This window comes from Paraburkholderia edwinii (genome assembly GCF_019428685.1).
GTDB classification, from domain to species: Bacteria; Pseudomonadota; Gammaproteobacteria; order Burkholderiales; family Burkholderiaceae; genus Paraburkholderia; species Paraburkholderia edwinii.
Map to the genome: position 1 here is coordinate 1,838,041 of NZ_CP080095.1, position 461,373 is coordinate 2,299,413.

388 protein-coding genes, 8 tRNA genes, 3 rRNA genes, 1 other RNA gene, 9 pseudogenes and 1 riboswitch (1 of these 410 only partly in view) are annotated in these 461,373 nt (G+C 63.2%); of the genes and pseudogenes, 250 read left to right on the forward strand and 159 right to left on the reverse strand.

Annotation, left to right across the window (positions count from 1 at the left end; genetic code table 11):
- The 4 genes from KZJ38_RS08185 to KZJ38_RS08200 all read left to right on the forward strand — a co-directional run.
- Positions 1 to 2,354 carry the 3' portion of an ABC transporter permease gene (locus KZJ38_RS08185; protein ID WP_219800178.1) on the forward strand. It extends 136 nt beyond the left edge of the window, so 2,354 of the gene's 2,490 nt are visible here — the last part of the coding sequence; its start codon lies beyond the left edge, outside the window; its stop codon occupies positions 2,352 to 2,354.
- Between the two features lie 44 nt (positions 2,355 to 2,398).
- Positions 2,399 to 2,809, forward strand: a complete 411-nt coding sequence (locus tag KZJ38_RS08190; protein ID WP_219799583.1) for a group II truncated hemoglobin — start codon at positions 2,399 to 2,401, stop codon at positions 2,807 to 2,809.
- Between the two features lie 103 nt (positions 2,810 to 2,912).
- A complete protein-coding gene (locus KZJ38_RS08195; RefSeq protein WP_219799584.1) occupies positions 2,913 to 3,644 on the forward strand; it encodes an alanyl-tRNA editing protein in 732 nt (243 codons plus the stop codon).
- Entirely contained in the window at positions 3,641 to 4,279 is a 639-nt protein-coding gene (locus KZJ38_RS08200; protein ID WP_219799585.1) for a DUF924 family protein, read from the forward strand. The genes KZJ38_RS08195 and KZJ38_RS08200 overlap by 4 nt, the downstream gene beginning before the upstream one ends.
- Before the next feature lie 149 nt (positions 4,280 to 4,428).
- Here KZJ38_RS08200 and KZJ38_RS08205 read toward each other — a convergent pair whose 3' ends face one another.
- The 6 genes from KZJ38_RS08205 to KZJ38_RS08230 all read right to left on the reverse strand — a co-directional run bounded on the left by KZJ38_RS08205 (position 4,429) and on the right by KZJ38_RS08230 (position 9,909).
- Positions 4,429 to 5,175 carry an SDR family oxidoreductase gene (locus KZJ38_RS08205; RefSeq protein ID WP_219799586.1) on the reverse strand — a complete coding sequence of 249 codons (747 nt, stop codon included), beginning with the start codon at positions 5,173 to 5,175 and terminating at the stop codon, positions 4,429 to 4,431.
- Between the two features lie 88 nt (positions 5,176 to 5,263).
- Positions 5,264 to 5,848, reverse strand: a complete 585-nt coding sequence (locus tag KZJ38_RS08210) for an LOG family protein (protein WP_219799587.1) — start codon at positions 5,846 to 5,848, stop codon at positions 5,264 to 5,266.
- A 40-nt stretch (positions 5,849 to 5,888) separates the two neighbouring features.
- Positions 5,889 to 6,674, reverse strand: a complete 786-nt coding sequence (locus KZJ38_RS08215; protein ID WP_219799588.1) for a TetR/AcrR family transcriptional regulator — start codon at positions 6,672 to 6,674, stop codon at positions 5,889 to 5,891.
- Positions 6,675 to 6,943: 269 nt separating this feature from the next.
- Entirely contained in the window at positions 6,944 to 7,771 is an 828-nt protein-coding gene (locus KZJ38_RS36450; protein ID WP_246641687.1) for a diacylglycerol kinase, read from the reverse strand.
- 34 nt (positions 7,772 to 7,805) lie between these two features.
- The gene (locus KZJ38_RS08225) at positions 7,806 to 8,840 is read right to left on the reverse strand and encodes a glycosyltransferase family 4 protein (RefSeq protein WP_219799589.1); all 1,035 of its coding nucleotides are present in this window, start codon (positions 8,838 to 8,840) and stop codon (positions 7,806 to 7,808) included.
- A 127-nt stretch (positions 8,841 to 8,967) separates the two neighbouring features.
- Positions 8,968 to 9,909: a UDP-2,3-diacylglucosamine diphosphatase gene (locus KZJ38_RS08230; RefSeq protein ID WP_219799590.1), complete on the reverse strand. Its 942-nt coding sequence runs from the start codon at positions 9,907 to 9,909 to the stop codon at positions 8,968 to 8,970.
- 340 nt (positions 9,910 to 10,249) lie between these two features.
- On the opposite strand from KZJ38_RS08230, the gene KZJ38_RS08235 reads away from it, so the two are divergent.
- The 4 genes from KZJ38_RS08235 to KZJ38_RS36455 all read left to right on the forward strand — a co-directional run bounded on the left by KZJ38_RS08235 (position 10,250) and on the right by KZJ38_RS36455 (position 15,698).
- Positions 10,250 to 11,290: a LacI family DNA-binding transcriptional regulator gene (locus KZJ38_RS08235; protein ID WP_219799591.1), complete on the forward strand. Its 1,041-nt coding sequence runs from the start codon at positions 10,250 to 10,252 to the stop codon at positions 11,288 to 11,290.
- 151 nt (positions 11,291 to 11,441) lie between these two features.
- Positions 11,442 to 12,398 (forward strand): substrate-binding domain-containing protein, encoded by a 957-nt coding sequence (locus KZJ38_RS08240; RefSeq protein WP_219799592.1) that lies wholly within the window; start codon positions 11,442 to 11,444, stop codon positions 12,396 to 12,398.
- Between the two features lie 135 nt (positions 12,399 to 12,533).
- Positions 12,534 to 14,138, forward strand: a complete 1,605-nt coding sequence (locus KZJ38_RS08245) for a sugar ABC transporter ATP-binding protein (RefSeq protein WP_219799593.1) — start codon at positions 12,534 to 12,536, stop codon at positions 14,136 to 14,138.
- 15 nt (positions 14,139 to 14,153) lie between these two features.
- Positions 14,154 to 15,698, forward strand: coding sequence for an ABC transporter permease (locus KZJ38_RS36455; protein WP_246641688.1), 1,545 nt, complete (start codon positions 14,154 to 14,156; stop codon positions 15,696 to 15,698).
- Between the two features lie 81 nt (positions 15,699 to 15,779).
- On the opposite strand, the gene KZJ38_RS08255 is transcribed toward KZJ38_RS36455, so the two are convergent.
- The 4 genes from KZJ38_RS08255 to KZJ38_RS08270 form a co-directional block, all read right to left on the reverse strand.
- Entirely contained in the window at positions 15,780 to 16,397 is a 618-nt protein-coding gene (locus tag KZJ38_RS08255; RefSeq protein WP_219799594.1) for an RDD family protein, read from the reverse strand.
- A 299-nt stretch (positions 16,398 to 16,696) separates the two neighbouring features.
- Positions 16,697 to 17,518: a DUF3106 domain-containing protein gene (locus tag KZJ38_RS08260; protein WP_219799595.1), complete on the reverse strand. Its 822-nt coding sequence runs from the start codon at positions 17,516 to 17,518 to the stop codon at positions 16,697 to 16,699.
- Between the two features lie 18 nt (positions 17,519 to 17,536).
- Positions 17,537 to 17,962: a DUF3619 family protein gene (locus tag KZJ38_RS08265; RefSeq protein ID WP_219799596.1), complete on the reverse strand. Its 426-nt coding sequence runs from the start codon at positions 17,960 to 17,962 to the stop codon at positions 17,537 to 17,539.
- Positions 17,959 to 18,522, reverse strand: a complete 564-nt coding sequence (locus KZJ38_RS08270; protein WP_219799597.1) for an RNA polymerase sigma factor — start codon at positions 18,520 to 18,522, stop codon at positions 17,959 to 17,961. Before KZJ38_RS08270 ends, KZJ38_RS08265 begins: the two co-directional genes overlap by 4 nt.
- A 495-nt stretch (positions 18,523 to 19,017) precedes the next feature.
- Here KZJ38_RS08270 and KZJ38_RS08275 point away from each other — a divergent pair, with 495 nt between their 5' ends.
- From KZJ38_RS08275 to KZJ38_RS08300, 6 genes are all read left to right on the forward strand, one after another.
- On the forward strand, positions 19,018 to 20,781 hold the full coding sequence (locus KZJ38_RS08275) for an acetolactate synthase 3 catalytic subunit (RefSeq protein WP_219799598.1): 1,764 nt from the start codon (positions 19,018 to 19,020) through the stop codon (positions 20,779 to 20,781).
- Positions 20,782 to 20,905: 124 nt separating this feature from the next.
- Positions 20,906 to 21,397 carry an acetolactate synthase small subunit gene (gene ilvN, locus KZJ38_RS08280; protein ID WP_075157614.1) on the forward strand — a complete coding sequence of 164 codons (492 nt, stop codon included), beginning with the start codon at positions 20,906 to 20,908 and terminating at the stop codon, positions 21,395 to 21,397.
- A 96-nt stretch (positions 21,398 to 21,493) separates the two neighbouring features.
- Complete coding sequence (gene ilvC, locus KZJ38_RS08285; RefSeq protein ID WP_219799599.1) at positions 21,494 to 22,510, forward strand: ketol-acid reductoisomerase; 1,017 nt, start codon at positions 21,494 to 21,496, stop codon at positions 22,508 to 22,510.
- Positions 22,511 to 22,676: 166 nt separating this feature from the next.
- Entirely contained in the window at positions 22,677 to 23,315 is a 639-nt protein-coding gene (locus KZJ38_RS08290; RefSeq protein ID WP_219799600.1) for a phosphatidylserine decarboxylase, read from the forward strand.
- Between the two features lie 20 nt (positions 23,316 to 23,335).
- Entirely contained in the window at positions 23,336 to 24,217 is an 882-nt protein-coding gene (pssA, locus tag KZJ38_RS08295; RefSeq protein WP_219799601.1) for a CDP-diacylglycerol--serine O-phosphatidyltransferase, read from the forward strand.
- A gap of 524 nt (positions 24,218 to 24,741) precedes the next feature.
- On the forward strand, positions 24,742 to 26,286 hold the full coding sequence (locus tag KZJ38_RS08300) for a 2-isopropylmalate synthase (RefSeq protein WP_219799602.1): 1,545 nt from the start codon (positions 24,742 to 24,744) through the stop codon (positions 26,284 to 26,286).
- 117 nt (positions 26,287 to 26,403) lie between these two features.
- Here KZJ38_RS08300 and KZJ38_RS08305 read toward each other — a convergent pair whose 3' ends face one another.
- The gene (locus KZJ38_RS08305; RefSeq protein ID WP_219799603.1) at positions 26,404 to 26,949 is read right to left on the reverse strand and encodes a hypothetical protein; all 546 of its coding nucleotides are present in this window, start codon (positions 26,947 to 26,949) and stop codon (positions 26,404 to 26,406) included.
- Positions 26,950 to 27,297: 348 nt separating this feature from the next.
- Between KZJ38_RS08305 and rpsO the strand changes: the two genes are divergently transcribed.
- The 27 genes from rpsO to KZJ38_RS08440 all read left to right on the forward strand — a co-directional run bounded on the left by rpsO (position 27,298) and on the right by KZJ38_RS08440 (position 53,440).
- Complete coding sequence (gene rpsO / locus KZJ38_RS08310; protein ID WP_219799604.1) at positions 27,298 to 27,567, forward strand: 30S ribosomal protein S15; 270 nt, start codon at positions 27,298 to 27,300, stop codon at positions 27,565 to 27,567.
- A gap of 351 nt (positions 27,568 to 27,918) precedes the next feature.
- A complete protein-coding gene (pnp, locus tag KZJ38_RS08315) occupies positions 27,919 to 30,063 on the forward strand; it encodes a polyribonucleotide nucleotidyltransferase (RefSeq protein ID WP_219799605.1) in 2,145 nt (714 codons plus the stop codon).
- Between the two features lie 166 nt (positions 30,064 to 30,229).
- On the forward strand, positions 30,230 to 31,246 hold the full coding sequence (locus tag KZJ38_RS08320; RefSeq protein WP_219799606.1) for an NAD(P)H-quinone oxidoreductase: 1,017 nt from the start codon (positions 30,230 to 30,232) through the stop codon (positions 31,244 to 31,246).
- A gap of 289 nt (positions 31,247 to 31,535) precedes the next feature.
- Positions 31,536 to 32,318, forward strand: a complete 783-nt coding sequence (gene tpiA / locus KZJ38_RS08325; RefSeq protein ID WP_219799607.1) for a triose-phosphate isomerase — start codon at positions 31,536 to 31,538, stop codon at positions 32,316 to 32,318.
- A gap of 143 nt (positions 32,319 to 32,461) precedes the next feature.
- Complete coding sequence (gene secG, locus KZJ38_RS08330) at positions 32,462 to 32,887, forward strand: preprotein translocase subunit SecG (protein ID WP_219799608.1); 426 nt, start codon at positions 32,462 to 32,464, stop codon at positions 32,885 to 32,887.
- A gap of 112 nt (positions 32,888 to 32,999) precedes the next feature.
- Positions 33,000 to 33,084, forward strand: a tRNA-Leu gene (locus KZJ38_RS08335).
- 178 nt (positions 33,085 to 33,262) lie between these two features.
- A complete protein-coding gene (locus KZJ38_RS08340; RefSeq protein ID WP_075157603.1) occupies positions 33,263 to 33,622 on the forward strand; it encodes an NADH-quinone oxidoreductase subunit A in 360 nt (119 codons plus the stop codon).
- Between the two features lie 61 nt (positions 33,623 to 33,683).
- Positions 33,684 to 34,163: a NuoB/complex I 20 kDa subunit family protein gene (locus KZJ38_RS08345; RefSeq protein WP_006052903.1), complete on the forward strand. Its 480-nt coding sequence runs from the start codon at positions 33,684 to 33,686 to the stop codon at positions 34,161 to 34,163.
- Positions 34,164 to 34,184: 21 nt separating this feature from the next.
- Positions 34,185 to 34,787, forward strand: a complete 603-nt coding sequence (locus KZJ38_RS08350) for an NADH-quinone oxidoreductase subunit C (protein ID WP_219799609.1) — start codon at positions 34,185 to 34,187, stop codon at positions 34,785 to 34,787.
- Between the two features lie 9 nt (positions 34,788 to 34,796).
- Entirely contained in the window at positions 34,797 to 36,050 is a 1,254-nt protein-coding gene (locus KZJ38_RS08355) for an NADH-quinone oxidoreductase subunit D (protein WP_219799610.1), read from the forward strand.
- Positions 36,051 to 36,197: 147 nt separating this feature from the next.
- On the forward strand, positions 36,198 to 36,683 hold the full coding sequence (gene nuoE / locus KZJ38_RS08360; protein WP_219799611.1) for an NADH-quinone oxidoreductase subunit NuoE: 486 nt from the start codon (positions 36,198 to 36,200) through the stop codon (positions 36,681 to 36,683).
- Positions 36,680 to 38,008, forward strand: coding sequence for an NADH-quinone oxidoreductase subunit NuoF (gene nuoF, locus KZJ38_RS08365; RefSeq protein WP_219799612.1), 1,329 nt, complete (start codon positions 36,680 to 36,682; stop codon positions 38,006 to 38,008). Before nuoE ends, nuoF begins: the two co-directional genes overlap by 4 nt.
- A gap of 119 nt (positions 38,009 to 38,127) precedes the next feature.
- Positions 38,128 to 40,470 (forward strand): NADH-quinone oxidoreductase subunit NuoG, encoded by a 2,343-nt coding sequence (nuoG, locus tag KZJ38_RS08370; RefSeq protein WP_219799613.1) that lies wholly within the window; start codon positions 38,128 to 38,130, stop codon positions 40,468 to 40,470.
- A complete protein-coding gene (nuoH, locus tag KZJ38_RS08375; RefSeq protein WP_219799614.1) occupies positions 40,471 to 41,535 on the forward strand; it encodes an NADH-quinone oxidoreductase subunit NuoH in 1,065 nt (354 codons plus the stop codon).
- Between the two features lie 15 nt (positions 41,536 to 41,550).
- The gene (gene nuoI / locus KZJ38_RS08380) at positions 41,551 to 42,039 is read left to right on the forward strand and encodes an NADH-quinone oxidoreductase subunit NuoI (RefSeq protein ID WP_175231917.1); all 489 of its coding nucleotides are present in this window, start codon (positions 41,551 to 41,553) and stop codon (positions 42,037 to 42,039) included.
- Positions 42,040 to 42,236: 197 nt separating this feature from the next.
- The gene (locus KZJ38_RS08385; RefSeq protein WP_219799615.1) at positions 42,237 to 42,947 is read left to right on the forward strand and encodes an NADH-quinone oxidoreductase subunit J; all 711 of its coding nucleotides are present in this window, start codon (positions 42,237 to 42,239) and stop codon (positions 42,945 to 42,947) included.
- A gap of 20 nt (positions 42,948 to 42,967) precedes the next feature.
- Positions 42,968 to 43,273 (forward strand): NADH-quinone oxidoreductase subunit NuoK, encoded by a 306-nt coding sequence (gene nuoK, locus KZJ38_RS08390; RefSeq protein WP_013339863.1) that lies wholly within the window; start codon positions 42,968 to 42,970, stop codon positions 43,271 to 43,273.
- Positions 43,274 to 43,304: 31 nt separating this feature from the next.
- On the forward strand, positions 43,305 to 45,368 hold the full coding sequence (nuoL, locus tag KZJ38_RS08395; protein WP_219799616.1) for an NADH-quinone oxidoreductase subunit L: 2,064 nt from the start codon (positions 43,305 to 43,307) through the stop codon (positions 45,366 to 45,368).
- A gap of 18 nt (positions 45,369 to 45,386) precedes the next feature.
- Positions 45,387 to 46,877: an NADH-quinone oxidoreductase subunit M gene (locus KZJ38_RS08400; RefSeq protein WP_219799617.1), complete on the forward strand. Its 1,491-nt coding sequence runs from the start codon at positions 45,387 to 45,389 to the stop codon at positions 46,875 to 46,877.
- Positions 46,878 to 46,902: 25 nt separating this feature from the next.
- Positions 46,903 to 48,375: an NADH-quinone oxidoreductase subunit NuoN gene (gene nuoN / locus KZJ38_RS08405; protein ID WP_219799618.1), complete on the forward strand. Its 1,473-nt coding sequence runs from the start codon at positions 46,903 to 46,905 to the stop codon at positions 48,373 to 48,375.
- Between the two features lie 3 nt (positions 48,376 to 48,378).
- Positions 48,379 to 48,675, forward strand: coding sequence for a DUF2818 family protein (locus tag KZJ38_RS08410; protein ID WP_219799619.1), 297 nt, complete (start codon positions 48,379 to 48,381; stop codon positions 48,673 to 48,675).
- Positions 48,676 to 48,714: 39 nt separating this feature from the next.
- On the forward strand, positions 48,715 to 49,329 hold the full coding sequence (locus KZJ38_RS08415; RefSeq protein ID WP_219799620.1) for an NUDIX domain-containing protein: 615 nt from the start codon (positions 48,715 to 48,717) through the stop codon (positions 49,327 to 49,329).
- Between the two features lie 276 nt (positions 49,330 to 49,605).
- A complete protein-coding gene (locus tag KZJ38_RS08420; RefSeq protein ID WP_219799621.1) occupies positions 49,606 to 50,049 on the forward strand; it encodes a DUF1178 family protein in 444 nt (147 codons plus the stop codon).
- 84 nt (positions 50,050 to 50,133) lie between these two features.
- A complete protein-coding gene (locus KZJ38_RS08425) occupies positions 50,134 to 51,330 on the forward strand; it encodes an acyl-CoA dehydrogenase family protein (protein ID WP_219799622.1) in 1,197 nt (398 codons plus the stop codon).
- 10 nt (positions 51,331 to 51,340) lie between these two features.
- Positions 51,341 to 52,471, forward strand: a complete 1,131-nt coding sequence (locus KZJ38_RS08430; RefSeq protein WP_219799623.1) for an acyl-CoA dehydrogenase family protein — start codon at positions 51,341 to 51,343, stop codon at positions 52,469 to 52,471.
- 40 nt (positions 52,472 to 52,511) lie between these two features.
- Positions 52,512 to 52,970 (forward strand): MaoC family dehydratase, encoded by a 459-nt coding sequence (locus KZJ38_RS08435; RefSeq protein WP_219799624.1) that lies wholly within the window; start codon positions 52,512 to 52,514, stop codon positions 52,968 to 52,970.
- Positions 52,967 to 53,440 carry a MaoC family dehydratase gene (locus KZJ38_RS08440; RefSeq protein ID WP_219799625.1) on the forward strand — a complete coding sequence of 158 codons (474 nt, stop codon included), beginning with the start codon at positions 52,967 to 52,969 and terminating at the stop codon, positions 53,438 to 53,440. Before KZJ38_RS08435 ends, KZJ38_RS08440 begins: the two co-directional genes overlap by 4 nt.
- On the opposite strand, the gene KZJ38_RS08445 is transcribed toward KZJ38_RS08440, so the two are convergent.
- The 5 genes from KZJ38_RS08445 to KZJ38_RS08465 all read right to left on the reverse strand — a co-directional run bounded on the left by KZJ38_RS08445 (position 53,437) and on the right by KZJ38_RS08465 (position 58,984).
- Positions 53,437 to 54,684: an acyl-CoA dehydrogenase family protein gene (locus KZJ38_RS08445; protein ID WP_219799626.1), complete on the reverse strand. Its 1,248-nt coding sequence runs from the start codon at positions 54,682 to 54,684 to the stop codon at positions 53,437 to 53,439. The genes KZJ38_RS08440 and KZJ38_RS08445 overlap by 4 nt on opposite strands.
- Before the next feature lie 77 nt (positions 54,685 to 54,761).
- The gene (locus KZJ38_RS08450) at positions 54,762 to 55,868 is read right to left on the reverse strand and encodes a phosphotransferase (RefSeq protein WP_219799627.1); all 1,107 of its coding nucleotides are present in this window, start codon (positions 55,866 to 55,868) and stop codon (positions 54,762 to 54,764) included.
- A gap of 42 nt (positions 55,869 to 55,910) precedes the next feature.
- Positions 55,911 to 56,630 carry a histidine phosphatase family protein gene (locus tag KZJ38_RS08455; protein ID WP_219799628.1) on the reverse strand — a complete coding sequence of 240 codons (720 nt, stop codon included), beginning with the start codon at positions 56,628 to 56,630 and terminating at the stop codon, positions 55,911 to 55,913.
- 27 nt (positions 56,631 to 56,657) lie between these two features.
- Positions 56,658 to 57,446 (reverse strand): oxepin-CoA hydrolase, alternative type, encoded by a 789-nt coding sequence (locus KZJ38_RS08460; protein ID WP_219799629.1) that lies wholly within the window; start codon positions 57,444 to 57,446, stop codon positions 56,658 to 56,660.
- Positions 57,443 to 58,984 (reverse strand): 3-hydroxyacyl-CoA dehydrogenase, encoded by a 1,542-nt coding sequence (locus KZJ38_RS08465; protein ID WP_246641742.1) that lies wholly within the window; start codon positions 58,982 to 58,984, stop codon positions 57,443 to 57,445. The genes KZJ38_RS08460 and KZJ38_RS08465 overlap by 4 nt, the downstream gene beginning before the upstream one ends.
- 291 nt (positions 58,985 to 59,275) lie before the next feature.
- On the opposite strand from KZJ38_RS08465, the gene KZJ38_RS08470 reads away from it, so the two are divergent.
- Positions 59,276 to 59,923, forward strand: coding sequence for a glutathione S-transferase family protein (locus KZJ38_RS08470; protein WP_219799631.1), 648 nt, complete (start codon positions 59,276 to 59,278; stop codon positions 59,921 to 59,923).
- Between the two features lie 110 nt (positions 59,924 to 60,033).
- Here KZJ38_RS08470 and KZJ38_RS08475 read toward each other — a convergent pair whose 3' ends face one another.
- Together KZJ38_RS08475 and KZJ38_RS08480 are read right to left on the reverse strand one after the other, a co-directional pair.
- The gene (locus tag KZJ38_RS08475; protein WP_219799632.1) at positions 60,034 to 61,206 is read right to left on the reverse strand and encodes a pyridoxal phosphate-dependent aminotransferase; all 1,173 of its coding nucleotides are present in this window, start codon (positions 61,204 to 61,206) and stop codon (positions 60,034 to 60,036) included.
- 67 nt (positions 61,207 to 61,273) lie between these two features.
- A complete protein-coding gene (locus tag KZJ38_RS08480; protein WP_219799633.1) occupies positions 61,274 to 61,891 on the reverse strand; it encodes a putative toxin-antitoxin system toxin component, PIN family in 618 nt (205 codons plus the stop codon).
- 66 nt (positions 61,892 to 61,957) lie between these two features.
- On the opposite strand from KZJ38_RS08480, the gene yaaA reads away from it, so the two are divergent.
- Both yaaA and KZJ38_RS08490 read left to right on the forward strand, forming a co-directional pair.
- On the forward strand, positions 61,958 to 62,740 hold the full coding sequence (gene yaaA / locus KZJ38_RS08485) for a peroxide stress protein YaaA (protein WP_219799634.1): 783 nt from the start codon (positions 61,958 to 61,960) through the stop codon (positions 62,738 to 62,740).
- Positions 62,741 to 62,799: 59 nt separating this feature from the next.
- A pseudogene (locus KZJ38_RS08490) lies at positions 62,800 to 64,014 on the forward strand (M14 family metallopeptidase); the annotation flags it as partial.
- 60 nt (positions 64,015 to 64,074) lie between these two features.
- On the opposite strand, the gene KZJ38_RS08495 reads toward KZJ38_RS08490, so the two are convergent.
- The 4 genes and pseudogenes from KZJ38_RS08495 to KZJ38_RS08510 all read right to left on the reverse strand — a co-directional run bounded on the left by KZJ38_RS08495 (position 64,075) and on the right by KZJ38_RS08510 (position 68,296).
- Positions 64,075 to 64,842 carry a BspC domain-containing protein gene (locus KZJ38_RS08495; protein WP_219799636.1) on the reverse strand — a complete coding sequence of 256 codons (768 nt, stop codon included), beginning with the start codon at positions 64,840 to 64,842 and terminating at the stop codon, positions 64,075 to 64,077.
- A 212-nt stretch (positions 64,843 to 65,054) separates the two neighbouring features.
- A complete protein-coding gene (locus KZJ38_RS08500; protein ID WP_219800179.1) occupies positions 65,055 to 65,729 on the reverse strand; it encodes an energy-coupling factor ABC transporter permease in 675 nt (224 codons plus the stop codon).
- Positions 65,730 to 65,919: 190 nt separating this feature from the next.
- Positions 65,920 to 66,858: pseudogene (locus KZJ38_RS08505) on the reverse strand (LuxR C-terminal-related transcriptional regulator); the annotation flags it as partial.
- A 223-nt stretch (positions 66,859 to 67,081) separates the two neighbouring features.
- On the reverse strand, positions 67,082 to 68,296 hold the full coding sequence (locus KZJ38_RS08510) for a DUF2863 family protein (protein WP_219799638.1): 1,215 nt from the start codon (positions 68,294 to 68,296) through the stop codon (positions 67,082 to 67,084).
- A 237-nt stretch (positions 68,297 to 68,533) separates the two neighbouring features.
- Here KZJ38_RS08510 and KZJ38_RS08515 point away from each other — a divergent pair, with 237 nt between their 5' ends.
- The 9 genes from KZJ38_RS08515 to KZJ38_RS08555 all read left to right on the forward strand — a co-directional run bounded on the left by KZJ38_RS08515 (position 68,534) and on the right by KZJ38_RS08555 (position 81,220).
- Positions 68,534 to 69,673, forward strand: a complete 1,140-nt coding sequence (locus KZJ38_RS08515) for an AI-2E family transporter (RefSeq protein ID WP_219800180.1) — start codon at positions 68,534 to 68,536, stop codon at positions 69,671 to 69,673.
- Between the two features lie 498 nt (positions 69,674 to 70,171).
- Positions 70,172 to 71,702, forward strand: a 16S ribosomal RNA gene (locus KZJ38_RS08520).
- Positions 71,703 to 71,768: 66 nt separating this feature from the next.
- Positions 71,769 to 71,845 (forward strand) — tRNA-Ile (locus KZJ38_RS08525).
- 92 nt (positions 71,846 to 71,937) lie between these two features.
- Positions 71,938 to 72,013, forward strand: a tRNA-Ala gene (locus KZJ38_RS08530).
- Between the two features lie 342 nt (positions 72,014 to 72,355).
- Positions 72,356 to 75,239 (forward strand): 23S ribosomal RNA (locus KZJ38_RS08535).
- A 181-nt stretch (positions 75,240 to 75,420) separates the two neighbouring features.
- A 5S ribosomal RNA gene (gene rrf, locus KZJ38_RS08540) occupies positions 75,421 to 75,534 on the forward strand.
- Together the 16S, 23S and 5S rRNA genes with 2 tRNA genes alongside form the textbook arrangement of a ribosomal RNA operon.
- A 321-nt stretch (positions 75,535 to 75,855) precedes the next feature.
- Positions 75,856 to 76,563 (forward strand): translesion DNA synthesis-associated protein ImuA, encoded by a 708-nt coding sequence (imuA, locus tag KZJ38_RS08545; RefSeq protein WP_219799639.1) that lies wholly within the window; start codon positions 75,856 to 75,858, stop codon positions 76,561 to 76,563.
- Entirely contained in the window at positions 76,493 to 77,980 is a 1,488-nt protein-coding gene (locus tag KZJ38_RS08550) for a Y-family DNA polymerase (protein WP_219799640.1), read from the forward strand. The genes imuA and KZJ38_RS08550 overlap by 71 nt, the downstream gene beginning before the upstream one ends.
- Positions 77,981 to 78,010: 30 nt before the next feature.
- The gene (locus KZJ38_RS08555) at positions 78,011 to 81,220 is read left to right on the forward strand and encodes an error-prone DNA polymerase (protein WP_219799641.1); all 3,210 of its coding nucleotides are present in this window, start codon (positions 78,011 to 78,013) and stop codon (positions 81,218 to 81,220) included.
- Between the two features lie 169 nt (positions 81,221 to 81,389).
- On the opposite strand, the gene KZJ38_RS08560 is transcribed toward KZJ38_RS08555, so the two are convergent.
- Together KZJ38_RS08560 and KZJ38_RS08565 are read right to left on the reverse strand one after the other, a co-directional pair.
- Positions 81,390 to 82,319 carry a dTDP-4-dehydrorhamnose reductase family protein gene (locus tag KZJ38_RS08560; RefSeq protein ID WP_219799642.1) on the reverse strand — a complete coding sequence of 310 codons (930 nt, stop codon included), beginning with the start codon at positions 82,317 to 82,319 and terminating at the stop codon, positions 81,390 to 81,392.
- Positions 82,320 to 82,349: 30 nt separating this feature from the next.
- Entirely contained in the window at positions 82,350 to 82,559 is a 210-nt protein-coding gene (locus KZJ38_RS08565; RefSeq protein WP_219799643.1) for a cation transporter, read from the reverse strand.
- Positions 82,560 to 82,710: 151 nt separating this feature from the next.
- Here KZJ38_RS08565 and cueR point away from each other — a divergent pair, with 151 nt between their 5' ends.
- From cueR to KZJ38_RS08580, 3 genes are all read left to right on the forward strand, one after another.
- Positions 82,711 to 83,136 carry a Cu(I)-responsive transcriptional regulator gene (cueR, locus tag KZJ38_RS08570; RefSeq protein WP_219799644.1) on the forward strand — a complete coding sequence of 142 codons (426 nt, stop codon included), beginning with the start codon at positions 82,711 to 82,713 and terminating at the stop codon, positions 83,134 to 83,136.
- Positions 83,137 to 83,415: 279 nt separating this feature from the next.
- Positions 83,416 to 83,562, forward strand: coding sequence for a DUF3563 family protein (locus tag KZJ38_RS08575; RefSeq protein ID WP_075157570.1), 147 nt, complete (start codon positions 83,416 to 83,418; stop codon positions 83,560 to 83,562).
- Positions 83,563 to 83,749: 187 nt separating this feature from the next.
- Positions 83,750 to 84,124 carry a hypothetical protein gene (locus tag KZJ38_RS08580; protein ID WP_219799645.1) on the forward strand — a complete coding sequence of 125 codons (375 nt, stop codon included), beginning with the start codon at positions 83,750 to 83,752 and terminating at the stop codon, positions 84,122 to 84,124.
- A gap of 81 nt (positions 84,125 to 84,205) precedes the next feature.
- Here the strand turns inward: KZJ38_RS08580 and KZJ38_RS08585 are convergent, their stop codons facing one another.
- The gene (locus tag KZJ38_RS08585) at positions 84,206 to 85,051 is read right to left on the reverse strand and encodes a 23S rRNA (adenine(2030)-N(6))-methyltransferase RlmJ (RefSeq protein ID WP_219799646.1); all 846 of its coding nucleotides are present in this window, start codon (positions 85,049 to 85,051) and stop codon (positions 84,206 to 84,208) included.
- Between the two features lie 216 nt (positions 85,052 to 85,267).
- Complete coding sequence (locus tag KZJ38_RS08590) at positions 85,268 to 86,239, reverse strand: potassium channel beta subunit family protein (protein ID WP_219799647.1); 972 nt, start codon at positions 86,237 to 86,239, stop codon at positions 85,268 to 85,270.
- A 227-nt stretch (positions 86,240 to 86,466) separates the two neighbouring features.
- Here KZJ38_RS08590 and KZJ38_RS08595 point away from each other — a divergent pair, with 227 nt between their 5' ends.
- Together KZJ38_RS08595 and KZJ38_RS08600 are read left to right on the forward strand one after the other, a co-directional pair.
- A complete protein-coding gene (locus KZJ38_RS08595; RefSeq protein ID WP_219799648.1) occupies positions 86,467 to 87,264 on the forward strand; it encodes a 3-hydroxybutyrate dehydrogenase in 798 nt (265 codons plus the stop codon).
- 15 nt (positions 87,265 to 87,279) lie between these two features.
- On the forward strand, positions 87,280 to 88,659 hold the full coding sequence (locus KZJ38_RS08600) for a DUF3734 domain-containing protein (protein ID WP_246641689.1): 1,380 nt from the start codon (positions 87,280 to 87,282) through the stop codon (positions 88,657 to 88,659).
- Between the two features lie 132 nt (positions 88,660 to 88,791).
- Here KZJ38_RS08600 and KZJ38_RS08605 read toward each other — a convergent pair whose 3' ends face one another.
- On the reverse strand, positions 88,792 to 89,991 hold the full coding sequence (locus tag KZJ38_RS08605; RefSeq protein WP_219799649.1) for an amino acid aminotransferase: 1,200 nt from the start codon (positions 89,989 to 89,991) through the stop codon (positions 88,792 to 88,794).
- Positions 89,992 to 90,543: 552 nt separating this feature from the next.
- Between KZJ38_RS08605 and uvrB the strand changes: the two genes are divergently transcribed.
- From uvrB to KZJ38_RS08635, 6 genes are all read left to right on the forward strand, one after another.
- Positions 90,544 to 92,637, forward strand: coding sequence for an excinuclease ABC subunit UvrB (gene uvrB, locus KZJ38_RS08610; protein WP_219799650.1), 2,094 nt, complete (start codon positions 90,544 to 90,546; stop codon positions 92,635 to 92,637).
- 369 nt (positions 92,638 to 93,006) lie between these two features.
- On the forward strand, positions 93,007 to 93,555 hold the full coding sequence (locus tag KZJ38_RS08615) for an iron transporter (RefSeq protein WP_219799651.1): 549 nt from the start codon (positions 93,007 to 93,009) through the stop codon (positions 93,553 to 93,555).
- A 139-nt stretch (positions 93,556 to 93,694) separates the two neighbouring features.
- Positions 93,695 to 94,030 carry a cupredoxin domain-containing protein gene (locus tag KZJ38_RS08620; RefSeq protein ID WP_219800182.1) on the forward strand — a complete coding sequence of 112 codons (336 nt, stop codon included), beginning with the start codon at positions 93,695 to 93,697 and terminating at the stop codon, positions 94,028 to 94,030.
- A 163-nt stretch (positions 94,031 to 94,193) separates the two neighbouring features.
- On the forward strand, positions 94,194 to 95,039 hold the full coding sequence (locus KZJ38_RS08625; protein WP_219799652.1) for an FTR1 family iron permease: 846 nt from the start codon (positions 94,194 to 94,196) through the stop codon (positions 95,037 to 95,039).
- Entirely contained in the window at positions 95,036 to 96,442 is a 1,407-nt protein-coding gene (locus tag KZJ38_RS08630; RefSeq protein ID WP_219799653.1) for a 4Fe-4S binding protein, read from the forward strand. The genes KZJ38_RS08625 and KZJ38_RS08630 overlap by 4 nt, the downstream gene beginning before the upstream one ends.
- 58 nt (positions 96,443 to 96,500) lie before the next feature.
- Entirely contained in the window at positions 96,501 to 96,917 is a 417-nt protein-coding gene (locus KZJ38_RS08635) for a GlcG/HbpS family heme-binding protein (protein ID WP_219799654.1), read from the forward strand.
- 343 nt (positions 96,918 to 97,260) lie between these two features.
- Here KZJ38_RS08635 and hemP read toward each other — a convergent pair whose 3' ends face one another.
- The 4 genes from hemP to KZJ38_RS08655 all read right to left on the reverse strand — a co-directional run bounded on the left by hemP (position 97,261) and on the right by KZJ38_RS08655 (position 99,735).
- Positions 97,261 to 97,545 (reverse strand): hemin uptake protein HemP, encoded by a 285-nt coding sequence (gene hemP / locus KZJ38_RS08640; protein ID WP_219799655.1) that lies wholly within the window; start codon positions 97,543 to 97,545, stop codon positions 97,261 to 97,263.
- Between the two features lie 163 nt (positions 97,546 to 97,708).
- Positions 97,709 to 98,203 (reverse strand): SRPBCC family protein, encoded by a 495-nt coding sequence (locus KZJ38_RS08645; RefSeq protein ID WP_219799656.1) that lies wholly within the window; start codon positions 98,201 to 98,203, stop codon positions 97,709 to 97,711.
- 53 nt (positions 98,204 to 98,256) lie between these two features.
- Complete coding sequence (locus KZJ38_RS08650; RefSeq protein ID WP_219799657.1) at positions 98,257 to 98,655, reverse strand: OsmC family protein; 399 nt, start codon at positions 98,653 to 98,655, stop codon at positions 98,257 to 98,259.
- Positions 98,656 to 98,862: 207 nt separating this feature from the next.
- Positions 98,863 to 99,735, reverse strand: coding sequence for a pirin family protein (locus tag KZJ38_RS08655; protein WP_219799658.1), 873 nt, complete (start codon positions 99,733 to 99,735; stop codon positions 98,863 to 98,865).
- 122 nt (positions 99,736 to 99,857) lie between these two features.
- On the opposite strand from KZJ38_RS08655, the gene KZJ38_RS08660 reads away from it, so the two are divergent.
- Entirely contained in the window at positions 99,858 to 100,853 is a 996-nt protein-coding gene (locus KZJ38_RS08660; protein WP_219799659.1) for a LysR family transcriptional regulator, read from the forward strand.
- Positions 100,854 to 101,262: 409 nt separating this feature from the next.
- Here the strand turns inward: KZJ38_RS08660 and KZJ38_RS08665 are convergent, their stop codons facing one another.
- From KZJ38_RS08665 to KZJ38_RS08700, 8 genes are all read right to left on the reverse strand, one after another.
- Positions 101,263 to 101,685 carry an ExbD/TolR family protein gene (locus tag KZJ38_RS08665; RefSeq protein ID WP_219799660.1) on the reverse strand — a complete coding sequence of 141 codons (423 nt, stop codon included), beginning with the start codon at positions 101,683 to 101,685 and terminating at the stop codon, positions 101,263 to 101,265.
- Positions 101,686 to 101,701: 16 nt separating this feature from the next.
- Complete coding sequence (locus KZJ38_RS08670) at positions 101,702 to 102,460, reverse strand: MotA/TolQ/ExbB proton channel family protein (RefSeq protein WP_219799661.1); 759 nt, start codon at positions 102,458 to 102,460, stop codon at positions 101,702 to 101,704.
- Between the two features lie 121 nt (positions 102,461 to 102,581).
- Positions 102,582 to 103,328, reverse strand: a complete 747-nt coding sequence (locus KZJ38_RS08675) for an energy transducer TonB (RefSeq protein ID WP_219799662.1) — start codon at positions 103,326 to 103,328, stop codon at positions 102,582 to 102,584.
- Positions 103,329 to 103,541: 213 nt separating this feature from the next.
- Positions 103,542 to 103,778, reverse strand: a complete 237-nt coding sequence (locus KZJ38_RS08680; protein WP_219799663.1) for a (2Fe-2S)-binding protein — start codon at positions 103,776 to 103,778, stop codon at positions 103,542 to 103,544.
- Between the two features lie 290 nt (positions 103,779 to 104,068).
- Positions 104,069 to 105,061 (reverse strand): glutamate racemase, encoded by a 993-nt coding sequence (murI, locus tag KZJ38_RS08685; protein ID WP_219799664.1) that lies wholly within the window; start codon positions 105,059 to 105,061, stop codon positions 104,069 to 104,071.
- Between the two features lie 265 nt (positions 105,062 to 105,326).
- Positions 105,327 to 105,809 carry a bacterioferritin gene (gene bfr, locus KZJ38_RS08690; RefSeq protein ID WP_219799665.1) on the reverse strand — a complete coding sequence of 161 codons (483 nt, stop codon included), beginning with the start codon at positions 105,807 to 105,809 and terminating at the stop codon, positions 105,327 to 105,329.
- 229 nt (positions 105,810 to 106,038) lie between these two features.
- On the reverse strand, positions 106,039 to 107,562 hold the full coding sequence (locus KZJ38_RS08695) for a fumarate hydratase (protein ID WP_219799666.1): 1,524 nt from the start codon (positions 107,560 to 107,562) through the stop codon (positions 106,039 to 106,041).
- 55 nt (positions 107,563 to 107,617) lie between these two features.
- Complete coding sequence (locus KZJ38_RS08700) at positions 107,618 to 108,235, reverse strand: TIGR00645 family protein (RefSeq protein WP_219799667.1); 618 nt, start codon at positions 108,233 to 108,235, stop codon at positions 107,618 to 107,620.
- A 612-nt stretch (positions 108,236 to 108,847) separates the two neighbouring features.
- Between KZJ38_RS08700 and acs the strand changes: the two genes are divergently transcribed.
- The 6 genes from acs (at position 108,848) to KZJ38_RS08730 (ending at position 115,590) form a co-directional block, all read left to right on the forward strand.
- Positions 108,848 to 110,830: an acetate--CoA ligase gene (acs, locus tag KZJ38_RS08705; protein ID WP_219799668.1), complete on the forward strand. Its 1,983-nt coding sequence runs from the start codon at positions 108,848 to 108,850 to the stop codon at positions 110,828 to 110,830.
- 123 nt (positions 110,831 to 110,953) lie between these two features.
- The gene (locus tag KZJ38_RS08710) at positions 110,954 to 111,307 is read left to right on the forward strand and encodes a DUF4212 domain-containing protein (RefSeq protein WP_219799669.1); all 354 of its coding nucleotides are present in this window, start codon (positions 110,954 to 110,956) and stop codon (positions 111,305 to 111,307) included.
- Positions 111,304 to 113,322 (forward strand): sodium:solute symporter family protein, encoded by a 2,019-nt coding sequence (locus tag KZJ38_RS08715; RefSeq protein WP_219799670.1) that lies wholly within the window; start codon positions 111,304 to 111,306, stop codon positions 113,320 to 113,322. Before KZJ38_RS08710 ends, KZJ38_RS08715 begins: the two co-directional genes overlap by 4 nt.
- Positions 113,323 to 113,441: 119 nt before the next feature.
- A tRNA-Ser gene (locus KZJ38_RS08720) sits at positions 113,442 to 113,532 on the forward strand.
- 757 nt (positions 113,533 to 114,289) lie between these two features.
- Positions 114,290 to 114,823: a hypothetical protein gene (locus KZJ38_RS08725; protein ID WP_219799671.1), complete on the forward strand. Its 534-nt coding sequence runs from the start codon at positions 114,290 to 114,292 to the stop codon at positions 114,821 to 114,823.
- 170 nt (positions 114,824 to 114,993) lie between these two features.
- Complete coding sequence (locus KZJ38_RS08730; protein WP_343223848.1) at positions 114,994 to 115,590, forward strand: DUF1828 domain-containing protein; 597 nt, start codon at positions 114,994 to 114,996, stop codon at positions 115,588 to 115,590.
- Positions 115,591 to 115,633: 43 nt separating this feature from the next.
- Here the strand turns inward: KZJ38_RS08730 and KZJ38_RS08735 are convergent, their stop codons facing one another.
- Positions 115,634 to 116,371, reverse strand: a complete 738-nt coding sequence (locus KZJ38_RS08735; protein ID WP_219799673.1) for a Rossmann-like fold-containing protein — start codon at positions 116,369 to 116,371, stop codon at positions 115,634 to 115,636.
- 149 nt (positions 116,372 to 116,520) lie between these two features.
- A complete protein-coding gene (locus tag KZJ38_RS08740) occupies positions 116,521 to 117,147 on the reverse strand; it encodes a VC0807 family protein (RefSeq protein WP_246641690.1) in 627 nt (208 codons plus the stop codon).
- A gap of 208 nt (positions 117,148 to 117,355) precedes the next feature.
- Here KZJ38_RS08740 and KZJ38_RS08745 point away from each other — a divergent pair, with 208 nt between their 5' ends.
- Together KZJ38_RS08745 and KZJ38_RS08750 are read left to right on the forward strand one after the other, a co-directional pair.
- Complete coding sequence (locus tag KZJ38_RS08745) at positions 117,356 to 117,622, forward strand: hypothetical protein (protein ID WP_219799674.1); 267 nt, start codon at positions 117,356 to 117,358, stop codon at positions 117,620 to 117,622.
- A gap of 185 nt (positions 117,623 to 117,807) precedes the next feature.
- On the forward strand, positions 117,808 to 118,002 hold the full coding sequence (locus KZJ38_RS08750; RefSeq protein ID WP_219799675.1) for a hypothetical protein: 195 nt from the start codon (positions 117,808 to 117,810) through the stop codon (positions 118,000 to 118,002).
- 16 nt (positions 118,003 to 118,018) lie between these two features.
- On the opposite strand, the gene KZJ38_RS08755 is transcribed toward KZJ38_RS08750, so the two are convergent.
- Positions 118,019 to 118,438: a secondary thiamine-phosphate synthase enzyme YjbQ gene (locus tag KZJ38_RS08755; protein ID WP_219799676.1), complete on the reverse strand. Its 420-nt coding sequence runs from the start codon at positions 118,436 to 118,438 to the stop codon at positions 118,019 to 118,021.
- Between the two features lie 248 nt (positions 118,439 to 118,686).
- On the opposite strand from KZJ38_RS08755, the gene KZJ38_RS08760 reads away from it, so the two are divergent.
- From KZJ38_RS08760 to KZJ38_RS08815, 12 genes and pseudogenes are all read left to right on the forward strand, one after another.
- On the forward strand, positions 118,687 to 119,382 hold the full coding sequence (locus KZJ38_RS08760) for a GntR family transcriptional regulator (protein ID WP_246641691.1): 696 nt from the start codon (positions 118,687 to 118,689) through the stop codon (positions 119,380 to 119,382).
- Between the two features lie 121 nt (positions 119,383 to 119,503).
- A complete protein-coding gene (gene mtnK, locus KZJ38_RS08765; RefSeq protein ID WP_219799678.1) occupies positions 119,504 to 120,814 on the forward strand; it encodes an S-methyl-5-thioribose kinase in 1,311 nt (436 codons plus the stop codon).
- Between the two features lie 8 nt (positions 120,815 to 120,822).
- Positions 120,823 to 121,896 carry an S-methyl-5-thioribose-1-phosphate isomerase gene (gene mtnA / locus KZJ38_RS08770; RefSeq protein WP_219799679.1) on the forward strand — a complete coding sequence of 358 codons (1,074 nt, stop codon included), beginning with the start codon at positions 120,823 to 120,825 and terminating at the stop codon, positions 121,894 to 121,896.
- 134 nt (positions 121,897 to 122,030) lie between these two features.
- Positions 122,031 to 122,654: a class II aldolase/adducin family protein gene (locus tag KZJ38_RS08775; protein ID WP_246641744.1), complete on the forward strand. Its 624-nt coding sequence runs from the start codon at positions 122,031 to 122,033 to the stop codon at positions 122,652 to 122,654.
- A gap of 128 nt (positions 122,655 to 122,782) precedes the next feature.
- Complete coding sequence (locus KZJ38_RS08780; RefSeq protein ID WP_219799680.1) at positions 122,783 to 123,901, forward strand: sugar ABC transporter substrate-binding protein; 1,119 nt, start codon at positions 122,783 to 122,785, stop codon at positions 123,899 to 123,901.
- A gap of 125 nt (positions 123,902 to 124,026) precedes the next feature.
- Entirely contained in the window at positions 124,027 to 125,583 is a 1,557-nt protein-coding gene (locus tag KZJ38_RS08785; protein ID WP_219799681.1) for a sugar ABC transporter ATP-binding protein, read from the forward strand.
- The gene (locus tag KZJ38_RS08790) at positions 125,580 to 126,581 is read left to right on the forward strand and encodes an ABC transporter permease (RefSeq protein ID WP_219799682.1); all 1,002 of its coding nucleotides are present in this window, start codon (positions 125,580 to 125,582) and stop codon (positions 126,579 to 126,581) included. The genes KZJ38_RS08785 and KZJ38_RS08790 overlap by 4 nt, the downstream gene beginning before the upstream one ends.
- A 41-nt stretch (positions 126,582 to 126,622) precedes the next feature.
- A complete protein-coding gene (locus KZJ38_RS08795; protein ID WP_219799683.1) occupies positions 126,623 to 127,633 on the forward strand; it encodes a dihydroxyacetone kinase subunit DhaK in 1,011 nt (336 codons plus the stop codon).
- Positions 127,634 to 127,732: 99 nt separating this feature from the next.
- Positions 127,733 to 128,362, forward strand: a complete 630-nt coding sequence (locus KZJ38_RS08800) for a DAK2 domain-containing protein (protein WP_219799684.1) — start codon at positions 127,733 to 127,735, stop codon at positions 128,360 to 128,362.
- A gap of 355 nt (positions 128,363 to 128,717) precedes the next feature.
- Positions 128,718 to 130,043, forward strand: coding sequence for a chloride channel protein (locus KZJ38_RS08805; RefSeq protein WP_219799685.1), 1,326 nt, complete (start codon positions 128,718 to 128,720; stop codon positions 130,041 to 130,043).
- A gap of 71 nt (positions 130,044 to 130,114) precedes the next feature.
- Positions 130,115 to 130,435 carry a hypothetical protein gene (locus KZJ38_RS08810; protein ID WP_219799686.1) on the forward strand — a complete coding sequence of 107 codons (321 nt, stop codon included), beginning with the start codon at positions 130,115 to 130,117 and terminating at the stop codon, positions 130,433 to 130,435.
- A gap of 37 nt (positions 130,436 to 130,472) precedes the next feature.
- Positions 130,473 to 131,035: pseudogene (locus KZJ38_RS08815) on the forward strand (cupin domain-containing protein).
- Between the two features lie 30 nt (positions 131,036 to 131,065).
- Here KZJ38_RS08815 and KZJ38_RS08820 read toward each other — a convergent pair.
- Both KZJ38_RS08820 and KZJ38_RS08825 read right to left on the reverse strand, forming a co-directional pair.
- Positions 131,066 to 131,338: a hypothetical protein gene (locus tag KZJ38_RS08820; RefSeq protein WP_219799687.1), complete on the reverse strand. Its 273-nt coding sequence runs from the start codon at positions 131,336 to 131,338 to the stop codon at positions 131,066 to 131,068.
- A gap of 159 nt (positions 131,339 to 131,497) precedes the next feature.
- Positions 131,498 to 131,704 carry a hypothetical protein gene (locus KZJ38_RS08825; RefSeq protein ID WP_219799688.1) on the reverse strand — a complete coding sequence of 69 codons (207 nt, stop codon included), beginning with the start codon at positions 131,702 to 131,704 and terminating at the stop codon, positions 131,498 to 131,500.
- A gap of 37 nt (positions 131,705 to 131,741) precedes the next feature.
- On the opposite strand from KZJ38_RS08825, the gene KZJ38_RS08830 reads away from it, so the two are divergent.
- The 3 genes and pseudogenes from KZJ38_RS08830 to KZJ38_RS08840 all read left to right on the forward strand — a co-directional run bounded on the left by KZJ38_RS08830 (position 131,742) and on the right by KZJ38_RS08840 (position 134,366).
- A complete protein-coding gene (locus KZJ38_RS08830) occupies positions 131,742 to 132,233 on the forward strand; it encodes an MgtC/SapB family protein (protein ID WP_219799689.1) in 492 nt (163 codons plus the stop codon).
- A 134-nt stretch (positions 132,234 to 132,367) separates the two neighbouring features.
- Positions 132,368 to 133,677 (forward strand): annotated as a pseudogene (locus KZJ38_RS08835) (AMP-binding protein).
- Between the two features lie 194 nt (positions 133,678 to 133,871).
- Positions 133,872 to 134,366: an Lrp/AsnC family transcriptional regulator gene (locus tag KZJ38_RS08840; RefSeq protein WP_075157521.1), complete on the forward strand. Its 495-nt coding sequence runs from the start codon at positions 133,872 to 133,874 to the stop codon at positions 134,364 to 134,366.
- Positions 134,367 to 134,471: 105 nt separating this feature from the next.
- Here the strand turns inward: KZJ38_RS08840 and KZJ38_RS08845 are convergent, their stop codons facing one another.
- Both KZJ38_RS08845 and KZJ38_RS08850 read right to left on the reverse strand, forming a co-directional pair.
- A complete protein-coding gene (locus KZJ38_RS08845) occupies positions 134,472 to 135,179 on the reverse strand; it encodes a TetR/AcrR family transcriptional regulator (RefSeq protein WP_219799690.1) in 708 nt (235 codons plus the stop codon).
- Positions 135,180 to 135,349: 170 nt separating this feature from the next.
- Positions 135,350 to 135,736 (reverse strand): YybH family protein, encoded by a 387-nt coding sequence (locus tag KZJ38_RS08850; RefSeq protein WP_219799691.1) that lies wholly within the window; start codon positions 135,734 to 135,736, stop codon positions 135,350 to 135,352.
- Between the two features lie 233 nt (positions 135,737 to 135,969).
- Here KZJ38_RS08850 and KZJ38_RS08855 point away from each other — a divergent pair, with 233 nt between their 5' ends.
- Positions 135,970 to 136,650 (forward strand): TetR/AcrR family transcriptional regulator, encoded by a 681-nt coding sequence (locus KZJ38_RS08855; RefSeq protein ID WP_219799692.1) that lies wholly within the window; start codon positions 135,970 to 135,972, stop codon positions 136,648 to 136,650.
- Between the two features lie 209 nt (positions 136,651 to 136,859).
- Positions 136,860 to 137,063: a hypothetical protein gene (locus KZJ38_RS08860; protein WP_219799693.1), complete on the forward strand. Its 204-nt coding sequence runs from the start codon at positions 136,860 to 136,862 to the stop codon at positions 137,061 to 137,063.
- Between the two features lie 216 nt (positions 137,064 to 137,279).
- Here KZJ38_RS08860 and KZJ38_RS08865 read toward each other — a convergent pair whose 3' ends face one another.
- Positions 137,280 to 137,441 carry a DUF1328 family protein gene (locus KZJ38_RS08865; RefSeq protein WP_219799694.1) on the reverse strand — a complete coding sequence of 54 codons (162 nt, stop codon included), beginning with the start codon at positions 137,439 to 137,441 and terminating at the stop codon, positions 137,280 to 137,282.
- 36 nt (positions 137,442 to 137,477) lie between these two features.
- On the reverse strand, positions 137,478 to 137,642 hold the full coding sequence (locus KZJ38_RS08870; RefSeq protein WP_219799695.1) for a hypothetical protein: 165 nt from the start codon (positions 137,640 to 137,642) through the stop codon (positions 137,478 to 137,480).
- Between the two features lie 334 nt (positions 137,643 to 137,976).
- Between KZJ38_RS08870 and KZJ38_RS08875 the strand changes: the two genes are divergently transcribed.
- From KZJ38_RS08875 to KZJ38_RS08910, 8 genes are all read left to right on the forward strand, one after another.
- Positions 137,977 to 140,928 carry a polysaccharide deacetylase family protein gene (locus KZJ38_RS08875; RefSeq protein ID WP_246641692.1) on the forward strand — a complete coding sequence of 984 codons (2,952 nt, stop codon included), beginning with the start codon at positions 137,977 to 137,979 and terminating at the stop codon, positions 140,926 to 140,928.
- On the forward strand, positions 140,921 to 145,039 hold the full coding sequence (locus KZJ38_RS08880) for a tetratricopeptide repeat protein (protein ID WP_219799696.1): 4,119 nt from the start codon (positions 140,921 to 140,923) through the stop codon (positions 145,037 to 145,039). Before KZJ38_RS08875 ends, KZJ38_RS08880 begins: the two co-directional genes overlap by 8 nt.
- Positions 145,040 to 145,137: 98 nt before the next feature.
- Positions 145,138 to 145,686 carry a penicillin-binding protein activator LpoB gene (locus KZJ38_RS08885; RefSeq protein WP_219800186.1) on the forward strand — a complete coding sequence of 183 codons (549 nt, stop codon included), beginning with the start codon at positions 145,138 to 145,140 and terminating at the stop codon, positions 145,684 to 145,686.
- Between the two features lie 49 nt (positions 145,687 to 145,735).
- The gene (locus KZJ38_RS08890) at positions 145,736 to 147,154 is read left to right on the forward strand and encodes a PelD GGDEF domain-containing protein (RefSeq protein ID WP_219799697.1); all 1,419 of its coding nucleotides are present in this window, start codon (positions 145,736 to 145,738) and stop codon (positions 147,152 to 147,154) included.
- 43 nt (positions 147,155 to 147,197) lie between these two features.
- Complete coding sequence (locus KZJ38_RS08895; protein WP_425518348.1) at positions 147,198 to 148,196, forward strand: hypothetical protein; 999 nt, start codon at positions 147,198 to 147,200, stop codon at positions 148,194 to 148,196.
- Entirely contained in the window at positions 148,193 to 149,875 is a 1,683-nt protein-coding gene (pelF, locus tag KZJ38_RS08900; protein WP_219799699.1) for a GT4 family glycosyltransferase PelF, read from the forward strand. The genes KZJ38_RS08895 and pelF overlap by 4 nt, the downstream gene beginning before the upstream one ends.
- The gene (gene pelG, locus KZJ38_RS08905) at positions 149,875 to 151,248 is read left to right on the forward strand and encodes an exopolysaccharide Pel transporter PelG (protein WP_219799700.1); all 1,374 of its coding nucleotides are present in this window, start codon (positions 149,875 to 149,877) and stop codon (positions 151,246 to 151,248) included. Before pelF ends, pelG begins: the two co-directional genes overlap by 1 nt.
- A 2-nt stretch (positions 151,249 to 151,250) precedes the next feature.
- The gene (locus tag KZJ38_RS08910) at positions 151,251 to 152,222 is read left to right on the forward strand and encodes an endo alpha-1,4 polygalactosaminidase (protein WP_219799701.1); all 972 of its coding nucleotides are present in this window, start codon (positions 151,251 to 151,253) and stop codon (positions 152,220 to 152,222) included.
- A 57-nt stretch (positions 152,223 to 152,279) separates the two neighbouring features.
- On the opposite strand, the gene KZJ38_RS08915 is transcribed toward KZJ38_RS08910, so the two are convergent.
- On the reverse strand, positions 152,280 to 152,936 hold the full coding sequence (locus tag KZJ38_RS08915) for a LysE/ArgO family amino acid transporter (RefSeq protein ID WP_219799702.1): 657 nt from the start codon (positions 152,934 to 152,936) through the stop codon (positions 152,280 to 152,282).
- Positions 152,937 to 153,032: 96 nt separating this feature from the next.
- Here KZJ38_RS08915 and KZJ38_RS08920 point away from each other — a divergent pair, with 96 nt between their 5' ends.
- The 3 genes from KZJ38_RS08920 to KZJ38_RS08930 all read left to right on the forward strand — a co-directional run bounded on the left by KZJ38_RS08920 (position 153,033) and on the right by KZJ38_RS08930 (position 155,832).
- On the forward strand, positions 153,033 to 153,926 hold the full coding sequence (locus tag KZJ38_RS08920) for a LysR family transcriptional regulator ArgP (RefSeq protein WP_219799703.1): 894 nt from the start codon (positions 153,033 to 153,035) through the stop codon (positions 153,924 to 153,926).
- A 210-nt stretch (positions 153,927 to 154,136) separates the two neighbouring features.
- Positions 154,137 to 154,478 carry a helix-turn-helix domain-containing protein gene (locus tag KZJ38_RS08925; protein WP_219799704.1) on the forward strand — a complete coding sequence of 114 codons (342 nt, stop codon included), beginning with the start codon at positions 154,137 to 154,139 and terminating at the stop codon, positions 154,476 to 154,478.
- Positions 154,462 to 155,832, forward strand: coding sequence for a type II toxin-antitoxin system HipA family toxin (locus KZJ38_RS08930; RefSeq protein WP_219799705.1), 1,371 nt, complete (start codon positions 154,462 to 154,464; stop codon positions 155,830 to 155,832). The genes KZJ38_RS08925 and KZJ38_RS08930 overlap by 17 nt, the downstream gene beginning before the upstream one ends.
- 108 nt (positions 155,833 to 155,940) lie before the next feature.
- Here the strand turns inward: KZJ38_RS08930 and KZJ38_RS08935 are convergent, their stop codons facing one another.
- Positions 155,941 to 157,272 carry an MFS transporter gene (locus tag KZJ38_RS08935; RefSeq protein WP_219799706.1) on the reverse strand — a complete coding sequence of 444 codons (1,332 nt, stop codon included), beginning with the start codon at positions 157,270 to 157,272 and terminating at the stop codon, positions 155,941 to 155,943.
- Positions 157,269 to 158,354: a PRC-barrel domain containing protein gene (locus KZJ38_RS08940; RefSeq protein WP_219799707.1), complete on the reverse strand. Its 1,086-nt coding sequence runs from the start codon at positions 158,352 to 158,354 to the stop codon at positions 157,269 to 157,271. The genes KZJ38_RS08935 and KZJ38_RS08940 overlap by 4 nt, the downstream gene beginning before the upstream one ends.
- Positions 158,355 to 158,902: 548 nt before the next feature.
- On the opposite strand from KZJ38_RS08940, the gene KZJ38_RS08945 reads away from it, so the two are divergent.
- The gene (locus KZJ38_RS08945; protein WP_219799708.1) at positions 158,903 to 160,309 is read left to right on the forward strand and encodes an NCS2 family permease; all 1,407 of its coding nucleotides are present in this window, start codon (positions 158,903 to 158,905) and stop codon (positions 160,307 to 160,309) included.
- Positions 160,310 to 160,441: 132 nt separating this feature from the next.
- On the opposite strand, the gene KZJ38_RS08950 is transcribed toward KZJ38_RS08945, so the two are convergent.
- The gene (locus KZJ38_RS08950; protein ID WP_219799709.1) at positions 160,442 to 160,624 is read right to left on the reverse strand and encodes a hypothetical protein; all 183 of its coding nucleotides are present in this window, start codon (positions 160,622 to 160,624) and stop codon (positions 160,442 to 160,444) included.
- A gap of 105 nt (positions 160,625 to 160,729) precedes the next feature.
- Positions 160,730 to 161,641 carry an NAD-dependent epimerase/dehydratase family protein gene (locus KZJ38_RS08955; protein ID WP_219799710.1) on the reverse strand — a complete coding sequence of 304 codons (912 nt, stop codon included), beginning with the start codon at positions 161,639 to 161,641 and terminating at the stop codon, positions 160,730 to 160,732.
- A gap of 122 nt (positions 161,642 to 161,763) precedes the next feature.
- Here KZJ38_RS08955 and KZJ38_RS08960 point away from each other — a divergent pair, with 122 nt between their 5' ends.
- Complete coding sequence (locus KZJ38_RS08960; RefSeq protein ID WP_219799711.1) at positions 161,764 to 162,651, forward strand: LysR family transcriptional regulator; 888 nt, start codon at positions 161,764 to 161,766, stop codon at positions 162,649 to 162,651.
- A gap of 173 nt (positions 162,652 to 162,824) precedes the next feature.
- On the opposite strand, the gene KZJ38_RS08965 is transcribed toward KZJ38_RS08960, so the two are convergent.
- From KZJ38_RS08965 to KZJ38_RS08975, 3 genes are all read right to left on the reverse strand, one after another.
- The gene (locus KZJ38_RS08965; protein ID WP_219799712.1) at positions 162,825 to 163,226 is read right to left on the reverse strand and encodes a hypothetical protein; all 402 of its coding nucleotides are present in this window, start codon (positions 163,224 to 163,226) and stop codon (positions 162,825 to 162,827) included.
- 355 nt (positions 163,227 to 163,581) lie between these two features.
- A complete protein-coding gene (locus tag KZJ38_RS08970; RefSeq protein WP_219799713.1) occupies positions 163,582 to 163,818 on the reverse strand; it encodes a hypothetical protein in 237 nt (78 codons plus the stop codon).
- A 9-nt stretch (positions 163,819 to 163,827) separates the two neighbouring features.
- Positions 163,828 to 166,248, reverse strand: a complete 2,421-nt coding sequence (locus KZJ38_RS08975; protein ID WP_219799714.1) for a DUF6531 domain-containing protein — start codon at positions 166,246 to 166,248, stop codon at positions 163,828 to 163,830.
- A 268-nt stretch (positions 166,249 to 166,516) separates the two neighbouring features.
- On the opposite strand from KZJ38_RS08975, the gene hutH reads away from it, so the two are divergent.
- The 9 genes from hutH to KZJ38_RS09020 all read left to right on the forward strand — a co-directional run bounded on the left by hutH (position 166,517) and on the right by KZJ38_RS09020 (position 177,287).
- Positions 166,517 to 168,040 carry a histidine ammonia-lyase gene (hutH, locus tag KZJ38_RS08980; protein ID WP_219799715.1) on the forward strand — a complete coding sequence of 508 codons (1,524 nt, stop codon included), beginning with the start codon at positions 166,517 to 166,519 and terminating at the stop codon, positions 168,038 to 168,040.
- A 1-nt stretch (position 168,041) separates the two neighbouring features.
- The gene (gene hutC, locus KZJ38_RS08985; protein WP_219799716.1) at positions 168,042 to 168,737 is read left to right on the forward strand and encodes a histidine utilization transcriptional repressor HutC; all 696 of its coding nucleotides are present in this window, start codon (positions 168,042 to 168,044) and stop codon (positions 168,735 to 168,737) included.
- Between the two features lie 107 nt (positions 168,738 to 168,844).
- On the forward strand, positions 168,845 to 170,533 hold the full coding sequence (gene hutU / locus KZJ38_RS08990; protein ID WP_219799717.1) for a urocanate hydratase: 1,689 nt from the start codon (positions 168,845 to 168,847) through the stop codon (positions 170,531 to 170,533).
- A gap of 35 nt (positions 170,534 to 170,568) precedes the next feature.
- Entirely contained in the window at positions 170,569 to 171,171 is a 603-nt protein-coding gene (locus KZJ38_RS08995; protein ID WP_246641693.1) for a HutD/Ves family protein, read from the forward strand.
- Positions 171,172 to 171,212: 41 nt separating this feature from the next.
- Entirely contained in the window at positions 171,213 to 172,430 is a 1,218-nt protein-coding gene (gene hutI, locus KZJ38_RS09000) for an imidazolonepropionase (RefSeq protein ID WP_219799719.1), read from the forward strand.
- Positions 172,431 to 172,781: 351 nt separating this feature from the next.
- The gene (locus KZJ38_RS09005) at positions 172,782 to 173,450 is read left to right on the forward strand and encodes a hypothetical protein (RefSeq protein ID WP_219799720.1); all 669 of its coding nucleotides are present in this window, start codon (positions 172,782 to 172,784) and stop codon (positions 173,448 to 173,450) included.
- Between the two features lie 172 nt (positions 173,451 to 173,622).
- Positions 173,623 to 175,011, forward strand: a complete 1,389-nt coding sequence (locus KZJ38_RS09010) for a DHA2 family efflux MFS transporter permease subunit (protein ID WP_219799721.1) — start codon at positions 173,623 to 173,625, stop codon at positions 175,009 to 175,011.
- A 147-nt stretch (positions 175,012 to 175,158) separates the two neighbouring features.
- On the forward strand, positions 175,159 to 175,317 hold the full coding sequence (locus KZJ38_RS09015; protein ID WP_219799722.1) for a hypothetical protein: 159 nt from the start codon (positions 175,159 to 175,161) through the stop codon (positions 175,315 to 175,317).
- Complete coding sequence (locus tag KZJ38_RS09020; RefSeq protein WP_219799723.1) at positions 175,317 to 177,287, forward strand: DUF3857 domain-containing transglutaminase family protein; 1,971 nt, start codon at positions 175,317 to 175,319, stop codon at positions 177,285 to 177,287. The genes KZJ38_RS09015 and KZJ38_RS09020 overlap by 1 nt, the downstream gene beginning before the upstream one ends.
- A 26-nt stretch (positions 177,288 to 177,313) precedes the next feature.
- On the opposite strand, the gene KZJ38_RS09025 is transcribed toward KZJ38_RS09020, so the two are convergent.
- The 3 genes from KZJ38_RS09025 to KZJ38_RS09035 form a co-directional block, all read right to left on the reverse strand.
- Positions 177,314 to 178,465: a branched-chain amino acid ABC transporter substrate-binding protein gene (locus tag KZJ38_RS09025; protein WP_219799724.1), complete on the reverse strand. Its 1,152-nt coding sequence runs from the start codon at positions 178,463 to 178,465 to the stop codon at positions 177,314 to 177,316.
- A 478-nt stretch (positions 178,466 to 178,943) separates the two neighbouring features.
- Complete coding sequence (locus tag KZJ38_RS09030) at positions 178,944 to 179,903, reverse strand: phosphodiester glycosidase family protein (protein WP_219799725.1); 960 nt, start codon at positions 179,901 to 179,903, stop codon at positions 178,944 to 178,946.
- 254 nt (positions 179,904 to 180,157) lie between these two features.
- The gene (locus KZJ38_RS09035) at positions 180,158 to 180,631 is read right to left on the reverse strand and encodes a hypothetical protein (protein ID WP_219799726.1); all 474 of its coding nucleotides are present in this window, start codon (positions 180,629 to 180,631) and stop codon (positions 180,158 to 180,160) included.
- A 212-nt stretch (positions 180,632 to 180,843) separates the two neighbouring features.
- Between KZJ38_RS09035 and KZJ38_RS09040 the strand changes: the two genes are divergently transcribed.
- Positions 180,844 to 181,734, forward strand: a complete 891-nt coding sequence (locus tag KZJ38_RS09040; protein WP_219799727.1) for an alpha/beta fold hydrolase — start codon at positions 180,844 to 180,846, stop codon at positions 181,732 to 181,734.
- A gap of 57 nt (positions 181,735 to 181,791) precedes the next feature.
- Here the strand turns inward: KZJ38_RS09040 and pdxY are convergent, their stop codons facing one another.
- From pdxY to glgC, 3 genes are all read right to left on the reverse strand, one after another.
- Entirely contained in the window at positions 181,792 to 182,655 is an 864-nt protein-coding gene (pdxY, locus tag KZJ38_RS09045; protein ID WP_219799728.1) for a pyridoxal kinase PdxY, read from the reverse strand.
- A 248-nt stretch (positions 182,656 to 182,903) separates the two neighbouring features.
- On the reverse strand, positions 182,904 to 184,364 hold the full coding sequence (glgA, locus tag KZJ38_RS09050) for a glycogen synthase GlgA (RefSeq protein ID WP_219799729.1): 1,461 nt from the start codon (positions 184,362 to 184,364) through the stop codon (positions 182,904 to 182,906).
- A gap of 71 nt (positions 184,365 to 184,435) precedes the next feature.
- Positions 184,436 to 185,704, reverse strand: coding sequence for a glucose-1-phosphate adenylyltransferase (gene glgC, locus KZJ38_RS09055; protein ID WP_219799730.1), 1,269 nt, complete (start codon positions 185,702 to 185,704; stop codon positions 184,436 to 184,438).
- A gap of 561 nt (positions 185,705 to 186,265) precedes the next feature.
- Here glgC and KZJ38_RS09060 point away from each other — a divergent pair.
- The gene (locus tag KZJ38_RS09060) at positions 186,266 to 187,339 is read left to right on the forward strand and encodes an alpha/beta fold hydrolase (protein ID WP_219800187.1); all 1,074 of its coding nucleotides are present in this window, start codon (positions 186,266 to 186,268) and stop codon (positions 187,337 to 187,339) included.
- A 62-nt stretch (positions 187,340 to 187,401) separates the two neighbouring features.
- Here KZJ38_RS09060 and KZJ38_RS09065 read toward each other — a convergent pair whose 3' ends face one another.
- Positions 187,402 to 188,400 carry an LLM class flavin-dependent oxidoreductase gene (locus KZJ38_RS09065; protein ID WP_219799731.1) on the reverse strand — a complete coding sequence of 333 codons (999 nt, stop codon included), beginning with the start codon at positions 188,398 to 188,400 and terminating at the stop codon, positions 187,402 to 187,404.
- A 910-nt stretch (positions 188,401 to 189,310) separates the two neighbouring features.
- Between KZJ38_RS09065 and KZJ38_RS09070 the strand changes: the two genes are divergently transcribed.
- The 12 genes and pseudogenes from KZJ38_RS09070 to KZJ38_RS09125 all read left to right on the forward strand — a co-directional run bounded on the left by KZJ38_RS09070 (position 189,311) and on the right by KZJ38_RS09125 (position 202,830).
- Positions 189,311 to 189,868: a hypothetical protein gene (locus KZJ38_RS09070; protein WP_219799732.1), complete on the forward strand. Its 558-nt coding sequence runs from the start codon at positions 189,311 to 189,313 to the stop codon at positions 189,866 to 189,868.
- A 63-nt stretch (positions 189,869 to 189,931) separates the two neighbouring features.
- Positions 189,932 to 191,074, forward strand: a complete 1,143-nt coding sequence (locus tag KZJ38_RS09075) for a patatin-like phospholipase family protein (protein WP_219799733.1) — start codon at positions 189,932 to 189,934, stop codon at positions 191,072 to 191,074.
- Between the two features lie 363 nt (positions 191,075 to 191,437).
- On the forward strand, positions 191,438 to 192,238 hold the full coding sequence (locus tag KZJ38_RS09080; RefSeq protein WP_219799734.1) for an ABC transporter ATP-binding protein: 801 nt from the start codon (positions 191,438 to 191,440) through the stop codon (positions 192,236 to 192,238).
- 297 nt (positions 192,239 to 192,535) lie between these two features.
- Positions 192,536 to 193,549 carry a GlxA family transcriptional regulator gene (locus KZJ38_RS09085; RefSeq protein ID WP_219799735.1) on the forward strand — a complete coding sequence of 338 codons (1,014 nt, stop codon included), beginning with the start codon at positions 192,536 to 192,538 and terminating at the stop codon, positions 193,547 to 193,549.
- Positions 193,485 to 193,631, forward strand: a pseudogene (locus tag KZJ38_RS37095) (DUF3106 domain-containing protein); the annotation flags it as partial. The gene KZJ38_RS09085 and the pseudogene KZJ38_RS37095, both read left to right, overlap by 65 nt.
- A gap of 187 nt (positions 193,632 to 193,818) precedes the next feature.
- The gene (locus KZJ38_RS09095) at positions 193,819 to 195,054 is read left to right on the forward strand and encodes an aspartate aminotransferase family protein (RefSeq protein WP_219799736.1); all 1,236 of its coding nucleotides are present in this window, start codon (positions 193,819 to 193,821) and stop codon (positions 195,052 to 195,054) included.
- 18 nt (positions 195,055 to 195,072) lie between these two features.
- On the forward strand, positions 195,073 to 196,140 hold the full coding sequence (aruF, locus tag KZJ38_RS09100; RefSeq protein ID WP_219799737.1) for an arginine/ornithine succinyltransferase subunit alpha: 1,068 nt from the start codon (positions 195,073 to 195,075) through the stop codon (positions 196,138 to 196,140).
- The gene (gene astA / locus KZJ38_RS09105; protein WP_219799738.1) at positions 196,137 to 197,225 is read left to right on the forward strand and encodes an arginine N-succinyltransferase; all 1,089 of its coding nucleotides are present in this window, start codon (positions 196,137 to 196,139) and stop codon (positions 197,223 to 197,225) included. The genes aruF and astA overlap by 4 nt, the downstream gene beginning before the upstream one ends.
- Positions 197,222 to 198,685, forward strand: a complete 1,464-nt coding sequence (gene astD / locus KZJ38_RS09110; RefSeq protein WP_219799739.1) for a succinylglutamate-semialdehyde dehydrogenase — start codon at positions 197,222 to 197,224, stop codon at positions 198,683 to 198,685. The genes astA and astD overlap by 4 nt, the downstream gene beginning before the upstream one ends.
- A 10-nt stretch (positions 198,686 to 198,695) precedes the next feature.
- Positions 198,696 to 200,036 carry an N-succinylarginine dihydrolase gene (astB, locus tag KZJ38_RS09115; protein ID WP_219799740.1) on the forward strand — a complete coding sequence of 447 codons (1,341 nt, stop codon included), beginning with the start codon at positions 198,696 to 198,698 and terminating at the stop codon, positions 200,034 to 200,036.
- A gap of 72 nt (positions 200,037 to 200,108) precedes the next feature.
- Positions 200,109 to 201,206 carry a succinylglutamate desuccinylase gene (astE, locus tag KZJ38_RS09120; protein WP_219800188.1) on the forward strand — a complete coding sequence of 366 codons (1,098 nt, stop codon included), beginning with the start codon at positions 200,109 to 200,111 and terminating at the stop codon, positions 201,204 to 201,206.
- A gap of 151 nt (positions 201,207 to 201,357) precedes the next feature.
- A complete protein-coding gene (locus KZJ38_RS09125; protein WP_219799741.1) occupies positions 201,358 to 202,830 on the forward strand; it encodes an EAL and HDOD domain-containing protein in 1,473 nt (490 codons plus the stop codon).
- A gap of 139 nt (positions 202,831 to 202,969) precedes the next feature.
- On the opposite strand, the gene KZJ38_RS09130 is transcribed toward KZJ38_RS09125, so the two are convergent.
- Both KZJ38_RS09130 and KZJ38_RS09135 read right to left on the reverse strand, forming a co-directional pair.
- Entirely contained in the window at positions 202,970 to 204,427 is a 1,458-nt protein-coding gene (locus KZJ38_RS09130; RefSeq protein WP_219799742.1) for an HDOD domain-containing protein, read from the reverse strand.
- 88 nt (positions 204,428 to 204,515) lie between these two features.
- Positions 204,516 to 206,339, reverse strand: coding sequence for a putative bifunctional diguanylate cyclase/phosphodiesterase (locus KZJ38_RS09135; protein ID WP_219800189.1), 1,824 nt, complete (start codon positions 206,337 to 206,339; stop codon positions 204,516 to 204,518).
- A gap of 379 nt (positions 206,340 to 206,718) precedes the next feature.
- On the opposite strand from KZJ38_RS09135, the gene KZJ38_RS09140 reads away from it, so the two are divergent.
- The 3 genes from KZJ38_RS09140 (at position 206,719) to KZJ38_RS09150 (ending at position 209,485) form a co-directional block, all read left to right on the forward strand.
- Positions 206,719 to 208,065, forward strand: coding sequence for an EAL and HDOD domain-containing protein (locus tag KZJ38_RS09140; RefSeq protein ID WP_219799743.1), 1,347 nt, complete (start codon positions 206,719 to 206,721; stop codon positions 208,063 to 208,065).
- 250 nt (positions 208,066 to 208,315) lie between these two features.
- On the forward strand, positions 208,316 to 208,879 hold the full coding sequence (locus KZJ38_RS09145; protein ID WP_219799744.1) for a peroxiredoxin: 564 nt from the start codon (positions 208,316 to 208,318) through the stop codon (positions 208,877 to 208,879).
- 141 nt (positions 208,880 to 209,020) lie between these two features.
- Positions 209,021 to 209,485 carry a hypothetical protein gene (locus KZJ38_RS09150; protein WP_219799745.1) on the forward strand — a complete coding sequence of 155 codons (465 nt, stop codon included), beginning with the start codon at positions 209,021 to 209,023 and terminating at the stop codon, positions 209,483 to 209,485.
- 66 nt (positions 209,486 to 209,551) lie between these two features.
- On the opposite strand, the gene KZJ38_RS09155 is transcribed toward KZJ38_RS09150, so the two are convergent.
- From KZJ38_RS09155 to KZJ38_RS09195, 9 genes are all read right to left on the reverse strand, one after another.
- Positions 209,552 to 212,881, reverse strand: coding sequence for an efflux RND transporter permease subunit (locus tag KZJ38_RS09155; protein WP_219799746.1), 3,330 nt, complete (start codon positions 212,879 to 212,881; stop codon positions 209,552 to 209,554).
- 3 nt (positions 212,882 to 212,884) lie between these two features.
- Positions 212,885 to 216,016 carry an MdtB/MuxB family multidrug efflux RND transporter permease subunit gene (locus KZJ38_RS09160; protein WP_219799747.1) on the reverse strand — a complete coding sequence of 1,044 codons (3,132 nt, stop codon included), beginning with the start codon at positions 216,014 to 216,016 and terminating at the stop codon, positions 212,885 to 212,887.
- A gap of 42 nt (positions 216,017 to 216,058) precedes the next feature.
- Positions 216,059 to 217,480 (reverse strand): MdtA/MuxA family multidrug efflux RND transporter periplasmic adaptor subunit, encoded by a 1,422-nt coding sequence (locus tag KZJ38_RS09165; RefSeq protein ID WP_219800190.1) that lies wholly within the window; start codon positions 217,478 to 217,480, stop codon positions 216,059 to 216,061.
- Positions 217,481 to 218,008: 528 nt separating this feature from the next.
- Positions 218,009 to 218,182 (reverse strand): hypothetical protein, encoded by a 174-nt coding sequence (locus KZJ38_RS09170; protein WP_219799748.1) that lies wholly within the window; start codon positions 218,180 to 218,182, stop codon positions 218,009 to 218,011.
- 419 nt (positions 218,183 to 218,601) lie between these two features.
- On the reverse strand, positions 218,602 to 219,021 hold the full coding sequence (locus KZJ38_RS09175; protein ID WP_246641695.1) for a helix-turn-helix domain-containing protein: 420 nt from the start codon (positions 219,019 to 219,021) through the stop codon (positions 218,602 to 218,604).
- Between the two features lie 614 nt (positions 219,022 to 219,635).
- Positions 219,636 to 221,201, reverse strand: a complete 1,566-nt coding sequence (locus KZJ38_RS09180; RefSeq protein WP_219799749.1) for an efflux transporter outer membrane subunit — start codon at positions 221,199 to 221,201, stop codon at positions 219,636 to 219,638.
- Positions 221,202 to 221,214: 13 nt separating this feature from the next.
- Positions 221,215 to 224,400 carry an efflux RND transporter permease subunit gene (locus KZJ38_RS09185; RefSeq protein ID WP_219799750.1) on the reverse strand — a complete coding sequence of 1,062 codons (3,186 nt, stop codon included), beginning with the start codon at positions 224,398 to 224,400 and terminating at the stop codon, positions 221,215 to 221,217.
- Between the two features lie 66 nt (positions 224,401 to 224,466).
- On the reverse strand, positions 224,467 to 225,651 hold the full coding sequence (locus KZJ38_RS09190) for an efflux RND transporter periplasmic adaptor subunit (RefSeq protein WP_219799751.1): 1,185 nt from the start codon (positions 225,649 to 225,651) through the stop codon (positions 224,467 to 224,469).
- A gap of 465 nt (positions 225,652 to 226,116) precedes the next feature.
- A complete protein-coding gene (locus tag KZJ38_RS09195) occupies positions 226,117 to 226,671 on the reverse strand; it encodes an RNA polymerase sigma factor (RefSeq protein WP_219799752.1) in 555 nt (184 codons plus the stop codon).
- Between the two features lie 234 nt (positions 226,672 to 226,905).
- Here KZJ38_RS09195 and KZJ38_RS09200 point away from each other — a divergent pair, with 234 nt between their 5' ends.
- On the forward strand, positions 226,906 to 228,159 hold the full coding sequence (locus KZJ38_RS09200; RefSeq protein ID WP_246641696.1) for a diguanylate cyclase domain-containing protein: 1,254 nt from the start codon (positions 226,906 to 226,908) through the stop codon (positions 228,157 to 228,159).
- An 87-nt stretch (positions 228,160 to 228,246) separates the two neighbouring features.
- On the opposite strand, the gene crcB is transcribed toward KZJ38_RS09200, so the two are convergent.
- Both crcB and KZJ38_RS09210 read right to left on the reverse strand, forming a co-directional pair.
- Complete coding sequence (crcB, locus tag KZJ38_RS09205) at positions 228,247 to 228,627, reverse strand: fluoride efflux transporter CrcB (RefSeq protein WP_219799753.1); 381 nt, start codon at positions 228,625 to 228,627, stop codon at positions 228,247 to 228,249.
- A 144-nt stretch (positions 228,628 to 228,771) separates the two neighbouring features.
- A riboswitch (Fluoride riboswitch) is annotated at positions 228,772 to 228,833 on the reverse strand.
- A gap of 78 nt (positions 228,834 to 228,911) precedes the next feature.
- Positions 228,912 to 230,114, reverse strand: a complete 1,203-nt coding sequence (locus KZJ38_RS09210) for an ammonium transporter (RefSeq protein WP_219799754.1) — start codon at positions 230,112 to 230,114, stop codon at positions 228,912 to 228,914.
- Positions 230,115 to 230,485: 371 nt separating this feature from the next.
- On the opposite strand from KZJ38_RS09210, the gene KZJ38_RS09215 reads away from it, so the two are divergent.
- The gene (locus tag KZJ38_RS09215; RefSeq protein WP_219799755.1) at positions 230,486 to 232,156 is read left to right on the forward strand and encodes a sensor histidine kinase; all 1,671 of its coding nucleotides are present in this window, start codon (positions 230,486 to 230,488) and stop codon (positions 232,154 to 232,156) included.
- Here the strand turns inward: KZJ38_RS09215 and KZJ38_RS09220 are convergent.
- The gene (locus KZJ38_RS09220; protein ID WP_219800195.1) at positions 232,143 to 232,469 is read right to left on the reverse strand and encodes a hypothetical protein; all 327 of its coding nucleotides are present in this window, start codon (positions 232,467 to 232,469) and stop codon (positions 232,143 to 232,145) included. The genes KZJ38_RS09215 and KZJ38_RS09220 overlap by 14 nt on opposite strands.
- A gap of 185 nt (positions 232,470 to 232,654) precedes the next feature.
- Positions 232,655 to 233,236 carry a DJ-1/PfpI family protein gene (locus tag KZJ38_RS09225; protein ID WP_219799756.1) on the reverse strand — a complete coding sequence of 194 codons (582 nt, stop codon included), beginning with the start codon at positions 233,234 to 233,236 and terminating at the stop codon, positions 232,655 to 232,657.
- 95 nt (positions 233,237 to 233,331) lie between these two features.
- On the opposite strand from KZJ38_RS09225, the gene KZJ38_RS09230 reads away from it, so the two are divergent.
- The 3 genes from KZJ38_RS09230 to KZJ38_RS09240 all read left to right on the forward strand — a co-directional run bounded on the left by KZJ38_RS09230 (position 233,332) and on the right by KZJ38_RS09240 (position 237,288).
- Positions 233,332 to 233,829: a GNAT family N-acetyltransferase gene (locus KZJ38_RS09230; protein ID WP_219799757.1), complete on the forward strand. Its 498-nt coding sequence runs from the start codon at positions 233,332 to 233,334 to the stop codon at positions 233,827 to 233,829.
- A complete protein-coding gene (locus tag KZJ38_RS09235; protein ID WP_219799758.1) occupies positions 233,826 to 234,311 on the forward strand; it encodes a BCAL1086 family glycoprotein in 486 nt (161 codons plus the stop codon). Before KZJ38_RS09230 ends, KZJ38_RS09235 begins: the two co-directional genes overlap by 4 nt.
- Positions 234,312 to 234,633: 322 nt before the next feature.
- Positions 234,634 to 237,288: a mechanosensitive ion channel family protein gene (locus KZJ38_RS09240; protein WP_219799759.1), complete on the forward strand. Its 2,655-nt coding sequence runs from the start codon at positions 234,634 to 234,636 to the stop codon at positions 237,286 to 237,288.
- Between the two features lie 6 nt (positions 237,289 to 237,294).
- Here the strand turns inward: KZJ38_RS09240 and KZJ38_RS09245 are convergent, their stop codons facing one another.
- The gene (locus KZJ38_RS09245; protein ID WP_219799760.1) at positions 237,295 to 237,975 is read right to left on the reverse strand and encodes a cysteine dioxygenase family protein; all 681 of its coding nucleotides are present in this window, start codon (positions 237,973 to 237,975) and stop codon (positions 237,295 to 237,297) included.
- A 155-nt stretch (positions 237,976 to 238,130) separates the two neighbouring features.
- On the opposite strand from KZJ38_RS09245, the gene KZJ38_RS09250 reads away from it, so the two are divergent.
- From KZJ38_RS09250 to KZJ38_RS09265, 4 genes are all read left to right on the forward strand, one after another.
- On the forward strand, positions 238,131 to 238,607 hold the full coding sequence (locus KZJ38_RS09250; protein ID WP_219799761.1) for an Lrp/AsnC family transcriptional regulator: 477 nt from the start codon (positions 238,131 to 238,133) through the stop codon (positions 238,605 to 238,607).
- Between the two features lie 128 nt (positions 238,608 to 238,735).
- Positions 238,736 to 239,056, forward strand: coding sequence for a DUF4258 domain-containing protein (locus KZJ38_RS09255; protein WP_219799762.1), 321 nt, complete (start codon positions 238,736 to 238,738; stop codon positions 239,054 to 239,056).
- A gap of 9 nt (positions 239,057 to 239,065) precedes the next feature.
- Entirely contained in the window at positions 239,066 to 239,500 is a 435-nt protein-coding gene (locus KZJ38_RS09260) for a helix-turn-helix domain-containing protein (protein WP_219799763.1), read from the forward strand.
- A gap of 190 nt (positions 239,501 to 239,690) precedes the next feature.
- A complete protein-coding gene (locus KZJ38_RS09265; RefSeq protein ID WP_219799764.1) occupies positions 239,691 to 239,909 on the forward strand; it encodes a hypothetical protein in 219 nt (72 codons plus the stop codon).
- Positions 239,910 to 239,965: 56 nt separating this feature from the next.
- On the opposite strand, the gene KZJ38_RS09270 is transcribed toward KZJ38_RS09265, so the two are convergent.
- Positions 239,966 to 242,578 (reverse strand): FUSC family protein, encoded by a 2,613-nt coding sequence (locus KZJ38_RS09270; RefSeq protein WP_219799765.1) that lies wholly within the window; start codon positions 242,576 to 242,578, stop codon positions 239,966 to 239,968.
- 149 nt (positions 242,579 to 242,727) lie between these two features.
- Between KZJ38_RS09270 and arfB the strand changes: the two genes are divergently transcribed.
- Positions 242,728 to 243,135, forward strand: coding sequence for an alternative ribosome rescue aminoacyl-tRNA hydrolase ArfB (gene arfB / locus KZJ38_RS09275; RefSeq protein WP_219800197.1), 408 nt, complete (start codon positions 242,728 to 242,730; stop codon positions 243,133 to 243,135).
- 84 nt (positions 243,136 to 243,219) lie between these two features.
- Here the strand turns inward: arfB and KZJ38_RS09280 are convergent, their stop codons facing one another.
- On the reverse strand, positions 243,220 to 244,482 hold the full coding sequence (locus KZJ38_RS09280; protein WP_219799766.1) for an EAL domain-containing protein: 1,263 nt from the start codon (positions 244,480 to 244,482) through the stop codon (positions 243,220 to 243,222).
- Positions 244,483 to 244,841: 359 nt separating this feature from the next.
- Between KZJ38_RS09280 and KZJ38_RS09285 the strand changes: the two genes are divergently transcribed.
- On the forward strand, positions 244,842 to 245,132 hold the full coding sequence (locus KZJ38_RS09285) for a putative quinol monooxygenase (protein ID WP_219799767.1): 291 nt from the start codon (positions 244,842 to 244,844) through the stop codon (positions 245,130 to 245,132).
- 30 nt (positions 245,133 to 245,162) lie between these two features.
- Here KZJ38_RS09285 and KZJ38_RS09290 read toward each other — a convergent pair whose 3' ends face one another.
- The 3 genes from KZJ38_RS09290 to KZJ38_RS09300 all read right to left on the reverse strand — a co-directional run bounded on the left by KZJ38_RS09290 (position 245,163) and on the right by KZJ38_RS09300 (position 247,153).
- Positions 245,163 to 245,420, reverse strand: a complete 258-nt coding sequence (locus tag KZJ38_RS09290; protein ID WP_219799768.1) for a DNA-binding protein — start codon at positions 245,418 to 245,420, stop codon at positions 245,163 to 245,165.
- Between the two features lie 296 nt (positions 245,421 to 245,716).
- Positions 245,717 to 245,950, reverse strand: a complete 234-nt coding sequence (locus KZJ38_RS09295; protein ID WP_219799769.1) for a hypothetical protein — start codon at positions 245,948 to 245,950, stop codon at positions 245,717 to 245,719.
- A gap of 474 nt (positions 245,951 to 246,424) precedes the next feature.
- Positions 246,425 to 247,153: a YdcF family protein gene (locus tag KZJ38_RS09300; protein ID WP_246641746.1), complete on the reverse strand. Its 729-nt coding sequence runs from the start codon at positions 247,151 to 247,153 to the stop codon at positions 246,425 to 246,427.
- Positions 247,154 to 247,426: 273 nt separating this feature from the next.
- Between KZJ38_RS09300 and KZJ38_RS09305 the strand changes: the two genes are divergently transcribed.
- The gene (locus KZJ38_RS09305; RefSeq protein WP_219799770.1) at positions 247,427 to 247,729 is read left to right on the forward strand and encodes a hypothetical protein; all 303 of its coding nucleotides are present in this window, start codon (positions 247,427 to 247,429) and stop codon (positions 247,727 to 247,729) included.
- Between the two features lie 377 nt (positions 247,730 to 248,106).
- Here KZJ38_RS09305 and KZJ38_RS09310 read toward each other — a convergent pair whose 3' ends face one another.
- Both KZJ38_RS09310 and KZJ38_RS09315 read right to left on the reverse strand, forming a co-directional pair.
- Positions 248,107 to 248,391 (reverse strand): hypothetical protein, encoded by a 285-nt coding sequence (locus tag KZJ38_RS09310; protein ID WP_219799771.1) that lies wholly within the window; start codon positions 248,389 to 248,391, stop codon positions 248,107 to 248,109.
- A gap of 315 nt (positions 248,392 to 248,706) precedes the next feature.
- On the reverse strand, positions 248,707 to 249,108 hold the full coding sequence (locus KZJ38_RS09315) for an IS5/IS1182 family transposase (RefSeq protein ID WP_075157442.1): 402 nt from the start codon (positions 249,106 to 249,108) through the stop codon (positions 248,707 to 248,709).
- 463 nt (positions 249,109 to 249,571) lie between these two features.
- Between KZJ38_RS09315 and KZJ38_RS09320 the strand changes: the two genes are divergently transcribed.
- The 9 genes from KZJ38_RS09320 to truB all read left to right on the forward strand — a co-directional run bounded on the left by KZJ38_RS09320 (position 249,572) and on the right by truB (position 262,760).
- Positions 249,572 to 250,474: a LysR family transcriptional regulator gene (locus tag KZJ38_RS09320; RefSeq protein WP_219799772.1), complete on the forward strand. Its 903-nt coding sequence runs from the start codon at positions 249,572 to 249,574 to the stop codon at positions 250,472 to 250,474.
- A gap of 139 nt (positions 250,475 to 250,613) precedes the next feature.
- Entirely contained in the window at positions 250,614 to 251,903 is a 1,290-nt protein-coding gene (locus KZJ38_RS09325; protein WP_219799773.1) for a pyridoxal phosphate-dependent aminotransferase, read from the forward strand.
- A gap of 314 nt (positions 251,904 to 252,217) precedes the next feature.
- Complete coding sequence (gene scpB / locus KZJ38_RS09330; protein ID WP_219799774.1) at positions 252,218 to 253,597, forward strand: SMC-Scp complex subunit ScpB; 1,380 nt, start codon at positions 252,218 to 252,220, stop codon at positions 253,595 to 253,597.
- A gap of 58 nt (positions 253,598 to 253,655) precedes the next feature.
- Complete coding sequence (gene rluB, locus KZJ38_RS09335; protein ID WP_219799775.1) at positions 253,656 to 255,620, forward strand: 23S rRNA pseudouridine(2605) synthase RluB; 1,965 nt, start codon at positions 253,656 to 253,658, stop codon at positions 255,618 to 255,620.
- 647 nt (positions 255,621 to 256,267) lie between these two features.
- On the forward strand, positions 256,268 to 256,726 hold the full coding sequence (gene rimP / locus KZJ38_RS09340) for a ribosome maturation factor RimP (protein WP_219799776.1): 459 nt from the start codon (positions 256,268 to 256,270) through the stop codon (positions 256,724 to 256,726).
- Positions 256,723 to 258,198: a transcription termination factor NusA gene (gene nusA / locus KZJ38_RS09345; protein WP_219799777.1), complete on the forward strand. Its 1,476-nt coding sequence runs from the start codon at positions 256,723 to 256,725 to the stop codon at positions 258,196 to 258,198. Before rimP ends, nusA begins: the two co-directional genes overlap by 4 nt.
- Before the next feature lie 164 nt (positions 258,199 to 258,362).
- Positions 258,363 to 261,278: a translation initiation factor IF-2 gene (gene infB / locus KZJ38_RS09350; protein ID WP_219799778.1), complete on the forward strand. Its 2,916-nt coding sequence runs from the start codon at positions 258,363 to 258,365 to the stop codon at positions 261,276 to 261,278.
- A 72-nt stretch (positions 261,279 to 261,350) separates the two neighbouring features.
- The gene (gene rbfA / locus KZJ38_RS09355) at positions 261,351 to 261,725 is read left to right on the forward strand and encodes a 30S ribosome-binding factor RbfA (protein ID WP_219799779.1); all 375 of its coding nucleotides are present in this window, start codon (positions 261,351 to 261,353) and stop codon (positions 261,723 to 261,725) included.
- Between the two features lie 21 nt (positions 261,726 to 261,746).
- A complete protein-coding gene (gene truB / locus KZJ38_RS09360) occupies positions 261,747 to 262,760 on the forward strand; it encodes a tRNA pseudouridine(55) synthase TruB (protein WP_219799780.1) in 1,014 nt (337 codons plus the stop codon).
- On the opposite strand, the gene KZJ38_RS09365 is transcribed toward truB, so the two are convergent.
- From KZJ38_RS09365 to KZJ38_RS09385, 5 genes are all read right to left on the reverse strand, one after another.
- Positions 262,750 to 263,214, reverse strand: coding sequence for a cupin domain-containing protein (locus KZJ38_RS09365; RefSeq protein WP_219799781.1), 465 nt, complete (start codon positions 263,212 to 263,214; stop codon positions 262,750 to 262,752). The two genes, truB and KZJ38_RS09365, sit on opposite strands and share 11 nt — an antisense overlap.
- 180 nt (positions 263,215 to 263,394) lie before the next feature.
- Entirely contained in the window at positions 263,395 to 264,960 is a 1,566-nt protein-coding gene (locus KZJ38_RS09370) for a DHA2 family efflux MFS transporter permease subunit (RefSeq protein ID WP_219799782.1), read from the reverse strand.
- Positions 264,961 to 265,021: 61 nt separating this feature from the next.
- Positions 265,022 to 266,272, reverse strand: a complete 1,251-nt coding sequence (locus tag KZJ38_RS09375) for an EmrA/EmrK family multidrug efflux transporter periplasmic adaptor subunit (RefSeq protein WP_219799783.1) — start codon at positions 266,270 to 266,272, stop codon at positions 265,022 to 265,024.
- Positions 266,273 to 266,481: 209 nt separating this feature from the next.
- Positions 266,482 to 268,056, reverse strand: coding sequence for an efflux transporter outer membrane subunit (locus tag KZJ38_RS09380; protein ID WP_219799784.1), 1,575 nt, complete (start codon positions 268,054 to 268,056; stop codon positions 266,482 to 266,484).
- A 69-nt stretch (positions 268,057 to 268,125) separates the two neighbouring features.
- Positions 268,126 to 268,626 carry a MarR family winged helix-turn-helix transcriptional regulator gene (locus tag KZJ38_RS09385; RefSeq protein WP_219799785.1) on the reverse strand — a complete coding sequence of 167 codons (501 nt, stop codon included), beginning with the start codon at positions 268,624 to 268,626 and terminating at the stop codon, positions 268,126 to 268,128.
- A gap of 368 nt (positions 268,627 to 268,994) precedes the next feature.
- Here KZJ38_RS09385 and typA point away from each other — a divergent pair, with 368 nt between their 5' ends.
- Positions 268,995 to 270,821 (forward strand): translational GTPase TypA, encoded by a 1,827-nt coding sequence (typA, locus tag KZJ38_RS09390; RefSeq protein WP_219799786.1) that lies wholly within the window; start codon positions 268,995 to 268,997, stop codon positions 270,819 to 270,821.
- Positions 270,822 to 270,944: 123 nt separating this feature from the next.
- Here typA and KZJ38_RS09395 read toward each other — a convergent pair whose 3' ends face one another.
- Entirely contained in the window at positions 270,945 to 271,781 is an 837-nt protein-coding gene (locus tag KZJ38_RS09395; protein ID WP_219799787.1) for a hypothetical protein, read from the reverse strand.
- A 483-nt stretch (positions 271,782 to 272,264) separates the two neighbouring features.
- On the opposite strand from KZJ38_RS09395, the gene KZJ38_RS09400 reads away from it, so the two are divergent.
- The 5 genes from KZJ38_RS09400 (at position 272,265) to KZJ38_RS09420 (ending at position 280,013) form a co-directional block, all read left to right on the forward strand.
- Complete coding sequence (locus KZJ38_RS09400) at positions 272,265 to 275,123, forward strand: 2-oxoglutarate dehydrogenase E1 component (protein WP_219799788.1); 2,859 nt, start codon at positions 272,265 to 272,267, stop codon at positions 275,121 to 275,123.
- A gap of 197 nt (positions 275,124 to 275,320) precedes the next feature.
- The gene (gene odhB / locus KZJ38_RS09405) at positions 275,321 to 276,592 is read left to right on the forward strand and encodes a 2-oxoglutarate dehydrogenase complex dihydrolipoyllysine-residue succinyltransferase (protein ID WP_219799789.1); all 1,272 of its coding nucleotides are present in this window, start codon (positions 275,321 to 275,323) and stop codon (positions 276,590 to 276,592) included.
- Positions 276,593 to 276,730: 138 nt separating this feature from the next.
- Positions 276,731 to 278,161, forward strand: coding sequence for a dihydrolipoyl dehydrogenase (lpdA, locus tag KZJ38_RS09410; RefSeq protein ID WP_219799790.1), 1,431 nt, complete (start codon positions 276,731 to 276,733; stop codon positions 278,159 to 278,161).
- Positions 278,162 to 278,297: 136 nt separating this feature from the next.
- Entirely contained in the window at positions 278,298 to 279,395 is a 1,098-nt protein-coding gene (zapE, locus tag KZJ38_RS09415; protein WP_219799791.1) for a cell division protein ZapE, read from the forward strand.
- A 147-nt stretch (positions 279,396 to 279,542) separates the two neighbouring features.
- A complete protein-coding gene (locus KZJ38_RS09420; RefSeq protein ID WP_219799792.1) occupies positions 279,543 to 280,013 on the forward strand; it encodes a transposase in 471 nt (156 codons plus the stop codon).
- A 137-nt stretch (positions 280,014 to 280,150) separates the two neighbouring features.
- Here KZJ38_RS09420 and KZJ38_RS09425 read toward each other — a convergent pair whose 3' ends face one another.
- Positions 280,151 to 280,636: a DUF2147 domain-containing protein gene (locus tag KZJ38_RS09425; protein WP_219799793.1), complete on the reverse strand. Its 486-nt coding sequence runs from the start codon at positions 280,634 to 280,636 to the stop codon at positions 280,151 to 280,153.
- 721 nt (positions 280,637 to 281,357) lie between these two features.
- Here KZJ38_RS09425 and KZJ38_RS36460 point away from each other — a divergent pair.
- Together KZJ38_RS36460 and KZJ38_RS09435 are read left to right on the forward strand one after the other, a co-directional pair.
- Positions 281,358 to 281,793, forward strand: a pseudogene (locus KZJ38_RS36460) (sigma 54-interacting transcriptional regulator); the annotation flags it as partial.
- Between the two features lie 49 nt (positions 281,794 to 281,842).
- On the forward strand, positions 281,843 to 282,565 hold the full coding sequence (locus tag KZJ38_RS09435; protein WP_219799795.1) for a DUF2968 domain-containing protein: 723 nt from the start codon (positions 281,843 to 281,845) through the stop codon (positions 282,563 to 282,565).
- A 151-nt stretch (positions 282,566 to 282,716) separates the two neighbouring features.
- Here KZJ38_RS09435 and KZJ38_RS09440 read toward each other — a convergent pair whose 3' ends face one another.
- Complete coding sequence (locus tag KZJ38_RS09440) at positions 282,717 to 282,914, reverse strand: hypothetical protein (RefSeq protein ID WP_219799796.1); 198 nt, start codon at positions 282,912 to 282,914, stop codon at positions 282,717 to 282,719.
- Positions 282,915 to 283,300: 386 nt separating this feature from the next.
- On the opposite strand from KZJ38_RS09440, the gene KZJ38_RS09445 reads away from it, so the two are divergent.
- Positions 283,301 to 283,528, forward strand: a complete 228-nt coding sequence (locus KZJ38_RS09445; protein ID WP_219799797.1) for a hypothetical protein — start codon at positions 283,301 to 283,303, stop codon at positions 283,526 to 283,528.
- Positions 283,529 to 283,542: 14 nt separating this feature from the next.
- Here KZJ38_RS09445 and hfq read toward each other — a convergent pair whose 3' ends face one another.
- A complete protein-coding gene (hfq, locus tag KZJ38_RS09450; protein ID WP_219799798.1) occupies positions 283,543 to 284,055 on the reverse strand; it encodes an RNA chaperone Hfq in 513 nt (170 codons plus the stop codon).
- Between the two features lie 370 nt (positions 284,056 to 284,425).
- On the opposite strand from hfq, the gene KZJ38_RS09455 reads away from it, so the two are divergent.
- The 6 genes from KZJ38_RS09455 (at position 284,426) to KZJ38_RS09480 (ending at position 289,171) form a co-directional block, all read left to right on the forward strand.
- On the forward strand, positions 284,426 to 284,566 hold the full coding sequence (locus KZJ38_RS09455) for a hypothetical protein (RefSeq protein WP_219799799.1): 141 nt from the start codon (positions 284,426 to 284,428) through the stop codon (positions 284,564 to 284,566).
- Between the two features lie 30 nt (positions 284,567 to 284,596).
- Complete coding sequence (locus KZJ38_RS09460; protein WP_219799800.1) at positions 284,597 to 285,142, forward strand: RNA polymerase sigma factor; 546 nt, start codon at positions 284,597 to 284,599, stop codon at positions 285,140 to 285,142.
- Positions 285,139 to 285,918 carry an anti-sigma factor family protein gene (locus KZJ38_RS09465; protein ID WP_219799801.1) on the forward strand — a complete coding sequence of 260 codons (780 nt, stop codon included), beginning with the start codon at positions 285,139 to 285,141 and terminating at the stop codon, positions 285,916 to 285,918. Before KZJ38_RS09460 ends, KZJ38_RS09465 begins: the two co-directional genes overlap by 4 nt.
- Positions 285,919 to 286,331: 413 nt before the next feature.
- Positions 286,332 to 287,060, forward strand: coding sequence for a hypothetical protein (locus KZJ38_RS37000; RefSeq protein WP_219799802.1), 729 nt, complete (start codon positions 286,332 to 286,334; stop codon positions 287,058 to 287,060).
- 36 nt (positions 287,061 to 287,096) lie between these two features.
- A complete protein-coding gene (locus tag KZJ38_RS09475; protein WP_219799803.1) occupies positions 287,097 to 288,686 on the forward strand; it encodes an FAD-binding oxidoreductase in 1,590 nt (529 codons plus the stop codon).
- Positions 288,687 to 288,721: 35 nt separating this feature from the next.
- Positions 288,722 to 289,171, forward strand: a complete 450-nt coding sequence (locus tag KZJ38_RS09480) for a hypothetical protein (RefSeq protein ID WP_219799804.1) — start codon at positions 288,722 to 288,724, stop codon at positions 289,169 to 289,171.
- A gap of 21 nt (positions 289,172 to 289,192) precedes the next feature.
- On the opposite strand, the gene KZJ38_RS09485 is transcribed toward KZJ38_RS09480, so the two are convergent.
- On the reverse strand, positions 289,193 to 290,275 hold the full coding sequence (locus KZJ38_RS09485) for a DUF1571 domain-containing protein (protein WP_246641697.1): 1,083 nt from the start codon (positions 290,273 to 290,275) through the stop codon (positions 289,193 to 289,195).
- A 69-nt stretch (positions 290,276 to 290,344) separates the two neighbouring features.
- Positions 290,345 to 292,126 carry an AMP-binding protein gene (locus KZJ38_RS09490; RefSeq protein WP_219799805.1) on the reverse strand — a complete coding sequence of 594 codons (1,782 nt, stop codon included), beginning with the start codon at positions 292,124 to 292,126 and terminating at the stop codon, positions 290,345 to 290,347.
- Positions 292,127 to 292,205: 79 nt separating this feature from the next.
- On the opposite strand from KZJ38_RS09490, the gene KZJ38_RS09495 reads away from it, so the two are divergent.
- Positions 292,206 to 292,406 carry a hypothetical protein gene (locus tag KZJ38_RS09495; RefSeq protein WP_219799806.1) on the forward strand — a complete coding sequence of 67 codons (201 nt, stop codon included), beginning with the start codon at positions 292,206 to 292,208 and terminating at the stop codon, positions 292,404 to 292,406.
- Between the two features lie 22 nt (positions 292,407 to 292,428).
- Here KZJ38_RS09495 and KZJ38_RS09500 read toward each other — a convergent pair whose 3' ends face one another.
- The 3 genes from KZJ38_RS09500 to KZJ38_RS09510 all read right to left on the reverse strand — a co-directional run bounded on the left by KZJ38_RS09500 (position 292,429) and on the right by KZJ38_RS09510 (position 294,608).
- Positions 292,429 to 293,655, reverse strand: a complete 1,227-nt coding sequence (locus KZJ38_RS09500) for an MFS transporter (protein WP_219799807.1) — start codon at positions 293,653 to 293,655, stop codon at positions 292,429 to 292,431.
- Positions 293,656 to 294,297: 642 nt separating this feature from the next.
- Positions 294,298 to 294,384 (reverse strand) — tRNA-Leu (locus KZJ38_RS09505).
- A 137-nt stretch (positions 294,385 to 294,521) separates the two neighbouring features.
- Positions 294,522 to 294,608 (reverse strand) — tRNA-Leu (locus KZJ38_RS09510).
- Between the two features lie 321 nt (positions 294,609 to 294,929).
- On the opposite strand from KZJ38_RS09510, the gene rnr reads away from it, so the two are divergent.
- From rnr to KZJ38_RS09535, 5 genes are all read left to right on the forward strand, one after another.
- Positions 294,930 to 297,395 carry a ribonuclease R gene (rnr, locus tag KZJ38_RS09515; protein WP_219799808.1) on the forward strand — a complete coding sequence of 822 codons (2,466 nt, stop codon included), beginning with the start codon at positions 294,930 to 294,932 and terminating at the stop codon, positions 297,393 to 297,395.
- A 43-nt stretch (positions 297,396 to 297,438) separates the two neighbouring features.
- On the forward strand, positions 297,439 to 298,182 hold the full coding sequence (gene rlmB, locus KZJ38_RS09520; protein ID WP_219799809.1) for a 23S rRNA (guanosine(2251)-2'-O)-methyltransferase RlmB: 744 nt from the start codon (positions 297,439 to 297,441) through the stop codon (positions 298,180 to 298,182).
- Between the two features lie 116 nt (positions 298,183 to 298,298).
- Entirely contained in the window at positions 298,299 to 299,201 is a 903-nt protein-coding gene (locus KZJ38_RS09525; protein ID WP_219799810.1) for an N-acetylmuramoyl-L-alanine amidase, read from the forward strand.
- Between the two features lie 132 nt (positions 299,202 to 299,333).
- The gene (rpiA, locus tag KZJ38_RS09530) at positions 299,334 to 300,029 is read left to right on the forward strand and encodes a ribose-5-phosphate isomerase RpiA (RefSeq protein ID WP_219799811.1); all 696 of its coding nucleotides are present in this window, start codon (positions 299,334 to 299,336) and stop codon (positions 300,027 to 300,029) included.
- 412 nt (positions 300,030 to 300,441) lie between these two features.
- Entirely contained in the window at positions 300,442 to 301,974 is a 1,533-nt protein-coding gene (locus KZJ38_RS09535) for a mannose-1-phosphate guanylyltransferase/mannose-6-phosphate isomerase (RefSeq protein WP_219799812.1), read from the forward strand.
- A gap of 53 nt (positions 301,975 to 302,027) precedes the next feature.
- Here KZJ38_RS09535 and KZJ38_RS09540 read toward each other — a convergent pair whose 3' ends face one another.
- Positions 302,028 to 303,347: a glycoside hydrolase 5 family protein gene (locus KZJ38_RS09540; RefSeq protein WP_246641698.1), complete on the reverse strand. Its 1,320-nt coding sequence runs from the start codon at positions 303,345 to 303,347 to the stop codon at positions 302,028 to 302,030.
- A gap of 590 nt (positions 303,348 to 303,937) precedes the next feature.
- On the opposite strand from KZJ38_RS09540, the gene KZJ38_RS09545 reads away from it, so the two are divergent.
- The 7 genes from KZJ38_RS09545 (at position 303,938) to KZJ38_RS09575 (ending at position 313,725) form a co-directional block, all read left to right on the forward strand.
- On the forward strand, positions 303,938 to 305,008 hold the full coding sequence (locus KZJ38_RS09545; protein ID WP_219799813.1) for a sugar transferase: 1,071 nt from the start codon (positions 303,938 to 303,940) through the stop codon (positions 305,006 to 305,008).
- A gap of 124 nt (positions 305,009 to 305,132) precedes the next feature.
- Positions 305,133 to 306,407 (forward strand): polysaccharide biosynthesis/export family protein, encoded by a 1,275-nt coding sequence (locus KZJ38_RS09550; protein ID WP_246641699.1) that lies wholly within the window; start codon positions 305,133 to 305,135, stop codon positions 306,405 to 306,407.
- Positions 306,408 to 306,462: 55 nt separating this feature from the next.
- Positions 306,463 to 308,706, forward strand: coding sequence for a GNVR domain-containing protein (locus tag KZJ38_RS09555; RefSeq protein ID WP_219799815.1), 2,244 nt, complete (start codon positions 306,463 to 306,465; stop codon positions 308,704 to 308,706).
- Between the two features lie 94 nt (positions 308,707 to 308,800).
- A complete protein-coding gene (locus tag KZJ38_RS09560; protein WP_219799816.1) occupies positions 308,801 to 309,772 on the forward strand; it encodes a cupin-like domain-containing protein in 972 nt (323 codons plus the stop codon).
- 190 nt (positions 309,773 to 309,962) lie between these two features.
- Positions 309,963 to 311,060, forward strand: a complete 1,098-nt coding sequence (locus tag KZJ38_RS09565) for a glycosyltransferase family 4 protein (protein ID WP_219799817.1) — start codon at positions 309,963 to 309,965, stop codon at positions 311,058 to 311,060.
- On the forward strand, positions 311,048 to 312,265 hold the full coding sequence (locus KZJ38_RS09570; protein ID WP_219799818.1) for a glycosyltransferase family 4 protein: 1,218 nt from the start codon (positions 311,048 to 311,050) through the stop codon (positions 312,263 to 312,265). The genes KZJ38_RS09565 and KZJ38_RS09570 overlap by 13 nt, the downstream gene beginning before the upstream one ends.
- A gap of 41 nt (positions 312,266 to 312,306) precedes the next feature.
- Entirely contained in the window at positions 312,307 to 313,725 is a 1,419-nt protein-coding gene (locus KZJ38_RS09575; RefSeq protein ID WP_219799819.1) for a hypothetical protein, read from the forward strand.
- Between the two features lie 102 nt (positions 313,726 to 313,827).
- Here KZJ38_RS09575 and KZJ38_RS09580 read toward each other — a convergent pair whose 3' ends face one another.
- Complete coding sequence (locus KZJ38_RS09580) at positions 313,828 to 314,934, reverse strand: glycosyltransferase family 2 protein (RefSeq protein WP_246641700.1); 1,107 nt, start codon at positions 314,932 to 314,934, stop codon at positions 313,828 to 313,830.
- Between the two features lie 170 nt (positions 314,935 to 315,104).
- Here KZJ38_RS09580 and KZJ38_RS09585 point away from each other — a divergent pair, with 170 nt between their 5' ends.
- Positions 315,105 to 317,162 carry an acyltransferase family protein gene (locus tag KZJ38_RS09585; protein ID WP_219799820.1) on the forward strand — a complete coding sequence of 686 codons (2,058 nt, stop codon included), beginning with the start codon at positions 315,105 to 315,107 and terminating at the stop codon, positions 317,160 to 317,162.
- Between the two features lie 27 nt (positions 317,163 to 317,189).
- Here KZJ38_RS09585 and KZJ38_RS09590 read toward each other — a convergent pair whose 3' ends face one another.
- On the reverse strand, positions 317,190 to 318,668 hold the full coding sequence (locus KZJ38_RS09590; protein WP_219799821.1) for a flippase: 1,479 nt from the start codon (positions 318,666 to 318,668) through the stop codon (positions 317,190 to 317,192).
- A 394-nt stretch (positions 318,669 to 319,062) separates the two neighbouring features.
- Here KZJ38_RS09590 and KZJ38_RS09595 point away from each other — a divergent pair, with 394 nt between their 5' ends.
- Positions 319,063 to 320,172, forward strand: coding sequence for a glycosyltransferase family 4 protein (locus tag KZJ38_RS09595; RefSeq protein ID WP_246641701.1), 1,110 nt, complete (start codon positions 319,063 to 319,065; stop codon positions 320,170 to 320,172).
- A 31-nt stretch (positions 320,173 to 320,203) separates the two neighbouring features.
- Entirely contained in the window at positions 320,204 to 321,280 is a 1,077-nt protein-coding gene (locus tag KZJ38_RS09600) for a glycosyltransferase family 4 protein (RefSeq protein WP_219799822.1), read from the forward strand.
- A 93-nt stretch (positions 321,281 to 321,373) separates the two neighbouring features.
- Here the strand turns inward: KZJ38_RS09600 and KZJ38_RS09605 are convergent, their stop codons facing one another.
- The 5 genes from KZJ38_RS09605 to KZJ38_RS09625 form a co-directional block, all read right to left on the reverse strand.
- Positions 321,374 to 322,492, reverse strand: a complete 1,119-nt coding sequence (locus KZJ38_RS09605; RefSeq protein ID WP_219799823.1) for an SGNH/GDSL hydrolase family protein — start codon at positions 322,490 to 322,492, stop codon at positions 321,374 to 321,376.
- A gap of 32 nt (positions 322,493 to 322,524) precedes the next feature.
- Positions 322,525 to 324,879: a condensation domain-containing protein gene (locus KZJ38_RS09610; protein WP_219799824.1), complete on the reverse strand. Its 2,355-nt coding sequence runs from the start codon at positions 324,877 to 324,879 to the stop codon at positions 322,525 to 322,527.
- 3 nt (positions 324,880 to 324,882) lie between these two features.
- On the reverse strand, positions 324,883 to 334,929 hold the full coding sequence (locus tag KZJ38_RS09615; RefSeq protein ID WP_219799825.1) for a non-ribosomal peptide synthetase/type I polyketide synthase: 10,047 nt from the start codon (positions 334,927 to 334,929) through the stop codon (positions 324,883 to 324,885).
- A gap of 395 nt (positions 334,930 to 335,324) precedes the next feature.
- Entirely contained in the window at positions 335,325 to 336,032 is a 708-nt protein-coding gene (locus tag KZJ38_RS09620) for a 4'-phosphopantetheinyl transferase family protein (protein ID WP_219799826.1), read from the reverse strand.
- Between the two features lie 413 nt (positions 336,033 to 336,445).
- The gene (locus KZJ38_RS09625; protein WP_075157392.1) at positions 336,446 to 337,180 is read right to left on the reverse strand and encodes a Crp/Fnr family transcriptional regulator; all 735 of its coding nucleotides are present in this window, start codon (positions 337,178 to 337,180) and stop codon (positions 336,446 to 336,448) included.
- A gap of 1,271 nt (positions 337,181 to 338,451) precedes the next feature.
- Between KZJ38_RS09625 and KZJ38_RS09630 the strand changes: the two genes are divergently transcribed.
- Positions 338,452 to 339,168: a FadR/GntR family transcriptional regulator gene (locus KZJ38_RS09630; RefSeq protein ID WP_219799827.1), complete on the forward strand. Its 717-nt coding sequence runs from the start codon at positions 338,452 to 338,454 to the stop codon at positions 339,166 to 339,168.
- Positions 339,169 to 339,269: 101 nt separating this feature from the next.
- Positions 339,270 to 340,256, forward strand: a complete 987-nt coding sequence (locus KZJ38_RS09635; RefSeq protein WP_219799828.1) for a Gfo/Idh/MocA family protein — start codon at positions 339,270 to 339,272, stop codon at positions 340,254 to 340,256.
- Positions 340,257 to 340,329: 73 nt separating this feature from the next.
- Here KZJ38_RS09635 and KZJ38_RS09640 read toward each other — a convergent pair whose 3' ends face one another.
- The 4 genes from KZJ38_RS09640 to KZJ38_RS09655 all read right to left on the reverse strand — a co-directional run bounded on the left by KZJ38_RS09640 (position 340,330) and on the right by KZJ38_RS09655 (position 343,776).
- Positions 340,330 to 341,370, reverse strand: coding sequence for a quinone-dependent dihydroorotate dehydrogenase (locus tag KZJ38_RS09640; protein WP_219799829.1), 1,041 nt, complete (start codon positions 341,368 to 341,370; stop codon positions 340,330 to 340,332).
- A gap of 71 nt (positions 341,371 to 341,441) precedes the next feature.
- Positions 341,442 to 342,308 carry an arginyltransferase gene (locus tag KZJ38_RS09645; protein WP_219799830.1) on the reverse strand — a complete coding sequence of 289 codons (867 nt, stop codon included), beginning with the start codon at positions 342,306 to 342,308 and terminating at the stop codon, positions 341,442 to 341,444.
- Positions 342,309 to 342,477: 169 nt separating this feature from the next.
- The gene (gene aat / locus KZJ38_RS09650) at positions 342,478 to 343,221 is read right to left on the reverse strand and encodes a leucyl/phenylalanyl-tRNA--protein transferase (protein WP_219799831.1); all 744 of its coding nucleotides are present in this window, start codon (positions 343,219 to 343,221) and stop codon (positions 342,478 to 342,480) included.
- A gap of 9 nt (positions 343,222 to 343,230) precedes the next feature.
- Positions 343,231 to 343,776: an NUDIX hydrolase gene (locus KZJ38_RS09655; protein WP_219799832.1), complete on the reverse strand. Its 546-nt coding sequence runs from the start codon at positions 343,774 to 343,776 to the stop codon at positions 343,231 to 343,233.
- A 710-nt stretch (positions 343,777 to 344,486) separates the two neighbouring features.
- Between KZJ38_RS09655 and KZJ38_RS09660 the strand changes: the two genes are divergently transcribed.
- Positions 344,487 to 344,642 carry a hypothetical protein gene (locus KZJ38_RS09660; RefSeq protein WP_219799833.1) on the forward strand — a complete coding sequence of 52 codons (156 nt, stop codon included), beginning with the start codon at positions 344,487 to 344,489 and terminating at the stop codon, positions 344,640 to 344,642.
- A 181-nt stretch (positions 344,643 to 344,823) separates the two neighbouring features.
- On the opposite strand, the gene KZJ38_RS09665 is transcribed toward KZJ38_RS09660, so the two are convergent.
- Positions 344,824 to 344,900 (reverse strand) — tRNA-Met (locus KZJ38_RS09665).
- Between the two features lie 277 nt (positions 344,901 to 345,177).
- On the opposite strand from KZJ38_RS09665, the gene KZJ38_RS09670 reads away from it, so the two are divergent.
- Complete coding sequence (locus KZJ38_RS09670) at positions 345,178 to 345,675, forward strand: heme-degrading domain-containing protein (protein ID WP_219799834.1); 498 nt, start codon at positions 345,178 to 345,180, stop codon at positions 345,673 to 345,675.
- Positions 345,676 to 345,685: 10 nt separating this feature from the next.
- Positions 345,686 to 346,018, forward strand: coding sequence for a DMT family transporter (locus KZJ38_RS09675; protein ID WP_425518349.1), 333 nt, complete (start codon positions 345,686 to 345,688; stop codon positions 346,016 to 346,018).
- A 76-nt stretch (positions 346,019 to 346,094) separates the two neighbouring features.
- Here KZJ38_RS09675 and KZJ38_RS09680 read toward each other — a convergent pair whose 3' ends face one another.
- Entirely contained in the window at positions 346,095 to 346,508 is a 414-nt protein-coding gene (locus tag KZJ38_RS09680; RefSeq protein ID WP_246641702.1) for a hypothetical protein, read from the reverse strand.
- A 147-nt stretch (positions 346,509 to 346,655) separates the two neighbouring features.
- Positions 346,656 to 346,853, reverse strand: coding sequence for a hypothetical protein (locus KZJ38_RS09685; RefSeq protein WP_219799836.1), 198 nt, complete (start codon positions 346,851 to 346,853; stop codon positions 346,656 to 346,658).
- Between the two features lie 293 nt (positions 346,854 to 347,146).
- Between KZJ38_RS09685 and KZJ38_RS09690 the strand changes: the two genes are divergently transcribed.
- Positions 347,147 to 347,455 carry a hypothetical protein gene (locus KZJ38_RS09690; protein WP_219799837.1) on the forward strand — a complete coding sequence of 103 codons (309 nt, stop codon included), beginning with the start codon at positions 347,147 to 347,149 and terminating at the stop codon, positions 347,453 to 347,455.
- A 227-nt stretch (positions 347,456 to 347,682) separates the two neighbouring features.
- Positions 347,683 to 347,970, forward strand: coding sequence for a DUF1488 family protein (locus KZJ38_RS09695; RefSeq protein ID WP_219799838.1), 288 nt, complete (start codon positions 347,683 to 347,685; stop codon positions 347,968 to 347,970).
- Between the two features lie 4 nt (positions 347,971 to 347,974).
- Here the strand turns inward: KZJ38_RS09695 and KZJ38_RS09700 are convergent, their stop codons facing one another.
- Positions 347,975 to 349,000 carry an NAD-dependent epimerase/dehydratase family protein gene (locus KZJ38_RS09700; RefSeq protein WP_219799839.1) on the reverse strand — a complete coding sequence of 342 codons (1,026 nt, stop codon included), beginning with the start codon at positions 348,998 to 349,000 and terminating at the stop codon, positions 347,975 to 347,977.
- Between the two features lie 94 nt (positions 349,001 to 349,094).
- Between KZJ38_RS09700 and KZJ38_RS09705 the strand changes: the two genes are divergently transcribed.
- Positions 349,095 to 349,799, forward strand: coding sequence for a TetR/AcrR family transcriptional regulator (locus KZJ38_RS09705; RefSeq protein WP_219799840.1), 705 nt, complete (start codon positions 349,095 to 349,097; stop codon positions 349,797 to 349,799).
- Between the two features lie 196 nt (positions 349,800 to 349,995).
- Positions 349,996 to 351,126 carry an enoyl-CoA hydratase/isomerase family protein gene (locus KZJ38_RS09710; protein WP_219799841.1) on the forward strand — a complete coding sequence of 377 codons (1,131 nt, stop codon included), beginning with the start codon at positions 349,996 to 349,998 and terminating at the stop codon, positions 351,124 to 351,126.
- Between the two features lie 71 nt (positions 351,127 to 351,197).
- On the opposite strand, the gene KZJ38_RS09715 is transcribed toward KZJ38_RS09710, so the two are convergent.
- Positions 351,198 to 351,629 (reverse strand): hypothetical protein, encoded by a 432-nt coding sequence (locus tag KZJ38_RS09715; protein ID WP_219799842.1) that lies wholly within the window; start codon positions 351,627 to 351,629, stop codon positions 351,198 to 351,200.
- 528 nt (positions 351,630 to 352,157) lie between these two features.
- Here KZJ38_RS09715 and ssuD point away from each other — a divergent pair.
- From ssuD to KZJ38_RS09730, 3 genes are read left to right on the forward strand one after another with little or no spacing between them, the layout of a single operon-like run.
- Entirely contained in the window at positions 352,158 to 353,315 is a 1,158-nt protein-coding gene (gene ssuD / locus KZJ38_RS09720) for an FMNH2-dependent alkanesulfonate monooxygenase (protein ID WP_219799843.1), read from the forward strand.
- 18 nt (positions 353,316 to 353,333) lie between these two features.
- Positions 353,334 to 354,146, forward strand: a complete 813-nt coding sequence (ssuC, locus tag KZJ38_RS09725) for an aliphatic sulfonate ABC transporter permease SsuC (protein WP_246641703.1) — start codon at positions 353,334 to 353,336, stop codon at positions 354,144 to 354,146.
- Positions 354,143 to 355,156: an ATP-binding cassette domain-containing protein gene (locus tag KZJ38_RS09730; RefSeq protein ID WP_219799844.1), complete on the forward strand. Its 1,014-nt coding sequence runs from the start codon at positions 354,143 to 354,145 to the stop codon at positions 355,154 to 355,156. Before ssuC ends, KZJ38_RS09730 begins: the two co-directional genes overlap by 4 nt.
- Before the next feature lie 105 nt (positions 355,157 to 355,261).
- Here the strand turns inward: KZJ38_RS09730 and KZJ38_RS09735 are convergent, their stop codons facing one another.
- On the reverse strand, positions 355,262 to 355,558 hold the full coding sequence (locus KZJ38_RS09735) for a hypothetical protein (protein WP_219799845.1): 297 nt from the start codon (positions 355,556 to 355,558) through the stop codon (positions 355,262 to 355,264).
- 250 nt (positions 355,559 to 355,808) lie between these two features.
- Between KZJ38_RS09735 and KZJ38_RS09740 the strand changes: the two genes are divergently transcribed.
- Together KZJ38_RS09740 and KZJ38_RS09745 are read left to right on the forward strand one after the other, a co-directional pair.
- Complete coding sequence (locus KZJ38_RS09740) at positions 355,809 to 356,006, forward strand: hypothetical protein (RefSeq protein ID WP_219799846.1); 198 nt, start codon at positions 355,809 to 355,811, stop codon at positions 356,004 to 356,006.
- Between the two features lie 67 nt (positions 356,007 to 356,073).
- Positions 356,074 to 356,322, forward strand: a complete 249-nt coding sequence (locus KZJ38_RS09745) for a hypothetical protein (RefSeq protein WP_219799847.1) — start codon at positions 356,074 to 356,076, stop codon at positions 356,320 to 356,322.
- A gap of 105 nt (positions 356,323 to 356,427) precedes the next feature.
- On the opposite strand, the gene KZJ38_RS09750 is transcribed toward KZJ38_RS09745, so the two are convergent.
- Positions 356,428 to 356,718, reverse strand: a complete 291-nt coding sequence (locus KZJ38_RS09750) for a hypothetical protein (protein WP_219799848.1) — start codon at positions 356,716 to 356,718, stop codon at positions 356,428 to 356,430.
- A 353-nt stretch (positions 356,719 to 357,071) separates the two neighbouring features.
- Here KZJ38_RS09750 and dusA point away from each other — a divergent pair, with 353 nt between their 5' ends.
- From dusA to KZJ38_RS09770, 4 genes are all read left to right on the forward strand, one after another.
- Complete coding sequence (gene dusA / locus KZJ38_RS09755; protein ID WP_281425820.1) at positions 357,072 to 358,133, forward strand: tRNA dihydrouridine(20/20a) synthase DusA; 1,062 nt, start codon at positions 357,072 to 357,074, stop codon at positions 358,131 to 358,133.
- A gap of 86 nt (positions 358,134 to 358,219) precedes the next feature.
- Positions 358,220 to 358,295: transfer RNA gene (locus KZJ38_RS09760), tRNA-His, on the forward strand.
- 210 nt (positions 358,296 to 358,505) lie between these two features.
- Positions 358,506 to 358,883, forward strand: a complete 378-nt coding sequence (locus KZJ38_RS09765; RefSeq protein WP_219799849.1) for a phage protein NinX family protein — start codon at positions 358,506 to 358,508, stop codon at positions 358,881 to 358,883.
- A 107-nt stretch (positions 358,884 to 358,990) separates the two neighbouring features.
- On the forward strand, positions 358,991 to 359,260 hold the full coding sequence (locus KZJ38_RS09770) for a hypothetical protein (RefSeq protein WP_219799850.1): 270 nt from the start codon (positions 358,991 to 358,993) through the stop codon (positions 359,258 to 359,260).
- Positions 359,261 to 359,503: 243 nt separating this feature from the next.
- Here KZJ38_RS09770 and KZJ38_RS09775 read toward each other — a convergent pair whose 3' ends face one another.
- Positions 359,504 to 359,719 (reverse strand): DUF3820 family protein, encoded by a 216-nt coding sequence (locus KZJ38_RS09775; protein WP_075157372.1) that lies wholly within the window; start codon positions 359,717 to 359,719, stop codon positions 359,504 to 359,506.
- Complete coding sequence (locus tag KZJ38_RS09780) at positions 359,716 to 361,158, reverse strand: DHA2 family efflux MFS transporter permease subunit (protein WP_219799851.1); 1,443 nt, start codon at positions 361,156 to 361,158, stop codon at positions 359,716 to 359,718. Before KZJ38_RS09780 ends, KZJ38_RS09775 begins: the two co-directional genes overlap by 4 nt.
- A 292-nt stretch (positions 361,159 to 361,450) precedes the next feature.
- On the opposite strand from KZJ38_RS09780, the gene mnmH reads away from it, so the two are divergent.
- From mnmH to KZJ38_RS09795, 3 genes are all read left to right on the forward strand, one after another.
- On the forward strand, positions 361,451 to 362,542 hold the full coding sequence (gene mnmH / locus KZJ38_RS09785) for a tRNA 2-selenouridine(34) synthase MnmH (protein ID WP_246641750.1): 1,092 nt from the start codon (positions 361,451 to 361,453) through the stop codon (positions 362,540 to 362,542).
- Between the two features lie 111 nt (positions 362,543 to 362,653).
- On the forward strand, positions 362,654 to 363,706 hold the full coding sequence (locus tag KZJ38_RS09790) for a permease (RefSeq protein ID WP_219799853.1): 1,053 nt from the start codon (positions 362,654 to 362,656) through the stop codon (positions 363,704 to 363,706).
- Positions 363,707 to 363,926: 220 nt separating this feature from the next.
- The gene (locus tag KZJ38_RS09795) at positions 363,927 to 364,349 is read left to right on the forward strand and encodes a hypothetical protein (protein WP_219799854.1); all 423 of its coding nucleotides are present in this window, start codon (positions 363,927 to 363,929) and stop codon (positions 364,347 to 364,349) included.
- Positions 364,350 to 364,374: 25 nt separating this feature from the next.
- Here KZJ38_RS09795 and KZJ38_RS09800 read toward each other — a convergent pair whose 3' ends face one another.
- The gene (locus KZJ38_RS09800; protein ID WP_219799855.1) at positions 364,375 to 365,205 is read right to left on the reverse strand and encodes an ABC transporter permease; all 831 of its coding nucleotides are present in this window, start codon (positions 365,203 to 365,205) and stop codon (positions 364,375 to 364,377) included.
- Positions 365,206 to 365,262: 57 nt separating this feature from the next.
- A complete protein-coding gene (nodI, locus tag KZJ38_RS09805) occupies positions 365,263 to 366,177 on the reverse strand; it encodes a nodulation factor ABC transporter ATP-binding protein NodI (RefSeq protein ID WP_219799856.1) in 915 nt (304 codons plus the stop codon).
- A gap of 233 nt (positions 366,178 to 366,410) precedes the next feature.
- Here nodI and KZJ38_RS09810 point away from each other — a divergent pair, with 233 nt between their 5' ends.
- Positions 366,411 to 366,878 carry a universal stress protein gene (locus KZJ38_RS09810; protein ID WP_219799857.1) on the forward strand — a complete coding sequence of 156 codons (468 nt, stop codon included), beginning with the start codon at positions 366,411 to 366,413 and terminating at the stop codon, positions 366,876 to 366,878.
- A gap of 24 nt (positions 366,879 to 366,902) precedes the next feature.
- Here the strand turns inward: KZJ38_RS09810 and KZJ38_RS09815 are convergent, their stop codons facing one another.
- The 3 genes from KZJ38_RS09815 to lexA form a co-directional block, all read right to left on the reverse strand.
- The gene (locus KZJ38_RS09815) at positions 366,903 to 367,574 is read right to left on the reverse strand and encodes a DUF2939 domain-containing protein (protein ID WP_425518350.1); all 672 of its coding nucleotides are present in this window, start codon (positions 367,572 to 367,574) and stop codon (positions 366,903 to 366,905) included.
- A gap of 284 nt (positions 367,575 to 367,858) precedes the next feature.
- The gene (locus tag KZJ38_RS09820) at positions 367,859 to 368,230 is read right to left on the reverse strand and encodes a hypothetical protein (RefSeq protein WP_219799858.1); all 372 of its coding nucleotides are present in this window, start codon (positions 368,228 to 368,230) and stop codon (positions 367,859 to 367,861) included.
- 141 nt (positions 368,231 to 368,371) lie between these two features.
- On the reverse strand, positions 368,372 to 369,022 hold the full coding sequence (gene lexA, locus KZJ38_RS09825; protein ID WP_219799859.1) for a transcriptional repressor LexA: 651 nt from the start codon (positions 369,020 to 369,022) through the stop codon (positions 368,372 to 368,374).
- A gap of 320 nt (positions 369,023 to 369,342) precedes the next feature.
- Between lexA and KZJ38_RS09830 the strand changes: the two genes are divergently transcribed.
- The 6 genes from KZJ38_RS09830 (at position 369,343) to KZJ38_RS09855 (ending at position 375,966) form a co-directional block, all read left to right on the forward strand.
- The gene (locus KZJ38_RS09830; protein ID WP_219799860.1) at positions 369,343 to 370,392 is read left to right on the forward strand and encodes a sulfate ABC transporter substrate-binding protein; all 1,050 of its coding nucleotides are present in this window, start codon (positions 369,343 to 369,345) and stop codon (positions 370,390 to 370,392) included.
- Between the two features lie 122 nt (positions 370,393 to 370,514).
- A complete protein-coding gene (gene cysT, locus KZJ38_RS09835; RefSeq protein WP_219799861.1) occupies positions 370,515 to 371,426 on the forward strand; it encodes a sulfate ABC transporter permease subunit CysT in 912 nt (303 codons plus the stop codon).
- Positions 371,423 to 372,409 (forward strand): sulfate ABC transporter permease subunit CysW, encoded by a 987-nt coding sequence (cysW, locus tag KZJ38_RS09840; RefSeq protein WP_425518336.1) that lies wholly within the window; start codon positions 371,423 to 371,425, stop codon positions 372,407 to 372,409. Before cysT ends, cysW begins: the two co-directional genes overlap by 4 nt.
- A 12-nt stretch (positions 372,410 to 372,421) precedes the next feature.
- Positions 372,422 to 373,522 (forward strand): sulfate/molybdate ABC transporter ATP-binding protein, encoded by a 1,101-nt coding sequence (locus tag KZJ38_RS09845; RefSeq protein WP_219799862.1) that lies wholly within the window; start codon positions 372,422 to 372,424, stop codon positions 373,520 to 373,522.
- A 207-nt stretch (positions 373,523 to 373,729) separates the two neighbouring features.
- Positions 373,730 to 374,656: a CysB family HTH-type transcriptional regulator gene (locus tag KZJ38_RS09850; protein ID WP_219799863.1), complete on the forward strand. Its 927-nt coding sequence runs from the start codon at positions 373,730 to 373,732 to the stop codon at positions 374,654 to 374,656.
- A gap of 257 nt (positions 374,657 to 374,913) precedes the next feature.
- Complete coding sequence (locus KZJ38_RS09855; protein ID WP_219799864.1) at positions 374,914 to 375,966, forward strand: asparaginase; 1,053 nt, start codon at positions 374,914 to 374,916, stop codon at positions 375,964 to 375,966.
- Between the two features lie 339 nt (positions 375,967 to 376,305).
- Here the strand turns inward: KZJ38_RS09855 and KZJ38_RS09860 are convergent, their stop codons facing one another.
- From KZJ38_RS09860 to gcl, 3 genes are all read right to left on the reverse strand, one after another.
- The gene (locus KZJ38_RS09860; RefSeq protein WP_219799865.1) at positions 376,306 to 377,211 is read right to left on the reverse strand and encodes a 2-hydroxy-3-oxopropionate reductase; all 906 of its coding nucleotides are present in this window, start codon (positions 377,209 to 377,211) and stop codon (positions 376,306 to 376,308) included.
- An 84-nt stretch (positions 377,212 to 377,295) separates the two neighbouring features.
- Positions 377,296 to 378,081: a hydroxypyruvate isomerase gene (gene hyi, locus KZJ38_RS09865; RefSeq protein ID WP_219799866.1), complete on the reverse strand. Its 786-nt coding sequence runs from the start codon at positions 378,079 to 378,081 to the stop codon at positions 377,296 to 377,298.
- Between the two features lie 177 nt (positions 378,082 to 378,258).
- Positions 378,259 to 380,043: a glyoxylate carboligase gene (gene gcl / locus KZJ38_RS09870; protein ID WP_219799867.1), complete on the reverse strand. Its 1,785-nt coding sequence runs from the start codon at positions 380,041 to 380,043 to the stop codon at positions 378,259 to 378,261.
- 222 nt (positions 380,044 to 380,265) lie between these two features.
- Here gcl and KZJ38_RS09875 point away from each other — a divergent pair, with 222 nt between their 5' ends.
- The gene (locus KZJ38_RS09875; protein ID WP_219799868.1) at positions 380,266 to 381,177 is read left to right on the forward strand and encodes a LysR family transcriptional regulator; all 912 of its coding nucleotides are present in this window, start codon (positions 380,266 to 380,268) and stop codon (positions 381,175 to 381,177) included.
- Positions 381,178 to 381,180: 3 nt separating this feature from the next.
- Here KZJ38_RS09875 and KZJ38_RS09880 read toward each other — a convergent pair whose 3' ends face one another.
- Positions 381,181 to 381,516, reverse strand: coding sequence for a cupredoxin domain-containing protein (locus KZJ38_RS09880; protein WP_246641705.1), 336 nt, complete (start codon positions 381,514 to 381,516; stop codon positions 381,181 to 381,183).
- A 126-nt stretch (positions 381,517 to 381,642) separates the two neighbouring features.
- Entirely contained in the window at positions 381,643 to 382,539 is an 897-nt protein-coding gene (locus KZJ38_RS09885; protein WP_219799870.1) for a metallophosphoesterase family protein, read from the reverse strand.
- A gap of 314 nt (positions 382,540 to 382,853) precedes the next feature.
- Between KZJ38_RS09885 and KZJ38_RS09890 the strand changes: the two genes are divergently transcribed.
- The 9 genes from KZJ38_RS09890 (at position 382,854) to KZJ38_RS09930 (ending at position 389,936) form a co-directional block, all read left to right on the forward strand.
- Entirely contained in the window at positions 382,854 to 383,771 is a 918-nt protein-coding gene (locus KZJ38_RS09890; protein ID WP_219799871.1) for an RNA polymerase sigma factor, read from the forward strand.
- Entirely contained in the window at positions 383,761 to 384,771 is a 1,011-nt protein-coding gene (locus KZJ38_RS09895) for an anti-sigma factor family protein (protein WP_219799872.1), read from the forward strand. The genes KZJ38_RS09890 and KZJ38_RS09895 overlap by 11 nt, the downstream gene beginning before the upstream one ends.
- A gap of 312 nt (positions 384,772 to 385,083) precedes the next feature.
- Positions 385,084 to 385,458 (forward strand): 30S ribosomal protein S6, encoded by a 375-nt coding sequence (gene rpsF, locus KZJ38_RS09900; protein WP_219799873.1) that lies wholly within the window; start codon positions 385,084 to 385,086, stop codon positions 385,456 to 385,458.
- A gap of 51 nt (positions 385,459 to 385,509) precedes the next feature.
- Positions 385,510 to 385,809: a primosomal replication protein N gene (gene priB, locus KZJ38_RS09905; protein WP_219799874.1), complete on the forward strand. Its 300-nt coding sequence runs from the start codon at positions 385,510 to 385,512 to the stop codon at positions 385,807 to 385,809.
- A 2-nt stretch (positions 385,810 to 385,811) separates the two neighbouring features.
- A complete protein-coding gene (rpsR, locus tag KZJ38_RS09910; RefSeq protein WP_075157349.1) occupies positions 385,812 to 386,087 on the forward strand; it encodes a 30S ribosomal protein S18 in 276 nt (91 codons plus the stop codon).
- 28 nt (positions 386,088 to 386,115) lie between these two features.
- The gene (rplI, locus tag KZJ38_RS09915) at positions 386,116 to 386,568 is read left to right on the forward strand and encodes a 50S ribosomal protein L9 (protein ID WP_219799875.1); all 453 of its coding nucleotides are present in this window, start codon (positions 386,116 to 386,118) and stop codon (positions 386,566 to 386,568) included.
- Positions 386,569 to 386,724: 156 nt separating this feature from the next.
- Positions 386,725 to 388,113: a replicative DNA helicase gene (locus KZJ38_RS09920; RefSeq protein ID WP_219799876.1), complete on the forward strand. Its 1,389-nt coding sequence runs from the start codon at positions 386,725 to 386,727 to the stop codon at positions 388,111 to 388,113.
- Positions 388,114 to 388,299: 186 nt separating this feature from the next.
- A complete protein-coding gene (locus KZJ38_RS09925) occupies positions 388,300 to 388,926 on the forward strand; it encodes a DUF47 domain-containing protein (protein WP_219799877.1) in 627 nt (208 codons plus the stop codon).
- Positions 388,926 to 389,936, forward strand: a complete 1,011-nt coding sequence (locus KZJ38_RS09930) for an inorganic phosphate transporter (RefSeq protein WP_219799878.1) — start codon at positions 388,926 to 388,928, stop codon at positions 389,934 to 389,936. The genes KZJ38_RS09925 and KZJ38_RS09930 overlap by 1 nt, the downstream gene beginning before the upstream one ends.
- 36 nt (positions 389,937 to 389,972) lie before the next feature.
- Here the strand turns inward: KZJ38_RS09930 and KZJ38_RS09935 are convergent, their stop codons facing one another.
- The 12 genes from KZJ38_RS09935 to KZJ38_RS09990 form a co-directional block, all read right to left on the reverse strand.
- Positions 389,973 to 390,779 carry an SDR family NAD(P)-dependent oxidoreductase gene (locus tag KZJ38_RS09935; protein WP_219799879.1) on the reverse strand — a complete coding sequence of 269 codons (807 nt, stop codon included), beginning with the start codon at positions 390,777 to 390,779 and terminating at the stop codon, positions 389,973 to 389,975.
- 129 nt (positions 390,780 to 390,908) lie between these two features.
- The gene (locus tag KZJ38_RS09940) at positions 390,909 to 392,165 is read right to left on the reverse strand and encodes a C40 family peptidase (protein WP_246641706.1); all 1,257 of its coding nucleotides are present in this window, start codon (positions 392,163 to 392,165) and stop codon (positions 390,909 to 390,911) included.
- 410 nt (positions 392,166 to 392,575) lie between these two features.
- Positions 392,576 to 394,444 carry a PhoH family protein gene (locus tag KZJ38_RS09945; protein ID WP_219799881.1) on the reverse strand — a complete coding sequence of 623 codons (1,869 nt, stop codon included), beginning with the start codon at positions 394,442 to 394,444 and terminating at the stop codon, positions 392,576 to 392,578.
- A gap of 454 nt (positions 394,445 to 394,898) precedes the next feature.
- Positions 394,899 to 395,360: a peroxiredoxin gene (locus tag KZJ38_RS09950; RefSeq protein WP_219799882.1), complete on the reverse strand. Its 462-nt coding sequence runs from the start codon at positions 395,358 to 395,360 to the stop codon at positions 394,899 to 394,901.
- Between the two features lie 236 nt (positions 395,361 to 395,596).
- Positions 395,597 to 396,493, reverse strand: coding sequence for a polysaccharide deacetylase family protein (locus KZJ38_RS09955; RefSeq protein WP_219799883.1), 897 nt, complete (start codon positions 396,491 to 396,493; stop codon positions 395,597 to 395,599).
- 58 nt (positions 396,494 to 396,551) lie between these two features.
- Complete coding sequence (locus KZJ38_RS09960) at positions 396,552 to 397,595, reverse strand: bifunctional UDP-4-keto-pentose/UDP-xylose synthase (protein ID WP_219799884.1); 1,044 nt, start codon at positions 397,593 to 397,595, stop codon at positions 396,552 to 396,554.
- Positions 397,595 to 398,530, reverse strand: a complete 936-nt coding sequence (locus KZJ38_RS09965; RefSeq protein WP_219799885.1) for a formyltransferase — start codon at positions 398,528 to 398,530, stop codon at positions 397,595 to 397,597. The genes KZJ38_RS09960 and KZJ38_RS09965 overlap by 1 nt, the downstream gene beginning before the upstream one ends.
- Entirely contained in the window at positions 398,527 to 399,570 is a 1,044-nt protein-coding gene (locus KZJ38_RS09970) for a glycosyltransferase (RefSeq protein WP_219799886.1), read from the reverse strand. Before KZJ38_RS09970 ends, KZJ38_RS09965 begins: the two co-directional genes overlap by 4 nt.
- Before the next feature lie 48 nt (positions 399,571 to 399,618).
- Positions 399,619 to 400,770, reverse strand: coding sequence for a DegT/DnrJ/EryC1/StrS family aminotransferase (locus tag KZJ38_RS09975; protein ID WP_219799887.1), 1,152 nt, complete (start codon positions 400,768 to 400,770; stop codon positions 399,619 to 399,621).
- A 216-nt stretch (positions 400,771 to 400,986) separates the two neighbouring features.
- Positions 400,987 to 401,358, reverse strand: a complete 372-nt coding sequence (locus KZJ38_RS09980; protein ID WP_219799888.1) for a DMT family transporter — start codon at positions 401,356 to 401,358, stop codon at positions 400,987 to 400,989.
- A gap of 20 nt (positions 401,359 to 401,378) precedes the next feature.
- Positions 401,379 to 403,079, reverse strand: a complete 1,701-nt coding sequence (locus KZJ38_RS09985) for a glycosyltransferase family 39 protein (RefSeq protein WP_219799889.1) — start codon at positions 403,077 to 403,079, stop codon at positions 401,379 to 401,381.
- A gap of 362 nt (positions 403,080 to 403,441) precedes the next feature.
- Positions 403,442 to 403,816: an Mth938-like domain-containing protein gene (locus KZJ38_RS09990; RefSeq protein ID WP_219799890.1), complete on the reverse strand. Its 375-nt coding sequence runs from the start codon at positions 403,814 to 403,816 to the stop codon at positions 403,442 to 403,444.
- 445 nt (positions 403,817 to 404,261) lie between these two features.
- On the opposite strand from KZJ38_RS09990, the gene KZJ38_RS09995 reads away from it, so the two are divergent.
- The 6 genes from KZJ38_RS09995 to moaE are packed head-to-tail and all read left to right on the forward strand — an operon-like array spanning position 404,262 to position 410,561.
- Positions 404,262 to 405,500 carry a pyridoxal phosphate-dependent aminotransferase gene (locus KZJ38_RS09995; RefSeq protein WP_219799891.1) on the forward strand — a complete coding sequence of 413 codons (1,239 nt, stop codon included), beginning with the start codon at positions 404,262 to 404,264 and terminating at the stop codon, positions 405,498 to 405,500.
- A 58-nt stretch (positions 405,501 to 405,558) separates the two neighbouring features.
- Positions 405,559 to 406,911, forward strand: a complete 1,353-nt coding sequence (locus tag KZJ38_RS10000; RefSeq protein WP_219799892.1) for a homoserine dehydrogenase — start codon at positions 405,559 to 405,561, stop codon at positions 406,909 to 406,911.
- Between the two features lie 23 nt (positions 406,912 to 406,934).
- The gene (thrC, locus tag KZJ38_RS10005; protein ID WP_219799893.1) at positions 406,935 to 408,383 is read left to right on the forward strand and encodes a threonine synthase; all 1,449 of its coding nucleotides are present in this window, start codon (positions 406,935 to 406,937) and stop codon (positions 408,381 to 408,383) included.
- Positions 408,384 to 408,438: 55 nt separating this feature from the next.
- Positions 408,439 to 409,779 (forward strand): molybdopterin molybdotransferase MoeA, encoded by a 1,341-nt coding sequence (locus tag KZJ38_RS10010; RefSeq protein ID WP_246641707.1) that lies wholly within the window; start codon positions 408,439 to 408,441, stop codon positions 409,777 to 409,779.
- Positions 409,780 to 409,816: 37 nt separating this feature from the next.
- Positions 409,817 to 410,074 (forward strand): molybdopterin converting factor subunit 1, encoded by a 258-nt coding sequence (gene moaD / locus KZJ38_RS10015; protein ID WP_219799894.1) that lies wholly within the window; start codon positions 409,817 to 409,819, stop codon positions 410,072 to 410,074.
- Positions 410,075 to 410,084: 10 nt separating this feature from the next.
- Positions 410,085 to 410,561 carry a molybdopterin synthase catalytic subunit MoaE gene (gene moaE / locus KZJ38_RS10020; RefSeq protein WP_219799895.1) on the forward strand — a complete coding sequence of 159 codons (477 nt, stop codon included), beginning with the start codon at positions 410,085 to 410,087 and terminating at the stop codon, positions 410,559 to 410,561.
- A gap of 174 nt (positions 410,562 to 410,735) precedes the next feature.
- Here moaE and KZJ38_RS10025 read toward each other — a convergent pair whose 3' ends face one another.
- Positions 410,736 to 411,302 carry a group III truncated hemoglobin gene (locus KZJ38_RS10025; protein ID WP_219799896.1) on the reverse strand — a complete coding sequence of 189 codons (567 nt, stop codon included), beginning with the start codon at positions 411,300 to 411,302 and terminating at the stop codon, positions 410,736 to 410,738.
- A 276-nt stretch (positions 411,303 to 411,578) separates the two neighbouring features.
- Here KZJ38_RS10025 and KZJ38_RS10030 point away from each other — a divergent pair, with 276 nt between their 5' ends.
- The 3 genes from KZJ38_RS10030 (at position 411,579) to KZJ38_RS10040 (ending at position 416,192) form a co-directional block, all read left to right on the forward strand.
- On the forward strand, positions 411,579 to 412,070 hold the full coding sequence (locus KZJ38_RS10030; RefSeq protein WP_219799897.1) for an Rrf2 family transcriptional regulator: 492 nt from the start codon (positions 411,579 to 411,581) through the stop codon (positions 412,068 to 412,070).
- Positions 412,071 to 412,305: 235 nt separating this feature from the next.
- Complete coding sequence (clpB, locus tag KZJ38_RS10035) at positions 412,306 to 414,903, forward strand: ATP-dependent chaperone ClpB (RefSeq protein WP_219799898.1); 2,598 nt, start codon at positions 412,306 to 412,308, stop codon at positions 414,901 to 414,903.
- Positions 414,904 to 415,262: 359 nt separating this feature from the next.
- Positions 415,263 to 416,192 carry a hypothetical protein gene (locus KZJ38_RS10040; RefSeq protein ID WP_219799899.1) on the forward strand — a complete coding sequence of 310 codons (930 nt, stop codon included), beginning with the start codon at positions 415,263 to 415,265 and terminating at the stop codon, positions 416,190 to 416,192.
- A gap of 151 nt (positions 416,193 to 416,343) precedes the next feature.
- Here KZJ38_RS10040 and KZJ38_RS10045 read toward each other — a convergent pair whose 3' ends face one another.
- The 4 genes and pseudogenes from KZJ38_RS10045 to KZJ38_RS10060 form a co-directional block, all read right to left on the reverse strand.
- Entirely contained in the window at positions 416,344 to 416,775 is a 432-nt protein-coding gene (locus KZJ38_RS10045) for a YidB family protein (protein ID WP_219799900.1), read from the reverse strand.
- Positions 416,776 to 417,016: 241 nt separating this feature from the next.
- Positions 417,017 to 417,466, reverse strand: a pseudogene (locus tag KZJ38_RS10050) (ComEA family DNA-binding protein); the annotation flags it as partial.
- Positions 417,467 to 417,740: 274 nt separating this feature from the next.
- On the reverse strand, positions 417,741 to 420,368 hold the full coding sequence (locus KZJ38_RS10055) for a transglycosylase domain-containing protein (protein WP_246641752.1): 2,628 nt from the start codon (positions 420,366 to 420,368) through the stop codon (positions 417,741 to 417,743).
- A gap of 202 nt (positions 420,369 to 420,570) precedes the next feature.
- Positions 420,571 to 426,792: pseudogene (locus KZJ38_RS10060) on the reverse strand (alpha-2-macroglobulin family protein); the annotation flags it as partial.
- Positions 426,793 to 427,007: 215 nt separating this feature from the next.
- On the opposite strand from KZJ38_RS10060, the gene KZJ38_RS10065 reads away from it, so the two are divergent.
- On the forward strand, positions 427,008 to 427,397 hold the full coding sequence (locus KZJ38_RS10065; RefSeq protein ID WP_219799904.1) for a MerR family transcriptional regulator: 390 nt from the start codon (positions 427,008 to 427,010) through the stop codon (positions 427,395 to 427,397).
- Positions 427,398 to 427,439: 42 nt separating this feature from the next.
- Positions 427,440 to 427,853, forward strand: coding sequence for a carboxymuconolactone decarboxylase family protein (locus KZJ38_RS10070; protein ID WP_219799905.1), 414 nt, complete (start codon positions 427,440 to 427,442; stop codon positions 427,851 to 427,853).
- A gap of 51 nt (positions 427,854 to 427,904) precedes the next feature.
- Here the strand turns inward: KZJ38_RS10070 and KZJ38_RS10075 are convergent, their stop codons facing one another.
- From KZJ38_RS10075 to trxA, 7 genes are all read right to left on the reverse strand, one after another.
- Positions 427,905 to 429,308 (reverse strand): MATE family efflux transporter, encoded by a 1,404-nt coding sequence (locus KZJ38_RS10075; protein WP_246641708.1) that lies wholly within the window; start codon positions 429,306 to 429,308, stop codon positions 427,905 to 427,907.
- Positions 429,309 to 429,316: 8 nt separating this feature from the next.
- Entirely contained in the window at positions 429,317 to 431,077 is a 1,761-nt protein-coding gene (locus tag KZJ38_RS10080) for an ArnT family glycosyltransferase (protein WP_219799907.1), read from the reverse strand.
- 60 nt (positions 431,078 to 431,137) lie between these two features.
- On the reverse strand, positions 431,138 to 431,725 hold the full coding sequence (locus KZJ38_RS10085) for a hypothetical protein (RefSeq protein ID WP_219799908.1): 588 nt from the start codon (positions 431,723 to 431,725) through the stop codon (positions 431,138 to 431,140).
- Positions 431,726 to 431,764: 39 nt separating this feature from the next.
- Positions 431,765 to 432,028: a type B 50S ribosomal protein L31 gene (locus KZJ38_RS10090; RefSeq protein WP_075158829.1), complete on the reverse strand. Its 264-nt coding sequence runs from the start codon at positions 432,026 to 432,028 to the stop codon at positions 431,765 to 431,767.
- Between the two features lie 162 nt (positions 432,029 to 432,190).
- Positions 432,191 to 433,030, reverse strand: a complete 840-nt coding sequence (locus tag KZJ38_RS10095) for a M90 family metallopeptidase (RefSeq protein WP_219800212.1) — start codon at positions 433,028 to 433,030, stop codon at positions 432,191 to 432,193.
- A gap of 244 nt (positions 433,031 to 433,274) precedes the next feature.
- The gene (gene rho / locus KZJ38_RS10100) at positions 433,275 to 434,540 is read right to left on the reverse strand and encodes a transcription termination factor Rho (protein WP_219799909.1); all 1,266 of its coding nucleotides are present in this window, start codon (positions 434,538 to 434,540) and stop codon (positions 433,275 to 433,277) included.
- A gap of 392 nt (positions 434,541 to 434,932) precedes the next feature.
- Positions 434,933 to 435,259 (reverse strand): thioredoxin TrxA, encoded by a 327-nt coding sequence (trxA, locus tag KZJ38_RS10105; protein WP_006048864.1) that lies wholly within the window; start codon positions 435,257 to 435,259, stop codon positions 434,933 to 434,935.
- A 369-nt stretch (positions 435,260 to 435,628) separates the two neighbouring features.
- Here trxA and ffs point away from each other — a divergent pair.
- The 13 genes from ffs (at position 435,629) to KZJ38_RS10170 (ending at position 449,081) form a co-directional block, all read left to right on the forward strand.
- Positions 435,629 to 435,727: signal recognition particle sRNA small type (ffs, locus tag KZJ38_RS10110), an RNA gene on the forward strand.
- Positions 435,728 to 436,081: 354 nt separating this feature from the next.
- Complete coding sequence (gene dnaX, locus KZJ38_RS10115; protein ID WP_219799910.1) at positions 436,082 to 438,787, forward strand: DNA polymerase III subunit gamma/tau; 2,706 nt, start codon at positions 436,082 to 436,084, stop codon at positions 438,785 to 438,787.
- Between the two features lie 241 nt (positions 438,788 to 439,028).
- Complete coding sequence (locus KZJ38_RS10120) at positions 439,029 to 439,355, forward strand: YbaB/EbfC family nucleoid-associated protein (RefSeq protein WP_219799911.1); 327 nt, start codon at positions 439,029 to 439,031, stop codon at positions 439,353 to 439,355.
- A 45-nt stretch (positions 439,356 to 439,400) separates the two neighbouring features.
- Positions 439,401 to 439,997 carry a recombination mediator RecR gene (gene recR / locus KZJ38_RS10125; protein WP_219799912.1) on the forward strand — a complete coding sequence of 199 codons (597 nt, stop codon included), beginning with the start codon at positions 439,401 to 439,403 and terminating at the stop codon, positions 439,995 to 439,997.
- 57 nt (positions 439,998 to 440,054) lie between these two features.
- Entirely contained in the window at positions 440,055 to 441,305 is a 1,251-nt protein-coding gene (locus tag KZJ38_RS10130) for a CaiB/BaiF CoA transferase family protein (protein WP_219799913.1), read from the forward strand.
- A 52-nt stretch (positions 441,306 to 441,357) separates the two neighbouring features.
- Positions 441,358 to 442,398, forward strand: a complete 1,041-nt coding sequence (locus KZJ38_RS10135) for an ABC transporter substrate-binding protein (RefSeq protein WP_219799914.1) — start codon at positions 441,358 to 441,360, stop codon at positions 442,396 to 442,398.
- A gap of 10 nt (positions 442,399 to 442,408) precedes the next feature.
- Complete coding sequence (locus tag KZJ38_RS10140; protein ID WP_219799915.1) at positions 442,409 to 443,221, forward strand: ABC transporter ATP-binding protein; 813 nt, start codon at positions 442,409 to 442,411, stop codon at positions 443,219 to 443,221.
- Between the two features lie 38 nt (positions 443,222 to 443,259).
- Positions 443,260 to 444,084, forward strand: coding sequence for an ABC transporter permease (locus KZJ38_RS10145; RefSeq protein WP_219799916.1), 825 nt, complete (start codon positions 443,260 to 443,262; stop codon positions 444,082 to 444,084).
- A 285-nt stretch (positions 444,085 to 444,369) separates the two neighbouring features.
- Complete coding sequence (gene surE, locus KZJ38_RS10150) at positions 444,370 to 445,128, forward strand: 5'/3'-nucleotidase SurE (RefSeq protein WP_219799917.1); 759 nt, start codon at positions 444,370 to 444,372, stop codon at positions 445,126 to 445,128.
- The gene (locus tag KZJ38_RS10155) at positions 445,125 to 446,201 is read left to right on the forward strand and encodes a protein-L-isoaspartate(D-aspartate) O-methyltransferase (RefSeq protein ID WP_219799918.1); all 1,077 of its coding nucleotides are present in this window, start codon (positions 445,125 to 445,127) and stop codon (positions 446,199 to 446,201) included. The genes surE and KZJ38_RS10155 overlap by 4 nt, the downstream gene beginning before the upstream one ends.
- Before the next feature lie 5 nt (positions 446,202 to 446,206).
- Positions 446,207 to 447,178 carry a peptidoglycan DD-metalloendopeptidase family protein gene (locus KZJ38_RS10160; protein WP_425518337.1) on the forward strand — a complete coding sequence of 324 codons (972 nt, stop codon included), beginning with the start codon at positions 446,207 to 446,209 and terminating at the stop codon, positions 447,176 to 447,178.
- Positions 447,179 to 447,190: 12 nt separating this feature from the next.
- Entirely contained in the window at positions 447,191 to 448,300 is a 1,110-nt protein-coding gene (rpoS, locus tag KZJ38_RS10165) for an RNA polymerase sigma factor RpoS (RefSeq protein WP_219799919.1), read from the forward strand.
- A gap of 4 nt (positions 448,301 to 448,304) precedes the next feature.
- Positions 448,305 to 449,081: a 3'-5' exonuclease gene (locus tag KZJ38_RS10170; RefSeq protein WP_219799920.1), complete on the forward strand. Its 777-nt coding sequence runs from the start codon at positions 448,305 to 448,307 to the stop codon at positions 449,079 to 449,081.
- Between the two features lie 120 nt (positions 449,082 to 449,201).
- Here KZJ38_RS10170 and KZJ38_RS10175 read toward each other — a convergent pair whose 3' ends face one another.
- Positions 449,202 to 450,065, reverse strand: coding sequence for an endonuclease/exonuclease/phosphatase family protein (locus KZJ38_RS10175; protein WP_219799921.1), 864 nt, complete (start codon positions 450,063 to 450,065; stop codon positions 449,202 to 449,204).
- 146 nt (positions 450,066 to 450,211) lie between these two features.
- On the opposite strand from KZJ38_RS10175, the gene rlmD reads away from it, so the two are divergent.
- Positions 450,212 to 451,624, forward strand: a complete 1,413-nt coding sequence (gene rlmD, locus KZJ38_RS10180) for a 23S rRNA (uracil(1939)-C(5))-methyltransferase RlmD (RefSeq protein WP_219800215.1) — start codon at positions 450,212 to 450,214, stop codon at positions 451,622 to 451,624.
- Between the two features lie 146 nt (positions 451,625 to 451,770).
- Here rlmD and KZJ38_RS10185 read toward each other — a convergent pair whose 3' ends face one another.
- Positions 451,771 to 452,637, reverse strand: coding sequence for an outer membrane protein assembly factor BamD (locus KZJ38_RS10185; protein WP_425518338.1), 867 nt, complete (start codon positions 452,635 to 452,637; stop codon positions 451,771 to 451,773).
- Between the two features lie 64 nt (positions 452,638 to 452,701).
- On the opposite strand from KZJ38_RS10185, the gene KZJ38_RS10190 reads away from it, so the two are divergent.
- From KZJ38_RS10190 to phaR, 6 genes are all read left to right on the forward strand, one after another.
- Complete coding sequence (locus tag KZJ38_RS10190; protein WP_219799923.1) at positions 452,702 to 454,174, forward strand: RluA family pseudouridine synthase; 1,473 nt, start codon at positions 452,702 to 452,704, stop codon at positions 454,172 to 454,174.
- Positions 454,171 to 455,007, forward strand: a complete 837-nt coding sequence (gene pgeF, locus KZJ38_RS10195; RefSeq protein WP_219799924.1) for a peptidoglycan editing factor PgeF — start codon at positions 454,171 to 454,173, stop codon at positions 455,005 to 455,007. Before KZJ38_RS10190 ends, pgeF begins: the two co-directional genes overlap by 4 nt.
- Positions 455,008 to 455,766: 759 nt before the next feature.
- Positions 455,767 to 457,581, forward strand: a complete 1,815-nt coding sequence (gene phaC, locus KZJ38_RS10200; RefSeq protein WP_425518351.1) for a class I poly(R)-hydroxyalkanoic acid synthase — start codon at positions 455,767 to 455,769, stop codon at positions 457,579 to 457,581.
- A 178-nt stretch (positions 457,582 to 457,759) separates the two neighbouring features.
- The gene (locus tag KZJ38_RS10205; RefSeq protein ID WP_219799926.1) at positions 457,760 to 458,941 is read left to right on the forward strand and encodes an acetyl-CoA C-acetyltransferase; all 1,182 of its coding nucleotides are present in this window, start codon (positions 457,760 to 457,762) and stop codon (positions 458,939 to 458,941) included.
- 170 nt (positions 458,942 to 459,111) lie between these two features.
- Positions 459,112 to 459,852, forward strand: coding sequence for a 3-ketoacyl-ACP reductase (locus KZJ38_RS10210; RefSeq protein WP_219799927.1), 741 nt, complete (start codon positions 459,112 to 459,114; stop codon positions 459,850 to 459,852).
- Between the two features lie 145 nt (positions 459,853 to 459,997).
- Positions 459,998 to 460,570 (forward strand): polyhydroxyalkanoate synthesis repressor PhaR, encoded by a 573-nt coding sequence (gene phaR, locus KZJ38_RS10215; RefSeq protein WP_219799928.1) that lies wholly within the window; start codon positions 459,998 to 460,000, stop codon positions 460,568 to 460,570.
- Positions 460,571 to 460,686: 116 nt separating this feature from the next.
- Here phaR and KZJ38_RS10220 read toward each other — a convergent pair whose 3' ends face one another.
- Both KZJ38_RS10220 and KZJ38_RS37100 read right to left on the reverse strand, forming a co-directional pair.
- Entirely contained in the window at positions 460,687 to 461,022 is a 336-nt protein-coding gene (locus KZJ38_RS10220; RefSeq protein ID WP_219799929.1) for a helix-turn-helix domain-containing protein, read from the reverse strand.
- Positions 461,015 to 461,364, reverse strand: a pseudogene (locus KZJ38_RS37100) (type II toxin-antitoxin system RelE/ParE family toxin). The gene KZJ38_RS10220 and the pseudogene KZJ38_RS37100 overlap by 8 nt, the downstream one beginning before the upstream one ends.
- Between the last annotated feature and the right edge of the window lie 9 nt (positions 461,365 to 461,373).

Here is a 461,373-nt window from a genome sequence, read left to right on the forward strand (position 1 = left end):
TGATTGCCGCCGACTTTATCGTGCGCGCCGATCACCCGGTCAATCCGCAATTCGCGCAAGAGGCGAAGTCGCGCGGTCTCGAGACCGCGACCACGGCGATTTTTCCGAGCATGATCAACTCGACGGCCGCGAAGCCGCTGTCGCGCCTCGCCGCGATCAAGGCCGTGTCGCCCGGCTATCCGCTGCGCGGGGCGCTGCGGATCGCGCCACAGCCCGGCGCGCCCGATAGCGCGGCCCGCTCGATTCCGCCGCCCGGCACCGTCTGGGTCGACGAGCAACTGCTCGACGCGCTGAAAGTGCATGTTGGCGATACCGTGAAAGTCGGCGGGCGCGACTTCAAGATCGGCGCTGTGATCACGAAAGAGCTCGACCGCGGCTTCGCCTTCGTCAATTTCTCGCCGCGGCTCATGATGAACGACGCCGACGTGCCGTCGACGGGGCTCATCACCTACGGCAGCCGCGTCACGTACCGGCTGCTTGTCGCCGGCAGCGATCAGGCGGTCGAGACCTATGCGAAATGGGCTCACGAACAGGTCGACGGCGGCAAGATGCGCGGCGTCGCGCTCGAATCGCTGCAGGACGGTCAGCCGCAGGTGCGCCAGACGCTCGATCGCGCGCGCCACTTCCTCACGCTCGTCTCGCTTTTGACCGCGCTGCTCGCGGCGGTCGCGATCGCGATGGCCGCGCATCGCTATATGCGCCGGCATCTCGACAGCTGCGCGGCGATGCGCTGTCTCGGCGTCAGCCAGCGCACGCTGCGCGCGCTGTTTACGATCGAATTTGTCGGGCTCGGCGTGATCGGCGGTCTCGTTGGCGTCGTGCTCGGCTTCGTCGGGCACTTTGTGCTGCTGCGCTGGCTCGGCGGTCTGATCGGCGTCGTGCTGCCGTTTCCGAGCGCATGGCCGGCGCTCGAGGGCATCGCGGCGGGGCTCGTGCTGCTGCTCGGTTTCGCGTTGCCGCCGCTGTTGCCGCTGACGCGCGTGTCGCCGGTGCGCGTGCTGCGCCGCGAATGGGGCGAAGCGGGCCGCACCGCCTGGGCTGCGTATGCGCTCGGCGTCGTGCTGTTCGCGGGGCTGCTCGTGCTCGCGGCTGGCGAACTGAAGCTGGGCGGTATCGTCGCCGGAGGATTCGCGGGCGGGTTGCTTGTGTTTATTTGCGTTGCACGCGTGGCGCTGTGGGGCTCGGCGCGAATTGTGCGCAGCGAGCGCTTTGCCGTGGGCGTCGGCTGGCGTTATGCGCTCGCATCGCTCGAGCGGCGCGCGAACGCCAGCGCGCTGCAGATCACGGCGCTTGCGATCGGCCTGATGTGCCTGTTGCTGATCGCGATGACACGCGACGATCTCGTCGCGGGCTGGCGTAAATCGACGCCGCCCGACGCGCCGAACGAATTCATCATCGATATCCAGCCTGACCAGCGCGAGCCGGTCACGCAGTACCTCGCGAAGCACGGTTTCGCCCATGTCGACCTGTCGCCGATGGTGCGCGGCCGGCTCACCGCGATCAACGGCAAGCCCGTGAATCCCGATGCGTACAAGGGCGACGATGCGCGGCGTCTGGTGGACCGCGAGTTCAACCTGTCTTATACGACGCAACTGCCCGACGACAACCGCATCGAGACTGGCCAGTGGTACGGCAACACGGATAAGCCGCAGATTTCAATCGAGCAGGGCCTCGCGAAGCTGATCAACGTGAAGCCTGGCGATACGCTGCGTTTCGATGTGACGGGCCTGTCGATCGAGGCGCCGGTGACGAGCACCCGCAAGCTCGACTGGGGCTCGTTCAAGGTGAACTTCTTTGTGCTGATGCCGCCGGCCGCGCTGAAGGATTTCCCGGCGACCTTCATTACGAGCTTTCATGTTCCGCCTGAGCAGCGTTCGGCGATCGATGGGCTCATCGCCGCTTATCCGAACCTGACCGCGATCGACACCGGGCCGATTCTCGCGCAGGTGCAAGCCGTGATGGAGCAGGTCATCGACGCGGTGCAGTTCCTGTTTCTATTCACGCTTGTGGCGGGTGTGCTCGTGCTGTACGCGGCGCTGGCCGGCACGCGCGACGAGCGCATGCGAGAATCGGCGCTGCTGCGCGCGCTCGGTGCTTCGCACCGCCAGGTGCGCGCGGTGCAGATCGCTGAATTCATCGCGGTGGGCGCGTTGTCGGGTCTGATGGCCGCAGTCGGCGCGCAGGTGGTCGGCTCGGTGCTCGCCACGCGCGTATTCGAGTTTTATCTTGAGTTCGATCCGTGGCTGCTGCCGGCCGGTATTGCGGCTGGGATCGCGTGCGCGGGACTCGGCGGGTGGCTGAGCTTGCGGCATGTGCTGATGCGTCCGGCGCTTCAGTCGCTACGCGATGCGTGATGCGTCGCGCACTCTTTCGTTTCAATGAACTGGCTTTTCTTCGTATGACCGATACCAACGACACCACGCTCGCGCAACCGACCGCGTTCGAACTCGTAGGCGGCGAAGCGCGCGTGCGCGAACTCGTCGACCGCTTTTACGACCTGATGGACCTCGAGCCCGATTTCGCGGGCATCCGCGCGCTGCATCCGCCGACGCTCGAAGGCTCGCGCGACAAGTTTTTCTGGTTCCTGTGCGGCTGGCTCGGCGGCCCGAGCCACTACGAAGACCGCTTTGGCCATCCGCGGTTGCGCGCGCGGCATCTGCCGTTCGCGATCGCGTCGAGCGAGCGCGATCAGTGGCTGCGCTGCATGGCGTGGGCGATGCAGGACGTCGGCTTATCCGAAACGCTGCGCGAACGGCTGCTGCATTCGTTCTTCGATACGGCGGACTGGATGCGTAACCGGCCCGGTTGAGCGTGGTTGCGCCTTGGTTGAGCCCCGCGTTTTTCCGCAGGCGCATTGCTTTGGGCGCCGAACATCCCGCGCCAACTGAATAACGATATCAAGGAGATCCCCCATGACGACGCGCGCATTGTTTCGCGAAGACGCGTATCTGACCGGCTGCGACGCGACGATCACCGCCGTCGACGAGCTCGGCATTCATCTTGACCAGACCGTGTTCTATCCGCTGGGCGGCGGCCAGGCCGGCGACGCCGGCGCGCTCGTGCTCGCCGACGGCACGCGCATCGATATCGCCGATACACGCAAGGCGAAGTTCGAGGGCGCGACGCCCGACGATGCAGTGCACGTCCCGGCGCCGGGCCAGGAAGCGCTGCTTGCGCGCTTCGTCGCCGGCGAGCGCGTGCGTGCCGAAATCGACTGGGCGCGCCGCTACCGGCATATGCGGCTGCATACGGCGAGCCATCTGATGTGCGCGGTGCTGCCGTATGCGGTCGACGGCTGCAGCATCACGACCGACTACGCGCGCCTCGACTTCGCGACGGTCGATCCGATCGAGCGCGAGCAGGTTGAAGCGCGGCTCGCGGAACTCGTCGGCGGTGCGCATGGCGTCGCGACCGAATGGATCACCGACGACGAAATGGCCGCGCGGCCCGAACTGGTACGCACGATGAGCGTGAAGCCGCCGATGGGACTCGGCCGCGTGCGTCTGTTGCGCATCGAAGGCGTCGATCTGCAGCCGTGCGGCGGCACGCATGTGCGCAATACGCAGGAGATCGGCGCGCTGCGCGTCGCGAAACTCGAGAAGAAAAGCGCGCGCACGCGCCGGCTGGTGCTGGAACTCGTGTGAGCGAACGTTCGAACCGTGCGGAGGCGTATTCGCCCGAAGCCGACTACGCGACGCTCGATGCGCGCTCGCGCGACGTGCTCGACTGCTGGTTCGGCGTGCCCGGTTCAAACGAATATGGCACGGACCGCAAGTGCTGGTTCAAGCGCAACAAAGCGTTTGACACGATGCTGCGCGAACGCTTCGGCTTGCTGATCGAAGCGGCACTTGCACATGAACTCGATGCATGGCGTGCCACGCCGCTTGGATCGCTGGCGCTTGTGATCGTGCTCGATCAGTTCACGCGCAATTGCTATCGGGGTTCGGCGCGTATGTATGACGGCGATGCGCAGGCGGTGAGCATGGCGCGGCGGATGGTCGAAGAGGCTAGCGCCGTGTTGCTGCCGACGGTCTACCATCGTGTGTTCGCCTGTTTTCCGTTCGAGCACGACGAAACGATGGAAGGCCAGCGCGAATGCGCGCGGTTTTATGCAGAGCTTGAAGCGCACGGGCTCGATCCGTCCTACGCGCGCTCAGCCGAGCGGCACGCAAAGGTCATCGAGCGCTTCGGACGCTTTCCGCATCGCAATGCGCTGCTTGGCCGCCAGTCGACCGAAGCAGAGATCGCGTTTCTGCGCGAGCGGGGCTCGCGGTTCTAAACGGTTGGGCAGCGCGGCTTCCAGATGATCAGTCGGGCCGCTTATTTGGCCCGCTTGATTAGCCCGCCCAGTCGGTGCACCCGGCCGGTCGATCGGTCCGCTCAGTCGGCCGAACGCCTGAACAACGTCCCCCGCTCACCCCACGACAATCACCGCCCACCCGTCACATCGATCACCGCGCCCGTCACATACGACGACGCATCGCTCAACAGCCACACGATCGTTTCCGCCACTTCTTCCGCGCTGCCCGCACGACCGAGCGGCGTTTGCGCGCCGAGCACCGCAGCGCGATCGGGACGGCCGCCGCTTGCGTGAATCTCGGTGTCGATCAGGCCCGGGCGCACCGCGTTCACGCGCACGCCATGCGGGCCGACTTCCTTGGACAGGCCGATGGTCATCGTATCGATCGCGGCCTTCGAGCCCGCATAGTCGACATACTCGTTCGGCGCACCGAGCCGCGCCGCGGCGGACGACAGATTGACGATCGCGCCGCCCTGGCCGCCGCGATCCTTCGCCATGCGCCGTATCGCCTCGCGCGCGCACAGATACGCGCCGTAGACATTGGTGTCGAAGATGCGCTTCATGCGGGCGGCGTCCATATCGGCGAGCGGCATGCCGGGCGCGACGATGCCCGCGTTATTGACGAAGCCGTCGAGCCGCCCGAACACGCGCAGGCATTCGTCGAACATCGCGATCACGGCGGCTTCTTCGGCGACGTTGCCGGGCAGCAGATGCGCGCGTCCACCGGCGCTTTCGACGAGTGCCGCGGTTTCGCGCGCAGCCGCTTCGTTGTTCGAATAGTTGATGCCGACAGACCAGCCGAGCGCGGCGGCGAGCCGCGCGGTCGCGCGGCCGATGCCGCGGCTCGCGCCTGTGATCAGAACGACTTTCGTCATGATTGCCTCAATGGTTTAAAGCAGCGGTTCAAAGCAGCGGTTTAAAGAAGTAGGGCAACGCTCGCGGCGCATGCGCGCGACGCGGGCGTTAAACCTTGTCGCGGTGCTGCGACCACTTGTCCTGCACGAGCGGCCGGTAGCGCTGCAGCTTGCCGATCAACCCGGCCGGGTCGCTATCGATCTGCAGCGTCTCGAAGTAGGCCCGCTGCATGAAACCTTCACGCACCGTGTGTTCGAGCATCGCGATCAGCGGGTCGTAGAAGCGGGCGATATTGAACACGCCGACGGGCTTGCGGTGGTAACCGAGCTGCGCCCACGTATAGACCTCGAACAGTTCTTCGAGCGTGCCGGCGCCGCCCGGCAAGGCGACGAACGCATCGGACAGGTCCGCCATCATCTTCTTGCGCTCGTGCATATCGGACACGACATGCAGTTCAGTCAGGCCGTGGTGGCCGATTTCCTTGTCGACGAGCAGTTCCGGAATCACGCCGATCGCGCGGCCGCCAGCCGCCATGACCGAGTCGGCGATCATGCCCATCAGGCCGACCTTGCCGCCGCCATAGACGAGCGCGAGATTTGCATCGACGAGGGCGCGGCCGAACGCACGCGCCGCTTCTGCATAAACGGGGTTGGCTCCATTCGCGGAGCCGCAATAGACACAGACTGCTTTCATTGAGCTGGACTTCCTGCGTGGTGATGCGTGCGATGTGCACTTAAGGTTTGACGGTGCTGCGTTCCCGTGCGAGTTCTGTGCCCGACATGGCAGATGGGGCGGCGGATGCGGTGACGGGAGCGGCCGCCGGCGCCGCGTCGCGTGGCGGCAGATAGTCGTAGAACTCGCGCTTCGGCAGTTTGCCCGACACGAGATCGTCGAACAGCTGCCGCGAGCGGCCGCGCAGATACGGCGCCATCACCGACACGATCTGCACACTGACCTGATGCAGATCCGCGCGAATCGAGTCCGGGTCATTGTACTTGCGCGGGTTCATCACGAACTGATACGACAGCCAGTAGGTGCCGATCACGCCGATGTTCGTCGCGATCACGCGCAGTTCGTCGGGCGTTGCGACCATCTCGCCGTCCTCGACGAGCTGCTCGCAGAACTGGCTTGCAAAACGCACCTTGTGGCTGATGATCTGCTTGAAGTGCATCTCGAGCATGCGGTTGCGCGCGAGCAGGTCGTTGAGGTCGCGATAGAGAAAGCGGTAGCGCCAGGTAAATTCGACCATGTACTGCAGATACGACCACATCTCGTCGATCGTCACGCGATGGTCGTCGGGCAGACGCAAACGCTTTTCGATCTCCTGCTCGAACTGACCGAAGATGCTGTTGATGATGTCGTCTTTGTTGCGGAAGTGGTAGTACAGATTGCCGGGGCTGATTTCCATCTCTTCGGCGATCGTCGTGGTCGTGACGTTCGGCTCGCCGATCTCGTTGAAGAGCTTCAACGACAGTTCGAGGATCCGCTCGCGCGTGCGGCGGGGTGGTTTGGCGTCCATGTCGTCCTGCCCTCAGATAATGGCCGGGCCGACACGAAAAGCCGCATGCGACTGCGGCGCGTCCGCCCGGTGTAGGTGTAATCGTATTGATCAGCGTTTGCTGAGATTATTTGAGGATTATAAACCGACCGTTCGAATCCCCGACCGGGCGGTCAGGGTTTTACCCGAGACAAACGTGGTGGCGATGCGACGCGTTTCTGCATGGCGGCGCGCCTGACGTGAATGAAGGCCGGTAAGCGCGCGCGGGTTCCGGCGCGCGCTGACGGTTTTCAGTGAAACAGCATGCCGATCCAACGCACGACAAGCGGGCCGACGATCACCGCCCACGTCATCACGCACATGAAGAGCGCGACCATCACGGCCGCGCTGCCGAGATCCTTCGCACGCCGCGACAGCTCGTGACGCTCGAGCGAGATGCGATCGATCGCGGCCTCGACGCTCGAATTGAGCAATTCGACGATCAGCACGAGCAGCACCGAGCCGAGCAGCAGCACGCGCGACACCGGATCGACCGGCACGACGAGTCCGCACGGCACGAGAATCGCGGCAAGCGTCAATTCCTGACGGAACGCGCTTTCTTCCCGAATCGCGACACGAAAGCCGGCGAGCGAATTTTTCATCGCGTGCCATGCACGCGTCACGCCCCGATTGCCCTTATACGGATTGAAAGGCAAGGGCGCGAGCGGATCGTCCGGACCGAGCGGTTCGTGTGCATCGGCGGCATCGCGGCGCGTGGACGACTCGGAATGCATCGCAGGCCTCCTCGGCGTGGTCGGGTGCCCAGCATAGCGCATGCTCGCCGGGTCGGCCGCGGGGGCGGGCCCGAGGCTCGCGGTATCGTCGAAGGTGTGTGCGGCGGTTCCGTTCAGCGACGGTTCGCGCTGCGCGGCGCTGCCGTTGCCCATGTCGTCAACCTCGCGATGATCGTCGTCGTGATTGCCGGAATCGTCGCGCTGATTGCGCTTGCCGCGTTCATCGCGTTCATCGCGGCCGTGTTCATGGATGTCGGCGAACGGATCGTCGCCGGCGCTATGCGCTTCGTCATCGTGCTGCGCGCGTTGCGACGCGCGCAGCATCTCCGAGTGTCTGGCTCGCATGGAAGGTAACCCGTGGGCTCGCGTGAGCCACGCGTTACGCGGCGGCGCTTTCTTCGCGCGGATACGCGTTGCGCGGCAGCGGCTTCAGATGGGCCGCGAATTGCTCGGATGCCGCCGTCCACGAGAAACGCTCGGCCCATGCGCGCGCGTGGTTGCGGTCGATCTTCAGCGCATCGAGGCACGCTTCGCGCAGGTCTTCGTTCATCGCGCCCGCGCCGCCGTCGCCGAGCACGTCGATCGGGCCCGTCACGGGGTAAGCGGCGACCGGTGTGCCGCAGGCGAGCGCTTCGAGCAGCACGAGGCCGAACGTGTCGGTGCGGCTCGGGAACACGAATACGTCGGCGGCCGCGTAGACCTTCGCGAGTTCGGGCTGCGACAGCACGCCGAGATAATTCACTTCCGGATAGCGCGACTTCAGTTCGGCGAGCGCCGGGCCTTCACCGGCGACCCACTTCGAGCCCGGCAGATCGATCTTCAGAAAGGCCTCGACGTTCTTCTCGACGGCGACGCGCCCCACGTACAGAAAGATCGGCCGTGCGGTATTGAGCACCTTCGAGTCCATCTGATGGAAGATGTCGAGATCGACGCCGCGCGTCCACAGCACGACGTTCGTGAAGCCGAATTTCTCGAGGTCCGTCTTCACGACCGGCGTCGGCGCCATCACGGCGAGCGATGCCTTGTGGAACCAGTGCAGGAAGCGATACGTCCATGCGAGCGGAATGCCGAAGCGTGCCTGCACGTACTCGGGAAAGCGCGTGTGGTACGCGGTGGTAAACGGCAGCTTGTGCCTGATTGCATAGGCGCGCGCGGCGAGGCCGAGCGGGCCTTCGGTCGCGATATGCAACGCGTCGGGCGCGAATTCGTTGATGCGCCGGTGCAGATGGCGCTTCGGAAACAGCGACAGGCGAATCTCGGGGTACGTCGGGCACGGAATCGTCTTGAACTCGAGCGGCGTCAGCATTTCAATGCGATGGCCGAGTGCGGTCAGCTCGCGCGTCGTGTTCTTCAGCGTGCGGACGACGCCATTGACCTGCGGCTCCCATGCATCGGTGACGATCATGATCTTCATCGGTGTGGCCCTTGTCGAAAGAAGTGGGACAGACGGGTAAACGAGGGAGCATGGCTCTCGCGCTGTCTGCCCGTCATGCGGAGGGGCAAACTGCGGCCAAACGGCGCGAGAGCCGTGCTTCCGCGCACTACGCGGTCGCGCGGGCCTTCTGCGCGGTCACCGGCGGTGCGCGCATCACGGTCCAGTAGACCACCTTCAGTTCACCTTCATAGGTCTCGACGAGCGCGGAGAGACTCTCGACCCAGTCGCCGTCGTTGCAATACAGCACGCCGTCGATATCGCGAATCTCCGCCTTGTGAATATGGCCGCATACGACGCCGTCGCAGCCGCGGCGGCGCGCTTCGTCGGTCATCACGCGCTCGAACGACGAGATAAAGTTCACGGCGTTTTTCACCTGATGCTTCAGGTACTGCGACAGCGACCAGTACTGGAAGCCGAACCGGCTGCGGATCCGGTTGAACCAGCGGTTCAGCACGAGAATCAGCGTGTAGAGCGTGTCGCCGAGATAGGCGAGCCACTTCGCATGCTGGATCACGCCGTCGAACAGATCGCCGTGCACGATCCACAGCCGCTGGCCCGCAAGCGTCGTGTGGAACGCTTCGCCGCGCACATGGATGTCGCCGAACGCGAGATCGCAGAACTGGCGCGCCGCTTCGTCGTGATTGCCGGGCACATAGACAACCTGCGTGCCCTTACGCGCTTTGCGCAGGATTTTCTGCACGACGTCGTTGTGCGCCTGCGGCCAGTACCAGCCCTTTTTCAGCTGCCACCCGTCGATGATGTCGCCGACGAGGTACAGATACTCCGATTCGTTATGCCGGAGGAAATCGAGTAGGTAGGATGCCTGACAACCGTTCGATCCAAGGTGAATATCCGAGAGCCAGATCGTCCGGTAGCGATGCACTTCGTCGGGATTGTCGTCGTGCGGAGAATCGCTGCTGGAGGGTATGGCGGGGAGCGGAGACAGGGGAATCGAGGCGGCGGAGGGGGCGTTGGGCCCGAAGCCGACGGGGTCGACGCTCGGGCCAGTCTGGCGGAACAGGGAAGTCGCGGACGTTTTGGGGTCCATGGCTCGCGCGTCGAGTTGCAGTACCCGCATTGCACATTTACCGGATGACGGAGCCGTGACATTCACGGGAATTTCTTCTTGCGCAAGCGGGGTGTGGTGCGCGCGAGACAGGTGCGGTGCTCACCGTTTGCGGTCACACCCTTGCAATGTATCTGGCGTGGGGAAAGCCCCAGGTGAGTGCATCTTGCCGCGCTGTAATCGATTGCATATGCTCTGAAACGTTTCAAACGATACCGGTTGCATCGCTGTTTTTTGCGGTTTTTCGCTGTTCCGCTGTTTGAGTCCCGCTTTCATCATGCTCGCGCCCGCTTCGCGGGGCAGCCGACGATGGAGTGCACGAATGGCCCACACAGACAGGCTGTTACCGACGTTGCGCGACGTGGCGACGGCCGCGGGCGTGTCGGTCGGCACTGCATCGAAGGTGCTGTCGGGCGGCGGCGGCGTGAGCGCGTTGCGTGCGCAGCGCGTCTGGGACGCGGCGCGCCGGCTCGGTTACCGGCGCAACGGCATTGCCGCCGACTTGCGGCGCGGCAGGCCCAGTTCGATCGGCTTCGTGCTGCCCGATCTGACCAACCAGTTCTTCGTCGATATCGCGCGCGCGCTCGAAAACCACGCGCTCGAGCACGGCTACCAGCTCATCATGGCGCACGCCGACGAAGACCCGGCGCGCGAACTCGAGCGTATCCGCTTCGTCCTGTCGCGCCAGGTGGCGGGCATGATCATCATCCCGTGCCGCGGCTACGAGCATGCGATCGACGAGGTGCGCGAGTGCCATGTGCCGCTCGTGATGGCCGACCGCGTCGACGAAACCTTTCCCGCGCATACGGTCACGACCGACAGCCACGGCGCATCGTCGGACGGCACCGATCATCTGATCGCGCTCGGCCACGAGCGCATCGCCTTTCTCGTCAATACGCTCGATCTCGTCAATTCGCGCGAACGCGCCGATGGCTATATCGCCGCGATGCGCCGTGCGGGGCTCGATGCCTTCATTCAGGTAGTCGAATGCGGCATGACCGCGGCAGAAATTCACGCGTCGACACTCGATGTGCTGAAGAGCGGTGTGCGGCCGACCGCGCTCTTCGCGGGCGGCAACGTGACGACGCTCGGCGCGTTGCGCGCGATCCGCGATGCGAACCTGCATCTGCCCGACGATATTTCGCTGCTGTCGTTTGACGACGCGCCGTGGATGTCGGTGCTGCGTCCGTATCTGAGTTCGATCCGGCAGCCGGTCGAAACGATCGGGCATGCGATCTGGCAGTTGATGCTGAAGCTGTTGAACGGCGAGCGTGGCGAGCCCGTGCATCTGAGTTTCAAGGCGGAATTGCTGGTGCGCGAGAGTACGGCGCCGGTGCCGGTTGTGGCGCTGCAGCGTGCCTAGCCGTTGCAGGGCGCGGTTGAACTGGAACGTTTCATTGTGGGAGCAATGGGCGAGTTTCAGCAGATGCAGCAGTAGATGCAGCAGGAGGGAGCAGTAATACGCAGCAGTACAAAACGGCGCATCGAGAAATGCGCACAGACAGGAGACAAAGATGAACCGCAATCGCCGCTTGATTACCGGCGCACTGCTCACGGCGCCGTTCGCCGGGATGATGGTGAAGGCCGGTTACGTGCATGCGCAACAGGACAAGAAATACCGGTTCGGCTTTTCGCAGGTGACCACGGTCGAGCCGTGGCGCGTCCAGTTCAACAAGGACATGAAGGCCGAGGCCGCCAAGCATCCGAACATCGAGCTCGTGATTGCCGACGCGAACGACCGTACCGACAAGCAGAATGCCGATATGGAGAATTTCATCGCGCAGAAGATGGACGTGATCTTCATCTCGCCGAAGGAGTCGGCGGGGTTGACCGGCGTAGTCGAGAAAGCGTACAAGGCGGGCATTCCGGTGTTCGTGCTCGATCGCGAAGTGAATGGCGATGCGTACACGCAATTCGTCGGCGGCGACAACACGCTGATCGGCAAGGGCGCCGGCGAATTCATCGTGAAGACGCTGGGCGGCCCGGGCGCGGCGAAGGGCAATATCGTCGAAGTGTGGGGCGGCTTCGGCACGCAGGCGTCGCATGACCGGCATGACGGCATGATGCAATCGGTCGGCAAGCAACCGGGCCTGAAGATCGTCGGGCAGCGCGTCGATTGCGACTGGAAGCAGGACAAGGCGTACGACTACATGAAGACTGTGCTGCGCGTGAATCCGCAGGTCGATCTCGTGTTCGCGCACAACGACCCGATGGCGTACGGCGCCTATCTCGCCGCGAAAGACGCGGGCGTCGAAAAGAAAATCAAGTTTGTCGGCGCCGACGGACTGCCGAACGAAGGCGCGGTGTGGGTCGAGAAGGGCATCCTCACAGCAACCTTCGTGTATCCGACGCCGGGCGCCGAGGCGCTTCGTCAGTCGATGAAGCTGCTCGCCGGCGAGAAGATCCAGAAGAAGGTCATTCTGCCGACGCAAGGGATCTTCGCTGACAACGCGAAGCAGTTTGTCGGCTGATTTCAATTCGGTGGAAATGCGGCATGTGCGCTCGCGGCTGTGGTTGCTAGTTGAGTTGCGGGTTGTGATCGCTGTTGCGATTCATGAGTGATCAGATCACAACCGCGGGCGCGCTTCGGAATACGGAACCTGTTCATGACGCCATCCGCATCAACCGGCCCTGCGGCCGCGCCGCGTGACGGCGCGCCACAACCGGCGCAAGACATTGCACCACTGCGGCCGGGTTCGACGCCGCCGTTGCCGCTCGTGGCCGCTACGCGTATTTCGATTGCATTCAACGGCAGCCCGGCGCTATCCGATGTCGACTTCGATATTCTGCCCGGCGAAGTGCACGCGCTCGTCGGCGAAAACGGCGCGGGCAAGTCGAGTCTGATGAAGATTCTCGGCGGCATCTATCTGCCCGATGCGGGCGCGCTTAGCGTCGGCGGCGCGCCGGTCGCATTCAGAACGAGCGCCGATGCGATCGATGCGGGCATCGCGATCATTCACCAGGAGCTGAACCTCGTCGATAGTTTGCCGGTCGTCGATAACCTGTTTCTCGGCAAGGAAATCACGACGCGCTTCGGTTTTCCCGATCACACGGCGATGCGCGCGAAAGCACGCGCGGTGCTCGCGCAGCTCGGCTTCAAGCCGTCGCCCGATGCGCTGGTCGGCGCATTGCGGATCGGCGAGAAGCAGCTCATCGAAATCGCGAAGGCGCTGCTCGCCGACGCGCGCGTGCTGATCATGGACGAGCCGACATCGGCTCTTTCGGATGCCGAAACGCACGCGCTGGAAGCGCTGGTGCGCACGCTGCGCGAGCGCGGCATGGGCATCGTGCTGATCAGCCATCGGCTGCAGGAAGTATTCGATCTTGCCGATCGCGTCACCGTGCTGCGCGACGGCCGGCATATCGCCACGCTGCCGATCGGGCGCGTCGAGTCGGCCGAGCAGCTCGTCTCGATGATGATCGGCAAGCAGTTCGTCGCGCCGCGGCGCGATGCCGGCGCGGTGCGCGCGGCAAGCGACGCGATGATCGACGTGCGTGAGCTCACGTTGTCCGGCGAGCACCGGCCGGTTGTGGACCGCGTGTCGTTCGACGTGCGGCGCGGCGAGGTGTTCGGCCTCTCCGGGCTGCTCGGCGCGGGCAAGACCGAAATTCTCGAGACGCTGTTCGGCGTGTCGCCATACCGTGTGGCCGGGACGGTCGCGATCGGCGCCGCGCGGCGCGCGTTTCGCACGCCGGCCGAAGCGGTCGAGGCGGGCGTCGCGTTCGTCACCGAAGATCGCAAGAAAGACGGCCTGCTCGTCGATCAATCGGTCGAAGCGAATTTTCTGCTGCCAAGTCTTGCGCATATCGAAGGCTTTCCGTTTTACCGGCGCCGTGCCGCGGCGCGACGCGTCGCCGCGCAGACGAAGGCGTCGAACGTGAAGCACGGAGGGGCGAACGAGCTGGTTGCGACCTTGTCGGGCGGCAACCAGCAGAAGCTCATCATCGGCAAGTGGCTGATGACCGATCCTGTGCTGCTGCTGCTCGACGAACCGACGCGCGGCGTCGACGTCGCCGCGAAGTCCGAGATCTATCAGCAGATCCTGCAGGCGGCGCGCGCGGGATTGACTGTGGTGGTCGCGAGCTCGGAGATCGACGAACTGATGCTGATGTGCGACCGCATTCTCGTGTTGTGCGAAGGACGATCCCGCGGTGTGCTCGAGCGCGCCGCGTTTTCCGCCGATGAACTCGTGAAGCGCGCGTCGCCCTGATTGCGGAGAGAACGAATGTTGAAGACGAACGAGCACGCCAGTGAGCGGGCGGATGGGCATCCAAATGCGGGGCACGCAAACGCAGGGCAGGGCAATGCGGGACAAGCCAGCGCGCCGGTAGCCGATGCCGCGCTCGACAGGCGCCAGCAGCGCCTGCGCGCATGGCTCACGAATGCGAAGTACTACCTGGGGCTGATCGTGCTGCTCGCGATCGGCGCGCTGACCTCGCCGCACGCGTCCGATGGCAGCAATATCTTTTTGTCGGCGGCGAATTTCTCCGATGTGTTCCGGCAGGTGGCGAACGTCGGCGTGATGTCGGTGGGAATGACGCTCGTCATCATTACCGCGGGCATCGATCTGTCGGTCGGCTCGGTGATGGGCTTCGGCAGCGTGCTGACCGCGATTCTGCTGACGACGCCGGGCAGCAACGCGGCGTCGTGGACCGCGCTGGCACTCGATGCGGTCAGCATTTTCATGATCGTGTTCGCGGCGGGGGCGGTGGTGGCGCGGCGGATGGGGCATGGGGGTGGGCACACGGGCGGCCGCGCGGGTGGGCGGCGTGATGGCGCGGGCAACGCCAGTGACGGCACCGGCGGCATCGGTTCGGCCGCTGACGTCGGCGAAGCGTTGGGTAGCGGTAATGCACACGCTTCGGGCAATACGGCCGCCACGTACCGCACCGTTCGTGCGCGCGAGCCCGGCCGCGCCGGCGTGCGCGCGGCTGTTGCGCTTGTCTTTGCGTTGGCGCTGTGCGCATCGGCGTGGCATCAACTGCCGTCGAAAGTCTCGCTCCTGCATGTGCTGTGGATGGTGCCGCTCGCTGGCCTGACCATCGGTGCGCTGAACGGCTGGATCATCACGCGCGGCCGCATGCAGCCGTTTATCGTGACGCTCGCGGCGATGGTCGGCGTGATGGGCGTCGCGCGTCTCGTCGCGGGGCAGGACACGGCCGTCTATTCGATCTACAGCGGCAGCAATGCGACCACCGATATCGAATACCTGCGCGCGCTGCTGTTCGGCGTCGTGCCGGTGCCCGCGCTCTTTTTCATCGTGATCGCGGTGATCGCCGATTTCGTGTTGAACCGCACCGTGTTCGGCAAGTACCTGTACGCGATCGGCGGCAACGAGAAATGTGCGCGCATCTCGGGCCTGAAAGTGGATCGCCACAAGGTCGCCGCGTATGCGATTTCGGGGATGCTGGCGGCGCTGGTCGGCGTGCTTTACGCGGCGCAGTACCGGCAGGGCAAGGCCGATGCGGGCGTCGGCTGGGAGCTCGATGCGATCGCCGCGGTCGTGATCGGCGGCACGAGCCTGATGGGTGGCGTCGGGCGCATGGCGGGCACGGTCGCGGGCGTGCTGATCTTCGGCTTTCTCGGCAACATCCTGCTGCTCAACAATATCGACAGCAACACGCAGCTCGTGATGAAGGGGCTGATTATCGTGATCGCGGTGTTCTTGCAGCAGACGCGCATGAACCCGCAGACGATGCTGGCGCGCGTGCGTGGGCGTCGTGTGGTGCTCGATGTGCCGCGCACGCCGCCGCCGGGCGGAACGCAGTGAGCGTGAGGCGTCGTCGTCGGCTGCGACTCAGTGCGTGACCGAAACGGAACGCAGTGAGCGTGAGCCGCCGTCGTCAGCGACTCAGCGTGTGACCGAAACGATGCGCGTGCCCGCAAGCCGGTCGTGCAGGAACTGACGATCGGCAAGAAGACGCGCGAGCGCCGCCCACGCGATAAACCAGAGGCCCGCGACGGCAAGCGTCTGCGGCACCGTGAGCTTGAAGAGCGGATGCAGCGCGAGCGGCGGCAGGAACCAGAGCCACGCGAGCACATAGCGCGCAATCGCGCGCGGCCACGACAGCGGCGCGCCGTCTTGCGCGCGTACGACGCGCAGCCGCCACGTCTTCATCGGCAGCGTCTGCCCGCCGTGCGTCCAGCACCAGGCGAAATACACGCCGACCACGATACCGATCCACGCCGCCAGCCACTCGCGATGCACGAGCCCGTTGCGTTGCTGCGTCAGCGTGCTGAACAGGTAGCCGGCCATAAACACGATGCCGAACAGGATCACGCCCTCGTAGACGAGCGTCGCGAGGCGGCGGCGAATCGTGGGCGCCGGTGCGGCCGATGGCGGCGGCGCCTCACCGTCCGCTTTTCGTGGCGACGCCGCTTGCTTCGGCGTCTGCGCATTGACCGGCGGCCCCGGCGGCAAGTCGGCCGAGGCGAGAGCGGGGTTCGGAGCGGAAGCGGATTGTTTCATCGAATCGGGTCGAGTCGTCGCGCACCAAAGCAGGGATCGAAGCCGGCGGCCGAGGCCGCGTAAGCGGCCGGCATCGGCGGTTGAATGCGACGGTCAGGGCCGCCGGCCAGCACCAGCCGCGAGCATCACGGAAAAGCCCGGCAGCGTGAATCAGGGAAAAGACTCAGAGAACGACGATACCGGAACACGTTCGCACGCACCGGTGTGCGTACGGTCGGCTGCTCAGGATTCCGGCCGAAGATCCACGCTCGGGATCCAGGCTCGGGATCAAGCCCAGGATCCCGGCTCAAGGTCCGGGATTACGAGCCGTGGAACGCGGCCGGCGCATCGGCCGGCGAAACGGGCGTGGGCGTGGCCGGCACGAAGCTTGCGGCGGACGGAATGCCCGGCATGACCGGCTGCGACGCGGCGACGGCCGCCGATGCCAGCGCCGCCGGCGCGCCACCCGCACCTGTCCCGCCCGACACACCCGAAGCACCGGGCGCCGGCTTCCCGGCTGCGCCGCTTGCCGGACGTTCCTTGCCGTTGACGAGCCGGCCGATGTCCTTGAGTTCGCTCTTGCCCGAAGGCGGCGCGCTGACGACAGTCGGCCGCCGCTTGTGCTCGCTCGCCGCGAGCCGTTCCTTCTGCTCTTCCGGCAACAGCTGATACGCCTTCCACGCGTTCTGGCGCGTCTCGCGCGAGAGCCCCTTCGAGATCTGATAGTTTTCGCGCGCGATGCGGCGCTGCTCGGGCGTCATCCTGACCCATTCGGCCATCTGTTCGTGCAGGCGCTTTTGCGCCTCGGCCGACATCTTCGGATAGCGCGCGGCAATCTTCAGCCATTTGCGCTTGCGCTCGTCGCTAAACGAATCCCACTGCCCGGCGAAGGGCGCGAGCGCGACGTGCTCGGCGTTCGTCAGCCGCGCCCATGCAAGCGGACTGTTCTTCTGCAAGCCGGGAATCTCGACCGCAAGCGCCGGCGCGGCCGGCTTCGACGCGGCCGATGGCGCGCTGGCAGGCGTACTGGCCGCGGCGTGCGCGGGCGCCGGCGGATGAAAGCGCGGATAGGTGGCGGCGAACGCAACCACCGCGGCGATCACACATGCGGAGACAACGGCTAGGCCGCGCTTGTAATTCACCCGTCGACTCTCCCCGGCCTACCGCGCATGCGACAGATACGCGTTGAAACCGTGATCGAGGTAGGCGGAAAGCGGAAGGTCGTCGCTCAGCATCGCGGCGTCGATATCGGCGAGCTCCGCGGTGCGTTGCTGATCTTCCCAGTACGCGATCGCCACGAGGCTCACGACGAGCGCGGCGATCGGCCAGGCGAGCGCGAAGCGGCGCAATTTCGAGCCGCGACGCGGCGCCGGGCCGGTGGCGAGCGTCACGCCCGCCGGACCCGGCACGAGCACCGGCACGAACGCCGGCGCGCGCACGGCTTCCGGCTTCTTGCGGGCGAGCGCGGTGCGGCGCGCGGCGGCGAGCCGGTCTACCGTGGCGGGCGGGATGCGGGCGGCGCTTTCGTCGAGCGCGCGACGCACCTGCCACGCGAACTCGATTTCCTTATCGTGAGCGGGGCTCATAGCGTGATTCCTTTGGCCTTGAGCGCCTGGGCCAGCGTGTGGGTGGCTCGCGAACAGTGGGTCTTCACACTGCCTTCGGAGCAGCCCATCGCGGCGGCAGTCTCGGCGACATCCATATCTTCCCAGTAACGCATCAGAAACGCCTCCCGTTGACGTGCCGGTAACCGTTGGATTTCGTCGTCGATCAACTGCAGGATCTGCTCGCGCGCGAGGCGCTCTTCGCCGCTTTCCGCGCCGCCGACGCCTTCCTGCGCATCGATGGTTTCGAGCGGGTCGAATTCGTCGTCGTCGGAATTCGCGAGCGACGAGAACAGGCTGACCCACGTATTGCGCACCTTCTGGCGACGGAAGTAATCGTGCGTCGCATTCTGCAGAATACGCTGAAACAAAAGCGGAAGCTCAGCCGGGGGACGGTCGCCGTACTTTTCGGCGAGCTTGATCATGGCGTCCTGCACGATGTCGAGTGCAGCGTCGTCGTCCCGCACGGCGTAAACCGTCTGCTTGAACGCGCGCCTTTCGACGCCCGCCAGAAAATCGGCGAGTTCTTTGTCTGATGCCATCCGTGCTGAGTGGGCGTTGCGGGCGTGCGCTGGAAACGGTGAGAAAAACCGGCCGGAGGGCCCCGAAAATGCGATCGGGCGGCGGCCGAAAAATGTCGTAAAACTCGCGGATGCTAACAAAAATCGGCGGCGGCCGCGAGAATTCGGGCAAACCGGGTGAAAGCTTGTGGCAAACGTTTGGGAAAACGCGCGGAAGACGGTGGGTAAAAACAGTCGGTAAAACGCAAGCGAAACGCGGGTGAAGCGCAGGCAAACAAGGGATAAAAGTGCAGGCCTGCATGTAATGCCTGATGCATCCCTACTGCGGAAATATTTTCTTGACCGAAACGCCGCTTAACGATATTGTCGCTGGTTCGCAATATAAAGTGACTTAGTCTCATTTGAGGCAGGCCCAAGAAGTCTGCCGGTCAAACTGGACGCGCCGCTTGAACCCGAGCCACAAGCCCGGCAGAGAGCACCCGATCAATTTTTTGCCGAAAATTCGAAAGGTGAACGATGAATATGCCCAGCGCGGAATTCTCCACGTCGGATACGACTCCCCATCCCGAAGCTGACTCGATCGGCGCCACCGTGCTCATGCGCGCGCTGGCGGACGAAGACGTCGAGTTTGTCTGGGGCTATCCCGGCGGCTCGGTACTCTACATCTACGACGAGCTTTACAAGCAGGACAAATTTCAGCACGTGCTCGTGCGTCACGAGCAGGCCGCGGTCCACGCGGCCGACGCGTATTCCCGCTCCACGGGCAAAGTCGGCGTCTGCCTCGTCACGTCAGGCCCCGGCGTCACCAACGCGGTGACCGGCATCGCCACCGCGTACATGGATTCGATCCCGATGGTGATCATCACCGGCCAGGTGCCCACCGCGGCAATCGGCCAGGATGCGTTCCAGGAGTGCGATACGGTCGGCATCACGCGGCCTTGCGTGAAGCACAACTTCCTCGTGAAGGATGTGCGCGAACTGGCCGCCACCGTCAAGAAAGCGTTCTATATCGCGCGAACCGGCCGGCCCGGTCCGGTGCTGATCGACATTCCCAAAGACGTGTCGAAAGCGCCGTGCCATTACGAGCCGATCAAAACCGTCGCGTTGCGCTCGTATAACCCGGTCACGAAAGGCCACTCTGGCCAGATCCGCAAGGCAGTGTCGCTGCTGCTGACGGCGAAGCGCCCGTATATCTATACCGGCGGCGGCATTATCCTCGCCGACGCGGCGCGCGAGCTGAACCAGTTCGTCGATCTGCTCGGTTATCCGGTTACGAATACGCTGATGGGTCTCGGCGGCTACCGTGCGAGCGACAAGAAGTTCCTCGGCATGCTCGGCATGCACGGCACTTACGAAGCCAACATGGCGATGCAGCACTGCGACGTGCTGATCGCGATCGGCGCGCGCTTCGACGACCGCGTGATCGGCGATCCGGCGCATTTCGCGTCGCGGCCGCGCAAGATCATCCATATCGATATCGATCCGTCGTCCATCAGCAAGCGCGTGAAGGTCGACATCCCGATCGTCGGCGACGTGAAGGAAGTGCTGAAGGAACTGATCGAGCAGCTGCAGACGGCCGATCATGGTCCGGATACCGAAGCGCTTGCCGCGTGGTGGAAGGACATCGAAGGCTGGCGCTCGAAAGACTGCCTCAAGTACGACCGCAAGAGCGAAATCATCAAGCCGCAATACGTGGTCGAGAAGCTCTGGGAGCTGACCGACGGCAACGCGTTCGTCTGCTCGGACGTCGGCCAGCATCAGATGTGGGCCGCGCAGTTCTACCGCTTCAACAAGCCGCGCCGCTGGATCAACTCGGGCGGGCTCGGCACGATGGGCTTCGGCCTGCCGGCCGCGATGGGCGTGAAGATCGCGCATCCGGACGACGAGGTCGTCTGTATCACGGGCGAAGGCTCGATCCAGATGTGTATCCAGGAACTGTCGACGTGCAAGCAGTACGACACGCCGGTCAAGATCATTTCGCTCAATAACCGCTATCTGGGCATGGTGCGCCAGTGGCAGCAGATCGAATACAGCAAGCGCTATTCGCATTCGTACATGGATGCGCTGCCCGATTTCGTGAAGCTTGCCGAAGCGTATGGCCATGTCGGCATGCGCATCGAGAAAACCTCGGACGTGGAAGGCGCGTTGAAGGAAGCGCTGCGTCTGAAGGATCGCACGGTATTTCTCGACTTCCAGACCGATCCGACCGAGAACGTCTGGCCGATGGTACAGGCCGGCAAGGGCATCACCGAGATGCTGCTTGGTGCGGAAGATCTATAACGGCGCCGGCTTGTGTCACTGTGCGTTGGCTTCGCCATGCACGCCTTCACGAAGGGCGTAACGCAGGCGAAGCGGCGCGGCCGGTGCGGATAAATCGATATTTGGATATCTGGAAGAAGCGATCATGAGACACATCATTTCCGTGCTGCTCGAAAACGAACCGGGCGCGTTATCGCGCGTCGTCGGGCTCTTTTCGGCACGCGGCTACAACATCGAAACCTTGACGGTGGCGCCGACCGAAGACCGTTCGCTGTCGCGCATGACCATCGTTTCCATTGGCTCGGACGACGTGATCGAGCAGATCACGAAGCATCTGAACCGCCTGATCGAGGTGGTGAAAGTGGTCGACCTGACCGAGGGCGCCCACATCGAGCGCGAGCTGATGCTGATCAAGGTACGCGCGGTCGGCAAGGAGCGTGAAGAGATGAAGCGGATGTCGGACATTTTCCGCGGCCGCATTATCGACGTCACCGAAAAGACTTACACGATCGAACTGACGGGCGCGAGCGACAAGCTCGACGCGTTTATCGAAGGAATCGATGCAACGGCGATTCTCGAAACGGTCCGCACGGGCGGTTCGGGCATCGGGCGCGGCGAGCGTATCCTGAAGGTTTGACGACGCCATCGATCAGGGCCGGGCGCGCTACCCGCGAGTCCGGCCAGGCAGCAAAACGCATTATTTGAATTCACCGTTTATCGCCAAGGAACAGACATGAAAGTTTTCTACGACAAGGACGCCGACCTCTCCCTCATCAAAGGCAAGCAGGTCACGATCATCGGTTACGGCTCGCAAGGCCATGCGCACGCACTGAACCTGAAGGACAGCGGCGTGAAGGTGACGGTCGGTCTTCGCAAGGGCGGCGCTTCGTGGAGCAAGGCTGAGAACGCGGGCCTGACCGTGAAGGAAGTGGCCGAGGCGGTGAAGGGTGCCGACGTCGTCATGATGCTGCTGCCGGACGAGCAGATCGCCGAGGTGTACAAGAACGAAGTGCACGCCAATGCGAAGCAGGGCGCGGCGCTCGCGTTCGCGCACGGCTTTAACGTGCACTACGGTCAGGTGATTCCGCGTGCGGACCTCGACGTGATCATGATCGCGCCGAAGGCGCCGGGTCACACGGTGCGCAGCACGTACTCGCAAGGCGGCGGCGTGCCGATGCTGGTCGCGATTGCGCAGGACAAGTCAGGCGCGGCGCGCGAAGTCGCGCTGTCCTACGCGGCGGCCATCGGCGGTGGCCGTGCCGGCATCATCGAAACGAACTTCCGTGAAGAAACCGAAACCGATCTGTTCGGCGAACAGGCCGTGCTGTGCGGCGGTACCGTCGATCTGATCAAGGCCGGTTTCGAGACGCTGGTCGAAGCGGGCTACGCGCCGGAAATGGCCTATTTCGAGTGCCTGCATGAAATGAAGCTGATCGTCGACCTGATCTACGAAGGCGGCATCGCGAACATGAACTACTCGATCTCGAACAACGCCGAGTACGGCGAGTACGTGACGGGCCCGCGCATCATCACCGACCAAACGAAGAAGGTGATGAAGGATGTGCTGAAGGACATCCAGACGGGCGAGTACGCGAAGAGCTTCATCATCGAAAACCGCGCCGGTGCGCCGACGCTGCAATCGCGTCGCCGTCTGACCGCAGAGCACCCGATCGAGCAGGTCGGTGCCAAGCTGCGCGCCATGATGCCGTGGATCGCGAAGAACAAGCTCGTCGACCAGTCGAAGAACTAAAGCGGGCAGCGGGGTTTTCCTTCCCGTGGGTTTCCCCCCCGGGTTTCACCCGCCAGCCAGATCCGGTGCAGTTACCGTGCTGCGCCGTCCCACAAAGCCGTCCAGCGTGCTGAACCCTGGGCGGCTTTTGCTATCCTACGGTTTTACAAAAACACTGAAGCCATCCATGAATTACCCTCACCCGATCATCGCACGCGAAGGCTGGCCGTTTATTGGAATCGCCGTCGTCGTCGCGCTGTTGGTCCATGCCTTCCTCGGGTTCGGCATTGCGTGGCTGTTCTGGCTGCTCGTCATCTTCATCGTTCAATTCTTCCGCGATCCGGCAAGACCCATTCCGGCACAGCCCAACGCGGTGCTGTGTCCCGCCGACGGGCGCATCGTCGCTGTCGAGACCGCCCATGACCCGTATGCGCAGCGCGAGGCGCTGAAGATCAGCGTGTTCATGAATGTGTTCAATGTGCACTCGCAGCGCTCGCCGGTCGACGGCGCGATTTCGAAGGTCGAATACTTCCCGGGCTCGTATCTGAATGCGGCCGTCGATAAAGCGTCGCTCGAAAACGAGCGCAATGCGATCGTCATCGAGACGGCGAGCGGGGCGACGGTGACCTCGGTGCAGATCGCCGGGCTCATCGCGCGGCGCATTCTTTGCTACGTCCGTGCGGGAGAGCCGCTGACGCGAGGCCAGCGCTACGGCTTTATCCGCTTCGGATCGCGCGTCGACGTCTACCTGCCGATGGGCAGCCGTCCGCGTGTCACGATCGGCGAGAAGGTGTCGGCCTCGTCGACCATTCTGGCTGAACTATAAAGCGGCGCACGGAGACTCCGATGGCCCTGAAACCGCGTCGTACACGCAGTAGCGCCGCGCCGCAACCGCGGCCGATCAGACCGTTTCGCCGCAACAAGCCGGCGGGCGAACCTGTGCCGGTCGTAATCGACAGCCGGCGCGCCGCGCGTCAGCAGTTCCTGCGCAAGCGCGGCATTTACCTTCTGCCGAACGCATTTACCACCGCGGCGCTGTTCTGCGGCTTCTTCGCGGTTGTGCAGGCCATGAACGTGCGCTTCGAAGTTGCGGCGATCGCGATCTTCGTCGCGATGGTGCTCGACGGCATGGACGGGCGCGTCGCGCGTATCACGCATACGCAAAGCGCGTTCGGCGAGCAGTTCGACAGCCTGTCCGATATGGTGTCGTTCGGCGTCGCGCCAGCACTGGTGATGTACGAATGGGTGCTGAAGGACCTCGGCCGCTGGGGCTGGCTCGCGGCGTTTATCTACTGCTCGGGCGCGGCGCTGCGGCTCGCGCGCTTCAACACGAATATCGGCGTGGTCGACAAGCGCTTCTTCCAGGGCATGCCGAGCCCGGCCGCCGCGGCGCTGATCGCCGGCTTCGTATGGCTCGCGACCGACAACCGCGTGCCGCTCAAGCTCGGCTGGTTGCCGTGGGTCGCGTTCGCGCTGACGGTCTACGCAGGCGTGACCATGGTATCGAACGCGCCGTTCTACAGCGGCAAGGCGCTCGATATCCGGCATCGCGTGCCGTTCGCGGCCACGCTTCTGGTCGTGGTGCTGTTCGTGGTCGTGTCGTCCGATCCGCCGCTGATGCTATTCGGCCTGTTTGTGCTGTATGGCCTCTCGGGCTATGTGTTCTGGGGGTATCAGGCGCTGCGCGGCCGCGCTAATCCGGCGCGTTCTTCGCAGCGGCAGCCGTAGCGGCCGGCACCGCCGGCCACTACCGCCGCGACGGTATTGATGGCGCGCCGCTTCACATACGGCTTCATGTGCCGCTTCACGCGCCGGTCATATTCGACGGCTGCTTTTTGAGCGCAACGCGGGTGCAACGCGACCGCGACTCAAAAGCAGCCGTTTCTGCTTTTCAATCGCCGCATTTGCCTGCGCCTATGGCAGCCTGCTGCGTTTCGCCGACAGGCCGTTGCGCCATATGGCGCGCGCCGTATCGACGCCGCTCGGCCGATGGTTGAGCGACCACGCCGACGGTTTTCGTGAATTGCGCGAATCGATGAATCTCGCTATAGTCGCTGGCATGGCACTTTCCAAGTTCCCCTTCCTGACTCTTCAAGCTGGCGCGCTACTACGCTCGCTAGCTTCGGCGCGCCTGTCGCGCTGACCGTTTTCGCCTCCCGTCCGCCTCGTCTCTTGTTAGCGTCGCCGCCGGTGGCGCAAACACCCGTATTCCTTTTTCGATTTGAATTGACCGAATCCCCAGGAGACCTGAGATGGCAGACAAGCTGATCATTTTCGACACGACGTTGCGTGACGGCGAGCAGTCGCCCGGCGCGTCGATGACGAAGGAAGAGAAAATCCGTATCGCGAAGCAACTCGAGCGGATGAAGGTGGACGTGATCGAAGCGGGCTTTGCGGCAAGCTCGAACGGCGACTTCGAGGCGATCCATACGATCGCGTCGACGATCAAGGACAGCACGGTCTGCTCGCTGGCCCGCGCGAACGACAAAGATATTCAACGCGCCGCCGATGCGCTGAAGCCCGCCGATCATTTCCGCATCCACACGTTTATCGCAACGTCGCCGCTGCATATGGAAAAGAAGCTGCGGATGACGCCGGATCAGGTGTTCGAGCAGGCGAAGCTCGCGGTGCGCTTTGCGCGCAAATTCACGAACGACGTCGAGTTTTCGCCCGAAGACGGCAGCCGCTCGGATATGGATTTCCTGTGCCGCGTGCTCGAAGCGGTGATTGCCGAAGGCGCGACGACCATCAATATCGCCGACACGGTCGGCTACGGCGTGCCGGAGCTCTACGGCAATCTCGTGAAGACGCTGCGCGAGCGGATTCCGAACTCGGATAAGGCCGTCTTCTCGGTGCACTGTCATAACGACCTCGGCATGGCGGTCGCGAATTCGCTGGCCGGCGTGCAGATCGGCGGCGCGCGTCAGGTCGAATGCACGATCAACGGTCTCGGCGAGCGCGCGGGCAATACGTCGCTCGAAGAAATCGTGATGGCGGTGAAGACGCGCAAGGACTATTTCAGCCTCGACGTCGGTCTCGATACGACGCAGATCGTGCCAACCTCGAAGCTTGTATCGCAAATCACCGGTTTTGTCGTGCAGCCGAACAAGGCGGTGGTCGGCGCGAACGCGTTCGCGCATGCATCGGGCATTCACCAGGACGGCGTGCTGAAGGCGCGCGATACCTACGAAATCATGCGCGCGGAAGACGTGGGCTGGACCGCGAACAAGATCGTGCTCGGCAAGTTGTCGGGCCGCAACGCGTTCAAGCAGCGTCTGCAGGAGTTGGGCATCGCGCTCGACAGCGAAGCAGAACTCAACACCGCGTTCTCGCGCTTCAAGGAACTCGCCGACCGCAAGGCTGAGATTTTCGACGAGGACATCATCGCGATCGTCACCGAGGAGTCGGCCGAAGCGCAGGAGAAGGAGCACTACAAGTTCGTGTCGCTCTCGCAGCGCTCGGAAACCGGTGAGCAGCCGCACGCGCGGATCGTGTTCTCAGTCGAAGGCAAGGAAGTGACCGCCGAAGCGCGCGGCAACGGTCCGGTCGACGCGACGATGAACGCGATCGAAAGCGAAGTCGGTAGCGGCGCGGAATTCCTGCTCTATTCGGTGAACGCAATCACCACCGGCACCCAGGCGCAGGGCGAAGTGACCGTGCGGCTGTCGAAGGCGGGGCGCGTGGTGAACGGCGTCGGTACCGATCCGGATATCGTCGCGGCGTCGGCGAAGGCGTATATCGCGGCGCTGAACCGGCTGTACACGGGTGTAGACAAGCTCAATCCGCAGCGGTCGTAAGCGCAAGCGCCGCGCGACGGCGCGCAAAAACAAAACCCCGTGTCGGCCCTGAAGCCCCACGGGGTTTTTTATGCTCAGCACCACAGCGCACGCGACGCGTGACAATGTGGCTCCGACTTAGAACGCACTCCGGCGATCCGGGTCGTGCAGCGGATCAGGCGTCTTCTGCGTGAGTCGCAGAATGCCCTGATCGTCGAAATAGAAGCTGTACAGCATGTACCAGACGTTGTCCTCGTAATACCGGTACGTCCACACCTCGCGCTTCATCAGCGGAAAATACGAGGTTTCCTCGGGGCGGCCGAAGTTGACGAGCACATCGGCGCGCGTCCATTTGCCGATTTCCGCACGATAAAATTCGCTCGGCTGCAGCACCTGACGCACGCTGACGATTTTGCCATTCGCATCGATGTCGGCGGCGGTCGTGTATTCGCCCATCGGCTGGGTCGGCCACATCAGCCGCTTGCCGCCGTTGGGCAGGTCGTAGACCTCGCGCGGCGGCCCGAGCCGCGAGAGCACCGTCGACTGGTCGGCGCCTGTCTGGTAGCCCTGCCACGGCTGCGCGCAGCCCGCCAGCGCAAGCGCACCGACGCAGGCAACCAGCGCGCGGCGCCTGCTTATGTGCCGCGCAATCGCTGCGTATGCTGTTGAAAGGCGATTGAACATGAATGTCTCCGGATGCGTTTTCACGATAATTTCTATCGCGGACAGGCATCATTTTGACATGTGATGCGGCGAAAGATTTTCAAACCGCATAGCAATTCAGCGACCCCAAAGCGCGCTCGCAGCGCGCTCCGTGTCCGAAAGACCGGGATTCTCCGGACATTCGGGCTGTGCTACAATACGCGCTTCGTTGTGAAACGTAGGTGCTTTGGGTTGTTATTGGGGGTTGGCGTCGTTCAACCCGGCTTATACAGCCTTAGCGCCTCGTCGTAGCGTAGAATTCAGCGGTTTCGCTGTAACCCACGGCACGGCCCTTCTTCCGTGACCGCCTGTTGAATCAAAGGAAATCAAATGACTGTTGCTGAAATCAAAAAGTCCGACGTCGTCGCGCAATTCGCTCGCGGCACTAACGATACCGGCTCCCCCGAAGTGCAGGTCGCACTGCTCACGTCGCGCATCAACGAGCTGACGGCTCACTTCAAAGCCCACACGAAAGACCATCACAGCCGCCGCGGTCTGCTGCGCATGGTGAGCCGCCGTCGCAAGCTGCTCGACTACCTGAAGGGCAAGGACGCCGATCGTTATCGTTCGCTGATCGAGAAGCTGGGTCTGCGTAAGTAAGCGGGTCGTTCTTTCAGCAAAGTGCCTGTGTCAGTTCCACTGATGCAGGCATTTTGTTTTTGAACGGTGCGCAAACGGGCTGCCGTATTCATCGAAAACCCGCGTGCAACGAGTGTCCGCAGCCAGATCCAATAGCAGGCAATAACAGGCAGCGGCGCAAGCAATAACAGGCAGCAACAATAGCAAGAGCAACCGGGCTTCAGGGAAGAGCGCTGTGTCATTCCAGCGGTTCGCGCATGCCGCGCGGCTCTCTGGAATGGCATAACACTCCTCTTCCCCTGTGGCGCCGGTTCAAGCGTGGCCGTCGCGCATTGGCGCGTGCGGCGTAACGAAAAGATCAATGGAGGACAAATGTCTATGTTTAACAAGATCGTCAAAGAATTTAAGTGGGGGCAGCACACGGTTCGCCTCGAGACGGGCGAAATCGCTCGCCAGGCAAGCGGTGCGGTGCTCGTTGACGTCGAAGATACGGTCGTGCTCGCCACCGTCGTCGGTGCGAAGACCGCCAAGCCGGGCCAGGATTTCTTTCCGCTGACGGTTGACTATATCGAGAAGACCTATTCGGCCGGCAAGATCCCGGGCGGTTTCTTCCGCCGCGAAGGCCGTCCGTCGGAAGGCGAAACGCTGATCTCGCGCCTGATCGACCGCCCGCTGCGTCCGCTTTTCCCGGAAGGCTTCTATAACGAAGTGCAGGTTGTCATCCACGTGATGTCGATCAACCCGGAAGTGCCGGCCGACATCCCCGCGCTGATCGGCGCATCGGCGGCGCTTGCCATCTCGGGCCTGCCGTTCAACGGCCCGGTCGGCGCGGCGCGCGTCGCGTACATCAACAACGAATACGTGCTGAACCCGACGCGCTCGCAAATCAAGGAATCGCGTCTGGACCTCGTCGTCGCTGGTACTGAGCGTGCGGTGCTGATGGTCGAATCGGAAGCCGACCAGCTGCCCGAAGACGTGATGCTCGGCGCGGTCGTGTTTGGCCATGAGCAGATGCAAACGGCCATCGACGCGATCCACGAACTCGTGCGCGACGGCGGCAAGGCCGAGTGGGACTGGCAGCCGGCGCCGAAGAACGAACCGCTGATCGCGCGCGTCAACGAAATCGCCTACAACTCGCTGCTTTCCGCCTATCAAACGCGTGACAAGCAGGCACGTTCGACGAAGCTGAAGGAAGTCTACGCAGCCACGTCGGCGAAGCTCGAAGAAGAAGCGGCCGCATCGGGCGGCGTCGCCGCGGACAAGGCGACGGTCGGCAACGTGCTGTTCGACATCGAAGCGAAGATCGTCCGTTCGCAGATCCTGAACGGCGAACCGCGTATCGACGGCCGCGACACGCGCACGGTGCGTCCGATCGAAATCCGCACGGGCGTCCTGCCGCGCACGCACGGCTCGGCGCTCTTCACGCGCGGCGAAACGCAGGCGCTCGTCGTCGCGACGCTCGGCACGAAGGGCGATGAGCAGATCATCGACGCGCTCGAAGGCGAGTACCGCGACCGCTTCATGCTCCACTACAACATGCCCCCGTTCGCCACCGGCGAAACCGGCCGCGTCGGTTCGCCGAAGCGCCGCGAAATCGGCCACGGGCGTCTGGCCAAGCGCGCGCTCGTCGCGTGCCTGCCGAGCGCCGACGAATTCGGCTATTCGATTCGCGTCGTGTCGGAAATCACCGAGTCGAACGGTTCGTCGTCGATGGCGTCGGTGTGCGGCGGCTGCCTCGCGCTGATGGACGCCGGCGTGCCGATGAAGGCGCACGTCGCCGGCATCGCGATGGGCCTGATCCTCGAAGGCAACAAGTTCGCGGTGTTGACCGACATCCTCGGCGACGAAGATCACCTCGGCGACATGGACTTCAAGGTGGCCGGTACCGCCGATGGCGTGACCGCGCTGCAGATGGACATCAAGATCCAGGGCATCACGAAGGAAATCATGCAGGTCGCGCTCGCGCAGGCGAAGGAAGGCCGCATGCATATCCTCGGCAAGATGACCTCGGCCGTGTCCGGCGCGAACACGCAGCTGTCGGAGTTCGCACCGCGCATGATCACGATCAAGATCAATCCGGAAAAGATCCGCGACGTGATCGGCAAGGGCGGCTCGGTGATCCGCGCGCTGACCGAAGAAACGGGCACGACGATCGACATCTCCGACGACGGCGTCGTGACGATCGCGAGCACGAGCGCGGAGGGCATGGCCGAAGCGAAGAAGCGCATCGAGAACATCACGATGGAAGTCGAAGTGGGCCAGATTTACGAGGGCACGGTGCTCAAGCTGCTCGACTTCGGCGCGATCGTGAATATCCTGCCGGGCAAGGACGGTCTGCTGCATATCTCCGAGATCGCGAACGAGCGCATCAAGGACATCAACGACTATCTGAAGGAAGGCCAGCAGGTGAAGGTCAAGGTCATCCAGACGGATGAGAAGGGCCGCGTGCGGCTGTCCGCGAAGGCGCTGTTGAACGACGGCTCCGCGACGCAACCCGAATCGACGCCGCAGCAGTAAGCACGGCTCGAACAAACGGCCGGCAGCGTGAATGCGCGCCGGCCGTTTTTCATGTAGGGTGGATTGCATTGCGAACCCGCGCGTGTTCCCGCGTTTGTTTCCGCGGTTATTCCCGCAACAGCTCCCGCAGTTTTCAGCGCAATCCCCACCTTTGGAGACGACAGCGATGAAAGCGATCGAAATTACCGAGTTCGGCGCACCGGAAGTGTTGAAGCTTGCCGAGCGTCCGATGCCGGAAGCGAAAGCGGGTGAAGTGCTGGTCAAGGTATCGGCGTCCGGCGTGAACCGGCCCGATGTGTTTCAGCGTAAGGGTTCGTACGCACCGCCTCCCGGCGCATCTGATCTGCCGGGGCTCGAGGTGGCGGGCGAAATCGTCGGTGGCACGATCGACGCCAGGCACAATCCGTTCGGCCTCAAGATGGGCGATCGCGTATGCGGGCTGCTCGCGGGCGGCGGCTATGCGGAGTTCGCGGCGGTGCCGCTCGCGCAGTGTCTACCGGTGCCGAAGGGATTGACCGATATCGAAGCGGCATCGCTGCCGGAAACCTTCTTCACGGTCTGGAGCAACGTGTTCGACCGTGCGCTGCTCGGCAAAGGCGAGGGCGGCGCGAACGAAACGTTCCTTGTGCAAGGCGGATCGAGCGGCATCGGCGTGACAGCGATTCAGATCGCGCATGCGCTCGGTTTTCGCGTATTCGCGACCGCGGGTTCCGACGACAAATGCCGCGCATGCGAAGCGCTCGGCGCCGAACGCGCGATCAACTACAAGACGGAAGACTTTGTCGAAGTCGTGAAGTCGCTGACGAACGATCGCGGCGTCGACGTGATTCTCGATATGGTCGCGGGCAGCTACATCGCGCGCGAACTCAAGGCGCTCGCCGATGGCGGCCGGGTCGCGATCATTGCGCTGCTGGGCGGCGCGAAGGCGGAAGTGAACCTGAGCGACGTGATGCGTCGCCGGCTCACCATCACGGGTTCGACGCTGCGTCCGCGGCCGGTCGAGTTCAAGGCGAAGATCGCCGCGCAGCTCAAGGAGCGCGTGTGGCCGCATCTCGAAGACGGGTCCATCAAACCGGTCGTGCATCGCGTGTTTCCGGCCGGCCAGGCCGCGCAAGCTCACGAACTGATGGAAAGCAGCACGCATGTCGGGAAGATCGTGCTGAATTGGGGCGCGGACGCCTGATCGACCGTCGAGGCACGGCGGGCGCGTGCGGTGGGCGGGTTTGGCGCGGGTTGGGCACTGTGCGCATCTTGCCGGTTACCGCAGGTTTTGCATGGTGGGTTGGCCCGTATCGCCCCACCGATTTTCTCCGTGTTTGACCCGTCCGCGCCGCGCAAAGTAAAATCGCGTGTTTTGCGCGTGCGGCGGCAGGTTGGTTGCAGTCATAGAGGCAGAGTGGTTCAAGGAACCGGGACGAACGACGAAGCGGAGTTCATCCACCATTGATGACATCAGGGCAACGGGCAAGGCGATGGCGAAACAACGAGCGAAGCTGGTAGTCGGCAACTGGAAGATGCATGGTCGTCTTGCCGACAACAAGGTGTTGTTGCAGGCGGTGTCGCAAGGCGCGGGCAGCTTGCCGGAAGCGGTGGGTGTCGGCGTTTGTGTGCCGTGTCCATACCTTGCGCAGGCGCAGGTGCTGCTCAACGGCAGCCGCGTCGCATGGGGCGTGCAGGACGTGTCCGCGCATGAGCAAGGCGCGTTCACTGGCGAAGTCGCGGCTGAAATGGCGGTAGAGTTCGGTGCGTCGTACGCGATTGTCGGTCACTCGGAGCGGCGCGCGTACCATCTCGAAAGCGCTGAGCTTGTCGCAACGAAAACGCTGCGTGCGCTCGAAGCGGGATTGACGCCGATTGTATGTGTCGGCGAAACGCTCGAGCAGCGCGAAGCCGGCGAAACCGAAAGCGTTATCGGCATGCAGATCGACGCGGTGCTCACGAAGCTGTCGCCCGACCAGGCGTTGCGCATCGTGATCGCTTACGAGCCGGTGTGGGCGATCGGAACCGGCAAGACTGCGACAGCCGAACAGGCGCAAGCGGTGCATGCTTTCCTGCGCGCGCGGCTTGCGGCAAAAAGCGAAGCGGCAGCGGCTGGCGTAGTGCTGTTGTATGGCGGTAGTGTGAAACCGGATAACGCGGAACAACTGTTTCGCCAGCAGGACATCGATGGCGGCCTGATCGGCGGCGCATCGCTGAAGCATATCGATTTCCTCGCGATCTGCCAGGCGGCGGTCGCGGCGAATGCGGTGCGGTAATTGGCTTGTTAGTTAGCGCGGCAGTTAGCGTGATCATTAGCCTGCTTGTTCGCACGGCAGTTCACGATAGTTTGCGGTAGTTCGATTGTTGCGCGCAGCGTGTTATTACGTTGCGCCTTTAAATAAAGACTCGGGTGAGTGTGATGCTGTATTTGAAAACATTGATCATCGTCGTGCAGCTGCTGTCGGCGCTTGGCATTATCGGCCTCGTGCTGTTGCAGCATGGCAAGGGCGCGGACATGGGCGCGGCGTTCGGCAGCGGCGCATCGGGCAGCCTGTTCGGTGCGACCGGTTCGGCCAACTTCCTGTCGCGCTCGACTGCGGTGCTCGCCGCGATCTTCTTCGTCACGACGCTTACGCTGACGTACCTCGGTGCGTATCACGCGAAGCCTTCGGCAGGTGTCCTTGGTACTGCGGCAACGACGAGCGCACCTGCTGAAACGCCGGCGTCAGGGCCTGCATCGGCTGCTGCTTCGGCATCGGTTTCTGCTGCAACGAATGCTGTTGCGTCGGGTGCTTCCGCTGCCGCGCCTGCATCGCCGGCGCCGGGCCAGGACGTGCCGAAATAAATTTTCGTTTAGCCTGCTTTTGTGCGTTGAACAAACTGTTTAAACCAGTTACAATTCAAGTCTTGAAGCGATTCGCGGCTTTTATAAGTTGATTTCCCGGATTGCAGACAGTGCCGACGTGGTGAAATTGGTAGACACGCTATCTTGAGGGGGTAGTGGCGAAAGCTGTGCGAGTTCGAGTCTCGCCGTCGGCACCAATGTTATCTAGACGTTATCCTAATGCCAGCCGCTTGCTTCGCTTCGGCTGGCATTTTCACTTCTAGTGAGCTGCTTGCCATACGCTTACAACAGCAAGCAGGCCGAAGTGATTCGCGTCGGGGGAGGGGTCTGCTCCCGGCATCTGGTGGCTTTAGAACCAACCGATTGAGGATAGTCTTGAACCTCGCAGCCTATTTCCCCGTATTGCTGTTTCTCCTCGTGGGTACCGGTTTAGGCGTAGCACTGGTCAGTATCGGCAAGATCCTCGGTCCCAGCCGGCCCGACAGCGAAAAGAACGCGCCGTACGAATGCGGCTTCGAAGCGTTCGAAGATGCGCGCATGAAGTTCGACGTGCGCTACTACCTTGTCGCCATCCTGTTCATCATTTTCGATCTTGAAACCGCGTTCCTGTTTCCGTGGGGCGTTGCGCTGCGCGATATCGGATGGCCGGGCTTTATTTCGATGATGATTTTTCTGCTCGAATTCCTGCTGGGCTTCGCCTATATCTGGAAGAAAGGCGGACTCGACTGGGAATGACGGGTCCAATCGCCGGTTTCAGGGCGGCCTACGCTAGCTGCCCGTCTGGAGTGGAACGCAAATGAGTATCGAAGGGGTCTTGAAGGAAGGGTTTGTCACCACGACGGCTGACAAACTGATCAACTGGACGCGCACCGGCTCGCTGTGGCCGATGACGTTCGGTCTTGCGTGTTGCGCGGTCGAGATGATGCATGCGGGTGCGGCCCGCTACGACCTCGACCGTTTCGGCGTCGTGTTTCGTCCGAGTCCGCGTCAGTCGGATGTGATGATTGTCGCCGGCACGCTGTGTAACAAGATGGCGCCCGCGCTGCGCAAGGTGTACGACCAGATGGCCGAACCGCGCTGGGTGATTTCGATGGGTTCGTGCGCGAACGGTGGCGGCTATTACCACTATTCGTACTCGGTCGTGCGCGGCTGCGATCGCATCGTCCCGGTCGACGTCTACGTGCCGGGCTGTCCGCCGACGGCCGAGGCGCTCGTCTACGGCGTGATCCAGCTGCAAGCGAAGATCCGGCGCACTAACACCATCGCCCGTCAATAAAGGCCTAAGCCTCCCCACAATATGGCAAGCAAACTCGAGACCCTCAAAGCGAATCTCGAGGCGGCCTTTGGCGGCCGCCTGTCGAGCATCACGGAATCAGTCGGTGAACTGACGATTGTCGTGAAGGCGAGCGAATACCTCGACGTGGCAAAGCAGCTGCGCGACGACGCATCGCTGAAGTTCGAGCAGCTGATCGATCTGTGCGGTGTCGACTATCAGACGTACGGCGACGGCGCTTACGAAGGCCCGCGTTTTGCCGCGGTGCTGCACCTGCTCTCCATTGCGAACAACTGGCGCGTGCGCTTGCGCGTGTTCGCGCCGGACGACGATCTGCCGATCGTCCCGTCAGTGGTCGACGTATGGAACTCGGCGAACTGGTACGAGCGCGAAGCGTTCGACCTGTACGGCATCGTCTTCGAAGGCCATCCGGACCTGCGCCGCATCCTGACCGACTATGGCTTTATCGGCCACCCGTTCCGCAAGGATTTCCCGATCTCCGGTTACGTCGAAATGCGTTACGACCCGGAAGAGAAGCGCGTCGTCTATCAGCCGGTGACGATCGAGCCGCGTGAAATCACGCCGCGCGTGATCCGCGAGGATCGCTATGGCGGTCTCAAACATTAAGGGAACGCCATGGCAGAGATCAAAAACTACACGCTCAACTTCGGCCCGCAGCACCCGGCAGCGCACGGCGTGCTGCGCCTCGTGCTCGAGCTCGACGGCGAAGTGATCCAGCGCGCCGATCCGCACATCGGCCTCCTGCACCGCGCGACCGAAAAGCTCGCTGAAAACAAGACGTTTATCCAGTCCGTGCCGTACATGGACCGTCTCGACTACGTGTCGATGATGGTGAACGAACACGGTTATGTGCTCGCGATCGAAAAGCTGCTCGGCATCGATGTGCCGATTCGCGCGAAGTACATTCGCGTGATGTTCGACGAAGTCACGCGCGTGCTGAACCACCTGATGTGGATTGGCGCGCACGCACTCGACGTCGGCGCGATGGCAGTGTTTCTGTATGCGTTCCGCGAGCGCGAAGATCTGATGGACGTGTACGAAGCGGTGTCAGGCGCGCGTATGCATGCTGCGTACTATCGTCCGGGCGGCGTCTATCGCGATCTGCCCGACGCAATGCCGCAATACAAGGCATCGAAAATCCGCAATGCGAAGGCGCTTTCGAAAATGAACGAAAGCCGCCAGGGTTCGCTGCTCGATTTCATCGAAGACTTTTTCAACCGGTTCCCGAAGTGTGTCGACGAGTATGAAACGCTACTCACCGACAACCGGATCTGGAAGCAGCGTCTGGTGGGTATCGGCGTCGTGAGCCCCGAGCGCGCGTTGCAAATGGGTCTGACGGGCGCGATGCTGCGCGGCTCGGGCATCGAGTGGGACTTGCGCAAGAAGCAGCCTTACGAGGTGTACGATCAACTGGATTTCGACATTCCGGTTGGCGTGAATGGCGACTGCTACGACCGCTACCTCGTGCGCGTCGAAGAAATGCGTCAATCAACGCGCATCGTCAAACAATGTATTGATTGGCTTCGCAAGAATTCCGGCCCGGTGATGATCGACAATCATAAGATTGCGCCGCCGTCGCGCGTCGGGATGAAGTCGAACATGGAAGAGCTGATCCACCACTTCAAGCTCTTTACCGAAGGCTTCCATGTGCCTGAAGGCGAGTCGTATGCGGCCGTCGAGCATCCGAAGGGCGAGTTCGGCATCTATCTGATTTCGGATGGCGCGAACAAGCCGTATCGCCTGAAGATTCGCGCGCCGGGCTACGCCCATCTGTCCGCGCTCGACGAAATGGCGCGCGGCCACATGATCGCCGATGCGGTCACGATCATCGGCACGCAGGACATCGTGTTCGGCGAAGTGGATCGCTAAAGCGTTTTCATCGAGCCCCGCCCGGAGTAGAAGGCTGTACCAGCGCGGCGCGAGGCAAGGGGCAAGCAAGGAACGCCGGGTCTGTCGCATCATGCAGTGAAGCGGCAGGTTTTCGTTCGGTAGGAATTGAAAGAGTCGTGTCTGAAAATGATCTCAGCTGAAGGCCTGAAAGAAATCGATCGTGCGCTCACGAAGTACCCCGCCGATCAGAAACAATCCGCCGTGATGGCGGCGCTGGCCGTTGCGCAAGAAGAACATGGCTGGCTGTCGCCCGATCTGATGCAGTACGTCGCCGACTATCTCAGCATGCCGGCCGTTGCCGTGCAGGAAGTCGCGACGTTCTACACGATGTTCGAAACGTCGCCGATCGGCAAGTACAAGGTCACGCTCTGCACGAACCTGCCGTGTCAGCTCGGCCCGGACGGCGGCTCGGAGAGCGCCGCTGAATATCTGAAGCAGAAGCTTGGAATCGATTTCGGCGAAACCACCGCGGACGGCAAGTTCACGCTCAAAGAGGGTGAGTGCATGGGCGCGTGCGGCGACGCACCGGTGATGCTCGTGAACAACCACCGTATGTGCAGCTTCATGAGCCGCGAGAAGATCGACCAGCTGCTCGAGGAACTTTCGAAATGACGTCTTTACACGATCGTCACATCAAGCCGCTGATTCTCGCCGGACTGAACGGTGAGAACTGGCATCTCGAAGATTACGTTGCGCGTGGCGGTTACAAACAGCTGCGCCGCATCCTGGAAGAAAAAATCCCGCCGGAGCAGGTGATTGCCGATGTGAAGGCATCGGGCCTGCGTGGCCGTGGCGGTGCGGGCTTCCCGACCGGCCTGAAGTGGAGCTTCATGCCGCGCCAGTTTCCGGGGCAGAAGTATCTCGTCTGCAACTCGGACGAAGGCGAACCGGGCACGTTCAAGGACCGCGACATCCTGCGCTGGAATCCGCATGCGTTGATTGAAGGCATGGCGATCGGCGCGTATGCGATGGGCATCACGGTCGGCTACAACTACATTCACGGCGAAATCTTCGCCGAGTACCGGCGCTTCGAAGAGGCGCTCGAAGAAGCACGCCGCGCGGGCTTCCTCGGCGACAACATCATGGGCTTGGGCTTCTCGTTCCAGCTGCATGCGCACCACGGTTACGGCGCGTATATCTGCGGCGAAGAAACGGCGCTGCTCGAGTCGCTCGAAGGCAAGAAGGGTCAGCCGCGCTTCAAGCCGCCATTCCCGGCGAGCTTTGGCGTCTACGGCAAGCCGACCACGATCAACAACACCGAAACCTTCGCAGCGGTGCCGTTCCTGCTCGAAATCGGCCCGCAAGCGTATCTGGAGATCGGCAAGCCGAACAACGGCGGCACGAAGATCTTTTCGGTGGCGGGCGACGTCGAGCGTCCGGGCAACTATGAAGTGCCGCTCGGCACGCCGTTCGCGACGCTGATGGAGCTCGCCGGCGGCATGCGCGGCGGCAAGAAGATCAAGGCGGTCATCCCGGGCGGTTCGTCGGCGCCGGTTATTCCCGGCGACATCATGATGCAAACCGACATGGATTACGATTCGATCGCGAAAGCCGGATCGATGCTCGGTTCGGGCGCAGTGATCGTGATGGACGAGACGCGCTGCATGGTGCGCTCGCTGTTGCGCCTGTCGTACTTCTATTACGAAGAGTCGTGCGGCCAGTGCACGCCGTGCCGCGAAGGCACCGGCTGGCTCTACCGCGTCGTGCATCGTATCGAGCATGGTTTGGGCCGCAAGGAAGATCTGGATCTTCTGAACTCGGTGGCCGAAAACATCATGGGCCGCACGATCTGCGCGCTCGGCGATGCGGCGGCTATGCCGGTGCGCGGCATGCTGAAGCACTACTGGGACGAGTTCGAATATCACGTCGCCAACAAGCGCTGCCTCGTCGGCGGTCATGCCGGGGCGGCGGCGGTGTCGGAAACGGTCGCTGCATAAAAGAAGCAGAACGTCGAATGCAGATTCATCGCGAGAGCGCCCGTCATGTACCGGGTGCACATCGCGCGATGAACGGGGCGAACGATTGAGCGGTATCAGGTTAAGGAAGATTGACCATCATGGTTGAACTCGAAATAGACGGCAAAAAGGTCGAGGTACCTGAAGGCAGCATGGTGATCCAGGCTGCGCATAAGGTCGACACGTACGTGCCGCATTTCTGCTATCACAAGAAGCTGTCGATCGCGGCGAATTGCCGGATGTGCCTCGTCGACGTCGAGAAAATGCCGAAGGCGGTGCCCGCCTGCGCGACACCTGTGTCGCAAGGCATGGTCGTGCGGACCAAATCCGAGAAGGCCATCAAGGGCCAGCAATCGGTGATGGAATTCCTGCTGATCAACCATCCGCTCGATTGCCCGATCTGCGATCAGGGTGGCGAATGTCAGCTGCAGGATCTGGCGGTCGGCTACGGCAAGTCTTCGTCGCGCTATAGCGAAGAGAAGCGTGTCGTGTTCCACAAGAATGTGGGGCCGCTGATCTCGATGGAAGAGATGACGCGCTGCATCCACTGCACGCGCTGCGTCCGCTTCGGCCAGGAAGTGGCCGGCGTGATGGAGCTCGGCATGCTGAACCGCGGCGAGCACTCGGAAATCACGACCTTCGTCGGCAAGACCGTCGACTCCGAACTGTCGGGCAACATGATCGACCTGTGCCCGGTCGGCGCGCTCACGAGCAAGCCGTTCCGCTACAGTGCGCGGACGTGGGAACTGTCGCGCCGCAAGTCGGTGAGCCCGCACGATTCCGTCGGCGCGAACCTCGTTGTGCAGGTCAAGAACAACCGCGTGATGCGCGTGCTGCCGTTCGAGAACGAAGCGATCAACGAATGCTGGATCTCGGATAAAGACCGCTTCTCGTACGAAGCGCTCAATAGCGAAGAGCGCCTGACCACGCCGATGATCAAGCAAGGCGGTCAGTGGGTCGAGACCGACTGGCAGACGGCGCTCGAATATGTGGTTAAGGGCTTCAACGGCATCAAGGGCGATCACGGTGCGAATGCAATCGCCGCATTGGGCAGCGCGCACAGCACGGTCGAAGAACTGTTCCTGCTGAAGCAACTCGCGCAGGCAGTCGGCACGCCGAATATCGATTTCCGTCTGCGTCAGGCCGATTTCTCGGCGCCGGTGAACGGCACGCCGTGGCTCGGCGTGAAGATCGCGGACCTGTCGCTCGTCGATTCGGCATTTGTCGTCGGCACGTCGTCGCTGCGTCGCGATCATCCGCTCTTCGCCGCGCGTCTGCGCCAGGCATCGAAGGGTGGCGCCAAGCTCACGCTGCTGCAGGCATCGAGCGACAACTCGCTGATCCCGAAGGCGCAAGTGATCGCCGCGGCGCCGTCCGCATGGCTCGACGAACTGGCCGGTATCGCCGCCGCTGTGTCTGAAGCGCGCGGCGTCGCGTTGCCGGAAGCGTTCGCCGGCATTCAGGTATCGAATGCCGCAAAGCAGGTCGCGGCCTCGCTCGCAGCCGGCGAAAAGCGTGTCGTGCTGATCGGCAACGCTGCCGTCCAGCATCCCGACTTTGCACGCATCCACGCCGCAGCACAATGGATCGCAGACGCAACGGGCGCCACGCTCGGCTTCCTCACGGAAGCAGCGAACACGGTCGGCGCCCACCTTGTCGGCGCATTGCCGGGCAACGGTGGCCTCAACGCACGCGAAGCGTTCGAGCAGCCGCGCAAGGGCTACGTGCTGATGAACGTCGAGCCGGAATTCGACACCGCCAACCCGGCGCAGGCGCTGGCCGCGCTGAACCAGGCGGAAATGGTCGTCGTGATGTCGCCGTTCAAAACGGGCGCCGACTACGCCGACGTGCTGCTGCCGATCGCGCCGTTCACCGAAACGGCCGGTACCTTCATCAACGCGGAAGGCACGGTACAGAGCTTTAACGGCGTCGTGCGTCCGCTGGGTGATGCCCGTCCCGCATGGAAGGTGCTGCGCGTGCTCGGCAGCCTGCTCGGCGCAGCGGGCTTCGAATACGACACGGCTGAAGAAGTACGCGCCGCCGCGCTCGGCGATGCGGACTTCACGCCGCGTCTGTCGAACAAGACCGCATCGACGGTCGCACGCAGCAACGGCAACGCAGCGAAAGCCGCGAACGGTTCGTTCGAGCGCATCGCCGATGTGCCGATCTACCATGCTGATCCGCTCGTGCGCCGTGCCGGCTCGCTGCATCTGACGCAAGCCGCGCGTAACGCGAACACGATCGGCCTGCCGGCTGGGCTCTTCGACAAGCTGGGTCTGAAAGACGGCGACGCAGTGCGCGTGCGCCAGGGGGAGCGTTCGGTGCAGGTGCCGGCCGTGCGCGATGCGAATCTTGCGGAGACGGTGGTCCGCGTGTCGGCGGCCACGCCCGCCGGCGCGGCGCTAGGTAGCCTCTTCGGCGAACTGCTGGTGGAGAAGGCGTAAATGACCTTGTTCGATTCGATCAACGCGGGCGGCAGTGAGATTCTCGGTGTCGCGTGGCCGACGGTGTGGGCGCTGGTGCGCATCCTCGTCGTGGCTGTCGTGATTCTGCTGTGCGTCGCGTACCTGATCCTCTGGGAGCGCAAACTGATCGGCTGGATGCACGTGCGTCTCGGCCCGAACCGCGTCGGCCCCGGCGGCTCACTGCAGCCGATCGCCGACGTGCTCAAGCTGTTGCTGAAGGAAGTGATCCAGCCGACCCAGGCAAGCCGCTGGATCTACCTGATCGCGCCGGTCATGGTGGTGGTGCCGGCCTTCGCGATCTGGGCGGTGATTCCGTTCCAGGCGGGCGCGGTACTGGGTGACATCAACGCAGGCCTGCTGTACGCCATTGCGATTTCGTCGATCGGCGTCTACGGCGTGATTCTGGCCGGTTGGGCATCGAACTCGAAGTACGCGTTCCTTGGTGCGATGCGCGCCGCCGCGCAGATGGTGTCGTACGAAATCTCGATGGGTTTCGCACTCGTCGTCGTGCTCATGACAGCCGGTAGCCTGAACCTGTCGGACATCGTCAATTCGCAAACGCGCGGCATCTTCGCGAGCTTCGGCGTCAACTTCCTGTCGTGGAACTGGCTGCCGCTCCTGCCGATGTTCGTCGTCTACTTCGTGTCGGGCATTGCCGAAACGAACCGCCACCCGTTCGACGTGGTGGAAGGGGAGTCGGAAATCGTCGCGGGCCACATGATCGATTACTCGGGGATGGCGTTCGCGCTGTTCTTCCTCGGCGAGTACATCAACATGATCGTGATCTCGGCGCTTGCCTCGATCCTGTTCCTCGGCGGCTGGGACGCACCGTTCGGTTTTCTGTCGTTCATTCCGGGCATCTTCTGGCTCGTCCTCAAGGTGTTTTTCCTGTTGTCGGTATTCATCTGGGTGCGTGCGACGTTTCCGCGCTACCGCTACGACCAGATCATGCGTCTCGGCTGGAAGGTATTCATTCCGGTGACCGTGGTGTGGCTGATAGTGGTCGGATTCTGGATCATGTCGCCGTTGAATATCTGGAAATAAAGGGCGGATGTCCCCATGACCGCATTTCAAAATTTCTTCAAGACTTTCTTCCTGACCGAACTGCTTAAGGGTCTCGCGCTGACCGGACGCTATGCGTTCCAGCGCAAGATCACCGTGCAGTTCCCGGAAGAAAAAACGCCGATTTCGCCGCGCTTTCGCGGACTGCACGCGCTGCGCCGTTATGAAAACGGCGAAGAGCGCTGCATCGCCTGCAAGCTGTGCGAAGCGGTGTGTCCGGCGCTGGCCATCACGATCGAGTCGGAAACGCGCGCGGACAATACGCGCCGCACGACGCGCTACGACATCGACCTGACCAAATGCATCTTCTGCGGTTTCTGCGAAGAGAGCTGCCCCGTCGATTCGATCGTCGAAACGCATATTCTCGAATATCACGGCGAAAAGCGCGGCGACCTGTACTTCACGAAAGACATGCTGCTGGCCGTCGGCGACCGCTACGAAGCGGAAATCGCGGCGAACAAGGCAGCGGACGCACCGTATCGTTGATCCAGGAAGTTGCATTGCTGTAGTACGAAGTCGCGTCGGCCGCCCCGGTAATGGCGGCGCGGTGCGCAGCCCCTTGAGTGCCGTTAGCGTTGATCGCGCGCGTCTCGCGCAGGATGAACGTCGCGTAAAATGCGCGCGCGTGCTGCGGCAAGCCGAGGGATCCTGCCTGACGATGGCCTAACGAAGAACCGGTAATCATGGAATTCACGACCGTACTGTTCTACATCTTCGCGCTGCTCCTGACGGTGTCGGGGCTGAAGGTGATCACTTCGCGCAACCCGGTGGCGGCCGCGCTCTTCCTCGTGCTCGCGTTCTTCAACGCGGCCGCGATCTGGATCCTGCTGCAGGCCGAGTTCCTCGGCATTCTGCTGGTGCTCGTGTACGTCGGCGCGGTGATGGTGCTGTTCCTGTTCGTCGTGATGATGCTGGACATCAATCTCGACGTGCTGCGTAAAGACTTCAAACGCTTCGTGCCGATGGCGACCATCGTCGGCGCGATCATCGTGATCGAGACGGCGCTGATCCTGTGGCACGGCTACGGCGCGACGGTGCAGCCGGTGCGTGATACGACGGCGGCCATCGGCGGCACGGCAGGGTGGTCGAACACGCGCCTGATCGGCAAGGTCATCTACACCGATTACATCTTTGCGTTCGAAGTGGCGGGCCTCGTGTTGCTCGTCGCGATCATCGCAGCGGTCGCATTGACCACGCGTCACCAGAAAGACAGCAAGCGCCAGCGCATTTCGGACCAGGTCGCGGTGCGCAGCCAGGATCGCGTGCGCATCGTAAAGATGAAGCCGGAAGTCGCACCGGCACCGGTACCCACGGAGCCGGCAACGGCAGCGACGGCAGCCGCGACCGCGGCTGGTGCCGCAACCGGCGCCCCGGCGCCCGCAGGCAAAGCCTGAGCGCCCGAGAGGAGAAAAACATGTTGACCCTTGCTCATTACCTCGTGCTCGGCGCGATCCTGTTTGCGATCAGCGTCGTCGGCATTTTCCTGAACCGCCGCAACGTCATCATCATCCTGATGGCGATCGAACTGATGCTGCTGGCGGTGAACACCAATTTCGTCGCGTTCTCGCACTATCTCGGCGACGTGCACGGCCAGATCTTCGTGTTCTTCGTGCTGACGGTGGCCGCAGCCGAAGCAGCGATCGGCCTCGCGATTCTGGTGACCCTGTTCCGTAGCCTCGACACGATCAACGTCGAGGACCTCGATCAGCTCAAAGGTTAATTTCAGCGAAGTTCATTTCAGGTAAGCGGTTATGTCAACGACACTCAACGAAAACCTGCTGCTGGCCATCCCGCTCGCTCCACTAGCGGGTTCGCTGATCGCGGGCCTTCTCGGCAAGACGATCGGGCGCGCAGGCGCTCACTCGGTAACGATCCTCGGGGTGGCGATCTCGTTCGTCCTGTCGGTCATAACGTTTTTCGACGTGCTGAACGGCGCCAGCTTCAGCGCGACGATCTACGAATGGATGACGATCGGCAAGCTGAAGTTCGAGGTCGGCTTCCTCGTCGACTCGCTGACCGCGATGATGTTGCTCGTCGTGACCTTCGTCTCGCTGATGGTGCACATCTACACGATCGGCTATATGGCGGGGGAGGACGGCTACCAGCGCTTCTTCTCGTATATCTCGCTGTTCACGTTCTCGATGCTGATGCTCGTGATGAGCAACAACTTCCTGCAGCTGTTCTTCGGCTGGGAAGCGGTGGGTCTCGTGTCGTACCTGCTGATCGGCTTCTACTTCACGCGTCCGAGCGCGATCTACGCGAACCTGAAGGCGTTCATCGTGAACCGCGTTGGCGACTTCGGCTTCCTGCTCGGTATCGGCCTGCTGCTCGCCTACGCCGGTTCGTTGAACTACGCCGACGTGTTCGCGAAGAACCACGAACTCGCCGCCATGACGTTCCCGGGCACCGATTGGGGCCTGCTGACCACGGCCTGCATCTGCCTCTTCATCGGCGCGATGGGTAAGTCGGCGCAGTTCCCGCTGCACGTGTGGCTGCCCGATTCGATGGAAGGCCCGACGCCGATCTCCGCGCTGATTCACGCGGCGACGATGGTGACGGCCGGCATCTTCATGGTCGCGCGCATGTCGCCGCTGTTCGAACTGTCGGACACCGCGCTGTCGTTCATCATGGTGATCGGCGGAATTACCACGCTGTTCATGGGTTTCCTCGGCGTCGTGCAAAACGACATCAAGCGCGTGGTTGCGTATTCGACGCTCTCGCAGCTCGGTTACATGACCGTCGCGCTCGGCGCGTCGGCCTACCCGGTCGGCGTGTTCCACCTGATGACGCACGCGTGCTTCAAGGCGCTGCTGTTCCTCGGCGCCGGTTCGGTGATCATCGGCATGCACCACGATCAGGACATGCGCAACATGGGCGGCCTGTGGAAGTACATGCCGATCACGTGGATCACCACGCTGATCGGTTCGCTCGCGCTGATCGGCACGCCGTTCTTCTCCGGCTTCTACTCGAAAGATTCGATCATCGACGCGGTGCACCTGTCGCACCTGCCGGGTTCGGGTTTCGCGTCCTTCGCGGCGACGGCGAGCGTGTTCGTCACGGCGACGTACACGTTCCGCATGTACTTCATGGTGTTCCACGGCAAGGAGCGCTTCCGCGGTCCGAAGCATCCCGATTCGCCGATGGCGATCGAAGCCGCCGCGCATGCCCATGACGAGCATGGCCACGGTCACGACGATCACGGTCACGATCATGCGCACGTGCCGCACGAAACGCCGTGGGTGGTGTGGGTTCCGCTCGTGCTGCTTGCGATTCCGTCGGTGATCATCGGCGCGATCGGTATCGGCCCGATGCTGTACGGCGACTTCTTCTCGCACGGCGTCGCGTTCGACAAGGTGATTTACATCGCCGACAACCATCCGGCACTGCGTGAAATGGCCGAGGAATTCCACGGCTGGTTCGAGATGGGCATCCACTCGTTCTCCGGTCTGCCCGTGTGGCTGTCGATTGCGGGCGTGGTCGTGACGTGGTTCCTGTACATCAAGCGTCCTGACCTGCCGGCGAAGATCCGCCAGACGTTCTCGCCGATCTACACGCTGCTCGACAACAAGTACTACATGGACAAGATCAACGAAGTCGTCTTCGCGCGCGGCGCCGTGGCGATCGGCCGCGGCCTGTGGAAGGAAGGCGACGTCGTCGTGATCGACGGTATCGTCAACGGCAGCGCGCGCTTTGTCGGCTGGTTCGCGAGCGTGATCCGCTTCCTGCAGTCCGGTTATATCTATCACTACGCGTTTGCGATGATCATCGGCATGTTGGGCCTCCTGACGTTGTTCGTTACGCTCGGCGGCAAATAAACAACGCGAGGAGACACCATGTACAACTATCCGATTCTCTCCATCGCGATCTGGATGCCGATCGTGTTCGGCCTGATCGTGCTCGCGGTCGGCAACGATCGCAACCCGATGCCGGCGCGCTGGATCGCGCTGGTCGGCTCGGTCCTGAGCTTTATCGTCACGATTCCGCTGATGACGGATTTCGATCCCGACACGGCGAAGCTGCAGTTCGTCGAGCAGGCGAACTGGATCGAGCGTTTCAACATCACGTATCACCTTGGCGTGGACGGCATCTCGATGTGGTTCGTCGTGCTGACCGCGCTGATCACGGTGATCGTCGTGGTCGCCGCGTGGGAAGTGATCACGAAGAACGTCGGCCAGTATCTGGCGGCGTTCCTGATCCTGTCGGGCATCATGGTCGGCGTGTTCTCGTCTGCCGACGGCATGCTGTTCTACGTGTTCTTCGAAGCGACGCTGATTCCAATGTACATCATCATCGGTGTCTGGGGCGGCGCGAACCGCGTGTACGCGGCGTTCAAGTTCTTCCTGTACACGCTGATGGGTTCGCTGCTGATGCTGGTCGGCCTCATCTACCTGTACACGCAGACGGGCACGTTCGACCTCGCCGCATGGCATGCCGCGAAGATTCCGATGACGCCGCAGGTGCTGCTATTCATCGCGTTCTTCCTCGCGTTCGCGGTGAAGGTGCCGATGTGGCCCGTGCACACGTGGTTGCCTGACGCGCACGTCGAAGCGCCGACGGGCGGCTCGGTCGTGCTGGCGGCGATCATGCTGAAGCTCGGCGCGTACGGCTTCCTGCGCTTCTCGCTGCCGATCGCGCCGGACGCAAGTCACTTTCTCGCGCCGGTCGTGATCACGCTATCGCTGATCGCGGTGATCTACATCGGTCTCGTCGCGATGGTGCAGGCCGATATGAAGAAGCTCGTCGCGTATTCGTCGATCGCGCACATGGGCTTCGTCACGCTCGGCTTCTTTATCTTCAACCAGATGGGCGTCGAAGGCGCGATCGTGCAGATGATCTCGCACGGCTTCGTCTCGGGCGCGATGTTCCTTTGCATCGGCGTGCTGTACGACCGTATGCATACGCGCCAGATTGCCGATTACGGTGGCGTGGTCAACACGATGCCGAAGTTCGCGGCGTTCGTGATGCTGTTCGCGATGGCCAACTGCGGCCTGCCGGGCACGTCCGGTTTCGTCGGCGAGTTCATGGTGATCCTGGCCGCGGTCCAGTACAACTTCTGGATTGCGTTCGGCGCTGCCTTCACGCTGATTCTCGGCGCCGCGTACACGCTGTGGATGTACAAGCGTGTGTATTTCGGCGCGGTCGCCAACGACCACGTGAAGAAGCTGATCGACATCAACGGCCGCGAGCTCTTCATGCTGATCGTGCTCGCCGCGCTGACGCTGTTCATGGGCCTGTACCCGAAGCCTTTCTCTTCAGTGATGCATGCGTCCGTGGAGAATCTCCTTACCCACGTTTCGCAGTCGAAGCTGCCGCTGGCGCAGTAGTGCAGAGCGGAGGAACTAGAAAATCATGCAAAACGCCCCTTTGAGTGCTCTGCTACCCGACGCGCTGGTGATGGCCGCGGTTGTCGTCGCGTGGCTCAACGATACGTTCGTCGGCCCGGCCGGCCGGCGCACCACGTATCTGATCGCGCTATTCTCGACGCTTGTCGCCGGCATCTGGTTCGCGACGCTTGCACTCGACCCGGTTCAGCACTACTACTTCACGCGCATGTATATCGTCGACCCGTTCGCGAGCGTGATGAAGGCGGTGGTGACGCTCGGCTACACGGTCTCGATCATCTACTCGCGCAAGTATCTCGAAGACCGTAACCTGTTCCGCGGCGATTTCTACCTGCTCGGCATGTTCTCGCTGCTCGGACAGCTGATCATGATTTCGGGCAATAACTTCCTGACGCTGTATCTGGGCCTCGAACTGATGTCGCTGTCGCTGTATGCGGTGATCGCGCTGCGCCGCGACGCATCGCAGTCGAACGAAGCGGCGATGAAGTACTACGTGCTGGGCGCACTCGCATCGGGCTTCCTGCTGTACGGCATCTCGATGATCTACGGCGCGACTGGTTCGCTCGAGCTCAACGAAGTGCTGAAGGCAGTCGCATCGGGCCGCATCAACGACGTCGTGCTGCTGTTCGGCGTGATCTTTATCGTCGCGGGTATCGCCTTCAAGATGGGCGCGGTGCCGTTCCATATGTGGGTGCCTGACGTGTACCAGGGCGCGCCGACCGCGATGACGCTGATCGTCGGCGGCGGGCCGAAGGTGGCCGCGTTCGCGTGGGGCCTGCGCTTCCTCGTGATGGGCCTGCTGCCGCTCGCGGTGGACTGGCAGGAGATGCTCATCATCCTCGCGGCGCTGTCGCTGATCGTCGGCAATATCACCGGTATCGTGCAGCGCAATGTGAAGCGGATGCTCGCGTACTCGGCGATCTCGAACATGGGCTTCGTGCTGCTCGGTCTGCTCGCGGGCGTGGTCGACGGCAAGACGTCTGCCGCAGCAAGCGCATACGGTTCGGCCATGTTCTACAGCATCGTCTACCTCGTGACGACGCTCGGCTCGTTCGGTGTCGTGATGCTGCTCGGCCGCAAGGATTTCGAAGCCGACACGCTCGACGACTTCAAGGGCCTCAACCAGCGCAACCCGGTTTACGCGTTCGTGATGATGGTGATGATGTTCTCGCTCGCCGGCATCCCGCCGACGGTCGGCTTCTACTCGAAGCTGGCCGTGCTCGAGGCGACGATGAACGCCGGCCTCACGTGGCTCGCGGTGCTCGCGGTTATCACGTCGCTGTTCGGCGCGTTCTACTACCTGCGTATCGTCAAGCTGATGTATTTCGACGAGCCGCAGGACACGACGGTGATCGCCGCCGATTCGAGCAAGCGCCTGCTGCTTGCGCTGAACGGCGTTGCGGTGGTCGTACTCGGCATCGTGCCGGGCCCGCTGATGACGGTCTGCCTGCAGGCTATCTCGCACACGCTGCCGCTTTAAACGATGTCGGCAGCCGGGTGGTTTATCGTGCTGTTGGCGCTGGTCGGCGCCAACCTGCCGTTCGCTAACCAGCGTCTCTTTGCGGTCGTGCCGATGAAGGCCGCGAAGAAGAGCGCGTGGATCCGAATTGGTGAAATGATCGTGCTGTATTTTATTGTCGGCGCGTTCGGCTTCATGCTCGAAGCGCGTGCCGGCAACCGTTTCGAGCAGGGCTGGCAATTTTACGCAATTACTTTCAGCCTGTTCGTCGTATTCTCGTTTCCTGGTTTCGCGTTTCAATATCTCGTCAAACGGCGCTGACGGCTCCAGCCGCGGCGCCTGGTCTTCCAGAGGTCGCATATGGCTGAACGTACCGGACATCCGGAACAGCATCATTTGGAACATCACGCCGCCCTGAACGAAACGCGCGTGTCGAGCAAACAGGTGTACAAGGGGCCGTTCATGACGGTCAACCTTGACGTGGTGCGCCTGCCCGACGGCAAGGAAGCGACGCGCGAATACGTCGTGCATGCGGGCGCGGTGATGGTGATTCCCTTGCTCGACGACGGCCGTGTGCTGCTGGAGCGGCAGTATCGTTACGCGACCGGCAAGGTGATGATCGAATATCCGGCCGGCAAGCTCGATCCGAACGAGGACGAGCTCACCTGCGCGAAGCGCGAGCTCGAAGAGGAAACAGGCTATACGGCGCGCGAATATATTTACCTTACGCGCATCCATCCGATCATTTCCTACTCGACCGAGTTTATCGACATCTACCTCGCGCGCGGCCTGACGGCGGGCGAGCAGAAGCTCGACGAGGGCGAGTTCATCGAGACCTTTACCGCGACGGTGCCCGAGGTATCGGAGTGGATCCGCAGCGGCGAGCTCAGCGACGTGAAGACGATCATCGGCACGTTCTGGTTGGAGAAATTCCTGTCCGGCACGTGGGCCGTTCCGGCCCCCGTCGAAGGCTGAACGACGACGCGCGAAAGGCCGAAATCCGAAATAAAAGCGTAAGAGGCGCAGCGCCCGGCTGAACATCGCTGCGCTCGCGCCCGATCGCGACGTCGCACGAAAAGATGCGGTGAAGCGCGGCCCGCGTAGCTCACGCGGGAGTACCATTGTGCCTTCCGGGACGATCCCCACATAAGAATGCCGATACCGGCGAGCCGACACCGGCAACGCCGTTTTAGAACGATCGTTCATAAACCATTTTTTTGCGCTAAACTCGTACGCAAGCCCTGATTCCAGATGAAGGTCCTCGATTTACAGTGTCCGCACGGCCATCGGTTCGAAGGGTGGTTCGCTTCCGCTGAAGACTTCGAATCGCAGGCGGCCAAGCACCTTGTCGAATGCCCGATTTGCGGCGCCAAGGAAGTGAGCCGTTTGCCGTCCGCGCCGCGCCTCAATCTGTCGGGCGCAAGCGGCGCACAACCGGGCGCCGCAGCCAATGCATCACCCGCGCAGCAGGAGTGGCAGGCGCGGGCAATGCGGGCGCTGCGCGAAGTGCTGGAAAAGACTGAGAATGTGGGCGACCGCTTCGCCGAGGAAGCGCGGCGCATTCACTACAACGAAGCGCCCGCACGCAATATTCGCGGTGTGACGATACCCGAAGATGCGAAAGCCCTGGTCGAAGAAGGCATCGACGTGATGCCGCTGCCGCTTCCCGCCGCGCTGAAAGAGCCGCTGCAATAACGTGCACTAGCGTGCACGTAACGTGCGCGGTATCCGGCGGCCTGGCGTCAAACGCGAAACGGCCGCGGCAGGGAGCATCCGCGCATGGACCTGAACTACACGCCCGCCGATAACGCATTTCGCGCCGAGATTCGCGCGTGGCTCGAGGCGCATCTTCCGCATGCACTGTCCGACAAGGTCCTCCGGCACAAACGTCTGAATCGCGACGACTACGCGAGCTGGCACCGGATAGCCGGCGCGCGCGGCTGGTCCGCGCCGGCGTGGCCGGCCGAATTCGGCGGCCCCGGCTGGAACGCGACGCAGCGCCATATCTGGGACGAGGAATGCGCGCGCATCGGCGCGCCGATGGTGCTGCCGTTCGGTGTATCGATGGTCGCGCCGGTATTGATGAAATACGGCAGCGACGCGCAAAAGCAGCGCTATCTCCCACGCATTCTCGACGGCACCGACTGGTGGTGCCAGGGCTACTCGGAGCCGGGCGCCGGTTCGGACCTCGCATCGCTGCGCACGCGCGCCGAGCGCCGCGGCGACCACTACCTGGTGAACGGCCAGAAAACCTGGACCACGCTCGGCCAGCACGCGGACATGATGTTCTGTCTCGTGCGTACCGATGGCGATGCGAAAAAGCAGGAGGGCATCTCGTTCCTGCTGATCGACATGAAAAGCCCCGGCATCACGGTGCGGCCGATCATCACGCTCGACGAAGAACACGAAGTCAACGAAGTCTTTTTCGAAGACGTCGAAGTGCCGCTCGAGAATCTTGTCGGCGAGGAAAATCGCGGGTGGACTTACGCGAAGTATCTGCTGGGCCACGAGCGTACGGGCATCGCGCGCGTCGCGAATTCAAAGCGTGAGCTTGCATTCCTCAAGCGTCTTGCGCTCGCGCAGAAAAAGAACGGCAAGCCGCTGCTGCATGACCCCGTGTTCGCCGCAAAGGTCGCGAGCCTCGAGATCGATCTGATAGCGCTCGACGTCACGGTGCTGCGCGTCGTCGCGAACGAAACGCAGGGGCGCGGGCCGGGACCGGAAGCCTCGCTGCTGAAAGTCAAGGGCACGGAGATCCAGCAAGGCCTGACCGAACTGATGTTCGAAGCGATCGGTCCGCTCGCCGCGCCGTTCGACGTGCCGTTTCTCGAAGGCGAACGCGCACGCAGTGTGACCGGCGACGACGATGCCGCGCCGCTTGCCGCGTACTACTTCAACTATCGCAAGACGTCGATCTACGGCGGCTCGAACGAAATCCAGAAGAACATCATCGCGCAGATGATGCTCGGACTTTGAGGAGCGGCGCATGGACTTCACGTTCAACGACGAACAGCAGCAGCTCGCGAACGCGCTGCGCCGGTATCTGGACAAGGAGTACGGCTTCGATGCGCGCCGCGCGATCATTGAATCGGACGCGGGCGTGTCGAGCGCACATTGGGCCGGATTCGCCGAACTCGGATTGACCGCGTTGCCGGTGCCCGAAGCGCAAGGCGGATTTAGCGGCAATGCGATCGATATGCTGGTCGTCATGCAGGAGCTGGGCCGTGCGTTAGCGGTCGAGCCGTACTGGGCGACCGTGGTAGGTGTCGAGGCGCTGCGGCTTGCGGGCGGCGGCGGTGAAGACGACAACACGCTGCTCGAAAGCGTCGCACAAGGCGTACTCAAACTCGCCGTCGCGTTTCACGAGCCGGATGCGCGCTACGACCTGTTTGCCGTCAATACGAAGGTCACGCACCAAGGCGGCCAATACAAACTCGACGGCACGAAGTCGGTCGTGCAGCATGGCGCACAAGCCGATTACTGGATCGTCCCCGCTCTCGTGAATACCGGCGAAATCGCCTTGTTCATCGTTGCGCGCGACGCGGCCGGTGTCGACATCACGGACTATCGGACCATCGACGGCCAGCGTGCCGCAACGCTCAAATTCACGCAAACGCCCGCGCGCGCGTTGAAAGGTGTACACGCCGGCGCGGCGACGCTCGAGCGCATCGCGGACTACGCCACTGTCCTGCTATGCGCCGAAGCGCTCGGTGCGCTCGATGCGCTGAACGCGGCCACCGTCGAATACACGAAAACGCGCCAGCAGTTCGGCGTGCCGATCGCGCGCTTCCAGGCGCTGCAGCATCGGATGGTCGAGATGATGATGCACACCGAACAGGCGCGTTCGCTCACGTATCTGGCGGCGGTCCGCTATGCCGCGAACGCCGATGACGATGAACGGCGCCGTGCCGTGTCCGCCGCGAAGGCGCGTATCGGGCAGGCCGCGCGCTTCGTCGGCCAGCAGGCGATCCAGCTGCACGGCGGCATGGGCATGACGAACGAAGTGATGGCGGCGCATCTGTTCAAGCGCCTATCAATCATCGAAACGACGCTTGGCGATGTCGACCATCATCTCGCACGCTTTGCCGCGCTGCCCGGTTTTGCCGCCGTCGATTGATCGCTTCGGGCCAATTCAAATTCAAACAGATGGGGTAGACATGGGGATCAGCTACGAAGATTTCGAAGTGAACAAGGCATACGAAATCGGCGAGCACACTTTCACGCGCGACGAGATCGTCGCGTTCGCCAGGCAGTTCGATCCGCAGCCGTTTCATGTGGATGAAGAAGCGGCCGCCGCATCGGCGTTCGGCACATTGGTCGCAAGCGGCTGGCACACGTGCTCGGTGATGATGGGGCTGCTTGTGCGCAATGCGCTGGGCGGCTCGACGTCGATGGGCTCGCCCGGCATCGACGATATCCGCTGGCTCAAGCCCGTGCGTGTCGGCGACACGATACGCATGACGTCGACCGTGCTCGACAAGCGTGTGTCGGCGAGCAAGCCCGACCGCGGCATCGTGACGACGCAATGGACCGGCATGAACCAGCGCGGTGAGACCGTGATCACCGTGCGCGCCAAAGGCATCTACGGCTTGCACAATCCAGGAGCGGCCGCATGACGGCGAACGCGAATATCCTGCCTATCGACAGCGCCGACGGCGTGCGCGCGCTGATCGGCGCCGCGCCGCGCGTGAGCGCATGGGTCGAGATCGATCAGGCGAGCGTCGATCGGTTTGCGGAAGCGACCGGCGACCGTCAGTGGATTCATGTCGACCCGCAGCGTGCGCAACGCGAATCGCCGTTCGGCGGCCCGATCGCGCATGGATTTCTGACGCTGTCGCTGATACCCGTATTGCTCGAGCGCACGCTGCCGCTTAAACAGCGCTTCGGCGTGAATTACGGCTTGAATCGCGTGCGTTTTACGGCGCCGCTGCCGGTCGGCTCGCAGGTGCGCGCGAGCTTTGCCGTCGCGAGCGCGACCGACGCGGAGCAGGGCGGCCTGCAGGTCGTCTGGAATGTGACGCTCGAGCGGCAGGGCAGCGAACGGCCCGTGTGCGTCGCCGAATTCATTACGCGCCACTATTTCTAGCCCGGTGCGGGACTCGAACCCGCACCCTCCTGCGCATATTTCGCGAACTCGAGCTTGGCGATCGCATTGCGATGCACTTCGTCGGGACCATCGGCGAAGCGCAGCCAGCGTGCGGTTGTGTACGCATAAGCGAGCGGAAAATCGTCGCTCATGCCAGCTCCGCCGTGCGCCTGAATCGCCCAGTCGATCACCTGACACGCCATGTTCGGCGCGACGACCTTGATCATCGCGATCTCGCCGCGTGCGCCTTTGTTGCCGACCGTGTCCATCATGTACGCGGTTTTCAGCGTCAGCAGTCGCGCCTGCTCGATCATGCAGCGCGCTTCCGCGATACGCTCCTGGGTGACCGTTTGCGCGGCGATCGGCTTGCCGAATGCAACACGCTGCAGCACGCGTTTCGACATCAGTTCGAGTGCGCGTTCGGCGAGACCGATCAGCCGCATGCAGTGGTGAATGCGGCCCGGTCCAAGCCGGCCTTGCGCGATCTCGAAGCCACGTCCTTCGCCGAGCAAAAGATTCGACGCCGGCACACGCACGTGATCGAGCGTGATCTCCATGTGGCCGTGCGGCGCGTCGTCGTAGCCGAACACCGTCAACGGCCGATGCACGGTAATGCCGGTCGCGTCCGACGGCACGAGGATCATCGACTGCTGCTGATGGCGCGGCGCATCGGGGTCGGTCTTGCCCATCACGATAAAGAGCTTGCAGCGCGGGTCGCCTGCGCCCGAAGACCACCATTTGTGCCCATTGATCACATAGCTGTCGCCATCGCGCGTGATGCGCGTCTGGATGTTGGTTGCATCCGATGACGCAACTTCCGGCTCCGTCATCAGAAACGCGGAGCGGATCTGTCCTTGCAACAGCGGCTCGAGCCATTCGCGCTTGTTCTCTTCGCTGGCATAACGCTCGAGTGTTTCCATATTGCCCGTGTCGGGCGCATTGCAGTTGAACACTTCGGGCGCCCATGGCACGCGTCCCATAATCTCGCAAAGCGGCGCGTATTCGAGATTCGTCAGTCCGGCGCCGCGTTGCGAATCGGGCAGAAAGAGGTTCCATAGGCCCGCATCGCGCGCACGCTGCTTCAGTGTTTCGATCAGTTCGGTCGGCACCCACGCGTTGCCGTTCTGCCGGTTCAGCGCGATTTCGGCGGCGAACGCGCGCTCGTTCGGATAGATATGCTCGTCGAAAAAGGCGAGCAGTTTTTCGCACAGCGCCTGCACTTTCGGGGTGTAGTCGAAATTCATCGTTGCCTCTTTAATGGCCCACTCGGTGACTCACGCAGTTGCCTGCTCAGTTGTTCAGTTATCTGCTCATTGCCCAATCAGCGCACCTTCTGCGCGTAGCGCCAGGCGAGCTCGGCCATCGGCCGCGCGCGGCGGCCCGCATCGAGTGCCTGCGCGCTGGCCGCGGTGCCGTCGACGACGCGCTTCATGATCCCCTGCAGAATCGCCGCGATGCGGAACATGTTGTACGCGAGGTAAAAGTTCCAGTCGCCGCGAATCTCGAAGCCCGTGCGCGCGCAATAACGTTCCACATACGCGGCTTCGTCGGGAATGCCGAGCGCGCGCCAGTCCAGACCTGCGATGCCGCGAAACTGCGCGGGATCGACATGCCACGCCATGCAGTGATACGCGAAGTCGGCGAGCGGATCGCCGAGCGTCGACAGTTCCCAATCGAGTACCGCTAGCACGCGCGGTTCCCGTGCATCGAAGATCAGATTATCGAGCCGGTAATCGCCATGCACGATCGACACGTGCGACGCGCTTTCGTTCGGAATATGCTGTGGCAGCCAGTCGATCAGCCGTTGCATCGCATCGATCGGTTCGGTTTCGGACGCGAGATATTGCTTGCTCCAGCGGCCGATCTGCCGCGTGAAGTAGTTGCCCGGTTTGCCGTAGTCGGTCAGTCCGACGTTTGCCGGTTCGACGGCATGAAGCGCCGCGATCACGCGGTTCATCTCGTCGTAGATGGCGGCGCGTTGTTCGCCTGTCATGCCGGGCAGCGATGGATCCCACAGCACGCGGCCGTCGACAAACTCCATCAGATAGAACGCGCGGCCGATCACGCTTTCGTCTTCGCATAGCGCGAGCATCTGCGCGACCGGCACATCGGTGTCGCGCAATGCATGCATGACGCGGTATTCACGTTCGATTGCATGCGCCGATGGCAGCAGCTTTGCCGCCGGGCCCGGCTTCGTGCGCATCACGTAGGCGCGCGAAGGCGTGATCAGCTTGAACGTCGGGTTCGACTGGCCGCCCGCGAACTGCTCGATGGTGAGCGGCCCTTTAAAGCCGTCGACATGCGAGGCGAGCCATGCAGTCAGTGCGCCGGCGTCGACGCGCTGCTGGTCGTTCACCGGCCGTGTGCCGATAAATGCGGAATAGTCGGTGCTGCCAGGCGCCGCATTGGGCGTCGTTGTTTGCCGCATTGTCTCCTCCTAACGCTTGTTTGAGCGTCTCAGCCGGATGCGTTAACTCTGCTTCTTGTATTGACTGAACTGCGCGTACAGCATTTCCATTGTCGTATTGCGAATGTCCCGATGCAGCGGTGACGGCGGCGAGTGATTGATCAGACGCAGCACCCAGTCGCGCGGCGCGTCGCCGACGTCGAGCGCATTGATGCAGCCCGTCGCCTGCGAAAGATGTCCATAAAACGTGCGGCCGCCAGCGGAAAGCGCGTGCGACAGGATCGCGCGATTCACGCCGCCGTGCAGCACGAGCAGTACGCAATCCCAGGTTTTGTCATCGCGTAGCGCGCCAAGCGCGGGCAACACCCGATCGAACAGCGCGCCGATCGTTTCGCCGCCGAGAAACTGCGTGTTCTCAGGGACGATGCCGTCGAAGATGCCGAGAAACGCTGCTTCGATATCGGTGTCCGGAATGCCGCCGAGTTTACCGCCGCGGATTTCGAGCCACGCGGGCTCGAGCTCGATGTCGATCTGCTGGCGCGTCTCGTTGAGCACGCGCTGCGCCGTTTCGACGGTGCGCGGCAGGCCGCTGGCGATCACGCGGTCGAAGCGGATCTGCTGTTCGGCGAACGCACGGCCCGCCGCGCTCGCCTGTTCGCGGCCGTCCGCGTTAAGCGGCACCGTGTCCGGGTCGATCATGCGGCCCGAGCCGTCGAAGTAGGTGACGTCTCCATGCCGCATCAGATAAATCCGGCGGCGTTTCGGTAATTGGTATTGAGGCATGGTGTTGAGCGCTAAAGGCCGCCGCAATTACTTGTAAATGGGCGCGCGTTTTTCAAGGAACGCGCTGATGCCTTCGAGCGCATCGCGATGCTGGAGCGACGCAACGAAGCTGTCGCGTTCCGCAACGAGATGCGCGTCGAGCGGCTGTGTGCCGGCCGCGCCGATCAGCGCCTTGATGCGCGTGGTCGCATTCGGCGACAGCTTGCCGAGTTCGTCGGCCCATGCGAGCGCCGTGTCGCGCACCGCGCCCGGTTTCGCGAGCCGGTTCACCACGCCGAGTTCGTACAGACGCGCCGCGCCAATCGGCTTACCTTCGATCAGCACCTCGGTTGCGACCTGACGCGGCAAGGCGCGTGTGAGAAACCACGACGCGCCGCCGTCGGGCGTGAGGCCCACGCGCGCATACGACATCACGAATTTCGCATCGTCGGCGGCGACGATGAGGTCGCACGCAAGCGCGAGCGAAAAACCGGCGCCGGCTGCCGCGCCTTCGACCGCGGCAATCACCGGTTTCGTCGATGCCTGCAGGGTCGCGATCCATTCGCCGAGCAGGTCGATATTGCGCGCCTGCACGGACGGATCCTTCGCGCGGTTTTCAAGCAGCCGGTTCAGATTGCCGCCCGCGCAGAAGAACTGGTCGGCGCCGGTCAGCACGATCGCGCGTACCGATGCGTCGCGTTCGGCCGTTTCGATCGCTTCGATGCCGGCCGCGTACATGTCAGGATGCAACGCGTTGCGCGCGCCGGGGTTCGATAGCGTCAGCACGAGCGTCGATTCGCTTTCGGCGGGGCGCGCGGCGAGTAGTTCGGCGGTCATTGCGGTTGCTCCCTGGAGTTCGGTGTATCGGTCGTGTCGGTATCCGCGTCGGCGGCGTCGGGCTGCGTCAGCGACAGGCCGAGTTGCGCGCGCCGCGCGAGCCACGGCGAAGGGCGGTAGCGCGGGTCGCCGAGCACGCGATACATGTTGCGCAGAATCGTCAGGATGGTTGGCGCGCCGAGCGCATCGCCGAGTGCGAGCGGGCCGCGCGGATAGCCGAGGCCGAGCGTGACGGCGAGGTCGATGTCTTGCGGCGTCGCGATTTGCCGCTGGGCGATATCGCAGCCGATATTGACGATCGTCGCGACGACGCGTTGTGCGACGAAGCCCGCCGAATCGCGGATCACGGTGACGGGCACGCCATCGGCGGCGAACAGCGCATGCGCGCTGTCGCGTGCCGCGCGCGTGGTTGCGGGCGTGGTCATCAGCGTACGGCGCGGTGTGCCGACGGAAGGAAACAGCGGGAACAACGCATCGACGGCAACGACGCGTGTCGCATCGAGTTGTTCGTCGAGCGCGGCGGTCGTCGCATCGAGCCCGAACGGCGCGACGACGATCAGTGAGTCAGCGGCGGGCGTGGCGCCTGTGTCGAGCGCGACACCAGCCTGCTCGACGAGCGCCTGCACTGCATCGTGCGCCTGCATGTTCTGCTTGCTGATCCAGACACGCCGCGGCAATGCGACGGTCGGTGCGGGCGCGTCCTGCGGCGCCTGCTGCTTGCCGTCGACATAGCGATAAAATCCTTCGCCCGCCTTGCGGCCGATCAATCCGCCCGCCAGCCGCGTTGCCGTGATCGGCGACGGCGTAAAGCGCGGCTCTTCATAGAACTGGTGGTAGATCGACTCCATCACCGGATGCGACACGTCGAGCGCGGTCAGGTCGAGCAGCTCGAACGGGCCGAGCCGGAAACCGGCCTGCTCGCGCATGATGCGATCGACATCGACGAAGCTCGCGACGCCTTCGTCGGCAATGCGCAAGCCCTCGGTATTCATGCCGCGTCCCGCATGATTGACGATAAAGCCCGGCATATCCTTCGCGCGCACGGGTGTATGGCCCATGCGGCGCGCGAGATCCATTAACGCGTTGCCGGCGGCCGGATCGCTGCGCAGACCGTCGATCACTTCGACGACCTTCATCAGCGGCACCGGATTGAAGAAGTGATAGCCGGCCACGCGCGACGGCGTGCTGCAGCCGGCAGCGATGGCGGTAATCGATAGCGACGACGTATTCGATGCGAGCACGCAGCGGCCGCTCACAATCGACTCGAGTTCGCGAAACAGCGCGCGCTTCGCGTCGAGTTTTTCGACGATGGCCTCGATGACGAGATCGCAATCGGCGAATTCCGCGAGCGCCCGCGCGCCCGATATTTTGGCGAGCGCGGCGCGTGCAGCGATGTCGTCGAGCTTGCCTTTTGCGGTGAGTTTCGCGAATGTGTCGGCCAGGTAGTCGCGCGCGGCGGTCACCGCGGACGCGTTCGTATCGAACAGGCGCACCGTGAGCCCGGCGAGCGCTGCGATCTGCGCGATGCCGCGGCCCATTGCGCCGGTACCGACGATGCCGATGGTTTCGATGCCGGTCTGGCCCTGGCGGCCCGTGTGGCCGCCGCGATCGTCGCGACCGTCCTGACCGTTCTCGCGGGAGAGGGGAGTCATTGCGTCGTTTGTCTCCATGGTTACCTTAAAATATCACGGCCGAACCGGCTATGGCGGTTTCAGAGGCTGCAACGTCGCGTGGCGGCATGTCAGGCACTGGGCATGACGACGCTGTGGATAGGGCAATGCAGGCAGTTTTAATGCCTGACGATAAATGACCATACAGGGAGACATCGAATGATCAGGCTATGCGGCTTCTCGCTGTCCAACTATTACAACAAAGTCAAATTTGCGCTTCTCGAACACGAGATCCCTTTTATCGAAGAGACGGTGCTCGCGAGCCAGGACGATGCGATGCTCGCGCATTCGCCGCTCGGCAAGGTGCCATTCCTGATCACCGAGCACGGCAGCCTCTGCGAATCGCAGGCGATTATCGAGTACCTCGCCGCTTGCTATCCGGAGAAACAGATTTTCTCGCGTGACCCTTGGGAAGCGGCGAAAGAGCGCGAGATGATGCTGTTCGTCGATGTGCATCTTGAACTCACCGCGCGCAATCTGTACAAGCAGGCGTTTTTCGGCGGCACGGTGACCGATGCGACGAAAGGGCGTGTCGAAAAACTGCTGACGCGTTATATCGGCGGCTTCAGGCGATTGGCGCAGTTCGGGCCGTATCTGCGCGGCGATCGATTCAGCGTTGCCGATTTCAGCGGCTTCGTGCATTTGCCGCTCGTCGGTCTGGCGACGCAGCAGGTGTATGGGCGCGACTTTCTCGTCGAGGCGGGTATCGACTGGAAAAGCTACTGGAAAGCGATTAACGTGCGTCCGGCCGCAGAGCGCGTGACGGCCGATCGCAAGGCGTATATGGAAGCGACGCGCAAAGCGTAAAGCGTATGCGCGTCGCGTCACGTCACGTCACGTCACGTCACGTCACGTCACGTCACGTCGCAAGGTGGGGGGGGGCTGTGTGGTGCGGTTCGTCGCGTGTTGGCGCGCAATCAGAGACGCGCGAGACGTTCGAGTGCCGTGGCGAGCGTCTCTTCCTTCTTCGCGAAGCAGAAGCGCACGACGCCCGATTCATGCGGCTCGTGATAGAACGCCGATACCGGAATCGCTGCGACACCGATCTCGCGCGTGAGCCACATCGCGAACTCGGCCTCAGGCAGATCGCTGATCGCCGAATAATCGACGCACTGGAAATACGTGCCCGTGCTCGGCAGCAGACGGAAGCGCGAATTCGCGAGGCCCGCGCGGAAGAAGTCGCGCTTCTGCTGATAGAACGCGGGCAGATTCAGGTATGGCGCCGGGTCCTGCATATAGTGCGCGAGGCCCAGCTGCATCGGCGTATTCACGGTGAACACATTGAACTGGTGAACCTTGCGGAACTCAGCCGTCAGTGCCGCCGGCGCCGCGACATAGCCGACCTTCCAGCCCGTCACGTGATAGGTCTTGCCGAAGCTCGACACGACGAAGCTGCGCTGCGCGAGCTCCGGATAGCGCGCGACGCTTTCGTGCGGCGCGCCGTCGTACACCATGTGCTCATAGACTTCGTCCGAAAGAATCAACACGTTGGTGCCGCGCACGATCGCTTCGAGCTTGCGCATGTCGTCGGCGCGCCACACGGTGCCGGTCGGATTGTGCGGCGTGTTGATCAGAATGAGCCGCGTCTTCGGCGTGATCGCGGCGGCGAGCCTGTCGAACGGAATCGCATAGTCGGGCGCTTCGAGCGTGACGAACACGGGCTTGCCGCCTGCGAGTTCGATCGACGGCAGGTAGCTGTCGTAAGTCGGCTCGATCACGATCACTTCATCGCCGGGATGAACGGCGCAGAGAATCGCGGTAAGCAGCGCCTGCGTGGCGCCGGCCGTCACCGTAATCTCGCTTGCCGCATCGTAGCGGCGGCCATACAGGTTGGCGATTTTGTCCGCGATCGCTTCGCGCAGCGGCGCGATGCCGGCCATCGGCGGGTACTGGTTGTGGCCTGTGCGCATTGCGTCCGTCACCGCGTCGACAATGCGCGGATCGCATTCGAAGTCCGGAAAGCCCTGGCCCAGATTCACTGCGTTCTTCTCGACCGCGAGCGCGCTCATCACGGTGAAGATCGTGGTGCCGACATTCGGCAAGCGGGACGGAAACGAAGGCGTGACGGGCGTGTCGTTCGGTGCATTCATGGCGCGGTCCGAAAAGCGTGAGCAAAAGGGTTGAGAGGCGGGCGTCGGTGTGCGGCTAATTAGATCGTTATGCGGGAGCGGGTTCTTCGTCGTGTGCGTCGTGCGCGTCGTGCGATAAGCATGCCGCGACGAACTGCGCCGGCTGTCCAATCCTGAAACCAAAATCGCGTTCGACACGGCGTGCGAGCTTCAGCACCGCGCGGTCTTTCGATACGAGCCACTGCGCGCGGCTGCGGTGCGCGAGTTCGATGAACTTCTGGTCATCGCGGTCCTTGCATTGCGGCAGTGGCTTGGTTGCGAGCGCAGTGTCGTCGTTGCTGTCGTCCGGTGCGGGCGGTTCGATCAGATAGGTCAAACGGACCAGGGTGTCGAGCGCGGCCTGTTTATCGACGGCGCGTTTCGCAAACTGCGGGTAGTCGAGCACATAGGTCAGTTCGCCCTGGCAGCGCGCATCGATCAGCGCACACAGCGCGCCACGCTCGAGCGCGGCGCGGATCGGGCGCGTGTGCGGATCGTCGAACACGAGGATGTCGATCCACACGTTCGAATCGAGCACGATGCGGGGCGCTTTGTTGTGCACATCGTGCGGCGCGTGCTGTCGCTGCCGCGCGCCGTCAGATGCCGCGGCATCTGCTACGGACGACGGCGCATTGAGCACAGGGCGCGGGGCAAGGGAAACGGGCATGCGTTACATTCGCTACAATCGGGCTTTCGTCTTTGACCGACAGGCACGGCGTGCCTGAAAGCCTCTATGATAATCGTTCTGTCGCCGGCGAAATCGCTCGACTACGAAACCCCGCCGCACGTCAGCAAGCACACGATTCCCGATTTCGTCGACGATGCCGCCGAATTGATCGGCGGCTTGCGCGAGCTGTCGCCGCAGCAGATCGCGTCGCTGATGGATATTTCCGATCCGCTCGCGCAACTCAACTTCCAGCGTTACGCCGACTGGTCGCCGCGCTTTGGCCAGCACAACGCGAAGCAGGCCGTGCTTGCGTTCAATGGCGATGTCTACGAAGGGTTCGACGCGCGCACGCTGTCTGCCGCCGACCTCGACTATGCGCAGAATCACGTGCGCGTGCTGTCGGGCCTGTATGGGCTGCTGCGTCCGCTCGATCTGCTGCAACCGTACCGGCTCGAGATGGGCACGCAATTCGCAAACGCACGCGGGAAGGACCTGTATGCCTTCTGGGGCGAGCGCATCACGCAGGCGTTGAATGCACAGCTGAAGCGCAATAAGGGCGCCTCGCGCGTGCTGGTCAATTGCGCGTCGAACGAATACTTCAGGTCGGTCAAGCCGAAGCTGCTCGATGCACCGGTTTTAACGACGGTATTCGAAGACTGGAAGGGCGGCCAGTACAAGGTAATCAGCTTTCACGCGAAGCGCGCGCGCGGCTTGATGGCGCGCTTTGCCGTCGAACAGCGGATCGCCGAGCCCGAAGGGCTCAAAGGCTTCGATTCCGAGGGCTATGCGTTCGATGCCAAAGCATCGAACGATGCTACCTACGTTTTTCGCCGGCGCGTCGCAAGCTGACGGACGGCAATGGGCTGAACAGGTAAACAGCAGTAGCGCTAACAAGGCAGGAACATACGATGACGCTTTCGATCACGAGCAACTTCGACGCCGGCGCAATCGAGGTGCTGTCATGCGAGCACGCTGATGACATCCGTCTGCGCGTGCGGCGCGACAGCCATGCGGAATTCGCGCAATGGTTCTACTTCCGCCTGTCGGGCGCGCGCGGCGAGCGCTGCGTGATGAAGTTCGAGAACGCCGGCGAGTGCGCGTTCGCCGAAGGCTGGCGCAACTACCACGCGATGGCGAGCTACGATCGCGTGAACTGGTTTCGTGTGCCGACCACTTATGATGGCCGCGTGCTGACGATCGATCACACGCCCGAGTTCGACCGCATCTACTACGCGTATTTCGAGCCGTATAGCGAAGAGCGGCACGCGGAGTTTCTCGGCGCGGTCCAGCAGATGCCGCATGCGACGCTGACCGAGCTGGGCAAGAGCGTTGAAGGGCGGCCGGTTTCGATGCTGACGCTTGGGACGCCCGAAAGCGATGATGCCGCGGCGGTCTTTGCCGCTGCGAACGCGGGCGCGGGCGTCGGGTCTGGCGCCGGCGCCAGGGCGAAGAAGAAACGCATCTGGATCATTGCGCGCCAGCATCCGGGCGAAACGATGGCCGAATGGTTCGTCGAGGGGCTCGTCAAGCGGCTCGCGGGTTGGGGCGACTGGGCCGGCGACCCGGTCGCGCGCAAGCTCTACGATCATGCGGTGTTCCATATCGTGCCGAATATGAACCCCGATGGCAGCGTGCGCGGCAACCTGCGCACCAATGCGGTCGGCGCGAATCTGAACCGCGAGTGGATGGAACCCGATGCTGCGCGCAGCCCCGAAGTGCTCGTCGTGCGCGACGCGATTCGCGCGACCGGCTGCGATCTGTTCTTCGATATTCACGGCGACGAAGTGCTGCCGTATGTGTTCGTCGCGGGCTCGGAAATGCTGCCGGGCTTCACGGAGCGGCAGGCCCGCGAGCAGACGGCGTTTATCGAAGCGTTCAAGCAGGCGAGTCCCGACTTTCAGGATAAGTACGGCTACGAGTCGAGCAAGTATCGGCAGGATGCGCTGCGGCTCGCGTCGAAATTTATCGGCAACGAGTTTGGGTGTTTGTCACTGACGCTCGAGATGCCGTTCAAGGACAACGCGAATTTGCCCGACGAACGCGTCGGCTGGAACGGCGAGCGCAGCGCGGCGCTCGGCGCGGCAATGCTGCATGCGATCTTGCGGCATGTGGAGGCGTTCGCGTCGCAACGGATCAGCGCGGGCCGGCGACCACTCTTCACGCCGGCCCGGCCTCGCGAGTGATCAATGCTTCTTTTTGGTCGATGACGTCGACTTGTGCGTTGCCGACGATTTTGCCGCTGGCGCCTTGCTCGTTGTTTTCCCAGTGGACTTCGCGCTCGACTTCGTCGTACTGGACTTGGTTGTACTGGACTTCGTGGTGCTCGACTTTGCCGCGGATTTCCCGCCTTTTGTCGTCGAGCCTTTCTTCGACGCCTTGCCCGTCGCTTTTTTCGTCGAGGTTCCGTGGCCGCGCGCCACCTGTTTGCCATGCGCACCCACTGCGGCCGTGGGGGCCGGCGCTGCTTCGCTGCGCGCTGCCGGCCGTAATGGCGGCACCGGGTCGTTCCATGAGAACGCGAGCATCTGCGTGCCGACATAGCCGCAGCGGAAGTGCAACTCGTCCGGATCGCCGCCGTTCGTGCGAATACCGAGACCGTCGACGGTCACGATGCTGTCGACCTTCACGCGCTGCTTGCGCTCGTCGAACGAGTCGTTCCACGGCGTGACCGACGAATGCACGGTGTCGAACGCGGTGGGCGGGAATTCGACGCGATCGAATGCAGTCGACGTGCTCGCAACAAAGCTGCCGTGCGCGGCACAGTCCGCCACGAGCGGATCGGCATGCATGTCGTTGACGAACTGATTGACGAGCTGATTGTGCTGCTCGAGCTGATCGGCCAACGCCAGCGTGGGAGAGGCGAGCGCTACGCCCGCTACCCATACCGCGATCCGGCCGACCAACCGCAGCAAGTGGCGCGGCAAGCGGCGCGGTACGTTGGTGCGATCCATCTTGTAATGAATGACGCATCCGCTACGCGCACGGCGCGTAAGACGCGCAATCGGAACGCAACAGAAGCACGAAACTGGAGAACAAAAACAGCGGAATGATTCAGGACATCAGCCGAATAAGATGCGCTGATACCGAACTGAGTTCAATCGTGACACAAATATTTTAAATCGTCGTGACCTGGGCCGGGTCACGCCGCGGGCGAGCCGCGGGTTCAGGTGCGTGGGCCGCCGAGACGATAGCGGCGCACGTCGTAGGTCGTGACCCACGCGGGCCGATAGACGGCGATCAGCGCGGTGGCCATGCCGGTGAACCACGCTTCGCCTGACGCGAGCAAAAAAACGCTGAACGCATAGCCCGCCGGGATGACCTTCATCGAGCCGTCGGAAAGGCCGATATGCGCGGCCAACGCGGCAGCCGATGCGACCGTCACCGCGATGGCCGGCGACACGAAGCCCTGGCCGAAGATGAACATGAAGAGGTTGCGCGGCAGCCACGCCTTGGAGATGCGCTGCAACAGCGCGGACACGCCGACCGGCAACGCGCCGAAGATCAGAAACGTGAGCGCGATGCCTTGCCACGGCGCATCGAACACGAGCGCCGCGAGGCCGACAACGGCGGCCATGGCCAGCAGCGCGAGCGCCCAGTCGAACAGCGTGACGACGAGCGTGGCACCGAGCAGATGTAGCACGGTGCCATCTTCGAGCCATGCGTTGCTTGCCCACAGCACCGACACCGCGACGATGATCGCGAGCCACACGTGCTGGAGCACCGAGTCCTGAAGACGTTTGAAAGGGTTCTTCAACAACGCGAGCGCGAGCAGCGCCGCAGCGGCGATCCAGCCACCGACAGCGACCCATAGCGGAAGCGGAGTATAGAGGAAACCCATATGTCTCATATTACTCGTTGGGCGGCGAAACGTGTGAGCGGATTCCATGCCAGTCGTCGCGCGGGGCATCCGTCGCTTCGCTTTTCGGCGTGCGTTCGGGTTCGGAAAGGTCCGCTTCGTGGCGCGCTTCGCCAGCCGCTTCTGCACCCGTTTCCGGCGGCGCAGCCGGGCTTCCGGCGGCCTCCGGGGCGGGCGCGGCACTGTCGCGGGGCTTACCGATCGGATCGGCGAACGGCTCGGTTGCTTCGGCTGCCATCGGCAAGGGTGTCGCAGTGTCGTTCGCAGGCAACGGATATTTGAACTTGCGGCGCGCGCGGCGGCGCAGCGGAACGATGCCGGGTTGCCCGCGCACGGGGCGCTCCGCACTCTCCTCGCTGGTGCGCAGCACCTCGAGCTGCGCATTGAGCCATCCGTTGTAAATCGCAACCGCGGCCGCCCGATTCGGCGCGCCGAGCTGCTGGAAAATGCTGGCCAGATGTATTTTCACTGTCCCCTCGCTGATGCCTAGCGCACGGGCGATCATCTTGTTCGTGCTGCCCATGTGCACGCATCGCATGATCTGTTCCTGTCGAGGCGACAGACCCCCAGCGAAGCGCGTGCGCCGTGCCGGCGACGGAACGAGTTCGAGCCGGCGCGGCACGTCGTCGGAGAGCGGCGGCAGCATGGCCTCGGCGAGGGCGGCCGCGACTTCGTCGGACGGGTCGGGCGGCGGTGTTTGTACAGAGGGCAGCGCTGGCGACACGATGGCGAGTGCGCCGGGCGGGATGTAATACCCGCCCAGCAGCACGAGCTCGAGCGCCCGGACGATGAGGCGCGGATCGGTCGAGCGTGGAATCACGCCGAGCACGCCTGTCTCGACGAGATCGCGCACGCAATCCGGCGAGGTATCGTCGACGAGCACGGCGACCGGCACATGCGGATGGTCCGCAAAGAGCCCACGCGCATCCCGGATGGTCATCCAGTCCTGCCAGTCGATGACGAGCAGTTCCGGCGGATGCCGCCGCAGGACGCGGTCGGCCTGACGCCAGTCTTGAGCTTCGTTGAAACGGGCTTTCCGGTCGATCTGCCGCAGCAGTGCCTTGAGCCCTTCGCGCCGTTCGGCGTCTGAATTGAGAAGCGAAAAACGCATTGCCATGCCTCCTGATGTGTCGATCGAGGTGCCGCGATGCGCACGAAACGTTAGAGACTGTTGCGCGGCGATGCGTCACCCACCAATCCGATAATGACAAATTCCTTAACGGATGACCGCCTGTCCAATAGGCATAGGAACAACGCACAAAAATGAAAAAAGCCCCGCGCTGGGCGGGGCTTTTTCAGCACTGAGACGCTGTTCTTAAGAACAGTGTGATCAGTCAGTGGAAATGTGGCTGTGCAGGCTCTGCGTCTTCAGGCATTTCTGCATGAACGATCTCGCCGAGCGGATCGGCATAGAGCGGCACGCCGCAGTCGTCGCAGTACTCGGGTTCGAAGCGACCCGCGTGGCGGCGGATTTCGGTCACGCCGGTTTCCTTCAGCAGCGCGACGATTTCCTCGAGCGGGCCCTCTTCGGTGCCGGGCTCCTGCGGTTCTTCATCGATGCCCGGGTCGCCGTTCTCGCGGCCGTAGAGCGGCCATACGACGCCGTAGATCACGTCGTTGCTGCCGCGCCGCGTGAAGCCGATCCGGTATTCGTCAATGCGCCGCTCGCCGAAGCCGGCGACCACGGCGCGCAGTTCCTGCGGCGCCGTGCCGATCGTGTCGAAGAGATACCGCACCGCCGTGCGAACCGTGTGCGGGCGCACGCGTTCGTCGGCGTCGCGGCAGGCCGAGTAGTACGCGTCCGGCAGCAGGCATTCAAATTCGCAGCCCGGCAGCACGACCGACAGGTTCGCGCCGCCCTGTGCGGCCCATTGTTCGAGACACTGACCGCGCTCGATGCGCGTGCCGTGCTCCTCTTCCTGCCAGCGGAACACCGGCGCGCCGACGGGCGCGGCGACCACGGCGAGCAGAAAACGCGGGTCCGCGAGAATAGGCGAAGTTTCCGGCAGCTCGCCGAAGTTGATCTTCGCATTGCCGCCGCTCATGGCCGCTTGCGTGAGCTGCTGCGCGAGCCGCCACGTTTCGACATGATGGCGCGGCAACTGGTCGATGCTGTAGAGAAACGGCGCCATCGCGACGCGCGTACCGGCGGCCAGCACATGCGCCTGCAGGTGTGCGCGCAACGCGTCGGATGCTTCGCCCTTCAACGCGCCCGATGGAATCGCATAGCGGGTCCACGCGAGCACGGGCGCCGCGATCAGCAACGCTTCGTAGGTCGCCCCTTCGTGCTCGACCATGAGCGACTCGCTATGCGTCTCGGCCATATCGGCGAGCGCGCCGTATGCGTCCGGATGATTCTGCTGCAGATGGTCGAGGGCGGCGTCGAGCGTCGTCTGATTGCCGTTGCGAACGATCTTCGCAAGCATGGCGTCGAGTTTCGCTTCCCAGAAACGGTCTTCAGTGCGGCTGCCCGATGCGAATAGGGCAAGCGACAGACCGACCAGCTTGTCGGCATCGGGAGGGAGGCGTTTGGCTATTCGCGAGCGCATAAATCCGAAGGTTGTGTGCAGAGAACCATATATTCTAGTCCTTTATATCGCGCGATATGTTCAGGATGCACATGAGGCCGCTCGCGGTCTGCATTGCGAAGGACTGCATCCCAGCTAACGGCGGGGACCGAACGCCGCGCGAAAATTGCGTGCCGCAACGCTCTCCTATACTGACTGGGCGGGCTTTGTGTTGCATTGACGTCTGTCGCCGTGGTCTGGCATAGGGAGAGCCTCATGGTGAAATCGGACCAGCTTATTGAGCGACTCGCGGCCGTGTTCGCGCTGATCATCCTGGTCGGCGGATCGCTGCTCGTACTCGCGCCTTTCACAACCGCGCTGCTATGGGGTGCGATTCTGAGCTTCAGCTCCTGGGGGCTGTACTGCAAACTGACTGCCGCGCTCGGTGGGCGGCGCAAATGGGCCGCGACGCTGATGGTGCTGGTGATCCTGATCGTCGTGCTCGGGCCGTTCGTCTACGCGGGCTTCGCATTCGGTGCGCATGCCCGCGATATCACCGCGTTCGTGCAGCGTGCGTTCGATGGCGGTCTGCCCGATCTGCCGCCGTGGGTTGCGCATATTCCGCTCGTCGGCGGAAACATCGAAGCGTTCTGGGAGCGCGTGACGAGCAGCAGCTCCGAGATGGCCGCGCAACTGCGTACGCTGGCCGCGCCGGCCGGTAAATGGATTCTTGCGGCCGCGCTTGCCGTGACGCACGGTCTCGGACTGCTCGCGCTCAGCATCATTCTGGCGTTCTTTTTCTATACCGGCGGCGAAGGCGCGGCCGCGTGGCTGAACGCTGGCATGCGGCGCGTGGCCGGCGAGCGCGCCGACTATCTGCTCGCGCTCGCGGGCAGCACGGTGAAGGGCGTGGTCTACGGCATTCTCGGCACGGCGCTCGTGCAAGGCGTGCTCGCGGGCTTCGGCTGCTGGATCTCCGGCGTGCCGGCGCCGGCGCTGCTCGGGCTCGCGACGTTCTTTCTATCGGTGATACCGGGCGGACCGGTGGTCGTCTGGTTGCCTGCCGCAATCTGGCTTTATCACATGGGCGACACGGGTTGGGCGGTCTTCCTGATCATATGGGGCGTGGTGGTGGTCGGCATGTCCGATAACGTGGTCAAGCCGATCCTGATCGGCAAGAGCAGTGACATGCCGTTGATTCTCGTGATGCTCGGGATTCTCGGCGGTGCGTTTGCGTTTGGTTTCCTCGGCGTGTTTATCGGACCGACGTTGCTGGCGGTTGCCTATACGGTGCTGCACGACTGGACGGTGGGTTCGGCGGGAGGGCGGGGCGCTGCCGCGAGCGAGTCTGCTGTCGCTGGTGTTTCGGCGGATGCGCAGAGTGCTTCTCGCGAGATCGAAAAGGCGCCTGGAAAATAAAACGCGTTTTCACTTGCGCGTGTTGTGGCGAGTAGCTAGAATCGCCGTCTTTCGCGCTTCGAGCGGTCTCTTTGTGAGGCGCAGTTGAAGTAGGTGCGAAAAATTGAAGCAAGCGGGATCGCCAGTAATGGCGGGGCTTTCGCGGGGTGCAGCAGGTTGGAAGAAGTTAAAAACCTGTTGACGATGTGAGTGATAGCCTGCATAATCTCGCTTCTCTGCTGCAGCGAGCGGCAGACACGAAAGGGCGGTAGCGGCTGGGTGGTTTCAGCCGGGTTTTAAAGCCCTTTGCGTGATGCGATCTTTAACAATTCACAGCCGATAAGTGTGGGTGCTTGATGGCGACGCACGATGACCTTTCGGGGTCATTGCATAGCGAAAGTATCAAGTGTCTCACACAGTATTGAAGGATCTTTTTGGGGAGTTATCTCCGGGAGATCCAACTGTCAGTACGTTGAGTGAGCGACCGGTTCGAAAGAACCGAAAACAGTAACAGGCATTGAACTGAAGAGTTTGATCCTGGCTCAGATTGAACGCTGGCGGCATGCCTTACACATGCAAGTCGGACGGCAGCGCGGGGGCAACCCTGGCGGCGAGTGGCGAACGGGTGAGTAATACATCGGAACGTGTCCTGGAGTGGGGGATAGCCCGGCGAAAGCCGGATTAATACCGCATACGCTCTATGGAGGAAAGCGGGGGATCTTCGGACCTCGCGCTCAAGGAGCGGCCGATGGCGGATTAGCTAGTTGGTGGGGTAAAGGCCCACCAAGGCGACGATCCGTAGCTGGTCTGAGAGGACGACCAGCCACACTGGGACTGAGACACGGCCCAGACTCCTACGGGAGGCAGCAGTGGGGAATTTTGGACAATGGGGGCAACCCTGATCCAGCAATGCCGCGTGTGTGAAGAAGGCCTTCGGGTTGTAAAGCACTTTTGTCCGGAAAGAAAACTTCGTCCCTAATATGGATGGAGGATGACGGTACCGGAAGAATAAGCACCGGCTAACTACGTGCCAGCAGCCGCGGTAATACGTAGGGTGCGAGCGTTAATCGGAATTACTGGGCGTAAAGCGTGCGCAGGCGGTGATGTAAGACCGATGTGAAATCCCCGGGCTTAACCTGGGAACTGCATTGGTGACTGCATTGCTGGAGTATGGCAGAGGGGGGTGGAATTCCACGTGTAGCAGTGAAATGCGTAGAGATGTGGAGGAACACCGATGGCGAAGGCAGCCCCCTGGGCCAATACTGACGCTCATGCACGAAAGCGTGGGGAGCAAACAGGATTAGATACCCTGGTAGTCCACGCCCTAAACGATGTCAACTGGTTGTCGGGCCTTCATTGGCTTGGTAACGTAGCTAACGCGTGAAGTTGACCGCCTGGGGAGTACGGTCGCAAGATTAAAACTCAAAGGAATTGACGGGGACCCGCACAAGCGGTGGATGATGTGGATTAATTCGATGCAACGCGAAAAACCTTACCTACCCTTGACATGTACGGAACCCTGCTGAGAGGTGGGGGTGCCCGAAAGGGAGCCGTAACACAGGTGCTGCATGGCTGTCGTCAGCTCGTGTCGTGAGATGTTGGGTTAAGTCCCGCAACGAGCGCAACCCTTGTCCCTGGTTGCTACGCAAGAGCACTCCAGGGAGACTGCCGGTGACAAACCGGAGGAAGGTGGGGATGACGTCAAGTCCTCATGGCCCTTATGGGTAGGGCTTCACACGTCATACAATGGTCGGAACAGAGGGTTGCCAAGCCGCGAGGTGGAGCCAATCCCAGAAAACCGATCGTAGTCCGGATCGCAGTCTGCAACTCGACTGCGTGAAGCTGGAATCGCTAGTAATCGCGGATCAGCATGCCGCGGTGAATACGTTCCCGGGTCTTGTACACACCGCCCGTCACACCATGGGAGTGGGTTTTACCAGAAGTGGCTAGTCTAACCGCAAGGAGGACGGTCACCACGGTAGGATTCATGACTGGGGTGAAGTCGTAACAAGGTAGCCGTATCGGAAGGTGCGGCTGGATCACCTCCTTTCCAGAGCTTTGCGTCTTAAGTTGAGCACTCACACTTGTCGGCTGTGCATTGAAGGACAGGCTGAAGGGGTCTGTAGCTCAGTCGGTTAGAGCACCGTCTTGATAAGGCGGGGGTCGCTGGTTCGAATCCAGCCAGACCCACCATGTCGGCTGCCGTTAGCGCTTCAGCGCTTACGGAAGCCCCACCCCCGAAGGGGGCGGAAGGTGGAGAGCAGATCCCTTGAAAGTTGTCGTGCGGGGGATTAGCTCAGCTGGGAGAGCACCTGCTTTGCAAGCAGGGGGTCGTCGGTTCGATCCCGTCATCCTCCACCAATCCCCAATACAGAATCTGCTGGTCAGCTGACCGGAGATTGCGTATTGGCGATTGCGCCAGTCAGTATCGAGTGCGGTAGTAGCGCATATCGGCTGTCGTTCTTTAACAATCAGGAAGAAGCAGTAGTAAGAGATCAATGAAAGCGTCTCGAGATGGACGTGAGTAGATTGATCAGGGTTGTGATTGTATCGAAGTATTTTTTAGGGTCCTCGATAAGAGGGCGCTTGGAATACGGCACAACGCGAAAACTCAGCCTGTAGCGGAATGTGTACCCCCTTCGGGGGCGAGCCCAGTGTAAGCGCTAAAGCGCTAACGCTGGCCGCGAGACACACCCGTTATAGGGTCAAGCGAACAAGTGCATGTGGTGGATGCCTTGGCGATCACAGGCGATGAAGGACGCGGTAGCCTGCGAAAAGCGGTGGGGAGCTGGCAAACGAGCTTTGATCCACCGATATCCGAATGGGGAAACCCACTCCGAATGGAGTATCCGTAGCTGAATACATAGGCTATGTGAAGCGAACGCGGCGAACTGAAACATCTAAGTAGCCGCAGGAACAGAAATCAACCGAGATTCCCAAAGTAGTGGCGAGCGAAATGGGACCAGCCTGTACTCTTTATCTGCAGTGTTAGCCAAACGCTCTGGAAAGTGCGGCCATAGCGGGTGATAGCCCCGTAGGCGAAAACAGTGTGGAAGAACTAGGTGTACGACAAGTAGGGCGGGACACGTGAAATCCTGTCTGAAGATGGGGGGACCATCCTCCAAGGCTAAATACTCGTGATCGACCGATAGTGAACCAGTACCGTGAGGGAAAGGCGAAAAGAACCCCGGGAGGGGAGTGAAACAGATCCTGAAACCGCATGCATACAAACAGTCGGAGCCTCGCAAGGGGTGACGGCGTACCTTTTGTATAATGGGTCAGCGACTTACATTCAGTGGCGAGCTTAACCGATTAGGGCAGGCGTAGCGAAAGCGAGTCCGAACAGGGCGATTTTAGTCGCTGGGTGTAGACCCGAAACCAGATGATCTATCCATGGCCAGGATGAAGGCACGGTAACACGTGCTGGAGGTCCGAACCCACTAGTGTTGAAAAACTAGGGGATGAGCTGTGGATAGGGGTGAAAGGCTAAACAAATCTGGAAATAGCTGGTTCTCTCCGAAAACTATTTAGGTAGTGCCTCGTGTCTCACCTTCGGGGGTAGAGCACTGTCATGGTTGAAGGGTCCATTGCGGATTACTTCGCCATAGCAAACTCCGAATACCGAAGAGTGCAATCACGGGAGACAGACATCGGGTGCTAACGTCCGGTGTCAAGAGGGAAACAACCCAGACCGCCAGCTAAGGTCCCCAAATATGGCTAAGTGGGAAACGAAGTGGGAAGGCTAAAACAGTCAGGAGGTTGGCTTAGAAGCAGCCACCCTTTAAAGAAAGCGTAATAGCTCACTGATCGAGTCGTCCTGCGCGGAAGATGTAACGGGGCTAAGCCATATACCGAAGCTGCGGATGCGTGCTTTGCACGCATGGTAGGAGAGCGTTCCGTAAGCCTGCGAAGGTGCACTGGAAAGTGTGCTGGAGGTATCGGAAGTGCGAATGCTGACATGAGTAGCGATAAAGGGGGTGAAAGGCCCCCTCGCCGTAAGCCCAAGGTTTCCTACGCAACGTTCATCGGCGTAGGGTGAGTCGGCCCCTAAGGCGAGGCAGAAATGCGTAGCTGATGGGAAGCAGGTCAATATTCCTGCACCAGTGTGAAATGCGATGGGGGGACGGATCGCGGAAGGTTGTCCGGGTGTTGGAAGTCCCGGTCGCTGCGTTGGAGAAGGTGCTCTGGCAAATCCGGGCACAGGATTCAAGGGCGTGGCGCGAGCTCCTTAGGGAGCGAAGCAACTGGAAGGGGTTCCAGGAAAAGCCTCTAAGCTTCAGTTTCACATTGACCGTACCGCAAACCGACACAGGTGGGCGAGATGAGTATTCTAAGGCGCTTGAGAGAACTCGGGAGAAGGAACTCGGCAAATTGGTACCGTAACTTCGGGATAAGGTACGCCCTTGTAGCTTGACTGGCCTGCGCCAGGAGGGTGAAGGGGTTGCAATAAACTGGTGGCTGCGACTGTTTAATAAAAACACAGCACTCTGCAAACACGAAAGTGGACGTATAGGGTGTGACGCCTGCCCGGTGCCGGAAGATTAAATGATGGGGTGCAAGCTCTTGATTGAAGTCCCGGTAAACGGCGGCCGTAACTATAACGGTCCTAAGGTAGCGAAATTCCTTGTCGGGTAAGTTCCGACCTGCACGAATGGCGTAACGATGGCCACACTGTCTCCTCCCGAGACTCAGCGAAGTTGAAGTGTTTGTGATGATGCAATCTCCCCGCGGCTAGACGGAAAGACCCCATGAACCTTTACTGCAGCTTTGCATTGGACTTTGAACCGGTCTGTGTAGGATAGGTGGGAGGCTATGAAGCGTGAACGCCAGTTTGCGTGGAGCCGTCCTTGAAATACCACCCTGATCTGTTTGAGGTTCTAACCTTGGACCCTGAAGCGGGTTCGGGGACAGTGCATGGCAGGCAGTTTGACTGGGGCGGTCTCCTCCCAAAGTGTAACGGAGGAGTACGAAGGTACGCTAGGTACGGTCGGAAATCGTGCTGATAGTGCAATGGCATAAGCGTGCTTGACTGCGAGACTGACAAGTCGAGCAGGTGCGAAAGCAGGTCATAGTGATCCGGTGGTTCTGTATGGAAGGGCCATCGCTCAACGGATAAAAGGTACTCTGGGGATAACAGGCTGATACCGCCCAAGAGTTCATATCGACGGCGGTGTTTGGCACCTCGATGTCGGCTCATCTCATCCTGGGGCTGTAGCCGGTCCCAAGGGTATGGCTGTTCGCCATTTAAAGAGGTACGTGAGCTGGGTTTAAAACGTCGTGAGACAGTTTGGTCCCTATCTGCCGTGGGCGCTGGATATTTGAAGGGACCTGCTCCTAGTACGAGAGGACCGGAGTGGACGAACCTCTGGTGTACCGGTTGTCACGCCAGTGGCATCGCCGGGTAGCTATGTTCGGAAGAGATAACCGCTGAAAGCATCTAAGCGGGAAACTCGCCTTGAGATGAGATATCCCCGGGGCTTCGAGCCCCTTGAAGGGTCGTTCAAGACCAGGACGTTGATAGGTCAGGTGTGGAAGCGCAGTAATGCGTTAAGCTAACTGATACTAATTGCCCGTAAGGCTTGATCCTATAACCGGTGTGTTTTACGTGACGGCTTGGCGCTTTAGCGCCTGGCCCGGAACCACCCCCGCAAGGGGGTAGCACACAGGTTCAGAGATCGACGTTGTGCCTCAAACAACACAACCTCTTACCCCACGCTTCTTCCCGATTGGCTGCAGCGCTCACCATGGCGATGCAGCAACCCGTCATGCCTGATGACCATAGCGAGTCGGTCCCACCCCTTCCCATCCCGAACAGGACCGTGAAACGACTCCACGCCGATGATAGTGCGGATTGCCCGTGTGAAAGTAGGTAATCGTCAGGCTCCCTCGCAAGAAACACAAACCCCGCCCACAAAGGCGGGGTTTGTGCGTTTACGGCAATCAAAAACCGTTTAGCACTCCGTGGATGTCGAATTACCAGGCCTTTGTTTATTTTCCGATCGCCTAATCCACCCAATTAGATTCTTCTCAAACCCAATCCTTCAATTAATCACTTCCGGCTGATCCCCAACTCAGCTAGAACGCACCCAACATATCGTCTTACTTCAGCCGAATCCCCTTCCGAGCATCTCAAAAAGTACCCGTTCAGAGTTCTGAATTGAGTGTAGGATACTGTATGGATATACAGGTTTTTCCTACGATCGATGTCATCCGTCGCTATCCCTGCTGAAGAGATTCATCCGGCGCTCTGGCGAGCCTCGCAGCTTGCGCACGGGCGTGGGAAGACGGTCGACACAGGCTATCCGGTCCTGTCCGCGGAATTGCCTGGTGGCGGATGGCCGCTCGGTGAGCTCGTCGACTTGATGGTGGACCAGCCCGGTGTCGGCGAAATGCGGCTTCTACTGCCCGCACTCAGTCTGCTCAACGATCGACCCGTCGCGCTGATCAAACCGCCGCATATCCCGGACGGCCCGGGCCTGAACTACATCGGTCTGTCGCTCGATCGGCTGTTGCAGATCAAGGCGACGAAGATCACCGATGCATTATGGTCTGCCGAGCAGATTCTCCAGGCCGGCAGCTGCGGCGCGGTGCTGTTGTGGACGCAGCACGCGAAAGCATCGTCGTTGCGGCGTTTGCATCTGGCGGCTCAATCATCCGAGACGCTGTTCATCATGGTCCGGCCGCTTACGGCCGCACAAGACTCATCGCCTGCCTTATTGCGATTGGCGTTACGGCCAGCCGCGGAAGGCCTGATGGTCGACATTGTGAAACGACGAGGTCCTATGCGCGCGGAGCCTCTGTCGATTTCCCTGCAACCCACTCCTGTTCTGTATTCCCGTCATGCGCGTCTTTCTCGCCGTTCATTTGCCGAAGCTGCCCCTCGAAGTCTTCCAGCCGAAGTGGCTGCGTGAGGACACGGCAGCCGGGGCGGAGCACGGCTGCGCCGTACTCGAGAAGGGCTTGGTGACCATCGTCGATCGCGCGGCCCGGTCGGCCGGCGTGCGTCCCGGCATGAAGCGGGCAGGCGTGCACACCCTCGCGCCGCAGACGCGTCTATACGAGCGCGACATCGCGCGCGAAAACGCCGTGCAGCAGGAAGTCGGCACCGCGCTGATGAAATTCTCACCGGATGTCGCCTTGCTCGACGAGGCGACGGTCATCGTCGAAGTCGGCGCGAGCCTGAGGCTTTTCGGTGGCGTGCTGTCATTGTGCCGGCAGGCGAAGGCGCTGCTCGATACGTTCGGCCTGACCGCACGCATCAGCGCGTCGCCGACCGGCCAGGGCGCGTGGCTGCTCGCGAAGCACGGTAACCGCAGAGTGCTGCAAATCAGCTCGCTCGAGCGCGCGCTCGCGCCATTGCCGATGCATGCGGTGCCGGAGATCCGTCCGTTTGCCGACTGGTTCACGGGGCTCGGCTGCGAATCGATTGCCGATGTGCGTCGTCTGCCGCGCGCGGGTTTGCAGCGTCGTTGCGGCGAGCATCTGCTCGACTCGCTCGATCGCGCATTCGGCATGGCACCCGAACTGTTCGACTGGCTCGAGTTGCCGCCCACTTTTTCCGCGCGCATTGAATTGCCCGATCGGCTCGAGCATGCGGACGGTGCGGTATTTGCCGCGCATCGGTTGCTCGCACAACTATGTGGCTGGCTGTGCGCAAAGCAACTCGCGGCAGCCGCGGTGACGCTCACTTTCGAACACGAACGAGGCAGACAAGCCATTGAACCGACGCTGATCGAAATTGCGCTCGGCGAACCGGCATGGCGCGAAGATCATCTGTTGCGGCTCGTGAAGGAGCGTCTGCATCGCATGGAACTGGCGGCGCCGGCTATTGCGTTGCGGCTCGATGCGACGAAGATCGCATCGGCGAAGCCTGCCACCGACAACCTTTTCCCGGAGCCGGGCGGCACGCCTGAAGACCATGCGCGTCTGCTCGAATTGCTGATCGCGCGTCTGGGTGCGGAAAACGTGTTGCGTCCCGCGCCGACGGCCGATTACCGTCCGGAAATCGCGAATCGCTGGGTGCCAGTTGCCGATCAGGAAAAGAAAATCGCCTTGCCGCAGGGCTTGCCGCGCCCGACGTGGTTGCTGGAAACGCCGGTGCGTTTGTTGATGCGCGAGAACCGGCCGTTTTACGGTTCATCGTTACGCAAGGTGTCGCGGGCCGAACGCATCGAAGCCGGCTGGTTCGACAACGGATTCATTACGCGCGACTACTACGTCATGCAGGCGGAAGATCGCAGCTGTTACTGGGTCTACCTCGAGCGCGTCAGTAGCCGTGCGGCCGCAGATGAGGAGCAGCGCTGGTTTCTTCATGGTCTGTTCGGCTAACGGCGACAGAAAGCAGGACACGACAAGACCATGGATTCCTTTTCCTCCCAGCCCGTGCCACCGTCGACCGACACGTCATCGTTCGTCGAACCGTCCGCTGCGTCGTTCGCATTGCCGGTGTACGCCGAACTGTTCTGCTTTTCCAATTTCACGTTCCTGCACGGTGCATCGCATGCGGAGGAACTCGTGCAGCGCGCGCTGGAACTGGGTTACTCAGGGCTAGCCATTACCGACGAATGCTCGCTCGCAGGTGTCGTGCGCGCTTATGTTGCGGCGAAGGATGCAAATTTGCCGCTCGTCATCGGCTCGTATTTTCAGCTGCGCAATGCCGATGGTTCGCCGGCTTTCGGACTCGTCCTGCTTGCGCAAAACCGCGAGGGCTACGGCAATCTGTCGGAGTTGATCACGCTGGCTCGCAAGCGTGCGCCGAAAGGCGAATACCGTCTGACGCCGCACGACCTGTCGCGGCCCGATCGCGACAACGCGCATCTGCGCGGCATGCCTGACTGCCTTGCGATTCTGGTACCCGAATTTCCCGCGAAAGAGGAGGCGCTCGAGGCGCAGATCAAATGGCTCGACGAGACCTTTCCTGGGCGCGCGTGGGTTGGCCTCGTACTGCATCAGCGCGCGATGGACGATATTCATCGCGGCGCGGTTGAGCATGTCGCGGCCTATTTGCAGGTGCCAGTCGTCGCACTCGGTCATGTCGTGATGCACGTGCGCTCGCGCAAGCCGTTGCAGGACACGCTGACAGCGATTCGTGTCGGCAAGCCGGTATATGAATGCGGCTACGATCTCGCGCAGAATGCGGAGCAGCATCTGCGTGCGCGGGTGCGCCTCGCCAAGCTCTATCCCGAATACACATTGAGGGAGACGATCGGCGTGCTTGGGCGTTGCACGTTTGATCTTAAGGACGTCGCCTATGAATATCCCGACGAGATCATCCCCGAAGGTTTTACGCCGACCGCGTATTTAAGGCAGGAAACTTATAAAGGCGCACAGCGGCGCTTTCCATCAGGTCTTCCCTGCGAGATCCGGCAGCAAATCGAGCACGAACTGGCGCTGATCGAAGAGCTGAAATACGAGCCGTTTTTTCTAACGGTCTATGACATCGTCAGCTATGCGAAGAGTCAGCACATTCTATGTCAGGGGCGTGGTTCGGCAGCTAACTCGGCTGTCTGCTATTGCCTCGGCATTACCGAAGTGACTCCGTATCAGGGCCACATGCTGTTCGAGCGTTTCATTTCGAAAGAGCGTGGCGAACCACCGGATATCGACGTCGACTTCGAGCACCAGCGGCGCGAAGAAGTCATTCAGTATATCTACAACAAATATGGCCGCGACCGCGCAGCGATTGCAGCGGCAGTCTCCACGTACAGACCGCGCGGTGCGCTGCGCGAAACCGGCAAGGCACTCGGCATCGATCCGCAGATCGTCGACAAGGTGGCGAAGTCGCATCACTGGTTCGATTCAAGCAGTGATCTGCTGAAGCGTTTTGAAGAGGTCGGTCTCAATCCGGAGACGCCGTTGATCCAGATGTGGGCGAAGCTCGCGTCGCAACTGCTCAATTTTCCGCGGCATCTGTCGCAGCATTCGGGTGGCTTCGTGATCAGCCGCGGCAAGCTGACACGGCTCGTGCCGGTCGAGAACGCGGCCATGCCGGATCGCTCGGTCATTCAATGGGATAAGGACGATCTCGAATCACTGGGTTTGCTGAAGGTGGATGTGCTTGCGCTTGGCATGTTGTCGGTAATCCGGCGTGCGCTCGATTTCGTTGCGCAGCGACGCGGCGAGCCCTTTGAGATGCAGTCGATTGAGGACGATGACAAGGAAACCTACGAAATGATCTCGCGCGCCGATACGATCGGCGTGTTCCAGATCGAATCGCGCGCGCAGATGAGCATGCTGCCGCGACTGAAACCGAAGGAGTTCTACGACCTCGTCATTGAAGTCGCGATCGTGCGGCCCGGTCCGATTCAGGGCGGAGCGGTGCATCCGTATCTGCGTCGACGGCAGGGACTCGAGCCGGAGAGTTATCCCAGCGACAGGCTGAAGGGTGCGTTGGGCCGTACGCTCGGTGTGCCGATTTTTCAGGAGCAGGTGATGCAGGTCGCGATTACCGCGGCTGGCTTCACACCGGGCGAAGCTGATCAGTTGCGTCGTTCGATGGCGGCCTGGAAGCGTAAGGGCGGCTTGCAGAAATACTACGATCGGATCGTCAATGGCATGCTGGAACGTAACTACGACAGGAGTTTCGCCGACTCGATCTTCGAGCAGATCAAAGGCTTTGGCGAATACGGTTTTCCGGAGAGCCACGCCGCCAGTTTTGCGCTGCTTGTCTATAAAAGCAGCTGGCTCAAGTGTCACGAGCCCGAAGCCTTTCTCGCTGCGTTGCTCAACAGCCAGCCGATGGGCTTTTACTCGCCGTCGCAGCTTGTGCAGGATGCAAAGCGACATGGCGTCAAGGTGTTGCCGGTCGACGTCATGGTGAGCGGCTGGGATTCGTCACTCGAGGCACTTGCAGGCGAGGCACGTCCTGCTGTGCGTCTCGGGCTTTCACTGCTACGCGGGATGAAAGACGGCGCAGCGGAACGCATCGAGATTTCGCGCGCGGTGAGGCCGTTCGTCAGCGTGCAGGATCTCGCGCATCGCGCACAACTCAACCGCCACGATCTGCATGTGCTGGCCGATGCAAATGCGCTCGCAACGCTCGCCGGCAATCGACGCGAAGCGTTGTGGCAGTCGGTGGCCTCGGTGCCCGACAAGGACATGCTGGCCGGCACCGCAGTCACGGACGAAACGCCTGCGCTGGGCGCGCCGTCGGAGGCGCAGGACGTCGTCGCGGACTACCGGTCCGCGGGCCTCACGCTCGGGCGCCATCCGCTCGAGCTATTAAGAGCCCAGTTGTTCGAACAGCGGCTGATGCCGGCCGCGACGCTCAACACGTATCGCAACGGTCGGCTCGCGCGCGGCTGCGGCATCGTCACGGTGCGGCAGCAGCCGGGTACTGCGAAAGGCGTGATCTTCGTGACGATCGAGGACGAAACCGGCAACGTCAATGTGATCGTATGGCCGAAGCTCGTTCAAGCGCAGCGCAAGGAGTTGCTCGGCGCGTCGTTGCTGGCGGTGTACGGTGTCTGGCAATGTCAGGGGGAAGTGCGGCACCTCGTTGCGCATCGGCTCGTCGATATGTCGCATCTGCTCGGCGGATTGCAGTCGACGAGTCGGGATTTCTGTTGATGCGTTGAGTGCGTGCTGTATGCAAGGAAGCCGGGTGCAGGCGGGACGTGGCGACACTGATGATGACGCCGCGACACGTTTAGGCGGCCGGTTGACCGCGCGGGCATCTCGCGAATCACGGCGTTAGATGACGTGCGCCGCCCCACAGCAGCGCACGTCTTGTTTATGCCTACGGCGCTGTACGCGTAGCTTCGCCATGCCACGGAAACTCGGCCAGCACCTGCCGGATCGCGACATCGAAAGGCGTGCGGCGCCCGATGCCAAGCGCTTCGAGCACACTCGAATCGAGGTGGCAATCGCGCGGACGAGGCGTCGCATCGGCTGGCGTGTGCTGCGGTGTCAATTGCGCATCGACTCCGAGCGCCTTAGCGAGCCTCAGCGCGATGTCGTACTTCGTCATCGGTTCGTCGCCCGACCATTGCGTAATGCCGCACACCGGCTCGCCGCGCGCGTGCCGCTCGAGCATCTGCACGATCACGAATGCGACATCGGGCGTGAAGGTCGGATAGCGGGTCGCCCATGCGTCCATCACGGCCGGGTGCGCCGCAGCGCCGGTGGAAGCGGCGATCGCCGGCACGAGGCTCGTCACCGCCGACTCCTGCCAGCTGGCGATCGGCCCGTACAGCAACGGCAACCGGAGCACGCAGCCGTTACGGGTCGCGTCGAACAGGGCCTGTTCGCCTTCAAGCTTGCTGCGGCCATACGCGTTGATCGGCGCCGGCGAGGCATCGTGACGATAGGGCGGCCGCGTGCCGTCGAACACATAGTCGGTTGAGATCGACAGCACCCAAGCGCCGTGCCGTTGCGCCGCGCCTGCAATCGCACGCACTGCGTCGACGTTCAACGCACGCGCCAGTGCAGGATCGTTTTCGCAGACATCGGGACGCCGCTCAGCCGCCGCAATCACGATTGCGTCCGGCGCTTGCTCGTCGACGAATCGCGCGATCGCATCTTTATCGCGGATGTCGAGCATGATTTGCGGCGCCTGGGCATGCGCGAACGCTGTTTGCACAACCTGCCACTTTGTTTGCTGCGACAGGCCTTGCGCGATCGCGCGGCCCAGCAGGCCCGATGCGCCGATTAAAACGACCTTGTACATGTGATGGTCCCGGTCACGTTTTTCTTTGCGTCATTGATTGGCGACGGCGACGACCGTGTAGCCCGCGTCGTCGATCGCATCTTTCAAAGTCTCGACTGACGCAGACGATTCGACGGCAACCTTGCCTGCCGCCAGATCAACCCGGACATTCGCCGCCGCGTCGCGCTCGCGAATCGCGTTGGTGACGGCCGACACGCAATGCTGGCAGCTCATGCCTTCTACGTTGAATTCGATGGTCATTCGAGACTCCTTATGCAAACAGGTAGGACGACAGTTGGATTATGCCGGGCGGATCGCACCTGAGTACCGCCGGGTCCAACGGGAGATTGAGCTTCCCATCATGGGAAGGTGTACGATCGGGTGGCACGGCTACAAAACAGGAACCGGTGACATGAATATTGGCGAAGCCGCTCGCGCGTCGGGCGTCACGGCGAAAATGATCCGCTACTACGAGAGCGTGGGCTTGCTTGCGGCGAGGGAACGCACCCCTGCCGGCTATCGCGTGTACGGGACGCAGGAGGTGCATTCGTTGCGCTTTATCCGCCAGGCGCGGCGCCTCGGCTTTCTCGTCGATGACATTCGCCGCCTGCTTGCGCTGTGGCACGATCGCTCGCGCGCGAGCGCCGAGGTCAAGGCGATCGCACTCGAACACGTCGCGGAGCTCGACCGGCGGATCGCCGAACTGACGGAGATGCGCGACACGCTTTCCCATCTCGCGGACCATTGCCATGGCGACGACCGGCCCGACTGCCCGATCATCGAGCGGCTCGCCGCCAGCGACGCCACCTTGGCCAGCGGTGGGTGCTGCAGCAAATGAGTGATTAATGGGGGTGGACCGCAGGGTGTCGTGTTCCCGGGAAATGCCCGTCAATGGTGCATTTTTCGGGCGATGCCTCACCGTTTGACGCGAAATCTTCGGGAACTGTAGACGAATCAGTCGCTTGGGTACGTGCACCATTCCAGATCGGAATACACACAATTCAGGCATTTCACTGGCGCGCGAGCCGCGGACAGCTATAATGCGGGTTAACCCTTTTACGGGAAATCCCTGATGTCCAATCCACCGGGGATTCATACTGGTCCTTGGAGAAACATCATGATCGCGTACATCGTCGAAAAACTGAGCAACTGGTTCGAAACCGCTGAGCAAAGCCGTCGCGAAACGTATCTGGCCGAATCGGCCGATATCGTTCAACTCGAACAGCGGATCCGCGAACTCGAAAAAGGCGGCTACTCGTTGTAAGCCACCCAGCGCGGCGCGATACCGCAGCTGATCAAGCCCCGCTTTTGCGGGGCTTTGTCGTTTCTGGCACCCGTACACTTAATATTCACTAGTCTGAACGTTGCCACTGCGGTAAGGTAAAGCGGTTTTTGGTATAGGCGCTTGTGTTGGCCTTCACCGTTGCCCCGTAACCGGATCCGCTCATTCCATGCGCAACGCCCGTTCAACCCGCTTCGCGACCCCCGCCACGGCTTCGATGCTGATGGCGACCGCGCTCATCGCTTCGACCGCATTCGCGGCGGGCGGCGGACAGCCGCTGATCCTCGATACGCAACACGGCATCAGCGACGGCCAGAGCGGCATCGTGCTGCAAAACGCGCCGCTCTCGCAGGAACCGATTGTGCAGGCGGCGCCCGCGGCCCAACCGGAGCAGCTTGCGCCGTACAACCAGTCGACGCCGATCTATGTGGCGCCGTATATCAATCTGCCGACCAACGCGTCGAACGGCGGCAGACCGCCGCACTCGGGCGGCCCGCAACCTCAACCGTCGCGTCCGACGCCGCAGCCGCGGATGCCTCAGTAACACGCGCGCACGCGCAACAACGGAAAAGGCCTTCGCCGGATGGACGGGCGGCCGGTGACTTCGCCAATGTCCGACAGCCGTTTAGTCCAGCCTAAACTCGACCTTGAATTGTGCCGCCTTGTCTTGCCCTAATGCTTCGACAAGCCACGGCATCGTTTCCTTCATGGCATTCGGCAGCGTGTACGGCGGGTTCACGATGAACATGCCGCTGCCGAACAGGCCGAAACCATCGGCCGGCGGGCTGGAAACCGTCAGCGACACATGCAGCCAGTTCTTTTCCTGCAGGCGCTTGAGCTGATCCGCGAACCGCTGCGATTCGGGACGCGTCACCTGCGGATACCAGACTGCGAACGTGCCCGTCGCAAAGCGCTTCAGACCGTCTTCGACGCAATTGAGCGTGCGCGAGTAATCGCGTTTGTCCTCGTACGACGGGTCGATCAGCACGAGCCCGCGCCGTGGCGCCGGCGGCAGCAGCGGCTTGATGCCTTCGATTCCGTCGCCCGCGAACAGCATTGCCCGCTTGCCGGCATCGCGGAAGTTGTGCCGGAGCACGTCGATTTCGGTGCTATGCAGTTCGAAAAGACGCATCCGGTCCTGAGCGCGCATCAGGCGCCACGCGAGATAGGGCGAGCCGGGGTAGTAACGAAGCTCGCCGTCCGGATTGAGTGCCGACACTTCCTCGACATAGTCAGCGAGCACCGGCGGCAGGTCGGTGCGTTTCCACAACTTCTCAATGCCGCTTGCGGACTCGGCCGACTTGGCCGCGTAGCCTTCTTTCAGCGCATATACGCCGGCGCCGGCATGCGTGTCGATGTACCAGTACGCCTTGTCTTTCTGGCCGAGATACTGGAGCAACTGCACGAGTACGGCGTGCTTCAGAACGTCGGCATGATTGCCGGCGTGGAAGGCGTGTCGATAGCTGAGCATGGTGGGATCGATCCGGGGCGGGTGTCCAAAACAGATAGGCACGTGCCGGCCGTTCCGACCGGTGACGCATGATTTACACGTTGACGGTTCGTGCAACGCGGGCGCGTATTGTAGTACGCGACACCGGTAGTACGCGACGCTGGGCGGTGGTCCCCTCTATTCAGCTTCCACCGGCGGCGCGCAAGCGTTGCAGCGCGACGCCGCGTGTCGTTACGCTTACTGGTGCGCGTCGCCGACAATCGCCTCAATGCGCTCCATGATTTCCGGCGTCAACTTCGCGGCGACGTCCTGTGCCTTCATGTTTTCGCCGATCTGTTCGACGCGCGACGCGCCGGTAATCACGGTGCTTACGTTCGGGTTCTTCAGGATCCATGCGAGCGCCAGTTGCGCGAGCGAGCAGCCAAGTTCGTCCGCAACGTCGCCGAGCTTGCTGACGATATTGTTCTTGTTCGTGTCGGTCAACGCATTGCGCAGCCAGTCGAATCCCTGCAGTTCCGCGCGGCTGCCGGCCGGCACGCCGTTGCGATACTTGCCGGTCAGGAGGCCCGATGCAAGCGGACTCCATGTGGTCAAGCCAAGGCCGATGTCCTCGTAAAGCCGCTTGTACTCTTCCTCGACACGTTTGCGGCAAAACAGGTTGTATTGCGGCTGTTCCATGACCGGCTTGTGCAGATGGTGCCGCTCGGCAATTTCGTAGGCCGCGCGGATCTCATCGGCGCTCCATTCGGACGTGCCCCAGTACTGCGCCTTGCCGCGTGTGATGATGTCGCTCATCGCCCAGACCGTTTCCTCGATCGGCGTGTGCGGATCGGGACGATGGCAGAACACGAGATCGACATAGTCGAGCTGCAGACGCGCAAGCGAGCCGTCGATCGCGTTCATCAGGTACTTCCGGTTCAACGTGTGATACTGATTCGGCGCTTCATTGAGGCCCCAGAAGAACTTCGTGGAGACGACGTAGCTAACGCGCGGCCACGCGAGCTCCTTGAGTGCATGACCCATGATTTCTTCGGACTTGCCGCCTGCGTAGACTTCGGCGTTATCGAAGAAATTGATGCCGGCGTCGCGCGCCGCAGCGAGCGATTCGCGCGCGACGCGACGGTCCACCTGATTGCCGTACGTGACCCACGAGCCGATCGACAATTCGCTGACCTGCAGGCCCGAGCGGCCCAGACGACGATAGTTCATGCCTTTCCCCTTGTTTATCCGACTGTTGTTCAAGCACTGCTTGAAAGCCGCCTAGCTTAATCCGATTCTGCGCAGCACGTGACGCGTGCTTTGCGCGTTCAGCTTCATGCACAATAGCAGCGCTGGCTGCAGTGCACCATTCAGCCGAAAGGCATATGCCGTTCGGCTAGGTTCACGGCGCGCGCGCGTCATGGTTTCATTGTTCACCTACTGCATGGAGGTTCTGGATGTCGTCACTGAATACGAGTCTCACGGGCAAGGTCGCGGTCGTCACGGGCGCGGCGAGCGGCATCGGCAAACAGATCGCGTTGACGCTGTCGCAAGCGGGCGCGGCCGTCGCCATCGCCGACCTGAACCAGGACGGCGCGAATGCGGTTGCCGATGAAATCCGGAAGGCGGGCGGCAAGGCAATCGGCGTTGCGATGGACGTGACAAGCGAAGACGCCGTCAATCAGGGCATCGACAAGGTCGCCGCCGAACTGGGCTCGGTCGATATCCTTGTTTCAAATGCCGGCATCCAGATCGTTAACCCGATCGAGAACTACGCGTTTTCCGACTGGAAGAAGATGCAGGCGATTCACGTCGATGGTGCGTTCCTCACCACGAAGGCAGCGCTCAAGCATATGTACAAGGACGATCGCGGCGGCGTCGTGATCTACATGGGCTCGGTGCATTCGCATGAGGCGTCGCCGCTCAAGTCCGCGTATGTGGCCGCCAAGCATGCGCTGCTCGGTCTCTCGCGCGTGCTTGCCAAGGAAGGCGCAAAGCATAACGTGCGTTCGCACGTCGTCTGTCCGGGCTTCGTGCGCACGCCGCTCGTCGACAAGCAGATTCCCGAGCAGGCGAAGGAACTCGGCATCAGCGAGGAAGAAGTCGTCAAGCGCGTGATGCTGGGCGGCACGGTGGATGGCGTGTTTACCACCGTCGAAGATGTCGCGCAGACCGTGCTGTTCCTGTCGGCGTTCCCGACCGCGGCATTGACCGGTCAGTCGTTTATCGTGAGCCACGGCTGGTACATGCAATAACCATGGAGAGCGCGAATGGCACAACGCAACGTCAAAGAGGCCCGCGCGCACGCGGCCGGCGAGGGTAGCGGCGAGCGGGTTGGTGCGAACGTTGGTGCTGCGGTCAGCGCCGCTGCCGCGGATACTGCTGGCAGCGCGACTGCCAGCGCGACTGCCAGCGCGACTGCCAGCGCGGCTGACAACGCAGCTGCCAGCGCCTCTGCACGCGCGGCAGCCAGCGCAGTGGCCAGTGCACGCGCGAGCGGCCGCATCGAATTGCCGCAGTACGAGACGATCGCGCTGATGCTGCAAGGCGGCGGCGCGCTCGGCGCGTATCAGGCCGGTGTGTACCAGGGGCTCCACGAAGCGGGCATTGTGCCGAACTGGCTTGCCGGCATTTCGATCGGCGCATTGAATACGGCGATCATCGCCGGCAATGCGCCCGAGCATCGCGTCGAGCGGCTGCTCGAATTCTGGGAAACGATCTGCCAGCCAGCGTTCGGGCCGCCGTTGCCGCCATTCGTCGAACATGCTTTCTTCAACTCCACCGAGGCCGTTCGCAAGGCGTTCACCGCGATGCAGGCCGTCGGTGCGATTGTCGACGGGCAGAAGGGCTTTTTCGTGCCGCGCTTTCCGCCGCCGCTGCCGACCGTATCCGGCCCGCCGCAAGTCGCGAGCTTCTATGACACCACGCCGTTGAAGGCGACGCTCGAACGGCTCTGCGATTTCGATCGCATCAATTCCGGCGAAATGCGCGTATCGGTCGGGGCCGTCAACGTCGCCACCGGCAACTTCGCTTACTTCGACAACACGCACCCGAACACCGTGCTGAAGCCGGAGCACTTCATGGCGTCGGGCGCGTTGCCGCCGGGCTTCGGCGCAGTCGAAATCGACGGCCAGTACTACTGGGATGGCGGACTGATGTCGAACACGCCGCTCTATCAGGTCGCGCAAACGACGCCGCGCCGCGATACGCTCGCCTTCCAGGTCGATTTATGGAGTGCGGTCGGTCCGGTGCCGGACAACATCACCGACGTGCAGGGGCGGGTGAAGGACATCCAGTATTCGAGCCGCACGCGTTACGTCACAGACACGATGCAGCGGACGCAGCGCTTCAGGCACGTGTTGCGCGAATTGCTCGAGCGCGTCGCGCCCGAGCATCGCGACGACCCGTGGTGCAAGCTCGCCGACGAGCTATCGTGCTCGAAGCGCTACAACGTGATCCATCTGATCTACCGGAACAAGGAGTACGAAGGGCACTACAAGGACTATCAGTTCGGCTTGTCGACGATGCGCGAACATTGGCAAAGCGGTCTCGAAGATATTCAGGCGTCGCTTGCGCAGCCGGGTTGGCTCGATATGCCGGACAACGACTCTGGCTTTGTCACGCACGATATTCATCGCGACGCGCGCTGATACCGGCTGGGCGCGCGCGCAGAGCAAAGAAAAAGCGGCACTGCTTCCGCAGTGCCGCTTTCGCTCTTACACCCTGTATCGACCGACCGGAGCGGCATCGCTCATCACGCCCAGCCGGCAAACCTCGCCGCGTTACTTCAACACTTGCACGATCGCATTTGCGACCACATCGAGGTTGCGCGTGTTGAGCGCCGCGACGCAAATACGTCCGGTGCTGACCGCGTAGATGCCGAACTCTTCGCGCAGACGATCGACCTGTGCCGCCGTCAGCCCCGAGTACGAGAACATGCCGCGTTGCACGTTCACGAAGCTGAAATCGCGATTGACGCCGGCGGCCTGCAGACGCTCGACAAGGCCATTACGCATCGCGCGGATTCGATCGCGCATTTCGCCGAGTTCCGCTTCCCACGTCGCACGCAGTTCCGGCGAACTGAGCACGGCCGCGACGACCGAGCCGCCATGCGTCGGCGGGTTCGAATAGTTCGTGCGGATCACGCGCTTCAGCTGCGACAGCACGCGCGAGCCTTCTTCCTTGCTGTTCGTGATGATCGACAGTGCACCGACGCGCTCGCCGTACAGCGAGAACGACTTCGAGAACGACGACGACACGAACACGTTCAGTTCCGACTGCGCGAAGAGGCGCACGGCGGCCGCGTCCGACTCGATGCTGTCGCCGAAGCCCTGATACGCGATATCGAGGAACGGCACGAGCTGGCGTGCCTTCACGACTTCGACGATCTGGCGCCACTGGTCGGCCGTCAGATCAACGCCGGTCGGGTTGTGGCAGCACGCATGCAACACGACGACCGTGCCTGCCGCGTAACCGTTCAGCGCCGCCAGCATGCCTTCGAAATTGACGCCGTTCGTCTTCGCGTCGTAGTACGGGTACGAGATCACCTCGAAGCCCGCGTTCTCGAACAGCGCGCGGTGGTTTTCCCAGCTCGGGTCGCTGATCGCCACCTTGGACGACGGGTTCAGACGCTTGAGGAAGTCCGCGCCGATTTTCAGCGCGCCCGTGCCGCCGAGCGCTTGCGCGGTAATGACGCGGCCGGCCGCGACGAGCGGCGAATCCTTGCCGAGCAGCAGTTGCTGGACCGCTGCGTCATAAGCGGCGATGCCTTCGATCGGCAGGTAGCCGCGCGGCAGTGCCGCCTCGATGCGTGCCTTTTCCGCGTCGCGCACTGCACGCAGCAGCGGAATCTTGCCTTCCTCATTCGTGTACACGCCCACGCCGAGATTGACCTTGGTCGGACGCGGGTCGGCGTTGAAGGCTTCGTTCAGGCCCAGGATCGGGTCGCGGGGGGCAAGTTCGACAGCGGAAAAGAGAGACATGATGGTTCGGCAGTAGTGAAAAGGAAGACGGCGACGGGACAGCTTCTTGATCGGCTTAAGCGCGGCTTGCAGGCGCCCGGCTAGCCGCCACGAAAGCATCACCGGGCGGCTCGCAGCGACGCGCAACGTGCCATTGTAGCGAATCCTCGGGCGATTTTCGGCGCGAATCTGTTGGAATGCGGCACGTTGACCACATATGCAAGCTGGCGCGGGTTGCCGCAGCGTGGACCGCAATCAGCCGCGCGGCGGTCGTAATCGCCGCGGCGCAGAAGGCGTTTGAGCGGTTGTTTCAAGCGGTTTTGGGTGCCGGATCGCTGCCCGGCGGTGCGCCCCGACGTCAAGCCCGCAAACAGGCCAGCATCAATCCCGCAAACGCCGCGCCAACGCCCTCACGCGCCGAAAGTCCCGCGCCTGAACGTTCGCACCTCGAAAACGAACCGCCCGGCCCGACAGCCGTATCGAGGTCCGCGCTCAAACCGCGTTCCAACTCACAGCCCGCCGCTTCGCAAATCGCTAGAATAGTCGTTTGCTTTCGGCCCAGGATGCCGCCTCATGTCCGAACATCACCTGAGTGAAGTCAACGACACGCTTGACGAATCCAAATTCGTCTCGTTCGAAGACTCGCCGTTTAAGCTCTATCAGCCGTATCCGCCGGCCGGCGACCAGCCGACGGCGATCCAGACGCTCGTCGAAGGCGTCGAGGACGGGTTGTCGTTCCAGACGCTGCTCGGCGTGACCGGCTCCGGCAAGACCTACACGATGGCGAACACCATCGCGCGCCTGGGCCGCCCGGCCATCGTGTTCGCGCCGAACAAGACGCTTGCCGCGCAGCTGTACGCCGAGTTTCGCGAGTTCTTTCCGCGCAATGCAGTCGAGTACTTCGTGTCGTACTACGACTACTACCAGCCGGAAGCGTATGTGCCGCAGCGCGACCTGTTTATCGAGAAAGACTCGTCGATCAACGAGCACATCGAACAGATGCGTCTGTCCGCAACGAAGAGCCTGATGGAGCGGCGCGATGTGGTGATCGTCGCGACCGTATCGGCGATCTACGGTATCGGTAATCCGTCCGAATACCACCAGATGATTCTTACGCTGAGAACCGGCGATCGGCTGGGGCAGCGCGAGGTGATCGCGCGGCTGATCGCCATGCAGTACACGCGCAACGAGGCCGATTTCCAGCGCGGCACATTCCGCGTGCGTGGCGACACGATTGACGTGTTTCCGGCCGAGCACGCCGAAATGGCCGTGCGCATCGAACTGTTCGACGACGAAATCGACACGCTGCAACTGTTCGATCCGCTGACGGGCCGCGTGCGCCAGAAGATTCCGCGCTTCACCGTTTACCCGTCTTCGCACTATGTGACGCCGCGCGAAACCGTGATGCGCGCCGTCGAAACGATCAAGTCCGAACTGCGCGAGCGGCTCGAGTTCTTCCATTCGCAAGGCAAGCACGTCGAAGCGCAGCGTCTCGAGCAGCGCACGCGCTTCGACCTCGAGATGCTGCAGGAACTCGGCTTCTGCAAAGGCATCGAGAACTACTCGCGGCATTTCTCCGGCGCGTTGCCGGGCGAGCCTCCGCCGACGCTGGTCGACTATCTGCCGCCTGATGCGCTGATGCTGCTCGACGAATCGCACGTCCTGATCGGTCAGTTGAACGGCATGTACAACGGCGACCGCGCGCGCAAGGAAAACCTCGTCGACTACGGTTTTCGCCTGCCTTCCGCGCTCGATAACCGGCCGCTCAAGTTCAACGAATTCGAGCACAAGATGCGCCAGGTCGTGTTCGTTTCCGCGACGCCCGCCGACTACGAGAAGAAGACCGCCGGCCAGGTGGCGGAGCAGGTCGTGCGACCGACGGGCCTCGTCGATCCCGAGATCGAAGTGCGTCCGGCGCGCAGCCAGGTCGACGATGTGCTCGGCGAAATCAACGAGCGTGTGAAAGCCGGCGAACGTGTGCTTGTCACGGTGCTGACGAAGCGTATGGCTGAGCAGCTGACCGAGTTTCTCGCGGACCACGGCGTGAAGGTGCGCTATCTGCACAGCGACATCGACACGGTCGAGCGCGTCGAAATCATCCGCGACCTGCGGCTTGGCACGTTCGATGTGCTGGTCGGCATCAACCTGCTGCGCGAGGGACTCGATATTCCCGAAGTGTCGCTCGTCGCCATTCTCGACGCGGACAAGGAAGGCTTCCTGCGCGCCGAGCGCTCGCTGATCCAGACGATCGGCCGCGCGGCGCGTAACGTGAACGGCAAGGCGATTCTGTACGCGGACAACGTCACGGACTCGATGCGCCGCGCGATCGACGAAACCGAGCGGCGTCGCGCCAAGCAGATCGCGTACAACGCGGAGAGGGGCATCGTGCCGCGCGGCGTCGTCAAGCGGATCAAGGACATTATCGATGGCGTCTACAACGCGGACGAAGCGCGCACCGAACTGCGCGAGCAGCAACAGCGCGCGAAGTTCGAGGACATGTCCGAAAAGCAGCTCGCCAAGGAAATCAAACGCCTCGAAAAGCAGATGATGGATTACGCCAAAAATCTCGAATTCGAAAAGGCCGCGCAGGCGCGCGATCAACTCGCGCTATTGCGCCAGCGCGTGTTCGGCGCGAACGTCGGCGACCATCTGACGGGCACCGATTGACGAAATGAAATGTTGAATGGTTACGCTGCGTGCGGCATCGCGCCGCATGTGGTGCGACCCCCTTGGCTTCACGCGTTATTTCACTGCGGCAAGACGACTACAAGCTCCCCGTAAACCCCTGTCGCAACTAGGTTTCCAGCGCATTTGCATTTGTCCCGGAAACAGAACAGTGATAAACTCGCGGCAAGTATTGAGAATGGTTCGCATTACCGTTATTTACTGGTTTCGCAATCGCAGAAATCCCCGGTGAGCATGTCGCGGTTAGCACGTAGTCGGCAGTCGCAGTCAGCAGGAACAGGAAGCCTCGGAGTGAGTCGTCGCAGCGGGTCGTGACGGTCCGCTTCGATTTACAAAAACAAAGGAGTTTCAATGCGCGTTTCGTCAATTTTGTGCGGCGGTATGTTCGCCGTCGCCGCGGCTGTCGCTTTGCCGGCTGCGGCTGCCGAGTACCCGATCGGCAAACAGCAGATCCAGGGCGGCATGGAGATCGGCGCCGTCTATCTGCAGCCGATCACGATGGATCCTGAAGGGATGATGCGCAAGGCGTCGGATTCGGACGTTCACCTCGAAGCCGACATCCATGCGGTCAAGAACAATCCGACCGGTTTTGCGGAAGGCGACTGGATGCCGTACCTGCAGGTGCATTACGAACTGACGAAGAACGGTTCGAGCTGGTCGCAGAAGGGCGATCTGATGGCTATGGTCGCGAACGACGGCCCGCACTACGGCGACAACGTGAAACTGTCGGGGCCCGGCAAGTATCACCTGAAGCTGATCGTCGAGCCGCCGATGCAGATGGGCCATATGGCGTTCGGCCGTCACGTCGACAAGGAAACCGGCGTGGGCCCGTGGTTCAAGCCGTTCACGCTCGACTACGACTTCACGTTCGCCGGCATCGGCAAGAAGGGCGGGTATTGAGCGCAGCGGGTCGCGTGATCGGACTGCAACGCGCGGACTGCAACGCGCGGACTGCATGCGCGGACAGCAACGCGTGGCGCGCGGCGCCGCGCGTTCTTAAGCAAAGCTTCAGGGATGGTGCATGAGACTTAACAACAGGATGGTGCGTGCGGTAATCGCGGCGGTGTCGCTGGTGGGTTCGGCCGCGGTCGTCGATGTTGCGCATGCAGCCGATCTGCCGACGTTCCAGCTCGAAATGAACGACGGCAAGCTGAACCCGGCGCGCATCGAAGTGCCGTCCGGTCAGCGCATCAAGATCGAGGTGCATAACGTCGGCAAGGGCGCGGCCGAGTTCGAGAGTGTCGAACTGCGCAAGGAAAAAGTGCTGGCGCCTGGGGCGTCGTCGTTCGTCGTGATCGCGCCGCTGTCGCCGGGCGAGTACAAGTTCTTCGACGATTTCCATCAGCAGGCGCAAGGCGTGATCGTCGCGAAGTGACGCAAACAGCACAGCAGCATAGGCGGCATAAGCAGCAGTCCACGTAGCGTAAGTAGCAGCAGACATTGCGGGACCGGGTTCACGGCAGTCGTTGATGTTCACGGTCGCACAGGCAAGGATCGGGAGCGCGCGGGCGCTCCTTGCAATGCGGTTGGAGGGTTTGATGGGTCAGGTGATGTTCGTGGTGTGGCGTGAGAGTGTCGAGGCGCTGCTGGTCGTCGGCATCCTGTACGCGTGGCTGAAGAACGGCGACGAGAATGCGCGGCGCGGCTTGCCCTTTTTGTGGGCGGGCGTGGGTCTCGGCGTGCTCGCGGCGATCGCGCTGGGCGCCGCACTGGTCGGCTTCACCGAAGTCCTTTCGGGCGACGCGCAGGACTATTTCCAGACCGCGATCGTGCTGATCGCCTGTGTGCTGATCGTGCAGATGGTGCTATGGATGAAGAAGCACGGCCGCACGCTCAAACGCGACATGGAACAGTCGCTGCAGAAGAGCACGCAGGACGCGAACTGGTGGGGCATCACGCTGCTCGTTACGCTCGCGATCGCACGCGAGGGCAGCGAAACGGTGATCTTCCTCTACGGCGTCGGCTTCGGCCAGTCCGGGCATGTGCCGGTGGGCCAGGTGCTGGCCGCGGTGATCGGCCTCGCGCTCGCCTTCGTCACGTTCTATGTGCTGCAACTGGGCGGCAAGGTGTTTTCGTGGCGCCTGTTCTTCCGCGTGACCGAGATCATGCTGCTGTTCCTCGGTGCGGGCCTCTTCGAAACCGGCGTCGACAAACTGATCGACAAGGAATTCCTGCCGACTATCGTCGACCAGGTGTGGAACTCGTCGTGGCTGCTCGATGATTCGAGTACCGTCGGCTCGCTCGTCGCGACGCTGACCGGCTATCGCGCGCATCCGGCGCTGATGAACCTGATTGCGTATGCGGCCTACTGGGCGGTCGTCTATCTGCTGATGCGCCGTGCGCAGCGTCCGCTGCCGCAGCGTCAGGCGGGGCGCGCCGCATGAACAGCGTGGTGAGCCGACCGGGCCGGCTTGCCGAAGTCGGGCAATGGATGCAGCGTCACGGCGCTGCGATCCGCGGCATCCAGTGGGTGGTTGTCGCGGTTTATGCGTTTCTGATTCTGGTGCCGGCCTTCACGCCGCTGCCCGACGACACCGCGCATCTGTGGAACAACCTCACGCTGGCCGCGCAATTCGTGTTCTGGGGCATCTGGTGGCCGTTCGTGCTGTTGTCGATGGTGATGCTCGGACGTGTCTGGTGCGGCGTGCTGTGTCCTGAAGGCGCGCTCGCCGAGTTTGCGAGCAAATTCGGCCGCGGCCGCGCGATTCCGCGCTGGATGCGCTGGGGCGGCTGGCCCTTCGTCGCGTTCGGCATTACGACCATCTATGGCCAGATGGTAAGCGTCTATCAGTATCCGAAAGCCGTACTGCTCGTGCTCGGCGGGTCGACGTTCGCGGCGATGATCATCGGCTTGCTGTACGGACGCGAGAAGCGCATCTGGTGCAAGTATCTGTGCCCCGTCAACGGGGTGTTCGCGCTGCTGGCGCGGCTTGCGCCGTTTCACTACAAGGTCGACGAAGACGCGTGGCGCCGTTCGTACAAACAGGGCGAGCACGGCCATCGCGTGATTCCGATCAACTGCGCGCCGCTGGTGCCGCTGCGCAACATGAAGGGCGCTTCGTCGTGCCATATGTGCGGCCGCTGCGCCGGCCATCGCGATGCGATCGCGCTCACGTGGCGCAAGCCGTCGACCGAAGTCGTCGACCTCGGCGACAAACAGGCGAACGCGTGGGACACCGCGCTGATCCTCTACGGCCTGCTCGGTATCGCGATCGGCGCATTCCACTGGACCGTGTCGCCGTGGTTTATCGGCGTCAAGCAGTTCCTCGCGACGTGGCTGATCGATCGCGATATCACCTGGCCGCTCGACACCGATCACGTGCCGTGGTTCCTGTTCACGCATTATCCGGAGCAGAACGACGTTTTCTCGTGGCTCGACGGCACGATGGTGATCGGCTATATCCTCGTGACGGGGCTGGTGTACGGCACGGTGCTGCTTGCGCTGATGGCGGGTGCGTCGCGTGCGCTCGGCCGCTTCGACCGCACGCGGCTCCATCATCTCGCGCAGGCGCTGATTCCGATTGCGGGCACCGGCGTATTCCTCGGACTGTCGGCCACGACGTTGTCGCTGCTGCGCGCCGAGCATGTGCCGCTCTTCTGGGCGTCGGACGTGCGGCTCACCATTCTGGCCATTGCGAACCTGTGGAGCGCCTGGCTCGCGTGGCTCGTCACGCGCCGTTATAGCGCGCGGCTTTTCCAGCGCGGGTTCGCCATGCTATGGTTCATCGCTGCATTGGCGGTCGTCGATAGCGCGTGGTGGCTGATGTTCTGGGGCTGGGCGCGCTGACGGCGTGTCGAGTAGAAGTGCCCAGCAGGCCTTATCGAGGCCGGTACGGAGGCTGCCCGTGAGAAGCAAACTTGTTCTGACCGACGACGACGTCAGGAAAATGGCCGCCGCTGCCGAAGCGCACGCGGCCTCGAACCAGTGGCACGTGACCATCGCGATCTTCGACGAAGGCGGTCATCTGCTCTATCTGCATCGCGGCGACGGCGTCGCGGCCAGCACCGTCGAAATGGCGATCGGCAAGGGCCGCACCGCGTTGCTCGGACGGCGCGAAACCAAAGTCTACGAAGACATCATCAAGCAGGGGCGTACCGCCTTCCTGAGCGCGCCGCTTGTCGCGATGGTAGAGGGCGGGGTACCGATCATCGCGAATGGCGAGGTGGTCGGCTCGATCGGCGTATCGGGCGTGAAGTCCGAGCAGGACGCATCGATTGCGCGGGCGGGCATCGCAGCGCTCGATGAAACGCAGAAGCCGTGACGCGTGACGGCTGAAAGTGCGAAAGCCGCGCGATGGCGTGAACCATCCGCGCGGCTTTCGTCGTATCGATTGATCGCAGCGCGATGCATCGGCCCGTTGGCCGTATGACACGTTGCCATGCGTGAGAACCAAAAAAGCGGCCTGGCTGGCTTCGACGGCTGGCTTGGTGTCTGCACGAAGGGGTCTAGATCTCGCGTGCAAGCCGTCGTGGCTGGCTAAAGCCCAACACCTCTCGCAGAGGTGGTCCCCACAATACCCTGTAGTTACTGCAATTCATTACTGCAATTCATTACTGCACTTCGCTGCTGTACTTCACGACTGCAACTGCTCTTGCGCGCTGCCTTTACTTAGTCAGAATCAGTTTGCCCAGACGCGTCGAGCGCAACTGGTACGTTTCGCCGTTGTGCGTGATGCTGATGTGGCTGCGTCCCTGCAACAGCGTCTCGCTGCGCACCACCCGCTCGTTGCCGTTGCCGGACGATTCCGACGACGAAGGCGCGGCGTTACCCGTGCGTTCCGCGGTTGGCGTTGCCGCCGGTGCGCTGGTCTTGCTTGCACGGCTGGTCGTCAGCGCTTGCGCGGCCGGATGGCGCAGGCTCAAGGTGGAAGGGCGCGTCATGTTCGTCATTCGGTGCCATCGGTTTGTCGATTCGATGGAATGGATTCTAAATGATAACCATTCCTATTTACAAGGAATCGAAATTCATCGAAGTGCCGAACCGATAGGCAGACTCAAAAATGATCGAAGCAGGCGAGTCCGCGCAACGCTTTGCGTCAGCGCGGTACGGAAGTCAGTGCAGTTGATCGGGCGCGTTGAGCCCCAGCACGTACTCGCGAATCAGGCGCACCGTATCGATGTCGGACTCGCGATACGCGGATTTGACGATTTCCTGCGTCTGACGCACGTCGTTGTCGGCCGGTTTCTCATCGGTGGTCGGCAAGGTGGTCTGGTACTGGAAGCGCAAGAAAAGCTGCACCGGGTCGGGCTGCTCGATCGTCATCGTGAGCGAGCCGCCGACGTGCGCCGACGTCGCCATGATGTCGTAGCGCACGCTTTCCTTCGGTTGCAGTGTGACGTGATCGCGCACGGTGGCATGGCCGTAGTGCAATTCGCGCTCGAGCGTGCTTTCGGTGCGCGACAGTATCGTGCAGCTGTCGAGGCCCAGCACGAAGAGTTGCGGCTGTTCAGCGCGCAGCACGAGGCCTTCCCAAAGCTGATCGCGCGTCATGTCTTGCATGAGCGGGTTCAGCGGGTCGTTGATCTGGATCAGATGTTCGAAATTCAAAACGGCGGCTTCCTCGTTGTCGCACACGGCGCGTAGCGCGCATCAAACGACCATCAAACGACCGTCAAACCCGTGCGGATCGCAATCGGCCGCGTCAGGATCTTGTGCACCGGGCATGCATTGGCAATTTGCAGTAACCGTTCCCGCTGCTCATCGGACAAATTGCCTTCAAGCGAAATCTGGCGGTCGATTGTCGATCCTTCGTCGCCGGTTTCAATCGACAGCGTGACGTGTACATCGTCGAGCGGCCAGCCTTTACGTTGCGCATACATCTTCAGCGTGATCGACGTGCATGCGCCGAGGCTCGACAGCAGCAGGCTGACCGGCGTCGGTCCGCGGTCGCCGCCGCCTAGCGATTCCGGTTCGTCGGCGAGCCACGTATGGGCGCCGTCGTCGAAAAGAACCTTGAAGTTCGTCGAGCCGATATGCGCGCTGACCTTGGGCTCTGCCATGTACGCTCCTTTAACGATAGATTGCGCGCGCGGTGTGAGGCCGCAAGGCCTTCCATGTGGCCATGTGACGCCGCGCGCAAGGCGAACCGCTATTGTGAACGAAATCACAAAAAAGATCGTGTCGCCATGAGCCACGCAAGCGTGCTCGCCGATGCGCGCGGCAAGGCATCATGCGTCGATACGTCGACGCGTCAATACGTCAACGCATCAATGCGCGATGCGTCCCATGCGTCCCGCCTGATAGTCGATCACGGCCTGGCGGATTTCGTCCTCGGTGTTCATCACGAACGGACCGTAGCGCACGACCGGCTCGTTGAGCGGCACACCGCCGAAGAGCAGTACATCGAGCGGCTCATCGCCGGCCGCCAGCGTGATGCTGTCGCCATCGCTATTGAACACGACCATTTTCCGCGCCTCGATTGACTGCCGGCCTTCACCATACAGGCCCGTACCCGACAGCCCATAAGCGAACACGCGATACTCGCGCGGCACCGGATGCACGAGCTGCGCGCCCGGCTGCAGCGTGAAATGCTGGTACAGAATCGGCGTACGCGTTTCGATCACTGCCTTTGCGCCGAGCGCTTCGCCTGCAATGACCTTTACGCGAACCTTGCCGTCCGCTGACGTCGCAACGGGAATCCGCGTCGACGGTATCTCCTGATAGTGCGGCGCGATCATCTTGTCGGGGCGCGGCAGGTTCACCCAGAGCTGCAACCCGTGCACGCGGCCGCCCGTTTCAACGAACGAAGGATCGGGCATCTCGCTGTGCACGACGCCGGCGCCGGCCGTCATCCATTGCACGTCGCCCGCATGCAGCGTGCCGGAATGTCCTGCCGAATCCTTGTGTCCGAATTGACCTTCGAGCACATACGTGACGGTTTCGAAACCGCGATGCGGATGATCGGGCGCGCCTTTCGCTTCGCCCGGCGCGTAGTCGATGGGTCCCATTTCGTCGAGCAGCAGAAACGGGTCGAAGTCCATCAGCATCCGGGTAGGGAACGGGCGGTGGACGATAAAACCGCCGCCTTCCGTCGTGCGAACGGCGGGATACGTGCGTTCGATCGTGCGGGTCGAGCTCATCAAGTCACCTCAGAAAAATGGGGAATAGCGTCATTTTTGAAACGTAGGGATATTATATGGACCGCTTTTGGCGCTTACAGTGGGCGCACCGCAATGGATTGTTCTACTAGTGGAACGATGAGATGAAGATCGATTCGCATAACCTGAATGACCTGATGTATTTTTCGCAGGTCGTCGAGCACGGCGGATTTTCCGCTGCCGAGCGCGTGCTCGGCATCTCGAAGTCGCGGCTGTCGCGCCGCCTGACCGAACTCGAAGGCTCGCTCGGCGTGCGCCTCTTACAGCGCTCGACGCGCAAGCTTGCGCTGACCGAAGCGGGCCATCTGTTCTATCAGCACTGTCAGGCGATGCTCTCGGAGGCGCAGGCGGCCGTCAATGTCGTGCAGCAGCTGCGTTCGTCGCCGCGCGGCACGGTTCGCGTAAGCGTGCCCGTCACCGTGTCGCAGACCATCATGTCGCAGATTCTGCCCGAGTTCATGCATCGCTACCCGGAAGTGCACATCGTGATGCGTGTGACGAACCGCGTCGTCGATCTTTTCGAAGATTCGATCGACGTCGCGCTGCGTGTGCGCTCGGATCCGCCCGACAACGCGAACATCATCGTGCGGCCGCTGTGGCGCACGCAGCAGATGCTGGTCGGCGCGCCGAGCCTGTTGGACCAGAATGCGCCGCCGCTGCAGCCAGCGGATCTGAGCCGGTTCGAGACGCTCGATACGCCGACCAACGATGGCCGTTACGTATTCAATCTGATTTCACCCGACGGCTCGCGGCATTTGCACGAGCACCAACCGCGCCTCGTCACCGCAGACCTCGCGACGATACGTGAAGCGGCAATGGCCGGCGTCGGCATCGCGGCCTTGCCGGAAATGTTGTATGGCGCCGCGTTGCGCTCGGGCCAGTTGTCGCCGGTCATGCCGGGCTGGACGCTGCCGTCGCCGCAGCTTTATGCGGTGTTTCTGTCGCGGCAGGGGATGGTGCCCGCGGTGCGAACCTTCGTCGATTATCTCGTCGAAATGCTCGATCCCGATTCAGGCAAATACATCACAGGCGAATGCCCGACCCGCCTTTCCGCGGAGCGCGAGCAAGCCGAAGCGAATGCCCACGCGGAATCGCTATAGGTAGTCCCAGGTATCGGAAGTGCGGCGTGCGGTTGCCAGCGGTCGCGACAGTTGCACTCGGTTGCTATATCGCACGCGCTTTGATTTAGGCATTCGAGTGCGCGCATCGATGAGTACTTTCAATGGCTGTTTGCTTGAATGCGTGGGCCGCCGGGCCTATATTTGAATCCCGTTCGCAAGGGAGCTTCCTATGCGAAAACTCATGGCCGCTATCATAGCGAGCCTGATAGGGCTGACCGCGCTGTCCGTGTCGACCACGGCTGTCGCATGCGGTGATGCTGGCTACTCTTCCGATGGCAAGTAATCCCGCCGCCCGAAGGCGCCGAGTGCGCAAGGAAAAAAGGCCTTCATCCGACGATGAAGGCCTTTTACTTTGTCTGCTCGGTGCAGTGCTTGCAATGCCTGATGCTCAGGGTTTCCCGGCCGGTTGCGTCACGAAGCCGATTTTCGTCAGACCGCCTGCCTGCGCGGCGGACATCACATCGGCCACCTTCTCGTAGGCAACCTTACGATCCGCATTCAGATGCAGTTCCGGCTGCGGCGTCTGCTGGGCCGCGGCGGCAATCTTCGCGCGCAGATCTTCATCGGAAATCTTCTTCTCGTCCCACATCACGTTGCCGTCCGCGTCGATCGACACGGTGACCTGCGCCGGCTTCGTGTCTTCCTTCTGACTGCTCGCGTGCGGCAGATCGATCTTCACTGCATGGCGGATCACCGGAATCGTCACCATGAAGACGATCAGGAGAACCAACATGACGTCGACGAGCGGCGTCATGTTGATTTCGTTCATCAGGCCGTCGTCGTCATCGCCGGCGAAAGGGCTCATTGCCATCGAAGTGCCTCGTCAATCAGTTCGCATTGGCGGCGTGGGCCGGACGGCGCTGCGTCGCGAGCCGCAGACCATCTGCGCTACGCTTGGACGACGACAGACGGGCGCCGGTCACGAAGAACGCATGCAGGCCGTGCGCGAAGCGATTGAGCTTCGTGACGATGCCCTTGTTTGCACGCGTCAGCGCGTTGTAGGCGAGCACGGCCGGAATCGCGACGAACAGACCCGCCGCGGTCATGATCAGCGCCTCGCCGACCGGGCCCGCCACCTGGTCGATCGACGACTGGCCGGTCGCGCCGATCGTCAGCAGCGCGTGATAAATGCCCCACACGGTACCGAACAGGCCGACGAACGGCGCGGTGCTGCCGATTGAAGCGAGAATCGCGAGACCGCTTTGCATGCGCGCGACGCAATCGTCCATCGTGTCTTTCAGGCAGCGCGTGATCCAGTCGGACACATCCATGCGGTCATGCAGATGCGGTTGCGTCTGGTGGTGATGGTCGGCGGCTTCCTGACCCGACAGCGCGAGCGCGAGGAACGGATTGTCTTGCGGCGTCGACTTGCCGCTGCCGAGCTTCTTGATGCCCTCGGCGAGATCGTCCGAATGCCAGAATGAGCGCTCGGCGTTTTTCGTGAGCCGGCTCAGGCGCATCACGCCGAGACTCTTGACGACGATCACGGTCCACGACAGCACCGACATGATGAGGAGCGCGAGCGCGATGCCGCGCGTCACGAAATCCCCTTGTGCCCACACGTGGGCCATACCGTAGTTTTGCATTGCCATTCCTTCTTTTTGAAAACTGCGTCAGCGGTTCGACGGTCCAGGCGGATCGAGTCCTGCGCCTAGTGCTCTGGAGTGCCTTGGAGTGCGCTGGAATGTCCCGGCTCAATCCGTGAGGTTAATCCTTGAGGCCGAACTCGAACGGTTGCGTGTACGTTGCGCGGATCGCCTGGCCGTTTTCCAGATACGGCTTGCACGAGCTCGAGCGCATCGCCGACATCGCTGCATCGTCGAGCCGGTCGAAACCACTGCTCTTTTTCAGCTCGATGTTTTCGATCTTGCCCGTCAGGCCGACGACGAAGCGCACGTATGCGGTGCCGCTTTCGCCACGGCGGCGCGACAACGCCGGATAGTCGGGTTCCGAGATGCTGCAATCGAGATGCGACACGCTTTTCGGTGCGGACAACGCAAGCGTCGGCTTCGCGGCCGCGGGCGGCGCTGCTGCTTCAGGCGGCGCAGCGGGGGCAGGCGGCGCGGGCGGCGCCGGCTCGGGCGAGGCGATCTCGTGCTGTGACGGCGCGGCCGCTTCGGGCAGCGTCGGCGTCGGCTTTTGCACCGGCGTCGGACGCGGCTGTACCTTCGGCTTTTCGCGATGCACGGGCGGCGTGGGTTTCGGCGGCGGCGTCGGCGTCGACTGGATCGCCGCGGGGGCGGCTACCGGCGGGGCCGGTGGGCTCAGCAATTCGGCGGTGATCGAGCGCAACTCGACCGGTTTCGGCAGCGGCTTTTCGCGCATCGTCAACGCAATGACGATGAGGACGCAATGCGCGGCCAGAACGGCGACGATCGCCGCGACGAGACGCGGATTGAACCGGGCTGAACCGGCGGGCGGGAAGCCTGCTGTGATTGGGGAAGAAGCCTGCATGTTTAGCGTAGCGGCGCGCCGGCGATGCAGCACGTCAGGCAAAGCGACGTCATTTGCGGAATATAAGCAGCGAAATGAACAGCGTTGTGACAAAACCAATCAGCAATTCCATCTCGGGTTCCTCGAGGAATCGTTTCGCTGGCTGAGTCCAATGACTGGATACGGTGGCTTGCTGACGGCGGTTGAGCGCGGAGACTGCCGCGCCGGCAGATCTTACGCGGCCCGGCGTTCGTAGAAAGTCAGCGGGACGGCCTCGACAGCCGGCTCGATACCGCAACGGCTCGCGCAGACGCCGCTTTGCGCCATCACCTCGCGTACGGACTCCTCGCACTTGCCGCAGCAAATGGCGACGCCGAGTTCGAACTGCAGCTCGTCGAAGGTATCGATGCCTTCGGCGATCGATGCCCGGATTTTCCGGTCGGAGACGGATTTGCACACGCAGACAATCATGGTGGATCGCGATAGGCAACGTTAATGCGAATTATTATCATTTTGTAGGCGCCGTTTGGCAAGCGCTACGTGCGGAATTTTGTAACATAACCAGCCTCCTGGCAGGGTTTTCGCCGGCTGGGCGTGGTGTGCCGCACGCTGGGTGCGGGAAGCCTGGGAAGGCTGGGAAGGCTGGGAAGGCTGGGAAGGGCGGGAAGGGCGGGAAGGGCGGGAAGGGCGGGAAGGGCGGGAAGGGCGGACGGCGGGAATGCTCAGGGAAGCCGCGGGAAAGACGCTGGGAAGGCGGAAGCTCAGGCCGCTTCGGGTTCAGGGCGCGAGGTAGGCGCCAGCGCCGCGAGTATCCCGCCGCCTTGCGTAGCCGTCTTTGCCTCGACCTCGGCCGCTTCGAGCTCAATCGTCCGACTAGACGGAATCGCAACGCGCTCCACGGGAGCTTCAATATTGAGCAGAGTGCGCGATAGCTGCTGCAGATGCGCCCCGTCGCTCGTCGAGCAAAAGCGCGGCGTACCTGCCGGCGCGCCGGAAACCGCGCGCAAACCATGCTGTTCGAGTACGCGCTCGAGCTGACGCGCGATCGCAACACTCGTGTCGATCAGCGCGAGCCGGTCGCCGACGAGTTCGCGAATCGTCGCATCGAGAAACGGATAATGCGTGCAGCCGAGCACCAGCGTGTCCGCGCCGGCATCGAGCATCGGCTGCAGGTAGCCGTCGAGCAGCGCGCGCAGTGCGGGCGAATCGAGATCGCACCGCTCGATCGCTTCGACGAGACCGTGGCCCGGCTGGCAGAGGAACGTGCAATCGGCCGCGTAGCGCTCGTGCAGCGCGAGAAAGCGCGCGCTGCGCAGCGTGACTTGCGTCGCCAGCACGCCGGCGACATGCGTCTTCGACTGCAGCGCGGCGGGCTTGATGCCCGGCTCGACGCCGATCACTGGAATCGGCAAGCGCTCGCGCGCGAGCGCGATCGATTGCGCGGTAGCCGTATTGCAGGCCACGACGAGCGCCTTCGCACCCTGTGCGATCAGCCATTCGCCGATTGCCAGCGTGCGCTCGGCGATGAAATCGTCGTCGCGCTCCCCGTACGGCGCGTAACGCGAATCCGCGACGTAGATCAATGCTTCGTCGGGCAGTTGCGCGCGTACCGCACGCAGTACCGACAGGCCGCCCAGCCCTGAATCGAAGATGCCGACCGGCGCATGCGAACCGGCCACCGCGACACCGTCCGCCGCCGGTGCGCCGGACGGCGAGGCGGTGACGACGATCGAAGCGGATGGCGAAGCGGTCATGGAAAGGAGAAAGGGCTCGCTACGAAAATCGCGCGGCGTATGGCTAGCGCGATGCAAGTGGCCGGCAGTTTAACAGGTTGGAAGCAGGACAAAAGCAGGTCAAAAGCAGAACAAAGCAGCCACAGCAGCACAGCAGCACATCAGGACATCAGGACATCAGCAGCAGCACAACGGGAGCAAGCCAGCATGCAGCAACATCGCATACGCGCGACGCGGCCAGACAAAACCATCGACCGCGTCCCGCGCATTGATTACCGCATCGTGCTTACGACTCCACCGAGTCACCCATGCCCGATTGCTGATAGTTCTGAATGCCGACCTTGTCGATCAGGTCGAGCTGCGTTTCGAGCCAGTCGATATGCTCTTCGGTGTCTTCGAGGATCGATACGAAAATTTCACGCGACACGAAATCGCGCACCGACTCGCAATGGGCGATTGCTTCCTTGCACGTCGCCTGGGAGCCTTGCTCGAGTTTCAGATCGCACTCGAGAATCTCTTTGGTTTCTTCGCCGACGAGCAGCTTGTGCAAGTCTTGCAGATTGGGCAGCGCATCGAGCATGAAAATACGTTCGATCAGTTTGTCGGCGTGTTTCATCTCGCCGATCGACTCGTCGTATTCGTGTTTGCCGAGCTTCTCGAGGCCCCAGTGGTTGTACATCCGCGCGTGCAGAAAATACTGGTTGATCGCGGTCAGTTCGTTCTTCAACTGGGCGTTCAGATATTCAATGACCTTCTTGTCGCCTTGCATGATGGTATTTCCTCTTGGAGACCGGGTAGATTTGATTTTCCACAACAATAAACGTCCGGTTCGAAAATGCCAAGGACAGATGTTGCTGATGAGAATCGTTCGCGTAAATCAATGTCACAGCGTTGATTTACGAGATCGCACTGAGCGAAAAAAAGCCGGGACTTCAAGCCCCGGCTTTGCTTCTTTAAAGCGGATAACTGCTTAAGCCGCTTAAGGCGAATATGAAATTTCAGGCCGTTGCGACCGGAATCTTGCCGATCTTCGCTTGCCATTCCTTCGGCCCGGTCTGATGTACCGAGGTGCCGTTCGAGTCGACTGCAACGGTCACCGGCATATCCATCACATCGAACTCGTAGATCGCTTCCATACCGAGGTCTTCGAAGGCGAGCACCTTCGCGCTGCGGATCGCCTTCGATACGAGATACGCGGCGCCGCCCACGGCCATCAGATACGCGGCCTTGTGCTTCTTGATCGATTCGATCGCAACAGGGCCACGCTCGGCCTTACCGATCATCGAGATCAAACCGGTCTGCGCAAGCATCGTCTCGGTGAATTTGTCCATGCGCGTCGACGTGGTCGGGCCCGCGGGTCCGACCGCTTCATCGCGAACCGGATCGACCGGGCCAACGTAATAAATCACGCGATTCGTGAAATCGACGGGCAGCTTCTCGCCCTTCGCGAGCATGTCGGCGATGCGCTTGTGCGCGGCATCGCGGCCCGTCAGCATCTTGCCGCTCAACAGCAGCGTCTGGCCCGGCTTCCAGCTCGCGACTTCTGCGGGCGTGAGCGTATTCAGATCGACGCGCTTGCTCGTTTCGGTGTTCGCGGTCCATTGCACCTTCGGCCAGGCATCGAGCGACGGCGCTTCGAGCTTCGCGACGCCCGACCCGTCGAGCGTGAAATGCGCGTGACGCGTGGCCGCGCAGTTCGGGATGATCGCGATCGGCTTCGACGCCGCATGCGTCGGCGCGGCCATGATCTTCACATCGAGCACCGTGGCCAGACCACCGAGACCTTGCGCGCCGATGCCGAGCGCATTGACCTTCTCATGCAGCTCGACACGCAGTTCCTCGATCCAGTCCTTCGGGCCGCGCGCGATGACGTCCTGGATGTCGATCGAATCCATCAGCGATTCCTTCGCCATCAGCATCGCTTTCTCGGCGGTGCCGCCGATACCGATGCCGAGCATCCCCGGCGGGCACCAGCCCGCGCCCATCGTCGGCACGGTCTTGAGCACCCAGTCGACGATCGAGTCCGACGGGTTCAGCATCGCGAACTTCGACTTGTTTTCCGAGCCGCCGCCTTTCGCCGCGACCTGCACATCGATCTTGTCGCCGGGCACGATCTCGTAGTGAATGACCGCGGGCGTGTTGTCCTTCGTGTTCTTGCGCGCACCCTCGGGTGGGCTCACGATCGACGCGCGCAGCACGTTGTCCGGATGCATATAGCCGCGGCGCACGCCTTCGTTGATCATATCGGTGACGCCCATCGTCGCACCGTCCCAGCGCACATCCATGCCGACCTTCACGAATACCGTGACGATGCCCGTGTCCTGGCAGATCGGCCGGTGGCCTTCGGCGCACATGCGGCTGTTGGTCAGGATCTGCGCGATCGCGTCCTTCGCAGCGGGGCTTTCTTCGAGCTCATAAGCGCGGCCGAGCGCCTGAATATAGTCCTGCGGGTGGTAGTAGCTGATGTATTGCAACGAATCGGCAATGCTCTGAATCAGGTCTTCCTGTTTGATAACGGTCATAGCTAGCTCAGTGGGGCTTTGGCGTTTTTTGTCGTGATCGCGAATGCGCCATCACTTATGCGCCTTCTGGGGAGGAGAAATCGGTTGCCTCGGAGGGCTTCGGTGCGTGCGGCGCCGGCTCGTGAAAGTGCTCGGGATGCGTACGCGTCGTCAGCCGGTCGACCCATGCCATCACCGCGGCCGACACGAGGAACGACAGATGAATGATCACCTGCCATAGGATCGCGTGCTCGCTGCGCTGGTCGGGATCGATAAAGGTCTTTAACAGATGAATCGACGAGATGCTGATCAGCGCCATCGAAAGCTTGACCTTCAGCACGCCTGCATTGACATGGTCGAGCCATTCGGGCTCGTCGGGATGGCCTTCGACGCCAAGCCGCTGCACAAACGTTTCGTAGCCGCCGACGATCACCATGATCAGCAGATTCGAGATCATGACCACATCGATCAGGCTCAGCACGACCAGCATCGTGCTCGTTTCGTCGAGCTTCATCGCCGACGTGACGAGATGCCAGACCTCCTTGAGGAAAAGCACCACATACACCGCTTGCGCGACGATGAGGCCCAGATACAGCGGCACCTGCAGCCAGCGGCTCATGAAGATGACGGCGGGCAGAGGGCGCATGCGACGGCGGGGAGAGCGGCTGCCGGGATCGAATTTCGAGGCGGACATAGGCGGTCAGGATCGCGGAAGAAGGCGCCGGCGGTGCCGGCTGGGGCTACGTCGGGCGGGTTTCGGTTTCATCCCCGCGTGCGGCGCGACATTGTACCGCGACACCCGCCAGCGCCGCGTCGGTCTGGATAGTGACGCCGATTGGTCGTGATGGGCATGCAGGTTGCGGCGTTGCTGGAAGGGAAATGGCCAGTTCAGTTAGCATGGCGGGAGCGGGTTTCACCATGCAACGCCGCGCCTAGGGGATGACCCGAATGCGCGAAGCCGCGTAAGTGCACGGTAAGTTGCAGCGCTTAATTTGGCACGGGAACGGGTCAATAAAGTGTTATATGACTTGTACACGAAGCGCGCTAATCTGGGCTCGGGCTCATACGTGCGGTACGCGCGGGCAGACAAAGGCGCCATGTTGCGCCGCCGCACGCGCGTTCGCATTGCGCCCGTTTCGGCACCGCGCCGGATCGCGCCGATCATCAAGCGGCTTCGTTGTGCACGAGGGTAAGGAGACAGGCGCCGCGCGGCGTTCGCAAGAGCCACGCGCAAGCTCGCGCCATACGGCGTGCCCACATCACGCCGGCACAGGTTTTACGTTTCATCTTCACCAAGGGGTAGTCGATGTCAGCGATTGAATCCGTTCTTCAGGAACGCCGCGTATTCCCGCCATCCGCCGAAACGATGAAAGCGGCCACGATATCCGGCATGGACGCTTACAAGGCGCTTGTCGCCGAAGCGGAACGTGATTACGAAGGTTTCTGGGCGCGCCTCGCGCGCGAGACGCTCAGTTGGCACAAGCCGTTCACGAAGGTGCTCGATGAATCGAACGCACCGTTCTACAAGTGGTACGACGACGGCGAACTCAATGCGTCCTACAACAGCCTCGATCGCCACGTGCAAGCGGGCAACGGCGACCGCGTCGCCGTGATCTTCGAAGCGGACGACGGCACCGTCACGCGCGTCACTTACAAGGACATGCTGCAGCGTGTATCGCGCTTCGCCAATGCGCTGAAAAAGCGCGGCATCAGGAAGGGCGATCGCGTCGTTATCTATATGCCGATGTCGATCGAAGGCATTGTCGCGATGCAGGCGTGTGCGCGTATCGGCGCGACGCACTCGGTCGTGTTCGGCGGCTTCTCGTCGAAATCGCTGAACGAGCGGCTCGTCGACGTCGGCGCGATCGCGCTGATCACCGCCGACGAACAGATGCGGGGCGGCAAGGCGCTGCCGCTCAAGAACATTGCCGACGAAGCGCTCGCGATGGGCGGCTGCGAGGCGGTGAAGAGCGTGATCGTCTATCGCCGCACGGGCGGCAAGGTAGCGTGGAACGAAGGCCGCGACCTGTGGATGCATGAAGTCGCGCAGAGCGAAAGCGACCAGTGCGCACCGGAATGGGTCGGCGCCGAACACCCGCTTTTCATTCTTTATACGTCGGGTTCGACGGGCAAGCCGAAGGGCGTGCAGCACAGCACCGGCGGCTATTTGCTATGGGCCGCGCAGACCATTAAATGGGCGTTCGACTGGAAGCCGACCGACGTGTTCTGGTGTACGGCGGATATCGGCTGGGTCACGGGCCACAGCTATATCGCGTACGGACCGCTTACGCTCGGTGCGACGCAAGTCGTGTTCGAAGGCGTGCCGACGTATCCGAATGCGGGCCGCTTCTGGGAGATGATCCAGAAGCACAAGGTCACGCTGTTCTACACGGCGCCGACGGCAATCCGTTCGCTGATCAAGCTGGCCGACGCGGACCCGAAGGTGCATCCGAAGAGCTACGACCTGTCTTCGCTGCGCGTGCTCGGCACGGTCGGCGAACCGATCAATCCCGAAGCATGGATGTGGTACTACGAGCAGGTCGGCGGTTCGCGCTGCCCGATCGCCGATACATGGTGGCAGACGGAAACCGGCGGCCATATGATCACGCCGGTGCCGGGCGCGACGCCGCTTGTGCCGGGCTCGTGCACGCTGCCGCTGCCGGGCATCATGGCGGCTGTCGTCGATGAAACGGGGCAGGACGTGCCGAACGGGCAGGGTGGCATTCTGGTCGTGAAGCGCCCGTGGCCATCGATGATCCGCACGATCTGGGGCGACCCGGAGCGCTTCAAGAAGAGCTACTTCCCCGAAGAACTGGGCGGCAAGCTGTATCTGGCAGGCGACGGCAGTATTCGCGACAAGGAAACCGGCTACTTCACGATCATGGGCCGTATCGACGATGTGCTGAACGTGTCGGGTCACCGGCTCGGCACGATGGAGATCGAATCGGCGCTGGTCGCGAATCCGCTCGTGGCCGAAGCGGCGGTGGTCGGGCGCCCGGACGATACGACCGGCGAAGCGGTGTGCGCGTTTGTCGTGCTGAAGCGTTCGCGTCCGGAAGGCGACGAAGCGAAGCAGATCGCCAACGACCTGCGCAACTGGGTCGGCAAGGAGATCGGGCCGATCGCGAAGCCGAAGGACATCCGCTTCGGCGACAACCTGCCGAAGACGCGTTCGGGCAAGATCATGCGGCGTCTGTTGCGCTCGCTGGCAAAGGGCGAGGAGATTACGCAGGACGTCTCGACGCTCGAGAATCCGGCGATTCTCGATCAGCTGGGCGAATCGCGCTGAGTTAAACGAGGCGCTCTGGAAGGCAGTACAGCAATACCACGACGGTAGTATTGCAGGGGTACAAAAGGCCGTTGCGCGGACAATCCTGATTGCGTGCGCAACGGCTTTTTGTTAAATAGGCGCATGGCCGCGCCACACGCTTCTAACCGACAAACAATTAATCCACCGCCTGAACCGCCGCCGGTTTCAGAGGCGATGGCGCTCGCGCATCGGCGTTACTGGCGCTTCAATCTGCTATTGATCGCGACGCTGATGGTGATCGGCTTCGTTGTATCGTTTATCGTGCCGGCCGCCTCGCGCGGGCTGGCGGGCGTGCGGCTTTTCGGCTTCAGCTTGCCGTTCTACGTCGGCGCGCAAGGCGCGATTCTCGTCTACCTGGCGCTGATCGTCGTCTATATCGTATCGATGCAATTCGCCGACCGCGCATTGCAGCGCGCATTCGAAGCGGATGCCGCCGCGCGGCAAACGAACCGATGAAGCTCGCGCATCGGCTGATCCGTTCGTATTCGATCTATACGCTCGGCTTCCTGCTTTTTATTTATATTGCGTGGCGCATTGAAGCGGCGAATGGGCCCGGCATGTGGGTCGGTTACGTGTTTCTGTTCGTACCGATCGCGGTATATGCCGTGATCGGCTTGCTGTCGCGCACGTCGGATCTCGTCGAATACTACGTGGCGGGGCGGCGCGTGCCGTCGGCGTTCAATGGCATGGCGACCGCGGCCGACTGGCTTTCCGCGGCATCGTTTATCGGTCTGGCGGGCTCGCTCTACGCGACTGGATACGATGGCCTCGCTTACATGATGGGCTGGACGGGCGGCTACTGCCTCGTCGCATTTCTGCTCGCGCCGTACGTGCGCAAACTCGCGCGCTATACGATTCCCGACTTCCTCGGCACGCGGTTTTCGAGCAACGCGGTGCGCGGCCTCGCGGCACTCTCGGCGATTCTCTGTTCGTTCGTGTATCTGGTTGCGCAGATTCAGGGCGTCGGGCTGATTGCGACGCGCTTTATCGGCGTCGATTTCGCGATCGGGATTTTCTGCGGACTGGCGGGCATTCTCGTGTGCTCGTTTTTGGGCGGCATGCGCGCGGTGACGTGGACGCAGGTCGCGCAGTACATCATTCTGATTGCCGCGATCCTGATTCCGGTCTCGATGATTGCGCACAAGGACGGGCTCGGCTGGGTGCCGCAGTTCAACTACGGGCGCGTGATGGAGCGTGTCGAAGCGCTCGAGCGCGATGTGCGCAATGCGCCGCAGGAGCAGGCGGTGCGCGATGTGTATCGGCAGCGCGCGGCGCAGATGCAGACGGAGATCGACGCGTTGCCGCAGTCGTTCGTCGATGAGAAGAACGCGTTGACGCAGCGGCTCGATGAACTGCGCCGGCGTAACGGGCCGCTGCGCGAGATCGCGGAACTCGAACGCACGCTTGCGCGGTTTCCACGCGACGCGGCCGCGGCGCGCATCGTATGGACGCAGCAACGCGACGAACTGCTTGCGCTGGCTGCGCCGCCCGTGCCGATGCACGAGCCGTTTCCCGATGAAGGCGAAGAGGAACGACGCGTGCACAAACGCAATTTTCTTTCGCTGCTGCTGTGCCTTTCGTTGGGGACCGCGAGCCTGCCGCATATTTTGACGCGCTATAACACGACGACGTCGGTCGCGTCCGCGCGGCGCTCGGTGGGGTGGACGCTGTTTTTTGTCGCGCTGTTCTATCTGACCGTGCCGGTGCTTGCGGTGCTGATCAAGTACGACATCCTGACGAATCTTGTCGGCGATCGCTTTTCGGATTTGCCGCAGTGGGTGATGCAGTGGCGCAAGGTCGAGCCTTATCTGATCAGTATCGCGGACCTGAACGGCGACGGCATCGTGCGCTGGAGCGAGATCCAGATGCAGCCCGATATGGTTGTGCTGGCGGCGCCGGAAATCGCAGGGCTGCCGTATGTGATGTCGGGATTGATCGCCGCGGGCGCGCTGGCTGCGGCGCTTTCGACCGCGGATGGTCTGTTGCTGACGATCGCGAATGCGCTGTCGCACGACGTCTACTACCACATGGTTGATCCGGAGGCATCGAGTCAGCGGCGCGTGACGATCTCGAAGATTCTGCTGCTGGGTGTGGCGTTGTTTGCGTCGTATGTCGCGTCGTTGAATACGGGGAACATTCTGTTTCTGGTGGGCGCGGCGTTTTCGCTGGCGGCGTCGAGTCTGTTTCCGGTGCTCGTGCTGGGCGTGTTCTGGAAGCGGACGACGCGTCTGGGCGCGGTGGCCGGGATGGTGGCGGGGCTTGCGGTGTGCGTGTATTACATCGTGTCGACGTATCCGTACTTCACGCAGATGACGGGGTTTGCGGGACCGAGATGGTTTGGGATCGAGCCGATCAGTTCCGGCGTGTTTGGTGTGCCGGCGGGGTTTGTGGTGGCGATTGTGGTGAGTCTGGTGGACCGGAAGCCGGATGCTTATACGCGGGCGTTGGTGGACTATATCCGGCACCCTTGAGCGGGTGCTGGGTGGGCAGTTGCGTTGCCGTTCCGCGGAGGTTCATAGGCCCGTCCGGCCGTCGGCTGTTCGGGATATGGGCGCGCGCCCAGGAGTTTGCTATAATGCGCGTCCCCGCCGGAGAGATGGATGAGCGGTTTAAGTCGCACGCCTGGAAAGCGTGTATAGGTTAATAGCCTATCCGGGGTTCGAATCCCCGTCTCTCCGCCAGGAATATATGGAAGGCTCCGCATCTGCGGAGCCTTTTTCTTTTGGGGTGGTCGATTGACTACCTCGAAGTCACCGGTTGTCAGGTCTCTGCCTCGAAAGATGTTTCGCCCATAGCTCCGGAAAAACTATCGATATCGATCGCGTCTTATATGGATAGGTTGGAGTCTTTGCATGACTTGAAGCGTAGTGTCATTTCACAAAATTTTCGTTGTGTGTGCAACAAGTCGATCTGTTTGCTTGCTCTGAAAACCAAACTCGTAATCCTCTCCGCGACTTGACCACCACCAACTACAAAGAACGTCCATTTTCCGTTCTCCATCCCTGCAATTGCGTCACGCTCCGTGATTTTCCGGCGGGCACCATCTGCATTGATCCCGCCGATAAAAGGTAATTTTCAAGAAGGGAGCGGGACCATGGACTATCAAACATTGCAACCATACACGTAGTTGCTTGAATATAAGAATGATCCAAGGTAGTGGATAAGCTATTGAGAATCATTGGGTATATCAAAACTGCAAATAAGAGAGCTTTGGGAAACTGGTATCCACAGCCCGTATGATCGGCACGCCAGAAAGACAATCCGTCTCAGAAGCCTTCTGCGGAATCACTCTAAAGATAAAGAGTTGATCTGTGCGAGCTAAAAGACTGATACCATCTCTGGCTCCCGGCGCGTATGATCTTATGCGGTTGAAGCCCTTGCGCTCTGGGCATTAAACGGTGGAATACGATTTAATCAAAACGAGTGGTCGGATAACCAATGATGAAGCCTTCTCCGATTTTGAGCGCGGAAGAAGCCGAGGCTTTAATCCACGCGCATAAATTAACGATACGTCCGATGGAATGGGTGCGGAAGAAAAGCGCATCGAATCCCCAGTGGCTTGAGTTCGTTTCCGTTTGCAGGATCCAAAGCGAAATTCGCGAAGATCTCTTCTTTCGCTCTCAGTTTCGCGCGGCGAAGACGGAGGCCATTGGGACAGCATCCATAGAGTTTGCGCCCATATATAACGCCGCCATACTGGCGGGAGGCGAACGAATATTCGCACTCGATGCTGACAACACACCTCATTCGAACAGAGTAGGGCGGGGCATGGCGTGGTACAGGAAGACCCTTCGCGGACGATTTCATCTTCACCGTTGGTGCGATGAGGGATATGGATACGCTGAGCCGGTCGATGAAGACCTCAATGACATAGAATTGCTCGTAAACCGCTTCCTCGGCTTGGCCAATTTATCCCTCATTGATGGATTCAGGCATTCACTCAACGGCATGCAACTGAGCTTGAACATATGAACTGCGACCGACTTCGTGCAATTACAGGGTGGCACTGCATCCCAGCAGGAACAGGTGCAGTGAGAGCGGTTGCGCCTTTCACGTTGGGCCGTGACGGCCGTCATGCAACGTTCTATCTTGCTCAACCGTCTGAAGGCACCTTCTACCTTACGGACGGAGGTGAGAGCGCCATGCACGCAGCACAATCCGGGGTCGACATCACCAAGTCACGGCTCGATGTCCTCAACAAAACCGCCGGCGTGCATTTCGCGCATTTCGGCCCGGATTTGGCGATTACGGCGTCTGGACCAATCGACGAGGCCGAAGTCGCGCTATGGGACGCTGTGAAATTAGCGATGTCCCTTTCGTTCTCAAGCGAAAAATGGATGCCAAAGCTCGATCACATCAGGTTCCGTTCGCTTGTGGAGAAGACGTTGGCAGGTAGCGTCGGCCAAGGCCGTATCAAGACCGGTTATCGTGTGATTGGCATCAGCGGGCATGCCGTCGAGTTTCCACTGGCATTACGGTCAGCAAATGATTCCATATTCCTGATCGAGCCAATCGCCCTACTTAGCGGTGAAAAAATTGACTGGGGCCGCGTTCATCAGGTCTACGGCAAACTGGCCGACGTGAAGCAGGCAGACTCGGTTACCAATCGGGTCGTGGTATTCGAGGACGGAGCCGGCGCGGCGGAGTTCGGACGCGCTGCGACGTTGCTCGCGCAGAATGCCGAGATTACTACGCTTGGCGGCTTGCCCGATTGGTCGCAGCGGGTTTTGGCCGCATAGACAAGCGTTGATCGGCGGAACGAATAGATCGACGACGCCGTCATCATCCCGCTTTCGGCCGCCCCACCACCAACACCCTCCAATACTGCCCCAGCGCATCGTAATCACACGCAATAAGCTCCATCGTCCAATCCGGTCGATCGAGCAGCTGGTCATCTGAGCAGTTCGAGTAAGAGAAAACAAGCTTCCCGCCCGGCCGTAGATAACCCGCAGCCTCATCAAAAAACCGCCTCGTCAACTCCCCATTCGCACTCGCCAGCGTCCGTTCCTCAACACTCACCATCGGCTTGTGCACGAACGGCTGATTGAAAATAACCGCATCGAAGCGTTGTCCTTTGAACGCCTCAAACAGATCCGAGCAGACAAATTCAGCCTCGAGCCCATTGCGTTGCGCGTTGTGCCGCGCCGCGACTACCGCAAGCTCATCGATATCCGATCCCGTCGCTTGCCAACCGAGCCGTGCGGCATGAAGCGTTAACGCGCCAGAACCACAGCCGAGTTCAAGCAGGGAGCCCGTCGGTTCACTGAGTCCCGCAGCCGACCAGTTCTTGCAAAAGAACTCCGTCGCGCTGCCAGGCCGCGGCGGATACACGCCGCCAGGCACCATCAACTCGAGCCCTGCAAAATTGAAGTGTCCGCCGCGATTGATGGCTTCGAGCGTGTCCTGATAACCGGCGTAAAACGCCAGCGCAGGTTTCTTCGCAATAGCCGTTTCGAGCAATGTCGTCAGTGGTGAACGATCAAGCATGATGTCGCTCCACAGATAGAATTGTTTGGACATGCAGGCCCGTCACGCGCAGCGGCAAACGCCTGGCATTCAAATTCAAGCGAACGCACAGCGATCGAGCAAGCCTGCATGACCAAGACTAAAGCGAGCGAATTAGCTGGAAGTTAGACGAAGACAAGACCGGAGAACGCAGCAGCAAGGCCTCACTGCCTCTTGATAACCATATGCCGATAAACAATCGTCCACACCGTCAACGCGACATACACCGCATATCCAACGTAGGTCGAGACACGATGCGCGTCATCACTGTCAAACGACAAAACCACCGCTAGCCGCGCGACGTTTTCACAAACGAGGCCGATACCCCAAACCGCCGTCATCACTCGAATGGATCTCGCGAGCGCTGGCCGACTCAGCCACATCACATCGAATTCGGCCTCGCGTCCTTGCCGCTCACGCGACAGCGTCGAGCGCGCGAGATAAAAAACAAGCGGCCGATTGAGCGGAAGCGACAGCAAAAAAGACAAACCAACAATGCCGCTCACCAAAGGCTCCCGCGCCGCGCGCAATGCATCGGCAGCCCCAGACGCAAAGACCAGCAACGACATCGCGATACTCGCCAGCACGAGCGCACTCAACGCATCGAAGTGTCGATAACGCAAAAGATCGATACCGATCCACGCGAGCAGCGGAACGGAAGAGGCGAGCAATGCACCAAGCAGTCCGACATGCGGCAAAGCAATGCGATACGCCGCCGTCGGCAATACAACATTGATGAAAAACGCCAACGTATAACGAACGGAGGGGATCATCGTGACTTCCTGCTTCAAGTGGGTCAGGTGTCGCGAGCGAGATGCAAGAAAGCATCCGGAGTATATCTGTTCAACTTGCCGTCAAATCCTTGTAAGAAGCGGGCGCACGCACGGCCCCATACAAGCGCCCGCGTCGCTGAACAACTTCTCCACCAGAGGTATAGTCGCGGCCTCTCCGCATCTCGCGGTGAGCGCTCTTGCGATTTGTTAGGAATCTGGAGGATTTATGGCTTTCAATCACCGTGGCTTTCGGGTCACTGTCGATATGGCGCCCGATGCAACCGGCACTCAATGGCATTGCGAGGCCACGATCGAGGGCATTGAAGAGCGCACAAGGCAGGCTCATATCCCGGGCGTCGACGTGACAATCCCGAAGCTGAAAATGGATGTGCTGATGGCGATGAGCATCGTCGAGCGCAATGCCGTGACGTCGATTGACGATTGGTATTCAGCACAGCCCTCAGCGGATCGACCGCCGCGCGAGCTTCACTGACCGGCGCTAGCTGTCAGTACCGTAAGAGAGGCGGCAACCCTGTCGCGATGACGCAAAATCACGACATCGCAGGAGGAGACAAATTGACGCACCGCCGCAGCCAGCAAGACCTAAGCAAGCTTACGGGTTTCGTCATACTCAAGCTTCGGGTAAGCTAAAAGAAGATCAAAACCGGGGAGCAGTGAATGACGCTCAGAATTACAACTGTCACAATCAATCGCGACGTCCATCCAAATACCGTCTTCGTGGTTCTGCAAAATCCGGCGGGCGAGTCCGCGAAGGTGCAGATTCACTTTCAATCGAGCATGAACGTCAACGACTTCACGCTAAAAGAGCTCGAGCGCATGGCGCATGAAGAGCTCAAGCGTCTGGAAGACTGACAGACCGTCAACCCGGTCAGGTTCCAAGCAGATGCAGCACGATATCGCGCGTCGACGGGTCGCGCCGATGCTCGAACAGGTAAATGCCTTGCCACGTACCGAGCACCAGGCGTCCTTCCTCGACGGGCACGGATAACTGCACCTGCGTCAATGCCGTGCGCAAATGCGCGGGCATATCGTCGAGTCCTTCCGTATCGTGCTCGTAGCGGCGCGCGTCTTCGGGCGCGATCGTCGCGAAGTATCGCTCGATGTCCCTTTGCACCGATGGGTCCGCGTTCTCCTGAATCAGCAGCGAAGCCGACGTATGCCGGCAAAAAATCGTCAGCAAGCCGACCTCGATCGCCTGTTCCGCAACAAACTGCCTGATCTGCTTCGTGATATCGACGAGCCCGCGCGTGCGCGCCCGCACGTGCAGATGATGAAGCGCTTGTAGCATCTAAAACTCCCTAAAGCAGCCGCAACAGTTGAGGCGGCCATGCAAAGCAATCAAAGCAAAAAGAATCCTTAAAGCTCAAGCATAGGCGGCGCTGTGCATTCGCAGCAATCGCAAAGCGCCTAACGCTTGCGCTCGATCATCGTTGTACAACCACGGGTAAACACCCACAGAAACATCAGACATCTGATGTATATTCGGTCCGTTAGCGTACCCATTAGACATCTATGCGCCTGTCCGTCGAACACTCGATGAGCGAGAAGATCCAGGAATCGCTGATGTCGATGATTCGCGAACGCTCGCTTAAGCCGGGCGACCAGATCCCTACTGAAATGGAGCTTTGCGAGCTGTTAGGGGTCGGGCGGTCGAGCCTTCGCGAAGCGGTCGCGCAGATGATTTCGCATGGTCTGCTGTCGCGGGTTCAGGGTCGCGGCACCTTCATCAGACAAATTTCACTTAGATTGCAGGGCGGTCTTGATGATCTGATGTCTGTGACCGATATGATTCGCAGCGTCGGCGCGGTGCCGTCCACGTGCCGCATTCAGATCGAGCAGATCAAGGCGTCGGAGAGCCTCGCGGGCAAACTGCAAATCAACGTCGGCGATGATTGCGTGCGCATCGAACGTGTCCGCTGCGCCGACGACGCGATTGCCGCGTATTGCATCGATACCGTGCCGAAGGCTGTTTTCGATGCGGCCGGCGGCGATCTCGGCGAGTCGCTGTTTGCGATGTTCGCGCGCACGGGCCGCCGCCTGTCGCATACGCATACGTCGATCCAGCCGACCATCCTGACGCCGCGCGATCTGCCCGAACTCGGCGACGGCTTCGGTCTGTTTCTCCTGCTGGACGAAGTGGATTTCGATCAAAGCGGCGAGCCGCTTTGCTATAGCAACGACTACTACAACACGAGCATCTTCAAGTTCGACCTGGTTCGCAAGAAGCGATAACACGCCGGCGCGTAGTGCCTGGTGTAAGCGGCCTGGCGTAAGCGCTTAGCGCTAAAAGCCTGGCGTAAAAGCGCCAGTGAACGAACCGGGCATTGCGGTTCAACCGTGGAGGAGACAGTCCATGGAATTTGAGGCAATGAGTTGTGACGAGCTATCGGCTTATCTGTGCAGCGTGCCGTCGGTCTATGCGCTGCTCAATGAGCCCGGCGAACTCGACATTGCCGAGGTCGGCGACGGCAACCTGAACTACGTCTACTTCGCGAGCAATACGAAGACGCCCGAGAAGAGTGTTGTCGTCAAGCAGGCGCCGCCGTTTCTGCGCCTGGTCGGTAAGACGTGGCCGCTGACGCGGCATCGGATGGAGCGCGAGGTGGCCGCACTACGGCGCTTCGGCGCGCTGTGTCCGCAGCATGTGCCGCGCGTCTATCACGCCGACAACGAGCGCTTCCTGATGGTGATGCAACGGCTGTCGTCGCATCGGATCCTGCGGCAAGGGTTGATGGACGGCATCGTCTATCCGAAGCTTGCCGGTCATCTGTCCACCTATCTCGCGCATACGCTGTTTTTCGGCTCCGATCTCTATCTCGCGCCGGACGTGAAGAAGCAGGCGGTCAGCGCCGCGATCAACAGCGAGCTGTGCAAGATCACCGAAGACCTCGTTTTCACCTATCCGTTCGAGGACCACGCATCGAACGTCTATAGCGCCGCGTTTCCGCGCGCGGAAATCGAGCGGCTATGGAAGTCGCCCGCGTTACGCGTCGCCGTCGGCGAGATGAAGTGGTCGTTCATGAACGACGCGGAGACGCTGCTGCACGGCGACCTGCATACCGGTTCGATCATGGTCAATCAGGACGAGACTTACGTGATCGATCCCGAGTTCGCGTTTTACGGGCCAATGGGTTTCGATGTCGGCGCGGTGCTGGCGAATTTGCTGCTCGCCTATTTCTCGCGCGACTGGCACGACGACGGCGCGCGCACAAAAACGAACGCGAAATCGAACGCGCAAACGAATGCGAAAGCGAACGCTGAAGAACTGGCGTATCGCGACTGGCTGCTCGAACAGGCCACGCAAATCTGGAACGGCTTTGCCAACCAGTTCGCCGCGCTATGGCGCGAGCATGAAAGCCGCCGCAAAAGCCATTTCATCGGCGACGACCGCGGCGGCGCCTGCGCCGAAGCCTTTCGCGCGCGCTTTATGCAGCGGCTTTTCGCGGCCTCGCTCGGCTTTGCGGGCTGCAAGATGATCCGGCGCATCGTCGGCATGGCGAAGGTCGCGGATGTGACAAGTATTGCCGATGAAGCATTGCGCGCGACGGTCGAAGTGCGCGCATTGCGATGCGCGGAGCGACTGCTCGTCGAGCGGCATTCGATTGCATCGATCGACGACGTCATCACGCTAGCGCGCGACATTCAGGCGACGCACTACAAATAGGAGCATGCATGGTTTCGCCGTCGCTTTTTCCGAATCTGCCGGCCACGCTCGCGTGGGAACGCGACAGCCTGCGGATTCTCGATCAAACCCGCTTGCCGAATGAGACGGTAATCGAAACGCTAGGCACCGCGCAGGACGTCTGGCGTGCGATTCACGAATTGCGTGTGCGCGGCGCGCCCGCCATCGGTGTGGCCGCGGCATACGGCTTGTGCGTCGCGGTGCAGCGTGCACGGCATCTGCCGCTCGATGCCTTTCGCGCCGCCTTGAAAGAGCAGGCCGTCTATCTCGACAGCGCGCGTCCGACCGCGGTCAATCTCAGCTGGAGCCTGAAACGCATGCTGCGCGCAGCGGACCGCGCGACCGCCATGGACACGCCGTCGCTCTATCGCGCGTTAGTCGAAGAGGCAACGCGCATCCATCGTGAAGACGAAGCGCTATGCGAAGGCATCGGTCAGCACGGCGCGCCGTTGATCACCCCTGGCTGCGGCGTGCTGACGCATTGCAACGCCGGCGCGCTCGCAACGACAGGTCTTGGCACCGCAACTGCACCGATCTATACCGCGCAGCGCGCAGGCGTCGCGTTCCGCGTCTACGCTGACGAAACGCGACCCTTACTTCAAGGCGCGCGCTTAACCGCCTACGAGCTGCAGCAGGCCGGCGTTGACGTCACATTGATCACCGACAGCATGGCCGCATCGTTGATGGCGCAACGACTGATCGATGTCGTGATCGTCGGTGCGGATCGTGTGGCCGCGAACGGCGACTTTGCGAACAAGATCGGCACGCTAAGCGTCGCGATTACGGCGCGCTATTTCAACGTGCCGTTCTATGTCGCGTGCCCATCGTCGACGCTCGATTTCCAGACGCCGACCGGTCGCGGCATCGTTATCGAAGAGCGCCGCGACAGCGAGGTCACGCATCTGGTCGGCAAGCCAATTGCGCCCGCGGGAATCAAGGTCCGTAACCCTGCGTTCGATGTGACGCCGCACGATCTCGTGACGGGTTACATCACCGAACGCGGCATCGTCCGCACGCCGTTCGACGCGAATCTTGCGGCGCTGTTCGGCGGAGCCGCGGCATGAGCGGCACACGCGGCGCACGCGGCATGAGCGGCGCGAGCGGCGCGAGCGCGCGGAACAACCCTGCCTCCACGCGGAATGCGCCGACCTCGCAGGAAGCCGCATTGCGTGCCGAAATCGTGCACACCGCGCATGAAATGGAACGCCTCGGTATCAATCAGGGCACGTCCGGCAACGTCAGCGCGCGTTTCAACGAAGGCTTGCTGATCACGCCAAGCGGCGTGCCCGCCAGCGCGCTGACCGCCGGTGAAATCGTATGGCTGCCCTTCGACGTCGAAGCCGACGCGCCGGTCTTCGCGCAAAACCGCCCGTCAACCGAATGGCGTTTCCACCGCGACATCCTGCGCGCACGCGCTGAAATCGGCGCCGTCGTGCACACGCATTCGAGCGCGGCGACCGCGATTGCGATACATGGCAGGGACATTCCCGCGCATCACTACATGGTGGCGGCCGCGGGCGGCAATTCGATCCGCTGCGCGCCGTATGCAACCTTCGGCAGCCAGGCGCTGTCCGACTACGCGCTCGAAGCGCTGAAAGACCGCACCGCATGTCTGCTCGCGCATCACGGCGTGATCGCACTCGGCCGCGATCTCGCGAAGGCGTTGTGGCTGGCGAATGAAGTGGAAGTGCTCGCGAAGCAGTATCTGCTCGCGAGTCAGCTAGGCACGCCGCCGGTGTTGTCCGACGACGAAATCGCCGAGGTGGTGAAGAAGTTCAGCAACTATGGTTTGCGCCGCGCAAGCGGCAGCGACGGTTCCTGACGCGTAACGCACGGCGCGCGTCAGGAACCGGGTTTTGCAACGCAGTTTCGTTTGCCGCAGTTTCGTTGCACGAACGCCAGACCGGCCTTGCCGACACGGCGCACACAACTTGAACAATGGAGACATTCATGGCCTGGAACGCAGGAAGATTCGATCGCTGGACCTCATTCGGCCCGTCGGCCGCCGCCGTGCTGCTGTGCACCGCCGCCGTGCTGAGCGGCTGTTCGAAGAACGAATCGTCGTCGGGCAGTAATGCGGCGAGCGACACGAGCGCGCCCGCCGCGGCAAGTGCGGCGCCGGCCACGACCGCGTCGGGCGGTGGCGAGAACGGCGGCAAAGCGAAGATCGGCTTCTCCGTCTCGACGCTGAACAATGCGTTCTTCGTGGGCCTGAAGCTTGGCGTCGAGAAGGGCGCGAAAGCCGAAGGCTTCGAACTCGTGCAAACGAATGCGAACGGCGACGCGCAGCAGCAGGTCAACGATGCGATCAATCTGCTGAGCCAGGGCGTCACCGCGCTCGTGCTGAATCCGATCGATTCGAAGGCGATCATTCCGGCGGTGCAGAAGGCGAACCAGATGGGCGTGCCGGTCTTTACGCTCGATCGCGGTTCCGACGGCGGCAAGGTCACGTCGTTCGTCGCATCGGATAACGTCGCGCTCGGCCAGACGGGGGCCAAGTGGATCGCCGATCAGCTGAAGGCACGCTATGGCTCGCCGAAGGGCAATGTGGTCGACCTGATCGGCCTCGTCGGCACGACGGCCGCGACGGACCGCGAAAAGGGCTTTAGCGAAGAGATCGCGAAGTATCCGGACATCAAGGTTGTCGCGCGTCAGGAGGGTGGCTTCGATCAGGAAAAATCGCTGAACGCGATGACCAACATCCTGCAGAAATTCCCGCAAATCGATGCAGTGTTCGGCGCCAATGACGACAACACCGTCGGCGCGGAAAAGGCGATCGACAACGCGGGCCGCTATAAGCCGCTCGGCGATAAGGAACACATCATGGTGATCGGCGCGGACGGCACGGCCCAGGCGCTTTCCGCGATTCGCGCGGGCAAGCAGGACGCGACGATCTCGCAGAACCCGATCCAGATGGCCGCGAAATCACTGAGCTTCATTTCGGATTACATGGCGAAGAAGGAGGTGCCGGCGAACTACGCGTGGCCGACGCTTCTGATCGACAAGGCGAACATCGATTCGGACGAAGTGAAGAAATACGGGTTGTGGTCGCTCGAAGTCAGCCAGTAAGCGGCGGCATCGGCATGGCGCGTGCGTCGCGTCGAAGTCCCTCGTGGCTCGATGTCGACGTGACGTACGCACTTCATTGCATTGCCGCGCTTTCACGCACGCGTTAAAGCAGGACGAAATCACTCATGAATGCCGAAACGGGTTCGCAGCAGCACGAAGCCGTCGCCCGCGCCGAAGGGCGCGCGGGCGGCGCGCCGCCGTTGTTGCATATGGAAGGCATCGTCAAGAGCTTTCCCGGTGTCAAGGCGCTGCGCGGCGTGAGCCTCACGCTGCATGCAGGGCATGTGATGGCGATTGTCGGCGAGAACGGCGCGGGCAAATCGTCGCTGATCAAGACCCTGTCCGGCGCCTACGAGCCGGACGAAGGCACGATCGACATCAATGGCGTGCCGCTTGCGCGCGGCACGCATGCGGCCATCGACGCCGGCGTCGCGGTGATCTATCAGGAACTGTCGCTCGTCAACGATATGACAGTGGCCGAAAATTTGTTCCTCGGCCGCATGCCGGCAAGCGGCGGTTTCGTAAATCGCCGTGCCGCGGATCGCCGCGCGCGAGAAGCGCTCGTTCAGGTCGGGCTCGATAACGTATCGCCCTCGATGCGGCTCGGCGATCTGCCACTCAACAAGCGGCAACTCGTCGAAGTCGCGAAGGCGCTCGCACGCGACGCACGCATTCTCGTGATGGACGAACCGACCGCGGCGCTGCAACACGACGACATCGCGAACCTGTATCGCGTCGTGCGTCGTCTGCGCGAAGCGGGCATGGGCATCATCTTTATTTCGCATCATCTGGAAGAGGTATTCGAGCTCGCGGACTCGGCGGTCGTGATGCGCGACGGCGCCACCGTCGACGCACGGCCGATGTCGCAATGGACCGAGCAGGACCTCGTGCAGGCGATGGTCGCGCGCAACCTCGATTCGTTCTATCCGTGGGAGCCGCGCGAATACGGGCCGGTGGTGCTCGACGTGCGCGATGTCGCGAGCCCGCCGGTCGTACGGCATGCGAGCTTCAATGTGCGCGCTGGGGAAATCGTCGGCATTGCGGGCATTGCCGGCGCCGGCCGCACCGAATTGCTCAAGGCGATTTTCGGCGCGCAGAAGGTGACGGAAGGCGAAATCCACGTGCGCGGCCGCAAGGTCGATATTCATTCGCCTACGGCCGGCGTAAGCGCGGGCCTCGTCTATACCGCCGAAGACCGCAAGCTCGAAGGACTCGTGCTCGATGCGAGCATCGAAGAAAACGTCGCGTTGTCGAGCCTTAAAGCGCTCGCCACAGGCGGTTTCGTCAGCAGCGCAAAAAAACGCAAGCTCGCGCAGGAGGCCAGCGCACGCTTCGCCGTGCGCGCGCCGTCGGTGATGGCGATCACCGGCAATCTGTCGGGCGGTAACCAGCAAAAAGTGATTCTCGGCCGTGCCACCGCAACCGGCCCCGCAGTCATCATGCTCGACGAACCGACGCGCGGCATCGACGTCGGCGCAAAGACCGAGATCTACGCGCACATGATCGCGATGGCGCGAGCGGGCGCCGCGGTCGTGATGGTCAGCTCCGAGTTGCCGGAGCTGCTTGGCATGTCCGACCGCGTGCTTGTGATGTATCGCGGCCGTATCGTCACCGAATTGCCGCGCGACAAGGCCGATTCGGAGACGGTGATCCAATGGGCGACGACAGGAGTAGGCGCATGAATTCGACGGCAGCAAAAGAAGCCGATTCGCAGGCGTGGTCGACACGCGTGATCCGGCAATTACGCAGCGGCATCGGGCCGTTGTTCGCGGCACTGGTGATTATCTGCATCGTGTTGTCGTTCGCGTCGCCGGAGTTTCTGACGACGAGCACGCTGACCAACATCATGGTGCAGGTGTCGGTGGTCGGTATCGCGGCGGTCGGCGGCACCTTCGTGATTATCACGTCGGGCATCGATCTGTCGGTCGGCTCGCTGGTCGCGTTGACCGGCATGGTGGCCGCGACCTTTATGGCCGGTTCGCCGCCGGACGCACTGGGCCTCGGTCTGGTGGGGCTTGTCATCGCGCTTGCGGTGGGCGCGGGCGTCGGCGCACTGAACGGCTTTGCCGTCGCATGGCTGCGTCTCGTGCCGTTCATCGTCACGCTTGCGATGATGGCCATGGCACGCGGCCTCACGCTCGCGATTTCCGACGGCCGCACGAAGTTCGATTTCCCGAATGCGTTCACCGTATTCGGCGCGAAATCGATTGCCGGCTTACCGATGCCGATGCTCGTGATGCTCGTCGTGTTCGTGATCGGCCATGTGCTGTTGCGCAAGACGACGTTCGGCCATCAGGTGTTCGCGGTCGGCGGCAATCGTGAAGCGGCACGTCTCGCCGGTATTCCGGTGCAGCGCGTGATGTTCCTGACATACACGCTTGCCGGCTTGACCGCGGCGATTGCGGGCATCGTGCTCGCCGGGCGATTGAACTCGGCGCTGCCTTCCGCCGCGAACGGGCTCGAGCTGCAGGTGATCGCCGGCATCGTGATCGGCGGCACCTCGCTCGCAGGTGGGCGTGGCTCGATTGTCGGCACCTTTATCGGCGTCGTGCTGATCGGCGTGATCAACGTCGGCCTCTCGCTGCTTGGCGTGAACCCGTTCTGGACGCAATTCATTCAAGGCGGCGTGATTTTCGCCGCGGTGATGCTCGATGCGCTGAGCCAGCGCCGCAAGAACTGAATCCCTTTTCTTTTCAGGCAGACCAAACTCTGGAGAAACGCGTGAAAAAGATCATCAACCAGCCGGACCAATTCGTCGACGAAATCATCGAATCGCTGTTTGTCGCTCATCCTGGCTGGATCAAGCCCGCCACCGCAGACCACCGCGCGCTCGTGCGCGCCGATGCGCCGAAAGCAGGGCATGTCGGCATCGTGACGGGCGGCGGCTCCGGCCATATGCCGGGATTTCTCGGCTACGTGGGGCAGGGACTGTGCAGCGGCGTTGCGGTCGGCAATGTGTTTTCGTCGCCGTCGTCAGAGCAGATTTTCGAAGCGACGAAAGCCGTGAACGGCGGCGCGGGCGTGCTCTACGTGTACGGCAATTACGGCGGCGACGTGCTCAACTTCGATCTCGCGGCGGATCTTGCCGAGGCGGAAGGTATCGATGTGAAGACCGTGGTGCTGACCGACGATGTCGCATCGGCGCCGTCCGCGCGTGCGAGCGACCGGCGCGGTGTCGCGGGCATGGTGTTCGCGTTCAAATGCGGCGGTGCGGCGGCCGAACGCGGCGATTCGCTCGAAGACGTCGCGCGCATCACGGCCAAGGCGAACGACGCATGCCGGACGATGGGCGTCGGCTTGTCGCCGACCATTCTGCCCGCCGCGGGCAAGCCGACCTTTACGCTGCCTGAAGGTCAAATGGAAATCGGCATCGGCATTCATGGCGAGCCGGGCACGCATCGCGGCGCGCTGGAAACGGCCGATGCGATTGCGGACCGGCTCTCCAGCGAGATCCTGCGCGATCTCGCGGCACCGAAGGGTACGCGCGTTGCGGTGCTGGTCAATGGGCTTGGCGCCACGCCGCTCGAAGAACTGTATCTGCTGTATCGGCGCACCGCGAAGAACATCGCGGACCAGGGGCTCACGATCGCGCGCTCGTATGTCGGCGAATACGTAACGAGCCTCGAGATGGCGGGCGCATCGATCACCGTGATGAAGCTCGACGACGAACTCGAGGCGCTGCTCGCGGCGCCCGCGCGTTCACCGTTCTTTCGCGACTGGCTGCTGCCCTGAGGGCGTGTGATGGCCCGCGGTGGCCGGCGATGGCTGGCTTCCGTGGCTATCACACAAGCTCGGCGTCGCCTCGATGAACCGAAGTGAGGAGAGATTCGCATGGCCGTTTCCAGCAATGAAATGCGCGAGCGCGTGAGCCGCGCGCTCGATGCGCTGCCTGAGCATACCGACGAGCTACGCGATCTCGACGCGGCGCTCGGCGACGGCGACCTCGGCATCACCGTGCGGTCGGGTTCGAAGGCGGTGGTCGCGGCGTGGGCCGCGCTGCCCGCGGACGCATCGGCGTCGGACCTGCTGCTCGCCGCGGGCAAGGCGTTTTCGACCGCGAATCCGTCGACGTTTGCCGCGCTGGTCGGCGGCGGGTTGCTGGCCGCCGCAAAGACCGTAACCGGCAAACAGGCGCTTGAAAAAGCCGATGCGCTCGCAATCGGCCGCGCGATTGCGGCGCGCATCACCGAACGCGGCAAGAGCAAAGTCGGCGACAAGACGGTGCTCGATGCGCTCGTGCCGAGCCTCGATGTGCTCGAAGCATCGCAGGGCGATGCGACTGCATTGCTCGACTCGATGATCAGCATCGCGAAGGAACAGGTCGAATCGACGGCCGCGTTGCAATCGCAGAAGGGCCGCGCAGCATGGGTGCAGGAGCGCAGCATCGGGCATCCCGATCCGGGTGCGACTGCTTATCTGCGGTTTCTCGAGAAGCTGCGTAATGCGTTTGGAGCTGGGTGATCAAGTCGGCGCTTTACATCAATGCATTGAAGTGTTGAAGCGTCGATGCATCGATGCATCGATGCATCGATGTAGCGTGCTTTAGTAGCTAGTGAAAGGCTGCGTGCGCGATGCATTTCTGCAGTGCGGTTGTGAAATGGCGAAGCGCTCGCTTCGCGTAGCTTTGCAAGGCTTATAGCAAGGCTCGTAGCAGCGACTGACGGCAGAGGCTGACGGCGACGACCGGGCGTGCGCGGCATACCGGTTCGTGCGTCGATGCCGCGGCCGCGTCAGTGGCTCAGGCAGAGTCATTTGATTCATCAGGATGTAAATCCTATAGTGCTCGGGTCGCCAAAGCCTTACAGGGACCTCCTTCATGCCTTCCGAAACCGCTCGCGAGCCCGCGCAGACGCCGCGTCCCGGCCGCACCGTGGTGCGCCTCGTGGTGGCGACGGTTGCGACCGGCGTCGGCGCGGGGATTGGCGGCGCGCTGCTCGCGCTGCTGCTGCACGGCATTCAGCATGTCGCATACGGCTATAGCCTCGACAAGCTCGTCGATACGCTTACTTTTCTGCAAGGCGTGACCGATGCGTCGCCGCTACGCCGCGTGATCGTGATGTTCGTTTGCGGCGTGATCGCGGGGTTCGGATGGTGGGCGCTCCATCGTTTCGGCCGGCCGCTCGTCAGCATCTCGAAGACGCTCGCTTCGCCCGATGCGCCGATGCCGCCGCGCACGACGCTCGTGCATGTGCTGCTGCAAATCGTCACCGTCGCGCTCGGTTCGCCGCTCGGCCGCGAGACCGCACCGCGCGAACTCGGCGCCGTTATCTCCGGCTGGCTCGGGAAGGTGGCGCGGCTCACGCCCGCGGAGGTTCGTCTGCTGATCGCGTGCGGTGCGGGAGCGGGGCTCGCGGCTGTCTATAACGTGCCGCTCGGCGGTGCGGTGTTCGTGCTCGAAGTGCTGCTCGTCACGTTGAATGCGACCGCGGTGGCAATGGCGCTGGCCACTTCGGTGATCGCCGCGTTAATCGCGCGGCTCGGTCTCGGCGACTTGCCGATGTACGTCGTGCCCGTGCTCACAGACAGCACGAGTCTGATTATCTGGGCGGTTATCGTGGGGCCGATTCTCGGTGTCGCTGCCTATGGCTTCAGTTGGGTCGCGAAGAAGGCGGGTGCGGCGGCGCCACGCGGCGGCTGGCGCTTGCCCGTGTTCTGCATGCTGAACTTCACCGCGGTCGGCGCGCTCTCTATCTACTTTCCGCAATTGCTCGGCAATGGCAAAAGCGCCGCGCAACTGGGCTTCGACACCCATCTGACGGTGAGTCTCGCCGCCACGCTGCTCGCGCTCAGAGTGGTGGTGACGATCAGCAGCCTGCGCGTGGGCGCGTATGGCGGCGTACTGACGCCGAGCCTTGCGATCGGTTCGCTCGCCGGCATCGTGCTGGGCAGCGTATGCGGGCTTTTCGGCATCGGTTTGCCCACCGGCGCGTTTGCGCTGATTGGCGCGTCCGCGTTTCTCGCATCGTCGATGAATATGCCGATCACCGCGGTCGTGCTGATCGCGGAGTTCACCCATATGCGCGATGCGATGCTCGTGCCGATCGTTCTCGCTGTGGTGGGGTCGATCGCCGCCAACCGGCTGTGCAAAATGCTGGCGCGCAAGCCGCGGCGCGGCGCGCCTACGCAAGGCGCCTCGGTATAAGGCGCGTCGCTGTTTGCGCCAGGTACGCCCGTTGCTGCGCCGTATGCTCAGTAGTGTTCATGGAGCGCACGATGGCCACGACCAAACCCGGTACCGGCAAAGACAACCCCGAACCGCTCGATCCTTCTGAAGAGTCGCCGACTGAAACATCGAAGCCAATTGGCGACGCCATACCGACGCCGGTCGAGCCCGGCGTCAATCAGCCGCTGCCCGAGAAGAACGAGCAGCCCGAGAAAGACAATCAGGCAAATTCTGCCGACTCCGCAGACCCAGCCGACGCCACCGATCCATTAGGCGACCCGGACCCGCCGAAAGGCGTACCGGCGCCTGGTCCATCGGACTTTGCGCTGCGCGAATTCATCGGGAACCGGTCGCATGCCGGTGCTGCCTGACCTGAACACTCGCTGTAACGATCGCTGGAGGCAACACATGCATGCGGACCCCGCCATCCGACCCGATGCAACGAAACTCGATATCGAAGTATTCAAGCTGGCGCCCCACGACTGGGTGCCAAACAATCGCAAGCTGCCGGTCATCGTGTACCGGAACGCGCTGCAAACCGACCCGGATATCGACGCCGACGAGCGCGCCGTTGCAATCGAAGCGCTGTTCGAGGAACACCAGTGGCCGCCGCGCTGGCGCGACAGTATCTTCGACTATCACCATTTCCACTCGACCGCGCACGAAGTGCTCGCGATCGTGTCCGGCGAAGCCGATGTGATTGTCGGCGGCCCGCGCGGCCGTGTCATGCACGTGCGCGCCGGCGATGTGATGTTGCTGCCCGCGGGCACCGGCCACTGTCTGCAATCCGCAAGCGGGCGGGTCAACGTGGTCGGCGCGTATCCGGCGGGCAGCAGTGGGATATCCGCCGCGAGGCGCTGACACCCGAAGAATGCGCGGTAATGGAGGCGTTGCCGTTCCCGCCGTCCGATCCGGTGTCGGGTCGAAGCGGACCGTTGATCGATCACTGGTTGCGCGCCGGCGGAAGATAGAAGCAACCGCGGTGGCGCCGCGGCGCGCGATCAGAAGCATTCGAACGTAATTTCGATCGACTCGTTGTCGACGCCGCGCACGCCGATCGTATGCACCGAGATGGCGTGCATACGCTTGTTCTGCTCGCGGCAATACGCATTCGCGTGTTTCATTCCCGCATTGCGGATGCTGTTCCATGACGCAAAGCTGTTGCGCGCACGGCTCGTGATGATCATCGAGCCGTTCGGCCGTACTTCCACGTTCGATACCGCCGTGCAGGCAGTCAGCACGCTCACCCCAGCGAGCAGCAGACGTCTCTTCATGTTCCTCCCGAAGTGCGCGCATTGTGAGGGCGCGGCGGCCCCGACGGCAATAGGTACAAAGACCCGGTTCTCCCTCCGTCGACAATGTTTGACAACGGCGCGGCCGTTTTGCATATGGCATCGTGCGGCAGACAGTTGCGCGTTCGCTCGCAGCCGTCATCATACTGGCATCGGATCGCGCCCCCGTTCAGGCGAGGCACGACCCGTGTCGCGCGGCCGTGCCGTCGGTCGGCTGAACGACGCGATCAGATCGGTCGATGCGACCAGAGCGGTCAACGCGGCCAGAGCGAACAACGCGGCCAGAGCGAACAACGCGGCCAGAGCGAACAACGCGGCCAGAGCGAACAACGCGGCCAGAGCGAACAACGCGGCCCGCTTTCTGCCGACCGTAAGGAGAACCAAAATGAACGGCTGGATGCATGAGGTCTGGGTGGTCGCTCAGCGCGAGTTTTCCGACCTCAACGATGTGGCGAGCATCACGCAGCTCGTGATACGCCTGTGCGTGGCGCTCGTGCTCGGCAGCGTGCTCGGTTTCGAGCGCGAACTGGCCGGACGGGACGCGGGCTTGCGCACTCATATGCTTGTCTCGACCGGCTCCGCGCTGTTCGTGCTCGTGCCGTTGCAGGCGGGCTTCGCGCAGGACGACATGAGCCGCGTACTGCAAGGGCTCGTGTCCGGCATCGGTTTTCTCGGCGCCGGCGCGATCATCAAACTGAGCGCCGAACGTGAAGTGCGCGGACTCACGACGGCGGCGAGCCTGTGGTTCGCGGCCGGTGTTGGCGTCGCGGCAGGGCTTGGACGCGAGGCGACGGCAATTCTCAGCACCGCTATCGCGCTGCTGATTCTCGGGGGCTTGCGCGCGTTAAAGCGGTCGGTAGGGCCGCACGACACGTGAGCGTATCGTAAGGTTCGACCGCGCGAGATCTCCGGAACACGCTCCGATCAAACTTCAGGCGAACAATATTCGGGCGCTTCACGCTGAATCGTTTCGACAGCGACGAGGAGACATCGGCCCGTTTCGAATGACGCATTCCCGCGCGATACAACATCGGCATCGACGCGTGCGACAGGTGGGCCGATGGCAGCGGGCGTCTTGCAATCGTTCAGGAGTCGCGGAACGGCCGCATCGAACGTTATACGTTCGATGTACTGAAGCGCTGCTCTGACGGCATTGCGCATGCGCTCCGGCGCGACGGCGTGCGAAAGGGAGATCATGTCGGCATTTTTCTGTGCCAATCGGTCGAAACGGCAATTGCGCATGTGGCCGTCTACAAATGCGGTGCGATTGCCGTGCCATTGTTTGCGCTCTTTGGGCCCGACGCGCTGCAGTATCGCCTTGCCGACAGCGGCGTGCGCGCGTTCTGGCCTGCGCTGAATTCGACTTCCGAAGCGTTCGACGCGCCACCCACCTCAGCCGACGATCCGGCCGTGATCATCTACACGCCGGGAACGGTCGGCAAGCCGAAGGGCGCGCTGCACGCGCACCGGGTGCCGCCCGGACATTTGCCTGGCGTAGAGATGTGGCAAGGGTTCTTTCCGGACGGCGCGACGGCGATGTGGACGCCCGCTGACTGGGCCTGGATCGGCGGGCTCTACGACGTGCTGCTGCCGTCGTTGCATCACGGGTGTCGCCGTGCTCGCGCGACGCTTGGAAAAATTCGATGCGCCGGTGGCATTCGACTTCATGCAGTGGCACGCATGTCACGTATGCGTTCGTGCCGCCGACCGCGCTGAAAATGATGCGCACCATTGAGCAACCGGAGCGTTGGCGTTTCGCGTTGCGCGCGGTCGCACGCGGCGGCGAGTCGCTCGGCGCCGGGTTGACACGCAAGGCGATATCGCGGTGCGCGTGCCCGACCCTGTGATGTTTATCGGCTATTGGCGCAACGATGCGGCGACGCGTGACAAATTTCGTGGCGAATAGCTTGTGACCGGCGATACCGGCGTTGCGGACGACGAAGGGTTCATTCGCCTCGTCGGCTGCGACGATGACGTTATTACCAACGAGTCATACCGCATCCCGGGGCCGATCGAAGACGGCCTGTTGCGGCATCCGGTGGTGCGCATGGCTGCCGTGGTCGGCACGCCCGACCGGCAACGCACCGGGACGGTCACCGCGTTTGTCATGCTCAACGGCAGCTATGCTGCCTGACGATGCATTGCGCGCCGAGTTGCAGCAGCATGTAAAGACAAGGCTCGCCGCGCACGAATATCCGCGCGTCATTCATTTTGTGGGTGATCTGCCGTTAACGGCGACAGGCAAAGTGATCCGACGCGAACTGCGCGAATACGCGGCACGCGCGGCATTAGCAACTTTGCGGGACAACAATGTTCTGTAAAGCGCGGATATTTGATTGAAGCCATACAAAGTGTCGACATATTGTGGGCATCATTTTTTCACTTGAGCTATACTCAACCCCGCGCAGCTGGTAAATTCGGCTCGTTGGGCGGAGTTCATTAAAAAGATGTAGATGTTTGCATTTTTAACTTGACTAAAGCTCAACCAGCCTCTGATTTGTTCAGGTGAGGCTAGATGACTTCAGGGACCGATAAGGATCGCAAAAAATCGTGTGCGGGAACGACACTGGACGCTACTGACCGCAAACTATTGGCGTTGTTATCGGAAGACGCACGCCTCACGTACGCCGAACTCGGCAAACGCCTTCACCTTTCCGCGCCCGCGGTACATGAACGCGCGAAGCGCTTGCGTCAGGACGGCGTCGTCAAGGCAACCGTCGTCACGATGGACGCCGCAAAACTTGGCCGGCCTCTGCTTGCATTCGTGCATGTCGATACGACAAGCTGGATGGTCACGCGCCAGCTGCTGCAGCTCGAAGAGTTGCCCGATATCGAAGAGATTCATACCGTCACCGGCGAAAGCGCGATGCTTCTGAAGGTTCGCACGCGCGACACGCAAAGTCTTGAACGTTTGCTCGAGCGCATTCATTCAATCGAAGGCTTTGCCGGAACACGCAGCTATATTGCGTTGACCACCTATCTCGAACGCGGCCCGAGCCCGTGCGTGTAAGCATGCCCTGGTGCGTGCCTGGTGCGCTATTCGCATAACAGCGATTTCATCTCTATTTGCCTGCGCGGCGACAATCATTCGCCGCGCAGTGCCTTTTGCGCCGCGTTATCGATCGATACGTTTGAGCGACGCGGCGACGTCCTCGCGGAACTGACGCAGGCGGCGTAATTCGTCGCCATTCGGCGCGATTGCCTTCATGATGAGCCGGGTGACTTCCGACGCGGTAGCGGCGATGTCCGGTGTGCGATTGGCTTCGATATTGCGCCACAGGATGTGTTCCATCATGCCGAACAGCATGTCGCGCACGATCGACAGGCGGATCTCCGGGTCGATCTCGCCGGCCGCTTGCGCTTCCCGCAACGCGACCATGAAGCTCGCCAGATAGCGGCGTTTGAGATCGGCCAGATCTTCGGCGAACTCGCCATGCACCGTGCGCCCTTCGCTAAGGATGAGCGCGCAAAAACCTTTCGTATCTTGCATCAGGTAATTGAGGTGCCGCGTCACGACGTAGTCGATCTTGTTGCGCAAGCCTTCCGTGCGAGGAAAGTCCTCTTCCATTTGCGCGGTGATCATCGTGTACCAGGTGTAGAGCAATTCCTGGCAAAGCTCACGCTTGCTGCCGAAATACGTGAAGATCGTCGCCTCGGAAATGTTGAGCCGGCGCGCGATTTCCGCGGTCGTGCCGCGGTCGAAGCCCTGTTCCCCGAATACAACTTGAGCCGTATTCAGAATATCGATTACGCGTTGTTCCGAACGTGCGCCAAGAATCTTCGCAGCCAGTTTTGGGCTGGTGAATTTAGGCGATAGAACCACGAAACCCCCTGAGGATCGAGATTTGATTATTACTCAGGTTCGCGGAATGCTGCAAGTCCAAAACAAAACGTTATAAGGCATTCGGCATACGGTGCCACACGAAGTTAGACGATTGTGACTTTCTTCGCATTTCCGGGCTCTCGCGACCCGCTCACGCGCCGCGCTTTTTCTTACGATTTCATGACCATGAGATTCGCGTCTCTTGCGAGTACCCATTTGCCGTTGGGTTCCTTGCGTAAAACGGTCAAGGTATAGCCTGTGCGACGCACGGATTGCGCATTGGCAGCTGGTGTCATCGTCACGTCAAGGTAATTGCGTATGAAGGCCCAGTCACCAGATATCTGTAATTCCTCGATATCGCTCTTCGCTTCGAAATGCGCCGGCTTGAAACTTTCGGAGCCGGCCATAAAAGCCGTTTTGCCGAATGGCTTTTCGCCCGGCACCATAAAAACGGCGTCTTCGGCGATCAGGCTCGACACCGTGGCGAAATCGCCCGCCCGCGTCGCGGCAAGCCACGTATCCACGAGATCGCGAATCGCGCGTTCATCTTCGGTCATTTGTCTTTCCTCCATTCGTTTTGCATGGCGCTTTCGATTGTGCGCCACATGGTCCTGTCAGAGTTGAACCCGGGTTCAGGTCATTTTCGTAACGGCGCCAACGAGAGCCGAATGACGGAACAAATGGCCTTTAACTTGTGCCATTCGCGCAAGCGTTGCGGATATTACACAATGCTTGCTGAAAGCCGTTGCCAACTCAACTAAGATAGCCGTGTCCCGTCATAGGAGTCCCTTTGTCCAACTCGTCTTCGGAACGACGTCGGCCGAAGCAGGCCCGCGCGTCATTCGCACTCGACAGCATTCTCGAAGCCGCCGCGCGCACTCTCGAAGTACATGGCAAATCAGGACTGACCACTCAGCGCGTAGCCGACGCCGCGGGCTTCAGCATCGGCGCGCTCTACCAGTATTTCCCGAACAAGGAAGGCCTCGTCGAGGCTCTCGCGCGGCGCGAACTGGACCGTCTCACCGAACTGATGAGCAACGCGCTTGCCGATGCGGCGCCGTCCGGCACCGGCATCAATGCGCGCCGCATGATACGCGCCATGGCCGCGTTCATCGGCGACAGGCCGCGTCTCTACGGTATCCTGCGCGCCGAGTGGAGCGGGGCGGCACCCAACTCGCCGATCGGCGAGGGCCTGCAGCGCTACTTCCGGCTCATCTCGGATGCCTTGCATAACGAGAATCCCGACCTCGGCAAGCGCATTGCCGCCGACGAAGCGCGCTTCGTGCTGTTCCGTGCGATCTCGGGCGTGTTGCTCGCAACGGCGCTCGAGCGGCCCGGCTACCTTGGTACTCGCAGGTTCGAGGACGAAATGGTGCGCCTCATTCTCGGTTTCATCAGCCATGATCTGCCACTAGCCGTGGCAACGACAGATAGCGGATCGTCCGATAACGCCGATGCGCAGGGCGCATAAGCCGGTTACATTTGCGTGGAAGGCTAAAGTTATGAGGAATCCTCGCATACGGTGCGAGCCTCTTGCTTGACCTTTTGTGACGATGTCATATTGTCGGTCCGCGGACGGGCCAATCGTCTGTCTATTCTTTCCACTCGAACAAGAAAGCTTGTTGGGCGCCTGGCGATCGAATAGTTGTTATAAAACGCCTGGCCGTCACGGGGAAGGCTATGAATCATTACCAGCTGGAAACGGACATCCAGCACCTCGAGCAGGTGCTTACCCATATCTCGGCGAATGATCGGATTCCGCTTTCATACTGGCGCAAGCGCGTGGAGAGCGTTACCTCCGCCGCATCTGTGCCGTCACAACGCAGTCGCGTAAAGAAGCTTAACGAAGCTTTGCTTGCACTCGAAGCACGGGCCCAGTCGTAAAGTCTCCGGCCGCAAAGCGAAATGCCGCGAGAATGCGGCGAAGTGCGTGCGCCTGCATGCGCGCGCCTGCATCGGCGCGGCCCGTCTGCTGTCCGAACTGATGAAGTCCGGATTGAAATGGCATCCGGCGCAAGTGGCAACTTTTTCAATCGCATTCGCAGGGCTTGCAATTTTTGCGGCCACAAGCGCCGGTTCGCGCATTTCACGCCGTGCATGTCACCGTCGGACGACGCCCATCAGCAGCGTGATGAGGAAGATCACGATAAAGATAAAGAACAGCACCTTCGCGATCTCGGCGGCGCCGGCCGCTATGCCGCCAAAGACGAACACGGCCGCAATAATGGCGATCACGAAGAAGATGGCAGCGTATCGAAGCATGAGTTTCCTCCATCGTTGAGTAGCTGAATGGTCTGATCAATTCGCGTTTCGGCGGCCGTCGCGCGGATGCACCCGACTCGCCGACGCATCCACCAGAGCAACACCTGTGCCCACCTGTAACCATTGCGCGCCGATTTTTCCGGAAAATTTGCGGATATTTCCTTCGAATTTGCGGGCGGTAAAAAAGGCGAGTCGTTGCAAATACGCTTTTTATGCAAAATTCGGTTTAACGTTTGCGCGGCTTTATTGATAAGGGCTATTGAGCAATCGCATGTTTCATTCGGTAGTTTTTGCGCAGTCTATTTCGACAAAAGGCCTTTTCTTTGTGCGGCAGCGCACGTTAAAATGCGCGCCGATTCAGGGAATAGCGCTTCGTGAAGTCCGTTCGTTGCTGGTCTGCGATTTGAAGCGGAAATAGCCGCGTCGCAGAGAAAAAACCGGTGCGTGGGAATCCGATTCAGGAAGTCGCATAAGCCGTCGATAAGCAGGTAATTCGATGGTCCGGTTAAAAGCAATAAGCGAACGGACAGCCATCATGTCAACGGAGTTGAGGACGAGGGCGGCGAAGCCGCAATCGGCAGGCTTGCGCCGGTTTTTTTCGGCGTTTCAGGTGCGGCATACCGCGTGTGTATGGTCAACGCTCGCGGTCGTCATGCTCGGCGTGGGTGCCGTATCCGGACGCGGCGCGCAGGCACAGACGCAGACTCCCAACATTCAGGATGCCGTTGCGCCCGGCCAGGCATCGTCAGGCAACCGTGCCGCAAACAGCGCTGCGCCCAACGTCGCGTTCTTCGACGGCGCGCAACCGCCCATCAATCTGCTGCAGGCCTTCGACGCCGTGGTGATCGACCCGGCTAGCGGCTTCGACCCCGCCGGCTATCCGCTCGCACACACGGTATGGATCGCGCGTACGCATGCGGCGAGCGGCGACCCGTCTTCCTTCATCTCGCAACAGATCGAGCCGCTGTGGCAGCGCGGCTATCGTGGCTTCCTGCTCGACACGCCGACGGCGATTGCCGCGATCGACGCGATTCGCGCGGCGCATGCCGACGCGCGTCTGATCGTCGGCGGCGATGATGCGCTGGCGGCCGCGCTGCCGCATGCCGCCGCGCTCTATGCTGTGGTCGGTCCATCGCTCGTGCGCGGTGCCGCGCCGGGCGCCGGCATGCGCACGCTCGACGTGCCGGCCGACGAGCGTGCCGCGCGCAGCGCAGCCGCGCTTTCGTTCACGCAGCGCACCGGCGTGCCGGTCATCTCCGTCGAACTCTGCCCAGGCGACGATCGCGCCTGCGCGCGCGCGACCGCCGCACAGGTCGTGGCGAGCGGCGTCACGCCGTATGTGACGAACGTGTCGCGCAATGTGGTCGGTATCGGCGCGATCGAGGTGCTGCCGCGGCGTGTCCTCGTCGTGCAGGATCGCCCCGACGATCTGCCGCTCGACGAAACGCCCGGTGTGCGTGATGTCGCGACACCGCTTAACTACCTCGGCTATGACGTCGAATACGCGAACGTCAACGATGGCTTGCCCGACGATGTGACGCCGGATCGCTATGCGGGCGTCGTCGTCTGGCTCGAAGGCGATGAAGCGCGCGACGCCGCCGCGTGGCGCAGATGGGTCGACGCGCGCATCGCTTCGCACGTGCCGGTTGCGTTTATCGGCCAGTTTGGTTTCGACGCGGCCGAAGACGAAGGTCCGGCGCTCGATTTGCAGCCGGTCGCGGGGCCGTTTACGGAACCGGTTAGTGTCGTGTCGCGCGACCCGATCATCGGCTTTGAGACGGACCCCAAGGTTGGTCCGCGCGATCTGACGGGCGTGCGTGTCGGCGCGGCGAGCCATTCGCTGTTGCGCGTGAAGTCCGGCGAAGCGACGCTCGACCCGGTCGCCATCACGCCGTGGGGCGGTTACGCGCTGAGCCCGTACACCGTCGTTTCGCTGAACGGCATCGGCCAGGAGCGTTGGGCAATCCAGCCGATCAGATTTTTCTCCGACGCGCTCCGCTTGACGCCGATGCCGGCGCCGAGCGTGACCACCGAAAACGGCCGGCGTCTTTTCATGACGCACGTCGATGGCGACGGCTTCGCGTCGCGCGCGGAATTTCCGGGCGCCGACTACTCGGGCGAAGCGCTCTATGAACAGATATTCACGCGCTACAAGGTGCCGATGACGCTGTCGGTGATCGAAGGCGAGGTCGGGCCGAAAGGCCTGTATCCGCAGATCTCGCCGCGCCTCGAAGAGATCGCGCGCAAGATGTTCGCGCTGCCTTACGTCGAGATCGGCACGCATACGTATTCGCATCCGTTCGAATGGGAGAACGTCGACGCGAAGACCGGCGAACGGATCGATCGCGGCGGCGGCGACACCGCGTTCTCGCTCAACATTCCGAACTACAAATTCAACATTGATCGCGAGATCACGGGCTCGATCGACTACATCAATTCGCGCCTCGCGCCGCCGGGCAAGAAGACAGTCGTGCTGCAATGGCCAGGCAACTGCGAGCCGCCGGCGATCGTTGTGCGCAAGGTGTACGCAGCGGGCGTCGACAACGTCAACGGCGGCGACACGGTCATTACGAAGAGCGCGAACAGCTGGACGAATATCGCGCCGATCGGCGTGGCGAAAGGGCCGGGCGCTTACCAGGTGTACGCACCGAACCAGGACGAGAACGTTTATACGAACGACTGGCTCGGACCGTTCTACGGCTTCACGCGCGTACTCGAAACCTTCGATATGACCGACCGGCCGCTGCGCTTCAAGCCAATCGACATTTACTACCACATGTACAGCGGCACGAAGATCGCATCGCTGCGCGCGCTCGACCAGATCTTTGCCGCGGTGCTGAAGCAGCCGGTGCTGCCGGTGAAGATCACCGACTACACGCATAAGGTGCTCGATTGGCGGACCTTCGCGGTGGCGCGTGAAGTGCGCGCGGCGAATCAGGAAAATGCGGCGGACAATACCGCGGCCCTGGCGGGGAGCACGTGGATCGTGCGCGGCAACGGGGAGGTGCGCGAGCTGCACTGGCCGGGCGCCAATGCGCCGGACCTGCGCGCATCGCGCGGCGTAACCGGTTACGCCGCGGGCCCGGACGGCACGTACATTCATATCGCCGACGGCGCCGCACGCGTCGCATTCGATACGCCGTTGCGCGATGCAATCGCAGCGCAACCCACGGCAGCATCGGCCACAGCAACGGTGGCGGCAACCCGCTCGCCAACCCAGGCCGCCTCGTCGAACACCATGCCCTATATCTCGCAAGCGAACGGCTTCGTGCGCGACTTCAAACGCGACGGACGCGGCATGACCTTCGCATTCGGCGGTTATTACCAGCCCTTCGTCGAGCTCGCGAATGCGCAGCGCTGCAGCGTAAGCGTGGCAGGCCGCCCGGTCGCCGCGAAGCGTGACGGCACGAAGCTGCGTTTCGATACGGCGCCCGCCGCCGGTCTGAACGTCGACTATCAGCCCGTCGAGGTTTCGTGCAATGGCTAATCCGGCGGCGAATGTGGAAACCCAAACGGCCAGTTCCGCGGCGCAGAAGCGCCCGCGCATCGTTTCGACATGGCTCGTGCTGACGCTGGCCGCCGTGGTGCTCGCGACGATGTACGCGGTGGCGCCGCGCGGCGGCATGCGTCAGCGTATTGCATCGGTCGGCGCGCCGAGCGATCTGTCGGTCGCTTATCTCGAAGCGTGGTCGCGCGTGCAGCCGGACAATGAAGAATTTCTGTCGCTGCTCGGCGCGCAGTATCTGTATCTGGGCCGCGCCGACGACGCAGAGCGCGTCGCCGCACGCATGGATGCGCTGCATACCAACGACATGCGCCGCGCCGCAACGATGCTGCGTCTCGGCGTCGCAGAGCAGCGCACCTTCGCGCTCGTCGAAACCGATCCGCGCCGGGCGGCCTCGCTCGACGACCTGCGCGCAAAGTTGTCAGCGGCGGCAAACGAGCAATGGGCGCCGCGCGATCTCGAATGGCTCGCGCAGCGCGCGGCGGCGGCCGGGTTGCCGCGCATCGCGCTGGAGCTCTATGCGCAGTTGTCGGCGCACGATCCGAAAGGGCGCAACGAGTGGGACACGCAGATCACGCGTTACGCGCTGCAGGTTGGCGACTATCACGCGGCTGCCGATGCGTGGTTCCGCAAGCAGACCACCGCGCAGACGCGCGATGAAGCGCGCCGTTGCTTTATTGCGGGCATCCGCACGCTGCAGTCGGGCAATCTGCTCGACGACGCGCTCGCCGCGGCCGACGCGCATCTCGGCACGCTCTCGAACGACCCGGCGACGCTGATCGTACTGTTGAATCTCGCACGCGCGGCGAATCGGCCCGAGGCAATCGATCACTATGCGCGGATGCTGGCGCAGTATGCGCAGGCGCAGCCCGATGAACCGCACGCGCCGGGTTCACCGCACGCGCCGCGCGCGCTCGCATTGGCCGAAGCGCATGGCGATCTGGCCGCGGCGTTTGCGATGGCTGTGAAGGCGCAGGCTCGTGCACACACGCATTCGCGTTCCGCGTCGTATGCGTATATGGATGGACCGGTCGTGCGTCGCGCGGCGAGTGGGCCGTTCGCCGGCCGCAACGGCGTGCGTTTGATCCGCGTCGCGGCATCGACGCAGCCCGCTGCGGCGGCGCCCGCGCAACCGGCTGCGCCGGCCGCCGCGTCGACGGCCGCCGCGTCACTCGCTGCAGCCTCATCAAGCGCGGCATCACCGGCCGCGGCATCATTAGCCGGCGCGAACGGAAACGTAGCCGACGTCGTCTACAACGCATTCGTCGAATCGGGCGACCTCGCGAGCGCCGAGAAAATCGCCGCACAGCAGGTGCAGCGCGACCCGCGCTCCGTGCTATGGGTCAAACGTCTTGCGCAAACGGCCGAATGGAACCGCGACGCGCCGCGTGCGCTGAAGTCGTGGCTCGACTACGCGCAGCTGTCGGACGATCCGGTCGGCTGGCAAAACGTGCTGCGCCTCGCGCCGATGCTCGACGACGACGAAGCGTATCTGACCGCGCTCGTCCATCAGGCGCGCCAGACGCCGAACGACCTCAAGCTGATCGACAACGTCACCGCAACCTACGAGCGCCTCGGCCGCCCCGACGACGGTCTTGCGTTCCTGCGTTCGTTGCCGCGCGGCACGAATGCCGACGCGCTCGATCAGCGCATCGGCGGCCTCGCGGAACGCGCGGGTCACGACGACCAGGCGCTCGCCGCCTATCGCGCGGTGCAGGCGCGCCATCCGAACGACGCGAACGCGGCGCTGCGCACTGCGAGCGTGCTGTATCGCGCGGGCGACTATCGCGCGTCGTTTGCGGCCTTGAAGCGCGCGCGTGCGGGCGCTAGCGACAAGGACGAGGATTTCTGGCGCGACTACGCGGAACTTGCGCGCCTGCTGCAGCTCGACAACGAAGCGAACGACGCGTACCAGCATCTGCTCGCAAGCGGTGCCGCAACGCCCGAAGAGCTCGGCGAAATGACGTACTTCTACGACCCGTATCCGATCGACGCAGGGCGCGTGGCCGAGCTGCGCTATCGGCGCGATCACACGCCGCGCGCGCTGCAGGATGCGATCTTCTACTACACCGACGCGCAGGCCTACGACCGGATCGCGACGCTGCTCGCGAGCCTCACGCCCGAAGAGTTGCGTGCGGCGGAAGCGTCGCCGGGCGTGCTCGCGATGCGCGCCGAATACGCGCGTCTGACCGACCGGCCGCTCGATGCGCTTGCGGATCTCAAGCGTGCGGTCGAGCTGCCCGATGCGACGTCGGACATGCGCGCCGCGTATCTGTGGACGCTCGTCGACTACGGCAGCGACGCGGAGCTGAAGCTCGCGCTCAATCGCTGGCGCGGCAATATCGATCGCAGCGCCGCGCTGTGGGAACCGTATGCAGCCGCCGAGATGCGTCTGAACCGGCCGGTTGCCGCGCTCGAGTATCTGCGCCGCCAGGCCGGCTCACTGTCGCGCGATCCGCTGTGGCTGCTCACCTATGCCGATGCGCAGGAAATGGCGGGCCACGAGGAACTCGCCTGGTCGATTCGCCACAAGGTCTGGCTGCAGCTGCAACAGGACTCGGCCGCGCTCGCGAAGCTTCATGGCGCCCAGCGCGGCGCGCTGCGCGGCCGTACCGCGCAGGATGCCGAAACACTGGCCGATGTACGCGGCCGACGCGTTGCGCTATCGACCGACTACACGACCGCCGACGCATCGGCCGCGCTGCTCAACGATCTGCTGTCGACGCAAGCCGCGCCGCCCGATATTTCCTATGTTCGCCGCACGCTGCTCGGCAGTGGCAATGGGTTGCCCGGCGGCGCGCCCGACGCCGGCGCGAAACTGCCGCAAAACAGCCGTCTGCGCGATGCGGTTGCAAAAGAAGTGGCGATCGCATGGGCGCTGTCGCACGAAAGCAACCCGCTCGCGAAGCGTTGGCTTGCGCAGCAATATGCGGCGCGGCTCGCGCGCCCCGCGGATGCGCAATTGACCATCGCACTGGCGAACAACGACGTGCCCGAGATGGAGCGCCTGCTTTCGCAGGAACGTTCGCGGCTGCCGATCGCGGACCGCATCGACGCGACGATTGCGGTGGATCAGCCCGATCGCGCTCAACAGATTGCGTTCGAAGGCTTTGAAGGCGCACCGGAAGATACGGCCTTGCATACGCGCGTCACCGAAACGACGCTCGACTGGCCGCAATCGATCGACGCGACGGTCACGAGTCACGTCGAGCATCCGCTCGACTACATCGAGCAAACGCTCGCGGCGAGCCGCAAGATCGCCGAACGCTATATGGTCGGCGTGCTCGGCGTGCAGAACTTCCAGCACTCGACCGATATCACGCAGCTCGTCAATGTGCCGTCGGTGGACCGGTCGCTGAGCATCTATGGCGAACGCCAGACGCGCGATACCTCGTTCAGGATCACGGGCGGCCGGCGCGACGCGCTCGCGAGCTTCTATACGTTCTCGGTCGCCGCCGAAACGGGCCGCAATTCGCCGCTCACGCTCGGCGTGCACGCGGGCCGCAATCAGGTCGCCGACGAAACGCAAACGCTGCAGGTCGGCGGCATGAAGGACAACCTCGTCGGCGATTTCACCTATCGCGTGACCGAGCGCATCACGATTACCGGCAGTATCGAAGCGGATCGTTTCTACAGCCAGGCGCGCAGCTATCTCGGCAGCGGCGTGCTGTCGAACGGCGAAATCAGCTATCGCTTTCACACCGAATATCCGGACTACACGGTGCGCGTGGTCGGCACGCATGGCGGATACGGCGCAAGCGGCAGCGCGGATCCGCTGATCTCGCGGCTGATTCCCGCAGCGGATCAGCCCGCGGTCGCAGGCGACTTCATACCGGACACGTACACGCAATACGGCCTGTACTTCGGCTTCGGCAACGACCTGCTCGAACAGTACACGCATCGCTGGCGACCGTTCCTCGACGTCGGCATCCTGCACGATTCGAATCAGGGCTGGGGGCCGGACCTGAGCATCGGCGTGGCGGGCACCGTCTTCGGCGGCGACCATGCGGCGCTCTTTATCCAGCATCAACGTGTATCTAGACTCGGTACGCCGGTCACGCTGATGGGCGCGAGATACAACTGGTACTACTGATGGGCAGGGCAGGGGCGAATCGACAAGAACGCGGCAACGCAAAACGTAATGAACAGGAAAGGAGTGGTTCGATGAACACGAGAGACAAACTTACGCAGATGGCACAAGGACGTATCCGTCCGCTTCGCTGGCTTGCGGCCGCCGCGACCACCGTGCTGCTGCTGTCCGCATGCGGCTCGATCAGCCAGACCGCGGCGACGCCGTCGCTAGCCGCCGGCGATTCGGTGGCCGTCGTCGGCCTCGCGAATTTCACCGAGACGCCGGCTGCCGGCAGCAGCGCCACCGCGATCGCCGCGAACGTGCTGCGTCAGAACGGCCTGACCGACGTGCGTGTCGCACCGGCCGACGCGTCGTCGAACGCGATGTTCGATACCGCGCAGCGCGAAATCGGCGAGAAGAAGCTCGCCTGGGCGCGTGAACAGCACGTCAAATACGTGCTGACCGGCGCCGTCGAAGAATGGCGTTACAAGGCCGGCGTCGACGGCGAGCCGGTTGCGGGCGTCACGTTCGAACTCGTCGATGTCGCGTCGGGCCAGATCGTGTGGAGCGCGACGGGCTCGCGCAGCGGCTGGAGCCGTTCGAGCCTCGCGAACGTCGCGACGTCGCTGATCGGCAAGCTGCTCGCGCCGCTCTACGCACGCGCATGAAGCGGCGCATGCCGTCATCGGGTTTTAGACAAGCCATCAGGAGTCGGCCGTGAATACCGCCACTTCCCGACCGGATAGCAGCGCGAACGCGGCAGCGGTCAAGCCGCGCAACGCGCATCCGTTCGGTCATCTGAATGCCGTGCGGCGCTTCGTGGCGCCCGCGGTCACGCGGCCTTTCGCGATCGTCGAAACGATCGGCTTCATGCTGATCGTCTGCCTGCTGTGCTGGCATTTCGATCCGTCCGATCCGCTGCTGCTCAACACGGGCTTCCCGTGGCTGTGGTTTGCGACGCTCGTCGTCGCGCTGCGCTACGGCACGCTGCTCGGTCTTCTGGCGAGTGCGGTGCTGGTCGGTGCGTGGCTGCTGCACACGCACGGCGTCGACACTGCATGGCCGACGACGTTCTTTATCGGCGGCCTGCTCCAGACGATTCTAGTCGGTCATTTCGGCGATATCTGGGGCGCCCGCGCGCAACGCGCCAATGCGCTCAACGGCTATCTGAACGACCGGCTCGTCGCGATCACGAACAGCCACTATCTGATGCGTCTGTCGCACGAGCGGCTCGAAAAAGACCTGTTGTCGAAGCCGACCACGCTGCGCGACTCGATTACCGAATTGCGCCGGCTGTCGGTCGCGCACGGTCTCGAGGAGCCGCGCACGCGTGCCGCGGGCGATATGCCGGGCACGCACGAACTGCTCGAATTCGTCGCGCAGGCGTGCCAGATCGAAGTGGCCGCGCTGTTTCCGGTGCAGGGCGGCAAGGCCGGCGCAACGGCGCTCGCACGCGTGGGCGATGCGTTCGAACTCGATGCGCACGACGATCTCGTGGCGCGCGCGCTCGAAACAAAGAGCGTCGCGCATCTGCGTAGCGACGAGCGGCCGGTCGTGCATACGTCGCTGCTCGTCTGCGCGCCGGTGGTCGCCGCGGACGGCGACGTGCTCGCGCTGCTCGCGATCCGCCGCATGCCGTTCCTGTCGCTGAACTTCGACAATCTGCAATTGCTGCTCGTGCTGCTCGGCTACTACGCGGACGGCGTCGAGCATTCGCGGCAGGTGCGCGAGATTCTCGACGTCGTGCCGGCGTGCCCGTACGAATTCGCGCTCGATATGAGCCGGCTGTCGCGGCTCGCGCGCACGGCGGGCATTGCTTCCTCGCTCGTCGCACTCGTATTCCCGCACGACGATGCCGGCGACTCGTTCTTCGAGCATGTGATGCGCCGGCGCCGTTCGCTCGATTTGCTGTGGCCGATCAGGACCGAGGGCAAGTCGGTGCTCGTCAACCTGATGCCCGCAACCGACGAAACCGGCGTCGACGGTTACCTGGCGCGCATCGAAGCGAGCCTGCGCGTGCAGTTCGACCTCGATCTCGAAGGCGCACGCATCGGCGTGCATACGCTGCATCTGGGCAGCGGCGCGCCTGGCTCGGCGTTGCGAGGGCTGCTGACACGCAGCGGCATCGATGGCTAAGCCCGAGCGCTCTGCCAATGCCTCGAACGTGGGGCGTGTGGCCATGTCCGTCGTCGCGGTGCTCGCGATTGCCGTGCTTGCGCTCGTGCAAGGCAACGCGCTCTGGCAACTCGCGCCCGGCGCAACCGTCGAAGGGCCGATCCTGCCCGCGATGCTGCTCGATGCCGTCTGCGGCGCACTGCAGGCCGTGCTGTTCCGGCTGCTGCTGCCGCAGCGTTACCGCGCGCCGCGCGCCTTCACGCTGCTGTTCCTGTGGCTTTTCTGCACGTTCGTGCCGGTCGCGGCCGGTCTCGTGCTGCTCGCGAGCTGCATCTGGGCGGCCTGGTTTCCGGGCAAGCGCAGCGACGACGAGCTTGAAGAAGTCCCCGCGCCCGAATTCGTCACGTATCTGATGTCGCGCGTCTCGCATGGCGGCGGCGCGCGCCTGCAGGCGCGGCTCGTCAATACGCAGGTCAATGCGTCGGACCGGCTGTCGGCGCTCGTCGCGATCCAGAGCATGCCGACGCGCACCACGGGCACCTTGCTGCGCGATCTGCTCGCCGATCCGATCGAAGACGTGCGGCTGATTGCCTACGGCACGCTCGATCAGGCCGAAAACGACGTGATGCAGAAGATTTTCCAGACCGCGCAAACGCTCGAACTCGCGCAAACCGACAGTGAGCGTCACGCGATCAACCGGCAGCTCGCCGAGCTGTATTTCGAGCTCGTTTATCAGAACCTCGTGCAGGGCGCGGTCTATACGCATACGCTCGAGCAGGCCGATCGCTACGCGAGCGCCGCGCTCGAGATCAACGACGGCGATGCCGCGCTGTGGCTGATCCGCGGACGTCTCGCGCTCGCGCAAGGCGCAGCTGAAGATGCCGCGCGCTATCTGGCGCGCGCCCAGGCGCTCGGCTTTCCGCGCGAACGCCTCGTGCCGTGGCTGGCCGAAGCCGCGTTCCTGCAACGCGATTACGCGCGCGTGTCCGAATTGCTCGCGTCGCTCGGCCATGCGTCGGCCTTGCCGCTGCTCAAACCTGTCGTTCAATACTGGTCGCCATGAATTCGTCACTTTTTCGTCGCGCCGCCGATGCCGATGTGTGCCTGCTGCTCGAAGGCACGTTCCCGTACGTGCGTGGCGGCGTGTCGAGCTGGGTCAATCAGATGATCCGGTCGTATCCCGGGATTCGCTTTGCGATCGCGTTCGTCGGCAGCCGCGAAGAGGACTATCACGGCGCCGCCTATGAGCTGCCCGACAACGTCGTGCACTTCGAAGCGCACTACCTGTATGAAGCGGCGCCCGCCGACAAGCAGATGGCGCGCGAAATCCCGGGCGATGCGGCGGCATTTGCGAAGTCGGCCGAACTGCACGAAGCGTGGCGTAGCCGGCAGGGCGCCAATCCGGCCGCGCTGATGGCCGACCTCGTGCATCTGATCGGCGACGACGGTCCGCTCAACGAGCAGCAATTCGTATCGAGCCGCGCGGCATGGGACTTTATCGTCGACCAGTACCACCGGCATTGCACGGACCCGTCGTTTACCGACTACTTCTGGACCGTGCGCATCATGCACAAGCCGCTGTGGCAGCTTGCGCGTATCGCCGCGCAATTGCCGCCGGCGCGTGTGTATCACACGGTGTCGACCGGTTATGCGGGCTTTCTCGGCGCACTGCTGCACTACCGGACGGGCCGGCCGCTGCTCGTTTCGGAGCACGGTATCTATACGAAGGAACGCAAGATCGACCTGCTGCAAAGCCAGTGGATTCGCGATAACCGCGGCGCCTTCGAGCGCGATATTTCGAAGATCAGCTATTTCCGCGAACTGTGGGTGCGCTTTTTCGAAGCGCTCGGCAAGCTTGCGTATGACGCGGCCGACGATATCGTCGCGCTCTACGAAACGAACCGGCAGCGGCAGATTGCCGACGGCGCCGACGCGGCGCGTACGCGCAATATTCCGAATGGCGTGGATGTCGATGGGCTGGCGCCGCTCGTCGCAAAGCGCGCTCCGCATGAACCGGGTCAGGCGCGCGCCGGCAACGTGGTCGCGCTGATCGGCCGCGTCGTGCCGATCAAGGACATCAAGACGTTTATTCGCGCGATCTTTATCGCCTCGCGCACGATGCCCGATATCGAAGGCTGGATTGTCGGCCCGGAAGAGGAAGATCCGGCCTATGCGCAGGAATGTCATGCGCTTGCGCAAAGTCTTGGCCTCGCGCAGCACGTGAAGTTTCTCGGCTTTCAGCGCATCGACGATATTTTGCCGAAGGTCGACGCGCTCGCATTGACGTCGATCAGTGAGGCGCTGCCGCTTGTCGTACTCGAAGGATTTGCCGCCGGCGTGCCGTCGATTACCACGGACGTCGGGTCGTGCCGGCAACTGATCGAAGGCTATGGCGACGAAGACCGCGCGCTCGGCGCCGCGGGCCTCGTTGTGCCGATCGCGAACCCGGCCGCATTCGCGCAGGCGGTGCTCGAACTGCTCGGCGACTTGCCGCGCTGGCGCGCTGCGCAGACAGCCGGACTTGAACGCGTGCGCCGCTTCTATACGAAGGCGCAGATGATTGATCAATATCGCGAGCTGTACGACCGGCTCGCTGCCGCGCCGACGCGAACCGCGAGTGGCGGCGGCGCGAACGGTGCAGCGGGCGCCATGGGCTGCCCGGTGCACGCGGGTGCGCGAGGAGCCGCGGCCGCCGCTAGCGCATCGGGTGCACAGCCTTCGCAAGCGCAGGAGAATCGTTAATGGCAGGCATTGGTTTCGAACTCCGCAAGATCCTGCGGCGCGACACGCTGACCGGCACGATGCGCGCCTACGCTTACGCGGGGATGATCAGTTCCGGGCCGTTGATCATGTCGATCGTCGGCATTCTCGTGATCGGCCTGATGAGCCTCGCGTTCACGATCCCGAAGTACGCGATCGTGCAGTTTCAGGTGTCGGTTACGTACCTGATTGCGGGCAGTCTGATTCTGACGGGGCCGCTGCAACTGTCGTTTACACGCTTCATTTCCGACCGCCTCTTCGAAAAGCGCGACGACCTCGTGCTGTCGAACTATAACGGCGTCGTGCTGGTTTCGACGGCCGCGTCAGGCATCCTCGGCTATGTGGCCGTGTGGTTCGGGTTCAACGGCGAGCCGCTGCTGTACCGGCTGCTGATGGTCGCGGGCTTTGTCGTGATCAGCAATATCTGGATCGCGGTGATCTTTCTGTCGAGCGTCAAGCAGTACCGGCAGATTCTGGTCGTGTTCTTTATCGGTTACGGCTGCACGGTCGCATTTGCGCTGATGCTGAACCGGCACGGCATCGCGGGATTGCTGGGGGGCTTCGTCGCCGGGCATATCGTGTTGCTTGCGGGCCTTTCCGGCCTGATTTACCGCAACTACCTCAGCGAGCGTTTTATTTCGTTCGAAGCGTTCGAAAGACGATTCGCGTATCCGAGCCTCGCGCTGACCGGTCTGCTGTTCAATCTCGGCGTGTGGCTCGACAAGTTCATGTTCTGGTATGCGCCGGCCACGGGGTCGACGGTCATCGGGCCGCTGCATGCGTCGGTGATTTACGACATTCCGGTGTTTATCGCGTACGTATGCGTGATGCCCGGCATGGCGACGTTCCTCGTGCGTATCGAAGCGGACTTCGTCGAGTATTACGACGCGTTCTACGACGCCGTACGCAGCGGTGCGACGCTGCGCCATATCAACGAGATGCGCGACATGATGGTGTCGAGCATCCGCGCCGGCCTCTACGAGATCGTCAAGATCCAGGCGGTGGTGCTGCTGCTTATACTCGCGTTCGGCAGGTTCGTGCTCGATGCGCTGCATATCTCGTCGCTGTATATGCCGCTGCTGATCGTCGACGTGATTGCGGCGAGCTTGCAGGTGCTGCTGCTCGGTCTGCTGAACGTGTTCTTCTATCTCGATGCGCGGCGCTCGGTATTGAAGCTCTGCTTCGCGTTCGTCGCGCTGAACGGCTTGCTCACCGGCATTACGCTACGGCTTTCGCCCGATACGTACGGTTATGGCTTTGCGCTGACGCTGCTGATTCTCGTCGTCGCCGCCGTGCAGATGCTCGATCGCAAGTTCGCGAGGCTCGAGTACGAAACCTACATGCTGCGTAACTGATCATGACGGCGCTTGCCAATCTGTTCGCGCGGCTAGGGCCGCCCTGGGTGCAGATAGCGTGCGTCGCGGCGGTAGTTTTGCTGCTGTCGGCGGTGTGCGCGCGGCCCGTGTTCGCTGCCGCTTGCGCGCGTGGGGCACAAAGCGGCGTCGGTACGGTGGCCCTGTTCTATGGCGAACAGGTTCCGGTCGATCAACTGTCGCAGTTCGATACCGTGGTGGTTGAAGCGGACAGCGGCTTCGATCCGCGCGCAGTGTCGGCCATGGCGGTCGCACAGGGCGGGGAGAAGCCGCGCTGCACGAACTGGTATGCGTATGTGAGCGTCGGCGAAGTCACGAAAGACCGCGACTATATGGCGTCGATGCCTAAAAAGTGGCTGATCGGGCGCAATTCGGAGTGGGCCTCGGCGGTGATCGATCAGGGCGCGCCCGGCTGGCCGCAGTTCTTTGTCGAGCACATCATCGCGCCGCTGTGGGCGCGCGGCTACCGCGGTTTTTTCCTCGACACGCTCGATTCGTGGCAGCTGATCGCGAAGACGGACGCCGCGCGTGCGCGGCAGCAGGCAGGTCTCGTCAAGACGATTCGCGCGCTGAAGGCACGCTATCCGGATGCGCAACTTATTTTGAACCGCGGTTTCGAGGTGCTGCCGGAGATCCACGGCGACGTCGCGGCGGTTGCGTTCGAATCGCTCTACGGTAACTGGGACCAGGGCAACCAGCGCTACGGAGCTGTGCCCGCGGACGACCGCGAATGGCTGCTCGGCCAGGCGCGGACGATTCGCGACCGTTACCGGCTACCGGTTATTTCGATCGACTATTGCGCTCCGGACGATGATGCGTGCCGACGCGAGATCGCCGCAAAAATCTGCGCGGCAGGCATCGAGCCGTATGTGACCGATGGGGCGTTGCGCACCGTTGGGGTCGGTGCGGATGCTGCGTGCCGCGCGCGGCTCGACGCTGCCGGACAACGTAACTGAGCGCAACTGAGCGCAACTGAATACGCGAACGAGCGTAACTGAATCAGCCGCCTTGAATCAGCGGAACTGCGCGACCGCCAGCAACAACACCATTCCCCCGATTGCCCCATCCAGAATGCGCCACGCACCGGCGCGACGAAACAGCGGCGCGAGTACGCGCGCGCCATAGCCAATCGCCACGAACCATGCAGCGCTGACCGCCATTGCGCCGAGCGCGAACGCGATACGCGCGCCTTCCGGCTCGCGTGCGCCGGCGGTGCCGATCAGCAGGAACGTATCGAGGTACACGTGCGGATTGAGCCACGTGAACGCGAGCGTCATCAGAACGATCGGAATGGTGCGCTGCACGTCGCCGGCGGACGTGCCTGAGGACTCGCCTGATGACGTACCTGAGGCTTCTGAAACGCCCGCATCGAGCACCGCACCGCCGGGCCGCAGCGCGCGGCGCAACGCGCTGATGCCGAACCACGCAAGATAGGCGAGGCCGACGTACAGCAGGGTGTGAACAAACACCGGATAACGGCTGACGAGCACCGAGGCGCCGCCGACACCCGCACCGATCAGGATAAAGTCGGACAGTGTGCACAGCAGCACGATCTTGCCGACATGCGCGCGCATGATGCCTTGCCGCAGGACAAATGCGTTTTGCGCGCCGATCGTCACGATCAGCGATGCGCACAGCGCCGCGCCATGAGAAAAAGATATCCAGTTCATCGTTATCAAAACAATATAAAAAGCAGATCGCCGCAGTCTGAAGTAATCTGCTGCCTAAGAAAACCTAATTTTGTTAATACCGATTAAGGAACGCTAATGCTGGACTACGCGTTATTGGATGCGCTTGCGGCCGTCGTCCGGCACGGTTCGTTCGAGCGGGCGGCGCGCGAGCTCAACGTCACGCCGTCGGCGGTATCGCAGCGCGTGAAGCTGCTCGAGGAACGCGTGGGCAGCGTGCTCGTCAAGCGCGGCTCGCCGTGTGTCGCCACCACTTCCGGTGCGCTGCTATGCCGGCACACCGAGCGCGTGCAACTGCTCGAGGCCGAACTCTCAGGGCCGTTGCCGGCGCTGCCGGGCGCACAGTTGCAAGCGTGGCCCACACTGCGCGTCGCGGTGAACGACGACAGCGTAGGAACATGGTTTATCGACGCGATTGCCGGCTTCTGCACCGAGCGCGAAATGCTGCTCGATCTCGTCATCGACGACCAGGACCACACGGCGCAGTTGATCCGCGACGGCAGCGTGCAGGGCGCGGTCACCACTCAGGCCGAACCGGTGCAGGGTTGCCGCTCGACGCGCTTGGGCCGGATGCGTTACCTCGCGGTCTGCACGCCGGCGTTCCACGAGCGGCATTTCGTTGAAGGCGTGACGCGCGAAACATTGCGCCGCGCGCCGTGCGTCGACTTCAATCCGAAGGACGAACTGCAGAAGCGCTTCATGCGCAAGATCACGCGCGCGGACATCGATCCGCCCAAGCACTGGATTCCGCACGTCGCCGGTTTTGTGCGCGCATGCATGACAGGGCTGGGTTGGGGCATGTGCCCGGAGCGGGTGGTGGCGCCGTCGCTCGCTCGCGGGGAATTGATCGATATGTTGCCGGGCAAGCATCTCGACGTGGATCTGTACTGGCAAAGCTGGCGGCTGTCGATTGGCTGGCTCGACGAGTTCGGCCTGGCGTTGCGCAAGCAGGCGGCGCAACTGCTCGACTAAATACGCGATTGAGAATGCCCGACTGGACGCCGGCGACGCTGCAGGCACGCCTGTGCAGACAACAGACGGGCAAAAATTTGCCATATCTGAATTATTATCCGGTTTAATTGGTCAGTTATGACTAAAAGCACTGCACCACCACTTTGACATCGCAGATTTTTTGTCTATACTGACCACTTATCTGTCATTACGTGTCAGATACGACAAAAAATGAAGCGTAACAACAAGGATTTTGCGTCCGCGGATCTCAAGCGTCGCTCGGCCGCGCTCGGGCGCGCGGTGTCCGCCGCCCGCATCGCGCGCAACATGTCGCGGCAAGACTTTTCGGAGCGCGCCAATATCAGCCCGAGCACGCTCGTGCGGATCGAAAAAGGCGATGTGTCGGTGAGTTTCGCGTCGTGGCTGCATGCGTTCGAACGCGCGGGCCTGCTGGGCTTGCTCGATCCGCTCGCGATCCGGCAAAACGACGTGATCGGCGAGGCGCAGCGAGAAGCGAAATCTCGCAAGCGCGCACGCAAACCCGTTTCGAAAACAGGTGAGTACGATTTCTAGCTCGACAAAGGTGCCGGCAACCGCACCGGCAAAAGTGCCGGGGCCGTCGCTCGCGACATGGCCGACCGAATGGCGCAAGTACGTCTTCATCGTGCTCGAGGGCACGGCTGAGGCGGTGCCAGCGGGGCGGCTCGTCCTTTTCGAGGAGGGCATCAAGCCGGTCGGCGCGACTTTCGTGTACGGCAACAAGTACCTGCAGCGCGCGCACGCGCTCGCGGTGGATCCGGTCAGCATGCCGCTCGAAGAAGCGAGGGCGCATAAGGAAACCGTGTTCCAGCCGCCCGCGGGGCTCGCGCTATTCGGCGCGATCCGCGATGCGGCGCCGGACTCGTGGGGCCGGCGCGTGATCGAAAACATGCTGAAGGTCGCGCCGGACAGCTTGCCGGAAACCGAATATCTCGCGCACGCAGGGCCTCATCGCACCGGCGCGCTCGACTTCCGCGATTCACCGACGGCGCCGGCCGAGCGCGGCAAACTGCCGGACATCAAGGAACTGTCGTACCTGCTCGACGCTGCCGCGCTAATCCAGCAGGGCCGACGCGTGCCGCGCAACCTGCAGTCGCTCTTCAGCGTAGGGGCCACGCTCGGTGGCGCGCGGCCCAAAGCGGTGCTGCTCGAGGGCGGGCGGCAATGGGTCGCGAAGTTTCCCGCGTTTCGCGACAGCTTCAATGTGCCCGTTATCGAGCGCGCGACGCTCGAGCTCGCGCGTCTGTGCGGGCTGCGTGTGCCCGAGACGCGACTCGTGCACATGCCCGATGGGCGCGACGTGATGCTAATCGAGCGCTTCGATCGCGTGCCGTTGCAACGGGGCGAATTCGGCAAGCGGCACGTCGTGAGCGCGCTCACGATGCTCAAAATGCACGAGTTCGACACGGGCTCGGCCGAATACGCGAACCTGGCCGACACGATCGCCGAACTGGGTGCAAGCGGTTTTGTCGGCGCGGACAAGACGGAGCTCTTCAAGCGCATGGTGTTCAACATCCTCGTCACGAATGACGACGATCATCTGCGCAATCACGCGTTCGTCTGGGACGGAGTCAATCGCGGCTGGCGGCTAAGCGACCTGTATGACGTCGTGCCCAAACCGCAATTGGGTTCGGAGCGTTTTCTCGTGCTGGGTGTCGGGCCCGCGGCCGGGCGGCTAGCCACGCTCGACAACGCGTTGTCGGCGGCGGGCCGGTTCGGTCTGCTCAAGCACGCGGCGGCGCAGATCATCAAGGACCTGTCGGCCGTCGTGCGCGAATGGCGCATGCACTTCGAAGCGCTCGGCGTGCCGGTCGCAGAATGCGACAAGGTCGCCTCGGCGTTTCGTAAGCCCAAGGACCTCGGCCTGCGCGCGGTCGAAAAGGCGTAGCGGCGGCGCGCCGACGCGGCGGTCCGCGCTAGTGTCCTGCGCTTGTCTTTCGTATTTCACGCACAAGCCGCCGCGCGCCTTACCCGTTCGTTACCGCAATTGCTACCGCTACCGCGCTTCCGGCAACGCATCGGTTTTCTGCTGCATACCCGCATTGCGCGTTTCCGGCATCGCAGCCCATACGAGCAGCACGGCAAGCGCGCCTGCGCCTGCCAGTCCGAAGAAGCTGACCGCATTGCCGAAGCGGTCTGCGACAAAGCCCGCCAGCGACGTGCTCAGCGTCGCGCCGATACCTGCCGCGAGCCCGAAGAGCCCGATACACAGGTTGTAACGGCCTTTGCCGCCCGCGACGTCGGCCGCGATCAGCGGCAGCATCACGCCGAACACCGCGGCGCTGATGCCGTCGAGCATCTGCACCGGCACGAGCAGGTACGGGCTGCTCACGCCCGCGAACAGCAGGGCGCGAATCGGCAACGCGGAAAAGCCGAGCAGCAGGATCGGACGCCGTCCCCAACTCTGCGCCGTCCGGCCGACCCACGGCGAGAGCAGCGCGACGATTGCCTGCGGCACGATGATGCACGCGGCGATCACGAGTTGAACGTTGTCGCCCATGCTCGCGGTCACTTCGCCCGCCGCGAGGTTCAGCATGGCCGCGTTCGACAGATGGAACAGCACGACGCACAGGGCGAACACGAGCAGCCGCTTGTCGCGCAGCAGATCGAAAATCGATTCGCGATGTTCCGGCTCGACGGGCGCGTCGTCCGGTGCCGGCTCCGCGAGTGGCGATGCCGCGGCGTCGTCAAACGACGGCTCATGTGACGGCTCATGCGACGGTTCACGTGCGCGCGGCGCGCCTGGCAAACGCGGCATCGCGTTTGGCAGATGAATCATCGTCAGCGCGAAGAGCGCGGGCACCGCGAGCGCCGCGGTTAGCCAGAACACTGCGCGTGCCGAGACATATTCGCCCGTCAGACCCATGAGGCCTGCTGCGACCGCGCTGCCGATCGACGCCCAGCGCGCGTTGCGGCCGAGCCGGTCGCCGAGATTCGCGCGCCCGACGAGCGCAAACGAGATCGCCGCCATCGCGGGCACCAGCATGCAGCTCGCGAAGCCGTGCAGCACCTCGGCGGCCATCACGGGCAGCACGGTCGGGCTGACGGCCAGCAGCAGCGCGCTCAATATGATCGCGATGGTCGCCCATGCGGCGGCCGCCTTCTTGTTGCGCAGCGCGTCGACGGCGGCGCCACCCGGCACCTGGCTCACCATTGCGCTGATCGTACCGACCGATAGAGCGAGGCCGATTTCGCCCTGGGTCCATTTGTGCGTCGCGAGGTACGACGCGATAAACGGCCCGAACCCCGTCTGCACGTTCGCGACGAAGAAGTTCAGCCAGTCGAGGGCGCGGACACTGCGTGCGTTGACCATGTGCCGGCCCGTCATCGGGAAGTTCGCGCGGACGAAGCCGTCGCGCCGGATGACGGAGGCGGCGCAGCGCTCGCTGCCGCGGGTGGCGCGGCGCCGCTCGCGGCCGGCGCCGATGTGCCCGCCGGGGTCGCCGCAGCCGATGCGGGAGCCTGCGGCGGCGCAGGCGACACCGCAACGATCGGCTTGCCGTTCTCATAAGAAGGCGACGCCTTGATCTGTGCCTCGTTCAGATCCATCAGCGCGCGCAGCGACTTGTCCTTCGGCGTGAAATGCAGCGCGGACCAGCTCGCCGCAATCGAGCGCCGGTCGAGATTGATGATGCCGCTCACGTCGATCACAACCGCTTGGGGCTGCGCATTGCCGTCGATCAGCACGTCGATCACGCGCCCGACCTGCGCGCCGTTCGGCCGTTCGACGGTCGCGTCGAGCAGCGGCAACTGGCCGTCCGGCACGGGCGGCGCGGGCGCCACGCCGGCCAGCGGGGTGGCGAGCGAGGTCGACGGCTTCGCGCGGCCGACCGAAGCCATCTGGTTCGGCGGCAAGGTGATGGTGATCGGCGCGGGCTTGGCGGTCGGATTGAAGCGGAATGCGTTCCACGGAAAGCTCGCCTTGCGGTCGCCGATGCCCATGAAGCCCTGCAGATTGACGACGAGCTCGCGCGGTGCGCCATGCGCATCGACGGTCAGATCGACCGCGCGGCCGATCACCTTGCCGTCGGGCCTCTGCACTTCGCTGTCGAGCAGGCCTCGCACCGAGCCGCGGTCGATCGCGTGCGTCACGATCAGCGGCGGCGGAGGAGGAGGCGGCGGCGGGGGCGGTGGGGGCGGCGGCGGAGGCGGCTCGACCTTGTGAGGCCGCGCGATCACCCGCTTGGGCTTTTTCGGCTGAGCGGGCTCGGCCGGTTCGGTTTCCTCGGGCTCGGTCTCGACGACCGGCGGCGCAGGCGGCTCGACGATGCTCGGCACGGCCTCGACAATCGGCGCGGGCTCCTGATGGGCAGGGCCGAACAGCGCGCAGCCCGACAGCACGAGGGCCGAGAGCGCCAGCACGGCGAGAAACAGTAGTCGGAAAGCCGGACGTAGGAAACCGCCGCTCATCTACAAGGACTCCATGGCATGAAGCGGGACGCCCGGGAGCATCGCCGCGATCGGTGCAGTGAAACGTGCTGTTAAACGGGCTGTGAAGCTGGCTGCGAAACTGGTTGTGAAACTGGTTGTGAAGCGGCTTGTGAAGCGTGCTGTAAAACGTGCCGCGCAGCGCGCGAGCGTCGCACTCATTGTGAGACTGAATGCGAGGTCGAAAGCGCGCCGCGGACAGAGTGTAACCTGCGGCGCCTGCGAAGCCGGGTTTGCCGCGCGTGGCGCACCGCGGCGCAACGCGCTTTTGCGCATTTTTCCCGCGTAGGTGTAAACACCCGGCGGGCCAGCCGCCGCTCCCGCGCGCTCGGCGATATAAGCGTCGCGACATGCCGGGCATGCCTTCGCCGCGATAGGAGACATATTTGTCTTCACCTAACCTTCGCAACTACAGAAAGGCGGCACCGCACGCACGCAATGCGCGCAAGCCGCACGACAACTCGACGAGACGAACCTGACGGCGGCTCCCACATGGCCGTTTCAGCTTGCTGATAAAGGAGGCACTCACCATGATGGAATCCCAGGCGCACGCGCAAGGCTTGCCGGCAACCGACCTCGACGGCGACGACGCCGCTTTCGAAGGGACATACGAGGGAGTAATCGACCGCTATTTCGAAGTGTCGGCACGCGGCAGCACGCAGCGCCGCGAAATCGTGGCGGGTATCACAACGTTTCTCGCGATGGTCTATTCAGTGTTCGTCGTCCCAGGCATGTTCGGCAAGGCTGGTTTCGACACGAGCGCGGTATTCGTCGCCGTCTGTCTGACGACTGCATTCGGCTCGCTGCTGATGGGCGTGTGGGCACGCTTGCCGATCGCCATCGGCTGCGCGATCTCGCTGACCGCGTTCACCGCATTCGGGCTCGTGCTCGGCAAGGGATTGCCTCCGACCGTCGCATTGGGCGCGGTGTTTCTGATGGGCCTCGTGTTTACCGCGATTTCAGTGACGGGCGTGCGCTCGTGGATTCTGCGCAATCTGCCGGCCGGCGTCGCGCACGGCACGGGCATCGGCATCGGACTTTTTCTGCTGCTGATCGCGGCCAACGACGTTGGGCTCGTGGTGAAGAACCCGGGGCCGGGCATGCCGGTGTCGCTCGGTCACATCACGTCGCTGCCGGCGCTGATGTCGGTGATCGGTCTCGCGGCGATCTTCGGACTCGTGCGACGCCGCGTGCCGGGAGCGATCCTCATTGTGATCGTCGCGATCTCGGCGCTGGCGCTGCTGCTCGATCCGGCTGTCGCGTTTCATGGCGTGTTCGCGCTGCCGTCGTTGAGCGCGCCGGGGCATACGTCGCTGATCGGCGCGATGGACCTGAAAGGCGCGTTGTCGCTCGCGGTGCTGCCGAGCGTGCTCGCACTCGTGATGACCGCGGTGTTCGATGCGACGGGTACGATCCGCGCGGTTGCGGGGCAGGCGGGCCAGCTCGATCAGAACGGCCGCATTATCAACGGCGGCCGCGCGTTGACGGCCGATTCCGTGAGTTCGATCTTTTCAGGCCTGATGGGCGGCGCACCGGCTGCTGCGTATATCGAGTCGACGGTCGGCGTCGCCGCCGGTGCGAAAACCGGTCTCGCGGCGGCAATCGTCGGGTTGCTGTTTCTCTGCGTGATGTTTTTTTCGCCGCTCGCCGCGCTTGTACCGTCGTATGCGACCGCGCCCGCGCTGATGTACGTCGGGCTGCTGATGCTGTCGAGCGTGAGCAAGCTGCATATGGACGATATGGTCGATGCGATGTCGGGACTCGTCTGCGCGGTGTTTATCGTGCTGACCGCGAATATCGTGACTGGCATCATGCTCGGCTTCTGCACGCTGGTGATCGGCCGGATCGTGAGCGGCGAATTTAGAAAGCTTAATGTCGGGACCGTTGCGATCGCAATCGTTCTTGCAGTGTTCTATCTGGGCGGTTGGGCGATCTGATTTTGCGAGTCTTTCCTGCCGGGAGGACGTAACGCCTGTTGCAGGCGAACAGCGGTTTCCGGCTAGCGGTTTCCTCCACGGGTGCGGCGCGGTCACTTTGCGCGGCACCCGTTGTTTTTTGCGTCTGCCGCGCTACAGCGACATTTCGAAAGCGGGCCTGAGGAACAGGTGAATTGCCATTACGACGAGCCCCATCGCGGCAGCCGCGAGCGTCAGCGTCCCGTACTCGTCGTATCGCATGTCGTACAGACAGGCGACAAGAAAGAGAATCGCAAGGAGATTGGTCAGCCAGTCGAAGTTGAGTGCGAGCAACATCGGCGAATCCGGGCTCGCCCGGCAGAATCGTCTATCAGATGAGGCGATTCTATCGAGTTGACCTTACGGATTAGCAACGAAGTCGCGCAAATGCGACGTAAGCTGTTATTCAGCCGATGCCGCGCGCATGTCCTGTTTGATCCAGTCGATTACCGAGCTGCGCTTCGGCGTCCAGCCGAGCAGTTCACGCGCGCGCGAGCCGCGCACGCGGCTGTTCGAGCCGAGGCCGTACGAGGCCATCTCGTAGCCCCATTCATTTTTCGCTTCTTCGAGCGGCCAGTCTTGCGGCGCGCCGAGACCGAGCGCGTCGGCAATCGCCGCGCTCATTTCGCGGAACGACGCTTCGCCGCTTTCAACGAAATAGAACGTGCCGGCAGGCGTTTTCTCGAGCGCGAGGCGATAGAGTTCGACGACGTCGTCGATATGGACGTTCGACCAGATGTTGCCGCCGCTGCCGACGTGCCGCACGATGCCGCTTTTTTGCGCCTGACGGATGAGGCGCGGCAACTGCACGCTTGCGCTGCCCTTGATTGCGCCGTGCCCATAGATCAGCGTATTGCAGAGCACGGCCGAGCGAACGCCGCGCTTTGCGGCGTCGAGCACGAGCCGATCGATTGCCACGCGTGCGGCCTTGTCGGCAGTTGGTTCGGGCAACGAATCTTCGTGATAGATCGCAGCCGCGCCGGCTTCCCCACCCGATGCATCGCCGACGATGCTTGAGCCGCTCGTATGCAGGAACGGCTTGTTCGAACCGGCGAGGCCTTCAATCAAGGCTTCGACCGCGCCGCGATGATCGCTGCTTGCTGCGTTGATAACGGCGTCGGCCGCTTGTGCCTGCGCGATCAGCAGCGCGCGGTCGTCGAGCGAACCGATGACGGGGGTTATGCCGAGGCGTTCGAGTTCGGCGGCCTGTTCGGGCTTGCGGATCAGACCGGTGACGTGATGCCCCGCGCGCACGAGGCCGGCGGCGATCGAACCGCCGATAAAACCATTCGCGCCTGTGATGAAGATGTTCAAGAGGTTCTCCCATGCCGCGTTTGGCGGCGTTGAATGGAAAGACGATATGAACGCAGTATGGGACGAAGCGATTCTCGCAAAAAGCGTGTTAGTCTCAAATCAAACTTGATTTGAAATCAACAATGAAAACTTCGACCGATGAACTGCTGGTGTTTGTGACGGTGATCGACAGCGGATCGATTACGGCGGCTGCGGAGAAGCTGCAGCAGACCGTATCGGGCGTCAGCCGCGCGCTGTCGCGGCTCGAGAAGAAACTCGACACCGCGCTCGTGCGGCGCACGACGCGGCGCTTGCAGCTGACCGAAGAGGGCGAGCTATACCTCGCCAAAGCGCGCGCGATACTCGCTGCGATGGAAGAAGCCGAGGAGTCGGTGGCGCGGCGGCGCAGACGTCCGTCGGGACCGTTGAGGGTGGATGCGGCGTCGCCGTTCATGCTGCATTGCATAGCACCGCATATGAAGGCGTTTTCGGCGATGTATCCGGAGATCCGGCTCGAGCTAACGAGCAATGAGCGGACCGTCGACCTGTTGAAGCAGCGGGTGGATATCGCGATTCGTATTGGCGAGTTGCAGGATTCGACGTTGCATGCGCGTGCGTTAGGCAGCAGCAAGTTGAGAATTGTGGCGAGTCCCGGTTACGTGGCGGAGCGCGGGGTGCCGCGGTCGGTGGATGCGCTGCATGAGCATCGGCTGATCGGGTTCACTGCGCCCGAGCATTTGAACCGGTGGCCGTTGCGGGATGGCGAGCGCGATTCGTTGAAGATCGAGCCGGGTATTGCGGCGTCGAGCGGGGAGACGTTGCGACGGCTCGCGATCGATGGGTGGGGGATCGCTTGCCTTGCGGATTTCATGATTGCCGGCGATTTGCGGGATGGGCGGCTTGTTACGGTGCTCGAGAACGTGCTGATCGATCGGCGGCAGCCGGTTCATGCGGTGTACTACCAGAGCGCTTCGCTTGCGGGGCGGGTGAAGTGCTTTCTGGATTTTATTCAGGGGAGGGTGAGGCTTTAGCCGGCGGCGGCCGTCACCGGGTTTCTGCATCGAGGCCGTCTACATTTCTACGAAGTCCGACTCGCGGAACGGTTTGGGCCACACGCCATCGAAAACGACACCTTCGAGTTCGAGTAACCCATCCGCCTCGCGCAATCCTTAGGAAATGCAGCATCTCGCTGAGACTCGAAGATTCAAAGGCTCGCGGGCGTTCGAACCGCGACGGGGCTACCCGATTCCTTGTAGACGTTTCGCCAGTCAGCACCGCCTATCCTCTTACCCGACTCCATAACCATCAACGAGCCACCGGGCGTCGGATAATGTTTGAGCGGTTTGCCGTCAAGACGATCGATGGAGAAGATATCGATCAGATCGTCGGTTGGGGTTTTCATGATCTGCACACACACAAGCACTGCGACGCCCTCATCGATGCCGATAAGTTCCCGTCGAAGCATGTAGGCATCGCAACCGCTTTTCTCTGTCGCTTCGTCGTGGCGGACAGCGAGAAAGAGCGGGGAGTCGATCTCGAACACTTTGCATGAGTCGATCTGTAATAGCCATCGATCAGCGAGATGGGGATAGAGAGGTGCGTTCATCCATAGCGCGAATCTGAGTAGAGCTTGCTCGTGTGTGGCCAGTGGTCTGTCGATGAGGTTGTGTGGTGTCAACGGTACACCTGTCTTTGGCTAGTCATCGTTTCTCCAATGTCGATAAGCCGATCTTCGAAGTAGAGTCGGCTCATATGACCGAACGCCTTTCGTACCTAGTCGAGCAGCCGGATCAGTCGTTGCGCTTCGTCGCCCGGGATATAGTCGAGAGTCCCTGCCTCGAAGCTGTTTGTGAAAAGTGTTCGTTTCTTGGTGAAAAGGCGCTCAGTGTGGTCAGCAGAGCACACGCCCTAAATCGATCAAACATCTCAATTCACTATATGGTGGCGCTCGAGCGAACCACCTACTTCCCGCTAGCCATCGTTTTGCGAATATCGATAAGCGCTTCGATGAGATCATCGAGCGGTATCTTGCGAGCCATTCTCCCGTCAGGCTCTGGGCCTCCAAGCTCTGCCTCCAGCTTGTCGGGACCACGCTCTCCATTCACGCGAACTACCGGATATCGATCAAGGAGGATTTCGAGAGTCAATTTTTCGTACTCATCCATCGCGGATGACCAGACGATTTCGAGTTTGCTCATGTCCACCTCTTATGGCTGACGCGGATTCAAAACTCCGCTGAAGCTTCCATCACGGTTATATCTAGCGCCGGTCCCGCTTGGTGTCCGGAAATCAACGCCTCCGCCTCCCAATTCTTCTCGAATAGTGGTGGGGTTCTCAAGAAGCTCACGAAGCCATGCCTCCGTCGTGGCATTCTTTTGTTCAGTGTTGCCTTTCAGTGGTGGATAGTACTCTGCCTCTCGTCCTGAATGCTTGTCCCATGCTCTTGACAATTTGGAGAGGCCGGTGCCGTTGTGTGGCTTTGTAGCCGAGGCGATCAACTCATCGACAGTTACCTGCGTTGGCTTGCATTGGCTCGCTATTTCTCCAATAACGACTATGCCCCATCGAATAATTGGCCCAAATAGCCCACATTCGAGGCATATCGGTTCCAGTCCAGGTTCTGTCGTAGCAAGCAGAGATTTGATCAACTGCTGCGAACTGACTGCCGGCCCCGCCGGCGTCACCCCAGACTCATAGTTATCCAGCCACTCATCAATCTCATCACGACCAATCGCAACGGCGCTGCCGCCTTCCCGCTTAACCGTCCCCGTGCGTGACATAACCCGTCCATCCGGCGAATAGGTGTAGTCAACCGTCAGCGTACGACTCACTTTTCCATTAGAAGGCGCCGCAGCTTCAACATAAGTGAACTGCGTAACACGGCCACGCACGTCATACGCGGCATACGCAAGCATGCCGTCGTCCATCAGTTCGATCGGTCGGTGCGCCATGTCGCGCATCACGATCCCGTAGTTGCGACCGCCCGTCAGAGACATCGCTATGCGCCGGTCGGCGCTACGGTCATAGGTCTGATGCAAATGTTCGACCGTCTGGCCGCCAACCATCGTCAACGTGTCTGTGAGCCTATTCCGGCTGTCGTACGCGAATCCATACGTGCGCTGCTCTCCGGTCGACTTCGCATCGAACCCACTCGCGCCAGTCACATCGTCCGTACTCAGTTCACTGAGTCCAACGAGGTTCCCCCGTTCGTCGTAAGCAAAGCCACGCATCATGCGCGGCATCGCGACCAGCGACGGATGCAAAGTCGTCGCGTCGGCATATCGAACGGACGTAACCGACAGACCCATCGACGTTCGCCGAGCCACGCGTGTAGGCCGGCCGATATCGTCATAGCTGTACTCGGTGCTGCTGCCATCCGCTGCGCTATCGGTCAGCAGACTGCCCATTGCATCCCACGTCGTAGCAGTATTGCCCAACGACGAACTGCTACCAGTCGGCCGTTGCACACCCGCTATCGAAGAGAAGTTCAGCGTGGTGGTGCGACGACTATCCGTCACCGTTGTGCTGTTACCGCCGTAGCCAAACTGAACGTTGCGCGTGGTATCGGGGTGACTGGCCGCAATGGCACGCCCCTTCGCGTCATACGTCCACGTCGCGACGCGCGATCCCGTTTCGTCGATCACACCGGTCATCGCGGACCAGAAGCGTGCGTCCTCATACAGATAGCGCCGTACATAGCCGTCGGGCCATGTCACCGAAACCAGATTGTTGTTCGCGTCGTAGCCATAGCGCGTGATAGCGCCGGTCGGATCTGTCATCTGCGTGATGCGGTACTTCGCGTCGTACGAGAGCCGGAGCACGAGATCGACATAGGTGCTGGTGTCGGCCGCATGTTCGGTGACCGTAATCAGCAGTCCGGCCGCGGGTGCCACGTTGGATGGCGTATTCGCGTCGCTGTACGTAAGTGTCGTAACGCGTCCGTCGTGCGTACTGACCGACAGCAGCACGCCTGCAGACGAATACGACTCGGCTGTATCGCTCGTCAGATCGGTCAGCGTCCAGCCGTTCGTGCTATCGCGCAGCGCGAGCGAGGCGGTGCCTTTCCCTCGCCACGAGCCGTTGGTCTTAACGAACGTGACAGGCTCGCCGTCCTCGCGATAGGCGATGACCTGAGGCGAGCTTGCACGCGCATTCGCCAGATCGAGCTGACGCTGCCAGTTGTGAAACCATCCCGAACCGACGCCGGCGTCCGGATGAAGATGCGGCACCGAGCGATACGTACGTCGAAATGTCACTGGCGTATCGCCGCCGCTGACGAAGTCCGCTTCGGCGAGCGTATTGACGCCGGTGCCCGGATAGACCGGATCGGCAACCGGACAACTTGCTTCAGGTGCGACCGGCTCCGGCGCATTGCAGTAGCGATCGATGCGTTCGAGGTTGGCCGTACAGAAGTACGACCCCATCCCGACCGGCGTTCCACCCGCAACAGAGATCGAGCAACCTTTGGTGCCCGGTATTCCGCGTGACTTGGGATAGAGCGAGTAGCAGATCGCGTCGCCGCTTTCGGCGCGCGCCATTGATGCAAAGAGAAGTACAGCGAAAAGCAGCAGCAGTGTGAGCGCGCATAGCGAGTGCTTGCGCGACGGAAGCAAAGAACAACGGCCCATTCGAATTTTTCTCTCGTTGTATATGTTTATTACCCGCGACAACGGCCATCACAATAAATCCATAGCCAACAAAAAAACCGTCGAAAAATCCGAATCTCGCCGCGTTATTTCTTCATTTAAAAGTCGCCCGGACGCCCGCTGCGGAAACGCTTCCGCACAACGGCCGCTAATGGAATTCCCTGGCCCATCCAGGATAAAAAACGACTTGTATATACAACTCGCTCCAGCTAGACTTCCGCCATAACTTGTCTATACAGGAACGCCTTCCATGATCCTCACGCCCGGCTGCCTGACCTTGCCGCAACTCCGTCAGATCGCACGCGAGCAGGTCACGCTCGAACTGGACCCCGCCAGCTTCGCCGCCATCGATGCATGCGCGAACGCGGTCCGCGACATCGCGGCGAAAGGCGAGCCTGCGTATGGCATCAATACCGGCTTCGGGCGTCTCGCGAGCACGCATATCCCGCACGATCAGCTCGAACTGCTGCAACGCAATCTCGTGCTATCGCACGCGGTCGGCGTCGGCGAACCGATGTCGCGTCCGGTCGTGCGCCTGCTTATGGCGTTGAAGCTCTCGAGTCTCGGTCGCGGCCACTCCGGCATCCGCCGCGAAGTGATCGACGCACTGATGTCACTCTTCAACGCGGACGTACTGCCCGTGATTCCGGTCAAGGGGTCGGTCGGCGCATCGGGCGACCTCGCGCCGCTCGCGCATATGTCCGCCGTGCTGCTCGGCGTCGGCGAAGTGTTCAGCAGGGGCGAGCGTATGTCGGCCGTCGACGGTCTGCGTCTCGTCGGCCTGAAGCCGCTCACGCTGCAAGCGAAAGAAGGCCTCGCGCTGCTGAACGGCACGCAGGCGTCCGCGGCACTTGCGCTCTACAACCTGTTCGCGATTGAAGACCTGTATCGCACCGGCCTCGTCGCCGGCGCGCTGTCGGTCGATGCGGCCGCGGGTTCAGTCAAGCCGTTCGACGCGCGCATTCACGAACTGCGCGGACATCAAGGCCAGATCGACGCGGCGTCTGCGTACCGGTCGCTGCTCGACGGATCGGCGATCAATCTGTCGCATCGCGATTGCGGCAAGGTGCAAGACCCGTACTCGCTGCGCTGCCAGCCGCAGGTGATGGGCGCATGCCTCGATCAGATGCGTCACGCCGCCGACGTTCTGCTGATCGAAGCCAATGCGGTTTCCGATAACCCGCTGATCTTCCCCGACACCGGCGAAGTGCTGTCCGGCGGCAACTTCCATGCGGAGCCGGTCGCGTTTGCCGCGGACAATCTCGCGCTCGCCGCAGCCGAAATCGGCGCGCTTGCCGAGCGCCGCATCGCGCTGCTGATCGATGCGACGCTGTCGGGCCTGCCGCCGTTTCTCGTCAAGGATGGCGGCGTCAATTCCGGTTTCATGATCGCGCACGTCACGGCCGCCGCGCTTGCTTCGGAAAACAAAACACTGGCGCATCCGGCATCGGTCGATTCGCTGCCGACTTCCGCAAACCAGGAAGACCACGTTTCGATGGCGACCTTCGCCGCGCGCAAGCTCGCCGATATCGCGGAAAACACCGCGAATATTCTGGCAATTGAACTGCTCGCCGCCGCGCAAGGCGTCGATCTGCGCGCGCCGCATCACACGAGCCCCGCGCTGCAGCGCGTCATGAGCGTGGTGCGCAACGAAGTGCCGCACTACGAACTCGACCGCTACTTCGCGCCCGACATCGCCGCGATCACGCGTCTCGTGCAGAACGGCACGATCGGAGCGCACAGCCCGTTCGAATTTGCTTCCGAGCGTCGCTGAGATGAACGCACCCGCTTATCAGGGCATCAAGGACTTCATCCTTGCCCGCATTCATGCGGGCGAATGGGCCGAAGGCGACCAGGTGCCGTCGGAAAACGAACTCGCACGCGACTTCAACGTCGCCCGCATGACCGTGAACCGCGCGCTGCGCGAACTGACCGCTGAGCAGGTGCTCACGCGCGTGCAGGGCTCTGGCACCTTCGTCGCGCGTCCGAAGTACGAGTCGACGCTCGTCGCGATACGCAGCATCTCCGATGAAATTGTCGCGCGCGGTCATCGTTATCACGCGAAGGTACTGCATATCGGCGGGGAAATCGCCGATGCCGCGCTCGCCGACGAGATGCAGCTGAAAGCAGGCAGCTCGCTCTTTCATTCGCGCGTGCTGCACTTCGAAAACGACGAACCGGTGCAACTCGAAGAACGCTGGGTCAATCCGGCCGTCGCGCCCGACTACGCACTGCAGGACTTTACGAACACGACGCCGAACCAGTACCTCGTGCGCGTCGCGCCGCTGCAGCGTGTCGAATACCGGATCGAAGCGCTCGCGGCCGATGAGGTGACACGCGACTGGCTGTCGATGGACGACGCGGAGCCGTGCCTCGTCCTGCATCGGCGCACGTGGTCGCAAGGTGTCGTCGCGTCGGTGGCCAACCTCTGGCATCCCGGCAGCCGCTACCGTTTCACCGGGCATTTCTGATCGCACGCAACGCCGCCGGTCGGTGCTGCCGCAGTTGCCTGTTTCTTTTCGTTGTCGTGGCCGCGGTTTTCAAGCCGCTTAAATCCGCACTTTCAAGGCTCATCACCATGAACAACCCGAAGCATATCGATCCGCGTCTCGACCCGTCGCGCACGATCCGCGCGCCGCGCGGCAGCGAGAAGACCTGCAAGACCTGGCTCACCGAAGCCGCGTACCGGATGATTCAGAACAACCTCGATGCGGAGGTTGCCGAGCACCCGCACGCGCTTGTCGTCTACGGCGGGATCGGGCGTGCGGCGCGCAACTGGGATTGCTTCGATCAGATTCTCGCGTCGCTGAAGGAACTCAACGACGACGAGACGCTGCTGATCCAATCGGGCAAGCCCGTCGGCGTATTCCGCACGCATCCCGATGCGCCGCGCGTGCTGCTCGCGAATTCGAACCTCGTGCCGCACTGGGCGACGTGGGACCATTTCCACGAACTCGATCGCAAGGGTCTCATGATGTACGGACAGATGACCGCGGGCAGCTGGATCTACATCGGCAGCCAGGGCATCGTGCAAGGGACGTACGAGACGTTCTTCTCGGTCGCGAACCAGCATTTCGGCGGCAAACCGCAGGGCCGATGGATTCTGACGGGCGGCCTCGGCGGCATGGGCGGCGCGCAGCCGCTCGCCGCGACGATGGCGGGCTTCTCGATGATCGCGGTCGAGTGCGACGAGACGCGCATCGACTTTCGTCTGAAAACGCGTTACGTCGATAAAAAGGCGAAGACGCTCGATGAAGCACTTGCCATGCTCGACGAAGCGAAAGCAAGCGGCAAGCCGGTTTCGATCGGCCTGCTCGGCAACGCGGCCGATGTCTTCGCCGAACTCGTGAAGCGCAATATCACGCCCGACTGCGTAACCGACCAGACCAGCGCGCACGATCCGATCAACGGTTACCTGCCGCAAGGCTGGAATGTCGCGGACTGGCGCGAGCGGCAAAAGACCGATCCGCAAAGCATCGTGACGCCGGCGAAGCAGTCGATGGCCAACCAGGTGCGCGCGATGCTTGCGCTTCAGCAGCGCGGCGCCGCGACGCTCGATTACGGCAACAATATCCGGCAGATGGCGCTCGACATGGGTGTCGAAAATGCATTCGATTTCCCCGGCTTCGTGCCCGCGTATGTTCGGCCTTTGTTCTGCGAAGGGAAGGGGCCATTCCGCTGGGTCGCGCTGTCGGGTGACCCTGAGGATATCTACAGGACCGATGCGAAAGTGAAGGAGCTGATTCCCGACGATGCGCATCTGCACAACTGGCTCGATATGGCGCGTGAACGGATTGAGTTCCAGGGGCTGCCCGCACGCATCTGCTGGGTCGGTGTGAACGACCGCTACCGGCTTGGCCAGGCATTCAACGAAATGGTCCGGAAGGGCGAGCTGAAGGCGCCGATCGTGATCGGCCGCGATCACCTCGACACCGGCTCGGTCGCGAGCCCGAACCGCGAAACCGAAGCGATGCTCGACGGCTCCGATGCTGTGAGCGACTGGCCGCTGCTCAACGCGATGCTGAACACGGCGGGCGGTGCGACGTGGGTGTCGCTGCATCACGGCGGCGGGGTCGGCATGGGCTATAGCCAGCATGCGGGCGTCGTGATCGTCGCGGATGGCACCGATGCCGCGCATGCGCGTCTTGGCCGCGTGCTGTTCAACGACCCGGCGAGCGGTGTGATGCGTCACGCCGATGCCGGCTACGACCTCGCGCGCAAGACCGCAGTCGAAGCCGGTCTCAAGCTGCCGATGCTGGGCCGGTGAGCGGGATGTCACGCAACCAGCGTACGATAACCGCGATGAAATTGGCCTTTATCCGCGGCGCCGATCTGATTGCCGCGCCGTGGAAAAACGGCGGCGGCGTGACGCGCGAGATCGCGGCGTATCCGCCTGGCGCGGGCTTCGATACGTTTATCTGGCGCGTGAGCCTCGCCGACGTCGCGCAACCGGGGCCGTTCTCGTCGTTCGCCGGCATCGACCGCACGCTCGTGCTGCTCTCCGGCGCGGGCATGCTGCTCGATGAAGCGCAAGGGCACACGCATGCCCTTGAGCAACCGTACGGCATCGCACGCTTTGCTGGCGAAGCAGCGATCGGTGCGCGGCTGATCGACGGCGCAACCCGCGACTTCAATCTGATGATCCGCCGCGGCGCGGCGACAGGCGACATCGACGTATGGCATAGCGGCGAGTCGCATGCTGTTTCGGCCGATACGCTGCTGCTTTTCTGCGCCGCCGGTTCTCTGAACGTGACGCTCGCCGGCGTCGACGAACCCGTTGCGCTCGCAACGAACGATACATTGCGGATCGACGACGTGCAGCATACGTTGGACTGCGCGCTAAGCGGTAACGGCACCGTGCTTGCCATATTGATCCATCATGCGGCGCGCGCGGCGCGAGCCTGAGCGATGCGCACTCCGGCTCACACCTATCGAGCGAGCTAACGATGAAGCAAACCGTCTGGCATCACCTGAAGCTTTGCGCACAGGGCGATCCGAACGACACGATTGCTGACGCCGCCATCGCGGTGCAGAACGGCCGCATCGAATGGCTCGGCGCCGCGCATGAACTGCCCGGCGCATACCGCTGCTGGCCGCGCGAAGATCTGGGCGGCGCGTGGGTTACGCCGGGGCTTGTCGAGTGCCATACGCATCTCGTCTACGGCGGACAGCGTGCCGACGAGTTCGCACAGCGCCTCGCGGGCGTCAGCTACGAAGAGATCGCGCGGCGCGGCGGCGGCATCGTGTCGACCGTGCGCGCGACCCGCGCCGCGGACGACAACGCCTTGCTGCGCGCCGCGGCCGCGCGGCTCGAACCGCTGATCGCCGAAGGCGTCACCGCGATCGAAATCAAATCCGGCTACGGCCTCGACCTCGAAAACGAGCGCAAGATGCTGCGCGTCGCGCGGCAGCTCGGCGAACGCTACCCGGTTTCGGTGTACACGACGTTTCTCGGCGCGCACGCGTTGCCGCCCGAATACACAGGCCGCGCGGACGAATACATCCGCGAGGTGTGCGAACGGATGCTGCCCGCGCTCGCCGACGAAGGGCTCGTCGATGCCGTCGACGTATTCTGCGAGCGCATCGGCTTTTCGTTGGCGCAGAGCGAGCGCGTGTTCGAAGCTGCGGCGCGCTACAACCTGCCGGTGAAGATGCATGCGGAGCAGCTATCGAATAGCGGTGGTGCGGCGCTCGCCGCGCGTTACCACGCTGTGTCCGCGGATCACCTCGAATATCTCGACGAAGCCGGCGTCGTCGCCATGAAAGAGGCGGGCACGGTCGCGGTGCTGTTGCCGGGCGCGTACTACTTTATCCGCGAGACGCAGCTGCCGCCGCTCGAACTGCTGCGCCGTCACGCGGTGCCGATCGCCATTTCGACCGACAGCAATCCGGGCACGTCGCCCGTCACCTCTTTGCTGCTGATGATGAACATGGCGGCCACGCTGTTCCGCATGACGGTGCCCGAGATACTGCAGGCCGTGACGCGTCATGCGGCACAGGCGCTCGGCAAGGCGGACGTGCACGGCGTGCTCGCGGCCGGCCGCCCGGCCGATTTCGCCGTATGGTCGGTCGAGTCGCTTGCGGAGCTGCCGTACTGGATCGGGCGGCCATTGTGCGCGCGCGTCGTGCGGGCCGGCGAGACCGTGCACGCGAGCCGCACCTGAGCGGGCGCACCTGAGCGGGCCGCGCATGCGGCCACCAAAACGCCCATCGAACTTCTCGCCACGCGAATCTGCTTCCCGTCGCGCGAAGCCTCCCCCCGCATATAAGCGCTGCAAACCGCGCAATTCACGTGCCAAGGAACAAGGCTCGTCTCGCGCAGTCAATTCTGTCATGAGATCGCGCGCAAGAAGGCGCGGCTGTTGCCGCTACGCGTCATCGGCGGCAGCCGCCCGGCTTGCGCGCCGCATCACCAAGCGACTAATCTTTGACGGGAATCGGCGAGCGCGGCAGCGCATCCTATGCGCGCCGCGCCGGGTTGCCTTCGGGAACGAAAAGCAAAGGAAGGCCCAGCGATGGAATATTCCGACGAAACCCTGCTATCGGTCTGGCGGGGGAATTTACTGCTGTTGACGCGCGAGGTTGGCGCGGCGACGCGTCTTGCGCGGATGATGACATTCTCCGCGTCGTATCTGAAGCTCATGCTGGCGGGCCAGCGCGATTTCAGCGAGGAGTTCGCGCGTGGCGTCGAGGCGGTGACGGGCCTGCCGGCCGGCTGGATGGACGCGCCGCATGAAGCACACGATGTACCTGAAGCGGCGCAGGCGGCAATCGACAACGAAGCGCCGCTCGCGCGCTTTCGCGGCACGGCGGCGCCGGTGCGCAAGAAGGCGGTGCTGCGGCCGCCCGAACCGATCTTCGGACAGACGCCTGCGAAGAAGCCCGAGGACGACGCGAAAGACGCTGAAGCGCATCGCAAGCAGGCGTATCTGCGCAAGGTGCGCGATCTCGCGATGCAGGAAGTGCGGCGCTTCGAGCGGCACCTCACGCATCCTCCGGTCGACATCGGCGCGCTGCGCACGAAAGTCGAAGACGTGATGGGCGCGGTCGATCTCGACGATCACGTGCATGCGGACCTCGCGGGCCGGCTCGAACAGATCGAAAAGCATCGGCATATGCTGATCCGGCATGTCGAGAAGCTGCATGAGCTACTCGCGGGGCTCGGGGAAAGCGATGGGTCTTGAAGACCCCGATCGCCCCGATCATCGCGATCACCTCGATGACCACCCGCCCTCCGGGCATTCGATGCGCATGCAACGAACGATGCGCGACAGGAAGACCGGCACGAAATGCCCTGTAACAGTGGGCACGATGCAATAGCTCGTCGTCCGACGTGTTTTGCGGTAAAAGAAACGCATGACCGACCGTGCCCGACTGATCCCCATCATCGTTGCCTGCCCCCTGTTGCTGCAAAACCTCGACACGTCGATCATGGCGACCGCGTTGCCATCGATCGCACACTCGCTTGCCGTCGAGCCGCTGCATCTGAATCTGGCGATTACCTCGTATCTGCTGAGCCTGGCCGTGTTTTTACCGGCGAGCGGCTGGCTTGCCGACCGCTTCGGCACGCGCCGCATTTTCTGCACGGCGATCGTGCTGTTCTCGGTCGGCTCGACGCTCTGCGGCCTCGCGACATCGCTGTCGCAACTCGTGCTGTTTCGCGTCATACAGGGAATGGGCGGGGCGATGATGGTGCCGGTCGGACGATTGATCCTGCTGCGCAGCGTGCCGCCCGCGCGCATGGTAGCGGCGATGGTCTGGTTCACGGTGCCGGGCGCGGTGGGGCGCCTCGCCGGGCCGCTGCTAGGCGGCCTGGTCGTGACCGTCGCATCGTGGCGCTGGATCTTTCTGCTCAATGTGCCGTTCGGTGTGATCGGCGTGATATGCGCGCTCGCGTTTATCGAAGATACGCAGGAGCCGCACGATGCGCGCTTCGATCTGCCAGGCTTTCTGCTGCTGTCCGTCGGTCTGGTCGGCATGGTCGGCGGCTTCGAGACGGCCGGGCGCGGACTCGTCGCGCAACCGGTGACGCTTGCGCTGATCGGCACCGGCGCGCTCGCGCTCGTCGCGTACTGGTTTTACACGCGGCGGCATCCGGAGCCGATCATCGATCCGGGCCTCCTGCGTTATCACGCGTATCGCACCGCAGTGGTCGGCGGCATGCCGTTGCGCATCGCGCTCGGCGCGTCGCCGTTTCTGCTGCCGCTGATGCTGCAACTGGGCTTCGGGCTCTCGCCGCTCGCGTCGGGCTCGATCAGCGTGGCGACAGCGGTTGGGTCGCTGTCGGTGCGTGCGTTGATGGGACCGGCGATTCGCGGCATCGGCTTTCGCCGGCTGCTGATCGGCGCGACGCTCGTCACGGGCTGCTTCTATGCGAGCTACGGTCTCTTCAGTCCGGCCACGCCGCACGCTCTGATTTTCGTCGTGCTGCTGTTTGGCGGCCTGTTCAATTCGCTTGCGATGGTGACGCTCAACACGCTCGGCTATTCGGACATGCCGAAGCCGCAAATGAGCCGGGCGACCGCGCTCGCGAGCATGGCGCAGCAGCTGTCGATCAGCGTCGGCGTGGCATTTGCCGCGTCGTTGCTCGCGTTGACGGCGTACCTGAACGGCGGCAGCGCCATGCAGCTGAGCGCACGCGATTTTTCACCGGCGTTTTTCGTGGTCGGCGCGCTGACGCTCTGTTCGCTGCTGTTCTTCGTCAAGCTCTCGCATGACGAGGGGAGCGAATTGCGGCAGCGTTGACATCGCTCGCACGGAGAGAAGGCTCCACGCGGTCACCGAGGCGCCATTCGCTTCGAACATTCGCCTCGAAAAAGGGCGGTACGCGCTCGTGACCGCGCGCCTCGTCGATGTGTTAAAACGGCGATACGGCGTTCGAGGGATGAGATCTTGGAAAAAACTGACGCGCAACTGAACGATGCGTTACGCGAACGCGACATGGGCAACTGGCGTGTGCCGCTTCATTGCCGGCGCGAATTTTTCGAACCGCTTGCGGCTGACGCAGGCGTTGCAGGCGGCATGATCGGCAGTACACGCTGCGTATGCTGATGGGCTGGCGCACGCAGGCGCTCCGCAAACTCACCCACGCGCCCTTGCGGCACGCGTGCCTGCTTTCGCTCGTCTTCACGGTGCTCTTCACATCACGCGCATGGGCCGACGACGCCTTGACGACCGTACCCGGCGACACCCCTCCTTCGACCATCGAGCGCGACGTCCATCTATTCATCGTGCAGAAGGACGGCTCCGTCGAGGAACACGACGACACGGTGTTGCGCGCGAACACGACAAGCGGTGTCGACGACATCGCGCAGCGCTATGTCTGGTTCAACAAGGACATCGAACAGGTGCAACTGCTTGCAGCGGAAACGATCGATCGGGACGGTACCACGCGTCCGGTCGGCCCCGACGGCATTCGCGACGTACAGGAGCCGCGCTCGGCCGGCGCGCCGACGTTCCAGAACGGCGTATTGCGGACGGTGATTTTTCCCGGCGTCGAACCGGGCTCGCGTGTGCATCTCGCGTTTCGCAAGACGCGTACCGTGCCGCTGCAGACCGGCACGTTCGCGTATTTCGTCGAACCGACGCGCGGCCCGATCGAGATGCAGAAGCTGATTTTCGACCTGCCCGCCGACGTGCCGCTTTATGCCGATGCGCGCGGCTATATCGCCGAGCCGCCCGTCACCGAAAACGGCCGCACGCGTTACACGTTCGATTACCGGCATGGCCCGTATGCGCCGATCGAATCCGGCGCGGTCGGCTACGCGACGTGGGGCGACCGTCTGATGGTGTCGACGACACCCGATTTCGCCGCATTCGCCGCACGTTATCGCAACGCGGCCGCCGACGCGTCGACGAACGACCCGACCATCGTACGGCTCGCGCAACAGCTGACCGCGCAGACCGACGACCCGCGCGAGAAAGCGCGGATTCTCTACGACTGGATGCGCTTCAATATCCGCTACGTCGCGCTCTTTCTCGGCGAAACCGCCGCGGTGCCGCATCGGGCCGTCGACGTGCTGCGCAATCGCTATGGCGATTGCAAGGACCATGTCGCGCTATTCGGCGCGCTGCTGGCCGCGGTCGGCATTCCAAGCCAGCCGGTGCTGCTGAACCTTGGGCCGGTCTATACGCTGCCCGATGTGCCCGGTTATGGCGCGAGCGCGATCAATCATGTGATCACCTGGATTCCGTCGCTCGCGGTGTTTGCCGATACGACCGCGGGCGGCACCGGCTTCGGCTATCTGCCGGCCAGCGTGATGGACCGTCCGGTACTGCTTGTCGACGACGGCATCCTCGTGCGCACGCCGGCCGTGCAACAGCGTGCGCGAGACGCGCGGGTGCAGATCGACGTCGATCGCAGCGGCGCAGGCCGTTTTAGCTATCGCGTCGAAGATGTCGGCGCGCCGGCCGAAACGGAACGCAATATGTTTCGCCGTTCGACGCGGCAGCGCTGGCAACAGATCGCCGCCGAACGGCTGCGGCAAACGGGCTTGACCGGCGTCGTGCGGATGCGGCCCGGCGAATTGAACGCGACCACCGGGCCGTTCGCTACGTCGATGCAAGGCACGCTCGAGCACGTGACGTGGCCCGACGGCACCACGGCGCTACCCGCGTTGACGAGCCTGTCGGGCGGCATCGCGACGCAGGTGCAGGCGTGGCTTGCCGAACCGCAGCGCACGCAACCGTGGGTCTGCATCGGTGGTGACTTCGACGAGACGTCGCAAATCACGCTGCCCGACACGGTACGCGTGACCGATTTACCGCAGGACGCGCAGGTACACGACCGCTTCTTCGATTTCACGTCGCACTACGTGTTCGATCCCGATACGCGAATCGTGCAGATTACGCGGCACTTAAGCGCGCGCTTCGGGCATCAGATGTGTAGCGCGGACGAGTTCGCCGCGGCGCGCGCATCGCTTGTCAGAATCGAACGCGATGCGCTTTCGCAGATCGTCGTGCGCGCCGGAAAAGAAGCGCAGCCGCTGGCTGCGCAACCTGCCCCAAAGGCAGCACCGTAATCGAAGGAACGGACTCTTATGTGCTATTACGTGCCGGTCTTCGTCACCACCGGCACCCACACGCCGTTCTTCACCTGATACAGCGTCGAAGCGGCATTCTTCAACGCGCCGGTGCTGTCGAACGCAATCGTGCCGGTCACGCCTTCGAAGCTGATGCTTTTGAGCTTCGGGCGGTACACCGATGGGCTCGCCGAGCCGGCCGCCTGCATCGCCTTGATCGCGGCCCACGTTCCGTCATAGCCGAACGGCGCATACGACAAAATGTCTTCGCCGAACTTCGCCTTGAACTTCTGCGAAAAGTCCTTGCCGCCCGGCAGCTGCGCGAGCGGCCGGCCGTATTCCCAGGCCATCGCGCCTTCGGCCGCGTCGCCGGCAAGCTTGATGAACTCGGGATCTTCCACGCCGCCGCCGCCGAGCAACTGCGCGTTCATGCCGAGCTGTTTCATCTTCTTCGCGATCGCGGCCGCCTGCGTATCGAGGCCGCCGAAGAAAATCAGATCGGCGTTGGTCGACTTGATCTTGGTGAGCTGCGTGCTGAAATCGACCGCGTGATTGTCCGTGTACTCGCGCGCGACGATATTGCCGCCGGCCGCTTTGACGGCCTTTTCGAATTCGTCGGCTTCGCCCTGGCCAAAGGCCGTGCGGTCGTCGATGATCGCGATGCGCTTCGCTTTGGTCGTCTTGACCGCGTACGTGCCCGCGTTGCCGGCGTTCTGCGCGTCGGTCGAGATCACCATAAACGTGTTTGCAAAGCCGCGGTTCGTGATCGTCGGATTCGTCGCGGCCGGGTCGATCATCGGGATACCCGCCGTTTCGTAGACCTGCGACGCCGGAATCGTCGTGCCCGAATTGAAGTGGCCAACCACCACGGCGACGTTCGCATCGACGAGCTTCTGCGCGGCTTGCACGCCGACGCGCGGGTCCGCCTGGTCGTCCTCGGAAACGAGCACGAAGGTCGCCACCTTGTCGCCGATCTTGATCTTCTGTGCGTTCGCTTCGTCGATCGCGAGGCGTATGCCGTTTTGCAGATCCTTGCCGTAACCGGCGTTCTGGCCGGTCAGCGGTGCGGCCGAACCGATCTTCACGGTCAGTTCGTCCGCAAACGCGGCGGACGTGGCGATGGCAAGCACGGCTCCCAGCAACAGCGCAAACGGCTTTAGTTTTTTGCACAAGCTCATGGGCTTCTCCTTACGTCGGCACAGAGGATGGACAGGAAGGCTCGCGTTTCGCGCTGCGCAGCACGGGCGCATGCTGTGGCGCGGCTTGCCGGATTGCTCGATGCGATGCTTGATCTGGCGGTGTGGCCTCCTCGCTCGATAGGAATGCACGAGATTACGGATGACGCAAAGCGGCGTGCAATGCAGGAAAACGCGAAGCGCGCCGTGCCGGCAATGCAAGCGGCGGTCAGGTCCGATTGGCGCGAATATAGAAAGCCAATTTATGCGCGTCTTGGCAGATCGCGGCATGCGCGATGCGGATTTCGGCATAGCCGCTGCGTTATGAAGCGGCTTGCGAGTAACGATGGGAATTTGCAGCAGTGCAGAGAAATCGCGGCGCGACGGGCGCCCGATAGGTGCGTATCGGGCGCCCGTGTACTTGAGAGCTATAAAAGAATCGAAGTGCTACTGAAGCTTTATCTGCAACGAGGCCGGCGGCTTAGAACGGCAGTTGCGGCAACGGCAGGGCGTGCACGCCGAAGCCGACCGCATCGAAGCGCTCGGCGCCGCCGCTCGGCGTATTCACGATAAACGGCTGTCCAAGCACGTCGGCGCGCACCATTTCGGTCGAGCCGCCGCCGTCGAGATTGATCGCGTCGGTGGCGCCGGCCGCGAGCATCAGCTGTGCCGATTGCTCGTTCGTCGTGCCGGTCGAGTAGCCGGGCAGGCGGCCGTCGATCACCGCGAAATACAGATATCGCCCGTTATGCGACAGGCCCACCAGCGTGCGCGGATTCGGATTCAACGGATCGCCTTCGTTCGGGCTTTGCGCGCTAACGTCCTGGCCGTTCTTCACGAGGATCGCCGAACCGGCCACCGCGTACTGGATCAGCTTCAGTTGGGCCGGCGAGATCTCCGGCGCTTCCGCGATATAGGCGCGATTCTGCCGCGTGACGGCGAGCACCGCTTCGCTTTGCGTCGGATCGGTCGTGAGCGGGCTCACCACATTGCCGTTCGAGACGAGCAGGCCGATCACGGTCTTCGGTTCCGGCGCCGCGTTGCAGCACGGCGCGAAGAAATTGCCGTTGATCGCGATGCGCGTGCGCGTCTGCGCGGCGAACTGCGAAATCGTTTCGGCCGTCGTATTGAGCGGGCCGCTGTGCGGCGACGTTTCGAGCGAGATGCCGGGCGCGAACAGGTCGATACGCGTGATATACGCGCGGCTGATAGTCGGCGCGCCGCCGGCCGTCGCGGGATTCGACGGCACGGTTGCTGTTTCCGCATCGACGCCAAGGTAGATCGGCGAGTAGCCGCTCTGCGTGATCTCGGTGCTCGGGTTGGGGATCTGGGAGGCGGTTGCCGCGGTCTGCGCTTGCGCGCCGAGCGAGGCGAGGCCGACGAGTGCTGCTGCAACAACGGCTTTCAGACGGAACGATGCGAGGGGGTAGGCACGTGCCATATCGTAGTCTCCCGGGACTAGCGTTAAAAAACGGTTTGCGATCAGCGCGGGAGATGACGATAGGTGTGAAGAGTGAACGTCGAGTGATATTTAGCTAACGTTTAAATTTCACTCATTTTGATGGCAATTGCCTTACAACAAGGCGTGGTCGTGCAACCACATCAATGGGGGCGGAAGTAAGTCAGAAAAAAGAAGGCAGGGCCCGCATGCGGGTGCGAGCGCAACCCGCGGGCATCCATCGCTGAATCAGTCGATCACTGCTCGCCTTGCATGCGCAGCAGTTCTTCGCGAAGTCCCAGCAGCGGCTCCTTGGTTTCGTCGTCGGCCCAGGTGTCGAGGTCGTCGAGCGCGTTCTGGCAACCGTCGAGCACGATGTCGAGATCGACCGGCACACCATTGGCCATCGCGAAGTGCAGCGTCTCGGCGAATTGGCGGCACTCTTCCTCGCCGTACGAGATGTCGAGACTGTCGGCGATCAGGAACGCGATATTGCTGCGCGCCTTGTCGTCGGGCGCGACCATGTCGATGATGCCGCGCGCGACCGCGGGCGAGTAGTAGAGCGCGATATCGAGCCATTGCGCGGCGTCGAAGCTGTCCTCGGCTTCCGCCCGGTCGAACTGCGATTCGAAAAACTCGATCGCTTCCTGCTCGTGTGCCTCATCTGCGTCGACGCTGACGCACAGCGCCTCGAATTGCTCTTCGCGTTCACTGCGGATATAACCGTCCATCGATACCTCTCTGCCTTAAGTGAAAAACTGCGCGCGTCCGTGGTGCATGGGCGCTGCGATCGCGCTGTGCTCATTGGCCGCGCGGCACGCATTATAGGATGCACCATAGTGGGTAAAGGTTTCTGCAAGGAATAAAGCATCGCAACCATTTGTTATGGGTACGCGTCACAGAACCCGAATTGAACCAACTTGTTTCCGAGGAGATAGCGTCCATGTCCGCAAAACCGCAATCGCGCGTGTTGCGCCTTTTTCTGTTCGCGTGCGCTGCGTTAGCGATGCAGCATGCGCAGGGCCAGGCCGCCCAACCGCAAGGCGAGCCGCAACCTCGCTGGCAGACCTTGCCGCCGACGCCGGCGCCCGTGGCGGGCGAGCAGACGGGCAGGGCGGAGATCAACGGCATCCGCCTTTACTACGCAACGATCGGCCGCGGTGCACCGGTCATTCTGCTGCACGGCGGCCTGTCGAATTCCGACTACCTCGGCAATCAGGTGCGGGCGTTGATGAAGCACCACAAGGTGGTGATCGTCGATAGCCGCGGCCATGGGCGCAGCTCGCGCGATACGCGTGCGTTCGGCTACGACCTGATGGCTGACGATGTGGTCGCGCTGATGGACAAGCTGCATCTGCAGAAGGCCGATGTGGTCGGCTGGAGCGACGGCGCGATCATCGGGCTCGATCTGGCGATTCGGCATCCTGACCGCGTCGGCAAGGTGGTCGCGTTCGCCGCGAATACGAAAACCGACGGTGTGATCGAAGGCGTAGAGAAGAACCCGACCTTCGCCGCCTTTATCAAGCGCGCCGGCGACGAATACCGGCGTCTATCGCCAACGCCGAACGAATATGACGCGTTCGTCGAGCAGATCAGCCATATGTGGGCGTCGCAGCCGAACTGGACCGACGCTCAGCTGAAGTCGATCCGATCGCCGGTGCTCGTGCTCGACGGCGACCACGACGAAGCGATCAAACGCGCACACACCGAATATATCGCCGCGACGATTCCGGGCGCAGGGTTAGAGATTTTGCCCAATACGAGCCACTTCGCGTTCCTGCAGGATCCGGCGGCGTTCAACTTCGCGGTCCTGCATTTCCTCGGCGACGAGTAGCCAGTCGTTACAGGCAGCGGCACTCGCGCGACCTCATGGGCAAGCTCATGGACAAAGTCACGTCGATTCGACGACCCATGCGTCGAACCACTCGCGCGGATGCGCGATATCGTTCTGCGCGGCGATGAGTTCGAGCTCGTAGCGGCCCGCGTCCCAGGTCGCGCGCATGACGCCGTTGACGGCCGCAAGCGTATGTTCGAACGCGACGCGCAGCGGGTCGCCCAGCAGCGTGCGCGCGACGAATACCGCGCTCGTCAGGTCGCCGACGCCGACCGGCTGGCGCGCAAACGGATAGAGCGGGCGCTGCCCGACCCAGCTCTCGCGCTCGGTCACGACGAGCATATTGAAGCGGTCCGCCGGGCTGTTGCGATCGAGCAGATGCTTGACGAGCACGAGCTTCGGCCCGCGCTGCATCAGTTCGCGGCATGCGGTCACGGCTTCCTCGGTGGTCTCGATCATGCGGCCGACGAGGCGCTGCAGCTCGCTGTGGTTCGGCATGATCGCGTCCGACACTTCCGGCATCGACTTGACGAGAAACTCCTGAATACCCGGTTCGACGCGGCAGCCGGTCGCCGTGCCCATCACCGGGTCGCAGAAGTAGCGCGCATGCGGGTTGACCGCCTTCACCGCGCGAACGATTTCGATTACCGCCTGCGCCTGCTCGGGCGTGCCGAGATAGCCGGACAGCACGGCGTCGCAGCGCGGCAGCATGCCGATCGCGCCGATCCCTTCCACGAGCTCCTGCATCTGCTTCGCGTCGATCGCGCTGCCGGCCCAGTGGCCGTACTGCGTGTGATTCGAGAACTGGACGGTATTGAGCGGCCACACGTTGACGCCCAGACGCCGCATCGGGAATTCCGCGGCGCTATTGCCCGCGTGCCCGAAGACGACGTGCGACTGGATGCTCAGAACGTTTCTCATGACTGGCGGCGCGGGGGGACGCGCGTATTTTTATAGCGAGTGGCTCGCCGGGTTGCCTCGATCGATCGGACTTGCGGCCCGACGCCTATGCGCATTGACTGTTGCGCGCGGATCCTTCGCGCGCAACCTGCGTCAATGAACAATACATGACTTTTTGTGCCATGCAACGATCCGGCGGCTCGCGATGTTGCGCCGAACCGTCAAGGCTTGCCTCTGGGCTTCGTCCGGGTTTGCGTCTGCCTCGGCATTCAGACCAGTTCGCGATACAGCGCGAGGTAGCGCTCGGCCGACGTGCTCCAGCCGAAATCCTCGCGCATCGCGCGCTGCTGGGTCGCCTTCCATTCGCTGCGCCGCGCGTACAGTGCAAAGGCACGGCGAATCGCGGCGGCGAGCGCCTCGGGCTCGAAGCGGTCGAAGACGAACCCCGTTGCGGCTTCGTCGGCGAGATTTTCGAGCGACGCGTCGATGACCGTATCGGCAAGGCCGCCGACCCGGTGTACGAGCGGCAGCGATCCGTAGGCGAGCGCGTAGAGCTGCGTAAGCCCGCACGGCTCGAAGCGCGACGGCACCGCGACCACGTCGCTGCCGGCGATGATCGCGTGCGCGAGGGCTTCGTCGAAGCCCAGTTCGACCGCGACCGACTCCGGATGCGTCTGCGCGACGCGTTGCAGGCCGGTTTCGAGCGCGGGGTCGCCGGTGCCGAACACGACGAGCTGTCCGCCGCGCCGGATGATCTCGGGCAGCGCGGCGAGCAGCAGGTCGAGGCCTTTCTGCTCGGTGAGCCGGCTCACCACGCCGAACAGCAGCACGTCGCTTTTCTGCGGCAGGCCGAAGCGCGCCTGCAGCGACGTCTTGCAGGCGCGTTTGCCGGAGAGGCGCGTATCGGTATAGCGCGCGGGCAGCAGCGCGTCGGTCGACGGCTTCCAGACCGTATAGTCGACGCCGTTGAGAATGCCCGACAGGTCGTGGGTGCGTTGGCGCAGCAGGCCGTCGAGACCGCCGCCTTGCGCGATGGTCTGGATTTCGCGCGCGTAGGTCGGGCTCACGGTAGTCAGGCGGTCCGAGAAATAAAGGCCCGCCTTCAGGAACGACATCTGGCCGTAGAACTCGATGCCGTTGATGCCGAAGAAGTCGGACGGCAGCCCGAGCATGCCGAACTGCTGCGCCGGGAAGACACCCTGATACGCGAGGTTGTGCACCGTGAACACGCTTTTCGCGAGCGGCCGGCTCCGCTCGCGTTCAGCGGCTTTCAGGTAGGCGGGCGCGAGGCCCGCATGCCAGTCGTGTGCGTGCACGATTTGCGGTGCCCACGCCGGATCGAGATGCTGCGCCAGCTGCGCGGCGCACCAGCTGAGCAGCGCGAAACGCTGCGCGTTGTCGCCGTACGGCACATGCTGCGCATCGAGATACGGGTTACCGGGCCGCTCGTAGAATGCGTCGGCGCGCACCACATAGACGATCACCCCGTTCGCCGCGAGCGTGCCCTGTTCGAGCGTCGCCTCGGGCGCGCCGAAGGTCCGCTCGAGACGCGCGACGGGCTTGAGGTCCGCGAGGCCTGCCAGCACGGACGGAAAGCCCGGCAGCAATACGCGCACGTCGGCCCCGAGCTCGATCAGCGCCGGCGGTAGCGCGCCGGTGACGTCGGCGAGGCCGCCTGTCTTCAGAAGAGGGTACAGCTCGCTAGCGACGTGCAGCGCGCGAATCGTCATAGGCGTCGTCCTCGCAGTCCGGATTCAATGGATGATTGATTGTGCCGCACTACCAGGTGCGCCGCAGCGAGCTAGCGTTGGGCGTCGCGTCTTAACGCCTCCGCCGTCACGAGCACGACGCCGCTCTCGGTGCGATAAAAGCGTTCGGCATCGCGCGCCGGGTCTTCGCCGATCACCGTGCCGTCCGGAATCTGGCAGCCGCGGTCGATGACGACCTTGCGCAGCCGGCAGCTCGCGCCGATCGTCACCTGCGGCAACAAGACTGCCTCATTGATGTTACAGAATGAGTTCACGACGACATTCGTCGACAGAACCGAGCGGGAAATCTGCGAGCCCGAGATCACACAGCCCGCGCAGACGATCAGATTGGTCGCCGAGCCTTGCAGCCCGTTCAGGTCGCGCACGAACTTGGCGGGCGGCAACTGCTCGAGATGCGTCCAGATCGGCCAGTTGCGGTCGTACAGGTCGAGCGTCGGGATGGTCGAGGCGAGGTCGAGGTTGGCGGCCCAGTATGCGTCGATCGTGCCGACGTCGCGCCAGTACGATTCGACGGTCGGGTCCGACGACACGCAGGACATGCTGAACGGATGCGCGATCGCCTTGCCCGACGTGACGACGCGCGGAATGATGTCCTTGCCGAAGTCGTGGTCGGTCGCCACGCTCGTGATGTTATCCTCGAGCTGGTCGTACAGGTACTGCGCGTTGAACACGTAGATGCCCATGCTCGCGAGCGCGATATCGGGGCGCCCCGGCATCGCAGGCGGATCGGCCGGCTTCTCGACGAAGCCCGTCACGCGGCGCTGTTCGTCGACAGCCATCACGCCGAACGCGACCGCCTCCATGCGCGGCACCTCGATGCAGCCGACCGTGCAGTCCGCGCCGCTTTCCACATGGTCCATCACCATGCGCGTGTAGTCCATCTTGTAGATATGGTCGCCGGCCAGCACGATGATGTACTTCGGTCCGATCGAACGGATGATGTCGAGGTTCTGGAATACCGCGTCGGCCGTGCCGCGATACCAGTGCGCGCCTTCGACGCGCTGCTGCGCGGGCCACAGGTCGATGAACTCGTTGAACTCGCCGCGCAGGAAACCCCAGCCGCGCTGCACGTGGCGCAGCAGCGAATGCGCCTTGTATTGCGTGACCACGGCGATGCGGCGGATGCCCGAATTGAGGCAGTTGGACAGCGCAAAATCGATGATGCGGTATTTGCCGCCGAAGTGGACGGCCGGCTTGACGCGCTTGTTGGTGAGCGGCCCGAGCCGGGTGCCGCGGCCGCCCGCGAGCACGATGGCGAGCGTAGTGTGTTGCAGATCGTTCAGGCTTGCCGGAGTATCCATCTGCGTCTCCCTCTTTGTCGACCCGCGTTGGCGCTTTAGCGCCTCCGCGGATTCTATGCAACGGCTGGTCGGAGTGGGCGCTCTAGCGCTTACTCCGATCCCAGTTGCGATAAGGTCAGCCCCCCGGATACACAAGCTGGCGTGCTGCGAACCGCGCATTGCGCGGCTATTGTTCTTATCTGTTGTTCTTGTGACCTTCCACAGCCTGGACCTGACGGACCCGGCGCGCAATGCGCAGGACGCCTTGCACATTGCAAGCCTCGTGCCTCCTCATGTGACCTGTCACGCGGGCTTGCCGGTTGTGCTTGCGCCAGCACGTTCCATCGACGCCAGGTAGAATCATCCGCTCCGATCCGCGTCCGTTCAAGTTCGGGTTATTGCTGCCATGCACCGCAATGAGCGGTGCTGTAAGCAGTACATAAGCCGCATAACCCGCGTCTCTCAATCAAGAACAAACCCATGAAATTGCGCCACACTCTCTCGCTCGCGTCGTTGTCTTCGCTTTTGCCCGCGGTTTCCACTTCGATTTCCCTTTCGGTTTCCCAAGTTTCGTCTGCCTTGATGGGCGGCGTCTGTGCGCTGGCGATCGCGTTTGCGCCAGCGACTTATGCGGCCGAGAGTGCGGGCACCGCGCCCCAGGCGGCATCCGCATCGGCTTCGGCGGCCGCCGACAACGCCGGACCCGCTTACGGTCCGGAACTCGAAGGCTTCGATTACCCGTTCCCGGTGCGACAGTTCAATTTCATGTCGCAAGGCGAATCCTTGCATATGGCCTATATGGACGTGCCCCCAGCCGACCCCGCGCATGCGAACGGCCGCACCGCGGTGCTGCTGCACGGCAAGAATTTTTGCGGCGCGACATGGGTCGAGACGATCCATCGGCTAAGCGACGCCGGCTATCGCGTGATCGCGCCGGACCAGATCGGCTTCTGTAAATCGAGCAAGCCCGAGCGTTACCAGTTCACCTTCCAGCAGCTCGCGCGCAACACACACGATCTGCTCGAATCGATCGGCGTCACGCGCGCGACGATGATCGGCCACTCGACCGGCGGCATGCTCGCGATCCGCTATGCGCTGATGTACCCGGACGCGACCCAGCAACTCGTGCTGGTCGACCCGATCGGCCTCGAGGACTGGAAGGCGAAGGGCGTGCCGTCGCTATCGGTGGACCAGTGGTATGCGCGTGAACTCAATACCACGGCAGACCGCATTCGCCGTTACGAGCAGGCCACGTATTACGCGGGCCAATGGCGCGATTCCTATGAGCCGTGGGTGCAGATGCTCGCGGGCATGTATCGCGGACCGGGCAAGCAACTCGTTGCATGGAATTCCGCGCTGCTCTACGACATGATTTACACGCAGCCGGTCTGCTATGAGTTCGGGCTGCTGAAAGTGCCGACGCTGCTGATGATCGGCGACAAGGACACCACCGCGATCGGCAAGGACGCCGCGCCGCCTGAGATGCGTGCAAAGCTCGGTCACTATCCGGAGCTCGGCAAGGCCGCGGCGCGCGCGATTCCGCATGCGACGCTCGTCGAATTTCCGACGCTCGGTCATACGCCGCAGTTGCAGGACCCGGCGGCGTTTCACAAGGCGCTGCTCGACGGCATGGCGGCGGTGCAGGGCGCGAAGTAACGCATCACCTGGTTTGTCCGTTCAACCATTCGCGGATGGTTGAACGGGCAACGAGCGGTTTTCTACTGAGCGGCCGCGCCGAGTTCGTCGCGAATCTGCGCGGCCATTTCGAACGAATGCAGCCGCGCCGCGTGATCGTAGATCTGCGCGGTTAGCATCAATTCGTCGGCGCCGGTCTGCTCGATGATCGACACGAGCTGCTCGCGCACCGTATCGCGATCGCCGATCGCCGAATACGCGAGCGAATGCGCAACGCTCGCCAGTTCGAACTCCGATGCTTCGATGCGATCGACGGGCGCCTGCAACTGCCCGGGCGTGCCGCGCCGCAAATTGACGAACTGTTGCTGCAGCGATGTGAAGAGCCGCCGCGCTTCGTCGTTCGTATCGGCTGCGAACAGATTGACACCGACCATCGCATACGGCCTCTCGAGCGCCGCCGACGGACGGAACTGCGCGCGATAGAGCTTCAGCGCCATCAGCATCTGGTCCGGCGCGAAGTGCGATGCGAACGCAAACGGCAAACCGAGCGCCGCAGCCAGTTGCGCGCTGAAGAGGCTCGAGCCGAGCAGCCACAGCGGCACGTTGAGGCCCGCGCCCGGCACCGCGCGCACGCGCTGGCCGGCGACCGGCTCGGCGAAATAGCGCTGCAGTTCGACGACGTCGTCGGGGAACGAATCGGCGCTGCCTTGCAGATCGCGGCGCAAGGCGCGCGCGGTGGTCTGATCGCTGCCCGGCGCGCGGCCCAGACCGAGATCGATGCGGCCCGGATACAGCGACGCGAGTGTGCCGAACTGTTCGGCGATCACGAGCGGCGCGTGATTGGGCAGCATCACGCCGCCCGAGCCGACGCGGATGGTTTGCGTGCCGCCAGCGACATGGCCAATCACGACCGATGTCGCCGCGCTCGCGATGCCGGTCATATTGTGATGCTCGGCCAGCCAGAAGCGCTTGTAGCCCCAGCGCTCGGCATGTTGTGCGAGATCGAGCGTGTTACGGAAGGCGTCGCTGGCGGTCGCGCCAACAGTGATCGGAGACAGATCGAGAACGGAAAAGGGAATCATGGCAATCCAGAGAGAGGCCGCGCGAGCGGCGCAGATCAGAGCGGATTGTGCCAAAGCACTTTCATTTCCGCTGAGGGCCGCTATAAGTCCACAATCGCCGCAGGGTTGGACCGATGCGGCGAGCGTGCCGACATCGCCGATGTCATTCATCTCGCCGATCTTGCCGATCTCGCGCCGCACGCAACCGCATTGCTCATGGAGCGGCCTTGCGCCGCGCGCCATAGCGTGTGAATTCGCACAGAAATTCGGGCATCCGCGCATTAGCCTGAAGCTGGCGCTGTCGACATGGCCGCAGCCTTCCTCGGACTTCGACGCCGGTCGCTTGAGCTCGTCACGCGTAGGTCGGCTACGCAGTGCACCCCCGGACGTAGCGGGCGACCGGCTCAGCCGGACGCTATTCCGCACGCATCAGCTGGACTGATAACCCGGACCTGTAACCTGGATTTGACCGATACGCTCCCCGCGTGATCGAAGTTTCGTCAGCCGATTCGGTGTAAACGCGCTCTCGCGTGTTCGTCGTTGCAACGCTAGATTGTGATCAATCGGCGCACAGTCGAGGGGCCAGACGGTCGCGCACGCGCGGCCGAGCAAAGCGATAGAGCCGCATGGACGCGGCCGGACAAAGCGGAGCATGCACGACGGCAGCGAGACGAAGCGTCCGTGGCCGTCGTGCTCCCGCGCTTACTTTCCTTCAGCTTTCCGCACATCAATCCGATCGGGCCGCGCCGCAGACGCGCGCCGCTCCGGCGCGTTCGTCTTGTGTTCGCTGCCTGCCGGTTTCGTCTCCGCTTCGTTCCTGCTTCGTCTCCGCTTCGTCCCCGCTTCGTGCCATTAAGCGCCGCTTCGCCTGTCTGCGGTATCCTGTCACGTCGTTGACTTCGTGACATACCGTCACTTTCCACGCTCTCAGATGGCCTTCCGCTATTCATCGCTGGTCGCGGCCACGCTCGGCGCATCGATTGCGCTTACCGGCTGCGACAATCAACAGACCGAGCACGCCGTGCAGAAGCTCAAGGATTTTTTCAACGCCATCAAGCCCGACGTGCTGCTGCTCAGAGGGCTCACGCCCGGCGTCACGACCGAAGCGCAGATTCGCGACCAGATGGGCAAGCCCGAAACCGAGCGCAATTTCACCGACGGTTCGAAGCGCCTCGAATATCCGCGCGGTCCGGAAGGCCTCAACACCTATATGGTCGACATCGGTCCCGACGGCCGGCTGCAGGCCGTCACGCAAGTGCTGACCGCGGCGAACTTCGCGAAAATCCGCATGGGCATGACCGAGGACGAAGTGCGGCGCCTGCTTGGCAAGCCCGGTCAGATCGCCGTTTATCCGCTCAAGCCCGAAACGGTGTGGAGCTGGAAGTGGCGTGAAGGCGGCGTCACCGAGGAAGCATTCTTCAACGTGCATTTCGATGCGAACCATGTCGTCTACACGACATCGCGCTCGGATGTGATGCGCGGTCATTGATCGGCTCATTGAGCAGCGAAAGGAACCACGGCAATCGCCGCAAAACGAGGAGGGCTCTGGCAGGTGGCGCATCGACGTCGTTACAAGAAGATCGGTCTCGTGCTCGGCGGTGGCGCCGCGCGCGGTTGGGCGCATATCGGCGCGATCCGCGCGCTGCACGATGCGGGCATCAAGCCTGACGTCGTCTGCGGTACCTCGATCGGCGCGCTGGTCGGCGCGGTCTATGCGCACGGCGACCTCGACTGGCTCGAGGACTGGGTGTCGCGGCTGACCTGGCAGTCGGTCGTGAGGCTGCTCGATCTACGCTTCTCGGGCGGGCTTTTCGGCGGCAAGAAGGTTATTCAGGTGTTTGCCGAGCGCTTCAACGGCTGCGAAATTCGCGACCTGAAAATGCCGTTCGCGGCGGTTGCGACCGAACTCGATACGGGACGCGAGACGTGTTTGCAGGAAGGCAGCGTCGTCGAGGCGGTGCGTGCGTCGATTGCGATTCCGGGCATTTTCACGCCGGTGTGGCATGAGGGCGTGTGGCTCGTCGATGGCGGGCTCGCGAATCCGGTGCCGGTGTCGGTCGCACGCGGCATGCGCGCGGACTGCGTGATCGCCGTCGATCTGAACAACGACATTCTCAATGGCCGCGATCTCGGCGGCTTGCTGCCGTTGCCGGCTACCGCGCGGCCCCGTACGAGAGCACGAAGACGGCCGGCGCCGCGGGCAGCCGCGCCGGTACCGGTCGACCCGCTGGAGAATCCGCTTCACCCGCAAGCCGATGTGCTGATCACCGGGCCGTCGCTCGCGGATCAGCTTGGGACCGCATCCGCCGCTGCCGCTGCCGCGTCGCCCGCGCTGCGTCGTAACGGCAAGCCGTGGCCGCGCTGGCTGCAGCCGGCGCCGGGGTTTGAAGGCGGCGGCGACATGCGGATCGGCGACGTCCACGCGGGGGATATGCGCGGAGCCGACGTTCGCGTGCCGCCCGCGCCGAGCGCGCGCATTCCGTCGATGCTGAGCTCGATCGCGCAAAGCATCGACATCATGCAGGTGCGTATTACGCGCAGCCGCCTTGCCGGCGAACCGGCTGACGTGCTGATCCAGCCGCGTCTCGGCGGCCTCGGTATCTTCGATTTTCACCGTGCGGAGCCAGCCATCGCTGAAGGACGGGCGGCCGTCGAAGCGATGCTTCCGGCCATCCGCGCGCTGCTCGGCGAGTGATGCGGGTTCGCGCCGCGCGGGTTTGCGTCGGCTCGCGTGGGTTCGCGCCACACCGGTTTGCGCGGGTTTGCGTGGGTTTGCGTCGTCCGGCGCTGTTCCGCGCGGTTTCATATGGCATGCTCAGCGTCACGCCGTGCTGCCCGGATATGCTATTTTCCGCGCTGCGCCGTACCTTGCCTTTGTGCGGCAATGCGGTGATGCTGATGCCGTCGCATGCGTTGCCGCTTTAACGTAGTCGCCTGCACGTTGTCGCCTGCAAGTTGCAGCTTCGAGGCTGCCGCTTTGAAGTTGCCGCTTCAAGGCGCGGCACCGTTCCGCGCACCTTGATGCGGCGTCATCGACTCCTCTGAACTGGAGACCATCTTGCCCAATAACACGCAAGCTCAAGCCGAAGAAGCCTGCAAGCTCGTCGTGCAGGACATCCATAAGCGCTATGGCGACAACGAAGTGCTGAAGGGCGTGTCGATGAACGCGCAGAAGGGCGATGTGATCAGCATCATCGGCGCGAGCGGCTCAGGCAAGAGCACGTTTCTGCGCTGCATCAACTTTCTCGAGCGGCCGAACGCGGGCAAGATCATCGTCGACGGCGAAACGGTGCGCACCAAGGCGGACCGCAACGGCAATTTCGAAGTGGCGGACCACAAGCAGTTGCAGCGCATCCGCACGAAGCTCGCGATGGTGTTCCAGCACTTCAACTTGTGGGCGCATATGACGGTGCTCGAGAATGTCGTCGAGGCGCCGATTCATGTGCTCGGCCTGTCGCGTCACGAAGCCGAAGAACGCGCGCGCACCTACCTCGAGAAGGTCGGACTCGCGCCGCGGCTCGAAAAGCAGTATCCGTCGCATCTGTCGGGCGGGCAGCAGCAGCGCGTCGCGATTGCGCGCGCGCTCGCGATGAACCCGGATGTGATGCTGTTCGACGAGCCGACCTCGGCGCTCGATCCCGAACTCGTCGGCGAGGTGCTGAAGGTCATGCAGGCGCTCGCCGACGAAGGCCGCACGATGATCGTCGTTACGCACGAGATGGGCTTCGCGCGCAACGTGTCGAATCACGTGATGTTCCTGCACCAGGGCCGTACCGAAGAGGAAGGGCCGCCCGCTGAAGTGCTCGGCACGCCGAAGAGCGAACGGCTCAAGCAGTTTCTGTCCGGCAGCCTCAAATAGCGGGCATGCATGACGCGATCGATCCGCGCCGATTCCGGCAGTAGTCTTGATAAAAGCGCTGGCACACACGCTGATAAAAGCGCTGGCAACAGCGTTGGCACATACGCTGATAAAGGCGCTGGCATTCGCGCTGGCAAAAGCACAGGCACACGCACAGATACACGCGCTGACATCAACGTAGAAGCCGGCGCTGACATCAAGGCAGGCACCAGCGCAGACACCGGTGCCGACAGCCGTCCCGGCACCCACGCGTCGCGCACCACGCGGGTCGCGATCGTCGCGTTGCCGCCGGTGTCGATGTCCGGTGTCGGGCCGATCGTTGATACATTGCATCTTGCCAATGAAATCGACGGCCGCGCGCTATATCGCTGGCAGGTCTGTTCGTGGGACGGCCGCGCCGTGCCGTTGGCAGGCGGCGCGCAATGGCCGGCCGACGCCGCATTCGGCGATGCGATTGCGTGCGACTGGCTGATCGTGATCAGCGAGCGCTTCCAGCCCTTCACCGACCACCGGCTGTTTCTCGCGAGTCTCGCGCGCGCCGCCGCGCGCACGCCGCTGGTGAGCGGCATTCATCACGGCGTCTGGTGGCTCGCGATGGCGGGCCAATTATCCGGCTATCGCGTGAGCGTCAACTGGGAGACGTACCAGCAATTCACCGAGCAGTTCGAGCACGCGATCGTCACGCAGCAGATCTTCGAGATCGATCGCGATCGCGCGACCTGCGCGGGCGGCCAGGCGAGCGTCGACTTCATGCTCGCGATGATCGCGCGCGACCATGGTCGCGCGCTTGCCGAACGGATCGCCGATGCGCTTGGCGTCGGCACGCTGCGTGCGGGTGCCGAGCGGCAGCGCATTCCATTCGTGACCGCGCCGGGCGAACGCCATCCGCGTCTCTACGACGCGCTGCTGCTGATGGAAGCGAACATCGAAGATCCGCTTACGACCGACGAGATCGCGGGCCTCGTCGGCGTATCGCGGCGTCAGCTCGAGCGGCTATTTCGCCAGTACCTCGGCGCGATGCCGTCGCGGTACTACCTGGGCCTGCGGCTCTCGAAGGCACGCACGCAGTTGCAGCGCACGAGCAAGTCCGTCGTGCAGATCAGCCTGGCGTGCGGATTTTCGTCGGCCGCGCATTTTTCGAATGCTTACCGCGAGCGGTTCAATGTGACGCCGCGAGAAGAGCGCCGCAACTGGCTCGAAAAACAGCAGTCGGCAGATGGGGCGGCAAGCGGGGCGCTGGCAGAGCCTGCCGCGCCGGCCGGGCCACGGCCGGCCGGACTGCGCGTGCCGCCCGAGCGCGACGAACCATAGCGCGGCGAACCTTGGCGCGGCTAATCCTGGCGCGGCTAATCCTGGCGCGGCGAACCCTGGCGCGGCGAACCCTGGCGCGGCGAACCCTGGCGCGGCGAACCCTGGCGCGGTGAACCCTGGCGCGGTGAACCCTGGCGCGGCCCACCCTGGCGCCAACCCTCGGCGCGGCGCACCCACCCCAGGATCTTCGATAGAACACGTCGCGTATGCGCAAGACGGCGCGCGCTTCGTTTTCTACACTATGGGTATTACCGCCACGAGGATCCGTCATGAACGACCAGAATGTGACACGCCAGACCTTCGACGAAGTGATGGTGCCGGTGTTTTCGCCCGCACCGTTCGTGCCGGATCGGGGCGAAGGCTCGCGCGTCTGGGACACGCAGGGCCGCGACTATATCGACTTCGCTGGCGGTATCGCCGTCACCGCGCTGGGCCATGCGCATCCGGAACTGCTGAAGGTGTTGCACGAGCAGGGCGCGAAGCTCTGGCATATCGGCAACGGCTATACGAACGAGCCGGTGCTGCGCCTCGCGAAGCGTCTCGAGGACCTGACGTTTGCCGACCGCGCATTCTTCGCGAACTCGGGCGCCGAAGCGAACGAAGCCGCATTCAAGCTGGCGCGGCGCGTGGCGTTCGAACGGCATGGCGCGGAAAAATACGAGATCGTTTCCTTCACGCAGTCGTTTCATGGCCGCACGTTCTTTACCGTCAGCGTCGGCGGGCAGCCGAAATACTCGGAAGGCTTCGGGCCCGTGCCGGCCGGCATCATCCATCTGCCGTACAACGATATCGACGCGGCGCGCAAGGCGATCGGCCCGCAAACCTGCGCGGTGGTGGTCGAACCGATTCAGGGCGAAGGCGGCGTGATTCCGGCCGATCCCGCGTTTCTGCGCGCGTTGCGTGAAGCATGCGACCAGCACGGCGCGCTGCTGATTTTCGACGAAGTGCAAACGGGCGTTGGCCGCACGGGGTTCTTCTACGCATATCAGGACACCGATGTGACGCCGGATATCCTGACCACCGCGAAGTCGCTCGGCAACGGCTTTCCGATCGGCGCGATGCTGACCACCAACGAACTGGCCGCGCACTTCAAGGTCGGCGTGCACGGCACCACCTATGGCGGCAATCCGCTCGCATCGGCCATCGCGCTCAAAGTGGTGGAACTGATCAGCGATCCGAAACTGCTCGATGGGGTCCGCTCGCGCAGCACGGCGCTGCAGGAAACGCTCGCAAAACTGAACGAGCGCTTCGGCATCTTTACGCAGGTGCGCGGCAAGGGGCTTCTGATCGGCGCTGAGCTTAACGAGGCATTCAAGGGACGCGCGAAAGACTTCGTCACGGCGGCGGGCAAGCATGGGCTCATCATGCTGATGGCGGGCCCGGACGTGCTGCGCTTCGCACCGTCGCTGATCATTCCGCTCGACGATCTGCACGAAGGGCTCGCAAGGCTCGCAAAGGCGATCGAAGAAGTGGTCGGCGCGACGGCCGCGTCGCACGCCAAATAGCCTGCACGGGGAACGACGATGCTCTTCGTACGCCCCGGTCGCCTCGCCGACCTCGACGCGCTCGAACAGATGGCGCGCGCCGCGCAGCCGGTGCTGCATTCGCTGCCGCACGACCGCCGCGCGCTCGAGGCGCGCGTCGCCTTATCGGAAGACTCGTTTCGCGCGGAAGCGGATTTCCCAGGTGAGGAGTTCTATCTCTTCGTGCTCGAAAATAGCGAAACAGGCAAGCTGCTCGGCACCGCGAGCATCGTCGCCGCGGCCGGTTATTCGGAGCCGTTCTACGCATTTCGCAACGATGCGCTAATTCATGCGTCGCGCGAGCTGCATGTGAACCGCAAGATCCACGCGCTGACGATGTCGCACGAACTGACCGGCAAAAGCCGTCTCGGCGGCTTCTATATCGAGCCCGAGCTGCGCGGCGCGGCGACGGCACACCTGCTGTCGCGCGCGCGGATGATGTATATCGCCGCGAACCGCAGGCGCTTCACGCCCGAGGTGTTTTCGCTGCTGCTCGGCGTGACCGACGACGCGGGCGTGTCGCCGTTCTGGGAAGCGGTGGGCCGCAAGTTCTTCGGGCGTAATTTCGCCGATATCGAAGTGCAGTCGGGCGGACGCAGCAGCACGTTTATCGCCGAGGTAATGCCAAGCTATCCGATCTATGTGCCGCTGTTGCCGGAAGCGGCGCAGCGCGTGCTCGGCGAGCCCGACGAAAAAGCGCTGCTCGCGTACGAGATTCATCTCGAAGAGGGCTTCGAGACCGATCGCTATGTCGATATCTTCGATGCGGGACCGGTGCTGACCGTGCAGGTCGATCGCAGCGCGTGCGCGAAGCGCAACGAGATGCGGGCTGTGCACGCGAGCAACGAAGCGCCGCCTGACCGCGCGCTCAGCGCCACCTATATGGTTGCAAGCAACCGCCCCGGCGAATTCCGCTGCGTGCTGGTCGATTTGCCGCGCGAGCATAGTGCCGGCGCGCCGCTGCCGGCCGCGGCCCGTGCCGCGCTCGGCGTGAACGACGGCGACACGGTGCGCTGCGTGATCCTGCATCAGGAAGAGAACAACGCATCTGCGGAGGACGCTCAATGATCGTCGTGCGTGTCGTACAGACGGGCGATCTGGACGCGCTCGTCGCCCTTGCAGGAGAAACCGGCCCCGGCCTCACCACGTTCAAGCCCGATCGCGCCGCGCTCGAGGCGCGTATCGCGCGCTCGCGCCGCACGCTCGACAATCACGCGGCGCCGCACGAGCAAGGCTACCTGTTCGTGATGGAAGACAGCGCGACGGGCGATATCGCGGGCGTATGCGGCATCGAAACGGCAGTCGGTCTCGATCAGCCGTTCTATAACTATCGCGTGAGCACGGTCGTGCATGCGAGCCAGGACCTCGGCATCTGGACGCTGATGCGCGCGCTCAATATCTCGCACGATCTGACCGGCTACGCCGAACTGTGCTCGCTGTTCCTGAGCCCGCGTTATCGCTCGAGCGGAGTCGGCGGCTTGCTGTCGCGTTCGCGCTTCATGTTTATCGCGCAGTTTCGCGAGCGTTTTCCGCAGCGCATCTGTGCGGAACTGCGCGGCCATTTCGATGCGGAAGGCACGTCGCCGTTCTGGCGCGCGGTCGGCTCGCACTTCTACCAGATCGATTTCAATGCGGCCGACTATCTGAGCTCGCATGGCCGCAAGTCGTTTCTCGCCGAGTTGATGCCGCGCTTTCCCGTGTATGTCGATTTGCTGCCCGAAGAAGCGCAGGAATGTGTCGGCCTCACGCATAGCGATACGCTGCCCGCGCGCAAGATGCTCGAAGCCGAAGGGCTGCGCTATGAAAACCACGTCGATATCTTCGATGCGGGCCCGGTGCTCGAATGCCATATCGCCGATTTGCGCACGATGCGCGAGAGCGTCGTCGTGCCGGTCGAGATCGTCGGCGCGGCGCATGCATCCGCTGACGGCCAGCGCGAACCCGCGCAGGGCAGCGACCGCGAAGCGCCGCGCTCGCTCGTCTCGAATACGTCGCTCGACGATTTTCGCGTCGGCATGGCGCCGGGCATCGTTGAAGCAGGCGTGTTCCGCCTGTCTGCTGACGCAGCCGCGGCGCTGCGCGTGAACGCCGGCGACCCCGTGCGCGTGCTGGCCACGACGCATGCACCTAAACAGAAACAGGGATCAGCATGACCGAACTATTGATCGACGGCAGCTGGACTGCAGGCAGCGGCGCGGCATTCGCGTCGCGCAATCCGGGCACGAACGACATCGTGTGGCAAGGCAGCAGCGCATCGGCCGACGATGTGGAGCGCGCAGTCATAAGCGCGCGCCGCGCGTTCCCTGATTGGTCCGCCACACCATTCGAAGCGCGCTGCGCCATCGCGCGCCGCTTCGCCGCGCTATTGAGCGAACGCAAGGAAGCGCTTGCCGCAGCGATCGGCCGCGAGACCGGCAAGCCGCTATGGGAAGCGCGCACCGAAGTTGCCGCGATGGCGGCGAAAGTCGATATCTCGATCCAGGCTTACCACGAGCGCACCGGCGAAAAGCGCGCACAGATCGCCGACGGCACCGCGGTGCTGCGGCATCGTCCGCATGGCGTGGTTGCCGTGTTCGGTCCATACAACTTTCCGGGGCACTTGCCGAACGGGCATATCGTGCCCGCGCTGATCGCGGGCAACACGGTGGTGTTCAAGCCGTCCGAACTCGCGCCGGCCGTTGCGCGCGCAACGGTCGAGGTGTGGCAGGAAGCGGGGCTGCCCGCGGGCGTGCTCAATCTCGTGCAGGGCGAGAAGGACACGGGTGTGGCGCTCGCGAATCACCGGCAGATCGATGGGCTTTTCTTTACCGGCAGTTCCGGTACGGGCACGTTCCTGCACAAGCAGTTCGGCGGGCGCCCCGAGATCGTGCTGGCACTCGAAATGGGCGGCAACAATCCGCTCGTCGTGGCCGAGGTGGCCGATCTCGATGCGGCCGTGCATCACACGATCCAGTCGGCGTTTTTGTCGGCGGGGCAGCGCTGCACCTGCGCGCGACGCATCCTCGTGCCTGACGATGCGTTCGGCGAGCGCTTTATCGAGCGTCTTGTCGACGTCACCTCGCGGATTCGTGTCGGCGCTTACGATGCAGACCCTCAGCCGTATATGGGCGCTGTTATCACCGCGCGTGCGGCTGCGCGGCTGGTCGATGCGCAGACGCGCCTCGTGGACGGCGGCGCACGCACCCTGCTCGCAATGCACCAGAGCGATCCCGCGCTCGGCTTCGTGAGTCCCGCGATTCTCGATGTGACCGACGTGGCGGATCTACCCGACGAAGAGCATTTCGGGCCGCTCGCGCAAATCATCCGCTACGACACCTTCGATGCCGCGATCGAACGCGCGAACGACACCGCGTACGGACTTTCCGCAGGCCTGCTCGCCGACGACGAAACGCAATGGACGCATTTTCAGCGTGCGATTCGCGCCGGTATCGTCAACTGGAACCGGCCGACCAATGGCGCGTCGTCGGCCGCGCCGTTCGGCGGCACCGGCCGGTCGGGCAACAACCGTCCCAGCGCGTACTATGCGGCCGACTATTGCTCGTACCCGATGGCGTCGGTCGAAAGCGCGCAACTGCAAATGCCCGCGAGCGTGTCGCCGGGCCTTCATTTCTAGGGATCGGACCATGCGAGCGATCGAAGCGAATTTCGACGGGCTGGTGGGCCCGACTCATAACTATGCGGGCCTGTCGTTCGGCAATGTCGCGTCGCTGTCGAACGACAAGTCGGTCGCGAATCCGAAGGCCGCCGCGAAGCAGGGGCTGCGCAAGATGAAGCAGCTGGCCGACCTCGGTTTCCGGCAGGGCGTGCTGCCGCCGCAGGAGCGGCCGTCGCTGCGCCTGTTGCGCGAACTCGGCTTTTCGGGCGCTGACGCGAACGTGATTGCGAAAGTCGCGAAGGAAGCGCCCGAACTGCTCGCCGCCGCCAGTTCCGCGTCCGCGATGTGGACCGCGAACGCGGCCACCGTCAGCCCCTCGGCCGACACCGCGGATGGCCGTGTGCATTTCACGCCGGCGAACCTGTGCAGCAAGCTGCATCGCGCGATCGAACACGAATCGACTCGCCGCACGTTGCGCGCGATTTTCGCGGACGAAAGCCGCTTTGCGGTGCACGAAGCGCTGCCGGGCACGCCGGCGCTCGGCGACGAAGGCGCGGCGAACCATACGCGCTTTTGCGCGGCGTACGGCGAGCGCGGCATCGAATTCTTCGTGTACGGCCGCAGCGAATACCGGCGCGGTCCCGAGCCGAAGCGCTACCCGGCGCGGCAGACTTTCGAGGCGAGCCGCGCGGTCGCGCAGCGGCATGGGCTCACTGAAGAAACTACCGTCTACGCGCAGCAGAATCCCGACGTGATCGACGCGGGCGTGTTTCATAACGACGTGATTGCGGTCGGCAACGGGCGCACACTTTTTTGCCATGAACTTGCGTTTGTCGACTCCAGCGCGGTGTACGACGAACTGCGCGCGAAGCTCGCCGCGCATCATGCGCCGCTCGATGTCATCGAAGTGCCGGATGCGCTCGTGAGCGTCAACGATGCGGTCACGTCGTATCTGTTCAACAGCCAGTTGCTGATGCGCGAGGACGGCAAGCAGATGCTCGTCGTGCCGCAGGAATGCCGCGAGAACGAGCGCGTCGCGCGTTATCTCGACACGCTCGTCGCGGGGTCCGGTCCGATTGATGAGGTCGAGGTTTTCGATCTGCGCGAAAGCATGAAGAACGGCGGCGGCCCGGCGTGTCTCCGGCTGCGCGTCGTGCTCACCGATACCGAGCGCGAAGCGGTGTTGCCCGGCGTATGGATCGATGATCGGCTATTCGGCTTGCTCGATGCGTGGATCGACCGGCACTATCGCGACCGGCTTGCGCCAGGCGATCTGGCGGACGCGCAATTGCTCGACGAATCGCGCACGGCACTCGATGAACTGACGCAAATTCTGCGTGTCGGATCGCTGTACGATTTTCAACGCTGAATTTCTGCACAATTTTCAACGCTGCATTTCAAGCGCTGGATTTTCCAGAATCACCACGCGGCAGAGGCCATGATGCTCGACGACTTTCTTGCCTACACGCTAGGCGGCCATGCACCCGATGCCACGCAACGCGAAGGCGTGTGCGCAAACGGCGTGCGCTGGAACTGGCTCGACGATGGCGTGCTGCAATTCGAGCCTGCAGCGGCCGGGCGCAATGCAGGTCACGATGCAGATCATGAAGCGGCAGTGCACAGCGTGCTCGCGTCGGCCGGCATTCATGGCGACGAAACCGCACCGATCGAATTGCTGTCGATGATCGTGCGCGATATCGCAAACGGCCGCGCGCGGCTCACGTGCCGGCTGCTCGTCGTGCTCGGCAATGTCGCGGCGATGCGCGCCGCGTGCCGCTATATCGACGACGATCTGAACCGCCTCTTCAGTGGCCGTCACACGCAGTTGCCGGCGAGCAGGGAAGCGCCGCGCGCTGCGGCGCTCGAACGCGCAGCCGCGCAATTTTTTGCGAACGCGCCGCAACGGCGCAGCGCGCGCTGGCATATCGATATGCACACGGCGATCCGTGCCTCGGTGTTCGAGCGTTTCGCGCTGCTGCCGCATACGGGCGAACCGATGTCGCGCGCGATGTTTGCATGGCTGCGCGATGCGAACATCGCAGCGGTGCTCGTGCATTCGGCGAAGAGCACGACGTATTCGCATTTCACATCCGAGGCGTGCGGCGCCGACGCATGCACGCTCGAACTGGGCAAGGTGCGTCCGTTCGGACAGAACGATCTTGCGCGTTTCGCAGGCGCCGATCGCGCGTTGCGTAACCTGATTTCGGGGCAGTGTGATGACCGCCGCGCTCACGCCCGTTCGATCGATGCGACGGCGAGCCGAGATGTGCAAAAAGCCATACCGCTGCCACGTGTCTTCACCGTGATCGATCAGATCACGAAACACAGCGACGCATTCGAACTGCTCGTCGAAGCCGACGTGCCAAATTTCACTGCGTATCCGCAACACACGCTGATCGCGCGCGACGGCGGCTATCGCTATACGGTGAGCCATCCCGAAGAGCGCATCGTGTTCCCGAATCCGTCGGTAAAACCTGGCCTGCGCGCGGGACTGATGGTCGTCGAAACGACAGAGCATGCGCTCGCGTCACTGCAATAAGCGAAGTTTCGTTGTGCGCACACGATTTCGCTGTCCGCGGCGTGCGGGCGTGCGCTAAAATCGCCGGGCATTTGAACCCGGTGTATTGAATCCGCCAGACATAACGAAGAGAGCGCAAAGCGCTACGCGCGCTTTGCCAGAGGGGAGCCGCATGACCACCACCGCAGTCCAGCAGGAAGGCCGGCCAGACGGCCTTTCGGGTTCCGCTGACGGCGACCGGCGCAGCGACGCCGGCAGTACCGCCGAAGGCGCGCCGCGCGACGTGTATTTCGCCCGCCAGCCGCTCTTGAACCGGGACGGCATGCTGTGCGGTTTCGAGCTGAAAATCCAGCAGCTTCAGTTGGCCAATGCGTTGGCCGACGCGTTGTCCGACGCGTCATCCGCAGAGCCCGACCATTCCGCCGATAGCCAACCGGCCACCGGCGCTGAAGAGGCTGACGGCGACGGCGAACTCTCCGCGAACAAAAACTCCGCGCAGGCGCGCGTCGGCGCGCTGATTCGCGCGCTGGTCCGGCCCGAAGTGCGGCTCGCGCTGACCGGCCATCCCGCTTATATCGACGCGACCCGTGATCTGCTGTTCGACGAGGCGGTCAAGGCACTGCCGCCCGAGCGCTTTATTTTCGAACTGCCGCCCGATATCCAGGTGGACGACGAACTGATTGCGCGCATCGTCACGCTGCACGGCCGGCGCTTTCGCTTCGTCATCGATCATGTGACGCAGGTCGACGACCGCTTCGCGCGCCTCTTGCCGTATGCGGAGACCGTGAAGATCGATCTGCAGCAGACGCCGGCCGCGCTGCTGCCGAAGCTCGCGAGCGTGCTGAAGTCGGCGGGCAAGATGCTGATCGCGCTCAACACCGACACGCACGACGATTTTCAGACCGCGTTCAATCTCGGTTTCGACCGCTTCCAGGGCTATTTCTTCGCGCGTGCGCAAAGCGTCTCGTCGACGCGCCGCGTCAGCGCGCCGCGCCATGCGCTGCTGAATCTGCTGCAGCTCCTGGCCGGCGAACCGACGGTGGCGCAGCTCGAAGCGGAACTGAAGCTGAACCCGGTGCTCGTTATGCATCTGATGCGCCTTGCGAACGCGAGCGGACTCGCGCTGGGCTTGCGCGTCACGACGCTGCGCGATGCGATCAACGCGACGGGCACCGACAAGATCGCGCGCTGGACGCAGCTGCTGCTGTACGCGGACGGCCGCAAGGTCGCGCTCGAAGACGATCCGCTGCTGCAGCTCGCCGCATCGCGCGCGCGTTTTATGGAGCTCGCGGTTGCACGGTTGCCTGAAGCAGGGCGCGACGAAACCGACGCGGCGTTCCTGACGGGCGTGTTCTCGTTCGTCGATGCGGTGTTCGGCGGTTCGCTCGAAACCACGCTCAATGTGCTGATGCTGTCGCGGCCGATTCGCGCGGCCATCGAACATCACGAAGGTTCGCTCGGCATGCTGCTGACGCTGACCGAAGCGATCGAGCGCGGTGCATGGGATGAAGTGGAGAAGGCCTGCCAGTCGCTCGCCCCGTTGACCGTGCCGGAAGCGGCCGAACTCGCGCTGACGGCGGCCGCGTGGGCCGGTATTGCCGATCGCAGTGCCGAAGCGGAAGGCCTCGAGCGGATCGAAGATTGAATCAGTACAAGTGAGCGGTGCAAGTGCGTCGGACCTGCACGCAAGTGCAGGGCGCACGCACTGAAGGGATTTGCCGCGCCGGCAGGTCTATCAGATCAGTGAGAAGCGACTTTCCTCAATCCCGTTGTGCGGGATCGAGTCACAGCGTCTCCAGCTCACCCACCGGCGCTTGGGCGAAAAAACGCCGCAATTCCCGCGATAACTCGTTCAACGCCGCCATTTCCTGCTGGCTGATACGGCGCGGTTCCGTGTTGTGCGTCCAGTCGCCGTACATTAGCGCGACCGTCGACTGATTTTCGAGCATAACCGGCAGCAGCACGAACGACTGCGCGTCGCTAAACGAGCGCTTGTACCAGTCCGGCAGCCGCGCGACCATCTTCGGATCACGCGCGTTCTCGATGAAGATCCCGACCGAGTTCGCGATGGCAAGGTGGAACACGTCTGGCTGAAAAGCGCTCGCGAACGAAAGCTGCGGCATCACCGCGTCGACCTTCGGCCCGAAGCCCATGCTCGCCTTGAACGTGCCGCCGCCCTGGCGCACGAACACGACTGTGCGGTCGAAGCCGAGGCCCGCCAGCACGGTTTCAGATGCGAGCGTCAGTGCCGGTGCAAGCGCGTTGTCCGCGGGCAGCGCGCGCAGGTCTTCGACGCCCGCGCGAATGCGGTCTTCGGGTTCGAGCGGCTCGCGCGCGATCGCATCGGCGCTCGCACGTAGTTCGTTGATTTCGCGCATCACGCCGTCGCCGGCTTCTTCGCGCGCGAGCGCAATGCTCATTTCGATCAGCACGTCCGCATCGGTATTGAGCGGCCGGCTGTAGCGCTGCGCGAGCTCGGCGATGCGCGCATCGCGCACAGCGACCGGCATGTCGGGCGCGGTCAGCAGGTTTGCGACTTCGGTCGAGAAGGTGGTGACGGCACGCATCCATTGCGTCTGGCGCGGCTCGTCGTCACGCGCGGGATCGAACGCGGTCATGCCGGTGCGGATGATTTCCGGCAGGCGCCAGCGCGCTGCGGCCTCGATGCCGATCTCCTCGTAGGACACGCCGAGCACGCTGGCGCACGCATCCTTTTCGGCGATGCCCGCATCGAGCTGGCGGCGGATCTGGTCCCATTCGGTGTCGAGATAGAACACGACGAGCAGCTTGCCGACCTGGCGCATCAGCGTGCACACCACCGCCTCTTCGCCGGCGCGCAGGTCGCCGCGTTCAGTCAGCTTGCGCGCGACGCAGCCCGACAGCATGGTGCGGTTCAGTTCGAGCTTCGCGTCGATGCGGCGCGGTACGCTGTGATGAAAGTGATCGACGATCTGCAGGCCGACCACGAGGTGGCCGACCGCATCCATGCCGAGCACCATCAGCGCGCGCGAGACCGTGGTGATATTGCCGCCGAACGCCATGTACATCGCCGAATTCGCAAGACGCAGCACCTTGTGCGTCAATGCGAAGTCGGAGAGCACAACCTGAACGAGCGACGTGAAGTCGAGCTCGTCGTTCTTGACGGCGGCCATCGTCGTGCGGAGCGACTGCGACAGCATCGGAAAATCGCCGCGTTCGCTCATCTTGCCCCAGAGCCTGTCGAGCAAGGCCGCCTTTAACATGTGAGTCCCGCAAAAGCCATACGTGTTCCAGTGAGTAGCCGGCCGCGCCTGTCGCGCGGGCCGCCGGTGCGTTTCTGTGCCGCGTGCGTCACGCTGCGTCGTGCAGGTAAAGCGCGCGCGATTCGAAGCGCTGCGCGAGTTCTTCGGACGGCAGCGCCTTGCACACGAGCCATCCCTGAATGTGATCGCATCCCATCTGGGTCAGCAACGCACGCTGCGCTTCCGTTTCGACGCCTTCGGCGACCAGTTCGAGATCGAGCGTCTGCGCAAGTCCGACCACTGCGCTGACAATTGCCTGATCATTGCGCGAGGTTAGCAGATTCTCGACAAAGCTCCGGTCGATTTTCAGCTTGGCAAGCGGGAAACGTTGCAGATACGCAAGACTCGAATAGCCCGTCCCGAAGTCGTCTACTGCAAAACGAATACCGATGGCAGTTAATTCCGCGAGCAGCGCGGTGGCATGCGCGGGATCGTGCATCAGCAGCGTCTCGGTGATTTCGAACACGAGCCGGCGCGGGTCGATGCCGGTCAGCGCGATCGCTTCGCGCACGTTGTCGGTAAAGCGCGGGTCGCGGAACTGCTGCGGCGACACGTTGACCGCCACGTACTGCAGCTTGATGCCTTTCGCGTCCCACTGGATCAGCTGCATGCACGCGGCTTTCAGCACCCAGTTGCCGAGGTAGTTGATGAGGCCGACCGACTCCGCGAGCGGAATGAACATCGACGGCGGCACGAGGCCGTGCAGCGGATGGTGCCAGCGGATCAGCGCCTCGACGCCGACCACGCCGCGCGAGTGGCTGCTCGTGATCGGCTGGAAGTGCAGCGAGAACTCGCCGTTGCGCACGCCGTCGTAAAGATCCGATTCGAGCTTGAGGCGCTCGGCGTCGGCGGGGCTGTCGTCGGGCACGTAGAACGCGAGCGTGTTGCCGCCCGCGGCCTTGGCACGCAGCAGCGCGTGGTCGGCCCAGCGCAGCAGCTGGCTGTCGCGCGAGGTCGAGTCGTTCGAGTGCTGCACGTCGGGATACAACGCGATGCCGATGCTGGCCGACAGATGCACGGGCTGCCGGTTGTACGAGTAGGGCTGCTGGATCGCAGTCAAGAGGCGCCGCGCGAGCGCTTCGGCGGCGATCGCGGCGTCGGTGCGCGTCGCGGCCGGCGGCAGCAGGATCGCGAATTCGTCGCTGGCGACGCGCGCAATGATTTCGCCTTGCGTCGTCATGTGCGTGAGGCGCTTCGCGGTATCGCGCAGCATTTCGTCGCCGGCGTCGTAGCCGAGCGCGCGGTTCACGCGCTGATAGTCGTCGAGGTCGAGCAGCAGCAGCGCGGCCGGCGTGCCGTTCGCGTCGGCCTGCTGCTGCGCGTCGCGCAATGCGTCGACGAGCGCCGGCACGTTGGCGATGCCGGTCAGATGGTCGGTGTGCAGCGCGCGTTTGAGGCTCGCTTCGTTGGCGCGCCACGCGGAGACGTCGAAGCCCGCGATCGCATAGCCCTCGATGCCGTCGTGGTTGTTGCGCACGACGCGCAGTTCGACGGCGATCGGGTAGGTCAGCGACTTGACGAGATCGAGCGAGACCTTTTCGACCGTGCCGCTGGCCTCGGCGCGCGTCAGCACGGCTTCGAGGCGCGCGCTGTCGGCGGGCGCGACGATGTCGTGCAGGCTGATGGTTTCCAGATACTCGCGGTGGTAACCGATAAAGCGCAGGCTCGCGTCGGTCACGTACAGGAAGCGCAGATCCCTGTCGACGTGGGCGAGGAAGTCGACGGCGCCGACGGTCTGCTCGAGACCGAGGGCGGCGGCGCCCGCTCCGGCTGCTTGCGCCTCGCCGCCGCGCGGGCCCAGTACCGTGCGCCAACGCTCGATCGCGTTGCGCAGCCAGCCCCGTCGAGGTGCGGTAATCCTGTTCGCTTCCATGTAAGTCGCTGACAATCCTGTTTCGTCGCAGACGGGCGAACTCGCCCGCCGGTTACCGCATCCAGCCGGAAGATGGGAAGACGTCCATCAGAGCAACATAACGGCTGGCGCCGCAAAATCTTTAGCCTGAGATCGAAAAAAAGCATCGCAAAGGCGCGTTTTCGCGCGACGGCAACCCTTTTTCGCAGGCGAAGACGCCACTTTGGGCCCGCTCGCTGCACTGCACCGAGGGTCGCGCTAAAGTACCGCCCCCCTTGTTCCGTTAATGCGATTGTTCGTGAGGCGGTTCGGTTTTGGTACGATGCGCGGCGGTCGTTGGGACCGTTTCCATCCCTGGCCTGCACGATTGCTGTTTTTTGAATTCATGCCGCCATCCATCATGTCAGAACTGTTCGACGATAGAGACGACCGCAGGACCGAGAAGGGAGCCGGCGGTACGCTCAGCGGCACAGCCGGTGTCTCGCTGGATGCCCCGCATTCCGCTTCGGAGTTTGTCTATCTGGGCCGCCAGCCGATCCTCGATCGCAGCGGCGCGCTCAATGCCTATGAGTTGCTGTTTCGCGACAGTGCGCACAACCACGCGCGCGTGTCCGACGACGCGCAGGCGACCGCCCAGGTGGTCGCCCGCACAATCGGCTCGATTGGCGTGCCGGCCGTGCTCGGCCAGCATCGCGGCTATATCAACATCGGCCGGCGCCTGCTGTTCGACGACATCGTGCATCTGATGTCGCCGCAGCGCTTCGTGCTCGAGATTCTCGAAACCGTGACCGTCGATGCGCGCCTGCTCGCGCGTCTGGCCGAATTGCGCCGCGCCGGCTTCCGGATCGCGCTCGACGACGTCTGGGAGCTGTCCGAAAGCCTTTACGCAATGCTGCCGTATGCGGATATCGTCAAGGTCGATTTCCTGCTGGCCGACCGCAGCTCGCTGAAGACGCTCGCGGCGACGCTGCGTGGCCACGGTAAAACGCTGATCGCCGAAAAGGTCGAGACGCGAGAGGATTTTCTGCAGGCGCGCGACCTTGGCTTCGATCTGTTCCAGGGCTACTTCTTTGCACGGCCTCAAGTGCTGGCTGCGCATAGAAGCCGTTCGTCGAGCGCGGCCCTGCTGCGCCTGCTCGCGCTGCTGTCGCGCGACGCGGGCCTCTTCGAGCTCGAAGCGGAGTTGAAGCGCCATCCGAACGTTGTCGTGCAACTGTTGCGCCTCGTCAACTCGAGCGCCTTTGGGCTCGGCCGTCATATCGCTTCGTTGCGCGAGGCGATTATCGCGACCGGCACGCGGCAGATCGCGCGCTGGGCGCAACTGCTGCTGTACGCGGGCGGCGGCGAACTGCCGTGGAGCTCCGATCCGCTCGTGCAACTGGCCGGCACGCGCTCGCGTTTTATGGAACTGGCCGCGCGTCTGCTGCGCCCCGGCGACGAGGATTTCGCCGACGCGGCGTTTATGACCGGCATCTTTTCGCTCGTGCACGTGGTCGTCGATTCGACGCCCGCGAAGGCGCTCGACAAGCTTGGGCTGTCGCCGCTGATCCGCAATGCAATTGTCGAACGCGACGGCGAGATGGGCGCGCTGCTGCGTGTCGCCGAAGCGGCCGGGCAGGGCGCCGAGACCGCGGCGATCGTGCAGGCGGAGACGCTCGAGCGCTTCTCGGTGTTCACACCAGGGGTGCTGGCGGAACTGAACCTGTCGGCGGCTGCGTGGTTCGGCGCGCATGCGGGTGGTAACTGAGGCGCTAACTGAGGGGGCCACTGAGGTGGCCACTGACGCAGCTTCTGCCGGGCCGGTTGAGGCAGAAACTGGGACGGTAGCGGCGACGGCAGCGGGGACGGCATAAGGCTAAGGCGGCAACGGAGGCTCGGGCTGACCGCAGCATGCACGGGCGCCGCACAAACTGTGATCCAATAGCGAATCGATGTGTGTGGCGGCGAAGGATGGCGTCGGGGCGGCGTCGCCCGCCGCACGAACCGGAGGAACACAGATGAAACGTACGCTGAAGCAAACCGTCGCGGCGGCCGGCCTTGCCGCCGCGCTGTCGTTTTATGCGCTCGCCGCGTCGGCAACCCTGAAGCCCGGCGATACCGCGCCCGACTTCACCGCGCAGGCGTCGCTCGGCGGCAAGACCTACACGTACTCGCTGGCCGATGCGCTGAAGAAGGGGCCGGTCGTGCTGTACTTCTATCCGGCCGCCTTCACGAAAGGCTGCACCATCGAGGCGCACGAGTTCGCCGACGCCGTCGACGAATACAAGAAATACGGCGCCACCGTGATCGGCGTGTCGCACGACAATATCGACACGCTGACGAAGTTCTCGGTCAGCGAATGCCGCAGCAAATTCCCCGTTGCGGCCGACGCCAACGCGAAAGTGATCGGCGCCTACGATGCGGGGCTGCCGATGCACGACTCGATGGCGAACCGCGTGTCGTATGTGATCGCGCCGGACGGCAAGATCATCTACGAATACACGAGCATGTCGCCGGACAAGCATGTCGAGAATACGATGCAAGCGGTCAAGCAATGGGCCGCGACGCACAAGGCGCAATGACGGTTGCGCGTTAGCCGCGCTGGCCGCTTCAGAAGCTTTAGCGGCGCGGCGGGTGCCGCTCTGCACCCGAACCCGTTGTGTTGATGAACAAGCATTGAGCAGCTTGACCCACGATTGCCCGGCGTTTCTTACGGAGGCGCGATGCCGATCTTTGTCGCTCTGTTCGTTCTGATTGCGTTGATCTACGGCGCGGTGCGCGCGTACGACGTGCTCGCCGCGCATTTCGGCGTCGGCGTGGCGATCGGCGCCGCGGTGGTGGCGGCGGCTATCGTGATCGCCGCGGTCGCTTACTGGTGGCGGCGCCATCGCGAGATCGCGCCGAATATCCACGACGGCGACTGGACGCATGAGCTCAAGCAACCATGGGGCGGCGTGCGGCTCGCCGCGGGCAAGGGGCTGTGCTCGATCCAGCTCGGCGGCGCGAAGGGCGACTATATCTTTGGCGATCTGCGAGGCGCGCAGGCCGAACGCGACGGCAGCGGCTGGCGTGTCGGGCTGCAGGTCAAGGATACGGCGCGGCCCGTCTGGCAACTGCCGATGCAAAACGAGCGGCAGGCGCGCCAGTGGCAGCGCATTCTGACGCGCGCGATGGCGCAGAAGCTTTAGTGGGTCCATGCCTGTGCCGCGAGAAGCGGCACAGGCAATGAACGGCTAGTGCGCGCCGCCGCTCATTTACTCCGCTGCGGCGGCCGGCTGGCCGGCGCCGCCGCGCCGCTTCTCCCCCCAGACGCGCATACGGTCCATGTACAGATAAACGACCGGCGTCGTGTAGAGCGTCAGCATCTGGCTCACGATCAGTCCGCCGACGATCGCCAGACCGAGCGGCGCGCGCAGCTCGGCGCCTTCGCCGCGTCCGAACGCAAGCGGCAGCGCGCCGAGCAGCGCCGCACAGGTCGTCATCATGATCGGGCGGAAGCGCAGCAGGCACGCTTCCTCGATGGCATCGCGCGACGAGAGCCCGCGCGTGCGCGACGCATCGATCGCAAAGTCGACCATCATGATCGCGTTCTTCTTCACGATGCCGATCAGCAGAATCACCGCGATCAGCGCGATGATGCTGAACTCGGTATCGAAGAGCAGCAGCGCGAGCAGTGCGCCGACGCCTGCCGACGGCAGCGTCGAGAGAATCGTGAGCGGGTGGATATAGCTCTCGTACAGAATGCCGAGCACGATATAGACGGCGGCCAGCGCGGCCAGAATCAGGATCGGCTGGTCGTTCAGCGACTGCTGGAACGCCTGCGCGGTGCCCTGGAAACTGCCGTGGATCGTCGCGGGCACGCCGAGCTGCGCCATCGTCTGGTCGATGGCGGCCGTCGCGTCGGACAGCGAGCGGCCCGGCGGCAGGTTGAACGAGATCGTCGACGCGACGAACTGCCCCTGGTGATTCACCGCGAGCGGCGTGTTGCCGGGCCCGAACGTCGCGATCGCCGACAACGGAATCATCGTTTCCTTCGATGTCGACACGGCCGCACCCGTCGAGGCGCTCGACTTGCCGCTCGCCGCGATCGAGTTGTTCGCGAGATTGCGCGCGGCATCGGCGGCGATGGCCGCCACGTTCGACGAACCGGAAGCGCCCGCTGATGTGGTGCTGCCCGACGTGCTTGCTGTGTTGCCCGACGCGTTCGTCTTCGTCACGGTGCCGGCCGTCGCGTTCGTCGATTGCGAGCCGCTTGCGGTGCCGCCGGTCGTGCTGATCCACACCTGCTTGAGCATCTCCGGGCTCTGCCAGTATTTCGGCGCGACTTCCATCACGACGTGGTACTGGTTCAACGGGTTGTAGATCGTCGATACCTGACGCTGGCCGAACGCGTCGTACAGCGTGTTGTCGATCTGCGACGGCGTGATATTGAGGCGCGCGGCAGTCGCGCGGTCGATCGTCACGAAGGCCTCGAGGCCGCTTTCCTGCTGGTCCGAATTGACGTCGGCGAGTTCGGGGCGCGCCTGCAGCGCCGTCGTGATGAGCGGCGTCCATTTGTACAGATCGGGCGTCGAATCGGCGAGCAGCGTGTACTGATACTGCGCGTTCGATTGCCTGCCGCCGACGCGGATGTCCTGCACGGCCTGCAGGAACGTGCGGCCGCCCGCGACGTGCGACAGCGGCCCGCGCAGTTGCTGGATCACCTGGTCCGCCGTGGCCTTGCGGCCGGGCTTCGGTTTCAGCGATACGTACATGAAACCGGCGTTGGTTTGCCGGCCGCCGGTAAAGCCGACTACGGTGTCGACGTTCGGATTCGACTGCACGATGCTCATCATCTCGGCGAACTTGCCCTTCATCGCCTGAAACGACGTGCTCTGGTCCGCCTGAATGCCGCCGACGAGGCGCCCCGTATCCTGCTGCGGAAAGAAGCCCTTCGGGATGATGATGTACATCCAGACATTGAGCCCGACCGTTGCCAGCAGCACGAGCAGGATGATGCGCGGATGGCGCAGCGACCAGCCGAGCGTGCTTCGGTAGCCTTCCTGCATGCGCGTAAAGCCGCGCTCAAGCCAGCGCGACAGACGGCCTTCTTTTTTCTTTTCGTGCGGCTCGTGGAGCAGGCGCGAGCACATCATCGGCGTGAGCGTCAGTGAGACGACCAGCGAGACCGCGATTGCCAGCGAGAGCGTCAGTGCGAACTCGCGGAACAGGCGCCCGACGATACCGCCCATCAGCAGGATAGGCAGGAACACGGCGACCAGCGAGATGCTGATCGACATCACCGTGAAGCCGACTTCGCGCGCGCCCATGATCGCCGCTTTCATGCGCGGCACGCCGTTCTCGATATGGCGTTCGATGTTTTCGAGCACGACGATCGCATCGTCGACGACGAAGCCGGTGGCGATGGTCAGCGCCATCAGCGACAGGTTGTCGATCGAAAAGCCCATCAGATACATTGCCGCGAACGTGCCGATAATCGAGATCGGCACCGCGACGCTTGGAATCAGCGTCGCGCGCCAGTTGCGCAGGAACAGGAACACGACCATCACGACGAGCGCGACCGCGATCATCAGCGTGTGCTCGGTGTCGGTCAGCGAGGCGCGGATCGTGGTGGACCGGTCCGCGGCGGGCACCACCTGCACGTCGCGCGGCAGCGACGCGACGAGCTGCGGCAGTTCTTCCTTGATGCGGTCGACCGTCTCGATGATGTTCGCGCCCGGCTGCCGGTAGATGATCACGAGCACGGCGCGCGAGCCGTTCGAGAGGCCGAGGTTGCGCAGGTCTTCGACCGAATCGACGACTTCGCCGACGTCGGACAGATGCACGGCCGCGCCGTTGCGGTACGCAATGACGAGGTCCTTGTATTGCGACGCCTTGCTCGCCTGGTCGTTCGTGTACAGCTGCACGTGGTTCGGGCCGAACTCGATCGAGCCCTTCGGGCTGTTCGCGTTGGCCGAGGCGAGCGCCGCGCGCACGTCTTCGAGGCCGATGCCGTAGTGGAACAGCGCGTGCGGCTCGAGTTCGACGCGCACGGCCGGGTTCGCCGAACCGCTGACGTCGACTTCGCCGACGCCGTCGACCTGCGACAAAGACTGCTGCAGCACGGTGGCGGCCGAATCGTAGAGCTGGCCCGCCTGCAGCGTTTTCGACGACACCGACAGAATCAGGATCGGCGCGTCGGACGGGTTGACCTTGTGATACGTCGGGTTCTGCCGCAGGCTCGCCGGCAGGTCCGCACGCGCCGCGTTGATCGCGGCCTGCACGTCGCGCGCGGCGCCGTCGATATCGCGGTTCAGACCGAACTGCATCGTGATGCGCGTCGAGCCGACGGAACTGCTCGACGTCATTTCGGTGACGTCCGCGATGGCGCCCAGATGTCGTTCGAGCGGGCTCGCGACGCTCGTTGCAACGGTTTCCGGGCTCGCGCCCGGCAGCGAGGCCTGGACCGAAATGGTCGGGTAGTCGACCTGCGGCAGCGGCGCGACCGGCAGCTTCGAAAACGCGAAGAGGCCGGACAGCGCGATACCGATCGACAGCAGCGTCGTAGCGACCGGGCGTGCGATAAACGGACGCGACAGGTTCATCGGTCAGCTCCCGCTATCGGTGGCGGGCGGCGTCGGGCGGTTGCCGGGGTCGCGATGGAAGCGCGCGCGCAGACGCCGCGCGAGCGAATCGAAGCCGAGGTAGATGACGGGCGTCGTAAACAGCGTAAGCAGCTGGCTCACCACGAGACCGCCCGCGATCGCGATACCGAGCGGCCGGCGCAGCTCCGACCCCGCGCCGCTGCCGAGAATCAGCGGCAGCGCGCCGAGCAGGGCGGCCATGGTCGTCATCAGGATCGGCCGGAAGCGCAGCAGGCACGCCTGGTAGATCGCTTCGCGCGGCGGCTTGCCGTGCTCGCGCTCCGCTTCGAGCGCGAAGTCGATCATCATGATCGCGTTCTTCTTCACGATACCGATCAGCAGCACGATGCCGATGATGCCGATGATGTCGAGATCGTGCCCGGTGATCAGCAGCGCGAGCAGCGCGCCGACGCCGGCCGACGGCAGCGTCGACAGAATCGTGACCGGATGCACGAAGCTTTCGTACAGCACGCCGAGCACGATATACATCGTGACGATCGCCGCGAGAATCAGGAACAGCTCGTTCGACAGCGAGGCCTGGAAGGCGAGGGCCGCGCCCTGGAAGCGCGTCTGGAACGAGGCGGGCAGGCCGATGTCTTTTTCCGCTTGCTGGATCGCCTTCACGGCCGCGCCGAGCGATGCGCCCGGCGCGAGGTTGAACGACACCGTGGTGGCCGGGAACTGGCTCAGGTGCGTGACGAGCAGCGGCGCGGGCCGTTCGTGGAACTTCGCGATGGCCGACAGCGGCACCTGGCCGCCTGACGCGGTCGAAGAGGGCAGGTAGATCGAATTGAGCGAATCCGTGTAGTGCTGAAGCGTCGGCGTCGCTTCGAGAATTACGCGGTACTGGTTCGACTGCGTGAAGATGGTCGAGATGATGCGCTGGCCGAATGCGTCGTAAAGCGCGTTATCGACGGTCGCGGGCGTGATGCCGTAGCGCGCGGCGGTGGGCCGGTCGATCTCCACGTACACGGATTGACCGTTGGTCTGCAGATCGGTCGCGACGTCGGCGAGATCGGGCACCTGCTGCAGCCGTTCGACGAGCTTCGGCACCCAGGTCTGGAACTCGGCGATATTCGGGTCCGTCAGCATGAACTGATATTGCGTCGGGCTCACCGTCGAATCGATCGTCAGATCCTGCACGGGCTGCATATAAAGCGTCGCGCCCGGCAGATGCGCGGTCGCGCGCTGCAGTTCGCGGATCACTTCGCTCGCGGTGGCGTCGCGGTCGTCGCGCGGCTTCAGGTTGATCAGCATGCGGCCGCTGTTCAGCGTGATATTGGTGCCGTCGACGCCGATAAACGACGTGAGACTGTCGACGTTCGGGTTCTTCAGCACCTCGGCGGCGAGCGCCTGCTGACGTTCGGCCATCGACTGATACGACACCGACTGCGGCGCCTGCGTAATCGCCTGGATCACGCCGGTATCCTGGACCGGGAAGAAGCCTTTCGGGATATACACGTAGAGCAGCGCGGTCAGCACGAGCGTGAGGACCGCGACGACGAGCGTGGCGGGCTGGCGGTCGAGCACCCAGCGCAGCGCGACGGCATAGCGGTCGATCACATAGTCGATAAACGCATGCGCGCGCGCCTCGAAGCGGTGGCTTTCCTTCGGCGGCGTGTGGCGCAACAGCTTCGCGCACATCATCGGCACAAGCGTGAGCGACACGATTGCCGAGATGACGATGGTGACCGCGAGCGTGATCGCGAACTCGTGGAACAGCCGTCCGACCACGTCGCCCATAAACAGCAGCGGAATCAGCACCGCGATCAGCGAGACCGTCAGCGAGATGATCGTGAAGCCGATCTGTTTCGAGCCCTTTAACGCCGCCTGCAGCGGTGGTTCGCCTTCCTCGACGTAGCGCGCGATATTTTCGATCATCACGATCGCGTCATCGACGACGAAGCCGGTGGCGATGGTCAGCGCCATCAGGGACAGGTTGTCGAGCGAGAAGCCGCACAGATACATCACCGCGAGCGTGCCGATCAGCGACAGCGGCACCGACAGACTCGGGATGATCGTCGCGTAAATGTTTGCGAGGAACAGATACATGACGAGCACGACGAGCACGACCGACATCAGCAGCTCGAATTGCACGTCGCGCACGGAGGCGCGGATGGTCGTGGTGCGGTCGGTGACGATCTGCACGTCGAGCGCCGTCGGCAGCGATTGCTGCAGGGTGGGCAGCAGTTTCTTGATGTTGTCGACCACCTGGATCACGTTCGCGCCCGGCTGGCGCTGCACGTTCAGGATGATTGCGGGCGTGCCGTTCACCCACGCACCGAGCTTGGTATTCTCGGCGCCGGGAATGATCGTCGCGACGTCGGTCAGCATGACCGGGCGGCCGTTCTTGTAGGCGACGACCGCGCTCTGGTACGCGCTGGCGTCGGTCAGCTGGTCGTTCGCGTTGATCGTATAGGCGTGCGACGGGCCGTCGAAGCTGCCCTTCGGCGTGTTGACGTTGAGGTTCGAAATGGTCGTGCGCAGGTCGTCGAGATTGAGTCCGTACGACGCGAGCGCGAGCGGGTTCGCCTGAATGCGGATCGCCGGGCGCTGGCCGCCTGACAGGCTGACCAGACCGACGCCGCCGACCTGCGAGATTTTCTGCGCGAGGCGCGTGTCGGCAATGTCCTGCACCTGAGTGAGCGGCAGCGTTTGCGACGTGATCGCGAGCGTGAGAATCGGCGCGTCGGCCGGATTGACCTTCGCGTAGATCGGCGGCGCGGGTAGGTCGGACGGCAGCAGGTTGCCGGCCGCATTGATGGCGGCCTGCACTTCCTGCTCGGCGATATCGAGCGGCAAATCGAGGTTGAACTGCAGCGTGATGACCGATGAACCCGCCGAGCTTTGCGACGACATCTGGTTTAACGACGGCATCTGCCCGAACTGCCGCTCGAGCGGCGCGGTGACCGACGAGGTCATCACGTCGGGGCTCGCGCCCGGATAGAACGTTTGCACCTGAATGGTCGGATAGTCGACTTCGGGCAGCGCGGAAAGCGGCAGAAAGCGCAGCGCGACGAGGCCGACCAGCATGATCGCGGCCATCAGCAGCGCAGTGCCGACCGGACGCAGGATAAAGGCGCGGGATGGATTCATGCGTTGTCAGCGGGTCCTTGAGCGGGTGCCTGAAGCGGGTCTTTATTGCGACGACGCTTGCGACGCGTGCCGATGACGGTGGGCATGCGCGCCCGATGCGCCCGACGCGCCCGCAGCCCAGGACGCGCCTGCAGTGCCCGATGCGCCGGACGCCCCCGATGCACCCGACGCGCCAGCCGGATGCTCGGCCGGGATCGTGATCTTCGCGCCTTCCTTCAGGCGGTCCGAGCCGTCGGTCACGACGCGTTCGCCGACCTGCAGGCCCGACGCGATGCTTGTGCGTTCGCCGTCGACGGGTCCCACCTTGACCTTGCGTACCGTGACCGTGTTGTCGGGCTTCACGACATAGACGAACTGGCCGATCGAGCCGTTCAGCACCGCCGAGGTCGGCACGATCGTCGCGTTGTGGATCACGTCGACCAGCAGACGCGCGTTGACGAACTGGTTCGGGAACAGCATGTTGCCCGTGTTCGCGAAGGTCGCGCGCAGCTTGACGGTGCCGGTGGTCGTATCGATCTGGTTGTCGATCGTTTCGAGGTAGCCCGCTTCGAGCGACGTCGAATTCGTGCGGTCGTACGCGGTGACCGACATCTTCGTCTTGCCGTTCAACTGCTTGAGAATGGCGGGCAGATTGTCTTCGGACGTGGTGAAGATCACGCTGATCGGCTGCAGCTGCGTGATCACGACGATGCCGTTCGCGTCGCCGGGCGTCACGTAGTTGCCGGGGTCGACCTGACGCAGGCCGACGCGGCCCGCGACCGGCGCGGTGATGCGCGCGTAGGTCAGATCGAGCTTGAAGGTGTCGATATTCGCCTTGTCCGATTGCACCTGCCCTTCATATTGCTTGACGAGCGAGGCCTGCGTGTCGACCTGCTGGCTTGCGATCGAGTCTTGCGACAGCAGCGTCTGATAGCGCTTGAGGTCGAGGCGGGCGGTTTGCAGCAGCGCCATGTCTTTCGCAAGCGTGCCTTGCGCGTTCGCCAGCGAGATCTGATAAGGGCGCGGATCGATCTGCGCGAGCAGTTCGTCTTTCTTCACCATCTGGCCTTCCTGGAACGCGACCGTCTGCAGCGTGCCGGACAGCTGCGTGCGCACGGTGACGTTCGCGAGCGGCGTAACCGTGCCGAGCGCGGTGATAACGATCGGTATGTCGCCTTGCGTGACCGATGCGACCTTGACCGGCTGCGGCTGGTTCGCGAATGCGCCGCGCCGGCCGCCGCCCGCGCGCCCGGTATGCGCGCCGCTCGCGCCCGCCGAGGCGCCGGCGCTCGCGCCTTCGTCGGCCTTGCGCCACGGATGCCAGCGCACGAGCACGATCACTGCGATCACGACGATGGCTAGCACCACCCACCACGCGCGGCGGCTGCGCCGCGGTCCGCCGCCCGGCGTGGGAGGCGGGCTTGCAGGGGCGGGCGCGGGAGGCGGGTGGCGGGTGGTGTCCGACTGCTTTTGTTTTTCGTCCATCGGTTCGATCAGCTGGCTAGCGAGGAATTGCGCAAGACTACGGAGCATCGCGACGCTGCACGACGGTCCGCTTATCGATAGGGCGGTTGTGCGTGCGGCGCGTTTATCGGCTGGCGCGGCCGATGGGTGAACGCGATGCGGCGTTTAACAAGCAAGAGGCAAGGCACTGACTCAAGCGGGACAAAGAACGAGGCAAAGAGCGAGGCGAAGCGCGCCATGCGGATGCTTCCTGCGGTGGTTCCATACAGAACACGATGGTCCGTCCATCAGGCGCACCGGGCGCCGCAGCTATACGATAAGGCTTGAGCGTGTATGCGACGTGTAACACGCGGCATGCGTCCTATCGATCCGGCACCTCGCAGGTCCACGCGGCAGATGGAGCGCGACGATGCTTCGGCCGCGCCTTACCGCCGCCGTTTCGGGCTTGCAGCAAGCTTGCGCCGATGGGCACGACCCGCAAGAAAGCATGATGCTACGTCCCACCCTGGTAACAGTCCAGCCTGTGTATTTTTCGCAAGGTTACGTAGGTTACAGATTGAAAACGTGATGGCGCGGCGTCAGCAGCGGGGCGCTGGGGTGGATGGCGGCCGGCGCGGTCAATTGTTTTTCGGCCGGATTGGGATTTGCCGCGGACGGGGTGGCAATGACCTTGGAGCCCCACTTCGGCAGTCGTAGGAGAAAATGTTTAAGCGTCCGTTTCATTGGAGGTAAGCTAATTTTTCCGAAGACGCGTATGTGGGAAGATTTTGCTTGACTTGGTCAGCATAACCATAAAAAATTGGCAGCTCATTCCGAAAACACGCTTTAGTTATTCTGACGGCAACATTACTTTCTTCATTTTGTCGCCGCGGTGTCGCATGGGTGTCGTATGGCAGCACTAACATCCGCGTATGGCTAGCTCAACTAAATTGACGCGGCTGAGGCATTTCGGATTCCCTCTCTCAGGTTCTAGCACGGCCCTCGGAATGGCTAGAACTTTTTAAGGCGCCACGGTTACGTGGCGCCTTTTTTTTGGTTTTTGCGGCTTTGCTTTTTTTGCTTATGATCCGGGGAGGGGGGATGGCCGGGGCTGCGACCTTCGCTTTGATATTGAGTACTTCGAGTTTCGAGGCTTGACTGATTTAACGTCGCGACTTCGACAGTCGATGTCCTAAGCCGAGGTCGGTTGCGATCTGCCAGGTATAGACGCGCGAATAGTGCACGCCGAAACGCGAGCCGATCAGTTCGCGCAGTCTCCCGTTAGTCCACGCATCGCTTGGAAAGCCGTGCTCTTTTGCGGAGCCTCGCAATGCGTTGGCAATCCACTCTCTCGCCAGATCGTCGAGCACCGACGTACGGCCGCCGATGCTGATCCGGCGCAATGCGTCGAGACCGCCATCATCGAGAATCGTTTTATAACGACGCACGGTATAAGTCGATATATGAAGTGCGTCGGCGACGGTGTCGATGGTTGCACCGTCAGTTAACATTCTGCCCGCCAACATTCTGCGGGCGACGCTCGGGAGATTATCTGTGGTGGAGCGCATTTTTGTCTCGTCCATAGGAATTCCGTTGGGCGACGCGCGCCGCGCCGCTTACCGGAAACATCTTCGTGATTTCCGCTTTACGCGGCGCCTCATGGAATACGCGACTAAATCCATCGCGTTGCCAGTTTTAATTCAGTAAGAAAGGCTTGTTTTCAATACTAATAGCGCCTTTTTACCATTTTTGACAGTAACCGTATAAAAAATCATCACTGCGATCGAGTAATCTATTTTTCCTATGAAATGATCAATCCACTTCGCATAGTGGTGGCAAGCCCGTTATGTCCAGTGAGCACCGCCATAAGGCCCGTCGCATAAGCAACTCCGGCGTCGAACAGTTTTATTCAGCGGTCTGCGAAGAGCGGAAAGCTCGCACATCGGAAAGCTTTCACGTTTGATTTTTATCGCTAATTTGTGATTAAGGATTTTTTGAATAGCAATGAAAATAAATCAACTGCGACGTGCATTCAATAATGAACGTTCAAATAGGAATAATGCGGGAGGTTTGTGACGCTCTCGCGGTTATTAGCAAAATGCGGTAATGCGGAGCGGCGCGATGTCAATCCGGCCGGTATTCAGGACGGCGGCGGCCGCGGCGCAAAACTGCAGCCGCAGACCGCTGCGTAGCGAAATTACTGCTTCGCGAGACTCGGTTCTTCCGGCGGCTTCGGAATGGTGTCGCCCCAGCCGCCGCCTAGCGCGCGAATCAGCGCGACGGTCGACTGCGCCTGTACGCCGCGCAGTTGCACATCGACGCGCCGTGCGTCGAGCACCGTGCGTTCCGCGTCGATCACATCGAGGTAGTTCACCGCGCCTTCGGTGTACTGCACGCGCGACAGATGCGCCGCGCGCGAGGAGGCCGCGACCGCACGTCCTTCCGTCTGCGTCTGGTCTTCGAGGATGCGCAGGTCCGACAGGTTGTCTTCAACCTGCTGGAACGCGATGAGCACCTGTTCGCGATAGTTCGCGACCTGCTCTTCGAACTGCGCGTGGGCGTTTTTCAGATTGCCCTTGCGCCGTCCGCCGTCGAAGATCGTCTGCGTGAGGATGGTGCCGGCGGCGGGACCGGCGAGGAACGCCCAGCTGCTCGCGCGGAACAGGTTGGCGAGCGTGCCTGCTTCAAAGCCCGCATTGCCGGTCAGCTCGAGCGACGGAAAATACGCGGCGCGCGCAATGCCAATGCGCGCATTGGCGGCCGCCATCGCACGCTCGGCAGCGGCGATATCGGGCCGCCGCTCGAGCAGTGCCGACGGTAAGCCCGGCGGAATGCGTATTTCGACGGGCGACAGCGGATTGGCCGCCATCGTGAACTCCGACGGCGTCTTGCCGAGCAGCACGGCGAGGCTGTGCTCCGACGACGCACGCAGCCGTTGCACGGTCATCAGGTCCGAGCGCGTGCTTTCGAGTTCGGACTTCGCGCGCGCAACGTCGAGTTCGCTGATTTCGCCGTCGTCGAAGCGGTGCTGAACGAGCCCGAGCGCCTGCTCGCGCAGGTCGACCGCATTCGCGAGCACCGCGTTTTCGCCGTCGAGTTCGCGCAGCGAAAAGTAGTTCTGCGCCACGTCGGCCTGCAATGCGAGCAGCACCGAGTGCAGCAGCGCCTCGGTTTGCTGCGCATCGGCCTTGGTTGCGTTGTAGTTCGAGTCGACGCGCCCGAACAGATCGACCTCATACGAGGCGCTGGCCTGCGCGCGCCAGATCGTCTGTTCCGGAATATGCGTGCCGTCCGGCTCGAGGAACGATACCGCCGAGATCTGCTGGCGCGTCGGCCCGAAGCCCGCGTTGAGGGTCGGGAAGAAACCCGCGCGCGCGACTTCGTTCAATGCGCGCGCTTCCTTCACGCGCGCGACTGCTGCCTTCAGATCCTGGTTCGCGTCGTGCGCCTGCTGTTCGAGCGAATCGAGCGTCGGATCGTTGAAGATGGTCCACCACTGTCCGCGCGCAATGGCTTCGGACGGCTGCGCGGTTTTCCAGGTGCCGTCGGTCGGCACCTTGATGGCGGTCTGCGTGAAGTCGCCCGCGGTTTCCTTAAAGGCGGGCGCGACCTGTGCATCGGGCACCTGGTATTTCGGCGCGAGCGAGCAGCCCGTTACCGCGAACGCCGCGGCAACGAACGCGGCAAGCAGTGCCGGGCCTTTCAGCGGCGCGCGTTTCAGTGTCGCGCTTTTCGGAGTGGGACTAACCGGAAATGTTTTCATTGTCGTACGCCCCTTATTCTTCATAGACCGATGCACCGACCTGCACATGCGGATGATTGCCATGCTTGTCGACCAGATGCTCGTCGCCGCTCAGCTTGCGCAGCACGACATAAAACACGGGCGTCAGCATGAGCCCGAAGAAGGTCACGCCGAGCATGCCGAAGAACACCGCGATACCCATCGCACGACGCATCTCCGCGCCGGCGCCGACCGAGACGACGAGCGGCACCACACCCATGATGAAGGCGATCGACGTCATCAGGATCGGCCGCAGGCGCAGCCGGCACGCCTCGATCGCCGCGTCGATGACCGGGCGCCCGCCCATTTCGAGCTCACGCGCGAACTCGACGATCAGGATCGCGTTCTTTGCCGAGAGCCCCACCAGCACCATCAGCCCGATCTGCGTGAAGATGTTGTTGTCGCCGCGCATGAGCCATACGCCAAGCAGCGCCGATAGCAGGCTCATCGGCACGATCAGGATCACCGCCAGCGGCAGCGTCAGGCTTTCGTACAGCGCGGCCAGCACGAGGAACACGAGCAGCACGCTGATCGGGAAGATCCACAACGCGGAGTCGCCGGCGAGAATCTGCTGATAGGTGAGGTCGGTCCATTCGAACTTGATGCCGCGCGGCAGCACTTCGGCAGCGATCCGTTCCGCGGCGGCCTGCGCCTGGTCGGACGAGTAGCCGGGCGCGGGCCCGCCGTTGATGTCCGCGGCGGTGTACGCGTTGTAGCGCACGACCATCTCCGGCCCGTAGGTCGGCGTGACCTTCACGACCGACGACAGCGGCACCATCTCGCCCGCGGCATTGCGCGTCTTCAGCAGGCCGATATCGGCGGCGGTCGAGCGGAACGGCGCATCGGCCTGCGCGCGCACCTGGTAGACGCGCCCGAAACGGTTGAAGTCGTTGATATACAACGAGCCGAGATAGATCTGCATCGTGTCGAACACGTCGGTGATCGACACGCCCAGCTGCTTCGCCCGCACGCGGTCCAGATCGACGTTCAGCTGCGGCACGTTGATCTGGTAGCTCGAGAAGGTCGGCCCGAGTTCCGGCGTTTGCGCGGCCTTCTTCACGAACGCCTGCACCGCGTTGTTGAGCGCGTCGTAGCCGAGCGCGCCGCGGTCTTCGAGCTGCATCTTGAAGCCGCCGAGCGTACCGAGACCGAGTACCGGCGGCGGCGGGAACACAGCGACGAACGCGCCCTTGATGCCCGCGTACTTCTGGTTCAGCGCGGCGGCGATCTCATTGCCCGATTCGCCCTTGCCGCGCGAGGCGGACGGATACAGCTTCGCGAACATGATGCCGGCGCTCGACGAATTCGTGAAGCCGTTCACCGACAGACCCGGGAACGCCACCGCGTGCTGCACGCCTGGCTGCTTCAGCGCGATCTCGCTCATCTGGCGGATCACGTCTTCGGTGCGGTCGATCGATGCGCCGTTGGGCAGCTGCGCGAAGCAGATCACGTAGTCCTTGTCCTGCGCGGGCACGAAGCCGCCAGGCACGACCTTCGCCATCAGGACGGCGCCGCACAGCAGCACGGCGTAGACGCCGAGCATGATCGTGCGATGGCGGATCACGCCCTTCACGCCCTTGCTGTACTTTTCCGACCCACGGTTAAAGACGCGGTTGAACTGATGGAAAAAGCGCCCGAGCACCTTGTCCATGACGCGCGTGAGCCAGTCCTTCGGCGCGTGATGGTCCTTCAGCAGCAGCGCCGACAGGGCAGGCGAGAGCGTCAGCGAGTTGAAGGCGGAGATCACCGTCGAGATCGCGATGGTCATCGCGAACTGCTTGTAGAACTGGCCGGTCAGGCCCGACATGAACGCGAGCGGCACGAACACGGCGACGAGCGTACAGGCGATCGCGATAATCGGTCCGCTCACCTCTCGCATCGCCTCGTAGGTCGCCTCCCGCGCGCTGAGCCCGTTGCTGATATTGCGCTCGACGTTCTCGACCACCACGATCGCATCGTCGACCACGATACCGATCGCGAGCACCATGCCGAATAGCGATAGCGCATTGATCGTGAAGCCGAACGCGAGCATCAGCGAAAACGTGCCGACAATCGACACCGGCACCGCAAGCAGCGGAATGATCGACGCGCGCCACGTCTGCAGGAACACGATCACCACGATCACCACCAGCACGATCGCTTCGATCAGCGTGTGGACCACCGCCTTGATACTGTCGCGCACGAATTCAGTCGGGTCGTACGCGATCTTGTAGTCGACGCCTTCCGGCATGTCGGCCTTGAGTTCCTTCATCGTCTTGTAGACGTTCTCGGCGATCGCGAGCGAGTTCGCACCAGGCTGCTGGTTGATGATCATCATCACCGCCTGCTGGTTGTCGAGTATCGCGCGCAGGCCGTACTCCTGCGCGTCGAGATCGACCCGCGCGACGTCGCCCAGACGCGTCACCGCGCCATTGGGCGCAGCCTTCAGCACGATCTCGCGGAATTCCTCGGCCGTCGTCAGGCGGCCGCGCGCGTTCACGTTCAGCTGCAGCGGCGCGTTCGACGGCGCGCCGCCGACGATACCGGCCGCCACCTGGATGTTCTGCTCGCGAATCGCGTTGATCACATCGGTCGCGGTCATGTCGTGCTCGGCGATCTTCTGCGGATCGAGCCAGATCCGCATCGCGTAATCGCCGGAACCCCACAGCTGCACCTCGCCGACGCCGGGAATCCGGCTCAAGCGGTCCTTGACGTTGATCAGCGCGTAGTTGCGCAGATACGTCATGTTGTAGCGGCCGTCGGGCGAGATCAGGTTCACACCCATCGTCAGCGTCGGCGAGCTTTTGATGGTCGTGATGCCGAGGCGCTGCACTTCGTCGGGCAGACGCGGCAACGCCTGATTGACGCGGTTCTGCACGAGCTGCGTCGCGAGGTCCGGGTCCATGCCGAGCTTGAACGTGACGGTGGTCGTCATGTTGCCGTCGCTATTGGCCTGCGACTGCATGTACAGCATGTTCTCGACGCCGTTGATCTGCTCTTCGATCGGCGAGGCAACGGTCTCCGCAATCACCTTCGGGTTCGCGCCCGGATATTGCGCTTTCACGACGACCGACGGCGGGATGATTTCAGGGTATTCCGCGGTCGGCAGTTTCACGAGTGAGATGATGCCGCCGAGCAGAATCAGCATCGACAGCACGCCCGCGAAGATCGGCCGGTCGATGAAGAATCGGGATATGTTCATGATGGACTTCCGTCGTATTGCTTCGAATGGCTTCGAATGGGCTGCTTCGAGTTGCTCGTGAACCGGTCAGGCCGCCGAACCGGCCGCACGCGCGGTAGTGGCCATATCGACGGTGTGAACCTTGATGAGGTCGCCGGGACGCGCATGCTCGATGCCGTTCACGACGATCCGGTCGCCGGTTTTCAATCCGCTCGTCACGACGCGCAGACCTTCATGCAGGTCGCCCTGGACGATTTCGCGGTACTGCACGTGATTCGTGCTGTCGACGACCAGCACGAACTTCTTCGCCTGGTCGGTGCCGATCGCCGCATCGTCGATCAGGATCGCCGGGTGCCGCTGGCCGCCGCCGACCTGCACGCGCGCGTAGAGACCGGGCACCAGCGAGCCGTCCGCGTTGTCGAGACGCGCGCGCACGCGGATCGTGCCGGAGCTCGTGTCGAGATGGTTGTCGACGAAGTAGATCGCGCCCTCGTGCGAATATTTCGTCTCGTTCGCCAGTTCGATGGAAACGGGCACCGGATGGCCGGCGTCTCGATTCAGATAGGCGAGATACGTGTGTTCGTCGACGTCGAACGCCGCGTAGATCGGCGAGACCGACACCAGCGTCGACAGCACGGGCGCATTTGCGCCCGGTGCAACCACGTTGCCGACCGTGAGCAGCGCGCGCGACATGCGGCCCGACACCGGCGCCGTGATATGCGTGTAATCGAGGTTGACCTTCGCCGCTTCGAGCGCGGCCTGCGCGGCCTTCACGTTAGCGATCGCTTCGCGCGCGCGGCTTTGCGTTTCGTCGTAATCGCGCTTGGCGATTGCGTTGTCGGGCAGCAGGCGGTCGGCGCGCGCTGCGTCCGCGTCGGTATATTTTTCGTGCGCCAGCGCCATCGCGAGCTGTGCAGCCGTGCGATCGACTTCGGCCTGATACGGGCGCGGGTCGATCGTGAAGAGCGGATCGCCCTTCTTGACGAGCGCGCCGTCCCTGAAATGCACGGCGACGATCGTGCCGGGCACGAGCGGCTTGATCTCGACGGCGTCGATCGCTTCGAAGCGGCCGGAATACGTCTGATAGTCGATAATCGGACGCGAAATCACGGTTGCGACATCGACTTCCACCGCGGGCGGCGCCGCATGGTCGGCCGCCGCAGCCTGGCTGACCGGACTCGCATCATTGCGCCATGCAATGAGTGCGCCGGCCCCGCCGATCACAATGAGTGCGCCAAACACCCAGATCACTCGTTTTGAGTTTTTCAGCATATTGGTATCCCGACCGAATCAAGTTAATGCTTTAAAACGAAGGCGGATTCGACGGGCGAGTGGGCGCAGTGCGGCCTCGCAAAGAGGCTGCCTCGCGTATTCTCACGACCGGGGTTTTCCGCCGCGACAAGAAGATTGTGTGGAGGCCACACACGCGGTCCACACGAAGCACATAACACCCGAGCGGCCGATTAATGCCGAACTGGATCAGGTGAATTTCTTAAAAAAACGCTGTTTGCAAAAGCAGGAAGAATTGACTTAAGCCGTGCGCTCAGCAATTGAAGGGGCGGCGACGTGGCTCTACCAAGTCGGCGTGATTGTCGCTGCAAGCATGCCGTTGGATAAACGCTGGAGTTAAGAGGACTGTATTGTGTGAAACGGCTTCATGTTTAATGTTCCGGATGGAATAAGCGGGGGTGCTCAGGTGTGCGGGGCATATCGCCTGCGCGCTTCGACGTGACGCTACTACGCGACTTCATCTTCCCGATGGTGCGGGTTCGATGAGCCGGGCGAGCTCACCCGGTGTTCGTCGGCCAGCGCGCCGATCGACCGCCGGGCGCGCGCAAGCCGGCTCATCACGGTGCCGATCGGCACATCGAGCGCGACGGCTGCTTCGTGATACGTCAATCCTTCGACGGCAACCAGCAGCAGGGTGCTGCGCTGCGTTTCCGGCAGGCGGGCCACGGCCGCGATGATCTGCCGGTTCATCACATCCTTTTCGGGCGTACGCGCGCCGGGGTCGGCAACGACTTCGAGCAGTGCGTCGTCCCATGCGACATTCGTGCGGCCGCGGATGCCGCGCGCACGCACTTCGTTGAGCCAGATCGAATGCGCGATCGCGAATACCCAGCTGAGCGGCGACGTATCGGCTTTCAGCTGGTGCTGCCGTTCGAGCGCGCGCACGCATGTGTGCTGAACGAGGTCTTCCGCATCGTGACGGTTGCCCGCGAGCCGTAACGCGAATGCCCAGAGTCGCGGCAGCAGGTCGGGGAGCTGGGTGGAGAAGTCGGTGCCGGCCATCGGCGGTGATTCCTGATCGATGCGGACGGCGCCCGTGCCGTTCAGCGAACCGGAACCCGGAATGGATTCGGTCGAGGTCTATTTTGACATTCGTGTCAATATTATCAACGATGTCCATTATCGCGTAGCGCGAACGGTGTTTTGCATGCGGAGACGATAATCTGCGCGGCGCGTTGGCCGTGCCTCGCGGTTTCGTTATCATGTGGCCCGTGCCGCCACCGCCCGGGAGCCGTTTTGCAGCAGCCGCCGCCGCATTTTGACCATTCGGACCATTCCGTCCGTTCCGCCCATACGGATCGCAATCGCTTTCTCACGCTCTATGCGCTGATGGCGGTGGGACTGATCGTGGCAGCGGCGCTGTTTCTATATGAGGCGCGCAAGATCGTCGACGACGGTTTGCGCGACGAGGAAGCGTTTGCGGTGCTGGGCGCGGCGAACCGTCTGCTGCACGACCTCGAGAACGCGGAAACCGGCCAGCGCGGCTATCTGCTGACCGGCGACGAGCGTTATCTCGATATCTACCGCAGTGGCATCGAGGATCTCGACGACACGGTATTGCTTTTGCAGCGCGTCGTGACGAACGACGACAAGTCCGTCGAAACCGTGCGCCGTATCGAACATGCGAAGACGACGAAGGTGAGCGAGCTGGCGCGCACGGTCGAGCTCGCGCGTTCGGGCAATCGCGATGCGGCCATCGCGCTTGTGCAGACGAACGAAGGCGAGCGCTATATGACGACGCTGCGCACCGAACTCGGCGACCTGCTGAGCGACTGGCGCGCACGCCGCGCCGCGGCGGTGCGTGATGCGCACGACCGGCTGTTGTACGGCACGGTCGCGCTCGCGGTACTGGCCGTGCTGATCTGCGGTCTGCTGATCTATACGCTGTTCGTGCAGCGGCGCGCGTTCGGCAAGATCAGTGCGCATTCGAAGGCGCTCGACCGGGCCGCCGCGCACGATCCGCTGACCGGTCTGCCGAACCGCCGCAGACTGCTCGCGGCGCTCGACGAACTGGCGCAGAGCCGCACCACGGCGCCGGATGCGGAGCGGCTCGCACTGCTGTACCTCGATATCGACGGCTTCAAGGGCGTCAACGATGCGCTCGGCCACAGCGCCGGCGACTCGCTGCTACGCCGGCTCGGCGAAACGCTGCGCACGGCGACGCGCGCGCAGGACATGCTTGCGCGCGTCGGCGGCGATGAGTTCGTGCTGATCGTGCCCGGCTACGCCGACGACGCGCAACTGCGCGAACAGGCGGGACGGCTGATCGAGCGTGTCCAGCAGATCGGCCTGCGCGATTACGGCGGGCGCTTTCCGCTTGGCGTGAGCGTCGGCATCGCGACGTGGCCCGATCGCGTCGATGCGGTCGAGCAGCTGCTCGACGTGGCCGATGCGGCGATGTACACGGCGAAGCAGGCCGGCCGCTCGACGTATCGCTTCGGCGCGCGGCCTGGCCGTCAGCAGGGCAATGTGGTGACCTTGCCGCGTTGAAAGCGGCGGGGCGGGTGGGTCTTGCCTGCGCTTAATTTCCCGCGCTTATTGGCTTACGCTTATTTTGCCCACGCTTATTGCCCACGCTTACTTTGCCGTGATCCCGATCGTTGCGATCCCCGCAATCGTCGCGATGACCGACGCGGCCACGTGAATCCCGATCTCGGCCGCCGCCCAGCCGTAGCGGCCTTCCTGCAGCCGCTGCACGACTTCGGCGGAGAACGTCGAAAACGTCGACAGGCCGCCCATCAGACCGGTGATGATAAAGAGCCGCCATTCGGGCGCGAGACTCGGGTTGCGCACGAAGAACGCCACCGCGACGCCGATGATGTAACCGGCAATCAGGTTGGCCGCGAATGTGCCGAGCGGCAGCGGGGGGAACACGCCGTTGAGGCGGATCGCAAGAAACCAGCGGAACAGTGAACCGAGCGCGCCGCCGATGCCGACGGCAAGAATCGATAGATACATGGAAGGGCCTGGAAAGTCGGAAACGTCGACGAACCCGGCTGATTGGCGCTGATCTGCAACTCAGCTGCAGGGCGACCGCAGCTCAACTGCAAGCCAACTGCTGACGAACCGCGGGCGTGATGACGCCGCGTCCGCAATCAGCCGGACGAAGCAGGCATCATCAGCCACAAGGGCGGTTAAAGGAGAATGCCATCTCCGGTGCGCAAGTCTATCACTGTCGTTCGTCAAACGGGGCGCGATGGGCCGACTGACTCACCGCGCACCGCGCCGCCGCGCGGCCGCGCTCAGACGACCGTCTCGCGCTCGGGCGTCGACGAGATGCGATGAATCGTCAGGTCCGCGCCGTTGAATTCTTCTTCCTGATCGAGACGCAGACCCACCGTCGCGCGAATGGCGCCGTAGACGATCGCGCCGCCCGCGGCCGCGATCGCGATACCGCCCAGCGTGCCGATCAGCTGCGCGGCGAACGACACGCCACCGAGACCGCCCAGCGCGCGCAGCCCGAAGATACCGGCCGCAATGCCGCCCCATGCGCCGCACAAGCCGTGCAGCGGCCACACACCGAGCACGTCGTCGATGCGCCAGCGGTTCTGCACGCAGGTGAACATATAGACGAAGAGCGCGCCCGCGAGCGCGCCGGTAATCAGCGCGCCAAGCGGATGCATGATGTCGGAGCCGGCGCAAACGGCGACGAGCCCCGCAAGCGGCCCGTTGTACGTGAAGCCCGGATCGTTGCGGCCTGCGAGCCACGCGGTCAGCGTGCCGCCGACCATCGCCATCAGCGAATTAACCGCGACGAGGCCGCTGATCTTGTCGATGGTTTGCGCGCTCATCACGTTAAAGCCGAACCAGCCGACCGCGAGCACCCACGCGCCGAGCGCGAGAAACGGAATGTTGGACGGCGGATGCGCGGCGATACGGCCGTCGCGATGGTAGCGGCCATGCCGCGCGCCGAGCAGCAGCACGGCGGGCAACGCGATCCAGCCGCCGAACGCATGCACGACGACCGAGCCCGCGAAGTCGTGAAACGGCGCGCCGAACGTGGCGGTGAGCCAGTCCTGAATGCCGAAGCGCCCGTTCCAGACGATGCCTTCGAAAAACGGATAAATGAAGCCGACCAGCACGAAGGTCGCGAACAGCTGCGGATTGAATTTCGAGCGCTCGGCGATACCGCCCGAGACGATCGCGGGAATGGCCGCCGCGAACGTCAACAGGAAGAAGAAGCGCACGAGCGCATAGCCGTTATGCGCGGCGAGTACCTGCGCGCTGTCGAAGAACTGCACGCCGTACGCGATCGTGTAGCCGATAAAGAAATACGCGATCGTCGACACCGCGAAGTCGACGAGAATCTTCACGAGCGCGTTGACCTGATTCTTCTTCCGGACGGTGCCGAGTTCGAGAAATGCGAAACCCGCATGCATGGCGAGCACCATCGCGGCACCTAGCAGCAGAAAGAGGGTATCGGTGCCGGTTTTGAGGTTTTCCATTGGGCGTTGAAATCTGCGTTGCGCAAAAAGCGCGCATTGAACGCAAAAAATGGGCCAATGTGGTTCCCGAGCGCGTCGAGACGGTGCACAGCCGCACTGAAATGGGCTAAAGACGGGTAAGTGTAGAAAACGCATGGCGCGAGACACGCCGCAATGAATATGCGTTACGCACTACAACTGTGCGATTGCCCGAAAATTGGGCGTCGCGATGTGCCATTCGAGGGCATAGCCTTCCAATCAGGTTACTGCGTGATTACTGCGCATATGCAATGAGAATCTCGCGCGATTTTTGTCAGGCCACTCAAACAACGACATAATGTCCGTCCCGCGTGCGCCGCCCGGCGGCGCCTTCGAATCTTGCCTGCGCTTCAATGAGACTGACCACCAAAGGGCTGTTGCTGATCGCGATTCCTGCCGTCATCGAGCTGGCGCTGCTCTCGGGCATCGTCAAGGCGCAGGCGGACGCGCGCGAAGCGGAGCGCTGGAGTCTGCATAGCGAAGACGTGCTGCACCAGACCACCGCGATTCTCGAACCGGTGTTGCTCGATTCGCTGCGCTTGCGCGGCGCGGTGGTCGCCGGCGCGCGCGAGGCCGGCACGCCGGACACGCTGTGGGTCGAGATCGACCGGCGCATCGACCGGCTTGCCGAGACCGTATCGAACGATCCGGCGCAGGTCGAGCGCGCGGTGCAGATCCGCCAGTCGGTGCAGGCCTACCGCCAATGGACCTACCGCGTACAGGACCTGATGCGTGCTGGACGGCGGCGCGACGTGATCGAGCGCTTTCGCGATCTGGCGAACGCCGACGCCGTCGACAATTTCCGGCTGCAAGTCACCGCGTTTCAAACCGAAGAACGGCGGCTCGATGCATTGCGCACGAGCGTCGCCGCGTCGGCGCGCGCGCGGCAGCAGGTGCTGATCGTCGCGGCGGTGCTTGGCTCGCTCGCCTTCGTGGCGACGGCGTGCTGGCTGTTTACGCGAGGAGTGGGCGGGCGGCTCGATTTGCTGTCCGACAATGCGATCCGGTTGGCGAGCAACGAACCGCTTGCGCCGCTCGATACCGGCAGCGACGAGATCGCGCGTCTCGATCGCACGCTGCATGAGACGAGCCGGCGTCTGCTCGAAGCGGAACGGCTGCAGGCGCGCTTCCAGTTCGACCTCGCCCGGCGTGCGGGCGAGCTTGCGCGCACGAACGAAACGCTGCGCCAGCAGACCCAGGAAAACGAAACGTTCATCTATAGCGTGTCGCACGATCTGCGCGCGCCGCTTGTCAATCTGCAAGGCTTTTCGAAGGAGCTGCTGCACGCGTGCGACGACCTGCGCCGTGCGGTGCGACAGTCGTCGTTACCGGGCGCGCAGCGCGAGCATATCGAGCGGCTGATCGACGGCGACATCAGCGAAGCGCTGCATTTCCTGCAGACCGCGGTGCTGCGCGCGTCGCACATTATCGATGCGCTGCTCCGGCTGTCGCGCGTCGGGCGCGTGGAGTACCGGCGCCAGCAGGTCGATGTGCGCGACATCGTGCAACGCGTGATCGATGCGATGCAGGTGTCGATTCGCGCCCGGCGCGCGCGCGTTGTCGTGCATACGCTGCCGCGCGTGTGGGGCGATGCGACCGCGCTCGAGCAGGTATTCGCGAATCTGATCGGCAACGCAGTCAACTATCTGCATCCGGAGCGCGACGGCATTGTCGAGATCGGCACGGCGCCGGCGCCGCCTGGCGTGCAGTCACTACGCATTTTCTATGTGAAGGACAACGGCCTCGGTATTCCGGAAGTCGCGCTGCCGCGTCTTTTCAATGCGTTTCAGCGCTTGCACGGCGATATTACCGCCGGCGAAGGTATCGGCCTTGCGATGGTGCGCCGCGTCGTCGAGCGGCACGGCGGGCGCGTGTGGGCCGAGTCGATGGAGGATGTGGGCACGACGTTCTATCTGTCGCTGCCCGATTCCGCTTCGCGTTTGCCGCAGGAAGAAGAAGTCGCCGAAGAGGTCGGCGCGACGCATGACCTCGGTTTCGCGATCTGGCCGCTCAGCACGAGGTGAAGAGCCTGCGCGCCTTGAGAAGCCTCAGGCCGCGCGCCAGCCAGTAGCATCCGCACACGGCCAGCACTACGGCAACGGTCAGCAACGCGGGCGCCGCCGCGTCGTGCATTCGATGCACGCTCAAGTGTTCAAGACCGTGGACGATAATCAGCGCCGCGCTCCATGCCGCGAACACCGCTTGCGCGATGAGCCGCGTACCGGTGCGGCGCCGCGCGCGATTTTCAATCGACCAGTTCGCGCGCGGGCGTAGACAAAAAAACGCCACCGCGATCCATGCGATGGCGAGAATGACGATCCAGTTGGTCAGGTCCATCACGAGGCTCTCAAAAGTCAGCCGCCGACTCTAGAGTTGCCTTTGTTCTCAAACCATCGGATTAGTCTCAATCGCGCACGGGTGCGCGAAATTGCCGCTTGCCGGGCCGCGCGCGCGGGATTTGATGCGGTATTTCATTTCGCACCTTGTGCCGCACGTTATTCCGCACGTTCAGCGCGTACCGCTTAAAGTTCGATGCGCGTGCCGAGCACCACGAGAAACTGGCGCAGCCATTCCGGATGCGCTGGCCACGCGGGCGCGGTGACGAACTGACCGTCGGTATGCGCGGCATCGATAGCGATATCGGCGTATTCGCCGCCAGCCAGCCGGACCTCGGGCGCGCAGGCGGGATAGGCGGAAATACGCTTTCCGCGAATCACATCGGCTGCGGCGAGCAACTGCGCCGCATGACAGACTGCCGCGATCGGCTTGCCGCTCGATGCGAAATGGCGCACGAGGTCGAGCACCTTCTGATTGAGCCGCAAGTATTCGGGTGCACGGCCGCCGGCGATTGCCAGTGCGTCATAGTTCGCGGGTTCGATTTCGTCGAACGTCGCGTTCAACGTGAACTGATGGCCGGGCTTCTCACTGTAAGTCTGATCGCCTTCGAAGTCGTGAATCGCAGTCTTCACGCGTTCGCCCGCGCGTTTGCCTGGACACACCGCATCGACGCGATGGCCGACAGCCTGAAGTGCCTGAAAGGGCACCATCGTTTCATAATCTTCGGCGAAATCACCGGTGAGAAAGAGAATCTTTTTTGCCGCCATCGAATGCCTCCGTTGAGGATGGAACACGTTGGTCGCTGAGGAGTCTACTCCATCGAACTCGACAGAAGCGCGACAGAAACGCGAATGGTGAAGCGATGGCAATCAATCATATTGAATGGCGAACTTTGCGAGCCGGTGACACGCCCGTGCTCGCAGAGCTGTTTCGCGACGCGGTGATGCAACTCGCCGCGTCGCACTACGATGAAGCGGGCCGTGTCGCATGGGCGGCATCGGCCGACGATCTCGATGCGTTCGGTGCACGGCTTACGCAAGGCCTGACGCTCGTCGCGGTATCGAGCGATGCAATTGCCGCGTTCGGGCAGTTGCATCCGGCCGATCATGTGTCGATGCTCTACACGGCACCGGCGTTTGCGGGACAGGGCATTGCGTGGACGTTGTTGGCGCGTTTCGAGGCGGTGGCGCGCGCGGCGGGCACGCCGGTGCTGACGGCCCATGCGAGCGCGAGCGCGAAGCGCAGCTTCGAACGGGCGGGCTTTCACGTCCTCGAAGAGGAGAACCTCGATCGCAACGGCGTATCATTGAAGCGTTTTCGCATGCAGAAGCCGCTTGTCGCGGCTCATATTCCTCAATGATTCCGTTCTCCCGACATCCGCTGGTTCGCTGTACCGTATTCGCTTCCGTATTGCTCGCGGGCCTTGCCGCATGCCAGAAAAACGATGCGTCGGCAGGACAGACGGGTAACAGCACACTCAACAACGTCGCGCAACAGGCGGGGCAGAAACTCGATCAGGCAGCGAGCTATGTGAGCCAGCAGACCGACGCCGCGCGTGCGACGGTGCAGGGGAACGTGGCCACGGCCGCCTCCGATGCCTCGAATCCGGCCGCCACGATCAAAATCGATCCGAGCCAGCTTGCGTCGACGGCGCAAGCCAATCTGCATGATGCGGCAAGCGCAACCAATGCGGCGCTTGCTAAAGCGGCAAGCACGGCAGGCGTCGGGCTCGAAACGGCGGGACGCAAATTGCAGCAGTGGTCGAATGAAAATTCAGGCAGTAATTCGGCTGCGGCATCGTCCGGCGATACGAGCGATGCGCAAAAGCAGATGGATAAATAGTGTTGCGTGAAACGCTGGATGCCTAAGACATCCTTAGTGCGAGGTCCGCGTGCAGCGCTAAAGCATTAGAGCGCTCATGCCGGATCGCTAACGCAGTGCTAACGCCGGAATATCGTAGTTGAACTTGTGTAGTTGGGCCTGTGTAGTTGGGCCTGTGAAGCGCCCGAACGAATTTGTCTGCACATGGTGCAGCGCGGAACGCGTATCGCGCCTATGCGCAAGCGTTCTAACATTCCGTTACGCATCCCTGTGCCCGTTTAAGGCTTGACGGGTGCAACTGCGGCTAAACTTGGCCGTCTGCCGTTTAGCTCATCCGACCGTCATGAAGTTATGTCCGCCGTGGCGCGATTGTCGAGCTGCGCCGAACGCCGGCGGGCGTTCGGCGCGCTCCGCATTCTCTGGCGCCGTCTCCACTGCTGTTTCCACGTTTGCGATCTTTTCGTTCTGCTGCGCGCTTGCCTGCGTGCTGCTGATGCCACGGGCCGCGCATGCCGCGGGCGGTCCCGTGCTGCCGGCGCTGCAAAGCCTCATCAATAGTGCGACTGCGGCGCCCGCGTCGGCGGCGTCGGCCGCCACCGCCGCGTCCGCGCCGTCGCCCGCGAGCCAGGCCGAGCTCAATCATTCGCTTGACAGCGTCATCACGACGCTCGACAACGATCGCCAGCGCACCGCACTCGTCGTACAACTGAAGAAGCTGCGCGAGGTGACGCAGACCGTCGGGCCGGTCGCGCCCGCGCAGCCCGGCCCGGGTCTGCTTGGCGCCATCGCGTCGGGTATCGCATCGGTCGAGGCCGACGTCAATCGCGGGCGCTCGCCGATCAGCTATTGGTCCGGACGCCTGAATGCCGCGGGCAACGAGCTGTACACCATCGTCTCGAGCCAGGGGCGCGAAAAATTCGGTCGCATTCTGCTCGATATGTTCGCGATGCTGGCGGGCTGGGGCGCATGCGCGGCCGCGCTGATCTATTTGCAGCGTAAGGTGCATGCGCGCTATGGCATCGTCGTCATGCTCAATGCGAATCCGACCACACGCGAGCTGCTGATCTTCGCGTTGCGCCGTGTCGGTCCGTGGATCGTCGCCTTCGTCGCCGCGTTGATGTTCGCACGCTCGATGCCCGATGCGCTCGGCCGCACGCTCGCGATGGTGATCGCATATGCAATCGTCGCGGGCGCGGTGTTTTCGGCGATCTGCCTGATCATGTTTTCGCTGTTCGGCTCGGGCCATCGGCGCGCGGCCGTGCAACTGCTGATCGAGCACGCGCGGCGGATGCTGTTTGCGATCGGCATCTGCAGCGCGCTCGGCGATGCGGCCACGAACTACGAGGTTGCGCATCAGATCGGCACCAATCTCGCCGCATTGATCTCAACCGTGTCGAACATGACGGCCGCCGCATTGACCGCGTACTTTGCAATCGCGTTTCGCCGGCCGGTCGCGCATCTGATCCGCAATCGCTCGTACGAGCAACGGCATGGCCACAAGGTTGCCACCGACGCCTTCGACGTGCTCGGCTCGCTATGGCATTTGCCGATGCTCGTGCTGGCGATCGCCTCGGTGGTGGCGACGATCGGCGGCATGGGCAGCGGCGAAAACGTGCTGCAGATCTCGGTGATCACAGCCTTGCTGCTGGTGCTCGCGTTCTTCCTGTCGGCCATCGTGATCCGCGTCACGCGGCCGCAAAGCGCGCGCCGGCGCAGGCGGTCGCCCTATGTGACGCGCCTCACGCGCTTCGCGGGCACGCTGCTGATGCTCGTTATCTGGCTCGCTTACTTCGAGCTGGCGGCGCGGCTCTGGGGTATCTCGCTTGCGCAGGTTATCGAGGAAAGCGTGACCGCGCGCGGCATCGCGCATGCGATGACGGCGATTGTCGTCACGCTGTTCCTGTCGTGGCTCGTCTGGATTCTCGTCGACACCGCGATTCTCGAGGCGCTCAATCCGAGCTCGCGCAAGTCGGAGAACCCGAGCATGCGCGCACGCACGATGCTGCCATTGCTGCGCAATGTGCTGTTCGTGCTGATCCTGACGGTCGCCGGCATCGTGACCGCGGCGAATCTCGGCATAAACGTGACGCCGCTGCTCGCCGGCGCGGGCGTGATCGGTCTGGCGATCGGCTTCGGCGCGCAATCGCTCGTGGCGGATCTGATCACCGGGCTTTTCATCATTCTCGAAGACACGATTTCAGTCGGCGACTGGATCGACGTCGACGGCGGGCATGCGGGCACGGTCGAGTATCTGTCGATCCGCACCGTGCGGCTGCGTGACGGGCAGGGCGCGATTCACGCGATTCCGTTCTCGCAGATCAAGATCGTGAAAAACCTGTCGCGCGATTTCGCTTACGCGGTGTTCGAAGTGCGCGTGCCGTTCTCAGCCGACGTCGATCAGGTGACGCAGCTGATTCGCGCGGTCGGCGCGGATCTGATGGCCGATTTCCGCTATCGGCGTGAGATGCTCGGTCCCGTCGAAGTGTGGGGGCTCGACCGGTTCGACCCGAACTGGATGGTCGTCAAAGGGCAGATCAAGACGCGGCCGCTGCAGCAATGGAGCGTTGCGCGCGCGTTCAATCTGCGCCTGAAGCGCATGATGGATGAAGCGGGCATCGAGATCCCGGTTCCGCAGATGCGCATCTTCACGGGCGCGCAGGATCAGCAGGGCGAACCGTTTTTCGACAATGCGGCCGCGGCGACGTCGATGCGAGAGGCCGCCGTGAACGAGGGAAATCCGGACGAAGCGCACGAGGCGGATGGCAGGGAAAATGAAACGACAGCGGAAACGGTTCACGCATCGCGCGCGAACGCTGCGGGCGGCGCTAAAGTGACGCCGGCATTCGCTGCGACAGGCGCCGGTCTCGCCGGTGTCGGACTGGCCACCGCGCCGGCGCGCGACGTATCGCACGAGCCGCGTCCGGCGCCGCCTTCGACCGGGCAGACTGCATCGGTGCCGCCGCAGATCCCGACGGCAGGGGAAGCGGGAAAAAGCTAGAAGAGCTCAGGCGCGCACGGCCGGTTGCATCTGCTTCTGCGTAAGCGCCGCGGAGCGCACCACGTCATTTACCCGAGTCGCGAACTCTGCTTCGGGTACGCCATATACATGCAATGAGATTGCGGGTGCGTCGCTCGCGTTGCCGAGCCGATGGATGCAGCCGCGACCCGCGCGCGTGTACGAGACCGCGCCGCGGTCTCGCGCCTGCGTGCGGACCGGTACCGCGTAATCTTCTTCTTCATTCCAGTCATAGATTGATTCGCTGAGCGTGCCTTCGAGCACGACATAGCCGCACCACGTGTGATGCGCATGCACTGGGCTCATCTGGCCCGGCATCCAGACGAGAGAAGCAATCGCATAGCGGCCGAGCGGGTCCGCCGCGAGCAGATGGCGATGATATTTCTCGGCCGCGCCTTCGCGCTGCGCTGACGTCAATAGCCGCGCATCCGCGGCCGCTTCGACGAGTGCCGCACGCACCGCGCGCGCGAAGCGGGCGTCGCGGGCCGGATCGGCTGCGTCGCGGCACGAATCGAAGGCGGCATCGAGCACGGCGCGCAAGCGGTCGATCGCATTGGCGGGACGCGTCGCGGCCTCGCCGGGCAATGCAAGACGAGTTGCGGCGGCGGCGTGACGTGTGGCCGGCTTGCCGTGACGATCGACAGTGGGCGGCTGGATTGAGTGGCTCATCGAAGGCTCCGGTGACGGGCTGGTTCTGACGTAATCGGACAGTCACATTTATACCGGTTTGCGTGGAGAAAGAGTTTTCATATAATTTCCTCAGATCGTCGTCGGGTAGAAGATTTTTCTATCCGTAAGCCAAAATTAAAACTGGGCGCCAATCCATGGATATCATCGATAGAAAACTGCTCGAGCTGCTGCAGGAAGACGCGACCATGCCGATCGCGGAGCTCGCGCAGCGCGTGAACCTGTCGCAGACGCCGTGCTGGAAGCGTGTGCAGCGGCTCAAGGAAGCGGGCGTGATTCGCGCGCAGGTCGCGCTGTGCGACCCGCGCAAGCTCGGCGTCGGTACGACGGTGTTCGTCGCGGTGCGCACGAACCAGCACACCGAGGAGTGGGCGCATACCTTTACGCGCGCGGTGCGCGACATTCCGGAGGTGGTCGAGGTGTACCGCATGAGCGGCGAAACCGACTATCTGCTACGCGTGGTTGTGTCCGACATCGACGATTACGACCGCGTGTACAAGCAGCTGATCCGGTCGGTGCCGCTTTATGACGTGAGTTCGAGTTTCGCGATGGAGCAGATCAAGTATTCGACGGCGTTGCCCGTGAGGCCGCAGGTGACGGCGTCGAATAGTTGATGGAGCGCCAAAGCGGTGGCTCTCGAGCTTGCCGGCCACTTGCCGGCAACTAACCGGAATCAGAAAAGCTGACGGCTTGACCGTCCCCAAGCTTCCTCTTGATTTTCACGGGCATACCCATAATAATTATGGGTATGCCGACCGAACCTATTCGGCTCAAGCTTAACGATGCCAACCTGCAACGGTTGATACGTGAAGCTGCGGCGGATACGGCGCGTGTGTTTTTTCCTAAGCACGCAACGCAACGGATGCGCGAGCGAGCGATCACGCCTACTCAGGTCTACGAGTGCTTGAGGCGAGGCTCGGTGTCGGAGTCGGCACATATGAATCTGCACGGCAACTGGCAATGCACGTTGAAATGGCGTCATGCGGGTGACGATGTCTCGGTCGCCGCGGCACTCGAGCGTGACGATGATGGGCATTGGATCGTGATTATCACGGTGTTTTGAGGAGCGGCCATGTACCACTACACAGAGGCGGGACTGCAAAACGTGTGGCTGGCAAACGGCTATCACGTCAAGAAAACGAAGTATGGCGAGGCGGTGTCGATTGAAGACGCCGAGGGGTTGCATCGGGCGATCGGGCGGCACCTCGCGCAAAAGCGTTACCTCACGGGCGCGGAGTTCCGTTTCCTGCGCAAGGAACTCGATCTGTCGCAACGCCGCGTTGCCGATCTCGTCGGCACGTCGGAACAGACCGTCGCCTTGTGGGAAAAGCGGGGAAAGATTCCCGAAACGGCAGACAGGATATTCCGTGCTATCTATCTCGAGACAGTGGACGGCAATGTGAAGATCAAGGATTTCATCGAGGGCATCGCCGACCTCGATCGGAAGGTGGAAGAGAAAATGATCTTCCAGGACACCGAAGCGGGCTGGCTGCCCAAAGCCGCCTGACCTGTCACTGCCTGCATATCACAGCGGTTACGCAGCCGTTATCACAGCCTTTTCCAACCGCCCGCATGGGCGGTTTTCTTTTCGCGTGTCTCGTCAACGTCCAGAGTCTGCGCGCGCGACTGCAAGCCAGCCGCAAGGCGGGCCGGCGTAGAATGCCCGCTTTGTCGATCAACCGCACGCAGGGCCTTAGATGAACGAACCGCTCAAGAAGAACCCGACCACCCGTGTTGCCGTGCTGATCGTGGTGGTGGTGGGACTGGTGATAGCGACCGTGCTGTACAACGCGATTACCGAGAAGCGTGAGTTCGATCGCGAGAACGCACCCGATACGACGTCGAGTGCCGCATCGAGCGCAGCGGCGACGGGTGCTTCCGGCACAACGGCCGCATCGGGCAGTGCGGCACAGTGACGCAGCAGCAGCGCGTCTGCTCAAACTTCAAAGCAAGCTTCACGACAGGCTTCGAATCAATTCTCCGGTAGCCGGATTACGCTCGCATCCTTGCGGATCAGAAACGACGCCGCGAGCATCTGCTTGCACTGGTGCGCGAGCAGTTTCAGTTCACTGACCGCTTCAGGTTTGCCCGCACTGTCTGGTGCTTTCTCCGCTTCGATCACCATCGAGTCGAGTTCGCGCGTCAATTGCTTGACGACGTCGGGCTGATCGGCCGGCGTCGCGTTGCCTGCCTCCGCTTGCTCGAGATTTTCACGCACGACGCTCAGGGCTCGCTGCAGCGGCTGCTGCGACTTGCGGTCAACCTGAATGATCGTGCGCAACAGCGGCGCCGCGGCCGCGATTTCCGATGCGAGCACGTGGCTGCGAACGAGCAGGTTGTTCAACTCGGGCACAAACTTTTGCGCTGATTTCGGCTCGAGCATCATGCGCTGGAATGCCTGCCCAAGATTGGCAAACGCGACATGTACGTTCTTGCGCGCGAGCCGGTAGCGATAGTCGCGATCGAGCGCACCGGCCGCGGCCGATGTGCCGGATGCAGGCGCTGCGCCGCGTGTGTTCGAGGCGGGGGCCGAAGCAGACCCTGAAGCAGACGTCGAAGCGGGCGGCGGGGCGTCGTCTGCGGGAATCGCATTGGCGGTCGCGGCCGCCAGCGTGGCAGTTAGTTCGTCCTTGCGATCGATCTGGTCTTGCGGGTCGACGCGCTTTGCATCCAATGCGGCGTCCGCCTCGCCGCCGTTTGATTCCGTTGCATCCTTCGCCGTCGCCTCCGTTGCCCCCTTCGCCTCCGTCGCCGGCCCCGGCGTGCGGCCTCCGGCAACGCCGGCAGGGACATCCTCACGCGCGACCGCCGCGCGCGGCGCGCGCGCACCGGCTTCGGTCACCGCGGCCGGCGCGACCGCGAGCGCCGGCTTGCCGCTCCACCACCAGCTCGCTTCGAGATACTGGCGCGTCGCCGCGATCATGTTGTTGACGAGCTTGCCCATCAGCCGGTATTCCCAGTACGGGAACAGGTGGCTCGCGGCGATTGCGATCGCGCACCCCACGACGGTATCGATCGCGCGCTCGCCGATAATGCGCATGCTGCCCGGCGCGAGCAGATGGAACATCAGCAGCACATACGATGACGTAAACACGACACTCGCCGCATAGTTGAACAGCAGCAGGCTATAGCTCATCACCATCGATGCGAACATCACGACGAGCAGGATATGCGGCTCATTGACAAACATCATCAGCGCGATGCTTGCCGCGCAGCCGATCGCCGTGCCGACGATACGCTGGCCGTTGCGCTGCTTCGTCAGCGAATAGCCGGGCTTCAGGATGATGATGACGGTCATCACGATCCAGTACGCGTTGGTAAGCGGCAATAGTCGCCCGAGCCAGAAGCCGACCGCGACGGCGATCGTCACGCGCAGTGCGTGGCGAAAGCTCGGCGATGCCATCGTCAGGTTTGAGAATATCTGGCGGAAGGGCACGCGTCGGCTCGAGACGAATCGGGCAAGCGCCTGGTCGATTCTGAGTTCGGTTTCCGTCGTCGACGTTTCATTCGCGAGGCTGCGCCGCATTCTATCGATGAGCCGCGTGGCGCTCCACAGGCGTCTGAACGATGCCGACACGGCCGCATAAGCCTCCGGATTTTTCGCCGGCAAGCCATGCTTGCGCAATTGATCGAGCTCGAATTCGATCGCGCGCAGCTCCGCTTTCATATTGATACGCCCGCGCGGCGGGCGGTCCTGCAGCACGGCGAGACCGATATCCTCGAGATCGGCGGCCGCCTTGCGGATCAGATCGCGATAGAAGACGAGCACGTCCGAGCCGCCGAAGGTGGTGCGCACAAGCGGGTAGTCGGTGTGCGCGCCGACAAAAAGTTCGTGCAGGTCGACCGTGTTGATAAACAGGTTGAAAAGCGTGACGCGCGCCGGTTCGAGGTGGCCGCTCTTCAATTTCGGCAAGTTGCGCAGCACGATGTCGCGCGCGGCGTCCTGGCGCTCGACCGCGGCGATCTGCTTCGCGACCAGATTGCGGTAGCACTCGTCGACGTCGTTGTCGAGATCATAGAAGTCGGCGCGCGCGAGCAGATAGTCCGCGCAGGCAAACACGCTTTCGGCGAGCGCCTGCTGTTCGATCCGATGCACCATCCAGCGGCTCACGAACGTCGACCAGTAGGTGTACCAGAGGCCGCCCAGCAGAATCCACGACGCATTGATGAGCGCTTGCAGGGGCGTGAAATGCTCCTCGAGCGTCAATGTCATCATGAACAGCGTCGCGAAGCTGATCTGCGGCCAGCGGTTGCCGTACACGACGATCAGCGACAGCACGAACGTAAGCGGCACGACGGTGCACCACAGCGCGAGCGCGTTGACGGTGGCGAGGCCCGTGGCGAGTGCCGACAGAAAGCCGATCACGCTGCACGCGAGCATTTCGTTGTGCTTGTACTTGAGCGGGCCGGGCATGTCGACTGCGCATGCGCCGAGCGCGCCGGTCGCGATCGTGAAACCGAGCTCGCGATTGTGAAATACCGTTAAACACAGCACGGCCGGCAAGGACACGCCGACCGCAATGCGCAAGCCACCATAGAAATACTGGCTGTACAGAAACTTCTTGATCTCGACCGAATAGCGCATCGAATGGACCGGGCCGCTTGCGTAGTAAATGTTGGGATGAAGCGTGGCAAAAACTGCAGGCGAGTCTAACTGATTTTATCTGCGCTATGACCTCGTCCGTTAGGCCAGGTTTCAGCCGTCACGATGTGTTTGCTATGCTGTGCCCGATCATGACCTATCGCTACGACATTCCGCCTGACGAGATCGAGTTGACGGCCGTGCGCGCGCAGGGCGCGGGCGGGCAAAACGTCAACAAGGTATCGAGTGCAATCCATCTGCGCTTCGACGTGCGTGCCTCGTCTTTGCCGGAGGTGCTGAAGATGCGCCTGCTCGCGCTGTCCGATAACCGGATTACACGCGACGGCGTGGTCGTCATCAAGGCGCAGGAACACCGCACGCAAGAGATGAACCGCGCCGCCGCGCTTGCGCGCCTCGATGAATTGATTGCAAGCGTCAGCGTGATACGTAAGGCGCGTGTCGCGACGCGTCCGACGCGCGCATCGCAGCAGCGGCGGCTCGAGAGCAAGACGCGCCGTGGCGACGTCAAATCGGGGCGGCGCAGAATCAGTGACGAATAATCGGCGCGGAAGGGGAGAAGCAAGGCGCGAACCAAGGCGCCAGATCAGACCGACGAGCGGCGAACGCTCGAACGAGGCAACGCGCTAGGGGCGCTTGCGCGGCAGGAAATCGACGCAAAATACGCTGAGCGCACCTTCGCGCGGCACCGCGACGGCTGCGGTATAGCAGTCTTCGCCATCGGTGAGCGAACAGTGCGGGCCCATCATCGCGACGCGTCCTGGCGCGGCCAGTGCATGTTTGAAATACGCGCGCCGCGACCAGTTGTTGCGCGTGTCGGGAAAGAGCGGCGCAAGCCGCGGCGACGGCGGCGGCGCATCGAGTGCGGTGATCGAAGGCTGCGTCTGTTCGCCATGCTCGTTGAGCACGAACACGCGGCGCGCATCGGCAATCCTGAACACCGGCTGCGCGGCCTGGCACAGGTCGCCGGTCGCCGTGAAGATCTGTGCGCCGTTCAGCACGGCTTCGGTGAAGCCCTCGAATTCCGGGCGCTGATAACGCGTGTGCGTGCGCTCGTAGTCGTTAAAGCGCTGCCACATCTGGTCGATCAGCTCGGGCACGCGCGCGCTGGCGGCCTGGATCGACGGCTTCGGTTGACCGAACCAGAAACCCTGCACGAAATCGACGTCGGCCTGCATCAGCGTCATCAGTTCGTCTTCGGTTTCGACGCCTTCGGCGAGCACCATCGTGCCCGATTGATGCAGCATCGTGATCAGATGATTGATGAGGGCGTTGTCGCTGTCACGCCGTCCGGCACGCGCGACGAGCGAACGGTCGAGCTTGACGATGTCGGGGCGGAAACGCCACACGCGATCGAAGTTCGAGAAGCCCGTGCCGAAGTCGTCGATGGCAATCAGGAAGTCGCGTGGTTGCGACGCGGCCAGCATGCTCGCGACGGCGGACTCATCGTCGGCGGGCTGCTCGAGCACTTCGATCACGATGCGTTCCTGCGGCAGTCCGAAATGCTGCGACAGTTCGTCGATAAACGGACGTTGCGGCCAGCCCGTTTCGAATACTTGCGGGCGCGTGTTCAGAAACAGCCATCCGCTGTCGATGCGTTGTTCCATGAAGTTCGCGACATGCAGGCAGCGCGCGAGCCGGTCGAGCGCACGCGCGTCCGATGTGGAGCGGGTGCCGGAAAAGAGCACGGCCGGAGAGATCGGATGGCCGATCGGATCGAACGCACGCAGCAACGCTTCGTAGCCGACTACGCGCTGGTGAGTGATCGATACGACAGGCTGGAACACGCTGCGCAATGTGATCGTGCGCCATGGCGCGGCCCAGCCGGTCTCTTCCAGCACCATGTGCTGCAACAGGCCAGTGAGCGTCGTATCGTCGACGTTTGGCATGGCGTCAGAATGTCCTATGCAGCGTGCGGCGCGTGGTGGGACCTGGGTGCCGGAAATCTTTCAGCACGGGCCTTAAGCTTCGGCGGCGGCAGATGCGTCGTGCCGGTCTGCGTACGGGGGCGCACCAGCCTGATGTGGCCGGATGCGCGGCCACATAGTTGCCCTGATGAGGCTCCCGCAAGCTTGCCCGAAGCAGTCTAGCAGTTCGAAAGCTACGCGAATGTTCGGGTTATCACAGACCCCGGGAAGAATCGACGTCCAGCCGGACGACGCTCGCGCATCAGGGTTTGGGCGCGGTCGGCGAGATTTCAGCTTCGCGGGTATGCTCTTCGATTTTCCACGAAACAGGGAGGTGAGCAATGAGTGAAATCGCAGTGGTGGCCATTTCGATCGCGAAAGCGGGCTTCGAAGAACAATTGCGTGAGGCGCTCGAAGGTATCGTCGCGCCATCGCGTGCCGAAGCGGGCGCGCTGCAGTACGACCTGCATCGCGATCTGCGCGAGCCGCGTCGCTTCGTATTTTATGAGCGTTGGGAAAGCGAGGAAGCACTCGCTGTGCACGCGCAGTCGGCGCATATCGCGGCGTATCGGAAGGCGATCGCCGACTGGGTTGAGCACTCGGAAATTCACGTGCTCAAGAAGATCAAATAATCGATGCGCGGCGCCGGAGCGCAGCAGCGATCAGTGCGCCGCCTGCGGAACGTCCAGGATCAGAATGATCGTCCAGTCCGCGTCGCCGTCGTGGTGATACTGGCGCTCGGCAACAATGAACGGTTGCTGCTTGCCTTCCGGTCCGAGAAACAGCACGTCGCCTTCCATCGGCAGGCACTCGACCGGCGGCAAGGCAAGGAACGCTTCCTGGCTGCCGCGCGGCATCAGTTTTTCGATCTTGCGCGATGCGGCTTCGGTCCATTCGATGTCCAGCTGGATGTTGCTCATGCTTTCCTCCGCACCTCGGTGCGCGTGGTTGAATCGTCTATCCGTCGTATCGGATTTCGGTGCGCGACTTTAGCATACCGCTGCAACACGGACTTGCCGCGAAGCGTCGGCAAATAGAGGAGGTAGTCGTGCACGACAAGGTCCGATTGTGAAAATGACAAAGGCCGAAGCCGTGGTGCCACGGTTCGGCCTTTTCTTCATTGTGCATGAGGTCTTCGTCAGTGCGCGCACGCGTGACGCGCATACGAGCGGTGAAGCGCTACGCCGCGATGCACAGTCTCCCCATTTGAGGGACTTTACTGCGCAGACTCCGACTTCGGCTTCTTGTGATGCGTCATCCCCTTTTGATGGCGCGGCGCCGGTGCACTTTCCATCTGCTGCTGACGGGTCTGCACGTCTTGCGCGTGTTGCTCGATTTCAGCGGCCTTTTGCGGATCGGTGCTCATCGTAATGCCGCTGTCCTGCTGAGCGTACGCTGCACCCGTCACTGCCGAAAGGGAAACCAGGACTGCGAGGGACACTTTCTTCATCGCTACCTCCGGAGAGTGGTTATGGACCCAAGTATGGCCTGTCCAAGGGGAAAGACAATGCATTCTAGCCAGCAATGTCCGGTCCAGCGGTGACAAAGTAACAGAATTCACATACCGTTACATTTGGTAACGCCCATGCCGCATGGCGGTGAACGCCCGCCCATACGGCTCGCGGGCGCGCATGTTTCGTGCCGCATGCGCGCGCTGACGGAAAGAAAGGTAAAAATGGGCGATCTGTTTATGCGTTGCGGCCCTTGGAATGTGCCTGGCGAACGCTGGCATGCTCAGGTTGATGAGATGTCGGCGCCATAGCGCGCCACTTCGTTATCCTGCCATTCGCCAGATGCATCGGATCGCTAAGTAAAGCGTGGTGGCTCATACATCGGACGCTTTGCGGATGCGCAATGCGATGCGAAAGCAACGCGACTCTCGACGCGCAATGCTCGATGTTCGACAAGGGCAAATCGACGCGCATCAAAACCAGCCGATCGCACGATACACATGAAACTGGGCGAGGCCAATCAACTCATGCAGCGCGATCTCCGCGCTCACGAGGTTTTCGTAACGTGGCAACACGCCGCGCCGCGCGTGTCGCGCGTTCGACACGATCGGCACTGGCGCCATACCGAAACGGTGGAAATCGAGCAGCGCGCGAGGCATCTGGTACGCAGACGTCACGAGGATCAAAGAACCGTAATATCCGTGCGGCAAAATAGCAGCGACATTGCGCGCGTTCTGATATGTGGTGAGGCTGCGGTTTTCGAGAATGATGTCCTCGCGAGGGACATGTTCGCGCAATAACCACGGCAAATAGGTGTCGGCTTCGGCTGCGTCGTGATGCTGGGGATTGCCGCCGCTTACGATTACGTCGCATACGGTTGCCGTACGTTTGCAGCGCGCATAAAGATCGGCGCTCGCGATGATGCGGAAAACCACATCTCGCTTCGGAATCAGCTGGCCGTTCTTCGCATATTCGGTGCCGCCGCCAAGCAGGACGATTGCGGTGCGAGCGGCAAATGCGGAGGGCGGAAGATCTTCACGTCCGGCGACGACGGTCTGCGTGCTGGCGAGCAGCGGCGCGGTGAGCCACCCCGCGGCCAGGAGCCAGAATACGGCGACGGCGGTCAATGCAATAGTGAGCCGCGCGCGCCTTATCAGCAGAAAAGCTGCGAAAAAAAGCACCAATAAAATGAATAGAATCAATTTGATTGGGGTAACGTATCGTTCTGGAACATCTGTTCCTGGATATTTGCGCGTTCGGTATCGCAGCGGAATTACCGCTGCATCGCCGCATTCTTTCAGCGCGCAGCGAACGTTACCATGCCGGTCAACGGGGGCCGGAATGAAATAAATCGCGGCCGGCATCACGGTCGCAGGGCGCGCGGCACGGCTGGCTTCGTGGGCGTCGCTGTAAGCCTTCTGCCAGGCCACTGTCGCGCGACATATACGATGGCTGCACTTTAAGAAAGAAGTGAGATGACCACTTATTCCAATGAAGCGGTACTCGAAGCATTACGGCGTGTGCAATATCGCCAGGTGCCGTGGGCGAAGCGCCCTGGCGTGTTCGAATATCTGCGCTCGCTGGGCATGATGGATACGGTGCGACAGCGCACCGTAGCGCCGGCGCCGGGCTTTCATGCACCGGTCGACATTGCGGTGCTGACCGAGCGAGGTCGTGCCGAATTCGCGCGGCTTGCGCGCGACGAGCGAGCGCTCGACTGGGACGCACGGCGCACGACCGGCTACGTGGCGACTGAGCCGCGCGCGGCGGCGCTGTAGACGGAAAGTTGACCGGCCGTATCGTTTCGCTACCCGTCGGCTTTTCAGGAGTTTCGCCGGCCGGTACTTCCGAAGACTGACCTTACGCGGACCGCGAGGTTCGCAAGCGCATGGCGCGCGAGCGGTGACATGCGTTGACGGTGCAGCATTGCGCGCCGCGAGGGAAGGCGCGCCGCCTGCTTCAGGTCCCGAACGCCGCATGGCGTGCGGCAGCGGACAAAAAAAAGCCCGTATCGCGAGGATACGGGCATACCGGATACTTCTGCCACGCTGTGCTTATGGCAAAGATTGAGACTGGCCGGCCGCCGCGTGGTTCCCGAATTCATCGATTGCATACCGAACGCGGCGCGCGCGCAGGCGCGACCGCTCACGGCCCGTTACCGATGGGTGGGCGGTCGAGGGCGGCGTGATGCGTCGTCGTCGCGCGGTTGCGCCGGACGCGGCGCGCGCACGTTGCTGGCAATATCGCCGCGCAGGTCGCCACGCGGGGTAGGCGGCGTGAAGTCGTGATTGCGTGTTTCCGCCTGTTGCCATGCCTCAAGCGTGGCGGGCTGGTCCGGCTTCCAGTTCCAGCCTTGCTGTTGCGGCCGTTGCTGGGCCGCGGCGATGCCGGCAAGCGTTGAGACGACAATGCCGCACAGGAGCAGGGACATTGGTCGCATGGAAGGCTCCCGTCAGGACGGTCGGTTCCGACTGGTTTGCATAATGCAACGGTATGCCTGACGAAGAAAGCGCGCTGTAAATAATGGTAAATGGTTGTTTCATCCGCTGACAGCGCGCGGCGGGCAGGGCGATAGGTCACACGGCGGTGAGCCGCTCACGGCCAGATGGGCGTGGGTGGGTGGCCCGCTATGGCCGGGCGCCGAATTTGAACAGCCGCCAAAAACGCATCGGGCGCCCGAAGGCGCCCGATGGCAAGCGAAGCAATACACCCGGCAGGGGCGAAGACCGAACAGCCTTCGTGCGACAGTCGGCCGTCAGGCCATCTTCACCGGCGCGCGCCACGACTCCGGATTGGTCCAGAATGCGCCGCGCAGGCGATCGCGACTCGGCGGTGCGGGCGGCTTGGCCGCCGTTGCGCCGATGCGACCGCGCAGCGAAATCTGACGGCCGCTCGTGGCGAGCCGCTTGACTATTTCAGCGAGGGTGCCGTCAGCCTGCCATTCGTCGAAACGGCGACGGCAGGTCGGCGGCGACGGATAGCGGCCTGGTAGCTTGGACCAGCCTTCGCCCGTCGACAGAACCCACAGCACCGCGTTGACCACGGCCCGAGCTTCCACGCGTGGCCGTCCGCGACGTTCGCTCCGCGCCGGCTCCGCACAGAACAACGCCTCGACCAGAGACCACTCGTTGTCTTTCAAATCGTCGAACAGCATCATGTTTCACCTCAGCGAAGCTAACTCCGGTGCGCTGCCCCGCGCCGCGCACTCTCGATGCAGCCGGTTGAGCGGGAAGCCGTATGAGTCGTGTACGGGCTTCTCGCGAACCAGATGCCAGGCGGGGTCGGGCTTGCCGCGGCGGGTGTTCAGTGAACCTCATTCGGCGCCGACCCTTGCGCGATTTCAACGCATGAAGTGTGCCAATCGGTAGCCGAACCGCCTCAAAGTCCCGTGGCACCAAGCCGACACGGGCGCTAGCCAGGCCCGTATGAGAATCCAAAAAACCCGACACGCAAATCGGGACAATCACCAATCTTGTGCAGCGAGGCTCGCCGTCCGTGCGTTTGCGCCTTATTGCTGCGCCGCAGCGAAATGAGGGCGGCAACGTCGCGCGCCGACATCAGGTCGATGAGGATTCGCGCATACAATCCGCATCAAACGAAGACATTAATGAGGGCATCAAATGAATGTGACGCTGCGGCAACTGCGCGTCTTCATCGAAGTCGCGCGGCTGCAGAGTTTCAGCCGGGCTGGCGACGAAATCGGCCTGACGCAATCCGCGGTGAGCCGCTGCGTGCGTGAACTCGAGGCGGAACTCGGCCTCAAGCTGATCGACCGGACGACCCGCGAAGTTCAGTTGACCGACGCCGGCGGCAATCTCGTCGCGAGCGTGTCGCGCCTGCTGACCGACCTCGACGACGCGCTGCGCGAGATTCGCGAGATCGGCGAACAGCGCCGCGGGCGGGTGGTGGTCGCGGCGAGCCCGACGATCGCGTGCCGGCTGATGCCGCAGGTCATCGCGGCGTGTAGCCGGCAATTTCCGTATATCGCGCTCGGCCTGCGCGACGATGTGCAAAGCGACGTCGTGCGCAAGGTGAAGTCGGGCGAGGTCGATTTCGGCGTCGTGGTGGGACCGATCGCGGCCGAAGATCTGTTGACCGAAGTCTTGATGACCGACTCGTTCTGCGTCGTGTCGCGCTCCGATCATCCGCTCGCGAAACATCGACAGGTGGAGTGGAAGGCGCTCGACGGCGAACAGCTCGTGATGCTCGATTACGCGTCGGGCAGCCGGCCGATTATCGATGCGGCGATGACCGAACACGGCGTGCATGCGACGGTCGTTCAGGAGCTCGGCCATCCGGCCACCGTCTATGGGCTCGTCGAGGCCGGCATCGGCATCAGCGTGCTGCCGTGGCTCGCGCTGCCGCTGCCGGCCGATGCGACGCTCGTGGCCCGGCCACTCATGCCGCGCGCCGAGCGCACGGTCGAGCTCGTACGGCGCCGCGACCGGTCGCTGTCGCCGGCCGCCGAGGCGGTGTGGGGATTGATCACGCAGGTCCCGCCGCGCACCGAGGATTTGCGTTGAACGCGGTGGCGGGTCGTTCACACTGCCGTGAGGTTTGCTCGACAGGCAAGGGCGCCAAGATAAACTGTCGGCTTCCCGATCAATTTCCCCCGGCTGTTTCGATGAGCGGAACGGACGTAGAAGGGGACTAGAAGCAGACATGAAAGCGGATATATCCCAAGCCCTTTTCCCGAATGCGCGCGACGCGGTACGCGCGCTGCGGCCATCGCAGATTCGCGAGGTCGCGAACGCGGGCCTCGGGCTCGCCGATGTGCTGCCTTTCTGGTTCGGCGAATCCGACCGCGTGACGCCGGCGTTTATCCGTGACGCCGCCAGCGAGGCGCTCGCGGCCGGCGCGACCTTCTACACGCACAACCTCGGCATCGCGCCGCTGCGCGCGGCGCTGGCCGGCTATGTGAGCGCGCTGCACGGCGCGACCGCGGCGGACAACGTCGCGGTGACGAGCGCCGGCGTCAATGCGCTGATGCTGGCGGCGCAGCTTGTCGTCGGCGTGGGTGATCGGGTTGTCGAGGTGACGCCGCTGTGGCCGAATCTCGTCGAAATTCCGAAGATTCTCGGCGCGCATGTCGAAACCGTGGCGCTCGACTACGGTCCGCGCGGTTGGGCGCTCGATCTTGAGCGGCTGCTCGCCGCGCTGACGCCCAACACCAGGTTGCTGATGGTGAATTCGCCGAATAACCCGACCGGCTGGGTGATGACGCGCGACGAGCAGCGCGCGGTGCTCGAGCATTGCCGCCGCCACGGCATCTGGATCATCGCAGACGAAGTCTATGAGCGGCTTTACTATGCAGACGCCGCGGAAGTCTCTGGCGCGACCGGCGTGATCGGCTCAAGCGGCGCAAGCAGTTCAAGCGGCGAACCGCAGCGCCGCATCGCGCCGTCGTTCCTCGATCTAGCGGCGCGCGACGAGCGCGTGATCTGCGTCAACTCGTTTTCGAAAGCGTGGCTCATGACTGGCTGGCGGCTTGGCTGGATCGTCGCGCCGGCATCGCTGATGGACGACCTCGGCAAGCTCATCGAATACAACACGTCGTGTGCGCCCGCCTTCGTCCAGCAGGCCGGACTCGCGGCGGTTCAGCACGGCGAGGCGTTCACGCGGCGGCTGGTCGGCGAGCTGAAGGCGTCGCGCGATCATCTGGTGCAGGCGCTGTCGGCGTTACCGGGCGTCGATGTGAAGGCGCCGGCGGGTGCGATGTATCTGTTCTTTTCGCTGTCGGGCTCAGCCTCAGGCACTGCTTCAGGCATCTCAGGCAGCCTCGATCTATGCAAAGCGCTCGTTCGCGATGCGCGACTCGGCCTCGCGCCGGGCAGTGCGTTCGGGCCGGAAGGCGAGGGCTTCGTGCGCTGGTGCTACGCGTGCGATACGGCACGCCTCGACGAAGGCGTCGCCCGCTTGCGACGCTTTCTCGACGGACGGCGCGCCGGATGAGGGTGCACGGCGGCGCCAGGCGGGCGAGCGCGCCCGCCTGTCGGCCGTCTGCGGTCGTGCCCCGTCGCCCCGCAGTCGCTTTACGCACCGGATCTTTTTGCGTAATATGGCAGCCAGTCACGCGATTCCTTTCCGGAATATCGCTGCTCCGTCGTCCGGCTGGGAATGGCCTGAATGCCTGTTTTGCCTCCCCCCGGTGCGTGCTCCCATCAATATGACCGATCAAAATCGGGCGAGCGCGTCTTCTGTTCCATATCGTCTGCTTGTCGTCTGTTTGATCCGGTTCTTTTGACCACAGGGTCTGACCTAGCTGCATGAATACCCAAGAGGCGAAGATCGTCCTCGAGACTGCATTGATCTGCGCGCAGGAGCCATTAAAGCTCGGTGAGTTGCGTAAGCTCTTTGCCGACAACGTGTCGGCCGATACGATTCGCACGCTGTTGGAAGACCTGAAGCAGGACTGGTCGGGGCGCGGCGTCGAACTGGTCGTGCTCGCGACGGGCTGGCGCTTTCAGAGCAAACCGGCAATGCGCACGTATCTCGATCGTTTGCATCCGGAAAAACCGCCGAAGTATTCGCGCGCGGTGCTCGAGACGTTGGCGATCATCGCTTACCGGCAACCGGTCACGCGCGGCGATATCGAAGAGATTCGCGGTGTCACGGTGAACACGCAGGTCGTCAAGCAGCTCGAAGATCGCGGGTGGATCGAGGTGATCGGTCATCGTGACGTGCCTGGACGTCCGGCGCTGTATGCGACTACGCGTCAGTTTCTTGACGACCTCGGCCTGAAAGCGCTCGACGAACTGCCGCCGCTTGACGACCCGACCGCGCAGGCGAACGTCGATCTGCTCGCGCAGCATTCGATCGAGTTCACGGACGGCGATGAGTCCGGTGCAGCGGATGTTGCAGAGGCGGGAGATGAGTCTGCGCCGGGCGACGCGACGCCGGCCGATGCGATCGCGGGTGAAGAGGGCGTGTCGTCGGGCGAAGCGGCATCGCCAGAAGCGATGCAGAGCGAATCCGATGGCAGCGATGCCGGACCCGACTCGAACGAAAGTGTCGCGCTCGAGGCCCACGACGAGCCGCATGACGATAGCAACGGCGCAGGTCTGAGCACGACTGCGCCGGCCGAAGCTGCTGCGAATGAAGGCGAAGCACAGACTGCCGGCGAACATGTCGCGGGCGAATCTGCGCCGATGACGGACGCATTGGATCAAACAACGCAAGCGTCGCAAACCGAAGAAACGGTGGAAGCGGTGGCTGCTGGAAACCACGAACCGGATACGGCAACGTGCGACGCCGCAGCGAGCGATGGCATTGCGCACGATGTCATGCCTGCGCCGACTGCAGCGCAATCAAACGAGCAGGACGAGCACGAAGATCAGAATCAGCATGAAACCGGCCCCGCGTCACACAACGCAGCCGGCAATGCGGCGCAAAGCATCGACGCCGCCGCACAGAACGAAGAAGCGGATTCCGGCGCAGCCGCACACAAGGACAGCGCGGATCCCGGCGTGCTTCACGATGAACTTCACGGCGGAGCTCACAGCGAAGCCGAACACGCGGAACACGTGAAACACACAACCGGGCCGCAAGCGACTCAAGCGGCTCACGGCGGTTCGCAAGACCGCCGGGACGCCGCGCAGGACGCCGGCGTGCTGACGGACGACGAACCCGAGTCACGCAGCGCCTGACGTAACAAACCTATGCCGCGCCTGCAATGGGCGCGCGACCTGACATTTTGAGGTTGTTTTGACAGACATCCACGATACCGATTCGCCCGAATCCGAGCGCGCGGTCCGCCCTGCGCCCGTCGACGACATGCGTACGGCGCCGGCAAACGCCGCGGAACGTACTGCGGGCGCCCCGGCCGGCAGCCAGCAGGGCGCCGCTGGCGGTTCCGGCGAAGGATCCGACTTGGAAGGCGACGAGCGGCCGCGCCGCGGCCTGCGCCGCGGACCGCGCAGCCTGATCGCACGCCGTCGCGCGGGCGCGAAGGGCAAGACGGCCACCGACGCCGCGAACGCGCAGCAGCCGGTGCCGGTCGTGCCCGAAGCGCCGCCGGATGGCGAGGTCGTCGCCCAGGTGCGTATGCCGCGCAAGGACGCCTCCGCGAAAGGCCAGGGCGGCCGCCGTGCCGGCGGCAAGCGTGAAGGACAGCGCGATGGGCAACGTGAAGGGCAGCGCGATGGACAGCGCGATGGACAGCGGGGCGCGGCCCCGCGCGATGGCGCGCCGCGTGACGGCGGGCGTCAGCAGCAAAACCGGCGCGGCGGCGGCCAGAACGCCCCGCAAGGCGCACCGGAAGCCGGTACGGACGACGACCTGTTCTCCTACGTAACGTCGCCTGCATTCGACGCGGACAATTCGTCGAATGCATCGAACGGCGGTCCGGGCGGCGGCGTGCGTGCGCCCATGCTGCGCCGTGGCCGACCCGCGCAGCCCAAGCGTGTGCTCGCCCCCGACGACGACGCACCGAAGCTGCACAAGGTATTGGCCGAAGCGGGCATGGGCTCGCGCCGCGAAATGGAAGAGCTGATTGTCGCGGGCCGCGTGTCCGTCAACGGCGAACCGGCGCATATCGGCCAGCGCATCATGCCGACCGACCTCGTCCGCATCAACGGCAAGCCGGTCAAGCGCAAGCTGCAGAACAAACCGCCGCGCGTGCTGCTGTATCACAAGCCGACCGGCGAGATCGTCAGTCACGCGGACCCTGAAGGCCGCCCGTCGGTATTCGACAAGCTGCCGCCGATGAAGAGCGCGAAATGGCTCGCGGTCGGCCGCCTCGACTTCAATACCGAGGGCCTGCTGATGCTGACGACCTCGGGTGATCTGGCGAACCGTTTCATGCACCCGCGCTATAGCGTCGAGCGCGAGTATGCGGTGCGAGTCGTCGGCGAACTCGCCGAGGGTATGCGCCAGAAGCTGCTCGCCGGCGTCGAACTCGAAGACGGTCCTGCCAACTTCCTGCGCATTCGCGACGGCGGCGGCGAAGGCACGAATCACTGGTATCACGTGGCGCTTGCCGAAGGGCGCAATCGCGAAGTGCGGCGGATGTTCGAAGCAGTCGGTCTGATGGTGAGCCGCCTGATCCGTACGCGGCACGGTCCGATTTCGCTGCCGCGCGGTCTGAAGCGCGGCCGCTGGGAAGAACTCGAAGACAATCAGGTGCGCAGCCTGATGGCGTCCGTCGGTCTCAAGGCGCCGAGCGAAGAAAAAGGCGGCAAGGGCGGTCGTAATGCCGAGCAGGAGCGGCGTCAGCCTGATCCGATGCAAACGTCGATGGGCTTTATTCATCGCGAGCCTGTGCTGATGTCGCATGGACGTTTCGATCAGCAGCGCAGCGGTGGTGGCGGCGGTGGCCGGCGTGGGCAGTCGGGCGGCGGTGCGTTCAACGCGCTGAACGCCGGTCCTGGCGGCAATTTCGGCAACCGCAACGGCAATCGCGCCGATGGCCGCACGGACAACAAGCGCGGTGGTCGCGGCGGACGCGATGTCGACGGCAACCGCGCCCCGACCGGCGGCGGCAATCGCGCACAGGGCGCGCCGGGCGGCGCCAATCGCAGCGGTGGCGGCGGTGGCAACCGGGCAATGGCCGGCAATCTGAACCGTCGCGGCAACGCCAATGCGAATCGTGGCGGAGCCGGCGGTGGCGGCGGTGCGAACCCGAATCCAAATGGAAACCGCGCACCGCGCGGTCGCACGCGAGGCCGCTGATCTGCGGCCAGGCCGGTTCAAATGCCGGCCGATCGATTCCAACGGTAAGCAGCGGCAGGCGCACGGCTCGCACTGAGCGGGCATGATGCGTCGATCCGACGTCTTTTCAGCGTCGGATCACGCCATATGGCGCCTTGCTGTGAGCCTTTGCCGGCCGTTCCCCACACCGCATTTTCAACCGGCGATGATCCCTTCGATTGCCGCCAGAGCGAGTGCGGATGCGCGTTTGCAGCCGTCCGTGGTTTGCGTTTGTCCTGAAAAATGGCTACAATCACGAAGTCGCTGGGCGTGCGCTTGGGAGTCTGGTTTCTGGTACGGCTCAGGTGCGACCACCGGCAATAAGATGATGGGCGTTTCGCCCATTTTTTTTTGCCGCGCAAGTTCGCAAATCCATGCGTTCGACGGTGGTTCCGCACGCGGGTCAGGCGGAATACGAAAGGCAACGGCGCTATAACGTGCAAGAAGACGTGCAATAGCGCGCAACGTGCGCAATGCGCAACCCGGCGCGACAAGCGTGTGCAGTAAGCGCGCGCCGGCCTCGCGCGGTCCGCTGTGGTGGTGTTCCTGTGGTGGTGTTCGACAGCAGCTTCGCGGCGACCCCCGTGGCAACCCGGCAGGCGCGCCGCGCGAACATCTAGAGGGCACTTGTGCAACTGACGGAACTGATTGAAACGACGGTCGTGGGCCTTGGCTACGAACTCGTCGATCTCGAGCGCACCGGGCGCGGCATGCTGACCGTGTTTATCGACCAGCCTGCCGGCATCGCGATCGAAGATTGCGAAAAGGTCACGCGTCAGCTGCAGCACGTCCTGACGGTCGAGAACATCGACTACGAGCGGCTTGAAGTATCGTCGCCGGGTCTCGACCGGCCGCTCAAGAAACTGGCGGATTTCGAACGCTTCGCGGGCAGCGAGGCGGTGATCACGTTGAAAAAGCCATTGGACGGACGTAAATCGTACCGGGGCATTCTGCATGCTCCGCAGGGCGAAACGATCGGTCTTGAATTTGAAGGGAAGGAAGGCGCCGCGATGCTGGATTTCACGCTTGCGGATATCGATAAAGCACGCCTCGTTCCGAAAGTTGACTTTAGGAGCCGCAAACAATGAGTCGCGAAGTGTTGATGCTGGTGGATGCGCTGGCACGCGAGAAGAACGTCGACAAGGACGTCGTATTTGCCGCACTCGAGGCGGCACTCGCTTCGGCATCCAAGAAACTCTTCGACGAGGACGCGGACATTCGCGTCCATATCGACCGTGAGAGCGGCGAGCACGAAACGTTCCGCCGCTGGCGCGTGGTGCCGGACGAGGCGGGCCTGCAGGAGCCGGACCAGGAAATCCTGCTGTTCGAGGCTCGCGAGCAGAAACCCGATGCCGAGATCGACGACTTCCTGGAAGAGCCGGTGCCGTCGATCGAATTCGGCCGTATCGGTGCGCAGGCCGCCAAGCAGGTCATTCTGCAGAAGGTTCGCGATGCGGAGCGCGAGCAGATCCTGAACGATTTCCTCGAGCGCGGCGAAAGTATCATGACCGGTACGGTCAAGCGTCTCGACAAGGGCAATTTCATCGTCGAATCGGGCCGTGTCGAAGCGCTGCTGCGCCGCGACCAGCTGATTCCGAAGGAAAACCTGCGGGTCGGCGACCGCGTGCGTGCGTATATCGCGAAAGTCGACCGCACGGCGCGCGGCCCGCAAATCGAGCTGTCGCGCACCGCGCCCGAATTCTTGATGAAGCTGTTCGAAATGGAAGTGCCCGAAATCGAACAGGGGCTGCTCGAGATCAAGGCGGCCGCACGCGATCCGGGCGTGCGCGCGAAGATCGGCGTGATCGCCTATGACAAGCGCATCGATCCGATCGGCACCTGCGTCGGTATTCGCGGCTCGCGCGTGCAGGCCGTGCGCAATGAGCTCGGTGGCGAAAACGTCGACATCGTGCTATGGTCGGAGGATCCCGCCCAGTTTGTGATCGGCGCGCTCGCGCCGGCAGCCGTCCAGTCGATCGTAGTCGACGAAGAAAAGCATTCGATGGACGTCGTCGTCGACGAAAACGAGCTGGCGGTCGCTATCGGCCGCAGCGGCCAGAACGTGCGTCTCGCCAGCGAATTGACCGGCTGGCAGATCAACATCATGACGCCGGACGAGTCTGCCCAGAAGCAGAATCAGGAACGCGGTGTTCTGCGTGACCTGTTCATGGCGCGTCTCGATGTCGACGAGGAAGTCGCCGACATCCTGATCGACGAAGGCTTCACGAGCCTCGAAGAGATCGCGTATGTGCCGCTCAACGAGATGCTCGAAATCGAAGCGTTCGACGAAGACACGGTTCACGAATTGCGTAACCGCGCCCGCGACGCGTTGCTGACGATGGCGATCGCGAACGAGGAGAAGGTCGAGGGCGTTGCGCTCGACCTGAAGAGCCTCGATGGTATGGACGCCGATCTGCTCGCAAAGCTCGCCGAACATCAGGTGCAGACGCGCGACGATCTGGCAGAACTGGCAGTAGACGAGCTGGTCGAGATGACCGGCATGGAAGAGGACGCCGCCAAGGCGTTGATCATGAAGGCCCGTGAACACTGGTTTCAGTGACAGAGTGACATGACCATGAACCACTGACCTGAACGCGGCCGGCTTTGATGAAGGCGTTATTGAAATTGCAGTTTTGAAATGCGTTTCAAGCCTCATCTAAGGCCTTACGGCCGCACGACCCGATGCTAACCGCAAGGAATCGGTCCTTGCACTAAGAGGAATGAATGGCGAGTAACAACGTAGCCCAATTTGCCGCGGAACTGAAAATGCCTGCAGGCGTGCTTCTCGAGCAGCTGCAGGCAGCGGGCGTCCAGAAAGCGAGTGAGGACGATGCCTTGTCGGAAACCGACAAGGCGCGTCTGCTCGACCACTTGCGCAAGTCGCACGGCTCGCAGGACGCCGACAAGCGCAAGATCACGCTCACGCGACGGCACACGTCGGAAATCAAGCAATCCGACGCGACGGGTAAGGCTCGTACCATTCAGGTCGAAGTGCGGAAAAAGCGCACCTTCGTGCGTCGCGACGAAACGGCCGAGCAGAACGATCAGGCCGCGGCTCATGCAGCGGCTGCCGCTGAGGCCGAAGACCTCGAACTGCAGCGCCGCGAGGAAGAAGCGCGCCAGCAGGCCGAACTGCTCGAGAAGCAGGCTCAGGAGCTGAAGGAGCGCCAGGAGCGTCTCGAGCGCGAAGAGGCCGAGCGTCAGGCGCGCGAGCAGGCGGCCGAGGCCGAGCGCCAGCGCGCGGAAGAGGAAACGGCGAAGAAGCGTGCCGCGGCGATGGCCGAGGCGGCCGCGCGCGAACAGGCGGAAGCCGAGCGCGCCGCGGAACAGGACGACGAGCGCGCGGCAGCGGAACGCGCGGCACAGCGTGAAGCGGCGAAGAAGGCCGAGGACGCTGCACGCGCCGCATCCGAGAAGGCGCGCGCCGAGCAGGAAGAAATCGCGAAGCGCCGTGCGGCTGCCGAAGCCGAAGCGCGCGCGATCCGCGAAATGATGAACACGCCGCGCAAGGCGGCCCAGGCGAAGGCGCCGGAACCCGCGCCGCAGAAGCCCGCCGAGCAGCCGAAGGCCGCCGAAGCGAAGGGCACGCTGCACAAGCCCGCGCGTCCGGCCGGCGAGACCAGCGCGCGTCCGGCGGCGAAGAAGCCGGCGGCCGCAGCGGCACCGGCATCGACCACGACGCCGTCGACAGCGCCTGCGGGCGACAAGAAGCGCGGCCCGGGCGGCGGCAAGCCCGGCGGCTGGCAGGACGACGCAGCCAAGCGCCGCGGCATCAAGACACGCGGCGATACGAGCGGCGGCGTCGATCGCGGCTGGCGCGGCGGTCCGAAGGGACGCGGCAAGCATCAGGATGCGAACACGACCTTCCAGGCGCCGACCGAACCGATCGTGCGTGAAGTGCACGTGCCTGAAACCATCACGGTGGCGGACCTCGCGCACAAGATGTCGGTGAAGGCTTCGGAAGTCATCAAGGTGATGATGAAGCTCGGCCAGATGGTCACGATCAACCAGATGCTCGATCAGGAAACCGCGATGATCGTCGTCGAGGAACTCGGTCACCATGCGGTGGCGGCGAAGCTCGACGATCCTGAAGCGATGCTGGTCGAAGGCGAAGTGAGCGATGCGGAAGCATTGCCGCGTCCGCCGGTCGTCACGGTGATGGGTCACGTCGACCACGGCAAGACCTCGCTGCTCGACTACATCCGGCGCGCGAAAGTGGCGGCCGGCGAAGCGGGCGGCATTACGCAGCATATCGGCGCGTACCACGTCGAAACGCCGCGCGGTGTCATCACGTTCCTCGATACGCCGGGTCACGAAGCGTTCACGGCCATGCGTGCCCGCGGCGCGAAGGCGACCGACATCGTTATTCTGGTGGTCGCCGCCGACGACGGTGTGATGCCGCAGACGAAGGAAGCAATTTCGCACGCGAAGGCGGGCGGGGTGCCGCTCGTCGTCGCGATCAACAAGATCGACAAACCCGAAGCGAATTCCGAGCGCGTCAAGCAGGAACTCGTCGCGGAAGGCGTCGTGCCGGAAGAGTACGGTGGCGATTCGCCGTTCGTGCCGGTTTCGGCGAAGACCGGTCAGGGTATCGACGATCTGCTCGAAAACGTGTTGCTGCAGGCCGAAGTGCTCGAACTGAAGGCGCCGGTCGAATCGCCGGCCAAGGGTCTCGTGATCGAAGCGAAGCTCGACAAGGGCAAGGGTCCGGTCGCGACGATTCTCGTGCAGTCCGGTACGCTGAACCGCGGCGACGTTGTGCTGGCGGGCAGCGCCTACGGCCGCGTGCGCGCGATGCTCGACGAAACGGGCAAGGCGACGAAGTCGGCGGGTCCGTCGATCCCGGTGGAAATCCAGGGTCTGTCGGAAGTGCCGGCAGCCGGCGAAGAAGTGATCGTGATGCCGGACGACCGCAAGGCGCGCGAAATCGCACTGTTCCGTCAGGGCAAGTTCCGCGACGTGAAGCTCGCGAAGCAGCAGGCCGCGAAGCTCGAGAACATGCTCGAGCAGATGGGCGAAGGCGAAGTGCAAAACCTGCCGCTGATCGTCAAGGCCGACGTGCAGGGTTCGCAGGAAGCGCTCGTGCAGGCGCTGCTCAAGCTGTCGACGGATGAAGTGCGCGTGCAGATCGTGCACGGCGCGGTGGGCGGCATCAGCGAATCGGACGTCAACCTCGCGACGGCGTCGAAGGCGGTCATCGTCGGCTTCAATACGCGGGCCGATGCGCAAGCGCGCAAGCTGGCCGAGACGAACGGCGTCGACATCCGCTACTACAACATCATCTACGACGCAGTGGATGAGATCAAAGCAGCGATGTCGGGCATGCTCTCGCCGGAGAAGCGCGAAGTCATCACCGGTATGGTCGAGGTGCGCCAGGTATTCAAGGTGCCGAAGGTCGGCTCGGTGGCCGGTTGTATGGTCACGGACGGCATCGTCAAGCGGTCGTCGTCGGTGCGCGTGCTGCGCAACAACGTCGTTATCCACACCGGCGAGCTCGATTCGCTCAAGCGCTTCAAGGACGACGTCAAGGAAGTGCGCCAGGGCTTCGAATGCGGTATGTCGGTGAAGAATTTCAACGATATCGTCGAAGGCGACCAGTTCGAAGTCTTCGAAGTCACCGAAGTCGCGCGTACGCTGTAACCGGAGCGCCGCGCTTGAAGGGCGGAGCGGGCGCAAAGCCGCTCCGCCCTTTGTTTTTATGCCTGACTGAACATGCCGAAAAAACGCACTTCCCCCAATCGCAACGTGCAGATCGCGGATCAGATTCAACGCGATCTGTCTGAGCTGCTGCGTGAGGTCAAAGACCCGCGGATCGGACTCGTCACGATCCAGAGCGTCGAGCTGACGCCCGACTATGCGCACGCGAAAGTCTATTTCACGACGCTGACCGGCGACGCACAGCAAACGCAGATCGCGCTCAATCACGCGGCCGGCCATCTGCATAACCAGCTCTTCAAGCGTCTGCACATTCACACGGTGCCGACGCTGCATTTCCACTTCGACAAGACGATCGAGCGCGCGGTCGAAATGTCGCGCCTGATCGACGAAGCGAACGCGAATCGCGCGAAAGAAGATCCGGAAGACTGACCTCTCCACGCGTTAGCCGATATGACGAATGCTCCTCCGACCGCGCCGCAACAGCGCGCGCGCGTGCCGCGCCGCGCGCTCGACGGTGTGCTGCTGCTCGACAAACCGGTGGGCTTGTCGAGCAACGACGCGCTGATTCGCGCAAAGCGCCTGTATCAGGCGAAAAAAGCCGGTCATACGGGCACGCTCGATCCGCTCGCGTCGGGTCTGCTGCCGCTGTGCTTCGGCGAGGCGACGAAGTTCTCGCAGGATCTGCTCGACGCCGACAAGACCTACGAAGCGACGATGCGCCTCGGTATCACGACAACCACCGGCGACGCCGAGGGCGACGTGCTGCAGACGCGCGACGTGCTTTGCAGCGAGCATGACATCGCCGCAGCGCTCGAGCGGTTTCGCGGCGAGATCGTGCAGATTCCGCCGATGTACTCGGCGCTCAAGCGCGACGGCAAGCCGCTATATGAATATGCGCGCGCGGGGCAAACGGTCGAACGGGAAGGGCGTCGCGTGATGATTCACGCGCTCGAACTGATCGCATGCGCACGGCCCGATGTGACGTTTCGCGTGACCTGCAGCAAGGGCACCTATGTGCGCACGCTCGCCGAAGATATCGGCGAGGTGCTGGGCTGCGGCGCGCATCTGATCGCGCTGAGGCGCACCGGCGTCGGCGCGCTGACGCTCGAGCATGCGGTCACGCTCGATGCGCTGTCGGATGCGGCGCAGGGCGAGCTCGATTGCTGGCTGCAGCCCGTCGATGCGTTGCTATCGACCTTCCCCGCCGTCCATCTCGACGACGAAGCGACACGCCGCTTTCTGCACGGCCAGCGTCTGCGTCTCGCGGATCTGTCGATTAGCGACGAGATCAGCAGGGCAACAAGCAGTGAAACCAGCAGCGAAACAAACGGAACGGTAAGCAGTGAAGCGCCGCGCGTGCGCGTCTACGCCGCGACAGCAGGGCGCCTGCTCGGTGTCGCTAGGGCCGGCGACGGCGTGCTCGCACCGGAACGGCTTATCGTTACCGCGGCGCCTACTTCTTGATGTCGTCCGGGTTATACGTGACGTAAAGCTTCGTATAGCCCTTCGTATCGAACGTTCCGATCCAGCCCTTAGGCAGACTCACGGCTTCGCCGGCATGAGCGGTGACGACCGAGCCATCAGCCGACGTGAACGTCGCGCCACCCGAAATGAAGTAGAGAAACTCGTTATACGGATAGCCCGGCGCTTTTGAGATCGTTTCGTGCAGCGGCCCGGATTGATAAAGCCCCGTTTGATACGCGTTGTCATTTGACGTGAACGTGACGACGTCCGTCGTCGCGTTGCCGTCCTTGTTCTCGTGCACGGCGTCCTTGCGCTGGAAGACCGCGCCGTTGATGTCCGGCTTCGTAACCTTGATCGGCTTGAGCACGTCCGCCTGCGCGGCAGTGGGAGCAAGCGCGACGAACGCCAGCGTGGCGACCGCCGTGGCGAAAGGCTTCGTCCAGCATGTTTTCATGATGAGTAACCTGCAAAGGCTGATTGGGGGAAGGTGTCGGCGCGCTCATCGCCCGCAATGAAGCAACGATGACGCGAATCTACCGCCTCGATCCTTTCAAGTCACCTCATCAATGACGCGAATTCGCGGCGCGATTCGACGATTCGTGTCTCTGCATGTCGTAGCCTCTCCCGGTCAATTCTAGTGCGCAGCCGAGGCTGCCGCGCCCGCATCGCCGCCGCCCGAGCGCTCGGGCTTCGTGATCCAGATCAGCGCGATCAGCGCGATAAAGATGCCGGCCGAGATATAGAACAGGTCGTTTACACCGAGTTGCGCAGCCTGTTGGGTCGCCATCGAATTGAACAGCCCGTACGCCTGCTCGTGGCTCAAACCAAGCCGGTTCATCTGCTGCATCGACGCATCGAAGGCCGGGTTATACGGATTGGCCTGCGCGGCGAGCCGCGTGTGATGCAGGATCGACCGGTGGTCCCACGCGGTCTGGAAGATCGACGTGCCGATGCCGCCGCACATGATCCGCACGAAGTTCGAGAGGCCCGACGCCGCCGGAATGCGGTTACCGGGCAAGCCGGACAGCGTGATCGACACGAGTGGGATAAAGAAGCCCGCCATCGCCACGCCCTGAATCAGCGTCGGCACCGTCAGCGCGAACGTATCGACGCCGGTCGTATAGCGCGAGCGCATCCAGAAACACAGCGCGAAAACAAGGAACGACGCCGTGGCGATATAACGCGGATCGGTGCGCGGCAACACCTTGCCCGTCACCGGCGACAACAGTATCGCGAACAGCCCGACCGGCGCCATGATGATGCCCGCGTCGGTCGCCGTATAGCCGAGATCGGTTTGCAGCCACAGCGGCAGCAGTACGAGGTTGCCGAAGTAGAGTCCGTAGCCGATCGATAGCGCGACGGTGCCGCCCGTGAAGTTGCGCAGCTTGAACAGCGACAGGTCCACCACCGGATGATCGGCGGTTAGCTCCCAGACGACAAAAAACGCGAACGCGATAATCGCGGTCAAGGCGAGCACGACGATCGTCGTCGACGAGAACCAGTCGAGGTCCTTGCCCTTGTCGAGCATGACCTGCAGCGAACCGACCCACGTGATCAGCAGCGCGAGGCCGACACTATCGATCGGCGCTTTCCGGACCACCGAATCGCGATCGCGAAAAATCGCCCACGTGGCCGCCGCGGCGATCACGCCGACCGGAATATTCACGTAGAAGATCCACGGCCACGAGATATTGTCCGAGATCCAGCCGCCGAGAATCGGTCCGGCGACCGGCGCGATCAGCGTCGTCATCGCCCACATCGAGAGCGCCATCGGCGCCTTCGCGCGCGGGTAACTCGCCAGCAGCAGCGTTTGCGACAGCGGAATCATCGGGCCCGCGACCGCGCCCTGGAACACACGCGACGCGAGTAGGAACGGCAGCGTCGGCGCGAGGCCGCACATCCACGACGAGATCACAAACAGCACGATCGACGCCATGAAGAGCCGCACCTGGCCGATGCGCTCGGTGAGCCAGCCGGTCAGCGGCACCGAGATCGCGTTCGCGACGGCGAACGACGTGATGACCCACGTGCCCTGGTCGGACGACACGCCGAGGTCGCCCGAAATCGACGGGATCGACACGTTTGCGATCGAAGTGTCCAGCACGTTCATAAACACCGCGAGCGACACCGCGATGGTGCCGATCACGAGTTGCGCGCCTTCGAGCGGCGGGTGAATGATCGGCGCTTGAGCCTGAGCCATTGAGCGGGCAGCCTGTGTTGTGGGTTGACCTGGGTGTTGCGTTCAAACGAAACGACGCGGCTTACATCAGCTTGGCCGCCGCCGCGCGTTTGCTCGTGCCGTGCGGCGTCGAGGCCGCGGTGCTCTGCGATGCGTTGCCGCTTCGCCCCGCGTTTGCGGCGATGATGCGCGCGATTTCGGCGTCGGCTTCGTCGCCGTACTTGTCGAACACCTTGGTTTGATAGACGGTGTTCTGCGCATTGCCGAGCTGGCCGCCGTGGTCATTCTTGATGTCGACATCGACCTGCATCGACAGACCGATGCGCAGCGGATGCTTTTCGAGCTCCTGCGGATCGAGTTCGATACGCACCGGCAGACGCTGAACGACCTTGATCCAGTTGCCGGTCGCGTTCTGCGCGGGCAGCAGCGCGAAGGCCGCGCCGGTGCCGGCCGAGAAGCCGACCACCTTGCCGTGATAGACGATCGACGAACCGTAGATGTCCGCCGTCAGCTCGACTGGCTGGCCGATGCGCATATGCCTCAGTTGTCCTTCCTTGAAGTTCGCATCGACCCACACGCCATTGAGCGGCACGACCGCCATCAGCGGCGTGCCCGGCGACACGCGCTGGCCGACTTGTACCGAGCGCTTCGCGACATAACCGGTGACGGGCGCGGGCAGCGTGTTGCGCGCGTTGTTCAGATACGCATCGCGCACTTTCGCGGCGGCGGCCATCACGTTCGGGTGGTCGGTGATCGTCGTGTTCGAGGTCAGCGCGCGGTTGGCTGCGAGCTGTTGCTCGGCCGCGTCGAGCGCGGCCTGCGCACCGCGCACCGCATCGCGCGCGTGCGAGATCTCTTCGGCCGAGACCGCGCCGGTCTGCGCGACCGTCATGCGGCGGCGCAGATCGTCCTGCGCGCGCGACAGGTCCGACTGGCGTACGGCAACCTGCGCCTGATACTGGTTGTCGTCGACGTAGAGGCCGCGCACCTGGCGCACGACCTGCGCGAGATTCGCTTCAGCCTGCTGCAACGCGACGCGTGCGTCGGCCGGATCGAGCACGACGACCGGATCGCCGACCTTCACGGTCTGCGTATCGTCGGCATTGACCGCGACGACGGTGCCGGTCACCTGCGGCGTGATCTGCACGACATTGCCGTTCACGTAGGCGTCGTCGGTCGTCTCCTGAAAGCGCGCAACGAGAAAGTAGTACGCGCCGTAGCCGATCGCGGCAAGCAGGATGATGACGACGAGTACCGTCATCATCCGTTTGCGTTTGCCGTTGTTGTTCGAAGGGCGCGCGTTCGGCGCGGGTTGTTGTTGAGGCGTGCTCATGATGTGCTCCGTATTCTTCCGTGTCTCTTATTTGTTGCTTGCTTATCGTGTGGTGGTCGATGCGCGGTGGGTGGTCCTGGCGCATCGCATTCGGGTTTTCGCGATGACAACCTCGGGGCCAACGCCGTGCGGGTAGCCCGCTCGTTTAACGCTCGTTAACCGCCCAGTGCCGCCCAGTTTGCCGCCCAGTTCGTCGCCCGGTTAGCCGCTCAATTGGCTGACTGAGCCGAAGCGGCGGTGGTCGTCGCGCCGTCGGTGCGCGCTTGTGTTTGTGTCGCGTCACTGGCCGCGGCGGGCGAGGCGGGCGGCGCCGCGAGACCGACAGCCGTCGCGTCGAAGCCGCCGCCGAGTGCCTTGACGAGGCCGATCTGCAGATCGCGGCGGCGCATCTTCAGGTTCGTCACGGTCTGCTCGGCCGCAAGTCGGTTGTCGTCGGCGTTGAGTACCTGCAACTGCGGCGACAGCCCCGCGCGATAGCGGATCACCGCGAGCTGGTACGCCTTCGTCGACGCATCGAGCGCGCGCTGCGCGTCGCCTTCCTGCCTGTCGATCGAACGGATCGACGTGATCTGCGTCGCGACGTCGTTCAGGGCGTTGACGAGCGTCTGGTTGTAGTTCGCGACGTCGAGGTCGAAGTCCGCATAGCGGCCCTTCAGCTGAGCGCGCAGCGCGCCCGCGTCGAAGATCGGCAGATGAATCGCCGGGCCGGCCATCACCTGGCGGCTTGCCCACAGAAAGAGGTCGCTCCAGCCGAACGCGTCGAAGCCGAAATTCGCCGCGAGGTTCACGTCGGGGAAGAACTCCGCCTTCGCCTCCTTCACGCCTTGCGTCGCCGCTTCGACCTGCCAGCGCGCGGCGACCAGGTCAGGGCGCCGCGAGACGAGATCGGCCGGCACGTTGCCGGGCAGCGCGACCGCGTCGCCGACGTTCAGCACCGGCTGCGCGATCTGCAGACCGCGGTCCGGTCCCTTGCCGAGCAGCGCGCCCAACTGATAGCGCACGACCGTGATCTGGCCGTCGAGGTCGGTCAGCGACGACTGGCTCGTCGCGATATTGCCGTTCGCGGTCTGCCGCTCGACGTTCGTGTCGAGCCCTGCGCCAACGCGGTCGTTCGTGATCGAGCCGACCGTCTGGCGGTTCTGAATCTCGCGCTGGGCGATGTCGCGCAGCGCGTACAGCTGCGCGAGCCGGTTATAGGTGCTCGCAACCGACGCCGCGAGCGTCACGCGCACCTGCTGTATCTCGGCTTGCGCGGCCTTTTCCTGCGACACCGCGGCCTGCAGCTTCGCGCGGTTCTTGCCCCACAGGTCGAGGTCCCACGTCGCGCTGGCCAGCACGCTGTTCTCGCTGTCCCACTTGCCGCCGATCGGCGCGACAAACAGGCCATTCGGCGAATAGCGCTCGCGCGTCCAGGCATAGCTGCCCGTGACCTGCGGGAACAGCGCCGAGCGCGAGCTTTCGATATACGACTGCGCCTTCTCGAGGCGCGCCTGCGCTTGTGCGATCGACGGATTGGCGGCGAGCGCCTCGTCGATCAGCTGCGGCAATTGCGGATCGCCGAACTGGTTCGCCCAGTCGAGCGACGGCCATGCGCCGCCCTCGTTCGGCATGCTCTGCGTCGTCTCGTATTGCGCGGGTGCGGCAATCTGCTTGTCGCTGCTGATGCCGATGTAGTTCACGCACCCCGACAGAGCGAGGGCCGTTGCCGTCAGCGCGACCGACGCGACGGAAACGGCAGCAGCCCGACACGGCCGGCCGGGCGCGAACAGAAGGTGCGACTTCATTGATCCGTCCCTTGGTTGTAATAAATATAGGTAATGGACACTGCAACTACTTTGCCGCGGCTTGGCGTCTTAATTGCTTGCCGTGTCACGGGTTATGCCGCTTGAATCGACGTTATTGGCAAGCACGCGCCTGAGCATGCTCTTGAGGAAACCGACTTCCTCGGGGGTGAAGCCGGACAGCAATCGGTCCAGTACGCTCGTAAAAATAGCGGGCAGCTTCGCCGCGATCGCGCAGCCTTCCGCGGTCAGCGCAAGGCGCACGACGCGCCGGTCCTCGCTGCTGCGCACGCGCGTCAGAAGCCCGCGCTTTTCGAGGCGGTCAATCAGCCGCGTGACCGCGCTCGCATCGATGCCATACTCGCGCGCCAGCTCCGCGGCTAGCAGGCACTTGCCGCTCGCGACCATGAACAGGATGCTGGCCTGCGTGCTGGTGATGCCGAGCTCGGCCATGGCCTTTTGCGTGACCATGTTCGACATCGTCGATTTCACGCGGGAGATCAGATAGCCGACACTTTCTGCCAGCTCGTAGTCGCGGACTTCGGGTGGCGGCGTGGAAGACGGGTCCGTCATGTTTCTTATGCGACAGCAATGGTTGACTAGGCATGATTATAAGAACGCTTAATTGACGTGGCAAGCGTTCTTACAGATTAGGTAAGGGTGTTTTGTGCTTAATTACTCAAGCGGGTGGCGGGCGGCGGTTGGATAGGCAGCATCGTCGCGGTGCGGCGCGCCGGTACGCGCTGCGCAGTCGCTTCTAGCCGCTTCGGTAACGGGTCCGCACGGTGACTATTGGGGAATACGAGAGCGATAGCGCTAAATGCGTCATAGGTCCGTGCTAGAATATGCGGTTCCCGGAAGTGCGCCCACTTTGCGTTCTGAATGTGCCGAAGCCTTCTTCAGCACTCGCCGCCGGGCACTTCAATCGTCCTCAGGTTCCTATGTCCCGCGCTCTTCGCAATATCGCCATCATCGCCCACGTCGACCACGGCAAAACCACGCTTGTTGACCAGTTGCTCCGCCAGTCCGGCACCTTCCGCGAAAACCAGCAGATCGCGGAACGCGTGATGGATTCGAATGACATCGAAAAAGAGCGCGGCATCACCATCCTCGCGAAGAACTGCGCGGTCGAATATGAGGGCACGCACATCAACATCGTCGACACGCCGGGTCACGCCGACTTCGGCGGTGAAGTGGAGCGCGTGCTGTCGATGGTCGACTCCGTGCTGCTGCTCGTCGACGCCGTCGACGGTCCGATGCCACAAACCCGCTTCGTCACGAAGAAGGCGCTGGCGCTCGGCCTGAAGCCGATCGTCGTCGTCAACAAGGTCGACCGTCCGAGCGCGCGCATCGACTGGGTGATCAACCAGACCTTCGATCTGTTCGACAAGCTCGGCGCGACCGAGGAACAGCTCGACTTTCCGGTGGTGTACGCGTCGGGCCTGAACGGCTATGCCGGTCTCGATCCGAGCGTGCGTGAAGGCGATATGCGCCCGCTGTTCGAAGCGATTCTGGAACACGTGCCGGTCCGTCCGGCTGATCCGGATGCGCCGCTGCAGCTGCAGATCACGTCGCTCGATTATTCGACCTATGTTGGCCGGATCGGCATCGGTCGCATTCACCGCGGCCGCATCAAGCCCGGTCAGCAGGTCGCGCTGCGCTTCGGCCCCGAGGGCGAAGTGCTGAACCGCAAGATTAACCAGGTGCTGTCGTTCGAAGGCCTCGAGCGCGTTCAGGTCGAAGAAGCGCAAGCCGGCGACATCGTGCTGATCAACGGCATCGAAGACATCGGCATTGGAGCGACGATCTGCGCGACGGACAAGCCCGAAGCGCTGCCGATGATTACCGTCGACGAACCGACGCTGACGATGAACTTCCTCGTGAATTCGTCGCCGCTCGCCGGCAAGGAAGGCAAGTTCGTCACGAGCCGTCAGATTCGTGACCGCCTGATGAAGGAACTGAACCACAACGTCGCGCTGCGCGTGCGCGACACGGGCGACGAGACCGTGTTCGAAGTGTCGGGCCGCGGCGAACTGCACCTGACCATTCTGATCGAGAACATGCGCCGCGAAGGTTTCGAGATGGCCGTATCGCGCCCGCGCGTGGTGCTGCAGGAAATCGACGGCGTGAAGCAGGAGCCGTACGAACTGCTGACGGTCGACGTCGAAGACGGTCACCAGGGCGGCGTGATGGAAGAACTCGGCCGCCGCAAGGGCGAAATGCTCGATATGGCGTCGGACGCGCGCGGCCGCACGCGTCTCGAATACCGCATTCCGGCGCGTGGTTTGATCGGTTTCCAGAGCGAATTCCTGACGCTGACGCGCGGCACGGGTCTCATGAGCCACGTGTTCGACGAATACGGTCCGATCAAGGAAGGTTCGGTCGGCGAGCGCCGTAACGGCGTGCTGATCTCGCAGGACGACGGCGCGGCCGTTGCCTATGCGCTGTGGAAGCTACAGGATCGCGGCCGCATGTTCGTGACGCCGGGCGACCCGCTGTACGAAGGCATGATCATCGGTATCCACAGCCGCGATAACGACCTCGTCGTGAACCCGATCAAGGGCAAGCAGTTGACGAACGTTCGCGCCTCGGGCACCGACGAAGCGGTGCGCCTCGTACCGCCGATCCAGATGTCGCTCGAATACGCGGTCGAATTTATCGACGACGACGAACTCGTCGAAGTGACGCCGGTTTCGATCCGCCTGCGCAAACGCCATCTGAAGGAGCACGAGCGTCGTCGTGCAAGCCGCGAAGCAGCGGTTGATTGACCTCGCCTGGCGGGGGCACCGTTCCCCGCAATTCTCATTAGACGCCGCGCACTTCTTTGTGCGCTCGAGACGCCCTGTTGCAAACGCGGGGCGCGTTGTGCTTTGCCGAATGGCTCAGCGGGACTAATACTTGACCGGCCCCGGGGTCGGTTGCGAGCGGTTGCCGTTACTGTCGAAGGTGAAACGCGTCTGAGAGCTGCTAGCGCCTACGGATTCGTTGTGATAGTCGGTTTCTGTTTCAGGCTTGCCGTCTTTGTTGAATTTGATCTTCACGGTGTCGCCGCGGTCATCAACGTACGATTCGGTGTCCCGCTTGCCGGTGGTAGGGTCTGCCGTTTCTTCGTGCTCGAGCGTGGTGCCCCAGTAGTCTGGCTTGTTGGTCGGGTCCGCAAGACGGTTGTCACCCTTTTCAAGACCGACATCACCAGTCGAGTACAGGTGAAGCGCGAGCTTTTCCGAGCGCTTGCCGTTGGCGTCGAAGTCGTAAGTGGTCTGATAGCCACTAGCGCCTATGGCTCCGCTCTGAATGTCCCTTTCGGTTGCGAGCTTGCCTTTTCCGTCGTATGTGAAGTTCACGCTGTTGCCGTGGTTATCGACATACCTTTCGGTCTTTCCTCCGCCACCACGGAATACCGTTTCTTTATGATCGACCGTGGTGCCCCAGTAGGCTGGCTTGTAGGTCGGGTCTGGAAGACGGGTGTTATCGTTCGATTTTTGAGGTGCGAGCGATGCCGGTGCCAGGGCGCCCTGCGTGCCCGGTTGTTGAAGCGAGTAGGGCACCGGTGCCTGGGCGCCCTGCGTACCCGGTTGTTGAGACGAGGTCGACCGCGGTGCCTGGCCACCTTGTGTGATCGGTTGCATCCCATACGTGGACGTCGGCGGTGCCTGCCAAACAACCGGCGTATTCGATTGTTGTTGTGCCGCGCTGTGAACACCGACGTTGCTTCGATTCACGTTCATGCATGAAACTCCGTTGATTAATTAATAGAAAAACGCACGAAAAGCCCGACCGCGCTAGCAACTGAAGTTCGCTACCGTGAACGACTGCAGTGCTTGAGCGTCGTACTTGACGTACGCGTCAACTTTGCCAGCGTGCATGACGCATAGGTGACAACCCTGTAGGACGTCGAGAACGTGTCGGAAGGATCTGATTGGCACGGGAAAAGCGGGGCATGGCACCGTTCGTTTTCCCGCGGCTCGTCCAGGCCTTCGCCGCGGCTTGGAAAAAACTCTTGCGAAATCTAAAACCCTGCTGCGGCAAGCCTTTGCGGCTGCCCGGCAGCTATCTGCGCTATGGGTTGTGTGCTATAGTCCGCGGATGCAAGTTTTAGGTCCTTCCAAGCAAGACTTGATTCGCGCAATCCGCTAAACGGTCAGGCCGTGTCGCGGAAGGTTCAACAACCCGCTATTTCTCGAGAAACTCGAAGAAAGGTGAGCGTAAACATGATGAAGCAATTCCAGCTGAACTCGTATCTGTTCGGCGGCAACGCTCCGTACGTAGAAGAGCTGTACGAGGCGTATCTCGACAATCCGGCGTCAGTGCCCGAGAACTGGCGCAGCTATTTCGACGCATTGCAGAACACCCCTGCATCGGATGGCACCAGTGCCAACGACGTGGCCCACGGCCCGATCGTCGAATCGTTTGCCCAGCGCGCGAAAGCGAATGCTTTTGTACCGCGCGTCGCAGGCGGAGCAGAAGAGTCCACCGCCCGCAAGCAGGTTTTTGTCCAGTCCCTCATTGACGCATACCGCTTCCTTGGCTCGCAATGGGCCAATCTCGATCCGCTGAAGCGCCGCGAGCGTCCCTCGATCCCCGAACTCGAACCCGCGTTCTACGACTTCACCGAAGCCGACATGGACCAGGTGTTCAACGCGAACGCGCTGTACTTCGGCTTCGAGCAGGCATCGCTGCGCGATATCGTGAAGAATCTGCGTGACACGTACTGCGGCACGATCGGCGCCGAGTACATGTACATCAGCGATCCTGAGCAGAAGCGCTGGTGGAAGGAGCGGCTCGAATCGATCCGCTCGACGCCGAACTTCTCGAACGACAAGAAGAAGCACATCCTGAACCGCCTGACCGCGGCCGAAGGCCTCGAGCGCTTCCTGCACACCAAGTACGTCGGCCAGAAGCGTTTCTCGCTCGAAGGCGGCGAGAGCTTCATCGCTTCGATGGATGAAGTCGTGCGTCACGGTGGCGCAAAGGGCGTGCAGGAAATCGTGATCGGCATGGCGCACCGCGGCCGTCTGAACGTGCTCGTGAACACGCTCGGCAAGATGCCGGCCGATCTCTTCGCGGAATTCGAAGGCAAGCACGTCGACGATCTGCCGGCCGGCGACGTGAAGTACCACAAGGGCTTCTCGTCGGACGTCGCGACCGAAGGCGGTCCGGTTCACCTGTCGCTCGCGTTCAACCCGTCGCACCTCGAAATCGTGAACCCGGTTGTCGAAGGTTCGGCGAAGGCCCGTATGGACCGCCGCGGCGACGACATGGGCCTGCAGGTGCTGCCGGTGCAGATCCACGGCGACGCGGCCTTCGCGGGCCAGGGCGTCGTGATGGAAACGCTGAACCTCGCGCAAACGCGCGGTTACGGCACGCACGGCACGCTGCATATCGTCATCAACAACCAGATCGGCTTTACGACGTCGGACCCGCGTGACTCGCGCTCCACGCTGTACTGCACGGACGTGGTCAAGATGATCGAAGCGCCGGTGCTGCACGTGAACGGCGACGATCCCGAAGCCGTCGTGCTCGCCACGCAGATCGCGATCGACTACCGGATGCAGTTCCATAAGGATGTCGTGGTCGACATCATCTGCTTCCGCAAGCTCGGCCACAACGAGCAGGACACGCCGGCCGTCACGCAGCCGCTGATGTACAAGACGATCGCCAAGCACCCGGGCACCCGCGCGCTGTACGCGGAAAAGCTCGTGCAGCAGGGCGTGATCACGGCCGAGCAAGGCGACGAGTTCGTCAAGGCCTACCGCAAGGCGATGGACGAAGGCCATCACACGATCGACCCGGTGCTCTCGAACTACAAGAGCAAGTACGCGGTCGACTGGGTGCCGTTCCTGAACCGCAAGTGGACCGACGCCGCCGATACGGCCGTGCCGCTCGCGGAACTGAAGCGCCTCGCCGAGCGCATCACGACGATTCCGGAAAACTTCAAGGTGCACCCGCTCGTCGAGCGCGTGATCAACGATCGTCGTGCGATGGGCCGCGGTGAAGCGCCGCTCGACTGGGGCATGGGCGAGCACCTCGCATTCGCGTCGCTGGTCGCATCGGGCTACGCCGTGCGTCTGACGGGCCAGGACTCGGGCCGCGGCACGTTCACGCACCGCCACGCGGTGCTGCACGACCAGAACCGCGAGCGCTGGAACGACGGCACGTACGTGCCGCTGCAAAACGTCGCGGACGGTCAGGCGAAGTTCAATGTGATCGACTCCGTGCTGTCCGAAGAAGCAGTGCTCGGCTTCGAGTACGGCTACTCCACGGCTGAGCCGAACACGTTCGTCGCATGGGAAGGCCAGTTCGGCGACTTCGTCAACGGTGCGCAGGTCGTGATCGACCAGTTCATCTCGTCGGGCGAAGTGAAGTGGGGCCGCGTGTCGGGCCTGACGATGCTGCTGCCGCACGGCTATGAAGGCCAGGGTCCGGAGCATTCGTCGTCGCGTATCGAGCGCTTCCTGCAACTGTGCGCGGACCACAACATGCAAGTGGTTCAACCGACCACGCCGGCGCAGATCTTCCATCTGATGCGCCGTCAGATGATCCGCCTGTTCCGCAAGCCGCTGATCGTCTTCACGCCGAAGTCGCTGCTGCGTCACAAGGAAGCCGTGTCGGATCTGTCGGAACTCGCGAAGGGCTCGTTCCAGCCGGTCATCGGTGAAGTCGACGATTCGATCGATCCGAAGAAGGTCAAGCGCGTGCTCGCCTGTTCGGGCCGCGTGTACTTCGACCTCGTCGCGCATCGCCGCGAAGCGAAGTCGAACGATGTCGCGATTATCCGTGTCGAGCAACTTTATCCGTTCGCGCACAAGCAGTTCGAAACGGAAATGAAGAAGTACGACAACGCGACCGAAGTGGTCTGGGTGCAGGACGAGCCGCAGAATCAGGGCCCGTGGTTCTACATCGAGCACCACCTGAAGGAAGGCATGAAGGAAGGCCAGAAGCTCGCGTACAGCGGCCGTCCGGCATCGGCATCGCCGGCCGTCGGCTACTACGCGAAGCACTACGAGCAGCAGAAGGCGCTCGTCGAAGGCGCTTTCGGCCGTCTGAAGGGCGCAGCGATCGTTAAATAACGGCAACGCGAACCGGGAAAGCGCAAGCGCGCTTTCCCGTGGCGCATTCTCGCAGTGCGCACCCAGTTCGCTTCCGTTTGCGACAGAACGAAGATTCCAGAACAGAGCCTCAGAACACAGGGTTACGCGCGCGCGAATCGACGCGGTGACCCACGCAGTCAGCCAAATACGCTCATATAGAGTCCCAGGAAAATCACATGTCTATTGTTGAAGTCAAGGTTCCCCAGCTTTCTGAGTCGGTGTCCGAAGCCACGATGCTGCAGTGGAAGAAGAAGCCGGGCGAAGCAGTGACGCAGGACGAGATCCTGATCGAAATCGAGACCGACAAGGTCGTGCTCGAAGTGCCGGCGCCGTCCGCTGGCGTGCTCGCGCAGGTCATCAAGCACGACGGCGACATCGTCACCGCCGACGAAGTGATCGCGAAAATCGACACGGAAGGCAAGGCAGGCGCCGCCGCAGTGGAAGCCGAAGTGAAGCCGGCCCCGCAAGCCGAAGCCGCTCCGGCTGCGCAAGCACCCGCACAAGCCGCTGCTGCCGCGAACGCGAACGCCGCGTCGTCGCCGGCTGCCACGAAGCTGATGGCCGAGAAGAACCTGTCGGCTGGCGACGTCGCCGGCACGGGCCGCGATGGCCGCATCACGAAGCAGGACGTGCTCGGCGCCGGCGCTGCAGCGCCCAAGGCCGCACCGGCCCCGGCTGCCGCACCGAAGGCTGCGCGTCCGTCGCTGCCCGATGTCAAGGCGCCGGGTGCCGACCAGTGGCTGCAGGACCGTCCGGAGCAGCGCGTGCCGATGTCGCGTCTGCGCGCGCGTATCGCCGAGCGTCTGCTCGAGTCGCAGCAAACCAACGCGATCCTCACGACGTTCAACGAAGTGAACATGGCGCCGGTCATGGATCTGCGCAACAAGTACAAGGACCGCTTCGAGAAGGAACACGGCGTGAAGCTCGGCTTCATGTCGTTCTTCGTGAAGGCGGCCGTGCATGCGCTGAAGAAGTACCCGCTCGTGAACGCGTCGATCGACGGTAACGACATCGTCTATCACGGCTACTTCGACATCGGTATCGCCGTCGGCTCGCCGCGCGGCCTCGTCGTGCCGATCCTGCGCAACGCCGATCAGATGAGCCTCGCCGACATCGAGAAGAAGATCGCCGAATTCGGCCAGAAGGCCAAGGACGGCAAGCTGTCGATCGAAGAAATGACGGGCGGCACGTTCTCGATCTCGAACGGCGGCGTGTTCGGCTCGATGCTGTCGACGCCGATCATCAACCCGCCGCAGTCGGCCATTCTCGGCGTGCACGCCACGAAGGAGCGTCCGGTTGTCGAGAACGGCCAGATCGTGATCCGTCCGATCAACTACCTCGCGCTGTCGTACGACCACCGGATCATCGACGGCCGCGAAGCGGTGCTGTCGCTCGTCGCGATGAAGGATGCGCTCGAAGATCCGGCGCGCCTGCTGCTCGACCTGTAATCCGCCGCACGCCCGCTTGGCGCATTGCCTTGGCGTTCACGAGGCAATGCGCACGTAGTTCACAGTACGCAGTCAGTACCGGAGCGTCGCGCGCCGCGAAGCGTGGCCGCGCGATGCCTTCCCATCCAAAGGATTGTCATGTCCAAAGAATTTGACGTCGTCGTGATCGGTGCAGGTCCCGGCGGCTATATCGCCGCGATTCGCGCCGCGCAACTCGGCAAGAGCGTCGCCTGTATCGAAAAATGGAAGAACCCGGCCGGCGCGCTGAAGCTCGGCGGCACGTGCCTGAACGTCGGCTGCATTCCGTCGAAGGCGCTGCTCGCTTCGTCGGAAGAGTTCGAGAACGCGTCGCACCATCTCGCGGACCACGGCATCAGCGTGGAAAACGTGAAGGTCGATATCGCGAAGATGCTGTCGCGCAAGGAAGGCATCGTCGAGAAGATGACGAAGGGCATCGAGTTCCTGTTCCGCAAGAACAAGATTACGTGGCTCAAGGGTCATGGCAAGTTCACGGGCAAGAGCGGCGCCGGCGTGCAGATCGAAGTGTCGGGCGAAGGCGAGACGGAAGTGGTGACGGCGAAGAACGTGATCATCGCAACGGGCTCGAAGGCGCGCCATCTGCCGAACGTGCCGGTCGACAATAAGATCGTTGCCGACAACGAAGGCGCGCTGTCCTTTACCGAGGTGCCGAAGAAGCTCGCCGTGATCGGCGCGGGCGTGATCGGCCTGGAACTCGGCTCGGTGTGGCGGCGTCTCGGCTCCGACGTGACCGTGCTTGAAGCGCTGCCCGAGTTTCTCGGCGCGGCCGACCAGGCACTCGCGAAGGAAGCCGCCAAGCAGTTCAAGAAGCAGGGCCTCGACATCCACGTCGGCGTGAAGGTCGGTGAAGTGAAGACCACCGCCAACAGCGTGTCGATCGCCTACACGGACAAGGACGGCAACGCGCAGACGCTCGACGCCGACCGCCTGATCGTGTCGATCGGCCGCGTGCCGAACACGGATAACCTCGGCCTCGAAGCGATCGGCCTGAAGGCGAACGAGCGCGGCTTTATCGACGTCGACGACCACTGCGCGACGAGCGTGCCGAACGTCTACGCGATCGGCGATGTCGTGCGTGGTCCGATGCTCGCGCACAAGGCCGAAGACGAAGGCGTGCTGGTGGCCGAAATCATCGACGGCCAGAAGCCGCATATCGACTACAACTGCATTCCGTGGGTGATCTACACCGAGCCGGAAATCGCATGGGTCGGCAAGACCGAGCAGCAGCTGAAGGCCGAAGGCCGCGAGATCAAGTCGGGCCAGTTCCCGTTTATGGCGAACGGCCGCGCGCTCGGCATCAACAAGGCCGATGGTTTCGTCAAGATGATCGCCGATGCGAAGACCGACGAACTGCTCGGTGTGCACATCATTTCGGCGAATGCATCGGACCTGATCGCGGAAGCCGTGGTCGCGATGGAGTTCAAGGCTGCGTCGGAAGATATCGGCCGAATCTGCCATCCGCACCCGTCGCTGTCCGAAGTGATGCGTGAAGCGGCGCTCGCCGTCGACAAGCGCGCACTGAACATGTAAGTCCGAACAGCCCGATTCCTCGCATTGGGTATCACGATGAAGGCGGGCAGGGTTTACACCCTCCCGCCTTCGTCTTATCTGCTGTGCAGCCGCACCCGCCCCGCACCAGCCGCGCAAGCCGAACCAGCCGCATAAGATGAACGTCACCGAATACTACGAAAACGAACTGCAGACCCGGGGTTACCAGTCCGATCCGGCGCAACGCGCGGCGGTTGATCGTCTGCAGCGATGCTATGAAGAGTGGGTGGCGTATAAGGCGCGCCGGCCGAATGCGTTTATGAAGCTGATCATGCATCCGGATCTGCCGCGCGGCGTCTACATGTGGGGCGGCGTGGGCCGCGGCAAGAGCTTCCTGATGGACAGCTTCTATAGGGTTGTGCCGCTGACGCGCAAGACGCGTCTGCACTTCCACGAATTCATGCGCGAGGTGCATCGCGAACTCGAAGAGCTGAAAGGGCAGGCCGATCCGCTCGACGAACTCGCGCGCCGGATCGCCAAGCGCTACCGGCTCATCTGCTTCGACGAGTTTCACGTGTCGGACATCGCCGATGCGATGATCCTGTACCGCCTGCTCGACCGGCTGTTTTTGAACGGCGTGCAGTTCGTGATGACGTCCAACTACGACCCCGACACGCTCTATCCGGACGGCCTGCATCGCGATCGCCTGCTGCCCGCGATCGAGCTGATCAAGAGCAAGCTCGATGTGATCAACGTCGACGCGGGTGTCGACTACCGGCAGCGCACGCTGTCGCAGGTCGAGGTCTATCACACGCCGCTCGGCGCGGCCGCCGACAAGTCGCTGCGCGATGCCTACGCGCGGCTCGCTGCGGTGCCCGACGAAAGTCCGCTGCTGCATATCGAAAAGCGCGAGCTGAAGGCGTTGCGGCGCGCGGACGGCGTTGTCTGGTTCGACTTCGCAACACTGTGCGGCGGTCCGCGCTCGCAGAACGACTACCTGGAACTCGCGTCGCGTTTCCACGCGGTGATCCTCTCCGAGGTGCCGCAGATGACGCCGCGCATGCAGTCCGAAGCGCGTCGCTTCACATGGCTCATCGACGTGTTCTACGACCACAAGGTGAAGCTGCTGATGTCGGCGGCCGTGCCGCCCGAACAGCTGTACGTGGAAGGGCCGATGGCCAACGAGTTCACGCGCACCGTGTCGCGCATCGTCGAGATGCAATCGAAGGAATACCTCGATACGCCGCGGCGCATCGTCGATACATCGCTTACGTAGGGCTGGTATTCAACCGAACGAGATAATGCATGACGCGCTGCGCCGAATGGCGTAGGGAAGCGTCGCAATTTCAAGATTCGGATTGTTCTGATATTCGGTGTGTGGGGCAGTCGATATCGTCGTCGGGTATCGACGAAGGAGGATACCTTGACCCCATACCGTGATCTAACCGATGAAGAGTGGCTGCGCGTCGCGCCGCTGCTTCCCGAATTGCGGCCGCGCTCCGAGCTGCGCGGCCGGCCTCTCGCCAACACCCGGGCCGTGCTCAACGGCGTACTGTGGGTGATGTACAGCGGCGCAACGTGGTCCGCCATGCCGCGCAAATACCCGTCGTATCAGACCTGCCATCGCCGTTTCAAGGCATGGCATCAGTCGGGCGTACTCAAGCGCCTGCTTGAGCAACTGTTTGGCGCGGCGGGCGTGGACCTGTGCAACTCGATCGAAGCGCGCATGCGCATCCATGTTGCGGGTCAGGCAGACGAACTGTCCGTTGCCGGTTATGCCGGGACAGCAGTGGCCACGGCCGCGGCAACGGTCGAGTACGCGCAAGCCGCGCCTGGCGCACCGGTCGCCACGCCGGCGTATGAATACGCCGGCGCACTCAAGCACGCGGCCTAACCGATGCGCTTCGCAGGGCGATTAGTTAAACCAGGTGAACCACGCAAAGCGCATTTCCCTTGAAGAAACAGCCGGCCGGTGGGGTCTACCCCGCCGGCCGCTTTTTTATGCGCGACGCCATCGTACGCGTCGATCGCTTATTCCTCGCGAATCCACGTCTGCGACCGGCCGAGCAGCGAGATACCGATATAGCCGCGCACGACGAGCTTCTGCCCGCCGTCTTCGGTGTGCATCTTGCATCGATAGATCTTGCCGTTATCGGGGTCGAGGATCTGACCGCCGTCCCAGCCGTCGCCGTCCTTCTTCATATCGTTGATGATCGTCATGCCGATGATCGGCTGGTCCTTGCGCGCGTCGGTGCACGCGGTGCAGCGGCGGCCGGGCGGCTCGTTCGGGTTGAGCCCCTTGATCACCTTGCCGCTTAGCGTGCCGTTCTCGTCCTGCGTGATCTGCACGATCGCTTTGGGTTGATGCGTATGATCGTCGATCGTCTGCCACATGCCGACGGGGCTGCTGCTTTGCGCGAATGCGGCAGCGGCGCCCGCGAGCAGCGCGCCGGCCAGAGTCGCATTGCGTAGCGCACGCCGCGCGACGAAGTGTGCGCGTTCAGGAAATTGCGTCATTGTTGTGCTCCTTGTCCGTATCGTCGCGAAGGCGAGACGTGCTCAGTCAGCGCTCAGTTGCCGCTCGGTTGCCGCTCAGTTACCGCTGGTTCAGCTTCTCTGTCATCCCGGCTGGACGCATTGTGAATCACATTCGCGGGCGGCTTCTTTCGGCCTTTCGTTTGCGCGCTTGCCGCTGCGCGTGCAGTCTGCCGTGCGAACCGGCTTCGCTGCGGGCCGGTTCGATGGCAGTCGCAGAATACGTCACGGAACGCGCGCTGTCTGATAGGAAGTCTTCTAATCGGTGGGCTTGTCCGGCGCCGGCGTCGTCCAGTTCAACCGGTATGAGAAGGCTGCGTTGATTCTCGGGCCGGGCGATGGACGACGTCAGATGCGTGTTTCCGAACAATGGACAATCGATCGGCGGACAATCCGCGATGACTAGTTGGATTGCCCTGGTAGTGCGAAGCATCGGCCGTCGTCGTGTTGCCGTCGCTGTCGTTCTGCACCGCGACACGTACGATCACGCAAAAATGTTGTCGCGTGTTGTCGCGCCTCATTTGCAGAGTCGATACGCTCGACTGCTCGCCGCGCGACGCCGGTCAGTTTTCCTCGACTATCTGCCGACCCTGCGTACGTGGTCACTGAAAGCGATGCCGGTGCTGACGTCGAACGGCCTACGCTCGACACTGAGTTCGAGCGTTGTCGAGACTTCGGTGATGCGACTGTTTCCCGGTAACCTTTCAAGGCGTTCATCGCGTCGACGATCGGCCCGAGCGGCGCGTGCGACTGCGACTGCCCGACTTGCCGCACTGGCTGTGCCGACACGATTGCGGACACTGGGCCCCGGTAACGTCCGCGAACTTCCCAACCTGGCCGAGTGGATCGGCGTGACGAAGCGTCAGCTCTACGCCTGGGCTGCGGTGCAGCTGCAGCGTCTGCTGATGCTTGCGCGCAACGCTCAGTAGTCGCCGGCCGAGGGTGCGGTCGAAGCCGTGATCGATCGCAGCAAGTGGGATACATGCGAGCAAACCCGCGTGCTGGCCGCGCTGAACTCGAGCGGATGGCGACGCCTGGATAGGGCCCAGTACCTCGTCATCAGCCGCAAGGTGCGATGGGAGAACATGAGGAAGTATCAAATTTTCGACGAGGAACCCGAAACGCGTGAAACTGAGTAATAATGAGACGATTGGGTTAAAACAAAAAACTGTCTAAAGCAGGAATTACATGGACCAGAAGTCGAAAGTCCGGCAGATCGTACTGTCGGTATTGATCGCGACCGGGGGAATGCAGGCCGCCTTTGCGCAGGAAGCGGTGACCGACAGTGCCGCGAGCGGGGCGGCAGTCGAAATCACAGCGGCGGCGCAGCCGGACACGCTGGCGGCTTCGTCCGTCCCGTCCGGTCAAACGATTGCGCTCACGCCGGACGAGGCAAAGCAGTCCGCTGCAGGCAATGTGGCGGAACTGCAACAGATGATCCACGGCCCCGATCTGACTGAAATGCGCACGACGTACAACGGCAGCTACGGTGCGAGCCTGCTGTTTTACGGCAAGGAGATGACGTACTACGTCGCGCTGTTCCAGAAGAAAAACTTCTGGCGTGTGATCAAGACCAGCGACGATCAGCGTGCCGAGATGATCTACCGCGACTTCGTGCGCCAGACCGCTCAACTGTCCGACATCGAGATCCGCCGCACAAAGCTCGAAGCGCAGAAGGCGTTCACCGATCACCTGATCGAACTGTCGCAGGACCGGGCTAACCGGTTGCAGGCCGACCTGTCGATTGCGCGCCAGCAGCAGACCATCGTGAACAGCCAGCAGGCACAGAACCGCGCCGAAGCGAGCGCGCTGCAGCAGCAGAAGACGCAGGCGCAAGCCCAACTGCGCGATACGCAGCGCCAGGTGCGCGACCTGCAGCGTCAGCTGGACAGCGGTCTGCCGATTCGTTGAAGTCGCGCGCCTGAGCGCGCGTGAAGTGCGCCGCGCTACGGCGCGTTGCACAGATGTGCCCGGCCGTCGTGCCGGGCTCGACCTGTCACGGACGGCGGATAGCCTTTGGCGGAGTACACCGCTTCAGGCGCACGCCGCTTCCAATTTCGGTTCAGTGGTGCTTCGGCCGCGTGTTCTGATGCGCCGACTGCTTTGACGCTCCCGCCTTCTGCTTTGCCGGCGTACGCTTCGGTTCGTCGGGATCGACTGCGATTGGATCGCTGGCCGGAAAGGTTTCCGCGAGCGCCTCGTCGAGGCGTTGCTCGACGCTGAGCTCGGCCGGTTGTGATTTGGACTTCGACGTAGACATATCGCTCTCCGCTCGGACGTTGTCGAACAACCAGAATAGCGCAAAGCCACTTTCGACAACACTCGACCGATCGGCATAGGTCCAAACTTAATCTTGCTCGGTCGCGGTGCCTATCGGCGTTCCAATTACCGTCCCTGTCGGCAGCCCCATCGCAGCCCAGTTACAGTCCCAATCCCAGTCGCGATTCAGCTACCGCCACATTTCACTAAGCGTCGCATGAACATCAATTCGAACGCGCGCCACGCGGCCCGCGCGGCGGTCGATGGAATTTTTTTCACGCAGATTTCGTTCTACTTCCACCGCGCGACAACGGCCGCGTTTTGCGAGCCGTCTGGCCAGAGACGTATCGAGCCGTCCGCCGGCACAACGACGAGGTGGGGGTCATCATGGAGACGGACGGGTTCGATCGAACGCCGCGCTGGAATGCGTCGCATGTGGTGGACGCTGAACTCGAGCATCTGGAGTGGGCGACGCGGCAGCCGATGCTCGACATATTCGACGCCGAGTACTGGCGCCGCCGCGTATTGGCCGTGCAGGGAAGTTATCAGCTCACGCACCAGCAGGGCATGAGGATCGAGCGGATGCTCAAGCGCCTCGCCGGACCGATCGGCTAGGCGCGTTTCGGCGGCTACTCGTTGTTGTTGCCCGAGCCGCCGTGATTGTTGTTGCCGTTGTGGTTGCCGTTGTGATTGCCGTGCCCGTGGTTATCGCCGGAGCCGGCGCCGAACAGACGCCGCCGGCGCGTGACGACGACCGGTGCGTCGGACCCCGAGCGCTCGGGCGACGACGGTGCGCCGCCGCCGTACGAATCGCGCGGCTCACGCGGTTCGCGCGATTCACGCGGCGAGTCGCGATGCGATCCGTGCGAACCATGCGGTCCGCGCGACGAATGCTCGCCATGCGACGGGCGTCCGGTGCGAGGCCCCGGGCGCGTGCCGGTGTCGAGCTGGATGGTCGAGATGGCACGCTTGTAGATGCCCTGCAGCCCGACAGGCGTGCGCAGCATCACGAGGTACTGATCGAACGACTCGATGCATCCCGTCAGACGGATACCGTTGACGAGATAAATTTCGACGCGCTTTCTTTCTTTGCGCGCGGCGTTCATGAAGTCGTTTTGCGGGTGCGATTCTGCGGAAGGCATGGACGATTATGTGTGGAAGTGCGGTTGTTCGCCGGGATTCTACATGGGTCGGCGCATACGCGTGGTAATCGACGAACTTGTCGCCCACTATAACGGCTTGCGCGCGCATAAGCATCCGTTAAATACGATGTGTAACGTTGCGTTACGAATCTTTGCATTCGGTGTTGTGGAGCGCCGATCGGCTGGCGCGCGACGCGAAAAAAGCCTCGCCGGAACCCGATTTGGCATAAGTTTAAAAAACCGTGGGTGGGGACGGAATAAATCGCGCGCGGATCTCGTTTTGTTCACGTGTAGTCCAGGTCACGTTCGACGAAGTATCCGATTACCCGTTCAGGAGCCTGCAAGGCTCGTACCCAAAGGAGAGACGCATATGAAGTTGACCCGATTCGTCAGTACCTTCTGCATGCTTGTCGCGCTCGGCGCGGCGGCGCTTGTGACAACCGGCTGCAGCGATATGGGCAGCGGCGGCGCGAGCGGCAGCGGTAGTTCGAGCTCTTCCGGCGGATATTGATCCGCACATGACGCGCGTTTTGCCAGCCGGGTGAGTTTCGAAGCGGAGGTCGTATCCTGGCTCCCGCAGCTACGTCGATATGCGCGCGCGCTGACGGGAGATCATGCTTGGGCGGACGATCTGGTTCAGGATACGGCCGAGCGCGCGCTCGCCCGCTGGAAAGCGTTCAGGCCGAACAGCAACCTGCGCGCGTGGCTGCTCACGATTCTCCGGCATCTCTATATTGACCAGCTACGCGTGCGGCGCGAGGTCGCCGTCGACGAGGAAAGCGCGCCATGGCGCAACCTCGAGGCGCCGCGCGGCGAAGTCGATGGACTGATGCTGCGCGATGTGCAGCGCGCGCTCTACAGTCTTTCGGTCGAGCAGCGTGAAGTGGTGCTGCTTGTCTGCGTCGAGGAGTTCAGCTATCAGGAGGCGTCGATTGCGCTCGGTGTGCCGGTCGGAACGGTCATGTCGCGACTGTCGCGTGCGCGCGAGCAGATGAGACTGATGCTGACCGAAGGTCCTGATCGACAAAACCCGCAGGAAAATTCGCATAAGTCTCCGTCGCTGAAAGTGGTGAGAAATTCTTCATGAACAACGACGCCCACCATCCCGAATCCGCGCCCGACCTGCGCATGCTGTCGGCGTTCGTCGACAACGAGCTCAGCGAGAACGAAACGGCCGCGGTGAAAGAGCATCTCGAGCGCGACGAGCAGGCGGCAGCGCAGGTTGCCGCATGGCGCGCGCAGAAGGCGGCGTTGCGTGCGCTGTGCGGTGCGACCACGCGCGACGACACGCAATTCGTCGTCCTGCGTTCGCGTTCGTCGTGGTGGCAGCGCACGGCGATCGCCGCGTGCTGGCTCGTCGCCGGCGCGGGACTCGCGCTGGCGCTGGGGCCGCTCGTGCCGCGCCTCGTAGGCGGCGACACGATGTCGTTTGCGCGGCGCGCCGACATCGCGTATGCGGTCTACACGCCGGAGCGGCGCCATCCGGTCGAAGTCGCGGCAGCCGAGGAAGAGCACCTGATCGCGTGGCTATCGAAGCGGCTCAACCGGCAGCTCTCGGTGCCGTCGCTGCAGGAATATGGTTATTCGCTGGTCGGCGGGCGTCTCCTGCCCGGTGAAGCGGGGCCGGCCGCGCAATTCATGTACGAGAACCAGACCGGCGCGCGTCTCACGCTTTATGTGACCGGCGTGCCGAAAGACGAAACCGCATTTCGTCTGTTCCGCGACGGCAATCGCCGCACGTTCTATTGGGTCAACGATGGAATGGGCTATGCGCTGTCCGGTCCGATCGCCGAGGGCAAACTGCGCTCGATCGCGATCGACGTCTGCAGCGCGCTCGGCGGCCGGCCGGAAGCGTGGCAATAGCCCGCGCAGCACGCGCGTTTGCATGCCTCGTGCGTCGATATCCGGATGACCGAGGGGCGTTCGCCATGTTCGCGTCGTTCGCAAGGCCCGCTTTCACCCCTGCGCTTTAGCGAACCCGCGCAACCGAAGCGCTCCGAAATACCGGGTAACGAACCGAGTTCAACGCGTCCCGAATGCGCGGGAATAGCTTTACGCATCGTGTCGTTTATAGAAGTGCAGGCTCGCTTGTTCCCGCGCATCGATGCGCCGGCGACACGGGCCACGCAGGCGAATCGACAGGGCCTACACGGCAGTGGCGCGCATTTGTGCCACGGCGCCGCACTGTCGAGACGGGATAAACGATGCGCAATATTTTTGGACTCGCAGCAGGTGTTGTGGTTTGTGCAGGTTGGGCAGTGAGCGGGCCGGCGGTGATGGCTCAGGAACCCGAGCCGCCGATGTTCGGCGCGTCCGCGGGTGCGCAGTTCAACGCACCACCCGATGCTTCACAAAGAGAAGACGATCAGCAGGCGGGCAGCAGTGGGCAAAGCGATGGCGCTTCGCAAAACCCGCAGAACCCGCAAGACCTGCGGGACCCACAGCAGTACGCTCAGGAATTCGCTCAACCCGCGCAGCAGGCGGAACAGGGCGAACAGGCGCAGGCGAGGCAGGAGTGCCGCGACGTCAGCGGCAATGCGGAGATCGACGGCAAGCAGCAGCAGTTCAACGGACTTGCGTGCCGGCAGCCGGACGGCACATGGCGCATTCAGGAATCGGATGACGAGCCCGACAGTGGCGGCGATAACGCTGGCGCGGCCTATCCCGCGCCCGACGGAGCACCTTATGCGGCGGGGCCAGACGGGGCGCCCTACGATCCGTACTATGGATATGGCTATCCGTATCCGTACGCCTATCCGTATGATCCGTTCTGGGGGCCGCCGTTCCTGTTCGGCTTCGGTGCGTCGTTCGTGTTCGTCGACCGCTTTCATCACTTCCATCACATCGATCATGTTCACTTCGGACATCCGGGTTTCGCGCATGGCGGGTTTCACCACGGATTTCATGGCGGCTTCCATGGCGGGTTTCATGGCGGCTTCCACGGAGGCGGGTTTCACGGAGGAGGCGGAGGATTTCACGGCGGCGGAGGCGGCCACGGCCGCTAGCATGGCCGTGGCGTGCGGAGCGCCGGGAGCACGCGCATGACAACGCCCGCGATCCGCATTCTGCCGCCCGGCGTCAGCACCGCGCAGTTCGAGCAGGCGCTGACCGCATGGCAGTCGATCGTCGGCGGCGAGCATGTACTCGATGGCGTGGCGCTCATGCCTTATCTCGATCCGTTCGCGCCTGGTCCGTCCGGAGCCGTGTTCGTGCCATCGGCGGCGTTGCTGCCGTCATCGGTCGAAGAGATCCGGGCGGTATTGCGCGTCGCGAACGAGTACCGCATTCCGCTGTGGACCGTATCGACGGGCCGCAACTACGCCTACGGCGGCGCGGCGCCGCGCCTTGCGGGCTCGGTCGTGGTCGACCTGCAGCGCATGAACCGCGTGCTCGCGGTCGACGAAAAACTCGCGTACGCGCTCGTCGAACCGGGCGTCAGCTATTTCGATCTATATAACTATCTGCGCGAGCACGGCTACAAGCTATGGGTCGATCCGCCCGCGGCGGGCTGGGGCAGCGTGATCGGCAATACGCTCGAACGCGGCTTCGGCTACACCGCGTACGGCGATCACGCGGCGAACCAGTGCGGCATGGAAGTGGTGCTTGCGAACGGCGACGTGGTGCGCACCGGCATGGGCGGGATCGAAATCGGCACGTCGTGGCAGGCGTACCGGCCGGGCTACGGTCCTTCGTTCGATGCGATGTTCATGCAGTCGAACTACGGCGTCGTGACGAAGATGGGCGTCTGGCTGATGCCCGCGCCGCCCGCGTATCTGCTCGGCGAGATCCAGTTTCACGACGAGCGCGATCTCGAAGCGATCGTCGATATCCTGCGGCCGCTGCGTCTTGACGGCACGATCACGAACCACGCGGTGGTCGAAGGCGGCCTGCGGCGCGCGGCCGGCTTGTCGCCGCGCACGCAGTGGTACGACGGCGACGGCGCGATGCCCGACAGCGCGATCGACGCGATGCTGAAGAAGCTCGACGTCGGCCACTGGAATCTGCACTACGCGCTCTACGGTACCGATGAACTGATCGATGCCCGCAACAAAATCGTGCAGCGTGCGTTCAGTCGTGTGCCGCGCGCGTCGATGGCCGCAAAGAAATACGCGGGCGATGTACAGCCCACCGGCGGCGGCGATCGCAACATGGCCGGCATTCCCGCGATGACCGCCTTCAGGATGCTCGACTGGCGTGGCGGCACCGGCGCGCATATCGACTTTTCGCCGATTTGCCCGGCGGTGGGCGGCGACGCGCTCCGCCAGTACATGATGGTGAAAGGGCGCGCCGCATCGTACGGGTTCGATTACTACGGCGGCTTCACCGCGGGCGTGCGTCATTTGCACCATATTTTCGCGGCCATTTTCAATCGCGACGATGCACAGCAAAGCGAACGGGCCGGGGATCTGCTGCGTGCGCTGATGAGCGATGTCCGTGCGGCGGGCTACGGCGAGTACCGCTCGCATCTCGTGCATATGGATTACGCGGCCGCGCAGTACAGCTTCAATGACGGCGCGCTGCTGCGACTATCCGAAACGGTGAAGGACGCGCTCGATCCCGCGGGCATTCTGTCGCCGGGCAAACAGGGCATCTGGCCGCGCGCATTGCGCGACAAGCGGGGCTATACATGATCGCGCGAGTTCGGCGTCGCGCTGCGAGATAGGCGATGGATCGGCGTACCTTCATCGCGACCGGCACGTGGTACTCGACGGCCGCGTGGCTGCCGGCATGGTTCACAACGAGTTCCGCGCAAGCGCAGGGCGCGGCTTCTCACGCAGCCCTTCGGAATGGCGCGACGCTCGCGCGCGCCACGCCGACGTTCGCGATATTCGATGCCTCGCTTGCACAAGCCGATGCATTCGCCGGCCGTGCGGCGCGGCTTTCCATTCCCGCCTTCGACATAGGCAACGACAACGACATCGGTGCGCTCTGGCATACGTCACTCGCGCCGGGCGTCGCGCGCGCAGCGTCGTCGACGCTGATCGGCTTCACGCGCGCGTCAGATTTCTTCGTGCTGACGCGTCTCGCGCTGCGCCCCGGCCGGCTCGTTGCAAGCGCAACGGAAACGAGCCGGCCGCATGCAAACGCACCGGTTTCGTTCGTCATTACCTTGTGACGGCGCGCGACCGCGCGTGCATCAAAACTTGTACGCGGGATTCTTCGGATCGAAGGTTTCTTCGTCGAAGGTTTTCGGCGTGATCGTCTGGAACACGATGCGCTCGAAGATGCGTCCGTCGTTGTCGTAGGATTCGACGGTGCGAAAGTACGGATGCCGCAGATCGAGACCGAGCGTCTCTTTCTTTGCATAGAACTCGGGCATGCCGGTGCTCGTCTCGTAGGTGAAGGCAACCACACGCACGCCGTCGAGCGTCTTCACTTCGATGCGCGTCGGCCGCGTAATGCCCGCCTGCGCGTATTTTTCGCCCTCGGACAGAAACTGCTTGGCGATGTACTCGGTGCCCAGATCGCGCACCTGATGGTTCGATTGCGTGCGCGCGAGCGCGCCGTTCAACGATGCCCATACCGGCATGATGTTCAGGAAGCCGCCGAGATGGCCGTACATCTCATCGCTGCGCCGCGTTTCGTCGTAGATGATTTCCTGGCCTGCGTGTGCGCCGCCGGGCAGCCATTTCGCGTAGATGCGGATCGGGTCGCGCGTCACGCGCACGACCATATGATCGGGCCGGCTCGGCCATATGCCGCGAATGCGCTCCTGGCGGATCATCGTGAACTCGTATGACGGGTAGCCGTTCGGGCCGTCCTTGATGTAGTGCGGCACCGTCAACGGATCGAGCGACTGGAACAGGGCGGTGAGCTCGGCGTCGTCGAGCTTTTCGAGCAAGCCGCTTTGCGCCGCCTGGCGCAGCCATCGCACCTGCTCCTCGGGCCTCAGCTTGCCGGCTTCGCCCGGCGCAACGGTTGGTGGGCTGACTTCAGGTTTGGCGCTGCTAGCGCCGATGGCCGCGCTCGATGCGTTCGCTGCGTTCGATGTGCCGGGCGCGTTGCTTGAGCCGTTCGTACCGGCTCCGCTCTCCGGCAAAGCGGGCGACGCAGCCGACGACGGCTCGAGTGCAGGAGAGGACTTTGCCGCGGGCGCCTCGCTTTGCTGCTGCGCAAGCGCGGCCGCCGCGATATGCAAGCTTGCCGCGCAGGCGAGCCAACGCAACGCGCACATCATCGGTGCGCGGCGAGTCGGATTCGTCGACGGCGGGTGCGGCATGAGTGGACTCCCACAGAAACCCTAAACGGCTGAACTGATGACGGCCGTTGGCGCCGCACATATCTTGCATCAGGCAGGTTTTTGCTTCGCGAGTTCCTGCGCGCGCAGTTCGCGCCGCAGAATCTTGCCGACATTCGTTTGCGGCAGCTCGTCGCGGAACTCGACGAGCTTCGGCACCTTGTAGCCAGTCAGGTTCTTTCTGCAATGCTCGATCACCTGTGCCTGGGTCAACGCGGGATTGCGCGCCACGACGAAGACCTTGACGCGCTCGCCTTGGACCTCGTCGGGCACGCCGATCGCGGCGACTTCGCGCACATCCGGATGCATTGCGATGACGTCTTCGATTTCGTTCGGGTAAACGTTGAAGCCCGACACGAGAATCATGTCCTTCTTGCGGTCGATCAGGCGAATATAGCCATGTCCGTTCATCACGCCGATGTCGCCGGTGGCCAGCCATCCGTCGTCGTCGAGCACCTTCGCCGTTTCCTCCGGACGATTCCAGTAGCCTTTCATGACCTGCGGACCTTTCACGCACAACTCACCGGGCTCATCTATACCAGCCCAACTGCCGTCCTCCTTGCGAAAACGCACGACCGTGGACGGCGCGGGCAGCCCGATCGAACCGTCGAAGTCGCGCATATGCCGGAAATTCACTGGGTTCATCGTGACGATCGGCGAGCACTCGGTGAGGCCGTAACCTTCGACGATCGTTTTTCCCGTCACGGCCTTGAAGCGCTCGGCGACCGCTTTCTGCATCGCCATGCCGCCCGCCATCGCGAGCTTGAGCTTCGAGAAATCGCGCTTGCGAAATTCCTCGTCATCGAGAAATGCGTTGTAGAGCGTATTGACGGCCGTGATGCCGGTGAAGGTTTCGTGGCGGATGATCTTCATCACGCGCTTCGTGTCGCGCGGATTCGCGATCAGGATATTGCGGCCGCCGAGCAGCATGAAGATCATCGCGTTCAGCGTCAGCGAGTAGATGTGATAGAGCGGCAACGGTGTGAGCACCGTTTCGATATCGCCGGCCAGCTCGCTGTCGGACCACGCCTTCGCCTGCAGCACGTTCGCGATGATGTTGCGATGCGTGAGCATCGCGCCTTTTGCGACCCCGGTGGTGCCGCCCGTGTACTGCAGGAACGCGACGTCCGTCTGGTTCACCGCAACGGGCGCCGGCGCACGGCGCGCGCCGGTCGCGAGCGCTTCACGCAGGCGTATCGCTTGCGGCAAGTGATATGCGGGCACCATTTTCTTCAGATGCCTGATCAGCGCATTGATGCAGCGGCCTTTGATATTGAGTCCATCGGCGAGCAGGTCGCCGAGCGCGGTGACGACGATGTTCTGCACGCGCGTGCCGGGCAGTGCGTCCTCGAGCGTCTTCGCGAAGTTCTCGAACACGACGATGGTCTGCGCGCCGCTGTCCTTCAGCTGATGCGCGAGCTCGCGCACCGTATAGAGCGGATTCACGTTGACGACGACCGCGCCCGCTTTGAGGCTGCCGAACAGGGCGACCGGATACTGGAACGTGTTCGGCAACATGATCGCGACGCGTTCGCCGGGCTTCACGCCGATGCCCTGCAGCCAGCTCGCAAACGCGTTGGCCTTGCGCGCGAGTTCGCCGTAAGCGAGGTTCGAACCGACGCTCACATAGGCCACCCGGTCGCGATACTTCTGCGTGCATTCGTCGAACAGCTGCACGATCGAGGCGAATTGCGCGACATCGATTTCATGCGGCACACCGGGCGCATAGGATTCGAACCAGATACCGTCGGTATTGGGTGCCGGCTGCGGCATCGCATGCGAAACGCGTACTTCGGTAGCCGAAGGCGGTAGCGACTGGGTCGATGGGCTCATGGTCGTCTCCATTCCATTCTTGTGCTTTGGTTTGTTCTAGTCTGTTCTACAGACAGTATGGCTGCCGTTTGAGCGTTGCGTGGGTGTTTTCGACAGGCGCCATGGATGGCTGACGAAGGATACGGACGATGACGGCGAACGGGCAAGAGACCGGCGTCGGGAAAGTCTTCTAATAGACGGCGTTCACAGCACGCTGATCGACGGCGGCGCATCGCACGTGCAGCGGCGGCGCAATGAAAAAGGCCGCGCCGATTTTATCGGCGCGGCCTGCGCTGCGTGAAGAATTCTGCGGGGCGGATACGCTACGTCGTTGCCGCCGCAACCTCCTGGGCGGACTTCGTCATATCGATGCCGCGCCGCTCGCGACTAAACAGGATCAGCACGGCGATGATGACCGCCACCGTGCCCGCGGTGACCGCCATCGCGAGCCCGTAGTTGTTGTTGTTCGACACGGCGAACGAAGCCTGCAGCGTCGCGTTGACCGACGCGAGCAGGTTGCCGAGCTGATAGACGAGGCCAGGGAAGGTCGCGCGAATCTCGTCAGGCGAGATTTCGTTGAGGTGGACCGGAATCACGCCCCACGCGCCCTGCACGGAAATCTGCATCAGGAATGCGCCGATCGCGAGCATGACCGGCGTCGACGAGAACGCCCACAGCGGCAGCACCGGCAGCGCGATCAGCGCGGCGATGCAGATCGCGCGGCGGCGGCCGATCCGCTCCGATAACGAACCGAACAGCAGACCGCCGCAGATCGCGCCGACATTCAGCACGATGGCGATCAGCGAGACCGTGTGCGGATCGAAATGATGCTGTTCGCGCAGGAAGGTCGGATACAGGTCTTGCGTGCCGTGCGAGAAGAAGTTGAACGCGGTCATCAGGATGATCGCGTAGATCGACAGCACCCAGTTGCGCTTGAGCGTGACGAGCAGGCCCGGTCGCGCCGCCTTCTTTTCCATCGCGACCCACGCCGGCGACTCGTTCACGCTTGAGCGGACGTAGAGCACGAGCAGCGCCGGGATCACGCCGACGAAGAACATGCCGCGCCAGCCGATGTACTGGTAGAGCACGCCGAACACGATCGAGGCGAGCAGATAGCCGCTTGGGTAGCCGGCCTGCAGCAGGCCGGACACGATACCGCGCGATTTCGCGGGCACCGTTTCCATCGTCAGCGCGGAGCCGACGCCCCATTCGCCGCCCATCGCGATGCCGAACAGGGCGCGCAGCACGATCAGCGTCGTCAGGTTGGGCGAGAATCCCGACAACAGTTCGAGCAGCGAATAGATGGCGATATTGACCATCAGCGTCGGGCGGCGGCCGTACTTGTCGGCGAGCCGGCCGAAGATCAAGGCGCCTAGCGGACGCATGGCGAGCGTCAGCGTAATCGCAAACGCGACTTCCGGGATTTTCGTATTAAATTCGGCGGCGATATCTTTCAGAATAAAAACCATCAGAAAGAAATCGAATGCATCGAGCGTCCAGCCGAGATAGGCGGCGATCGTGACGTTTCTCTGTTCGCGGGTCCATGCCATCGTGTTTGTGCTCCTCTTTGCGAGTGTGTGCTGTCGTGTGTTGAGCAGTGTGTGCCGCGCGGTATCCCCCGTGGCGCGGCCGCGAGAGGAGTGTACGCCGACCGTTAAGCGGCCGCATGTAAATGCGCACGGTTCAGTGGTATTCCCTGGGAATCAGCGTGCAATGAATTGGCGGATGGCTGTTTTAATAATGTAATAAATGAATCTGTTTTGATAAATATTAGTAAGTGTTTGGTAATTTTTAAGGGTTGAGAATTTAAGTCGGGAGAATGAACTGATCGTCCCGGGAAAATCGCCGACGCGGGCGAGTTCAGTAGAGGGAGGCGGCCCGAATTTGCCGCGTACGACAGCGGTGGCGCGACGTGAAAGCGATATTATTCTTTCGCTTTTGGCCGGATAACGAAAGAATAATGACACCTCGCGGGTGCTGATTGCCGACGGCGTATGGCCGACGGTTGTCTCGTCCGTTCACGGTATCGCATGCTTCGCTCGCATTCCTTAGCTTCCCAGAAGCTTGGGTGTCGAACGAGAGAGATACAACGAGCCGACCGTGGGCAAGAACGACGGCGTGGCGAGCGGGAAGAATGCGAAAGAGGTAAACGAAAAAGGCCGGCATTTTGCCGGCCTTCTTTGAATCTGACGTGGTGCCCAGGAGAGGACTCGAACCTCCACGGTGTTGCCACCGCTAGGACCTGAACCTAGTGCGTCTACCAATTCCGCCACCTGGGCACGTCTCAAGCTAGACCGCTATTGTAGCGGGATGATGCATTGTGTCAATGAAAGTTTAAAAGGCCGCTGGCCTGCACCGGCGTTCCACAAGCCACGTCGAAAACGAAAAAGGCCGGCAAAAGCCGGCCTTTTAGATATGGTGCCCAAGAGAGGACTCGAACCTCCACGGTGTTGCCACCGCTAGGACCTGAACCTAGTGCGTCTACCAATTTCGCCACCTGGGCAAGGTGTCTTTTCCGCCGCTCCCGCGTGTGAAAGCACAACCAACGCGAAACAGCAAAGACCGCAATTATAGCGAGCTCTCCGACTCTGTCAAGCGTTTGACGGAAGCGACCCACGGCGCGCCGAACCGGCGTCGAAGCGCGCCGCAAACCCTCGCGTACACGCCGCGCAACGCGGTTTGCATTAAGAGACGGATGATAGAATGGCCCGCAGCAGTACGTTGACAGCAGGGCGAGCCCGACGCAGCGTTAGCGCCGCGCAGCGAAAGCCCGGCACTTGAATCGCCGACGTCCACGCACCGAGAAAAAATCATCGATAAGCCCTTGAGCAAATATCCGTATCCCATTCCGAGCCGCGAAGAAATCCTCGGCGTGCTGCGCACGAGCGAAACGCCGCTCGCTGCGAACGACATCGCCGAGGCGCTTTCGATCAAGCGCCAGGAACGCGAAGGTTTCTTCAAACGGCTGGCTGCGATGGAACGCGACGGCCAGATCCGGCTCGATCAGCGCGGGCATTATCAGCTGACCCATCCGTCCAATTTCGTCGCGGGCCGCGTGCAGGGCCATCGCGACGGCTACGGTTTTCTCGTGCGCGACGACGGTCAGGACGACCTGTTCCTGCCCAACGGCGAAATGCAGAAGGTCATGCATAACGACCGCGTGCTCGCACGCATCGTCGGCTACGACCGGCGCGGCCGGCCTGAAGGGCACATCGTCGAGGTCACGGACCGCGCGAACAAGCGCGTGATCGGGCGCCTGCTCAACGAAAACGGCGCGCTGATCGTCGCGCCCGAAGACAAGCGCATCGGCCACGACATCCTGATTACGCAGAACACGAAGAAGGCGAAGGTCGGGCAGGTGGTGGTGGTCGAACTGACCGATTTCCCGAGCCGTCATTCGCAGCCGCTTGGGCGCGTCGTCGAGGTGCTCGGCGATATCGACGACCCGGGCATGGAAATCGAAATCGCGGTGCGCAAATACGGCGTGCCGCACGAGTTCAGCGACGCGGCGCTCGAGTCGGCGTCAAAGCTGCCCGACGAAGTGCGGCCCGCGGACCTGCGTCATCGCGTCGACCTGCGTGACGTGCCGCTTGTCACGATCGACGGCGAAGACGCGCGCGACTTCGACGACGCCGTGTACTGCGAGCCGATGAAGGTCGGCCGCGGCGACGGTTTCCGATTGATTGTCGCGATTGCCGACGTCTCGCATTACGTGCTGCCGGGCAGTGGGCTCGACGTCGACGCGATCGAGCGCAGCACGTCCGTTTATTTCCCGCGCCGCGTGATTCCGATGCTGCCGGAAAAGCTGTCGAACGGGCTCTGTTCGCTGAACCCGAACGTCGACCGATGCGTGCTCGTCTGCGACATGGTGATTACCGCGCGCGGCGAGATCAAGGCGTATCAGTTCTATCCGGGCGTCATGCATTCGGCCGCGCGTCTCACGTACACCGAGGTCGCCGCGGTGCTCACGAACACGAAGGGCCCGGAGGCCGCGCGCCGTGCTGCGCTGCTGCCGTATCTGCAGAACCTGTACGGCGTCTACAAGGCGCTGTTCGCGGCGCGTCAGAAGCGCGGCGCGATCGATTTCGACACGACCGAAACATATATTGTCTGCAACGCGCAGGGCAAGATCGAGCAGATCGTGCCGCGCCATCGCAACGACGCGCACAAGCTGATCGAAGAGTGCATGCTGGCCGCGAATGTCTGCGCCGCCGACTTCATGAAGCGCAACCGGCACGCCGGGCTTTACCGCGTGCACGCGGGGCCGACGGCCGAGCGGCTCGAAAACCTGCGTACGTTCCTGCGCGGCATGGGCCTTACGCTGACCGGCGGCGAGACGCCGCATGCAAGCGACTACGCCGCGCTGATGGCGCACATCCGCGACCGGCCCGACGCGCAGATGCTGCAGACCATGTTGTTGCGCTCGATGCAGCAGGCCGTCTACAGCCCCGACAACATCGGCCACTTCGGCCTCGCGTACGAAGCCTACGCGCACTTCACGAGCCCGATTCGCCGCTACCCGGACCTCCTCACGCACCGCGCGATCTACGCGATCCTGCAAGGGCGCAAGTACCAGCCGGAGGCGCCCGAAGGCGTCGTGCTGAACACCGCGCTGTCGCCGCGTGCGCGCGCGATGCAGGCCGACGACGAAAAACGCGCGGGCCGCCGCCGCGAAAACACGGCGATCTGGGAAGAGCTCGGGCTGCATTGCTCGTCGAACGAGCGGCGCGCGGACGAAGCGTCGCGCGACGTCGAAGCGTGGCTCAAGTGCTACTTCATGCGCGACAAGCTCGGCGAAGAGTATGGCGGGATGGTGAGCGGCGTGACGTCGTTCGGCATCTTCGTGCAGCTCGACGCGCTCTTTATCGAAGGGCTCGTGCATGTGACCGAGCTCGGATCCGATTACTTCCAGTACGACGAAATCCGCAACGAACTGCGCGGCGAACGCACGGGTATCCGCTACCGTCTGTCGGACCGCGTGCGCGTGCAGGTGAGCCGCGTCGACCTCGATGCGCGCAAGATCGACTTCCGCCTCGTGCGCGATACGCCGATCAAGCCGCCATCGAGCCGTGGCGCCGCGCTCGAGAAATCGGGTAGCGAGCGCGGCGACGGTGGACCGCGCGTGCGCTCGCTGGCGCCCGGCGACGGCGCGCATCGCAAGAAGGCGGCGCCCGCGCCGAGCGTCGCGGTGAAGGAAGCGCGCGCGGCACGTGGCGCGGCGAAAAAACGCTCGTCGTCGCGTTCGGCGTCGGCGAAGTCGGCGAAGGGCCAGTCCAGAAAAAAGCGGTGATGCGCTAACGAACGGCGTTCGCTAATAAAAGGTAGTTTCAGTCATGTCACGTCTTAAGGTTCTATACGGGTTTCATGCGGTAATCGCGCGGATGCGCCACGATGCGTCGACGATCGAGGATGTCTACTACGATCAGACGCGGCGCGACCGCCGCATGAACGAATTCCTGCACATGGCGAAGGAAGCCGGTGTGCGCGTGATTGCCGCCGACGAAACGCGGCTGTGGGGCCTCGCGCATACCGAGCGTCATCAGGGTGTCGTTGCGCGCGCAACCGATTTGCCGCTTGCGCAGAATCTGGCGGAACTGCTCGATGGTCTGAGCGGACCGGCGCTGCTGCTCGTGCTCGACGGCGTGACCGATCCGCACAATCTGGGCGCGTGCCTGCGCGTGGCCGACGCGGCCGGCGCGCATGCAGTGATCGCGCCGCGCGACCGCGCGGTCGGCCTCAATGCGACCGCTGCGAAGGTGGCGAGCGGCGCGGCGGACACGGTGCCGTATATCACCGTCACGAATCTGGCGCGAGCGCTGCGCGAACTGAAGGAAGCGGGCGTCTGGGTGGTCGGCACGTCCGGCGACGCGTCCGCGAGCCTCTATCAGACGAAACTCGATGGACCCGTCGCGCTCGTCATGGGTGCCGAAGGCGAGGGCATGCGCCGGCTCACGCGCGATACCTGCGACGAAGTCATGCAAATTCCGATGGCGGGGAGCGTGGAGAGCCTGAACGTTTCGGTGGCGAGCGGCGTGTGCCTGTTTGAAGCGGTGCGGCAGAGGGCAGCGGCGAAATAGTACGCAGACTCGTACCCGGAGCAAGCCGCAAAGCAGCCCGCAAAGTCGATGCCGCGCTTTTTGCCTAATCTGTCGCGCGGCTTCTTCCCGGCACCTTCAGAACAAGAACCGCCACGATGACTTTCGCCCGCACTCGCCGACGCAAAACCGCGCTCGTCCGCCCATCCGTCAGCCTTGCTTTCGCCGTTACCGCCGCCGCGCTGCTCGCCGCTTGCTCGACAACAACCGTCGATCGCGGCACCTACTACGCTGACACGAGCCATCACGCTCAATACGCGGACACGCGCATCCGTTTCCTCGTAATGCACTACACCGAGATCGACGAAGCGCAGTCGCTGAACGTGCTGACCACCGAACAGGTCAGTGCGCATTACCTCGTGCCGCCGGCGCCGCCGCTCAAAAACGGCGAGCCCGTCGTCTGGCAGCTTGTGCCCGAATCTCAGCGCGCGTGGCACGCGGGAGTCAGCTACTGGCAAGGCACGACCGAGCTCAACGCCGCATCGATCGGCATCGAAAACGTCAACCTCGGCCCGATCGACACGCCGCAGGGCCGCACATGGCAGCCGTATCCGCCCGCGCAGGTCGACGCATTGATCCGCCTGTCGAAGGACATCGTCTCGCGTTACGGCATTCCGCCGACGCGTGTGGTCGGCCATAGCGATATCGCGCCACAGCGCAAGACCGACCCCGGCCCGCTCTTTCCGTGGAAGCAGCTCTATGACGCCGGCGTCGGCGCATGGCCGGACCCGGCGACGGTTACCGCGGACCTCGCCGGCCGCGCGCCCAACGCGCCCGCCGACGTGCAAGCGCTGCAGCAGAAACTCGCGCGTTACGGCTACGACGTCGCGACCGACGGCGTGCTCGACGAGAAAACCCGGCGCGTGTTCGCGGCGTTTCAGATGCACTTCCGGCCGCGCGACTATGCGGGCAATCCCGACGCGGAAACCGATGCGATCGCGCAAGCGCTGCTCGACAAATACATGCCCGCCACCGCGGGCGAGCCGAAGCAGGCGCCGTGACCGATCACGGGTCACGCCAGCCGATCTCGATCTTCGGTAGCACTTCTTAGGCAACCGCCACACGCACCCCTCCAGCACCGGCGCGAGTCCTGTAAACTGGTGGTTTCTCCGCACGCCAGTATCCGAACTCCCATGACTCAAGACGAACTCAAGCAACGGGTCGGCCAGGCCGCCGCCGACTATGTCAACGCCAATGTGCCGGAAGGCTCGATCATCGGCGTCGGCACCGGCTCCACCGCGAACTGCTTCATCGATGCGCTCGCGGCGCACAAGAGCCGCTATCGCGGCGCGGTGTCGAGTTCGGTGGCGAGCACCGCGCGTCTGCAGGCGCTTGGCATCAAGGTGTTCGATCTGAACGAGATCGACTCGCTGCAGGTGTATGTCGACGGCGCCGACGAAATCGATCGCAGTGGCGCGATGATCAAAGGCGGCGGCGGTGCGCTCACGCGCGAGAAAATCGTCGCGTCGGTATCCGACGTATTCGTCTGCATTGTCGATGCGAGCAAGCGCGTCGATGTGCTCGGCCAGTTTCCGCTGCCGATCGAAGTCGTGCCGATGGCGCGCACCGCGATCGGCCGCCGTGTGACAGCACTCGGCGGCGTGCCGGTCGTGCGCGTGACGAAAGACGGCGCACCGTTCATTACCGACAACGGCAACGAGATTATCGATGTCAAAGGTCTGCAGATCCGCGATCCGCTCACGTTCGAAGCGCAAATCAACGCGTGGCCCGGTGTCGTGACGGTCGGGCTTTTCGCGAGCCGTGGCGCGAACATCTGTCTGCTCGGCTCGGAATCGGGCGTGGAGCGGATCGACTACCCGAAGCGTTGAGCCCAGTCTCGCGCTGATTCCGCCGCGATCTTGATCGCGGCCGGTTTCAATGAAGAAACGCCGTACGCAGCTGCTATTTGCTGCGTACGGCGTTTCTCTTTTCCGGCTGCGGGCAAGTGTGAAATGAGGACGCACCGCACCTTCGCTGTAGGTTCTCCGGATCGCAAGCGTCTTATGTGCGCGTCGCCACACTGAGCGGATATCCGCATGCACGTCCGCCACGCGTCGCCCTCGACCGCGCGGACGCCGCGCGCACCGCGCACGGATCGAGCCCACCCATCACCTGCATCGCTACGCGTGCTGGCGCACCGTTCTTCGATTTCGCTAAAGGGAAACTCAACGTCATCGGACGCAATGGGATTCTTTGCCGACAGACCGGCGAGTGAAACGTCTACCTATTCAGGAATCGAAAATGTTGAATAGCGAACAGAGTGAAGCAATCGCCCGCACCCTCGACGAACGTTCGCGTGCGTGTCTTGCCAGCGAACTGCCGCCGTCGCAGACGCTCGCGCTCGCGCCCGTCGTGCTCGCGGGCGGCTCGGGCACACGGTTGTGGCCGATGTCGCGCGCGAACTGCCCGAAGCAGTTGCTCGACATCGTCGGTCCCGACTCGCTGCTGCAGACCACGGTGCGGCGCATGTCGAACTTCCCCGCCGAGCGCAAGGTGGCCGGCGCGCCGATCATCATGTGTGGCGAAGAGCACGGTTTTGTCGCGATCGAACAGTTGCACGCGAACGGTGTCGACGCCCGGCTCGTGGTCGAGCCCGCGCGCCGCGACACGGCGCCGGCGCTGACGCTCGCGGCAGTGGTCGCATCGGCGCACGGCGAGGACGTGATTCTCGTCGCGATGCCGGCCGATCATTCGATCGCCGATGTCGGCGCGTTCCAGCGCGCGATTCTCGCTGCCGCCTGCCACGCGGAAGGCGGTGCGATCGTCACGCTCGGCGTGCCGCCGACGCGCCCGGATACCGGCTTCGGCTACATCAAGATCGGCGCCGCGCTGCAGGACGGCGCGCGTCATATCGAGTGCTTCGTCGAAAAGCCCGCGCAGGAGCTGGCGGCGCAATACCTGGCGAGCGGCCAGTACTGGTGGAACAGCGGCATTTTCGTGGTGCGCGCGTCGATCTGGCTCGAAGCAGTCAAGCGCCTGCAGCCGGCGATGCACGACGCCTGCGTCGCGTCGTTCGCGGAGAGTCGCAACGACGGCGTATTCCTGCGCCCGGGCGCCGTGCAGTTCGAACAGAGCCCATCCGATTCGATCGACTACGCCGTGATGGAGCACCTGGGCACCGACGAACTGCCGTGCCAGGGCGTCGTCGTGCCGCTCGAGGCGGGCTGGTCCGATCTCGGCTCGTGGGACGCCGTCTGGGATGCGCACGCGAAGGACGCCGACGGCAACGTCGCGCGCGGGCGCGTGATGTTCGAAGGCGCGACCGCGAGCTACGCGCATTCGGAAGGGCGCCTCGTCGCATGCGTCGGTACGACCAATATCGTGGTCGTCGAAACCGCGGACGCGGTGCTCGTTGCGGACCGTTCGCGCGTGCAGGACGTCAAGGGACTGGTCGCGCGGATCAAGGCCGAGCAGGCGCCCGAAGCCGATCAGCACCGCAAGGTGCGCCGGCCGTGGGGCTTCTTCGATTCGATCGACCGCGGCGAGCGTTTTCAGGTCAAGCGCATCGTCGTGCAGCCGGGCGCGCGCCTGTCGCTGCAACTGCACCATCATCGCGCCGAGCACTGGATCGTCGTGCGCGGCACCGCGCGCGTGACACGCGGTGAAGAGCAGTTTCTGCTCGGCGAAAACGAGTCGACCTTCATTCCTCTCGGTGTGCAACATCGCCTCGAGAACCCCGGCAAGCTGCCGCTCGAAGTCATCGAGGTGCAATCGGGCGCCTACCTCGGCGAGGACGATATCGTGCGTTTCGAGGACAAATACGGAAGGGGATGATGCCGCGACGGCGCGCCGCGAGGCGCGCCACTTGCGCGAAGCTTTTCGCTCAGTCAGGTTCCCGGCCTGCCCGCAGGCGTGATTCCCGTCCTGCCCACAGGCGTGATTTCCAGGAGAATCACGTGGTCGGGCACATCGACGCTCAGCTGGCTCACGTCGCGATGGTTCTCGAACGGCGTCGCCGAAACGAGCGGATCGTACAGGTCGACATGGGCCGCTTTCGTAGCGAAGTCGATGCCGATGCGCGCGGGCGGGCTCGTCACCGGCTTGCCGATCGCCCGGTCCCAGATCGGCGTTTCATTCCATAGCGCCAGCACGAAGCGGCCGTCTTTCTTCTGCAGCAACAGACTGTTCGCCGATACCGGCATGTCCGATAGCGTATAAGCGAGCGTGCCGCGCGCCGCCGCTGCGTTTGCGCGGCGCGTCTTGCCCGCATTCAGGATCGTCGTGAGATTGCGAATGGCGTGGGCAACCGGCTTGGGGCTGTTGTCGTTACGAAAGAGCCCGAAGTGCATTCCATTGTCCTTGTTCTGCGGGTCGGCTTTTTGGTCGAGCAGTTCGTAGACGTAAGTCCGCTTCACGCCGGCCGCCGCTGCATCCATATAGCCGTTCAGAACGCCTTTGGCCTGCGTGGCCTCGTCGACGCCGATCATGTACCAGCCCGACTGCGGTATCGAGAAGTAGCCGAATTCGGTGATGACCATCGGCAACTGGTATTTCTTGACGGCATCGATGGCTGCCCCCATCCACCTGTCGCCGTTCGAGTTATAGGTCGGTTGTTCACCGTTTTGCGGGTAGACATGCTGGTTCGCGTAATTGGCCGAGCCCGCGCGCGACGCGACTTTTTTCGTTTCAAAGCCGGTGAGGTCGTAGACGGGTACGCCCGCAAGCGACGGCGCGGCGCGCACGCGTGCGTAGATATCGCGCTGCTGGGCAAGTCCTGCAGCGGCGCCCGTGAGGCCCTGGTAAGAAACCGGCCAGTTGTCGATTTCGTTGGAGCCTTCGACGGCCGCGACACTGCCCGGCACGGCGGCGTTCAAGCGCGCGGCCGCCCCGACCGACCAGATAAAGTCCGGGTTCGTCAGCACGTCGAATTTGATGCCGAGCTGCGCGAGAAATACATAGGTTGAAAACGGCGGCTTGTCGCCGGGCGGATAGTCGCGCACGTGATGAATGCCGAGCCACTTCAGATCGTTGTAGACGTTGCGCACATCGGCGTAAGCGGTATCCATGTAGGTGAGGTGGATGCCGACACCGAGCGTGTCGATAAAAGCGGCGGCCGGCATCGCGCGCACGGCGTCGCTCGCGTGCGCTGTCGATGCGCTGGCGAGCGCGCATAGCAGAATAGTGGTGGTGACGACGGGATGCTTCACAGCGTAGTCCTCGCGTGGGAAAGCTGCCGGGTCCGCGCGACCTGCTTCATGCCGGCATCTCGATGGCGGCCCCTCCGTGCGAGGGACATTCACAAACCATTCTGACGTGTGGTGGCACCGCCCGTGTGTGCGTCGGCGAACGGTTCGGCATTCCGCGGAAGATTAAATTCCGCTTGCGGCACATTTCGCGTTTGCAAGTTCAAACGTCTCCAGCCATCGATACGTGCGGCAGGAAGATACGGAATCCTCTTCATCAAATTGCTGACTGAAAGTCAGTTCATCCGCGAAAGACAAGGGTGAAAGACAAGGTCTTATGTGCGCGAGCGCGCACAACTCAGCGTTTCTTCATGTCCTGCCATGCCGCCCGCGCGCGGCACACATCGCGAGTCGGCGACGACCACTGATTGTTGGTGGGATTGCGCACGGATTCGCCGTTGCTCAAACCTTAATGTGTTGCCATGGCTTATCGGGGCGGGCGGTGCGAACGCGTGGATCTCCCGGGGCAGAGTGATCCGTATGTTCGCTTCCGCTAGACGACCGTTCCAGAGCACGAACGTCTGACGGACACGACACGCACTGAGGTAGGGGACATGTCTGAGTACACGCAACGTACGGTCGATATTGTGCTGATCGTGCTGGGCGCCGTTTGCGGCGCACACCTTAACCTGAACTTCGCAATGATGGGTGGGGCACCTCACCCCGATCCCACTTTGGTGGCGTTCTGTGCGGCGCTTGCCTTATCGGTGTTTCCCGCTTGCGGAACCTACGGGACGCGCGGCGGCAGCAGATCGATTTTCAGTGTGGCGGGCCGCACGGCGTTCGCCTGGCTCGCGGTGCAGCTCTGTGGGCTCGTGCTGCTTTACGCGATACATCGCGATCATTTGCTGCCGTTGCCCTGGTTTATTTACTGGACGCTGACCACCGGTATTTCGCTGCTGCTGTCGCACACGCTGTTCTTTTCGGAATTCAGCGTGCTGCGTGTGACGCGCGCGTGGTGGAACCGCGAGCCGCTCGAAGTCACGGCGCGCAGCAGCGCGGTGCGCAGCGCGGTCGTCGGACATGCATTGAAGCGCGTCTTCGACATGATTGCGGCGGCATGCGCAATCGTTTTGCTCGCTCCGGTCTTCTTCGGGATCGCGATGGTGGTCAAGCGCGACGGCGGTCCGGCGATATACGGACACACGCGCGTGGGCCGCAACGGCAAGAAATTTCGTTGTCTGAAGTTTCGCTCGATGGTCGTGAATTCGGAGCAGGTGCTCAAGGACCTGCTTGCGCACGACCCTGAGGCGCGCGCCGAATGGGAGCGCGAATTCAAGCTCAAGAACGATGTGCGCGTGACGCGCATCGGCCACTTCCTGCGGCGCTCGAGTCTCGATGAATTACCGCAGATCTGGAACGTCCTGCGCGGCGAGATGAGCTTTGTGGGGCCGCGTCCGATCATCGATCAGGAGCTCGAACGCTACGGTGAGGCGAGCAAGTACTACCTGATGGCGACGCCCGGCATTACGGGCCTCTGGCAAGTGAGCGGGCGCAGCGATGTCGACTACGCGACACGCGTCTCGCTCGATGTTTCGTATGTCATGAACTGGACGTTCCGTAAAGACATCGGGATTCTGTTCAAGACGGTTTCTGTAGTGATTCGCCGTAGCGGTGCCTATTGAGGCAAAAGCGGACGCCAAAGCGGAGCGGTAATGCGCGCACACCAGGTCAGGTATCCGGGCCACACGGCATGACCCGGAACCTGTGTATCGAATTTTGGGGGGTATTGCGATGGGACTCAATGCGATGGAATCGATCGATGCGTGTACGCGTAGCGTGCAGCGTTCCGGCGTGACGCGCACGCTGCGCCGCGGCGCAGCGTGCGCCGCCCTGGCGGCGCTCGCGGCGCTGTCCGGCTGCGCGATGGCGCCGGGCATGACGTACGGCGGTCCAGGGTCGAATTCCGCTACCAGCGCGGGCGCCGCCGCGGCGGGCAACGCGGCCGCGGCCACGGCGGCGGGTGCGGGTGCGGCGGGCGCGGCATCGGGCGCCGCCGTGCCTGACAGCGTGGTGACGAAGAGCATTCCCGGCGCGGCAAACGCGCAGCTCGTCGAAATCACGAGCGAGCTGGTGCAAAAGGAACTCGCCGCACGACCCAAAGGCGTTTCCGCCGACGTGCAGAAGCTGTTTGCCAAGGCCGCGCCGTACCAGATCGGGCCCGGCGATATTCTCAGCATCGTCGTCTGGGATCACCCCGAGCTCAACCTGCCTACCTCGAACACCGGCAACGACAGCCCGGCGGGAGACAGGTCCGTTTCTCCAGGCTACACCGTCGATACCGACGGCTTCATTCAGTATGCCTATATTGGTCCGATGAAGGTCGAAGGCATGTCGGAGATGGGGGTGCGCGATGCGCTCTCCGAAAAGCTCGCGCGCTATGTGCGCAAGCCGCAGGTCACGGTGCGCATCCAGACGTACCGCAGCAAGCGCGTGTACGTGGATGGCGAGGTCAAGACACCGGGCGTCGAAGTCCTCAACGACAGGCCGATGACGCTGCCCGAGGCGATCAACCGGGCAGGCGGCTTCACGAGCCTGGCCGACCGTTCGCGCGTCGACGTGACGCGTGGCGATACGACGGTGGCGGTGGACATGCCGGAGATGATCCGCAAGGGCTTTAACCCCGATCGCATCGTGTTGCGCGACGGCGACCTCGTGCGTGTTTATGCGGCGGCGGACAGCAAGGTCTTCGTGGTCGGCGAAGTCGAGCGACCCGGCGGTATCGTGTTCAACAACGGCCATATGTCGCTGAACCAGGCGCTCGGCAACGCGGGCGGGATTGCCCAGGCGTCGGCCGATGCGTCGCAGGTCTACGTCGTGCGCGGACAGGACAGCAACAATCCGGTCGTGTTCCACCTGGACGCAAGCAATGCCTCCGCGATGGCCATGGCCGATTCGTTTGCACTCCAGCCCAACGATGTCGTGTTCGTCGATACGTCCACGCTCGTGAAGTGGAGCCGCGTGATTTCCCTGATTTTGCCGACTACCCAAGCCGCGGCCGCGAGCCGTGCGGCCGGCTATTGAAGCTCGCATGAACGGAAGCTACGACACTCAGCGCGCACGCCAACTGGAGAACAAGATGAATCAGCGCGAATATCTGCTGGAAGGGCCCGTCGAGACGGTTATGCCGATCGCGCCTGACGGCGGACATATGGGCAATCTGCTCGACACGCTGTACTCGGGCCGCAAGACGATCCTGATCGTCGCAGCGGTCTGTACGCTGCTGGGCGGCTTGTACGCGCTGCTGGCGCCCCCGGTGTTCCAATCGGACATCCTGATTCAGGTGGAGGAGAACCCGAATCCCGCCAAGACGGCGCTGTCCGATATCTCCGCGCAATTCGCGATCAAGACGGGCGCGACGGCGGAAATCGAGGTGCTGCGTTCGCGGCTCGTCGTCTCGTCGGCCGTGGATGCGACGAAGCTCTACATCCACGCGACGCCGCGCTATTTCCCCGTGGTGGGTCGCTGGGCTTCGCAGCATCTGAACCTGGACGGCTGGAGCGGATGGGGCGGCTATGCATGGGGCGAAGAAGCGATCGACGTGTCGCAGTTCGACGTGCCGCCGCAACTGCTCGGCAAGCCGTTCGTCCTGACCTACCGTGGCAACGGCGCCTACTCGCTCGAGTACCGCGGCCTCACGTTCGAGGGCCATGTGGGCGAGAAGCTCCACGCTCCGGTCGCGGACGGCTCGATCGACCTGCTTGTGAACCGGATCGAAGGGCGGCCGGGCACGGACTTCGATATGTCGCGCAGTTCCGAACTGACGGCCATCAAGGCGTTGCAGACGGCGCTCTCGATTTCGGAAAAGGGTAAGGAATCTGACGTGATCGGCGTCGTGCTCGACGGCGAAGATCCGGTGCTGACCGCCACCATCCTGAATGCGATCGGCACCGAGTATCTGCGGCAGAACGCGAAGCGCACGCAGGAGGAAGCGGAAAAGTCGATCGCCTTTCTCGACCAGCAACTGCCGCAGTTGAAGGCGCAACTCGAGAAGGCCGAGAACGAGTACAACACGTTCCGCTCCGAGCATGGGGCCGTGAACCTTGGCGCCGAAGCGACGGCGCTGCTGCAGAGTTCAGCCATCGCGCAGCAGCGTATCGCCGATCTGCGTCAGCAGCGCGCCATGTTGATGGCCCGCTTCACCGAGGACAACCCGGCGCTCGTCGCTGTAAACGGGCAGGTTGCCGAAGCCGAGAAGTCGCTCAAGGAGCTCGCGGGACAGACGCGCGCGCTGCCGCCGCTCGAACAGCACCTCGTGCGTTTGCAGCGCGAAGTGACCGTCGATACGAATATCTACACGAATCTGCTGAATAGCCGCGAACAGATGCGGCTGCTCAAAGCCGGCCGTGTGTCGAATGTGCGCATGATCGACGCGGCGGTGCCGGGGGAAAGCCCGGTACGGCCCAAGCGCGCAGTGCTGATGGTCGCGGCGTTCTTCACCGGATTCTTTATCGGCGCCGGCATCGTGCTGCTGCGTCATAGGCTCAATCGCGGCGTGTCGGTGGTCGACGAGATCGAAGTCGGCACGGGTCTCGCGGTTTTCGCGGCTGTGCCGCGCAGCCGCATCCAGCATTCGCTGACGCGCCGCGTGCCGCGTGGCGCGCCGGGCACGAACATGGTGCTTGCGCATCGGGCCGTATTCGATCCGGCGGTCGAGAGCCTGCGCAGCTTCCGCAGTGCGCTCGAACATTCGCTCGAAGATGCGGCCAATCGCGTCGTGCTGCTGGCAGGGCCGACGCCGATGGTGGGCAAGTCGTTCGTGTCGGTCAATCTGGCGGCCGTGTTCGGCGCATCGGGCAAGCGTGTGCTGCTGATCGACGCCGATTTGCGGCGCGGCTCGCTGAACCAGCACATGGGAGTGCCGAGTACGCCCGGCGTCACGAACCTCTTCGAACTGAACCAGGATTACGACCGGGTGGTGTACCGCGAGGTGATGCCGGGCGTCGACTTTGTCGCGACGGGCGGCTATGTGACCAATGCGAGCGAACTGCTGCGCGAAGGCAGTTTCAGGGATTTCGTGACGTGGGCCAACGAGAATTACGACCTCGTGCTGATCGACGCGCCGCCGGTTTTGCCGGTAGCGGACGCCGGCATCATCGGGAAACTGGCGGGGACGGTGTTTGTGATCGCACGCCAGGGCGCCACGAGCGTATCCGATCTGCGTGAGTCGGTGCGCCGCTTTGAACAGGTCGGCGTGCCGATTCGCGGCGTTATTTTCAACGATACTGTGTCGCGCCCCGGGCGCTATGGCGACGCATACGCCGCTTATGGTTATGCGAGCTACGGCGTAGTCAAGGAAGGGGGACGAGCCGCTGCCGACTAGGCAATCACCATTACCCGGATCGCTGCTGCAGCGATCCGGCAAAGCGTACATACGGAAACCGTAAGCATCGCCAGGGAAGTTGTCTGGTTGGGTTTTGGTCTCACAAGCGCACAGCAGTGACAACGGGTTCCGACCTTGCCGGAACGCGATTGTTCTCTCTGTTAAAACACTATGCGCGCGGAGAAAATCCATGCCAACCCATGACAAAGCACATACTCAATGGAGCACTGACGATCCACTTGCCGAGTGCCGAAGTGAGCTTCACAAGAAGGCGTTCGGGGCGCATCACCCGCTCGCCGGTCATCCGGAATTTTCGATCGATGCGCTGGAAGAGGCCGCCATGGAAGCATCCAGACGCGACGGCGACCTCTATGTCGATGCCGGCGATTTCAGTTTCGCGGACAAATGGGGAACCACGCCGAAGCCCGACATGACGATCCACGAGATTTTCGACCGCATCGAAACCGCGGGCGCGTGGCTCGTGATGAAACATCTCGAGACCAACCGGGCTTATAAGGCGCTGCTCGACGAATTCGTGACATTCCTGATCGGGATTGCGGGCCCCGACGGCGCCAGGCTTCTCAGTAACGCCGAAATGATCGTGCTCGTCACATCGCCACGGCGCAAGTCGGCGTTTCATTTCGACGCCGAAGTTAACTTTCTCGCGCAGGTTCAGGGATCGAAGGACATCTGGATATGCGATCCGATGGACCGCAGCGTGACCACCGAGGAAGAGATCGAGCGGTACTACTCGGTCTCGAACAACGCGGGCACCTACAAGCCCCACGCCGAGACGGTCGCGCGGCGTTTCACGCTGTGTCCCGGCGATGCGGTGCATATCCCAACGCATGCGTCCCACTGGGTGCAAAACCACGACAGCGTTTCCGTCTCGGTTAGCCTCAACATGGAGTTCCCGCGGCGTTTTGCCGATACTTATCGCGCTAACTATTATCTGCGCAGGTTTGGAATCAGGCCGCGACCGCCGGGCGAATCGAAAGTTGTCGACTGTTCGAAAGCGGCGGCGATCAACGGCCTGCGGCACGTGAAGTCGCTGGTGAAGCGATAGGGCTCAAGCCGGATGCGGTCGCGCAGATCGACGTGGCTATGGGCGACGGCGAACATTCTTCGAGGTGAAGACGGGTCACACTGCAAGACATGTGAACTGCATTGCCTCGCATGCCGATTCCATTCGTGCGGTTGCGGTGACTTCGCGCACGAATGGCGTCCGGCCGCGAGCGATGCCTCGGACTTCGTCGATGAAACATGCTTCCAACCTGCTGATCAATGGCCGCTTTCTGGGTCGCCGTGCGACGGGTGTCGATCGCTTCGCGTTCGAGACGCTTCGCGCGCTCGATCAGTTAGTCGAACTGGGCGATCCGCTTGTCGCCGGTCTAAGGACTGAAATCGTCGTGCCTCAGGCGCTGGCCTGTATGTCCAACCCGTTCCGGCACATCAGGCTGCGGGCGAGCGGCAAGGGCGGCGGCCTGCGCTGGGAACAACTCGAGTTGCCTCAGGCCGCGAGCGGCCACTTGTTGCTGAACCTTTGCAATTCAGGGCCGCTACTGCATCGCCGCCAGGTGACGGTGCTGCACGACGCCGCGCCTACGCGCGTGCCCGACAGCTACAGCCGCTCGTTTGTCGCATGGTATCGCCTGATGGCGCCGCGCATCGGCCGCGTCTCGAAACGCGTGATTACCGTGTCGGAATTTTCGCGGCGCGAACTCAGCGACGCTTACCGGATTCCGGCCGGCAAGATCGGCGTTGTGCCGGAGAGCGGCGAGCATATGTTGCGCGTGCAACAGGATGAAGGCGCGGTGGCGCAGACGCTGCACGGGCGTCCCTACGTGCTCGCGGTGGGAAGTCTCAACCGGCACAAGAATTTTCGTCTCGTGGCCGAGGCCGCGCACCTGATTTGCGACGCGCAATTCGATATCGTGGTGGTGGGCGGTGGCGATGCGCGCGTCTACGGAACGGGCCAGGAGGCATTGCCCGCATTCGTGAAGCACCTCGGCTATGTCAGCGACGGCGAACTCGCCGCGCTGTACCGGCGCGCGGCCTGTTTCGTTTATCCGTCGCGTTACGAGGGTTTCGGATTGCCGCCGGTCGAGGCGCTGGCACTCGGCTGCCCGGTCATTGCGTCGAGGCTGCCCTCTGTGCAGGAAGCGTGCGGCGATGCCGTGCTCTACACGTCGCCCGACGATCCCGCCGAGCTGGCGCGCCTGCTCGAACAGATTACCGGCGACGCCGCGTTGCGCGCGAGCCTGCGCGAGCGGGGACGCGCGCGTACCGCGGAACTGACGTGGCGCGCGACGGCAGTCAAGCTGATCGAGGAGATCTCGCCGTGGCTAATGTAACGCTTGCCGCCGCTGTCGCGAACGACGCCAGTCGCTTCGGCCGGGTCGCCGTCGTGCACGACTGGCTCGCGGCGTATGCGGGCTCCGAAAAGGTCGTGGAACAGATTCTTCAACTGTTTCCGCAGGCGGATCTTTACAGCATCGTCGATTTCTTTCCGGAGTCGCTGCGCGGCGCACTGGGCGGAAAGCATGCTCATACGTCGTTCATTCAACATCTGCCGTGGGCGCGCCGGTCGTTTCGCCACTATCTTCCGCTGATGCCGCTGGCGATCGAGCAATTCGATCTGTCCGCCTATGATCTCGTGATTTCGTCGAGCCATGCGGTGGCCAAAGGCGTGCTGACCGGTCCGCATCAGGTGCATGTGAGCTACGTGCATTCGCCGATCCGCTACGCGTGGGATCTGCAGCATCAATATCTGGCCGAAGCGGGCATGCAGCACGGCATAAAAAGCTGGATCGTGCGCCTGCTGCTGCATTACATGCGCATCTGGGACCAGCGTACCGCGCATGGCGTGGATGCACTGGTCGCCAATTCGGCCTTTATCGCAAGGCGCATCCGCAAGGCCTATGGCAGCGAAGCCGCTGTGATCCATCCGCCGGTCGATGTCGAGCGGTTCGAACTCGGCACGCAGCATGAAGACTTCTATCTGATTGCGTCGCGCATGGTGCCTTACAAGCGGATTCCGCTGATCGTCGAGGCCTTTGCGGCGATGCCGTCGCGGCGTCTCGTCGTGATCGGCGACGGTCCCGACTTCGCGCGCGCCAAAGCATGCGCGACGCCGAACGTGACCCTTCTCGGCTATCAGCCCGATTCGGTGCTGATCGACTACATGCAACGCGCGCGCGCATTCGTGTTCGCCGCGGAGGAAGACTTCGGCATTTCAGTGGTGGAGGCGCAGGCGTGCGGTGCGCCGGTCATCGCTTACGGACGGGGCGGCGTGCGCGAGATTGTCGTCGATTCGGCCGATCCCGAGCGTGGCACGGGGCTTTTCTTCGGTGAGCAGACAGTCGCATCCATCGTCGATGCGTTGGAGCGTTTCGAAGAGCGGCCGCCGATTCGCGGCGAAGTGTGCCGGCGCAATGCGCTGCGTTTTTCGGCGGAACGCTTCAGGCAGGAATTTCTCGCCGTCGTGGAGCGCGCGATGGCGGCGGATAAAGAGGTTGCCGATACGCCGCCTGCGGTTCTTTACCGGCGCTCGGCGTGAGACTGCATATGAGCGCTGCTGAACGGAAGGGGGCGTAGCAAGTGGAACTGTCGATATTCGGCGTCGCCGTGATCCTCACTGGACTGGCGGTGCTGTACATGTCCTATCGCGCCGCGATTTACGGAATGGCGGTGTTCTCGCTGTTCGGAACCGCGCTCGCATTGGGCCTCGGCGGCATGGGTGTGCTGCCGCCACAGCTGTTTCTGGCCTTCTTTGCAGTGCGGGCGTTCAACCTCGTCGGCGGAAAGAAGCTGGCCGATGCGTTCTCGCTCGACGCGCCGGGCTTCTGGCTGCTCTGCACCTGCGTGTGGGGAAGCATGGGCGCCATCGTCCTGCCGCGTCTGTTGCACGGTTCGACGCTCGTGTTTCCGGTCGATCGCAGCACGACGGAGATCATGCTGCAGCCGCTCGGTCCCGTGTCGGGCAATGTCTCGCAGGTCGTGTATTGCATCGGCGACGTCATCATCTATTGCTGCATGGTTGCGTTCCTGAAGTATCGTGGCGCGTACCGAACCCTCGCGCACGCGATCCTGCTGCTCGCCGCGCTCAATGTGCTGTGCGGCGTGGTCGATATTGTGTCGCACGCGCTTGGCTTCGACGCGCTTTCGTTTACGAAGACGGCGCAGTTCGCCGACCTGACCGGCGAAGAACTGGGTGGACTCGTGCGCATCAGCGGCACCTTCAGCGAGACTTCCGCGTTCTCGACTTTCTCGCTGCCGCTTTTCGTGTTTTGTCTCAATCTCTGGATGCTCGGCTGGCGCCCGAAACTGGCCGGCGCGCTTGCTGTCGCGACGGCGGGCATGCTGCTGATCTCCACTTCCGGCAGCGCCTATGTCGGATTGGCCGGGTATCTGGTCGTATTGCTGTTTAGCCGGCCCAATCTTGTCACGCGCGCGGCCGCGGCGCGCAAGCATCGCATGTGGATCATCGCCGCTTGCACGGGCTTGCTCGGTGCGCTGTACGTCGTCCTGTTCCTGCCGGCTATCGCACATGCGTTGATCGACTTTGTCGATACGACGGTCTTGAGCAAAGCCGGCAGCTCGTCCGGTGTCGAACGGATGGGGTGGAACGCGCAGGGCATGACCAACTTCTTCGATACCTATGGAATAGGCGTCGGACTCGGCAGCATTCGCGCGTCGAGCTTTCTGGTGGTGTTGCTCGGGAGCCTCGGTGTCGTGGGGACGTTCTGCTACGCGATGTTTGTCGGCAAGTCGTTGCTGTCGCCAGTGTCGACCGACTATCCGTTCACGGAGCGCGCCGTTTGCTATGCCGCGCGGCATGCCGTGATGGCGGCGTTGATCGTCGTATCGATTTCGGGTTCGGTGTTCGAACTCGGTTCGTGTTTCTACCTGTTCGCGGCTGCCGCGGGAGCGCTTCCGGCGCGTGCACGCGCGCGTGCGACAAGGCGTGTGTTAAGACGACGTCAGCAAGCGATTGCCGGGGCTGTTGCCAAGGGTTGAAACAAGGCCTTGAAACAAGGCCTTGAAACAGGCTCTTGACATGAGCCCCTGAAACGGACGCATGAAAAGGGCCCTGAAACGGGCCCTTTTAGCGCTTGACCGTCAGAGCTTTTCCGCCCGTTCAGGCGTCAGCCTTCCGCGCAAAAAATCCCAGACGCCAATCAGATTGCCGTTGAGCCGGCCTCGACGGTCCACCCATGACTCGGGGGCGACACTGCGCGTGATATTGCTGAACACGTTGCGCAGAACGTGATCGAGCGCGTCGCGCAACGGCATCGTTTTCTTTTTCGCCAGATAGAGCGGATTGATAACCTGCGAGTAACCGAGTCTGCGCCCTGACATCCGGCCGCCCTTGGCGCCGAGGTGCACGCCTAGCGCGGTGTTGATGCGCACGACGCGATCGCCGCGGTTCCAGATCTGGCCGCCGAAATCGCGATCTTCCTGCCAGCCGTAGAGCACGAGCCGTTCGTCGAAACGCAATCCGGCCACGCTGCGGACCCGGAAGGCCATGTTGCAGCCGTAAGGACCGCCGGTCGACGCCGCGATCATCGTTTGCGGAATGTCGTTCGTTTCGGCGAGGATTTTTTGCCCTTCTTCGAAAGAATAGCCGGGGCCGTTGATGCCATCGGCGAGCGTCATTCCTGTTACGCAGGCGATCGACGGATCGCTATCGAAGGCCTCGAGAACTGCCGCAGTCCACGTGCGATGCATGAGGAAGTCGTCGTCGAGGAAGATCAGCACGTCGAAGCCGTCCGGCACATGATTGAGGGCATGGTTACGCTGGGCGGTCAGGCCGGGCCGCCCCTTGATCACGAGCAGCCCCGGTCGGCTTGCAAGGTTGCCGACGTCTTCGTCTGTTACGCACGAGACGATGATCAGATCGGGTTTCACCGTCTGCATGTCGACGAAGGCGAGCGCTTTTCCAAGCAACTCGGCGCGGCCGCGTGTCGCGAAGATCAGGCATATTTTCGGCTGCTTGCTGGCAGAAACTCCTTTTTTGACGCTTGTTTTTACTGCTGTTTGCACGGCTGTTTTGACTGCTTCCATCCTTACCCCCATACCTGATCCTGTTGCCACTATCTCGTCCAGGGCTGAATGGGCTCGCTGCCGCAGGCCATTCCAGCATTCATACAGAAGGCATGTTATTGCCGCAGCCCATGAAGTACTGCTGCCTGGCGCACACGAGAGCGCACACGCAAGCGTGCGCATGACGAATGCGCACGATATGCGTACTGCGTGTGGTAGGCCGCAGTGCGCATTTGTCGCGCCGATACCATGTACGGGCGATTCGAATTGCGCACTGTCTCGCGCATCGCCATCGAGCGGAAGAGCCGTTGGTCAATTCCACAGCTGCACCTACGTTCGAAGGGGATACTTCGGTGAGCGCCACATTACGCAAGCCCGTGCACGGCTATCGGCCTGACGTGGATGGTTTGCGCGCGATCGCGGTGATAGCAGTGGTCGTTTTTCACGCGTTTCCGGCCGCGCTCGCGGGTGGATTCGTCGGCGTGGATATCTTCTTCGCGATCTCCGGTTACCTGATCTCGCAGCACATCATCGGGACGCTCGATCAGAGGCGCTTCAGCCTCGTCGATTTTTACGCGCGGCGTATCAAGCGCATCTACCCCGCGCTCATTACGGTGATGACCGCCTGTCTCGGGGCCGGCATCGTGATGATGGCGTCAGGCGAACTCGAGCAGCTTGCGTCCGATGCGCTCGCGAGCGTCGCGTTTGTCGCAAACCTCTACTTCCTCACGACGCGCGACTACTTTTCGCAAGGTGCGGGCGCAAGCGTGCTGCTGCATCTGTGGTCGCTTGGCGTGGAAGAGCAGTACTACATCGTCTGGCCGGTCGCGCTCTATCTGCTCTGGCGATACACGAGCCGGCGCGTGGCGACGCTCGTGATCGCCGCGGTGATCGTGCTGTCGCTCGGCAGCAGCATCGTGCTGAGCAGTACGCATGCCGTCGCAGCGTTCTATCTGCCGGTTACGCGCTTCTGGGAGCTGCTATTCGGGTCCGCGCTGGCGTGGGCGGAGTTTCATTGGGGTGCCTGCCGCGCTATGCAGGCAAGCACGGTGGCGTTGGCGCGGCGTCTGCCGCTGCGCGATCTCGCCTCGTTCGTGGGTGCCGCCCTGATTGGTTTGAGCCTCGCGCTATACGATCCGACGACGGTGTTTCCGGGCTGGCGCGCCGCGCTGCCCGCCGGCGGCGCCACCCTCCTTATTGCCGCCGGCCCGACGGCATGGCTCAACCGCCACGTGCTCGCGCTCAAGCCGGTGACTTACCTCGGCCTGATCAGCTATCCGCTCTATCTCTGGCATTGGCCGATACTCGTCTTCCTGCGTCTGTCGAGCAGCGGCGCGCCGACCGCGACGATGCGCGTCGCGGCCATCGGCGTCGCCGTCGCGCTGTCTGCGCTGACCTTCAGCTGTATCGAAGCGCCCGCGCGTTTCAGCCGCGTGGCGCGCAGCCACCCGGTGCGCGTGGCGAGCGCGCTGTTTGCGATGATGATGGGCATCGGCCTGTCCAGCTACGCGATTTCGCGTGACAACGGCATGCCGGACCGCTTCCCGGATGCAAGCTTCAACGAGTATCAGGCGCACTGGGCATTCACCGACGCGTGCAAGAAAACCTTCCCGGCCGCCGAATTCTGCATGATGCCCACGCCCAACGGACATCCCGAGGTGGCGCTGCTCGGCGACAGTCACGCCAATCACTTTTACGAAGGCCTGCGGCGCGCATTGGCAGCCAGCGGCACGGGACTCTTCGCGGTCGGCGCCGGCAACTGTCCGCCGTTTTCTGGCGTCGATATTTACCTTGGCACCTATGTCAAACATTGCGCGGCGCTGTTCGACGGCGTGCTCGATTACGTGGAGAAGTCTCGCGACATCCATACGGTGATTCTGTCGAGCTACGCGATTTCGTCGATCGCGGGCGGCTTCGACTACGCGAGGGGCGACTATGTCCGTCTCGTCGCTGCGAGCGGCGCTCAGGCCGCGCCGAACGCGGCGCAGCCGCGCGATGAAAGCAACATGGACGTTTATCTCGCCGGTCTCGAACGCACCTTGACCCGGCTTCGGGCGGCGGGCAAACGCGTGGTGTTCGTGCTCGACACGCCGGAGCTCGATTTCGATCCGAGCACCTGCGTGCGCCGCCCCGTGCAGATTTCGGTGCGCTCGCCGTGCGCGGTTCCGCGCGTGAAAGTGGAGCAGCGGCTCTCCGGCGTGCAAAAGCGGATATTCGCGGTGCTGGTCAAGTTTCCCGACGTGAAGGTGTTCAATCCGGTTCCGCTACTGTGCGACAGCCAGAATTGCTACGCGCGACGCGGTGGCGAGTTCATGTACACGGATCGCGATCATTTGACGTCCGATGGATCGCGGTACGTCGGTGCATGGCTCATGCGGGATATCGGAGATGAAGGCATGACTACGCGCTAGCGCGCGTTGTCATGCCTCGCGATCCTGCTAGCTTTGCGCCGAACGCCGTGTGTAGTTGCGGATCGACGCGAACAGTTCGACCGCGCGCACGCGGGCTCGCGGTTCGGCGTGCGCGCTCCACGCGAGCGCGACGCCCGTCATGCCGAACCACATCGCGATGCTCGGCCACGTAAGCGGAGCGAACAGGAGTGTCCCGACGTACGCCGCCGCCACGATCAATGCGGGCAGGACCAGCATGCGGATCGGCCGCGTATCGAGGCGCGCGGCACGAAATACCAGCAGCCCGTCGACGAGGCAGCGCGCGCTCCAGGCGAGCGCCGCGCCCTGCACGCCGAAGTGCTGAAGCATCCACCACAGCAAGGCGAGGAACGGCAGTATTTCGTAGGTCTGAAGACGCGCGACGATACCGGGTTTACCGGTTGCTTGCAGGTGGGTGGCGGCGATCATCGTAAGCGAGTTGATCCAGATGCCGACGAGAATCGCTTCTCCAACCGATGTGGCGCGCGACGCGAATTCACGTCCCAGCCACAGCGAGAGAAACGGGTGCATGAAGAAGATGCCGAACACGATCATCGGCGTGAGGGCAGCGGCGAGGCCACGTATCGCGGCGAAGGAAAGTGCCGCGGCGCTCGCGGCGTCGAGTGACGACAGACGCGGAAACAGCGTGCGGATAATGACGAACGGAAAAAGCCGCACGCGCTGGGCGAGATTGAACGGCACCTGATAGTAGGTGACCGCCTGCGGCCCTAGCGCGTGACCGATCAGAAGGCGGTCGGCAGTTTCGAGCACGGGCGTCGCGAGGCGCGTCAGACTGATCCATGCGCCGTACGAGAACAGCGGGCGGACCAGATCGCGGCGCGGGCCGTTCGCAAACGACAGAGGAAATACCCGCCAGACCACGGCGGCAGTCAGCACCAGCGCCACGACGCCGGCTCCGACCGTGCCGAATACCAGGTAACGCAGATTCGGTCCGAACACGAACGCGACGCCAAGAGGCGCAAGCTGATAAATGATCGCGACTACGAGCTGTAACGCGTTGAGCGCGCCGAAGCGCTCGCGCCCGACGAGCGCGCCGTTGAACACACTGATCAGATTCGAGAGCGCGACCAGACAGGCCACGTAGGGCAGCGCGGGCAGCAACTCGGCCGACAGCGCCTCGCCGATGTCGAAGAACGTGAGCAGCGTGTGCATCAGTGCAAAGAGCACGATGCCGCCCGCGACACCCAGCGCGGCGTTCAGGATCAGCGCGGTCCACACGACGGCCTGGCGCTCGCTGTGCGGCGCGTCGTCGAGTTGCGCGATGCGGTTGGACGTCGCTTGAGACAACCCCAGATCGAGAAAGCCGAAATAGCCTTGCACCATCCAGACGATCGCAAGCACACCGTAGCGCGCGGCGCCGATATGGTGCAGATAGATCGGCGTGGTCGCTAGCGTGATCAGGATCGGCAGGATGCTGCCGACGAGATTGATCGTCGCGCTGCGTCTGAGACTGGGTTTGGTGCTCATGGAGTGGTCCGGTATGCCGACTAGGGCATTCTGGCCGAGGCGCGCCACGGCGTTTGTTCGTCGGCGCACGTCACGGCTTTTTTCGTCTCCGGCAAGCCAGGCTCGATGTCCGCGCCTGCGCGCGCGTTTTCGTGCGCGTCCTGGCGCGAGTTTGTGTGCGAGGTTTCGTGCGAGTTTTCGTGCGAGTTTTCGTGCGCTAGGCAGCAGTGCCGCATCTGACGCGCCGCTACGATGCCAGACATAGAAAACCGCATCGCCCTCGCCATGCCGCGCCGGCAAATTCGCGCGTATCGCGACGGAGCGTTGCGTTGATGGTTGGGGGTAGTTTGAGTGGCAATCTGATCGGACTTTGCACCTATCTGCGACGAAGATTGACGCTTGGGCGGACAGGAAGATGATGAAAACGATCGCATCGAAAACGATAGCGTTCAATGGCAAGTTTTTCGGTTCGGCGCCGACCGGCGTGCTCAGGGTGGCCGAGCAGCTTGTCGCCGCGACCGATGCCCTGATCGCCGGGCAGGCGGCTAATGGTGTCGACTATGCCGTTGTCGTCAGAGACAGCGCCAAGGTGCCGCCTTATCGCAACATTTCATGTGTTCGCGAGGATCCCTGGGTGCGCGGCATCCACCGGACCGCGTGGGAACAGCTGTATCTTCCGTTGGCGCGCAGGAAGGACTTCATACTGAACCTCTGCAATCTCGGGCCGCTGTTTCATCGCGATTGCGCGACGATGATTCACGACGCGCAAGTGTATTCGGCGCCTGAATCCTATTCGTTGCCTTTCCGGCTGCGCTACAAATTCCTGTTCTTTTTTATCGGCAAGCGGCACAAGGTGATCCTGACCGTTTCCGAATTCTCCAAGCAGGAACTCGTGCGCTACGGCATTGCGAGTGCCGACAAGATTGTCGTTGTGCACAACGGCTGCGACCATGTGTTGCAGATCCGGCCCGACGAGGGGCAGCTTGCGGTACTGAATCTCAAGCCGCGCCGCTATGTGCTTGCGCTCGCGAATACGCAGAAGCACAAGAATATCGGCGTGCTGCTGAAGGCCTTCGCCAATGCGGAAATGAGCGACGTCGAACTCGTGCTGTTCGGCGGCGCGACGCGGGCCGATTTCGAGAATATCGGGCACGTGGTGCCGCAGAACGTGCGTTTCGCGGGCCGCATTACCGACCCCGAACTGGTCGGACTGATGGTCAATGCCGGCGCGCTCGCCTTTCCTTCGCTAACCGAAGGGTTCGGTTTGCCGCCGCTCGAGGCGATGGCGCTCGGCTGTCCGGTCGTGGCCGCGCCGTACGGCGCGCTTCCGGAGGTGTGCGGGAAAGCCGCGCTGTATGCGGACCCGTTCAGCCCGGAAGCCTGGAGTCTGAATATTCTGTCGGCGCTCAATGACGAAACGGTGCGGCAAGCGCTGATCGCCGAGGGCCGCCGGCAGGCTGGCAACTTCACCTGGAAGCAGGCGGCACGTCACCTGTTCGAGACCGTGAACGCCGTGTCGCGCTGATTTCCCCCCAAAAAGATTCTGAGGACGAACCATGTCTATCGATGTCGATTTCTCGTTGGCGCTTAACGATCGGACCGGCAAGCTTTTTTTGGGGAAGGACATTATTTCGTCGCTCGGCAGCAGGGTCACGCGGGTCCGCTACGGGCGATTTCACGAGTTTCCGCATAGCGACTTCATGCGCCGTGTCGCGGGCCGCCTGACGCTCAAGGAGACCGTGGCGCGGGTATTCAGACCCAGGCTGTCTTCGCTGTTGCCCGTTATCCGCGACCCTCGTCCCACGCTGCATCTCGATCCGCTCAGCGTTGTGCGCCACCGGTTGGAAGCGCGCGATATCGTGCTTTGCCATGACGTCGGTCCGATCACGCATCCGCAATACTTCGCGCCCGGCGTGCATGAATTTTATGTGCTTGCATACGACCAGATTCGACGCATCAAGCCGCATATGGTGTTTGTCAGCAAGACGACCCAGCAGGAATTTCACAGGCTGTACGGGGACGCGTATGCGTCGTCGAGTGTCATCTACAACCCGACGCGATTGGGGATCAAGGAAGGAGAGGGGCGTGCGGTAGACGGCGTTTCATCCCGCTTTCTTCTGACCGTGGGCAGTATCGGCGACCGGAAGAATCAGGCGCGTTGCATCGAGGCGTTCGCAGCGAGCGGGCTGGCGAAGGAGGGATGGCGCTATGTCATCGTCGGGCAGCGGGAGCCCGGTGCCGAGGCTGCAATCGAGCTTGCAAGGCAAACCGCCGGTGTAGTCATGCCCGGTTATACGACCGATGACGAACTTCGCTGGCTCTACCGCAACGCGTCTGGTTTTGTGCTGATGAGCCTGCTCGAAGGCTTCGGTATGCCGGTGATCGAGGCGATCGAATATGATTTGCCGTGCCTCGTTTCGAGGTCGAGCATTCTGACGGAAATCGGCGGCGAAGCGATGGTCGATGCCGATCCGCTCGATACGGAATCGATCGCTTCTGGTATGAGATCGCTGGCCGGCATGTCGGACGGCGAGCGGGCCCATCGGATGTCTCAGGCGCGCGCGCATCTCGTGAATTTCGCGCGCGAACCGATCCTCGCGAGCTGGCGACAACTGGTCGAGCGGATCGGCTAAGCGGCGGGCTCGTGCCGCGCGCGATGCGGTAGATCGCGCGCGCTTTTCCTCACACCTTCATACGCTCACGCACTGACACCCTCGCGCGACGCATTACTGATGCTTCGCGGCAAAGCTCGGCTGGAGGAAACCGATCACTTCGGCATCCGTGATCGGTGTGAGATTCAAACCGAACGCCGCATTCAGCGAAGTGACAAGATGCTGCGCCCAAAGCGTATTCCACACGACGCCGGCATGACCGTCGGACAGCACGGAGTTGTGCGGATCGTCGCCCGATGAATTGGTGATTGCCCAACCGGGCGACAGACGCACGGTTTTGTATAGCGGGCGGCCTTGTTCGTCGCGTTCGCCCCACAGGCTCCTGAACCAGGCGCGGTCGTCGAGAAAGACGACATGGCGATTCTCCGCGGCAAGCTTGCGCAGGCCATTGTCGAACACATCCATGCCGGCATCGATATTGGCGATGGCGCTCGCCGATTGCCAGCTGTCGAACTCGACCGCCCAGTCCGCATTGTTAAGTATACCGACCAGCGCCACGTTGGTTTGCGGATGCCGCTTGTGGATCAGCGCGATGGTCTCGCCGATCGCGTCGACACACGCGTTGATCAACGCGAGCGGATGCGATGCCTTTGGATCGCGCGACAATTCGTCAAGCACGCCGTGCCCGCCGACATCGTTGATGCCGATCCGGATCAGCACGATGCCGCCTTTCCACGCCTGCGGTTCCTTGTCCATCAGGTCGACGAGATTGACTGCCTGACGCTGCGGCGATCCCAGCAACTGATTGCACCAGGCGCCGCTCGCGGCGAAGTCGTAGCGATAGTCGTCCTTCGCGGGCGTGCGCGCGACTATGCCGAAAACCTTGTCGAACCGCGCGCGATACTTGCCCGTGCCCCACGCGCCCCATTCGCCGAGATCGACCTGGTCGCCGCGCAGCCGCGCGAGAACCTCGGTCCATTGCCACGTGGTGGCGCGCCACGTGCCGCCGCGCAGGCTCGGGTTACTCAGCATCTGCGTGTCGTGATACGACTGGCTGTCGGAATCGCCGAGCACCGCGAACCTTATCCTGCCCGATGACGGTTCGGTGCCGGCGGCGACAGCGGCGAACGGGCGGCCAAGCCCGTCAGGCATCGCCGCGCCGACCAGCATCAGACCGGTTGCGGTCAGCAGACCGCCAAGCATGACCAGCAACGCAATTCGCAAACGGGACATGGGTGAGGCACCTTATCCAATCCATCGCCAATCTAAGCCTCGGCACGGCTTAAGACCGCTGCGGAAGCGTCCTCTTCGGTGGGGCCCGACTCGACGAGCTTTCCCTCGATAGCGGCGAGGCGCTCGCGCAGCTGCCTGCCGATCAGCGCAGCGCCGTTCGCGCGGAACATCTGGTCGTGCATGCCGGGAATCTCCGTGACGACGAGCTTGCCCGTGACGACCTGATGCCATCCGAGGTCGTGGGCGAACAGACGCCCCTTGAGCGCCTGACCGCTGCGGAAGATCTGCACGTGGCCGTCATAGGGCGCGGCGCGGTACCGCATCTGCTGCATACGCAGATGCCCGATATACCAGAGGTTCTCGGCAAGCTCGTTGTTCGGCCCGTCGTTCTTGAAGAGGCCGAGCTTGTGGCCGAGCGCGATCAGGTGGAACCAGCGAACCGTGCGGAACTGCTTGAGGAACACGACCATCGAAGTTTCGCGCCGCCGGGCCGCGCGAAAGTCGCGCGGGATGTCGTACGCGCGCACGCGTATTTTGCGCAACAGCCGGTCGTACCACGGCATGTCTTCGCGATATCCGGGGCACCACGAATCGTTGAGGATAACGAGCTCCACCGTTTCGCCCTCGCGCCGCAGCTGATGGGCCGCCTCGACCGCCAGCGCGCCGAGCACGCAGTGGCCCATCAGGATATAGGGGCCGGTTGGCCGCGCCAGTCTGATGAGCCGCACGGCGTCGGCGGCGATATCCTCATAGGCGCGCTGCGGGAATTCGCGCGGCGGGCCTTCCGGCACCATCGGAATATCGATAACGGGCCGCTCGTCGCCGATCTGCCGCGCCAGCTCGTAGAACACGGCCGTGTTGTTGAGCGCGATGATCGGCGTGCCCGGTGCGTTCTCGTTGAACTGCACGATATTGCGTGCTTTCGCGTCGAGCTGGGCCTGAGTCATGAAGCCGCTCGGGCCCACGCCACCCGCGAATTTCGCTGCTGCATTTGCCGCTGTTTTTGCCGCTGCTTTGGCGGGCGTGGGCGCTTGCCGCGGTGCTTCCACGATTTCGACAGTTTCGAGCATCTCGCGCCATCTAGCCAGATGCCGGTCGATCGTCTCGATGTCGTAGAGGTCGGTGTCGCCTTCACACGAGATGCGCCAGCCGTCCGGGCGCCGCACCATAAAAAAGTTGAGGTCGTAGAGCGCGCCCGCATTGAACGAGGGCGAGGTCGTTGCGGCGAAATCCTGGCGGCGTACTTCATCGCCGACGCCTACGAAGCTCTGCTGCAAAGCGAAATTGACGGAGCAAAGCGGCGGGCTATTGTTGTCGGCAGGCTCGCCCGCTATTTCGATCATCTCTTCGAACGGCACGTGCAGATGTTCGATGGCGTCGCTGAGCTTGGCGCCGCATTGCGCGATCACGGAGGCGATGGGGCTGCCAGGCGCAACGTCGAGGCGCAGGATCACCGTATTGATAAGCGGGCCGACCACGCCCTCGAGTTCCTGCTGGTCGCGCACCGACATTTGCGTACTGATCGCGACTTTGCTTTGTCCGGCTGCAGTTTGAAGCGCCATGGCAAGGCCCGAGGCCGCCACGCTAAAGAGCGTGACGCCTTGCGCCTTGGCCGCTGCGATCAGATGCTCGCTCAACGTGTTGGGCAACAGGATCGAGCGAATGATGCCCTGAAAGCGCCGCTCCTGCGGACGCGGGCGATCGCCTGGCACATCGAAGCGCGTGAAACCCTGCAGCTCCTGGCGCCAATGCGCCCGCGCGCGATCGAGCGCGCCGCTGCCGAGAAACTCCTGTTTCCACAGTGCGTAGTCGCCGTGATGAAGCTCGACATCGGGATAGTCGAAATCGTGTCCCGCATACAGCGCGGCGAGACCTTCGACGAGTTCGCGCACTACGATCGCAAAAGACCAGCCGTCCATCACCAGCGAATGGAAAGTCAGCTGCAATTCGCCCTGCGTGCGCGATCTCGGCAGCCACACGGCCCGGAAAAACGAGGACGACGACAGCTCGAACGGCGTGCGAGCCTGCTGGACACCGACACGCTCCGCTTCGGCGACGGCGGCCTTATCGTCGAAACCGGAGAGGTCTACCACCTCGAGCCGGAAATCGGCGCGGCTCCAGACCTGTTGACGCAAGCCCGCACCGGTCATCAGGAAGCCGGTGCGCAGGATCTCGTGGCGCGCGACCAGTTCGCCGAGCACCTGTTCGATGCTCGCGGCGTCGAGCGGCCCCGACAATTGCAGCCGGAACGCGATATTGAGCGCGGTGGCCCGCGGCGATGCCTTCTGCTCATGCCAGAAGCGGTTCTGGCAGGCGGTTGCCGGGAACAGCGCGTAACCGGCTTCGACCTCGTGAGCCGGCGCGATATCCAACGCTATCGAGTTCATCGCTCAGAGTCCCCCTGCATTCCTGCGCTTGAAGTTGAGGATCGACGGCCGCGCCACCGCAGGTATTTCGATCGGCGTCTCCGTCTGCGTGCCGTCGAGGCTCGCCGCCAGTTCGGCGATCGTCACGTTCTTCATCAGCTGACGCGCATCGACGCCAAGACCGCGCTCGTTCATGCGCGCGACGATGCGGAACAGCTGCAGGCTGTCCGCGCCGAGGCTGAAGAACTGCTGGTCGGTGCCGACATGCTGCAGGCCGAGCACGTCGCCCCAGATCGCCGCGAGCGTGGCCTCGGTCGGCGTCATGGCCGCGGGTTGGATCGGCGCGGCTGCCGTGACGGGTTCGGCCGGCACCGTGATTTGCGGAACCGCCTTAAGCGCGGCTTGCGGCTGGCGCACCGGCGCGGCCACCATCTCCGCGGTCGGCACGGGCAGCGCCTTGCGGTCGAGCTTGCCGTTGCCGGTTTGCGGCAGCGCGTCGAGCGTCATCCACAGCGAGGGCACCATGTAGGCCGGCAACTGCGCGGCGATATGTGTGGCGACCGCTTGCTGATCGGTCTGGCCCGAGGCGGCTTCGACGATATAGCCCGTGAGGCGCGGACTGCCGCTTACGGTATGCAGCGCGACAGCGGCTGCCGCGACGCCGGGCGCCTTACGCAAGGCGGCCTCGATATCCTCGATCTCGATGCGGAAGCCGCGCAGTTTGATCTGCTGGTCGCGACGGCCGAGGTGTTGCAGCGAGCCATCGGCAAGCCGTTTCGCAAGGTCGCCCGTGCGATAGAGACGGCAGGGCGCGGCGCCTTCGATCGCCACCTGTCTGAACGCCGCGTCCGTGAGGTCGGGCCGGTTGAAATAGCCCGTCGCGAGGCCTTCGCCGCCGATCCACAGTTCGCCGCTCATGCCTTGCGGCGCGAGACGCAGGTCGTCGGTCAGCACATGCAGTTGCGTGTTGGCGAGCGGAGCGCCGATGACGACCGGCCCGTTCGCATCGACGCGCGACGCGGAAGACCAGATCGTCGTTTCAGTCGGACCGTAGAGGTTCCATACTTCGGCGCCGGTCGCGAGCAGCGCGTCGGCGAGATCGCGCGGCAAGCCTTCACCGCCGCACAGGATCCTGAAGCCGCGCGGCGCCTTGAAGCCGGCCTCGAGCAGCATGCGCCACAGCGACGGCGTTGCTTGCAGCACGGTGGCGGACTGTTCCTTCAACCGCGTGACGAGCTCATAGCCGGTGCGTACTTCGGTATGGCCGGCGATAAAGGTTTGCCCGCCGGCGATCAGCGGCAGGAACAACTCGAGCCCGGAAATATCGAACGAGAACGTCGTGACCGCGACGATGCGGTCGCTGGCCGTGAAGCCCGGCTCGTTCATCATCGACAGCAGGAAGTTGCTCAAGGCGCGGTGCGGAATCTCCACGCCCTTCGGTTGGCCTGTCGAGCCCGAGGTGAAAATGACGTAGGCGGCATCGGCATCCGATACGACCGGCAATGTCACGGCGTCGTGGTCGCCTCGCGCCAGCAGCGCCTCCACTTCGAGCACGCGATGTGCGCCCGGGTCCAGCACATTCCGGCTGGCGGCGTCGCCAAGGACTGCGGCGATGTCCGCACCATCGAGAATCTGGCGCAAACGTGCCGGCGGCATCGTCATATCGAGCGGCACATAGGCGCAGCCGGCGCGCCACACGCCGATCATCGCGGCCAACGTCATCACCGTGCGGTCCATCGCGATGGCGACACGTCCGCGCGGCGCGATGCCCGTTGCGACGAGCCGGCGGGCGATCCGGTTCGCGTGTTCGTCGAGCTCGCCGTAGGTCAGGCGCACCGTTTCATCCGATACGGCCGGCGCGTTCGGCGTCTGGCGAGCCTGCGCGGCGATCATCGCGGGCGTGGTCCGCGACAGATCGTAGGCACGCGCCGATGCGTTCAGCTCGTCGCGAAGATGGCGGATCTCGCCTTCGTTCAGGAGCGGCAGCGCGGCCACGGTCGTTTCGGGATCCCGAGCGATCGCGCTCAGCAAGGTTTCATAGTGGCCGAGCCAGCGCTGGATCGTCGCTTCGTCATAAACGTCGGTGCTGAAGTCGCAATCGAGACGAAGTCCCTGCGCCGATTCGATCACGTTGAGGAACAGATCGAAGTTGCTGAAGGCCTTCGCGTTTGGCGCAAAGCGTGTGGTGACGCCGCCGGCCATCTCGAGCTGGGCGTCGACCTTCTCGAGATTGAACTGCAGGTCGGTGAGCGGCAGCCGGTTCAGATCGCGCTTGATGCCGAGATCGCGCACGAGCGCGCCGTACGTGTAGTTCTGCCGGTCGCCGGCGTCGAACAGGTGATCGCGCACCGCCTTCATATGCGCGGCGAACGGCTGGTTGCGATCGAACCGCACGCGCAGCGGCAGGAAGTTGACGCAGTGCCCGACCAGCAGCGCTTCGCCGGCCTGCGACTGACCTGCCATCGGCGCGGCGATCACGACATCGTCGTTGCCGGACAGACGCCCGAACAGCACCTGGGCGGCGCCGAACAGCGCGGCAAACAGCGAGCAGCCCTGTTTCGAGGCGGCGGTCTTCACCTGCTTGAGCAGATCGGCGCTGAGGTGGCGCGTGGTCGACGCGCCACTGAAGCTCTTGATCTCGGGGCGCGCGCGGTCGCCGGGCAAATCCGCTTGCGGCGCGGGATCGCGATGCAGGTTCAACCAGAACTCGCGCGTCGCCGCGTCGACACCGGCCTCGTCCTGTGCCTTGGCGAAAGCGAGGAAGCTTTGCACGTCGTCGAGCTCTGCTGGCTTGCCGGTCACCTCGGCCGAGTAGAGCGCCTGCAGATCGCGCAGGATGATGTTGATCGACCATCCGTCGCAGACGATGTGATGCGCCGTGAACACGAAGGCCCACTTCTGCGCGTCGAGACGGATCAGCGCGGCGCGTGCGAGCGGCGCGCGCGTGAGATCGAACGGCTCGCGTGCTTCCGCATCGACGAGTGCGCTGAGTTCCGCGCTTGCATTGGCGTGGTCCGACAGGTCGATATGAACCAGCGGAACCGTCGCCGATGCATCGGCGAACATCGTGTCGCCGACGCGCGAGAAGCGGGCGCGCAACGCGTCGTGGCGCGCCACCGTTGCCGCGAAGGCGCGTTCGAATGCGCCTTCGTCCAGGTTGCCCATCAGTTCGAGCGTGAAAGACTCATTGAACGCGAGCGATGCTTCGTCGCCGACCTGAGCCGACATCCAGATTTCTTTCTGCGGCTCGGTGAGCGGCGATTCAGTGAGCGGCGGTTGCGCGGGTTGCTGCGAATGCGCCACGGCCGTCTCGGCGACCGGGACCGCCTGGTTCGTGCCGGCGAGAATCCCCACGCGCTGGAGCGTGTCGATGCTTTCGACGAAGGCGTCGCCGATCCTGCGGATGTCCTCGTCCGAATGGCTCGTCGTCAGGAAGCACGGGAAGCCTTCCATGATGTGCACGCCGAGGTAGCGCATGTAGGCATAGAACAGGCTGCCGAGCCGATCTTCGCCCGAGAAGCTGACATAGAACCAGCTCGAGAACGTTTCGGCGCGCGTGGCGATGCCAACCTTCTCCAGATGCGTGTTGATGCGTTGCACGAGGCCGGCCATGCGGCCGCCGAGCGTTTCCTGCAGCGCCGGGCCGGCTTCCTTGAGGTGCAGCAGGACGGACTTCATCGCGGCCAGCACGAGCGGATGGCGCACAAACGTGCCGGCAAAGAAGGTCGGCGGAACTTCGGGTACCGAAGCATCGCCGAATTGCCACTGGCCGCCGTCGAGCGCATCCATATATTGCGCGCTGCCGGCGAGCACGCCGACCGGCAGGCCGCCGCCGACCACCTTGCCATAGGTCGCCATGTCGCCCTTGATGCCCCAGTAGCCTTGCATGCCGGCCGGGTGGACACGAAAGCCCGTCACGACCTCGTCGACGATCAGGGCCGATTCGTTGGCGGCCGTGATTTCGCGCAACTGCTGCACGAATTCCTTCGGACGCAGATTCGGATGACGCGACTGCACGGGCTCGATCAGCACGGCCGCGATATCGTCGATGTTCGCCTTGATCCATTCGAGGCTTTCGGACTTCGCGTACGGCAGCACGACCATATTGCCGACCGAGTGCTGCGGAATGCCGGGCGCGATCGGGAAAGCGCGCGGCACGCCGCCTTCGCTGCCCGGCTTGACGAGTACTTCGTCAAACTGACCGTGATAGTCGCCGTCGAAGCAGACCACTTTTTCCTTACCCGTTACCGTGCGCGCGAGACGCATCGCTGCCATGACGGCTTCAGAGCCCGTGTTGCAGAACGTGACGCGCTGATGCCCGGTAATTTCGGCGAACATCTGGGCGACTTCGCCGGCTAGCGGAGACTGCGGTCCGATCGCGAAGCCTTCCTGCATTTGCGCGTTGACGGCATCGACCACGAAATCGGGCGTGTGGCCGAACGCGGTTTGTCCGTAGCCGTTGACCAGATCGATATATTCGTTGCCGTCGACGTCCCAGATCTTCGAGCCCTTCGAACGCTGCGCAACGACGGGGTAGACGAGTTCCTTCCATTCCTCGCGAAAGCCGCTCGCGGTGCGCGGATCGGCAAGCACCGGGCGATACGACTGCGTGCGAGCCTTGGAGGTCGGCGTCTTTGCCGAGTAGCGAGTCGACAGATCCGTGATGAACGCCTGCTGCACGTCCGTCATCTGGGCCGAGCTCGATTGGCCGGGCTTGTAGGCGGCGAAGCGCGACGGGCGGTTTTCATCGAATTTGATTTCGGGGCCGGCGGAGCGCGCCGGTGCTGCGGCAGTCGTGGGCGCTGCGATCGGCGCGGGCGCTGCCAGAGCAGGCGCTGCAAACGGCGCGGCCGCCGGGATCGCCGCAGCGGGCTGCTGCACCGCCAGCGGTGCGCCTTGCAGCATGTCGAGCTGACGCGACATCAGCGATTGCATCGCGGCGAGCTGGTCGCGGAACACGGACTGAATATCGCCCGTGGCAGGGACGGCGGCAAACTGTGTGGTCATGACCGGCACGGCCGGTGCCGCTACGGCGACCGGCGTGGTGACGGCCGGTGCGGCCGCTGTTGCAACGGCGACAGACGAAGCGGCAGGCGCCGCCTCAGCCGCGGCCGCAACCGGCACAGCCGGCTGTTCCGGATCGGGCGGCAACGCGCCATCGAGGAACTGCGCGAGCGTGGGCAGCGTCGGATAGTCGCTCATGATCTGCCGGAAGCTGATCGTCACATCGTAGCGGCGCCGCAGTTGCCTCGACACTTGCCCCATGAACAGCGAGTCGTAACCGAGATCCCAGAACGTCACGTCCGGATTGGAGGTATCGGGCGCCTCGCCGGACATCTCGGCAAGCAGGGAAGCCAGTTCGGCGATAAGGCGCGGTGTGCGGTCGATTTTGACGGTTTGGGACATGGCGGTCTGGGCGGTCTCGGTTATTGCGTCTGACGATGCAGGAGCGGCAATCGCCGCGGCGGTCGTTGCCGGTTGGCTTGAAGAAGTGGTGATCGCGGTCTTGCGGGCATCGGGGGCATCGATCCAATGCCGCTCCGGTTCAAAGGGATACGTGGGCAACGAAACGCGGCGGGCGCCTTCAGTCTGGACGGTTTTCCAGTCGGGCGTGACGCCGTTGAGCCACAGTCGCCCGGTTGCCTCGGCCAGCACCGCAAGCTCACGGTCGCGCGTGGCGAAATCGGGCAGGGACGCAATCGCGCCTTGATAACGGTCCTTCGGCAAGCCTTGCATGACGAAGGTCGATAGCGTGCGGCCCGGGCCGATTTCGAGCAGCAGCGGCTTGCTTTCGGCCGTCACCGTGGCCAGCGCATCGCTAAAGCGCACGACGTTGCGGCAGTGGCTTGCCCAGTAGTGTCCTTGTACCGGCTGATCCATCGACACCCACTGGCCGGTCACCGACGACACATACGGAAGCTTCGGCGCTGCGAAACAAAGCGTATCGGCGACCTTCGCGAGATCGTCGACGACGCCGGACATCATGCGCGAGTGAAACGCATGCGACGTATGCAGCCGGCGATGCTCGATATCGCTTGCCTTGAGTTGGGCCTCGAATGCTTCGATCGCCGCGAACGGGCCGGCCACGACGCTCAGCGACGGCGCATTAATGGCGGCGAGGTCGACGTCGTTGGGCAGCACCGGTGCGAGTTCGGCTTCCGACAGACGCACCACCAGCATCGCGCCCGGCTCGGCCGACTGCATGAGCGCGCCGCGCCGCGCGATCAGATACAGCGCATCCTCGAAGGAGATCGCTTCGGCCACGCAGGCCGCCACCAGTTCGCCGACGCTATGGCCGATCATGGCCGTCGGCTTGATGCCGCGCGACATCCACAGTTGCGCGAGCGCATATTCGACGAGGAACAGCGCGGGCTGCGCGTAGATCGTCGAACGGATCGGATGCGGCGTGTCGTCGCCTTCCGGCGTTTCGCTGAAGAGCAGGGTCCGGATATCGAGCCCGACGTGCGCGGCCAATACTTCGGCACCCTTATCGATCCACTGGCGATAGACGGGTTCGCTGCGATAGAGCGCTTCTCCCATGCCCGGATACTGTGCGCCCTGGCCCGGGAACATGAAGACAACCGGAGGCGTGGCCTGCGGCGCCTGGGCTTCGATTGCGCCTTTGCTGAGTTTTGCCTGTGCCTGATCGACGCTGTCGGCGATTACGACGGATCGATGCGCGAAGGCGCGACGGCCCGTTTGCAGGGTCGCGGCCACGTCGGCGAGCGGGAGGCCAGGATGGGCCGCGAGATGTTTCGCCAGGTTGGCCTTCGCGCGTTCGAGCGCGGCCGCGCTGCGTGCCGAAAGCGGCAGAATCTGCAGACCTTGTTCCTGTTGTGGCGCTGATGTACTCGCACACGTGTCGGCACGCTCCGGCGCTTCTTCGAGCAGCACATGGACGTTCGTCCCGCCGACACCGAACGAGCTGACACCGGCGCGGCGCGGCGTCGGGCCATCGGCCCACGGACGCGCATTCACATTGAAGAAGAACGGGCTGTTCGCGACATCGATGCCCGGATTCGGCGAGCCGAAATGCAGCAGTGGCGGCAAGACGCGGTTGCGCAGCGCGAGCGACGCCGCGATAAATCCGGTCACGCCGGCGGCCGCGTCGAGGTGTCCGACATTGGCCTTCGCCGAACCGAGCGCGCAGAACTGGCCGCCCTCGACGCCGCCGAGACGAAACGCCTGCACGAGGCCGGCGAACTCGATGGGGTCGCCCAGCGGCGTCGCCGTGCCATGCGCCTCGATATAGCCGATCGAGGCCGGGTCGATGCCGGCTTCGGCGTGTGCGATTGCAATCGCGCGGGCCTGGGCATCGACGCTCGGTGCCGTGAAGCCGACCTTGTCCGAGCCGTCGTTGTTGATGCCGACACCACGAATCACGGCATAGATCGGATCCTCATCGGCAAGCGCGTCGTCGAGCCGTTTGAGCAGCACGACGCCGGCGCCGCAACCGAACACCGTGCCTTGCGCATCGGCATCGAACGGGCGGCACTTGCCATCGGGCGCGCCCATTCCGCCTTCTTCGTAGAAGTAGCCGCGCTTCTGCGGGAATGTGACCGATACGCCGCCGGCCAGCGCCATGTCGCAGCGTCCCGATCGAAGGTTCTCGACGGCCAGGCCGATTGCGGTCAGCGACGTTGAGCATGCGGTCTGGACCGAGATCGCAGGGCCGGTCAGGCCGAGCTTGTACGCGGTGCGCGTGGCGACGAAATCGCCGGCGCCGACGAGCTTCTGATACTCGCCGATCTGGAACTGGCTGGTGAATTCGTCGATGACGCCACGATCGGACAGTACGTGCTTGAGGAAGTACGTGTTCATCGAGGTGCCGGCGAATACGCCGACTGCGCCGGCGATCGTCGCGGGATCATAGCCGGCGTCCTCGAAGGCCTCCCAGGCGATCTCGAGGAAAATGCGTTGCTGCGGATCGGTCAGCGCCGCCTCGCGCGACAGCACGCCGAAAAAGCCGGCGTCGAAACGGTCGACGTCCGCGAGGATCGGGCGCGCTTTCACATAGCGCGCTTCGCGGCGTGAGCTTTCGTCGAAACTGTCTTCGAGTTCGGTGACGTCGAAATGCGTGATGCAGTCGCGGCCTGCGAGGATATTGGCCCAGAGTTCGGCGACATTGCGCGCGCCGGGGAAGCGCCCGGACATGCCGACCACGGCGATCGCACCGCCGTGCGGATCGGCGTTGCGGCGACGGTGTCGAAATGTTTCATTACTGTTCATTTCGAGCGTGGTGCGCAGTTGCGCGGCCAGCGCCTCGACATTCGGGTGGCGAAACAGATCGACCAGCGCAACGTTTGCGGCGACGTCGCGCATGATGATCGCGTGCGCACGCATCAGATCGAGCGAGCGCAAACCAAGATCGAAGAAATTCGCGCGGCGGTCGACGGGTTGGCCGAGTAACCCTTCGAACACCGCAGCGAGCTTGCCGGAGAAATCGTCGTTCACCGGTTCGGGCTCGGGTTTGGGTTCGATTGTGGCGGCGGGTGTGGCCATCGATGCGGCAGCCGTATCGAGTCCCGCAAGCAGTGCTTTGCGGTCGACCTTGCCATTCGGTGTCAGCGGAAAGTCCGGCAGGACACGCAGTTCGGCCGGCACCATATAGTCGGGCAAGGCCGCTCTGAGATGCGCGCGCAAGGCGTCCGCGAAGATGCGGGCATCGGCGATATCGGCGGCCTTCGCAAAGCCGGCGATGGACTTGCCTCTGCGGCCTTCGAATGCCGCCACGGCCGCATCGGCGACGCCGGGCGCCGCACGCAGCGCGTGTTCGATCTCATCGAGTTCGATGCGCTTGCCGGCAATCTTGATCTGCCGGTCGTTGCGGCCGAGGAAGTCGATCGCGCCGTCCGGGCGCCGGCGAACCAGGTCGCCGGTGCGATAAAGCTTGCCGCCGGGCACGAAGACATCGTCGATAAACTTTTCCGCCGTCAGGTCGGCGCGATTGAGGTAGCCAAGCGCCACGCCGTCGCCGCCGGTGACGAGCTCGCCGATTTCTCCGTCGCCCACTGGCGCGAGCTTGTCGTCGACGATGTAGACGCGCGTGCCGGCGATCGCGTCGCCGATCGGAATCGCCTCGCCGTTCGCGAGCGCCTCGCTGTCGCGCGGAATGGCGTAGCAGCAGGTGAAGGTCGTGTTCTCGGTCGGGCCGTAGCCGTTGACGATCTGCAGCCCCGGATGCGCCTCCATGACCTTGCGTACGTGCACAGGCGACAGCACGTCGCCGCCCGTCAACACCTCCTTGAGCGGCACAAAGGCTTCGAGCCGATAGTCGGCGAGCGCATTGAAGAGGCCTGCCGTGAGCCATGCGCTTGTCACATCGAGTCGCGCCATCTCGGCCGCGATCGTGTCGAGCGAAGGCTGAACTTCGTTGATGATGGCAGCGCAGCCGCCGTTCAGCAGCGGGCCCCAGATTTCGAGCGTGCTCGCATCGAAGGCGAGCGGCGCGAGGTTCAGAAAGCGTGTGTGAATCGACAACTCGGCAAAGCGCTGGCCGCGCACGAGACGCAGAATCGCGCGATGCGGCACGATCACACCCTTGGGCTTGCCGGTCGAGCCCGAGGTGTACATAACGTAGGCCGGGTCGTCGGCAGCGCACGTTTCAAGCGCAGCGGGATCGGCGGTGTCCGACGCCGCGACGATATTCGCGAGATCGACCATCGCGCCATCCAGCGCACCGATGCTGGCGAGCGCTGCCGCTTCCGCGATGATGAGCCGCGGCGCGCAATCGGCCACGATGAAATCGAGCTGCGCTTTGGGATAGGCCGGATCCAGCGGCACATAGACGGCGTTCAGACGCAGAATCGCGAGCATCAATGCGAGCGTGTCGCGGCTGCGCGGAACCATGATCGCGCAACGATCGCCGCGCGCAAGGCCCATCTCGCGCAGAACGGTTGCAAGACGGGCCGAACGAACGCCGAGGGCGTCGTAGCTTTCCTTACCCGTTGCATCGATCACAGCAAGATGATTACCGAATTCCGCACAAACGGCATCGAAGCGCGCGGCGACGCCGGGTCCATCAGCGGTCCAGCCCAGCCAGTCGCCAGGAAATCCATCTCTGTGTGACATGTGCCGCTCTCCAATAATCTCGATCAAAGCCTTGTACCTGCACTACGTCTGGCGATAAGCGCGCAGCGAGCACACATAACGGCGGCGGGTCACGGGAGCCAGGCGGCAGGAGGCTTTGCGCGCCCGACCCCCGTGTCTTAGGCGCGAAAACCAGGCGCGAAATCTGCCGCAAGTGAAAGTTAGTCTTCCGCGGCATCGCTATCCGTACGCCGTCGCACGAACGATGCAACAACGCAACACCCGCGAACGGCCGTGCGCAGAGCGCGTCTCCGTGCCGGCGGAGCAGGTCATGGCGATGACAGAACGGCCTGTCGGTCCGGACCGTTAACCGAGGCTTTTTGATGAAACGGGTGGATGAATGCAGCACAGGGTTACGCTGACCTGAATGCTTGCGGTCAATTCATCCTGACAATCGACCAGTCGGTGCGTCGTGCCGCCACCGCTCCCGCGCAGGTCGGACTCAATGACAGCGCTCCGATGCGCCAATGCGCGGCTTCCCCGGCCTCGCCGCCGACGAAGCGCGGTGTCGTATCGCCGCGAATGGAAAGGTCGAACTCGAAGTGATCGGGCGGCAGCGTAAAGCCGGTGCCGAGCGCCTTGAGGCAAGCCTCTTTGCGTGCCCAGCTTTCGAAGAACACCGTTTGCTGATCCGCATCGGGCAAAGCGGTAAATTCCGCGTGTTCGCGCGTGGAAAAGACTTCGAGCGGCACACACGCCTCGATTGGGCGCACGTGTTCCACGTCGATGCCAACTTCGAAGCCGTTCGATACGGCCAGCGCCGCGGCATGCTCGCTGTGGCTCAGGTTGAAACAGATGTTCCGCTCGTGCGGTTCGATCGTGCAGAAAGGTTTGCCATCCGAACCATAGTCAATCGCGACCTCGCGCGGCGATAACCCGAGATAGCAGCCGAGAAGCCGCCTGAGTTCGCCGCGTCCCGCGACGTATCGGCGGCGATGTCTGTCGTAGCGGAACTGGTCGGCGCGCTCGCGCTCCTGCGTCGAAAGCATGTGCCAGTACCGATCGAACGCGTCGGCGCCGGCGTCGAGATCCCACTGCCAGACATGCACCTCGTGCGCGGATGGCGGTGTCAGGAGAGAAGACATGGAATAGCCCCGATTCGACTGGCCATGCGCCGGTCTCGCGCCGCGAATGTTGTGTACGCAACGTGCTTCGATGCGGCTGTCCGATGAAACAGCTGCGCCAGACAAGCGGGGTGGCAGCCGCTCGCGGCCACCGCCCGCCCGTTTCCCCGTTCTTCTGCTAGTGCGAGAAAGCTCTTCCACACGGCGATCGACGCGCCCGCACATTCGTGGTGTGCGTCCAGGGGCGCGCAGTGCCTGGGAAGTTCAAGACTGCTGTTATCGTTGTTTTGAACCCGTCGTTTTGAACCGATATAACGCCACGGCTTGCACGAAAGCTTGTATGAGGACTTGCGCGAAGGCCTGCTTCGAAGGGATGCCTCGAAGGAATGCTTCGGTGGCCTGCTTCACTGACCTCGTCGCCACGCGCCTCGCTTTTAGCTCACCGCTTCGGCCTGGCGCAGACGCGGCAGCAGGCGATCGAATTCGCGCCGCACGAGCCCGTAGCATTCGCATGCCTTCGCCTCGAGTCCCACGCGGTTGAGCACCTTGATATGGCCGCGGCTGTGATGGATCAGCCCTTCGTTATGGAGCTTGCCGGCCGCTTCGGTGATGCCTTCGCGGCGCACGCCGAGCATGTCCGCGATCAACTGCTGCGTGACGGTCAGTTCGTTCGACGCGGTGCGGTCCACTTCGATCAGCAGCCAGCGGCACAGTTGCTGGTTCAGCGAATGGTGCCGGTTGCATGCGGCCGTTTGCGCGACCTGCGTGAGCAGCACGTGCATGTAGAGCAGCATCAGGCGACGCAGGAAGTCCGAGCGCGCGAACTGCTGCTTGAGGCACTGTGCGGTCATCCGGTAGGCGAAGCCGGCCGATTGAACCTGGACGCGGCTCGGCATCGTTTCACCGCCGGTCAGAATCGGTACGCCCGTCATCCCTTCGCGGCCCACTGCGGCGATTTCGACCGAGCCGCCATCTTCCATCGTCGAGAGCATCGAGATGATCGCGGTGGTCGGGAAGTACACGTGATGAATGCGTTGCGCCGAGTCGCACAGCAGTTGCTCGGCGCGCAGATGCACGAGTTCGAGATGGGGCGCCAGCGCCTGCCACTCGTGCGACGGAAGAGCACCCAGCAGGTGGTTGCCGTGCAGGTCTGATTGAAGGGTAAGCATGATCGGTCCTCGCATCGAAGCCGCTCGCGGCTTCTGTTGTATTCCGCTCCCGTCGCCCTCGCACAGCCCCGCCCGGCGGGCGGTCGAGGGGGGCGGGAACGGCCCCGTAATGCGGTGCGCGTCCAGCGTCAAGCGCCATTTGCGTCCGTGCATGTGTGTTGCGCCTCACTTTTAGCGAGGACTATGCCAAGGGGTCACACAACTAGGGCTGATGCGATGCAATGAACTATGCGGCGGTCCGACGACGGCCGAAATGTGCGTTTTTGTTTCAAATCTGTAAAACGCAGTCTGCGTGCGTTAATGAAGTCGAAATCCGATTTCGTATGATGCAAGTGATTGAATTTATTAGATTTATCTAGTCTGATCCTAGTCGGGAGCCGCACCTGCGTTGGGTCTGGACACGCGATTCATGTGGTTTTTGCCACGCGACCGGGTTGTGCCAGAAATGATTCAGTTGTGTTCTATGACTTGCGTGCGTTTGCGAACATAACCGGGGCCCGAACTGCGCTTGGCGCGTCGGAAAAAATCCGTCTGTTGGTTCGTTGGCGACACTCGACGAGCGTGATATCAGGCGCGACGCGCACCGCAGGCCGATCCTGCGACTGCATGCGAGTATTCGCCGTTCAGCACCGCACTGTTCGCATTGAATGGGAGCATCCGAAAGCTTCCGAACGTGCGGTGTCGCACTTGTATCGTCAACTTTAAACAGAGTAATAAACGTGTCAGCGCGAAATCGGCGCTCGGCCTTTAACCACGTTCGTTGCGCATACATCGCATGAATATCGAGGATAACGAAGGAATTAGATGATCGAATATTTGACAGACGTGACGTGCGACGAATGAGGCGTTCATGTCTGAGAGATGAGTGCTTGAGGATGTTCACTTCGCACGCTTGCGCAGCGCAAAGAGAAATACGTCACACGTTACGTGTGTTGTCCGAGCATTCACGTTGGGCTGTGTGTTCCCTCGCACAGAATATGCGGTTAATCGTCTGGTCCAATCAATCGCGGGTACTGCATGACGTTTGCTTTCGGGGACGCCAGGCAATGCAAAATTTCCAGCTCGGCGTGTGTGGTACCCCCGCCAGGCGTGCATCGCTTCATCGCGCGTTGCACGAACGAAACAATTCGTAAGAGGGATAACCCTGTTAGGAAGTTTCCTAACTGGCGCATGGGTATCGAAGCAAGCAACGTGTCGAAATAAGTACGACTACAAGGCACATGAAGGGCGCGTGATCAACAGGCACCAAACGCCGAGTCGGGGAGAAATACATGGAACAGAATGCGAAGGAACGATCGCTCGTCAGCAAGGTAATGGACGGTCTCGTCACGGGGATCGTCGAAGAAAAGTACGGTGCTGTATTGCCTCCGCAAGACGTGCTGTCGAAAGAGTTCGACGTGAGCCGTACCGTGATGCGCGAGGCGCTGTCGATGCTGCTCGCGCGCCACATGCTCGACGTGCGTCCGAAGATCGGCACGCGTATCAGGCCGATGCGCGACTGGCGCATGATCGACGAAGATGTCGTGAGCTGGCGGTTTCGCGCGAAGCCCGATCCCGAGTTCCTGCGCGACGTGATCGAGTTCAGGATGCTGATCGAGCCGCGCGCGTCCGCGCAAGCGGCCAAACGCGGCAATGCGGCGGATATCGCGGCGATCCGTGAGGCATTCGAGAGCTTTCGCGTCATGCGACCGGACGATCCGGGCCATCAGGCGGCCGACGAACTGTTGCACACGCGCATAGTCGTTGCCAGCGGCAACCAGTTTTTCCAGCAGATGGCGGCGATCGTGCGGGGCGCGTTGTCGGCTTCGACCCAGTTCGTCAATGCGGATGAGGCTATGTGGGCAGAGGTGATCCGCCGGCATACGCGCGTGGTCGAAGCGATCGAGCGTCACGACGCGGTGGAAGCCGAAGCGGCGTCGCGCGATCTGATCGATTTCGCGGCCGACGAGATGGGCGACAGGAAAGCAGCGAACGGCACGCACGAGTAACGAACAACGTAGAGGGCTCGTGACGGCTGACCGGCTCGGCGAACGTCCGTGCGTGCGCGACAATAGCGCTTTCGCACAACCGGACGGAATCCGAATAGCCGATGAGTCACGATACTGTCGTTCGCTGGGGCATTGTGGGCGCGGGGCGTATTGCACGCCGTTTCGCGGAGGGCCTCGCCTTCGTGCCGGGCGCCGAACTCGGCGCGGTATGGTCGCGGCGCGCCGAGGCCACTGAAACGTTTGCGCGCGACGTGGGCGGTGCGGGTTGCGTGCCGTGCGCAAGTCTCGACGCGCTGCTCGAAAGCGATATTAGCGCCGTATATATCGCTACGCTGCAGGACAGTCACGCCGAATACGCAAAGGCCGCGCTGCGGGCCGGGCACCATGTGCTTTGCGAAAAGCCCGCGACGATCAACACCGCGCAACTCGACGACGTGCTGTGCGCCGCGCGCGACGCGCAGCGGCTTTTCATGGAAGCGATGAAGCCGCCGTTCTATCCGCTGTATCGCAAGCTGCGTGCGCAGCTTGCGGCCGATCCGATCGGCGAGGTTGGACTCGTGCGCGCCGGCTGTTCGATTGCGAATGCACCGGCCGATCATCCGGCCTTCTCATTCGAGCATGCGGGCGGCGCATTGCTCGATATCGGCGTCTATGAACTCTTTCTCGCGGTCGACTGGCTCGGCGCGCCGCTCGATGTGCAGACGCTCGGCCGCCTCGGGCCGACTGGCGTCGATACGTTTGCGAGTCTCAATTGCCGTCACGAGCGCGGTATTGCGCAGCTTTTCTGCGGCCTCGACCTGCACGGCAAAGGCGACGCGTTTATCGCGGCGAGCCACGGCCATGTGACGATTCACGAGAACTGGTGGAATCCGGTGCGGGCGACCGTGCGCTATGTCGATGGGCGCGTCGTCGAACTCGATGCGCCGTTCGAGGGTGGTGGCCTCAACTACGAGACCGCGCATTTCTGCGAGCTGATCCGCGCGGGGCAGCTGGAGAGCCCGGTGATGCCGCATGCGACGTCACGCCATATGATCGCGATGGCCGATGCCGCGCGCGAAGCGCTGGGCTTGCGCTTCGCGGGGGAGTAAGGGGAGGAGCAGGCGGGCGCGGGGTTGAGTGCCGGGTAGGGCCAGCGTCCGACGCGGGGCGCCGGGCGCCGCGCTATGCGGCGTGCTGCCCCCGCGCGAGCGCGTCCACGCACTCCGCGACGAGCGACGGCCCGCGATACACAAAGCCCGTATAGAGCTGCACGAGCGATGCGCCGGCCGCAATCTTCGCGCGCGCATCGGCGCCCGAGAAAATGCCGCCGACACCGATAATCGGCAGCGCGTCGCCCACTTCGCTGCGCAATTTGCGGATCACCTCGTTCGACGCATCGAACACCGGCTTGCCCGACAGGCCGCCGGCCTCGTCCGCGTGCGGCAGACCGTCGACCGCGCTGCGCGAGAGTGTCGTGTTGGTCGCGATCACGCCTTCGATCTGATGGCGCAGCAGGGTGTCGGCGATCGACCGGATCTGCCCGTCGTCGAGATCCGGCGCAATTTTCAGCGCCAGCGGCACGAGCTTGCCGTGCAGGTCGGCGAGGCGCTGCTGTTTGTCCTTCAGCGCCGCGAGCAGCGCGTCCAGTTCGCCCGCGCCTTGCAGCTGGCGAAGATTCTTCGTGTTCGGCGAAGAGATGTTGATCGTGACGTAGCTCGCGAACGGGTACACGCGCTCGAGACAGTAAAGGTAGTCTTCCGCGGCGCGCTCGATCGGCGTGTCGGCGTTCTTGCCGATATTGAGGCCCAGTACGCCGCGATAGCGCGCGGCCTGCACGTTCTTCACGAACTGGTCGACACCGGCATTGTTGAAACCCATGCGGTTGATCAGCGCGTTCGCCTGCGGCAGCCGGAACATGCGCGGCCGCGGATTGCCGGGCTGCGGACGCGGCGTGACCGTGCCGACTTCGATAAAGCCGAAACCGAGCGCGGCGAGTCCGTCGATACATGCGCCATCCTTGTCGAGACCCGCTGCGAGACCGACGGGGTTGCGAAACCGGAGGCCCATCACGGTGCGCGGCGCGTCGGGCACGCGCGCGGCGAGCGCGCTCGCCACGCCGGTGCGGCCGGCGGCGCCGAGCATGCGAAGCGTCAGATGGTGGGCGTCTTCCGCGTCCATGCGAAAGAGTTGGGCGCGTACGAGCGGATAAAGGGAACTGAACACGAAAGGGTGGGGGCGGAAGATGGGAACCCGCTATTTTACGACAATGCGTCGGGCGTCCCGCGGGCTGGCGTTTACAGGTACAGCGTGCCGCGGCGGCCGGGCGTCGCGGCCTCCATGCCCGATTCAACCTGACTCGACGGGTCGAGCACTTTCCAGTTGCCGTCGATGAGTCCTTCCAGCGGCCGGTAGTTCGACTTGTATGCCATCTTCGGGCTTTCGCGGATCCAGTAGCCGAGATAGACGAATGGCAGGTGCAGGCTCTTTGCCTGCTCGATCTGCCACAGGATGTTGTAGGTGCCGAAGCTGCTGCGCGGCTGATCCGGATCGAAAAACGTATAGACCGACGAGAGTCCGTCGCCGAGGATGTCGATCATGCTGATCATGCGCAGTACGCCCTGGCGGCCGGCTTCCGGAGGATGGATTCCAAGTTGGCCGGCCCCGGGGTATCCGCCCTGGTCCGATGCCGGTTCGCGAAACTCGACGAGCCGCGAGTTGATTCTGCTTTGCAGCAGAAACTGCTCGTACTGGTCGCGGCTGTCGCGATCCATGCCGCCGCCCGCGTGGCGCGCGGACTGATAGCGCATATAGAGCGCGTAGTGTTCTTCGTCGTAGTGAAGCGGCGTGACCTTCGCGATCAGGCCGCTGTGCAGCTTGCCGATGCGGCGCTGCGTGCGGTTCGGCGTGAACCGCTCGACCGGCACGCGCACCGGAATGCAGGCGCGGCAGCCGTCGCAGTAAGGCCGGTACGTGAATACGCCGGAGCGGCGGAAGCCCGCCTTGACGAGGTCGGTGTAGACGTCGGAATTGATCAGGTGGCTTGGTGTTGCGACCTGCGAGCGCGCGATGCGCCCTTCCAGGTAGCTGCAGGGATACGGCGCCGTTGCATAGAATTGCAGCGCGGAAAGCGGTGAAAGCGGCAGCTCGTTCGGGTGAGTCACGTTGGCAGCTCTCGAAGCGTCTCTATCACGGGCACATCCGCATTTGCGGGCCGGGGTGTTCTTCGCATCGGCGTTTCAGTTGCGCCTGATTGCGCTCATTGGCGGCTCAGTTCGCCTCATTGCTTCGCGTCACGGATTCGGCTCAATAAGTGACCCTCAATGAGGGGCCTTAATGAGTCGCCTCGCGGCGGGTGAGATCGAGCAGGACCGATTTGTCGAAGCGCCAGGGAATTTGCGGCGCATCGACCGATGCGCGGACATGCGCGACAAACACCTTGCGCGCGATCTCGCGGCCGCCCAGCGACGCCAGATGCGACGTGTTCTGCTGGCAGTCTATCATTTCTATTTCGTGGCGTTGCAAGTGGGCGACGAGCGCGGCCAGCGCTATTTTCGACGCATCGGTCGCCTCGGCAAACATCGATTCGCCGAAGAACATCCGGCCGAACGACACGCCATACAATCCGCCGACGCGAACGCCGTTGTGCCAGGTCTCGATGCTGTGCGCATCGCCGTGCCTGTGCAGCGACGTATAGGCGTCCACTACGTCGGCGGTGATCCATGTGCCGCGCTGCCCGCGGCGCGGCGCCTGCGCGCAGGCGCGCATCACGGCCGCGAAATCGTGATCGACGCGCACTTCCCAGGCGTCGTCGCGGATGACACGCTTGAGCGTCTTGCGAAGCGACGGCGACACCTTGAATTCGCCCGGCCGCAGGATCATCCGCGGGTCGGGGCTCCACCACAGCACCGGCTGGCCGTCCGAGTACCACGGGAAGATGCCGCGGCGATACGCTTCGATGAGGCGCGACGGCAGCAGATCGGCGCTCGCCGCGAGCAGGCCCGGCGCGCCACTCGTTTCGCCGAGCGCGCGCTCGACGGAAGGAAACGGGTCGTCGGGGCCAAGCCAGGGGACCATGCGGGCGGCTCAGCCTTCGCGCAGCGAGCGGAAGATGTCGCCGGTGTGAAGGCCGAAGCTGCCCGAATTCCGGTCGGCGAAGAAAAAGCGCAGCGTTTGGCCGACGGTCGGGAACGCAATGTCGTCCCACGGAATGTCGCGTTCCTCGAAGAGCTTGACTTCGAGGCTTTCTTCGCCGGCCGCGATGTCGAGGTCGAGCAGCCGCGCGAGATAGAACAGGTGCACCTGATGCACATGCGGCACATTCAGAAGCGTGTAAAGGCTTTGCACCTCGACGCGCGCGCCGGCTTCCTCGAGCGTTTCACGCGCCGCCGCTTCCGAGGTGGTTTCGCCCATCTCCATGAAGCCCGCGGGCAAGGTCCAGTAACCGTAGCGCGGTTCGATCGCGCGGCGGCACAGCAGCACCTTGTCGTCCCAGACGGGGACGGTGCCGACCACATTGCGCGGATTCTGATAATGCACGGTGCCGCAGTTTGCGCAGACGAAGCGCTCCCGGTTATCGCCGGGCGGAATGCTCACGCTGACCGCGTGGCCGCAGACAGAACAGAATTTCATGGAAACGGGGACGGGAATGGGTCATGGGAGTTTATCACCGGGTCAGAATTCGGGGACGCGAGGCGGTTATGCGGGGCTTATGTGGGCCGTGCGTGGGTCATGTGCGTTGGTCGAGCGAGGAGGGTCGAAGCTGTAGCGTCGCGGTTAGGTGCGCACCGCGAGTTTGAACGTTGTGTGTACCCTGGCCGAATGGCTAGCGCGAGATAATTTGCGTGAACGATGAGGAGGGTTGAGTTAGGATTGCTACTGTGTTGAAAAGATGCTGGATTGAACGGGGAGAGTGATGAAAAAACAGAACGTCTTTGGTCGCCTTCGGTGTGTCGCGAACGTCGCGGCATTCGGCGCCATCACCATTAGCATCTTCTTTGGTTGGATCGATCGGTCGGTTGACTTGCATCCAATCGGAGCAATCCTGGGTGCGTCGATAGCATCGCTTAAGCTGTTTCACTCTGTTTGAGCGCGCTTGAGAATTTTGCGCATCGTGTATGGATATATTCGGACTACCTATCGATGGAAATTGGGTTGACGAATGTTCGTTTGTCGTAGCTGCGGTGTGGGCAGGGGTGCGTTATCGGAGGAGGTGCCAGCGGTCTGGACGTACCCGGCGCCGTGTGTCGCGCAGTGGCACGTTTCGCGGAACATTCCGCTTACGTCGTCGGTCGCGACCGAGGAGGGCAGCAAGTCGGCGATTTTTCTGCAGGGCGACGGCGATGGATGTGGTCAACGGCGCCTGCATTTTCCCGATGTGTATTCTCTCGATGTCGGTGTTTTCAGGTTGGCTGCTTGGCGCCTTGCTGCTCGCGAATCGCCTGCTGCTCAGCGTTGCGGGAGTCGCGGCGCTGTTTGGTGTTCTCGAGGATTTCTAGTGCGGCTTCTTGAAGAAGAAACACGTCAAAGAATCGTGCGCTGAAAACAAAAAAGGCCTGCCAATGTGGCAAGCCTTTTGTGATTGCTGGTGCGATGACTATTTCGCGTAGCCGACTATCTAATTCCTGCAGCTTGCTCGTCGTTGCTGCTGGAAGATGTCTTGGCGTGTCTCTGACTTTTTGGTTGCGGGGGTAGGATTTGAACCTACGACCTTCGGGTTATGAGCCCGACGAGCTGCCAGACTGCTCCACCCCGCGTCCGTCGAAGAAAAGATTATAGGGCAAACCCATTGCCCGTGCAACACCTTTGTTCGCTTCAACGTGTTCACGCGGCACTCGCGACGTGCAATGTGCGTGCACGTTTCAAGCACCTACCACTGCGCACGGACAACACACACACAGCGCACACACAGCGCGAACACATCGCCGCATACACCCAGATGTCGCAAGCGCCTGCGCTAGAATCGCAATTCGATCTGCGGCAGCGGCACCTCATTGCCGCAGCGTTCCCCACCTCTTTGCCATTCAATCGCATATGGACATCGTTCACGATCTGCAAGCGATCGCCGCTCAGGAAAAGGCGCTGGTGTTCGCGCAATTCGATCCCGATCGCGCATGGCAACTCGGCGCGCACCTGCATGAAATCGCCAAGGCGCGCGGGCTCGCACTCGCCATCGATATACGTACGTTCGGCCAGCTGCTGTTCTTCAGCGCACTCGACGGCGCGACACCCGACAACGTCGAGTGGGCTCGCCGCAAGGCCAACGTCGTCGCGCAATTCCGGCGCAGCTCGTACGCGGTCGGGCTCAAGCTGCAGCAATCGGGCGCGACACTCGCGGACAAGCACGGACTCGCCGTTGCCGACTACGCGTCGCATGGCGGCGCCTTTCCGTTGACGGTGACGGGTGCCGGCGTAATCGGCTCGGTGACGGTGTCGGGCTTGCCGCAGCGCTCCGATCACGAACTCGTCGTCGAGGCGCTATGCGCGCAACTCGATCAGGACTACGGCAAGCTCGCGCTTGCGAAGGCCTGAAGCGATGCGTTTGCCGCCTTATGCATTGCTCGGCATCGCGATCGTCGCGGAGGTGATCGCCACGTCCGCGTTGCGCGCATCCGATGGCTTCACACGATTGCCGCCGGCTATCGTCGTCGTGCTCGGCTACGGCCTGTCGTTCTATATGCTGTCGCTGACGCTTAAGAGCATTCCGGTGGGCATCGTCTATGCGATCTGGTCGGGCGTCGGCATCGTGCTGATCACGCTTGTCGCCCTGGTGGTGTACCGGCAGGTGCCGGATTTGCCCGCTGTGGCAGGGCTCGGACTCATCGTTGCCGGCGTGGTCGTGCTCAATCTGTTTTCGAAGATGCAAACGCACTGATGCGCAAACCGGCATCGACGCCGCGCGCGAGCCGCTAGCGCTTGCGCATCGCGGCAGCGCCGTGCGCGTATCGCGCTTACTTGCAGCGAATGACCATCGAGCGGTTCTTCACATTGGCCGACACGACGTTGGTAATGCCGCCGCCCGCCGTGCCGCCTTCGTCGTTGTCCTTCGAGACGATGTCGTACCCCGTCGGTCCGCATGCCTTGCCGGCCTGCACATAACACGATGCCCAGCTCGACCCCGCATCGGCGCCGCTGCAGTTGACCGCGAAGCCCGTCTCGCCGTTCGGCAGATTGATCAGCTTCGTTGTATTCGACGAAGCGCACGCGGCGAGGCTCGCGGCGATCAGCGCGAGGCCGGGCAGCAGCGCGGCGCGCGCGCGCGTTGCGGTCAGGCGCGTCGGCTTCGAGCTTACGCGCAGCGCCGGCGAAGACGCCGGGTCAAAAGAAGATCGTGACGAACGCAGGCGCGTCGTGAGGTACTTCATGGCATGTCCTCTTGTGATGAATTCGTAGCTAGCGATAACGCAGTGCCGCTAGCTTGATGGTCGGATGGGCAAGCGTCGAACCGCGTAAAGCTTGACCGGTCGACCCCTTGAGGGCTTGTGCTCGTATGACAAGCGTCGCGTCGCGCATCAGCCCATGCCCGGTTCGATGCGGATGCCCGCATGTCCGACCGCGCGCCGGCTGTCGACACCGGCTTCGCTCGACGCGTCTTGCCAGATGCTAATGGCCTTCGGCACATCGATGCCGTGTTCTCCCGCGTAGGAAAACCACGCGTTTGCTGCATCGGGTTCGGCCACTTCCGTGTCCCGAAGGAAATATTTTCCCATATCGCAAGTTCTGGATGAGGAATGCGCATAACGGACGTCGCACATCAGCCCTGCGACGCTGGATCGGTGTATGCCAAAGCGGCACGCGGGGTTCGACCGATGTGCGGCGAATAAGTGCATTGCGCGACGAATATGACGCGGTACAACCGGCGCGTCGTCGTGAGGCACGGGGCAGCGGAGCAGTGGCGCAGGAACGCATTGAGACAGTCGGTCCCACAGAACTAATTTTCCTTGCAGACGCCTTATATCCATACGCGCAAGCATCGATACAAGACCGACAAATGGAGGTTGAAATGGCAGAACGCGTGAGCGGACCCTATCGCGGGTATTACATCAGCGCGGCCGCGCGGCTCGTCAATGTGAGCGAAGCTGCGTCGTCGCGGGGTAAAGGTGGTGAGAGTAAGGCCGGTGAAAGCGCGTGCGGAATCTACGTGGGCTCGGTCAGCCTGTCGCAGCGCGGGCCCGACGATGTACACCGCATCGAGACCTTGCTCGATCTCGGCGACGAACAGCGTTTCGCGACCGAAGAGGCCGCGCTCGAGCATGTGGAACGAGCCGCGCGTGCCTATATCGACCGTCTGTTGCAGGTATCGTCGTCGTGAATATGCGCGGCCTGAATACGCATTCGTTGCGTTGCCCTGGCGGCCAATCCCGCGTGGGCGCGGCCGCGGCGCCCGGCTGGACTGCAGATTGCGGGGACGAGTACCATAGCCCCCGATAAGCCCGACAACGTCTGATTGGCCCAGTTGGCCCAGTTGGCAGATTGAGCCATCAGGCCGCCGCGCGGCGGAGTCGGCTTTTGCACGATCATTCAGATGATGAGGCGAACATGGACATCCGCTTCCCCGCGGACGCGCCCGCATACCGCGATTCGAATCTGACCGTCGTCTTTCGTGCGCTGGTAGATGGCGAGCCGGTGCCGTGCGCGATTTCGGTCGAAGCGCTCGAAGATCACTTCGGTGCGCCGTCCTACGACCGCGACGGCTGGATGCACGCTTTCAACAATGGCCGGCCGCGCATCGAAGCGGTTGCGCGCGAGCATTTGCAGATCAGCAATGGCACGCCGGTGCTGCTAAAGAGTGGGCACTTCCCGCCAGGCGACAACGTGCCGTCGTGAGACGCTATCCTTTGATCGGCTCGGCGCCGGGCGACACCTGCAGTTTCAATGCCCGCCGCGCGGCTTCCGCTGCTTCCGCTGCTTCGTAAGAAAGCCGAATCCCTTCGTCGTATGGCGTCGTGCTGATCGGACCGATCAGAGCTTGCAGCGCCGAGTCGTCGAGCACGACGGGGTCCGTCAGCAAGTAGTGCATCTCCACCAGCTCACGCATGATCGGATTGATGAGGCCGATCGCGCGCAGCATCGTCTTGCCCGCAACCATCAGTTTGGGGGCGCGGCCCGCTAGCGCATACGCGCGTGTCGCGACTTCGCGCGGCGTGATCGTGCCCGCGCCGGCGAGATGAAGTACGCGGCCATACGCCGCAGGCGTGTGCACAAGCGCGGCCACGACAGGCCCTAAATCAGGCATGAAAATGAATTCGTGCGGAATGTCGATCGGCCCGATCATCTGCGCGCGGCCGCCGCGCGCTGCGCCTTCGAACACGCCGTGCAGGAAGCTGCGTTCGACGCCCGGGCCGTAGAAGTCGGGCAAGCGCAACACGAGCGTCGAGAGGCCGTTGCGTCCGTGCGCATCGAGCACGAGATCTTCCTGTTCGCGCCGCATGCGGCCTTTGAACGTATGCGGTTCGCGTGGGTGCGCTTCAGTGACCGGCTGTTGCTGCGGCCGCCCATACGGATAGACCGTGCCGATCAGGATCAGGCGCTCGACACCGGCCGCATCGAGCCCCGCGAGCGTATTGCGCATCAGCGGCGGATGCGTCGCAAACTGGTCGTACGGCACGCCGACGAGATAGACCGCGGTGTGCAGGCCGGCGGCCGCCGCGGCGACCGATGACGGATCGTCCGGGTTCCAGGTCACGATGTCGGCGTTCGGATCGTCGCCGAATGCGGCCTCGAGCGCTGGCCGCGAACGGCCGATGGCGCGATAGCGCACGCCTTGTGCGCGTAGCGCCGCGGCGATGCTGCGGCCGGCCGCGCCCGCCGCGCCGAACAGGCCAATGTGAGCGGGAACGGTGTGATCGCTTTTCATCGGAACTCCCGGGTGTGATTTGAGTGAACGCTGTTCAGTAAACAGTGTTCAGTTTAATTTGACATTTCATTTTGTCAACCCGAAAATGCGGTGCATGGGAATCGCTGAACGAAAAACTCGCGAAAAGCAGGTGCTGCGCGAACGCATCCTCGATGCATCGCGCCGCATCGTGATGCGCGAAGGCTTCGCCGCGCTATCGATGCGCAAGATCGCCGACGCAATCGAATATTCTCCGGCCACGCTGTATCTGCATTTCGAGAATCGCGACGAAATCGCGCGTGCGTTGTGCATGGAAGGCTATGCGCAACTGCTTGAGAGCCTCAAGCCGCATCTGTCGATCGCGGATCCCGCGGAACGCCTGAAGGCGATCTGGCGCGCGTATGTGGCATTCGGTGTCGAGCACCCGCAGACGTACCGGCTGGTCTTTATGGAAGATCCGACCTACGTCGGCGCGGCATTCGAAAGCGCCGCGCAGGATGGCGACGATGCGGGCGAGGCTGCGTTCCGGCTCGTGGCCGACGCGCTCGATGAAATGAAGGCGCAGGGCCGCTTGCCGGCATCGGCCGATAGCAACGTGTGGACCGAGGCGCTGTGGGCGACCATGCATGGCATCGTCGCGTTGCGGCTCACCTGTCCTGTGTTTCCGCGCACGCCGCTCGATACCGTCGTGGACGCGGCGCTCGATGCATGGCTGGGCGACTGTTCGGCGCACACGGGAAAAGCCGCGACGCCGCCGCGCAAGCGCGTCACGCGCGCGGCGCCGCCGGCTAAAAAGGCGAAGCCTTCTTCGAGCAGCTGAAGCCGGCACTATTGGTACGGCACGGCTCTGCGTAGCCACGGTAGCCGGCGGCGCACCGCATCCGTGTCGAAAATACTTATCTTGTTGGCGCTTCACCGACGCAAAGCGCCTCGCTGAAAGCTGCGCGGCACATTGCAAACATCGGTACGTGTTACCGTTCAACCTGTTGCCTGTCACTATTGTCTGCGTTATCCCTATGCCGACTCACTCACCGCTACCCGCCGGCGAAGACGTCACGGTCTACGTCGCGAACCGCATCGGATTTATCGAACTCGACCGCCCGAAGGCGCTAAACGCGTTATCGACCGGCATGATTCGCACGATGCGCGCCGCGCTCGATCAGTGGCGCGACGACGCGGACGTGCTCGCGATCGTCGTGCGCAGCGCGAACCCGCGCGCGTTCTGCGCGGGCGGCGATATCCGCTTCCTGTACGACGCGCATCGGCGTGGCGACCGTGATGCGCTCGACACGTTTTTCATCGGGGAGTACCGGCTCAACCACGCGATCTTCACGTATCCGAAGCCGTATATCGCGCTGATGAACGGCATCGTGATGGGCGGCGGCATGGGCATTTCGCAAGGCGCCTATCGCACGGGCGGCCTGCGGGTTGTGACGACATCGACGCGCATGGCGATGCCCGAAACGCGCATCGGCCTGTTCCCCGATGTCGGCGTGGGCTGGTTTCTCGCGCGCACGCCGGGCGCGATCGGGCGTTATCTCGCGGTGACCGGCGAGTCGCTAGGGCCGGCCGACGCGCTTTATGCGGGACTGGCCGATGCGTATATCGAAGACGACGCGCTGCCCACGCTCATCGAGCGTCTGAAGACCGAAGTGTTCGAGCGCGGCGCCGATATCGTGAATTGCGTTGCGCGCGAAGCGGCCGCGTACAAGGTCGTGCCGACGCCGGACACGTCGCCGATTGCCGATGCGCGCGCGCTGATCGACCGCCACTTCGCGCTGCCTGATGTCGCGCAAATCATCGCGTCGCTCGATGCGGAAGGCGATTGCGCGAATGCGGACTGGGCCGAGCAGATCGGCGGCGTATTGCGCGAGCGCTCGCCGCTCGCGATGGCGCTCTCGCTCGAAGTGGTGACGCGCGCCGAAGGGACGATGGCCGATTGCCTGCGCCGTGACCTCGATCTGACGCGCTCGACGTTCGAGCGCGGCGACGTCAGCGAAGGCATTCGCGCGCGCATCATCGACAAGGACAACCGGCCGACCTGGCATTTCGCGCGGATCGAGGATGTGCCGGCCGAGTATGTCGCCGGCATGTTCGAGAGCCCGTGGCCGGCGAACGAGCATCCATTACGCGACCTCGTGGGCTGAAGCGAAGCGGGGCAGGCGCGAAGCAGCAAACCGGCGAAGCAGCGAACCGGCGAATCAGCGAACCGCCGAGCTCAGTCCTGCGATTCGCCATCGCCTGCCATAAACGCGCGCATGAAAACGAGCGCGCCCCAGCCCCACATCGCATTGGCGGCAAAGCCGACCGCGAGGCGCGGCAGCATATTGCCGGCGGGCCAGATGCCGCGAATAGGATCGACGACGAACACGCTGCCGGCCGTCAGCACGATGCCGCCGAACAGAAACGCCGGCACCCACGGCGCGGTGCGTTCCGGCGAGACGCGCAATAGCCACGCCATCAGCACACCCCATACGGCGCTCCAGATCGCGTTGGCGATGAATTCGGGTATCTCGAGCGGCGCGAACGGCGCGGTTGAAAAACCGCTCAGGTCGATCACGCCGGCCGCGTGCAGCAGGCCCAGTGTCGCGTCATGGAAAAACAGCGCGGCGAGAAATCCGGACACGAACGGCAGTATGAGTTTTTGCATCTATCGCACACGCGCGAAACGCAAGGCCGGCGCAGCCTGGCGGGATTAAAAGCGGGATCAGCCGATTGTCGTAAAACGAGCGTCATTATATAGACGGCACCTCGCTGTCCGGCCCGATTCGACACGATTTAACGCGCCTCGTGTTGCATAAATGCAAGTGCGTGCCGGGTTGTCGGCCCGGGTTGCCCAACGGTTTGGTTCACGCGGGTCGCGCAGGCTGTGCGAATGCCTCGAGCACCGGTCAAATCACGAAAGCGGAAAACCTAAGCTCAAAAAAATCGTTCTAAAGACACCAGCCCGTCCATAGACTGTTTTCGATGCAGACGGCGCTGTACGCCGTCCTCCGTTGCCACGCCGCGTAGTCGACGCGCGGCCAGCGCGACTCCCTCTCCTTGTTCGCTTGAACCATGTGCCGCGGCGCGCGGCCCGGGTGCGCTCGCGCGTCGCGCGGGCCGCGCACGGGCGGCGTCTGCGGCGTGCTTCACTCAACTAATCGAACTGCCATAGGCAGAAAGGCAGGAGCTTCAGATGAACGTCTTCTGGTTCATTCCCACGCACGGGGACACACGCTATCTCGGCACGTCCGAAGGCGCGCGCGCCGCGGACCACCACTATTTCCAGCAGATCGCGAGCGCTGCCGACACGCTCGGCTACGAAGGCGTGCTGCTGCCGACCGGCCGCTCGTGCGAGGACGCATGGGTCGTCGCATCGAGCCTGATTCCGGTCACGAAGCGGCTCAAGTTTCTCGTCGCGATTCGGCCCGGCATTACGTCGCCGGGCCTGTCCGCGCGCATGGCGGCAACCTTCGACCGGCTCTCGGGCGGGCGCCTGCTGATCAACGTCGTGACGGGCGGCGATACCGCGGAGCTCGAAGGCGACGGCCTGTTCGTCGATCACGACACGCGCTACGAGATCACCGGCGAATTCCTGCATATCTGGCGCGGACTGCTGGCGGGCGCGCATCGCGACGCGTCGCTCGACTTTATCGGCAAGCATCTGAAATCGAAGGGCGGCAAGCTGCTTTATCCGCCGGTGCAGGATCCGCATCCGCCGCTGTGGTTCGGCGGTTCGTCGCCGGCCGCGCATGACATCGCCGGCGAGCATATCGATACGTATCTGACGTGGGGCGAGCCGCCTGCCGCGGTCGCGGAAAAGATCGCGCAGATTCGCGCGCGCGCCGGGCACCACGGGCGAAAGATCCGCTTCGGCATTCGCCTGCATGTGATCGTGCGCGAAACCGAAGACGAAGCATGGGCCGCCGCGGACAAGCTCATCAGCAAGCTCGACGACGCGACGGTCGCACGCGCGCAGGCGTCGTTCGCGAAGATGGATTCGGAAGGGCAGCGCCGCATGGCCGCGCTGCACGGCGGTAAGCGTGGCGGTCGCGCAGACCTCGAAATCTATCCGAACCTGTGGGCCGGTGTCGGCTTGGTGCGCGGCGGCGCGGGCACGGCGCTGGTCGGCAGTCCGCAGCAGGTCGCCGAGCGCATGCAGGAGTACGCGTCGCTTGGCATCGAGACGTTCATCCTGTCGGGCTATCCGCATCTCGAGGAGTCTTACCGTTTCGCCGAGCTCGTGTTTCCGCTGCTGCCGGGCCGGCAGCGAGCAAACGTGAGCGGTCCGCTGTCGGGGCCGTTCGGCGAAATCGTCGGCAACCACTATGCGCCGAAGGCCGCGCAAAGCTGAAGCGGGGAGGGCGCATCGATGTCTATCGCGATTACTGTTGATAAACGGAACTTCATCGCTTCGTATGGCGCGCGCGTCGCGCCGTGGCTCGTGCCGCTCGCGATTCTGATCGCGTGGGAGCTCGCGGCGAAAAGCGGTGTGCTGTCGACGCGCGTGTTGCCGGAACCGCTTGCGGTGGTGAAGGCCGCGTGGTCGCTGATCCGCTCGGGTGAGATGTGGGCCGACGTGAAGGTCAGCACGTGGCGCGCGATGTCGGGCTTTGCGCTCGGCGGTGGAATCGGCTTCGCGCTCGGGCTCGCGACGGGGCTCTTCAGGCCCGCGGAAATCGCGCTCGATTCGACCGTGCAGATGATCCGCAATATCCCCGCGCTCGCGATGATTCCACTCGTCATTTTATGGTTTGGTATCGAGGAAGAAGCGAAGGTGTTTCTCGTCGCGCTCGGCGTGTTCTTTCCGATCTACGTGAACACGTTTCACGGCATCCGTTCGGTCGATGCGAACCTGATCGAGATGGCGCGCAGCTACGGCGTGAAAGGCTTTGCGCTGTATCGCGATGTGATTCTGCCGGGCGCGCTGCCGTCGATTCTGGTCGGCGTGCGGTTCGCGTTCGGGCTGATGTGGGTCACGTTGATCGTCGCGGAAACGATCTCGTCGCAGTCGGGCATCGGCTATATGACGATGAACGCGCGTGAGTTTCTGCAAACCGATGTGGTGGTGGTCGGCATCCTGCTGTATGCGGCGCTCGGCAAGCTTGCGGACCTGCTGGCGAAAGGGCTCGAGCGCGTGTCGCTGCGTTGGCATCCCGCTTATCAACGAGGGACGAAGGCATGAGTGCGACAGGATTTTCATCGTCGACCTTTGGCGGCAGCGCGGCGCGCGTCGATGCGAGCGCGGAACGCGGGCAGCGGCGTGCGCGTGAGAGTGAGCGCGAGCATGCGCATGAGCAGCAGGTTGGCACCGAGCGGCGCAGCGCCGATTACTCGGTCGAACTGCGCGGCGTACGCAAACAGTACGGCGCGCGCACGGTGCTGGCCGACCTCGATCTGTCGATTGAACGCGGCAGTTTCGTGTCGATCGTCGGGCGCAGCGGCTGCGGGAAATCGACGCTGTTGCGGCTCGTCGCGGGACTCGAAACGCCGACGGCCGGCACGCTCGATAAGCGCGGCGAAGGTCGTGCATCGAATGGATCCGGAAACCGTGCATCGAGCAGCGTATCGAACGCCACTCGCTTCGACACCCGCATCATGTTTCAGGACGCGCGCCTGCTGCCGTGGAAGAGTGTGCTGCACAACGTCATGCTCGGTCTTGGCCGTGGCGCACGCGACGATGCGCGCGCGGTACTCGCTGAAGTCGGCCTGATCGAACGCGCGAACGACTGGCCCGCGCAATTGTCGGGCGGTCAGCGGCAACGCGTGGCACTCGCACGCGCGCTCGTGCACCGGCCGCAATTGCTGCTGCTCGACGAACCGCTCGGCGCACTCGATGCGCTCACACGCATCGAAATGCATGCGTTAATCGAGCGCTTGTGGCGCGAGCATCGCTTTACAGCACTGCTCGTGACGCACGATGTGCAAGAGGCCGTGGCACTCGCCGACCGGATTCTGCTGATCGAAGAAGGGCGCATTGCGCTCGATCTGCCGGTGCCGCTCGCGCGGCCACGCGAACGCGCGTCGGCAGCCTTCACGAGCCTTGAGGATCGTGTGCTGCGCCAGGTGCTCAAGCGCGTCGCTGACGACGATGCGCGATCGCACTCAATTGACGAATTCGAACGCGAACTTGCGCAAGGCCCGGAAGTCGTCGCATTCGAGAAGGCAACCGAAGTATCGATCGCACGGCTTTGATCGGCTTCGATCCGTCCTGAGTCGCCGAGCCGCCGAGCCGCCGAGCGATCGCGCGAACACGAGCATGAGCACAAGCTCGGCTCGCGCGATCGCGCAACGATTGCATCACTTCGCGTTTGCGGCGCTGGCGGGCGGGTAGTGCATCATTTTGTCGTTAGTCGGCTTGCGCGGTTTCTTGACCGGCATATTGTCCGGATTTTCACCACCCGACGCCTCCGAAGGCGGTTTGACCATCGATGCGCCGCTGTCTTCAGCGGGCGCATTCTGCGTGGGGGCTTTTTGCGCCGGCGCGTGTTGTTGCGCAAATGCAGCGCCGCTTGCCATCGCGGACGCGGACGCAATCAGAACAACGGCCGACGTCACCGCCGGTCCGAGCGGTTTTCGCAGTTTCGTTCCGTTCATCGATCCTCCCGGGATTTCACCTCAGTTTTCTGTTGGTTCCTGTGGATCGCGCGGTGTGTGCGACCCGTTCCCTCGTAGACTGCGAGCCGCAGCGAAGATTCGCGCATCTATCTGTGCGCAAAACGCGCGTTGCGTACGGCAAGAGCCCGTCGAGCCTCGCTGGAAGTGCTAGCATGAATCGGGCAACGAAGCTGAATGAAGGCCGCGAGTAAACGCTGCGAACAAGGCCGCTCCTTATGCGGAGGTAGCCATGGTGAAAGCGCTGAGTCCCGATGCGATCGAAACGTTGCGGCACCTGAACGACGTGCAAGCCGGCGACAAGTCGGTCACGCCGCCGGCTGCAGTCGTGGCCGAACTGCTAGGCGCCGGTCTGGTGGCGAAGGCGGGCCGCGATGGCGTCGAAATTACCTGCGACGGCAGGAAGTACCTGTCCGGCGATTGCGATTGACGATGCCGATTGACGCCGCCGATTGACGCCGCTTAAGCAAGACCCGCATCGTGTAAAGGAGCCGGACATGGAGCCTACAGGGCTCGACATGGGCGACTATCAGGAACGCTACAAGGAATTCGATATCGAGATCGCGGTGGAGCAGGTGCTCACCGGCGTGAAAGCGCACTTCCGCGTACTGAAAGACGGCGCCGTCGCGCTGGACTGGCGCCTCGTGCACATCGACAAGTTCTGGCCGACCGAGCGCGCGGCGGCCGAGGCGGCGCTTCGCGCGGCACGCGATACGATCGACAACGGTCTGGAGAACGCGGCGTAAGTGGCTGTCGCCGCGAACGGAAGGCGTAAAAAAACGGGCGTTCGATCGAACGCCCGTTTTTCTTGGGGACCAGTCTTCAGCGAAGAGCTGTCGGCTTATGAGTGCTCAGTGACCCTTGAACACGCCGTCGTTATTGCCCGACGCCGATTGGGGAGCGTTCGAGAGACGATTGCCCGTTTGCGTGTCGCCCGAGCGGACGCCGCCGTAGGCAACGGCGTTGTCGTCAGCTTGTTGCTGTTCGGCAGCCAGCGTTTGAGCGCTTTCGCCACGTTGCGACGCCGGTGCGCCGACGTTCGGACGGTAGAACGGAGCCGGACCATAACCACTCGCAAAAGCGGGAGCGGCGGCAACAGCGGAAACGGCGAGCAAAGCGGCAGCAATAAATTTGGTCTTCATGGTGAACAACCTCCAGTAGGTTTCGATATCTGCTAGATGTCGCGTTATTGGTAAGCCGAAAGGTTCGCGACATCGTTGGAGCGCAGTGTATACCCTTACTATCGAATTTTTGTGCGCGATATCTCGAAATTACTATTCTGTCAATCGAAACAATCCCTCGGCCTTTCCTGGCTTGGCTTTCAAGGGGTTACGGTTTGTTATTCCAGTCGATGGCTATCCAATAATTGAGAAAACCGAGCGGCGGGAAACTGATGGGGACGGATCGGGCGTTGCGCAGGGCTGCGCTAAAATGCGGCTCGATCCGAGCTTTGATTGCAGCGTTTCCCGCGGCTGCGCATTTGTCACACATTCCGATGTCTTCTTCGAACCGAACCCCAAGTCCTCGCCGCGTCAGCGTGGCGCCGATGATGGACTGGACGGACCGTCACTGCCGTTCGCTCCATCGCGCGATTTCTCGCCACACGTGGCTGTACACCGAGATGGTGACCACCGGCGCGCTGATTTACGGCGACGTCGCGCGCCATCTCGCGTTTACGCCGGACGAAGCGCCCGTCGCGCTTCAGCTGGGCGGTAGCGAACCGGACGACCTCGCACGTTCGGCGCGTCTTGGCGAGCAATGGGGCTACGACGAGATCAATCTGAATTGCGGCTGCCCGTCGGAGCGGGTGCAGCGTGGGGCCTTCGGTGCGTGTCTGATGAACGAGCCGCAGCTCGTCGCCGACTGCGTGAAGGCGATGCGCGACGCGGTGTCGGTGCCGGTAACGGTCAAGCACCGCATCGGCGTCGACGCGGTCGAACACTACGAGTTCGTGCGCGACTTCGTCGGCACGATTGCCGATGCGGGCTGCAGCGTGTTTATCGTGCATGCGCGCAACGCGATCCTGAAGGGCCTGAGCCCGAAGGAAAATCGCGAGATTCCGCCGCTCAAGTATGAATACGCGTATCGGCTCAAGCGCGATTTTCCGGATCTCGAGATCATCATCAACGGCGGGATCAAGACGCTTGATGAAGTCGCGTTGCATCTCGAGCATGTCGATGGCGTCATGCTCGGGCGCGAGGCGTATCACAACCCTTATTTGCTCGCGGGCGTTGATGCGCGCTTCTACGGTTCGACCGAAGCGGCGCCGACGCGCGATGAAATCGAAGCGAAGCTCATCGACTACTGCGCAGCCGAACTCGCGCGCGGCACGTATCTCGGCGCGATCACGCGGCATGCGCTGGGGCTTTATCGCGGCGAGGCCGGCGCGCGCGGTTGGCGTCGTGTGCTGTCCGATAACCGCAAGCTCGCGGCTCGCGATCTGTCGATCTTCGACGAAGCGCGACAGCATTTGCTGCGTGGTGAGGGCGTCGAAGGCGATGGCGTTGCCCAGGGCAACGCCATGCAAAGCGCCGCGGCGATCGAAATGTTGGAATAAGGGCTAGGCAAACGCGGAACGTGTTTGTATAATCTCGCTTCTTCGTCGGTGAGCCAGTTCTGGCAAGCCAGATAGCAGTTCCAGTGGTGGCTGTAGCTCAGTTGGTAGAGTCCAGGATTGTGATTCCTGTCGTCGTGGGTTCGAGTCCCATCAGCCACCCCATATCGCTTCTTCCAGTTTTTCCCTCCTGCTTCCCAGTCTTTCATTTGCAAGTGCTTGAGCAGTCAGCGGCATGCACGACTCCGCTTGTGCCAGCGAAGAAGCCCACATGTGCGCGCCACGCATCCCTGATCCGACACCTGCCCTGAACAAAAGCTACTATTCGTGTCTGCCACTCAACACACGTAAACACACGGGACTACGGGAGAACCCATGAACGTTGCCGATCTGGAAGGTCCGCTGCTCGATTACTGGGTCGCGCGTGTCGCGCAGTTGCCGAAGCCGCGCGTCGATGACGGCTTTTGCTGGATCGAAGAGCCCGCATGCGATGGCGACCCCGCCGGTGCGCTCGAGGCCGCGTTCGCGCCATCGACGGACTGGACGCATGGCGGTCCGGTCATCGAACGCGCGCTGATCTGCATCGGCTATTCCGAAGCGCATGCATGGGGCGCCGGGCCGACTGGCGAAGCCCCGCACTTCCGCGCTTATGGCGCGACGCCGCTGATTGCGGCCATGCGCTTCTACGTCGCTAACCGGTTCGGCAGCGAAGTGCCCGACGAAGAGCAACCGGCGCAACCCGCAGCGGATTAACAGCACACGTCTCACGCGATATCGGTAGGCGCATACACCGCTCCGCGCGCATCCCAAGCCCGTACCGCATGCTAGGATTCCTGAAGAATCATCGCCGGGAGCCGAACATGTGGGATCGCATCGAGCACAACGGTTACGAGATCTGGGTCATGCCGGTCCTGGCTTACGGGCCGCCGGCGCCCGATACGCTCTGGCATTACACCGCGTACTTTTGCCGGCATGGCGCGGATGCGCATCTGGCGGGGCAGAGCACACGCTACCAGGAAATGGTCACGACATTTCGCAGCGAAGACGAAGCGCGCGATGCGGGCTATGCCGAAGGGCGAAGGCTCGTCGACCTGACGCCCGGCCGCGCTCCACCCCATCTGGCCTATTGACGAAAAAAAACCCCGCCGAAAGTCGGGAGCGGGGCTGCGCATGAAAAAGGTTCCTTGGAGATCAGGCGCAGCACTACAGTATCCGCTTAAAAGTCTGATATCAACCGTCAAAAAATGACAAACTGTTACGAAACCGCGTGTTTCGCACGGCTTCACGTCGCAATTGCGGCAGATTTTGTCTATTTGCCTGTTTTCGACCGCGCGCTTGCGTCGTCCTTTCCGGTGCCTGTCGTGAGTGCACGCTCAGGTCTTGCGACGCAACGGTTCGAGTATCGGCTTGAGTCCGTTGTGATCGATCTCCTGCATCAGCGCAAGCAGCCGCCCGATTTCGCCGGGCGGAAAGCCTTGCCGCGCAAACCAGTTCAGATAGTGGCCCGGCAAATCGGCGATCACGCGATCCTTGTATTTGCCGAACGGCATCACGCGCGTAACGAGCAACTCGAGATCTTCGGGCTTCATCGTATGGCTCCGGTGCGCGGCGCGCGATGCCCGCTCACATGCGCGCCGGCGCGCGCATCGAGCCCGAACACGTCAAAGATCGAAGCAAACCCCACCGCGGAGACGAGCAGGAAGGCCACGCTGAAATCGGCATTGGTCACCGATTGCGCGCCGTGTCCGTGAAGCCATGCGGCAATGCGCAGCGCGATCGCACCGAGCGCGACGCCCATGCCGATCGTCAGTTGCTGGACCGTGCTCGATAGCGTCGACGCGCCGCTCATTTGAGGCTTGGGCACATCGGCGAAACTGAGCGTGTTGATCGCGCCGAACTGCAACGAGCGCACGAGGCCGCTCGCAAACAGCACCGCGACGATGATCCAGTACGGTGTCTCGGGTGTCAGCAGGCTCATCGCGGCCAGCGACAATGCAGCCAGCACGCCGTTGACGAGCAGCACTGAGCGAAAACCGTAGCGCCGCATGACCTGTGTCGAGACGATCTTCATCGACAGGTTGCCCGCGAATACCGCGAGCGTCAGCAGCCCCGAGCGGAACGCGTTCATGCCGAAGCCAAGCTGAAACATCAGCGGCAGCAGAAACGGCACCGCGCTGATCGAAACGCGAAACAGTGACCCACCCGCCATCGATGCAGCGAACGTCTTCACGCGCAGCGCGCTCAGATCGATCACCGGATGCGCGGTGCGTCGCACGTGAAAGAGGGCGGCCGCCCCCGCCACGAGCCCGACGGCGAGAAACGCAAGCGCCTGCGTCCAGTGCGTATCGACGCGGCCGAGCAGTTCCATCGCGTACATGACGGCCGTGCCCGACAGCCCGCACAGCACGAAACCGATCACGTCGAAGGGCCGCCGCTCGCTGGCACCCGCTGTGCGGATAAAGCGCCACGCGAGCACGATGCCGATCAGCCCGAGCGGCAGATTGATATAGAAGATCCAGCGCCACGACGAGTAGGTCGTGATAAAGCCGCCGAGCGGCGGCCCGATGACGGGCGCGACGAGCCCCGGCCATGTGACAAACGCGATGGCGCGCATCAGGCCGTCTTTCGGCGTCGCGCGCAACACCGCGAGCCGCCCGACCGGCACCATCATCGCGCCGCCGATGCCTTGCACGACGCGTGCCGCGGTAAAGCTGACGAGGCCATCGGTCATGCCGCACGCGACCGATGCCGCGGTGAAGACCAGCAGCGCCGCGGTGAACACATTGCGTACGCCGAAGCGGTCCGCGGCCCAGCCGCTGATCGGAATGAATACGGCGAGCGTCAGCAGATACGACGTGATGCCGATCGAGAGATCGACCGGATGCACGCCGAATGAATGCGCCATCTGCGGCAAGGCGGTGGCGATAATCGTGCCGTCGAGATTCTCCATGAAGTACGCGGCCGCGACGAGCATGACAATCAGGGTGGAGTCGTGTGAACGGGCGGCGGCGGTCGGCGAATCTGACATCGGGTAATGCTCCGGGGCAGCGGAAAGCAGAGTGGGGTGAACGCTCGGAGCGACATTCTACTGATCGCAACTGTTTTCGTCGCCCTCTCATGCGCCAGATCGCAGCGCCAAACGGCCCCAAATCGGGCCCCAAAGCGGGCCCCAAGCGGCCATATATCGACGCGACGCGATACGCATGTTGCACGGCTCTTCGCGGATGGGCATCGCATGAGATAATTGCCGATTCGCAGAGTCCGATCGCATGCGCACCGTGGTGTGCGCACGGAAATGCCCAATATTTCGCGTGTCCAAATTGAAAAGTCTGCTTGCGCCGCTCGATGACCTCGCGCGCTTCGATGAAATCATCGACGTGCGCACGCCGCTCGAATTCGCTGAAGATCATATTCCGGGTGCATTCAATGCGCCGGTATTATCGAACGAAGAGCGTGTAATCGTCGGCACGATGTACAAGCAGGTGTCGCCGTATGAAGCGACGCGCCACGGCGCGGCGCTCGTGTTACGCAATATTGCTCACCATCTGGACACGACCTTCGCGGACCGGCCGCGCAACTGGCGTCCGCTTATCTATTGCTGGCGCGGCGGCAAGCGTTCCGGATCGATGACAACGCTGTTCAACATGATCGGCTGGCAGGCGCGGCAACTCGACGGCGGCTACAAGACGTACCGGCGCTCGGTGGTCGACAAGCTTACGACGTTGCCGCGCGGGTTCGACTACATCGCGCTCGTCGGTCATACGGGCACCGGCAAGACGCGGCTGTTGCACGCATTGCGCGACGCGGGCGCGCAGGTGCTCGAACTCGAAGGCCTGGCGTGCCATCGCGGCTCGCTGCTCGGCGCGTGGCCGGGTCGGCCGCAACCGTCGCAGAAGGCCTTCGACAGCGCACTGATCGGCGCGCTTGCGCAATTCGACCCGGCGCGGCCCGTGTTCGTGGAATCCGAAAGCCGCCGCATCGGCGCGATTACGTTGCCCGATGCGCTGCTCGAGCGTTTTCACCGTGGCGCATGCGTGGAAATTCATGCGGCGCTCGACGAGCGCGTGGCGTTCCTGCTCGAAGACTACGGCCACCTGTTCGACGACCGCGCAGGGTTCAAAGCGCAACTCGCGCGTCTGATCGGCCTGCATAGCCGCGAACTGGTGACGCGCTGGCAACAGATGATCGATGACGACGTGCGCGGCGAGCTGTTCCGCGAACTGCTCGAGCGCCATTACGATCCCGCGTATCAGCGCAGCAGCCGCCAGCACTTCAGCGAGCTCGCGCATGCGCAGCAGTTCACGTTCAGGCCGACCGCTGGCGATACGTCTGGCCAGGCGCGCGCGCTGCTCGCGCAGTTGTCAGTATCGGTCGACGCCGACGAAGCGAAGATGGCGCATGCGCCCACATAACCGATCGGGCAAGCAGCGCTCCCAGGCAACCCGCGCACATCAGCAACCGGCACACATTCGAACAAACGCAACAAGCGCAACAAACAACAAACGCATCAGAGGACAATCCAGATGAATACCACGCGACAAGCCGCCCCGGCATCGGGGTGGCTGATCTTTCTGCTGCTCGCGGTCGCGGGACTCTTTTATGTGAAGTGGTTTCCGTACTATCACCGCGCATTTACGGCAGCATCGACGCATTCGATCGGCTCGTCGATCCTGATGGGCAATGCGGCGAGCCCGCCCGCGCCGTCGCTCGATGCGGCGCTCGGCTATGCATGGGCCTACGGCAAGGCGATCTGGCAGGCGATGGTGCTGGGCCTGCTGCTCGGCTCGGCGGTTCAGGCTTTGCTGCCGGCGCACTGGGTCGCGAAGGTGCTCGGCAAAACGGGCTTCGGCAGTGTCGCGGCAGGCGGTCTGCTCGCGATTCCCGGCATGATGTGCACCTGCTGCGCGGCGCCGGTCGTCGTCGGCTTGCGCGAGCGTCAGGCGTCGCCGGGTGGCGCGATTGCGTTCTGGCTCGGCAACTCGGTGCTCAATCCGGCCACGCTCGTGTTTATGGGCTTCGTGCTCGGCTGGCAATGGGCAGGCTTGCGGCTTGCGCTCGGTGTCTTGATGGTGTTCGGTCTCGGCTACTTCGTGAACCGGCTCGTGACGCCGGACGAGACGAGTGCGGCCGATGCGCGCCTCGCCGGACTGATCGCGCGTCAGCAGGACGGCAATGCTTTTGTCCGCTGGCTGAACATCGTCGCACGCATGGCGGTGCGCCTCGTGCCCGAATACCTGGTGCTGGTTTTGCTGCTCGGCGCGGCGCGTGCCTGGCTGTTTCCGCAGATCGGACCGGCGATTGGTAACGATATCGGCTGGATCGTCGCGTTTGCGGTCGCCGGCATGCTGTTCGTGATTCCGACCGCGGGCGAAGTGCCGATCATTCAGGCGATGCTGACGCTCGGCATCGGCGTTGGTCCCGCCGGCGCGCTGCTGATGACCTTGCCGCCGATCAGCGTGCCTTCGCTCGCCATGCTCGCGCGCTCGTTTCGCCCGCGCGTGCTCGCGACCGTCGCAGCCGCGGTGGTGCTATTCGGTATCGCGGCGGGGCTGCTGGCGGTAGGGTTGGGGTTGTGAATGACGCGCTGCAACGACATTGCGCGATGCGGCATGTCATATAGTTTCAAACCCGTTTCAGGCCGTTTCAACAGTTTCAGCGGGTTTCAAGTCGCCTCACGCGGACGAATCTCGAACTAAACTGGGTGAAGCCGGGGCGCCCAGGGGCGGCAGATTGCCGGTCGGCAATCCGGTAGGCGATTATTCACAGTCAAAAGACGACCGAACTCAGGACAGACGCATGGCGCAACAAAAGACCAATCCGAAGCTCGAGCAGGCGCTCACGCGTGGAGACCTCGCGATCCGCCAGGCCAATTCAGCGCGTGCCACCGCCTTGCTGAGGGCGCTCGGCAAGATGATCGTAGACGCATCGGCAACCATCGGCGTCGAGGCATCGACATCGATTCCGGACGGCGACCGCATCTACGATCCGGACGACGGCGTATGGCCGCAGGCTTTGCTGGTTTCGCTCGACGGTCCCGTCGAAGAGGCCGATCCGGACGAGGTGCGCACCGTGCGCCTGCTGGCCAACGATCCGGGCACCGTGTTTCGCGTCGAATGGCATCGTGCGGACGGCAAGATTGGCCGCCAGGAAGGCGGGCCGTTTGCGACAGTCGCATTTATTTCCGACGTCGATATCCCGTGGTCGGACGACGAAGACTGAAGACCGCGACCAGGCCCGTGGCCGTTTACCGCATCATCCGGCGGCGCAGCAGCACCGCCGAGATCAGAAACGGCACGATCGCGTAAAGCGCGAGCACGGCGATGTGCAGTGCCGCGTCGTCGACCGGCCGCGCGAGCATCGCGGGCCGTATCAGGTCCACTGCATGCGAGAGCGGCAGCAGTTGCGTCGCGTATTGCGCGGCGGGCGGCAACTGCGATGCGGGAAAGAACACGCCGGAGAGCAGCAGCATCGGCGTGAGCGCGAGCGTCTGATAGAACATAAAGAAGTCGTATGACGGCGCGAGCGCGGTGACGATCATCGCGAGACTCGCGAACGATAGACCCGCGAGCGCGATAACCGGCAGCGCGACGAGCGTCGACGGAAATTCGGCGTAGCCGAGCAGACCCGCGATGATCAGGATCGCCGTGCCCGACAGCACCGATTTGCTCGCCGCCCAGACGATCTCCCCGAGCACGATATCGCCGAGCGTGAGCGGCGTATGCATGATCGCTTCCCACGTGCGCTGCACGTGCATTCTCGAAAAGCCCGAATACATCGACTCGAAGCTCGCCGACATCATCACGCTCGATGCGACCGTGCCTGCCGCGAGGAATGCGATATACGACACACCGTCGACGCGTCCGACCATCAGCCCGAGCCCGAAGCCGAGACCAAACAGATAGATCATCGGATCGGCGAGATTGCCGAACATTGACGCGAGCGCGAGCTTGCGCCACACGAGGTAATTGCGGCGCCATACCGCGACCCAGTTCAGCGCGTTGGCGGGCAGCGCCGCGAAGCGTTCGCGCGCGGGCTTGAGCGGGCGGTCGGGTGTGTCGTATGAGCGTGCATCCATGGTCGATAAGTCCTGCCTGGTTCTGCTGCCTGGTTTTGCTATTTGAGTCCTGTCGCTTCAGTCTTGCATCTCGCGGCCGGTGAGCCGTAAAAACACGTCTTCGAGATTCGCTGGCCGATGCAGATAACGCACGTCGTCGCGCTGCTTCAGTTGCGCGTGCACGGGCTGCGGATCGTCGACATAACAGAAGAGCGTCTCGCCGCTGATGTCGATACGCGTGGCGAATGGCGCGAGCGCATCGCGCAGCGCGAGCGGGTCGGGTCCGTAGACTTCGATCACATCGCAGCCGATCTCCGAGGCGATCAGTTCTTTCGGTGCGCCCTCGGCGATCTTGCGGCCTTCTTCGATCACGCAAAGCCGGTCGCACAGGCGTTCGGCCTCTTCCATAAAGTGCGTGGTCAAAAGAATCGTCTTGCCGCGCGCGAGCAGCGAGCGCAGCCGTTCCCAGATCAGGTGGCGCGCCTGCGGATCGAGGCCCGTGGTCGGCTCGTCCATCACGAGCACGTCCGGGTCGTTGACGAGCGCACGCGCGAGCGTCAGCCGCCGCTTCATGCCGCCCGACAGTTCGGCGACACGCGCATCGGCCTTGTGTTCGAGCCGCGCGAATTCGAGCAGCGAGGGCACGAGTTCGCGCGTTTCTTTCGCGTTCAGGCCGAAGTAGCGGCCGAACACGAGCAGATTCTCGTGAACGGTGAAGTCGGGGTCGAGATTGTCGAATTGCGGAACCACGCCAATGCGCGCACGGGCGATGCGCGCACGCTCGGGGATCGGTTCGCCGCACAGGCGGATCGCGCCGGCATCGGGCGCGGCGATGCCGAGCAGCATGCGCAGCGTGGTGGTCTTGCCGGCGCCGTTCGGACCTAGCAGACCGAAACATTCGCCGACCCGCACATCGAACGACAACCCGTCGACGACCTTTCGGCCGCCGTAACACTTTTCGACTCGATGAAATTCGATGGCGGCGTCGGGCATGGGCGGAAGGTCCGGAGACGAAGGTTGATTCGACAAAGATCGCGGCTGCCTATTCTAGGCCACCTCTTCGAGCGCCGGACAGCCGTCCCCACGCGTGCACGGGCTTTCGTGCGGTGCCGCATACAGCGTAGCGAGCGCTCGCGCGCACTTAGCGTTTTCCATCCCTTGCAAGCGCAATTGCGGCGCACCATGATTGACTCGAAGTCCGCGATCGGCGCGGAAGGGAGAACGACATGGCCAGCTATCAAAAAATTCTGCTGTGCTACGACGGCTCGCGCGAAGGCCGCAAGGCGCTGCGTTGCGGCGCGGATCTGGCATTGGATCTGAAGGCGGAAACGCATTTGCTGTCGGTGGTCGACATGCGCTCGAGCATCGCGCAAAGCGCGGGCCTGCTCACCGATGTCGCGTGCGGCAGCTTCGAAAAGACAGCGCGCGACATCCTGCAGGAAGGCGTCGACTGGCTGACCGAGCGCGGCGTCCGGGCGCAGGGGCATTTCGCGTTCGGTCATCCGATCGATGAAATCGCGGCGCTCGCGGAAGAGCTGAAGGTCGATCTCGTCGTGGTCGGCCATCGCTGCCGGCATGGACTCTCGCGATGGTGGATGGGCGCGGGCAACACGCCGCTGCTCGATCGTGTGTCGTGCAGCATTCTCGTTGCGTGTTCGTCGCCCGACGACGAGCAGCCGGCTGCCGCAGCGTGAGCGTTGCGTTGGCGCGCCCGGCGCTTATTTGCCGGGATCGTGGCCGAGATCCTGGCCGAGATCGACCGCCGCGAGCTTCCATGTGAAGAGGCCCTCGCGATGGAAAATCGCGGCGTAGCGCGTATCGCCGACACCATGCTGATACGTGACGACGAACTCGTTCAGGCTGCGGTACCCGGCCGAGGTCTGCGGAGGTTGAGGCGGCTTCGAGCTGTTCTCCGCGGATGCCGCCGGTGGCGCGGGTGGAGCAGGCGGCGCCGCGGCCGGGTTGCCGCCATTTGACGACGAAGCCGATGCATCCGGCGGCGCAGGCGGCCGTTCACCGGGTTCACCGCGCGGCGGTATTCCGTTCAGCAACGCGGCGACGCCGTCCGGCGTGGCATACGCATCGACGAGCGGCCCGATCAACGCAACGCCGATCATCGCGCCCAGTGCGGCGAGCGGATTGCCATGGCTTTCCGCGCCGATTCTGCGTCTAAGCAGGGCGCCGAGCTGTTCCTTGAGGCTTTCGCGAAACGCCGGAAAATCGACGTATTGGTTGACCGTTGCCGCATCGCGCGCATCGGCTGCGCGCTTCAGTCGGTCGAGGGCGATATACGGCGATGCATAGGCGAAGGCCAGCGCGATCAGAACGACAATGACAACAAGCGTGACCAGCACGGACCGCCTGACGCTGCCGTTCATCCTGTGATTCATGTTGCGATTGATGGGGTGACCGATACGGTCATTGATCGCGCGCTTCGCGCGGCTTGTGCGGACCATCATCGTGCGGGACGTTCCTTCAATGGGTTGAATAGGGTGACCTAACGTGGACCCCATTCTCGCTGAAACGATCCCGCAATTTCATGTGCTTCATCGCGCCGCGCATGTTGGCGACATGCGCGTAGGCTACATGCACGTTTCGCGACATGCGCGTTGGCGACGTACGCGTTCCCGACGTGCGCGTCCGCGACGTGCGCGTCCGCGATGAACGAGCCTGCTCAGGCCGCTTGCGCTTGCGCATGCTCCTCGGCAATGCAGCGGTCGATCATGCTGCACACCGCATCGACGGTGCCGACCATAATGAGCCGCGACGGCCCGTGGTACACGCGCACCGGCGCACGACGAGCGGGCTCCGCGTTGAGCGCGGCGTTCAGCGAAACGCGTGCAAACGCGGGTTGCGACGACGGCAACGACGCGTGCTGCGACGACGCGTCAGCGTCGGCCATCGTTCGCTCATGCTCTTCGAAATCGAACAGCGAACCTGTGCGCGGTACATGCATCGCGTCGAGCACGGCGCACGGTACGAGGTTGCGCAAGTGGCGTAGACGGCCGAACTGGCGGAAGGGCAGCAGGCGGGCAAGGCGTTCCATGAATCTCTCCAGGCGGTATTCGGATACTGGGCAGAAACTGAGCTGGCAGCCGAGTGGCAACTGAGTGGCAATTGAGCGACGACTCAGCCAGAACTGAGCGGAAAACTCAGCGAAAACTCGGGGCGCTCAATCAGCGGAAAATCAGAATTCACTGGGCCGGATCAGGCCGACCGCGATGCCTTCGAGCGCGAAATCCGCGCTGCCGGCTTCGACAAAAATGTTCTCGTAATCAGGGTTCTCGGCGATCAGTTCGATGCCGTTCGGCCGGCGCTTCAAGCGCTTGACCGTGACGTCGTCGCCGAGACGCGCAATGATGATCTGGCCGTCTTTCGCTTCGCTGCGCTTTTGCACCGCGAGCAGGTCGCCGTCGAGAATGCCCGCGTCGCGCATCGACAGGCCGCGCACCTTCAGCAGATAGTCGGGCTTGCTCGAGAAGAGCGCCGGGTCGCACGCGTAGTGCTGCGCGATATGTTCCTGCGCGAGGATCGGGCTGCCGGCCGCGACGCGGCCGACGAGCGGCAGCGACAGTTGCATCAGCGCCGCATGCGGCAGCGTGAACTGATGCGGCGCATCGTCCTGCCCGGCGAGCAGCCGGATACCGCGCGACGCGCCGGCCGCAAGTTCGATCACGCCCTTACGGGCCAGCGCCCGCAGGTGTTCCTCCGCGGAGTTCGCCGAGCTGAAGCCCAGCTCAGCCGCAATTTCGGCGCGCGTGGGCGGGAAGCCCGTGCGCTCGATCGCGCGGCGGATCAGATCGAAAACCTGCTGCTGTCGTGCGGTAAGTTTGGTCATGGCGACACTGTATAGATAAACAGGTGACTGTATTTTTATACAGTATCTGGCGATTTTCAAGCTTTACTTTAAGTTCGCCGCTCATCGGCCCCTCATTGGCTCATTCCCTGCCGCAAAAACGCCGCCGAGCGGCGTTCCAACGACGCAATACACGACGGAGCGTCGCATCCAGCCATCGTTACCACTTTTGCGTATTAAAAAATGAAGAAACATTATTTTTAATGATGAAGCGCCGCGGATAGACTGGCCGCAAATCGATATCAGGCCCGGCGGAACAAGCAATCCACCGTGCCTGGAAACACCGGAAAGCGGAGAAAACAATGGTCTATCGGACGACGGGGTTGGCAGGAAGCGCGGCTGGGCGCGCAAAAAGATTGTTCGCATCGCTGGCCATCGGTGCGGCTGCGGTGCTCGGGCTGGCGGCACAGGCGCATGCTGATACGACGCTTCTGAATGTGTCGTACGACCCGACGCGCGAGTTGTATCAGGACGTCAACGCGGCATTCGGCAAGCAATGGAAAGCGCAGACCGGCGAGTCGGTTACCTTCAAGCAGTCGCACGGGGGCTCGGGCGCCCAGGCGCGCTCGGTGCTCGACGGCCTGCAGGCCGACGTCGTGACGCTCGCGCTCGCCTACGACATCGATGCGCTCGCAAACAAGGGCCTCATCGACAAGGACTGGCAGAAGCGCCTGCCCGACAACGCCTCGCCGTACACGTCGACCATCGTGTTTCTCGTGCGCAAGGGCAATCCGAAGCACATCAAGGACTGGGACGATCTGACCAGGCCGGGCGTATCGATCGTCACGCCAAACCCGAAGACGTCGGGCGGCGCGCGCTGGAACTATCTGGCTGCATGGGCGTACGCACTGCATCAACCGGGCGGCAACGATCAGAAGGCGAAGGAGTTCGTGTCGAAGCTCTACAAGAATGCGGGCGTGCTCGATTCCGGCGCGCGCGGCGCGACGACGAGTTTCGTGCAGCGCGGCATCGGCGACGTGCTGATCGCGTGGGAAAACGAGGCATTCCTGTCGATCAAGGAGTTCGGGCCCGACAAGTTCGAGATTGTGGTGCCGTCGGTCAGTATTCTCGCGGAGCCGCCGGTCGCGGTAGTCGACAAGGTCGTGGACCGTCACGGCACGCGCAAGCTCGCCGAAGCGTATCTGAAGTTTCTGTATAGCGAGGAAGGGCAGGAGATCGCCGCGAAGAACTTCTACCGTCCGCGTTCGAACAAGGTGCCCGCTTCGCTGACCGAAAAATTTCCGAAGCTTAAGCTCTACACGGTCGACGATACCTTCGGCGGCTGGACGAGCGCGCAGAAGACGCACTTTGCCGACGGCGGCGTGTTCGATTCGATTTACTCGCCGCAGTAGTTTCAGTGACTGCGGCGGATGCAGTCAGGCAAGCGCGCCTTCGGGCGCGCTTTTGAGCTTGTAACCGATGCGCGCATGGATTGACCGCGCGACCCGGCAAGACCTTTGAAAGAGTAACCAGTATGACGACGTTGACCTTCCGCAAGCCGAGCGCTTTGCCGGGCTTCGGCCTGACACTCGGTATCACGGTGGCGTATCTGAGCCTCGTGGTGCTGATCCCGCTTGCGTCCACGTTCCTGAAAACGGCGACGCTCGACTGGAGCCAGTTCCTGCGCGCGGTCGGTTCGCCGCGCGTGCTCGCGTCCTACCGGCTGACGTTTTCCGCGGCGCTCGGCGGCGCACTGATCAACGCGGTGTTCGGCTTTCTCGTCGCGTGGGTGCTGACACGCTATACGTTCCCGTTCAAGCGCGTCGTCGATGCGATCGTCGATCTGCCGTTCGCGTTGCCGACCTCGGTGGCCGGTATCTCGCTTGCAGCCGTCTACGCGGGCAACGGCTGGATCGGCCAGTTTCTGGAACCGCTCGGCATCAAGGTCGCGTTCACGCCGTTCGGCGTGCTCGTCGCGCTGACGTTTATCGGCTTGCCGTTCGTCGTGCGGACCGTGCAACCGGTACTCGAGGAGTTCGAGCGCGAGCAGGAGGAAGCGGCCGCGTGCCTTGGCGCATCGCGCTGGTTGACCTTCAGGCGTGTGATCTTGCCGGCCGTGTTTCCGGCGCTGCTGACCGGCTTCGCGCTCGCTTTCGCGCGCGCGCTCGGAGAATACGGCTCGGTGATTTTTATCGCGGGCAATGTGCCGATGAAGTCCGAGATCACGTCGCTGCTGATCATCACGAAGCTCGAGCAGTACGACTATCCGGGCGCGACGGCGATCGCGGTCGTGATGCTCGTGGTGTCGTTCGTCATGCTGCTGCTGATCAATACGCTGCAGTGGTACCTGCAGCGGCGCACGAGCCGCAGCGCTTCGGCGCCGGTGCCGCCCGCGGCGCCAGGTCGTGTCGCGGCAGCCGCAACGCAAGACGGAGGTGCGCGATGAGCGACGATGCCGTCATGCTGTCGAATACATCGCGTGCGGCTTCGAAGGCCGCACGCGTCGACGGTCCGGTTACCGAGCCGCGCGCGGTCCGCTGGATCCTGACCGGCATCGCGCTGCTGTTCCTTGTGCTGTTTCTCGTCGTGCCGCTGGCCGCCGTGTTCTATCAGGCGCTCAGCAAAGGCCTCGCGTTCTATTTCGAATCGCTAGCCGATCCCGATGCGTTGTCCGCGATCAAGCTCACGCTGCTGACCGCGACGATCGCCGTGCCGCTCAATCTCGTGTTCGGGCTCGTGGCGTCGTGGTGTATCGCAAAGTTCGAATTCAAAGGCAAGGCGTTGCTGACAACGCTGATCGATCTGCCGTTTTCAGTCTCGCCTGTCATTTCAGGCTTGATCTATGTGCTGCTATTCGGCGCGCAAGGCTGGTTCGGCCCGTGGCTGCAAGCGCATGACGTGCAGATCGTCTTCGCGGTGCCCGGCATCGTGCTCGCGACGGTATTCGTCACGTTCCCGTTCGTCGCGCGCGAGCTGATTCCGCTGATGCAGGCGCAAGGCACCGACGAAGAAGAAGCCGCGCACGTGCTCGGCGCATCGGGCTGGCAGATTTTCCGCCGCGTGACGCTGCCGAACGTGAAGTGGGGTCTGCTGTACGGCGTGATTCTGTGCAACGCGCGGGCGATGGGCGAGTTCGGCGCGGTGTCGGTGGTGTCGGGCCATATTCGCGGGCAGACCGACACGATGCCGCTGCACGTCGAAATTCTCTACAACGAATACAACTTCTCGGCGGCCTTCGCCGTGGCGTCGCTGCTCGCGTTGCTCGCGCTCGTGACGCTCGGCCTCAAGCTGCTGGCCGAGCGTCATATGTCGGCGGAGGCTTCGTCGTCGCGCGCGGGTACGCACGCTGGTACACATGCCGCGGCAGCGTCGGGAATTGCAGGCGCGGCGGCGCCGTCGAGCGCGGCCGCCGGCCGCCAGGTCCAATAAGGAGCGCTTCAGATGGGTATCACGGTTCGTAATTTGCATAAGCGCTTTGGCGACTTCACGGCGCTCGATAACGTATCGCTCGACTTTCCGCCCGGCGAACTGGTCGCGCTGCTCGGGCCCTCCGGATGCGGCAAGACCACGCTGTTGCGCGTGATCGCCGGTCTCGAATTCGCCGACGACGGGCAGGTCGTGCTGCAGGGGCAGGACGTTGCCGAGGTTCGCGCGCGCGAGCGTCAGGTCGGTTTCGTGTTCCAGCACTACGCGTTATTCCGGCATATGACCGTGTTCGAGAATGTCGCGTTCGGTCTGCGCGTGAAGCCGCGCAACGAGCGGCCGTCCGAAGCGGTGATACGCGAAAAGGTGCATGAACTGCTCAAGCTCGTGCAGCTCGACTGGCTCGCGCCGCGCTATCCGTCGGAACTGTCGGGCGGGCAGCGGCAGCGTATCGCGCTGGCGCGCGCGCTCGCGGTCGAACCGAAGGTGCTGCTGCTCGATGAGCCGTTCGGCGCGCTCGATGCGAAAGTGCGCAAGGAGCTGCGTGGCTGGCTGCGCCGCCTGCACGACGATCTGCATATTTCGACGATCTTTGTCACGCATGATCAGGAAGAAGCGCTCGAAGTAGCGGACCGCATCGTCGTGATGAATCACGGGCATGTCGAGCAGGTCGGCAGCCCGCAGGACGTGTACGACCATCCGCAGACCTCGTTCGTCTACGAGTTTCTCGGCGCGGCGAACCGTCTGTCCGGCAGTGTTGGCCAACACGGCTTTGTCGTCGATGGCGCGGCGCAGCCGATCGCGGTCGAGGCGGGCTTCGAGGGGCCGGCGCTCGCGTATGTGCGCCCGCACGATCTCGTGCTGTATCCGCAAGCCGCCGGCGGACATCGCGATGGCATCGCGCTGGGCGTGCGGCGTGTGGTGACGCTGGGCGGGTCGGTGCGTGTCGAGCTCGAAGGGCTTGGCAGCGGAGCAGGTGCCTCGGCGGCGGATGGGCGTGGCCCGTCGGTGCTCGAAGCCGAACTCGACCGCGAAGCATGGCGCGAATTGCAGCTTGCGGTCGGCGATGCGGTGACGGCGGTGCCGCGTTCGCTGCGGGTGTTTCCCGCGAGGCATTGAACAGAGACCCGCTGACGGCTCCAGGTAAGCGCTAAAGCGCTAACCTGGAACAACGTCAGCATGGGACCGGAGTAAGCGCTGAAGCGCTAACACCGGTCGACTCGCAGCATAACTCCGGCTAGGCGCTGAAGCGCCAATCCGGAGTAATGCTGCATGGGATGGGAGTAAGCGCTGAAGCGCTAACTCCCATCGACAGGAGACAACACAATGAACTTCCAGCAGTTGCGCTTCGTGCGCGAGGCCGTGCGCCAGAACATGAACCTGACCGAAGTCGCGAACGTGCTGTACACGTCGCAGTCGGGCGTGTCGAAACAGATCAAGGACCTCGAGGACGAACTCGGCGTCGATATCTTCATTCGCCGCGGCAAGCGGCTCACGGGCCTCACGGAGCCGGGCAAGGCCGTGCATCAGCTGATCGAGCGGATGCTGCTCGATGCGGAAAACCTGCGGCGCGTCGCGCGCCAGTACGCGGACCAGGACAACGGCCACCTCGTCGTCGCGACCACGCACACGCAGGCGCGCTACGCGCTGCCGAAAGTGATTCGCCAGTTCACCGACGTGTTTCCGAAAGTGCATCTCGCGCTGCGCCAGGGCAATCCGCAACAGATCGCGCAGATGATCATCAACGGCGAAGCGGATCTCGGCATCTCGACCGAGGCGCTCGACCGCTACCCCGATATCGTGACGTTTCCGTGCTATTCGTGGCATCACGTCGTGGTCGTGCCGAAAGATCATCCGCTGGTCGGCCGCGCGAACCTGACGCTCGAGGAGATCGCCGAGTATCCGATCGTCACGTACGACCAGGACTTCACGGGCCGCTCGCATATCGACCAGGCGTTCACGAAGGTCGGCGCGATGCCCGACGTCGTGCTGACCGCCATCGACGCGGACGTGATCAAAACCTATGTCGAGCTCGGCATGGGCATCGGCATCGTCGCGGCGATGGCGTTCGATCCGAAGCGCGACAGCGAACTCGTCGCGCTCGATACGCAGCATCTGTTCGAAGCGAGCACGACGCGCGTCGGCTTGCGCAAGGGCGCGTTTTTGCGCGCTTACGCGTACCGGCTGATCGAGATGTTCGCGCCGCAGTTGAGCGAAGCGGAGATCGCGGCGCAATTGCGCGAAGCGGTTTAAGCGGCGGCTACGTTCTGAGCGTTCGGCGTTGGGCGTGCGATGACGCGTTCGAGGACGGCGCACCCCAGGCCGCCTTGTCGTGTTGCGGCGTTTGAAAGCGGGTGTTGCGCGCTGCCGTGTTTGCGGAAGACGTGCCGCTCGCGTGCGATGCGATGCTCGAAGACGGCGTCGCACAAGAGCTCGCCTGATGGGCGACGCCTTGTAGGGCGATGCGTTCGGCGTCGAACTGACGCGACGCATCGCTTACAATCGCCCGCATGACTACCTCTTCTTCGTCTTCTTCCGCGTCGCACAACGCACCGCACAGCGCGTTGCCGCGCATCGCGGTGCTCGCGACCGGCGGCACGATCGCCGGCTCCGCGCAGGACGCGACGAGCACGGCCGGCTATCAGGCCGGCGTCGTCGGCGTCGGGCAACTGCTCGCGGCCGTGCCCGCGCTCTCGACGCTCGCGAATATCCACGCCGAGCAGGTCGCGAGCATTGACAGCAAGGACATGTCGCTCGCTTTGTGGACCACGCTCGCGCAACGCGTGAACAAGCTGCTCGCCAGCGACGATATCGACGGGATCGTCATCACGCACGGCACCGATACGCTCGAAGAAACCGCGTATCTGCTGCATCTGACTGTCAAAAGCGCGAAGCCCGTCGTGTTGACCGCGGCGATGCGGCCGTCGAGTGCGCTATCGGCCGACGGTCCGCTGAATCTGCTCAATGCGGTCAGCGTGGCGGCGCATCGCGCGGCGCACGGGCAGGGCGTGCTCGTCGCGTTCAACAACCGCATTCACAGCGCGCGCGATGTCGTGAAGACCAGCACGTTCGCCGTTGACGCGTTCCAGTCGCCGGAAGTCGGTGCGCTTGGTTGGGTGCAGGATGGGCGCGTCGAATTTCAGCGCCGCGTTGTGCGCCCGCATACGACGGCTACCGAATTCGCGATCGAAGCGACGGCGAACGACGCATGGCCCGCGGTCGAGATCGTCACGAGTTATGCGGGCGTGACGCGCGTGATGGTCGATGCGCTCGTGAAGGACGGCGTGCGCGGCATTGTCGTCGCCGGCACCGGCAACGGTTCGATTCACGTTTCGCTGCAGCAGGGTCTTGCCGATGCGGTCGCGCAGGGTATCGCGGTGGTGCGCGCGTCGCGAGTCGGCTCGGGACATGTGATGCACAACGGCGCGGCCTCAGACGATGCGCTCGGCTTTGTCAGCGCGAACGCGCTCAATGCCTATAAGGCGCGCGTGCTGCTGATGCTCGCGCTGGCAGCCGGCAACCCGGCACGGGCGGCGCTGCAAGACGTATTCGATCTTTACTGATTGCGGACGTGATGTTCGCGCGCTAAGTGCGTGCAGTACGCTCGGTGCGCGCGCTAAAAGCGCATCGCATTGCGCGTACGCTCGATTCTGAAATCCGACAGGCGGACACCCGACGACGACGTCTGACCGACCAAGGCTTCCCCGTCGCCGACGGGTGCCGCTGCGGACCCCACTAGCCGCCCTCAGCCCAGAGCGGCTTGATTTGTCCAGCCCGTCGCGTTGTGCGCTTCGAACCGGACGCCCCACGAGAGGGCTGTCGCTGCATGTTGCTGCATGTTGCTGCGGTTTGCGACAGCCCGAGTCCTGCAAACTTGCTTAATCAATCGCGAGAAGGCTTGTTTATGCCGCCTTCGCGTCGCTCGGTGCCTGCGCGACCTCGAAGTTGCCCATGATTTCGAGCGCCCGCACCATCGCCGAGTGATCCCATGCCTTGCCGCCGTTCGCCGCGCAGACGCTGAACAGCTGCTGCGCGCTTGCCGTATGCGGCAGCGCGATGCCGAGCTTGCGCGCGCCGTCGAGTGCGAGGTTCAAATCCTTCTGATGCAGTTCGATGCGGAAGCCCGGGTTGAACGTGCGCTTCGTCATGCGCTCGCCGTGCACTTCGAGAATGCGCGATGCCGCGAAGCCGCCCATCAGTGCGCGGCGCACGCGTTCCGGATCGGCGCCCGAACGCGCGGCGAACAGCAGCGCTTCGGCGACCGCCTCGATATTGAGCGCAACGATGATCTGGTTGGCAACCTTGCAGGTCTGGCCCGCGCCGTTGTCGCCGATCAGCGTGACGTTCTTGCCCATCAGATCGAATAGCGGCTTCGCCTGATCGAACGACTTCTGCGGGCCGCCGACCATGATCGTCAGCGTCGCATCGCGCGCGCCGATTTCGCCGCCGGACACGGGTGCATCGAGATAGTCGCAGCCGAGTTCGTTGATCTTCTTCGCGAATGCCTGCGTTTCGAGCGGCGAGATCGAGCTCATGTCGATCACGAGCTTGCCTTTGCTGAGACCCGCTGCAACGCCGTCATCGGCGAACAGCACGTTCGCGACGTCCGGCGTATCGGGCACCATGATCACGATGACGTCCGATGCCTGCGCAACGGCCGTCGAATCCTTGACCACGCTCGTGGTTTTCGTCAGATCGTCCGGCACCGGGTACGCGCCGTTCACGAACAGCGTGTGGCCGCCCTTCAGAAGGTTGCGCGCCATATGCGCGCCCATGATGCCGAGGCCGATGAAACCGATCTTTGCCATTTACGTACTCTCCGTGAAAGCTGAAAATTGATAGTCCTGTGATCTTCGAAGCGTGGTCGCTCAAGTGGTCGCTGTGGTAGCCACTCAAGCGGTCGCTTTCGCCTGCTTGAACCAGCCGAGTCCCTCGGTGGTCGTCGTGCGCGGCTTGTATTCGCAGCCGATATGGCCCGCGTAGCCGAGCGAATCGAGCAGATCGAACAGGAACGGATAGTTGATTTCGCCGGTGCCCGGTTCGTTGCGCCCCGGGTTATCGGCCAGCTGGATGTGCGCGATCGACGCGAAGTTCTTCTTGATCGTCGCGGCGAGTTCGCCTTCCATCCGCTGCATGTGATAGATGTCGTACTGCAGGAACAGGTTGTCGGAGCCGACCGCGCGGATCACGTCGAGCCCTTCGGCGGAGCGGTTCAGCGCGAAGCCCGGAATGTCGTACGAGTTGCACGGCTCGACGAGCAGCCGGATGCCTTCCTTCTTCAGCGCGGCAGCGGCGAAACGCAGGTTCTCGACGATCGTCGTACGCGCCTTGTCCGCACTCACGCCGCCCGTCGGAATACCGACGAGGCAGTTCAGCTGCGGCACTTTCAGCGCCTTCGCGTACTCGATCGCGCGGCCGACGCCTTCCTGGAACTCGCCGACGCGATCGGGCAGGCACGCGATGCCGCGTTCGCCGGCTTCCCAGTTGCCGGCCGGCAGGTTGTGCAGCACGAGCTTCAGGTTGTTCTGCTGCAGGCGTTCGGCGAGCTCGGCAGCCTTGTACGGATACGGGAACAGGAATTCGACAGCATCGAAGCCCGCATTGGCCGCGGCGGCAAAGCGCTCGAGGAACGGGACTTCGTTGAACAGCATCGTCAGGTTGGCGGCGAATTTCGGCATTGTTTCTCTCTGGTCGGTCAGATGGACAGCGTCCCGCGGGCGGTTTTCACAAACCGCCGCGACGGGCACGGCAAACACAGCAGCAGACTGGAAAGCGCGGCGCGACGGCAATTCGCGCCATACGCGAGGGCGACGCTTACAGGACGCTGCGTCGCCGCTCGATCTTCAGCTCAACCCTCAATCGAGCGCACTGATTGCGCTGATCGAAGTCGGTGCATCCTTGTGCGATGCGGCCAGTTCCTCGAACTCGTTGACCGCGTCGATCTCGGCGCCCATCGAGATGTTCGTCACACGCTCGAGAATCACTTCGACGACGACCGGCACGTTGAACTCGGAGAGCATCGACTGCGCCTTCTTGAGCGCCGGCTCGATGTCTTCCGGCTTGAACACGCGCAGTGCCTTGCAGCCGAGACCTTCGGCCACCTTCACGTGATCGACGCCGTAGCCTTCCACTTCGGGCGCGTTGATATTGTCGAACGCCAGCTGCACGCAGTAGTCCATCTCGAATGCGCGCTGCGCCTGGCGGATCAGGCCGAGGTACGAGTTATTCACCACCACGTGCACATACGGCAGCTTGAACTGCGCACCCGCTGCGAGCTCTTCGATCATGAACTGGAAGTCGTAGTCGCCGGAGAGCGCGACGATCGGGCGTTGCGGATCGGCCGCACGCACACCGAGCGCGGCCGGAATGGTCCAGCCGAGCGGGCCCGCCTGGCCGCAGTTGATCCAGTTGCGCGCCTTGAACACGTGCAGGAACTGCGCGGCGGCGATCTGCGACAGGCCGATCGTGCTCACGTAGCAGGTGTCGCGGCCGAACACCTTGTTCATCTCTTCGTAGACGCGCTGCGGCTTGATCGGCACGTTGTCGAAGTGCGTCTTGCGCAGCATCGTGCGCTTGCGCTCCTGGCAGTCTTCGACCCACGCGCTGCGGTTCTTCAGCTTGCCGGCGGCCTTCCATTCCTTCGCGACTTCCACGAACAGTTCGAGCGCGGCCTTCGCGTCGGACACGATGCCGAGATCCGGACCGAACACGCGGCCGATCTGCGTGGGCTCGATATCCACGTGCACGAACTTACGGCCCTTCGTGTAGACCTCGACGCTGCCCGTGTGGCGGTTTGCCCAGCGGTTGCCGATGCCGAGCACGAAGTCGGAGGCGAGCATCGTCGCGTTGCCGTAACGGTGCGAGGTCTGCAGGCCGACCATGCCGGCCATCAGCGGATGGTCGTCGGGAATCGCGCCCCACGACATCAGCGTCGGAATCACGGGCACGCCGATCGTTTCGGCGAACTGCACGAGCAGGTCTTCGGCCGCTGCGTTGATCACGCCGCCGCCCGAGACGATCAGCGGCTTTTCCGCGTCGTTGAGCATCTTCAGCGCGGCTTCGATCTGCCCGCGCGTCGCCTTCGGCTTGTAAACCGGCAGCGGTTCGTAGGTGTCGATGTCGAACTCGATTTCGGCCACTTGCACGTCGACCGGCAGGTCGACCAGCACGGGGCCCGGGCGGCCCGAGCGCATCAGGTGGAAAGCCTGCTGGAACACGCGCGGCACGAGCGCCGGCTCGCGCACCGTCACGGCCCACTTGGTGACGGGCTTCGCGATCGATTCGATATCGACGGCCTGGAAGTCTTCCTTGTAGAGGCGGGCACGCGGCGCCTGGCCCGTGATCGCGAGAATCGGAATCGAGTCGGCGGAGGCCGAGTAGAGGCCGGTGATCATGTCGGTGCCCGCGGGGCCCGACGTGCCGATACAGACGCCGATATTGCCGGGTGCGGCACGCGTGTAGCCTTCGGCCATATGCGATGCGCCTTCGACGTGGCGCGCGAGCACGTGGCTGATGTTGCCCGCCTTGCGCATCGCGGAATAGAACGGATTGATCGCGGCGCCCGGTACGCCGAACGCGGTGTCGATTCCTTCTTTTTCAAGCACGAGTACGGCTGCGTCGACGGCTCTCATCTTGGCCATGAGTGTCTCCTCGGGAGGTCCTGCAAAGTGGGAAATGGGGCGTTCCCTGAACTTTAGGCGCGCATTAAAGGTTTGATAAGATCGGTTTGGGTCGCTTATTCCGATACAAAAAGTATCGAATGGATTTTGGGTCGAATGACCTGACAAATACACTTCAGCTTGAGACTTCAGCGCGCACGGAAGCAGGCGCAGCGCCCGCGCGACGGGTGCGAGGAGACAAAATTGGACCGCTTCAAACAGATCGAAACCTTCGTGCGGGTCGCAGACTCCGGCAGCCTCGCGGCCGCGGCGCTCGAGGAGGGCGTGTCGCCGGTCATTCTGGGCCGCCGCCTCGACGCGCTCGAAAAGCGGCTCGGCGTGAAACTGATGTACCGCTCGACGCGGCGGCTCGTCGTCAGCGAAGAGGGCGCGGCGTTTCTCGAGCGCTGCCGGGGGCTTCTCTCCGAATGGGATCAGGCGGAAAACGAACTGGCCGCCGGGCATCGCGCGGTGAGCGGCCATCTGATCGTGTCGGCGCCGGCCGCGTTCGGCCGCAAGCATGTTGCGCCGCTTGCGCCGGCGTTTCTCGCCGATAAGCCCGAACTGCAGGTGTCGTTCAATCTGACCGATCGCGTCGTCGATCTCGTGCGCGAAGGCTACGACCTGTCGATTCGCATCGGCGGCGCCGTCGATCCGAACTTCGTTGCGGTAAAGCTCGCGTCGAACCGGCGCGTCGTGTGCGGCACGCCTGAGTACTTCAACAAGTACGGCCGGCCGAAAACGCTCGAAGACCTGCCCGAGCACAATTGCCTTGCGTTCAACCTGCAAGGCGGGCAGAACCGCGGCTGGTATTTCCGGCGCAACGGCAAGCTCGCGACAGTGCGCGTCGGCGGCACGCTCGATTGCAACGACGGCGAGCTGCTGCATCGTTGGGTATCCGAAGGACTCGGACTCGGCTGGCGTTCGACGTGGGAAGTGCAACAGCAGCTCGTGCGCGGCGAGCTCGAAACCGTGCTCGATGAATACGCGCTGCCCGAATACGACATTCTTGCCGTGTATCCGCAGCAGCGCTTCGTGCCGGCCAAGGTGCGCTATTTCATCGACTATCTGAAAGAGGTGTACGCGCGGCCCGGGTACTGGACGGGCGAAGCGTAACTTTCATCCGACGATCAGCGTGCCGTTCATCGTTTCGTGTCCCGATCCACAGAAGATGTCGCACAGGAATTCGACGGTGCCGGCGTCGCCGGCCTGCGCCGCGAGCCGTACCGGCGCCCCCGGCGGCACGTCGACGCGCACGCCGTATTGCGGTATGGAGAAGCCCATGGGTACGTCTTCGGCGGTCAGCTCGAACACGACCGCTTCGTGCGGGGCAAGCTTGATCTGACTCGGGGTGAACACGAAGCGCTTGGCGTGCACCTGGATCACGCGCGGCGCGGCGGCACGGGCGGGGATGCGCGACATCGCGGCGAGCGCGGCGGCCGCGCCGGTCAGCATCAGCCATCTGCGCCGCGCGAGGTTGGCGGCGGCGGGTTCGCCAGAGGCTTTGCCAGCCGATTTGCCTGCGGGCTCTGCACGTCTGGCGGCGGTTTCGATTGGTTTTTGCATCGCGCGTCCCCACGATCACGAAATGTTGCGAATCGGCTTTTCGTTGAGCGCAAATGCGTCCGGCGCTCTGTCCACCTCCACCTGCCGCCAGCCGAGTCCGCGATACGGCGCGGCCGCGTCCCACGGCACCGGCAGACGTTTCTCCTGCGAGCCCGGCGCGGGCAGCGGGAACATCAGCGAGCGCGCGGCATGGTGCGCGATATTGCCGGTCATCGTGTGGTGTTCCTGGTGGATATGCCCATAGAACACGGTCACATTCTGCCGGCGCGTCAGCACCTCGATGACCTGCGCGCCATCGCGCGTCGCCCAGTCCCATTGCGGCGCAAGGTCGAAGAGCGGCCGGTGCGTGAAGACGACGATGCGCGCATCCTTCGGCTGCTTGTCGATATCGGCGGCCAGCCACGCGATCTGCTCGGCGCCGACGCGGCCCGCCGGGTCCGACACGTTGTCGACCGTGATGAAGTGCACGCCCTTGTGATCGAACGTGTAGTGAGTTTCGCCAAAACGCTCCTTGAAGGCGGCGCCCGCGTCGAGGCTCGCGTCGTGTTCGCCGGGCATCAGGTAGAGCGGCTTCACGTCCAGGTTCAGCACGATCGCCTCGAACTGCTTCATCCGTTCGCGGCGCACCATCGGATCGTCGGTCGTGTGCGTGAGGTCGCCGGTGAAGATCACGAAGTCCGGCTTGACCGGCAGCGCGTTCACCGCGGCAATCGCCTTCGGCAGCGTGCCTTTGGCATCCGGATTGACCGCGGGGCCTTCGAAGCCCCAGTGCGAATCGGATAGCTGGACGAAGTAAAAGTCCTGGTCGCGCCCGTAAGTGAAGCCGGGCAATGCCGACGCGAATGCCGCGCCGCCGACCGCGGCCAGCTTCAGGAAATCGCGCCGTTTCAGATGACGAAGGGTGCTTTGCATGACTGCTCCTCGCAGGGTTCGTTCGGCGTTGCTGCCCGATGGCCGCTCGTTCGCTCACGTGTTGCCGCGTGGGCTGCACGGGTCGGCTACCGGTTGCGGCTCGCTGCCGATCGGGTGTCGTCAGGGGTGGTTGTCAGGGTGGCTGTTAGGCGTCGTTCTGTTGTCACCCGGTTGCCGCTAAATTGCGCGGTCTGCCTGTCGAACCCGGCGGGCGCGTTTTTTATTCCGGTTTTATTTTTTGCTGAACGGCACATCGGGCGGGAATAAACTCGTCGCGTAGCCGGTATAGCAGCCGTAACGATCGGAGGGCTCCGGTGACCGAAACCGAATGTGATACCGCACAGCGCAGCGCCCGCTTCCAGCAGATGGCGCTGCCGCATCTCGATGCGGCGTTTAACCTTGCACGCTGGTTGTGCGGCAATCCGAACGATGCGGAAGACATCGTGCAGGATGCCTATATTCGCGCGTTCCGCTACTTCGATATGTTCCACGGCGAGAACGCGCGGCCGTGGCTGCTCACGATTGTGCGGCGCACCTGGTACAGCGAGTGGCAGAAGCGCGAAATGTCGCGCCACTCGGTCGAATTCGACGAAAACCTCGACGACACGACGTTCGAAGGCTGGAGCGACTCGAATGCCGACCCCGAGACGCTGATGATGCGCGACCAGGACACGCGGCTCGTGCATGCGGCGCTCGAGCAGCTGCCCGCCGAGTATCGCGAAGTGATGGTGCTGCGCGAACTGGAAGAGCTCAGTTATCGCGAAATCGCGACGATTGCCGATCTGCCCGTCGGCACCGTGATGTCACGGCTGGCGCGCGGGCGAAAACGGCTGGCGGCGTCGCTTGCGTCGATGCAGGCGCGCACGTCGGGTGCGGGGGGCGGATCGGCGCCGTCGCGTGCGGCCGCGGGCGGCGCTGGGAGTTCGAGTGCGGCGCCGGGTGCCGGCGGGCGCAGTGCGCGCGACAAACGGTGTGGCGCGGGAGCGGCTGGGCTGTCCGCGGCAATGCCGGCCTCGAGCGCGGCTTCGATACCGCAGGGCGGCGCTGTTCCCACACCGGCCACGCTGACCAATCGGACCGGCGAACGGGCGCCAGCCAGCTTCACTTCCGCGGACCCGCAAGACCGGATGTCCGGCAAGACCACCGAACCACCCGTACGTCACCCCGGCAACCCCGGCAATACCGGCGCGACGCCGGGAGGTATCGCTCAGGAGAGCCCAGATGGACTGTAACGACGCCCGCCCGCTTATCGACGCGAACGTCGACCGGGAACTGTCGCCGCCCGATGCACATGTGCTGCAGCAGCATATCGACGGGTGCGCCGCATGCCAGCGCGAAACCGACGCCGTGCGCGCGCTGAGCACCGCGGTGCGCAACGCGGCTCAATATCATCGCGCGCCGCAGGCACTGCGTGCGCGCATCATCGGGGCACTGCCGGCGACGCAAGTCGTCGAGCAGCGCGACGAGACCAGCCGAGCCGCCGCAGAGCGGAATTTTGGCGAAGAGCGGCGTGGCGACACGCCGGAAAGAGCGCGCGATGCCGCGTCGGACCCGGCTCGCGCCGGCAAGCGCAATACGCCGGCGAGAAACCGCTGGCTCGATTTTCTGCGCGGAGCGCGGCCGGCGCGGGACAACGCGCGCGGCAAGTCGTGGGACGCGGCGCGCGGCGGTTCGTCCGACGCGGCGCCGCTCGCGCAGCCGTTCGGCGCGGCGGCGTGGCGCGGCGGCGCGCTGGCGTTCACGGTATGCGCGGCTGTCGCGCTCGGCGTGTTGTACACGCAGCAGCGCGCGGCCGCGCCGTCCGGGCTCGTCGACGAACTCGTCTCGAGCCATGTGCGCGCGCAGATCTCGGGGCGCGACATCGACGTGATTTCGTCGGACCAGCATACGGTGAAGCCGTGGTTCAACGGCCGTATCGACTATGCGCCGCCGGTCGTCGATCTCGCCTCGAGCGGCTTTCCGCTCGCGGGCGGGCGGCTCGATTACGTCGGCCATCGCCGGGTCGCGGTGTTGACCTATACGCATCGCAAACATGTGATCGACGTCTACGTGTTTCCGGACAACGATCCGGCGGCCGGCAAGCCGGGTCCGTCGCTGTCGAGCGACGGCTACTCGGTGGCGCGCTGGCGCGATGCGGGGATGATGTGGTGGGCGGTCACCGATGCGTCGTCGGAATCGTTGACGCAGCTTGAAGCGGCGCTGCGTGCGCGGCTGCAAAGCGGCGGCGGGTGATATCGATATCGCGCGGCCATCGTGAAACTGGACAGGCGCAAAAGATAAGGTACGGGGGAAGTGGCGGAAAACCGCGCCGGACGTTGGTCCGGCGCGGCGAGGGGGCCAATGGGGAGCCAACGTGGAAACAACGGGGCTAGTTAAGACCCAGCCGTGCCGGCATACGGTAAATCGTTGAAATTCAAAGCATAATCGCGCATCAGGTGCACGGAATCCCGCTTGCAGTCGGACCCCATTCGGGTTACACTCTCGGGCTTCTCACTTGCCGCACCGGTTCGACGCCCGGGTGGCTTTAATCCATAAGGAGTGTGTATGCGTCACTACGAAATCGTCTTTATCGTGCACCCCGATCAGAGCGAGCAAGTGCCCGCCATGATCGACCGGTACAAGTCCACGATCACGTCGCACGGCGGCCAGATCCACCGCATCGAAGACTGGGGCCGTCGCCAGCTGGCCTACATGATCGAGAAACTCGCGAAGGCTCACTACGTCTGCATGAACATCGAATGCGACCAGGCCACGCTCGAAGAACTCGAGCACGCATTCAAGTTCAACGACGCCGTGCTGCGCCACCTGATCGTCAAGATGAAGAAGGCCGAAGCCGGCCCGTCGCCGATGATGAAGGAAGTGCAGCGCGAAGAAGCCAAGAAGGCGGCTGCTACGCAACCGTCCGAAGCGCAGGCTTAAGACTCTCTATTTAAGCCATCAGAGTCACGCAACGCCGTCAGCAATGAATCAATGAACCGGCTGCAACTCACAGCCAGCGTCGTCGAACGCGAACCGGTGCGATATACGCCCGCCGGCGTTCCGATTGCAGGTTGCACGTTGCAGCACCGTACCGAAGTCGTCGAAGCGGGCATCGCCCGGGTGGTTGAACTGACGATGCCGGCGGTAGCGGCCGGTGAGGCGAGCGGCAGGCTGGAGAACTGTGCAATGGGCGTCGAAACGCTCTTCACGGGTTTCCTGGCCAAGAAAAGCCGCAATGCGAGAACTCTGGTGTTTCACATCACAGATTTGCAGGACATTGGAAAGGACTGAACATGCCCCGCCCGACTGGTAAGAAATTCGACAAGCGTCGCCAGCAACAAAACCCGCTCTTCAAGCGCAAGAAGTTCTGCCGCTTCACGGCTGCCGGCGTCGAACAGATCGACTACAAAGACATCGAAACGCTGAAAGACTTCATCGGCGAAAACGGCAAGATCACGCCGGCGCGTCTCACGGGTACGAAGTCGCACTATCAACGCCAGCTGGACACGGCCATCAAGCGCGCGCGTTTCCTCGCGCTGATGCCGTACACCGACCAGCACAAGGCCTAAACCCGACGGCGCCATAAGGAGCATTTGAATGCAGATCATTCTTCTCGAGAAAGTCGTCAACCTGGGCAACCTCGGCGATATCGTCAAGGTTAAGGACGGCTACGCACGTAACTTCCTGATCCCGAACAAGCAGGCACGCCGCGCAACGAAAGACGCGATCGCCGAATTCGAAGTCCGCCGTGCGGAACTCGAAAAGGTCGCGGCTGAAAAGCTGGCCGCCGCTCAGGCACAAGGCGAAAAGCTGAACGGCCTGACGGTTCAGATCGGCCAGAAGGCTGGCGTCGACGGCCGCCTGTTCGGTTCGGTGACGAACGCGGACATCGCCGCAGCGCTGTCGAAGCAAGGCTTCGCAGTCGAAAAGGCGCAAGTGCGCATGCCGGAAGGCCCGCTGAAGATGGTCGGCGATCATCCGGTGCAGGTTTCGCTGCATACCGACGTGCTCGTCGACGTGACGGTGTCGGTGCTGGGCGAGCACGTTTAAGCGTGCATCAGGCGCACAGCCAGCTGTAGGAAACAGTCGCCGGGCATCAGCAAGGCGCGAGGGCAGGGGCCGGGAAACCGGCCCCTGCTTTTTTTATCGCCGCGTCGCGCGTTGTCGTCTTTGCTGCCGGGGCTAATTGCCCGATAATCCCACCCCATGAACGCACCGCCGAAAGACCCCCAACTCGAGTCGCTGAAAGTCCCGCCGCATTCGATCGAGGCCGAGCAATCGGTGCTCGGCGGTCTGCTGCTCGACAATGCCGCATGGGACCGCATCGCGGACTTTCTGTCGCAAGGCGACTTCTACCGGTACGACCACCGGATCATCTACGAACACATCGGCAGGCTGATCGCGGCGACGCGGCCGGCCGACGTCGTGACGGTGTTCGAGGCGTTGACCACGTCAGGCAAGGCGGAAGACGTCGGCGGCCTCGCGTATCTGAACGCGCTGGCGCAGAACACGCCGAGCGCGGCGAATATCCGCCGCTATGCGGAAATCGTGCGCGACCGCGCGGTGCTGCGCCGGCTCGTGTCGGTGGCGGACGAGATTTCGGCGGACGCCTTCAATCCGCAGGGCAAAGAGGTGCGCCAACTGCTCGACGAAGCGGAATCGAAGGTGTTTTCGATTGCCGAAGACGGCGCGCGCGGCACACAGGGCTTCCTCGAGATCGGTCCGCTGCTTACGCAAGTGGTCGAGCGTATCGACACGCTTTATCACACGGCAAACCCGAGCGATGTGACGGGCACGCCGACGGGTTTCGTCGATCTTGATCGCATGACGTCGGGGATGCATGGCGGGGAATTGATCATCGTGGCGGGACGACCGTCGATGGGCAAGACCGCGCTGTCGATGAACATCGGCGAGTACGTCGCAGTCGAGTACGGGCTGCCGGTCGCCGTGTTCTCGATGGAAATGCCGGGCACGCAACTGACGATGCGTATGCTCGGCTCGGTAGGCCGCCTCGATCAGCACCGGATGCGCACGGGGCGTCTCACCGACGAAGACTGGCCGAAGCTCACGCACGCCGTGCAGAAAATGAGCGAAGCGCAGGTCTTTATCGACGAAACCGGCGGCCTGAACCCGATGGAATTGCGCTCGCGCGCGCGGCGACTGGCGCGGCAATGCGGCAAGCTCGGCCTTATCATCGTCGACTATTTGCAGCTGATGAGCGGGTCGTCGGCGGGTGAAAACCGCGCGACGGAAATTTCCGAGATCTCGCGGTCGCTGAAGAGCCTTGCCAAAGAGCTCGACGTACCGGTGATCGCGCTGTCGCAGCTCAATCGCGGCCTCGAGCAGCGTCCGAACAAGCGGCCGGTGATGTCGGATCTGCGCGAATCGGGCGCTATCGAGCAGGACGCCGACGTGATCCTGTTTATTTATCGCGACGAGGTTTATAACCCGGACAGCCCGGACAAGGGTACTGCCGAGGTCATTATTGGCAAGCAACGTAATGGGCCGATCGGCTCTGTTCGGCTCACGTTCCTTGGTCAATACACGAAGTTCGATAATTTCGCGGGCGCGCAGAATTTCTACGGCAGCGAGTAGGGCGACGGCGAAGGAAGGGCTAGGGCGTCTATCCATAAATTGCGAATCAGTCGCGCCGACGCCACGGAGGGCGATCCAAAGTCAGTGTCTCGATGTGCGACGAACGGTACAATATGTCGGATTTATGACAGACGTGCCGTCGTCGTTTCTACATCGACGGTCTGACAGTTCTCCTCCAGGAACCCAATGTTCGGTCGTTTCATGCCCACCGAGGGCAAATTCTTCGAAATCTTCAACGCGCATGCGAAGCACATCGTTTCAGCGAGCCACGAGCTCGAGCTGCTGATCGACAACCTCGCCGACGCGGAAATCCATAAGCAGAACGTCCAATCCGCTGAGAAAGCCGCCGACAAGCTCACGCACGAAACGATCGACCTGCTGCACAAAACCTTCATCACGCCGCTCGACCGCGACGAAATCCACAAACTGATCAGCACGATGGACGACATCCTCGATTTGATGGAGGACGTCGCTACCGCCATTTCGTTGTACGACGTACGGGCTGTTACGTCCGAGGCAAGCCAGCTCGCGCATATCTGCACGTCGACGTGCGAGCGCGTGCAGACGGCGGTCGGCATGCTGTCCGATATGAAACAGGCGCGCGCGATTCTGAAGGCCTGCGAAGATATCGATCGCCTCGAGTCTGAAGCCGACCGCGTGCTGCGTTCGGCGATGTCGAAACTTTTCCGCGAAGAAGACGACGTCAAAACGCTCATCAAGCTGAAGGCAATCTACGAGTTGCTCGAGGCCGTCACCGACAAATGCGAGGATGTCGCGAACATCATCGAAGGCATCGTGCTGGAAAACGCCTGATGCATTCGATACAACTCGCCATCTGGGGCGTCGCGACGCTCGTTGCGGTCGCGCTCGTGTTCGACTTCATGAACGGCTTCCACGATGCGGCGAACTCGATCGCCACGGTCGTCTCGACCGGCGTGCTGAAGCCGCAACAAGCCGTCGCGTTCGCGGCGCTGTTCAACGTCATCGCGTATTTCATCTTTCACCTGAAGGTCGCGCAGACGGTCGGCAGAGGTACGATCGACCCGGGCATCGTCGATCACTACGTCGTGTTCGGCGCGCTGGTCGGTGCGATCGGCTGGAATATCGTGACGTGGTACTACGGCATTCCGTCGAGCTCATCGCATGCGCTGATCGGCGGGCTGGTCGGCGCCGCGCTGGCGAAGTCGGGGTGGGGCGCGCTGAACGTCGACGGTCTGCTCAAAACCATCGCGTTTATTTTTATCTCGCCGCTGCTCGGCTTCGTGCTCGGCTCGTTTTTCATGCTGAGCGTGTCGTGGCTGTATTTCCGCACGCCGCCGAGCAAGGTCGACCGGCGCTTCCGGCGGCTGCAGCTGGTGTCGGCGGGTCTGTATAGCCTCGGCCACGGCGGCAACGACGCGCAGAAGACCATCGGCATTATCTGGATGCTGCTGATCGCAACCGGTTATGCGTCGGCGAGCGCCGATGCGCCGCCGCTCTGGGTGATCGGCGGCTGCTATCTGTCGATGGGGCTCGGCACGCTGTTCGGCGGCTGGCGCATCGTGCGCACGATGGGGCAGAAGATCACGAAGCTGAAGCCGGTCGGCGGTTTTTGCGCAGAAACTGGCGGCGCGCTGACGCTATTTCTTGCGTCGTGGCTCGGCATTCCGGTGTCGACCACCCACACGATTACCGGCGCGATCGTCGGCGTCGGCGCGACACAGAAGCTGTCAGCCGTGCGCTGGGGCGTGGCGGGCAATATCGTCTGGGCGTGGATTCTGACGATCCCGGCGTCCGCGATACTCGCAGGCGCCGGGTGGTGGTTCGGGCATCGGTTTCTGTAACGTTCAGCCCGGCATCGCCGTCGTCATGTCGCGCGCTCAGATCAGCGGCGAGCTCACGCCGTCCATCGGGATAATCGCGCCGGACACGTAACTCGCGCGGCGGCTTGCCAGAAACAGCGCGACATCGGCGATCTCCTCAGGCTTCGCAAAGCGTCCGAGCGGCACCTTCGCTTCGCTGCGCGCGCGGGCTTCGGCGACGTCGGTACCTTGCTGCTGCGCCTCGAGTGCGAGGGCTTCCTCGACGCGCTCGGTCAGCGTCGCGCCCGGATTGATCGCGTTGATCCGGATGCCGTAGCGCGCATGGTAGTGCGCGAGGCCGACGGTCGCGAGCATCAGCGCGGCGTTGGCCGCGCCGCCTGCGATGTGAATATCGGTTGCGTATTTGCCGCCCATCCCGATGACGTTGACGATCGTGCCCGGCTCGGCCGCAGTGCCCGCCTTCACGCGTGCGACCATGCGGCGCAGCACTTCCTGCTGCGGGTAAATGTACGGGAAGTATTTCGCTTCCATCGTGGCCCTGAACGCGTCGGCGTCGAGCATTTCCGGGTCGTAGCGGCGCGCGGCGCCCGCGCTGTTGACCAGAATGTCGATCTCGCCGAGCGCCTGCGTCGCTTCTTCGACGACATCGGCTGCGCTGTGCGGATTGTGCAGATCCGCGCGCGCGAGGTGAACCTGTAAGCCTTCGCTTTTCAGCTGCTCGCGAGCGCGCGCGAGATTGGCCGGATCGCGCGATACGATCGCGACTTTTGCGCCTTCGACCGCAAATGCGCGCGCGCACGCGAGGCCGATGCCCTTGCTGCCGCCCGTAATCAGGACGACTTTTCCTTTGAGTCCGAGATCCATTGTGGTCACCCGCTTTCTTGAAAAATATCGGACACGATAGCAGACGCGATTGCGGTGTGCCTGGACGCGAGCCAGTATCGGATGCGCGGTCAGCCGCTGTTAACCATTGTTAGCCGTTGTTAGCCGCGGTCAGTAGCTGCCGTTTGCGAAACCGGCGATCGGATCGTCGTTGGTTTGCGTCGGCGCGGGCACGCCGCGCGAGCCGGTCGAGGCGCGCATGATCTGCACGCCGCCGCCCGCCGCCGGGCGTTGCCATCCGGATGCTTGCGGTGCCTGCTGGGCGGCTTGTGCCTGGCGTGCCGCGGTGACAGCGGACGAGGGCGGCGGCTCGTAGGCATCGGCGGCGGCATCGATCGGGTCGGGCGCTTGCGCGACAGGAGCCACCGACTGCGGCGACGCGCCTCGCGCTTGCCACGTCTGCGACGCTGGTGCATTCGCATAGGCCGAGGAAGGCTGAGTGAGCGGTGCTTGCGCCGACATGCCATTGCCCTGCGTGGGCTCGGGTGCTGCCACAACCGCCGGCGTTGCCGCGCCCGCCGCGCGCGCCTGCGATTGCGCCGCGCTCATCGCGGAGGGCGGCGGTTCGAACGCGTCGGCCGACGCGGCAGAGGAGGCGCCGGCACCGTTACCGGCAACGGCCGCTGCCGGCGCGCGCGCCGCCGCGGCGCGGCTGTCGCGTTGCGCGGTTAGCGGCGTCTGGTCGTTCGCCGCCGCGCGCGCGGCAAGCGGCGACGCCGTGGCCGGCGCAGCAACGGCCGTGACCGCGGCGCCCGCGACTTCGCCGGTATTCCCACCCGCCTTCGGCGCCGCCGCTTCATAAGTCGGCTCGTCGAACGGCGTCGGCTTCGACGGCGCGAGCGGCGGCGCCACGCGCCGGATGCCGTCGAAGCGTTTGGCCCAATACGGATTGGTCAGGTAATCGAGCCGCACGGTACCGCCCGTCGACGGCGCGTTGACGAAGCGCAGCTTGCCGACATAGATGCCGACGTGCGAATGCGGCCGTCCGGTCGTGTTGAAAAACACGAGGTCGCCGGCGGCGATTTCGTCGGGATCGATCGAGGCGCCGCGCGAACTCATGTCGGCGGTCGTGCGCGGCAGATTCACGGAGGCCGCGCGCTGAACAACGTAGTGGACGAGCCCGCTGCAATCAAAGCCGGCAGTGGGCGTATTGCCGCCCCAGCGGTAGGGCACGCCGACGAGGCTCATCGCCTGGATCGAGATTTCCTCGCGTCCGATGCTGTGATCGACGAAATTGGGGAAGCCGGGCGGCGTGCGGTAGGCACCGGCCGTCGATGAAGCGCCGTTGGAGCCGCTGCGCACGGTCCGCTGTGGCGCGCTGGAGCAGGCCGCGAGCAAGGCGACGAGCAGCAACGTCAGCAGCTTCAAAAGGGGAACCAGGCGGGCGGACGACGCAAACCAGAAGCCTGCTGACGCGGAACTCGCGGGCAGAGCGCCGAGCGGGCCTGCGAACCCGAAAGGTGTACAGCCGAATGGCGGAAGACCGGCACGACGCATGAAAGGCGAGGCGAGCGCCAAGCTCGCCCTGAAGCGGACGATGCCCGATAGTAGCCCGCCCAGCTTGGCTTGAGCAAGAAAACCTGATGAATTACTTGAAGTTTACGCGCTAACTGTTGCTTTTGAGCTTTGCTGAGTCGGGCGATGCAAGGTGCGCCCACGCCTGAATAAAGGTCAAAAAATGCAAGCAACCGGCCATGAAAAAGCCGCTTCCGGCCTGACCGGAAGCGGCTCTTGATATGCCTCGATAAACCGATGAAACCGATAAACCGGCCGGCGGCCTACAGAATCTCCGACGCGTAATCGGCCAGCCTCGAGCGCTCGCCGCGCGCCAGCGTCACATGCCCACTATGCGCCCAACCCTTGAAGCGGTCGACGACATAGGTCAGCCCCGAACTGCCTTCGGTCAGGTACGGCGTATCGATCTGCGCGATATTCCCGAGGCAGATGATCTTCGTACCCGGACCCGCACGCGTGACGAGCGTCTTCATCTGCTTTGGCGTCAGGTTCTGCGCCTCGTCGATAATCAGATACTTGTCGACGAAAGTCCGGCCGCGCATAAAGTTCATGCTCTTGATCTTCAGGCGCGAGCGGATCAGTTCCTGCGTCGCCGCGCGACCCCATTCGCCGGCCGCGTCGTCGGTTTTCTGCAGCACCTCGAGGTTGTCGTCGAAGGCGCCCATCCACGGCTGCATCTTTTCCTCTTCGGTGCCCGGCAGAAAGCCGATGTCCTCGCCGACGGGCACCGTCGCGCGCGTCACGATGATTTCGTTGTAGCGCTTGTCGTCGAGCACCTGCGCGAGGCCTGCCGCCAGCGCGACGAGCGTCTTGCCGGTGCCGGCCTGGCCGAGCAGCGTGACGAAGTCGATTTCCGGATTCATCAGCAGATTGAGCGCGAAGTTCTGCTCGCGGTTACGCGCCGTGATGCCCCACACGTTGTTCTTGTGGTGGCCGTAATCGCGCAGCGTCTGCAGCAGCGCCGTCTTGCCGTTGAGCTCGCGCACGATCGCATGGAACGCCGGCTCGCCGTTCTGCGGCTCGAGGTAGACGAACTCGTTGACGAGCATCGACGCGCACAGCGGACCGGTCACGCGGTAGTACGTGGTGCCCGTCTTCGTGTCCTGCCAGCTTTCCATGCCCTTCGCGTGGCGGGTCCAGAAGTCCTGCGGCAGTGCGCGAATCCCGCTGTAGAGCAGGTCCTTGTCTTCGAGAACCTGGTCGTTGAAGTAGTCTTCCGCAGGCAGGCCGAGCGCGTGCGCCTTGATGCGCATGTTGATGTCTTTCGACACCAGCACGACCTGGCGGTCCTCGCGGTCGCGCTGCAGTGCGCGTACGACGCCGAGAATCTGGTTGTCGGCCTTGCCCTGCGGCAGACCTTCAACCGGCTCGATGTCGGTCAGCTTCGTCTGAAAGTACAGATGCCCGAGCGCTTCGCGGCTGCCCAGGCGCGCCAGCGGAATGCCTTCGGTCATCGCACCGGCATTCGCCACGAGCGCGTCGAGCGTGCGGCTCACCTGGCGCGCGTTGCGCGCGACTTCCGACATGCCCTTCTTGTGGTTGTCGAGCTCCTCGAGCGTCATCATCGGCAGATAGACGTCGTGCTCTTCAAAGCGGAAAAGGCTGGTCGGATCGTGCATCAGCACGTTCGTATCGAGCACGAAGAGCTTGCGCACTTCCGCCGTCACGCCCTTGGTGTCGCGCTTCTTCGTGCCGCCGCGCGGTGTGGACGCGCTCGTCGCCACGTCGTTGTCGGCGCCGGCGGGCGCCTTGCCGCGGCGCGCCACCACGGGCGTCGCGAGGTCCGCTTCGTCTTGCGTCAAGGGCGTGGGCGCCACCGGCTGCAGCAGTGCTGCCGTCTGCTTTGTCTTGCGGCTGCGCGCGGTGCTACCGCCGGCCTGCTCAGGCGGCACAGCGGGCGCATCGATGCCGGCCAGCGTTGCGGCGGCAACGGGCACCGGCCGCAGTGTGGTGGCCGCATTCGCCGCGTCCGTCATCGGCACGGCGACATTCGCACGCCCGTATTCGGGCGACTCTGCTTGCTCCCCTTCATGCCCCTGTTTTCGAGCGGGCCGTGCCGGATGGGCTTTGGCCTTGTATTCGTCAGGCGGCAACAGATTACCGAGCTTGCTGGGCGGAGTAGGCAAAGGCATGGTTTTCCTCGAATGAATCGGGGGCATAGACCGGTTGCGTCGGCGGCGACGACCAGCGCAATGATCCGTGCAACATTTCGTGTGCGCCGGCTACCGCATCCTGAACGTGCCAGTGGTGCGCACGCAGTTTGCGCCGGCAGGCGCGCTTCGTTTAGTGATGCCGGTTCCGCGGTTTTTCGATCGGCTCCTTGACGAGGGCGCGCGCTATCGCAGGCAAAGCAGCAGGCAAAGCCGGGACGGCAGCGAAGCCGCGCGCAATTAAAAAAGCCGCCGCCCCGTTGAACGGGGCAAGCGGCTCGACCTGGGTCGTCGCGTTGCGCCTCATAAGCCTTGCGGCTCTCACGTCGCTTCTGCTTGCCTTGTTGTCAAGCGTGTGACGAACGTGATGACGGCGCGCGCAACTGCGAAAAATATGGGGTGGACAGGCAATCATTGCGGCCCAATATAACGCGCCTCACAGCGCTTGTACAGCCTCCAGAATCTCATCGACGTGACCTGGTACTTTCACGCCACGCCACTCGAGACGCAGCACGCCGTCCCCGTCGATGACGAACGTCGAGCGTTCGATCCCACGTACTTCTTTGCCATACATTTTCTTCAGTTTCATGACGCCGAACAGCGTGCATAATGTTTCGTCCGGGTCCGATACCAATGTAAACGGCAGTTCCAGCTTGGACTTGAAGTTGTCGTGCGAACGCACGCTGTCGCGCGAGACGCCGACAATATCGGCACCGGCCTTCTTAAACTTCGGATAGAGGTCGCGGAACTGCAGACCTTCGGTCGTGCAGCCCGGCGTGTTGTCCTTCGGGTAGAAATACAGCACCACCTTCTTGCCCCGAAGCGTGGATAGCGTGAAATCGCCGCCGGTTGCAGCGGCGGTGAAGTCGGGAACGGGCTGGTCGACTGCGATGGGCACGGGTTTCTCCGATTGTTATGGCCGGTGCGGATCATGCCGGTTCTGGCATGCACGCTCGCACCGAGCTCGAGCTTGGCGAGACCGAGGGGCGGGTTGCATCGACAACGCCGGCCATGCGAACCACGGGGAGCTGCGAACGAGTGTTGCGAGCGACCGTGGCAGAGCGTGGCAAATAAGCGTGGCAAAAGCGTCGCAAACGAGCGTAGCAATAAGCGCCGCAAACGAGCGTCGTCGGGTCAGTCGGGCTGGACAATCAGCTCGCCCGAGCGGCCTGGAATTTCGCCCCACGCGACAGGGTACGATGGCAGCGTGTCACGGTCTAGCGCGGCGTGATAATCGCCCATCGTCGCGAAGGTATGGCCTTGTGCGCGCCAGCCCTCGAGCAGTTGTTCGAACACCGGCGCGAGCTTTTGTCCTTCGAGTTCCGCGTGCAGCGTGAAGACCTGGTCGTGCGGATTGCCCGCGGTCAGTTTCAGCATCCATGCGGCGACGTTGCTTTCGTGGATGCCGTCGACGCCGAGCACTTCATCGAGCGTCGGCAGCGTAGTGGGCATCTGCACGTGGGCGAGCGTCTTGCCGCCCACCACCGGAAAGTACGGCGAATGTCCGCGCCCGTCGGACGCGTACCGCATGCCCCACCGGTCGATCTGTTCGAACGCGTGGCCATTCATCTGCCAGCCGGCCGCGCCGTGCGTCGCCGGCGGCATGCCGAAAATCTCAACGAAGCGCGCGTAGCTCTTTTCCATCTGCGCGGCGGTCCAGCCGCGCTCGCGCGTGCGCACGTTGTCCTGCCAGTACACGTGGTCCCACGTATGGATGCCGCATTCGAAGCCGGCCTCGTGAATCGCCCGCATCTCGGCGGCCGCGCGCCGGCCGATGTCGGGCCCCGGCAGCAGCACGCCGTACATCAGCTGACGGATGCCGTAGTGCTCGACCACCGAGGTGCGCGATACCTTCTTCAGGAACCCGGGCCGCAGCACGCGGCGCATCGCCCAGCCCGTGTGGTCGGGACCGAGGCTGAACAGGAAGGTTGCGCGCGCCTTGAAGCGATCGAAAATGCGCGCGAGATTGGGCACGCCTTCGCGCGTGCCGCGCAGCGTATCGACGTCGATCTTGAGAACGATGCGAGCCAAGGAATCAGGCCTTCTGTGACGAACGTGACGAGCGAACGGGCGGGTTCGGCAAAGACGCTTACTCGACGAGCGCGCGCGCGTCGGCAACATGGCCGCGGTACGCTTCGAAGATCTTGCGCAGCGCTTCGTCGAAAGTCGACTTCGGCGCCCAGCTGAGCTCCTGCATCGTGTTGTCGATCTTCGGCACGCGGTTCTGCACGTCCTGGTAGCCGGCGCCGTAGTACGCGTTCGACGAGGTTTCGACGAGTTGCACCTTCTTCGCGTTGTCGGCGTACTCGGGGAATTCGGCCGCGAGCGCCAGCATCTTGTGCGCGAGTTCGCGCACCGAGAAGTTGTTCTTCGGGTTGCCGATGTTGTAGATCTTGCCCGATGCAATGCCGTTTTCGTTTGCGATGATCTTCATCAGCGCGCCGATGCCGTCGTCGATATCGGTGAACGCGCGCTTCTGCGCGCCGCCGTCGACGAGGCTGATATTCTCGCCGCGCACGATATGGCCGAGGAACTGCGTGACCACACGCGAGCTGCCTTCCTTCGGCGTATAGATCGAGTCGAGGCCCGGGCCGATCCAGTTGAACGGACGGAACAGCGTGAAGTTCAGGCCTTCCTGCATGCCATAGCCCCAGATCACGCGGTCCATCAGCTGCTTCGAGCACGCGTAGATCCAGCGCGGCTTGTTGATCGGACCGTAGGTGAGGGCGGACGCGTCCGGATCGAATTCGTCGTCGGCGCACATGCCGTACACCTCGGAAGTCGACGGAAACACGAGGTGCTTGCGGTACTTGACCGCCGAACGCACGATCGGCAGGTTCGCCTCGAAGTCGAGTTCGAACACGCGCAGCGGCTGTTGCACATAGGTGGCGGGCGTCGCGATCGCGACCAGCGGCAGGATCACGTCGCACTTCTTCACGTGATACTCGACCCATTCCTTGTTGATCGTGATGTCGCCTTCGAAGAAGTGCATGCGCTCGTGCTTGACGAGGTCGCCGAGGCGCTCTGTCTGCATGTCCATCCCGAACACTTCCCAGTCGGTCGTTTCGAGAATGCGCTTGGACAGGTGATGGCCGATAAAGCCGTTCACGCCCAGAATCAGGACTTTTTTCATCAGTTGCGGGAAGGTTGGGTGAGCCGGGTGAATTCGGCGGGCGTCACTATCGTGGCGGGGCTGCCGCGGTGCTCGTGCCAAAGTTCGTGGATCGCGATCGCGCGGCCGTCGCCGCATGTCGCAAAAAAGACATTATCGCTTACGTGAATGCCCGGCGGCAAATTTACCGGTCGGCTGCCGGGCGCCATCAGACGCGCGCGCGCAACGATAAAGCGCGCGTCGCCGATGTCGGTGAACGCACCCGGATACGGCGGCGCGACCGCGCGGATCAGGTTGTAGACGCGTTGCGCGGGCTGCGTCCAGTCGATGCGCCCGTCCTCGGGCTTGCGGCCGCCGAAGTAGCTGCCTTGCGTCAGATCGTTCGGCAGATGCGGCGCTTCGCCCGCCAGCAGGGCCGGCAGCACGCGCCACAGCGTTTGTTCGGCGGCAACCGTCACTTTGTCGAACACTTGCGTGGCCGTGTCGTCGGGCAGGATCGGCACCGGCGTCTGCGCCAGGATCGCGCCGGCATCGGGCTTGGCGGCCATTTCATGCAGCGTTGCGCCGGTTTCGGTTTCGCCGTTCAGCACCGCCCAGTTGGTCGGTACGCGGCCGCGGTATTTCGGCAGCAGCGAGCCGTGCACGTTGTACGCGCCGCGCGGGGCGAGCGCGAGCAGATCGACCGGCAGCATGTGCCGGTAGTAAAACGAGAAGATAAAGTCGGGCCGCGCCGCGCTGACGGCCGCGTGCAGTTCCGCGCTTTGCGGGTCCGCAGGCGTGATGAACGCAATGCCGTGCTCGGCCGCGACCTGAGCGACGCTGCCGAACCAGATGTTCTCGTTCGGGTTGTCTTCGTGCGTGACGACGAGCGCGACATCGACACCGCGCGCGAGCAGCACCTGCAGGCAGCGCACCCCGACGTTGTGATATGCGAAGACGACGGCGCGCGGCTTCACGGGTTCGGCCCCTGGTCCATGATCTGCGCGGGCTGCACGGCCTGCACGACCGATTGCCGCGGCGAGCCCGCCACCGCTTCGCCGTTGCGCTGTTCGAGGATGGTCTGCACCAGGTAGCGCGGCCGCGCGCGCACCTGCTGATAGATACGGCCGATATATTCGCCGAGCAACCCGAGCGCGAAGATGATCACGCCGAGCAGGAAGAACGTGATGGCGAACAGCGTGAACACACCTTGCACTTCCGCGCCGATGATAAAGCGGCGAATCAGCAGCAGCACAAAGAGGCCCGCCGAGCCCATCGACAGAATCACGCCGATAAACGACAGCCACTGCAGCGGCACGACCGAGAAGCCCGTGACCAGATCGAAATTGAGGCGAATCAGGCTGTACAGCGAATACTTCGATTCGCCGGCAAAGCGCTCTTCGTGCGCGACTTCGATTTCGACCGGGTTCTGCGAGAACGTGTACGCGAGCGCCGGAATAAACGTGTTGATTTCGCCGCAGCGGTTGATCGTATCGATGATGTGCCGGCTGTACGCGCGCAGCATGCAGCCCTGGTCGGTCATCTTGATGCGCGTGATGCGCTCGCGCAGCCGGTTCATCACCTGCGACGCCTTGCGGCGCCACAGGCTGTCGCGGCGCTGCATGCGGATCGTGCCGACATAGTCGAAGCCCTCGCGCATCTTCGAGACGAGCTTGCCGATTTCCTCGGGCGGGTTCTGCAGGTCCGCGTCGAGCGTGATGACGATATCGCCGCGCGACTGCTCGAAGCCCGCGAGAATCGCCATATGCTGGCCGTAGTTGCCGTTGAGCAGAATCACGCGCGTCGTGTCGGGGCGCGCGCGGAACTGCTCGGCGAGCAGCGCCGCCGATTTGTCGCGGCTGCCGTCGTTGATAAAGATCGCTTCGTAGTCCGTGCCGAGCGCATCGAGCGCCGGATAGAGGCGCGCAAAAAGCGCGTGCAGTCCGGCTTCCTCGTTATAGACCGGGATGATGACCGACACTTCGGGTCGTCCCCGGCGCTGTTCCGTTTGGCTCATGTCCGCTTGTATTCCGCCTGGTGTGTCCGTGGTTTGCCTGATTTTCGTTCAGCGTCCGTACTGCTCGCAGATTTCGTTGACCGCGCGGCAGACGCGCGCGACGTCGCCTTCGTTCATCTGCGTGAAGAGCGGCAGCGTGACTGTCGTCGCGCCGAAGCGCTCCGCGTGCGGGAACATGCCTTCGCGGAAACCGCGCGCACGATACAGCGAAAACAGATGGATCGCCGGATAGTGCACGCCCGAACCGATGCCGCGTTCCTTCAGCGCGCCCATGAAACCCGCGCGGTCGACCGACAGTTTCTCCAGCGGCAGCGTGATCTGGAACATATGCCAGTTGCTGTTTTCGAAGTCGGCTAGCGGCAGGCCGATGCCGAGCTTTTCAGCGACACCGCCCGCCAAGCCCGCGAAGTAGGCGCGCGCGAGCTTTCTACGCTGCGCGTTAAAACCCTCGAGACGCGGCAGTTGCCCGAGCCCCACACGCGCGGCGACGTCGGTCAGGTTGTACTTGCCCCCGAGCACGTCGCAGTCCATGCCGTCGAAGCCCGTGCGCGTAATGCCTTGCAGACGGTACTTCTGCGCCAGCGCGGCTTCCTCTTCGTTGTTGAGCACGAGTGCGCCGCCTTCGATCGACGTCAGATTCTTGTTCGCGTGGAAGCTGAACGAGACGATGTCGCCGAGCTTGCCGATGCGCTCGCCTTTCCACGTCGAGCCGACCGCCTGCGCGGCGTCTTCGATCACGCGCAGCTTGTGCTCGCGCGCAATCGCGTAGAGCCGGTCCATATCGACGGGCAGGCCCGCGAGGTACACCGGAATCATCGCCTTGGTGCGCGGCGTGATGGCCTGCTCGACAAGGTTCAGATCGATATTGCGCGTGCGCGGATCGATATCGACAAAGACCGGCGTCGCGCCCGTTTCGAGAATCACATTGGCCGTCGCGACCCACGAGGCCGGCGTCGTGATGACCTCGTCGCCGGGGCCCACGCCCGCGATCCGCAAGCCGACTTCGAGCGTCGCCGTGCCCGAGTTGAACGTGCGCACCGGGCGGCCGCCGCAGAATTCGGACAACGCCGCTTCGAACGCCTGGTTCTGCGGACCGGTCGTGATCCAGCCGGAGCGAAGCACGTCGGCGACGCCGCGGATCGTTTCTTCGTCGATATCCGGACGGACGAACGGCAAAAACGGGACGGATGACTGGGTCATGAGAACCTTGAGCGATAGGGAAGACGGCGCAATGCCGACAGCATAAAGAATACTTTCAACCGGGTGACGCACAGCTTAAGCCACGGCGAGCCGCCTGCGATCGGGCGCGCGGCGTTTCATACGACGCGCGGCGCGGACCGCATGAGGCGCCTCGCACGCTGCGCCGGTCGAGCCTGGCGTCGCGCCTGGTGCCTGGTTTTGAGCCTGCCCTCGCGCCTAGCTGCGCGCCAGTACGAACACGCCGACCAGGATGATGCCGATGCCGACGAGGCGCTGGATCGACAGCACTTCGCCGAACAGGTACCACGCGGCGACCGCGTTCAGCACATAGCCGAGCGAGAGCATCGGATAGGCGATCGAAACGTCGACGCGCGACAGCCCGACGACCCACACGACGACGCTCACCACATAGCAGCACAAGCCGCCGATGATCGGCCATTGCGTCGCGAGCCTGAAGCCAATGGGCAGGATGTTCGCACGGGTGAATTCGAAGTGTCCAACGGCATTCGTGCCGGCCTTGAGCAGCAGTTGCGCGCACGCGTTCAGCGTGACGCCCGCGAGAATGCAGAAGAGGGAGATCGGGTTCATCGAGGGGGGCGGGGTGAAGGTCAGGGCGTTTGTGGTTTTTCGACGACGGGTTTTTCTACGATCACCCGCCGCGCATCGCGCGCGACGACCTGCATCGGCAGATGCTGCGCCGCAAGATGCGCGTAGCGGTCGGGCGGCAGCAACGCGAGCGCATAGCGGTCCGCGTTCCAGCGCTTGACCCATTCGTCGACCGTCGGGATCCACTTCTGCGGTTCGACGCTGACGCCGAACGCCAGTTCGTCCGCGTGCTCGACCATGATCATCGTGTGGCGCACGTAGAACGGCAGCGTGTGGTCGAGTACGCCGACCGAATAGAACGGCGTGTCGGGCGGCAGCTTCGCAAGCGCGGCGCGCACGGCCGGCGCGAGCGGCGCGCCCGAGCTCAGGCGGCCGAACACGTCGTGGCCCGTGCCGGCAATCGTGCCGAGCAGCAGCCAGCCGGCGCCGAACGCGGCCACGGCGCCGACGATGCCGTTGCGGCTCGTGCGGTTGAGCCAGATCGCCACGAGCGTCAGGACGAACGCGACCGCGAGCGCCGCGAACACCCACGTGCGGAACTCGATGTAAAGCGCGGTCGGATTGCGCTCGTCGCCGAAGCGGCCGAGGAACACCGCGCCGAATGCGGCGGCGACGAGAAACACGGCGTAGCCCGTGAGATGCCGGTGAAACTGCGCCTTCGTGACGAGCGGCAGATACATGCCGATCAGCAGCGCCAGCGCCGGCGCGATCGGCAGCGTGTACGACAGCAGCTTCGAATGCGAGGCGCTGAAGAACAGGAAGATGAACGCCGACCATACGAGCAGCATGATGACCGGCGCAAAGCCGTTCGCCTGACGCGGCGTTTGCAGCGCGCGGCGCACACTTTGCACGCTGACCGACAGCCACGGCAGAAACCCGATCAGCAGCACCGGCACGAAGTAGTAGAACGCGCCGGGGCGGTTCTGCTCGGGCGTCAGATAACGCCTGAACTGCTGGACCACAAAAAAGAAGTTGAAGAATTCGGGATTGCGTTCCTGGACGAGCAGGAACCACGGCGTGACGATCGCGAAGAACACGATAAGCCCGCTCACCAGATAGAGCCGTTTCCAGATCGCCCAGTCGCGCGCGGCGAGCGTGTACAGCACGAGCACGGCGCCGGGCAGGATGACGCCGATCAAGCCCTTCGACAATACCGCGGCCGCCATTGCCCCCCAGCAGACCCACATCCAGCCGCGCACCGCGCGCGTGGGCAGGTCGGGGCGCTGCGCGAGCAGCAACGCGCAAAGCGACAGTTCCATCCAGAACGACAGGGCCATGTCGAGCGTGTTGAAGTGGCCCATCAGGTTCCAGTACGGCGAGCAGGCGAGCACGATCGCGGCGAAGATGCCGGCGGCCGCGTTGAACACGCGCGCTCCGGTGAAGCCGACCAGCAGCACGCCCGCGAAGCCCGTCAGCGCCGTATAGAGGCGCGCCTGCCACTCGCCGAGGCCGAACCAGGCGAACGTCAACGCGTTGGCCCAGGTCTGCAGCGGCGGCTTCTCGAAATATTTGTAGCCGTTATAGCGCGGCGTGATCCAGTCGCCGGTGACGAACATCTCGCGCGCCATTTCCGCATAGCGCCCTTCGTCGCTCGGCAGCAGATGGCGCCAGCCGAGCGGCACGAACCAGACGAGCGCAAGCGCGATCAGCAACAGCAGAATGACGGTGCGGTTGAGCGGTAGCCGGGACGGCGTATCGTTCATTGATTTCAACCTTGTTTGGTGCCTGGTGAATGCTTTTTTTGCCTGGTTTTAATGCTTTTCCGGGCGCCTGTTCGGGCGCTGTCGGACGGCTTCGTATCGAGTCGCACGGCTGCGCACAGCGGCACGCAACCGTGCCGACCCGCCGCGCCCGTGGCACGACCGACCGGCCGCGGTTGCGCGGCGCGCCGTGAGCATGCCGCAGTGAAGCTTAACGTCGCCTTATCAATGCACCTTATCGAATGCCTTACAGGCGCATCGAGGCCGCGCATCGAGGCCGCACGCCGCCCGACGCGGCGTACGTCTTTCACGAAACGCCGCGCAGTTTACTCGATCGGCGCGGCACTGCCGACCCGCGCGTCCCGTTATTGCTCGATCAGAAGCGCGGCGGCGACCTTGCGGCCTTCGGCCATCAGGATGTTGTAGGTCCGGCAGGCGGCCTTGAAGTCCATCGTTTCGACGCCGATGCGCTGCGCTGCCAGCGCGGACGTGAGCCGCGGATGAGGAAAGCGCAGCCGTTCGCCGCTGCCGAAAATCACGACTTCGGGAGCCGGTTCGATCAGAAGCGCGAAGTGCTCAGGGGCAAGGGCCTCGAACGACGAAACCGGCCATGCGATCACCGGCGCTTCGGGTAACACGATGATGCTGCCGGTATGACGTTCGAGATTGATTTCGACATAGTCGGCGCCGTAACCCGTGACGGTATTGAGGGCGCCGCTCGAATCCTGGTGTAGTTTCAAACTGGTATTCCGTGAGTTGCGACGTGAGTTACGACTAACAGGTGGCGAAGACGCGTCAGACGCCTGGCGCAGTGCGAAGCCCGGGCGGCGGGGCTTGCGCCCGTGCGTGGTGCATTGCGGAAGTCGGTCAAAATCCGCTAAATTATAGCTTTTTAGCCGCCCGGCGACCCTTCGCGCTCGTGTGTGGCCATAAGCGGGCCATACGCGAACCATAAGCGGGTCATGAGCAGGCTATAAGCTGGTTCGCGGGTCGCCATAAGCGACGTGCGCGGCGTCCTGAATCACTCCTTCATCCGGTTTGGCCGATCGCCTGTGCATTTGTTCCGCGCGTCTTTTGCGCGCGCTGTGACGTGTTATGGCGTGTTCCGGGCGTTTTTGCGGTTCGTTTGTTCCATTTTTTGTTGCGCGCGTTGTCAGTTCCGCGTGTGCCCGTCGAGAAACCGCCGTGAAACCCATACTCAAATCCAACAAGCTTCTGAATGTCTGCTACGACATTCGCGGCCCCGTTCTCGAACACGCCAAGCGGCTCGAAGAGGAAGGCCATCGCATCATCAAGCTGAATATCGGCAACCTCGCGCCGTTTGGCTTCGACGCCCCGGACGAGATCATTCAGGACATGATCCTGAACCTGCCGACGTCGTCCGGTTACTCCGATTCGAAAGGCGTGTTCGCGGCGCGCAAGGCGATCATGCACTACGCGCAGCAGAAGGGCGTGCACGGCGTCGAACTCGACGATATTTATATCGGCAATGGCGCGTCCGAACTGATCGTGATGGCGCTGCAGGCCCTGCTCAACGACGGCGACGAAGTGCTGCTGCCGGCGCCCGATTACCCGTTGTGGACCGCCGGCGTAAGCCTTTCCGGCGGCACGCCCGTGCATTACATTTGCGACGAATCGAACCGCTGGATGCCGGACCCCGACGACATCCGCGCGAAGATCACGCCGAACACGCGTGCGCTGGTGGTGATCAACCCGAACAACCCGACCGGCGCGCTGTATTCGAACGAACTGCTGCTCGAGCTGATCGAAATCGCGCGCCAGCACGGCCTCGTGATCTTCGCGGACGAGGTGTACGACAAGATCATCTACGACGGCCGCGAGCACACGGCCATCGCCTCGCTGTCCGAAGACGTGCTGACGGTCACGTTCAATAGCCTCTCGAAGAGCTACCGGTCGTGCGGCTACCGCGCCGGCTGGATGTGGGTGTCGGGCCTGACCGGCGAGAACCGGCGCCGCGCGAAAGACTATTTCGAGGGCCTGGGCATTCTCGCGTCGATGCGGCTGTGCCCGAACGTGCCGGGCCAATACGCGATTCAAACCGCGCTTGGCGGCTATCAGAGCATCAACGAACTGATTGCGCCGGGCGGCCGGCTCTACAAGCAGCGCGAACTCGCCTACGACATGCTCACGGCGATTCCCGGCGTGACCTGCGTGAAACCCGAAGCCGCGCTTTACATGTTTCCGCGCCTCGACCCGAAGCTCTATCCGATCCACAACGACCAGCAATTCATCCTCGATCTGCTGCTCGAAGAGCGCGTGCTGCTCGTGCAGGGCACCGGCTTCAACTGGAAGTCGCCCGATCACTTCCGCGTGGTGTTCCTGCCGAACGTCGACGATCTCGCGGACTCGATCAACCGGATCGCGCGCTTTCTCGATGGCTACCGCAAGCGGCACGCGGCCTGACGTACACTGCCCGCGCTTACCCGTTCCCTCAAACTCTCATTAGAAACACACACGCTGCATGGAACCGATCAAAGTTGGATTGCTGGGCTTCGGCACCGTCGGCTGCGGAACCTATACGGTACTGCGCCGCAATCAGGAAGAAATCAAACGGCGGGCCGGCCGCGACATCGAGATTGCGCGCATTGCGGTGCGTAACCCGGCGAAGGCGAAGAGCGCGCTCGCGACGGCCGATGGTGCCGACGGCGCCGCTGCATCGACCGTTGCCGTCACGGACGACTTCAACGCGGTCGTCGACGATCCGTCGATCGACATCGTCGCGGAAATGATCGGCGGCACGGGGATTGCGCGCGAACTCGTGTTGCGCGCCATTGCGAATCGCAAGCATGTGGTGACGGCGAACAAGGCGCTGCTCGCCGTGCACGGCACCGAGATTTTCGAGGCCGCGCACAAGAACGGCGTGATGGTCGCGTTCGAGGCGGCGGTGGCGGGCGGCATTCCGATCATCAAGGCGCTGCGCGAGGGGCTGACGGCGAACCGCATCGAATACATCGCGGGCATCATCAACGGCACGACGAATTACATTCTGTCGGAGATGCGCGATCGCGGGCTCGATTTCGCGACCGCGCTGAAGGCGGCGCAGGCGCTCGGCTACGCCGAAGCCGACCCGACGTTCGATATCGAAGGCGTCGACGCTGCGCACAAGGCGACCATCATGAGCGCGATCGCGTTCGGTGTGCCCGTGCAATTCGACAAGGCGTATGTCGAAGGCATCAGCAAGCTTGCGGCCATCGATATCCGTTATGCCGAAGAACTCGGCTACCGGATCAAGCTGCTCGGCATCACGCGCCGCACCGAAAAAGGCATCGAACTGCGCACGCACCCAACGCTGATTCCCGCCAAACGCCTGCTCGCCAATGTGGAAGGCGCGATGAATGCGGTGGTCGTGCATGGCGATGCGGTCGGCACGACGCTCTACTACGGCAAGGGCGCGGGCGCGGAGCCGACGGCCTCGGCGGTGGTGGCGGATCTCGTCGACGTGACGCGGCTGCATACGGCGGACCCGGAGCATCGCGTGCCGCATCTCGCGTTCCAGCGTGACCGGCTGTCGGACACGCCGATCCTGCCGATCGACGAGGTGACGAGCGGCTACTACCTGCGTCTGCGGGTAGCCGATGTGACGGGCGTGCTCGCCGACATCACGCGCATTCTGGCGAATACCGGCATTTCGATCGACGCACTGCTGCAAAAGGAATCGGAGCAGGTCGACGATCACGGCAAGGGCGAAACGGACATCATCCTGATCACGCACGAGACGGTCGAAAAGAACGTCAATGCGGCGATCGCGGACATCGAGGCATTGCGTACGGTCGTATCGAAGGTGACGAAGCTGCGCATGGAATCGTTGAACTGAACTTGAGCTGAGCGGACTTTCTCATGAACTACATTTCCACGCGCGGCGCCGGAGCAGGCGAGCGCCATTCGTTTTCCGACATTCTGCTCGGCGGCCTGGCGAAAGACGGCGGCCTGTATCTGCCGTCCTCGTACCCGCGTGTGTCCGCCGAAGAACTGGCGCGCTGGCGCACGCTGCCGTACGCCGATCTCGCGTTCGAGATCCTGTCGAAATTCAGCGACGACATTCCCGCCGAGGACCTGCGCGAACTGACGCGCCGCACGTACACCGCGCAGACGTACTGCAACGTGCGCGACGACGAACAGGCCGCGCAGATCACGCCTTTGAAGACGCTTGGCGTTGAAGACGGCGCGCCGCTTGCGTTGCTCGAACTGTCGAACGGGCCGACGCTCGCGTTCAAGGACATGGCGATGCAACTGCTCGGCAGCCTGTTCGAGTACACGCTCGCGAAGCATGGCGAAACGCTGAATATTCTCGGCGCGACATCGGGCGACACGGGCAGCGCCGCCGAATACGCGATGCGCGGCAAGAAGGGCATCCGCGTGTTCATGCTGTCGCCGCACAAGAAGATGAGCGCGTTCCAGACCGCGCAGATGTACAGCCTGCAGGATCCGAACATCTTCAATATCGCGGTCGAAGGCGTGTTCGACGACTGTCAGGACATCGTGAAGGCCGTCTCGAACGATCACGCGTTCAAGGCCGCGCAGAAGATCGGCACCGTCAATTCGATCAACTGGGCGCGCGTGGTGGCGCAGGTCGTCTATTACTTCAAGGGCTATTTCGCGGCGACGAAGTCGAACGACGAGCGCGTGTCGTTCACCGTGCCGTCGGGCAACTTCGGCAACGTCTGCGCCGGTCATATCGCGCGCATGATGGGCTTGCCGATCGAAAAGCTCGTTGTCGCGACCAACGAAAACGACGTGCTCGACGAATTCTTCCGCACCGGTATCTACCGCGTGCGCAAGGCCGCCGAGACGTATCACACGAGCAGCCCGAGCATGGATATTTCGAAGGCGTCGAACTTCGAGCGCTTCGTGTTCGATCTGCTTGGCCGCGACCCGGCGCGCGTGCTGCAGCTGTTCCGCGATGTCGAGGAGAAGGGCGGCTTCGATCTCGCGGCGAGCGGCGACTTCGCGCGCGTGAAGGAATTCGGCTTTGTGTCGGGCAGCAGCACGCATGCGAGCCGCGTCGAGACGATACGCGACGTGTTCCAGCGCTACGACACGATGATCGATACGCACACGGCCGACGGGCTCAAGGTTGCGCGCGAGCACCTGCAGGCCGGCATTCCGATGATCGTGCTCGAGACCGCGCAGCCGATCAAGTTCGGTGAGACGATCCGCGAGGCGCTATTGCGCGAGCCCGAGCGGCCCGCCGCATTCGTCGGGCTGGAGGCGTTGCCGCAGCGCTTCGATGTGCTGCCGGCCGATGCGGAGCGCGTCAAGGCGTTTGTCGCCGGAGTTACCGCATAAAAGACGGGCGCACTACAATAAATAACCTTTTCGTCCCGCCCGCGCCCATCTACCGATGTCCACACCCACGCCTGCCGCACCTCGCGCCCCGATGCTGTCGACTGCCGATGCCCTGGCCACCCTGCTTGGCGCTGCCGTGCAGATCGACGGCGCACAAACGCTGCCCACGCTCGACGCATTGAACCGCGTGCTCGCGGCCGATGTGATCTCGCCGCTCGACGTGCCGCCGATGAATACGAGTTCGATGGACGGCTACGCGGTACGCATCGCGGATCTTGCGCACGGCGACCGGCGCCTTGCCGTATCGCAGCGCATTCCGGCCGGTCACGCGCCGCAGCCGCTCGCGGCGGGTACCGTGGCGCGCATCTTCACCGGCGCGACGGTGCCGCCCGGCGCCGACGCGATCGTGATGCAGGAGCAGACCGAAGCCGCCGGCGACGAAGTGACGCTGTTGCACACGCCGAAGGCCGGCGAGTGGATCACGCAGCAAGGCGCCGATATCCGGCGCGGCGCGGTGATCCTGCCCGCCGGTACGCGCCTTACACCGCAGGCGCTGGGGCTGGCTGCGTCGGTCGGCTGCGCGGAACTGCACGTGATGCGCCGCGTGAAAGTCGCGGTGTTCTTCACTGGCGACGAACTGACGATGCCCGGCGAGCCGTTGAAGCCGGGCGCGATCTACAACTCGAACCGCTTCACGCTGCGCGGGCTGCTCGAGAAGCTCGGCTGCGACGTGACGGACTACGGCATCGTGCCCGACGAGCTCGATGCGACGCGCGCGACGCTGCGCGATGCGGCGCGCGAGCACGATCTGATCCTGACTTGCGGCGGCGTCTCTGTGGGCGAGGAAGATCATGTGAAGCCGGCCGTCGAGGCCGAAGGGCGGCTGTCGATGTGGCAGATCGCGATGAAGCCCGGCAAGCCGCTCGCATTCGGCGCCGTGCGGCGTGCAGGTGAGGGTGCCGGTGCCAATGCAGTTGGTGATGCGGGTGGCGGCGCTGACGCGGCGAGCGCAGCAAGCGTTGCGACTGCAGTGAGCACGGCTCCGGCACGCGCCGAAACTTTCTTTATCGGCTTGCCCGGCAACCCGGTTTCGAGCTTCGCGACTTTCCTGCTGTTCGTGCGGCCGTTTGTGCTGCGCCTTGCCGGCGTGCGCACCGTGACGCCGCGCGCGTTGTCGCTGCGCGCGGATTTCACGCAGCAGAAGGGCGATCGCCGCAACGAGTTCCTGCGCGCGCGCGTCAATGCGGCGGGCGGCCTCGATCTGTTCCCGAACCAGAGTTCCGCGGTGCTGACGTCGACCGTCTGGGGCGACGGGCTGATCGACAACCCGCCGAATCATGCGATCAGCGCCGGCGAGACCGTGCGCTTCATTCCGTTTTCCGAACTGCTGAACTAGCGCTGCAAAGCGTGTCACGACCGAACCGAAGCCACCGATGAAGATCCAGCTCAGATATTTTGCAAGCGTGCGCGAAGCGCTCGGTCTATCCGACGAAGCGGTCGACGTGCCGGCTGAAGTCGCGACCGTCGGCGACGTGCGCGCATGGCTGCGCACGCGCGGCGGCATCTGGGCCGATACGCTCGTCGAAGGGCGCGCGCTGCGCATGGCTTGCAATCACGTGATGACCGATGCCGGCACGCGCATCACCGACGGCTGCGAAGTCGCGTTTTTTCCGCCGGTCACGGGCGGCTAGGGAGCGGACGATGACAGTGCGCGTCCAGACCGAAGACTTCGATGTCTCGACCGAGCTTGCCGCGCTGCGCGCGCAAAATCCGAAAGTCGGCGCGGTCGCGTGCTTTATCGGCACCGTGCGCGACCTCAACGAAGGCAGCACCGTCGAGACGATGGAGCTCGAACACTACCCGGGGATGACCGAGAAGTCGCTCGAAGGCATCGTCGATGCGGCGCGCGAACGGTGGCCGGGCACCGACGTGCTGATCGTGCATCGGGTGGGCAAGCTGTATCCGCTCGATCAGATCGTGCTCGTCGCGACCACGTCCGCGCATCGCGGCAATGCGTTCGCCTCGTGCGAGTTCGTGATGGACTATCTGAAGACCCACGCGCCGTTCTGGAAGAAGGAAAAAACCGAACACGGCGAGCGCTGGGTCGATGCGCGCGTGACCGACGATAAGGCGCTCGAGCGCTGGGGTCTGGCTTCGGTCAACACGAAGCCGGAGTGAGGCGCGGGGCGGCGCGCTTCGCTGCAGGATGCCGCTTATCGCGCGGATGGCGGGTACTGGCTGATGGCGCTTGGTAATGTCGCTCAGTCACGCCTTTCAGTAGCGCCTTTCAGTAGCGCCGCGCAGTAGCGTCGCCCAGTAAAGCCGCTTAGTAAAGCCGCTCAATAACGTCACTCACGCGTCGTCCCGACCACGTCCGATGAACTTCGCCGGGAACGGCTCGCCGCGCGGCCGCGACGGCGGTCCATCCGCGTCATGTGCGTGCGTCGCATCGTCATCTTTCCTCTGCCGCCGCGGCGCCACCCGCTCGAGCAACGCCTTCTGCTCGGCCGGAATTTCGTAGTCCCACCCGAACTTGCTCAACTGCAGGCTCTGCGCGATACGCAGCGCCGGCTCCATGAAGCGCACCGCCGCGGCGGGCTCGTAACGCCCCTCGACAGTATCGAGAAACAGGTAGAGCCACCGGCTGAAATGCCGCGGCTCGATGCCTTCCAGCGGCTCGTGCTTCTGCTGCACATTGCCTCGGTACTGCTTCGAACCGAGCACGAGACTGCCCCAGAACAGGCACATCTTCGGCAGATGCTCGTCCCAGCGCCCACCGATCTTCTGCTCGAACACAGGCCCGAGCAGTGCATCGGCGCGCACCCGGTCGTAGAACGCGTAGACGAGCTCGCGGATGTTCGCTTCAGTTGGTTCGGATTGCCGCACGACGGGCGTGGCAGGCTCGAAAGACGGGTTCATTCAATGATCACAAGTAAGGCGGACGACAAATATTTGGCGGTCAAATGCAAAAAGACATCATCAATCTGGTAAAAAAGACCGCATGCAAAGAAACCATAACGTTTATAGTTACGCGAAATAACACGAAAAACGCAGCAATAAGATGCGTAATGCAAGCATCTTATTGTAATCAGACGTGCGATACAGCATGCGATAAACAGCGTTCACGGCAACCTTGGAAAGGACGAGACCCGGCTTTTGTGCGGCCCCGCCTTCGCCGATCGCGACTTGGCATACATGAGACTGACAGACTATACCGACTACTCGTTGCGTGTGCTGCTGTACCTCGCCGTACGCCCTGAGGGGCTTGCAACGATCCAGGATATTTCCGATTCGTACGGAATCTCCAAGAATCATCTGATGAAAGTCGTCCAACGACTCGCCGAACTCGGTTGGGTCGAGACGGTGCGCGGGCGCAATGGCGGGCTGCGGCTATACGAGCACTCGTCGGCGCTGACCGTCGGCGAGGTTGTGCGCGCGGCCGAGAGCGACTTCGCGCTCGTCGCTTGCCTGCCGGACGGCGAGGGCTTGCATCGCGACTGCACGATCCGCTCTCACTGCCGCCTGAAGGGCGTGTTCGAGAGCGCGCGCGATGCGTTTTTCGCGGAACTCGACCGCCATACGATCAGCGATATCGCTCAGCCGAGCGACCCGCTCTTGACGCTGCTTGGCCTGATGCCCGCTGCGGTACCGGTCGCGTCGATCGTCCCGGTCTCACCCGACGCGTAAGCGCCGCCGCCGCGGCGCCTTGCCCGCGGTCGACGCGGCATGCAGTCGCGACGCGGCATCAAGCCGCAGGTCGCACGCCGCACGCTGGCGTCCGAAGCCCGAGCGCTGGCCGCCGGCGGCCGATTAGCGCCGCTGGCGCTGCCAATCCGGCGAATTGTTATCTCCCGGCGCAAAAAACCGCTTGAAACGCGAATAACCTCCCTCACTTTGGTGACATTCGAAATTGGAGGTCTCTGTGAGAATCGACAAACTCACCACCAAATTCCAGGAAGCGTTGGCGGATGCGCAAAGCCTTGCGGTCGGCCATGACAATCAGTACATCGAGCCCGTTCACCTGCTCGCCGCACTCGTCGCGCAACCGGACGGCTCCGCGCGTTCGCTGATGTCGCGGGCGGGCGTGCATGCGCAGGCGCTGCAAGGCGCGTTGAACGACGCCATCGCGCGGCTGCCGCAGGTGCAAGGCACCGACGGCAACGTACAGATCGGCCGCGAACTCACGGGCTTGCTGAACCAGGCCGACAAGGAAGCGCAGAAGCTCAACGACACGTATATCGCGAGCGAAATGTTCCTGCTTGCGGTCGCCGACGACAAAGGCGAGGCCGGCCGTCTTGCGCGCGAACATGGCCTGACGCGCAAATCGCTCGAAGCGGCGATCGTCGCCGTGCGCGGCGGCTCGCAGGTGCATAGCCAGGACGCCGAGAGCCAGCGCGAAGCGTTGAAGAAATACACGATCGATCTGACCGAACGCGCGCGCGCCGGCAAGCTCGACCCGGTGATCGGCCGCGACGACGAAATCCGCCGCTCGATCCAGATCCTGCAGCGCCGCACGAAGAACAACCCCGTGCTGATCGGCGAACCCGGCGTCGGCAAGACGGCGATCGTCGAAGGGCTCGCGCAGCGGATCGTCAACGGCGAGGTGCCGGAGACGCTGAAGGGCAAGCGCGTGCTGTCGCTCGACATGGCCGCGCTGCTCGCGGGCGCGAAGTACCGCGGCGAATTCGAAGAGCGCCTGAAGGCCGTGCTCAACGACATCGCGAAGGACGAAGGCCAGACCATCGTGTTTATCGACGAAATCCACACGATGGTCGGCGCGGGCAAGGCCGAAGGCGCGATGGACGCCGGCAACATGCTGAAGCCGGCGCTGTCGCGCGGCGAACTGCATTGCGTCGGCGCGACCACGCTCGACGAGTACCGCAAGTACATCGAGAAGGATGCGGCGCTCGAGCGGCGCTTCCAGAAAGTGCTGGTCGACGAGCCGAGCGTCGAAGCGACGATCGCGATTCTGCGCGGTTTGCAGGAGCGTTATGAACTGCACCACGGCGTCGATATCACGGATCCGGCGATTGTCGCGGCCGCGGAACTGTCGCATCGCTACATCACCGACCGTTTTCTGCCGGACAAGGCGATCGACCTGATCGACGAAGCGGCGTCGAAGATCAAGATGGAGATCGATTCGAAGCCCGAAGAAATGGACCGGCTCGATCGCCGCCGTATCCAGCTGAAGATCGAGCGCGAAGCGGTGAAGAAGGAGAAGGACGAAGCGTCGCAGAAGCGTCTGCAGCTGATCGAGGAAGAGATCGAGCAGCTCGACCGCAAATATTCGGATCTCGACGAGATCTGGACCGCTGAAAAGGCCGTGGTGCAGGGCGGCGCGCAGCTGAAGGAAGAGATCGAGAAGACGCGTGCCGAAATCGCGCGGCTGCAGCGCGAAGGCAAGCTCGAGAAGGTCGCCGAATTGCAGTACGGCAAGCTGCCGCAGCTCGAGGCGCGCCTGAAGCAGGTCGCGCAGGCTGAAGCGCAGGAGCAGAACAACCCGACGCGCCCGCGTCTGTTGCGCACGCAGGTCGGCGCAGAAGAAATCGCCGAAGTCGTGTCGCGCGCAACCGGCATTCCGGTCGCGCGCATGATGCAGGGCGAGCGCGAAAAGCTGCTGCAGATCGAAGAGAAGCTGCATCAGCGCGTCGTGGGCCAGGACGAAGCGATCACCGCGGTCGCCGATGCGATCCGCCGTTCGCGTGCGGGCCTGTCGGATCCGAATCGTCCGTATGGTTCGTTCCTGTTCCTCGGGCCGACGGGCGTGGGCAAGACTGAGGTGTGCAAGGCGCTCGCTTCGTTCCTGTTCGATTCGGAAGAGCATCTGATCCGGATCGACATGAGCGAATTCATGGAGAAGCACAGCGTCGCGCGGCTGATCGGCGCGCCGCCGGGCTATGTCGGCTACGAGGAAGGCGGCTACCTGACCGAAGCGGTGCGCCGCAAGCCGTATAGCGTGATCCTGCTCGACGAGATCGAGAAGGCGCACCCGGACGTGTTCAACGTGCTGCTGCAGGTGCTTGACGACGGCCGCATGACCGATGGCCAGGGGCGCACCGTCGACTTCAAGAACACGGTGATCGTGATGACGTCGAACCTCGGCTCGCAGGTCATTCAGGCGATGGTCGGCGAACCGCAGGAAGCGGTGAAGGACGCGGTATGGGAAGAGGTGAAGCTGCACTTCCGGCCCGAGTTCCTGAACCGGATCGACGACGTGGTTGTGTTCCATGCGCTTGACCGCGCAAACATCGAGTCGATCGCGAAGATCCAGCTCGAGCGTGTGCACGACCGGCTCGCGAAGCTTGATATGCAGCTGGTCGTTTCCGACGAGGCGCTCGAACTGATCGGCAAGGTCGGCTACGATCCGTTGTTCGGCGCGCGGCCGTTGAAGCGCGCGATCCAGCAGGAGATCGAGAACCCGGTCGCCAAGCTGATTCTCGCGGGCAAGTTCGGGCCGAAGGATGTGATTCCGGTCGATGTGCGCAACGGCAAGCTCGTGTTCGAGCGAGTCGTGCATTAAGCGAGCGCAGCGCGCGGCGCGAGCCGCAAAGCGCCAACGGGCAACGAAGCGATTCGTTGCCCGTTTTTTATTCGTGAACATGCATTGCGTCTGACCGGCTGCGTCTGTTTAGCATAGCTTGACCGCCACGAATGGAGACGCACGATGCGCCCCGATGCCATGCATGAAGTTGCGACTGATGTGCCCAAGCCGCGTCTGCAGGATGTGTCCCGCGTCACGCATGAGGCGGGCGGCCCGTCGTTTGCACGTGCGCAAGCGTTACTCGGAGTACGGCCGTCCGCGGCGCTTCGCCTCTAGTCGGCGGTGTTTTTTGTCGACGGACGTAACTGGTATTTGGCGAACATCAGGGAGGTTTTCAGATGCAATTGCAAGTTGTACACGGTGGATATCATGAAGTTCCTCAAGCGCTGCCCCAAGTACATGCGCCAGCAGGCGCCGATGCGCATCCCACGATCCCGGACAGCAGGCCAGGGTCACGCGAATCGGTCCTGCATCAAAGCACGAGCGGGGCAGCACAATCGAACACCCCTAACCGTGGGCGTACGCGAGACGCTCATTTCATCGGGATGGCACAGCCGGTCGGTGTGTCGTCGTGGCCACCAGGCTTCGCTCTGCCGGGAATACCCGGCGAGTACAGAACGACGGATCGCCTTGGGGGAAAGGTCTATGACGACGGTGCGCGTCAATTCATCATTCACGACGGCAACGCTTACGCTGTGGCATTCGACACGAACGGCGCCTGTCGGGTGATTGATCCGGCAGCTTCGCAACGCAGGTCGTTCTATGTGGTTCCTACCGGCACAAGCGATCATTGGAAGTTTGGTGACTGGGCAAATCTCAAAGGCGGAGGATTTGGCGATCCGTCAGATCGGGCGGGTATTCAGGATCGGGTTCACGGTCTCGAAGATCATCGTCGAAGCCTGGAGAGCGAAATCCAGCGAGGCGCCGCGCGGGAGCAGGAACTCGCCCGGCAAATGCTGGACTTGCGTTCGAGGCAAAGCGAAGTTGCGCGTCGAATGACGGACCTGCAGTCGCGAATGTCTGAGCTTCGGACGCAGTTGGCGCGCAGCGACAATGACGGTCGGGCCGAACAGCAACATCGGGCGGAAATGGACCAGGGGTTGCGTGAGCTCCCGCAGTTGGCCGAGCAATGCCGCAGCTATCTGTCGGAGCTGTCCCGTATCGAGCGGGAGGCGCAATCGTTGGGACCGGAGCTCAGGGAGCAGCGAAGGCGGTTCGAAGAGATCGAGCGAGAGCTGTCACAACTGCGACAACGGCTGGGGTCCTAAGGAGTCGTCAGTCGTTCTTATCGCGCGGTGCGAGTGGGGTGAAGGTTGTGCGTCGGACGCTCGACAGCCAGGCTGACGGGCGGCCGGCCACGCAGGCGGCGCGCGGACCTGCCGCGGCCGCCCGCGCGTTGCGCCGGAGAGGGGCGTATCGCTACGCTTGCTTGTTGCCGAACAATCCCGACAGCGCACCCAGCGCGCCCATCAGATTCGACGGTTCGACCTTGCCATCGGCCGGTACTTCACCGTTCGGCGTCGCGGCATCGACGACGTGCGGCAGCACTTGCGACAGCAGTCCCGTGACCTGTTCGGGCTCGACGCCGGTCTTCGCCGCCAGATTCGTGACGGTCTCCGAACCGAGCACGTTTTGCAGCATGCCGGCGCTGATGGCCTTGTTTTCGCCGGTGCCGATCCATGAACTGATGATTTCGCCGGCGCCGTTTTCATGGAAGCGCTGGATCAGGCCGTTCAATCCGCCCGGCTGGTTATTGATGAATTCCATCACACTGGCGATGAGTGCCTGCTGACTTCCACCCTCTTGCGGTGATTTGCCAAACATCGAACCGATCGTGTCAAGTAGGCTCATGACTGTCTCTCCTGAAGGCCGGTGCGCGCCATGCGACCGGGTTGGGGGAAAACGCCGCGAGCGACGCGCGGCACGGAAAAGCCGGCAAAGGTCGTTGCGTATGCAACGACCGCTGCGGCGGCGGTGGGACATAAAGGCAACGTCGAAAAGCGACGCTGGCCACCGAAGAACGACAGGGTATACGGGCGCGCCACGCAAATCGTAAAAGTCGATTGCGAGCGCGATTCCAGGATTTTCGTCAGGCGCCCGACGCTGCAGGCGCCGATGCAGCGGCCTTGTTCTTCTTTTTAGATTTCGATGCTTTGGTGCCCGATGCGTCGGCGGGCGCAGTGGCCGCGGGCGCTTCAGCCGTGGTCGCGGTGGATTGCGGCGCGGACTTCGCAGATTTCGATGTGGACTTCGCCGCGCCGGTCGGCGGCGCGCCCGATCCGTTGATCGTCAGACCCGCGGCTTCGAGATTCTTCACCGACTTCGGACCGATGCCTTTGACGCGAGTCGCCAGATCGTCGGCATTCTTGAATGGACCGTTCTTCGTGCGCTCGTCGATGATCGCCTTTGCATGGACGGGCCCGATGCCCTTGACCGATTCGAGCGCAGCCTGATCGGCCGTGTTGACCTCGACCGCGGCGGCGATACCCGCACACAGCACGAGAACCAGCGCAACGCACAGCATCCAGAGCTTCTTCAACATGGCAAGCACTCCATTGAGGGCGAACGAGGCCCGGAACGGACCGCGCATCCAGTCAGCAAGCACTGCGACTCAAGCATAGGACACTTATGCGGCATTATTGCGAAAACCGCTGATTTATCGTGCCATTTGGTGCAAACCAGGTGAGTTTCTGGATGCTTTGGGGCGCATTTGAATGCGCATTAGGTGCGCCTCAGATGCGCTTTGGGCTGTATTAAGTCGCTGAAAGTCGCGTTGACCCGTGGTCTTCCGTTATGGACAGGCCATGCGCTTTGAATCATCTGCGCAATGGGTCAGTGCCGAGCGTGCCGGACGATGGGTTGGACGATGCCGCGGTTGATGTGCCAGTAACTGACGCGCGCGGATGGCTGGAGTTTGATCGTGTCGCCGTCCTCGTCCCCGTCGCCGCTGCCGCCGCTGTCGCCGCATGCGCGGTGGCGCCGCGCACTTCGAAGCGCACGCTATCGGCAATGCGGCCGTTTGCATCGACGAGTTCGAGGATGTGACGCCCAGGCCACGGCGGCCACAATACGCGCTGCGCATCGCCAAGCCGCTTGCCGTCGAGTTGCCACACGCTGTGCGTCGAAGTGCCATTCGCGCGTTCGAACGCAATTCGCTGGTTCGCGGGCGGGATGTCGGGATCGAGTGCGAACAGGGTGCCGTCGGCCGGTGAGCCGATGCGGGGCGCGGCGGCGGGAGAGGACGTCGCTGCGGTTGCCGTGATTGCCGCGGGTGCCGTGGTTGACGTGGTTGACGTGGTTGACGTGGTTGCCGCGGTCGCTGCGCGTGATGGCATTGCCGCGGTCGCCGTTCTTGCTCTATTTGCCGTTCTTGCTGCATTTGCCGTACGTGTCGCACCGGGCGAAATAGCCGGCAACGTAAGTGCGTTTGCCGCTTCGTCGCCGCGCGCACCCGCCGACAATGCGACCACGGGCATTTGCGTGCCACGCAGAAACCATTCGTCGCGGGCCGGTTCGAGCGCCTGCTCGAATGTTACGCGTGTGCGGATCACGCCCGCGGGCCTCACGGGCGGCGTGCTGGCCACGCGCCGATGCAGATAACCGGCGACGGCCGCCCACACCGGCGACGCACCGGTTACGCCCGATACGTCCCACATCGGCGTGCCATCCGCGTTGCCGACCCAGACGCCGATCGTGTAGCGCGATGTGAAGCCGATGGTCCAGTTGTCGCGCATGTCCTTGCTAGTGCCGGTTTTGACCGCGGAGAAGAAGCGCGTGGCGAGCGGACTGTCGAAGCCGAAGGTGCGCGTGCGCGCGTTGTTGTCCGATAGCACCGACGTCACGATAAAGCTAGCATCGGCGCTGAATACGCGGCGCGCCGCAAACTCCGCATCAGTGCGGCTATCGTTGCTGCCACTGCCACTGCCACTGCCACTGCCACTGCCACTGCCACTGCCACTGCCACTGCCACTGCCACTGCCACTGCCACTGCCACTGGCACTGACACTACCGCTGCCGCTGCCGCTGCGGCGCGCCGCATCCGTCCGCATCGCGACATCAACAGTCGGCGACACGACGCCGCCGTTTGCCAGCGCGCGATACGCATTGGTCAGCGACAGCAGCGTGACGTCCGCGCTGCCGAGCGCGAGACTGTAACCGTAGTAATCGCCGCTTTGCTCGAGTGGCAGACCGAGCGCGACAAGCGTGTCCGCGAAGCGATGCGGCGTGACCATGACAAGCGTGCGCACCGCGGGCACGTTCAGCGACGATCCGAGCGCTGTGCGCACGCTGACCCAGCCCTTGAAGCCCTTATCGTAGTTCTGCGGAATATAAAGGCCGCCGCCCGCCGGCAGATCGAGCGGCGCATCGTCGAGCAGCGTCGCGGTGGTCACGCGGCGCTCGTCGATGGCTTCGGCGTATAGAAACGGTTTCAAGGTCGAGCCGGCCTGGCGGCGCGCGAGTACCGCATCGACATCGGGTGCAGCCGACAGACTGCCCGACGAACCGACCCACGCGAGCACGTTGCCGCTCGCATTGTCGAGCACGACGACCGCGCCGTCGCGCACGTTGCGAGGATGTGCGCGCGCGTTCAGTTCGGCGAGCGTGCGCGTGAGCGTATCGCGCGCGAAACGCTGCAGGTTCGCGTCGAGCGTCGAGCGGATGCGCGCGCCGGCAGCCGGATGCAGCTGATTCGCGATGCGGCGCGCGAAGTGCGGCGCGAGCGATTCCGCGGCCGGCGATGTACTGAGCAACGCGGGTGCCGGGCGGGCGAAAGCAAGTTGCACGAAGCTGTCGAGATTCGCGCAGCGCGCGGCCGCCTGCATGTCGCGCAGAATCCGGCAGGCGCGCGCGGCGACTTTCGGATACGGCGCATTCGGCGCGCGGACCAGCGCCGCGGCGACCGCCGCTTCGCGATCGTCGAGCCCCGAAGCCGCCTTGCCGAACAGCGTGAGCGACAGCGCGGACAAACCGATCGTCTCGCCGCGCAACGGCACGAGATTCAGATACGCCTCGAGAATCTGATCCTTGCGCCAGCTGCGTTCGAGACGCAACGCATCGAACGCCTGGCCAGCCTTCTGCGCGAGCGAGCGTTGTCCCGAGCGTCGGCGGTCGTCGTCGAGGAGCCCTGACAATTGCATCGTCACGGTCGACGCGCCGCGCGTGCGCGTATTCCACAAGTTGCCCCAGGCGGCCGCGGCTGCGCCGCGCCAGTCGACGCCGCTGTGCTCGTAGAAGCGCTTGTCTTCCGATACGACGATCGCTTCGCGCAGCGCCGGCGAGACATCGGCGAGCGCGACCCATTCGCCGCGCCGCTCGCTCAGATCGACGCGCGTGCGCTGCAGCGGCTCGCCGTCGCGCGATAACAGCAGCCAGTCGGAGCTGCGCCATTGCGTGCGCACGTCGTCGAATGTCGGTAGTGCGCGGGCCGCGAGCGGCGTCAGCATCGCGAACACGGTTGCGCATGCAAGCACCGCGCGCACGAGCGCGCGTGGCTGCGCGGGTCGGGTTCGTGGCGAGGTGGGCGCGCGGCGCATGCCGATCTCGTCTCGTTCGCGGCTACTTCGTCGCTGGTGCGGAAGCCGCGGCGGCCGCAGACGAAGCAGAAGAAGCAGACGAAGTCGATGTGGCCGGCTGCGGCGGCGCGCCCGCCGCAGCCGCCTGCCGCACGACAACCGGCGCATTCGGCCATGCGCCATAAGCCGACGGCGCATAGAGCGCCTCGACACGTGTCGGCGGCAGGCCAAAGGTGCCCGCATTATTCAGCCGCACCGTGTACTCGATCGAGAAGCGGCCCTTCGGCACGTACTCGTAGTACGCGCGATATGCGTCGAAGCCGCGTTCGACGAACGTGGGCCACGCGGTACGCGGCGTGTTCTCGTCCTTTTGATCGTCGCGGTTTTCGCCGAGCATGGCCGCTTGCGAATCGCGGCCGAGCCCCGAGCCGAGGATCGTCGCGCCAGCGGGCACCGGATCGTCGACGACGACCCACGTCATATCGCTTTGTGCATCGATGTCGAGATGCACGCGCACGACGTCGCCGCGCGTGTACACGCCCTTGACGGCCGGATCGAGCGGCGTGACGTTCTTCGCGATCCGGTAGCCGGCGGCGAACGGCGCTTTCAGCGCGACCGCGGCGAGGCTTTCGATGGTTGCCCACGGCTTGCCGGCGCCTTCCTGCGTGAGCGTGAGCAGCTGCGTGCCCTGTGCGGCGGGCGGCCACGGCAAGAGCGTGCTGCGTGTGGCGTTGCCAATGGCGGTGGTTTTCGTGGTGACCGCGCCTTGTGCGGACGAGGCAGTCGAAGCGGCGGAAGCCGCGCCGGCAGCGGAACCGGAAACAGCGGCAGCAGCGGAGGCGCCGGATCCGGAAGCCGGCGAAGCCGCCGGCCCATTCCACGCAATCGCTTTGTCGATCGCGCCAAGCCGCACCATCGTCCGTCCCGTCACCGGCTCGCTCTCGAACGCGCGCGAAAAGCGTTCGACGGCAAGGGTGCCCCATACATTCGACGTCGTCGTCTGCCATGCGCCGTTGCGCTGCAGCGCGAGCAGCCCGCTGATCAGACGCGGCATCTCGTCCTTCCATCCCGGCGCATCGACGAACGTCAGCGCAAGACGTGCCGCGTTCGTTTCCGGACCGGTCATGAGCCACCAGAGATCATCGCTGGCTTCGGTCGAGAATGTCAGACGCGTGCCCTGGTACGTGAGCCGCGCGCGCAGAATCTGTTCGAGCTGAGCCAGCTTGTCCTGTCGTCCGCCGATATCCTTGACGCGCGACAGCACCGCGTAATAATCGAGCACAGCCGAGGTCGGCCACTGGTTCGGCGCGATTTCGATCGAGTCGAGCATGCGCGGCGCAACCGCGCCATAGCGCGACAGCGCCTCGAGCGCGGCCAGCTTGCGCAGATCGAGATCCTTGCGCGGCGCCCACGCGTTGCGCTCGATGCGGCCTTCGACGAAGGCCCTCAGACCCGCCTCAAGCTTGCCGCGCAAGTCGTCGGGCAGCGCGAAGCGTGCATCGAGCTTCGCTGCTTCGTCGCTTGCCGACAGCAGATACGCGGTCAGCACCGTGCTGCCCGTGTTGCGGCTATCGTCACCGGGCGGGAAGTAGTTCGCGAGACCGTCGCGATCGAGATAAACGGGCATCTTCGCGATGACCGACTGCCACAGTTGCGCGTCGCGCAGGCCGAGTGCGCGCGAGCTTTGCTGTTCGAGGCACGTGTACGGATAGCGTTCGAGCCAGCGCCGAACGCCGGGCAAACCGTCCGCGAGCTTCGGCTGCAGCGATATCGCAATGCCACCACGCACGGCGCCGTTGCTGCCCACGCTTGCATCGGGCGGCGCGGCGACCGGCATCGACAGCGTGCCGTCGACTTGCGCGAGCGTCGCCTGCTGGACCGTGACCGGAATCGCCGCAGCAACGCGCTCGGTGATCTTGAGCGAATCGGCTGCATGCGGCCCCGCCTGCTCAGCCGCGCTGACGTTCCAGACCAGCGCCGGCAGCGCGGAGTCCGCGAGTCCATCGGGCGTCGTCACATTCCACGCAATCTCGCGCGCCGAATCCGCGCCGACATCGACCGTTTGCGACGGCAACGCAAGTCCCGGCACGTTCGCATTGACTAATACCTTCATCGCGCGCGCTGTCGTATTGCGCACCGTGAATTGCGCGCGGAACTGATCGCCTTCGCGCACGAGCGGCGGCAGCCCGGAAATAAGCTGCAAATCCTGCGTGCTGCGAATCGTTGCGCTGCCGGTGCCGAACGTGCCTGTCCCCACTGCGGCGATGGCGACGATCCTGAAGCTTGTCAGCGAATCGTTGAGCGGCACATCGATCGATGCCGCACCCTGCGCATCGAGCGTGACGCGCGGGTTCCACAGCAGGAGCGTATCGAAAAGTTCGCGCGTGGCCGCATGTCCGCCGCCGCCGCCGGCCGGCACCGCCTTGCGGCCGAAGTGCCGGCGTCCGACGATCTCCATCTGTGCAGTCGAGGTTTCGACGCCGTAGGCGCGCTGTTGCAGCATCGCGTCGAGCAGATCCCAACTGCGGTTCGGCATTAGTTCGAGTAGGGCTGCGTCGACGGCGGCGACCGCGATCTGCGTGCCGGCCGGCGCGGGGGCGCCGCCTGGCATCTGCACGCGGAGCTTCACGTGCGCTTTGCCGCGTACCGTGTAGGTCGGCGCATCGGGCGTCACGTTGACCGCGAGCCGGTGCGCGGCTGTGCCGACCTTGATTTGCGCGAGGCCGTAGCGGAAGGCTGGCTTCGAGAGATCGACGAGCGGCGTCGGCGGCTCGTAATGGCGACCCTCGTACCAGAACGCGCGCGCCCATTCGAGCGGCGCTTTCCAGCCCCACGTGAAGAACGAATACCACGGGACGTCGCGAATCCGCCCGCGCAGCGCCAGCACCGAGACGTAGACGTTCGGCCCCCAGGCCTCATCGACCTTAAGTTCGATCGTCGGATCGGTGCCGTTCAGTTGCACGACGCGTGTGTCGATAATGCCTTCGCGTTCGACCGCGACGAGCGCGGTCGCGAAACGGAACGGCATGCGCACCTGGAAGCGCGCGGTTTCGCCGGGCTCGTAGCTGGTTTTTTCGGGCAATACGTCGATGCGATCCGTGTTGTCGCCGCCGAACCACAGTTCGTCGGCGCGCGTGACCCATACCGATGTAGTGGCGCTCGACTGGCGGCCATCCCCGTCTTTCGCCGTCACGACGAGGTCGATATTGCCCGCTTCGCGCAGCGTCGCGTCGCACGACAGCAAGCCGTGCGCGTCGCTCTTGCCGCTGCAGAGCGTGCCGAGGTCACGCGTTTCGGTGTGGTTGTCGTACGCATAGAAGCCGCCGACCATGCGCTTGCGCGAACTGGTCGTGATGCGCGCGATGGCGCGCACGTCGAGTGCGACGCCCGCGCGCGGCTTGCCTTGCAGATCGACGGCCAGCGCCTTGACCGGCACCGTATGGCCGACCGACACCCATTGCCCCGACTTCACGCCCGCGACGACCGCGGCCGGCCACAGTGTCGTGCCGCCGCTGATGGTTTGCACCTCGCCGTTCGGGTCAGCGAACGTCGCTTCGAGCACGAGGCGTTTGGGCGCATCGAGCGGCGGCAGGTTTTTCAGCGTCAGGGTGCCGGAACCGTTGCGGTCGAGCGTGACCGGTTCCTTGTCGGCGACGAGTTTTGCGGCGTCTTCGTTCGACGAGGAGGATGTGTCGCTGTCGTCGCCATCTTCGTTTCCTGACGACGAAGCGTTTTCGTCCGATGGCTTGCGATAGGGCACAAAGCTGAAGTCGGGATACGTATCCGCGAATGCCGGCGACAGGCTTCGGATCAGCGCCGAGACCTGCACGGGCAAACCCGATGCCGCGCCGCCCGACACATAGTCGATCTGCAAGGCGAGCGACGCTTCGCGCGCGGCGATCAGCGGATGCGCTTTTTCGTCGAGCACCGCAATCGAGCCTTTGAAGACAGGCAGGCGGAATGCTTCGACGCGGAAGCTGCCTGATTCGTAGCTCATGTGAGGTGCCACGCTGCCGTCTGTATCGCCTTCGCTATCGCTGCTGTAGGCGCTTTCGCCACCGTTGTTGTTGCCGTTGCCTGTTGCCGCGTTCGGGTTGCCATCGTCGAGCGACACGCTGTATTCGCCGAGCTTCGCCGCGGCCGGAATCGCGAAGGTGGAATCCGCGGTGTGATCGGCGGCCCATTTCAGCGGCAGATGGTAGGTCTGTCCGCTGCCCAGATGCCGGATCGTGACGCGAGTCGGATACCGCTTCGGCATGGCGAAGCCGGTGAGCGTCTCGACGCGCAGCATGTGTTTCATCGACACCGTTTCGCCGGCGCGCAGCAGCGTGCGATCGAAAATCGTATGCGCGCGGACCGTGTCTTCGCGGCTCATATCGGTCGGCACATTGAAGCGCCACGACTCGATGCCGCGATTCCATTCGGAGCGCACGAACGCCATGTCCGGGCCGTTCTTCGGATCGTCGATGCGTGCGGAAACGAAGAGGCCTTCATAGTTGTCGTCGTTGCAGCGCGCGGGCGTTTGCAGCGGCTTGCCGATCGTGAGCAGGCCACGCGCATCGGTTTTGCCTGAGGCGAGTTCGCTGCCGTTGCAGTCGCTCACGCGGATCCCGGCATTCGGCACCGGCTGGCCCTTGTCGAGCGTCGTCACCCAGACGACGCTGTTTTCGCGACCCTGCTTGAAGTGCACGCCGAGGTTCGTCACGAGCACTGCCGTGCGCACGTACATCGGCGCGGGCTTCGCGAGCAGCGACGCGCCGAGTGCCGGCGAGGCGAGCTCGATCACGTAGAAGCCCGGCTTTTTGATCGGCACGCCAACCACCTCGAATGGCCGAAGCGTCTTCGGGTCGGCCTTCGGTAAGGTCAGCGTCTCCACGCCGCGCTGGCCCGCGAGCAGCGACAGCGAGCGCACGTCGATCAGGCGCTCGCGCTTGTTATTTTCCTGCGCGTTGTCCGGGGATTCGTCGGGTGTGTGCGGCACAAGCACCGGATGCGGATTGTGGTCGAGCAGACCCGGCATCAGCTTCGCAATCGATGCGCGCGTCATTCCATACTGGTCGAAACGATCGACGACGCGCATCCAGCGGCGGATGTCGGTATCGGCATCGACGCGCATTTCGCTGAACTGGGTATTCTGGGCATCGCTCGCGTTGAGCCCTTCGACGTGCAGATCCGCTTCGACGTTGCGCAGCGTGACGGGCGCGAGCGCCGGCATGTCGGGCTCCGCATAACGCTCGATAATGCCGAACGTACCCGATGAGAACTTCGCAAGCGGCGGCAGCGGCGCGGTCGTCGTCTTCAGCGGAAAAATATCGGCATTCGACAGCGCGCGGCCGCTGACATCTTTCAGATGCGCGGGCACGTCGATCGCTAGTGCTGCATGTTCGGGCAAGGGAGCGGCGAATTCGACGGTGTCGACTTCCGCGCTTTTGTCGTCGCGCGGGAAGGTCGGCGCGATGCCTGCCGCCGTGCCGGGGCCATGCAGCCGGATCTTTTCGGCATCGGCGCGCGTGATCGGCGCATTGAACTTCACGCGCAACGGACGCAATGGCGTGCAGGGCGCCTTCGCGTTTTCGCGTTCGCATGAAAAGCTCGCCGCGAACGGCTCGCGCACTGTGTAGTCGAAGCGTCGCTCGACGTCGTTGGCAAGGCCGCTCGGGCTCGCGACGCCAGCGCCATAGACCAGCTGCATCTTCGTGCCCGACGGCAGCGTCTGCTGGCATTGCAGCGTCAGGATGCGCGCCGCATCCTTCTGCAAGCGAAAGCGCGCGAGCAGGGCGCTGCGCACCGGGGCGTCGACCGCCTTGACCGGAATGCGATTGCCGAGGCCGCTCGATTCGCACCAGATATGTTCGTGTACCGAAGCATCGGTAGCGGGACCGTTGAGCCGTACGATAAACGCCTGGTCTTCTTCGATTTCGCCGCCGCCGGGCATCACGCTCTGGACGAACGGGCCGCCGGTTTCGAAAGCGAAGCGGCGCGGGCCGGTCAGCGCCTCGCCGGACGACGATTTCAATGCGTCGTTGAGGTCGATCGAGCAGCGCACGCCGGGCGGCAAATCGGCCTTGAAGTCCCACGCCCATGTTTTTGCATCGATCCAGCGGCCGCTGCCGGCACTCGCCGATGCGTTGTCGCAATGCACGCGCGCGGGCGCTGCCGCATTCGCGGCGCCGAACGCGGTCATCGCCTGATCGAACTTGACGACGACCTGGCGCGCCTGCGCGACCTTGCCTTGCGGCGATATCTGCGTGATGCGAGCCGCATCGGCTTGCCAGGCGAGCGCGGCGAGGCCGCAAAGCGCGACGAACGTCAAATAGGCTGTTCGCCGTGTCCACCGACGGGTCCCGCGTTGCATCGCCAATCGCATCGAGCGCGCTCCAGATCGCTTACAGAACGTTGGCGATTCTAACTGAGGGAGAGGTGGGTTCCCAACCGTCAAACGGTGTGGGCTGAAGCCTACACAGTGCGGGGCACCGGACTATCTTTTCGGGCAGTGATGGCTTAAGAAGCGGTTCACGAAGCGGCGCACTTGACTTACAGTGCACTCGAAGTCCTAACCTTGGTTCCGTCATGTCCTCAGCACTCACGATCGGTCAGGTCGCCGCTTCGAGCGGCGTTTCCACATACACGCTGCGTTATTACGAGCAGGCTGGCCTGCTGCGCGCGGTCGGACGCAGCGGGGCGGGGCATCGCCTCTACTCGCCGGCCGACCTCGACTGGCTGCAGTTCGTGATGCGGCTCAAGACGACTGGCATGCCGATTGCCGGCATGCAGGCGTTTGCCGCATTGCGCGCGCAGGGCGAGGCGAGCGTCGGAGCGCGCCGCGAGATGCTCGTTGCGCATCGCGACGCGGTATTGGCGCGCATCGCCGAGTTGCAGGCGAACCTCGCGGCGATCAGCGACAAGATCGACCACTACGAAGCGATCGAGCGCGGTGACCAGCGCGATGACGTGCAGTGAGACATGACATGTCGATCACACTGAACGGAGCGAAGGATCACGATGGAACACACTCACAACGAACTCGACGCGCGCTATGCGCGTGGCTGGGAGAAGCTCAAGGAAATCGACGGCGCGGCCGGAGAGAAAGTGCTCGCATCGCTCGCGCCAATTGCGCCGGATTTCGCGCGTCTGCTGATCGAATTCCCGTTCGGCGATATTTATAGTCGTCCGAAGCTCGATCTGCGTTCCCGCGAAATCGCGACGATCGCCGCGCTGGCAGCGCTTGGCAATGCGCAGCCGCAGCTGAAAGTGCATATTGAAGCGGCGCTCAACGTCGGATGCACACGCGACGAGATCGTCGAAGTATTCATGCAGATGGCCGTGTATGCGGGTTTTCCGGCCGCGTTGAATGCGCTCTTTGCCGCCCGCGAGGTGTTCGGGCATGTCGACGCGCAAGAGGGCGTGGCGACTTGAAACTGGCGGGCGTTAAATCGCGCTCCGGCGCGGCTTGGGCGGGGCGCTTTTTTACGTCGCGTCGCGAGCGTCGTCGGCATGCGCAGGGTGCGCGCTGACCCTGTGCCAGTAAAACAGCAACCCGACGCCCGCCACCGCGAGGCTCACGGTATTCGCGACCCAGAAACCGCGCGCGCCGGTCAACCACGGCGGCACGACGCCGCCGACGTTGAACCCGAGCAGATACCCGCCGCCGAGCCCGACGCCCCACAGGGCGACCGCGTAGATCGCGGTCGGTACGATCACGATCCGATAGGCGCGCAGCACGAACGCCGACGTAACCTGCAATGCGTCGCAGATGTGATAGATCGCGACGATCAGCACGAGCGGCAGCGCGGCGGCCGTCACGTGTTCATTTGTCGTATAGCCCGCGACGATCAACGTTCGCAGCGCCAGCACGATCACGCAGAAGCAGCATGCGATCGCGCATGCCATCAGGATGCCGTGCCGCGCGAGCGTGCGCGCCGCTGCATCATGACGTGCGCCGAGCGCGCGCGCGACGAGCGTCGACGTTGCGATGCCGATCGACAGCGGCGTCATGTAGAGCACCGCGCCGAGGTTTGCCGCGATCTGGTGACCGGCGAGCGTCGTCGTGCCGAAGCGCGCGATAAAGATCGCCATGAACGTGTACGACGTCACTTCGATCAGATACGACGCGCCCATCGGAATGCCGAGCTTCAGTAGCGCGATCTGCCGGCGCCGGACCGGCCAGCAGAAGCGCGCGAAAATCGCGAACGGCCTGAAGACGTCGAGCTTCACGAGCAGCAGCAAGGCGGTCGCGCCAAGCAGCCAGTTCAGCGCGGTGCTCGCGAGCGCAGCGCCCGGACCGCCGGCCGCGGCTATACCAAGGCCGCCGAAAATCAGCCACAGATTCAGCGGTATTTTCAGCGCGAGCGCGCCGACCTGCAGAAACATCACGAGTCGCGGCTGGCCGACCGCGGTTGCGAGCGCGGAGTAGACGCGAAACACGAGCGCCGCCGGCAGCCCGAACGCGAGTATCTGCAGATAGGCGACCGTGCGCTCGCGCAGTGCATCGGGCGCGTGCGCGAGCTGCAGTAGCGGCGGGGCGGGGAAGTACAGAATCAGAAAGCCGATGATGGTCAGTGCCGCGGCGAGCCATAGCGCCTGCCGCACGTCCTCGCCGATTTCCTCATGACGTCCCGCGCCATACGACAGACCGACGATCGGCTGCAAGGCGGTCAGAATGCCGGTCAGCGTGATATAGACCGAGATGTAGATCGAGGCGCCGAGTCCGAGCGCGGCCAGATCCGTTGCCGAATAGCGGCCGACCATCGCGGTATCGATCACGCCGAACGCGATGATCGCGAGCTGGCCGATCAGCACCGGCCACGCGAGCACCGCGATCTTGCGGATGTCCGCGAAAAAGGGCGTGCCAGGGGGTGGTTCGGTGCTCACCGTGGCGCTCATTGCGGCAGTTTGGGCCGCTCGTTACGCCGTTTGACCGGTGGCTTCGGCCGGTCGATCCGCACATAGAGCCGGAAACGTTCGTCGCGGTCGGCCGCGCGGCGGCCTTCCCAGACCAGCTTCCAGGCGAAATTCGGCATCGCGCTCGGTTCGCCGAAGTCCTGCGTGTCCTGGCGCAGGATCACATCGCAGTCTTCATCGGTGAATGAGAAGTGCATGCCGCCGAAATAGGCGAAGGTCGCGATCTGCGCATTGCCGAGGCGCACCGGCGAAATACACGAATAATCTTCGGGCAGATGAGCGGCGATTTGCTGCGCGACGTCCTTGTAGGTCCGGCTGTAGTTGACGATCGGCAGCCACAATGTCATGAGCAGCACCCACATCAGCGTGGTGCCCGCGCTCGACAGCACGACGCTGCGCCACAGCACCTTCGGATGCCGCGCGACGCGCCATTGCACGAGCGCCATCCAGCACACCGTCACCGCGATCGCGCAGATCAGCGACACCATCTTGAACTGCGGCACGTAGCCGGGCACGAGCCGCGACAGGTTGCGCGCGAGGAAGAACGGGAAGCCCGTCATCGACGCCAGCCAGACAAGCCAGACGAACGAGCCGAGCACGGTGAAGCTCAATACCGCGAACCAGTCGAAGGCGTTGATCGCGCCGCGTTTCAACGTGGGCAGCGCGAATGCCGCGAGCACCGATAGCGCGGGCAGCGGCAGCATATAGAGGCGGTTCGTCTCCGAGCTTTGCAGCACGACAAGCGCGAACAGCGGACCGATTACCGCCAGCGGAATCGCGATATGCGGCGAGCGGCGCAGCCCCGACCAGCTGATCCATGCCCAGATCGCCAGCGGCCACGCGGGCCACGTGAAAAGCGGCAGGTTCTTGAGCGCATACAGCAGCACCGGACCGAACGGGCCCTGGAACGAGTTCAGGCTGCCGCGCATCCACTGATTCAGGAACCAGACGCCGTCGGCCGGAAACGCAGCGAGCACGGCGATCGGCCACGATATCGACAGCGCGAGCGCAACGGGCAGGCCCGCGATCAGCAGCCACCGGGTGCGCGCTTCGCGCACGATCAGCGTCATGACGAACGTGCCGACCAGTAACGCGCCTACCAGCACCGGGCTGCCCGTCAGCATGACGAGGCCGAGGCCGCCGCCCCAGATCAGCGTGCCCTGTATCGGCTTGTCGAGCATGCGCACGAGGCCGTAGACGAGCATCGAGATACAGAAGAACTGCGCGAGCGCGGGCGTGGTCTCGTGACCGCGCTCAGCGAGGCCGAAGCAGGCGAGCAGAATCAGCAGCGCGCCGTCGGCGAGTGTGCGGCCGTAGTCGCGCGGTTCCGGTTCGCCGCCGAACGCATATTTGAAAGGCTGCACTTCGGGCCGCCGGCCGAGCAGATACGCGCCGTACCAGACGAACGCGCAGGCCGCACAAAACAGCAGGCCCGTGAAGACGCGCGATGCATTGCTCGCGTCGACCAACGGAGCGAGCGCGCGGATCGCGAGGGCGCCGAACCAGTAGCCGAGCGGTCCATCCGACGTGATGAATTTGCCGACGAGATTCGGCAACAGCCAGTCGTGCAGGTTGCCGTTGGCCATCGTCCACATCACGCCGAAGCCGGCCGCGTCCTCGTTCTTCCACGGGTCGCGGCCGAACAGGCCGAACGATGCGTAGATCACGCAGATGGCGAGCAGCAGGGAGCGCGGTAAGGCGCTGGTCGCGGAGGCGGTGAGTCGGACAACGGGTCTCATGCGGTGTTATTGATCGTGATGAAGCGTTTTTCCGGGACGCGATGGACGCACGGTGCGCAGCTAATTGAACAGCAAGCGGTTGGGCAGCGGGGCAACCTCGGTGTTGAACACGGAGTTCGCCAGCGGGTGGGTCCCGGCATGCGGCGCGCAAACCCGGCCGGTTTTGAGCATCCGGCATTGTAGACGTGCGGGGCGCTGCACGTCATGAACGTGTAACAGGCGGCATGGCGCGCAGACAACTGGGTGTTGACAACGGCGCGTCGCCGACGGTGGTTTTGCTGCGGTGCGCGCTGAGTTGCGCGCGGCGTTGCCCGCTGCATTGTCTTTTGCGGGTCGGGTTTTGCGGTTCGGCGGACGACCGGGAATGGCTGTCTGGAGAGGCGTGATGATCTGCAGCACGCACCGGTTGAGCGTCCGACGTTTGGGCCCGCATGGCTTGCCGCCCGCGCGAATCCGGTATGCATCCGCGTGATGCCTGTTCCGCCTGGTGCGCTTTTTCCGCTTTGCGTGATTAAACGCGATGCCCGCGCTTGCGTGGCAATCAAGCACGGTGCGGTTACGGAGCGGGCGAGGGCCGGTTTCGTCCAGACGATAAAAAAGGGCAGCGTGTGCTGCCCTTTCTGGTGCCTTGTCGCGCGGGTCGAGCATTGCGTGTCGTCCCGCTGCGGCGAAGTTGGTGAAGCGCGCTTACTTCGTCGCCTTGCCCGTTGCGCGGGCGCCGAACTTCTTGTTGAACTTCTCGACGCGGCCGGCCGTGTCCATGATCTTCTGCTGGCCCGTGTAGAACGGGTGCGATTCCGACGACACTTCGATCTTCGCGTGCGGGTAGCTCTTGCCTTCGAATTCAGCGGTGTCGCGCGTCTGGATGGTCGAGCGCGTCACGAACTTGAAGCCGTTCGACATGTCTTCGAACAGCACTTCGCGGTAATTCGGGTGGATGCCTTCTTTCATGGTCTTTCCTGTGATCGGGCGGTAGCCAGCCTGCGAATCCTGATGCGCCTGATGCGCGAAACGTGCGCTCAGTTTATGAATCCGTAAGCCACTTGCCTAAGGTCGAAAAACGGCGATTATGCCAGAAAATCAGTCGCTTGACGAGAATTTCGTCAGATATTTCTAATCTGCGGCCGTTGTCTGCAGCACGCCGGTTCTGGCCGGATCCTGCCGGTAGTAACAGGCCAGCAGCCGGTAGAGTTCGGGGTATTCGGCCTCGAATTCGCGCGGCTTGACGAACAGCGCTTCGCTGCAGACCGCGAAGAATTCGGACGGGTGGTCGGCCGCGTACGGATCGATCAGCGATTCGCGCTCGAAACGCGCCCAGCGGCGCTCCGGCACCGCGTCGATTTTCGCGCAGAAATGATCGTACGCATGGTCGAACACGTCGGCCCACGCGGCGCTGTCGAGCGGCGCGTGCAGCCGCCGGAAGAGCGGCGGATGGCCGTCCGCGTCGCCCGTCACCATGTCGATCTTATGCGCGAATTCGTGAATCACGACGTTGTAGGCGTCGCTGCCGTCGGTCATCTGCGCGTCTTCCCATGACAGCACGACCGGACCACCTTCCCATGCTTCGCCGCTCGCATCGTGTTCGACTTCATGGACGATGCCGTCTTCGTCTTCGACCGTCTTGCGGATCACGAACTCGCCCGGATAAACGATGATGCCGACCCAGCCGCGATACAGCTCGAGGCCGAGATTGAGCACCGGCAGGCAAGCCTGCACGGCGATCGCGACGCAAATCTCGTCGGTCAGCTCGAGCTCATGCGCGGTTGAGAGTTCTTTTTGCGCGAGAAAGAGGCTCGTCATCTCGCGCAGGCGCAACTGGTCGTCCGGATCGAGCCGCGCGAGAAACGGCAGGCCGGCGAGCGTCTTTTGCCACAGCGCGTCGGACACGGCGTGCGTGCGCAGCGCGCGCTCGCGGCGGCGTGTGTCGATCCACTGAGTCAGTTTCGAGAGCATTGCTGAAGGCGGCGACGTCATTGCCTGATGGCGCGACGGCGCGACGTCGGTTTTCTGGCCAAGGGTTTTGCAGACAGCGACGATTTTAATCGCGCCGCTGCCGGTCATGCGAATGACGACACCCGATAGTGCGGGATCGCTCGCTCACGCTCAATGAAATACGCCCGCGAAAGCGGGCGTGTTCAAGCATGAGGCGCGGATCGAAGCGCCGACCTGCGGCGCCGGTTCGAAGCAGGCGAGTGCGTTAGCCGCCGCCGCGCCGCATCATGTCGAAGAACTCGGAGTTGTTCTTGGTCTGGCGGATCTTGTCGAGCAGGAATTCCATTGCTTCGACTTCGTCCATGTCGTGGATGAACTTGCGCAGCACCCAGATCTTTTGCAGGATCTCGGGCTTGATCAGCAGTTCTTCGCGGCGCGTGCCGGACTTGTTCAGATTGATCGACGGATAGACGCGCTTTTCCGCGAGACGCCGTTCGAGGTGCACTTCCATATTGCCGGTGCCCTTGAACTCTTCGTAGATCACATCGTCCATGCGGCTGCCGGTTTCGATCAGCGCGGTGCCGATAATCGTGAGCGAGCCGCCTTCCTCGATGTTGCGCGCCGCGCCGAAGAAGCGCTTCGGACGCTGCAGCGCGTTCGCATCGACACCGCCCGTGAGCACCTTGCCCGATGCCGGCACGACCGTGTTGTAGGCGCGCGCGAGACGCGTGATCGAGTCGAGCAGAATCACGACATCGTTCTTCATTTCGACGAGGCGCTTCGCTTTTTCGATCACCATTTCGGCGACCTGCACGTGACGCGCGGCCGGTTCGTCGAACGTTGACGCGATCACTTCGCCCGCCACCGAGCGCTGCATTTCCGTCACTTCTTCAGGACGTTCGTCGATCAGCAGCACGAACAGCACGACGTCCGGATGGTTCTGCTTGATCGCATGCGCGATGTGCTGAAGCATCACGGTCTTGCCCGACTTCGGCGACGCGACGAGCAGGCCGCGCTGGCCTTTGCCGATCGGCGCGATCATGTCGATGATGCGGCCCGTGACGTTTTCTTCACCGCGCATTTCACGTTCGAGCAGCAGCACCTTGTTCGGGTGCAGCGGCGTCAGATTCTCGAACATGATCTTGTGCTTCGACGCCTCCGGCGGCTGGCCGTTGACCTTGTCGACTTTCACCAGCGCGAAATAGCGTTCGCCGTCTTTCGGCGTGCGCACTTCGCCTTCAATCGTATCGCCCGTATGCAGATTGAAGCGGCGGATTTGTGACGGACTGATGTAAATATCGTCCGTGCTCGCGAGATAGGACGTTTCCGGCGAGCGCAGGAAACCGAAACCATCCGGCAGCACTTCGAGCGTGCCGTCACCGAAGATCGTTTCGCCCGTCTTCGCGCGCTTTTTGAGAATGGCGAACATCAATTCCTGCTTGCGCAGGCGGTTCGCACTTTCGATCTCAAGGCCATTGGCCATTTCGATCAACTGTGACACGTGTTGAGTCTTAAGCTCGGATAAATGCATACGGAGAACCCGCAGGAGAAGGTGCGACCTGAAAAGAAATCTGGGAGGAGAGTTGAGCGGAACCGCTCAGGGACTTAATCGTCTTTTCGACGTTTTGTGAATTCTAGCATAGCACACGCCTGCTCCAGCTTGCGTGGCGGACCGGCCGCTTTGTTTTATCCGTGTTGTCAGCCGACAACAACAGACCATTGAACGCAGAACGTGGAGGGGCAGCGACACCATCTCACCCGGAATGCACGCTTACCGCGCAGCAGACCGGGTGGGGGAGCGGGCGGGGTAACGAAATTGCTACACCCACGAAACTGCTACACCCGCACGATTAGCCGATCACAAAACACGACAATAAAACCGCCGCAATAAAACGACCGGCTAATCGATCAATTAAAAACTGCTTAAAGGTTACCGTCGAGGAACGCGGTGAGTTGCGACTTCGACAGCGCGCCGACCTTCTGTGCGGCAACCGCGCCGTTCTTGAAGAGAATCAGCGTCGGGATGCCGCGCACGCCGAACTTCACCGGCGTGGACTGATGCTCATCGACGTTGATCTTCGCGATCTGCAAGCGGTCTGCGTAGTCTTTTGCGACTTCGTCGAGGATCGGTGCAATCATTTTGCACGGGCCGCACCATTCCGCCCAGAAATCGAGCAGTACAGGTTTATCCGATTTCACGACGTCCTGTTCGAACGATGCGTCGCTGATGTGCTTGATTTGTTCGCTCATTGTCTGAATACCTCATCCGGTTCGAGGCCTGCCTGAATGCTCGCCACGATACATCAAAACTGAAGAAAATCTCCGTTCGCTTTACCGCAAAGAAAGGCTCTGCCGAATGACGTTCGAAGGTCTGCTGGGACTGGCTGCTAAGAACCTGCGAAGGCGCTCGGCGCTTGGCTTTACGGGTCACTTGCACGCAGTTTAGCCTAATTCGCTATGTGCTGCCCGTGGTGATAGTACCCATTCCGGACAGCAGGATCGGCGCCTTGCAGCGGGTTTGCCGCAACGTTGCGCCGCTCCTTCCGAACCGTATCTGGAGGTGGCGGCGGCTAACACAAGGGTTAGGAGATTTGCTGGGGCGATGATAGAATGCGACGTGACGGGCCTCCTCGCATGGAGGTGCGGTCAACCTGGTCAGGTCGGGAACGAAGCAGCCACAGCCGTTTTCCACCAGTGCCGAGGGTCGGGCTCGTCACCTTCCGCTTTCTCTCCTGCTTATCCCCGGTTTATCCGTTTTCTCGGTTTTCCCTTCCTCAGCGTTTTTGTGCGCCGCCTGTGAGTCGCGTGAACATGGCGTTCCGCATCGCTTCGGCCATTGCTTTCCGGTCATCGCTTGCGCGCCGGCGTTGCTTCATTCGCCCCACGTTTTCCGCTTCACACGTTTTCGTGCGCGGCACGATCGCGTCACCTCACGCTAATCGCGCTAAAGGCCGTTTTCTATCGGCCCATTAGCCAAATACAATAGAGCGCCGCAAACCCGTTTCTCGCATTCCCTTTGCCGCGCACGGCCGAACCGGCTTTGCGCCTATGCGTTGCTGATACAATTTCCCGATGACCTATCAAGTTCTCGCACGCAAGTGGCGGCCGAAAGATTTCGCGTCGCTCGTCGGACAGGAGCACGTGGTGCGCGCGCTCACGCATGCGCTCGACGGTGGCCGTCTGCATCACGCCTATCTGTTCACCGGCACACGCGGCGTCGGCAAAACGACGCTGTCGCGCATCTTCGCGAAAGCGCTCAACTGTGAAACCGGCGTCACCGCCACGCCGTGCGGCGTCTGCCGTGCGTGTCGCGAAATCGACGAAGGGCGCTTCGTCGATTACGTCGAGATGGATGCGGCGAGCAATCGCGGGGTCGACGAAATGGCGGCGCTGCTCGAGCGTGCGGTCTATGCGCCGGTCGATGCGCGCTTCAAGGTCTATATGATCGACGAAGTGCACATGCTGACGAACCACGCATTCAACGCCATGTTGAAGACGCTGGAAGAACCGCCGCCGCATGTCAAATTCATTCTGGCCACCACCGATCCGCAGAAAATTCCGGTGACGGTGCTCTCGCGCTGCCTGCAGTTCAACCTGAAGCAGATGCCGGCCGGCCATATCGTGTCGCATCTCGAGCACATTCTCGGCGAAGAGCAGATCACGTTCGAAGCCCAGGCGCTGCGGCTGCTGGCGCGCGCGGCGGACGGCTCGATGCGCGATGCGTTATCGCTGACCGATCAGGCTATTGCGTATTCGGCGAACCAGGTGACCGAAGAAGCGGTGCGCGGCATGTTGGGGGCGCTCGACCAGAGCTATCTGATCCGGCTGCTCGATGCGCTCGCGGCGAACGACGGTCCAGCGGTGCTCGCGGTGTCCGACGAAATGGCGCTGCGCAGCCTGTCGTTTTCGACGGCGCTGCAGGATCTTGCGAGCCTGCTGCACCGGGTCGGTTGGGCGCAGTTCGCGCCGTCGTCGGTGCTCGACGAATGGCCGGAGGCCGCGGATGTGCGACGTTTCGCCGATGCATTGAGCCCCGAGCAGGTGCAACTGTTCTATCAGATCGCGACAATCGGGCGAGGCGAACTCGGTCTCGCACCCGACGAATACGCGGGCTTCACGATGACCTTGCTCCGCATGCTCGCGTTCGAACCGGCGGTCGGCGGTGGTGGAGGCGCTACGGGTGGCGGGCCGGCATCCGCTGCGCGGCCGGGTAGTCAGAGCGGGGCGGCCGGCGGCCGGCGCTCGGGCGCGCCCGCGGTGACTGCGCAACAGGCTGTCGCGCAACCGACGCCGACGGCGGGGCGTGCGGCAATATCGCAGGCAGTGGCCGCGCAGGCCGCCGAGACGGGACGCGGTGAGGCGTCGCAAGCGCAAACCGCGGCATTGGCCGATACCGCAAAAGCGGGCCTTGCGAACGCAGATGCGGTGTCTGCCGCCCAGACGGCGACGACGCGCGATCCCGCGCACGAAGCGCGTGGGCAGCAAGCGGCTGCGGCTGGCGCAGGCAGCACACTATCCGGCGGCAATGCCGATTCGGCGGAAGCAGTTACCCAGCAAGACGCGCGCGCGGCGAATGCCTCATCGGCTTCGACACCGGAGCAAGCCGAAGCGGCTAAATCGGTGGTGTCCGGTGCTGAAATCCCCGACGTCGCCGAAGGCGGCGCGCAGATGGCACAGGCGGCAGAGACGGCCCGCGCTGACGCTGATGCAAGTAATGCAAGCACGACGAGCAGCGCTAGCGAACCCGACGAAGTAGCAGAGTCACTCCCAACGCCCTCCGCTAGCGCCGCGCAACAGCGTTTCACCGACGCGGCGACGCAGGAGCAGGATCTGAATCCGTCGTCGACGCCATCTTCGACACAACCGTCAACGCACCTTTCCGACGATGCGCCACGCCGCGCTGGCGGCGCGAGCGCCGCACTCGACGTATTGCGCAACGCCGGCATGAAGCTGTCGGGCGGCGGCAGGGCGAGCGCGGCCGCGTCAACCGCGCCTGCGAAAGCCGCACCGGCCGCGCCTAAGCCGGCCGCACCACGCGTCGTCGTACCGACGCCCGATCCCGCGCGCCGCGCGCAGGCGCAGCAGCAGGGCGCCGCGCCATCGCGCGGGAGTGGAAACGCAAACTCAGGCAGTAGCGCCACCGTCCCGCCTTGGGAAGAGATTCCTCCGGACGCCCCTGGCGCGCTGGACGACTACGTCCCGATGTCCGCGGACGACGCGTTTTTCGCGCCACCTGACGATGGCTTTGCGCCGGTCTTCGACAGCGGCGCCAACGACGTTCGCGTGAGCGCGCCTGCCGCGCCCGCGCCTGTCGTCGACACGCGTCCGCTGCCGCCGGCCGTGCCGCTCGACGCACTCGGTGTCGAGGGCGACTGGCCGGCGCTCGCCGCGGGGTTGCCGCTAAAGGGCATTTCCTATCAGCTCGCATTCAATAGCGAGTTGATGGCGCTCGACGGCACAACGCTCAAGCTCAACGTGCCGGTCCCGCAGTACGCGGATGCGGCGCAGGTCGCAAAGCTGAAGGCCGCGCTGGCCGAACGGCTTGGCCGTCCGGTCGAGGTCGTCGTCGAAGTCGGGCCGGCGCGCCGCACGGCAGCCGCAGTCGATGCGGCGGCGCGCGCGCAGCGTCAGCAGGAAGCCGAGCGCGAGATCGGCGCGGACCCATTCGTGCAGTCGCTGATTCGCGAATTCGGCGCGAGCATCGTGCCGGGCTCGATCCGTCCGTTGATGCCGGCGGCGCAAGGCGGCGCGGGCAGTGGTGCGAGCGCCGCGCACTGATTGACTGCCCTGGCCAGAACCGAACTACGGACACGAATAGTCAGAAGCCAACAATACCGGCCCGAACCGGACCGTATTTGAACTCAAACCGCGAACTCAATCCACGAAGCCAAACCGCGAACCTGTAGCACGAAACCGAGGCACGAACCGAGGCGCGACCCCCAAGCTAACTTGCGGCGCTTTACGACACTGAACACTGAAGCGATCCGCGCATTCCATACGATCAAGAAGGAGCACGTCCATGATGAAAGGCCAACTCGCGGGACTGATGAAGCAGGCCCAGCAGATGCAGGAAAACATGAAGAAGATGCAGGAGGAGCTCGCGCAGATCGAGGTCGAGGGCCAGTCGGGCGCCGGTCTCGTGAAGGTGACGATGACCTGCAAGAACGACGTGCGCCGCGTGTCGATCGATCCGTCCTTGCTCACCGACGACAAGGACATGCTCGAGGACCTCGTTGCCGCCGCGTTCAACGATGCGGTGCGCAAGGCCGAAACGACCGCGCAGGAAAAGATGGGCGGCATGACCGCCGGCCTGCCGCTGCCGCCGGGCTTCAAGCTGCCTTTCTAAACCACGGTCGTTATCCGGGCCCGGCATTCGCACGCAGAAATCCGCATGAAACAACCCTCCGCCTTGTCGGCGCTCGTCGAAGCGCTGCGCGCGCTGCCCGGAGTCGGGCCGAAGTCCGCGCAGCGCATCGCGTATCACCTGATGCAGCACGATCGCGACGGCGCGCAGAAGCTCGGCCGTTCGCTGCTCTATGCGACCGAGCATCTGCAGCATTGCGAGAAGTGCAACACGTTCACCGAAGCGCAGATCTGCGAAGTCTGCAGCGATCCCGAACGCGACCCGACGCTGTTGTGCGTCGTCGAAACGCCGGCCGACCAGATCATGCTCGAGCAGACCATGACGTACCGCGGTCTCTATTTCGTGCTGATGGGACGTCTGAGCCCGCTCGACGGCATCGGACCGAAGGAAATCCATTTCGACCGGCTGGTCAGGCGCGCCTCCGATGGCGTCGTCAAGGAAGTCGTGCTTGCCACCAACTTCACGAACGAAGGCGAAGCGACCGCGCATTATCTTGGCCAGACGCTGAAGGCGCGCGGCCTGTCGGTCACGCGTCTGGCGCGCGGCGTGCCGGTCGGCGGCGAGCTCGAGTATGTCGACGCGGGCACGATTGCGCGCGCGATGCTCGACCGGCGTTCGATGTAGTTCGATGCAGCTCGTAGTTCGACGTAGTTCGGTGTAACCCACGATCGAAGGACAGCCATGAACGCAACGAACGACGCGCCGAACGCCCCCTCCACCACCGACACCCCCCACGCCGGCGGTCCGCTGGCAGGCGTGAAGGTGCTCGAACTCGGCACCCTGATCGCCGGTCCGTTCGCCGCGCGCTTTCTCGGCGAATTCGGCGCCGACGTGATCAAGATCGAAGACCCGAAGGGCGGCGATCCGCTGCGCAAATGGCGCAAGCTGTATCCCGAAGCGGGCGGCACGTCGCTCTGGTGGGCCGTGCAGGCGCGCAACAAGAAATCGGTGACCGTGAACCTGAAGGCCGACGAGGGCAAGGAAATCGTGCGGCGTCTCGCGAAGGAAGCGGACATCGTCATCGAGAATTTTCGCCCCGGGCTGCTCGAGAAACTCGATCTCGGCTATGACGTCCTGTCGGCCGACAATCCGGGCCTCGTGATGGTGCGGCTCTCCGGGTATGGCCAGAGCGGTCCGTATCGTGACCGGCCGGGTTTCGGCGCGATCGCCGAAGCGATGGGCGGCTTGCGGCACATTACCGGCTACCCCGATCTGCCGCCGCCGCGCATCGGCATCTCGATCGGCGATTCGATCGCGGCGCTGCACGGCGTGATCGGCGCGCTGATGGCACTGCATCACCGGCAGGTGAACGGCGGCAAAGGGCAGGTCGTCGACATCGCGCTGTACGAGGCGGTCTTCAACATGATGGAGAGCGTCGTGCCCGAGTACGGTGTCTACGGCATGGTGCGCGAGCGCACGGGCGCATCGTTGCCGGGCATCGTGCCGTCCAATACGTATCCGTGCCGCGACGGCAGCATTGTGATCGGCGGTAATAGCGATCCGATCTTCAAGCGCCTGATGCTGGCGATCGGCCGCGACGATCTGGCGAACGATCCTGAGCTCACGCATAACGATGGCCGCGTGCCGCGCACGCAGGAAATCGACGGCGCGATCGCCGCCTGGCTATCGACGCGTACGATCGACGAAGCGCTCGACGTGCTCAACGCGGCCGACGTGCCGGCCGGCCGCATCTACAGCGTCGCGGACATGTTCGCCGATCCGCAATACATCGCGCGGCAGATGATCCAGACTTTCAAGTGGCAGGACGGCAAGGACATCGCATTGCCCGCTGTCACGCCGAAGTTTTCGGTTACGCCCGGCGATACGCGCTGGCTCGGTCCGAAGCTCGGCGAGCATACCGACGAGGTCCTGCAATCGCTAGGTTATGATGCGGACCACATCGCAAGGTTGCACGCGCAACAGATTGTGTGACACGGCTCTGTCAGCGCGCACCACAAGTAGAAAAGAACCGGAGATTGCAACGATGCAACGCAGAACCTTTCTGACCGGCAGTGCGGCGCTCGCGGGTACGGTGCTCGCTGCCCATACGCCCTTTGCGTTCAGCCAGGCCAAACTCGAAACGCGCAAGGTCGCGATCGCGGTAGGCGGCAAGAACCTCTTCTACTACCTGCCGCTGACCATCGCCGAGCGGCGCAACTATTTCAAGGACGAAGGGCTCGACGTCGAGATCTCCGATTTCGCGGGCGGTTCGCAGGCCTTGAAGGCGGCCGTCGGCGGTAGCGCGGACGTCGTGTCGGGCGCGTTCGAACACACGCTGCTGCTGCAGGCGCAGCATCAGATGTTCCGCGAATTCGTGCTGCAAGGGCGCGCACCGCAAATCGTGCTCGCGGTATCGAAGAAAACGATGCCGAATTACAAGTCGATCGCCGATCTGAAAGGCAAGAAGATCGGCGTGACGGCGCCGGGTTCGTCGACGTCGATCATGGCGAGCTTTGTGCTCGCCAAGGCAGGCCTCACCGCGAAGGATGTGTCGTTTATCGGCGTGGGGGCGGGCGCCGGCGCGGTGGCCGCGCTGCAGGCCGGGCAGATCGATGCGCTCGCGAATCTCGATCCGGTGATGACGAAGCTCGAACGCGCGGGCGACATTCGCGTGATCTCGGATACGCGCACGCTCGCTGATACGCGCGCGGTATTCGGCGGCGATATGCCGGCCGGCTGCTTGTACGCCTCGCAAAGTTTCATCGACAAGAATCCGAACACAACGCAGGCACTGACCAATGCGATGGTGCGCGCGCTCAAATGGCTGCAAACGGCGAGCGACAGCGATGTCGCGAATGCCGTGCCCGAGTCGTATCTGCTCGGCGACCGCGCGCTCTATATCGCCGCATGGCAGCACGTGAAGCCCGCCATCTCGCCCGATGGCCTGATGCCGGCCGACGGCCCGGCCACATCGCTGAAAACGCTGCAGGCGTTCGACGCCACAGTGCAGGGCAAGCCGATCGATCTGTCGAAGGCGTGGACCAACGATTTCGTGAAGAAGGCGCTCGCCACGGTCAAGGTCTAGGTGCGCGACGATGACGGTTCCCGCACTCGCACTCGACAACATCACCTGCACATTCGCTTCGCGCGACGAGCGCGGCGCGCGATACACCGCTGTCAAAGATGCGACGCTGCGTATCGCGCCCGGCGAATTCGTCTCGGTGGTCGGCCCGACCGGCTGCGGCAAGTCGACCTTGCTGAACGTCGGCGCGGGTCTGCTCGTGCCATCGTCGGGCTCGGTCAGCGTGTTCGGCGAACCTTTGAGCGGCATCAACCGCCGCGCGGGCTATATGTTCCAGGCCGATGCGCTGATGCCGTGGCGTTCCGCGCTCGATAACGTCATGGCAGGGCTGTCGTTTCACAACGTGCCGCGCGCCGAAGCGCGCGAACGCGCGCAGGCCTGGTTGAAGCGCGTCGGGCTCGGCGGTTTCGGCGACCGTTATCCGCATCAACTGTCGGGCGGCATGCGCAAGCGTGTCGCAATGGCGCAGACGCTGATTCTCGATCCCGACATCGTGCTGATGGACGAGCCGTTCTCCGCGCTCGATGTCCAGACGCGCCAGCTGATGGAAAACGAACTGCTCGATTTGTGGGCCGCGAAACGCAAGGCCGTGCTTTTCATCACGCACGATCTCGACGAAGCGATCGCGATGTCCGATCGCGTCGTCGTACTGTCGGCGGGGCCGGCGACGCGGCCGATCGGCGAATTCACGATCGATCTGCAACGCCCGCGCGACGTTGCCGAAATCCGCTCGGACGCGCGCTTTGTCGAACTGCATGCGCAAATATGGAGCGTGTTGCGCGACGAAGTGTTGAAAGGCTATCAGCAGCAACTGAAAGCGGTATGAGCGGCGCGCCCGCGAACAGCGAAAGGACCTGACGACTCATGTGGAAGATGCTGCGTCCGAACCGGGCGAATCTCGCGATCTGGCAATGGCTGCTGCTCGTGCTCTGCTTCGTGCTCTGGTATGTGCTGACGAGCCCGACGCTGCTGCCGGCGTTCTACTTCGACGACCCGAACAAGGCCGCGTTCCTGTTCGGCGAGCCGCAGAAAGTGCTCGTGCGGATCTGGCAGTGGTTCACGTCGGGAGAGATCTATATTCACTTGTGGATCACGCTCGTCGAGACCGTGCTCGCGTTTGTGATCGGCACCGTGCTCGGGCTTGCGGTCGGCTTGTGGCTCGCGTTGGCGCCGGTTGCGAGCGCGTTGCTCGATCCGTACATCAAGGCGGCGAATTCGATGCCGCGCGTGATTCTCGCACCGATCTTCGGCGTCTGGTTCGGTCTCGGCATCGGGTCGAAGGTTGCGCTTGGCGTGACGCTCGTGTTTTTTATCGTGTTCTTCAACGTCTATCAGGGCGTGAAGGAGGTGAGCCCGGTCGTGCTCGCCAACGCGCGCATGCTTGGCGCGAATCGTCAGCAACTGCTGCGCAATGTGTATCTGCCCAGCGCAATGAGCTGGGTGTTTTCGAGCTTGCATACGTCGGTCGGGCTCGCGTTCGTCGGTTCGGTGGTCGGCGAGTATCTGGGCTCGGCGCGCGGTGTCGGTTATCTGATTTTGCAGGCCGAAGGCACGTTCGATATCAACACCGTGTTCGCCGGCATTCTCGTGCTGACTGCGTTTGCGCTGATTCTCGACGGACTCGTCGGCGTGATCGAGCGGCGCTTCATGAAGTGGCAGCCATCGAGCGGCGAAACCGAAAAGCTCTGAACGTGATGTGCGGATCACCACACGCGTATGGCAGACCGTAAGCACGCTCGAACGACCGTGCGCGCCGGGCTGTCGACACTCGCATCGCGGCGCGTTGCGTGGAGGTTGTCTGGATGCTATGAAGCACGCGCCGTCTGTCGGCACATGCATGACGCGTGCATGACGCGTGCATGTCGAGCGGGTGTTGTGCGGGTGTTGCACGAGTGTTGCGCGGGTGTCGCGGGAGAGGCAATCGCACCACGCCATGTCGTCCGCGTGCCTTGTTTCCTCGGTTACAATCGCCGGATGCGAATCCTACTCAGCAACGACGATGGTTATCTGGCGCCGGGTCTCGCGGCGCTCTACGAAGCGTTGAAGCCGCTTGCCGACGTCACCGTGATGGCGCCCGAGCAAAATTGCAGCGGCGCATCGAATTCGTTGACGCTGTCGCGGCCGTTGTCGGTGCTGCGTTCCGCGAACGGCTTCTATTACGTGAACGGCACGCCGACCGATTCGGTTCACATCGCACTGACCGGCATGCTCGACCATACGCCGGACCTCGTGGTGTCGGGCATCAACAACGGCCAGAACATGGGCGAAGACACGCTGTACTCGGGCACGGTCGCCGCCGCGACCGAAGGCGTCATGTTCAATGTGCCGGCTATCGCATTTTCGCTCGTCGATAAAGACTGGACGCATCTCGAATCCGCGGCGCGCGTTGCTGCCGAAATCGTCAAACATTATCTCGACGCGCCGCTGCCCGGACACCCGCTTCTTAACGTCAATATTCCGAACTTGCCGTACGAACAGTTGCGCGAGTGGCGCATTACGCGTCTCGGAAAACGGCATCCGTCGCAGCCGGTGATCCGCCAGACCAATCCGCGCGGCGAGCCGATCTACTGGATCGGCCCGTCGGGCAGCGCGCGCGACGCAAGCGAAGGCACCGACTTTCACGCGGTCGCACACGGGCATGTGTCGATCACGCCGTTACAACTCGATCTCACGCATACCGAGATGCTGTCCGCGACACGCGACTGGGCGCACGCCGGGAGCGGCGCTTCATGACGGGCGAGCGCGCGAAGCGCTTTCCGCTGGGCCTCGAAGACCTGGTGCGCGAACCGCGCCGAAGCGAAGCGCGTTCGGGTGACACACGCGCCGTGAAAACCGCGGCCGTCGATGGCCGCTTGTCGGGGGGGCCCGGCGGCTTGGGCAAGCCAGGTGCTGCTTCGGCTGTTGGCGCCGGTGCGCGCGGCGCACGTGCCGTGGTTACTGCGAAACCTGCTGTGAATGCAGTGAAACCGGTTGTGAAGCCCGCGGTGAAGCCTGCCGCGAAGCCCGCTGTGCATCCTGCTGTCAATCCTGTTGTGAAGCGCAACGAGCCTGCTAACGGCTCCGCCAAACGCACCGAGAGCCCGCGCCCGCAACCCGCGCTGCGGCTGCCTGCCACGCCTGAGCGTGCCGGCGCGCCGAATGTCGCGCTGAACCGCGCGCACGTGCTGACCTCGGAACGGGTGCGCGAGCGCATGGTCGAACGGCTGCGAGCCAACGGCGTAACCGACCCGCGTGTGCTCGATGCGATGGCGACGGTGCCGCGCCACATGTTCGTCGACCCGGGCCTCGCGACCCAGGCTTACGAAGACGCGGCGTTGCCGATCGGCCATCACCAGACTATTTCGAAGCCGTCGGTGGTCGCGCGGATGATCGAGCTGGCCGCGGCAGGGCGCGAACTCAACAACGTGCTCGAAATCGGCACCGGCTGCGGCTATCAGGCGGCAGTATTGAGCCAGGTTGCGCGCGACGTGTATTCGATCGAGCGCATCAGGCCGTTATACGAGCGCGCGAAGACGAATCTGCGGCCATTGCGTATTCCGAACATTCGCTTGCATTACGGCGACGGCCGCATCGGCTTGCCGGCGGCGGCGCCGTTCGATGCGATCGTGATCGCCGCGGCGGGCCTCGACGTGCCGCAGGCGTTGCTCGAACAACTGGCGATCGGTGCGCGGCTCGTCGCGCCGGTCGGCACGCAGGACGGTCAGACGCAGGTGCTCACGCTCGTCGAACGCACGGGGCCCGCGCAATGGCGGGAGTCGCGGCTTGATCGCGTTTTCTTTGTACCCTTAAAATCCGGAGTGATTTGAATCCGATGACTATCAGTAAGCTGCGCACGATGCAAAGAACCAGCACGAATGTCCGTCTGACCGTGGCTCAACGTGGTGTGTGCGTACTCGCGCTGTCGCTGCTCGCGGCCTGCGCGACGCGTCTGGACAATGCGCCGGTCGTCGATCGCTCAGGCGCGCTCGGCACCGGGGCCGCGCAACAGGCGGCGCAGCCGCCGGCGCCGCTCGGCCCGCCGCCTCCGGGTTACTACCGGGTGAAACCGGGCGATACGCTGTATCGGATCGCGCTCGAAAACGGCCAGAATTATCGCGACATCGCGACGTGGAACAATCTGACCAACCCGAACCAGATCGAAGTCGACCAGTTGCTGCGCGTCGCGCCCCCGGGCACGACCCCGACGGCTGCAACGCCGGGCGTCGCGACGGCGCCGATCGCGGGTGGTGCGGTGCAAAGCGCGCCGATCGCCGGTGCGCAGGTGGGTGCGCCGGTCGGTGGATCGTCCGCGCCGGCCGCGGCGGGCGTCGCGCAGCCGCCGCTCTACGGCGCAACCAGCAACGCGCCCGGCGCGACCGCCACGACGATTCCGCCGCAGCCGCCGGCCGCGTCGAGCGACGCGACGGCGGCCGCGGGCAACGTGACATTTGCGTGGCCGGTGCGCGGTCCGCTGCTCAACACGTTTGACGATTCTAAAAACAAAGGTTTGAATATCGGCGGAAGCATGGGCGAACCGGTCAAGGCTTCCGCGGACGGCCGGGTCGTTTATGCCGGAAATGGGCTGCGCGGTTACGGCAATCTCATTATCATCAAACATGATGCTACGTACCTTACCGCCTATGCACATAACAGTGCTTTGATGGTAAAAGAGGGGGACGCGGTCACGAAGGGGCAGACGATCGCCCAGATGGGCAACAGCGATTCCGACCGCGTGATGTTGCATTTCGAAGTTCGCCGGCAGGGCAAGCCTGTCGACCCACTGAAGTATTTGCCGCCGCAATAAGCGATTACGACCATGCCGAAATCGAAGCGCCAACCACCGCAAGCCGAGACTGAGACGATCAGCCGTGCCACGCATGTATCGGTGGAAGACACGGGCGCTTCGGACCAGGACGACGACAGCATCGAGGACCTCGACAACGGGGCCAGCGATTCCGATGACCGCCGTTCGGGCGGCGACGACAGCGAAAGCGAAGGCTCGGACGCGCGCGAAGGCGCAAACGATTCCCCGTCGGATGCCGACGACTTTCGCGCGCTGCTGCAGGCCGAACTGACCGCGGATACGATCCAGCACTATCTGAACCGGATCAGCGTCAAGCCGCTCCTCACTGTCGAGGAAGAGCAGCGTTTTTCGCGCCTCGCGAAGGCGGGCGAGTTCGAGGCCCGCCAGGTCATGATCGAGCGCAACCTGCGGCTCGTGGTGAGCATTGCAAAGGGATATCTGAACCGCGGCGTGCCGCTGCTCGATCTGATCGAAGAGGGCAATCTCGGCCTGATGCATGCCATCGAGAAGTTCGACCCGACGCGCGGTTTCCGTTTTTCGACATATGCCACATGGTGGATTCGCCAGAGCATTGAGCGCGCGATCATGAATCAGGCGCGCACGGTGCGGCTGCCCGTGCATGTCATTCGCGAACTGAACCAGGTGTTGCGCGCGAAGCGCCATCTGGAAAAGAACTCGATGAATTCGGGCGAAGCGGCGGACCGTCGCGACGCGAGCATCGACGACATCGCGTATCTGACCGGCAAGACCAGCGACGAAGTGACCGACATCCTCGCGCTGAACGAGCACACCGCATCGCTCGATGCGCCGCTCGATCTCGATCCGGCCAGCAGTCTGCTCGATCTGTTGTCCGACGACCAGAGCCAGTCGCCCGATGCCGAAGTCCAGCATCGCGAACTGGAAACGCTTACACGCGCATGGCTTGCGCGCCTGTCCGACAAGCATCGCCATGTGATCGAGCGCCGTTTCGGCCTGAACCATATCGAGCCAGCCACGCTCGAGGAACTGGCCGACGAAATGGGCCTGACGCGCGAACGCGTGCGGCAGATCCAGCAGGAAGCGCTGGTGCGGCTCAAGCGCTTCTTCGCGTCCAATGGCGTGCGCAAGGACGCCGTTCTCTAACCTGATGACGCCCATTCTCGTATTCGACATCGAGACGATTCCCGATGTCGCCGGCATTCGCCGGCTTGAAGATTTGCCCGCCACCTTATCCGATACCGAAGTCGCCGAGTTCGCATTCGCCGCGCGCCGCGAAAAGACGGGCGGCGATTTCCTGCCGCATCATTTGCAGCGGATCGCGGCGATTTCATGCGTGTTTCGCGACGACAACGGCTTTCGCGTGCGTTCCCTCGGTACGCCCACCGACGGTGAAGCGGTGCTCGTCCAGTCGTTTTTTCGCGTGATCGAAAAGTACACGCCGCAGCTCGTATCGTGGAACGGCGGCGGCTTCGACCTGCCCGTGCTGCACTATCGCGCGCTCGTGAACGGCGTGACGGCAAGCCGTTACTGGGACCTTGGCGAAGACGACCGCGAGTTCAAGTGGAATAACTACATCAGCCGCTACCACGCGCGTCACACCGACTTGATGGACGTGCTTGCGATGTATCAGGCGCGCGCGAACGCGCCGCTCGATGCGCTGGCGAAGCTGTGCGGCTTTCCCGGCAAGCTCGGCATGGACGGCGGCCAGGTGTGGCAGGCGTTCCAGCAGGGACGTATCGAGGAAATTCGCAATTATTGCGAAACGGACGTGGTCAACACGTATCTGCTGTATTGCCGGTTTCAACTGATGCGCGGTGGTTTTTCGGCCGAAGAATATGCCGACGAAATCGCATTCGTGAAGAATTCGCTCGCGCAGGAGTCGGCCGCGCATTGGGCCGAGTATCTGGCTGCGTTCGACGGCTAGGCTTTCGCGCGGCGGTTGCGTTCACCGCTCCTGCACTGCAACAGCGCGGGAGCGGTGATAAATGAGGCGCGAGCGACGCATCGTTTGCTCGCGCTCATCGTGCTCACCGAGCTCTCCGGCTCAATCAATCTCCAGCACGACCGGCTGATGATCGGACGCACGCGTCGCGCCGTCGATCTCGCAGCTGCGCAGCCTGCCGCGCAGATCGTCCGTGACGAACACGAAGTCGCACGTAAGCGGCCCGTCTTGCCACTGCTCGGTGTCGTAGACACCCGCGGTCGGCGGCGGCGTCGCGCCGGGATGCAGTGTCGCCCACGCATCGATAAACGACGGGCTGCCGTCGAGCGGCGCGATCATGCGCCGATACGCATCGCTGTCATACGCACTGTTGAAATCGCCGCAGACGATCGCGCTTACCGGCCGCGCCGTGTCGACGAACGGCCCGATCGCATTTTCCGCGGGCGCCGGGTGCGCGGCATGCTGAGCCGCTTCCTGTTGCATATGCCGCAACGCATCGACCTGCGCGAGCCGCTGCGGCAGCGAGTAAAACTCGAGATGCGTGACGATGATGCGTAGCGGTCCGCTCGGCGCGCGCAGCACGGCTTCGAGCGCGACGCGCTGCATCGATGGCGCGTCGGCGTCGGCCGGCCACGGCAGCGAGTGGCGAATCACGCGTTCCACGGGCAGCCGTGTGGCGAGCGCATTGCCGAACTGCCTGCGCGGCGCGCTCGGCCCGTCGAGCTTCAATGGCGCGAGATCGGCGCCGATCACATCGAGCACCGTGTAGCCGGGCAACTCGTCGGCGAGTTCGGCGAACTGGTCGTCGCCCGGATGGCCCGCGAGCACGTTGAAGCCGCGCGTCACCTCCTGCATGCAGAGCACGTCGAAGTCGGCGAGGCGCTTCGCCTCGTTCACCATGCGCGGCAGGCTGACGTCGCCGCTCGCGCTGCGTCCCCACTGGACATTCCAGCTAATCAGTCGCATCGTCAAATCTCCGTTCGAGGTTCCCGTTCGTCTACAATCTCGCCTTTACTTCACCGTCTGTCAGGAAGTTGCTGGTGTCTCAAACCGTTCCCCGCGAAGCCCCATCCGCCGACGCAAGCCCGACCGCGGGCGCTGCGCCGAACCCCATGGCAAACCCCGCGCCGACCAAGGCGGCAACACGCAAAGCCGCGAAAGCGGGCGTGGCGGCGCTGGCGCCCGCCGTACTGCCCGAACTCGACATCGAGTCGCTCGACATGGAAGCGCGCGGCGTCGGCCGCACCGTCACCGAAGACGGCACGCCGGGCAAGGTCATCTTCGTCGAAGGCGCGCTGCCCGGCGAGCGCGTCACCTATTCGAGTTATAGAAGGAAGCCGAGTTTCGAACAGGCCGTTGCGGTCGATATCCTGCGTGAAAGCGTGATTCGTACCAGGCCGCAGTGCCGCTTCTTCGGCACCTGCGGCGGCTGTTCGATGCAGCACCTCGACGTGCGCGCGCAGATCGCCGTCAAGCAGCGCGTGCTCGAGGACAACCTCGCGCATCTCGCGAAGCTGCGTGCCGAGACGATTTTCCGCCCGATCCATGGGCCGTCGTGGGGCTATCGCTACCGGGCGCGTCTGACGGTGCGTAACGTCGTGAAAAAGGGCGGCGTGCTGGTCGGTTTCCACGAGCGCAAGAGCAGTTATGTTGCCGACATGACGAGCTGCGAAGTGCTGCCGCCGCATGTGTCGGATCTGCTCGTGCCGCTGCGCAGAATGGTTGAAGGCCTGTCGATTCGCGATCGCATGCCGCAGATCGAACTCGCGGTCGGCGCGACGGTCACGGCGCTCGTGCTGCGCGTGCTCGAACCGATCAACGCCGCGGACGAACAGCTGCTGCGCGAATTCGCCAACGCGCACAACGTGCAGTTCTGGCTGCAGCCGAAGGGCCCGGATTCGGTCGTGCCGTTCTATCCGCTTCACGCGCAACTCGATTACACGCTGCCCGAGTTCGGTATCCGCATGCCGTTTCTGCCGACGGACTTCACGCAGGTCAATCACCAGATCAACCGCGTGCTCGTGGGCCGCGCGTTGCGGTTGCTGGCGCCGGCCAGAAACGATCGCGTGCTCGATCTGTTTTGCGGCATCGGCAACTTCACCTTGCCGCTCGCGAGACTGGCGCGCGAAGTGGTCGGCATCGAAGGTAGCGAAACCTTGACGGCGCGGGCGCTTGCCAACGCGAAGGAAAACGGCGTCGACGGACACACATCGTTTGCAAGCCGCAATCTGTTCGAAGTCAGCGCCGACGATATGCGCGCTTTAGGGCACTTCGACAAGTTCCTCGTCGACCCGCCGCGCGAGGGCGCGCTTGCGGTGTCGAAGGCGCTCGCCGATATCGCGCAAAGCGGCGAGGGGCCGCTGCCGCGGCGCATCGTCTATGTGTCGTGCAATCCGGCGACGCTCGCCCGCGACGCGGGGCTGCTCGTGCATGAAGCCGGGTATCGGCTGAAGGGCGCGGGCGTGGTCAACATGTTCCCGCATACGTCGCACGTCGAATCGATTGCGCTTTTCGAACGCGATTGATTGGATCGATGTGGGGCCGTGGGTTCGCCCCCGCGGTTCGCCCAGAGGCTGCAAACAAGAACGCCACGGCATGCCGTGGCGTTTTTTCATCTGGCATATGACGCGCGGTGGGGTCACCGCTCAGCGTCGATGTCAGCGTGGCGGCATCAGAACTGCCACCACGACTTTTCCTTGCCTGGACGCGCATGACCCGTGATGTACGGGCTATCGGGGAACGTGCCCGCGAGCACACGTTTCGTATCGTCGGCGAGTTGCGGCTGGTCGAGCTTCTCGTACGACAGCCACATGATATGCAGTGCGTCTTCGATGGCCGGTGCGTTCTTGTATTCCTTGATCGCGAGTTGCGCGCGGTTGATCGCAGCCACATACGCGCCGCGACGATAGTAGTAGTCGGCCGCATGCACTTCGTGCGAGGCCAGCGCGTTCACGATATAGCGCATGCGCTGCGCGGCATCGGGCGCGTACTTGCTTTTCGGGTATTTGTCGACGACGACCTTGAACGCGTCATACGACTCGCGCAGCGACTTCGGATCACGCTCGCTCATGTCCTGACCGGAGAACCGGCCGAACAGGCCCAGGTCGTCGTTGAAGTGGATCATGCCCTTCAGGTAGTACGCGTAAGCGATATCGGGGTGATCCGGGTGAAGCTGGATAAAGCGGTCGATGGCCTGGTCGGCCGCGGCCGTTTCGCTGTCTTTCCAGTCGCAATACGCCACGTTGATCTGCGCCTGCTGGGCGAAGTGGCCGAATGGGTCACGACCCTCGAGCGCTTCGAAATACTTCGCGCACTTGCCCCAGTCGCCGCCGCTCAAGGCGTCTTGCGCCTCGTTATATAATTTATTGTTTGTCCACGTTGCCGTTTCGTCGGTCTTCTCGGGCAGGCCGTGGCACGCTGCGACAAGCGCGACCGCGCACAGGCACGCAATGGTTCGGGCCGCTTTTCCGGCGGCGCGTCGGGTCAGGCGCTTTGCCCCGCTTAGGGCCGCCGCGTATTGGGCCATTTGAGTAATCATGTTCAAGGCTCGCATTCTCAGTCCAGCTTCACGTCAAGCGCTTTACGTCAGGTAACCAGTCTCGATGACCCGTTCTCATACTCCGCGCGCCGCAGCCGGCACACGGAATAGCGACAAAGATTATAGCCGATGCGAAGGACGCTCCGACGCAGCGACATCTGACACGTCCGACAGTTCCTCCATGCGCGACGACGAATTCGCCGCGGACGACGCATCGGCCACGGCGATTTCCGCCGCTTCCGGACACGGCGCGGCAGCGGACGAAGCGCCGCGCATCGTGACCGTGCCGCCCGAACTGGCGGGCGAACGGCTCGACAAGGTGCTCGCGAAAGTCTTCCCCGAGTTCTCGCGCAGCCGGCTGCAAAGCTGGATCGAAGCACAGCGCGTGCACGTCGACGGCAAGCCGGCGAAGGTGCGCCAGCCCGTGCCGCTCAACGCGACGATCGAGCTCGTGCCCGATCTGCTGCCCGAGCAGCTTGCCTTCACGCCCGAACCCGTGCCGCTCGAAATCGTCTACGAGGACGAGACGATTGTCGTGATCAACAAGCCCGCGGGACTCGTCGTGCATCCGGCGGCCGGCAACTGGAGCGGCACCGTGCTCAACGGCCTCCTGCATCGTTACGGCGACGCCGCGGCGGGCCTGCCGCGCGCGGGCATCGTGCATCGGCTCGACAAGGAGACCTCGGGGCTCATGGTCGTCGCGCGCACGCTGGCCGCGCAGACCGATCTCGTGCGGCAGCTGCAGGCGCGCACGGTCAAGCGCCGCTATGTCGCGCTGGTCTGGGGCGGCATGCCCGAAGAAGGCACGATCGACGCGCCGATCGGCCGCGATCCGCGCGAGCGTACGCGCATGGCGGTGGTCACGGGCGCGTCCGGGAAACCTGCGCGCACGCACTTCCGGCGCGTGGCCACGGTCGTGTGGGAGCGGCAGCCTGTGACGGCGATTCACTGCGATCTCGAAACCGGGCGCACGCATCAGATTCGCGTGCATTGCGCGCATACGGGCCACCCGCTGCTTGGCGATCCTGTGTATGGACGCGCGCGCGGCAAGCGTTCGGTGACGCCGCTGCCGGGCGGCTTCGCGCGTCAGGCGCTGCATGCGTGGCGCCTCGGCCTCGTTCACCCCGAGACGCGCCGCACCATGCAATGGCGCGCCGACGTGCCTGACGATCTGGCGGCGTTATGCGAGGCACTCGGCTTTAACCGCGAGGAAGCGGACGATTTCGACGAAGACGCGTATCTCGGCGACGATACCGCTTACGAGCCGATGTCGCTCGAAGCCGGCGAAGCCGATGATGACGACATCGAGGCGATGGAAGACGACAGCGACACTGAAGCCGGTTTCGATGAAGAGGACGAAGAGGGCGAAGACAATACCGCCGACGCGGATGTCGACCAGAACGCAGAAGCCGGTCGCGATCCCGATATCGAAGCCGCGCGCGAAGTCCGCCACGAAGAAGGACGCACAGCCCCGCGCGACGCGACTCACGCGGACCGCGGCGACCCGCGCCACAAGAACAAGGATCACCGCCGATGAACGTCCCTGACCTGACGCTCGCCGATGTGCTGCAACCCGACTGGCGCGTCGCGCCGCAAGTCCGCGCGCTTGTCACGACGCGCAACGGCGGTGTGAGCTTGCCGCCGTACGGCAGATGGCGCGACGACGCCGATCAGCCCGGCGGCCTCAACCTCGGCCGGCGCACGGACGACGATCCCGCGCATGTCGAAGAGAATCGCGCGCGGCTGCGTGCGCTTGCAGGCATCGATGAGCCCGCGTGGCTTCAGCAGGTGCACGGCGCGCAAGTCGTGAGTGCTGACGATGTGCTCGACAACGCACGCGCGGGCGGCGCAGCGATTAGCGCCGACGCCAGCGTGACCGACCGGCCCGGCACCGTATCGCTCGTGATGATTGCGGACTGCATGCCGGTTCTGCTGTGCGATCCGGCCGGCCGTGCGGTTGGCGCCGCGCATGCGGGATGGCGAGGGCTGGCCGCGGGCGTCGTTGAAAACACGGCGCAGCGCGTCGCCGCGCTGGCGGGCATCGAGCCATCCGCCTTGCATGCGTATCTGGGGCCCTGCATCGGGCCTTCCGCGTTCGAAGTGGGGGACGACGTGCTGCACGCATTCGTCGACACGGCGTCCGCCGCGCGTCGCGGCACGATCGCGCGCGCGTTTGTGCCGCGTACCGGTGTTCCCGGTAAATACCTTGCCGATTTGCCCGCGCTCGCGCGCGAGCGGCTCGCGCAACTCGGCATCGCACAGGTGACGGGTGGCGACCAGTGCACCTTCACGCAGCGCGATCGTTACTACTCGTATCGGCGCGATCGCGTGACGGGCCGCATGGCCGCGCTGATCTGGCTGGCGCGTTGAGCATTTGCCGTGCCGCGTGGTCTGCATTTTGCTGCGCACGGCTGCCAGCGACGCCCGGCTGACCACGCAAAGCCGCCGCAAACGCGAATCGCATTCATCGGTTCCATGACCGGGCATCAACGCATCGGATGCCGTTTGTCGCATCGCCAATTGCTGCTGCAGCAAAAGCCCGGAGATTGCGCGTCGCCGCGGTATATTTGCTGCGCTGCGGAAACCTTCAGACATCGCGGCGTGTCCGACGGCAAAGGCTGTCTTCGACGTAGCAGAAAGGCGCCGCCAACTCCCGGAAAACCCTGATATCTCGGGCGCGTTGTCGGATTCGGACGACGTTTGTAGGGCGCTTGCGAACGCACGTTCCCTTACATGGGGAAAACGATAATGAAAAAAATATCGCAGTGCGGCAAAATCGGGATCAAGCATTGACATGCCTTGCAGTGGGGCGCAAGAATGTTCCCCAACAATGGGACAGGGCGTAAGCGGCCGCGAGCGTTTTTGCCGCCTATGCACGAAGGCACCTGCCTCTCAACCGTCCGCGAGGACTCACCGGTACAAGCAGGTATGGTGGCAGCTCAACACTCCTCGACATCCTCACGCACGCAAACTTCATCGGATCGCACGCAAGCGCAGCCGGACGCGAATGCCGCCGGAGTTCAACAGTTATTCGATGCATGGTTGAACGCATGGCGTTCAATCGGTGCACCGGCCGCTGCGAACGGCAATCCGTTTGCGGTGCCGGGTATGCCTGCGGGTCTGCCGGGAATGCCCGCGGGCTGGCCGGCCGGCATGCCCGCAGGGTGGCCGGCGGGGTTGCCCGATTTCACGCAGGCAAGCGCAGGCATGCCGCAATTCGCGGAACAATTCGCCCGGCAGTTTGCCGAGCCGTTTGCGAAAGCCGCGCAGCAGCCGTTTGGCCCCGAACTGACGAAGCCGCTGATGCAGCCTTTCACCGCGTTCGCGGGTATGAAGCTGCCCACCGCGGCCATTCCGCCTGAACGTCTTCAGCAGTTGCAGAGCGACTACTCGCGCGATGCGATGCAGCTGTTCCAGCAGGCCACCCAGGCTTCGTCCAGCGCGCCCGAACTGAAGGACCGCCGTTTCAGCGCGGATGCATGGAAGGCGACGCCGATTTACGCCTACATGGCCGCGTGGTATCTGCTGAACGCGCGCTATCTGCAGGAACTCGTCGACGCGCTCGACACCGATCCGAAAACACGCGAACGCATTCGCTTTGCCGTACAGCAATGGACGGCCGCCGCCTCGCCGAGCAACTTCCTCGCGCTGAATCCGGAAGCGCAAAAAACGCTGCTCGAAAGCCACGGCGAAAGTCTGCGGCAGGGCGTCATGAATCTGCTGGCCGATATGCAGCGCGGCAAGATCTCGCAGACAGACGAGTCGCGTTTCGTCGTCGGCAAGAATCTCGCGATGAGCGAAGGCTCGGTCGTCTTCGAAAACGATCTGCTCCAGCTCATTCAGTACAAGCCGCTCGGCGCGTCGGTGCGCGAGCGGCCGCTGCTGATCGTGCCGCCGTGCATCAACAAGTTCTATATCCTCGACTTGCAGCCCGACAACTCGCTCGTTGCGCACGCGCTTGAAGCGGGGCATCAGGTGTTCCTGATTTCGTGGCGCAATGCCGATACGTCGATTGCGCACAAGACGTGGGACGACTACATCGAAGAAGGTGTGCTCAGCGCAATCGACACCGTGCGGCAGATCAGCGGGCGCGAGCAGATCAATACGCTCGGCTTTTGCGTCGGCGGCACGATGCTCGCCACGGCGCTCGCGGTGGCGGCGGCGCGCGGCGAACATCCGGCATCGTCGATGACCTTGCTCACCGCGATGCTCGACTTCTGCGATACGGGCGTACTCGACGTGTTCGTCGACGAGGCGCATGTGCAAATGCGCGAGCAGACCATCGGCGGCAAGAACGGCACGCCGCCCGGACTCATGCGCGGTCTCGAGTTCGCCAACACGTTTTCGTTCCTGCGGCCGAACGACCTCGTCTGGAACTACGTGGTCGACAACTATCTGAAGGGCCGCACGCCGATGCCGTTCGATCTGCTGTACTGGAACAGCGATTCGACGAGCCTGCCGGGCCCGATGTACGTCTGGTATCTGCGCAACACGTATCTCGAGAACAGCCTGCGCGAGCCGAACAAACTGAAGGTGTGCGGCGAGCCGGTGGACCTGTCGCGCATCGATGTGCCGACGTTTATCTATGGCTCGCGCGAAGACCATATTGTGCCGTGGCAAACCGCGTACGCCTCGGTGCCGCTGCTCACGGGTCCGCTCAAGTTCGTGCTCGGCGCGTCCGGTCATATTGCCGGTGTGATCAACCCGCCGGCGAAGAAAAAGCGCAGCTACTGGGTCGTGAGCGGCGACGAAAAGACCTTGCCCGGCAGCGCCAGCGACTGGTTCGAACGTTCAACGGAAACGCCGGGCAGTTGGTGGCCCGAATGGACCGCATGGCTCGACCAGTACGCAGGCAAGAAAGTGAAGCCGCGCGCCGAGGCCGGTTCGGCCGAATTTCCGGTGATCGAACCGGCGCCGGGGCGTTATGTACAGCAACGCGAGTAGCGCCTGAGCAGCATGTGTGTTGATGCCTGACGCGGCGTGCGTCCTGCCGGCAAGACGCTGGCACGACCCGCGCCACGGCGCCAGGCACGGGAAGCAGTAGACGACTGAGCGGATCTTTAACTTGACGGCACGTTGCGGCACTTGAAGCACAAGCGCCGCGGTACCGGAGGAAATCGAAATGACTGACGTAGTGATCGTATCGGCGGCCCGTACGGGCGTCGGCAAATTCGGCGGTTCGCTCGCGAAGATTCCCGCGCCTGAACTTGGCGCCACGGTGATTCGCGCCGTACTCGAACGCGCGGGCGTGAAGCCCGAGCAGGTCAGCGAAGTGATCATGGGCCAGGTGCTCGCGGCCGGCTCCGGCCAGAACCCGGCGCGCCAGTCGCTGATCAAGGCGGGCCTGCCCACGGCAGTGCCCGGCATGACGATCAACAAGGTGTGCGGCTCGGGCCTGAAGGCCGTGATGCTCGCGGCCAACGCGATCATCGCGGGCGATGCGGACATCATCGTGGCGGGCGGCCAGGAAAACATGAGTGCGGCGCCGCACGTGCTGCCGAATTCGCGCGACGGATTCCGCATGGGCGATGCCAAACTCATCGACACCATGATCTATGACGGCCTGTGGGACGTGTACAACCAGTACCACATGGGCATGACCGCCGAAAACGTCGCGAAGGAGTACGGCATTACGCGTGAGCAGCAGGACGCGTTCGCCGCGCTTTCGCAGAACAAGGCAGAAGCCGCGCAGAAATCGGGCCGTTTCAACGACGAAATCGTGCCGATCCAGATTCCGCAAAAGAAGGGCGATCCGCTTTCGTTCGCTACCGATGAATTCGTGCGCCATGGCGTGACGGCCGAAGCGCTGGCGGGCCTCAAGCCCGCGTTTTCGAAGGAAGGTAGCGTGACGGCCGCCAACGCGTCGGGTATCAACGACGGCGCCGCGGCGGTCGTCGTGATGTCGGCGAAGAAGGCCGAAGCGCTCGGCCTCACCCCGCTTGCGCGCATCAAGGCCTACGCGAATGCGGGCGTCGATCCGAAGGTGATGGGCATGGGTCCGGTGCCGGCGTCGCGCCGCTGTCTCGAGCGCGCGGGCTGGAGCATCAACGACCTCGACCTCGCGGAAATCAACGAAGCCTTCGCCGCACAGGCGCTGGCCGTGCACAAGCAGATGGGCTGGGACACGTCGAAGATCAACGTGAACGGCGGCGCGATCGCGATCGGCCACCCGATCGGCGCATCGGGCTGCCGCGTGCTCGTCACATTGCTGCATGAAATGCAGAAGCGCGATGCCAAACGCGGCCTCGCGTCGCTGTGCATTGGCGGTGGAATGGGGGTGGCGCTCGCCGTCGAGCGCCCCTGATGCAGTGAGCGTCGGCGGCGGCACGCAAAAGGCGTGGCCGCCGGCGCGGGTCACCACCGGATTCGGGTCAGCCGGTCAGCCCGCCGGCGGCACGGTGGTGAGCAGGGAGTAGCCATGCAAGCAGGAGGCCGCCGGCCGGCGCTTCCGCAAACGATAATGGAGTCAGATTTATGTCACAGCGAATTGCGTACGTAACAGGCGGCATGGGCGGCATCGGCACCGGCATCTGCCAACGCCTGCATAAACAGGGCTTCAAGGTTATCGCCGGCTGTGGCCCGAACTCGCCGCGCCGCACGAAATGGCTCGAAGACCAGAAGGCGCTCGGCTTCGATTTCGTCGCCTCGGAAGGCAATGTCGGCGACTGGGATTCGACCAAAGCCGCGTTCGACAAGTGCAAGGCCGAGTGCGGCGAGATCGACGTGCTGGTCAACAATGCGGGCATTACGCGCGACGTCGTGTTCCGCAAGATGACGCACGAAGACTGGACCGCGGTGATCGACACGAACCTCACGAGCCTCTTCAATGTCACGAAGCAGGTCATCGACGGCATGGTCGAGCGCGGCTGGGGCCGCATTATCAATATCTCGTCGGTGAATGGCCAGAAGGGTCAGTTCGGACAAACGAACTATTCGACCGCGAAGGCCGGCATTCACGGCTTCACGATGTCGCTCGCGCAGGAAGTGGCCACGAAGGGCGTGACGGTCAATACCGTTTCGCCGGGCTACATCGGCACGGACATGGTGAAGTCGATTCGCCCCGACGTGCTGGAGAAGATCGTCGCGACGATTCCGGTGCGCCGTCTTGGCGCGCCGGATGAAATCGCGTCGATCGTCGCGTGGCTGGCTTCCGAGGAATCCGGCTTTGCAACAGGCGCCGATTTTTCGTTGAACGGCGGCCTGCATATGGGCTGATCCACGCGTTCTGCCCGCTCGCAGGAGCAGGGGACCGTGGTTTCAGGTGTGTCTGGCGGCGTCTTGCGCAGGCCGTAGCCGTGTTGTGCTGCGTTGCATGTGAGAGGCGCCGTTTCCGCGCTGCATTGGCGCTCAAAGGCGTTACATGACCACTACTACAAAGAAAACAGCCGAACGACTCATCAAGAAATATCCGAACCGTCGACTGTACGATACGGAGACCAGCACCTATATCACGCTGACCGACGTCAAGCAGCTGGTGCTGGATCAGGAGGAATTCAAGGTCATCGATGCCAAGAGCAACGAAGACCTGACGCGCAGCATCCTGCTGCAGATCATTCTCGAGGAAGAGAGCGGCGGCTTGCCGATGTTCTCGTCGATTATGCTGTCGCAGATCATCCGCTTCTACGGTCACGCGATGCAGGGCATGATGGGCACGTACCTGGAAAAGAACATCCAGGCGTTCATCGACATCCAGAACAAGCTCGCGGACCAGTCGAAGGGCCTCTACGAAGGCAAGACGATGAACCCCGAGGTCTGGTCGCAGTTCATGAACATGCAGGCGCCGATGATGCAGGGAATGATGACGAGCTACATCGAGCAGTCGAAGAACATGTTCGTGCAGATGCAGGAGCAGATGCAGAACCAGGCCAAGACGATGTTCAGTTCGTTCCCGTTCACGCAGGCCACGCCGAACCCGGAGCCGGAGAAGAAGTAAGCGGGGCAATTAGCGGAGAGGCAAGCGGACCGCGCCGGCGCCGCACGAGGATGATGCGTGCCGGCGCAGGCTTGTGTGCATGCCTCAACGGAGATGCCTTCACAGCGGCGACGCCGTCAAGCAAACGAAATGACGAGCCGCTTGCCGCATGCGGCCGCGTACTTGCGCAGCGTAGCGAACGACGGCGAATGCTTTTCGCTCGAAAGCGACGCTTCGAGCCGCGACACGGCCGATGCGGTGGTTCCCATGCGTTCGGCGATTTCCGCCTGCGTGAGCCCGGCTTCGCGGCGCGCCGAAAGCAGCACGCGCAGCGCCGAGTATTCGTCTTCGAGCGCGTCGTATGCGGCGCGCACATCGGGCCTGGCGAGCAGCCGTTCCGTGTCGGCCTTCGTGTGAGCGACCGGCTCGAACCCGTTAGGATTGCTGCCGCGTTGCGCGGTTGCCTTAGCCATGGTGTGATACCTCCTTCTTCAAACGTTGCACTTCTTTTAAACGCTTGCGAGCCTTGCGCAATTCGCTGCGTGGTGTTTCCTGCGTTTTCTTGACGAAGGAATGCAGAACGACGACCTGCCGGTTCACATGCATGCAGTAAAACACGCGCCCGATGCCTCCTCGCCACGCGGACGCAACTCGAACAGACCGTCGCCCATCGCACGCGAGTGCGGCATACGTAAATCCGCGCCGAACTCTTCCATGATGTCCACCAGCCGCAGATAGCCGGCGAGAATTCCATCAGGCAGTTCGAAGACTTCGCGTTTGACCTGGTCATTGAAATAAACGACGTTCCAGGTCATAGGCAAATA

Coding starts and splice junctions, on each gene's coding strand:
- KZJ38_RS08355 (WP_219799610.1), top strand. CDS start 34,797: ATGGCAGAGATCAAAAACTACACGCTCAACTTCGGCCCGCAGCACCCG.
- KZJ38_RS09615 (WP_219799825.1), bottom strand. CDS start 334,929: ATGTCACACAGAGATGGATTTCCTGGCGACTGGCTGGGCTGGACCGCT.
- aat (WP_219799831.1), bottom strand. CDS start 343,221: ATGGTCCCCTGGCTTGGCCCCGACGACCCGTTTCCTTCCGTCGAGCGC.
- KZJ38_RS08350 (WP_219799609.1), top strand. CDS start 34,185: ATGGCAAGCAAACTCGAGACCCTCAAAGCGAATCTCGAGGCGGCCTTT.
- KZJ38_RS08750 (WP_219799675.1), top strand. CDS start 117,808: ATGACGCTCAGAATTACAACTGTCACAATCAATCGCGACGTCCATCCA.
- pssA (WP_219799601.1), top strand. CDS start 23,336: ATGGCCCTGAAACCGCGTCGTACACGCAGTAGCGCCGCGCCGCAACCG.
- nuoF (WP_219799612.1), top strand. CDS start 36,680: ATGACGTCTTTACACGATCGTCACATCAAGCCGCTGATTCTCGCCGGA.
- KZJ38_RS08510 (WP_219799638.1), bottom strand. CDS start 68,296: ATGCGCTCGCGAATAGCCAAACGCCTCCCTCCCGATGCCGACAAGCTG.
- KZJ38_RS09660 (WP_219799833.1), top strand. CDS start 344,487: ATGGATGTGGTCAACGGCGCCTGCATTTTCCCGATGTGTATTCTCTCG.
- KZJ38_RS08755 (WP_219799676.1), bottom strand. CDS start 118,438: ATGCTACAAGCGCTTCATCATCTGCACGTGCGGGCGCGCACGCGCGGG.
- KZJ38_RS09550 (WP_246641699.1), top strand. CDS start 305,133: ATGGAATCGATCGATGCGTGTACGCGTAGCGTGCAGCGTTCCGGCGTG.
- KZJ38_RS08345 (WP_006052903.1), top strand. CDS start 33,684: ATGAGTATCGAAGGGGTCTTGAAGGAAGGGTTTGTCACCACGACGGCT.
- KZJ38_RS10205 (WP_219799926.1), top strand. CDS start 457,760: ATGACTGACGTAGTGATCGTATCGGCGGCCCGTACGGGCGTCGGCAAA.
- KZJ38_RS09710 (WP_219799841.1), top strand. CDS start 349,996: ATGCCGACTCACTCACCGCTACCCGCCGGCGAAGACGTCACGGTCTAC.
- KZJ38_RS10090 (WP_075158829.1), bottom strand. CDS start 432,028: ATGAAAGAAGGCATCCACCCGAATTACCGCGAAGTGCTGTTCGAAGAC.
- KZJ38_RS09605 (WP_219799823.1), bottom strand. CDS start 322,492: ATGTCCCGTTTGCGAATTGCGTTGCTGGTCATGCTTGGCGGTCTGCTG.
- ilvN (WP_075157614.1), top strand. CDS start 20,906: ATGAGACACATCATTTCCGTGCTGCTCGAAAACGAACCGGGCGCGTTA.
- KZJ38_RS08925 (WP_219799704.1), top strand. CDS start 154,137: ATGAAGCGTAACAACAAGGATTTTGCGTCCGCGGATCTCAAGCGTCGC.
- KZJ38_RS09320 (WP_219799772.1), top strand. CDS start 249,572: ATGAATGTGACGCTGCGGCAACTGCGCGTCTTCATCGAAGTCGCGCGG.
- KZJ38_RS08800 (WP_219799684.1), top strand. CDS start 127,733: ATGGCCGTTTCCAGCAATGAAATGCGCGAGCGCGTGAGCCGCGCGCTC.
- KZJ38_RS36450 (WP_246641687.1), bottom strand. CDS start 7,771: ATGCGAGCCAGACACTCGGAGATGCTGCGCGCGTCGCAACGCGCGCAG.
- KZJ38_RS08205 (WP_219799586.1), bottom strand. CDS start 5,175: ATGACGAAAGTCGTTCTGATCACAGGCGCGAGCCGCGGCATCGGCCGC.
- hutI (WP_219799719.1), top strand. CDS start 171,213: ATGAAGCAAACCGTCTGGCATCACCTGAAGCTTTGCGCACAGGGCGAT.
- KZJ38_RS08235 (WP_219799591.1), top strand. CDS start 10,250: ATGGCCCACACAGACAGGCTGTTACCGACGTTGCGCGACGTGGCGACG.
- KZJ38_RS10000 (WP_219799892.1), top strand. CDS start 405,559: ATGGAACCGATCAAAGTTGGATTGCTGGGCTTCGGCACCGTCGGCTGC.
- cysT (WP_219799861.1), top strand. CDS start 370,515: ATGACGACGTTGACCTTCCGCAAGCCGAGCGCTTTGCCGGGCTTCGGC.
- KZJ38_RS08700 (WP_219799667.1), bottom strand. CDS start 108,235: ATGTCCGCCTCGAAATTCGATCCCGGCAGCCGCTCTCCCCGCCGTCGC.
- KZJ38_RS08785 (WP_219799681.1), top strand. CDS start 124,027: ATGAATGCCGAAACGGGTTCGCAGCAGCACGAAGCCGTCGCCCGCGCC.
- KZJ38_RS08940 (WP_219799707.1), bottom strand. CDS start 158,354: ATGAGCGGCGGTTTCCTACGTCCGGCTTTCCGACTACTGTTTCTCGCC.
- KZJ38_RS09395 (WP_219799787.1), bottom strand. CDS start 271,781: ATGAACGTGAATCGAAGCAACGTCGGTGTTCACAGCGCGGCACAACAA.
- KZJ38_RS10155 (WP_219799918.1), top strand. CDS start 445,125: ATGACGGGCGAGCGCGCGAAGCGCTTTCCGCTGGGCCTCGAAGACCTG.
- KZJ38_RS08910 (WP_219799701.1), top strand. CDS start 151,251: ATGACGGCGCTTGCCAATCTGTTCGCGCGGCTAGGGCCGCCCTGGGTG.
- rlmB (WP_219799809.1), top strand. CDS start 297,439: ATGTCACGTCTTAAGGTTCTATACGGGTTTCATGCGGTAATCGCGCGG.
- KZJ38_RS37000 (WP_219799802.1), top strand. CDS start 286,332: ATGGCTCAGGAACCCGAGCCGCCGATGTTCGGCGCGTCCGCGGGTGCG.
- KZJ38_RS10040 (WP_219799899.1), top strand. CDS start 415,263: ATGCAATTGCAAGTTGTACACGGTGGATATCATGAAGTTCCTCAAGCG.
- KZJ38_RS08860 (WP_219799693.1), top strand. CDS start 136,860: ATGAATCATTACCAGCTGGAAACGGACATCCAGCACCTCGAGCAGGTG.
- KZJ38_RS09500 (WP_219799807.1), bottom strand. CDS start 293,655: ATGGCATGGACCCGCGAACAGAGAAACGTCACGATCGCCGCCTATCTC.
- KZJ38_RS09130 (WP_219799742.1), bottom strand. CDS start 204,427: ATGTTAAAGGCGGCCTTGCTCGACAGGCTCTGGGGCAAGATGAGCGAA.
- KZJ38_RS08790 (WP_219799682.1), top strand. CDS start 125,580: ATGAATTCGACGGCAGCAAAAGAAGCCGATTCGCAGGCGTGGTCGACA.
- KZJ38_RS09240 (WP_219799759.1), top strand. CDS start 234,634: ATGAAGTTATGTCCGCCGTGGCGCGATTGTCGAGCTGCGCCGAACGCC.
- KZJ38_RS08810 (WP_219799686.1), top strand. CDS start 130,115: ATGGCCACGACCAAACCCGGTACCGGCAAAGACAACCCCGAACCGCTC.
- KZJ38_RS10135 (WP_219799914.1), top strand. CDS start 441,358: ATGCAACGCAGAACCTTTCTGACCGGCAGTGCGGCGCTCGCGGGTACG.
- infB (WP_219799778.1), top strand. CDS start 258,363: ATGGCGAGTAACAACGTAGCCCAATTTGCCGCGGAACTGAAAATGCCT.
- KZJ38_RS09845 (WP_219799862.1), top strand. CDS start 372,422: ATGGGTATCACGGTTCGTAATTTGCATAAGCGCTTTGGCGACTTCACG.
- KZJ38_RS09220 (WP_219800195.1), bottom strand. CDS start 232,469: ATGGACCTGACCAACTGGATCGTCATTCTCGCCATCGCATGGATCGCG.
- KZJ38_RS08650 (WP_219799657.1), bottom strand. CDS start 98,655: ATGGCAGAGCCCAAGGTCAGCGCGCATATCGGCTCGACGAACTTCAAG.
- KZJ38_RS09095 (WP_219799736.1), top strand. CDS start 193,819: ATGAACGACCAGAATGTGACACGCCAGACCTTCGACGAAGTGATGGTG.
- yaaA (WP_219799634.1), top strand. CDS start 61,958: ATGATAATCGTTCTGTCGCCGGCGAAATCGCTCGACTACGAAACCCCG.
- KZJ38_RS09655 (WP_219799832.1), bottom strand. CDS start 343,776: ATGAAATTCTGTTCTGTCTGCGGCCACGCGGTCAGCGTGAGCATTCCG.
- KZJ38_RS09315 (WP_075157442.1), bottom strand. CDS start 249,108: ATGATGCTGTTCGACGATTTGAAAGACAACGAGTGGTCTCTGGTCGAG.
- KZJ38_RS09215 (WP_219799755.1), top strand. CDS start 230,486: ATGAGACTGACCACCAAAGGGCTGTTGCTGATCGCGATTCCTGCCGTC.
- KZJ38_RS09465 (WP_219799801.1), top strand. CDS start 285,139: ATGAACAACGACGCCCACCATCCCGAATCCGCGCCCGACCTGCGCATG.
- KZJ38_RS09975 (WP_219799887.1), bottom strand. CDS start 400,770: ATGACCCAGTCATCCGTCCCGTTTTTGCCGTTCGTCCGTCCGGATATC.
- ssuC (WP_246641703.1), top strand. CDS start 353,334: ATGTCTATCGCGATTACTGTTGATAAACGGAACTTCATCGCTTCGTAT.
- nuoK (WP_013339863.1), top strand. CDS start 42,968: ATGTTGACCCTTGCTCATTACCTCGTGCTCGGCGCGATCCTGTTTGCG.
- KZJ38_RS09310 (WP_219799771.1), bottom strand. CDS start 248,391: ATGCGACCAATGTCCCTGCTCCTGTGCGGCATTGTCGTCTCAACGCTT.
- rho (WP_219799909.1), bottom strand. CDS start 434,540: ATGCATTTATCCGAGCTTAAGACTCAACACGTGTCACAGTTGATCGAA.
- KZJ38_RS09285 (WP_219799767.1), top strand. CDS start 244,842: ATGAGTGAAATCGCAGTGGTGGCCATTTCGATCGCGAAAGCGGGCTTC.
- KZJ38_RS08665 (WP_219799660.1), bottom strand. CDS start 101,685: ATGGCAATGAGCCCTTTCGCCGGCGATGACGACGACGGCCTGATGAAC.
- KZJ38_RS09480 (WP_219799804.1), top strand. CDS start 288,722: ATGGATCGGCGTACCTTCATCGCGACCGGCACGTGGTACTCGACGGCC.
- arfB (WP_219800197.1), top strand. CDS start 242,728: ATGACCTATCGCTACGACATTCCGCCTGACGAGATCGAGTTGACGGCC.
- KZJ38_RS09740 (WP_219799846.1), top strand. CDS start 355,809: ATGGTGAAAGCGCTGAGTCCCGATGCGATCGAAACGTTGCGGCACCTG.
- cysW (WP_425518336.1), top strand. CDS start 371,423: ATGAGCGACGATGCCGTCATGCTGTCGAATACATCGCGTGCGGCTTCG.
- dnaX (WP_219799910.1), top strand. CDS start 436,082: ATGACCTATCAAGTTCTCGCACGCAAGTGGCGGCCGAAAGATTTCGCG.
- KZJ38_RS08590 (WP_219799647.1), bottom strand. CDS start 86,239: ATGAACTATCGTCGTCTGGGCCGCTCGGGCCTGCAGGTCAGCGAATTG.
- KZJ38_RS09005 (WP_219799720.1), top strand. CDS start 172,782: ATGGAATATTCCGACGAAACCCTGCTATCGGTCTGGCGGGGGAATTTA.
- KZJ38_RS08190 (WP_219799583.1), top strand. CDS start 2,399: ATGACCGATACCAACGACACCACGCTCGCGCAACCGACCGCGTTCGAA.
- hutC (WP_219799716.1), top strand. CDS start 168,042: ATGAACGCACCCGCTTATCAGGGCATCAAGGACTTCATCCTTGCCCGC.
- KZJ38_RS09225 (WP_219799756.1), bottom strand. CDS start 233,236: ATGGCGGCAAAAAAGATTCTCTTTCTCACCGGTGATTTCGCCGAAGAT.
- KZJ38_RS09035 (WP_219799726.1), bottom strand. CDS start 180,631: ATGGACGGTTATATCCGCAGTGAACGCGAAGAGCAATTCGAGGCGCTG.
- KZJ38_RS10025 (WP_219799896.1), bottom strand. CDS start 411,302: ATGAACCCGTCTTTCGAGCCTGCCACGCCCGTCGTGCGGCAATCCGAA.
- KZJ38_RS08885 (WP_219800186.1), top strand. CDS start 145,138: ATGGCACAAGGACGTATCCGTCCGCTTCGCTGGCTTGCGGCCGCCGCG.
- lpdA (WP_219799790.1), top strand. CDS start 276,731: ATGTCCAAAGAATTTGACGTCGTCGTGATCGGTGCAGGTCCCGGCGGC.
- KZJ38_RS08745 (WP_219799674.1), top strand. CDS start 117,356: ATGGCTTTCAATCACCGTGGCTTTCGGGTCACTGTCGATATGGCGCCC.
- KZJ38_RS10175 (WP_219799921.1), bottom strand. CDS start 450,065: ATGCGACTGATTAGCTGGAATGTCCAGTGGGGACGCAGCGCGAGCGGC.
- rpiA (WP_219799811.1), top strand. CDS start 299,334: ATGACTCAAGACGAACTCAAGCAACGGGTCGGCCAGGCCGCCGCCGAC.
- KZJ38_RS09260 (WP_219799763.1), top strand. CDS start 239,066: ATGTACCACTACACAGAGGCGGGACTGCAAAACGTGTGGCTGGCAAAC.
- KZJ38_RS09595 (WP_246641701.1), top strand. CDS start 319,063: ATGATGAAAACGATCGCATCGAAAACGATAGCGTTCAATGGCAAGTTT.
- astE (WP_219800188.1), top strand. CDS start 200,109: ATGCTCGACGACTTTCTTGCCTACACGCTAGGCGGCCATGCACCCGAT.
- KZJ38_RS08475 (WP_219799632.1), bottom strand. CDS start 61,206: ATGAATGCACCGAACGACACGCCCGTCACGCCTTCGTTTCCGTCCCGC.
- KZJ38_RS09265 (WP_219799764.1), top strand. CDS start 239,691: ATGAACGAACCGCTCAAGAAGAACCCGACCACCCGTGTTGCCGTGCTG.
- KZJ38_RS09170 (WP_219799748.1), bottom strand. CDS start 218,182: ATGAAACGGACGCTTAAACATTTTCTCCTACGACTGCCGAAGTGGGGC.
- KZJ38_RS08805 (WP_219799685.1), top strand. CDS start 128,718: ATGCCTTCCGAAACCGCTCGCGAGCCCGCGCAGACGCCGCGTCCCGGC.
- KZJ38_RS08225 (WP_219799589.1), bottom strand. CDS start 8,840: ATGAAGATCATGATCGTCACCGATGCATGGGAGCCGCAGGTCAATGGC.
- KZJ38_RS09375 (WP_219799783.1), bottom strand. CDS start 266,272: ATGAGCACGCCTCAACAACAACCCGCGCCGAACGCGCGCCCTTCGAAC.
- KZJ38_RS08820 (WP_219799687.1), bottom strand. CDS start 131,338: ATGAAGAGACGTCTGCTGCTCGCTGGGGTGAGCGTGCTGACTGCCTGC.
- KZJ38_RS09810 (WP_219799857.1), top strand. CDS start 366,411: ATGGCCAGCTATCAAAAAATTCTGCTGTGCTACGACGGCTCGCGCGAA.
- KZJ38_RS08555 (WP_219799641.1), top strand. CDS start 78,011: ATGGATTCCTTTTCCTCCCAGCCCGTGCCACCGTCGACCGACACGTCA.
- KZJ38_RS08450 (WP_219799627.1), bottom strand. CDS start 55,868: ATGCGGCAAACAACGACGCCCAATGCGGCGCCTGGCAGCACCGACTAT.
- astB (WP_219799740.1), top strand. CDS start 198,696: ATGCGAGCGATCGAAGCGAATTTCGACGGGCTGGTGGGCCCGACTCAT.
- trxA (WP_006048864.1), bottom strand. CDS start 435,259: ATGAGCGAACAAATCAAGCACATCAGCGACGCATCGTTCGAACAGGAC.
- KZJ38_RS08725 (WP_219799671.1), top strand. CDS start 114,290: ATGATGAAGCCTTCTCCGATTTTGAGCGCGGAAGAAGCCGAGGCTTTA.
- KZJ38_RS08255 (WP_219799594.1), bottom strand. CDS start 16,397: ATGAAACAATCCGCTTCCGCTCCGAACCCCGCTCTCGCCTCGGCCGAC.
- dusA (WP_281425820.1), top strand. CDS start 357,072: ATGTCTTCTTCGAACCGAACCCCAAGTCCTCGCCGCGTCAGCGTGGCG.
- KZJ38_RS09210 (WP_219799754.1), bottom strand. CDS start 230,114: ATGGAAAACCTCAAAACCGGCACCGATACCCTCTTTCTGCTGCTAGGT.
- KZJ38_RS08950 (WP_219799709.1), bottom strand. CDS start 160,624: ATGTTGCTCGCACTCAACTTCGACTGGCTGACCAATCTCCTTGCGATT.
- KZJ38_RS09730 (WP_219799844.1), top strand. CDS start 354,143: ATGAGTGCGACAGGATTTTCATCGTCGACCTTTGGCGGCAGCGCGGCG.
- KZJ38_RS08270 (WP_219799597.1), bottom strand. CDS start 18,522: ATGGCATCAGACAAAGAACTCGCCGATTTTCTGGCGGGCGTCGAAAGG.
- KZJ38_RS08495 (WP_219799636.1), bottom strand. CDS start 64,842: ATGGATCGCACCAACGTACCGCGCCGCTTGCCGCGCCACTTGCTGCGG.
- KZJ38_RS09960 (WP_219799884.1), bottom strand. CDS start 397,595: ATGAAAAAAGTCCTGATTCTGGGCGTGAACGGCTTTATCGGCCATCAC.
- KZJ38_RS08850 (WP_219799691.1), bottom strand. CDS start 135,736: ATGACCGAAGATGAACGCGCGATTCGCGATCTCGTGGATACGTGGCTT.
- KZJ38_RS08935 (WP_219799706.1), bottom strand. CDS start 157,272: ATGACGGGCCGGCACATGGTCAACGCACGCAGTGTCCGCGCCCTCGAC.
- KZJ38_RS09185 (WP_219799750.1), bottom strand. CDS start 224,400: ATGAACATATCCCGATTCTTCATCGACCGGCCGATCTTCGCGGGCGTG.
- KZJ38_RS08410 (WP_219799619.1), top strand. CDS start 48,379: ATGTCGGCAGCCGGGTGGTTTATCGTGCTGTTGGCGCTGGTCGGCGCC.
- hemP (WP_219799655.1), bottom strand. CDS start 97,545: ATGACGAACATGACGCGCCCTTCCACCTTGAGCCTGCGCCATCCGGCC.
- KZJ38_RS08915 (WP_219799702.1), bottom strand. CDS start 152,936: ATGAACTGGATATCTTTTTCTCATGGCGCGGCGCTGTGCGCATCGCTG.
- KZJ38_RS09620 (WP_219799826.1), bottom strand. CDS start 336,032: ATGTCTTCTCTCCTGACACCGCCATCCGCGCACGAGGTGCATGTCTGG.
- KZJ38_RS09770 (WP_219799850.1), top strand. CDS start 358,991: ATGTGGGATCGCATCGAGCACAACGGTTACGAGATCTGGGTCATGCCG.
- surE (WP_219799917.1), top strand. CDS start 444,370: ATGCGAATCCTACTCAGCAACGACGATGGTTATCTGGCGCCGGGTCTC.
- mtnK (WP_219799678.1), top strand. CDS start 119,504: ATGGAATTTGAGGCAATGAGTTGTGACGAGCTATCGGCTTATCTGTGC.
- KZJ38_RS10085 (WP_219799908.1), bottom strand. CDS start 431,725: ATGCTCGACCCGCGCGACAAGGCACCAGAAAGGGCAGCACACGCTGCC.
- KZJ38_RS08630 (WP_219799653.1), top strand. CDS start 95,036: ATGAACAGCGTGGTGAGCCGACCGGGCCGGCTTGCCGAAGTCGGGCAA.
- KZJ38_RS08440 (WP_219799625.1), top strand. CDS start 52,967: ATGACGGCGAACGCGAATATCCTGCCTATCGACAGCGCCGACGGCGTG.
- gcl (WP_219799867.1), bottom strand. CDS start 380,043: ATGGCCAAGATGAGAGCCGTCGACGCAGCCGTACTCGTGCTTGAAAAA.
- KZJ38_RS08830 (WP_219799689.1), top strand. CDS start 131,742: ATGAACGGCTGGATGCATGAGGTCTGGGTGGTCGCTCAGCGCGAGTTT.
- uvrB (WP_219799650.1), top strand. CDS start 90,544: ATGTCCGAACATCACCTGAGTGAAGTCAACGACACGCTTGACGAATCC.
- KZJ38_RS08605 (WP_219799649.1), bottom strand. CDS start 89,991: ATGTCTCTCTTTTCCGCTGTCGAACTTGCCCCCCGCGACCCGATCCTG.
- KZJ38_RS09765 (WP_219799849.1), top strand. CDS start 358,506: ATGAACGTTGCCGATCTGGAAGGTCCGCTGCTCGATTACTGGGTCGCG.
- KZJ38_RS09010 (WP_219799721.1), top strand. CDS start 173,623: ATGACCGACCGTGCCCGACTGATCCCCATCATCGTTGCCTGCCCCCTG.
- rplI (WP_219799875.1), top strand. CDS start 386,116: ATGCAGATCATTCTTCTCGAGAAAGTCGTCAACCTGGGCAACCTCGGC.
- KZJ38_RS10130 (WP_219799913.1), top strand. CDS start 440,055: ATGAACGCAACGAACGACGCGCCGAACGCCCCCTCCACCACCGACACC.
- nuoN (WP_219799618.1), top strand. CDS start 46,903: ATGCAAAACGCCCCTTTGAGTGCTCTGCTACCCGACGCGCTGGTGATG.
- KZJ38_RS09070 (WP_219799732.1), top strand. CDS start 189,311: ATGGCCTTCCGCTATTCATCGCTGGTCGCGGCCACGCTCGGCGCATCG.
- astA (WP_219799738.1), top strand. CDS start 196,137: ATGATCGTCGTGCGTGTCGTACAGACGGGCGATCTGGACGCGCTCGTC.
- KZJ38_RS09800 (WP_219799855.1), bottom strand. CDS start 365,205: ATGGATGCACGCTCATACGACACACCCGACCGCCCGCTCAAGCCCGCG.
- KZJ38_RS08970 (WP_219799713.1), bottom strand. CDS start 163,818: ATGAGCAAACTCGAAATCGTCTGGTCATCCGCGATGGATGAGTACGAA.
- KZJ38_RS09670 (WP_219799834.1), top strand. CDS start 345,178: ATGGACATCGTTCACGATCTGCAAGCGATCGCCGCTCAGGAAAAGGCG.
- KZJ38_RS08585 (WP_219799646.1), bottom strand. CDS start 85,051: ATGCTCAGCTATCGACACGCCTTCCACGCCGGCAATCATGCCGACGTT.
- typA (WP_219799786.1), top strand. CDS start 268,995: ATGTCCCGCGCTCTTCGCAATATCGCCATCATCGCCCACGTCGACCAC.
- KZJ38_RS09485 (WP_246641697.1), bottom strand. CDS start 290,275: ATGCCGCACCCGCCGTCGACGAATCCGACTCGCCGCGCACCGATGATG.
- KZJ38_RS09160 (WP_219799747.1), bottom strand. CDS start 216,016: ATGAATCCATCCCGCGCCTTTATCCTGCGTCCGGTCGGCACTGCGCTG.
- KZJ38_RS09775 (WP_075157372.1), bottom strand. CDS start 359,719: ATGAAGCCCGAAGATCTCGAGTTGCTCGTTACGCGCGTGATGCCGTTC.
- nuoI (WP_175231917.1), top strand. CDS start 41,551: ATGACCGCATTTCAAAATTTCTTCAAGACTTTCTTCCTGACCGAACTG.
- KZJ38_RS09930 (WP_219799878.1), top strand. CDS start 388,926: ATGCATTCGATACAACTCGCCATCTGGGGCGTCGCGACGCTCGTTGCG.
- KZJ38_RS09190 (WP_219799751.1), bottom strand. CDS start 225,651: ATGCTGAAAAACTCAAAACGAGTGATCTGGGTGTTTGGCGCACTCATT.
- zapE (WP_219799791.1), top strand. CDS start 278,298: ATGAACGTCACCGAATACTACGAAAACGAACTGCAGACCCGGGGTTAC.
- KZJ38_RS08460 (WP_219799629.1), bottom strand. CDS start 57,446: ATGACCGCCGAACTACTCGCCGCGCGCCCCGCCGAAAGCGAATCGACG.
- KZJ38_RS09440 (WP_219799796.1), bottom strand. CDS start 282,914: ATGTCTACGTCGAAGTCCAAATCACAACCGGCCGAGCTCAGCGTCGAG.
- KZJ38_RS08775 (WP_246641744.1), top strand. CDS start 122,031: ATGGAACGCCTCGGTATCAATCAGGGCACGTCCGGCAACGTCAGCGCG.
- KZJ38_RS08480 (WP_219799633.1), bottom strand. CDS start 61,891: ATGCCCGTTTCCCTTGCCCCGCGCCCTGTGCTCAATGCGCCGTCGTCC.
- KZJ38_RS08655 (WP_219799658.1), bottom strand. CDS start 99,735: ATGAGCTCGACCCGCACGATCGAACGCACGTATCCCGCCGTTCGCACG.
- priB (WP_219799874.1), top strand. CDS start 385,510: ATGAACCGGCTGCAACTCACAGCCAGCGTCGTCGAACGCGAACCGGTG.
- KZJ38_RS08615 (WP_219799651.1), top strand. CDS start 93,007: ATGCGCGTTTCGTCAATTTTGTGCGGCGGTATGTTCGCCGTCGCCGCG.
- KZJ38_RS09255 (WP_219799762.1), top strand. CDS start 238,736: ATGGGTATGCCGACCGAACCTATTCGGCTCAAGCTTAACGATGCCAAC.
- KZJ38_RS08965 (WP_219799712.1), bottom strand. CDS start 163,226: ATGAACGCACCTCTCTATCCCCATCTCGCTGATCGATGGCTATTACAG.
- KZJ38_RS09025 (WP_219799724.1), bottom strand. CDS start 178,465: ATGAGCTTGTGCAAAAAACTAAAGCCGTTTGCGCTGTTGCTGGGAGCC.
- KZJ38_RS09435 (WP_219799795.1), top strand. CDS start 281,843: ATGGACCAGAAGTCGAAAGTCCGGCAGATCGTACTGTCGGTATTGATC.
- KZJ38_RS09970 (WP_219799886.1), bottom strand. CDS start 399,570: ATGAGCCAAACGGAACAGCGCCGGGGACGACCCGAAGTGTCGGTCATC.
- KZJ38_RS10185 (WP_425518338.1), bottom strand. CDS start 452,637: ATGATTACTCAAATGGCCCAATACGCGGCGGCCCTAAGCGGGGCAAAG.
- KZJ38_RS09455 (WP_219799799.1), top strand. CDS start 284,426: ATGAAGTTGACCCGATTCGTCAGTACCTTCTGCATGCTTGTCGCGCTC.
- KZJ38_RS08290 (WP_219799600.1), top strand. CDS start 22,677: ATGAATTACCCTCACCCGATCATCGCACGCGAAGGCTGGCCGTTTATT.
- KZJ38_RS09635 (WP_219799828.1), top strand. CDS start 339,270: ATGAGTCACGATACTGTCGTTCGCTGGGGCATTGTGGGCGCGGGGCGT.
- KZJ38_RS09535 (WP_219799812.1), top strand. CDS start 300,442: ATGTTGAATAGCGAACAGAGTGAAGCAATCGCCCGCACCCTCGACGAA.
- KZJ38_RS09165 (WP_219800190.1), bottom strand. CDS start 217,480: ATGGACGAAAAACAAAAGCAGTCGGACACCACCCGCCACCCGCCTCCC.
- pelF (WP_219799699.1), top strand. CDS start 148,193: ATGAATTCGTCACTTTTTCGTCGCGCCGCCGATGCCGATGTGTGCCTG.
- KZJ38_RS36455 (WP_246641688.1), top strand. CDS start 14,154: ATGTTGAAGACGAACGAGCACGCCAGTGAGCGGGCGGATGGGCATCCA.
- KZJ38_RS09140 (WP_219799743.1), top strand. CDS start 206,719: ATGTCAGAACTGTTCGACGATAGAGACGACCGCAGGACCGAGAAGGGA.
- murI (WP_219799664.1), bottom strand. CDS start 105,061: ATGACCGCTTCGCCATCCGCTTCGATCGTCGTCACCGCCTCGCCGTCC.
- KZJ38_RS10065 (WP_219799904.1), top strand. CDS start 427,008: ATGTCCTCAGCACTCACGATCGGTCAGGTCGCCGCTTCGAGCGGCGTT.
- KZJ38_RS09935 (WP_219799879.1), bottom strand. CDS start 390,779: ATGGATCTCGGACTCAAAGGAAAAGTCGTCCTGATTACGGGCGGCAGC.
- phaR (WP_219799928.1), top strand. CDS start 459,998: ATGACCACTACTACAAAGAAAACAGCCGAACGACTCATCAAGAAATAT.
- nuoL (WP_219799616.1), top strand. CDS start 43,305: ATGTCAACGACACTCAACGAAAACCTGCTGCTGGCCATCCCGCTCGCT.
- pnp (WP_219799605.1), top strand. CDS start 27,919: ATGTCTATGTTTAACAAGATCGTCAAAGAATTTAAGTGGGGGCAGCAC.
- KZJ38_RS09705 (WP_219799840.1), top strand. CDS start 349,095: ATGGGAATCGCTGAACGAAAAACTCGCGAAAAGCAGGTGCTGCGCGAA.
- KZJ38_RS08760 (WP_246641691.1), top strand. CDS start 118,687: ATGAGCGAGAAGATCCAGGAATCGCTGATGTCGATGATTCGCGAACGC.
- KZJ38_RS08300 (WP_219799602.1), top strand. CDS start 24,742: ATGGCAGACAAGCTGATCATTTTCGACACGACGTTGCGTGACGGCGAG.
- KZJ38_RS09980 (WP_219799888.1), bottom strand. CDS start 401,358: ATGAACCCGATCTCCCTCTTCTGCATTCTCGCGGGCGTCACGCTGAAC.
- recR (WP_219799912.1), top strand. CDS start 439,401: ATGAAACAACCCTCCGCCTTGTCGGCGCTCGTCGAAGCGCTGCGCGCG.
- KZJ38_RS09715 (WP_219799842.1), bottom strand. CDS start 351,629: ATGCAAAAACTCATACTGCCGTTCGTGTCCGGATTTCTCGCCGCGCTG.
- KZJ38_RS08430 (WP_219799623.1), top strand. CDS start 51,341: ATGGACTTCACGTTCAACGACGAACAGCAGCAGCTCGCGAACGCGCTG.
- KZJ38_RS08670 (WP_219799661.1), bottom strand. CDS start 102,460: ATGCAAAACTACGGTATGGCCCACGTGTGGGCACAAGGGGATTTCGTG.
- KZJ38_RS10160 (WP_425518337.1), top strand. CDS start 446,207: ATGACTATCAGTAAGCTGCGCACGATGCAAAGAACCAGCACGAATGTC.
- KZJ38_RS08730 (WP_343223848.1), top strand. CDS start 114,994: ATGCACGCAGCACAATCCGGGGTCGACATCACCAAGTCACGGCTCGAT.
- KZJ38_RS08960 (WP_219799711.1), top strand. CDS start 161,764: ATGAAAACTTCGACCGATGAACTGCTGGTGTTTGTGACGGTGATCGAC.
- KZJ38_RS09945 (WP_219799881.1), bottom strand. CDS start 394,444: ATGCCTTTGCCTACTCCGCCCAGCAAGCTCGGTAATCTGTTGCCGCCT.
- glgA (WP_219799729.1), bottom strand. CDS start 184,364: ATGACGATTCGCGCGCTGCACGTCGCTAGCGAGCTGTACCCTCTTCTG.
- KZJ38_RS08435 (WP_219799624.1), top strand. CDS start 52,512: ATGGGGATCAGCTACGAAGATTTCGAAGTGAACAAGGCATACGAAATC.
- KZJ38_RS09125 (WP_219799741.1), top strand. CDS start 201,358: ATGACCACCACCGCAGTCCAGCAGGAAGGCCGGCCAGACGGCCTTTCG.
- KZJ38_RS10145 (WP_219799916.1), top strand. CDS start 443,260: ATGTGGAAGATGCTGCGTCCGAACCGGGCGAATCTCGCGATCTGGCAA.
- bfr (WP_219799665.1), bottom strand. CDS start 105,809: ATGCAAGGCGACAAGAAGGTCATTGAATATCTGAACGCCCAGTTGAAG.
- KZJ38_RS09245 (WP_219799760.1), bottom strand. CDS start 237,975: ATGAGCCACTCAATCCAGCCGCCCACTGTCGATCGTCACGGCAAGCCG.
- pelG (WP_219799700.1), top strand. CDS start 149,875: ATGGCAGGCATTGGTTTCGAACTCCGCAAGATCCTGCGGCGCGACACG.
- KZJ38_RS10210 (WP_219799927.1), top strand. CDS start 459,112: ATGTCACAGCGAATTGCGTACGTAACAGGCGGCATGGGCGGCATCGGC.
- tpiA (WP_219799607.1), top strand. CDS start 31,536: ATGGCGAAACAACGAGCGAAGCTGGTAGTCGGCAACTGGAAGATGCAT.
- KZJ38_RS08240 (WP_219799592.1), top strand. CDS start 11,442: ATGAACCGCAATCGCCGCTTGATTACCGGCGCACTGCTCACGGCGCCG.
- KZJ38_RS09580 (WP_246641700.1), bottom strand. CDS start 314,934: ATGCGCACGCTTGCGTGTGCGCTCTCGTGTGCGCCAGGCAGCAGTACT.
- KZJ38_RS09180 (WP_219799749.1), bottom strand. CDS start 221,201: ATGAAAACATTTCCGGTTAGTCCCACTCCGAAAAGCGCGACACTGAAA.
- hutU (WP_219799717.1), top strand. CDS start 168,845: ATGAACAACCCGAAGCATATCGATCCGCGTCTCGACCCGTCGCGCACG.
- KZJ38_RS09385 (WP_219799785.1), bottom strand. CDS start 268,626: ATGACGGACCCGTCTTCCACGCCGCCACCCGAAGTCCGCGACTACGAG.
- KZJ38_RS08840 (WP_075157521.1), top strand. CDS start 133,872: ATGACTTCAGGGACCGATAAGGATCGCAAAAAATCGTGTGCGGGAACG.
- KZJ38_RS08680 (WP_219799663.1), bottom strand. CDS start 103,778: ATGATTGTCTGCGTGTGCAAATCCGTCTCCGACCGGAAAATCCGGGCA.
- rbfA (WP_219799779.1), top strand. CDS start 261,351: ATGCCGAAAAAACGCACTTCCCCCAATCGCAACGTGCAGATCGCGGAT.
- KZJ38_RS09135 (WP_219800189.1), bottom strand. CDS start 206,339: ATGGAAGCGAACAGGATTACCGCACCTCGACGGGGCTGGCTGCGCAAC.
- truB (WP_219799780.1), top strand. CDS start 261,747: ATGACGAATGCTCCTCCGACCGCGCCGCAACAGCGCGCGCGCGTGCCG.
- KZJ38_RS09610 (WP_219799824.1), bottom strand. CDS start 324,879: ATGAACTCGATAGCGTTGGATATCGCGCCGGCTCACGAGGTCGAAGCC.
- KZJ38_RS09880 (WP_246641705.1), bottom strand. CDS start 381,516: ATGCTGACCGGCGCGGCCGCCGCGCTCGCCGCGATGTCGCGCATCCCC.
- KZJ38_RS08620 (WP_219800182.1), top strand. CDS start 93,695: ATGGTGCGTGCGGTAATCGCGGCGGTGTCGCTGGTGGGTTCGGCCGCG.
- KZJ38_RS09325 (WP_219799773.1), top strand. CDS start 250,614: ATGAAAGCGGATATATCCCAAGCCCTTTTCCCGAATGCGCGCGACGCG.
- KZJ38_RS09525 (WP_219799810.1), top strand. CDS start 298,299: ATGACTTTCGCCCGCACTCGCCGACGCAAAACCGCGCTCGTCCGCCCA.
- moaE (WP_219799895.1), top strand. CDS start 410,085: ATGACAGTGCGCGTCCAGACCGAAGACTTCGATGTCTCGACCGAGCTT.
- KZJ38_RS09305 (WP_219799770.1), top strand. CDS start 247,427: ATGACCACTTATTCCAATGAAGCGGTACTCGAAGCATTACGGCGTGTG.
- KZJ38_RS09150 (WP_219799745.1), top strand. CDS start 209,021: ATGCCGATCTTTGTCGCTCTGTTCGTTCTGATTGCGTTGATCTACGGC.
- KZJ38_RS10055 (WP_246641752.1), bottom strand. CDS start 420,368: ATGCTGACGCCGCTCGCGGCCCGCGCACTACCGACATTCGACGACGTG.
- KZJ38_RS08210 (WP_219799587.1), bottom strand. CDS start 5,848: ATGAAAGCAGTCTGTGTCTATTGCGGCTCCGCGAATGGAGCCAACCCC.
- KZJ38_RS09600 (WP_219799822.1), top strand. CDS start 320,204: ATGTCTATCGATGTCGATTTCTCGTTGGCGCTTAACGATCGGACCGGC.
- KZJ38_RS08215 (WP_219799588.1), bottom strand. CDS start 6,674: ATGGACGCCAAACCACCCCGCCGCACGCGCGAGCGGATCCTCGAACTG.
- imuA (WP_219799639.1), top strand. CDS start 75,856: ATGTCATCCGTCGCTATCCCTGCTGAAGAGATTCATCCGGCGCTCTGG.
- KZJ38_RS09365 (WP_219799781.1), bottom strand. CDS start 263,214: ATGAAAACATGCTGGACGAAGCCTTTCGCCACGGCGGTCGCCACGCTG.
- odhB (WP_219799789.1), top strand. CDS start 275,321: ATGTCTATTGTTGAAGTCAAGGTTCCCCAGCTTTCTGAGTCGGTGTCC.
- KZJ38_RS08895 (WP_425518348.1), top strand. CDS start 147,198: ATGTCCGTCGTCGCGGTGCTCGCGATTGCCGTGCTTGCGCTCGTGCAA.
- KZJ38_RS08695 (WP_219799666.1), bottom strand. CDS start 107,562: ATGACCGTTATCAAACAGGAAGACCTGATTCAGAGCATTGCCGATTCG.
- KZJ38_RS10120 (WP_219799911.1), top strand. CDS start 439,029: ATGATGAAAGGCCAACTCGCGGGACTGATGAAGCAGGCCCAGCAGATG.
- KZJ38_RS09690 (WP_219799837.1), top strand. CDS start 347,147: ATGGCAGAACGCGTGAGCGGACCCTATCGCGGGTATTACATCAGCGCG.
- KZJ38_RS09695 (WP_219799838.1), top strand. CDS start 347,683: ATGGACATCCGCTTCCCCGCGGACGCGCCCGCATACCGCGATTCGAAT.
- KZJ38_RS08600 (WP_246641689.1), top strand. CDS start 87,280: ATGGCACAACGCAACGTCAAAGAGGCCCGCGCGCACGCGGCCGGCGAG.
- KZJ38_RS09195 (WP_219799752.1), bottom strand. CDS start 226,671: ATGGCCGGCACCGACTTCTCCACCCAGCTCCCCGACCTGCTGCCGCGA.
- KZJ38_RS08445 (WP_219799626.1), bottom strand. CDS start 54,684: ATGAATTTCGACTACACCCCGAAAGTGCAGGCGCTGTGCGAAAAACTG.
- lexA (WP_219799859.1), bottom strand. CDS start 369,022: ATGACCAAACTTACCGCACGACAGCAGCAGGTTTTCGATCTGATCCGC.
- KZJ38_RS09445 (WP_219799797.1), top strand. CDS start 283,301: ATGGAGACGGACGGGTTCGATCGAACGCCGCGCTGGAATGCGTCGCAT.
- KZJ38_RS10030 (WP_219799897.1), top strand. CDS start 411,579: ATGAGACTGACAGACTATACCGACTACTCGTTGCGTGTGCTGCTGTAC.
- KZJ38_RS09145 (WP_219799744.1), top strand. CDS start 208,316: ATGAAACGTACGCTGAAGCAAACCGTCGCGGCGGCCGGCCTTGCCGCC.
- KZJ38_RS09155 (WP_219799746.1), bottom strand. CDS start 212,881: ATGAACCTGTCGCGTCCGTTTATCGCACGCCCGGTCGCTACGACGCTG.
- KZJ38_RS09280 (WP_219799766.1), bottom strand. CDS start 244,482: ATGCCAAACGTCGACGATACGACGCTCACTGGCCTGTTGCAGCACATG.
- KZJ38_RS09855 (WP_219799864.1), top strand. CDS start 374,914: ATGACTACCTCTTCTTCGTCTTCTTCCGCGTCGCACAACGCACCGCAC.
- rpoS (WP_219799919.1), top strand. CDS start 447,191: ATGCCGAAATCGAAGCGCCAACCACCGCAAGCCGAGACTGAGACGATC.
- KZJ38_RS08710 (WP_219799669.1), top strand. CDS start 110,954: ATGGCCGCGCCACACGCTTCTAACCGACAAACAATTAATCCACCGCCT.
- KZJ38_RS08625 (WP_219799652.1), top strand. CDS start 94,194: ATGGGTCAGGTGATGTTCGTGGTGTGGCGTGAGAGTGTCGAGGCGCTG.
- KZJ38_RS08265 (WP_219799596.1), bottom strand. CDS start 17,962: ATGAGCCCCGCTCACGATAAGGAAATCGAGTTCGCGTGGCAGGTGCGT.
- KZJ38_RS09565 (WP_219799817.1), top strand. CDS start 309,963: ATGAAACATGCTTCCAACCTGCTGATCAATGGCCGCTTTCTGGGTCGC.
- rpsF (WP_219799873.1), top strand. CDS start 385,084: ATGCGTCACTACGAAATCGTCTTTATCGTGCACCCCGATCAGAGCGAG.
- KZJ38_RS09400 (WP_219799788.1), top strand. CDS start 272,265: ATGATGAAGCAATTCCAGCTGAACTCGTATCTGTTCGGCGGCAACGCT.
- KZJ38_RS10070 (WP_219799905.1), top strand. CDS start 427,440: ATGGAACACACTCACAACGAACTCGACGCGCGCTATGCGCGTGGCTGG.
- KZJ38_RS09085 (WP_219799735.1), top strand. CDS start 192,536: ATGTCCGGTGTCGGGCCGATCGTTGATACATTGCATCTTGCCAATGAA.
- KZJ38_RS09680 (WP_246641702.1), bottom strand. CDS start 346,508: ATGAAGTACCTCACGACGCGCCTGCGTTCGTCACGATCTTCTTTTGAC.
- ssuD (WP_219799843.1), top strand. CDS start 352,158: ATGAACGTCTTCTGGTTCATTCCCACGCACGGGGACACACGCTATCTC.
- KZJ38_RS10220 (WP_219799929.1), bottom strand. CDS start 461,022: ATGGCTAAGGCAACCGCGCAACGCGGCAGCAATCCTAACGGGTTCGAG.
- KZJ38_RS08320 (WP_219799606.1), top strand. CDS start 30,230: ATGAAAGCGATCGAAATTACCGAGTTCGGCGCACCGGAAGTGTTGAAG.
- KZJ38_RS08575 (WP_075157570.1), top strand. CDS start 83,416: ATGATCGCGTACATCGTCGAAAAACTGAGCAACTGGTTCGAAACCGCT.
- KZJ38_RS10080 (WP_219799907.1), bottom strand. CDS start 431,077: ATGAGACCCGTTGTCCGACTCACCGCCTCCGCGACCAGCGCCTTACCG.
- KZJ38_RS09230 (WP_219799757.1), top strand. CDS start 233,332: ATGGCAATCAATCATATTGAATGGCGAACTTTGCGAGCCGGTGACACG.
- moaD (WP_219799894.1), top strand. CDS start 409,817: ATGAAGATCCAGCTCAGATATTTTGCAAGCGTGCGCGAAGCGCTCGGT.
- KZJ38_RS10170 (WP_219799920.1), top strand. CDS start 448,305: ATGACGCCCATTCTCGTATTCGACATCGAGACGATTCCCGATGTCGCC.
- KZJ38_RS09685 (WP_219799836.1), bottom strand. CDS start 346,853: ATGGGAAAATATTTCCTTCGGGACACGGAAGTGGCCGAACCCGATGCA.
- KZJ38_RS09790 (WP_219799853.1), top strand. CDS start 362,654: ATGAATACCACGCGACAAGCCGCCCCGGCATCGGGGTGGCTGATCTTT.
- KZJ38_RS09850 (WP_219799863.1), top strand. CDS start 373,730: ATGAACTTCCAGCAGTTGCGCTTCGTGCGCGAGGCCGTGCGCCAGAAC.
- KZJ38_RS09250 (WP_219799761.1), top strand. CDS start 238,131: ATGGATATCATCGATAGAAAACTGCTCGAGCTGCTGCAGGAAGACGCG.
- scpB (WP_219799774.1), top strand. CDS start 252,218: ATGAATACCCAAGAGGCGAAGATCGTCCTCGAGACTGCATTGATCTGC.
- KZJ38_RS09370 (WP_219799782.1), bottom strand. CDS start 264,960: ATGGCTCAGGCTCAAGCGCCGATCATTCACCCGCCGCTCGAAGGCGCG.
- KZJ38_RS09295 (WP_219799769.1), bottom strand. CDS start 245,950: ATGAAGAAAGTGTCCCTCGCAGTCCTGGTTTCCCTTTCGGCAGTGACG.
- hyi (WP_219799866.1), bottom strand. CDS start 378,081: ATGCCGAAATTCGCCGCCAACCTGACGATGCTGTTCAACGAAGTCCCG.
- KZJ38_RS08455 (WP_219799628.1), bottom strand. CDS start 56,630: ATGCCTCAATACCAATTACCGAAACGCCGCCGGATTTATCTGATGCGG.
- KZJ38_RS09020 (WP_219799723.1), top strand. CDS start 175,317: ATGGGCTGGCGCACGCAGGCGCTCCGCAAACTCACCCACGCGCCCTTG.
- KZJ38_RS09745 (WP_219799847.1), top strand. CDS start 356,074: ATGGAGCCTACAGGGCTCGACATGGGCGACTATCAGGAACGCTACAAG.
- KZJ38_RS09040 (WP_219799727.1), top strand. CDS start 180,844: ATGTCCGCAAAACCGCAATCGCGCGTGTTGCGCCTTTTTCTGTTCGCG.
- nuoG (WP_219799613.1), top strand. CDS start 38,128: ATGGTTGAACTCGAAATAGACGGCAAAAAGGTCGAGGTACCTGAAGGC.
- KZJ38_RS08995 (WP_246641693.1), top strand. CDS start 170,569: ATGAAATTGGCCTTTATCCGCGGCGCCGATCTGATTGCCGCGCCGTGG.
- nuoE (WP_219799611.1), top strand. CDS start 36,198: ATGATCTCAGCTGAAGGCCTGAAAGAAATCGATCGTGCGCTCACGAAG.
- hutH (WP_219799715.1), top strand. CDS start 166,517: ATGATCCTCACGCCCGGCTGCCTGACCTTGCCGCAACTCCGTCAGATC.
- KZJ38_RS10010 (WP_246641707.1), top strand. CDS start 408,439: ATGTCCACACCCACGCCTGCCGCACCTCGCGCCCCGATGCTGTCGACT.
- KZJ38_RS08595 (WP_219799648.1), top strand. CDS start 86,467: ATGTCGTCACTGAATACGAGTCTCACGGGCAAGGTCGCGGTCGTCACG.
- KZJ38_RS09235 (WP_219799758.1), top strand. CDS start 233,826: ATGATTCCGTTCTCCCGACATCCGCTGGTTCGCTGTACCGTATTCGCT.
- KZJ38_RS10095 (WP_219800212.1), bottom strand. CDS start 433,030: ATGCTCTCGAAACTGACTCAGTGGATCGACACACGCCGCCGCGAGCGC.
- KZJ38_RS09815 (WP_425518350.1), bottom strand. CDS start 367,574: ATGAATCACAGGATGAACGGCAGCGTCAGGCGGTCCGTGCTGGTCACG.
- KZJ38_RS08415 (WP_219799620.1), top strand. CDS start 48,715: ATGGCTGAACGTACCGGACATCCGGAACAGCATCATTTGGAACATCAC.
- pgeF (WP_219799924.1), top strand. CDS start 454,171: ATGAACGTCCCTGACCTGACGCTCGCCGATGTGCTGCAACCCGACTGG.
- glgC (WP_219799730.1), bottom strand. CDS start 185,704: ATGGATACTCCGGCAAGCCTGAACGATCTGCAACACACTACGCTCGCC.
- KZJ38_RS09920 (WP_219799876.1), top strand. CDS start 386,725: ATGAACGCACCGCCGAAAGACCCCCAACTCGAGTCGCTGAAAGTCCCG.
- KZJ38_RS08945 (WP_219799708.1), top strand. CDS start 158,903: ATGATGGAATCCCAGGCGCACGCGCAAGGCTTGCCGGCAACCGACCTC.
- astD (WP_219799739.1), top strand. CDS start 197,222: ATGACCGAACTATTGATCGACGGCAGCTGGACTGCAGGCAGCGGCGCG.
- KZJ38_RS09175 (WP_246641695.1), bottom strand. CDS start 219,021: ATGGACGAGACAAAAATGCGCTCCACCACAGATAATCTCCCGAGCGTC.
- KZJ38_RS09795 (WP_219799854.1), top strand. CDS start 363,927: ATGGCGCAACAAAAGACCAATCCGAAGCTCGAGCAGGCGCTCACGCGT.
- KZJ38_RS09735 (WP_219799845.1), bottom strand. CDS start 355,558: ATGAACGGAACGAAACTGCGAAAACCGCTCGGACCGGCGGTGACGTCG.
- KZJ38_RS08565 (WP_219799643.1), bottom strand. CDS start 82,559: ATGACCATCGAATTCAACGTAGAAGGCATGAGCTGCCAGCATTGCGTG.
- aruF (WP_219799737.1), top strand. CDS start 195,073: ATGCTCTTCGTACGCCCCGGTCGCCTCGCCGACCTCGACGCGCTCGAA.
- KZJ38_RS09270 (WP_219799765.1), bottom strand. CDS start 242,578: ATGCGCTATTCGGTCGAGATCAAGAAGTTTCTGTACAGCCAGTATTTC.
- cueR (WP_219799644.1), top strand. CDS start 82,711: ATGAATATTGGCGAAGCCGCTCGCGCGTCGGGCGTCACGGCGAAAATG.
- KZJ38_RS09060 (WP_219800187.1), top strand. CDS start 186,266: ATGGGCGGCGTCTGTGCGCTGGCGATCGCGTTTGCGCCAGCGACTTAT.
- KZJ38_RS08465 (WP_246641742.1), bottom strand. CDS start 58,984: ATGGGCCGCGGCATCGCGCAGATCGCAGCGCTCGCCGGGCTCACGGTG.
- KZJ38_RS08245 (WP_219799593.1), top strand. CDS start 12,534: ATGACGCCATCCGCATCAACCGGCCCTGCGGCCGCGCCGCGTGACGGC.
- KZJ38_RS08420 (WP_219799621.1), top strand. CDS start 49,606: ATGAAGGTCCTCGATTTACAGTGTCCGCACGGCCATCGGTTCGAAGGG.
- KZJ38_RS08195 (WP_219799584.1), top strand. CDS start 2,913: ATGACGACGCGCGCATTGTTTCGCGAAGACGCGTATCTGACCGGCTGC.
- KZJ38_RS09030 (WP_219799725.1), bottom strand. CDS start 179,903: ATGGCACGTGCCTACCCCCTCGCATCGTTCCGTCTGAAAGCCGTTGTT.
- KZJ38_RS08735 (WP_219799673.1), bottom strand. CDS start 116,371: ATGTCCAAACAATTCTATCTGTGGAGCGACATCATGCTTGATCGTTCA.
- KZJ38_RS08400 (WP_219799617.1), top strand. CDS start 45,387: ATGTACAACTATCCGATTCTCTCCATCGCGATCTGGATGCCGATCGTG.
- thrC (WP_219799893.1), top strand. CDS start 406,935: ATGAACTACATTTCCACGCGCGGCGCCGGAGCAGGCGAGCGCCATTCG.
- KZJ38_RS09630 (WP_219799827.1), top strand. CDS start 338,452: ATGGAACAGAATGCGAAGGAACGATCGCTCGTCAGCAAGGTAATGGAC.
- rlmD (WP_219800215.1), top strand. CDS start 450,212: ATGGCAAACCCCGCGCCGACCAAGGCGGCAACACGCAAAGCCGCGAAA.
- KZJ38_RS09490 (WP_219799805.1), bottom strand. CDS start 292,126: ATGAGCCCATCGACCCAGTCGCTACCGCCTTCGGCTACCGAAGTACGC.
- KZJ38_RS09780 (WP_219799851.1), bottom strand. CDS start 361,158: ATGTCAGATTCGCCGACCGCCGCCGCCCGTTCACACGACTCCACCCTG.
- rpsR (WP_075157349.1), top strand. CDS start 385,812: ATGCCCCGCCCGACTGGTAAGAAATTCGACAAGCGTCGCCAGCAACAA.
- KZJ38_RS08425 (WP_219799622.1), top strand. CDS start 50,134: ATGGACCTGAACTACACGCCCGCCGATAACGCATTTCGCGCCGAGATT.
- KZJ38_RS08385 (WP_219799615.1), top strand. CDS start 42,237: ATGGAATTCACGACCGTACTGTTCTACATCTTCGCGCTGCTCCTGACG.
- acs (WP_219799668.1), top strand. CDS start 108,848: ATGTCAGCGATTGAATCCGTTCTTCAGGAACGCCGCGTATTCCCGCCA.
- KZJ38_RS09700 (WP_219799839.1), bottom strand. CDS start 349,000: ATGAAAAGCGATCACACCGTTCCCGCTCACATTGGCCTGTTCGGCGCG.
- KZJ38_RS09925 (WP_219799877.1), top strand. CDS start 388,300: ATGTTCGGTCGTTTCATGCCCACCGAGGGCAAATTCTTCGAAATCTTC.
- hfq (WP_219799798.1), bottom strand. CDS start 284,055: ATGCCTTCCGCAGAATCGCACCCGCAAAACGACTTCATGAACGCCGCG.
- nusA (WP_219799777.1), top strand. CDS start 256,723: ATGAGTCGCGAAGTGTTGATGCTGGTGGATGCGCTGGCACGCGAGAAG.
- KZJ38_RS09895 (WP_219799872.1), top strand. CDS start 383,761: ATGGACTGTAACGACGCCCGCCCGCTTATCGACGCGAACGTCGACCGG.
- KZJ38_RS08920 (WP_219799703.1), top strand. CDS start 153,033: ATGCTGGACTACGCGTTATTGGATGCGCTTGCGGCCGTCGTCCGGCAC.
- secG (WP_219799608.1), top strand. CDS start 32,462: ATGCTGTATTTGAAAACATTGATCATCGTCGTGCAGCTGCTGTCGGCG.
- KZJ38_RS08580 (WP_219799645.1), top strand. CDS start 83,750: ATGCGCAACGCCCGTTCAACCCGCTTCGCGACCCCCGCCACGGCTTCG.
- nodI (WP_219799856.1), bottom strand. CDS start 366,177: ATGCCCGACGCCGCCATCGAATTTCATCGAGTCGAAAAGTGTTACGGC.
- phaC (WP_425518351.1), top strand. CDS start 455,767: ATGCCCGCGGGCTGGCCGGCCGGCATGCCCGCAGGGTGGCCGGCGGGG.
- KZJ38_RS09885 (WP_219799870.1), bottom strand. CDS start 382,539: ATGCAAAGCACCCTTCGTCATCTGAAACGGCGCGATTTCCTGAAGCTG.
- KZJ38_RS09625 (WP_075157392.1), bottom strand. CDS start 337,180: ATGCTTACCCTTCAATCAGACCTGCACGGCAACCACCTGCTGGGTGCT.
- KZJ38_RS09290 (WP_219799768.1), bottom strand. CDS start 245,420: ATGAGCAACATCCAGCTGGACATCGAATGGACCGAAGCCGCATCGCGC.
- KZJ38_RS09590 (WP_219799821.1), bottom strand. CDS start 318,668: ATGAGCACCAAACCCAGTCTCAGACGCAGCGCGACGATCAATCTCGTC.
- KZJ38_RS10045 (WP_219799900.1), bottom strand. CDS start 416,775: ATGAGCCTACTTGACACGATCGGTTCGATGTTTGGCAAATCACCGCAA.
- nuoH (WP_219799614.1), top strand. CDS start 40,471: ATGACCTTGTTCGATTCGATCAACGCGGGCGGCAGTGAGATTCTCGGT.
- mtnA (WP_219799679.1), top strand. CDS start 120,823: ATGGTTTCGCCGTCGCTTTTTCCGAATCTGCCGGCCACGCTCGCGTGG.
- rpsO (WP_219799604.1), top strand. CDS start 27,298: ATGACTGTTGCTGAAATCAAAAAGTCCGACGTCGTCGCGCAATTCGCT.
- KZJ38_RS09985 (WP_219799889.1), bottom strand. CDS start 403,079: ATGAACGATACGCCGTCCCGGCTACCGCTCAACCGCACCGTCATTCTG.
- KZJ38_RS08550 (WP_219799640.1), top strand. CDS start 76,493: ATGCGCGTCTTTCTCGCCGTTCATTTGCCGAAGCTGCCCCTCGAAGTC.
- KZJ38_RS09380 (WP_219799784.1), bottom strand. CDS start 268,056: ATGAAGTCGCACCTTCTGTTCGCGCCCGGCCGGCCGTGTCGGGCTGCT.
- KZJ38_RS09475 (WP_219799803.1), top strand. CDS start 287,097: ATGACAACGCCCGCGATCCGCATTCTGCCGCCCGGCGTCAGCACCGCG.
- KZJ38_RS09820 (WP_219799858.1), bottom strand. CDS start 368,230: ATGGAACGCCTTGCCCGCCTGCTGCCCTTCCGCCAGTTCGGCCGTCTA.
- KZJ38_RS10190 (WP_219799923.1), top strand. CDS start 452,702: ATGACCCGTTCTCATACTCCGCGCGCCGCAGCCGGCACACGGAATAGC.
- KZJ38_RS10140 (WP_219799915.1), top strand. CDS start 442,409: ATGACGGTTCCCGCACTCGCACTCGACAACATCACCTGCACATTCGCT.
- KZJ38_RS09830 (WP_219799860.1), top strand. CDS start 369,343: ATGGTCTATCGGACGACGGGGTTGGCAGGAAGCGCGGCTGGGCGCGCA.
- KZJ38_RS08865 (WP_219799694.1), bottom strand. CDS start 137,441: ATGCTTCGATACGCTGCCATCTTCTTCGTGATCGCCATTATTGCGGCC.
- KZJ38_RS08230 (WP_219799590.1), bottom strand. CDS start 9,909: ATGGACCCCAAAACGTCCGCGACTTCCCTGTTCCGCCAGACTGGCCCG.
- pdxY (WP_219799728.1), bottom strand. CDS start 182,655: ATGAGAAACGTTCTGAGCATCCAGTCGCACGTCGTCTTCGGGCACGCG.
- KZJ38_RS08875 (WP_246641692.1), top strand. CDS start 137,977: ATGTCAACGGAGTTGAGGACGAGGGCGGCGAAGCCGCAATCGGCAGGC.
- KZJ38_RS08305 (WP_219799603.1), bottom strand. CDS start 26,949: ATGTTCAATCGCCTTTCAACAGCATACGCAGCGATTGCGCGGCACATA.
- KZJ38_RS08715 (WP_219799670.1), top strand. CDS start 111,304: ATGAAGCTCGCGCATCGGCTGATCCGTTCGTATTCGATCTATACGCTC.
- KZJ38_RS09545 (WP_219799813.1), top strand. CDS start 303,938: ATGTCTGAGTACACGCAACGTACGGTCGATATTGTGCTGATCGTGCTG.
- KZJ38_RS09860 (WP_219799865.1), bottom strand. CDS start 377,211: ATGGCAAAGATCGGTTTCATCGGCCTCGGCATCATGGGCGCGCATATG.
- KZJ38_RS09750 (WP_219799848.1), bottom strand. CDS start 356,718: ATGAAGACCAAATTTATTGCTGCCGCTTTGCTCGCCGTTTCCGCTGTT.
- KZJ38_RS08675 (WP_219799662.1), bottom strand. CDS start 103,328: ATGCAGGCTTCTTCCCCAATCACAGCAGGCTTCCCGCCCGCCGGTTCA.
- KZJ38_RS08780 (WP_219799680.1), top strand. CDS start 122,783: ATGGCCTGGAACGCAGGAAGATTCGATCGCTGGACCTCATTCGGCCCG.
- KZJ38_RS08470 (WP_219799631.1), top strand. CDS start 59,276: ATGATCAGGCTATGCGGCTTCTCGCTGTCCAACTATTACAACAAAGTC.
- KZJ38_RS08560 (WP_219799642.1), bottom strand. CDS start 82,319: ATGTACAAGGTCGTTTTAATCGGCGCATCGGGCCTGCTGGGCCGCGCG.
- KZJ38_RS09425 (WP_219799793.1), bottom strand. CDS start 280,636: ATGACGCAATTTCCTGAACGCGCACACTTCGTCGCGCGGCGTGCGCTA.
- KZJ38_RS08500 (WP_219800179.1), bottom strand. CDS start 65,729: ATGGGTTTCCTCTATACTCCGCTTCCGCTATGGGTCGCTGTCGGTGGC.
- KZJ38_RS09065 (WP_219799731.1), bottom strand. CDS start 188,400: ATGATTCCCTTTTCCGTTCTCGATCTGTCTCCGATCACTGTTGGCGCG.
- crcB (WP_219799753.1), bottom strand. CDS start 228,627: ATGTATCTATCGATTCTTGCCGTCGGCATCGGCGGCGCGCTCGGTTCA.
- KZJ38_RS08660 (WP_219799659.1), top strand. CDS start 99,858: ATGAAGATCGATTCGCATAACCTGAATGACCTGATGTATTTTTCGCAG.
- KZJ38_RS09555 (WP_219799815.1), top strand. CDS start 306,463: ATGAATCAGCGCGAATATCTGCTGGAAGGGCCCGTCGAGACGGTTATG.
- KZJ38_RS08975 (WP_219799714.1), bottom strand. CDS start 166,248: ATGGGCCGTTGTTCTTTGCTTCCGTCGCGCAAGCACTCGCTATGCGCG.
- KZJ38_RS08275 (WP_219799598.1), top strand. CDS start 19,018: ATGAATATGCCCAGCGCGGAATTCTCCACGTCGGATACGACTCCCCAT.
- ilvC (WP_219799599.1), top strand. CDS start 21,494: ATGAAAGTTTTCTACGACAAGGACGCCGACCTCTCCCTCATCAAAGGC.
- KZJ38_RS08880 (WP_219799696.1), top strand. CDS start 140,921: ATGGCTAATCCGGCGGCGAATGTGGAAACCCAAACGGCCAGTTCCGCG.